Source organism: Candidatus Acididesulfobacter guangdongensis (assembly GCA_004195045.1).
GTDB classification, from domain to species: domain Bacteria; phylum SZUA-79; class SZUA-79; order Acidulodesulfobacterales; family Acidulodesulfobacteraceae; genus Acididesulfobacter; species Acididesulfobacter guangdongensis.
Map to the genome: position 1 here is coordinate 1 of SGBC01000002.1, position 461373 is coordinate 461373.

The following is a 461373-nucleotide window of genomic DNA, read 5'->3' on the forward strand; positions in this document are numbered from 1 at the left end:
TAGCCTCATATCCTCTGTCTAAATGATATATTCTCGATATAGAAGTATAATCCTTGGACGAAGCCAGCCCTGCAACGGTTCATAAAGGTTTAAATACAGTTTCTTTTTAAAAGCCATGTGCCATATAACAGGCAATACCGTCATTTTTTCTAAATTGTTTAATGCAGTCATATTTAAAAGTCCGTTTACGGTTAAACCGTTTTCGCTGCCGCATAAAGCGGAATAAATCCTGTTTTCGTATTCACCGTATCTGCCGTTTAATTTCGGTTTTTCCGAATATCTGTAAAGAAATTTAATATTGTCTATATAGGTTTCGTTAAGTTTTTTATCAGTAAATATCTTAAAGAAATAGCCGTTTTCTTTAGAATATTTTGAAACCGCCTTAACTTTATTTGCTATTTTTTCTTTCTTTTCTTTTATTTCTTTAAGATATTTTATTTCGACCAGGAAAGGTTTTTTATTTAATTCAGGCTTAAAGTAAATCAAACAGTCTGGAATATACGTTATTTTTCTGCCGTTAAGCAAAGTTTCGACTTTAACCGGCTGTTCCTGATAGCTTTCTATTTCGTCGTCGAATTCAAACATAAGATAAAATTTCTTTTCGAGCTGTGATTCGAAATCGATATTTCTTTTATTCTTGACGCTGTAAAAGTATCCGGCGACTGACCTTGTTTGGATGGGAATTTTTCTGACTAAAGCCATTTTAATTATCCTGTTTAAAATTAATTAAATTTTAGCTTTGTCAATATAGTATCATTTACTTTTGTATTTGTCAAGTTATTTTCATTATATTGTGGTATAGTTTCATTAAATTTTGTAATTTATATTTTTAAAAAATATGATAAAATCAAAAAAAATAATTTTAAATAGTATCAATAAATTTTGGAATCTACATCATCTGTACAAAGGTAAAGTAGACGGCATTATCGGAAAAAATACAATCAGTGCCGTTAAAGTTTTTCAGAAGAAAAAAGGGCTTCATGTTGATGGAATAGTTGGACCGTTAACATTAAAAGCTTTAAATGTAAAATAATACGTATTTTTAATTATTTTCTCCCGTTCTTAACAAACGGGAGTTTACGTCTCTCCGTCAGATTGGAATACTATAAATATTCTTATTCTTCGTATCTACCCTAAAAAGATATAATAACAGCATAACAACGGCTAAACAAAAAAAATCTTGATTTTTTTATATAAAATTATGATAATAGGATAAAATAATTTTATAAATAATGATGGATAATTTGAAATTTTCTAATATCTCTAATATCATAAAAGATAATCATATCAAAATCAATTTTGGAACTGACGGTTTTAGAGGTATTATAGCCGAGAATTTTGATTTTGATAAAATAAGTATTATTTCTACAGCGTTAGGATTATATTTACTGAAAAAAAATGATATAAACGGTACAAAAGACATTTTGTCATTCAGTACCGATGGCAATGCCCCCGCCGCCGCGTCTGTGAATATCAAAAATACTCAGTCTATTGCAATAGGCTATGATACCCGTTTTTTATCTGAAGAATTTGCTTTATCATGTGCTAAAAATCTTATGAAAATGGGCTTTAACGTTCTGCTGTCCGATTCTTTTTGTCCTTCTCCCGTATTATCTTATTCAGTAAAAAATAATTTATGTGAGTGCGGTATTATGATTACCGCCAGTCACAATGCATTTATGTATAACGGTATTAAATTTAAAAATAATTACGGCGGTTCAATGTTAGAATCGGACGTTAAAAACATTGAAGAGATAGCCAATGATATTTTATTGAATAAAGAATCATCGCTTTATACTTATTTTGGTGACAATATTAAATCAGGAGAATTGATAAAAGTTGATTTTAAAAAAAAATATTTAGACCATATTATAAAAATAATCGACTTAGGAAGTGCAACAGGCAGTTCTATTTCAAAAGCTATAGATATTGTCATAGACCCCATGTATGGAGCAGGTATCGGTTATATATCCGCCGTATTGAAAAAATTTTTTATACGACATAAAACTATAAATAATTCAGTTAACCCAAATTTTCCCCAAATTAATCCTGAGCCTATAGAATTAAATTTAAAAAAACTTTCGGCGGCAGTAAAAAAAGCAGGGATAAACAATAAATTTGCAGTGGGTTTTGCAACGGATGGAGATGCAGACAGGGTAGGTACCGTTGATTATAAAGGAAATTTCATAGATTCTCATAAAATATTTTCCATATTATTAAACTATTTATTAGAAGAAGGATTTAAGGGGGAAGTTGTAAAAACAGTGTCCGTATCAAAAACGATTGATTATTTATGCAGCAAATATAAAATAAAATTACATGAAGTGCCTATCGGATTTAAAAACATAGCTAATCTTATGATAAACCCTGAAAACAATATTCTTATTGGCGGTGAGGAATCGGGAGGCATCGGAATTAAGTTTCATATACCGGAAAGGGACGGAGTTTTTAATTCTTTAATGCTCTTAAAAATTATGCTGGTACGCGAAAAAAATTTAAATGAATTATTAAATGATATTTACGGTAAAGAATATCCTCTAGAATACAGAAGATTGGATATCCGCATAGACAATAATATTAAAGAAAAATTAATAGGAATTCTAAAAAATAATAGCTTTAATATACCATTTAAAGAAAAAATTTCCGTAATTAATTTTATTGACGGTTATAAATTTGAATATAGCGATAATTCATGGCTTTTAATAAGACCTTCCGGGACAGAGCCTGTTTTGAGAATTTACGCAGAATCAGCCGAAAAAAAGAAAACTGAATTATTAATAAAAAAGGCCATAAATGAAATAAATAAAATAAAATAAAAATAAAAAAAAGACAAATACTAAAAAATATAAAAATAAAAATAATTACGACAAATATTAGATAAGATAATGATAAAATAAGACAAATATTAAAAAAGAGGTGATAACTATGAGCGAAATTGCAGAAATTAAAGCAAGACAAATCTTAGATTCCAGAGGTAACCCTACAATCAGTGTAAAAGTTTCTTTAGAGAGCGGAATATCCGGCATATCTTGTGTACCGTCAGGGGCATCTACGGGAGAATATGAAGCTTACGAAAAAAGAGACAACGATAATTCTTCATACTTTGGTAAATCTGTTCATTCTGCCGTAGAAAATGTTAATGATATAATAGCTAAATCGTTATCAGGCATAGACAGTTATAATCAAAGACTTGTCGATGATATCATGATAAATCTTGACGGCACCCCAAATAAATCGAATCTTGGAGCCAATGCAATACTCGGTGTTTCTCTTGCGGTTGCCATTGCTTCCGCTCAAGAATTAGAGATACCTTTGTACAAGTATATAGGCGGTGTAAATGCTCATATCTTGCCGGTTCCCATGATGAATGTAATAAACGGCGGAAAACATGCTAATAATTTGCTTGATTTTCAGGAATTCATGATAGTTCCGGCAGGAGCAAAATATTTTGACGAAGCTCTTCGTATGGGCGCCGAAGTTTATCAAAAACTAAAGAAGGTTTTAGATGAAAGGAAAATGCCCACCAGTGTCGGAGATGAAGGCGGGTTTGCGCCGGAATTGCAAAATAATGCAGAAGCTATACTTCTTATAATGGAAGCTATAGAAAAAGCTCATTATACCCCCGGAAAAGACATATTTATAGCGTTAGACCCTGCGGCTAGCGAATTTTATTCAAACGGTAAATATACTCTCAAAGAGGCAGGAAGGGAAACCGTCCTGGATTCTTCCGAAATGGTGGATATGTATGCCGGTTTCGTTGAAAAATTTCCGATAATATCAATTGAGGACGGTTTAGCCCAGGATGATTTTAACGGTTTTAGTATGCTGATGAAGGAACTCGGAGATAAAATACAAGTAGTCGGCGACGATTTGACCGTTACAAATATATCGCGTATAACTAAAGCAATTGATGCTCATGCCATAAACTCTGTTTTAATAAAACTCAACCAGATAGGAACGCTGTCGGAAACAATGGACGCCATCCAATTAACTCAGAAAAACAATATGACGGCGCTTATTTCTCACAGATCAGGAGAGACCGAAGATACTACTATAGCAGATTTAGCTGTTGCAGTTAATTCAGGATTAATTAAAACAGGAGCCCCTGCCAGAACTGAAAGGGTATGTAAATATAACAGACTTTTACAGATAGAAGAAGAATTAGGTCCAAATTCCAAGTTTTTGGGAATTAAGGCGTTTAAGGGTATAGGAAGCAAAATAAGTTAAAAAAATTAAAACTACATTCAGAATGCATTATTGTATCTACTTGCATATTAGTATTATTATACTTAATGTATTTTTTATATACTTATTTTTTTATTTAATTCGATGAAATTATTTGCTATAATTAAATATCGAATATTTGGCTTAGATCTTGTATTGTATCGTTTTTAAAAAATAAAACTTAAACTTAAACTTAAATTCAAAATTATTATGGAGGTTTTAAATGGCTATAATTATTACTGATGAATGTATCGCATGCGGTGTTTGTGTCCCGGAATGTCCAAATGACGCAATAACAGAAGGGGATATTTATGTTATAGCTCCCGATCTTTGCACTGAATGTCACGGTTTTTATGATTCTCCCCAGTGTGCTTCAGTATGCCCTGTTGATTGCTGTATTCCTGATGACAATCATAAAGAAACCAAAGAGCAGCTCGAAGCGAAAGCAAAAAAAATTCATCCAGACAAAACTGATTTTAAATTTTAACTAATTTTGTGTAATTTCCATTATTTATTTGCAATATATTTTTGATTAGTTAATAATATCGCGCTGATATTGTTAATATTTGCATATAGTAAAAATAAATAAATTAATCAGATTATCAGATTATTATAACGGTTTTTTCAAAATGGCAGCGTAAGACCTGTTCCGCAGGCAGCTGCCGGTTGTATTTATTAGTATTTGAGCATTACCGTTTTTGGTCATATTAAATTATTCATTGTCTTTGCGCACTCTGTGTGCTTTTATGTCTTAAATCGGTCTAATTATAGAGAGAGGCATAGATAATATGATTTAATCATAATCCATAATAAAAGGAGTATCTATGGCTATAACAAAAGAAAATTCTAAAAATTATGATTATGAACTTAATTCTCTGAATAAAGGTGAACCATGGCGATTATTCAGAATAATGGGCGAATTTGTAGACGGATTCGATGTTCTTCCTTCCGTTTGTCCAGCCGTTACTATTTATGGAAGCGCCAGAGTTGATGAAAATAGCGATGTCTACAAAAATACAAAAGAAATAGCCAAGGGCTTAGCTTTAAAAGGTTATTCCATAATATCCGGCGGCGGTCCGGGGGTAATGGAAGCCGCAAATAGGGGGTGCAGAGAGGCTAAAGATGAGTTTGACCTTCAGGTTAATTCAGTAGGACTTAATATTAAACTTCCTAAAGAACAGAATATCAATAAATATGCAGATTTTACACTTGAGTTCCGTTATTTTTTTGTGAGAAAGGTCATGCTCGTCAGGTACGCTTCAGCTTATATAATGATGCCGGGCGGATTCGGCACATTAGATGAACTTTTTGAAACGGTGGAATTAATTCAAACCAATAAAACTAAACCTTTCCCCGTCATATTGTACGGTTCCGATTACTGGAATGGACTTATAGATTGGATTAAAAGTAATACCCTTAAAAAAGGCTATATCTCGCCTTTGGATATTGATATTTTACAGATAAAGGATGATCCTGATGAAATTATCGATACTATCTTGAAATTTAATTTAAGTTAAGTTATGCAATGTTTGAATTTAAGATTTTTAAAAATTTAAATCGACGGTTATTTTTATAATGATTAAGAACGATATCTGGATTGAAAAAATGGCTAAAGAGCATGATATGATAACGCCATTTGAAAATGCGCAGGTTAGAAACGGTGTTATATCTTATGGCGTTTCGTCATTTGGATATGATTTGCGGATATCTAACGAATTCAAAATTTTTACCAATATTAATACTACTATAGTTGATCCTAAAAATTTCGATACAAAATCATTTGTTGATATAACTACCGAAGAATGCATTGTGCCCCCTAATTCTTTTGCTCTTGGAAGGTCTGTTGAATATTTTAAAATACCAAGAAATGTAGTTACTATTTGCCTCGGCAAATCTACTTACGCGAGGTGCGGTATAATAGTGAACGTTACTCCTTTTGAACCAGAATGGGAAGGATACGTTACTCTTGAAATTTCAAATACAACCCCGTTGCCCGCGAAAATATATGCCAATGAGGGTCTCGCTCAAGTTCTATTTTTCGAAGGAGAGGCGCCCAGGGTTTCATATAAAGATAAAAAAGGAAAATATCAATCACAAACGGGTATAACTCTTCCGCGTCTTTAAGCATTTGGCGCTTTCTGCCATCATAATTTATGAATGATTACGCTATTTCAGTTGAAAATTTAACCAAGTTTTACAATGATTTTTCAGCCCTCAATAATATCTCATTTAGGATTAAAAGAGGAGATTTTTTTGGCATAATAGGTCCAAACGGAGCCGGAAAAACTACAATTTTGAAAATTTTATATTCCGTAGTGATTCCGTCAGCCGGCAGCATTGACATTCTCGGTTTAAGTCCTACGAATGATTCAAAAAAAATTAAATCCAGATTGGGCGTTGTTCCTCAGGATGATAATCTTGACGAAGATTTAAGTGTTTTTGAAAATTTAATAATATATTCCATGTATTTTGGAATTAACAAAAAAGAATCTTTCAGGAGAGTTTCCGAATTGCTGGATTTTTTTAATATTGCCGAAAAGAAAGATTCTAAAGTTATTAACTTATCGGGAGGCTATAGAAGAAGATTGCTTTTAGCAAGAGCTTTGATTAATAGTCCTGACATTATAATACTCGATGAACCTACAATCGGACTGGATCCAGAATATAGACTGAATATATGGAATAAATTAAAATTGTTAAACAAGAGCGGTATTACTATATTAATGTCAACACATTATATGGATGAAGCAGAGAAATTATTCAGAAATGTTATATTGCTAAACCATGGAAAAATAGTTTTGAACGGATCTATGGACTATATTTTGAATAAAAATAATAATGAAAATATAAATGGCGCATCGAATAATATGGCGTATAAAAAAGAGGATGTGTATAATAACAATAAAGGATTGAAGTCATTAGAGGAAATTTTTATGGATATAGTTAAAAATGAAAATTTTAAAAGTAATTGATGAAATAAATAGTAATATCAGTCTTAGATTTTATGCAGTTTTTTACAGAAATTTCAGAGTCTGGCTCAAGTTTTACAAACCAAGTATAATAGGGGATATTCTTGAGCCGCTGCTTTTTCTTGCTGCTTTAGGACTGGGCATAGGAAAATTTATACATAACATAAACGGCACGCCTTATCTTTTATACATTATCCCCGGAATAATATCCTCTTCTTCAATGTATGCAGCTTCTTTTGAAGGTACATTCGGCTCATATACCAGAATGACTACAAAAGGTATATTTGATGCAATATTAGTTACTCCGGTAAGCATTGAGGAAATTGTGGCAGGAGAAGTTTTATGGTCGGCGGTAAAAGCGGTTATGAGCGGTTTGGCGGTGCTATTAATAGCGTTAATTTTTTTCAGACCGTATATTTCTGTTTTCATCCTACTAATTCCTGTTGTTATTATTTTAAACGGATTGTTATTTGCGTCCTTATCTTTATTTATAACGTCGTTTGCTCCATCTTACGATTTTTTTTCATATTATTTTACCGTAGCAATTTCTACTATGTTTCTATTTTCCGGTGTTTTTTACCCGGTTTCGGCACTGCCTGCTATAATCAGATATATTGTTTATATAATGCCTTTGTATTATACGGTACAAATTACCAGAGCGTTATTTTTGGGACATCTTCATTTGCTGCCGCTGCTGTTAGATTTATTAATTGTTATAATTTTTTCCCTTATCTTTTTTTATCTTCCGGTTTATTTTATAAAAAAAAGAATGATTTCATAGAGTTCAAAAACAATTTTAAAATAATAAATTTAATAATAAATTGAAAGATTAAGAAAAACTTAAAAAAATAGCAATATATTATTATATTCAGATAAATTAGCGTATTTTATAGCTGCATAATGCAAATTTACGTGATTGTATTTTCAAAAAAGTGAGTGTATATTGAGAAAAGTTAGCACTCAATATATTTAAGTGCTAAAACGTAAAACTTATGATATTATAAACAAATTAAGCATGGCAACATTTTTGCTGGGATACATTATATAAATATATATGCAGCAAAATGTTATAGTTGAAGTTATACCGCACAATATAATTTTTAAAGCAATGCCTTAGTAATAAAAAAATTAACAGTGCAGTTTATGATAATTTTAGTAAGATAACTAATTTAAATAATTAAGGAGAGAACATTTATGAAAGTTAAACCTTTACAGGACAGAATACTCGTTGAAAGGCTTCAAGAAGAAGAAAAAACTAAAAGCGGCTTGTTTATACCTGATGCTGCAAAAGAAAAACCTATGCAGGGCAAAGTTATTGCTACCGGCAGCGGTAGAACATCAGAAGACGGGAAGAAAATACCAATGGAAATTAAAGAGGGCGATTTGGTTTTATTTGCAAAATATTCAGGTAATGAAATTAAAGTAGATGATAAAGAATATCTTATCATGAAAGAAGATGATGTGTTAGCCATTATCGAAAAGTAAGCCATGCTGTTTTTATTGGTAGTACTTGCTTAACAATAAAAGCAAATAGTAACTGAGTGAAAAAGCTGTGCATTTTGCGCATTATAATGTAAAAAAAGTTTACAAGAATGTTAATATTTTTAAATGAAATTTAAATTTGGAGGGTTAGAAGAATTATGGCAAAAGATATAAAATTTTCTCAAGAAGCAAGGTCTTTAATATTAGAAGGCGTTAATACGCTTGCAGATGCGGTCAAGGTGACCCTTGGACCAAAAGGAAGAAACGTAGTTATCGAAAAATCATTCGGTTCGCCAAATATAACAAAAGACGGCGTTACCGTTGCAAAAGAAATTGATTTGGCTGATAGATTTGCAAATATGGGTGCTCAAATGGTTAAAGAAGTTGCATCTAAAACTTCCGATACTGCAGGAGACGGAACTACAACAGCAACAGTGCTTGCGCAGGCAATATTTCGCGAAGGCATAAAACTTGTTGCTGCAGGAGCTAGCCCTATAGCAATTAAAAGAGGAATTGATAAGGCAGTGGACGTTATGGTAAAAGAATTAAAGACTATGTCTAAACCGATTGCAAATCAGAAAGAAATTGCACAGGTCGGAACAATTTCTGCAAATAACGACGAGACAATCGGTAATATTATTGCTGAAGCCATGGACAAAGTAGGTAAAGAAGGCGTTATAACAGTTGAAGAAGCGAAAAGCATGGAAACTACTTTAGAGGTAGTTGAAGGAATGCAGTTTGACAGAGGTTATTTATCCCCTTATTTTGTGACAGATTCCGAAAGAATGGAATGTGTACTTGATGATCCGTATATACTTATCCATGAAAAGAAAATTTCTGCAATGAAGGACCTTCTTCCGATTTTGGAACAGATCGCCAAGTCTGGCAAACCTTTTGTAATATTGGCAGAAGAAGTTGAAGGTGAAGCGCTTGCTACATTAGTGGTAAATAAATTAAGAGGCACATTAAACTGCTGTGCCGTTAAAGCTCCCGGCTTTGGCGACAGAAGGAAAGCAATGCTCGAAGATATAGCTATTCTGACCGGCGGACAGGTTATTTCCGAAGATTTAGGCATTAAATTAGAGTCAATTACCCTTCAGGATCTTGGAAAAGCAAAAAGAATTACCGTTGACAAAGATAATTCCACTATAATAGACGGCGCAGGCAGCAAAGAAGGCATTGAAAAAAGAGTTAAACAAATCAGAGCTCAGATAGAAGAATCAAGTTCAGACTACGATAAAGAAAAGCTGCAGGAAAGGCTTGCCAAATTAATAGGCGGCGTTGCAGTAATTAATGTCGGAGCTGCTACCGAAACTGAAATGAAAGAAAAGAAAGCAAGAGTTGAAGACGCACTTCATGCAACAAGAGCGGCTGTTGAAGAAGGTATTGTTCCCGGCGGCGGTGTTGCGCTGTTAAGAGCATCAAAAGCTTTAGATAAACTTGCAGGTGCTAACACTGATGAAGATGCAGGTATTAAAATAATCAGAAGAGCGGTTCAGGAACCGTTAAGAATGATTTCTGAAAATGCAGGAGTAGAGGCTTCAATAGTAGTCGATAAAGTGTTGAATAACACAGGGTCTTTCGGGTATAATGCAGCAGCAGACAAGTATGAAGATTTAATTGCTGCAGGTATTATTGATCCGACCAAAGTTGAAAGGACGGCTCTGCAAAACGCTGCAAGCGTGTCTTCCTTAATGCTCACTACAGAAGCAATGATAGCCGACAAACCTGAAGATAAAGATAAAGGCGGAATGCCCGGCGGAATGCCGCAAGGAATGGGCGGCATGGGCGGAATGTATTAATTTAATAAAGAAAAATATATTAAGTTAAAAATTAATAAATTAAAAAATGCCGAAAAGCAGAGTGAACAATCGTTACTCTGTAATCGGCATTTTTTTTGATAAATCTAATTCTGACGTTGTAAACAAAAATGGATTTAAAGATACAATCATCTAATAAAATAAGGTAGATATAGCTTTTTAATAGATTATATTATATAATATGATTTATCGGTCAATTGTTTTATTTGACAATAAAAAAAAAATAGTTTAAAATTTCATATATTATGGGACATTTAGAACATAAATCAGACAGTAGCGCAAAAAAATCTTTGAATATATTTATTATAACATTAAGTGATACGAGAAATAAAGAAACAGATGAAAGCGGAATTTATCTGAAAAATTATTTAACGAAAAATAATCACTGTATAATAGGCTATACAATATTAAAGGACGACAAAGATTTACTTCAGAAAGAATTAGTTAATATATGCGCTGAAAATTTTCATGCGGATTTAAATGCCGTTATAATCAACGGCGGTACGGGTATATCACAAAGAGATTACACATATGAGTCAGTGAGTGAACTTTATGATAAGGAGATATACGGATTCGGAGAATTATTCAGATATCTAAGCTTTGAAGAAATCGGTTCCGCATCAATTATGTCAAGGGCATCTTGCGGCATTTATAATAAGAAAATTATTTTCTCTATTCCCGGGTCTATCAATGCTGTTAAATTGGCAATGGAAAAGATAATAATTAAAGAAATAGGACACATATATTATGAAATTACTAAATAGTTGTGTTTAATTTTGATAACATAATAATATAAAAATAATATAAAAATGCAAATTAAATTAAGGCTATTTGCGGCATTTAAAGATTTAATAGGAAAAAGCGAGTTAGATTTAAATTTTAAGGAAGGCGATACGTTAGAAGACTTAAAAAACTATCTCACAACCCATTACCCTCAAATAAATCATTTACTCTGTATTTCTAAATTTGCTGTAAATATGGAGTATCAAGATTGCAATCCTGTTTTAAATAATAACGATGAAGTTACAATCATAATGCCGGTCAGCGGCGGATTAAAATAAAAAGGAATTAAAATAATGGCTACCTGTAATAGTTTTTATTATATAGATATAGTTAAAATACCCATTGATGTAAATATAGCTCTGAATTTTGTGAATGATGCAGCATCCGGTTCAACACTTTTGTTTAATGGAACGGTTAGAGATAATGAGGACGGGACGCCCGTTAAATTTCTTTACTATGAAGCATATGAAGAAATGGCGTTCAAAGAAATAGATAAACTTATAAGCGCCGCTTTCGAAAAATATGATTTAAATAAGATTGCTGTTATTCATAGAACAGGAAAGATAGAAATAGGCGGAATTTCAATTTCAATTGCAGTTTCCAGCCCGCACAGAGATTCTTCTTATATAGCTTCAAAATTTTTAATAGACAATATAAAAGAAACAGTGCCTATATGGAAAAAAGAATCCTTCGGCGAATATGAAAAATGGAAAAGGATTTAACTATGAATAAATTGGATAAATTTTTTTTAGGTATAGATATAGGTTCAACGACCGTTAAAACTGCGATATTAGATGAAAAATTAAATGTAGTTGCCAAAACATATACAAGGTCAAACGGAGAATCTCTTAAAACAGCCTACAATGTATTAGAAAATACTTTTAGTAAATTTCCGGCTGAAAATTTTTATTCAATGGGGGTTACAGGCTCCGGTTCTAAAACTCTCGGCGATATATTAAACATACCTAATATAAACGAACTCGTTGCCCAGACAGAAGCTGTTAAATATTTTTATCCGGAGGTAAAAACAGTAATTGAAATGGGCGGGCAGGATTCAAAATTTATATTATTAAATAAAAATGAAAAAACCGGCGATATCTACTTAGATGATTTCGGATTAAATGATTTATGCGCCGCCGGTACAGGCTCATTCTTAGATCAGCAGGCGGATAGGCTTAATATTGACATAGAAAAAGATTTTGGCAGATTAGCCGCTTCATCCGAAAATCCTGCAAAAATAGCCGGCAGATGCACAGTATTTGCTAAATCCGACATGATTCATCTGCAGCAAATTTCCACTCCTATACAGGATATAGTCGCGGGTTTGTGCTATGCCGTGGCACGGAATTTTATAGGTGTTGTCGCTAAAGGCAAAAAAATAAAAAAACCGGTAATTTTTCAAGGGGGAGTTGCATATAATAAAGGTATGATACGTGCGTTTGAAGACGTATTGGGTTTAAAGAGCGGAGAATTGATTATACCGGAGCATCATACCGTAATGGCAGCAATCGGAATTGCCCTAATATCAAAAAACGAAGTCGAAAAAAACGGTAATAGTTGTTTTAAATTTGACGGATTGGATAAGTTAGAAAAATTTTTAGACGAGAGCAGATTGACCGGAAAATCTCACCCTAATCTTAATAAACCGCCGGCGGAAGAAGAATCTGATTTTAATTTTGACCAGAACAAAAATCTGAGCAAATATGCCGGACTGACAGTTCCTGTCTATATTGGCGTAGATACTGGCTCCGTCTCTACTAATATAGTATTATTGGATGACAGCAAAGAGCTTGTGATTAAAAAATATAAAAAAACGAACGGCGAGCCTATTAAAGTTGTAATGGAAACATTATTTGAAATTTATTGCGAGCTTACTGATTGCCATATAATTCCTGAAGTCAAAGGAGTATGCACAACCGGCTCAGGAAGATATCTGATTGCCGATTTTATAGGTGCCGATGTCGTTAAAAATGAGATAACTGCCCAGGCGGAAGCATCGGTGTTTATAGATGATAAAGTGGATACAGTTTTTGAAATAGGCGGACAGGATTCAAAATACATAAGAATTAATAACGGCGTAGTAATAGATTTTGAAATGAATAAGGCATGCGCCGCAGGAACAGGTTCTTTTCTTGAGGAACAGGCTGATAAATTGCATATTGATATAATAAAAGAATTTTCTGAATCGGCGTTTAGAGCCGAAAATCCATGCAGTCTTGGAGAAAGATGCACGGTTTTTATGGAGTCGGATCTTGTATCGCATCAGCAGAAAGGAGCTTCAAAGGACCAGCTTCTGGCAGGACTAAGCTACTCTATAGTTGAAAACTACTTAAATAAGGTAGTGCTGGGGAAGCAGGTAGGAGAACATATTCTCTTTCAAGGCGGGGTTGCATTGAACAAGGCGGTAGTCAGCGCTTTTGAAACTTTGTTAAATAAAAAGATTATAGTGCCTGAGCACAATGAAGTGACAGGAGCTATAGGGAGTGCATTGCTATCTTACAGAACGGAGGGAAAATCAAAATTTGTAGGATTTGATTTAAGAAACAGAAAATATGAACAGGAATCTTTTGAATGCAAAAAATGTTCAAATCTATGCGAGGTTAATAAAGTTTCCGTGGAGAAAGAACCGCCGCATTATTACGGGGCAAGATGCGATATATTTGAGATAGAAAAAAATAAGATTAAAAAAGGCAAAAATTTTTTTATTGATAGAAAAAATTTATTATTTGAAAAATATGATAAGGAGAAAAACGAAAATGATTTCTCTAAACCGCGCATAGGCATACCTTTATGCTTGGAAACATATGACCTGTTTCCGCTTTATAACAGCTTATTTACAGAACTCGGTTTTACGGTAATACTATCCGATGAAACAACTAAATCTATAATAAGCAGTTCAAATATGCTGTCTATAACAGATACATGTCTTCCGGTTAAAGTACTTCTGGGCCATTCAAAAAATCTTATAGATAAGAAGGTGGACGCGATATTTCTGCCTGCACTGATAAATAGAGAAAAAAATCATAAACTCCAAACGAACACCTCGCAGTGCCCGTATATACAGGGTGTTCCTTTTTCCACTAAATCGCTTGTCGATTTCGGCGGCATGTATCTTATCACGCCGGAATTTAGATTAAATAATGATAAACAGGATATAGACATAACTATTCGCAGCCTAACACATTATTTAAAAAAGTTTAAAGTTTCAAGGAAAAGAATTGTTAAGGCATTAGATAACGCATTATCTAAACAGATTGATTTTTTTAATGCACTTAAAAATAAAGGCAGGGAGATTCTTGAGAAATACGATGATATAACCGTTCTTATAGGCAGACCTTATAATGCCGGAGATGACGGAATTAATCTTGCAATTCCCGATAAAATTGCATCGTTAGGCATGACCGTCATGCCAATGGATTTTCTTGATTATAATGAAGTGTCTATATTTTCAGAACACGACAATATGTTCTGGCATGCCGGGCATAAAATATTGTCGTCAGCGAAAATAATAAAAGACAATCCTAAACTGAATGCGGTATATTTAACCAGCTACAGCTGCGGGCCAGACTCGTTTATCAAAACTTTTTTTGCTGATTATATGAAACATAAACCTTATTTAGAAATTGAAATAGATGAACACAATGCAGACGCGGGGTATGTTACCAGACTTGAAGCTTTTTACGACAGCTTAAACAAAAACAATAAATGTTTTGTGTAAGATTAATTTTTTTGCAAATATTTTCTTTGTTAATTGAACTACTCCATATGCAAAAAAATAAAATCTGACACCTTTTTCTTATATTTTGCGTAGCCGAGCAAAGAAATGTATTAATATTTTCTATTGCAGGATTAAAATTAATGATTTCATTTGACATCTAATTTTATAAATTATATAATAATAATTACTATAATATAAATTTATTGTGATGTTATGCATTTTATGTATAGGCAAACGTTTATATTTAAATAAAATTTTAATGTAAAAATCTTGATAATATATTACTTAATAATTATTATTAATTATTAAGTATAAGTTATAATTTAATCTAATTCATTATAGAGAGACAAATAAATAAAATGATTAACAATAGCAGATTAGACCAAATATTAAATAAAGTAAAAAAACACGGTTATAGCCTTACGCCTCAAAGATATGAAATTATCAGGATACTTGCGGAATCAAAAAATCATCCTTCAGCAGTTGATGTTTATTCAAAGGTAAAATCCGTTTATCCTATGATTTCTCTGAACACCGTATATAAAAATATTGCAATGCTTTTGGAAATAAATGAAGTCCGCGAAATTAAATCTTTTCAAAGCGCTGTCAGATATGACGGCGATGTGTCCCCTCATGCGCATATAATTTGCAGAAATTGCAAAGAAATAATTGATTTGCAGGTTTACGACGATTCGAACGATGAAATGACTGAAATTTATATTAACCCTAAATTGAAAAAAGAATATAATATAACGGGATATAATGTAGAGTTTTTCGGTCTATGTAATAATTGCAGAAATAAAACTTCAAATTAATACCTTTTTTGTTAAGAATTAGCAAAATCGTAACCTGCGATTAAAGTGTTTATGTAATTCTTTTTTTCAGCATCGTTTTTAGCCATAGAAGCTAAAACAGACGTAATATTATTTAAATCAATTATCCCTGATTTAGCAGATAATGCTCCCAGCAAAGAAATGTTGGGGCTTACTTTATTTTTACCCATTAGATCAGTATTTGCTATTTTTTCTACCGGAATTTTAAGCAGATTAGCTGTTTTTTGTTTTATATTCTTGTCAACATTATCATTGTCTGAAAGAAAATAATTGCATATATTAAATTTAGAATAATTGACTAACACTATTGTGCTGCTGTCAAAAAATTCTAAATAGTTCATTGCAGACTGATAATCTAGACTGACTAATGCGTTTATATTTTTTGCGCATACGGCAGAACGTACACTGCCAATTTTTATCAGGCTGGAAGAAAAATTGTAATTAGAAATATTTGACAACGATTTAATTGCGATTGATGTATTATAATTTTCATTTAATAATGATAAATATAATATCTGACTTAAAAATTTTATCTCTTCGATGTCAGCTCCGTTAATAACAAAATTAAAATTTATATTTTCCATCTATTTTACATATCCTTTTTAAAATAAATTTAAGTTTAAAATAAATTTAAGTTTAAAATAAATTTAAGTTTAAAACAAATTTTATTTATAATTTAATTTCATAATGTTTTGCGATTATAAGTAAGACTAAGTAATTTTATTTTTTTTAAATTTTTTTAGATTAATTTTATTTTCTATGCTATCCTCAATTTTTACTTTTTTTCTTTTATACATTTTTATAGCGTTATGAGGACAAATTGCAATACATAATTTACAATGCGTGCATATAACAGGATCAATAACAAAATTATTTGTTTCCTCTATTTTAATAGCAGGACAGCCGCTAGTTTGAAAGCATAGTTTGCATTCAAATTTTAAACAAATATCGTTATTGATTTTTAAATATTTATAAAAATTATAATTCTTCGTTCCGTTAGATTTTTTTAGGCAACTGTCTTCAATAAAAATAAGGTTAGCTTTATATTTTATTTTAAAATCATGAAGAGTTAAGTTATTTCTTAATATTTCCGATTTTATGTTTTTTAGCTGCGGTAAATCATAATTAATTTTTATAGAATTATTGCTATAATCGAAAATTGAATCATAAACAACAAAATAAATTGTTTCTTTAGGGGCGAGGTTGTTTATCTTATCAATAATTAAGTTAATATTATTTAAGAAATTAGAATAAGATATAATTAGGTAAATTTTTTTGTTTAAATTTTTAGTATCCAGGTTTGAAATAAAATAAACAGGCTCTTTTATCAAAAATAAATCAGGAAATGAAAATTTTAAAGGACTTGACGATATAAGCGAAAAGCAATTTGTATCTCCTACTAAGATGGTATCTTTATTTTCAATTTTATTTATTTTCAGTAAAAAGGCAAAAAGGTTGCATCCTATACAGAAAGAGGGACTGGCATGAACATCTGCCGGAGTAAAATTTTCCAGATAAAAACAGCCAGAATTTTCATTGGCAGAATTATTTATTAAAGTTAATTTATTAAATTTAATTTTATTATTACTCTTAAAAAAAGAATATAGCGGTTTTGATAATAGGTTGTAACTGTCATAAATGATAATCTGTTTAAATAATTTTTCCGGAATATTATCAAATATGTTTTTAAGTTTTTCTATGTCTAACGGATTTAATAATTTAAAATAAATTATATTATCTTCGCTAAACTTTTCTATTATCTCCGGAAAAGCCTTAGAGTCGCATAAAATTAAATTATCAGAGTTTTCATTCAGCATAAATTCAATAGAATTATTGTAATTTCTAAAACCTTCATAATTAGCCGGCAAAATAAATTGATTTTTATCGGATTCTGAATTGTCGGCTGCCTTAAGAACAGTTTTTGCTTCAGTCCTTTCCGCAAATTTATTGTTGTCGCATATTTTATATTCAGACAATATAGAATTATTAAGATAAATTATCACGGGAAGTTTTAACTTTTCAGACAGCTGAAATTTAGAAGGGATTAAATCAATAAATTCATCTAATTTAGAATAATTAAAAATAGGAAATTTTTTTTCAATTTCGGTGGAAAAATTATTATAGCTGTTTCTATTAAGAAGACATATTACTATGCCGCCATAAAATTGATTTGGTTTTAAAAAAATGTCTTCAAGCTGAGAAAAACTAAAAAAAGAACCGGCATTGCAGACAATAAAACTTCTCTGTCTGGCAATGCTTAAGGCGAATACGCTGAACCATAGCAAATTAATATTCGAGTATTTTTTAACCCCAGAAAAATCTAAAGATAGATCTAATAATATCTCAGGCAATAAATAATTAATATCCTCATCATAAAAAAGATTATTTACGCCATTACCCTTAGCTCTTTGAAAAATTATTTCAATGCCGGGAATTATTTTTTTTTCAAATTTGTTCAAAAGAGCATTTTTATTATTTTTATTAAATAATTGCATAATTTATCTTTAATTAATTTAGTAAAAGAAATTAAGTAATAATTATCTTACGTCCAAAGTTTTGTGCAGATAGGTAGTTATTTATCTACACAAACAGCGCAGCGTATCCTGCTGGTGCCCTGCTTGTCATATCTTTGTAGTTTATGTTATTTAAATATTATTTTATATTTATTTATGTTCAAGATGCAAGAGTATCAGTTAAATTTAATAATATTTACATAAGGTCTATAGGTTCGGCGCCTTCAATTTTACCGCCTTTAACATCTTTTTTTGCCGCAGATAAAATTGTTGCAACTAAATTAATTGCAACTAAAGTGAACATAACAAATGCTATGCCGTGAACAAATGCGTTGTTTTTTATCAGTTCAGAAACTTTTGAAATGTGTATATGATGAGAAACCATATAATTTGTTAAATAGTTATGTCGTAAGGAAGTAAATAAAAGACCTGAAATGGCAACGCCGAATATTAATCCCAAAGCCCGCATCATATTCAGTATCCCGCCTGCGACGCCGAGTCTTTCCGGAGGAGCAGAATGCATTATGCTGCTGTTGTTAGGCGGCGTAAAAAGACCCATACCGATTCCCAATACTATAAACTCTATCAGCAGTAAAATAATGTTTGCGCTTGTTCCGATGAAAACAAAACTGAGAGTTGCTATTGTACATACAAACATTCCTAGCGACGTCATTATTCTTGAGCCTATTTTATCGGAGATAGACCCGGCAAAAGGCGCTATAATAGCCATTGAAAGAGGGATAGGCGTTAACATGATACCTGTCGCTGCAGCATTATATTTTAAAACCTCCTCAAAATAAAACGGCATTAGAAACAGGACGGCAAATAGGACGTAATACGACATCATTCCAGTTATATTTCCTGCAGAAAAAGCCCATTTTTTAAATAGTGTTAAATCAATCATCGGATGTTCCACTTTTAATTCTATATATACAAAAAGCGGCAGCAAGATAGCAGCAGCAATAAAAAATCCGATTATTAAAGGTGATGACCAGCCGAATGTGCTCCCCTGGTTAACTGCCAGAACCAGCAATGCAAGACCCGCCGCAAAAACGGAAATTCCGAAGAAATCTATTTTTTCCTTTTTCTCGTTTTTCTTGCTTGCCGGTAAAATATACATGGCTGCGATTGTTCCTATTATTCCTATGGGAACATTAACGTAGAATATAAATCTCCAGCCGATTGCGCTTATAATCATACCGCCTATAAAAGGTCCGATTGACATTGCAATAGCCTGGACAGCACCTTGAAGACCGATCGCCTTTCCTAATTCATTTGAAGGAAACGCTTGAGTTATTATAGCAACGGAGTTTGCCTGAAGCATTCCAGCACCGACAGCCTGAATAACACGAGACGCTATAATAAAATTTGCATTAGGAGCAAAACCGCATAGCGCAGAACCGGTTGTGAAAACAATGAAACCTATATTATACATCTTTGTTCTGCCGAACATATCGGCGAGTCTGCCGAAAAGCGGCAGGAATATTGTAAGAGTAAGCATATAAGCCATGGCAACCCACTCTATGACCGCCATAGAAACTTTAAAGCCATGTTCCATGGTCGGCATGGCAACATTTACTATGCTGACATCAAGCGCCGACATGGTCGCGCCTATTAAAACCGTGGTAAGGATAAACCATTTCCAGTTTGGATGAGAAACAAAATAAGGGTGCGGTAAAGAACTTGTTTTATCCAATTTTATATCCTCCTATAAAATTAAATAGTTAATAAATAATTTTTATTAAGAATATTATCACAGCATAATACATAATGCGTAATAATATATTTAAAAAGTTATTTATTAATTTTTTGTTATATATATTGGTTTCAGAAATTCTTTCTTTATTTATGATTTATGTGCTATTGGTCCCATTTTTGCCTGTCCGCTTCCCGACATAGCTATAAAAAAACTAATTAATATATAATTTGATTTATATATTAATTATGAAGGAAAATAAAAAAAATAATATAATCATATACGCTTATCTTTTTCTATTACTTTAATTCCTAATTCGCGCAATTGTTCATATTTTACTTCGGATGGAGCGTCAGATAACGGACACTGAGCTTTCTGAGTTTTTGGAAATGCTATGACGTCCCTTATAGAATCTTCGTTTCTTAGAAGCATAAGAACTCTGTCTATCCCAAAAGCTATTCCGCCGTGAGGAGGAGCGCCGAAGCCGAGAGCGTCTAAGAGAAAACCAAATTTTAATCTTGCATCTTCCGGTTTAATTGAAAGAATTTCAAATATTTTCGCCTGCAGTTCCGGTTTGTGTATTCTTATGCTTCCGCCGCCTATTTCCTCTCCGTTTAAAACAAGATCATAACTTTGAGATTTTGCAATAAGCGGATTTGCATCGAGAAGCTCTATATCTTCAGCGTTTGGAGCCGTAAAAGGATGATGAATCGCAACTATTTTCTTTTCCTCTTCAGAATATTCAAAAAGCGGAAAATTGATAACCCATAAAAAATTAAATTTGTTATCTGAAATAAGATTATATTTTTTTGCTAAATATAGTCTAAGTCTGCCGAGAACCATATCGGCAATTTTTTTTGCATCCGCCTGATAAAATATAATATCTCCGTTTTCCGCTTTAAGTCTGTCAATCAGAATATTTCCTTCTTCTTCCGTGATAAATTTAGCTATTCCGCCTTCTAATCTGCATTTCTGAATATAAATACTTTCAGCGTTATGAGCGGAACATTTGTCTGATTTTGATTTTTCTTCAGCCGCCGCGACTTTTGTCCAGGCAAGACCTTTACCGCCAAAATCTTTAACTACCGTTAAAAGTTCGTCTATATCTTTCCTGGAAAGCAAATCTGCCCCGTTTTTAAAACATATAGCCTTTATAACACCTTTTTTTGACAGACAGTCTTTAAAAACATTCAGAGAAGAATTTTTAAAAATGTCAGAAATCGTGTTGAGCTGCATTGCAAATCTTGTATCCGGTTTATCGCTGCCGTAAATTTCCATTGCATCGTCATAGTCCATAATTTTTATAGGCAGATTTATTTTAATATTTAAAAGTTTGTCGAAAATAAATGCAAACATTTCTTCGGCAAGAGACATAATATCCCTTTGTTCAATGAAGGACATCTCCATATCTAACTGAGTAAATTCCGGCTGCCTGTCTGCCCTTAAATCTTCATCCCTGAAGCATCTTACTATTTGATAATATTTTTCGAAACCGCTTACCATTAAAATTTGTTTAAATAGTTGAGGAGACTGAGGAAGAGCATAGAAATTTCCGTTGTTAAGCCGTGAAGGTACAAGAAAATCTCTTGATCCTTCCGGTGTACTTTTAGTCAGAAAAGGCGTTTCTATATCAAAAAAACCGTTTTTATTTAAAAATTCTCTTATTAAAAAATTAAATTTAGATCTGAATACCAAATTGTCCTTCATTTTTTTTCTTCTAAGGTCAAGGTATCTGTATTTCAGACGGAGCAGTTCATTTGTATCGGATTCTTCTTCTATCTGAAACGGGAGAACTTCGCATTCGTTTAAGATTTCAATATCTTTAGCCTCAATTTCTATTTTGCCTGTTTCTAAATTTTCATTTTCTGTTCCTTCGGGGCGGATTCTAACCTTGCCGGTAACTGAAATGACATATTCATTTTTAATCTTTTTTGCAGTATTAAAAGACTCATTAGATACCGTCTCGTCAAAAACTATCTGAATAATGCCCGCATAATCACGCAAGTCGATGAATATAAGTCCTCCGTGGTCTCTGTAATGCATAACCCAGCCTTTCAGATTAAATTCCGCACCTGTGCAGCTTTCGTTTATTTCTCCGGATAACGTTCTTTTTAATTTGCCGGTTTCCACAAATGACCCCTTAAATAAAATAATGTTTTAGTTTTATTTGACTGTATATCTTATCAATAAATTAGCAAATATTAAAGTTAAAATTTAAATGTTATAAAAAAAGTGTTAAATAAATTAAATAAATAAAATAAAACATAATTATTAAATTAGCATTATCAATATCAAAGAAGGGATTTTAAATTCAATTTTTAAGTTTATAACTAATACTATTGTGATGTCAATAAAAATTTATTGTTCTAAAAATTCATCTATAAAATTGTTTAGTTTACGACTGCCAAAAATAATTTCTATATGACTTTTTCTTTCTATTAAGTTTAATTTTGCGAATGATAATTTATTTTTTAAGGCCAGTATGCAATCTTGATTTATAATTTTGTCCCGTTCAGAGTATAAAATATTGAAATAAATATTTTTTTTATTTAATTCTGCAAAATCGATATCTTTATCTGATTTATTAAAAGATTTAACCGCGGCAAAATCATTTATGACAATTTTATAATGTGTTCTGTTTATGTCGTCTATAGCGTTTTTAAATTTAACCATATCATGATATGTTTCATTGGAATAAGCGTCTTTCAGAAACAGCTTAATTGTCCTATCGTAATTATTATGCAAACTTAAAATAAAGCTGTCTTTTACAGGAACCTTATCGCATCCTGCTATGAGCATAATTTTGTTAATATTTTCTGCAAAAAGAGAGGCATACCGCAAAGATATTTGAACCCCCATAGAATGACCGACCATTATAATATTATTGTTAGAGATCAGGTGCAATTTTTCAAGCAGTTCATGCAAAACCGACGAATAAAAATTAATAGTAACTTTTTTATTAATTGTACATATTGCATTTGTATTTTTTGCATAAGTTGATTTATAATGAAATGGAAGGTCAAAAGTTATAATATTAAAAAAATTGCCCCATTTCTTTTTGATATAATTAAAAATATAGAGCATAGATAAATGATTGCCGCCGGCGCCATGGACTAAAACTATAGTTTTTGCGTGTTCATTTTTTTTATGCAATATATAGAATATTTCTAATTCTTCCTGTATTGTGATAAAAGACATATTAAATTTGATTATTTCTTTTTGATTATTTCTTGTTATGATATATTATATATAAATTACATTCGTGCAGCTTAAGATTATAGTCTATCATTAATATTTTAATTTCTTTATACATAATACATCAAATATGGACTGTTTGCTAATATGTTTTTTTTGAAAAAATTAATTTATTACTATTATGAAAAAAAATTACAGAAGGAAGTATTAAACAAAAAAGTACCTTCTCATGTCGGTATTATACTTGACGGCAACAGAAGATATGCGGAAAGGAAAGGTTTTACGAATGTGTCGCAGGGACACCGTCAAGGCGCCGACAAGATTGACGAGGTAATATTATGGTGTTTGGAACTTAATATTAAAATTGTTACTATATGGGGATTTTCAACGGACAATTTTAAGAGGACGGAAGGGGAAGTAGATTCATTATTTAATATAATAAAATCTAAATTAGAATTATATATAGATTCCGATTTTATAAATAAAAATAAAATAAAAGTTAATATTATAGGCAAAAAAAATTTACTTCCCGATGACTTGAAAGACGTTATTAGACGGCTGGAAGAAAAAACAGTTTCGTATTCTAATTTGTATCTATATATAGCATTAGGTTACGGCGGCAGGCAGGAAATTTGCGATGCATTCGGCAAATTTATAGCGGATAATTTTTGCGATATATCATTTGCGGTGAAAGAAGATGAAAACAATAAAAATACATCCTCTGCTCAAACATTGTCTTGCAGCAGTTTGTCAAACCTGATAACAATCGAAAATATTTCTAAGTATATTTACGCTACAGGCGTTCCGGACCCTGAACTTATTATAAGAACAAGCGGAGAAGTCAGACTTTCAGGTTTTTTATTATGGCAGAGCGCCTACAGCGAATATTATTTTTGCGATGCTTACTGGCCTGAATTCAGAAAGATTGATTTTCTGAGAGCTATAAGAAGTTATCAGTTTCGCCAGATAAGACAGGGCAGGTAACTTACTTCAGGATGTATGTGCAGATAGCGCATTTTCAAGGTTGACACGCGGCTAATAGTTTGATAAATTAAAAAAAGGTAAATAAATATATTTGATATAAAATATCGTTTGCTATTGCTATTGCTATTGCTTACATTTTTTTATCACATTGTTATTGAAATTATACAATATGTCGTTTACTTCCGCGCAAAAAAAAACTATAGGCGCAATGAGTTCTGTCGTTGGGCTAAGAATGCTGGCAGTTTTCTTAATATTGCCGGTTTTTACCTTGTATGCCCGCCAATTTACAAACAGCTATCTGCTTATAGGTCTTGCCTTTGGAATATACGGTTTATCAAGGGCAATATTTCAAATACCTTTTGGATTTTTATCCGATAAATACGGCAGAAAGAATATTCTTTTTATAGGTATGCTGCTGTTTGGTATTTTTACTATTTTTATAGGATTTTCCTCTAATATTTTAGAACTGATACTGCTAAGATTTTTGCAGGGGGTTGCAGCCGAAAGTTCAGTAGCTTTCGCCCTCGTTTCCGATACTGTTTCAGAAAATCAAAGGGCTACCGCTCTTGCATATCTTGGAATTCCAATAGGTTTAAGTTTTGTGATAGGAATAGTTCTCGGACCGCTTCTTTCGCTATATTTCGGATATTCTTTTTTATTTTATTTTTCAGGAGCGCTCGGAATACTGTCGGCAATTTTCATCTATCTATTTGTTGAAGAGCCTAAAAATAAAAAAGTTCTTAAAGAAATAGAAATGTCTTTCGGCAGGTTTATAAGTATATTTAAAAATAAAATAGTTGCCAATCTTTCTATGCAGGGTTTTATACTATCTTTTTTTATGACCGTTTTCTTTTTTGCGCTTCCTATGATTGTCAAATCGCGGCTTGGAATGGCAGATTATTATAAAGTGTTAATTCCTATGGTCGTTTTTTCTTTATTTGCAATGATGAAAGCTTCAAAAAAAGCCGATATGGGATACGAAAGCCATTTGTTGAAATTAAGCTATCTGCTTATGGGAATTTCGGCATTGTTTGTATTCTCAAACAGCGGAACGTATTCGCTGCCTGTAATAATAATAGGAGGAATTTTATTTTTTACCGGATTTTCAATTACCGAACCTATAATGCCGTCCTTGGTTTCTTCGTCTTCCGACCCTTCTTTTGTAGGAACGTCAATGGGTATATACAATACCTTTCAATTTTCCGGAAGTTTTGCAGGAGGAGTTCTCGCAGGATTTTTATTTAAAAATTATTTTGGAATTATCCCTGTTATTTTAGTTTTGTCATCTATTATTTTATATTTTACGGTAAGCAGGATGTCCCCTGAAAAATCAAAAAATAATTAGAATAATTATGTTATTCATCGAACTCTTCGCTTATAAACTGCTCCTCCAAAATCATCTTGATTTCATCTGTTTTAATGAATGTTCTTATCGATATGCCGTAGTAAATCAGAGCTGCTACTGCAACAGTTATAATATCATACGGAAATATCAGCAAATTTATTCCGCCAAAATCACTGCTGCCTAAATACGATAAGATTATTACCGTAATTATGTAAAACAAAAACCAGAGTCCCGGTAAAAAATTTTTTTTGAAATTTTTCTTCTTGCGGTCTTTTATTATAAATATTATACATCCTGCCGCTATGCCGATAGAAAGTTTCCATAAAACCCCGAAACCGGACCAGTAAATTATTAATGTGCCGACAATAAAAGCGATTGGGGATATGATTGATGCAAAAGGAAGATAAAAAGGTCTTTTAAGCTTTGGCGTTAATTTCCGAAAAGACATCAGACTTACAGGACCGAGTATATATGTAAACACAATACTTGAAGTTATAAGTCCAACCAAGGCTTGCCAGCTTGGGAAAGGCATTATATATATTATGGAAAGACAAAATACAAAAATAAGCGAGATATATGCAATACCGTATTTATTAAATTGTGAAAGTTTACGCGGCAAAAAATCCATTTTTGACATAGCATAGCTAACCCGCGAAGTTGTTCCCATATATGTTAACCCGGTTCCGAACGGAGAAATAATAGCGCCGATAATAATAAGCACTGTCAAAAAAAATAGGTTATAGTTATTAGATAGATTTATAAAAGGCGATGAATAATTTAAGGCGTGCCAGTTATTCGATTTTACGAGAGGAACTGCAAAAATAAAACTTACTGATAACGCTCCGTAAATAATGATTCCGATAATCACCGATATTATAGTAGCCAGCGGAACATCTCTGCCCGGATTTTTAGATTCGCCCGCAAGCTCTATTGATTGCCTGAATCCTAAAAAAGAAAACATAATGCCGCCTAAAGAAATGCTTTTCATCATTCCGCTAAATCCATAAGGCATAAAACTGTAACGATTTATATAAGAAATATTATTATTTTTAAAAGCGGCATAAATTAAAGCCGATGCTGCAATTACGGGAATAGCTAATTTAAACCATGTTAGAAATGTATTAGTTTTTGCAAGAATTTTTACCCCGAATATATTAATAACAAAAAATAGCATAAGCAGAAAAAATGTTACAAATAAGCCTGAAGGCGTGAGGGAAGAATTCATATAAAGCCCATGAATATAATAATTTAAATATTGGACAGAAGCCTCCGCTTCTATTGAACTGACGGCGGCTCCAGAGATTACCAATATCCAGCTTGAAATAAAACCGAGAAGCGCTCCGTGGGTATATTTTGGATATCTGGCGATGCCGCCGGACAGCGGAAGCATGCTGCCCAATTCGCTGTAAACAAGTGCTATAAGCATTACTGCAAAGCCGCCCGCTATCCAGGAAATAATCGAGGACGGACCGGCATATTTAGCACTGAAATATATGCCGAGGAGCCAGCCCGAACCGATTATAGCGCCGGTAGAAGCAAATGTCAGCTGTAAAAGATTTAATGATTTTTTTAATGTTTTTTTCAATTATTTGCTTTCAATTATTTGCTTTCAATTATTTGATTTAAAACTTTTATTATGATTAAATATTATCAAAGGCAATATTGTAAAATTATATTTTAATTAGATTATGACTATATATTTCCCATAATTATTTCTAACTAATGCAGTAAATTATATTTGATAACACTATAAAATAGTACACAAATATTTTTTTAATTTCAATAAAATTCAATATTAAAGACAAAAAATCCGGCATTATTTTATTTAACCTGTTGTATTCTATTAATAAAATATTTAAGAAAATAATAAATAATGAATTTTAAGGAGGTATAAATTATGTATGATTTAATAATTATCGGAGGCGGACCTGCCGGCTTGTCGGCAGCTATTTATGCCTTAAGAGCCCGTATGAATATAATATTAATAGAAAAAATGGCAGTCGGCGGTCAAATAGCATTATCTGATAATATAGAAAATTATCCAGGTTTTCCGTCGCTTTCAGGCTATGAACTTATGACTAAGTTCGAAGAACATGCAAAAGGATTGGGCTTGACAATAGTATATGACGAAATAAAAGAAATAACGGATAATGTTGATTACAAAACATTAAAAGGCGCCGAAAACAATTACGAGACAAGAAGCATTATAGTCGCAGTCGGAGCTTCACCAAAAAGATTGGGGATTCCGGGCGAACTTGAATATACAGGCAAGGGAGTTTCTTACTGCGCAACATGCGATGGTCCGTTTTTCAGAGACCAGGACATTGCCGTTATAGGCGGCGGAGATACGGCAGTAAAAGAAGCGCATTATCTTTCTAAACTTGTAAAATCCGTTGTCTTAATACACAGACGAAAAGAACTCAGAGCGGAAAAAATAATTCAGGAAAGATTGAATCATGCCAATAACGTTTCGCTTAAGTTAGAGCATATACCAATTTCTATTAACGGGGATAAAGGGGTGGAGTCTATAACTATAGAAAATGTTAAGACGAAAGAAAGAAATACTATTCCGGTAAAAGGCGTTTTTATATTTGTCGGAATAAAACCGCAGACTTCTTTTTTACATAATGTTGACAAGGATGAACTTGGTTTTATTAAAGCAGACCCTTATACTTTAATGACTTCTATGCCCGGAGTTTTTTGCGCAGGAGATTCTCATTCCAAAAAACTTCTCCAAGTGGCGACTGCTGTCGGAGAAGGCGCTTTAGCGGCAACCTCTGCGGAAGAATTTGTTTGCGATATTTGTTGATTAGAATAGCTCTTATTTTAATATTTTATAGTCTTGATGTTTATTTTTCTTGACGTTTATCTTCTCATCGGTATAGAACAGGTATACATAGATTTATATAGATTTATTTATCCGAACAAAAAAATATAAAAATATTTTCTATTGCAGAATTAAGGTTATAGCCGCTTAATTTTTTCTAAATTTAAGCGTTATTTTTTAGTATTTTTATATATTATATTTTTATACATTTTATATATTTTGTGATAAATGTCATATTTAACATAAAAATTAAATTGTAGAATATTACTCATATACAACATATATAAACATTAAATATATATTATATATGCCAACTTTATAATGCGGATTAAAATATAAAGAAAGAGAACAAGAGGCAGTTAAAATGGAAGATAAAGATAAAGATAAAGATAAAAAAGAAACAGAAAATATCAATTATGATCCTTCGCAGGATATGGTTTTGACAAGGCATGGTTTTGTCAAGGGCAAAGAAAAATCATTTCTGCAAAATCCGAAAGACAAACCGTTTATCGGAATTATCGGAATTCCTCCAAAAGCTGTTATGGAAGACCTTGTTAAAAGGAATGCAATCATCTTGTCTTTAGATATGTATAAAGTCGACCAATTAATTACAGAACCTACCGAAAATATTCTTCCTAAAGCGTATTGCGCCCAAATTAAACGTATTATAGCCAATATTTTAGCTGCGACGGATTACTGGACTGAAGATGTCGTCGATTCCGTTCTTGTAGGAAGAAATCCTATATCAGAGATAATAATTGAAGATTCAGAAATATCTAGATGTAATGAAATGGGATTTGTTGCGGATTTTATTGAAAATGAATTGAAAATAAAATTGACCCGCGTTAAAAATAACGACTTAGAAAGAAAAGGCGATTTTATTTGCAAAAGCGGTATTCCTCTAGATGATAAATTCGGACAAATTGCAGGTTATTTTTATAGAGATATTGAAAAGAAAAAACCGTTCAGACCCGAATATGTCAAGCCTAAATGCGCATTTTGGGGAACGCCTCCGTGGGGAGATTTTTCATTAGCAAGCTATTTTCCGGACGAAACACATATTTACGGCTGGACGAGGTGTGTTGAAAATTTAACGCCGGGCGATTTGAAACTTGAGTTGGAATTTGACCCTGACGTGCCTACTGTTTTTTTCGCTCAAAGTTTTTGTCCAAAAGCAGGACTGGCTTCCTATCTTGCAAGCAAACATCCCAGGGGTATTTTCATAGATATGGATTTGGGGCTTACGCGAAGCACAGTGGCGAAACTTACCGCATTTTTGCAGCTTAACGGGGTTGTCGTTTAAATAAAAAAAAATAACTGAATCGCGTATTTTTGAAATATCAGGATTGTTAACAGAGATTAAATTAAAAAATCGGGCGGAAATATTAACATGATACTTTTAGATGCAGGAACTACATACGCAAAAATATTAAATACCGAAACTAATGAAAAGACCGTCAAAAAAGTTGCAGATCTTGAAAAAACATTTAAGGCGGACATAGGGACTGGGCACAATATAAGCAGATTTGCAAAACAGTCCGTAAACGAAATTATCGCGCTCTCTTACGCCGGCAAAAGATTAATAAAAGAAAAATCATTTACATTGTTAGATGTCGGCTCAAGGGACGCAAAATATGTTATTTTTGAAAACGGTAATTTTATTCATAGCGATTGGAATACCGAATGCGGGGCGTTTACAGGACAGGCTATCGAGATTCTCGGAAGTTATTTAAATTTAAACTATAATGATATAGAACCTCAGAAAGAGTTTATTACTGCCACGTGCGGACTTTTAGGGATGGGGCACGTTTTTGATATGGTCGCTTCCAGCGTTGAGCCCGGAATTGCGGCGGCAAGATTAATAAAAGGCGTATGTATGTCAATGTACAGATTTGCTAGAAAACCAGATAAAATTTATTTGACCGGCGGTTTGGTAAATAATGCGCTTTTTGTAAGGTCTATGCCTGCGGAAACAATTTGTTTAGATAGATTTACATTGCTTGAAGGTGTTCTTGAATACGCTGCAAGCAAGAAAGATGGTATAAATTTATAGAATGGCAGCATAATCATCCGGCGGTGACTACCGGTGTTTATTGATTTAAACCGGTTATTTAGTTTAATTCGGCTTACTAATTGATAAAAAGTATTAGAGATAGTAAATAGAATGGTAAACGGAAACGGCATATTTAATTTTTCAAAATATAAATAATATAGCGGATATAACTGTAGAGGACAGATTTAGGTCTGTCCTCTTAACGGTATATTAATTTTAGTAAGCCAATACTTTTACGTCGTCATCCATAGCCATTTCGACGACATAAGCTCCGCCGACGACCCCGCTGCATTCAGGTATGAGGTCATCTTTCGTAAAATCGTTTAATTCTAAAGCAGGTGTGCATACTTTAAAAACAACCCCGGCTTCGTAGGCATCTTTAATGAAATCATATACAGATTTAGGACTGCCTTCTTTTACCCTTAAATTTTCTGCTACGCCTTTTTTCATAAGAAGTCCTGCATCCGCAGTAAGTATCATTTCAACTTCATAATCCATAGTAGCAGCAGCTGCAGCTTGAAAAAACGGTGCGCCTAACTGGTGCGGATTTTCAGGTGTTGTGTTTTGAAGCATAATAAATAATTTGTTTGCCATGTTTTTCTCCTCATTAAAGTTAAGTTAAGTTAATTTAATTTGTCCCCGCTTAATTTTATTTTTAAATTAATAAATTAATAATTAATTTTCATATTTTCTTTTACTTCCTTGAGAGTTTCAGATGCAATTTTTTTTGCCTTATTTGTGCCGGCGAATAAAATGTCCCAGACTTCGGAGGCTCTTTCTTTATAATATTGCCGTTTTTCATTCATAGGTATTAAAATATTTTTAATTGATTCGTGGAGATTATTTTTGCACTGTACGCAGCCTATTGAACCGGCAATACAGTCGTGTTCAATATTTTTTGTTAAACCGCTCTCAGAAAAAGTTTTATGATAAGAAAAGATAGTGCATATATCGGGATGTCCAGGATCTGACGGATGTATACGCGACTTATCGGTGAGGGCTGTTCTTATTTTAGACTTTATCGTGTCAAAATCATCAGATAGAAAGATTGCGTTTCCGTAAGACTTGCTCATTTTCAAATTTCCGTCGAGACCTATTAGTTTTGGGAACTCGCTTAAAAGAGCTTCCGGTTCAATCAAAGCTCCGCCGTAAAGTTCGTTGAATCTTCTCACTATTTTTCTTGAAAATTCTATGTGAGGAAGCTGGTCTATCCCTACGGGGACTAAATCTGCTTTAAATATAGCTATGTCTGCGGTTTGGCTGACAGGATATCCTAAAAAACCGTAATTAAGCTCTTTATACCCTCTTTCTTTTGCCTCGGTTTTAATAGTCGGGTTGTGCTTTAATGCATTTATCGAAACAAACATCGAGAAGAAAATTGTCAGTTCTGCTATCTCATTAATCATAGACTGAATTATAATTGTAGATTTTTCAGGCGCAATTCCGACGGCAAGATAATCCAATGCAACATTAAATATGTTTTGCCTGAGAAGTTCAGGATGGTCAAAATTTGTAGTCAAAGCCTGAACATCGGCAATTAATATAAACGTATCGTATATATTTTGCAGAGCGACTCTATTTTTTAAAGAACCGCAAAAGTGTCCTAAATGAAGAGGTCCTGTAGGTCTGTCCCCCGTTAATATTCTAGCGTATGATTTTCCGGAAGTATTTTGTGTATTTTCGAATTTAAATTCCGATGCTACGGCAGAATTCCGTTTTGTATTATTCATTATTCGGATATTATAATATTCTTTTATATCTAAAATCAAGTTTTTGTTTAATTGATTAAATAGGAACAGCTGCCATTTTCTTATGATTTTGTTTTTTTAGTGAATTTTTTATTAATAATAAATCTCATTATTTTACCGTGATTATATTACCTGCAACCAAGTTATATTATATGCTATCCAACATTTATATATATAATTTTTATACAATTACGGCTGAAAAATCTTATTGCGGAAAAGGTGTCAGATTAATTTTTTTGCAAATATTTTCTTTGTTAATTGAATTACTCCATATGCAAAAAAATAAAATCTGACACCTTTTCCTTATATTTTGCTTAACCGAGCAAAGAAATGCATAAATATTTTCTATTGCAGAATTAAAGTTATAAAATGCTATTGTTATTATAATAATAAATATGATAAAATATGAGTTTAATTAATTAAAAAAATAAAAAAAATGCAACACATAAAAGTCAAGCGATAAAAAAATATGGAAACAGAAATGACAGGCAGCGTAATCAAAAGAAAGCAAAACTTGTTAAAAGAATTGCTTAAAAAGAAAAATGCTATTTTGCTGGCACATAATTATCAGAGAGATGAAATTCAAGAAATTGCCGATTTTCAGGGTGATTCTCTTGAATTATCTATCAAAGCAAATCAAACTGATGCCGATATTATAGTTTTTTGCGGCGTGAGATTTATGGCGGAAAGCGCTGCAATAATGAATCCGGACAAAAAAGTCATATTGCCTGCCGAAAATGCAGGATGCCCTATGGTAGATATGATTACTGTTAAAGATATATTGAATATGAGAGCCGAATATCCTGACGCCGCAGTGGTAGCCTATGTCAATACTTCAGCCGAGTGTAAAGCCGTAAGCGATATCTGCTGCACATCGGCAAACGCTGTTAAGGTCGTAAATTCATTGCCCAATAAAAAAGTTATAATGATCCCCGATAAAAATCTGGGAGACTATGTTCAGAGATTTACGCAAAAAGAAATAATAAACTGGCCGGGGTTTTGTCCGCCTCACAACAGAACAACTCCCTCAGATATAAAAAAATTAAAAGAAAAATACCCCGGCGCATTATTTGTTGCGCACCCGGAATCTCCGCATGATACCATAGACGTCGCAGACAATGTTTCTTCGACTTCAGGTATGTATAGATATGTAAGGCAGACTGACGCAAAATATTTTATTATAGGAACGGAAAGAGGTATAATGTATAAAATGAAAACCGAAAATCCAGACAAGGTTTTTATTTCAGCGCATAAAGGTCTCGTTTGTCCTAATATGAAAAAAACACATTTAGATAATATAATAGACTCCCTTTCTAATATGAAAAATATAATCGAAATTCCTGAGGATGTCAGGCTAAAAGCCAGAAAATCAATTGAAAATATGCTTGCGCTATAATGAATATAAAAATAAAAAGGTAAGGAAAAATTAATAATAATAAAAAAAATCATATAAATTTCCAAGATTTAATTTTTAAACTCCAAAGATACTGGTCTGATTTTGGCTGCGTTATTATGCAGCCGTATGATATGGAAGTCGGAGCGGGCACATTTTCTCCCTATACATTTCTGAAATGTCTAGAAGAAAAACGTTGGAAGGCGGCTTACGTTCAGCCTTCAAGGAGACCCACGGACGGCAGATACGGAGAAAATCCTAACAGATTGGCAAGGTATTATCAATTTCAGGTTATTTTGCAGCCGTATATTAAAGACATTCAGGAAATATATTTAAAAAGTCTTAAAACATTAAATATCAACTCTAACGAGCACGATATAAGATTCATAGAGGACGATTGGGAATCACCTACGCTTGGCGCATGGGGACTGGGTTGGGAAGTCTGGATTGACGGCATGGAAATATCTCAATTTACCTTTTTCCAGCAAATCGGCGGCATAGAACTTGAAAATATAGCTATTGAAATTACGTACGGATTAGAAAGGATAGCAATGTATCTGCAGGAAAAAGAAAGCGTATTCGATTTATCATGGAATGATTATTTAACATATGGAGATATTCATAAAGACGATGAATATGAAACATCAAAATATAATTTTGAATTAGCGTCCGCCGATGCATTATTTGCACTTTTTAATATTTACGAAAATGAAGCAAAAGTAATTTTATTCGATAAAAAATTGGTTAAACCGGCGTATGAATATTGTCTCAAATGTTCGCATGTTTTTAATCTGCTTGACGCAAGAGGGTTTATTAGCGTTTCAGAAAGAATGAATTATATATTAAAAGTAAGGACGCTTGCAGAGCAATGTGCCTTAAAATATAAAAATCAGCTATCGCATAATATATAATATACATAGACAGTCATCATCGGTTTAGACAGCGGGAGATCCACGTGTCAGGCACAATATTTTTATACAGATTTAATTTTGTACAAATTTGTATTAGTAAATTTGTATGAATAAACGTATAACTAAAGATAAATGTGTAGAAATATAAAATAATTGTATAACGTATAAAATATATAAGATAAAATATTATTTATGAGCGAATTTTTATTAGAAATAGGTTCAGGCGAGCTTCCATATCAGGAGGTTTCAGCATTTCCTCCCAGACTTTCAGAGTCGTTTAAAACTTTTTTTGCAAAGGAATTAGATTTTAAAGATGATGAAAATAAAAATGTTGAATGTTATTCAACATCCAGAAGGGTAGCCCTGTTAATTAAAAATATACCTTTGAAAACGGAAGATAAAGAAGCAGAAATAATCGGACCTCCTCTAAAAGTCTGTTATATGCCGGATGGCAGTCCGGCAGCCCCGCTGATGCAATTTATAAAAAAAAATAATATAAAAAATGATAAAAAAATTTATGCCGTGAGCCAGAAAAAAGGTGAATATGCAGCTTATAAAACAATTATTAAAGGAAGAAATACAGAGAAAATATTATCGGACAATATCCCTTCTATTATTAATAAGTTACCGTTCAAAAAATCTATGCGCTGGTCGAATGCCGACGTAAGATATCCGAGACCGATTTTATGGATTCTCGCTTTATTTGACGGCAAAGTTGTACGATTTAATTATGGAGACTGCAAAGCAGGCAATTATTCATATATTTCAAGAAAAGATTCGTTTTTAAAATCATTTGTAAAAATTGAAAATATAAACGATTATATTGAGAAACTTAAAAAAGCAGGCATAATACTAAATAATCTCGAAAGAAAAAATTTTATAGAAAAAGAGTTAATAGATAATGCAAAAAAAATTGAATGCGTATTTGAAGACGACAGCAATCTTATTGATGAGATTACCGGAATTACTGAAAATCCGCATGCAGTGCGGGGGCAATTCGACAAAAAATTTTTACATATACCTCATGAGCTTTTATCTTTGGCTATGAAAAAACATCAAAGATTTTTTCCGTTATTTGCAAAAGAAAATTCTAAACTTATGCCTTATTTTATAGGCGTTGCAAATATAACTTCAAATTTGCAGCATGACGAGCCGAGGGATAATAACATCTCGCGGGGTTATTCAAGAGTTTTGGCGGCAAGATTAAACGATGCGGATTTTTTTTATAAAGAAGACGTAAAAAAAAATATAGAGTATTTTATAGATAAAACAAAGGATGTTGTTTTCTATAAAGGTCTCGGCACATACTATGAAAAAACGGAAAGACTGAAACAACTTGCTCCGTACATTTTTGAGAATATATTCGGAAACAAGAAGGCAGTTTCTTCGGCAGTTTCTTCAATAGACACGACAGAAACATTAACCGCAAATATTAAAAATAAAAAAATAATTGAAAGATGCGCATCTTTATTAAAATTTGATTTGACTACGCATGTTGTATATGAATTTCCGGAACTGCAGGGGGTTATAGGCAGAATTTATGCAAATAAATTTGGAGAAAGCGAAATTGTCGCAAGAGCCATAGAAGAACATTATTATCCAACGATGAAACATGGGAAAAAATTAATGCCGGCAGATAAATTCGGTGATATTTCGGCAATTTCCGACAAATTTGACACCGTTTTGTCATTTGCAATGCTTAATAAACTTCCTACCGGCGAATCTGACCCTTTTGCTATAAGAAGAGCAATGATAGGCATGATTGAAATTTTGCTTGAAAAGCAATATAGCATATCATTAAATAAAATATTTGATTTTTATTTTAATAATTTTTATAAAGGTAAAAGTTTAGATTTAATAAATTTAAAAGATATTTTTATTTTATTTGCCAAAACAAGATTTAAAAATATAATGCTATCTTTAAATTATAATTTTGATGAAATATCGTCTGTAGCAGACGATATTTTTTTTGATGATATTTACACATCTTATTTAAAAATAGATTTTGTGTCTAAAAATAAATTACATGAATATATGTATGATTTAACATTTGTTTTCAAGAGATTGAATAATATTACTTTTAATTCAGGCAGCACAGTTTTTTTTGATAGCGAAAAATTAATTTTAAAAGAGGAAGTATCTCTTATTAAATCATATGAATTTATTAAAAATGAATCTCATAGATATATTAAATTAAATAATTATTATAAATTAATGAATTTATATCATGAAATAGTACGTCCTGTTAATAAATTTTTTGATAATGTGATGGTTAATGTTGATGAGTTAGATTTAAGAAATTCAAGAATAGGTCTTTTGAATAGCATACTGCTCGAATTAAAAAATTTATGCGATTTTTCTAAATTGTCATATTAGCTTAGCTGCATTATACCGTTAGTATAAATTAAAACGGTATATCAATATTAATTGGTGATATGTCTGCTAAAGCACGGAATTTAGATTAATATAATTTTAGCTATATAATTCATTATAATTAATATTTAAATAAATAAACCTGGGAGGAAAATTTCAATGGCGCAATATGTATATTTCTTCGGCAATAAATATGCTGATGGCGATGGTTCTATGAAAAATTTATTGGGAGGTAAAGGCGCTGGATTAGCTGAAATGACAAAACTTGGCATAAGAGTTCCAGCCGGTTTTACCATTACTACGGAGGTATGTACTTATTTTTATGAACACGGCAGAAAATACCCTGAAGACCTAGAGAATAAATTGCAGGTCAATTTAGAGACTGTTGAAAAGACTATGGGGACAAAATTCGGCGACGCTGAGAACCCTTTGCTGGTATCCGTTAGAAGCGGAGCCAGAATTTCTATGCCCGGAATGATGGATACCGTCCTTAATCTTGGTTTAAACGATGAAACAATAAAAGGCTTAATTAAAAAATCAGGCAATGAAAGATTTGCCTACGATACATACAGAAGATTTATTCAGATGTTTTCAAACGTTGTTCTCGGTTTAGATTCTAAAATTATGGAATCAATATTAGAGAAGAAAAAGAAAGAAAAAAATGTTCACAACGATAACGAACTTAGTGCACCGGATTTAAAAGAGCTTGTATATAAATTTAAAGATGTCGTAAAAGAACAGAAGGGGATAGACTTTCCGGATGACCCGTACAAACAACTATGGATGGGCATCTCTGCGGTATTTGAATCATGGAATGTTCCAAGAGCTATTACATATAGAAAATTAAATCATATACCGGAAGATTGGGGAACTGCCGTAAATGTTGTTTCTATGGTGTACGGAAATATGGGTAATAATTCAGGCACAGGCGTCGCTTTTACGAGAAACCCTTCAACAGGCGAAAACGGGTTTTACGGCGAGTATCTAATTAACGCGCAAGGTGAAGATGTTGTAGCAGGCATAAGAACGCCGCAGCCTATAAATAATATGTCAAAGAAGAATAAAAACGACGTATCATTGGAAGAGGCATTGCCTTCGGTATACAAAGAGCTTATAGAGTACGCAAAAATTCTTGAAAATCATTATAAAGATATGCTTGATCTGGAGTTTACTATTCAGGAAGGAATTCTGTATATGCTTCAGGTGCGTTCAGGTAAAAGAACCGCAAAAGCATCGGTGAGAATCGCTCTTGATATGTATAACGAAGGTTTAATCGATAAAAAAACGGCTGTTTTAAGAGTAGACCCTAATTCAATTGTTCAGCTGCTCTATCCTTCAGTAGATCCAAAATCAAAAAAAGATGTTATCGCAAAAGGTTTGCCCGCTTCTCCGGGAGCTGCAAGCGGAGAAGTTGTATTTTCTGCAGAAGAAGCGGAGGCAGAATCAAAAAAAGGTAAAAAAGTTATTCTTGTAAGAATGGAAACATCACCTGAAGATATACACGGAATGAGCGTTTCAGAAGGAATACTAACCGCAAGGGGCGGTATGACTTCACACGCTGCCGTTGTTGCAAGAGGCATGGGTAAATGCGCCATAACCGGGTGTTCCGCTCTTGAAATTAATGAAAAGAAAGGCGAAATAATTATAGGCGAAAGAGTTGTAAAAAAAGGAGATACTATCACGTTAAACGGTTCTACCGGAGAAGTTTATTACGGAAACGTAGATATGATAAGAAGCGAATTAAATGACGATTTTCTTACGATAATGGGTTTTGCGAACGGGCTTAAAAAATTAAAAATACGGGCTAACGCCGATACTCCAGAAGATGCGAAAGTTGCCAGAAATTACAGTGCCGAAGGCATAGGGCTCTGCAGAACAGAGCATATGTTTTTTAAAGGCGATAGAATTAAAGCAGTCAGAGAAATGATTTTAGCCGATTCAAAAGAAGAAAGAGAAAAAGCCCTTAGAAAACTGCTGCCTATGCAAAAAGGCGATTTTTTAGATATATACAACGAAATGAAAGGATATTCCGTTACAATAAGACTTTTAGATCCTCCTCTGCATGAGTTTCTGCCTAAAACAGAAGAAGAAATAAAAGAACTTGCCGGAATAATGAATGTTTCATTTGATAAATTAAATACAAAAGCAAATTCTCTGCATGAAATCAATCCTATGTTGGGACACAGGGGATGCAGGCTCGGAATAAGCTATCCGGAAATATATGAAATGCAGGTAGAAGCAATTATGGAGGCTGCATGCGATTTTTATTCGCAGGGTAATGAAATAATTCCTGAAATTATGATACCTGTTGTAGGTATTTATGAAGAAATAAGAATATTGAAAGCTATGGTGGATAAAAAAGCAAATGAGGTTATGGCATCCAGAGGGGTTAAACTGAATTATCTTGTAGGTACAATGATAGAACTTCCAAGGGCATGCGTTATAGCCGGCGATATTGCCAAAGAAGCTGAATTCTTTTCATTTGGAACAAACGACCTTACACAGACTACATTTGGTTTTTCCAGGGATGACATAGGTTCTTTTTTGCCTGATTATTTAGAAAGAAATGTTTTAAAAACAGACCCGTTTATCGAACTTGACAGGGAAGGGGTAGGCAGTTTAATGAAAATTGCGGTTGAAGGCGGAAAAAAGACAAGGAAAGACATTAAACTCGGAATATGCGGCGAACATGGCGGAGATCCAAGTTCTATTGAGTTTTGTCATATTTTAGGTTTAAATTACGCAAGCTGTTCTCCGTTTAGAGTGCCGGTTGCAATAATTGCCGCTGCCCATGCTGCAATAAAAAATGATAAATAATTTAAATACAGACAAAAACATCTTAAATATTTTATCGGCATTCGCATTAGAAGCGTCTGAGCTTATAGACGGCAATGCCGATGCCGGCGGTGTTTCTATTTTTATATGCAAAAGTGCATATACTGCAAGAAACTTGTATAAAGATATGAATTTATTATCCTGCCGCCGGTCTGCTTTTTTTGAAAAAAATGGTGAAGTTAAGCAGACAATTTCAATTGAAACTAAGCATAAAAAAGCGGTTCTGTGCGAAGAAATAATTCCGGCAAGCATTTTATATACACTGCTGAATAGCGAATCAAACAAAGATGCTAATATTGCCGTCAGTTTAATACTCACCTATCAATCATTTTTAAGCAATGTTCCTTCCCTGCTTGATATTGACGAGACGATTATAAAAGTAAAAAAAGGACATATTTTAGACAGAAATAATTTAATTGATGCATTATTAGCTTTCGGATATGAGAAAACAGAGTATATTCAGGACCCGTTTCAATTTTCTGTCAGGGGAGAATTAATAGATATATACGGAGGCGAAACCGATAGCCCTGTAAGAATTGATTTTTTTGACGACGAAGTTCAGGATATAAGATATTTTGACATAAACAGTCAAAGAAGTATTCATAAAATAGATAACTATATAATATTCCCGTTAAAAGACAATGTACTGAAAAAAAAATTAAATATACTTGAGCTTATTGAAAAACCGCTAATTTTTGCTGAAGAATCTGATTTAAATAATAATAAAGGAAACATAAATGAAGTAATAAATATTATTGACAGGAATAATAGCCGGCGTATCAATAACAATGATCCAGCAAATCAGGATGAACTAAATTTTACGGTAAATGCCGCCACAGGTTGTAATAGCGAAATTGACGTTCTTGAAAATCAGCTTAATAATTTATTAAAAAAATATAATAATGATATTTTTTATTTTAATTTAAATACAGATGGAAGTTATATACGCTCTGCAAAAAATTACTATAAATTAGATTATTATTCTGATGATTTTTTTTCTAAAAAACGTAAATTTCTCATTTCACCGGAACAGCATCCGTCTGAAAAACGCAAGGATATTATTGACGAGAATGAATTTAAAAAAGAAATAAATAACGCAGATTTCTTTGAAAATATCAGAGAGCTAAATCCCGGCGATTTTGTAGTTCATGTTAATCATGGCATAGGGAAATTTACAGGAATAAAAACAATCACATCGGGAAATTTGACCGCCGATTATTTTGAAATTATTTATGCCGGAGGCGACAAAGTATATGTTCCTTCCGAAAAAATATATCTCATACATAAATATATAAATTCAGGAGAATCGGAACCTGAATTAAATAAATTAGGAACCAGAACATGGGAAAAATCGAAGAAAAAAGCTAAAGAAAAAATCGAAGAGATAGCTAAAGACCTTATTGAATTATATGCTAAAAGAAAATCGGAACAGGGATTTGCTTTTTCAAAAGAAGATGAATCTTACAGGGAGTTTGAAGAAAATTTTGAATATGAGGAAACAGAAGACCAGATTAAAGCAATAAAAGATGTTCTTGCAGATATGGAATCTAATAAACCTATGGACAGATTAGTTTGCGGAGATGTCGGTTACGGCAAAACGGAAGTTGCGATACGAGCCGCTTTTAAAGCTGCGATGGACGGGAAGCAGGTAGTATTTTTAGCTCCTACGACTTTATTAGTCGAACAGCATTTCACTAATTTTACAAAACGTTTTGAAAAATATCCGATTAAAATTGCTTATTTATCCAGATTTATGTCTGCAAAGAAAGAAAAAGAAACGGTAAAATTAATAGAAAGCGGCAAAATTGATATAATAATAGGAACGCACAAACTATTATCGGATAAAATAAAACTCAAAGACCCGGGACTTTTAGTAATCGACGAAGAACAAAAATTTGGAGCTTTCCAAAAAGAAAAATTAAAAAAATTAAAATCTTCCATTGACGTACTTGCTTTGAGCGCGACCCCCATACCGAGAACTCTTTATCTGTCGGTGTCCGGCATAAGAGACATAAGTATTCTTAATACGGCGCCTATAGGCAGAAAAAATATACACACTGTCATTTCGTTGTACAACGAAACTCTAATAAAAGAATATATTTATAGAGAAATAATGAGGGGAGGGCAGGTTTATTTCATAGATAACAGAATAGCGCATCTTGAATCCTTGCTGAATAAATTTAGCAAGTTCATGCCTGATATAAGAATTGGCGTTGCTCACGGCAGGCTTGATGCCGGCAGCCTTGAAGAAATAATGCATAAATTTTATCATAAGGAATACGATATGCTGCTCAGTACATCTATAATTGAATCCGGTCTCGACAACCCAAATGTAAATACTATTATTATAAATAATGCTGAAGGTTTAGGTTTAAGCCAGTTGTATCAATTAAGAGGCAGAGTCGGCAGGTCATATTTGCAGGCTTATTGCGTGCTGCTAACCAATTCCGAAGAGTTAACCAAAGAGCAGAATAAAAGGATTGCCGCTATAATGGAATATAATGATTTAGGCTCCGGTTTCAGATTGGCTATGGCAGATTTAGAAATAAGGGGCGCAGGCAATATTTTAGGCGGAGCCCAATCCGGCAATATAAATTCTATAGGCTTAGAAATGTGTATGCAAATGCTTAAAGACGAGATTAAAAAAATAGAAGGCAAGGTTCTTCCTTTAGAAATATTCCCGGAAGTTAAGGCTAATCTTAATATGTATATTCCAGACGGTTATATAAAAGACAGCAAGATAAAATTAAGTTTTTACCGCAGGCTGTCAACCTGCGGCAGCATTGAGGAAGTTTGCAGTATAGAAGAAGAATTAATAGATAGATTTGGAAGATACCCTGAAGAAGTTGACAATTTAATAAATGTTTCTAAGCTAAAAGTCTATATGAGAAAAATAAAAGTAAAATTTATCGATATACATAAAGAAGGATTTGATATAGAATTTTATAACCATTCAGATGAAAATAATAAAAACGGCGAAGATTTTAGACTCGAACGCGGAGAATGCCGCGGTAGATTTTACGACAGCCGTGACGAATTACGCCCTGAAACTTATATTCCTGAATTTTCCGATATACAAACATCAAATGATTTAAACGATGGAAATGTAGAATTTGCGAAAGCATTGATAAGTTTTGTTAACGACAAAGAAATATTGTCCAAATATATGATTAATTTTATTTCTGAATATAAACTAAAGATAAAGATGAAAAAAAACAAAAATGATTTAAAAGATAATAGTTATAACGCAATTGCTAACCATACCCCTGATATCGGCGCTATTATATTTATCTTGCAAGAAATAGACCGCTATGTTAATATTTAAAGTAAAATATATGTCTATTATTTACAGTGCTTATAACTGTGTAATTATTAAAAAATTTAAATTATTTCAGGAGAAACTAAATGTATTTCGGGAAGAAAAACGGCAAAGTCAATTTGTCAAAAAAATCAGAATTAACTAAAAGATTTTCAAAAATTATTGTATTTAGTTTATTTTTATTTGCAATATCTTTCGGACTTTACGGGTGCGCAAAAAAACCTGCTCCTTCGTCGAAGGTTTTAGCAACAGTAAACGGTAAACCGATAACGCTCAATGAATTTAAAGCAGAGATTGCAAAATTGCCTCCTTCTGTTACGTCATTTGTATCAACGCCGCAAGGACAAAAGCGATTTCTTAAAAGTATGGTTGAAAGGCAAATTTTGGCAGATAGAGCAATTAAAGACGGACTTAATAAATCAAAGGCATATAAAATGCAGCTGTCTGATTTTAAAAAAGGTTTGCTTGTGCAGCTTTTGTTAAATGAAAAAGTGCAAAAAAAATTGGTAATTACCGATCAGGCTGCTAAGAATTTTTATAAAAAACATCTTAATACATTTAATTTGCCGTCTAAAATTAATGTAAGCTATATTCAACTTAGTTCATTAGCTGCCGCAAAAAAAGTATATGCAAATTTGCAAAAAGGGGTCTCTTTCCCAAAATTAGCAAAACAATATTCTGCGGCTCCAAATGCAAAAAGCGGAGGAGCTCTCGGCTGGATAAAATTCGGGGAGACGACGCCTTCGTTTAATCAGGCTGCATTCAGCATACCTAAAATAGGCGGTTATTCCAATATAGTACCTGTAGGCAAAAATTTTGATATCGTCAGGCTCAATAATATTTTATCAGGTAAGCCAAAACCGTTTTCTAAAATAAAAGATCAAATCATTATGATTATGAAAGAAAAAGAAGGACAAAAATTGTTTAAAAATTACCTTAACAAGGTTAAAAAAGCTTCCAAAGTTACATATTATTATAAAAATTTAGCAGCCTTAAATCAATTTAAACCATTGGCTTCAACGCCTTCTAAAAAATAATATTTGATAGTTATTAATAATTATTGTTTTTTATGTATATGTATTAACGTGTTCCAAATTTAATACGGGAAATAATAAAATATGAGTAAAAAAGTTAAGTCAAGTTATAACAGCAATAAGAGACGCATTTTTACCGCGTCTCTTATTGTATTTTTGTCGGTTTATATCTTTTTGCCCATACTGAACGCTCACGCAATTATAGCAGATCAAGTGCTGGCGGTTGTTAACAAAACTCCTATCACGTTATATGATTTTGCTAAATTTAACAAACCGGCGTTTGAGAATTACGAACAGATGCAAAAAGACGCGTCAAACGGTATATTTAACAGCAATGATGAACGAATAATGACGCAGACAAAAAAAATTATTAATTTTTTGGTCGATAAAATGCTTATAAAGCAGGAAGAACAAAAAGCCGCTCTTTACATACCGCCTAAAAAAATTGATGCTTATATTCAAGCTGTTGCGAAATCAAATAATATGACGGTGCCTGAATTTAAAAAAATGCTGAAAACTAAAGGAATTAGTTTTCATGAGTACAAAAAACAGCTTGAGAAACATTTTATGCAGTTCAGTCTCTTGAGAAAAATATACGGCAGTAAAATGAATATTACTAATGCAATGCTTCTCAACTACTACAAGAAAAATATTGAAGAATTCAGAGGCAGGGAAGAGGAAGACTTGAAACTTATATTCATTTCAGTTCCTACAGATGCAAGTAAAATATTGAGAGAAAAAATATATCATAAAATGCTTCATATCAGAAATATCGCCATTAAAGGGGCTATAAGCTTTTCATCGCTTGCATCAAAATATTCGGACGATCCTTCCGAAAAAAATGGCGGAAGAATAGGTTATGTTTATAAAGACAAATTGTCGCCGGCTTTTTCCTCGGCAGCGTTCAAATTAAAAGTAGGGCAGATAAGCAAAATAATTCCGTCAAAATTCGGTTATACACTGCTTAAGTCTGTAGGTAAAAAATATGGCTCATATAAGTCTTTCAGGCAGGTTAAATCAAGAATATTTATGCTGCTGGAAAAAATTAAAACAGATAAATATTTATCTAAACTTGTAAAAAAAGCCAGAAAAAATTCTTTTATTAAGCTTCTTTTGGTTTCTTGATTTTATCCAAAACTAATTAAATTAAAAGTGATAAATATAAAACTTAAGAAAAATGCCGTTGAAAAAAAATAATATTATCGGCATAACTATGGGAGACCCCGGCGGGATAGGACCGGAAATCTCTATTTTGTCGTGCAAATATTTTATAGAAAAAAATAACAGGATTATTATGCCCGTAATTTTTGGTTCGGCAGCATATATAGATTTTGTTAACAGTTATGTTGTTAAATCAAAATTTAAAATTAATTCTATCAGTCCGGATGTCATAAATAGCGAAGAAGACGCTTTAAAATATTATAGAAATGATTGTATCAACGTTATTAATTGTTCAGATGAGTCATATAAATCAGTCAGTTTCGGGGTTGAAAATTATAATTATGCTAAAGATACTGAAAAATTTATATTAAAGGCGGTTGAATTTGCTAAGTCGGACAAGATAAAGGGCATCGCTACGGCGCCTATCAACAAAAATATGATGTTCAAAGGCGGAGCAATGTTTCATGCTCATACGGAGCTTTTGGCTCACCTTACTTCCGAAGAAAATTATGCAATGCTTTTTTATTCAAAAGAATTGATAACCATACTTGCTACTATTCATATACCCTTAAAATTTGTTTCGCAGAAAATAACTGAAAATTTGTTAGAAAAAATTATTAATATATCTTACAGATCGCTTAGAATTGATTTTGGTATAAATAATCCGCATATTGCAGTTCTTGGGCTAAATCCTCATGCAGGAGAAAATGGAGAAATCGGAAAAGAAGAAATTAATATAATCAGTCCCGTCATTGCTGAATTTAAACGAAATAATTTTAATATAGCAGGTCCTTTTCCTTCCGACAGTTTTTATGCAAAAAGATATAAAGATTTTGATATTGTGGTATCTATGTATCATGACCAGGCATTGATCCCTTTTAAACTTTTATCATTCAATTACGGAGCCAATGTAACGGTTGGGCTGCCTATCGTCAGAACTTCACCAGTGCACGGAACTGCTTACGATATCGCAGGAAAAAATATTGCGGACGCAAGAAGTATAATCTATTCAATATTGCTTGCTTCTAAAATTGCGGATAACAGATTAAAATGGAAAGAAAAATAATAATAAAAGGCGCAAGGCAGCATAATTTAAAAAATATAAATTTAGAAATTCCCAAAGATAAACTTGTTGTTATAACCGGCTTATCAGGGTCAGGAAAATCAAGCCTTGCCTTTGACACAATATTTGCCGAAGGACAGCGAAGATATTTAGAATCTTTATCTTCTTATGCGCGGCAATTTATGGAACAGATGGATAAACCCGATGTTGATTCAATTGAAGGTTTATCTCCTACTATCTCCATTGAACAGAAATCAGTCAGTAAGAATCCCCGCTCTACAGTCGGCACAATAACAGATTTATATGATTATTTAAGGGTGCTTTTCGCAAGAATAGGGACGCCTTATTGCTATAAATGCGGCAAAAAAATTGAACCGCAAACTATAGACCAGATGATAGATGTTATTTTTGACTATGGGAAGCTCGGCGGCAGATTGATAGTTTTATCTCCGGTAGTTATAGGACGCAAAGGCGAATTTAAAACAAAATTTGAAGAATATTTAAAGCACGGATTTTCAAGAATTTACGCCGATAACGTGCAGCATAGCTTAGAAGACGATATTATTTTAGATAAAAATAAAAAACACGATATTGACGTTGTCATAGACAGGCTTGTTATAAAAAAAGAAATCAAACAAAGATTATATAATTCTATAGAAATTGCATTAAAATTATCTCTCGGTACATTAAAACTAAAATTTATAGCAGAAGATGAAAAAGAAACGGATATATTTTTGAGCGAACATTCCGTATGTTTAGATTGCGGGATCAATTACGGGAAACCGGAACCTGCGATGTTTTCTTTTAACAGTCCTGCAGGAGCATGCCCTTCTTGCGGAGGATTGGGCTATAAAACATTTTTTGATGAAGACCTGATAATTCCGGATAAAAAGCTGTCGTTAAAAGACGGCGCTATAGCCATACTAAAAAATTCAAGTCCTGTTTACAGAAATCATATTGTAAATAGTTTAGCTCTGCATTATAAGTTCAATCCGAATACGCCTTATGAAAATCTTGAAGAAAATATACAACAAATTATTTTGTATGGCTCAAACGGCGAAAAAATCGAGTTTTACGATGAACATTCAGACAAGCAAAGTTTTAATTTAAAAGAATGGGAAGGGGTTATTCCTATGCTTAAAAAGAGTCTAAATAATAATTCCGTCAATTATATTATAGACCCATATAAATTCATGAGCGAAAAGCCCTGTCCCGAATGCAGCGGGTTCAGGCTGAAAAGAGAATCCTTAAGTTATAAAATAAATAATTTATCGATAGTTGATATTACAAATTTAAGCATAAAAGATGCGCTGCATTTTTTTAAGAATATTAATCTCAATGAATATGAACTGGATATAGCCGACAGAATCATTAAAGAAATTACTGAAAGATTATCTTTTCTCGTAAATGTAGGATTGGACTATCTTACTCTTTCAAGGTCAGCCTCCACTCTTTCAGGCGGCGAATCTCAAAGAATAAGGTTGGCAACGCAGATAGGTTCCGGACTTACAGGTGTTCTATATATTTTAGACGAACCAAGTATAGGTCTTCATATGCGGGACAACGAAAGGCTTTTAAAGACTATATTTGATTTGAGAGATAAAGGCAATAGTCTGATAGTTGTAGAACATGACGAACTGACCATGCTGAAATCCGATTATATTATAGATATGGGTCCGGGAGCCGGTAAAAACGGAGGATTTGTTGTTGCTGCAGGGACTCCTGAAGAAATAATGCATAATCCGGATTCTTTGACCGGAAGATATCTAACTAAAAAATTAAAAATAGATATTCCGGCAAGAAGAAGACCTCAAGATAAAGGTTTTATAAAAATTATAGGGGCTAAAAAAAATAATTTAAAAAACATAGATGTTGCAATTCCTTTAGGCAATTTAGTCTGCGTCACTGGCGTTTCCGGTTCAGGCAAAAGTACTCTTGTTATTGACACGTTATACGAAGCAGTATCCGGCTATAAAAACGGAATAAAAGATTTTTCAAAATTTGATGTCGATTTGATTGAAAATATAAATTTGATTGAAAGAGTAATAGATATTGACCAATCCCCTATCGGAAGAACTCCTAGGTCTAATCCCGCAACCTATACAGGTATTTTTACGGTCATAAGAACCCTGTTTTCAGAGACGAAAGAATCTAAAATAAGGGGTTACCAGCCAGGGAGATTCAGTTTTAATGTCAAGGGAGGCAGATGCGAAGCTTGCGCCGGTGACGGAGTTAAAAAAATTGAGATGCTTTTTATGCCGGATGTGTATGTTACCTGCGATGTTTGCAAAGGAAAACGATATAATAGTCAAACGCTGGAAGTCAAATATAAAGATAAAAATATTTACGATGTTTTAAATATGACTTTTAAAGAAGCATACGATTTTTTCGGAAGCATACCGTCATTAGCGCATAAGATAAAATTTTTAATAGACGTAGGACTTGATTATATAACTTTAGGGCAGCTTGCGACTACCCTTTCCGGAGGAGAAGCTCAAAGAATAAAATTATCAAAAGAATTGTCCAGACCTAATGAGTTCAAAACACTTTATATATTAGACGAGCCCACGACGGGGCTGCACTTTGAAGATATAAAAAAGTTATTAAAAATTATTAATCTATTAGTAGACTCCGGAAACACCGTTGTAGTCATCGAACACAATATGGATGTGATAAAATGTGCCGATTATGTAATCGACGTGGGACCTGAGGGCGGAGACGGCGGAGGTTTTGTCGTAGCAGAAGGCAGTCCTTGCGAAATAGTATTAAATGAAGATTCATTAACAGGAAAATATTTAAAAAATGAAATAGGCATCAACAACGCATAAATACTATATATAGAACGATATTATCTGAAATATAATTATAAAAAAGTATTGACTTTAGACTGAGATAGTGATAAAAAATAAATCTTGTAATGAAATTTATTACACGATTAATATAAATACCTACAAGATTAATTTTTCAGATTAATTATTTTTAAATTCATAATATTTAAACTAAAGGGGGGTAAAAAATGGCAAAAAGCTCGGAAGAATCGCCTTCGAGGCGAACTTTTATGATGGTTGTCATTGGATTGATTTCAACAGTTATCGGTATCGCATTAGCGGTTCCTATTCTTGGTGCAGTCTTAAATCCATTGTTCAGAAAAAGAGACATTGTCTGGACAAAACTTGGCAAAATTAGTGATTTAAATTTAAAACCGTTAAACCCGAAGTTTGTTCCAGTTTATTTTAGAGTTAAAGAAGGCTGGTCCGTTAATACTTTGCCGAGACAGGTAGTTATCGTAAAGCAGGTTAACGGCGATTTGCTGTTCTTTTCTAATCAATGCACGCATTTAGGATGTCCCTTACACTGGATAGCCGCAAGACAAAAATTTTTATGCCCTTGCCATGGAGGCATGTTTAACGCAACAGGGCAGGTAGTCGGCGGACCTCCGCCAAGACCTCTTTATCAATGGGTTCATAAATTTGGCAAAGATAAGGATACTGTTTACATTCAAAATAAGTTCAAAGACAATCCAAAAGACAGGGGGATCTGATGTTTAAACAAATTCAGAACTGGTTCGATGAACGAATCGGTCTTACTAAAGTTATAGAAGAATTTAACGGTGAAAGAATACCGAGACGCGGAGGCTGGGCATATACCTTAGGAAGCCTGCTTGCTTTTCTTTTTACCGTTCAGGTAGTGACGGGCATATTTTTGCTGTTTTATTATGTTCCTTATTTTCCGATAGCAAGAAATGCCACATATTTTCTGAAGCATCACGTTGTTTTTGGAAATATATTGTTAGGTATTCATCTCTGGGGCGCCTTTACCATGATATTTGTTATACTCATACACATGGCAAGGGTATACTTTTCCGGAGCCTATAAAAAACCAAGAGAAATGCAATGGATTGCAGGTATGGTACTATTTTCCGTGGTTGTTGTCTTGGGTTTGACAGGTTATATGCTTGTCGGTAACGAGAACTCATGGTGGACGATAAACGTTCTTACAAATGTTGCTTCTCATACTCCGTTTATCGGAGGTTTTATAAGAGAAATTGCTAGAGGCGGCACCGAGACAAGCGTTTTGACTATGCAGCATATCTTTGCCGTTCACGTGTGGCTATTGCCTATTGTGGTAATAATGTTTATTCCGATACACTTATTCTTAATAAGAAAAACCGGTCATCAGGGTATGGCATTAGAATACAAAAATAGCAAAATAAGCGAAGATGATGAAAAAAGATGGCTGAAACCGGATGGAACGGTCCCTTTTTTTCCGGATCAGTTTTATAAAGACATGATTGTATCATTAGTTGTATTTGCGGTTATTTATATATTGGCGGTATATGTCGGCGCGCCTATCGGTCCTATGTACAGACCTTTGGCACTCAACTTTGCTCCTGAAGCAGACTGGTATTTCTTGGCAAACGAAGAAATACTGAAATACTTTCCGGGGCACGGACTTATTATATTTTCAACGTTCCTAATTCCTTCAATCGGTTTTGGAATATTATTTCTTCTTCCGTTTATTGACAGAACAAAGGAAAGAAGTCCGTTTAAAAGACCGGCGGCAACTGTCTTGGGAATACTCTTTCTACTTTTGTTAGTTTATTTAACATTAATAGGCGGGGAACCGAAAGCGCCGGCAACCGTTTAATTTATATTTAATAATGGACACTCAGGCGTAGATAATTAATTTTGCCGTGAACAGCAATAGCCTGAGTGGCAATTTATTATTAAATATTAATTGCTGAGTTGCTAATAACAATTATATACTTAAGAGGAGCAAATCAAGATGAATTTAGGAACAGTAGATATATTAAACCTATTTATAAATCGATTGGCATTAGGATTTATGGCAATCGCATTTATATCTCACTACATAGGGATATTTAAAAAAAACGACAGGTATTTCAGGCTTGCAAAGCCGTTAATACTTGTATCGTTGATAATTGGTACAATACAGACGATTGTTTATTTCTATTTCTTAAGCATGCTTAGAAACGGTATACCAAATTTTTGGATACTTATGAGCAAATTGCAGCCTGGAGTTATAGGATACTCAATGGATTTTCTGCTGCTGTTTTTAGTTTTGGGAGCAATATACTATGCGGGTTTTAATTCTAACCCGCAGCAAGGCAAACAGGGCTGGAATATTTTTATAGGAATATTGGCATTCGTTGCAGGATACGCTTCGGACGTTTTTTATACAATCACTGAAAGTTACACAATGGGTCCTACGCCTAAAACTGCCATAAGAACACCAATGTCAATACTGCTGTCTATCGAAAAAAATATTCAGCTTTTTGCGCTATCCGCTGCAGTTCTTGCAATTTATGCAGCAATTAGATATATCCTTTCTTCTAAGAAAGAAGACAAAGAATTTTACGATTGGATGGGTTCTTTCGCAAGCATAATAACCGTAATGTTTTTGGTAGCATATCCTATTGTCTATTTTGGATGGTTTAAACATTATAGAGCTACTTCCAGTCATGGATTTAACAGAATTATGCTTGGGAAATATCAGTGGATAATGTACGATTTCTTAGAATCGTTCGGAGGAGCATTGATTCTGAACTTTATTTATATGCTGTGGAAATTAATAAACGGAAGAGACAAGAGCAAGCCCACCGTATCAGTAGGTTTGATTGGTTTTTTTATTATAGTCGCTATTGTTGCATTGGGATTTGGAGCTCTGCCTCTTTCTATAGGTGTTTTAGGTAATATGCAGCCGGTTAAATATTTAGCCCTTGCAGGATTATTCATAACAGGATTTATGACTTTAGGTTATTATCTTAAAGATTTAACGCCAAATTTTAAGTTCGGAACTATTTCAAAAATACCGCAATTGTTCCTTATTGCAGGCGGATTATTAGTCGCCTTTAACGTTCCGCTTATGGGCTATATGAAGATAATGGCTAGAGGCAAAGACAGAATAATTTATCAGACGATGAATCTTAACGGAACGAAATACGTTGCTCCAGTTGTATATCCATGGCCGGTAAAAAAAGGATATGGAATATTGCACGATAAGTGCGTAATATGTCATACCTTGAACAGGGTTGAACGATATAACGGCAAGGCATACGGTCCGTTTAAGCATCTTGTTGAACACCAGATGAGAATAGTAAACGGCTGTCCTATTACGTTGGCAGAAGCTAAGGAAGTCGTGCATTATTTAGATTCTTTAAACATTATTGCTTATAATCAGCATCTTGAGAAAGAACATAAAAAATGGACTCCGCCAGCATCTTTGCCATGGGGCAAACCTGCTTCATCGACAACGGCAAAGGCTAAGAAATCAACAAAAAAAGTAAAAGCAGCGTCTAAAGCAAAGGCTGCCGTGAAAGTTGCGTCAGTGTCAAACGGAGCTGTTTTAAAAACCGCTGCAATGAAAATCATTGATGCTCAAGGATGCTTAGGATGTCATACAATAGACGGTAAAGGCGGTGCGGTTGGACCTAATTTATCGCAGGAAGGCAGCAGGGGCCATAGTGTGCACTGGATTGAGGTGCAAATCCAGACGCCAAGAGTTCATGACCCGTCATCGATAATGCCAGACCATCATTTGAATCCGGCACAATTGAAAACTGTAGCAACATATATAGATTCGCTAAAATAAAAATCTAAATATAGGAATGCATAGTTTAAATATTGCGTGCATGGTAAAATGTATGCGGCATGATTATTTAACAGTTATGTTTCGCTGTTTAAATCGTTGTTTATTCCTTTGATTCAAAATCAAAATAGGCATTTACTTAAAATAAAGTAAATGCCTATTTTTTAATAATTTGTCTGGATAAAGAGATAGGCAAAATATCTGTTAATAGAAAATAATAGGAATATAATAAATGGATAAACAGTTTATAAAACAAATAACCAGAATGAGTTCATTAGGTTTAAACGTTATAATTTCTTCCGTTATAGGATTTGCCATAGGATACTATTTAGATAAATATACAGGGTATGTTTATCTATTTGTAATTATTTTCACTTTAATCGGATTCATTGCTGGAATTTATGAAATTTATAAACAAATTAAAAAAGAACTTAACACAAAAATATGAAAATTATAAAAAAATAGCATCGCTAATAAATACTCCTTTCCTGGTCGGTATAATAATTTTTTTTATAATTAGTTTATTTATAGCAGTTTCAATTAAAAATTTAAATTTTATACTAAATATATTTATCGGATTGCTAATAGCTTTTGTTTTTTATGCAGATATGGGTTTATATGTTTCTAAACATATTGAAAAGAAAAATTTAAATCCTGCTATGCTCATTATTAATTTAATAAAAAACTTGCTCTTAATAACTTTTTTTTTTATAATAACATATAAATTGATTAATTATAATTATATTGGAGTTTCTATAGGCTTCACTATAATGCCTTTGTCGGTTTTTTTAGCATTGGTTTTGCATCTGATTAATAACGACTAAAGAATGGCTAAACTAAAGAATGACAAAAAATGGATAGATAGCTTAAATAAAAATATTTATCATTTATTTATTATATGTATTATATAGCTATATATAATATTGCTGCATAATATAACAAATTGTGTGAATTAAATATATAAATAATTATATAGTTAGCAAATTATGAGGTTCAATATATGTTAAAAGCGCCAATTCTGATTAATATTCCGGGAATACCTATTTACTGGACTATGACTGTTATTGTAATGATTATAATTCTTTCAGTTGCTTTCATTGTTGGAAAAAGCATGAAAGTCGTTCCCGGCGCCGTTCAAAGTTTTTTTGAACTTATCATTATCATGACGGAATATTTTCTTAGAGAAATAATCGGCGATGAAGGCGCAATGTATTTGCCGCTGATTGCTTCATTTGCTATTTTTATTTTATTTTCTAATCTGCTCGGCAGTATTCCCGGGTTTACTTCTCCTACGGCAACAATTGATACTACTGCTACATTAGCGTTGATAGTATTTGTGTTATCTCATTTTATGGGCGCAAAAAAGCACGGTTTTAAATATCTGAAAAAATTTTTAGGTCCGTTAATAGTTTTAGCGCCTATTATGATAATAATAGAAGTTATGTCGGCGCTTTCAAGACCCTTTTCGCACGCGCTGCGACTATTTGCTAATATATTTGCCGAAGAATTTATGGTGACGGTTTTATTATTTTTGCTTCCATGGGTAGTTCCGGCTATAATGATGTATATGCAAATTTTTACAGATTTCATGCAGGCTTTTGTTTTTTATCTTTTAGCAATAATTTATATAGCGCTTTCTTTAGAATCGGATGAGATGGAAGAGGTTTAGCGTTTTATAGCTTAATATATATAACTTAATAAATTAATTTAAAAATAATATTGTATTGGAGGAGAAATGTTTAAAGCTTTTTCTGTTTTAGTCGCTTTCGCACTTGTAATGTTTGAAAGCGCAAAGGTTTTTGCGGCAAATATAGCAGGTAGCACTACGGTATCCGCAGTTCATGCGGTTGTTTCTTCACATGGGGATATCATGTCTAAAAGTTTATTTTTTGGGCTGTCTGCTCTTGGTGGAGGTTTGGCTATAGGTTTAGGTGTTATTGGAGCAGGCGTAGGTATGGGAAGCGCAGTCAGAGGAGCATTGGAATCTATGGGAAGAAATCCTGCAATGGAAAAGAAACTTATCGTATGGATGATTACCGGTATGGCAATCATGGAATCGTTAGCTTTGTACGCGCTATTAATTACATTTATTTTATTTTATGCAAATCCGTTCAAAGCAATAATTTTAAAATAAGTTGATACATAAATATATCTAAAAAGCTAAGTACAAACTATTATTGAGTTTCAACATTTTGTTTTAAGCTGCCGTTCATAACTTTATGAACGGCAGCTTTTTTATTTTTAATATATGCAATTAATTATGTAATATGTAATTATTTATCACCACTTTTATTATTCTAAAATTAATTATAACCCTTTGATATTATAATATCTTATTTTTTATTTTGTAGTCCCCGTAGGCATTTTTATGCCCATAAATATAATAATATCAATATGGTGCAAGTAATTATTGTAAAGTTAGGTTAAATAATCAGAGTCATCAGCTTATTAATTTTTTCATCAGCGGAAATTTTATAAAATCTAATATAACCATATAAATGAATGTGCCAAACAACAGGCTTGCGATGTATATTAGAGAAATAGGCGCCATTAAGATACCGAAATATGCCATAAGTGTAACCGCGATTAAATCACCCAATGTAGCGAGCATCAAATAAGTGCCGGGACGGGATTTATAAAAATGCCTTCTTTCTCTAACCAGATAAACCGTTGCCTGACCGCTGAATACAAGTGCAAGAAAGACCAGGGTTTGAATCTTTGGTAGAGATAAATTCAAAACATCTGCACCTATAATATATACTAAGAATGAATAAATAAGCCACGCACCTGCGATAATCAGCGAAGCGGTTACAATCAGTTTGATATGCCATTTATCAGGTTTATTTGAATATATAACGTTATCTTCTGCCAACGACATTGTTACAAAATCATTTGCAAATATTAGAATCAGTATGAGAGTCGGGGTTGTTACAAATACTCCAAAAATTAATAAACCAAGACTTAGAAAAAAAGCAACCTGAAACGTTTTAGATATTTTATTTAAAGTATAAGTCAGCATTCTCTGATAAACCATTCTGCCGTCTTTTACGGCATCTACTATATTTTCCAGTCCGGGCTTTGTTAAAATTAAGCTTGCAGACGCTTTTGCAACGTCTGTTGCATTTGACACGGCAATGCCGACTTCTGCCTGTTTTAGGGCAGGCGCATCGTTCACTCCGTCGCCCGTCATACCGGTTATTTTTTTAAGTTTTTGTAATCCCTGAACCAAATGAAACTTGTCTTCAGGGAAGACACCGGCAAAAACATCGCAGCCGGAAGGATTTTTGAAACTTTCCCGTTTGCATATATTTTGTCCGAGTCCTATTTTAGCGGCAATTGTTTTTGCCGTCAGTTCGGTATCGCCGGTTACCATTCTTACTCTAACACCAAGATCTTTAAGTTCCTGCAATAGTTGTTTCGAATCTTCTCTCGGCGGATCAGACAAACCCAAAAGACCTACGAGAGTTAATTTTTCATCATTTTCATTGCCCATAGCCACGGCAAGCACACGAAAACCGTTTGCTTCAAAATTTTTAGATTCTTTAGAAATTAATTCTGAATTATGAGCTATTTGCGATATTACAATGGGCGAACCTTTTACTACCCTGATTTTTTGTGTATCATTAAGTTTTTCGATAATTGATTCAGACCTCTTAGTCTGAGGGTCGAAAGGTATAAATTTTAATTTTTTGCCTAATTCTATAATTTTAATTTTATTATTTTTAATATAAGAAATTATAGACATATCTATCGGGTCCTGGTCTGATTCATCAGATGCCGCCATCGCATAAGAAAAAAGTTCATTATCGCTGAATGGTTGAAAAGATTTAAAAGCTGAAAGCGTAAGAGTATTTGCCGTCAAAGTGCCGGTTTTATCGCTGCATAATTCTTCCATTGAAGCAATATCTTCGATAGCGGAAAGATGAGTCACAAGGATACCTTTTTTAGATAATTCCAACGATGCAAGCGCTGTTGCCAAAGTAAATGTGACTGGAAGGGCAACAGGGATAGAAGCAACGAGTAAAATTAAAGCAAAAGGTAAAATTTCGCCAAAATTTAATTTATATATAAAAGCATAAATTAAAATTGCTCCCACTAAGATACCGTCAATCATAATAAAGTACCTTACGATTTTCATAATGAGTTCTTCTAAATGGCCTTTGGTTTTAGCAGATTTAATGAGTTCCGCTGTTTTACCAAAATAGCTGTTTGCGCCGGTTGCTATAACTTTGCAGGTTGCTTCCCCTCTTTTAATTACCGAGCCGGAATAAATAGTCCCGCCCGGGTCACGATCGACAGGCTGAGATTCTCCTGTCAGAGAAGATTGGTCAACCATAACATTGCCTGATATTATTTCCGTATCTGCAGGTACTAAATCACCCATTCTTATATGAATAACATCTCCCGGTACTAACTGCTCCGCAGGTAATTTTATCCATTTATCGTCCCTTAAAACTCTTGTAATAATTTTAAGCTGCTGTTTCAACAGCTCTAATGCCTCATTTGCTTTGTTTTCTTGAGTAAAGGCAATAATGGCATTAAATAAAATTAAACCTATAATAATATATGCTTCCGCATATTTGCCTAAAATTAATTCTATTATAAATGTAAATTCAAGCATCCACGAAACAGGACCCCAAAATTTAGAAATAAAAATAAGTAAAGCACCTTTTTTTTGTTCCTTTATCGCATTTAATCCGTATTGTTTTAATAATTTTTCTGCTTCTTCGGATGTTAAACCTTTTATGTTTTGAACAGCATCAGATTTTAAACTTTCTGAACCGGGATTTTTTGTGATTTCATTATTAATCATATATATGCCCTCATTTCAAAAAAATATGAAAAGGTTATTAATTGAAAAAACTAAATTTGCTATTTAAAGCTGCTTACCGCAATGATGTTTTCGTTATGCGTAAAAAAATTTAAATAAATATAAATTAAATATTAATTTCCTGAAATTTATCCGATAAAATGGTAAAATATACAAATATATAGGAATAAAAATATGAATAAACTTTAACAAAATAAAATATTCACATACTTTTAATATAATTATAGCACAAATTTCACTTTTTTTGACTATTTAGGTAAATAAATGTAATTTAATCAATTATTATTGTTATCATTATGGAGGTAATGCTATGTCTTTCTCTTTTAGATTTTTTAATCCGGTGAGAATTAATTTCGGAGTTAATTCATTGCAGGATGCGGGTAAAATGTCCAGAAAATATGGTAAGAATGCGCTAATTGTAACCGGAAAATCGTCAATGCATAAATCCGGCGTACTTGACAAACTTATTGATATTTTGCAAAAATCGGATGTACGTTCAATTGTATTTTCAGATATTACACCAAACCCGACAGTCAGTGAAATAGATGCTGCAGCGGCAATAGCCAGAACAAATCATATAGATTTAATTATAGGTTTAGGCGGCGGAAGCGCGCTTGATTCAGCTAAAGCTATTGCAGTAGCTGCAAAGGGAGACAGAAGCGTCTGGGAATATCTAAAAATTGAGCCGGAAAGCGCTCTGCCTGTTATAACGATAGTTTCTACCTCTGGAACAGGGTCGGAGGTAAACAGATTTTCAGTTATGACCAATGCAAAAACAGGGGAAAAGCCAGGATTTGGATATGAATGTATGTACCCGAAAGAAGCTATTATTGACCCGGTTATTATGCAATCAATGCCTGCATATGTTACGGCGACGACCGGTTTTGATGTTTTTGTTCATTCGTTAGAAGCGTATACAGGGAGAATAAGCAATCCAATCGCTGACAGTTATTGCGAAAAGGCATTTGCTCTTTTAAAAGAGAGTTTAGTTACGGCTTATAATGAACCTGAAAATATTAAAGCAAGGACTGATATGGCAGCGGCTTCAGCTTTAGCAGGTTTAGCGATAGATTCTGCAGGAGTAGGCATAATACATGCGCTTGAGCATCCTGTATCCGGTAATTTTCCAAATATTGCTCATGGAGCAGGTTTAGCTGCTTTAACCGTCGAATCTATGAAACTGAACATCAATGATAAAACTGCAAAAGAAAAATATGCCAGAGCAGCGCATATATTTGGCAAAATTAAAGGCAATAAAACTGAGGGTGATATGGCTTATGAATTGATTGAAACCGTTAAGAAAATGCTAAAGGATGTAAATTTAAACGTAAGCCTTGAAGGCTTAAAAGTGAGCGAAGATAAATTAGAAAAAATCGCAAAAGAAGCTTTTACGACTATGGATTTTGCAGTTTTAAACAACCCTGTGCAAGTTGATGAAAATGGCGCACTGAAACTGCTTAAAGATTCCTTTAAATAATGACGCAGAGATTTATCTATAGTCCGAAGCATTATCTCATAGCTATTATTTTATTCTTAAAAATTAGATATAAAAATAGCAAAAATTATATTTAGAAATAGCAAAATCAGAGAACATTTTTATTAATTTTATAAACAAGTATTAATTTCAAAAAATTAAAAATAAATAAATATAATAAGATATCAAAGATAGATATTGGCAGATATTTGCCGACATTTGTATAGATAAATATTGACAAATGCTTGTATATATAATAAAATACAAACCAGTCGGTATTGTCTATTATTAATATTGAGAGCATTTATATTTTTAAGGGATTGTAAATAATATTTTAGTAATTTTCTTGCAACTCTGATAAATAAATATACAGGTTTTGCATTTCATATTGAGTGGTTTCATAGCCGGCAGATATAAGTTTATAGTATAAGTTTAGAAATAGAAAAGAAGTATAACTTAATTAAAAGGAGGCATTAAAATGGCAAAAGCAAAAGCATTAATTATTATTTTGTCCGGCAGCGATAATCCTGTCAAAGTAAAGCTTGGTTTAAATGTTGCATGGAGAACTAAAAACAGCGGTGCATTTGAGGACGTGAAGTTGATTTTTTTCGGACCGGGAGAAGAATTTATTGCCAAAACAGAAGATAAGGAAATCATAGAAGCTTATGAGCAGGTTTTGAGCAATAATATAATCCCGCAGGCATGCGTAGCCGTTGCGGACGGCTACGGGGTCAGCAAAATTCTGATTGATAAAAAAGTTGAATTAGTGCACGCCGGACAGGCAATTGCGCAAATTATGTCAGAAGGATATCAGCCGTTGACTTTTTAATCGGACTGTAATATATTACTTTTGTTCTAAAATAATAAAGTAAATTTTGCTGAACTGACAGCACAAGAATAACTAAACATGCTAAACACGTTAGACGTTAAGTTAAAAGACAGAAAAAGAATAGAAATAATAGATGCAGCCTATGCGCTAATGCTTGAAAAAGGCTATGAAGATATGGGTTTGCAGGATATTATAAATAATATCAGTGCAACTAAGGGCTGTATCTATTATTATTTTAAATCAAAAAAAGATATTGCCGCAGCAGTGATAGAAGAAATAATTAAGCCTTTTTTTGAGAGCGCGTGGTCAAGCGTTTATGAGTTTGATGATCCGATAGACGGAATATGCCGCATTATCGATGATGTATATTTAAATAGCGCGGACAATCTTGCTAAAACGGGATGCCCTTTAGGCAATTTAATCCTTGAATTATCCGCAAAAGATCCTACCCTGTCAATTTTAACAAATGAAATAATGATAACATGGCATGACTATATAAACAAAGCTATTCGTATAGCGAAAACGAAAAAGATTGTTAAACAGGAATTAAATGAAAGTTCCATCGCTAATTTCATAATTGCGTCATTTGAAGGATGCATTATGATTGCCAAATCTAATCATAGCAAAGAAGTATTAAAGGATTGTTTTTCCGTTTTAAAAGAGTACCTGCAATTATTAAAATGCAGCAGGTACTCCTAAAAACAGGTATCGATAAAATAGAAGAAACCATTGAACTTTTGTTGAGAACACCTTCATATCATTTCCAAATAATATCAAGAAATATGGTTTATCCGTTATACGGTATATTGTAATGAAAAGCGTTGCCGAAATACAAAGATATTATAGATAAATAATTGAAAAATATTAATATTCCCACGGCTACTAAAATAACCCCGCTTATAACCGATATAGTCTTTATAAAAGGTCTTATCTTTTTAAACGCCGATAAGAATAAATTTAACGATACAGAGCTTATAAAAAAAGGAACGGCGAGCCCCATAGCGTAAACAAACAACAGTTCTGCTCCAGCCGTCGTATTGTGCATGGTTGAAGCGATAAAAAGAATAGATGCGAGTATCGGTCCGATGCACGGTGTCCAAGCTGCTGCGAATACGACGCCCACAAGAACGGAGCCGATAAGTCCCAGCGGTTTATTTTTAATATTTATATTGACGTCGGCGTTCATAAAAGACAGAAATTTTATCTTGTTAAAAGCCCCCAGAACAAACAATCCCATAATTATTATAAAAATACCCGCTATTCTCATAAGCCATATTGAATGAAGCAGGCTCCCTACGGCGCTTGAAAATACGCCTAACAGAACAAATACTATCGTAAATCCCAAGATAAACATCAATGAATGTTTAACCGCCGTAAATTTAATTTTAGGCTTGTCCTTTGACGCTTCAGCACCCGTCAATTCTTTAACCGACAAACCTGATATATAAGACAGATAGGATGGTATTAACGGAAAAACGCAAGGACTTATAAAAGAAAATAGTCCCGCTAAAAATGCTACTAAAAATGACACATTAGGCGCAAAAAAAGAATTCATATATAAATTACCTCCAAATTGTATTGTAATTATTATTTATTATATTTCTTAAAGTAGTAGCTTAAAAATCCTGGCGGAAGTTCGCCGGTAAAATGCGCCACAATGTCGCCCTGCTTGTCTATTATAAAAGATTGCGGTATCTCGCTTATTTTACCGTAAGCTTTTTCTATTCCGTAATTTGCCATACCTATAGGATATGTTATATGTCCGCCGTCAAAATGTTTAAAAAAATTGCGAACCGCTTCAGGTCCGCTGTTGTTCACAGACAGCCCTATAACACGCAGACCCTCATTTTTATGAGCCTTATAAAATTTTTCAATCCCGGGCATTTCAGCACGGCATGGCGGACACCACGTAGCAAAAAAATTAATTAAGATTACGTGTCCGCGAAATTTTTTAAGAGATAAAATTTTATCTGGATAATTAATACTTTTAACCGTGAATTGAGGCGCAAAAGTTTCATTGCCTGATTTATTTATTTTAATAGCTTTAGCTGTGTGCTCAAACCAGCTCCGATTTTTTATTATCGCTAAAGAACCTGCAAAAGCAATCAGTACGGCTGCCGAAATTATTATCCATAATTTGTATTTATATTTATTAGAATATTTCAGTTTATTTGGTTTATTTTTCATAACAGATACACCTCTATTATTTAAGCATATTATTAATTGTATAATTTTAATTTTATGCTTCGTTAACTTATCTTAGCATAAAGCAAAATGATATTAGAAAAAAATTATATAAAATTATATATTTTTACTAACGAAATAGCAGTCTTAAGTTTTAACAGATTTAAATTAAATTAGATTAATTTATGAAAATGGAATGAAGGTAAGAAAATTTTGGAGGATGAACGATAGGAAATATAAATAATGTTTGAAGAAAAATATAGAGCATAGCCGCTAATAGCAAAACTATCCGAAAATATCCGATAATACGAAACAGGGATGCCGGTATATTTTGACATTCCAAACAATTAGCAAATTTGATGCGCTTTAAAGAAAGGTTATGAGAACTTATAAGAATAGAAGGCAATTTTTTAATTGTTAAAATATTGCTAAAATTTTGTACAAATAATGTTTTGCTGTTATATATTTTGCTGCGGTAATTACCGACCGAAGATATATTGCAAAGGTAGTTCAAATCATGCATACCTATGGACAATGCAACACTGAGAAAAGAGAGGGAAATAAAAATAACCTGCAGATACTTTTTCATTATTTAAATTTTTGTCATTTATTTAAAATTATAAATATTCATTTAAAATAACATATTTTACAGGTTTTGTAAAATAAAGTTTTATGCTATAATATAAAGATAAATTTCTGTTAATTTCTGTTAATGAAATTTGCAGAACCGGCTATTTAAAATTATTATAAATTATTATTAAGCAAAATTAAAAAGGAGACGCTATATGAAAGGAAACGACAAAGTTATTGAAAAGCTAAATGCAAGGTTGGCAGATGAATTAACCGCGATCAATCAATACATAGTTCATGCGGAGATGTGCGACAATTGGGGTTACGATATACTTCATAAATCTATTGAAAAAAGAGCGATAGACGAAATGAAACATGCAGAAAAACTTATCGGGCGCATTTTGTTTTTAGAAGGCAGACCCGTTGTTTCTGATTTAAAAAAATTATATATAGGCGCCGATGTAGAATCACAGTTTAAAAATGACCGTATTGCGGAAGAACAGGCAATAAAAGATTATAATGACGATATTAAACTTGCAACAGAATTAGGCGACAACGGTACTAAAGAACTGCTTCAGTCTATTTTAGAAGATGAAGAAGACCATATTGATTCAATAGAGATCCAGCTTGACCAGATTAAACAGATGGGCATTCAGGTATATCTTTCAAAACAGATATAGGACTGATATGATGTTGAGAATATAATATAATCAGAGGAAAATTTTGAGCTTAATCGCAACATTGACATTAAATCCGGCTCTTGACGTATCTTATAAAATTCAGAGAATAGTCAACGACGAAAAGGTTCATTCGTTTGAGACCCGTTTTGATGCAGGAGGAAACGGTATTAATGTTGCGAGAGCCCTCAAAAAACTAGGATTTAGAGCATCTGCCTGCTGTGTCTTGGCAGGAGAAATAGGCAAATTAATTTCTAATACCCTGACCGGCGAATTAGACGACCCGCATTTTATATGGGGAGAAGGCGAAACAAGAATAAATTGCGTCATACATCAGATTGACCCTGTAACGCAGTATCAAATTGACGGTATCGGTCCAGATATTGATTCTTCGGTAATTGATAGGTTAGAAAAAGACCTCTATGAAAATTCAAAAGACGGATTTGCGGTTATTACAGGCTCATGTCCGTTAAATATATCTCCGAATATCTACTATATTTTAGCCGCAAGGCTTCAAAAATCAGGCGTAAAATGTCTCATTGACGCTGACGGCGACCTTTTAAAAAACGCCGTAAAAGCAAAACCTTATATTATCAAACCAAACATTCATGAACTAAAAAGATTAATGAACAGAAATATAAGTTCTGTTATAGAGGCGGCTTATGCAGCTCAAGAACTGCAAAAATACGGCATAGAATACGTATTTGTCTCTCTTGGACATGAAGGAGCCATACTTGCGTCAAGCGAGGGCGTATTTCATGCAGAGTCGCCGGAAGTGCCGGTTATTTCGAGTGTAGGCGCAGGAGATTCTATGGTTGCCGGACTATTAAGCGTAATCAGCAGCGAAGACGGCAATGCCGTAAAAGCATTGAAATTAGGTATTGCATGCGGTTCTGCTACTGTTCAAAAACCCGGCACAGAACTATTTACCATGGATTTGGTTGATAAATTAGTAGATAAAATTCAAATAGAACAACTAAAGTTATAGTCTATTTATTATGAAATCTTAGTTTTAAAAAACCGCTTAATAAAACTTAAAAATTTATGCGAAAAAAATTCAGATAATAATGAATGCCCCCGTTATCGATATACTGGATGAGAATTAATGATTTTCTTCACACTCACATAAAGACTGAATATAAAACTTATATGTAAAAATTATTATTTATATATAACAGGCAAAACCTAACTGATGCAAGAAGCCTATATAAATTTTTATATTTAGCAGTTGTTTTATTATAGGCAATTTCATTTTATAGGCTTGTTGCATTAATTTTTTTTTATGATAGTATATTATATATAGTTTCTCAACCGCGTAAGAAATTAATTTTATGGGGGTTTTTTATGAAATATGTTATTCAGGTTACAAACGGCACTATAATGCCTGCTCTTTCATTTAACGTAATTAAAAATTTGTCTGCAATAGAAGATACGGAAGAAATAACCGTCGTATTTTTCGGACCTTCGGTAGTTTCGCTTCTTCATCACGCTCAGCTCAGAAATCAGCTTAGGGACAGTCTTAATGAAAAAACAAAAATATACGTTTGCAGAAATGCAATGAATATGTTTGACCTTAAAGACAGCGATGTACCGGATTATGCCACGATAGTGCCTGCCGGCGTTTATGAAATTGCAAAATTGGTTAAATCCGGAGCGGTATATATTGCGCTTTGATGCGTAAAGAAACAAAGAAATAAAATTATAGCAAATACTGATTTTCAGGAATTATTTTAGTAAAATTTAATAATCATTTATTACTTTTTACCTTTTATTTACAATTAATAATAACTGTAATCATATAATAATATTGTAACGGCATATTGGCATATATAAATCAACCGGCAATTGCTTATTGCTTGTACATGTGCAGGTCAATATCAATAATACAAGCGCATATTGTTACAATATTATTATATATTTATTATATTGGTTGTTAATTATCTTAGAATAAACGGCAAATCTTTTTTTACGATAGAAGTTAAAGTGTAGTCTCCTGGACCCATAATAAAAATTGAAAGAGCTATCGTAAATTCGGTAAGGGCATATTCATAGCCGTTGTTCATAATGTTAAATCCATGAGGCAAATGCAAGATAAATATCGCGCCAAGCATGACTAGCATGATATTTAAAGCGCCTATTCTTGTAAGTACTCCTGAAACCATCGCTAAACTCCCCGTAAATTCTGCTATTCCTACTAAAACAGCAATTATAACCGGAAAATTCATATATCCGGCAAAGCCTGCAATGCCGGGACCGTCAAACCAGTCAAACAAAATACCGCTGCCATGATAAAAAAAACTTAAAAACAATACAAATCTTAAAAAAAATAATGCTGCAGAATTTGCTTTCATTTTTATTTCTCCATAAAAAATTATTAAATATAATATATTAGTTAAAAAATAAATTTTATATTTTTAAAATTTATTTTTTTATCAAAAGCAGATTTTAACAAATTTAGATAAATCATAAGTTTTTATGGCTTCCGTCGCAATATGGAAAGTTTTTTGATTTACCGCATTGGCAAATATAAACTGTCTCGCTTGTCGGTTCTAAAACAAATGGGGTAATATTTCCTGAAAGCGTTTTATGGCTTCCGTCGCAATAAGGCATATTTTTTGATTTTCCGCATTTGCAAATATAGGTTGTTTCCTTAATTCCATTTAAAACTAACGGTTCTTTTTTCATGATTTTTCTCCTTTTAATTAATTAATAATTTATTTTTTGTTAAAACCTGCGTTGATTTTATAATACGATTAATATATAATTATGTAAAGTATGCACTTTTTTGTCATATAGATACCAAAAATATACCTATTAATATTAGTACTACTATAATAATCAAATATTATTTGTATCAGTATAATTATTACTAAAATATACCTAACATTAATATTTTTATTATAATAATATGACAATAAAATAATTAAGATAATAATAGACTAAACAGATTATTATTTTATTGATTATTTAATTAAATAAATTTTTTGTTTTGACTAAATTAAAAAAAATAATATAAAATAATATAATGGATAGAAATTAATTTAAAAAAAATAAATATGAAAACAGATAAAATAATATGTCCTGTTGAGAAAACTCTCGAAATTATCGGAGGAAGCTGGAAAGTAAGAATATTAAGCGAACTTTTCACAGGCACTAAGCGCTTTAATGAGCTTAAAAAATGTGTAAACGGCATAACTCAGAAAATGCTTACTCAGCAGTTAAGAGATCTTGAAAATCAAGGAATTATTAATAGAAAAGTGTATGCCGTTGTTCCGCCTAAAGTAGAATATTCGCTTACAGATTTAGGAATAAGTTTAAAACCAATTTTGGATGCTATTCATGAATGGGGTAAAAGTCATCTATAATTTTTATTATTTAAAATTATAACTTGTTGATATTATTATATTTTATTTTTTTATTGTGCAGTCCCCAAAAAAATTTATATGACCTTTAAACATAGCAATATCAAGAGTTTTCTGTTAATAGCGATAAAGTTGGGTTAAGCTTTTTATTTATGGTCATTTAACATAGTTTATATTTTGTTTATATTTTTTAGTTTTTCATTTTTTATATGATTTTATTATGATATCTATATTATTTTGACATAAGAATACTATATATAATATTATAATTAATAAGGAATTATAAAATGAAAGAAAAAAATAACAAATTACCGTTATTTAATCAAATATTGGATGCTAATAATTTAAACATTGTAAGCAATTATTATATTGATATTGACATAAATAAAATAAATAATTTAAATATTGTAAATTCAATAGAAAAGATATATGGTCTTGAGGCATTAAAAGAAGTAATTACATATTATGAAGAAGAGAAAATAAACATAAAGTCTATAACGCGTTATAATATTAACGGAAAACTGCATGGTAAAACTGAAGGTTTCTACAAAAACGGCAAAAAGCATTACGAATTAAATTATCTCAACGGAAAATTGCACGGTAGGCAATTTATAAACTGGGTAAATCAAAAAACTTTAATAGAATTTAATTATAATAATGGAAAACCTGAAGGTCTGCAGGCTGAATACTCTATATGCGGGACGCTGCAATGGCAATTATACTGCGGCGGGGGCGATTTGGATAATCCTGACGGCAGAAAAAAAATAGCTGCTATAGAAACTGGTATAATTAATATGCAGCGCATCTGAAATATACTAAAGCAGGTGAAGTCCGATACAATTTCCAAGAGCGGCAATGACAATAACATAATAATATTGCAATGATTTAATGTTTATGCTATTATTTGTCATAATAAATAATATTTAGCATATGCTTAGTTGAGGGTTTATAAATATGCAGTGAGTAATTTATAAAATCAGTCAGTTAGACTGGATTAAAAAAACAAGTGTTCGGATATCGAGATATATAAATATCAGCAAAAATAATTTCTCAAGTTTTATTAAAGTTTTTCTTGCTTCACTTGACAAGCGGGAGGGAAAGTGATTTTCTTTTCCCATCTTATCTTTTACTTTATAGCATTTGCGTGGGCTTTGTTTACAGGGCTAATCTTTTCCACAATAGGCGCAGCCGGCGGAATATTTGCCAGTTTCGGTTTCATTACTATACTGCATGTAAAAGATGCAAATTCCGTTAAGGTCATGAGTCAGATCTTAACAATAGTAACCCCGTTAATTGCCGTTCCTTTGTTTATCAGACAAAAAAGAATTTCGTTAATTCTAGGCGCAATAATAGCTTCCGGAGGAATAGTCGGAGCTATTTTAGGTTCATGGTTTTCAAAACATTATTTATATGAGCTTAAATCGTTTAAATATTTTTTTGGCTATCTCACTCTTTTCATCAGTATTCTGCTTATATATAAAATTATTTCAAAAAAAAGAAAACAAAAACTTAATCCTTTATCAGACAAAAATTTAAAATTAGAAGATAATGCTATAAAAACTCTTGAAGTAAATTTCAGAAACGTAAAAATAAGATATTTTAATAAGGAATATAATTTTAATCCGATTTTTGCATTTATAGCAGGTATGGTTGTTGCTATAATTTCGTCTGTATTTGGAGTAGGAGGAGGTTTTTTGCTGGTTCCTTTTATGTCTGGGATATTGAATCTTCCGATGATGATAGTTGCGGGAACGAGCGTTTTTTCTATACTTATTTCATCTTTAACAAGCGTTACAAATTATCTTTCGATGGGCGTTCATGTTTTGCCTTTTTTATTATTAATTTCAATAGCAGGTATAATTGCGGGTTCTTTTTTAGGCCCTATAGTATCAAAATCAAAGTATGTTAAAGAAGAATATCTTAGCTATACGCTGATTGCCGTACTAATATTTATTGGTATTTTTTATATATTTAAATAATGCCGATATATTTTTAGATCGTATTTCAACTCAACACATTTCTCCGCCTGTTTTTTGCAATACTTATGTTTTTCTTTTCTATATATACTTCAACCGCTCTTTAATCGTTAGTCAAGTTTTATAACGGCAATAATTATTCATATCATTTAATAAATGATATTAATAATTATATTGAATATAATAATAAAATATGATATATATATATTTAAACAGATTAATAATAAAATGGTGTTTTATTTTTATTATTATTTATCTTTTTTTTAATAAGTAAGTAGAGTTTAAAAATTAACTACCGAATTTAAATTAACTGCTAAATTAACATTAAGGAGGATTAAAATGTCAGAAACAGTTTCTTTAAAAGGCAATGCTACATCGCTGGTGGGACCTGCATTAAATGTTGGAGATAAAGCTCCTAAAGTTATTGTTGTAGCTAAAGATTTAAAAGAAAAGGAATTGGGCGGCGAAAATGCAAAAGTTCAATTAATAATTACCGTACCTTCGCTTGATACTCCCGTATGCGAAATGGAAACAAAGAAATTCAACGAAATGCTGTCTAAGTTTGAAAATATTGATGTAAATATAGTTTCTATGGATTTGCCTTTTGCTCAAAATAAATTCTGTGAAAGTTTTAGTATAAAAAACATTACCGTAGCTTCTGATTTTAGATATAAAGATATGGAAAAATACGGTGTTATTATAGGTGAAGGCGCTTTGAAAGGATTAACCGCAAGAGCGGTTTTTATAGTGAATAAGGAAGGCAAAATTATTTATAAACAATTAGTTCCGGAAATAACGCAAGAACCCAATTACGAAGATGTACTCAAGGCGTTAAAATGATTTTATTAGTATATGTGTATGTATGGATATCTTAATATTTTATTAATATTAAATTTCAACTTATAAACGCTATAATACCCGTCATACGCAGACCGTAAAGCAGCTGCGCATGACGGGTAGATGATAAAGATAGATGCGTGTTAGATATAAACTGAACGAACTGCTAATTTCGTTATGTTAATAATGTAAATAAAGAAAAATACCGTTATATATAGGCAGATAGTTTTCTGTTTGACAACCATTGCCTGTCAAACAGAACATTATTGGATAAAAGAAAATAAACCAGACTGTGATTTTAGCGAATTAATAAAAATAATAATAAAAATATGAATAAAATAATAGAAAATAATCAAGAATATTGAATTAAATGGATAAAAAAACAATTATAGAAAATATATTCAAAAAAAATTTTAATATTAAGTCTGGTGAAACTTGCCTTATATATGCCGATAAAATTTTACCGGACGAAAATTTGACGGAAAACGATAGACAAAGAAGAATTAAGCTTATTGACATAGCGAATGACTTCAAAGAGATAGGAGCCGGTTTTGCTAAGATAAAATATCTGGAATACGATTCACTTAAAGAACACGGTACCGAGCCGCCTTTTTTAATTTGGGAGACAGCTTTCGGCGACAAAATTACCGATTTTATTGTTGAAAATAAATTATGGGATAATATAAGAAATAAAACGCTAAAACAAAATGAGAAAAATTTATTATCCGAATTTATAAAAACCAACAATAATAAATGTGTTAATTGCGTAATAGCTCTGCCTAATTTTTCAACGAGTCATACTTTATTTAGGGATTTATTGACCAAATACGGCAATGCAAGGTTTGCAAGTTTGCCTTTATTTGAAGATTCAATTTTTAAGACTGCTTTAAATATAAACCCTGTTGAATTGGCACGATTTACTTTAGAAGTAAATGAAAAGCTGAAAGATGCCTCAATTGTTAATATAACGTCAAATAACGGAACAGATGTAATTTTTTATATAAGAGACAATGGATTCATGGCTGACACCGGACTGCTTGACGAACCCGGAGCATTTAGCAATTTACCTGCGGGGGAGGTTTATACCGCTCCTGTCGAGGGGAAAACCGAAGGCAAATTTGTCATGGAATATTCACCTACTAAAAAACTAGACGAACCGCTTACCATTTTCATTGAAAACGGAAAGGTAAAGTACGTTGAAGGTATTGATAAATTTAAAGACCATATTATATCTGCTATAAAAAATAACGAGCTGGTTTCAAATATTGCAGAACTTGGTATAGGAACAAATAAATCGGCGAAAAATTTTTTAAACATATTGGAAGCTGAAAAAATATACGGTACTATACATATGGCTTTGGGAGACAATTCGTCTTTCGGAGGAAATGTAAGGGTTAATTTTCACGAAGATTTTATTCTGTTTAATCCGAATATCACGGTTACAACTAAATCAGGCACTGTATTCAAACTGTAAACTACTGTGCGTTGTATAAACATTTTATATAATCATTCATATTATAAAAAAGATTCAGAATTTTTTTCTATATTAATGGTATAAAGAGATTTAAATAAGTTTATAATTAAATGCTGCTGACGGATAATTTATTTTATTTTGCATCGTTTTTTGTATTTATTTTTGGTCTGATAATCGGGAGCTTCCTTAACGTTGTCATATATAGGCTGCCGGAAGGTAAATCTTTGTTATTTCCTGCATCATCGTGTCCTGAATGCGGAACAAAAATAAAATTTTACGACAATATTCCTATTGTCAGCTATATTATATTAGGAGGAAAATGCCGCGCCTGCGGTAATAGAATACCTGTTATTTATCCCGCTATTGAATTACTGAGCGCTGTTTTATTTTATTTATTATTCATAAAATTGTTTTATAACGCTTTTTTTCATTTTAACATAACTTCTTATGACCTGTCGCTTTTTAAAGATTATTTAACAGGCAGGCTTTTGTTGTTTATGGCATATGGTTTTTTTATATTTATTTTAATACCTATTTCTTTTATAGATTTTTTTCACCGTATAATTCCGGATTCTTTAAATATGACGTTGATTATAGCAGGGTTTTTATTTAATATTTTTTTGTTGCATAAAGGATTTCTGTTTCCTTTTGCCGGTTTTATTGCTGGAGGTTTATCTTTTTATCTGATAGCGGTTTTTTATGAATTGGTCAGAAAAAAAGAGGGGCTGGGCGGCGGCGACATAAAGCTGATAGCCGGAATAGGCGCATTTTTGGGGGTAAAAGGCGTTATTTTTACTATATTTGCAGGTTCTGTTTTTGGACTTTTAGGATTTATACTAAGCTTATTATATTTAAATATTCAAGACCGCACAAAAACAACAAGCAGTCGGAGCAATAAAGGAAATTTAATCCAAAACGACGATAATTATGACAGCGGCAATTACCATAGCGAAACAATCGGTAGCGCAAATTCTTTAGCGCATAATATCAATACCGTAAGCGCTAATGACAATGCCGCTCACATTGGCAGCAATAATACAAATCCGGAAATACATTTAGAGAAATCTGAATTAAACTTAAATAATAAAGCAGACGATAATTTCATATCCTCGAAAATACCATTTGGACCATTTCTTTCAATGGCTGCCGTTCTATATACTTTTTACGGAAGCTATCTTATGAATATTTATATAGATTTTATAAGAAGATAAATATATTGTAAATTGTTAAAAAAAACTTAAAAAAACCCTTGACATAATCTTTTCCTTATACTATACTTATAAAACACTTCGAAACATGGCAGTTCAAAAAACGGATAAAACCGCAATTGAAAATGATTAAAAAGAACCAAAACAGCCATTCGTAAGATCGGTCTTTGAAAACTAAACAGCATACAAAAATGCAATAAAATTAAAAAATGTCAAATGTAAGATGCGCTTAATGTCTTTGAATAATATTCAAATCATTAAGTACTCTTGTCAATAAACGTTTTGTTTTTGAGAGTTTGATTCTGGCTCAGAACAAACGCTGGCGGCGTGCCTAACACATGCAAGTCGTACGTGAAAGTCCCGCAAGGGACGAGTAAAGTGGCGACCGGGTGAGTAATACATAGGTAACCTACTTATAAGTTGGGAATAACAGTTCGAAAGGACTGCTAATACCGAATAATATATCACGGCATAAGCCGTGATATCAAAGATGGCCTCTTTACAATGCTATCGCTTATAAATGGGCTTATGAACCATTAGCTAGTTGGTAGGGTAATGGCCTACCAAGGCAATGATGGTTAGCTGGTCTGAGAGGATGATCAGCCACACTGGAACTGAAACACGGTCCAGACTCCTACGGGAGGCAGCAGTGGGGAATATTGCGCAATGGGGGAAACCCTGACGCAGCAACGCCGCGTGAGCGATGAAGGCCTTCGGGTTGTAAAGCTCTGTCAGATGGGAAGAAACCCCGTTACTCTAATACAGTAGCGGACTGACGGTACCATCAAAGGAAGCACCGGCTAACTCCGTGCCAGCAGCCGCGGTAATACGGAGGGTGCAAGCGTTGTTCGGAATTACTGGGCGTAAAGGGCGCGTAGGCGGTATAATAAGTTAGGTGTGAAATCTTCGGGCTTAACCCGGAAAGTGCACTTAAAACTGTTATACTAGAGTTCGGGAGGGGAAAGCGGAATTCCTAGTGTAGAGGTGAAATTTGTAGATATTAGGAAGAACACCGGTGGCGAAGGCGGCTTTCTGGAACGATACTGACGCTGAGGCGCGAAAGCGTGGGGAGCAAACAGGATTAGATACCCTGGTAGTCCACGCTGTAAACGATGAACACTAAGTATAGGAAGATTATTCTTTCTGTGCTCAAGCTAACGCGTTAAGTGTTCCGCCTGGGGAGTACGGTCGCAAGATTAAAACTCAAAGAAATTGACGGGGGCCCGCACAAGCGGTGGAGCATGTGGTTTAATTCGACGCAACGCGAAGAACCTTACCTGGGTTTGACATCCTCTGACAATTATAGAAATATAACTTTTTCAGCAATGAAACAGAGAGACAGGTGCTGCATGGCTGTCGTCAGCTCGTGTCGTGAGATGTTGGGTTAAGTCCCGCAACGAGCGCAACCCTTATCTTTAGTTGCCATCATTCAGTTGGGCACTCTAGAGAAACTGCCGGTGATAAATCGGATGAAGGTGGGGATGACGTCAAGTCCTCATGGCCTTTATATCCAGGGCTACACACGTGCTACAATGGTTTGGACAAAGAGACGCAAGTTTGCGAAAACAAGCAAATCTCATAAACCAAATCTCAGTTCGGATTGAAGTCTGCAACTCGACTTCATGAAGTCGGAATCGCTAGTAATCGCAGATCAGCATGCTGCGGTGAATACGTTCCCGGGCCTTGTACACACCGCCCGTCACACCACGAAAGTCTGCAATGCTAGAAATCGTGAAGCTAACTCGCAAGAGAGGCTAACGCTTAAGGTGTTGCCGGTAATTGGGGTGAAGTCGTAACAAGGTAGCTGTAGGGGAACCTGCGGCTGGATCACCTCCTTTTAAGGGAGTATAAAAAAATCTACGTGTCTGCTGTTTAGTTTTGAAATACTGGTCGGTAGGCTTATGGGCCTATAGCTCAGGTGGTTAGAGCACACGCCTGATAAGCGTGAGGTCTCTGGTTCGAGTCCAGATAGGCCCACCAATAGCTTAAGGCGTGTAAAGAATCGGGGGTGTAGCTCAGATGGCAGAGCGCCTGCTTTGCATGCAGGAAGTCATCGGTTCGATTCCGTTCACCTCCACCAGTTTAAAAGTGTTATTGTTCTTTGAAAATTGAACGTCTAATTAAGCAATTAAGAATTAGGATCAAGGCGAATTTTAAAGTTGTGTAACATAAGATTAAGTTACTAAGGGCTTATGGTGGATGCCTTGGTATCCGGAAGCGATGAAAGACGCGGTTAGCTGCGATAAGCGTTGGGGAGCTGCCAAACAAGTTATGAGCCAACGATTTCTGAATGGGGAAACCCGTCATGATGAACTTATGACATCTATTACTGAATACATAGGTAATAGAAGCGAACGAGGGGAACTGAAACATCTAAGTACCCTCAGGAATAGAAAACAATAGTGATTTCCTGAGTAGTGGCGAGCGAAAGGGAAACAGCCTAAACCAGATATAATTATAGTCTGCATGCGTTTTATATCTGGGGTAGTGGGATGCTTGTAGGAATCGTGCAGAGATTCCGAAAGAGTTACAAAATTAATTTATAGCTGAATATTCTGGAAAGTATAATCACAGAGGGTGACAATCCCGTAAGCGAAATGAATTAATCTCTTTTAAGTATTCCCGAGTACCGCGGAACACGTGAAATTTTGCGGGAATTATGGAGGATCATCTCCGAAGGCTAAATATTACCGGATGACCGATAGTGAACTAGTACCGTGAGGGAAAGGTGAAAAGCACCCCGAGAGGGGAGTGAAATAGTATCTGAAACCATTTGCCTACAATCAGTAGAAGCTCTATGTACATCAGCAATGATGGACAGAGTGACTGCGTGCCTTTTGCATAATGAGTCAGCGAGTTATTTTGTATAGCAAGGTTAAGCCGTTAATGGTGGAGCCGTAGCGAAAGCGAGTCTTAATAGGGCGATTTAGTTATACGAAATAGACCCGAAGCCAGGTGATCTACCCATGGCCAGGGTGAAGCAAGAGTAAAATCTTGTGGAGGCCCGAACACACTAACGTTGAAAAGTTAGGTGATGAGCTGTGGATAGGGGTGAAAGGCCAATCAAACCTGGAGATAGCTGGTTCTCCTCGAAATATATTTAGGTATAGCCTCGTAAATTAGTAACCGGGGGTAGAGCACTGGATGAGCTAGGGGTCTTACCGGACTACCAAACTCAATCAAACTCCGAATACCGGTTATGCAATTACGGGAGTCAGACTGTAGGAGATAACTTCTATGGTCAAAAGGGTAACAACCCAGATCGCCAGCTAAGGTCCCAAAATATGTGCTAAGTGGAAAAGGATGTGGAAACGCATTGACAACCAGGAGGTTGGCTTAGAAGCAGCCATCCTTAAAAGAAAGCGTAATAGCTCACTGGTCAAGTGAGTCCGCGCCTAAAATGTATCGGGGCTAAGCACATTACCGAAGCTGCGACTGTGTATTAATTTACACGGGGTAGAGGAGCGTTCCGACAACCGCTGAAGGTAGACCGAAAGGACTGCTGGAGGAATCGGAAGTGCGTATGCTGACATAAGTAGCGAGAAAATATGTGAAAAACATATTCGCCGTAAGTCTAAGGTTTCCTGAGCAAGGTTAATCCTCTCAGGGCTAGTCGATCCCTAAGTCGAGGCCGAAGGGCTTAGATAATGGAAAACGGGTTAATATTCCCGTACTGCAACTTTAACGCTATCAGCGAAGGGGGGACGCAGTAGGATAGATCGTCCGGCTGACGGAATAGCCGGTTTAAGCAGGTAGGATTGTACTTTGGAAAATCCGGGTACTTTAAGTCCGAGATGCGAATACGAAAGGCGAAAGTCTTACAAAGCGATTGATTCCACACTGCCAAGAAAATCCTCGTAGCGAGTTAAAGATGTAATCGTACCGCAAACCGACACAGGTAGACTGGGAGAGTATCCTAAGGCGCTTGAGATAACTCTGGTTAAGGAACTCGGCAAATTGACACCGTAACTTCGGGATAAGGTGTACCTGTTAATGTGAATGATTTACTCAGTAAGCATATACAGGTTTCAATAAAATGGCGGTAGCGACTGTTTACTAAAAACACAGGTCTCTGCAAAGTCGCAAGACGAAGTATAGGGACTGATGCCTGCCCGGTGCTGGAAGGTTAAAGGGAGGGGTTAGCACGCGAGTGCGAAGCTTCGAACTGAAGCCCCAGTAAACGGCGGCCGTAACTATAACGGTCCTAAGGTAGCGAAATTCCTTGTCGGGTAAGTTCCGACCTGCACGAATGGCATAACGACTTCCGCACTGTCTCGACCAGAGGCTCAGCGAAATTGAATTACCGGTGAAGATGCCGGTTACCCGCAACTAGACGGAAAGACCCCATGCACCTTTACTATAGCTTGACATTGGAGTATGGAATGATATGTGTAGGATAGGTGGGAGACTATGAAATCGGAGCGCTAGCTTCGGTGGAGTCACCCTTGAAATACCACCCTTATCATTCTGTGTTTCTAACTGCAATCCGTAATCCGGATTCAGGACAATGTCTGGTGGGTAGTTTGACTGGGGCGGTCGCCTCCCAAAGAGTAACGGAGGCGCGCGAAGGTTCCCTCAAGCTGATTGGAAACCAGCTTTAGAGTGCAAAGGCATAAGGGAGCTTAACTGCGAGACTGACGGGTCGAGCAGATACGAAAGTAGGTCTTAGTGATCCGGTGGTTCCTCATGAGAGGGCCATCGCTCAACGGATAAAAGGTACGCTGGGGATAACAGGCTGATCTCCTCCAAGAGCTCATATCGACGAGGAGGTTTGGCACCTCGATGTCGGCTCATCACATCCTGGGGCTGTAGCAGGTCCCAAGGGTTTGGCTGTTCGCCAATTAAAGTGGTACGCGAGCTGGGTTTAGAACGTCGTGAGACAGTTCGGTCCCTATCTGTTGTGGGCGTAGGATATTTGAAGGGAGCTGTCCTTAGTACGAGAGGACCGGGATGGACGAACCTCTAGTGTTCCAGTTATCACGCCAGTGGTAATGGCTGGGTAGCTATGTTCGGAAGGGATAACCGCTGAAAGCATCTAAGTGGGAAGCCCCCCCTGAGATAAGATATCCCCTGTAGCAATACAGCTAAAGATCCCTCATAGACCATGAGGTTGATAGGTCGGATGTGTAAGCATAGTGATATGTTTAGCTTACCGATACTAATAGATCGTGCGGCTTAATCTTTTTTTTAATATTTAAAATGCATTTTTCCTTTTTCTTAAATTGCTTAATTAACGTTTAATGGTTAATATTTTACGGAACAATATAAAGTTTTCGGTAACTATAGCATAGAGGGTCCACCCGTTCCCATCCCGAACACGGAAGTTAAGCTCTATTGCGCCGATGGTATTATGCGGGTAGCTGCATGAGAGAGTAGGTCGTTACCGAATTTTTTTTTATTATATATTTAATTGATATTTAAATATTAATTTTAAAAAGTTGTTAAAGCCTCTTTTAAATGCATGCTGAGTAAATGCATTTAAAAGAGGCTTTTTTTATTGGATTATTTGATTGTTAATATTTTGGCCTAATAAATACATTTTATTTATTAATATACGGTATTATAATAGATACTATATATTGAAATGAAATTATACTGTATAATAATATACACTCACTATGTAACGAAATGAAGTTATGGTATACTATATATATAGCATATATAGTATGTACTACAGCACTGCAGTGCTATGATATATCTTTAGTTTGTTCAACTTGTTATTAATATTAATAAATTAAATCTTTAGGAGATTGTTTATGAAGAAAATTAAAATTAAATTATTTTTTGCAGTGCTTGCATTTGCAGCTGTATCACTTCTCGGGTCAAAAGTTTATGCTGCGGCTGTCTGGTCTACACCTTGCGGATTCGGTAATTTTAGGGGAGAATCGTATTTATCCAGTCCGTGCAGTTCGTCTTACAATTGTTGTTTAGAAGCAGCACCGGTAAAAAAAACTGTAAAGATTAAAAAATTGGCTGCGCCTAAACCTGTAAGAATTACAAAAGCAGTTAAACCGATGATTGTCGAAAAAAAACACATTTCCTCTTATAACATTAGTGCAAGGATTAACAATATTCATTTTGGTTTTAATAAATATACTTTTACAAATAGAGATATTGCTATCCTTAAGAAAGATGCATCATTTTTAAAACACAATCCGAATATAGTAGTTCAAATTCAGGGCAATTGCGACAGAAGAGGCTCTGAGGGCTATAATTTAGCGTTGGGTTGGAGAAGAGCAAATGCCGCTAAAGTATATTTGGAGAAATTAGGCATAAATCCAAAGAGACTCAAAACAATAAGCTATGGCAAAGAAAAACCGATATGTACCGCTCACACGAGCAGCTGCTATGCGATAAACAGAAGAGACCATTTTGCCGTTGTTTCCAAATAGTATTGCTGCCGAGGCTGTGAGATGCAGATTGTATTTAACAAATTAAAAAATTAGGTATAAAATATTTATAATTACCGAATGTTGTTTACAGGGTTCCGTACTTGCTGTATGACGTTAGAAACTGTCATTTAACCGGTGCGGAGCTCTTGTTTTTTTTATTTCTGGAATACTTGTTTATTACTTATTATTTTTATTATTAATATCATATCGTTTTTAATTTTTTAAAATGCAAAATAAAGCATGAAATTATAATAATATAAACAATATAATAATAAGATAAGAACTGTGAAATATCAGTTTTATGTTAAATTTTAATTCAAATTCGGCATTATGAAAACAGAAAAAATTAATGTTTACGGAATGACTTGCGAACATTGTGTCAAAACTGTTGCTAAAGCCGTATCTTCCGTAAGCGGAGTTGAATCGGCGGATGTAAATTTACAGGGAAATTATGCGGTCATTAAATATGATGAAAATATAGCAAATCTAACCGATATTAAAAATGCAGTTTCTGAAGCAGGCTATGATACCGAAAACGGCAGCGCTGCCGATACGGGAGACAAGCCTGCCGACAATGATGACGATGGAACTGATGCAGGATTATCGAAAAATTTAAAACATTACCGGTTTAAAATAAGCGGAATGGACTGCGCGTCGTGCGCCGGAACTATTGTTGATACGGTTAAAAGAATTGACGGAGTAATTGACGCTAAGTTAAATTTTGTCAACGAAACTCTTTATGTTGATGCATCTATTGACAGACCTGAACCGGATGAAATTATAAAGATGATTAAATTTGCAGGATTCGGCGCAAAACTTTTAAATAATAGCCAGCCTGTTAATATGCAATTAAAATTAGACAGTAACGACAATATTCCGTCGGACGCTCTTAATATCAATGAAAGCTTTGAAAACACCGGCAATAAAGCAAGTATAAATTTCGCTAAACCCGACCGTGACGACCGTAAAGAAATTTTAAAATTTAAAATACAGGGAATGCACTGTACTAATTGCGCAGGAACTGTAGAAAAAAGTATAAAGAAGCTTCAAGGCATCGATAAAGTGACGGTTAACTTTGTCGGTGAGAGCGGCTCCGTTATTTACGATCCGTCCATAATTTCAAAAGATGATATTTTTAAAGCAGTTAAGAACGGCGGATATAAAGCCATAGATTTGAGCAGCAGCAATAATAGCGGTTCTGCAAGTTTACAAGACAGCACGGGTAACGTAAATACTGGTGCCGGTGAAAATCAATCAAACGGAATAAAAGCCGCAAATCATGAGTCTATAGCTTTAGGCGAGCAGCAGGTAGCGCTAACTAATGTTCAGGCGGTGTTAAAAAATTTACACGGCTATAATAAATTAAAATTTATATCCGCTCTGTTATATAGCGCACTATTTGGAAACATTCTAGATTGGAAAAAAGATTATTACTGGGTTGTTTTTACGTTTATTTTAGCTGTCCCCACGGTTTTCCTTACTTATATGAAGTTTATTGATGTTTTCGATATTTCAAATTTTTATAAGGCGCATACGGTTGCGGTTATTATTATATTATTTTTGATTGCGACGATTGTCCAATTCAGCGCAGGTTTTGCATTTTATAAAGGAGCGTACTATTCGCTTAAAAACGGTTCCTCCAATATGGATGTGTTAGTCTCTCTGGGAATTACAGCCGCATATTTCTACTCTGTAGCTTCTGTTTTTTTGATTAAAGGCTCTCTATATTTTGATACCGCAGTCCTGTTAATTCTTTTTATAAGATTCGGAAAACTTCTTGAAAAAATATCAAAAGAAAAAGCTGCTTCTTCGCTTAAATCACTTTTTAAACTTCAGGCTAATAAAGCAAATTTAATAGATAATAAGGGAAACATTGAAGAAATAGATACTAAAGATGTAAAGACAGGCGATACGCTTCTTGTTAAAAAAGGAGAAAAAATACCTGTTGACGGAGAGATTATTGAAGGCGAAACGTTAATTGACGAATCTATGCTTAGCGGAGAGCCTGTTCCGGTGGAAAAAAAGACTGGGGATAAAGTTACAGGTTCAACAATTAACAGCGGAAACATTATAAAAATTAAAGCGGTGCAGGTTGGCGCAAATACTGTATTATCTCAAATTGTCAGGCTGGTCGAAGATGCGCAGGCAGATAAAGCTCCGATTCAAAGGATAGCCGATAATGTAACAAATTATTTTGTCCCGGTCGTAATTATAATATCTCTTATAACTTTTATTTTATGGAAATTTGCTTTTCATGAAAGTCTTTTGTTTGCTATATCCGCCTCAATTGCCGTTCTCGTGATTGCGTGTCCATGCGCTATGGGTCTTGCAACGCCTATGGCTCTTATGATAGGAAGCGCAGTCGGACTTGAAAAAGGCATATTAATTAAAAAATCTTCCGCACTTGAAGAATTGGCAAGAATTAACTCTGTAGTATTTGATAAAACAGGAACCGTAACCTATGGCAAGCCTGAAATAACAGACGTAATTCCAATAGTCTCCGGCAATGTCAATTCTACATCTTCTTCTCCAGATTTTTCGGGCGCAGTGTACTCTGAAGACGAAATTTTGTCTATTGCCGCATTCGGCGAAAAATTTTCATCTCATCCAATCGCAAAAGCTATAACAGAAAAATGGGAGAAGACTATTAAAAACGGCGGTAAAAATGTTAATGAATTTAATAAATTAAATAAGTTTAACCGGCTGAATGATTTGACCGGCGCGTTAATAAATAACGAAGTTCATGCTGACGGCATAAATAATTTTATAAAAAATTATAATTATAAAGAAATAGGCGGATACGGTTTAAGTTTTACATATAACGGGAATAATATATTAATCGGCAAAAAAGAACTCTTTGACAATGCGGTTAAATATATAGACGAAAAATATACCGACGATAACGGCGGAAATAAAAGCGGAAATAAAAAAGATACTGCGGAAATTGAAATAATAAACAGGGCAGAGTTTGAAACATTAGAAAAAAAATTAAGTTCAGACGGAAAAACCGTAATAGGCATCGCCGTTGATTCTAAGATAATCGGTATAATTGCAATGTCGGATAAAATAAAAGAAGATGCTAAAGAAACCGTCGAAAAACTGAAAGCGATAGGGATAGATTCATACCTTCTAACTGGAGATAATTTAAAATCTGCTGAATTAACCGCTTCAAAAATTGGAATAAAATTTCAAAATATTATCGCAAATGTTTTACCTGAAGATAAATTAAAAGAAATAGAAAAACTTAAAAATAAAAATTTAACAGTCGCAATGATTGGAGACGGTATTAACGATGCTCCGGCTCTTGCGGCAGCCAATGTCGGAATAGCTATCGGAAGCGGAACTGATGTGGCGCGCGAAACAGGCGACGTCGTTCTCGTAAAAAGCGATATTAAAGACGTATATAAAAGTATATCTTTGGGTAGAAAAACATTAAGCAAAATTAAACAGAATTTATTTTGGGCATTTTTTTTTAATGGATTGGGTATTCCTTTTGCAGCCGGTCTGTTTTATCATTTTACGGGATGGCTTCTTCCGCCGGCTATTGCCGGAGCCGCAATGGCTGTTTCAAGTATAACCGTATCTCTTAATTCTTTGATACTGAAGGGATATGCAAAAAAAATGAATTTATTGTAATATTATAATTGTTTTTTTTTGCCTATTTTATTTTCTGTGCCGTTTAAAAGTCTTGTAATATTTGGAACATGTTTAAATATTATCAATAAAGAAATAAAACATGATGCAGTGAAGAAATCGATATTTCTTAAACTGTAAAAAACAAGAAAAGGCATAAAAAAAGCCGCCGTAATAGACGATAGAGAAACATATCTGCTTAAGAATATCATTACTATAAAAATAGCCAGAGCCATCAATACAGCCTCCGGCGATACTGCGGCAAAGACGCCTAGAGCTGTTGCGACGCCTTTGCCGCCTTTAAATTTTATATAAATTGAATAACAGTGTCCGATTATAGGCGCAATCATTATAATAGAAAGTATAAGAAACGAAAAATGAAAAAATTTATAATATTTAAAGGCGATATAAACGGGTATAAAGCCTTTTAGCGCATCCGCCGCCAAGGTTATTATGCCGTATTTTTTTCCGATTACTCTTGATACGTTGGTTGCTCCGAGATTTCCGCTGCCGGTTTTAGAAAGGTCCAATCCTCCGACTAATCGAGCTATTATCGCGGAGGTAGGAAAACTCCCCAGCAGGTAGGTTATTAGAATGTAAATAACGCAAGTAAGTGAATGATTCATTTTGCCTGATGTTTTTATCTGTAAATGTGATGTTGTTTATAGTAAAATATTACCATGAAACGATATTGCCGCACAGAATTAATGAATTAAGCTATTATATAATATTATTTTAAAATTATAAATAAATTATATGAGAATAAATAAACGGGTATCAAACTGAAAAAAAATAAAAAATAATAAAAAGGAGGCTGCAATACATTGAATATTCTCATAGGAACCGGTAATAAGCATAAATTTCAAGAAATTTCTTTTATTATGAAAGACTGTTGTAATGTCAGACTTATTTATGCCGACGATTTATTTGGTCAGAAAAATATAGTCGAAGACGGGTTAACATATAAAGATAATGCCTTAATTAAGGCGGAAGCATATTATGCTCTGCTAAAAAATAATGACAAAAGTAATAATAATATAGACTATATTGTATCTGAAGATACGGGATTGGAAGTTAAATGTTTAAATAACGAGCCAGGATTATATACGGCGAGATATTCTGAACTGCATGACGGCGCTGCCACAACAGTTCCGGCAAATGTAAACGGCAAAGACAATATTGCGGATATCAGAATTAATAACATTAATAAACTTCTAAATAAGATGAAGGCTAACAAGAAGGAGAAGGACTGTATTAACGGCAGGGAAGCAAAATTTGTCTGCTGGGCATGTTTATATGGAGTAAAAGATGGGAAGCACAATTTTTTCTATGGCGAATTGAACGGGTCAATTACCGAAAATCTTTCCGGTACAGCAGGATTTGGATACGACCCCGTATTTTATGTTCCTGAGTTTAATAAAACCCTTGCAGAGCTGAGCGAAGAAATAAAAAATAAAATATCCCACAGAGCAAATGCTATTAGCAAAGTAATAGATTTTATCAATATTAATAACAAATAACGGCTCAGTAACAAATCATAGCAAATTCAACCACCATAACATAACGTATTGCTGGCCGCTGTTTATTAAAGAATATTTTTTAGCTAAACAAATGAATAATTAGTTAACGGACCTTGTATATCATAGAACTTAAGGCGCTTAATCCGTTGTTAATTTTTAATGTTGCTTGATATACGTACACGCCGGGTTTAGTAGTAGGCGGTATTTTGACGTTCAGTTCCGTTTTGTACTTTCCTTCCCTGCTTATACTTGTTGTAGAAACATGGTTGTAATAAATCTTCCCGTTTATACCCTCAAGCAGTCTGTCTTCGGTAATAGCAGAATTCTGTATGCTTGTTCTGGTTCCCAGAACATTGTATGACATAATTAATTTTATTGTTTTACCGGGTGTTATTGTTTCGGGATGTATTGCAATTTTTAAGTTAGAAACCAAAACACCTTTTATCTGTTTAAAATTAAATTTAAAATTACTTGACGGATCGTATATGGCTTCGTTGCTGGCAAGTTGATAAGGGAGATTAAGCATTGAAAGCCCCCTTATATTTCCTTCTCTTGTAACTACATATTTTCCGGTTGCATACCCCACGCCGTACCCTATTGACAGTCCGGCTGCAGTACCTATTATTGCGCCTATAGGTCCGCCTGTCAATGCCCCTATAACGAAGCCCGTTCCCGCTCCGAATATTGCGCCAGTAGTGCCGCTTGCCGCAGTGGCTCTGGAGGTTGCGCATCCGCTAAGGGAAGATGACACAATAAAGATAGATAAAATTAAAATTATTATTACAGAAAATTTCTTTTTATAGTTTATGTCTTTAAAATTCATTTCAGCGCCTCTTGAATATGCTAAATTTATTAATATTTAATAATTGAATAACTGCTTAATAATAACAAATTATTATTATGATAATGCATAATAGCATAAAATGCAAGAGCTGAATCGTATTTTTATACTAAATATATTTATATCTTCGTTATTTTATTTAGATTTTTTCACTAAGTTTAAGAAGACAAAACCGAGAGATACAGCTCGCTTTATCTGATATATAAATGAATTTTGTTTTTTTATATCTTTTTTGGTAAATCTGAACATTGGTTTTATTTTATTTTTATTATTATCTGCCATTTTTCCGCCTTTTTAAATTTTGTCTTTTCTTTTTTTATATATGCATATATGTAGTTATATATACTAGTATATACTATTGGTTATATTACATAGACACAATTAAACTTTAATCCTGCAATAGAAAGTTATCTTTTGCTTAACCGAGCAAAGAAATGCATAAATATTTTCTATTGCAGGATTAAGGTTAAACTGTAAATATAGATAAATATAAACTCAAAATTTTAACCTGCACTGCCGAAAAATCTTCTGCGGTAAAGAAGCGGGAGATGTAAGACGCTCTGCTTTACGGAATTATTTTCCAGCCCGGTTTTGCCTGAAGTTTATATAAAAATGAATAATGAAGACCTATTTTATACCAGCCGCCGGCTTTTCCCACTTCTGCCACGGAATAGTCAAGATTTCTTCCGTACTCAGGGTACTCTTTCCTGTTTCTTGCCACAGGATATACAGCTATCGTGCCGGCAAGTCCATTAAAAAAACCTTCTTTCATTGAAGCGACGCAAAGTCCTGGAGTACTTGCCATAGACGCATTATGCGAAGGTTCTCTGCCTTCGACCATGTCAGCTATATTTAAAGCCGCAGCTTTACCTGACAATTCAGCCGTATATCCTGTTCTTGGAGGCGCAGGGCTTATTATCGTACCGTTAGGACTTTTGTTTGGTTTAGATAAAGGTCCGGGAGGAGCAAAGTTAATTCCTGCCGCAAAAATATTCTTATATAATTGGGTCTGGTATGTTTTCGGCCAGTCAGGACCGTCTAATTCTTCGTAAGGTTTTCCGTAGGCAGCGTCTACTTTTATGAATCCTGCAGGATTGCAAATCTTTTCCTTTATATCTTCTCCGTTTTTTCCTATCCATTTTATAGAATTCCCGGTAAAAGGAGGAAGTAGCATCGCGAAATTGCACTCAAGTTCTTTGAATTCGCCGTTTATATTTTCAGTATATATCTTTTTATCATCTATTTTATGCACATGACTTCTTATCTGATGTTTAATATCGCAATAGTTAAATACCCCTTCAGCCATCATCTCCGAAGTATATATTAACGATTCTTTCCTTACTTCAACGCCGTCCATACCGAAATCGCCAAGTTTGGGCTCGTTTGAAAGCCATGTTATTTCCGCCATGTCTCTCAGTTTTCTTTCAACAAGGTCATAATGGATATTTGCAATATATTCGAAAGCGGCTCCCTGACATGTGGCAGTTCCGTGTCCGGTCCCGACAAAAATTTTAACCTTATCGCCCTTTTTCATTCTTTCAATTAATGCAAGATAGTTTTTTGCTGTATCCATCGCGTGATGCGGAGTACAAATTGAATTATTATAACCGAATTCAGGATTTAGATTTTCGGTAGCTTCGAAATTTAATTTAGGACCCGTAGCCATAAGCAAAAAATCATATTCTATTTTATTTTGATTTGCTTCGTCGATATTTGCAGAATTAATATTATTTAACTTGTTTATATTTGTGTTTCCATTATGAGCTTTACCGTGAGTTGAATCTTGTTTTATATCTGCGTTTTCAGAGAGCATTTTGCTGCTATGCGTACTATTTAGGCTTTTGACATCGGAATCGATATCTGAATGTTCGATGATGACGAAATTATTGTCTGGATGAACTTCTTTTACAAACGCATGTTTAAAGTTAATATTTACTTTATCGTATATTTTTTTTAAATTAAATTGAGTTTTCTCTGCTTTCATTTTATTAACCCCTACCCATACTAAAGAAGGCAGGTAATTAAATGTGGTGTTGGGCGTGATTACCGTTATTTCATGTGTTCCTTTATTTTTTAAAATATCATTAAGAATTAAAGCACCGTAATGTCCGGCAAAGCCGCTTCCGGCTATTAGAATTTTAGCCATTTTTATTATTTCCTCCTAAAAATTTAAATTTACACCTATTTTCATAATTAATCAACATTATAATTATACCTTAATCCTGCAATAGAAAGTTATCTACTCGGAAAAGGTGTTAGATTAATTTTTTTGCAAATATTTTCTTTGTTAATTGAACTACTCCATATGCAAAAAAATAAAATCTGACACCTTTTCCTTTAATTGAACTATTCCATATGCAAAAAAATAAGATATGGCACCTTTTCCTTATGTTTTGTTTAACCGAGCAAAGAAATGCATAAATATTTTCTATTGCAGGATTAAGATTATAATATACTGTATATTATAACATTTTTATATATAAATATATATATTAAAATATATATATTTATATTATTTGTATAATCGGTATGGAAATTATATAAAATTATAATTTTGCCGCTTGGTTTTTTTAATAATTAAACTTATAATAAAGCTATAAAAGCTAACGAAAATAATAAAGCTAATGAAAAAAGATAATAAAAAAAATGATGCGGCAGCAATACTTGAAATAGTCGGATTGGCATATAACGGCTATGGAGTGGGCAAATATCAGGATAAATGCAGCGACAAGATAACGTTTGTCGACCATGCCTGCCCGGGCGATATAGCAGAAGTCATTATTTACGAAGAGCATAAACGGTACGGTTTCGGAAAGATTAATAAAATGGTTTACCCTTCCTCTTCGCGGGTAGAACCTGTATGCCGCTACTTTACAATATGCGGCGGATGCAATTATCTTAATATATCTTATGAAACAGAAGTTTACTGGAAGAAAAAAATATTCGCAGATAATTTTGCGAAGGCTGGATTATATATTAATAATAATAAGCCATATGAAACAATAGACGTAATAAAATCTGAAGATGTTTTGCATTACAGACAAAAAATAAGTTTAAAAGTTTATTCGGACGAAGCTGTAGGATTATTCAAAAGGAATTCTCATTATGTTGTGGATGTCGATTACTGCTACCTTGCAAGCGGCAGGATAAATACAATGATAGAAACAATAAGGAACTTTTTTCTTAAAAACAATAAAAGTCTGCTGAAAAAGATTAAATTAATAATTTTAACCGACGTAGAAGCGCAGAGCGCAATATTGCAATTAAAAGACGAATTTTCGGGAAAAGAAAAAAAAATATTATCAAATCTGGATATAAATAAAATTTATATAGAATTCAACGAAAAAAAAGAAAAGATAGAAAAAAAAAGAAACATACAGGAAATAAGACAAATTAGGGAAATAAGGGAAGATATTAAAGATTATTTTACGTTGTCCGGTATTAAATTTGCCTATGAATCTTTTTCGTTTATTCAGGTGAATAAAAAACAGAACGAAAATTTAATAAATCTTATAATAAATTATTTGGCCGATTATCAAACTAAGCGCTGCGGCATACTAAATAAGGATGATTTTTTATTTGATAAAGCGCTTGACCTGTTTTGCGGCTATGGAAATTTAACATTCTTTGCCTTGCCGTTTGTTTCGCAAATGACTGGGGTAGAATCTAATATTTATTCGGTAGAGCTTGCAAATAAAAACATAATATTAAATAATGATTTGATTGAACGGATTGAACGCTGCATACCCGACAGATATAAAAAGCACAGTTATAAAAAGCAGCCGTTTATCTCATTTATCAACGAAGATGTTGAAAAATTTCTAATAAATGCGGCGAAGAATAATTCAAGTTATGATTTAATAATGATAGACCCGCCAAGGGCTGGTATCAAAGGTTTAGTGGGCTATATAGCAGATTTGAGCCCCGAATTAGTTATTTATCTTTCATGCGACCATATGACATTATTACGGGATTTAAAGGAATTTATTCAAGAAGGCTATTTTATAGATGACATAAAACTGATAGATATGTTTCCGCGTACTTATCATACTGAATCTCTAGTTTTTTTAAAAAATGAAAAAATAATTAACAGTACTTAATCAAAAAAAAGTTTGTTTGAGTGGTTTATGTAAAATTAATTAAGATAATAATACAATACAATTAATCTGTTTCATCTAACTGATTTAATCCAATTAATCTAATCTACTAATTATTCATAATGCTTATGCTATTAAGTATTATGTCGGGAGGGTTTGCATGAAAATATTAATAACGGGCGGGGCAGGGTTTATCGGGAGCAATGTAGCAGATATGCTTATTGCAAAAAAACATGACGCAGTCATAATAGATAATCTTTCGAGCGGTTTTGAATATAATGTAAATAAAGAAGCTAAATTAATAAAAGCCGATATTACCGATTTTGATAAAATTGAAAAAATATTCAATGAAGAAAAACCTGAAATAATATATCATTTTGCAGCGCAGATTGACGTCAGAAAATCAGTTTCCGACCCGATATTTGATGCTAAGACAAATATTATGGCGACGCTTAATTTGATTAAACTTTCTAATGATTTTAAAATCAAAAAATTTATATTTTCTTCAACCGGCGGTGCTATCTACGGCGATACCGACGACAGACCGACTAAAGAAGAGCATTCTGAATGGCCGCTATCTCCTTACGGTATCGCAAAGCTTGCGACCGATAAATTTCTAAATTTTTATCATGAAATATTCGGTTTAAAATATGTTTCGCTGCGCTACGGCAATGTGTACGGTCCAAGACAGAATCCTTACGGCGAAGCCGGTGTTGTAGCCATATTTTTAAATAAGATGCTTAAAAATGAACAGCCGATTATTAACGGCGACGGTAAGCAGACGAGGGATTATACATATATAGACGATGTAGCAAAAGCAAATATCCTCGCTCTTGAAAATATTGATAAAATCGGCATATATAACGTAGGTACATCGGTAGAAATCAGCGTTAACGATTTGTTTACCGAAATTAATAAAAATTTTGGCGGTAAATTTAAAGAAATCCATGGTCCTGCTAAACTCGGAGAACAAAAAACAAGCTGCTTAAATTATGAAAAAATAAAAAAAGATATGGGTTTTGAGCCTGAAATTAATTTCAGCGAAGGCATAAAAAAAACTTATGAATGGTTTAAAAACTTATAATTTTATGGCATAAAAAAATAATATATATAAAATAATTAATATAAAAAAATATAAATTATGACCAAAAATGAACGCGAAACAACATTTCTTTTAAGTTTATCGCATTTTTTCTGCCATGTCGCAATACTGACGTTTCCGGCAATCTTAATTCTTTTGAAAGAGAAATTTCATGTAAATTTTGCAACGCTAGGTATAGTTGCAGGCGTGTATCTGTTCTTGTTCGGAGCAGGTTCTCTGCCTATCGGCTTTATAGCAGACAGAATGAATAAAAATTTACTGCTCAGGATTTATTTGATTGGTATGTCGTTAAGCGCATTTGCAGCAGCTTTATCCGGAAATTTTTATATTTTCGCTATTTTTATTATATTAATGGGATTAGTCGGAAGTATTTACCATCCTGTCGGATTAAGCATTATGTCTTTTGTAAAAACGGATAAACTGAGAGGTTTTGCCATTCACGGGATAGCGGGAACTTTAGGCGTGGCTTTAAGCGCAGCATTTGCGGGATTTTTAGGCTACTATTTTGGATACAATGCGCCTTATTTAATATTAGGTTTGATTTTTTTATTTATTTTTGTTTATTCTTTTTTTGTAAAAATTGAAAATATCAAAATAGACAATACAAAAGACAATACAAAAATAGATAATACAAAAACAAATAAGATAAAAACTAAAAACATTAAATCTTTTTTTAATGACTTTTTTCACAGAAATATAGCATTTATTTTTGTGGTTGAATTTTTAAACGGTTTCGTTTTTCAGGGAGTATTTTCTTTTCTGCCTGCTTATACGGGGATGAAACTGAAAAATTTTTTATTTTTTCATAATCAGACCGTTGCGGCAGGCGGTTTTTATGTGACTGTAGCGCTGTTAGTCGGAGTTTTATTTCAATATTCAAGCACCTATATTACAAAAAGATATAAACCGAACAGTGTATTTTCAGTTCTAATTTTAATATCCGGTTTGTTTATTTTAATATCCGGTTTTTCAGCGGGGTTCATTTTATTTTTTTCTATACTGCTGTATTCCGCATTCAGTTTTTCAATGAATCCTATATCAAATCTTTTAATCAGCAGGAATGCAAAAGAATATTACAGGTCGGCGGCTTACGGGATATTCTTTTTTGCCGGATTCGGCATAGGTTCGATTGCGGCTCCGATAGGGGGTTTTATAGCCAGCAGTTATAAATTAAACGATACGTTTGTATTTTATGGAATCATAGCGCTGATTTCATTTGTTATATCTATAGCTATTACTGATTATAACGTTGATGATGCGGAATAAAACATTATGCATGGAAGCCATTATATAGTTATTACGGCGATTGTTCTGCTTTCTATCGCCTCGGTAGGAGGAATTTTAACCAATTACTTTAAAATTCCGTACACCTCTATGCTTGTTATTATAGGTCTTATTGTAGGCATTTTTCATATTTTTCCCAATTTAAAAATAACCCCGACCTTGATTTATTACGTGTTTCTTCCAATTATTATTTTTGAAGGGGCGGTTAATATAAAGATTGCTCCATTAATGTCAAACGCTATTCCTATAGGCATATTGTCTATTTTCGGCACTATTATTTCAGCAGTTTTTATAGGTATAGTTTTTCATTTCATTCTGGATTTTCCTTTAAAACAGGCTTTGATATTCGGAGCTATAATTACCCCTACCGACCCTATCTCAATACTTGCATTATTAAAAAATAACGCAAAAAAAAATTCTATCGACGACAATTATAGCGGCGATAACAACGACGGCATTAAGACAGTGCTTGAAGGAGAAAGTCTTTTTAACGACGGAATAAGCCTTGTGCTGTTTGAAGTTTTTTTAGGTTTAAATTTTCACAATGCGGGATTGATTTTTTTAAAAGGCGATATTTTAAATATATTTAAATATGTTTTCGGAATAATCGGCATATCCGCGCTTAAGTTTTTATATGAATCTATCGGAGGTTCAATACTTGGTATTATACTTGGCTATGCCGTGTCTTTTCTAATGTCTCTTACGATAGATTATTTAACGGAAATAATGATATCGCTTCTGCTTGCTTATGTATCTTTGATATTTGCATACTATTTGCATGTTTCTTTCATAATGGCTATAATATTTAGCGGCATAGTCTTGGCAAACTTCGGATTTAAGAAAAAAGTATCAAGTAAGGCGGTGGAGGTATTTCCTGTTATTATTGAATATTTAGCTTTTATTATTAATTCCGTCCTCTTCCTTATTATAGGAATAGAGATTAATTTGTTTAAAATTTTAAACTTATGGATTATTTCAATTTTCTTAATATTTCTCGTTATACTGTCAAGGTTTATAGCAGTGTATCTGTTTTCTCCGATTAGTGATAAAATTGTTAATAAGCTTAGATATAAAATTAAGACATTTTCACAGAGTATAAATTTAAATAAGCGGTATAAAAGATTTCTTGTATTTGGAGGACTGAGGGGTGCATTGCCAATTGCTATGGCATTGTCGCTGCCTTTAGATTTACATATGAGGTCTAAAATAATAACATATGTTTTTATTTCAGTTCTCTTTTCATTAACCGTGCAGGCAATAATTTTCGATATTTTTTCGAAAAAAAAATTAAAAAAAGATTAAAGTGCAGCTGACCAGATTACAGGCTGAATTACACAATTACAGGAATTAAATTTAAATGGAAAAAATAAAAAAATATAAAACGGCAGGTCTCCTTTTAGATAGGCTGCATATGGTACAAAATGCGCACGGCTTTATAGACGAACAATCCATAGAGTTTATTGCAGACGAATTAAATATGTCAAAAGCGGAAATTTACGGCGCAGCAACATATTACAAAGATTTTATTGTACAGCGTAACGGCATCAAAAATAACAATATAAATAACAATATTAAAAACAATGTTGATTTATCAGAAAATAACCATAAAGCGAGCGATAATAAACTTAGTGTTGCAAACGAAGATGTTTTTTCTAAAACAAAATTTGTTTTCAAGAGGGTAGGAAAAGTAAATCCGCTCTCATTAGACGATTATAAAAATCAGCATGGATTTAAAGGGCTTGAAAATGCGTTATCTTTATTAATTAATCCAATCATATTTTCCGGCGGCAAGTTCTCCGTCGGCCCGGCTGTGAATACGGGAAGCGATAAAAATACGAAAATTATCATCGATATTTTAAAAAAATCAGGCTTAAAAGGTAGGGGCGGTGCAGGTTTTCCAGTGGGCATAAAATGGGAAACCGTTCTTAATGCAAATATAGGTAGAATGAAAGAAGCAGAGTATAATATAAAATGTAATATAAATCTTAACAATATAGATAAAATAGATAATAAAGTAAATAATAATAGAAAAGTTCATAATGATATAAATTACAACAGTGTAAATATTAACGATAATCTCTTAAATGAAAAAGAAAAACAAGAGATGAGGAACAGAGAAGCGGAATATAGCGAAAAATATATAGTGTGCAACGGAGACGAGGGCGACAAAGGTGCGTTTGCCGACAGATTAATTCTTGAGTATGACCCGTTCATGCTTATAGAAGGTATGCTTATAGCTGCGGTCACAATTTGCGCAGAATACGGTTTTATTTACATTAGGTCAGATTATAAAAACGGTATTGAAAAATTGCAGAATGCTATAGATTTATGCTATAAGTCAAATTATCTCGGCAAGAATATTTTAAATACCGGACGCAGTTTTGATTTAAAAATAATAGCAGGAGGCGGAAATTATGTATGCGGCGAAGAGACGGCGCTTTTGGAAAGCATTGAAAATAGAAGGGGTGCGGTAAGAGTCCGCCCTCCTGTTCCAGCTGTTTCAGGTCTTTACGGTAAACCTACTATTTTAAATAATGTAACGACTTTTGCGTCGGTTGCGTATATTTTCGGCGAGCTTAATATTAATCTCGATTTAAGCGGAGATTTAATTTGTATCGAAGATGGAGAAGATGAAGATGAAGATGAAAATAAATATAAAGACAAAGATAAAGATGATAAAGACATAAAGTTTAATGGTAAGCCGGATTTAATCGAAGATAAAGATAAATATATAAAATTTTATGATAAGCCGGATCTAAAATATTTGGATAAATTAAATGTTCCGAAAATACCTTTTCCGTTTCAGCTGTCGGGAGACGTAAAATTTCCCGGTCTTTACGAATTAGACAACGATATATCTTTGGAAGAATTGTTATATGACTTCGGCGGAGGGCCTCTGCAGGATAATATGCAATTTAAAGCAGTGCAGATAGGCGGACCGCTTGGCGCCTTTTTCCCGTTGTATGGCGGTTATACCGGCGAATTTTTAAATATTAAACTTACATATGAAGATGTAGCGAGAAAGGCAGGAATGCTTGGGCATGGCGGCGTAGCAGTCTATGCGGAAGATGCGGACATAAAAGATATTTTAAATAAGACGTTAGATTTTTGCATTGAGGAATCGTGCGGAAAATGTGCGCCGTGCAGAATAGGTTCTGTTAGATTAAAAGAATTGTTTGAAAGAATCTTCAAGTCGAATCGGGATGATAATTTTAAGAACGATAATCTCAATGTAATTTATGAAATCCTTGAAACTATGAAATATTTATCTCTATGCGGATTAGGAAGTGGAATAACTTTGCCGATAGAAAGTCTTTTGAAATATTTCGGTGATGAAATATTTATTTAAGTTATTTATCTATTAAATAAAAATTTGTAAATATTTTTAAATATTTGGCACGGTTGTGCATGTTTTATTTTATTTAACGGATTTAATTTTATTTCTTCTTAATTCAGGAAGTATATAAATTGAACAATATAGGCATGATATGATAACTATAGAAATAGACGGCAATAAAATTGATGTGGAAGAAGGCGTAATTCTTCTTGACGCTGCAAATAAAGCGGGCATTGCAATACCGTCTCTGTGCGCCTCAAAAAATCTTTTACCTTACGGGGCATGCAGAATGTGCGCCGTTGAAGCGGAAGGTAAAAAAGGTTACATATACGCATGCTCAACGCGTATTGTCGAAGGTATGAAAATAAAGACTTATTCGGAAAAACTTTTTTCTTTAAAACGCACATTAATTGAGCTTTATCTTTCCGACCATCCTAATGACTGCCTTACGTGTCCCCAAAATTTAGATTGCGAGTTACAGAAATGGGCTGCTTATTTTGGGATTAGAAAAATAAGATATAGGGGCAAAAGTCATTTGCTGAGCGAGATTGACGAATCAAATCCTTATTTCAGATTTGACCCTTCAAGATGTATTGTCTGCGCAAGGTGTGTAAGGGCTTGCAGCGAAATTCAGGGCAATTTTGCATTGACTATTGCAGGAAGAGGGTTCGATTCTATTATAAAATCTGTTAAAAGGAGTCCAAATAATCTAAATTTATCGGTAATTAATAAAATCAACAAAGGTTTTGTTGTTAGCAATAATAAAAATAATAAAATAAACAGTGCGATAAAAAGCAATGTTGATGTAAATTTCGGCGGCGATAATGAGAATTCAGATGAAGCAGATAATTTTATAAATTCCGAGTGTGTTTCTTGCGGAGCTTGCGTAAAAGAATGTCCCACAGCGGCATTGACGGAAAACAATTTATTTAAATCAGGAAAAGCTTTTTCAAAAATAAAGACAACCTGCGCATATTGCGGAGTGGGATGTTCGTTTGAGGTTCAATATAAAGGTGATAATATAATAAGGATGATTCCCGTTGACGATAGTCTGTCAAATTACGGTCATTCCTGTGTCAAGGGGCGTTTTGCATGGAGTTATGTTAAAAGCAAAGATAGACTGACGAAGCCGCTTTTGAGAAATAATTTAAATGAAGAATTTAGAGAAGTTTCATGGGAAGAAGCTTATAGCCATATTGCCGAAAAATTTATAGAACTGCAGTATAAATATGGCATTAAATCAATTGGAGCTATAAGTTCTTCAAGATGCACAAACGAAGAAAATTATTTAATGCAAAGAATGGTCAGAACTATTTTTAAAAATAATAATATCGATACTTGCGCGAGGGTCTGCCATCAGCCTACCGGATACGCGCTTGGCGTCGCTTTCGGCGCAGGCGCCGGGACTCAGGATTTAAGTTCTATGCTTAGTTCAGATTTGATTATAATAATAGGAGCAAACCCCACGGAAGCTCATCCTGTAGTTGGCGCATTTATAAGAAAAATGGCGAGAAAAGGAGCCGATTTAATTGTTATAGACCCGCGCATAACGGAAGTTGCCAGGTCTGCGAATGTGCAGGCAAAATTTCATTTAAGACCGAAACCGGGAACAAATGTAGCTCTTTTAAATGCCTTTGCTTACACGATAATTAAAGAAGGACTTTTAAAACATGATTTTATTAAAGATAGATGTAATATTGAAAGTTTTAATTTATGGGAGAAATTTATTTTAAATGATGATAATTCTCCTGAAGCGGCGGAAGTTATAACGGGAGTTCCCGCTAATGAAATTAAAGAGGCGGCAATGCTGTACGCAAGAGCTAAAAATGCCTCAATATTTTACGGACTCGGCATAACGGAACATTTGCAGGGTTCAAGCGGCGTACTTGCGATAGCCAATCTTGCAATGCTGACGGGCAATATCGGCAGAAAGGGCGTAGGAGTTAGTCCTTTAAGAGGGCAGAATAATGTACAGGGAGCTGCCGATATGGGAGCCGAACCGGCTACCCTGCCAGGATATCGTCATATATCAGATGACAGAGCCAGAGAGCTATTTGAAAAAGAATGGAAAGTAAAATTGGATAGCGAACCAGGCATGAGGCTTCCCGATATGCTCAGGAATGCTCTATCAGGGAGATTTAAGGGGCTTTATATCTTTGGCGAAGATATTGTTCAGACCGACCCTGATTCTAATCGTATAATAGAATCTTTAAAGTCTATGGATTTAGTTGTAGTGCACGATTTATTTAAGACCGTCACTTCCGAATATGCTCATGTGATACTTCCCGGTTCATCATTTCTTGAAAAAGACGGAACGTTCACAAATTGGGAAAGAAGAATCCAGAGGGTTAGAAAGGTGCTTGAACCGGTTGCAGGAAAACAGGACTGGCAGATTATTGAAGATTTAAGCCGGTATTTAACTGAGTATGGCGGCAAATATGAATCTGATAATTTAGCAGCTGCTTTTACAAAATCTACTACAAAATATGCTAATGCTGCGGCAGAAGAAGATAATAGGCAGACGCCGCCGCCTGCAGCTAACAATAATAGCTTTGGTAATCATAATGATCATAATGCAGATTTAAATTATGCGCATCCTTCTGAAGTTATGGATGAAATAGCAAGACTTACGCCGTCTTTTGCATTGGTAAGTTATGAAAAATTAGATAATAAGCCTTATTCTATTCAATGGCCTTGCAATAAAAATACCCCGAACGGAACCGATATTTTACATAAAGACGCTTTTATCGGAGGAAAAGGAAGATTTGTCATTACATCTTTTGCGGGGTCTAAAGACCGCACCGACAGGGAGTACCCTTTTATTCTTACAACAGTCAGAAATCTGTTTCAGTATAATTCTGCAAACAATACGAGGCGTACAGAAAACAGTTTATGGTATTGCGAAGATTATTTAGAGGTAAGCAAAGAAGATGCGGAAACATTAAATATAAAAAACGGCGAAACTGTTTTAATTGAAAGCAGAAAAGGAAAAATTAATTTGACGGCAATAATAAGCAGCAGGGTTATGAAAGGCGTTGTTGCAACGACATTTCATTTTCCTGAATTTAAGACAAATATTTTAACCAGCGATTACTCGGACTGGTCAACCGAAACTCCTGAATATAAAGTAACGGCAGTTAATATTAAAAAAATTGAAATCGCCAAAAGTACTAAAAAAGAATCAAGTGTATCCGCAGACGCAGATTATAGGCAAACTGAAACATATGATGAAGAAGCTGCAAGAATGTTTAAGGATCTAAGCAAAAATTTTGAAGCTTACGACCGTGAAACGGCGGATAGAGAAATAGCTGCACACATAAAAAAATACTGGGAAAAAGAGCTAATAGAAAGACTTATTAAATTAAAATTATTAAATTAAAAATAATTTAAATAATTTTTTTATACTATAAATTAGCGCCAGTCTCTAATTTCTACCTAATTTCTAATTTAGTAAAATACAGGCTTAATCGTTTTCGCAATTAATTTGCCTGCTGTATTTTTAGATGCCGTTATGTTTACGGTCTGACCTTTTTTGTAATCGGAACAGGAGGCTGTCTTTAAATTAACTCCGCCGCCGCCATAGCATACCGTTGAACTGTTTATCTCAAAAAGCAGAGGTGTTGTTCTGCCTGATAATTTTAATGCCGTATTATTGAGCGCAATGATTGTTCCGGTATAATAAAGAGTATTTTTATGGAATAATGAAAGCGGACCGCCTGTATGAGGCGCAGCGGCTTCAGATTTAGACAAAAACCACGATGACACCGCAGCAAAAAGAAATAGCAGAAAGAACAAAAAGACGGATGCAGATTTAATTTTATTTAATATAAAACATTTAATGCCGGATATATTATTATCAAAATTTTTTGTGTTTCCCATATTATTACATCTGTCATTTTTATTGTTTTGAATATTTTTTATTTTTATTATACGCATTGAAACCTCTCATTCTTATTTAATTTAACAATAAATTAATAATATGTATTTATTGTAGTCATATTTATATTATAAAATGATTCGCTTTAATTGAACATATATAATTTTGCATAACTTTATATAATTTATATATAAGTCATATAATTCTTAAGGTTCTTCAAACCATGAAGTAGGAGTCACCTTAGACGGCAGCGCCGGTATTTTTTGTCTGAAAACTTTGCCGGTCGAAGTAGTTACGCCAATATAATTATTAGCTATGGTAGGCGCAGACGCAACGCCTGAACCAACAGCTATTGATTGCTTAGCTCCGCTGGATGCGGTTGCATTATTTATTATCGAAATAGTTCCGGAAGTCGAAACCAATATCGTGCCGCCGCCGTTAAGATAGCTCAAGGCGTACAGCCTTGAGGTTCCGTAACCGCAGGCGTCCTGAACGGATGATGGAGTAAATGTCGTGAAATAAACTATGCCGTCGTAAACCGACGGCGCCGATGTCACTTTTTCTCCCTGAGATAACGTTATATACCATCCGTCCGCCGATTGAACATTTGATAAATTTGTAGTAGAACCGCTCACGCCGGTCTGATTGACTAAATCAGATTCATTAATCGGACCGCTTGAGGGGCATGTTAGCGGACCGCCGAGCTGCGTGGAGTTGATTGCTATAAATTCATTATTTCTTGATGTGTTTACTTCATTTAAATCTTCCCTATTGCCAGTACCGAAAAAAATCCAGAAGTTGCCTAACGTATCCGTTGCTGTTGCCGGCGAAAAGAAAATATTCAACGGGTCTGCGGTTGAAGCGTCAGAATCAAAAACTCTGCAGGCGTCCCAGTTCGAAGTTCCGTTTACGGCATAAGGAGCAGAGCCGTCAGGAATATTGACAGACCAGAGCTGTCCGCCCAAATCTCCTGCGTAAAAACCTTCGGTTCTGAAGTTCTGGCTTAAAACGGGTGTGATTGAAGAAGGGATAGCATATTTCATGTTTGAATCATTAGAGGAATTAAATTCCCATAAAATCTGTTCGTCAACATAGTCAGGATTGGCAGACGTTCCGGTATTTACGGGATTCGGTTCTGTATATAGCGCATAAAGAGCGTTTCCGGCGCTGTTGTTTGACGAATATCCTCCGCCTATAAAAGCAGCGTAAGTTTTTATATATTGCGGCGGTAATAACGGACTTGCCGGGTCTGGATTATTTCCGCAAACCCCTGCCTCTCCGTTTGTTTTTGAATAATCCGGATTTGGCAGACATACATAAGATATGTATGGCTTAGACCATGTATTGCCCATTGAGCCGTCGGTAATATTCCATAGCGGGTCTGGATAAGAAGAACCTGAAGGGTCGGTAACGCCTAGCGCATAATAATATGTCCCGCCGTTTCTTTCGCCGCCTATTAAAACAGAGTGCCAGCTGTTCTGCAGGCTGTTTTGATTTATAGAGTATTCTGAGTTGTCAACCGGATTAGTTTCTGGAGATTCAACGGTTTCTGCCCCTCCGCTTACATAATCTGGAAATATGTTGTTAAAGAAAACGTCCGACGCGTCCGGAGTAGAATCGACAAATTCAGGAAAATTAAGTGTTGTTCCTACCCCTATAGAACTATCGTACCATGATGTTATTTTTGGAAGCAGATTAGGCGGAATATAGCCGAAAATCTCAGCTCCTGTTCCGTATGTGTAAGAATCCGTTGAACTATCCCAGCTTCCGGCATTAAAAGCATGAAGCATGCCGTCGTTTGCGCCGACATAAAGCACCTCATTCCTCGGATTTGTGACGGAATATTCCTGTTTAAACGCCTGGTAAGAATTGCTGGAATAGGGAAATGGAGGCGGACCGACAAGAACCGGGTTTGAATGAAATATTGCCCCGAGCTTCCAATTATCCGTCGAAGAATCAGGGTCTAACACAAAATTTAAAATATCGGATGCGCATGCCGATACGGAAGATGAACCTGGACAGACTTTTCCATAGTAATCAGGGCTTGTACTGTCGGAGTTTATATTAAGCATACCGTCTAAATTACTGTTGCCGCTGCTTGCGCTTACAGGATTTACGGCGACAGTCTGCTGAGTACCGGTTTGTGAATTTAAATAAGACGTTAATACATCTCTTGAAGAAGCAGGCTCTGACTGAAGAAGCCCTCCCGCTCCGTTTCCGTTATCCCAGTAAGAGTCGCTGGTAATTATCTGCCCGTTTGCTCCTACCGCCGGACCGTAAGGACCTACAAGCTGGTCTTGAGAATTTAAACCGAAAAGATAAATATTTCCTTCGCCCCAGAGCGGCTGATTTAACGATTTGAAATTTGTATAATACACATATTGCTGATTGGATGTTTCATTTACGACAGGCGACGTAAATGAAGCCGTCTGTTTTTCTATCTGATTAAATATTGTAGTCAAAGAAGACTGCAGCTCGTTTAAGTTGTATGCAAGGTAAACGGTGCCCGATAAAGTAAGAGGATTTGACGGAGAAGCAAGAGAATTTGACAGAAGAATCTCGTTAGAATCAGGATAAACGGCTGTAATCGTTGCGCACTGAAATCCGTCTGTATAAGATCCGCTGTCGTTATTGTTTGTTTCGCAGTCTGAAGACTGCCATCCGTTATCGGAAATAGTATCTCCTATCTGTACTCCATTGGTTGTTCCAAACAGCGAGGGCGGAATCTGGAGCAGCGTTCCGGCAGTATTTTCTGTCGTAGCGGAAATATTAGGTATCCCGTTAAGATATACCGGATTGTTGATTGTACCCGGATTAATTCCGACGCCGGCGTTTGCGACCTCCTGGATATATGTTCCGCTGCCAACGTTGTTTGCATAACCGAATCCGATAATGAAAAGTTCTATAGGATACGAAGGGTCTAAATTATATAAGTCGTAAACCTCTTGCGGGGTTTCCGACGAAGGTATGCCGTTTTGGGCGTTACCGCCGTACTGGCATAAATTTCCGTCCTGATTATCGGTGATAATATTCAGCGGTGAAGACGGAACGTCGAGCGGTGACCACTGACAGCCGCTGTTGGCTTCGCCATCCGTTATAATTATAGAAAAATTTCTTCTGCATGCTTTTGCGGAATCCGCCTGAAGCGAATTTTGAAAATATCCGTACATATCTGCGACGGAATCTGCCGTAGGCGTTCCGCCGCCTGCTTTTAAACCGGAAATAATATTGCCGTCGGGGTCAAGAGCGTTGCTGCCGTAAATAGGGGCTTTCCATAAAAGCCAGTTTATTGCATTGGATGCAATTTTTGACGGTTCAAAATAAGGGTCTGAACTGTTTGTCGTGTTTGCTCCAGCCGGAACCGCATCGGTATTATTTAAAGCATTTAAAGTGCCGTCAACGCTTAAAGGCACGTAAACCACCCAGGGACTTGCCCATGTAATATAAGGCTCTCCTTCCGGCGCCTCGCCGCTGTAATCGTAGGAAATAAAATAATATGTTGTGCCGTTGTCGTTAATTGTATTCGGACATCCCGAAAAACCGTTTATCGATACTTGCTGCCATCCGTTATAATTATAATTTAAATAATTATTTAAAGTTAGTATATAATTATCGTGGAGACCTCCATAGTAAAAAAGTGCAAAAGGATAATTGAGGTTGTCAAAAGCCTCCAATCTGCCGGTTTCATCCGGAGTACCGTCAGCCGTAGTGCCGGACACGGCGTAATAAAGAGCGTTTGGAGTATTCTGAAACGACTCATCATCAGAATAAACGCACATATTTTCCCGACCGCTCCCTCCGTCATTGCCATAATTAACATAAGTCTGCTGAAACGAAGCAAAAGCAAAATTTAAATTTGAAAATTCAGGGCTGTTCACAATGTTGCTTATAGCCAATTTTGCGTTATAAATTTTTGAAAACATAGAATTAGAACCTGGCGCCCATACAAAAGAACCAACTCTATGCGTAGGTTGTCCATTACCGCTAACCCATGTTCTTGCCCAGCTTTCCGGTTTGTCGTATCCGCTTGATGATGAATTTTTCCAATAAACGTCTTTATTCCACATCATTGAACCGGATGTATCTAAGAATATCATTACATTCGGGTTATTAACATTTGTAAGGAACGACGTATCGGATGCGTGAGCCGGACTTAAGCCGTATATCCCTGTAATAGCAGCGCCTATATTTAGGGTAATTATAAAAAGAAAAAATATTAAAACGTTTTTTACAATAAGCATGAACTGCATAAACGTTTTAATGTTGTTTTTTGTTTTCGGTCTCATAATTACGCACCTTTTTTAATATTAATTTATATTTATCTTACTTAATTTATTGATATTTATATTTTTTAACACTTTATTTTGTTTTTGAATCAAAAATTAAGATATATTATCACTGATAACCCATTTTTAGAGGTCCGTATTCAAAGTTCATACCTGTAGTTATCGTTTTTATGGAATTAATATTTTTATTTGCGATAGAATATACGATTCCTTTATAAAACATATAAGCTGAACTGTAACCGGGGACATTGCCGTATTGACCGGTATATTCAAAACCTGCATTTCCTTCGTTATTTTGAAATCCTAAATTTTGAGAAGCTGCAGTGCTGATATTTGCTGCAGTTAACTGTTGAAATGAGCCTGACGTACAGATATATGGTCCCGGTGAACATCCTGCCGGCGGATTTGCCGATGTATAATAATAGATATTGCTTGTAGGAGCACCTATGCCGGCATCTGTTCCGATATTAGTCGCAATTTCGCTTATTACCAAGTTCATCATTGCATTTGACGTATTTAAAACGTAGACTGATTTATAATTTTGTCCCGCGTTAATCATATCCGTTCCGGTAGTTTCTATGGCAACGGCGGCTAATAGACTTAAAATCAGCGTAATAAGCAGAACTGTAATGAGAGCAACGCCGTTTTCATCTGCCGTGATTTTTCTTTTTATGTTTAATGCATTGTTTTTAAATGCGGTAGAAAAATTTTTCATGATTATTTTTTTAGCTCCCGTAATAAGCATTTCTTAAAAAAACATTAGAATTAAGAGTTTCGTCTATGTTATACCCGCGAGAGCTGTTTGAGTTTGGATTATATTTTGAATCCACGCTGTAATTCGGCGAATTATTTGAAATTACGGTATTTGTTTCTCCCTGAAGCAGTATATTGTACAGCCACGGATTAGCAGTAGGGATAGCGGAAAAATTTGTAATGTAATTATCAAGTCTAATGGCAGTCCCTTGATAACAGGAGGGTAATGCCGCTAAAACAGGCGGCTGCGCCGGAAGATCCACCGGAGGCATAATCTGACATTCATAAAGTCCGCCCGGTTCGTTAAAAGGAGCATTAAAATTATACGAAGTATTGCCCCAGTAAAACATAGTCTGTGTCAGAATGGAAACATTGCCTCTGGCTATTCCGTCCGGCGGTATGGGATTTGGATTATTTGGGCATACACCGCCGCCGTTTCCCGGTCTTAGCTGGATTGTATCAGATACACCAGGCTGAACATTTGTTATACAGAATATCATATTGCCGGATGGAAGCGATTTTCCCGGCACCGGAGTAGGATTTTGAAAACTTAAAAGCTGACCGGCTTGAAAATTAGATATATTGCAGTTTGGACCAAGGATAAACTCTGCGCTTGTTGCAGTTGCATTTGTGTTTGACTGCTCTGTCAGAATACACGGAGCGGCATTATTGACGACAGAAAAATTTGTAGTAAGCACTGCAAAAGGATATGCCGGATAATTCGCAGGCACTATCTGTACCGGAGGAATTGCGCCGGACACCGGCTGCCCCTGAGATGCATAAAAAAAGTTGGAGCCGTAGTCAAAACCGGCAAGCCTGAAAGAATATTTCAGTTTGTTATATGCGACGTTAAGATTCTGCTGTTCAGCCGATATTGAATTCTGAGACCTGAATACCCCAGATTGTGACAGGAGTATAAATGACGCCGCAGCAAGAACCAGAAGAGAAATTACAACCGAAATTATCAGTTCTATGAGGGTCACGCCATTGGTATTATTGAGCTTATTAAACGGTTTCAATTTATTAAGCGGCTTAAATTGAAATGGTATGCCGTCCATTTTAATTTTATAAGTTTTCTTATTGATTTTTGATATGTTTTTCATAATATAGTTTTTATATTTATTTATATTTAATAATTAAAACAATAATGATTTAAATTTTAATTATGCAGCAATAAAACAATATGCTAAAGATAAAACCGTCCTTCATTCTAATGTCTATAGTCGTGCCCGCCTATACTATAATAGAATTTAATAATATTACATTTGCATTTTTATTCCATGACACTTCAATTTTAGCATTAATAACGGTATTCATATTCTGATTTGGATAAAGATATATATTTACCGTATAGTCGTCGTTTATTCCGTTTATCGACGAAGGCATTGCGCAATTCGCAAAATCTGTATTAAATACATTTCCGTTTTGTGTCTGGCTGACTGCATACGTTATCGGAGTACCGTTAGTAATATTAGCCTGATAATCAGCTATTAGATTCTGTGCGTCTATACATTGCAGCTGAGACGCCTGCATCTGAGCAATATTAGTTGCCTGATTTGTTCTTGATGCCATAGCATTTCCGTTTATAAAACTTAAAGACAGCGCCATGATACCCATAAAGACAAACGTTAATATTATCATCGAAATAAGAACCTCTATCAGAGAAGCTCCGTTGCTGTCGGTTGTAAGATTAAATCCGTTCATTTTATTTTTTATTATTTTAATAAAATTATTTTTTCTTAAAAACCTTAAAGATTTATATCTATACCTAATATTAAGTATAATATTATTATATACCAAAAAAATAAATAAATGGCAACAAATTTTATCGAGTTATCCGATTTATTTTAATTAGAAAAGTTTTTACGCAAAAGATATATGGTTCGCTTCAAATTGTCATGTAATTTATCGAAGTATTTTGATTATAAATTTCCGGTTGCATTTTATGTATATATCTTATATTATAAATTAACGAGGATCGGAATTTACTGAAAATAGAAATAAACTCTCCGGTTGTTTTGTATTTTAAATTTAGATATGTTTAATTTAATTAATAAGAAAAAATGAATATAAAAAATATTTGCGGCAAATTGTATAAGACCAATAAATTTAACAAATTAGCCCTTTTTGCGTTTGTATGCGGCGGGATGCTTCTGCTTTCAGGCTGCGCCGGAACAAACAGACAGTTAGAGAAAGAGCATATAATGAACAACGGCTGCTTTATAACGTGCAGAAACAATATTAAAATAGAACATAAACATAGGACATCGTATATAGCGTCTTTTACGCGCAATAAAATTACGGCGACCAAAAAAATAAACTTATATTCAAATCCTGCAAATTATGCAAATCATGATAGATTATACGGTTAAAAACCTGATGTGATATCGTTGCGATATCGTTTGGAACCGATTTATTATCGCATTTTATTATAATTACATATTTTTTATTGGTATTAAAATATAATAAATAAAAAAAATAATTAAATAAATAAAAGGCCCCATAGTCTAGCGGTCAGGACGTTGCCCTCTCAAGGCAGTAACACGGGTTCAAATCCCGTTGGGGCTACCAATTTTGCCATATGTTCACCGTATTATTCAACTTATACCGCAAGTTTAATATTATTACGCTGAAGCACCGCTCCGAACTTCTGAGAATATTAATTATTTTACTGGCAATACTTCTTCTTTTTGCATTTCTGTTCAGCCACTATGAAAAAATTTCATATTTTAAAGCTTTTTACTGGGCGGTAACCACTGCATCCACCGTCGGCTACGGCGATGTAGTTCCGACTAATAATATCGGAAGGGTTATAGCAATGGGTTTGATGCTGATAGGCATCGGTATGCTGGGTGTTTTTTTAGCAACCCTTTCTTCAATTATGTTTGAGTTTAGACTCGGGAGGATTTTTGGAACTATGGAAAGCCATTTTGTAGAAAAGCATGTTGTTATACTTGGATACAGCAATTTAATAAGGCAGTCTTTAGAAGATATATTAGACGAAAAAGACAATATAACTTTAGTTGCCGATATTGAAAAGTCTCCGTCAAATGCACTTAATTTTGTTTTTATCAAAGGAGATATAACAGAAGGCAAAAATATCGAAAAAGCTAAAATAGATAAAGCTAAACTCTGTATAATTTCTGACGACGACGATTCCAAGACTTTAATATCCGCAATAACGGTAAGAACAAAATATAAAGACATTTATATTATTGCTCTCGTCGTTAAGAAAGAAACGGCGAAAGCCCTGAAAGAAATAGGGGTTAACGAGGTATTTGCAACAGGTTCTTTTTCAAGCAGATTGCTTGTTAAATCCGTAAAAATAAGGGGAGCGTCAAATTTTTTCAGCCAGCTGATGAACGAAGATTTTGAAGAAGGTCTAATCGAAAAAAATATTCCATCCGGCATAATCGGCAAGTCGTTTCATGATGCGCTGCTTTTTGTAAAAGAAACGACGGACGAACTTTTCGTAGGAGTTAAAAGAGACGGTAAAATGATAGTAAATCCGGACGGGAAAACTTTTATTCTTGATAAAAACGATAAGATGCTTCTTATAGGAAAAAAATAGCCGGCGGCAATTATTGATGCGCAGCCATGATTTTATACTTTTTTTTTAGGTACTGAAATGCTAATATAAATAACATAAAAACTTCATGACTTTATGACAAGGGACGGTATAGGTATGAGATTTAAATTAATTTCGACAATCTTTTTAATATTATTTATATTAATCCTGAATTTTTTTTATTTAAGTTTAAATATCAGCAATTCTTTTGCTTCAGCCGCCGATTATAAAATCTCTGCCGTCCCAAACGCCTCGACGTATTCTAATCTTCCGGTTCGTTCAAGTATCCGTATTCTTCCGCATGCAAAAAGTAAAAAAGGATATGTGAAAATTTTTAAAGGCGTTAGCAGTCCTATGGCAATAGCCGTCGGCGGAAACGGTGATATTTTTATTGCAGGCGATAAAGGCAGAGGCGAAATAGCCGAATTTGATCCCGAAGGAAACAGGATAAAAACCTTCCGCAGAGGAATTTATAAACCATGGGATATTGCAATAGATAAAGCCGGAAATATTTTGATAGCAAACGACGGAATTTATAAAAACAAAAATGGGATAAAATCAAAAGGCTTTATTACCGAACTGAATCCTTTCGGAAAAATTATCTTTAAAACATCCGCCGGCGTTAATTATCCGTATGCCGTCGCAATAAGCAAAAACGGTAAAATTGCGGTTGCAAATTACGGGAACGGTTTTGACGGGTACATAAGCATTTATTCCGGCAAAGGAAGACTGCTGCATAAATTCGGGCATGGAATACAGAATCCTTACTCCATTGTTTTTTCAAAATCCGGTTTAATCTACGCTGCTAACTTTAACGAAGGCAGCATAGTATGTCTGTCGTCTTCAGGTAAAGTCCTGTGGTCTGCGCAGAAAAAAGTAAGCTATCCGTATGCTATCGCTTTAGGAGTTAAGGGCAATTTGTGGATATTAAACGACGGAAACGGCGGCAGTCTTTCCAAATATTCGCCCGAAGGGAAACTGCTTAAGCATATTAACGGTCCTGTCAGCTATCCGTACGGAGAAGCTATTGACGAAAAAGGGAATATTTTTATCGCAAATTTTAACAGCAACAGCGTTTCTGAATTTTCTTCTCGTGGTAAATTTTTAGGGTATGCCTCAAAAATAAACAGACCGATAGGCATAATTATAGGTAAAAAAGGCAATATATGGGCAGCGGACGGAAACGGCAATCTGACCAAAATTGAAAACGTAGCTGCAGGCGGAGAATATTTTCAATTCGATAAAAAAGGATTCCCGTATGGCAGATAAAAAGAGAAAGGGTGCTACAGGCATCCTGAGAAGACCGCTGCTTAATATTAAGAGATACATGATAAAGTTTCAGGACAACAGGTTCATGTATTTTTCCCGCTGGCTTTTTTTCGGACTGATGATCGGTATTGTTGCCGGCGTCGGAGCAATTATTTTCAACGCTCTCATAAGATTGTTCAGATTTATATTTCAAAATACTCTCGAGGGATATTACTCTCCCCGTCCGGAGTTAATGGGGCATACTGGAGCGCCACCCCATGTTGTTCTGGTTCACTGGCTGTTTCTGATAATTCCTGCGGTAGGCGGGCTTTTTTCAGGTCTTTTAGTTTATACTTTTGCTCCTGAAGCCGAGGGTCACGGCACAGACGCCGCTATTGACGCGTTTCATAATAAAGAAGGCTTTATAAGAGGCAGGGTGCCTATAATTAAAACCTTAGCTTCGTCAATCACCTTAGGTTCCGGAGGTTCTGGAGGCAGAGAAGGACCGGTAGCGCAGATAGGCGCCGGATTTGGTTCTGTCCTTGCAACATTTCTGGGTCTTCCTGTTCCTGAAAGAAGAAAAATGCTTGTTGCCGGCATAGGAGCGGGCATAGGAGCAATCTTTAAATCTCCGCTTGCAGGAGCTATGTTCGGCGTCGAAGTTCTGTATTCCGACATGGACTTTGAAAGCGGCTCGCTTATGCTTGCTATAGTTTCTTCAATAATTGCCTACTCTATTTATGCGTACTTTTATGCTGGTTTTAAACCGATTGTACTTGTTCCGATGTTCACATATACGCGGCCGGTGACGCTGTTTTTTTACGCTATTATGGGTTTTGCTCTTGCATTCATAGGTCAGTTTTATGTCAGATTTTTTTACGGCGTACATAGTTTTTTTGAAAAAATAAAAATCAAACCGCATTTTAAACCTATGATAGGCGGTCTGCTTGTCGGTATAATAGCTTATTTTCTTCCTGAAATTATGGGTGTCGGTTACGGATGGCTTCAGCTTGCCGTTTTAGGAAAAATAAGCCTTGTAATGCTTATTATGATAGGTTTGTTTAAAATTATAGCAACGTCTTTTACTATCAGTTCAGGAGGTTCAGCCGGTGTTTACGCCCCTTCTCTTATAATAGGAGGAATGTTCGGCGGAGCATTCGGAATCATATTTCATATGCTTTTACCTCATGTTATTCTGCAGTCGGATATTGCGCCGTTTGTTCTTATAGGGATGGGAGGTTTTTTTGCCGGCGTTGCCAAAACGCCTATTTCTTCCCTTCTAATGGTATCTGAAATGACCGGAAGCTATGGTCTTTTACCTCCGCTGATGCTTGTTAATGCCATTACTTTCATTGTTAGCGGAAAGAGGAGTATATATTCTAAACAGAAAAAAAATAGAATGGATTCGCCTGCGCATTCAAAGGATTATCTCATCGAACCGCTTAAAAAATATTCCGTAAAAGATATAATGAAGGATGAGAATTTTGCCAAGCCTATAAAACCTGAAGCCACTCTGTATGAGATGATTACAGTTTTTTTTAATTCTAATTTTACAATACATCCGGTCGTTGATGCGGACGGAAGAATTATAGGATTTATAAAATATGCTACAATAAAAAACATGATGATGAATACGCCTGATGATGAAAGGGTTGCTAAAGATATAATGGAAACGAAAAAAATTCCTAAAATAAAAATAACCGAAACCCTTGATATTGTCGTGCATAATTTTTTTAGAAAAAAGACCGATGAACTTTTTGTAGTAGAAGGAAAAACCGAGAAATACAGGGCTATAATCAGAAAAAGGGATGTTCTTGTAGTAATTAATAATGCTGAAAATATTTTTAAGAACAGCTAAAATTATGATTGCAAAAAATATTAATCAGACGACGACTTTTAACCGCCTGCGGATAAATCCGCAGGCTTGTAAAAGGCGGTTAATAAGGGGGAGCATTAATTATGGCGGCGACTATGAAAGAAGCGCTTTACTATAGCAATAACGATATAAGAATTATTGAAAAACCGGTACCTGAAATAAATGACGATGAAATATTGCTAAAGGTTGAAGCTGCCGGCATTTGCGGAAGCGATGTTATAGAATGGTACAGACGCGACAAAGTTCCGCTGGTTCTCGGTCACGAGGTTTCAGGCACTATTGCGGAAGCAGGCGCTAATGTGAAGAAATTTAGAATAGGCGACAGGGTCGTCGCGGCGCATCATGTTCCGTGTAATACCTGTAAGTATTGTTTAAGCGGACATCAAACCGTCTGCGATACGCTTAGAAGCACAAATTTTTATCCGGGCGGATTTGCCCAATATTTAAGGCTGCCCGAAATTAACGTTAAAAATGGACTTTATTTATTGCCTGATTCAGTCAGTTTCGAGGAAGGAACTTTCGTCGAACCTTTGGCATGCTGTGTCAGAGCACAGAGGCTGGCAGGCGTCAAACCCGCTCAGACGGTTGCTGTTATAGGAAGCGGATTGGCAGGGCTTCTGCATATAAATCTTTTGAAGGCATCAGGAGCGACGACTATTATAGCAACGGATATTAACGATTTCAGGCTTTCTGCGGCAAAGAAATTCGGCGCCGACTACACTTTAAACGCAAAAGAAAACATTCCTGAAGCAATTAAAGACATAAACGGCGGATTTCTTGCAGACACGGTAATCATTTCGGCAGGAGCAAACAGCGCAATAGAACAGGGGCTTAAATCCGTTAGAAGAGGCGGTACGGTGCTATTTTTTTCTGCCGCCGAAGACGGCGCAAAACTTCCTCTGTCAATAAATGAAATATTCTGGAGAACGGAAGTAAGTTTGATAGGCTCTTATGCAGGTTCTATTGCCGACCATATTAATGCTCTTGAACTTATAAGAACAAAAAGGGTAAATATAAAAGATATGATTACGGAAATACTGCCCCTTGCACAAATATTACAGGGGTTCAAACTTACCGCAGAAGCCGGAAGCTCTCTTAAAATTATTATAAAACCGAATACGGCTTTATAAAATATTTATTATGGCATTTTAATTAAGTTATATTATAAAGACTCCGTCCGTGAGGACGGAGATGGATTGTTAGTTATTAATTAGAAATTGGCTTACTGTTTTCTAAATAAAAGCACAGGCAATGAGGAATGTCTCACTAAAGATTCTGCTACCGAGCCTAAAAGGACTCTGGAAAGACCTGTTCTGCCGTGGGTTCCCATTACTATTAATTCGTAGTTTTCATTTTTTGCTTTTTCAAGCACAACGTCCTGAGGCACGCCGTGAGTCAAAACGGTATTGACTACAACGCCTTTAGATACGGCGATTTCATCTAATTTCTTTAATAGCCCCTTTTCTTCTTCTGCTAATGTTTCGTAAATATCAACCGAACCGAAAGATAAATCCCCTGCATTTTGCATAAGATTTACATCTAAAACATGAATAAAAGTAATTGTGGATTTCAACTGCTCTGCAAGTTCAATTGCGTTGTTAGATGCATTAAGCGAGGTTTCGCTAAAATCAACCGGGCATAAAATTTTTTTAAACATTTTCCCTCCAGATTAATTAATAAATTTTATAAAGAAATAAATTTTGATACTGCTATGCGGTTTTATTTTTTAAATAATTATTATGGTATATGTATTTAGTTTGTTTTGCTTAGTTTAAATTTTTGAATCTTAGCTTAAATTCAGATTGCAATTTTTTTTTATATATTTTTATATATTATATATCATATTATTATAATAAATTGTATATTTTTATTTTTTTTATTATAATTGTTACTTTATTATTTCAACCGGTATAAATTTTAAAATATAAGCAAAATATAAGCAAGATATAAAATTTAATTTTAATTATGGAGGCGTTTCAGTTTAAGCCGGTATGTTTAAACGGACGGATGCGAATTATATATGATTAGTCTTTCTATCTTTCAGGGTGTTATTCTTGCCGTAATTCAAGGCATCAGCGAACTTTTTCCTATTTCAAGTCTAGCTCAGGGGGTAATAATACCCACGCTGTTTGGATGGCATATAAATAGGCAGGCTGAAGGCTTTTTGCCTTTTTTAGTTGTTCTGCATCTCGGCACAGCGCTGGCTCTTATAGTATATTTTTACAAAGATTGGATTAGTTTGTTTAAGGGTTTTTTTAAAGGTGTGGCTGAAAGAAATATTAACATAAATGAAGATTCCAAGACCTTGTATTTATTAGCATTAGCCACAATTCCGGCAGGTATTTTAGGTTTAATTTTTGTCCATAAACTTAAGAAATTATTCGGTTTTACGGATATAGCAGCTTTTTTTCTAATAATAAACGGTATTATTTTGTACCTCGGCGAAAAAAGAAGAAGAAAACAGGGTATAGCGAAAATAGCCGATATGACGGTATATATGGCGCTTATAATAGGTTTTTTTCAATCCTTCGCCCTGATTCCCGGAATATCCCGTTCTGCTATAACTATGGTGGCTGCTTTATATCTGGGTTTTAAACATGAATCTGCCGCAAAGTTCTCGTTCCTTCTGGCTACGCCTATTATATTTGCCGCAGGACTTTTAGAAGTTCCAAAAATGCTGAAACTTCATCTTGCCAATTTTGATATAATAGCTGTTATAAGCGGTATTGTTGCAGGCGTTGTAGCGTATTTTAGCATATGGTTTTTAATGAAATATTTTCACAAATATGAGGTTAATGCGCTTTATCCGTTTGCATTTTACTGCATTTTATTCGGCTCTTTTGTTTTGGCGTATAGGATTATTTTTTAGAAAATTATTGAAAATTTTTGAATTTAAACCTGTTTTTTAAATCTGGTTTTATAATAAATATTTATAAAATTGCAGATATTTAATTATTATTTGTGATATAATTTTAGTTTAAGTTTTTTAACAGCCATGTTTGTTGTTATGTTTGTTTAATTATTTTATTTATTCTAAGAATTCCCTTATTCGCTTTTTATTTGATAATTTCTTTAATTATGGAAAAGCAACAGGATTACATAGCAGAGTTTGAAAATTATTTGCGGCTTGATAAAAATTATTCCATAAATACGGTAACGGCATATTCTTCAGATATGAAGGAATTATTTATGTATTTGAAAAACGTTTCCGAAAGCCGGAAGAAAGACTGCCGGCACAATAACGGCTATTGCGACGATAATAATAAAAATACGAATAATGCAACGGAAAATGATAATAATGATAATAATAATGGCAATGATGACATAGACGTTAAAGAAATTGCAGAGATAGACATAAGAGGATATTTGAGCAAAGAATACGATAAGGTTAAAAAAGTAAGCCTTGCCAGAAAAATAGAATCTATAAAGGCTTTTTTTAATTTTCTTGAAAAAAGACATGTTATAGATAAAAATCCGGTTTTTTTGTTAGAGCTTCCGAAAATAGAAAAAAAATTACCCTTTTTTTTAACTGTAAATGAAGCAAAATTTCTGCTAGACAATTACAGGTCTTTATCTTTCGAAAAAAAAGGCGTAAAATATGAGTTTGAAATCTTGAGAAACGATTTAATATTAGAATTTCTTTACGGGAGCGGTTTAAGAGTCAGTGAAATAATTTTTGTAAAGTATAAAGATTTAGAGCTCGACGAAGGCTACGTCAAAGTTTTAGGAAAAGGTTCAAAAGAGAGAATAATACCTTTAACCATTCAAACCGTTAATAAAATTCAAAAATGGAAAAACTATATAGGCGCTCATATCGCGAATTTAAATTTTAAAAGCGAATTTTTGATTATTAATAAAAAAGGAAATCATCTGACACGCAGAACTGTTCATAGAATAGTTCGTGAATCTATGCTTATAACAGGTCAATTCAAAAATATATCGCCGCACAGTTTAAGGCATTCTTTTGCTACACATCTGCTCGATAACGGTGCAGATTTGCGTTCTATTCAGGATATGCTCGGACATTCTAATCTTTCTACGACTGAAAAATATACTCATTTGAGTTTGAAGAAATTATTAGATGTCTACAAGCAATCCCATCCGCATGCGGTTAAATAGTTTATTGTCTATTGTCTTACTTAATGATCGATTAGCATATAAGATTAATTAATCATCGCATTAATTTTATTCATTTATTGTCTGATTTAATGACGGTTTAGCCGGTTATTTTATTAACTTATTTAATTTATTAACTTATTTATTATTATTTAGCTAATAATAATAAAAACACATAGCTAACAATGAAAATTATTTACGAGAAGGAGAATTGATATACAATGGCAAATAATAACAATGAAAGCGCAAAACTTTTAGGTACAACTATAATAGGCGTTAGAAGAAACGGTCATATAGCCGTCGCTGGAGACGGGCAGGTTACATTAGGCAATACCGTTATGAAAAATACTGCAAAAAAGGTCAGAAGGCTTTATGATGACAAAGTAGTAACAGGTTTTGCCGGTGCGACGGCAGATGCCTTTACTCTTTTTGAAAAGATGGAAGAAAAACTTGCAAAATTTAACGGTAATGTAAGAAGAGCAAGTGTTGAACTCGCTAAGGACTGGAGAACCGATAAGATTTTACGCAGGCTTGAAGCTATGCTTATCATTGCCGATGCCAAGGATTTATTTATAATCTCCGGAGCGGGTGATGTTATAGAACCTGATGAAAACGAAAATGTTCTTTCTATCGGTTCGGGCGGACCTTACGCTATGGCGTGCGCCCTTGCTTTAATGGAAAATACGGAAATGGAGGCAAAAGAAATAGCGGAATATTCAATAAAAATAGCTTCAAGGATATGTATCTATACCAACAATAATATTATAGTGGAAGCAATATAAACGCAAATCAAACAATATTATTACAATTTAAAACTTAAAGGCGAGGGAAAATAATCTAATATGGCTGGGAAAATAGATTTTTTAACACCTAAAGAAATAGTGAAAGAACTGAATAAATACGTTATAGGTCAGGATAAAGCCAAAAGGGCTGTTGCTATAGCCCTGAGGACTCGTTTTAGAAGAAACACCGTGCCGGCAGATATAATGGATGATATAGTGCCTAAAAATATTTTATTAATCGGACCGACCGGGGTAGGCAAAACTGAAATAGCGCGAAGAATAGCTAAACTTTCGGACTCTCCTTTCATTAAAGTGGAAGCCTCTAAATTTACTGAAGTAGGGTATATGGGCAGAGATGTAGAAGCTATGATAAGAGATTTGACGGAAATTTCTATTATGAGCGAAAAAACAAAAGAAATGGACAATGTTATTGAAAAAGCTCAGGAAAACGCCGAGGAGATGCTGCTGGATTTATTAGTTCCTGCGCCGCCTAAGGTGTCCAAAAAAAATGCGGCTGAAATTCCTGCCGACACGCATGCGCATACAAGAGAAAAATTCAGAAAAATGTTTAGAGAAGGGAAACTTGACGACAGAACTGTCGAAATGGAAGTTAAATCATCTAACAGGCAATCATTTCCGGTTATAGAGGTTTTTTCGGGTCAGGCAGGTTTTGACGATATAGGGCAGGATTTAAAAGAAATGTTTTCGGGCATGTTTCCTAAGCAAAAAAAACTTGAAAAAGTCAGGGTTTCCGAAGCGTATGAAATACTGATACGTGAAGAAAGCGAAAGGCTTGTAGATATAGACAAAGTAATTAAAAATGCAATAGAAAAGTTAGAAAATTCAGGATTGGTTTTTATAGATGAAATTGATAAAATTGCTTCGCGTGAAAAATCATATGGACCTGACATTTCGAGAGAAGGAGTCCAAAGGGATTTACTCCCTATCATAGAAGGTTCAAATGTAATGACCAAATACGGAGTCGTCAAAACAGACCATATATTATTCATAGCGGCGGGGGCTTTTCATGTGTCTAAACCGTCTGACCTTATACCTGAATTGCAGGGCAGATTTCCTATACGCGTTGAAATGGAATCATTGAGCAAAAATGACTTTGTACGAATCTTGAAAGAGCCTAAAAATGCATTAATAAAACAATACCATGAGCTTTTAAAAACCGAAAAGGTAAATTTAGATTTTACGGAAGACGGCATAGAACGTATTGCAGAGATAGCCGAAGAAGTCAATCTTAAAACTGAAAATATCGGCGCAAGGAGGCTTCAGACGATATTAGAAAAAGCGATGGAAGATATATCATTCGACGCGCCGTATAAAACTGCCAAAAAATTTATTATTGACGCAAAATATATCGATTCCAAATTAAAAGATATAGTCAAAGACGAAGATCTTGCAAGATATATTTTATAATTGTTTGTCGCAAATATAAAAAAAATTATGGAAGAATATATAAAAAAAGCAAAAACACTTCTTGAGGCATTGCCGTATATTCAGGAATTTTATTCAAAAACATTTGTAATAAAATTCGGCGGTTCTATCGCTGCTTCCAATGAGCTCAAAGAAAATTTCGTAATGGATATAATATTGCTGAAATTAATAGGAATTAATATTGTTGTGGTGCATGGCGGGGGCAAAGATATTGACAATCTTTTAACCCGTCTCGGCATAAAGAGCAATTATCACAACGGGTTTCGTTTAACGGATGCCGGAACTATGGAAGTCGTAGAAATGGTTTTATCGGGCAAAATTAATAAAGACCTTGTTGCCCTAATAGGCAAATTTGGCGGAAAAGCCTGTGGAATATCAGGAAAAGACGGAAATTTGATTATTGCAGAAAGAATTAAAAATGAATATGTAGATTTAGGAAGCGTAGGTATCGTAAAAAAAATCAACAAAGAAATATTAGAAACATTGGATAAATCATTTATTCCGGTCATAGCTCCCGTCAGTATGGATGAATCCGGTATTACGTTAAATATTAATGCCGATGTAGCGGCTTCCGCCATTGCTTCCGAACTGAAAGCGGAAAAACTCATCATGCTTTCCGACCAGGACGGGCTTTTAAACGGCGAAGGAAAACTTATAGAATCCGCAAAAGAAAAAGATATTGAAAAAATGCTAAAAAATGGGATAATATACGGAGGCATGATACCTAAGGTAAATTCATGCATAAACGCCGTAAAAAACGGAGTTAAAAAAGTTCATATAATTAACGGTTCTGTTCCTCATGCCGTTTTATTGGAGATATTTACCAAAAAAGGCATAGGCACGCAGATAACGCTTTAAAATGTGAGAAAGATAGAAAAATAGAGTTGTGTTTGTTTATCTGATTTATTATATTTAAAGAAAATGGCGTACGTCCTAATTAAAAATTAATTTAAGGAGCTGTAAAATAAGATGAATACAAAAGAACTTACTGCTAAATATATAATGAATACTTATTCAAGATTTGACCTTGAATTGACGAAAGGCAGCGGGACGGAACTTTTTGACGAAAAAGGAAAAAGATATATTGATTTTGCAGCCGGTATTGCCGTAAATAACCTCGGGTATAATAATGAAGCGATTAATAATGCCGTTATAGACCAGTTAAAAAAATTAATTCATGTCTCAAATTATTTTTATACCGAGCCGCAAGCTTTATTGGCGCAAAAATTAGTAGAAAATTCGTTTGCGTCTAAAGTATTTTTTTGCAATAGCGGAGCCGAAAGTATTGAAGGCGCTATTAAACTGGCAAGAAGCTACTCCAGTAAAATTTCAAAAAGAGGTTATAAAATAATCAGCATGAATAATTCTTTTCACGGCAGAACTTTCGGAGCGCTTGCGGCAACAGGACAGGAAAAATACCGCAAAGGTTTTGAACCGCTTTTGCCAGGCTTTGATTACGTTGATTATAATGATATAAAACAGATAGAAAATCTTATAGACGGCAATGACGATTACTGCGCAATATTGATTGAACCGGTGCAGGGAGAAGGCGGAGTAAATATAGCATCGCGCGATTACATTAAAAAAATCAGAGAAATTACCGAAAAAAATAATATGCTGCTGATATTTGACGAAGTGCAGGCGGGACTCGGAAGAACCGGAAAGCTTTTTGCATACATGAATTTTGATGTAGAACCGGATATTATGACATTGGCAAAGCCGCTTGCTGGAGGCTTGCCTATCGGTGCGGTGCTTGCCACGCAGAAAGCGGCTGACGCATTTGAACCCGGAAACCATGCTTCTACTTTTGGCGGAGGACCGTTAGTCTGTTCTGCGGCTAATGCTTTTATGGATGAAATTTTAGAAAAAGATTTTCTTAAAAATGTTACGGAAAAAGGTTTATATTTGAAGGAAAAGCTGATTAAACTGAAAGAAAAATTTTCAGGCAAAATTAAAGAGATACGTTCAATAGGTCTTATAAGTGCAATCGAGTTTTATGACTTAAAATCAAAGGATGTAGCCATAAAATTGATAAATATGGGATTCCTTACGACCACCGTGCAGGAAAAAGCTATCAGATTAACGCCTCCTTTAATTATAGGCGTAAAAGAAATTGATTTAATCTGCAGCGCAATGGATGAAATTTTGAGTTCTTAAATATTTAATTAATATAATAAGCAAACAGAATAAAGCTAATAAATTGAACAGGAATATAAAATAAAATGAATAAAATAAAAAATTTTCTTTCCGTATTAGATTTAACCGAAGAAGAAATTTATTCTATTTTTGAACGAGCGTCATATTTTAAAAAAAATAGACTTAATAATAGTAATAAACCGCTCGCGGATAAAAAAATAGGTATGATATTCGAAAAATCTTCTACGAGAACCAGAGTGTCTTTTGAGGTAGGCATTATAGAACTGGGCGGTTCGCCGCTGTTTATGTCTTCCAGAGATATGCAGCTCGGAAGAGGGGAACCGGTAAAAGATACAGCAAGGGTGCTTGCCAAATATTTAGACGGGGTTATCATCAGAACTTTTGGACAGGATAGAATAGAAGAATTCGCCGATTTTTTTGAAAAACCGGTAATAAACGGTTTGACGGATATGTATCATCCTGCACAAATTTTAGCGGATTTATTTACGGTTTACGAGATTAAAAATGATATAAAAAAAATTAAAGTAGTTTATTTAGGCGATCCGAATAATATGTCTAATTCATGGATTAATCTTCAGGCGATTATGGGTTTTAAGCTTGTTCTCGCTATTCCTGAGGGTTTCAAAGTTAATAAGAAAGTTGCCGATAATTCTAAAAAATACGGCGGTTCTTTTGAAATAATCCACAACAAATTAATAGCTTCAGAAGATGCAGATGTTGTCACTACCGATGTTTTTATAAGTATGGGACAGGATAACGACGATATAAAAATACAGAAACTCAAGCCTTATATTATCGATAAATCGGTTATAGACAGCGCAAAGAACGACGTTATTCTCCTTCATTGTCTGCCTGCTCACAGAGGCGAGGAGATATCGGAAGAAGTATTTGAAAATTTTTCAAAAAATATTTTTGACGAGGCTGAAAACAGGCTGCATGTTCAAAAAGCTATAATGGAAAAAATATTTATATAATTTTTTTAATATAACTTTAAACAGTTATTTATTTATTTATATTTATTTTTTTATTTATTTTCTAAGCTTAAATCTTAACGCTTTTAAATTAATAAATTTAGTTAATTTTATTAATTAATCAACAATCAACGTTTAAATAATAATTTATTTATTTATTTGACAAGTTATAACTTTAATTAATTAATTAGGGAATAAAAAATGGCGGAAAACACCGGAAAAACAAAGATTGTTCTTGCGTATTCAGGCGGTCTGGATACTTCGGTTATATTAAAATGGCTCATTAATACTTATAATGCCGATGTGATAGCCTACTGTTCCGATGTAGGACAGAAGGAAGATTTAAATGCCGTTAGAGAAAAAGCATTTAAGACAGGCGCGGCAGAAGTAGTCATAGAAGACTTAAGGGAAGAATTTGCTTTAAATTATATTTTTCCGGCTTTAAGAGGCAATGCTTTATATGAAGGCATATATCTGCTCGGTACGTCAATTGCAAGACCTTTAATCGCAAAAAGACAGATTGAATTGGCTGCTCAAACCGGAGCCGAATACGTTGCCCACGGGGCTACCGGCAAAGGCAACGATCAGGTACGTTTCGAACTTGCCTATGCCGCAGTCAATTCTAAAATTAAAGTTATCGCTCCATGGAGAATATGGGATATAGCGTCAAGAACGGAACTTATAGACTATGCCTCTAAAAACGGTATTGCCGTTCCGGTTACAAAAGAGAAACCTTACTCAAGCGACAGAAATCTTTTTCATATAAGCTATGAGGGCGGCATATTAGAGAATTTAAATAATGCGCCGGATGAAAGCATGTTTGAAATTACAGTTTCGCCGGCAAATGCTCCGGACAAATCCGAAAAAGTTGAAATTTCTTATGAAAACGGAAACCCTGTATATTTAAACGGCAATAAAGAGACTCCGTTCAATATAATAGAAAAACTGAATATAATTGCGGGAAGAAACGGCATAGGAAGGGCGGATGTTGTAGAAACAAGGATTACAGGAATGAAATCAAGAGGAATATACGAAACCCCTGCCGGAACCCTGCTGCAATTTACCCATAGAGCGCTTGAGGCTATAACGTTAACAGGGGAGGAAATAGAATTAAAAGACAGTCTTCTTCCAAAATATTCAAAATTAATTTATGAAGGCAGCTGGTTCAGTCCTGAGTTTAGCGCATTGCAGAGTATGATTGATTCAACGCAGAAAAATGTCAGCGGCAGCATCGGCGTAGAATTATACAAAGGCAATATAAAAATATTATACAGAAAGTCTGATAAAACTCTATATTCGGAGTCTATTGTTACGTTTGAAGACGACAAGGGTTCTTATTCTCAAAAAGACGCAACGGGTTTTATTAATTTAAAAGCGTTAAGATTTAAGTTGAGAAAATAAATAAATATTAATTATTTTTAATTGTTTAATTAAACTAAAATACAATATTACGGTATAAAAATTATATAAAATGTCGGCAAAAAGAGCAAATAAAGCAAACGAAGAGAGCAATGATAATTTTGTCCGCGGAAGATTTAAAGAAGATATTTCCGACTTAACTGCCGATTTTACCGCTTCTTTAGACATAGATAAAAAATTTGCGGAATTTGACATCGAAGGCAGTTTTGCTCATCTTGAAGCGCTGTTTAAGGCGGGGCTTGTTACGGAAGATGAAAAAAATAAAATTAAAGATGGACTTTCCGTTATAAGCGAAGAACTGAAATTAAATAAATTTAAATTTGACAAAAGATATGAAGATATTCATATTAATATTGAAAAAAGACTCATTGAACTTACAGGCGGCGCAGGCGAAAAATTACATACCGGCAGGTCCAGAAACGACCAGGTTTCATTAGATTTCAGACTCTATATTAAAAATGAAATAAAAAAGACAGCAGATGCGCTAATCGGTTTAAGAAGCGAACTTATAAAAAAAGCAAAAGATAACATTGAAACTTTTTTGCCGGGTTATACGCATATGCAGCATGCCCAGCCTGTTTCATTAGCCCATCACCTGCTGGCTTATTATGAAATGTTTACCAGAGATTTTATTAAACTAAAAAATGCATATATTTCGGCAGACTCTATGACTCTCGGCAGCGGAGCTCTTGCAGGCGCTGATTTCAATATAGATAGAGAATTAGAAGCAAAAATACTCGGTTTTAAAAAAGTATCCAGAAACAGCATAGATTCGGTTTCAGATAGAGATTTTGCCATTGAATTTAATTTTGTTTTATCAATGATATCGCTGCATCTTTCAAGATTTTGCGAAGAGTTGATATTATGGAATTCTCAGGAATTTAATTTTGTAGATATTAAAGATGAATTTACGACAGGTTCAAGCATTATGCCGCAAAAGAAAAATCCCGATGTTTTAGAACTTATAAGGGGAAAAACAGGTTCCGTAATATCAGGGTTAGTCTCTCTTTTTATAATGATGAAATCTTTGCCTCTTGCTTACAATAGAGACATGCAGGAGGATAAAAAGCCTGTCATGGAAAGTTCTGAAACTATTTATAAATCTCTGAAAATATTTAAGGAAATCATTGGAACGCTTGAATTTAAAAAAAGCAATATGCGGCAGCAGCTTAACGATGATGAAATATATGCGACCGATATGGCCAGCTATCTTGTCAATAAAGGTCTGCCTTTTAGAAAATCTCATGAAATAATAGGCAATGCCGTGAGTTATTCTAAAGATAAAAATGTAAAATTATCGGAAATTACGATTAATGATTACAAAAGATTTTCAGAACTTTTCGAAAATGATATTTACGTTTTATTTGATGCCGGACATTCGGTAAACAGTAAAAAAACTTACGGCAGCACGTCATTAGATCGAATAATAAAGATGATACCTGATTACGACGATGAAATTGAAAGAGATAAAGATGATGAAATGTTTTTATAAAGTTATAAAGCAGTCTAAAACAATTTAATAATTCACTAATAATTTTATATAATTAATACTAACTTTATGGCTTATTCAATAATTTCTGCCAACTTCTGCCAACTTCTGCAAATAGGTTAAATAAGTTATGTTATATATGTTATATTGCGTATGCTATTAATTAATCTTCCTAAAAAAAATCATTTTATTCTGTCCGGTTTATTAATTATATTTATCATTTTGTTTGTTTTGATTTTATCCGGATGCGCAAAGACTGGGTATCCGCAGGCGCCTACCGTTCAGCCCCCTTATGCTCCGCATATAATTTCAATCAAAAAAAAAGCAGATAGCCTTACCGTTATTTATAAATATAAATTTAATACCGGAAACATCAAAGAATTTTTAATATATGAAAAAAGTTTTAAAAAGAAAACAAAAAAAAATTTATCATGTTCTCAGGTAAAACTTGCCGCAATACAAAATTTAAAGTTTGCCAAAAAATTTAAATTAAATGAAACAGGGAACCGCAGCATGAATATATTTTTTTATAAAATAAATAAATCTGCGCTAAAAAGAGGCTATTATTATATCTTTTGCGTAAAAAGCAAAAATTATTTTGACATTAGTTCTTCCTTTTCAAATTTTCTTGCTTTACATATTAATTGATTAATGATAAGAATATAAATTAAATATTTATCTTATATATTGCAATATATCTTATAATCAGAATGTAATTTAATGCGGAGGCAAGTTTATGGCCTTTAAAGAGAAAATAAGCAAAATAGTTTTTATTTTAAGTCTGGCGGTAATTATTATTCTATCAGTTCTTGTTTTTCAAAAGAAATTTATAAAAAACTTTCAAAAAGCGCCGTTTTCAATAAAATTAGTTAGAATAATCGGAAATAAATACGGTTTAAAAGGTCCTGCCGATGTATTTTTTCAGGGCAGCAGGATTATTTATATTGTAGATTCCGGCAATTCCAGAATTTTGAAGTTCAATATTCAGGGAAAATATATAAGGCAATGGGGGCTGCAGGGAGGCGCAACCGGCGAATTTATGGTGCCTCTTTACGGCACGGTTTATTCATCTGCTAATGGGAAACCCGATATTTATGTTGTAGATTCCGGCAATTCCAGAATTCAGGTTTTTACGCCGGAAGGAAACTTCATAAAAGAATTCGGCAAGTCTAAAAACGCTAAAAAGAGGCTTGTTGAACCTACATACGCCGGTTTTGCCAACGGCAAAATTTATGTTGCAAATTCCGGCGGAAACGATATTTTAATTTATTTTAAAGATGGTCAGTTTTACGAAAAGAAAGACCCGAAAAATAAAGCTAAGCATAATATTTTAAAAAAACCGGTCAGCATGGCATTTTCTAAACAATATATATATATATCGGATTATAAACTTTCAAAGATATTAGTTTTTGATAAAGAATTTAATTTACTTGGCACTATCGGAACAAAAGGCGAAAACGGGCATAAACTTTTTCATCCGGTCGGCATAGTTTATAAAAACGGCTATTTATTCGTCGCAAATTACGGAAGAAGCATAATAACCGTTTTTAAACTTTCTAAAGGATTTAATGTTATCAAATCATATAATTTTGGAACACCGGGGATAGGCGGCAGAAATTTTAATCATGAGTCGAATATTTCAATATCTAAAAACGGAAAATATCTTGCTGTAGCAGATACTAACAATAATAGAATCATTTTGTATAGAATTTTTGGACTAAATAGCTAACTAAGTTTAAATAATTTAATAAAAATATTTTAAATAAAATAATTAATAGAATAATTAAGGTAACTAAAGATACATTTTCATTTAAATGTATAACATGGTGGAATTAAATAAAAATAATTAATAGAATAATTAAGGTTAAATAATTAAGTTAAGCAGATTAATTAAAAAGCGGCAAAAATAAACTTTATGAAAACAGATGTACTGATTGTAGGGGCAGGACCCGCCGGAAGTGCTTGCGCCTATGAATTATCTAAGTGCGGCGTCGGCAATATACTTATAGAGAGAAAGGCAAAACCCGGAACGCCGGTTCAATGCGCCGAGTTTATTCCTATTAATATAAATCAATATATAGATTTAACGGATAAGCCGGAAGCAGTCTGCCAAAATGTCGAATATATGGAAGTAGATACTGAAAAAGAGAATTATAAATTTGACGGCAGGGGCTATATATTAAATAGAGAAATTTTTGATTATTACATCGCTATGCTTGCGGCTGAAAAAGGAACGGAATTAATAACCAATACTTTTGCGCAGACGGTGATAGAAAATGAAAATAAATTAATTGCAAGGGATAAAATAAGCAATAATATAATAGAAATAAATTATAAATATCTCGTAATCGCAGCCGGAGCAAAAAATTTCATAGATTTTAGCGGCCAGCAGCGCAATGCTCAATATATTCGCAATGAAGTTTATATACACGGTATTCAGATTAAAACCAAACTCTTGAAGCGTTTAAATTCCGCTATGATTTATTTCAGGAATTACATTCCTTATGGTTACGGATGGGTTTTCCCCAAACTTGATTTTGCAAATGTCGGAATAGGCATAGAGCAAAATGGTCATAATGATATTAATTTAAGGCAATCCTTTGCTCTTTTTTTAAGTGAAATGAAGCAGAAAGGTATTATAAGCGGTGAAGCAATATCAAAAACTTCCGGATTAATACCAATTTCAGCCCTCAATGAAACGATATGCGGAAATATTGCATATTGCGGGGATGCCGCAGGACTTACACATCCTATAACCGGCGCGGGTAATTTAAGCGCCGTTATTTCAGGAACATTGACCGGAGAATTTATCTATGAAAGTTTGAAAACAGGGAGTAATCTGCTTGCAGATTATAAAGAAGAACTTTTTTCTATTTTTTATAAACCATTGTTAAAAGCCAAAACAAAAAGGAATAATTTTTATATAAAAAAATATGAACAATTAAGTCCTGAAGAACTTGACAGCATAGTAAGACAATCGTGGCCGTCCTTTGCAGATTATCATTCGATATAAAATGCTTCGATGCAGTTTAGTGCAGAGATTTACATACCTCCTTTGCTGAAACAAGGGTTTTACGGCAATTTTCGGTAACTGACAATAATATAATAATGTAAGATTATTATATTATAATATGCCGTTTCTATTATTTTTTTGGAGTAGATAACTTTCTTGCAGAAGAAAAAGGTGTTACTCGGAAAAGGTGTCAGACACCTTTTGCCTTAAACAAAGAAAATATTTGCAAAAAAAATCAATCCGACACCTTTTTCGAAAAAATTACTGCAAAGAGTCAGAATTGGAGATTAATTTTTTCTAATGCAGGATCAAAGTGATATTATAATATATCTTTAGCATCTTTTTTGAGATATAATAATAGTGTAAGGTCAAGTAGTAATAAATCAATATGTTTTTATTGTTAATAAATTTCAAGATGGGCAAAGCGATAGCAACCAATATATGTGCGATATATAAGGTGCAAGGCACATAAGATAAGTTAAGATAATATATTATCATACAATAAGAGTAAACACCGATTAAGTTATGGTGTTTTGTTATTAATAAAAATAAGGAGGTTTAAATTAAAATGGCTTCCCAGATGCATTTGCAGGATTTTGTCAATGTTGACGACAGGGATACAAAGAAAGCGCTTAAAGTCGGCATATTTTCGGACAAAGATAGTTTTTTCTTTAAAGAAAAAATAGGTATATTTCTTGATACCCAATGGACAAGTCTTTATGATTTAGGTCCTTCGCGGGTGGACCAGCACAAAGATATTTTTAAAATGGCTGATAAAATGGCTGAAGCCATATCGGCTGGGAGATTAGAATACGGCATAGTGCTGTTGAGTGAAAATTATGAAGTAATGAATGTCATATTTAACAAATATAAAAATATAAGAGCTATTTTTGCAGTCAGCGAAGATTATATAATAAATTCAAGGAAGCAATTTAACGCTAATGTTCTGATTGTTAAAAACAACGGCATTACAATAGATACAAGGGGTTCGGAAAAAGAAGTCAAATTGTTTTTAACGACGGAATTTGACGAAGAAAACGATACGTTCTTAAAATTGGTTAGTAATGCTGAAAATAAAATAAAATAAATAAAATAAATAAAATAAATAAATAAAATATTTTAAATAATTAATGTATCAATGCTCTGTTTGCGGCGCTCAATCAATAAAATGGGTTGGTAAATGTTCAGAATGCCATAATTTTAACACTATGGCAGAGGTTTCCGAACAGACTTCTTCCGAAAAGAAAGCTAAATGCGGATATGAAAAAGCGCCTGCGGTCATTGCTGTATCTGCTGCATCTGCCCCGCTTCAGGAATCGCATGAAAGAATAGCCACCGGGATTAAAGAATTTGACCTTGCGGTAGGCTCGGGCGTAGTAGATGCCCAAAGCATATTGATAGGCGGTGAGCCCGGCATCGGCAAATCTACGCTAATGCTTCAGATATCAAGCCGGTTATCCCAAGCGGGTTTAAAAATTCTGTATATTTCAACCGAAGAATCTATAAGTCAGCTTCTTTCACGCGCCAAAAGATTAAAAACGGTTTCTCCAAATATGTTTTTGCTTGCTATTAACGAAATCGGCGAGATTTTATATATTATTAACAACAATGACTATGATTTTATCGTTATTGATTCAATACAGAGGGTTACTTCCCCTGAATCTGACAAAGCGTACGGAAGCCCAAATTCTTTAAGGCAAATTTCGCATGAAATTATAACAGCCTGTCTTGAAAAAGGATGCGGTGTTTTTTTAGTCGGACATGTCACCAAAGAAGGATTATTCGCAGGACCTAAAACATTAGAACATATAGTGGATACTGTTTTGTATTTCGATTCAAACAAGAGTGATTCATATCGTGTTTTGAGATGCTATAAAAACAGATTTGGTTCCACTAATGAAATAGGTATTTTCGAAATGACGGAAAACGGACTTTCCGGCGTTAAAAACCCCTCGGGGTATTTTATTAATCAAAGACAGGAAGGCTCAACGGGCTCAGTAATTTCAGCATGCCTTGAGGGCAGCAGGTCATTGCTTGTAGAGGTGCAGGCTCTTATAGTTCATTCTTATATGCCTGTGCCTAAAAGAGTTTGTCTTGGAATAGACAGCGGAAGAGTGTCTATTATTGCCGCTGTTTTAGAAAAGAAAGAGGGTATTAAACTTTCCTCTAAAGAAATATATATTAAAATAGCCGGCGGCTTGAGCATACAGGAACCGTCAATAGATTTGCCGCTTGCTCTTGCTATTATTTCAAGCTATAATGAAAAGCCTCTCCCTTCCAACTTTATTGCTTTTGGGGAAATAGGGCTTACCGGAGAAATAAGAGGGGTAAATAATCCTTCTTCGAGGGTCAGAGAAGCTAAAAATTTAGGATTTACCGATGTTATTTTACCTGATGTAAATATGAAAGAAGTGCAGATAATAAAAAACGTTAATTTTCATCCTGTTTCAAAATTAAAAAAAATCATTGAATATTTGACTTAAGTAAAATAAAATAGTAAGCATTTGAATGTCAAATTTCACGTTATATACAACTTAAATATTAAAAATAAAGGTGGCCGATTTGTTTGACATTAATTTTATTGAAAACGACCTGATTAAAGTAGAAAAGCAATTTGATATTTATTTAATGTCGGAGACCCCGTTAATAAATAAAGTTGCAAAATATGTTATATCAAGCGGCGGCAAAAGGATAAGACCCGCTTTAGTTATATTATCGGCAAAGTTATGCGGCTATACGGGAGAAGAACATATACTGCTTGCGACTATCATAGAATTTATTCACACTGCGACGCTTCTTCACGATGATGTTGTTGACAGCGCTCTTTTAAGGAGAGGGCAAAGTTCGGCTAATATAGTTTTTGGAAATGAAGCATCCGTATTGGTAGGCGATTATTTATTTGCCAAATCTTTTGAGATACTTTCAAAAATAAATAATCTTAAAATAATATCTGCGTACGCGAATGCAACTACATTAATGGCTGAAGGAGAAGTGAAAGAATTAGTTAAAACGGCGGATATTAATACTACCGAAGATGAATATTTAGATATAATTATAAAAAAAACGGCAGTTCTTTTCGCATGCGCTTCGCAGGCAGGAGCTATTATATCAGGCAGGGACGCAGAACCTGAATATGAACAGAATCTTTACGATTATGGTTTAAATATAGGCATAGCGTTTCAGTTAATGGACGACACCTTAGACTATACTTCAAAAAATGAAGCGTTTGGAAAATATATAGGCAACGACCTGAAAGAAGGCAAAATTACGCTGCCCGTCATTCATACGCTTGAACGATGCGATGTTCAAGAGAAAGAGGATTTTAAAGAGATAATATTCAAAAAAAAGATTACAAAAAACGACTTAAATAATGTTTTAGAACTTATAAATAAATACAATTCTATTGAATATACTATAGAAAAAGCTAATGAATCTATAGAAAAAGCAAAATATAATTTGAGAAAATTCGACAATTCAATAGTCAAAGAAAGCTTAATGGGTCTTGCAGATTATGTTGTAGAAAGAAAATTATAATTTGTCGGAGTACCGCAAAAAATTTAATTAATGATTAACATATAGAAAAAGGAAATTATTTAATAAGATGAACGATTTTATTTTTAAGGACAATGAGCTTTATTGCGAATCCGTTTCCGTAAAAAGAATAGCAGAGGAAGTAGGAACGCCTTTTTATTTATATTCTTTAGCTACCGTAAAAAGACATTTTAAAGCTTTTAACGAAAGTTCTAAAGTTATGGATTCAATTGTATGTTTTAGCGTTAAAGCTAATTCTAATATAGCTATTTTAAATGTTTTATTTAAATTAGGCTGGGGAGCAGATATAGTATCCGGCGGAGAATTATACAGATCTATAAAAGCCGGCGTTGATACGTCGAAGGTTGTTTATTCCGGTGTAGGAAAAACTGAGGCTGAAATAGAATTTGCATTAAATTCCAATATTTTAATGTTTAACGTTGAATCTTTGTCCGAGCTGTATCTCATAAATAAAATAGCGGGAAATATGGGTAAAAAGGCGAGAATTGCTTTTAGGGTTAATCCTGACGTAGATCCCAAAACGCATCCTTATATATCTACCGGCATGAAAAAAAATAAATTTGGAATTAATATTAAACATGCGCTGGATAGTTATGATGAAGCCGGAAAATTAAATAATATTGAAGTTATCGGTCTTGATTGTCATATAGGTTCTCAATTGACCGAGATTTCACCATTTAACGATGCGGTAAAAATCATTAAAGATTTGCTGTTAAAATTAAATAAAAGAGGTTTCGATATACGATATTTAGATCTCGGCGGCGGACTCGGCATAACTTACGAAAACGAAATGCCGCCTCACCCATCCACATATATGAATTCAATTAAAGAGATTCTTAAAGGCTACAGCGGTAAAGTCGTTTTTGAGCCTGGCAGGGTTATTATAGGCAATAGCGGAGCATTTATAACAAAAGTTATATACAATAAAAGCACCGGACATAAAAATTTTATAATAGTAGACGGCGGAATGAATGACTTGATACGTCCGGCTCTATACGAAGCTTATCATGAAATAGTTCCGGTAATTAAAAAGACGGGTTCTAAGATAAAAGCCGATATCGTCGGTCCTATATGCGAATCGGCAGATTTTCTGGGAAAAGAAAGAACTTTTCATTCCATTGACGAAGGTGATTACTTAGCCGTCCTCAGTGCAGGAGCATACGGATTTTCTATGTCGTCTAATTATAATTCACGTCCGCGGGCTGCAGAAATTTTGGTTGACGGTGATAAATTTTATACCATAAGAGAGCGCGAAAAATATGAAGATCTAATAGAAAAAGAAAATATTCCCGATTTAAAATTATAAATTTTATATATAGTATTGCGTATTGCCGTGTATTGCGTTTTAATTCTGCTATAGTTAATTATATTATATATATTATGTTTTATACGCTTTGCTTTGTTTTTTTGTACGTTTTGTAAGTTTTATATGTTTTGTTGAATAAATTAATTAAAATGGGAGATGAAAATATGTTTAAAGGAGTTTATACCGCCATCGTAACACCTTTTAAAGCAGACAAAATAGACGAAGATTCCCTTCAAAAATTAATTGAATTTCAAATAGAAAACGGCGTGGACGGTATAGTTGCATGCGGAAGCACCGGAGAATCGGCAACGCTTTCATTTGAAGAGCATATCAGAGTTATCGAACTTGCCGCGCAATTTGCTTCAGGACGTATTAAAGTTCTTGCGGGAACCGGTTCCAATAACACCCAAGAAGCGATAGAACTCGTTAAAGAAGCGGAGAAATTACGTATAGACGGACATTTACAAATCACTCCGTATTATAATAAACCAACGCAGGAAGGTCTTTATCTCCATTTCAGAAAGATATCGGAAAATGCAAAATTGCCCATAATTCTATATAACGTTCCGACGAGAACATCCGTCAACATGCTGCCGGAAACTGTTTTAAGACTTTCAAAAATCGATAGCATAAAAGGAATTAAAGAGGCAAGCGGATCGATAGAGCAGGCTGCAACAATTTTAAGGGACGCGCCCGAAGATTTTTATTTATTATCCGGAGATGATGCTATGACGCTTCCTATAATTGCAATTGGCGGTCACGGCGTAATATCTACAGTTTCAAATATTGCTCCAAAAGATATGTCGCTTATGACGGATTATTGTTTTAAAGGCGACTATAAAAGCGCAAGAAAATTAAATTTTAAGTTATTGCCTTTAATACATGCTATGTTTATAGAAACCAATCCTATTCCGGTCAAAAAAGCTTTGAATATTATGGGATTTATCGAAAATGAAATAAGATTGCCTTTATCGGAGCCTTCAGGCTCAACAATTGAGAAGATAAATAAGGCGTTAAAGGATTACGGTATATTAAGAATAGAAAAATAATGAAAGATATTTCGCTATAAACTATAAATTAGATAAATAGTGTCTGTCCCTAATGAAATTAATTAAAAAATAAATATAATATTAAAAAAGGTTGAAACTAATGGATAAGACAGCGGTAATAGTATGCGGCAGCAGCGGAAAGATGGGGCAGTCTATAATTTCCCTGCTTAAAGATGCCCAGTATCAAGACCTTATACTCATTGGCGGGGTTGATATTAATAACTCAGAAAATATAACTAAAGAATCGGTAAGCCTTAATGACATAGAAGATAAAAAAATCCCTTTCGGAAAGTTTGTCACACTAAAAGAAGCGCTGCATTTTACATCTTCCGTAAAAAATAAGGTTATCATTGATTTTACCACAAGACAGTCTTCGCTGATTCATGCAGAAGAGGCTATGCTTTACAGCGTTCCTATAGTTATAGGCTCCACAGGATTCAACGATGAAGATATCGCTAAAATAACCGGCTTTGCAAAGCATATGCCTGTGGTATTATCTGGAAACATGAGTTTAGGAATCAATGTTTTGCTCAATATCGTTTATGATACCTCTAAATATCTCGGCAAAGATTATGATTGCGAAATAATAGAAATGCATCACAGACATAAAAAAGACGCCCCCAGCGGAACTGCGTTAATGCTTGCTAATGCAGTTGCAGAAGAAAGGAAGCTCGACCTTAAAGAATCTGCAGTTTACGGAAGATGCGGAGAAATTGGCGAAAGACTTGAAAATGAAATCGGTATATCTTCGGTAAGGGCAGGCGATATTATAGGCGAGCATAAAGTAATCTTTGCAGGCAACGATGAAGTTATAGAGATAACTCATAAAGCAATATCAAGAAATAATTTTGCAAAAGGCGCTATTAAAGCGGCTTTATGGCTAAAAGATAAAAAAATGGGATTTTATGATATGAGAGACGTATTAGGTTTAGAAAAACACTTATGAACAGCAAAACAAAATATATATTTGTGACGGGAGGCGTTGTTTCGAGTCTAGGAAAAGGAATAGCTTCGTCTTCCATAGGCGCTCTTTTAGAAGCAAGGGGACTCAGTATTACTATACAGAAGCTTGACCCGTACATAAACGTTGACCCAGGCACAATGAATCCGTTCCAGCACGGGGAAGTTTTTGTAACGGATGACGGAGCCGAAACTGACCTTGATTTAGGTCATTACGAAAGATTTACGTCGCTGTCCTTAACCAAAATTAATAATTTTACCAGCGGTCAGGTATATGACGCAGTGATAAATAATGAGAGAAAAGGTATTTATCTCGGAAAAACAGTACAGGTTATCCCGCATATTACGGACCAGATTAAAAAAAATATTATTAAAGTTTCTGAAAAAAAAGATGTTGCAATAATAGAAATAGGCGGAACGGTAGGCGATATCGAAAGTCTTCCTTTTCTTGAAGCTATAAGGCAGTTTAAATTAGATAAAGGCAGAGAAAATGTTCTTTATATACATCTTACCCTTGTTCCGTATATCAGTACCGCCGACGAGTTAAAAACTAAACCTACCCAGCATTCCGTGAAAGAACTCAGAGCGATAGGAATAGAGCCTAATATAATAATATGCAGGGCGGACAGACTGCTTCCTGATGACATTAGAGCTAAAATTGCCTTATTTTGCAATGTAGAACAAGATGCGGTTATTACGGCAAAAGATGAAAAAAGTATTTACGATGTTCCATTAAGTTTACACAAAGAAAGACTTGACGCAAAAATTATCGAATATTTAAATATATGGGCAAAATCGCCGGATTTAAGCGCATGGTCAAAAATTTCCAACGGATTTAAAAATGTTAAAGGCTCTGTGCAGATAGGTATCATCGGTAAATATGTCGACCTTAAAGAATCATATAAAAGTTTGAATGAAAGCTTGATACATGGCGGTCTTGCCAACAATGTCTCGGTAGATATTATATATTTTAATTCAGAAGATTTTGAAGGCGATGCGGATAAAGTCAAGGAATCTCTCAATAAATTATCCTGCTGCGGAGGCATTCTTGTACCGGGAGGGTTCGGCTCAAGAGGTATTGCCGGAATGGTCAATGCTATAACATACGCAAGGGAGAACGATATTCCGTATTTTGGCATCTGTCTCGGGATGCAGCTTATGACTGTTGAATATGCCAGAAATGTTTTAGGTCTTAACGATGCGGATTCTTTAGAGTTTAATGAAAATACGCCTAATCCTGTTATCAGTTTAATGGAAAATCAGAAAAATATAGGCAAAATGGGCGGTACTATGCGTCTTGGCGCCTATCCATGCGTCCTTAAGAAAAATACGCTTGCATATAATATTTACTATAAAAACTCCAAAAAAACAAATAGCGAAAACAACAAGAATCTTGTAAAGACAAACCTTGACGGTTCAGTTTATATTTCTGAAAGACATAGGCACAGGTTTGAATTTAACAATAAATACAAAGATGTATTTAATGACGGAAAATTTGTATTTTCAGGACTTTCTCCGGACGGCAGATTAGTTGAAATATGTGAATTAGCAGACCGCAAGTGGTTTTTAGGCTGCCAGTTTCATCCTGAGTTTAAATCATCGCCATTGTCGCCGCATCCGTTGTTTAAAGAATTTGTGGCTGTAGCCGTTAAATATAAAAAGAAATAAAATATACAGTATAACTCAGTCAAAGCAATAAAATATAATAAAATATAATAAAATGTAATGTAATGTAAACGAACAGCTTTATTTTGTATCGCTGAATAATTATTATGAATTTATCAGAAAAAGAAAACGCATTCACAAAAAATGATTTAATAGAACAGCTCGGACTTAAAAATTATAATAGCGCTTATCCGCTTATTATTGCAGGACCTTGCGTAATAGAAAGTTTTGAGCTGGTTGACCTGTGCGCTTCTTTTTTAAAAAATCTTTCAGAAGATATGTGTTTTAATTTGATATTTAAAGCGTCTTACGATAAAGCGAACAGAACTTCCATAGATTCTTTCAGAGGTCCCGGCGTCGATAAGGGGATTGAAATTCTTGCAGAAATTAAAAATAAATATAATCTTCCTATACTTACAGATGTGCATAGAATTTCAGAAATAGAAAAATTAAAAAATACGGTTGATATTATTCAAATACCGGCGTTTTTATCCCGTCAGACGGATTTAATAGTCGAATCCGCCAAAACAGATAGAATAATTAATATAAAAAAAGGCCAATTTTTAGCGCCATGGGATATGGCAAATGTTATTGATAAAATTAGAAGTACCGGAAATAATAAAATATTAATTACAGAACGGGGTGTCAGCTTCGGATATAATAATCTCGTTGTAGATTTCAGGTCTATCATCATAATGAAAGAGTTTGGAGTGCCTGTTGTCTATGATGCTACGCACAGCGTTCAGCTGCCCGGAGGATCCGGTTCATGTTCCGGCGGCGACAGAAAATATGTAATACCGCTTGCAAAAGCAGCAGCTGCTTTAGGTTCAGATGTTTTGTTTTTTGAAGTTCATCCTAACCCTCCGGAAGCAAAAAGCGATTCTGCCAATTCTTTATATTTGTCCTCTTTAAAGGATGCTTTAAAGTCTATTTTTGCAATTGCAGCAGTTGAGGATAATATTTAGGAAAACTGTCTGTTTTTATATATTAAACATCTTATATTATGGAAAAATTAAATCTGAATAAATTAAATAATAAATTAGATAAACAGGATAGCAGATTTACGGATGCGGAAATTATAGCTACTGCTTCAGAGGTTCTTAAAATAGAGGCAGATTCTATTGTTAATCTTATCGGCAGGCTTGACGCCGATTTTCAAAAAGCTGTTGATTATCTTTACAATATTAAAGGAAAAGTTGTGCTTACCGGCATGGGAAAGTCAGGCATAATTGCCCGAAAAATTTCTTCTACGCTTGCCAGTACCGGTACTCCGTCTTTTTTTATGCATCCTGCCGAAGCCTCTCACGGAGATCTTGGTATGATAGCTTCCGATGATGCAGTTATTGCATTATCTTATAGCGGATATACAAAAGAACTTATTTCTATATTGCCTGTAATTAAGCTTGTAGGGGCAGGCATAATATCTTTTTGCGGAAATAAAACTTCTCCGCTTTTTGAACTTTCAGATTATTTTTTCGATGTTTCAGTTGATAAAGAGGCATGTCCGTACAATATCGCTCCTACGGCAAGTACGGCGGCACAGCTTGCAATAGGCGACGCTCTTGCAATGTGTCTGCTAAAGAAAAGAAATTTTCTTGAAGAAGATTTTGCGAGACTGCATCCGGGCGGGTCAATCGGGAAAAAGTTTTTAAAGGTTAAAGACATAATGCACAAAGGAGACGATATTCCGTTAGTAAAAGAAACAAGCCGGCTTAATGAAACAATTATGGAAATGACGTCGAAAAGGCTTGGTTTGACCGGTGTGGTTGATTCTTTAGGCAACTTAAAAGGTATCATTGTGGATGGTGATTTGAGAAGAGCTATGATAGCCAAAGAAGATGTGCTAAATAAATCAGCGGCGGAAATAATGACGCCCGAGCCGAAAGTTATACTTGAAGATGCACTGCTATCAAGCGCTTTAAAAAAAATGGAAGATTTAAAAATTACGGCTCTTTTTGCAATAAAAACCGAAAAAAAAATGAAACCTGCGGGCGTAATACACATACATGATATTATTAAAGCAGGTATAGCGTCGTATTAAAAACAACTTACTATTTACTATTAATTAATACTTTAATATTGCAATAGAAAATATTCATATATTTTTTTGTTTGTAAAAAAATATCAGATTTATTTTTTTGCATACGAAACATTCAATTTACAAAGAAAATATTTGCAAAAAAAATTAATCTGATACCTCCGAAAAATTATAAAATAAATTGCTAATTATTTAATTATAATTCAGCGTAACATAATGCAGGTCAAATGAAAAATTTAAATAATGTTGATTATTCCGATATTAAAATTTTAATTTTTGATATTGACGGCATATTAACGGATGGCAAAATATATATGTCGGAATCCGGAGAAGAAACAAAATGTTTTTTTGCTCATGACGGAGCAGGTATAAGGTTGGCAAAAAAATTCGGTATTTTAGTAGGATTTATTTCGGCAAGAAAAAGCCGTGCGGCAAAAAAAAGAAGTGAAGAATTAGGCATTGATTTCTATGTGGAAGGATGTGTCGATAAACTCAAGAGTCTGCAAAACATTTTAAATGATTATAATTTAAATTTTCAGAATGTTTTTTATATGGGCGATGATATAGTAGATATAGAACCTTTAAAATGCGCAGCTCTTTCCGCAAGCGTTCCTGAAGCTCCTGCTTATGTGAAAAACTTTGCTTCCATAACGGCAAAAAATCATGGAGGACAGGGTGCCGTCAGGGAAATGATAGATTTTATTCTCGAAAAAAAAGGTTTGCTAGATCAATTATTAAAAGAATTCAAGCAATAGTAAGTTAAATATCGATAAGTTAGCTTATATCACTGAAAAATATGGCAATAAGATGACGGATGTTTTTAATATTAAATAGCAATTGAAGCAGTAACGATTTTAACGATTCAATGAATGTTTCTATCAGCAGCAATGGCTTAACCAATATTCCTCTTAGCAATGACAATTTGATTAACAACAATGATTAAAAATATTAATGTAATAAAAAAAATTTCTTTATTTATAGGTATTTTCTTTATAGTAGTCCTTACATTTTTTTTAATTCTCCATTATATAAATATAAAAGACAAATCATTTTTACAAATAAAAATTTCTAAAAATTACATAAAATTAAAAAAAATAAATTATAAATTTTTTAAACACGGCAAATTAGTTTATGAGATATTTGCAAAAAGTTTGAAATATTTAACCCCAAAAAAAAATATAATTAAACTAAAAGATGTAACTGCCGTCATATATAATTCGGTAAATAAACCGGAATATACTATCACCGGTAATTTAGGCAGACTTAATATTAAAACTAAAAATGTAGTATTTTCTGGCAATGTTTTAGTTAAAAGCGTAAAAGGTTCGTATCTTGCGACTGATTTGCTTTATTATTTTAATTTGAAGCAAAAAATTGTAGCGCCGAACGGCATCAAATTGTCAGGCAAAAAATATTTTATTACCGGTAAAGAATTAACGATGTATCTTAAAAAAAATATTTTTATTATAGGTAAAGATGTAAATTTTAATACAGAAATGGTAAAATAGACTTATATTTGTGAGATTTATTAAAGTTTAAAAAAAATTATGGAGAATATATTAATATATGAAAATTTTTGAAAGCGGAAATGGCTTAGCGTATCGATTTATTGATAATAATAACAACAATAATAATAACAATAGCAATATTGATCATTATGATAACACTAATATTAATAGCAATACCGATAAGAACAGGAACGGGCGATACGCGCTAAAATTTGTATATCGTAAGCCGTCATGGTTACGAATACTAAGCATATTAAAAGTTTGTACAGCTGCAGCTATGCTGTATTTGCTGCCTTTAAATATTTTTTTGTGCGCAAATTATGCATATGCTGCCGGTATTGCCGTTCCGGTTAAAAATGACATGAAAATGTCAAAAACTAAAATCCATATTACATCAAATTCTCTTGTGGTAAACAATAAAAAAAAAATTGCTATTTTTTCAGGCAAAGTGATAGCCATTAAAAAAAACCTTAAAATATTTTCGCACATTCTTAAGGTTTTCTATAATAAAAAAAATAAAATTAAGCAGCTGGTAGCCATTGGCAATGTCCACATTATTAAAGGCAACGATAATATTACCGGCAGTAAAGCGGTATTTAATAATATTTCCAAAACGGTGATTATAACCGGACATCCGTACGCCTGGTCAGGAAAAAACAAGATTACCGGAAAAATAATAGAAATGAATCTTACTACCGGAATTTCAAAAATATTGTCAGGGCAAGGACAGCGGGTTAATGCAATTATTTATTCAAAAAAATCTTTAACTATTAAAAAAAAATAAATCGAAGTCTATTAAAAAAAATCAATAAAAAAATTTAATTTAACATTTAATAATTTAAATAAATAAATACAAATTGTTAAAAGCAGCCAACTTAATAAAAACATTTAAAAAAAGAACCGTTGTAAATGATATAACGCTTGAAATAAATATAGGTGAAATAACCGGTTTACTGGGTCCCAACGGCGCCGGAAAAACAACTACGTTTAATATGATTTCCGGAACTATAAAACCTAATAAGGGAAATATATTTATTAACGGCATTAATATCACTAAAGAGCCTATGTATAAAAGGGCAAGACTCGGTATCAGCTATCTGCCCCAGGAGTCTTCGGTATTCAGAAAACTCACTGCCGAAGAAAATTTGCTTGCTATTTTTGAACTGTTAAAAATTTCGAAAACTGAAAGAAATAAACGCTTAGACGAATTAATTGAAAGATTTGGGTTAAGTCATGTCAGAAAATCAAATGTCATGAGTTTGTCAGGCGGTGAAAGAAGGAGGGTAGAAGTTGCAAGGTCGTTAATTCTTTCGCCTAAATTTATTTTACTGGATGAACCGTTTTCAGGTATAGACCCGATAGCCGTTGAAGATATGCAGGATATTTTGTTAGAATTAAAAAAAGAATCTATAGGGATATTAATCACAGACCACAATGTGAGAGAAGCATTAAGAATATGCGACAGCGCATATATTTTAAATGACGGTCAAATAATAGAAAAAGGCAAACCTTCGCAGATAATCACCAGTAATGTCGTGAGAAGATTTTTTCTTGGCGAAAAATTCAGTCTTGGCAATTAGAATATGTCGCAAATAGAATTAAAACAAAATCTTAAATTAAGCCAGCAGCTTATAATGACGCCCCGCCTGCAATTGGCTATAAAAATGCTGGCGATGAATAATATCGAACTGTCTGAATTAATAAATCAGCAAATTGTAGAAAATCCTATTATTGATGTTGATGTTGTAATGAACGGCGGTGAAAAAAATTATAACGAAAGCAATAATAGCGCTAATTCTGATGCTAATACTGCAGACTATAAAAAAGAATTCATTAATGATAGAGATACGGATAGTTCCGATCTGACCAGCCTAAATTCCGAAAACATACCGGAAAATATTCAAAATTTGAATGACAAAGATGATACGTATGCAATAAATGATTACATTGCCAATTACGATGAACAGCTGTATGATTTATCCATTAACACAAATACCGATTGGAAGCAGGATAAAAATTATATAATTGAAAACACTGTTGCAGGGACGGAAACACTTTATGAATTTATTATGAAGCAGGTAAGAACGGGTGATTTTAACAATGATGAAGTTAAACTCGCCGAATATATTGCAGGCAATTTAGATTCCGACGGATTTTTAAGAATATCTTCGGATGAATTAGAGAAATATGCCGGTAATTTAGCCCCTCTTTTAGATAATGTTTTATTTAAAATACATAAATTGGAACCTGTCGGGATTGCGACTTACGATCCCCTGTCGTGTCTTTTATTTCAGGCGGATTATTTTTTTCCTGAGGACGATTTATTGAAAAATATTATAAAAAATTATATAAAAGATATTGCTAACGGAAATTATAGCAAAATTGTTAAAGAAACAGGAAATATTTTGGAAAATGTTATTAAATCGGTCAACCGCCTTAAATCGCTTGCGCCTAAACCGGCGATAAATTTTGACAATCAGAATAATAATTATATTATTCCTGATTTATATGTAGAAAAAATAAACGGCAAATATACTGTTTTTATGGAGGATAATTATTTGCCGCCTATAAGAATAAATTCGTACTACAAAAAAATATTAAACGGCGAACTTATATCAAATGCGGTTACAAAAGATTATGTAGAAGAAAAATTAAAATCGGCTGTTTGGCTCGTTAAAAGTATTAAAAACAGAAAGGAAACAATATTGAAAATTGCACAGTTAATTATTGATAAACAGCATGATTTTTTTGAAAAAGGCACCGGTTATTTAAAACCGATAATATTAAAAACAATAGCCGATGAATTAAATTTACACGAATCTACCGTTTCAAGAGCAACGTCGAATAAATATATAAGTTCCCATTTAGGTGTTTTTGAACTTAAAAGTTTTTTTTCTAATTTTTCATTCGGAGAGATTTCACCGGACAATATTATGTCTAAAATAAAACTTATCATTGAAAATGAAAAAAACTATGGTAAAATTTATTCAGATAATGATATAGTGAATTTATTAAAAATGGAAAATATTGTAATAGCAAGGAGAACTATTGCAAAATACAGAGAAATTTTAAATATACCGTCTTCAGCCAAAAGAAAAAAGAAATAATAAAATTGAAAATTAAAGGAGATATGCCAATGGATATCGTTGTCACGTTTAAACATCTTGAACCCACGGAAGCTATAAAAAAATACGCCGAAACTAAAATTTCAAAGCTGGAAAAGTATTTGAACGATATTATAGAAGCTCATGTAACATTAAGCATGGAAAGGGTTCAGCATAAGGAATCCGGCGCTGCGTCAATTAAGCTGGTTGCTAAAAATATTACAATAAATGCGCAGGAAGAATCCTCTGATATATATGCGGCAATAGATCTTCTGACGGATAAAGTTGAGACGCAAATAAGAAAACATAAAGAAAAATCACGGGAAAAGTTTAAAGATAGCGAACAGACAGAGATATTTATGCAAGAAATGTCTGCTCCGGATATTGAAATTATAGATAATTATGAAATAAAGCAGATGGATTTGCATGAGGCTGTGAATAGATTAAATAAAAAAAATGAAAATTTTATAATTTTTAAAAATAAAGAATCATTTAAAAATTCCGTGCTTTATGCAAAAGATAACGGGGAATATGCAGTAATAGAAATAAATTCTTGATAATTAATAATATGGGTACGGCGGAAGATTCAAAAAGTTATTTTAATATTGTCTTAATAAGCGGAATATCCGGCTCAGGTAAATCCTCCGCTTTAAAAATTTTAGAGGACAAGGGCTTTTTTTGCGTAGATAATATGCCTTTATTGCTTTTGCCTAAATTTTTGGAAGTGGTATTTGCTGCAAGAATAAAAAATATTCTTTTTGTTGTAGATATAAGAGAAAAAAACTTTCTTTCAAGATTAGAAGAGCATGTGAAATTTCTAAAAGATAGATCAAATTTCTTCAAATTTATTTTTTTGGATGCCGATGATGATACAGTTATAAAAAGATACTCGGAAAGCAGGAGGAAGCATCCGCTTTCCGAAGAAAAAAGCATTCATGAATCTATTAAAAAAGAAAGAATACTCCTGAGCGGTATTAAAAAACTTTCAGATGTTATTATAGACACCTCTAATACATCTATACACGAATTAAATTCGCTAATCTTGCCGCATGTTGAATGCGTGGGCAATAATCATATTTTTAGCGTAAGAATGGTATCTTTCGGATTTAAATTCGGCATACCGTTAGAATCCGATACGCTGTTTGATGCGAGATTCCTGCCTAATCCTTTTTTCATGCCTGAGCTTAAAGATTTGACCGGATTAGACGATAATGTAGCCGCGTATCTGAAGCATTTTGAAGAAACAGACAGATTTTTAAATTATATATACGATTATTTAACATTTTTTCTTCCCTTATATAAGAAAGAAAATAAGTCATATTTCACTGTTGCCGTTGGATGCACGGGCGGTGTACACAGGTCTGTTTTTGTAGTAAACGAATTAAAAAATATGTTTTTTGCGGAAAATGAAGCATATAATATAGCTTATTTTCATAGAGATATAGGCAAAATTTAAGATGACCCGGAAATTCTTGAAATCCATTGTCTTTTTTAAATTAGAGATATACAAACAATGTTGTTTGCGGCAGATTAAAGATGTATTAATATATAAACATTCTTTAATTTTGCCATAATTAGTATTGAAAATACATTAATTTTATATTATCATTAAATGAATGCAGTAAATAAAAAATAAATCATGAATAATTAATTATAACAATATGCAGGTTACGACCAGTAAAACATGCATATTCGGAGGCGCAACAATGGATCATAAAAGCGGAAATTATATTTTTACTTCAGAATCTGTAACAGAAGGACATCCCGATAAGATATGCGATAAAATATCGGATTCACTCCTTGATAATTTTATATCTCAGGATAAAAATTCCAAGGTGGCTATGGAAACCATGGTAACAACAGGTTTGGTGGCTGTTGCAGGCGAGGTTAAATCAAACGCTACGGTTAATTATCAGGAAATAATCAGAAAAACTATACAGGATATAGGATATGACGATTCCCGTATAGGTTTTGATTTTAAAAGCTGCGGAATTATTGTTGCGGTAGGTTCTCAGTCTGCGGATATAAGAATGGGCGTCGAAAGAGAAAAAGATGAAGACCAGGGAGCCGGAGACCAAGGTCTTATGTTCGGTTATGCTACTTCCGAAACTGATGAGTTTATGCCTATGCCTATATATTATGCCCATAAACTTACAAAAAGGCTTGCTGAAGTAAGAAAAAACAAGTCGTTAGATTTTATCAGACCTGACGGTAAGTCTCAGGTTTCTGTCAGATATGAAAAATCTCAGCCTGTAGAAATAAGTTCAATAGTAGTATCTACGCAGCATTCAGATGATGTTTCTCAAGAACATCTTACGGATGCCGTCATAGATGAAGTTATAAAAAAAGTCATTCCGGCGGAACTCATAAATAATAACACAAAATTTTTTATTAATCCGACTGGAAGGTTTGTTATAGGCGGACCAAACGGCGATACAGGGCTTACCGGAAGAAAAATAATTGTTGATACCTATGGCGGAATGGGAAGGCACGGAGGAGGAGCTTTTTCCGGCAAGGACCCCTCAAAGGTTGACAGAAGCGGTTCATATATGGCTAGATTTATTGCCAAGAATATTGTCGCATCCGGTCTTGCTAAAAAATGCGAGGTTCAGATAGCTTACGCAATTGGAGTTGCAGACCCTGTTTCCGTAATGGCGAATACGTTCGGAACAGGCATCTATAATGATGAAACAATTTCCAAAACCGTAAGCAGCGTTTTTAATTTAAGACCGTACTCTATTGTTAAAACCCTTGATTTGCTTAAACCTATATATGCCAGAACATCTAATTACGGGCATTTTGGAAGGACTGAAGACGGTTTTACATGGGAACAGACGGTAAAAATTGCCGAGCTTAAAGAAACAGCTAAGGAATTAAATAAATCAATGGTAACGGTTTAAATATCGTTTTGAATGCATATAAATAAACTAAAGTTATAAAATTACAAGGGGGTTGTGTTTTGGCTGATATAAAGGATATAAAACTTGCAAAACAAGGTAAAGAAAGAATATTATGGGCAGAGCATGATATGCCGGTTTTGTCTATTATAAAAGAGCAATTTGCTGAAAAAAAACCTTTCAAGGGTAAAAAAGCAGGGTTGTGTCTTCATGTAACAGCTGAGACAGCCAATCTTGCCAGAACTCTTAAAGAAGGCGGAGCAGAAGTAGTGTTGTGCGCATCAAACCCGCTTTCGACTCAAGATGATATTGCCGCTTCGTTAGTCAAAGATTTTGGAATAGACGTTTATGCCATAAAAGGAGAAGATTCCGAAACTTATTACAATCACATAGAAAGCGTATTAAAATATGAGCCAAATTTTACATTAGATGATGGTGCCGATTTAATATCTACGATACATAAAAAACATAAAAATTTAATAAAAAATATCAAAGCTTCGATGGAAGAGACCACTACCGGTGTCATAAGACTGCGCTCTATGGAAACAGCAGGCGAATTAAAAATTCCGGTGATTGCCGTTAATGATGCCGATACAAAACATTTGTTTGACAACAGGTACGGAACAGGGCAATCCACTATTGACGGTATTATAAGAGCTACCGATATGCTTCTTGCCGGCAGAAATTTTGTAGTCTGCGGATACGGATGGTGCGGTAAAGGACTTGCAATGAGAGCAAGAGGGATAGGCTCTAACGTTATAGTCACGGAAGTCGACCCTATTAAAGCGTTAGAAGCCGTCATGGAAGGTTTTAGAGTAATGCCGATGGTCGAAGCCGCAAAAATAGGAGATTTTTTCTGCACGGTTACCGGTGATATAAATGTTATAGACGAGCATCATTTTGAAGTGATGAAAGATGGAGCAGTTATTTCAAATTCAGGGCATTTTGATGTTGAAATTAATATTAAAAAATTAAGAAAAATGTCAAAATCCATGAAAAATATTAAGGATTATGTTGAAGAATTCACCATGAAAGACGGCAGAAAATTGTATGTTCTTGCTGAAGGCAGACTTATTAACCTTGCCAGCGCGCATGGTCACCCTGCAAGCGTCATGGATATGAGTTTTTCCGTTCAGGCGCTTTCTGCGGAATTTGCTTTGTACAGCAATGATATGCTGCCTAAGGTTTATGGCGTACCGAGAGAAATAGACGAAAGAATAGCTTTTCTAAAACTTAAATCCTTAGGAATAGATATAGATATTCTCACGGAAGAGCAGGTTAAATATTTACGCTCCTGGCAGGAAGGAACATAAAAATATATTATTAATCTAAATCAGAAATAAGATATATTGCAATAAACAAAAAAGATAAATCAGCCATAAATGCCGCTAAAATAGGATTCAGCTGCGAACTCATCCCTAAGGATATCGCAATTGAATTTATTATCCAGTAGCCGAATGCTAAAATAATGCTGATGCCGATAGCGGCGGAAGTGCCGGATTTTTTGCCTATAATTATACCTATAGATATTCCTATAAGGACCAGCATTAAATTTATTAAAGGAAACGCAAATTTTGAATACATAAACGTTTTTATCAGATTTAAATTTGAATCAGTTTTTTTAGCAACCTTTAACATCTTAAAAAGATTAAATATTGATAAAAATTCTGATTTTAAATCATATGATTTAAAAAAATTAATGCTGAGTTTTATAGGAAGGCTTGTTGTTTTAACAATTTTGGCAAATGAGGGATAATGCTGATTTTTATTAAAATTATTTATTATTACATCGTCCATTATTAATTTGTTGCTGTCAAAGTACCCGTTTCTGGCGCTATATCTTTTAACAAGTTTAAATTTATTGTTAAATTCATAGATGCTTAATCCGGTTAATTTTTTTTCCGGTATATTTAAAACTTTTGCGGTTATAATATATTTTTGATAATGTATAGCTATATCTTTTGTTTTAAATTTATAAATCGATTTTACGCTGTAGTTTTTATTTTTATTTATATATTTTTGCATAACTATTCTTCTTTCGATATTTGTTTTCACCGCTATAAAATTTGAGAGCGCAAAAGAAAAAATTGACAGCCCCAGCGCAGTTATTATTAACGGAAGTGTGAATTTCAGCATACTTATGCCTGAAGATTTTATAGCCGTAATTTCATTATTTTTATTAAATGAGATTATTATCAGCATTGTTGATAATAAAATTGATAAAGGCAAAATCCGATATATTATCTCAGGCAGTTTGAGAAGAAAATAAAGAATAATATAGCTGAAATTAGGGGAATGTTTTGTAAATGCCTCCATATTAGATATAAAATCAACAATTACATAAAAAGAAGACAAAGAAATTATTGAGATAGATAATACTTTAAAAAATTCTTTAAGCAGATAATTTCTTAATATTTTCATTTTGCCGATGCCTTTATATATAATATAGCGCCTGTGGCAAATAGAATTATATCTGCCCCAAAAACTCCTATAACGGGATTAAAGCCGGTTTTAATCGATAAGTACAATCCTGAAGTAAATAAAATATAATACAGCACGACAATTGCTATGGTATAAAATATAGCCATAAAGAGGCTTCTTTTTTCCGACAGCATAGCCAGCGGCAAGCCGATAAGCACAAAAAATATTACCGCAATAGGTATGGCAATTTTTTTAAGTATATATATTAAATAAATATTTTTGATATTATTTTTATTACCTGCAGAATTATATTTCGAAATAAGCTGCGAAATAGTCATAAAATGCACTGAATTATTTCTTGAAGGAAACGAAAGTCCTTTCAGTTTGATGTTTATTTTATAAGTTTTAAAATTTAATATCCAGAAATTTTTTTTTGATCTGTATTTTTTTTGAATCTGTCCATTTTTTAAATAAAAAGAAATTAAATTTCGTTTTTTATTGTAAACAATATATCCCTTGTTAGCTATTAAAACCATAGAATTATTTTTAATTTTATATAATATAAAAATACCTTTAATGGAAGATTTTGAAGGATTTACCTGCTTTATAAATATTTTATATTTACCCAATTTATTAGAAAATGAATTTTTTTTTAATGCAGAAAGCACCGCTTTTTTTATCTCTTTAACAGCTAATACTCTAAAAAAATAATTAAATCTCGGAGCCATATAAAAGGAAAAAAACAGTGAGGCAACGAGAGGTATTAAAGAAAATAGCAGAGCAGGCTTTGTTAATTGCCATATATTGACGCCGGAAGCCTTAAGCGCCATTATTTCATTTGACTGAGTCATCTTTCCGAATACTACTAAAACTGCGAGCAAAAATGAAATTGGCAGTGTTATTATCATAAAATCAGGCAGCGTTAAACTTGCGAGTTTAATGACGGAAGTAATGCTGACGCCTTTATTGATGACCATTTCCGTCAGCATTAAAATTCTGTTGGTAATTATGCTGAAAGTAAATATAACAAGTCCGAAAATAAAAGGCGGAAAAAATTGTCTAAATATATATCTGTTTATCAAGGACATAATTTATAATATAAAATATACCGGCATGTTAGAAAGATAATTAATTAAATTAACCGTTTGATTTAAGATTATTACAATAAAAATTAAATTAATTAATTTTAGTATATAATAATAAATTATTGACTACTTATAATAATAATATTAAAATTATGATTATAAATTAATAAAAATTATTACCTTATACTGCAGTCAATTTTACGATTATATCAAAATTATGCTTTAATTTAAAGCTTTGATTTTTTTAAGGAGGAGCTGCTATGCCGATGCCCTACGAAGTATTGTATGTTGATGATAGCGATGCAATGCAAAAAACCGTCTCTATGATTTTTTTAAATAATTCCGAATTTAAAATAATTCCTCTTTACGACGGTTCTTCAACAACGACAATCCTTAACAATAGTCTTCCGTCCATTATTATTATTAATTATAATATAAGCAATGCAAGCAGCTATAATATAATAAAGGAGATTAAAAATAACGGTTTATATTCTAATATTCCTGTGCTGCTGGCTGCGCCTTCCGACCTGCCGAATAAAGAACGGGAATTGTTTGTTGAGGCGGGTTTAACCGGTTTTATATATAGACCTTTTGACAAAGAAACCTTTATTAATAAAATAAAGAGGTCTTTAGGTTTAAATATTAACGAAGATAAAATTTATGATATTGCAGAATTTGAAAAAAAGCATGAAAAAATTGAAAATAATGAACGTCAAAATATTCCAAATATTCCAGCAGAACAATCAGATGATGATATGACTGAGAATACCGCAAAAAACGATAATATTCAGTCAAATTCCGGACAAGAGCAGGATTCTGCAGAATTAAGCGAAGCGTTTGAGAATCTTTTTAAAGATGATAATATTTTTAAAGAATTTCAAAAATTAGATAAAGAAAATGAAAAAATAAATGTTCAGAAAAATGTGACCGTTAATGATAGTGATGATTACGATAAAATCCCGGATGCTGTTCCTGATGCAGGCAGCCGTGTTGATGCCGGTACCAATATTGATGTTAATACGGCAAGAACAGATATTGCAGATAACGTTATTGATATTACGCAATCTGCATCTGCAAACACAAACAGTGATATATCAATAGAATCAGGAAATATTCGCGCAGACGGCAGCGATAGTGCCGGCAATAGCCGCGTTCCGGACGAGGTAAGCATATCCGAGGTTGTTCCTTACGAATTAGAAAGTGTCAGAAATATTAAAATAGAACAGGTTGATAATAATAGCGAAGGACCGGAAATATTAGACAACAACATGCGGCAAACTGATAGCGCCTTATATGCCGGTGATGCAGCGGCTAAATCAGAAAATTTTAATAATAATAGCGATGATGTTCATGATAATAGCGATGAAAACAAAATTAACGAATATATGTCTAAAATTATTATTAATGAAGACATCGATAATAGCGATAATATCCGCAGTTTAAACTTCATAAATAATAATAATGGTGAAGAAGATATAACCGCGGACAGCGCCGGCGGGTTAGATATTATTCAACCGGAGCCCGAAAAACCGGCTGAAACCGAATTTAACATAAATATGCCTGAAATTTACGATATTCAGGAATCTAATCGTGATGAAAGCGGAGTTATTGCCAATTTTGGTGAGAATAATAATGATAATAGCGATATCGCTGATGACGCCAATAAAAATTATATTTTTGCCGAACAGGATCAGAATGATATCTCTACTGCCGCCGCAGTCAGTGTTGAAACTGAAGTGGACGGCAATAATTATTATGACGGTACTGCACATAGCAGCAGCGCAAATAAAGCAGATTATAATGCTCATACTGCACAAAATGATTATGAAGTTCCTGCTGAGCAGAATTATTTAAATTTAGCTGAAATACCTGAATCGGAAAATACGAACGATGCGCAAATTTCTTTATATAATATTAACAATGATAATAATAATGCAGTCAGTAAAGGAGGTAATGTAAAATTGGAGTTTATAAATGATGAAGTTATCGGCAAAATAGACGAGTATATAAAAAAATCAATAAATGATATAATAAATAATATACAGCCTGAAATAATTGAAAATATTAAAAATATATTACCTGAAATTGCAGAAAAATTAATAAAAGAAGAAATTGACAAAATTAAAAATGAAAATATTTGACGAGCAGGTAATTTCTTTAGTTTCTAATGCGTTAGCCGAAGATATAAAAGGTTCGGACATTACTACGGACGCTATTGCAAGCAAATGTAATCCGCAGATTGAATGTGAGGTAATAACAAAAGAGGACGGCGTTGTTTGCGGTTTAACTATTTTTTCATTAGTCTTTGATATGTTAAGCAAAAATAATTTTGAAATTGGTTATTTTGCTGAAGAAGGTGAAAAGATAACGAAATTTCAAAAAATTATTTCTATTAAAGCCAAATCTGATGTTATTTTATACGGCGAAAGGACCGCGCTTAATTTTCTGCAATTCCTTTCAGGAATTGCGACGGCATCTAATCTTGCAGCTAATGAGCTTTCAGGTTTAAAAACAAAAGTTCTTGATACAAGAAAAACGCTTCCGGGATTGCGCGCTATTCAAAAATATGCCGTAAATGTAGGCGGAGCTGATAATCACAGGTTTAACCTGTCATCCGGCATTTTAATCAAGGATAATCACATAAAGCTTGCAGGCGGGATTAAGCAAGCCTTAGAAATGGTAAGAAGCTATAATGCCGGATTTAATCAGAAAATAGAAATTGAAGTAAGTTCGATAGAACAGGTAGCCGAAGCATTAGAAGGGCGGGCAGATATTATAATGCTTGATAATATGAGTATTGCAGAAATGCAAAGGGCTGTAAAAATTATCGGCAAAAATGCCGTTACGGAAGCCTCCGGAAATATTACTATAAAAAATTTAAGAAAAATAGCCGAGGAAACTGAAGTTGATTATATTTCTATGGGTTCCCTGACTAATGCCGTAAAACCGATTGATTATTCTTTAAATTTTGTATGATTTTGTATGACTTCTGTAAATTTTAACTTAATCATGGAGGATAATTTAACATATGAATGCCATTAATGAGTTAGATTATATTGATATTTTTGAGATAAAAAAACATCTTAAAACAAATTTTATAGGAAAAAATATATTTTACGAAGAAAAAGTAGGTTCTACGAACTTAATGGCGAGGGAGCTTGCTGTTAAAGGTGCTAAGAACGGTACTGTGGTTATTGCCGATACACAGGACAAAGGCAAAGGCAGAAACGGAAAAATATGGACGTCCCCTAAGGCATGCAATATATATCTGTCTATTATATTGAAACCCAAGTTCACTCCTGAAGCTGCCAACGGCATGACTATTCTGGCGGCAACGGCAGCTGCGGAATCTATCAAAGAAATTTCCTCTATTACTCCGCAAATTAAATGGCCTAACGATATTTTAGTAAATTCAAAAAAGGTCTCCGGAATTTTGACGGAAATGAGCACTCAAAATAATATTATAGAATATATTATCATAGGAATAGGTATTAATGTTAATCTTAAAGAAGAAGATATTTACGAAGATATAAAAAATGTAGCTACGTCTTTATATATCGAAAGAACAAAGGAACTCAAGCAATTAAACGAAGATAACCTATTTATAAACAGAAATAATTTGATAATAAGTTTTCTTAATAAATTTGAGAAATATTATGAAACGTTCCTATCCACCGGTTTGTCGTCGATACTGCAAATTTATCAAAAATATTTTGGAATGATAGGAAAAGATGTGGAAATAAATAGTGAAAATCACAAGATTAAAGGTCAGGTTGTCGGTATAGATTCCAAAGGAGCATTATTGTTAAAAACCGGCGAAAATGAATTAGAAAAAGTGGTTTCCGGCGAGTTGACCGTTTTGTTATAACTTATTAATTTATTAATAGGTTATAACAAACATATTATTGCAGGTTTATTGCCGGCTTAATATTGAAAATTAATAGTCTAATAGTTTTTTAATACCTTATGTTTTTATCCTGCGATATCGGCAATACAGACACCGTATTCGGTGTTTATAATAATTCAGACGGCAATTACAATGATGAAGAGAAAGATATATTCAGGGTGTATAGGATTTTGACTTCTGAAATATGTTCAGAACGGGATATTTTCAGCACATTAAACAGATTATTTTTTAATGATGGCATCAGCATAAGCGATATAGAATATATTTGTGTATCTTCGGTAGTTCCATCCCAAAATAAATTTTATAAATTGTTTTGCAGTCTGTTAAACTGCCGTGCAATTTTTATTTCTTCGGTTTCAAAAACAGGTATTAATCTAATAGTTGAAAACCCTGAGAAATTAGGTGCAGACCGCATTGTCAACGCAAGCTACGCATATCATCTAAGCAAAGAATTTCAAATAATAGTTGATATAGGAACAGCATTAAAAATTGATATCGTTGATGCAGCGGGAAATTTTAAAGGAGGCATTATATTTCCCGGGTTAAAAACTCTTGCAGTGTGTCTTAATGAGAAAACAGCATTGCTTCCGCCGATAAATATAAATGAACTGAGCCGCAACAAAAACAGCGGCAATGTCCTGAACAGTGACAATAAAGACGTTAATAACGGTTTCAGCGAAAATTATAATGACAGCGGCAATGAAGGTAACGAAACTGATATTAATAGCAATGATACTATACAGTTAATAGGCGACAATACAATTAAAGCAATACAGTCGGGATTATTATACGGCACTATATTTCTGATAGAAGGTTTTATAAAAGAAATTCAGAAGCAATATAACAAAACGGAATGCAAAGTTATTTTTACCGGCGGATTATCTAATATTATCGCTGATAAATGCAGGATGAAAGGCTTAAAAATAATTGACGGTTTGTGGACGATAAAAGGTTTAAAATTTTTATATAAACTTAATACGGCAGTCTAAATTTCAAACGTAAGACCGTCAAAAGACGGAAAAATATTTGGCGGCAGGCTGGCGGACAGTTTTTCGTATTCGATTTTATGTCCCATATGCATCAGATAAGTAAACTTCGGCTTCAGTATATTTGATATTTCAATAGCCTTGGCTACGGTCAAATGCGTGGGATGTTCGTCATATCTGAGAGCGTCAATCATAAGTACTTTGATGCCTTGCAGCAATTTAAAAGATTCTTCCGGTATTTTTGAAACATCGGTCAGATATGCTAAGTCTTTTATTCTATAACCGTTTATCAGCTGATTGCCGTGAAAAACAGGGACAGATTGAATATCTATATTTTTAAAATTAATTTTATTGTCAATTATAACATTTGGTATCAAATCAGGCTTGCTGGATTGCGCCTTTTTTTTAAAAATGTAATCAAATCTTGTCGTTATAGTTTCTATATCTTTTTCTGATGCATATATGGGAATTGCCCCTTTTTTAATATAATTGAACATTCTTAAATCATCAATCCCGAATAAATGGTCGGCATGCGTATGGGTGTATAACACTAAGTCTATCTTGAGAATATTAAATTTTAAAGCCTGAGCTCTTAAGTCCGGCGTTGTATCTATGAGACAGTTGACATCATTTTCTGTTATAAGTATGGACGGTCTTAATCTTTTATTTTTTGGATTTTCAGAAGTACATACTTCGCAATTGCAACCTATTAAAGGCACTCCTGTTGATGTTCCGCTGCCGAGCACGAGTATTTTCATTTATTTAAACTACGAAACTATGTATTATATTATATATTATTAACGCATATAATTACGGTTAATTTATTATATCAGCTAAATGTTGTATAATTATCGTATGACCGGCAGCAATACAACAATGCAGCCGGACATTTACATTTTATTATAAAATAAATCGCTTGGCAAGTTTTATGAAGCAAAATCTACAAAACATTTTTAAAAAATTAATAGAAAATAACCTGTATTCTTATTATAAATAATGAAAAATAAAAATAAACTTCCTGCAGAAAAAACGCGTATCAAAAGAGAAATAATTTTTATTTTTATCGGAATATTTTTAGTTATTGTTTCTACTTTTGTAGAAACAAGAATGCTTTCGTTCGCGGATGTTTCTATAACTTCAAAAATTATTGTTTACGCATATATCAATGTAACTATAATTTTATTTTTTTTAATGCTGTTTTTGATTATAAGAAACATTATAAAACTTTTTTTAGACAAACGAAAGAACGCACTTGGTTCAAAATTGCGCTCTAAACTTGTCGCTTTATTTGTATTAGTAAGTCTTATACCTTCTTTTTTTATGTTTGCGGTTATAATTGCCGCTGGATTTTTTGCTAATGGGATTAACAAATGGTACGTCCCGGGCATTGAAAAAACTATGGGATATTCGCTGAAAATAGCAAAGTTTTTAGATAGCCATAAGCCGACTAATAATATATATAAATATGCTCGGCGCAATTCCGTTCATTCAGCTAACTCAATATCTACAGATAAAATAGATAGAATAAACAGAATGGCTGACTATATAAAGCATTTTTATGCAGAATATTGGCAGGTCGGATTCTTAAAAAATCCTATAGAAACAACATATTTTATCTTATTCTCAACTTTTACCCTTCTTATTCTGTTTATTTCTATATGGGTTGGATTTTATCTTTCCAAAAAAATAACAGAACCGATAATAAACCTTGTCAAAGGAACGGAAAAAATAGCTTCAGGCGAGTTAGACGTAAATATTAATTCGGGTTCCGACGATGAGATAGGTATGCTTATAAATTCATTTAATAATATGGCTAAGGATCTTAAGAAAAATAAAGAAATCATTGAAAATGCCAATCTGAATCTTAAAAACATCAATACTGAAATTGAAAGAAGAAGAAAATATATAGAAATTATTTTAAAAAATATAGGCACCGGCGTTATTACTATTGACTCTTCCGGAAAGATTAAAACAATAAACAATGCGGCAGAATATATGTTTCAGGTTAATTTTCAGGAAGCAGCAAATAAAAACTATAAAGACGTTTTCAGCAAGATTACTTTTTCTGAAATAAGGGAAATTATAAAAAATCTCGCTAAAAATAATAAAGAAGAAAGTATTACAAAAGAAATGAAATTAAATATAAACGGTAAATTGCATGTTTATATTATTAATGTTACGGTAATGAAAGATGAAAAAGATTCTTATATAGGATTTATCATAGTTATCAATGATACCACCGATATGATGAAAGCGCAGAGAATAGCCGCATGGGAAGAAGTTGCAAAGAGAATTGCGCATGAAATAAAAAACCCCTTAACGCCGATAAAATTGTCTGCCCAGAGATTAAAAAGAAAATTCGGAGACAAATTAGAATATGATAATAAAATTTTCAACGATTCTATTGATATTATAATTAAAGAAGTTGATGATTTAAAAGGTCTTGTAGATGAATTTTCTTTATATGCCAGACTGCCTAAGGCAAATTTTAATTATGCCGATGTAAATTTATTAATAGAAGAATCTTTTTCTTTTTATAGCAACGCGCATAAAAATATACAATTTATTCATAATAATAATATAAACAGAGATATACCGTCAGTTTATATAGATAAATTGCAGTTTAAAAGGGCTATAATAAATATTCTTGATAATGCGGTGTATAGCATAAATACCAATCGCAGGCATATACGGGAAAAAGGAACGAATTTCATTAAAGCGGAAACGTTTTTTAATCAGGAAAGCCAAATCGTGATGATGAAGATATCCGATACTGGCTCAGGCATTGAAGAAGAAAATCTGCCGAATATATTTGAACCTTATTTCTCAACGAAAAGGGGCGGTACAGGTTTAGGGCTTGCTATAACCAGAAACATTATTACCGAAAATCACGGGATAATATATGCGCATAATATTTCTGACGGCGGCGCGGAGTTTGTTATAGAAATAAAACTTGTAAACGATATTTAATATAACACAAAGGTATTAAACGGTATAAAAATAACTATGAAATCTATACTTATAATAGACGATGAAGAAAGTATAAGAAAATCACTTGAGGGGATTTTTATCGATGAAGGCTATGGCGTAATTTCAGAAGAATTCGGAGAAGAGGGGCTTAAAACTTTTTCAGAAAAATTGCCTAATGCGGTATTGCTTGATATCTGGCTTCCTGATAGCGACGGCACTGCTATTTTAAATTCTATGGTTAAAATTAACAAAAATATTCCCGTAATTATGATATCCGGACATTCAGATATAGATACGGCAATTAAAACAATAAAAATAGGCGCCTATGATTTTATAGAAAAACCGCTTTCTTTAGAAAGGGTTCTTATAACTGTTGAAAATGCGCTAAAATTTAATGAATTAAACGAAAAAAAAATTGTTCTGGCGGAAAGCATACCGGGGCATGAAGATGAATTAATAGGCAATTCCGATAAGATTAAGGAATTAAAAAATAAAATATTAAAAGCGGCAGTTTCAGATGCCCCTATTTTAATCACCGGAGAGAACGGGACAGGAAAAGAATTAGTTGCAAAATCTCTGCATTTTAACAGTTCAAGATTAGAAGAACCGTTTATTGCTATTAATTGTGCCGCCGTCCCTGAAGATTTAATAGAAAGTGAGCTGTTTGGTTATGAAAAAGGGGCATTTACAGGCGCATTGTCGCGCAAAAAAGGCAAATTTGAGATTGCAGACGGCGGGACGCTTTTTCTTGATGAAATAGGCGATATGAGTTTAAGAATGCAGTCAAAAATTTTAAGGGTTCTGCAGGATAATAAGTTTCAGCGTGTGGGAGGGGAATCCACAGTAGAAGTTAATACGAGAATTATTGCTGCAACAAATAAAAACCTTGAAGATGAGATAAAAAAAGGTAATTTTAGAAGTGATTTATTTTTCAGGCTTAATGTTATACCGTTTTTTGTTACGCCGCTCAGGGAAAGAAAAGAAGATATACCCATGCTTGTCAATTATTTTATTGATAAATTTAACCGCAGCAATAAACAAAAATTATATATAACTATTGAAGACGATGCGGTGGAACTTTTTAAAAATTATTCATGGAAAGGTAATGTAAGGGAATTAAAAAATATTATAGAAAGATTTGCGATAATGTATTGCGGCAGCCAGATAACAAAATATGATGTTGCAAAGGAATTAAAAATAGATATAGAATATTTCGGAGATAAATTAAACAATGCTGCCGACCCTGAGATTTCAGATTCGGATAATTGTATATACAATATTCATGATAACAATGCAATAAGTAAATATATCGGTATAAACTCTTTAAGAAAAGCAAAAGAAACATTTGAAAGAGATTATATAATTTCAAAATTAAAGGAAAATAATTTTAATATTTCAAATACCGCTAAAAAAATAGGAATGTCCCGCAGAAATCTCCACAATCGAATAATTTTACTGAATATAGATAATAATATTCATAATATCTGCAGTGAAATTAAAGAATAATTAGTAATCCAACTTCACTATAATTATCAGTAATACATTGATATTACTATATATATGGGGCAATAAAAAAGTCTATGCGAGTACAAAATAAAATATAAAATATAATAATATCAATATGTTATAATTTTAGAATAATAAAAGTGGTTAAGTTGGGATAAGGTTAATTAAGTTAATTATAATTAAAAACTATCGTCCGTAAATTTCAGCAATCCATTTCTGCCTATAATTTGTTCAATTATTGGTCAATATATAAAATGATTAAAATTTATGCACTTATGTTGACTAAAAATTAGGCATAACTGCACTATCTCTCCATTCGTAATTTCTTCCCAAACAGTTTGTTATTACGCCGGTTGTTAATCAGAACGTACGATTTTTCATTTTTATAGATGATAACTTGTTAATATTATTTTGTTTTTTAAATTATGCCTCTATGCTGATATTCATGCTGCCGCATTAATGCGGATCAGTACTCTAATAGATAATGCAATCAGCAATACCGGCATATTGCCGTTAATTATGCTTGAGCCCGGTTAAAATAAAAATTATGGCACTATTATTGCATTGATATAAAAAGCAATTATGCAGAAATTAATTTTTATATGTTTTATCTGATGACGTTATAACGGCAATCTAATTTTAATTTTAATTTTAATTTAATTTAATTTAATTTAATTTCCATTTTATTTTATTTTATTTCATTCCATTTTAATTAAATATTCTTTAACTATTTTAACAACTGTTATTTTACAAAATTTTAAGGGGAGGAAGTTATGAAAGCTGGTATCAGAAATAGCAAGGACGGGAAAAACCGTGTGAGGCAGAGTAATAATACTATGAATCCGGTATTAAACTCAATAAAGTTAATGTTTTTAGTTTTATTAGCGGTATTTTTTGTTTCAGCCGTTGTTGCAAAAAAGTCTTTTGCAGCTGAAGCATTGTCTTCGGGAGCCGGAAGCGCCTTTAAAAACGCGAATAGTCCGAAAGCTGAATACGGCAATACCGACAGCGCGGCGCTGAACTCTCTTACGCTAAAAATGAATAAAATTTCTAAAGAATTAAATAAACTGAAAGCAGAACAGCAAAGTTCAAATTCCTATTTTTCGAATATTCAGCTTCTCGGGACGCTGATAGCTTCTTACACATATAATCTTGCTAAACCGAACGGCTATAACGGCAATTACGGCGATAACTGGCAGCCCGACGGTTTTGCGGTTAATAATGCCGACATTACATTGAGGCGTTCCCCCGGAACAGACTCTAATCCGTATGGCGTAGGCTTTCATATTTCATTGGATTTCGGTCAGAATATCCAGTTTTATAAAGCATATTACGGAAATCCATCCTACTTTACGCAGCCTATGCAGGACAGAACCCCTTACGACGTAAGGCAGGCTTATATCAACATAAATTTGCCGGTCGGAAGCGGTCTTGATGTACATATAGGTAAAGAAAAAGAACAGCTGGGATTTGAAAATTTCAATCCTATCAGAAACTGGAACGATACATATTCATTGCTGGACGATGCCGAGCCTGCAACCTTAACAGGCATATTTCTAACGTATAATTTTGTTCCGCAGCTTACTTCAACATTGGGTATTGCTAATACGGATAATGCGGCAGTGCCGATTGATAACCTGCCGGTAATAGAATTAAACGAGTCTTATACGCCTGTGAGCGTCCTGACTTTTAACGGCGGATTTATCTATGGAGCAAACAGCTATTTTATAGCGTCTAACTCTGCAAATAATAACACGCCTACATTAGAACAGGACAATCTGAATAAATCGTTTTACAGCTATATAGACGCTCAGTACAGCCCGGACAACGACTGGTCTTTCGTGGCTGATTACGAAGTGGGTCTCGGAGGAGGAATTAACAGCGGTGTTCTAAATACCGAATGCAGCGGATTAAGCATAAGCAATTGTGGGATTCAATATCCTTCTTCTTTAATTCAGACTTCAGATTCTACGTACGATAAGTCTCATTTTAGCGGGGCGGCGGTCTATATTCATCATCAGAAAAATTATTCAATAGGAATGTTCGGAGAAACATTAAGGGAAACGCTGGCATTAGACCCCAACGGTATGTGGGAAGCTACGAGCACCCCCGGAGTATCAAATACTTATTTAGATACTACTCTTACGTTTGCTTATCAGCCTTCTGACGCATTATTTAAAAGCACGCAGTTCAGACTTGAATTTGAGCATCAATCGGATAATCATCATGTTTATGCAGGCTTAACCGAAAACCACAGCGTGCAGAACACGGTAAATTTTATGGTTCTGTATAGTTTTTAGGCAGTTATAGTTATAATTTAAATTTTTGCAGTGATATTAGCGCAATATGATTTCTATTATAAAATTTTTACAATGGAGGAGGTGAAAAAAATGAAAAAAATTGAGGCTATAATTAAGCCGTTCAAACTTGATGATGTCAAAGAGGCATTAAATAAAATCGGGATTCACGGTATAACAGTGACTGAGGTTAAGGGTTTCGGAAGGCAGAAAGGACATACGGAGTTGTACAGAGGAGCAGAATACAGGGTTGATTTTGTCCCTAAAACAAAACTTGAGATAATATCTTCTGACGAGATAGTTTCCGAAATAGTTGAAGCTATTGAGAAATCTGCAAAAACCGGAAATATCGGAGACGGGAAGATATTTATTTCTCCTGTTGAAGAAGCTATAAGAATCAGAACGGGCGAAAAAGGAGAGTCTGCAATTTAGTTTTGTGTATTTTATAATAATGATGATTATCATTATGATTATAATTTAAAGAGATACAATTATATAATCTGGAGAATAATTATGAAAAAAATTAACGGAATTCTAACAGTTTTCGGAGGGCTGTTTTTAGTTCTCTTTGGCTGGGCTACACCCGTATTTGCGGCGACTACCAAGGTGCCAAAGTTTGTTCCGGGAAATATAGCGTGGGTGCTGGCTTCTTCAGCGCTTGTGCTTATAATGACACCGGCATTAGGGTTTTATTACGGCGGTATGGTCAGAAAAAAGAACGTGCTGAATACTATATCGCTAAGTTTTATTACAATATGCACGGTAAGTATTATTTGGATACTATGGGGTTATTCTATAGCGTTCGGACCGGATGCTTTTTTTGGGATTATAGGTAATCTTAAGTATTTAGGATTGGCTGCTATGGGTGTAAATCAGCATTCTAGGTATGACGGCACTATTCCTTCTTTTATTTACGTTATGTTTCAATTAATGTTCGCTATAATAACGGTTGCGCTTATCAGCGGTTCTTTAGTGGAGAGAATAAAATTTTCTTCATGGGTAGTTTTTACTGTAATATGGCTTACCGTAGTCTATGCTCCCGTAGCACAGTCGGTATGGGGTGTAGGAGGGTTATTTAATAATATGGGTGCGCTTGATTTTGCCGGAGGAACGGTCGTTCATATAAATTCCGGTGTTGCAGGTCTTGCAGGCGCATTAGTCCTCGGCAAAAGAAAAGGATATATGAAAGAAAATATTATTCAGCCTAACCAGCTGGCTTATACAATCTTGGGCGGCGCATTATTATGGTTCGGATGGTTTGGTTTTAATGCCGGCAGCGCGTTAGAAGCTAACGGTCTGGCGGCGTCTGCTTTTCTTGTAACAAATACTGCTACCGCCGCCGCTGCAATAAGCTGGATGGTTGCGGAATGGATTCATAGCGGCAAGCCTACAACGCTGGGAATGATTTCCGGTGCGGTCGCAGGTCTTGTTGCTATAACGCCTGCTTCAGGTTTTGTTAACCCGCTCGCGTCTATTGTTATAGGACTTGTAGTCGGTGTTCTATGCTATTCTATGGTAGTTTTTGTAAAACCTAAACTTGGCTACGATGATGCGCTGGACGCCTTTAATGTTCACGCTATCGGCGGAGCATGGGGAGCGCTTGCGACAGGATTATTTGCCGACCCGCTTATAAATCCTGGACACAGCGGCTTATTTTACGGCAATCCTTATCAGGTTGTAATTCAGCTGATAACCATTGTATCGGTCGCCGGTTATTCTTTTATAATGAGTTATATAATATTTAAACTTATAGATAAATTTATGGGCTTAAGAGTGAGTAAAGAGGAAGAAGCTATGGGTCTTGATATCACTCAGCATGATGAATCCGGTTATAATCTGTAAGTAAAATAACTTACTTAGAACTCTTAATAAAAACAAAGATGCTTATAATTAAGCAGCAACATTAATTTATTTGATCCTTCATGGCTTGTAAAAAAACATTGTTAAATTTGTTTTTAGCCATGAAGGATTTTTATATATAATGTATCATGTATAAAAAATAATGATAAAATATAAACAGTTAATAAATTAAAGAATAATACCAAAGAATAAAACAGCAAATTCAACAGAATATTTTAAAATTTTTGATGATATAATATTTTTTAATCTTGTTAATTTTTTCATGAAAACACAACCTTTCTGATAGAACAAATAATTTTATAGAATTATGGATATTAAATTTAAACTTATTTTAAATAATATAAATTATTCAATAATTCTTTTTAATGAAGAATTAACGATTGAATTTTTAAATATTGCCGCTCAGGAACTTACAGGATATTCGGATTATTTCTCTTATTCCAATCACTTAAACGCAAACCAATTTTTTCATAATAATAAATATATTATAGCTAAGATAAATGAAGTTATGAAGACTGGGGAAGGTTTTATTGATTTTGATTTTGAATTTTATAAAAATAATAGACAAAATAATAAGAGGTCAATAATAGTCGAGATAGCTAAAATTAATGATGACGAGAAATATTATATACTTATATCCATGAAAGATATAACGAGATTTAAAGAAATGGATAATATTATTAAAAATGAAGAAAAGCTGCAAAATTTTTCAAGATTTATAGCCGAAATTTCCCATGAGATTAGAAATCCGCTTGGCGGAGTAAAGGCTTCCGCATCATATTTAAAAAAGAAAATTATTGAAGAACACGATTCTCTCCCTGAAAGCTTAAAAGAGTTATCGCAGTTTACAGAAATAATTGTCAAGGAGATAGACAGAATTAATATTTTGATAGAAGACTTGCTGTCATTATCTAAAAATCATAAAATAAATGCGGAAATGCTCAATGTAAATAAAGTTATAAACGAAATCATCGAAATAGAGACTGCGGTTAATTCAGAAAAGAATATAAAATTTATTAAAGAATTTGACCCAAGTCTGCCGGAAATATTTGCTTCAGAGGATGCTTTAAAACAGGTTTTTTTGAATATAATAAAAAATGCTATTGTGGCTGTTCAGAATAAAAATAAAGGATTTATCAGAATCACTACAAGAATTGATGCCGAAAGAAATATTCCAAAATTTATAAAAATAATTTTTTCGGATAACGGCGTAGGAATCAGCAAAAAAGATTTTAATAAATTATTTGAACCGTTTTTTACTACTAAAGAAAAAGGCACAGGATTGGGACTCGCAATATCGCAGAAAATTATTTTTGAACACAACGGTTTTATAAATGTGAAATCAGTGAAAAATAAAGGCACGGATGTAATTGTTTATTTGCCTGAAGGGAAAAATAAAAAAATCGCGCATCCTATAAATCATACATAACGTTTATTGTCAGACCCGATATTATTTTTGGATAAAAAAAGGTAGATTTTTGAGGCATTCTTAAATTAAGCGATGCTATTTTTGTAACATCTTCAATTTTTGTCGGATTCATTAAGAAAACGGCTTCTATTTTTTCTTGTTTGTTATTATTATTGCAGGTATTATTTTTACCGGATATGCTGTTTATCGCATTCAAAGCATCTTTTTCATATATAATAAACCGCTGATTATCTATATCCGACTGTTCCATATGCAGAATATTTTTAAAAATATAGTTTTGCAATATTGAGACGTCTAAGCGTTCCAACGGATTATCTATAGTATTCTTAACAGTATCTTTTAAAGAGATTACAAAATATTTTCCTGATTCGTGAATAAATCCGAATGATGAATTATCCTTATTTTTATTGAGGTCGTTGACAATGTTTTGGGCGTCTGACTGTATAACGGTAAAATTTTTCTCAATTTCATTTATAAAGTTTTCAAGTTTTATTTTTTTATTAATTATGCATCTGTGAGTAGGCAAAATAATCATTCCTTCCTGATTAATCGGAGCGAAATACATCATGCAGTAGTCTGCGTTGATTTTTTCATTATTGCTGCCGGCAGATTTTATATAGTTTCTAAAATTTAAACATGTTTCAAATCTGTGATGACCGTCCGCAATATATATACTTTTATCCTCCATTTTCATTTTTACAAAATCAATTAAATTTTTGTCAACAATTCTGTATAACTTATGTGTTTCGTTTTTATCGTCTGCAAATTCAGAAATTTTACAGGCGTTACGGTTTTCAATAGAATCGGTTATAAAATTGACTATAGATTTGTCGTTGTCTTCAAATATAGAGAAGATAGAACTGAGATTGGCTTTTGTAGCCTCCATTAGTTTAAGCCTGTCTTCTTTAGGCTTAGCGAGGGTTTTTTCATGACCGAAAATCTGTGAATTTTCTTTCTGCTCCGGTAGTTTAAATAATGAAATAAAACCTATCCGCTCATATTTTTTACCTTCAGACGTAAAACCTTGCAAATATAAATATATTGCCTCTTCAGGTTCGCGGATCAGAATATTTTCCCTGCTCCATTTATTTAATAGTTCATCGGCACGGATATATTTATTGTCGGCAGGAGAATCATCATTATTTTCTTTGCCAAGGATAAGTCTTATAATATTGTATTCAGATCTTTTGTGCAGTGCGTCCTGAAGTTCTTTGCTTATAACGTCATAAGGCGGAGCGGTAACCTCATCAAACTTAATTTTGTCGGTATTATAAATATATGGCTTAAAAGGAGCTATTACAGTTTTTTGCATAATATATTATATCTATTATTTTTTAAATTAATGTAATAAAGCGGTTTATAATACCGGAGCTGCGCCGGGAGCAATATATGAGTGTAATCCCGGAATAAGCAAATCTACCCCGAGATATGTGCATATTACAACGATAAAGCCGATAACGGCGATCCATGCCATTTTCTTTTCATTCCAGCCTTTGGTGAGTCTTGCATGGATAAATACGGCATATGTAATCCATGTAATTAACGACCATGTTTCTTTAGGGTCCCAGCTCCAGTATCCGCCCCAGGCATTATCTGCCCATGCAGCTCCTATTACAATTCCTATTGAAAGAAACAAAAATCCAAAAACTACGACCTTGTAAATAGCTTCGTCTAAAATATCGATAGACGGACTGAGCAATATAAACTGCTTATATAGCAATATGAAAGGATAAAATATGATAGAAGCTATTTTTTTTATCGGATTAATTTTTTTCGAAGATTGTGGTGTATTTTTATCTTTATTATATTTATTGGTTTGATTATATTTTATCAGAAATAAAATGCCTATACCGAACGCTGCCGCAAATGCTCCGTAAGCTAAAAATAGCGAAATTATATGATAAAGGAGCCAGTAGCTTTTCAGCGCAGGTATTATGTACGGTTCTATCGCACTTGTAGATAAGGGATAAAATGTTGCGAATGCGAGAGCGCATATAGATATAAATGTCATAATAAAGCCGAGGGAATTGAAATTGTAAAATAATTTTAATAAAATAAAACCGAATAAAATTACATAGGCGAAAAAAACTAAAGAATCGTACAGGTCTATAAGCGGCGGAATGTATATTCCTATTTGGTACGAGTACCGCCATCTTATAACAAAAGCAAAAGTCTGCAGGGCGAACGCAGCTAACACTATTACGAAAGAAGCCGTAGAAGCCAGTTTGTTTGCCGTAAACATATATATAAAATATCCTACAAAACTTATAATTATCATAAGTAGGGATATAGTAAAATAAAAAGACCCGTCTAAAATTGAAGCGTTCATGTGAATCATATTTATGTATCCTCAGAGTATTCCGTTATTTTAAATGCGTATTCTTTAAGTTATTAAGTATTGTATTGCATGAAAATTTATTTGAAAAAAGTATCAAATTCGCCGGTACTTTTAGGGTATTTAAACATCCTTTATATCTGTTTTTTAAATATTTCCGTAAGTCTATCCATCATAGAGTAGAACGATGCAAATTTCTTGTGGGGGATAGATAGTATCTCAACTTTGTTTGTTTTTTCGTTTTCGGATGACGTAACCCTTATCCATAAAGACTGCTGATTAAAGAAAAATGAAAAGAATAAAGCAAAAATTAAGATAGCAGAACCAATCCACACGATATCGGTATCCACATTTTTTGTGATTTCCACGCCGCTGTAAAAGTATGTTTTTATTCCGGCAAAAATAAAAGCTATATTATTGTTATATTTTGCAAAAAATAAAGGCATATTCCCTTTTTTTGTTCTATAGGGCAATTCCTGAAAAACGAGAGGACTGCTAACCGTTTTATTATTTTTAATTACCGATATATAGAAAGGAATCTGGTCTTTTGCAGGGTGTTTAAAAAAATTAAATGAAAATTTTATATTATTTATTTTTGAATTATATATTTTTTCGGGTACAGCATATATCAGTCTTTTATTATTTTTATTGCTGTTTTTCAAATTAAGCACTAATATCTGTGCGGCGTTAGGTTTATAATGACCGTAGCTTGCCTGATAAATAGTTATCCCGTCATATGTGAGCGGATGATTAACCCTTATTGATTTAGTAAGAATAGTTATATGCTTTTTTATAATCGTCAGCGTGCTTATATAAGCCTTCGGCATTCCGTTTTTATAATATTTTGTTACATAATTGTCTAATTTTATTTTGAAAGGCAGCAGAACGGGATTATTATTTTTTAATAAATAAGAATGTTGAACGGTCTGCCCTACTTTGATATTTGTGTACGATCTGTATCCAAATGTCACGCCGAGAAAGACACCTGCCAGGATTACTATTGCGCCGAGATGAGCAATATTCGGCGATATTCTGAATATAGAATTTTTTGAAAAAAATAAAAAATTCCCTGGATCGTTTTTTTTATTATTGGTATTGCTGCTTGCATCTCCGTTTTTGCTGCTATTTTTTTGAATTTTTTCATTCTCGCCGCTCTTAAAATGATTATTATTTCCGTCTATATTTTGCAGCACAGGTTTTCCAAATTTTTTACCGAATGTTTTTTCGGCAAAATTTAATATTTCAGATGGGCTTTTTGATGATTGCATTGTTATATATTTAGCTTTATAGCTATTTTTCTTCAGAGCGTTGTCAAAAGAAGTATCCGGGTCTATGATATTTTTAATAACCTTAGGAAGTTTATTAGCCGAAGAAATTATCATTGTTAAAATAAGCAGTGCGGCAAGACCGACGAAATACCATGAGTCGTAAATATTTAAAAATCCCAGCCAGTAAAGAATATGAAAAACATTATTGCCGTAAATTATTTTATATTGCGCTATAGTATCGCCCTGGTCTATTACTGTTCCGATTATTGAAATTGCGGCTATAAGTATAAATAAAATTATCGCTAATTTTATTGAAGAAAAGAATTTATTTAATTTTGATAGCATAGAGTTTTATGTTTTTTATTATATTGAAAAATTAATTAAAAGTTAAGTTTATTGGTTTATGTGGTATCTTGACAGTTGCAAGTATATCATAGGTACTATTGATATTATTCTACTTCTTGTTTCTTGTTTCATTATTCATTGCTTCAAATTGCACTTAAAATTGTAAATGCTATAAATTGTATTTTATTTTCCGCATTCATAAATTATATTGCTTTTAATTTAGATTGTAAAGCAAAATTGTCAATTTTGTCTTTAAAAAAAACATATAAAACTTGACAAAAAACAAATTTATTGGTTTAATTATTATTAGCACTCTATATTACAGAGTGCTAATAATTGTATATGTAAAATATTGTATATATAATATGTAAGAAATTGTATATATAATATGTAAAAAATAGAGATGAATTTATGGAAGAGTTTCTTAATGAGCGTTTTCAGGAAGTATTGCACTGCATAATAGAAGAATATATTGTTACCGCTAATCCTGTAGGCTCGAAATTTATTGCCGGAAAATGTTCTTTAAACTTAAGTTCTGCTTCAATAAGAAATATTATGGCTTCTCTTGAGGAAAAAGGGTATATACATCAGCCTTATTTTTCGGCGGGCAGAGTACCGACTTCTTCAGGCTATAAATTTTATATTAACAGCATCTTAAAGACAAAAAAAATATCAAAACAGCAGAAAGAGGAGATTAGAAGCAGTTTTAATATTTCAGGCAGGGATATAAAAAAAATATTATGGCAGGCGGTACATTTACTGTCGGAAATTTCGCATTATATGCCGATTGTACTGGCACCTGAGAGAAATTACGCCAGTTTGTTGCATATTGAATTTATAAAATTAGATAAATCAAATATTCTTGTAGTTACGGTATTTGACGGCGGCATTGTTGAAAATAAAATAATTAGCGCCGACAGAGATTATAATCAGGCGGAGCTCACCAAATACTCGGCAGAACTAAATGAAATAATCAACGGGCATAATATTGACGAATTAAAAGATGTCATCCTGAAGGGTATTGATAGAGACAGAGAAAGTTTTTTTTCGTTGTTAAACGGTATTATTTTTAATTTTGATTTAGTAAAGAATAAAATAGAGAATGAGGACGATTATTTATATATCGGTTCAAGAATGAATTTATTCGATGAACCTGAGTTTTCAAATTATGAAAAGATTAAATCTCTTATTAAAGCTTTTGAAGATAAAAAAACTATAATAAAATTGTTGGAACTCGCTAAACAAAAAGAAGGTATTCATATATTTATAGGTTCGGATACCGAATGGTCCGATATTAACGGTTTATCGGTGATTACGGCGTCTTATCATAGCAAGAAAGGATTTGCGGAAGGTTCGATAGGTCTTATAGGACCGTCAAGAATGAACTATGCTATGGCTATTCCGGCGGTAAATTATATGGCAAAGCTTTTATGTGATATAATTTAAATATTTTAATGAATCAACTAAATAAAATTAAAATTAAATAAATAATAATCAATCGGGAGAATTGAAAATATGATGGATGATAATAAAAGAGACGAAAATGATTTTAGAAGTGAAGATAATGATGAGGCAAAAGATGTTGATGAATTAAAAGAAAATAAAAAATCGTCGTCAAATAATATAGACATAGCGGATTTAGAGCAGATGGCTGAACCGGCATCTCTGACCGAAGCGTTAGAAAGTCTTAATTATATAAAAAACGCATTTATAAATTTAAGGAAAGAATTTGATGAATTAAACGAAAAATATCTTAAAATTCTGGCTGATTCAGAAAATTTCAGAAAAAGAATTATCAGAGAAAAAGAAGAATCGTTAAAGTATTCTAATGAGCGTCTTGTTAAAGATCTGCTGCCGATTCTTGATTACTTAGACCTGGCTATAAACCATTCAGCTTCATATATCGACAACGATGTGTCCGGCAATCTTAAAGTTTTTGTTGACGGCGTTAAAATGGCTAATAATGAATTTATAAAAGTTTTGCAGAATCATGGTGTTAAAATTATAGAAACGGAAAATAAAGAATTTGACCCTAATTTTCATGAGGTAGTCGAGATGGTAAAAGATTCAGCTGAACCAGAAGGGAAAATTGTAGAAGAAAAAAGGAAGGGGTATGTTTATAAAGACAGACTGTTGAGACCATCTTTAATATGTATTTCTAAGTCTGACGGCAGCTGTTAAGTCAATAATAAAATAATAAGCCGACAATCGGTTTTAATAATATAATTTAATATAATATTGATTAATTACCGTAATAGATATAAAATTATAAAAACAAATAAAATGATTAAAAATAATTAAAATATATATATAAAAAAGGAGAGATAAAATTATGGGAAAAGTTATCGGAATTGATCTGGGAACTACCAATTCTTGCGTTGCTATTATGGAAGGGAAAGAACCTGTAGTTATTGCAAATTCTGAAGGAGCAAGAACGACCCCGTCTATCGTTTCTATTACGGATAGCGGAGAAAGATTAGTCGGACAGGCAGCTAAAAGGCAGGCAGTTACTAATCCTGAAAATACCATTTATGCCGTCAAAAGACTTATCGGAAGAAAATATAACGCACCCGAGGTACAGGCTTTTAAAAAAATATGCCCTTACAAAATTGTCGAAAATGATAACGGCGATGCATGGGTAGAGGTCAGGGGCAGGAAATACAGTCCCGCAGAAATATCTTCAATGATTTTAATGAAAATGAAAAAAACCGCAGAAGATTATCTCGGAGAAACCGTTACCGAGGCTGTTATTACCGTCCCCGCTTATTTTAATGATTCGCAGAGGCAGGCAACAAAAGATGCCGGCAAAATAGCTGGACTTAATGTTTTAAGGATTATCAACGAACCTACAGCATCTTCTTTAGCTTACGGTTTAGATAAGAAAAAGGAAGAAAAAATCGCGGTTTATGATTTAGGCGGCGGAACTTTTGATATTTCAATTCTTGAACTCGGCGAAGGCGTGTTTGAGGTTAAATCGACCAACGGAGATACTTTTCTTGGCGGAGAAGATTTTGACCAGCGCGTTATAGATTATTTAGCCGATGAATTTAAAAAAGATTACGGAATTGATTTGAGGAACGATAAAATGGCGCTTCAACGGTTAAAAGAAGCTGCGGAGAAAGCAAAAATAGAACTTTCTTCTGCTCTCGAGACCGATGTAAATTTGCCGTTTATCACCGCTGACGCAAGCGGTCCTAAACATATGAATTTAAAAATAACAAGAGCAAAACTGGAGCAGCTAACAGGTGATTTAATAGAACGGTCTATGAAACCGGTTGGAATTGCTCTGAAAGATGCGGGTTTAACTACCTCGCAAATAGATGAAGTTGTTCTTGTAGGCGGACAGACTAGAATGCCTAAAGTTCAGGAAAAAGTTAAGGACTTTTTTGGCAAAGAACCAAATAAAGGAGTGAATCCTGATGAAGTTGTTGCCGTAGGAGCTGCAATTCAGGGAGCTGTTCTTAAGGGCGATGTCAAAGACGTACTGCTTCTTGATGTAACTCCACTATCTTTAGGCATTGAAACATTAGGCGGCGTTACGACGAAGCTTATTGAAAAGAACACTACTATACCTTCAAGAAAAAGTCAGATATTTTCGACGGCGGCAGATAATCAGCCGGCTGTTACAATTAATGTGCTTCAGGGCGAAAGGGAAATGTCTTCCGACAATAAAAGTTTGGGCAGATTTGAACTTACAGGGATACCTCCTGCTCCTAGAGGAGTTCCGCAGATTGAAGTTACGTTTGATATTGATGCAAACGGTATTGTGCATGTTTCTGCCAAGGATTTAGGAACAGGCAAGGAGCAGTCCATTAAAATAACTTCTTCAAGCGGTTTGTCTAAAGAAGAAATAGATAAAATGATTAAAGAAGCCGAACTTCACAAAGATGAAGATAATAAAAAGAAGGAACTTATAGAAGCCAAAAATCATTTAGATACATTAATATATTCCGTCGAAAAACTATTAAAAGACAATGCCGATAAGATAGAATCTACGGAAAAGATGACTGCCGAAGAGAAGGTTTCGGATGCTAAAAAAGCTTTAGAAGAGGGTGATGTTGACAAAATTAAATCGGCTACCGAGGAATTAGAGAAAGTATCTCACTCAATAACGGAAGCAATGTATAAAAAAACAGCAGAACAGCAATCTGCAGGGTCTTCTCAAAATCAAGAGGAAGCGCAGACTGAAAAACCGGCTGATGAAAATGTGGTTGATGCCGAATTTGAAGAAGTAAAGGATAAAAAATAAGTTATATTAATGTATTTTTTAACTAAAATGTTAAAAATATTAAAATAAAATAAAAAAATAATTATTCTAATCAAATATGGCAACAAAAAGAGATTATTACGAAATATTAGAAATTGACAGGAACGCAACATCGGCAGAGCTGAAAAAGGCGTACAGAAAATTAGCCATTAAGTATCATCCAGATAAGAATCAAGGCGATAAAGAATCTGAAGAAAAATTTAAAGAAATAAATGAAGCTTATGAAATTCTTTCAGATGAAGAAAAAAGAGCCGCCTATGACAGATTCGGACATGAAGGCGTTTCTCAAGGAGCAGGCGCCGGGTTTAGCAGCGGTTTCGGAGATATTTTCAGTGATTTTTTCGGCGATATGTTTGGTTCAAAACAAAATAAACGGACTAGACAAAGAAGAGGGGATGACCTTCGCTATGAACTTAAAATAAAATTTGAAGAGGCGATATTTGGCGCCGCCAAAGAAATAAAGTTCAGAAGATATGAAAAATGCGAATCATGTGATGGAACAGGCGCAAAAAAAGGAACCAAACCCGTTGTTTGTCCGGTTTGCAAAGGCACAGGCGAGATAAGGCAGCAGCAAGGTTTTTTTACTATTACGAGAACTTGCTATAAGTGCAGCGGTGAAGGAGAAATAATTGAAAACCCGTGTCCGTCATGCTCAGGACGCGGCAGGGTTATTAAAGAAAAAAAACTTGAAATAAAAATTCCAGCAGGAATAGACAGCGGCAACAGGCTCAGGGTGTCAGGAGAGGGCGCATCCGGTATTTTCGGCGGTCCTCCTGGTGATCTTTATGTCGATATTACGGTTGAACCGCATCATTTGTTTAAAAGAAAAGATGAGGATATTTATGTAACAGTTCCTATAAATTTTCCTCAGGCAGCAATGGGATGCGATATCGAAGTGCCTACTTTAGAAGGTAAAGCAAATTTGAAAGTCCCTCAAGGTACTCAGAGCGGGACCCAGTTTACTTTTAAAGGTAAAGGAGTTTATAGGTTAAACAGTCAATCGAGAGGGAATGAATATATTAATGTTATTGTTGAAACGCCGACCAATCTGACTGCGAAACAAAAAAAAATTTTAGAAGAATTTACACAAGAAAGCGGGGAAGATTCACATCCTATTAAAAAATCATTCTTTGAAAAAATATTTTCAATAGGAAAATAGATAAATAGATAAAAATATTCAGCCTCTCTGTGCTGCATTTAAATATATTTGAGCAGTTTATATATTCTTTTGCCGCGGCAGAGAGGGTTTTTATTTAACCCAACTTCACCACTTTTATTATTCTAAAATTATAACCCGCTGGTATTATTATATTTTATTTTTTTATTTTGTAGTCCCCATAGACATTTTTATTGCCCCATAAATATAGTAATATCAATGTGTTAATGTGTTGCTGATAATTATGGTGAAGTTGGGTTAATAATCTACATTTTTAAATTTAATATCTGTTATATTATCTGCTTCTCTGTGATTTTCATTTAATTTTGTCAAATAGTCGTTTATTTTTTGAATAAATTCATCTTTAAGAAAATTAAGTTCAAAAGATAAAACAGGACTGTCTGTGAATACGGTTAATGTTTTCCCTCTGATATATTTCGGTTTTGTTTTACCGCCTAAATCTTTTCCGCAGATATCAATCCAGTTAGTAGTTAAAAGCAATGTATCGTAGTCTGATATTTTTAATTTATTTTTTAAAATATCTGATAAAATGTCCTTTAAATTTGTAGGTAAATTTTTTGATAAATTTTCTTGCAAATTTTTAGGGTAAGCAGTTTTCATTTTTTTTATTTAAATTTTATTGCTTTATTTTTATAATTTAAGTATTATTTAAATTATAAAATGATAGCAATTTATTTTATTGATTTAATTTTATAATTTAATTAATCTATTATATAATATAAAAGAAAAAAAGGTAATATATACTTTAATCCTGCAATAGAAAATATTTATGCATTTCTTTGCTCGGTTAAGCAAAATATAAGAAAAGGTGTCAGACACCTTTTTCTAAATAAAAAAAGATAATATATATAAAAAACAAGCTAAAGTCTGTGTTATTTTAAACGATTACAATAATATGCGTATTTTATGTCCATTTTGTGCGACCTCTTATGACATTGACGAGTTATTGCTGCCGGACGGCAATATTAAAGTAAGATGCAGGAACTGCGCAAATATTTTTATTATAAATAAAAAAATCGGCGTAATTACGGATAATAGCAGTGGATTTAATATTACTGGAGAAAAAGAAAAAAATAATTCGGACCAAAAAAATATAGAAGGCAATATAAAAGGGAAGGAAGAATCGGAAAAAAATGAAAAAGCCTATGACGTTAAGACAATTAGTGACGAACATAGCGCGGAATTTGGACATAAAACAGATTTAACTAATAAAATAGAAGCAGATAAAGCGCAAGAATATAAAACACAAGAAAAAGAAAATAAGAATATTTTTGAATCTGAAGAAATAAAAAAAATTCTTAAGGAAATAACCGACGATATAGAGAAACCGGACGCAGTAAAATCGCCGGATGCACTTGATGATAATAATAAAAAAAAAGAAAAAATAAATAAAGACGACGGTTCAAGAAAGCTAAAAAATAAAAATAATACAACAAAAAAATTATTTTTGATATTTCTAATACTTATTGTTATTATAATAATATTATATGCGCTCGATTTTTTTGGGATTATTTATATTCCTTATTTAGTTGGTGCAGGCAGCTATATTAACGGGAATTTTTTTAAATTAATGTCTGAATTGTAAAGAGTTTTATTTATACATATGAATGATGAATTATTAAACAGCAAAGCACATGATTGTGTTTTTTGTAAAATAGTAAGCGGAATAATAAAAAGCGACATTATAAAAGAAACGAATGGCTTTATTGCAATAAAAGATATAAATGCCGTATCCCCATTGCATCTTCTTATAATATCCAAAATACATTATGATTCCATAATAAATACCGACGAATTGTTTGATGGAAATGAATTACTGCAATTAATAAAAGAAATCTCTAAAGAGTACAGTCTGGATTCTGACGGTTTTAGGCTTGTTGTTAATACCGGTATTGACGGCGGGCAGACTGTTATGCATTTCCACGCACATTTAATGGCAGGCAGAAGCTTTTCATGGCCGCCGGGTTGATTCATATATATATTTTATCTCGCCTTGAACGCTTATTTCAATGTTCCGGATGTTGCATTGTAAATATTATATTATATTTATTGTTTTATATGTTAAAGATGTATCTTGCCAATATTGCTATTGTTGTTTAATATTGTCAATATTATTTAAAATTATTATAATCAAAAATTTTTAAATTGGGAGAAAATAAAATTAATGGAAGCGTGGTTTTTCGAAAACCAGACCGGAAATTTCGGAATTAAAATTAGAATCAAATCAGTTTTATATCATGAAAATTCTGATTTTCAGGAAATAACGGTTTATGATACCTATGAATTTGGAAAAATGCTTGTTCTTGATAATGCTGTTATGTTCACGGATAGCAATGAATTTATTTATCATGAAATGCTGTCTTTTATTCCTATTTTTGCGCACGCAAAACCGGAAAATATTTTGATTATCGGCGGAGGAGATGGCGGTATTATCAGAGAATGTCTTAAAAATAATTTTGTAAAACATATAGACTTAGTTGAAATTGACAATGAGGTTATTAAAGTATCTAAAAAATTCTTTCCTCAAATTGCATATCAGATAGACAACGAAAAAGTGTCGGTTAAACTTGAAGACGGTATTAAATATTTAAAAACTGTCAATAATATGTATGATGTTATTATTATAGACTCTACCGATCCGGTGGGTCCCGCAGAAGGTTTGTTTACGGAGGATTTTTATTACTCTGCGTACAATGCATTAAAAGATGACGGAATATTTGCCGCTCAAACCGAGTCCCCTTTTTTCAATAAAAAACTCATTAAAGATATCAATCAAATTATTGATAATCTTTATAAAATTTCAATGATGTATTATGCTATGATACCTGTTTATCCAAGCGGTTTATGGAGCTTCACTGTGGGTTCCAAAAAATATCAACCTAATAAAATAAATGAAGTATATAAAGATATTGATTTATCTTCATTAAATCTCAAATATTATTCTCCTGAAGTCCACGGAGCTTCATTTATTTTGCCTAAATTTATAAAGGAGTTATTAAATTAAGTTATGAATAATGAAAATGAATTTGCAGGGATTCAAGAATTAGATTATTGCATAGGCAAGTCAATTATAAAGACGGCTTCTTTTTTTAACGACAATACGTCTTACGATAATTCGGATATTGTTATTCTCGGTGTTCCAATGGATTATACCGCAAGTAATATTCCGGGCTCAAGATTTGCACCAAAAAAACTTAGAGATCTTTCGCTCACGCTTGAAAGTTATAGCCCTATATTAAACGGCACTATTGACTCAAAATTTCATGATGCGGGGGATTTAATTTTACCGTGGGGCAATTTAAATAAAAGCCTTGAATTAATAGAAAATGTTTCAAAAAAAATGATAATAGACGGCAAGAAAATAGTAAGCATTGGAGGCGACCATCTTATTACGTTGCCGCTTGTTCGGCAATATGTTAAAAAATATGATGACCTCACGGTCATTCATATTGATGCGCATACTGATTTAAGAGATGAATGGAGCAATGAAACATATTCTCATGCAACGGTACTTAAAAGAGTTTATGAATTAATAGAAGAAGGGAATTTATACCAGTTTGGTATAAGGTCAGGTTCTTTTGAAGAGTTCGAATTTGCAAAGGAACATACACATTTATTTAAAAATGATGTTTTTGAACCGCTGAGTAAAGCAATAGATTCATTAAAAGATAGACCCATATATCTAACTATAGACATAGACATTTTAGACCCTGCGTTTGCTCCTGGAACAGGTTATCTTGAAGCAGGCGGAATATCATCAAGAGAGCTGCTGGATTCAGTATATCTTATAGTGTCGCAGCTTGATTTAGTCGGAGTTGATTTAGTTGAAGTATGTCCGCCTACTGATATTTCGGATAGAACATCTGCTATTGCAGCAAAACTGCTCAGAGAAATTATTATAGGTATGGGTAAATACGGTAAATAAAAAATATAATAAGTATAATACATAGATAAAGATGCGCATATTTGTAAAAAAAAGACATCTATAAAGAAAGACGATGAAAAGTTGCGCTAATAGACACCAATTAAGGATAAAGATTAAAGACAATAAGAAATTGATGCATAGCAAATTATGAATTGATATGAGTATGACAGAAATAGAAGTATGAATTGAAAAAAGTATATTGTGACATTTATATTTTATAAAAAGGAGCAGATAGATTATGTTATTTAACACGCCGGATATATATACATTGGTCAGCGGAATTTCCGAAGGGACTTCGAGATTAAATGCTTTCGACATAGCTATTTTAAATGCCGGAGTCGGCAATACCAACCTTATAAAACTAAGTTCGATATTGCCTCCAAATACTAAGTTTGTCAATAAAATTGATTATCGCAGGGGCTCTTTAGTACCTATTGCGTACGGATCTATCGTCAGCGACAGGAAGAATGAAACTATTGCAGCGTCCGTTGCTATCGGTATAACGGAAGAAGACGGATTCGGAGTAATTATGGAATACTCGGGAGTATGTACTGCGGAAGAAGCCAGAATTACAGTTAGCAAAATGGCAGAGGATGCTATAAAACATAGAAAAATGGTCTTGAAGGAAATAAAATCTATTGCCGTGGAACATAAGGTAGAAAATATGGGATGCGCTTTTTGCGGAGTTCCCATGTGGTATTCAGAAAAACTTTAAAAAATTTAAATAGATTATTAGATTGCTGCTGAATTACTACAAATGCTGTTTGATATGTGCTGCAGTTTTCTATATAATTTATATAAAGCAAAGTGTTTTCGTGAATATTTATAGACAAAGAATGGAGAGTGCATCATTGTTGAGCATTATAAACAACTGAACTTTTAAGGAGATTACACTATTTTAAGTATTATAAACTGAACTCTTAAGGAGATTATTTGTTAAATAAGACTTTTATAATATCTGCAGCAATAAGTTTGATTTTAATAGCTATTCTTATTCTTATAATAGGTCCTGCAGGTATTTTAAAAACGATTGACCACATAAGCATTGCGGATTGCCTTATTCTGATTATTTTTTCTTTGGCTGCTCTGTTTTTTTCGGCATTATCTATAAATAATGCTCTCAATGTGTATAATGCAAAAATAGATTTAATAAATTTGTTCTGTATTAAAATTATAGGATTTAGCGCAAACTACATTGCTCCTTCAGGTTTACTTGCAGGATTTATTGGCGGAGACGCTATAATGGCGCTAATTCTTAAGAAAAAAAAAGGGCTTGAGTTTAAGCAGGGATTTTCCGCAGGACTTGCATCGAAGGTTGTAGAGTTCTCGGTTTTTTTAGTTTTTATTTATCTTGGACTTATTTTAGGGTTTAAGTATTTTTATCTGCCTCCCGAGATATGGTTTTTTTTATTTATTGCAGGTATTTTTATCGGAGTTATTACATTATTTTTTTTATTAAATCCTATAATAGACAACAGATTTTTTACTAAAGTTTTAATTAATTTATCTAAAATTAAGTTTTTAAATAAAATAATAACCAAGATTACATCTCAGATTAACGAATTAGAAAAAGAGATGCATTTTTTTTTTACAAAAGGCGTCAAGTATCTTTTGCTCAGCGTGTTTTTAAGTTTATTAGTTACAATAATCCTTATTTTGCAGATATGGCTGCTTGTTCATTATCTCGGAATAAATATGGGGTTTTCTAAAACTCTGCTCGTGTTTGCAGTGTCAATGCTTGTTTTTGCTTTACCATTAGCACCCGGCTCTGCAGGAACGTATGAATTATCGCAAGTGGGATTGTTTGATTTGCTTGGTATGGGTTCTGATATAGGACTTACGTTCAGTCTTATCATGAGAATTATAAATCTAACGATTGTAGGGTTTTCATTTATTATTTTGCCCCATTACGGAATAAATTTCTTTAAAAAAGATATTGAAAAAATATGAAAATATTTTATTCTATGTGCAGCTGGGGTTTAGGACATGCTACCAGGTCGCTGCCTGTAATAAGGCGTTTGATCAATGAGTCAAATGAAGTTATCATATATACCAGCGGAAGAAGTCTTGCATTATTAAAGTCTGAACTTCGTGATAAATGCGAGTTTATAGCTTCGACAGAATATCCGTCGCCTTATTCGGACAAGATAGGTTTTGCCTTAAGATTTTTAAAAACTGCGCCTGCTATTTTAAATGTAATAAAACAAGAGAATATAGAAGTAATAGATTTAGTTAAAAAAAGAAAAATTGATATAATAATTTCAGATTCAAGGTTCGGTTCTTACTGCAAGGATATTCCGTCATATCTGATATTTCATCAACCGAGATTTATAGCTCCTTTCAGAATATTGCCGGCTGAAATTATAACTGAATATTTGAATCATTTTCTTATAAATAAATTTGATAAAATAATAATTCCCGACTACGAAAATAATTCTTTATCCGGTGACTTATCGCATAATCTGCATTATTTTAATAGCGACCGAGTTAAGTATATAGGAATTTTATCAGATTTTGAACAGATTGATATCAAAGAAGATATAGATTATCTTTTTTCTATATCAGGACCGGAACCGACAAGGACATTGTTAGAAAAACAAATTATGTCTCAATTGCAAAATTTAAAAGGCAATATCGCCGTTTCCCTTGGAAAACCCGGAGAATATAAGAAGGAGACGTTAGGAAATACCGTTATTTATTCTTTTCTGGAAAAAAAAAGAAGGGACGAGTTGATGAACAGGGCAAAAATGGTTGTGTCAAGGTCTGGATATACGACCATAATGGATGTTGCCGAAATAGGCAAGAAAGCCTTTTTTATACCGACGCCTGGTCAGACCGAACAGCTGTATCTCGCTCATCACTTAAAAAAAACGGGTAAATTTTACTCGCAGAAACAAAAAAATATTAATATCAATCAAGGTCTTGAAACGGCAAAAAATTATTCAGGATTTACACCGCCTTGGAAAACCGATAAAAGTGTTGAAAATTTATTTAAGGAAATAGGGCTGAGCCGTAATTGATTTATAATATATTTAGACTAATATATTTAGACTAAGTTATAATATAGTTAGTTTATATTATATTTAATACTTTTTAAACAGACTCTTATTATTTTTCATTATCAATGCGACAGACGAGTTATATATGGATTGTTAATTGATAATATATCAGGCAAACGAATAACTTATTGTAATTAAATCGGCTTAATATATCTAACGGACTAATTAATTTTATTATAATTAAATCAATAAGCAAAACTGCAAATATTTTAAAAAATTAAAATTATGGTTTCTATTATTATACCGGCTCATGAAGAGGCGAAATATATAGGCGTTTCTTTAGAAAAAATTTTAAATCAGAAGGATGTAGTTTACATTAATAAAAATACCGACTTAAAAGCAATAGCTGCCGAAACTTCCGACAGAATTTTATGCGAAATAACCGTGGTTGTAAGTAAAGGTAAAGATAACACAGAGGATATAGTTGGTCAGCACCCGAAAGTGAATATGATTGCAGGCAATTTTAAGGGGGTATCGGATGCCAGAAATATAGGCGCAAAAGCATCGCGGGGTGATGTTTTATTATTTTTAGACGCTGATACTTTATTAAATGAAGGTTTTATTAAGAAATTAGATTCTTTAAAAAATAGCACAAATATTATCGGAACCTCCAAGCTTTATCCTGATATTCAATCAATAAAAGCAAGAATTTTTATGTTTTGCAATAATATTGCGCATATAATTTCAAAAACTTCCATGGCGCTTATATTTTGCCATAGAGAAATATACGATAAAGTAAAAGGTTTTGATGAAAATATGCCTGCCGGAGAAGATCTTAAGTTTATCAAATTGGCATTAAATGAGCACGCTAAATTTAAATATTTTGGAGATATAAGTGCCGTTACTTCTATGAGAAGATTTGAAACAGTCGGCTATTTGAAAATTACATTCGAATGGATTAAAGGGTATTTTTTTAAACCGCCGTCGTATTACGATGTAGTGAGATAAAGTATTCAAAACCGGTAAATATAAAGTTAATAGATACGTTATCTGCCGTCATATTACGATGTAGTGAGATAACTTATTCATTAGAGACGGATCCTAATTTTTAAATAATGGCGGTTAATTACTTTTTCTAAAAAATATACGTCTGTCCTCAATTAATCCAATTAATCAATTAAATATGCAGAGATTGCAGATGGCAATGATCAAAAGGAAACATACTAAAGTAATTAAAGTCGGCAATGTCTGTGTCGGCGGAGACAATCCAGTATCTGTGCAGACAATGACCAATACAAATACCGAAGATGCTGAATCGACTATTTCTCAAATAAAAGACATTGAAAAATATAGATGCGATATAGTCAGGGTAACGGTTAATACCGTTCAAGCAGCGGATTCGCTTAAGACAATAATAAAAAATGTTAATATTCCGATTATAGCCGATATTCATTTCAATCATGTTTTAGCTTTAAAATCTATTGAGGCGGGAGTGTCCGGACTAAGAATAAATCCGGGCAATATAGGCGATAAAATAAAGGTAAGAGAAGTCGTCCGCGCTTGCAAAGATAATGAAATTCCTATCAGAATAGGGGTTAATTCCGGTTCAATAGAAAAGGGTATGCTTGATAAATATAACGGGGATTTTTCATCGGCAATGGTAGAAAGCGCACTTGCGCATATTGCTATATTAGAAAATGAATCGTTTTATAATATTAAAATATCTTTGAAATCAACTGATGTATTGACGACCGTCAAAGCTTATGAATTATTAAGCTCTAAAGTGGAATATCCCTTGCATGTGGGTATTACAGAAGCAGGCACTGCATTTGCCGGAGCAATAAAATCAGGTATAGGTATAGGTATTTTGCTTTATGAAGGAATTGGCGATACAATAAGGGTTTCATTGAGCGATAATCCTGTTACGGAAGTAATTGCAGGATTTCATATTTTAAGGGATTTAGGTTTAAGAAAAGAAGGTGTTGAACTGCTGTCATGTCCTACTTGCGGCAGAGCCGAAATTGATATAGTCGGTCTGGCGAAAGAAGCCGAAAGGAAGACTGCATCTGTCAGGGCCAATATTAAAGTTGCAATTATGGGATGTGTAGTCAATGGTCCGGGAGAATCAATGCATGCAGATGTGGGTATTGCCGGCGGAAAAGGAAAATCGGTATTGTTTTCCGGCGGGAAAATTATCGGAAAGTATGATAATAGCGAGATAATGGATGCTTTAATAAATGAAATTGAAAATATAACGGGAGAAAAAATTATATGAGATACTCACAATTTTTTATACCTTCGTTAAAAGAAGACCCTAAGGAAGCGGTTCTTCAGAGTCACAAACTTATGCTCAGAGCCGGCTATATAAGGCAGCTTTCCGGCGGGATTTATGCATATTTGCCGCTTGGGTACAAATCAGTAAAAAAATTAGAAAATTTAATAAGAGAAGAAATGAATAATGCCGGCGCTATTGAGCTTTCGATGCCGTTTGTTCAGCCGCTTGATTTATGGAAACAATCCGGGAGAGATAAAGATTACGGCAAAGAATTGTTAAGATTTAAAGACAGGCAGGATAGAGATTTTTGTCTTGCTCCGACGTATGAAGAGGTCATTACCGATTTAGCCGGCAAAAATATCCAATCTTATAAGGAGCTTCCTCTCACACTATATCAGATACATTTGAAATTCAGAGATGAAATGCGCCCGAGATACGGTCTTATGCGGGCTAAAGAATTTATTATGAAAGATGCTTACAGTTTTGATGCGGATATAGAAGGGCTAGACGAAAGCTACAGAAAAATGAAAAAAGCATATACTAATATATTCAAACGCCTTGGTTTTGATTTTATTTTTATAAAAGCCGATTCCGGAGAAATAGGCGGGTCATACTCAGAAGAACTTATGGTGGTTAGTGAATACGGGGAAGATAAAATTGCAATATGCAATAATTGCGGATACAGCAGTTCTTTAGAATCCGCCGTATCCGTCGGTTATTTTCCTGAGCCTTTAAAGGCATGCAGGCAGCCGAGAATGACAAAACTTGCAACTCCGGATAAAAAGACCATTAATGAAGTAAGCGAATATTTGAAAATCGGCTCCGAAAGTTTTGCAAAAACTATAATCTATGAGACTGAAATAGGTTTTATAGCTGCAATGGTCAGGGGCGACAGAGAAATTAACGAACATAAGCTAAAAAGAATAGCCGAAGTCAAAGAGCTTAATCTTGCCAAAGAACAGGACGTCGAGGAAATAACAGGAGCGCCATGCGGTTTTGCAGGACCTTTCGGTCTTAAAAATATAAAACTTATAATTATTGATGAAGAAATACAGGCGCAGGAATACTGGCTGACAGGGGCGAATGAAAAAGATTTTCACATGGCAAATGTTAAACCGGGAAGGGATTTTACGGCGGATATTGTTGCTGATATAAGAACAGTCAAAGACGGCGATATATGCATAAGGTGCGCAGGTCGTCTAAATGTCAGGAATGTAATAGAATTGGGACACATTTTTAAATTAGAAGAAAAATATTCATCGGTTATGGATGCCGGTTTTCTTGATGAAAACGGCAAAAAAAAGAATTTTGTCATGGGCTGCTACGGCATCGGCGTGGGAAGAACTTTTCAGGCGCTTATAGAAATTTTTTCCGATGAAAACGGCATTAATCTGCCTGTTTCAATCAGTCCTTTTACTGTTTCCGTCGTTTCTTTAAATCCTAATGACGAAAATGTGAAAAATATTGCAGATAAAATATATGAAGACTTATTGGAATCAGGATTAGATGTTTTATACGATGACAGAAAATTATCGGCGGGTGTTAAATTAAAAGATAATGACCTTATTGGAATTCCGCTTAAAATAATAGTAGGAAATAAAACAGTTAAAGAAAATAAATATGAGCTTTCAATAAGAAAAAGCGGTAAAAAGGAATTTTTTGATGATTTGGAAAGTCTTTACAATAGGGTAAAAAAACTATCGCTTGTAGAAAATTTTATAAATATGTAATTTAATATAAAACTATTTAATTTAATTTAATATAGATATTTAATATTTAAAAGGTGTCTATCCTTAATAAAAAATAGTATCTGTACCTGATAAATGTAAAATTGTGTCTGTTCCTGATTAAAAGTGGTAAAATATATAATAAATTTATACGCGGGGGATAAATTAATTATGATAAGGTTAAATATTCCGGGTAATGCCGATGCTGCTATAAAAAATGTAGTTTTTGATATGAACGGAACACTGGCTGAAGACGGCGTTATTAAAGATTCCGTAAAGCGTCTCCTTATTGAATTATCAAAAAATGCGGATATATACATTATTACATCAGATACATTCGGCAGCGCAGCTGATTCGGTTAAAGATTTAAATGTAAAATTATATATTATTGACGGTGAAAATTCTGCAGAAAAGAAGAAAGATATAGTTTATAAATTAGGATACTCCGAAACCGTCGTGATAGGTAACGGGTACAATGATTACGCCATGTTTAAACAAGGGTTTATCGGTATCGGAATAATGGGGCTCGAAGGACTTTCTTTGAAAGCAGCGCTTCACTGCGACATTATTATAGGTAATATAGAAGATGCTATTAATCTTTTATTGAATCCTAAAAGATTAATAGCAACATTAAGAGATTGATTAAGCTGATGAGCTTGCTCAAAACTTATTTAAATTATTCAGCTTAATTATTTTTGTTTATTTCTATTTTGTTTATTTCTATTTAATCTGAGCTTAAAGAAAGAAAGGCAAACTGCCTTTAAATTACGCTCAGCCAAACCCGCTGCTATGCCCGCCCGAAGAACAGCCTCCGCCGGAATAACCATCCGAACCGCTTGTTCCGCAGCTGCTGAATGCGCTTATCTTCCTTTGCGGATCAGGTTCGCCGCACACAGGACATTTTACGTCTTTGCTTGTTTCGGTAATTCTCTGGTAAACCTCGAAAGTTTTACCGCATTTTTTACATTCATATTCGTAAATCGGCATCTTGTTTAAGTACCTCCGTTATAATTAAAAATAGCAAATCAATAAATCATACACTACATATTTATTATACTGTAATTATAATAAGTTTTCAACATTTAATAGATATATTTTAATCAACATATATGTATATATCTATTGATATTTTTATAGAAGTTTACCTATAAGTTTCATATTTTTACATAAGTTTACCTATAAGTTGTATTTTTTTATTTTTGTAATTAGTTTTTTTCTTGAAATTCCCAGTTCTTCAGCAGCTTTTGTTTGATTATAATCATTATTTTCCAAAGCGGAACGTATCATATCTATTTCAAAATTTATTAACTTTGTATAATTAGAAAATTTATCTGTATTATTTTTGAAATTTATGTCTTTTTGCGTTAAATGCCGCGGCAGATTAGATATTTCTACGGAATCGTATAAAGTAATAATTATTGCCCTTTCTATTATATTCTCTAATTCTCTTACATTGCCGGGATAACTGTAATCAAGAAGAACATTCAGCGCGTCCTGTGAAATTGATTTAATGTTTTTATTATTTAATTTTGAATACTTCTCAATAAAATAATCTGCTAATTTTGGAATATCTTCTTTTCTTTCTCTAAGAGGAGGTATTGTTATATGGCATACATTAATTCTATAAAATAAATCTTCCCTAAACTTTTTTTGAAATATGGCTTCTTCTAAATTAATATTTGTTGCGCTTATAATTCTTGCGTTAAAATTAATTTTTTCGTTTGAACCTATTTTATTAAATTCTCTTTCTTGCAGCACCCTCAGCAATTTAGACTGCATCAATAAAGGCATTTCGCCAATCTCGTCTAAAAAAATTGTTCCGTCTTTTGCAATTTCTAATTTGCCTTTTTGCGAATTTGCCGCTCCGGTGTATGAACCTTTTTCATGACCGAATAATTCATTTTCAAACAAATCTGATGGGAAAGCGCTGCAATTTAAACCTATAAATTCTCCTTCTCTGCCGGAGAGTTCGTGGATTATTTTTGCAATCAATTCTTTGCCGGTTCCGGTTTCCCCTGTTATCAAAACATTTGAGTTTGATGTTGCGATTAAACCGACCTCTTCAATTAAATTTTTTATTGCTTTACTGTTATAAATTAAATTTACATTAAATAATTTTGGGGGTTCAATTTTATTTTGCTGCGGATTTTTTTTATTTAAAAGTATTTTAATATTATCTATTAATCCTTCAATGTCAACAGGTTTTACTATAAAGTCGTTCGCCCCCATTTTCATAGCCCTCACTGCGTTTTCTATATTCCCGTAAGCAGTAATTAATATAAAAATAATATCCGGGTCTTTTTTTCTAACAATTTCTAAAAAATCTATGCCGCTGATGCTATTTTTTATTTTTAAATCACATAGTATTACGTCAAAATTATTATTATTAAAGATTTGTATTGCCGTTTTAATATTCACGGCGCAAGTTACCTTAAAGTTAAATTTTTCTAAATTTAAACTTATTGTTTTTAGCAAATTTTCTTCATCATCGATTAGCAAAATTTTTTTCATAGCTTAATATTGCTTAATATTTTAAAACATTATTATCGATATAATTAGACTTGATTTAATAATAAAATTTAGTGGTAAAAAATATAAAAATTTTTAATTATTACTGTGGGAAGGTTTAAATTGTATTGAAAAAATAGTTCTTCCTTTTTCTCTTTTTACCTCTATCACCCCCTTATGAATATTAATTATTTTATATGAAATTGCGAGTCCTAATCCTGTCCCTGAATTTTTAGTAGTAAAAAAAGGTTTAAATATTTTTTTCATATTATCTTCGGGTATGCCGGCACCATTATCTTCAAAGTTCAAATATATCGTATCGTTATTGTTATCAAAATAGCTTAATATCCAAATTTTTCCATTTGCAATATTTGCGGTTGCGTCAATTGCGTTGATAATAATATTTATAAAGACCTGTTTAAGCATATCCTCGTTTCCGTCTATCTGCGGAATATTATCCTGTAAATCAGTGTTTATTTCAATATTTAATTGCTTGATTTCATAATTAAGCAAATCTAATGTTTTCAAAATCAATTCATTAAGTCTGATTTTTGATAATTCTGAGCCGCCGATTTTTGCAAAATTCATAAAGCTTACCGAAAGATTATTTAGTCTGTCCGACTCTTTGTCTATTATATTTACTAGCTCTAACGCTTGATTACTCTCTATTTCATTTTTAATATATTTATTTGCGGAACTTATTATATAGACAGCATTTTTTACTTCATGGGAAACCATTGACGACATTTCTCCTATATAAGCCATGCAGTTTAATTCCTCTTTCTCTTTAGCTAGCTTTTCAATCGTTATTATATATTCTTTTATGCTTAAAGCCATTGAATTAAACGCATTAATGATATTGCCTATTTCATCGTGAAATTCGCTTTTGATATTTATATCATAATTTCCATTTTTGATTTTATCAATATTTTTATTAAGGTCAATGAGCGGATTTATTATAAATAGAACAATAAAATTTAGCAATATTAAGCCGATTAAGATAAATATAAAACCTATGATAAAAAATCTTGCAGCAGCCCATAAGATTCTTTTATTTATAATTTCAGATTCTCTTTTTGTGTTAAATGAGACAGCGGCAACGCCGATTAATTTTTTTTTATCGTAAATATTTTTTATAAAATATTTGTCTGATGTATATTTTTTATCGTTAAAAGGCAAAGATACGACTTTTGGAAATATATAATTGTTAGAAAATAACTGAAAACCTCTATTGTTGTATATAGTAATATTTTTTAATGTTTTTGCAGGATAATATTTTAGATTATATCGTAAATCTTTAATATTGCGGGATATGATTGCGTGTTTAATTTTAGATACTAAATTTTTAGCATCGGCGTAATTTTTTAATTCGGTTCTGTATAGTAATGTATTATATATAGTGAATAATGATATAAGATCGCTTAAAAAAATAGTTATAAAAAGAACAATGAACGAGCTTATTAATATTTTCCATTTGATACTTAAATTCTTAATAAAATTTTTCATATATCTTTATTTTATATTATTATTGCAATATTATAAATTGTTTTTATGAAATAAATTAATTATTAATTTGTCCAAATATGGGCAAAAAACGGTCTAAAATGGACAAAGCAGATTTTTAAAGAATATTTTTAACGGTTTCCCCTTGTTATTCTTTTATTTCTCTGCATAAAATTATTGGCATATAAATTGCTTATTAAATATTACGGAAGACAAAATAAATATATATGGAGCAAAAAATTTTTAGACGTATATTAATTTATTAAAAATAATATTGAATCTAAATCAAAAATCAGAATAGTCGATTATTCCGTATTTATATAGTATTTATATAATATAATGATAAATCGCAGTAACGTCTATATATTATTTTAATAACTTGTCTGCATAGTTTATATAGTATAATGGTAAATAGTAGCAAACATTAATAATGTAATTTTAATTAAATTTAAATAAATTGGAGGTATCATGAAAAAAAAGTTTACTTTTTTAATAATCGCTCTGATTGCAGCAGCTGCCGCAGCGGCGGTTTATTATGTAGGTTTTATAAAATCTGCAGCATCTGCCAGGGAGATTAACGTAACACGGAAAAAAGTTGTTTTGACGTCTCATTTAAGCGGCGTTGCAATGAAAGCTAAGATTGTTACATATAAAAGCGATAATAAAACATTGTATAAAACGACTTATTATACTTACGGCAAAAATCCTTTGCCCATGTGGACGGAGGTTAAGTATTTGCCGGAAAATAGACCTGTAAATCCTGCGGCGTCGGGCAATTGGACTGTATTTAACAAATTTAGAGACCATAATTCGATTCTGAATTTGAATTTTCCCGCAGTATCGTGGAAATATAAACAGTATGACGCTATTTCTCTAAAAGGATTATTTCCCTCCGTGGATGTTCTCGGCAAAACAAGAGGCGCCGTTATGTTTACGCAATTTGTGGGAGATTCCGTCGGCGTGAGTTATTATAACGGAATTGTTTATATTCCTTCAAATAACGATATGCTGTATGCCGTCAATGCCAAAACCGGAAAACTTATATGGAGAGCTACAACGGCAGGTTCTGTTATGTCAGTTCCTTTAACGGTTAACGGCGTAGTTTATATTACAATAGGCAATGCCGCTTTTAGCGGTGCGAACGGACCTTTTGCAATACTTACCCATAATTTAAAAAATATAAGAAGGGGAGACGGCTACGGCGGAGTTTATGCTTTCAGCGCTTATTCCGGAAAACTTTTATGGGTTCGTTTTACTGCCGGAGAAGTTATGCCGACGGCTCTATATATTGATAATATGTTGATATTTGCGAATGGTTCAGGTCATATTTATGCTTTAAATGCTAAATCTGGTAAAATTATCTGGAAAAAATATGCGGGAGTATCATCTTTTACTTCGATGAGTTCAACTAATTATTATACTATGCCAAATAAAAAAGTAATCGGGATTATCGGATTTACTTTAGTAAAACAGCCTTTCGGCAAAATTGTAGCATTTAATATTAAAAATGGCAAAACCGCATGGCAAGCAGTGCTCCCCAAGAAATATAAACCGTTTAACACAGGTATGGGGGATGTCAGTCCTGCCGTTGACCAGAAACACAATCTTGTAATTCAGGATACCATAGTGAATTTTAATAGAAAAACAAGAATGCTTAACAGCGCTATTGTAGCTATAAAAGCTTCTACCGGCAAGGTTAAATGGGTAGATCTTTTAGGAAAGGGGTATGTTCCTCCTGCATTCAAAGGCGGTGTTCCAGTTATTCACGACGGAAGAATATATGTAGGTTCGCCGGTGACAAGCAAGATCTATGCGATAAATGAATTTACAGGAAAAGTGCTATGGAGTTCAAAAATTCCTACTGTCTCAGTGCCGCCTAAAACAGCCGGAGGAGGAAGAGGAAATCCTGTTATATACGGAAATAAATTAATTCTTGCTGCAGGAGCATATATTTTCACATATAATGCAAATACCGGCAAACTGCTAAAAAGATATTACACAGGAGGGAGATTTGGTCTTGTAAATCCTGTTATAGTCGGTAAAACAGTTTTTGTGAGCAATAGTTACAATTACACTTTTGCAATACCTTTAAAAAAATTATTATAATTGCCTTAAATGAAATGTTCAAATGCGGGCGGGTTTGCGAAATAATGGCTGATTTATTTAATTTCTGAACGCCGCCTGCGCCTATTTTATCTAACTAAAACTATATCTTTTTATTTTGTAAAATCCTTTAATTCTGCAATAACAGGATAGTTTTATCTAAAAAATATTTAATTAACGAAATTGATAAAATATACTATAAAAGTAATAACTTAAAGTAAAATTTAAACCAACAACTTAAAATAATAGCTAAAAGGAACAAATTATATGATTAAAAAAATAATTATAAAAAATAAGATTAGTTTTGCGCTGTTAGCGGCGTTCGGACTATTTATTTTTATGTTCTCAGTATTTTCTGCATCAAATGTTTTTGCGGCGCATAATAAAGTTCCAATGGATCCGATTGGCAATACTCTTGATCCTGATAGTCCATTTGCACCGCTATATTTGCCGCAAAACGCCCCAAAAGGCAAAAATATTGTAGGACCTGCTGCTTGGACTCATGCATACGGCAGTCCTGATCACAATGCCGCTTTTAATGTAAGTTTATTTGCTCCGTCATGGATAATAGACGGCGTACGATGGAATTTTCCTGAAGCACGTGCATGGTCGTTAAGTGATAGCAAACCTTTTGGCGCAAATATAAATGGAATCAAAGAATCTCTTGCGGTGCAGACTCAGTTTTTAGGAAATTCTTTGGGCGTATCAATGGTTAAAGGTGTTGTTTATGCTGAAAGCGATGATATGTTTGTATATGCCGTAAATGCGCAGACAGGCAAATTAATCTGGCGCGTAAGTCCTGTAGGAAATAATTTAATGGGGAATCCGTTGGTAATAGGCAATCGTGTTTATGTATCAGCCGGCAGCGTCGGATTTAATTTTGACAACGTTATGCGCTTTATTAAAGACCCGGCGTCCGCAGGCAGAGGTGTAGATATTAGCTTTAATGGCATATATTGCCTAAACAGAAAAAATGGTCAATTGTTATGGTATTTTCCGACGAAAGGAGATGCTATGCCAACCCCTGCATATGCTTACGGTTCTTTGTTTATAAGTACCGGAAACGGTAATATTGACCGCATTAATGCCAAGACTGGAAAGAAAGAATGGACGACTTATGTAGGCGGCATTGCCAATATGTCAAGTCCGGCTATATGGCACCATATGGTCTATGTATCAATGTCTGTAATATCAGGGATTTACGCCCTTAATACTTTAAATGGCAAAGTGTTGTGGAAAGGAAATATTCCCGGCGCCAGCAATACCGGAATGGGCGATGTTTCTCCGGCAGTTGCAGGGGGAATTGTTATAATGGATGCAGTTGCAAATCCTAAAGAAATAAATGGAAAAGCGACGTTAGAAACCATTGTGCGCGCTTTTAAAGCCAAGACGGGCAAGGTATTATGGACGGACAATATGGGGCGCGGTCCTAAGATTCCTGCTTTTAAAGGCGGTGTACCGATGATTCATGATAATATTGTATATGTGGGTTCGCCTGTCACTTCAGACTATGAGGCTATTAATTTATATACAGGGCAAGTAAAATGGGCATGGCATATGCCTAATCCTGGTCCTGCAGGCTCAGGACGGGGAGCGCCGACATATTACCACGGTGTTTTATATATTTCTAGCGGTCCGGATATTTATGCGGTTAATCCTAACAACGGTCATCAAATTGGTTTCTATCACGTTGGAGGACGTTTTGGCATTGTTAATCCGACTATAGTAGGAGGTACTATTTATTTAGGCAATACATGGGATTGGATAAATGCGGTACCGGTTAAAGATGTAAATCCTAATTTTGATCTAAAAAAGATAAATAAAAAAAACAGGAAATATATAGGCAGACATTTTAAATTTAAAAATTCTTAAATATTATATTTAAAGTTAGAAAACAGCTGACAAATAATCTATATTTAAAATAATAATTGCGGGCATGAGTCTAAATTAACTGTTGCCCGCATTTTATATATTTATATATACCATATACAATAAATAAATATAGATATATAATATAATAGAAGTAAAAATTAATATTAAATCGTTCCTGTTACAAATTTTATATAATATTTATCAAGGTCAAGTTTGTATAAACTATTTATATAATTTAATCTTGCCTGTTTATAATCATCAAGCGTTCTGTCTAAATTAATTAATGTAGTGATGCCTGCATCATACCTGTTTTTTGTTATTTTAAGGGTTTTCTTCGCATTTAACGCTGCTAATTTTGCAACATTAGTATTGATTAAATCTGTTTTATATTTTAAATACGCATTGCGTACCTGCATTTCAATTTTATCTTTAAATAAACTTTTATATTCGGCAGCAGTATTAAATGCCGCTTTAGATTTTTCTAAGTTATTATAATCATACATCCCCGAAAATATATTAAAATGAAACATAACGGTAAACATGTAGCTGTAAGCATCACCCGGATGAAAAGTCGGAGCGTTGCTGTAATAATTATAGGCAGCGGATATTTTCGGCAAAAATTTTCCTTCAGCTTCTGTAATCCCGAGAGCCATATTTTTTTTATTTAAAGACATAGCTTTATAATCAGGGCGATATTTAAAGGCTTTACTCTGTAAGGTTTTTACAGATATTATTTTTTTAAACGGTTTAAATTTTAGATCAGTCGATAAAGTAAATTCTGTATTAATCGGGATACCTGCAGTGATGTTTAAATAATAAAGGGCTAGCCTGTAATTTTTATCTGCAGCCATTAATTTTTCCTTCATTGAAGCAAGAGCCACTTTAGCCCTTAAAACATCCGACGAGACAACCTGTCCCTGTTTGTACAAATTTATAGTTAAATCTTTATATACCCGCATAGTTTTAACCATATTTTTCATGAGATGTACATATTTTAATGCTAAATCTGCTGAATAATAAGCTTTTGCTACATCGTATAATACTTTTTGCTGAGATTCCGTTAAATTTTTCTTTAATGCGTCTTTATTGAGAGCAGCCCTCTTATACCCGAGATAAATTTTTCCGCCCATAAATATAGGTTCTTCAATCTGAAAATTTGATTCATAATTTTGAATCATTCCGGGATTGTCTAAAAATGACGGACTAAAATAATAGTCTGTATTCTGGTTTGTAAGATCTCTCTGGTTTAAAATGTTTCCAAAAGCGTAAAGAGGATTATTTGTATTCATATAGATTTCATTAAAATTAATTTTTGGCAAAAATCCGCTAAAAGCCTCATTCTCCTCATATACAGAGGATTGCAATTTATATTTGGCAATTTTGATAAGCTTGTTATGTTTCAACGCGTACAAAAAAGCCTGTTTTAAGGAAAGAGAATTCCTCGAAGGAACGTTAAAGAACGAAGCAGTTTTTAAATCTTTACTTGCTTCGGCATTATTCACGAAATTCAGTAATATTGTTAAAAATACGCCGGTAAATATTATAGCAAATAATAAAAAACTTATTTTATAATTAGGTATTCTTCCGGTATTTTCCATTTCAATTTTCATTTTTTTAGTATTTTATTAAATTATTTTGATTAAAATTTTACATAACCCATACACAATCTATATAAATTAATATATATCAATAATAAGATATATGCAAGCAATTTTTTAAATATTTAAATTAATTTTGATTTATGATAAAAAGAAAAATAAAATAAGAATTAACAGGCGAGGATTAACAAATGTAAGTAAAATAAAAAAAATAAATAAAATTACAATAATTGCTTGAATTATGCGCTTGAATTACGCATTACGAAAACAAAAAATAAATTAAACCGATATCAAAAGAAGAGGTAAATTATAAATAAGGATTATAACTATTTTTTTGTTTTATATTCTTTTAAAATATTAAATATTTTTTCAATAACGTCATCGTTTAGTTTATAGCACATCATAACTCCGTCTCTTTTTGCGCTGACTATGCCCTTATTTTTTAATGCGACGAGATGCTGCGAAACCGTGGCTTGGGGCAAACCGAGACTCCCCCATATATTTTTAACGCAAGACTGATTAGTAATCAGAACTTCTATGATTTTTAATCTGATCGGATGTCCTAATGTCTTTAAAAGTTCTGCTTGTTCTTCAAAAGATATTTCTGATTCCATTTTAGTATTTTGGAAAGATTAAAATTAATTTAAATTTAGTTAAAATTAAATCAATTATTATTATAGGTTTTATTTTATTTATTCCAGCTGATAATTAAGATAAAATTCTTAGGCGCATACATTGTATAATATAAATAATTCACTACCTAAATATATATATAATTGTATTTTAATATATTTGAATTGTCAATAACTATTTAGATTAGATTACCGTTTAGTTTTTTATTGTTATCATTAAAAATAGAAATCAACGCATATAAATTTTTAAATATAATATACGCTGATTTCTAAATTCTGAAATATTATAGCATTTTACGCACTATAAAATACTATATAAATACCGCGGCAATATTAAAAAGCGAGGGTAATATCGGATGTAGAAGCATCTTCCATGTACATAGCGGCTCCGCCGTATTCAATACCGTCAATCAAGTCTTCTTTTTTAAATCCAAAAAGGTCTACAGTCATTTGACATGCGATAAATTTTACTCCTGTTTCTTGGCATAAACTGATTAGTTCAGGAATGGTTGCCACCCCGTGTTTTTTAATCATGGATTTCATCATAGAAGTAGCCATATTGGTCATGCCCGGGATTGCGCCGATAATGTTTGGAACAGGCATAGGCATAGCAGGGTTGCCTAACGGAGCAACTTTTAAGGCTGTCCCGACATCTTTCCTTAAGATGTTTAACCCATAGAATGTAAAGAATATAGTCGTCGGAATATCAAGCGTTGCAGCAGTAGAAGCAAGGATAAGCGGCGGATAAGCCATATCTAAGGTTCCATGTATTGCAATAATTGACATTTTTTTTTGTTCTGGCATTTTTTTTCTCCTTAAATTTTTTTATTAAATTTAACTTTCATTAAGAAATTGAATCAAAATTTAAAATCTTTAAATGAAGAAAACTGATAATACACAATATAAAGAATTTGCTTAAATTTGCTTTTATACATATTTATACATGTACATACACATACATAGACAATATAACGAATTTATAGAATATTATAGAACATATAAAATATAAGAATATAGAATATATAGAAATTAACAACATCTTATAAATTATAAAAAAACTACAATGATAATTATTATAACGACGATAATAATATAATAACAGTATAAATGCCGTTATATATCACATTCTATTAAATAATATAATTTAATATATGTCAATTATAATAGTCAATTCTTAATCTTGCAATAGAAAAAATTTATAATTGTCATTGTCATTTTTTCTCTGAATCGATTAAATAATTAGCAGAGAATAAAGATAATTGATATTTTTCATTGGGAATTAAGATAAATATAATAAATTTGATTAAAACTAATTAAATTTATCTAAAATCAGCACCTAAAACATTAATAAGGAACTCATTTTACGGACAAATTGCGAACAAAATTTGACTTATTGTAAAAATTATGTTATTTTTGATATAGAAAAAGTACAAGTTCTATTATTAATAATGTTTTTGTGTAAAAAAAATATTATTTTTAGCTGTATAGCTGTTAAAAAAAGAATTTTATATAATTTATGCCAATTTTATATTATTTTTTTATTAACTTTATTTATGTTTAATTATACTATTTAAAAATAAAAAAAGCAAATTATGAAAAATTTCCAAAAAGTAAAATTCAGCAATATAAAAAAACTATTTCAAAAGGTATTGCAAGTCAGATTGATATTTTCATCTGTATTTTCCAAGATAAAAATTAAGCTGCTGATTCCTTATATTGTGATGAGTTTTGTATTGATTATGACTGCAATATTTATTAAGAATTATTTTATGCCTGTTTATTTTAATTATATTAAAGAACAAAAAGAAGTTGCCGTTCTCAAAGCTAAAATTAAAATTGATATGGAAAAAACAGCAGTATTTAATATCATTAACTCATATGATTCTGGACTGTCTAAAAAAACAGATATTAAATTGGCTGACGTCATATTTAATATCAGCAGTAAGTATAAAATAAATCCTGCTTTGATACTCGCTGTAATAAGAGTTGAAAGTTCTTTTTATAATAGTTCTTTTTCAAGCGTCGGGGCGGTTGGGCTTATGCAGGTAACTCCGGTTACTGCGCTTTATTTTATTAAAAAATATAGTATTAAGACAAAAATCGCGAAGAATCCGTATTATCTGAATTATCTCCCTGCAAGCAGTTTATTAAATCCTATGCTGAATGTTAAGCTGGGTTCGCTTTATCTTTTGAGCCTTATTTATAGATTTGGAAGCTTAAGGCTTGCTCTTTTAGCTTACAATGCAGGTCCTACGTTCATAGCGGCTCAAATAAAAAACAACATTAATTATAACGGCGCGAAACTTGAAACAGTGTCATATTCCAGTTCAGGTTTTACAGATGCGCCATACTTGAATCTTGAAAATATCAATAAACGTTTTAAATTGACTAGTTCTGGCGTAGGCGGGCATATCGGCAATTCTATGAATGACGTATCAAATTATTTTTATTACAGCGATGTCGTAAAATATTTTAAAATTTATAATAAAAAAATATTTAAAAATTCAAAACATTTATATATTTTTAACATCAGGCATATCAATAAACATTCCGCTAAACAAATAAACAAATAAACAAATAAACAAATAAACAAATAAACAAATAAATTTAGTGGAGATATTCCGCAATGCAGTGTTTGGCTTTTATCATTACCGATGATAGGTATAAAAAAAATATAAAATTATTGATAGATTCAGCAGTTAAATCAGGCTGCAGCATAAAATGTTTTTTAACCGACAGGGGCGTTCTTTTGACTGAAGATAAATGGTTTGTGCAGTGTCTGCTAAACAATAGCAATATATCGGTTGATATTTGTGAATATTCTTGCAATATAAACGGAATTAAAGAAAGAATAGCTCAGTTTAATTACTCCTCTCAATTTGAAAATGCAAAAACAGTCCATGATTTATCAGAAGGGGATAGACTTATAAACTTTTAACTCAACTTCATCACTTTTATTATTCTAAAATTATAACCAATTGACATTATTATATTTTATTGTTTATTTTGTAGTCTCCATAGACATTTTTATTGCCCCATAAATATAGTAATATCAATGTGTTGCTGATAATTATGGTAAAGTTGGGTTAAAACCTCCATTCAGAACTATTTATTATATTTAGTGTTTTTGATTAATATTGCGGATAATAATCCTATTATACATAAATACGCCAAAATAACGAAAATATCTCCAAACGAGCTTATCTCGGAATATAAATATATTACATTATCAAAAAATTTCATTGTATATGTGGGAAAATAGCCATATCTAAAATAAGAAGGAGCATTTTTGATTAAATCGCTATGCAAAAAATTCAGCATTGATTGCGCTGAAGCAGACTTTTGGCTGATGTCCCTTGCAAACTGGTTTAGATGATAAATCTGGCGCACTACCAGCTCGTATCCTATACCTGCAATACCGAACGAAGCGCCTACTTGAAACAGCACGTTATATAATGCGGATGCTTCAGGTATAAGATCCCATCCTACAGAATTTATTACTGTACTCATAACCGGTGCATTTATCAAACCTATGCCGATTCCTCTCAGAACCTGATTCCAAGCTATATAATCTATGCTCGTGTTTAAAGATAAATTTCCTAAACCAAGATTTGAATATCCTAAAATAATCATCCCTGCAGCCAGCAAATATTTAGGTCCTATTTTATCTGAGATAGTGCCTGCAATAGGAGATACAACTGCAACGGATAAAGCTAACGGTATCATCAGAATACCGGCGCGCATTGCATTGTAGTTTAATATATTTTCGATAAAAAGAGGCAGTATAAACATTGAACTAAATATCGCGGCAGAACGCACCATGCTGACGATATTTCCCATTACAAAATTATAATTTTTAAATATTCTAAAATCTATTATAGGCGACTTAGTAAATATTTCATTAATAAAAAATAACAATAGAGAAGCAAAACTTATAATTTCAAAGGTTATGATAATGCGTGAGTTCCACTCTAAAGTTTGCCCTTCATTCAGCACATAAAGTAATGTTCCCAGAAATATTCCTATAAATATAAATCCCACATAATCAAAGTTATGCATATATTTTTTTACCGGTATATCATTGTCTAAAATTGCAATAGTTAATAGCAATAAAATAAATCCTACCGGAATATTTATATAAAATATCATTCTCCAATCTACATAGTCAACGAAATAACCGCCTAATAAAGGTCCTATGGCGGGCGCCATCATAATTCCGATTGTCCATATGCCCATTGCCTTGCCTCTTTCGTTAGGTTCAAAATATTTTGCAAGAAGATTTAAAGAAATGGGTATGAGTCCTGCGCCGCCTATTGCCTGAATTACTCTAAAAAGAACCAAAAATTTGAAAGAAGGAGCCATGCCGCATAGCGCTGAACCTAAAAGGAAAAATAAAATAGAAACTATAAACGGTATTTTTAATCCGTATTTCTTGCTTGTATATGTGGTAAGAAGAATAACGATGGAATAGGTTATGGTGTAGGCAATCATTACCCATTCAATGTTAGTCGCATTTTCTCCGTAATGAGACATCATTTTTGGGAGTGCGACGGTAACTATATTAATATCTAAAATCGCCATAAAAGAAGCGACCACGGATATTATTAAAATATACCATTTATAATATTTGCTTTTGCTCATTATTTATTAACTTGCTGCTTAATTGTTTAATTCATATACATATTTACAGTCTTGAATTTTCAGTTTGCAATTTTCTATTTTTAGTTTGCAATTGTCTCGTAAATCAGTTTGCAATTTCCTATTGTCTGGTTTGCAATTGTCTCGTAAATCAGTTTGCAATTTCCTATTGTCTGGTTTGCAATTGTCTCGTAAATTTGATAGCTCTTAAATTATTGTCTCTTAAAATGACTTAAAAGTCAATATAATTTACCTCAATCCTGCAATAGAAAATATTTAAGCATTTTTTTTTGCTCGGTAAAACAAAATATGAGGAAAAGGCGGCAATAATAGAAAATTGAATTAGCATAATACCGACACGAGAGGTTAGTTGTAGCAAGCAGCGCGGATATTTTTGTTAACTCTTTAAATCAAATCTTTAAATTAGATCTTAAATTTTAAGTACTAAGTACTAACTATTAAATATTAAAGAAGCGTTGCAACAGGATAATACAAACGATGCGCTATAGGCGAGAGATATTGCGCAATAAAATACAGGTAAAGATTTAACTATCTATTATGCCCTTATATTATACTCTTATACTGTGCTCTTATAGCAGAGTGATGTAATGTAAGCTATTTAGTTATTGGTTATGATATGCCATTGCGCAATATCGTAATATCTAAGTGAATATTTAAATAAATATCTAAAAGCCGAATGTCAGGTATTAAATAACGTACATACTTATAAAATACTGTTGATTAAATCATCGCCTATACCGAAGCCGGCTCCCATTTCAATAGCGGAACCAAAACTGCTGCCCAATAGGGAACTAAAAAACCCCTTTTTTCTCTGAGGAGCCTGCTGCTGTTGCTGCTGCTGATAATCGTTTTGTTGTTGAGGCATCTGCTGATTTTGTTGCATATAGGCGTTTTGCTGATTATTTAAAACCTCTTGTGTCTGAGGTAAATTACCGTGCAAAGTTTGAAGAAAAGAGATCATTTGATTTTGTTCGCTTTGGACTGCGACGGCAATTTCTTTAAGATCTAATATCCATTCTTTTGCATTATCATTGCCTGCGTCCCTTGCCTGTTTTAATTTTGCTGCAAGCTCTTTAATAGTTTGTTCCACGCCGTCCGTTGCATTTTGTAATTTTTGATATTCCTGGTCGATAATAGCAGTATCCATCTTTTCAAGTCTCCTTTTTAATTATTATTATTAATTATTTAATTATTATCATTAATTATTTCGCTGAATTTTATTGAATTATTTTATTGCTATTTTTATTATCTGAGAATATGATAAACATATTGTTTTATATAGGCATTTATTTTATTTATATAGCAGCCGTATATACATTTATACACCTAAATTTAACAATAGTCAAAAAACTATAAATTCTCTAATTCTTATGATATTATATGAAGTATCAAACTAAGAAGCAGCTAGTCTCATAATATTCATATAAAATATACGCTGTTATTGTAATTATAATATTCAGCATAAGATAATGCAATATAAACGCTAAATTTCTTTTAAAATATAAAAGAGTTTGGTTTTGCAAAAGGTAGTTCACTTACTTCCTGAATAAATTCGGCAGGATTTACTATCTTATATAATGAACTAATAAATTAATACAATAATTTTAATTGACAAAATTATAAAGAAAGTTTTGCGCTGCCTATGGCGTTAAAATTGTTATTAATAATAATTCACTTCATACCGCTTTTGAATCGATACATTAAATTATTCGTAAGATATATCTTGTAAAAAATCAATGGCATAATTCATATTAGCTATTATGTCTTTGAGATAATCTCTTATATCTCTGTTTTCCCTCATATGTGCATAGTCTCGTTTAAGTCTTTTGTAAAGGCGTCTTCTTTAGGATTGGGAGTTTGAGTTTGTTCTAATTTAGGATTATAATTTATGAAAATATTTATAGTAATCTTTTTGCAATATTCTTCTATATTCTGCCAATCCTGCCATTTTTTATCAAGATTTTTGTATTTAGTCAAATCAGTTTCTTTTAAATCGTAAGGCATCGGTTTCGTTAATTGAACAATAAGTTGTCTTAAAGCGGAAGCCTTATTTTCTTGAGGGTATAATTCATCGAAACTCGTTAAAGCTTTATTAGTTTTTTTAATCCCAAGATGATCGGCTAATGCTACAAAATCGATATAATCGCGCGTAGCATTTCTGGCAAGTATTAAAAAACCTTTAATTCTTAAGATTTCTTCCGGAGTAGGCACGGTTAATTTTTGCCCTTTATATTCTATATCGGTTGTTTCTAAAGGTTTAGTCCTTATAAGTTGTCTTATGCCTGTTTCAATGCCGTTAAGGCTGCCGAGGATTAATACCGGCGGTCTAATTCTTGATGTCTTCCATCCGGATACGGCTTCAAGTGTTGATAATATATCGTTAAATCTTTCTTTTAGGTCTTTAATTACAAGATCCGTATCATGTGATGTTCTGTGTTCTGAATATAAAGCAGATGCAGTTCTCCCTACTATAATAGCGTCTGGCAAAATATCGTTAATTCTTGCTATATTTGAAATAACGTTTTCCCAATCTTCTTCTTTATCGTTTTTCATGGTTATATCTCCTTTGATTTAAGATATAAAGCTAAATTATACCAGAAATGATATTTCTGTTCATAAGGATCTATTATGTAATGGCTGCAAATTCTTATTATATCATCCAGTATTTCAGAATGACGCAAGGCATAGTTCCTTAGTTCCAGCCATTCCGGCATATCGCCTCTGGAGATAATATCGTCTATTGCCTCTAAAGAAAGGCTTTTTTTAATATCTGCATTTATATGACGGTGTTTCATACTGAAATCTTTTTTATTATTTTCCATTTTATTCACGTTTGCCATAATCATATTATACTATATCCGACCTTATCTATCAAAGCGAGAAACTTATTTTTACGATGTGGAGTTAAAAGACGAAATAGAAAATAATCTTTTGCTCAAGTCAGCAACGCTTCGCCGTTGCAATTTAACCTGCGGTGCTCTGGTTGGAAAAAGAATTCCTCATTTTCATTTTTTCTTTCCAACAAGAAATCTAATAGGCTTGGTAGTCGGTTTTTGGTTCTTGGGTTTCAGGCGCAACGTTATTACTTTGAGGAATGTCTATATTGTAGAGATTACTTTCAGTAATATGGTTATTTATCAATTAAAAAACAGTTAAAAGGTAAAAAAATGCCTCTGATAAAAATTAAAGACGTTGCCGAAATGCTGTCGATGAATGCAAACAGCATTTATAAACTTGTTTATCGCAAGGCTATCCCTTATATAAAAATAGGCGGAACTTTAAGATTCGATAAAGATAAAATTATTGCTTGGATTAATCAGAACAGCTATGATATTATTAATCCGAAAAGTAAGCGTTTGTAAATGTCGTTTGAGGAGGTGAAAAGTGGGCATTTATAAAAAAGCTAACAGCAATAATTTTATGATGAGTAAAACTATAAACGGTTTAAAAGGCGAAGTCAAATAGTTACAAATAGTTAAGGTATTTGACAGAAGAAGAATCGGAACGGCTTATATGGGCTTGTAGTAAAGAATTAAAACAAAACCTGGTGGGCTGCGCCGGGATCGAACCGGCGACCTACTGATTAAGAGTCAGTTGCTCTACCAATTGAGCTAGCAGCCCATATATGACAATTTTTATATATGATAATATAGAAAAAAATTGTTAATTATGTTATATTGTACCTATATCATAATTATATATGCAATATAATTACGTTCTATATGTTATGTTCTTTATGCTTTTTTATATATGTTTATCTGTACATATATATAGACAATTATATTATAATATGCTAATTTTATAACAGTAATAATTTTTAGTCAAGTATTTATGTTTTATTTATTTAAGTTAATACAAAATTTTAAAAACGATTTTCATGGATACATTACATAAAATAAAGTTGATATATGCATTTAACGATAAAGATGCGGAAAATCTGAAATTTCTAAAAAGTATCATGGAAGCAAATACAAAAGAATTTATTGCAGGGGTTTATTCTTATATTGCAAATTTTGAAGATTTCAGCAAATTCTTGCCGAATGATGAAATTAGAAACAGACATCAGGAAAAACTTAAATTCTGGTTTTTAAATATGTTTTCAGGCGAATATAATAATGATTATTTGCGAAGATTAAAAAGAATAGGCGAAGTGCATCAGGATATCAAACTGCCGTCGCATTATGTCAGCGCAACAATGAATTATATAAGGAATTATATTCACTCAATAATATTGAAAAATTTTAAAGACAGCGATAAAAAAGATTCTTTGATAGAATCAGTAAATAAAATTCTCGATATAAATCTTGATATTATTATAAGTTCGTATATAGATGAAGGAAAATTATATATTGCCGCTACAAAATTTGAATCTAAAATAATAAAATTAAGCTCTAAATTTTCTTATGTGCTTGATTTATTCTTAGTTTTAACACTAATGCTTTCAACGGCAATGGTTTTTATATTATTCTTTTTTGAAATATATAGATTTGCGACGAGCGGATTACCCTTTGAAACGACGGTAGTCGATATATTGGGAGCAATGTTAATCATATGGGCAATCAGAGAACTTTTAGAAGAAGAGGTAAAAAAGCTTCAGGGCAAAAAATTTGCGCTTAGCGCTTTCATTGGTCTTGCTATGGCGGCGCTGCTAAGAAAAATTTTAATATTTTCGCTTGCACCGCATAAATCACATGAGGTGGCTATTCTCGGATTATTAATTTTAATTTTAGGAATAGTTTATTGGCTTATGAATAAAAAAGGAGCTGATTCATAATTATTGCGATAATTTATTGCACGCAATATATTTTTTTGTGTGGCTCTATTTATTACATATAGCATATAGCCTATAATATATTCTTAATATAATAGTAATAGCGGGACTTGGAAATGCGCTACATTTATTATTTGTTGCAGATAGCTCATAATCCATACACATATTAATATATATTAGATTATAGCTATTTTATATATTGACTTGGGTTAATATATTATTATATACTTTATAATCATATAAAGCAGTATGAAGAGATATATCGGAAATAGTATGGTTAGAATTTATAGTACTTCTGTTGATGTCATTAGTGCAGTTGTCAGGAATAGCCCAGCAAATTTATCATATCGGGATGTGGCGCAGTTGGTAGCGCACCTGCTTTGGGAGCAGGGGGTCGCACGTTCAAATCGTGTCATCCCGACCATTTAAAACCGCAGCGAATAAGCACTTCAGGCAATACCTTTCTCTTGGCATTATCTCCAAAAATGGTAAAATAAGGCCAAATTTGGTAAAGTATTTTAAAAAGTTGCGATGAATTATGCCCTCAAAAAAAAGCTTCCGCTTTAAGACAACTTATTGTTCAATTAACGAAACCGCTGCCTTACGATTTAAAAGAAACTGATTTAACTAAATACAAAAATCTTGATAAAAAATGGCAGGATTGGCGGAATACAGAAGAATATTGCAAAAAGATTACTATAAATATTTTCACAAATTATAGTCCTAAGTTAGAACAAACTCAGATTCTAATAAAAAAATCGTAGTAGGAAAATTGCGCTTTTCCAAAATAGAAATACAGCATTTTAAAGGCTTTGTGCTGCATGATGTGTCAAAGTCGGGAAAGTCAGGAAAAAGCAGGAGAAACTAAAACTATTGCGGTCACCCGAAACACACCCTGTTTCGTCCGCTTCTTTTTGCATCGTATAATGCGTTGTCCACTCTGAAAACGATGCTCTGGTTTGTATCACCTTTTATTATCTCCGTTATTCCGAAACTGCACGTGACATATTGCCCTATATTAAAATCGTATTCCGCTATTTTTATTCTTAATCTTTCTGCAAGTTCTTTTGCGGTAACGAGAGATGTTTCAGTAGCTATAAGCATAAATTCTTCTCCGCCGTAGCGGGCAAAAAAATCGGTTGTTCTTAAATTTTGTTTAATTAGGTGTGATAATTCTTTTAAGATAGAATCGCCGATTTCATGACCGTATGTATCATTTATATCTTTAAATTTATCTATGTCAAACATTATAAGCGACAAAGGGCGGTTATACCTATTGGCTGTATTTAGCATCTCGGTTAGTTTAGAATCGAAAGAACGGCGATTTCCAGCTCCGGTCAGAGCATCTCTTTCAGCAAGTTCTTTATACGTTTCTCTTTCAACCAAGATATTCTGCTCTCTTAATATCTGATCGGTAACATCCGAAAATATGGCAAGACCGGTTTGTTTACCGTTGTAAGTTATTGCGGTCCTGAATAAATCTATATAGCGGATTTTATCACCTTTATCTTTATTCTCTTTCTCGTTATTGCCATTGCCAGAGCTAATATAGGCATATTTATAAATGAATCTTGATGACATTTCGCTGTTATGATACATTTTGAATATAGAAGAATTTTTATAATACAGTTGGTCTTCATTTATGCTAAAAAAGTCTGTTACGTTTAAGTTTAAAAATTCTTCTTTAGTATAATGAAATAAATGGAGAAGAGTAGGGTTCACGTATAAAAATTTATTTTCATCATAAATAGCAATGCCCGAATGAATGTTTTCTATCAATATATTTGATAAATCTCTTTCTTGAATAAGATTGTTGCGATTCTCTAAGTACTCAACCGCATACGATAATATTGATGAAATTTCTTTTAAAAATTTTACTTTTTTACCGTCGAAATAATCCTTTTGGCTGCTGCATACAACTAATGCTCCGAATGGTTTATCGTTAGTTTTTATCGGCATCGCGGCTAATGATAAGAAATTTAATTTTTTTAGTTTTTGCTGCCATGGCGCAGACGCTTTATCTGCTATAAAATCATTTGAGTATATAACCTCTGCGCTCCTCAGCGCTTTTCCGTAAATACCACGTCCTTCGGGCATATTTTCATCGGAAGATACTTTCAGGTTTTCAGTAAATTCTTTTATATTTTTTACTCCTGCGCTTGCAATTAATTTTGCGTACGGTTTATCGTCTTTAAAAACGCAGATGCCGTCTATCCCTATGTCTTTAGAAAATAGACCTGCCACATCTGTAAAAAATTCACCGTAATTTAAAGATTTAGGGATTAGATTATTAATCTGAGATATTGCAAGATAAAATAGCTTAGCAGTTTTCTCATTTTCATAAGATGATTCCAAATCAACAGCCGCCTGTCTTAAATTGTCCTCATATTTTGTTATTTTTTTTGAATTTATATATAATAAGACGTAAACAAAAAGCAAAATTAAAAGATATCCGAAAATAACACCCGGCAGCGCTATTTTAATATAGTCTGATTCTTTAAGTACCCAGCCGTGTGCTGTTTCAGCCCGTTTTTTATAGGATGATTTTAAAACGGATATGTATATTCTCAATTTATTCATATCTTTTATTCCCTTGTTTGTTTTCACAAGAGCCAGAGCAGAATTAACTTTATTTTGTTTTCTCAGCGCAATTGTTGCCTTAAGTTCGTTAAATTTTTTAGCGGTCAGCAATTTAATTGTTTTATAGTCTTTTGTATATTTTTTTGACAGCAGAGTTTTTAACTGCTTCATATCGTTTTTAACATTGACTTTGCCTGTTAAATACGGAGCAAGATACATAGACTTTCCGGTTAATAAAAATCCTCTCTGCCCTGTTTCGGCATTCAAAAGATTAATTAACGTATCGTTAAGAAGTCGCTGAACGCGCTCATATTTTTCAATTTTAGCTATTTTTTCTGCAACGCGCGCACCGTTAAAAAATACAAATGAGGTCATTAATATAACAATGGCTGTTGAAATTGCAATAGCGGCAATCGTCGTATAATGGGCGAGTTTATTCTGAGGCCTGTCGGGCAGTTTGCAATATATCATTTATTTTTCTTTATTATTTTTAGTTGTAAAATCATTATTAATTATTACGGCGTATAATATTCAAACTAATAATTTAACCAGTTCTTCTTCCGGAAGAGGTTTTGAAAACAAAAATCCCTGTATGCTTCCGCATCCCAAAAGTTTTAAAATATTAAGCTGCGCTTCGGTTTCAACGCCTTCCGCAACCGTTTGAATATCTAATTTGTTGGCAAGAAATATTATAGCATCTATTATAGCAAAATCTTTATCGCTGTTCTGCAGATTTCTTATAAACGAAATATCTATTTTGATAATATCTATAGGAAGATATCGCAGGTATGACAAAGAAGAATAGCCCGTTCCGAAATCGTCTATCGATATTTTAATGCCCATATCGCGAAGGGCGTTCAATGTATCATAATTTGATTCTTTTAAAAATACCCTTTCTATCAGTTCAACATTTATAAATGAAGGATGTATATCATATTTATTAAGATTTTTCTGTATTAATTTATCTAAATTTTTTTTCTCAAATGTTAAAGATGATATATTAATAGAAACAGGCGCTATATTTAAACCGGAATCTTTCCACGTTCTTAATTTTTTAGCTGTTTCTTCAACAAGCCAATCTTCAACGTCTAATATGAGCGCAGTTTTTTCAAGCTCCGGTATGAATTCCGAAGGTGGTATTATATTACCGTTTTTAATCCAACGCAGCAGGGCTTCCATACCGGCAAGTTTACCTGTTTTAGTATTATAATATGGCTGAAAATAAAGTACTAATTCTTTATTTTTTATAGCTTCCTGAAGTTCTCTTTTAAAAGTCAGGCTTTTTCTTATATTTTTCTCTAAATCCGAGTTATAGAAACTTACCGCATTGTCTCCCATTTCCTTGGCGTTAGAAAGACTTATCTGAGCTTTTGAAATAAGAGTTTTAGAATCGTGTCCGTCTTCGGGATATAAACTTACGCCTATATTATAAAATATATCGACCTCTGTACCATCCGATATTTTAAAGGTTTCATTAAATGTCGCTTTAATTTTGTTTAATACCGTCAATACGTCTTCTTTAAGCCTGATATTTCTCAAAGTTACAATAAAATTATCCCCTTTGAGTTTGCCGATTAAATCTGTTTCTTTCAGAACACCGCGCAGAGCAGACGAAATTTCCATTAACAATTTATCGCCTGCGGAATAACCGTAAATGCTGTTGATTTTTGAATATTCTCTTAATCCTATTATAACAACGCATATGATGCTATCCGGTTTTGCCGTTAAAAGCATTGCGTCCAGTTTTTCAAAAAACAGATTAATGTTCGGAAGTTTTGTTACGGCATCTAGAGAGGTTGCCTCAAAAAGCATGCTCTGGTATTCTTTTTCTTTTGTTATATTTCTGCCTATGGCAATATAGCCGGTAATTTTATCATTGAATTTAACCGGAATTATGGTATCGTCCAAATAAACTAATTCTCCGTTTTTAGCCCTGTCTATTATAACCGTGTTGTAGGGTTCGCCGTTTTTAACAGTATCCCATAAAAGTTTGTAAAATTGTTTGTCGTGCAGACCCGACTTAAAAATACTGGGATTTTTACCTATTACCTCTTCTTTTGTATAACCGGATATTATTTCCGCAGCCCTGTTTACGAAAGTGATATTTGCTTTATCATCTGTTATTATTACCCAGTCGGTCGAGTTTTCTAACCCGTTAGAAAAAATATAGCTGAATTTGTTTTCTTCAATTTTATCTATGGCGAAAGATATATCGCCCATTATTTCTTTTAGCAGTTTAACTACGCTTTCGCTAAAAAAATTTTGTTTTGTAATGCATAATGTTATTTCCCCATATAGTTCGCCTTTCTTTATAAGCGGTATATTAGCTATAGAAAATTGTTCGTCAGCCGTGATGCCTAAAAATTTTTTACACAGATTCAGTTTCGGACAGTCTGAAAGCATATCATTGCAGACATAAACATCTTTTCGCAGTAAAGGCAATGCGCATGAAACTTGAGTAGTGCCTGAAGCATCGCTTGAACTGTTTAAGTCCAATTCTAATTTACCGCCGCAATCTTTCTGATTGCTTTTGCAGTATTCCGGTTCAATAATATCGGATGCGTCTTTATATCCGAACCATACAGTGTCATAGCCTATTTCATTAACAAGAATATCGCATATGCCTTTGAGCAATTCGGTTTCGTTATTAGTTCTCACTATAAGCTGGTTAATCTGACTCAGCGTAAAATACATCATAGTCAGATTTTTTATCTGTTCTTCCTGAAGATATTCTTTTGTGATATCGACCATAATAGCGAGACAGACAAATTTATTTTTATAGAAAATAGTATTTGCAGAAGTGCGTATGTATTTTATCTCGTTGCTTTTAGCTATCACCGCTATATTAGACCAGCTGAACGGAAAGACTTCACCTTTTTCCCTTCGTTTAATAATCTGTTTTATATCTTCTTTAATTTTTACATCATGAACTATGTCCCATATTTTTATATGCTTTTCTTTAAGTTCGTTTAACGAATATCCCAATGTTTCTTCAAATGTTTTATTGACATAGATAAAGCCTTCGGTATCGCATATATGGACGCCTATTGCTGCGCTTTCCGAAATTGTCTTAAAAAAAGAAGCTTCTTCCTTTAAGGTTTCTATTAATTTTTCTTCCGGCGTATTGTTTTCCATTATAAATTATTAAATTGCTATCTGATAAATATTATGTAAAATAAAGGCAGGCACAACAATTCATTCACAACAAATAATTTTACGGACCATTTATGGAGGGCATTAAATTCTTTCCTTCTCGGGTCGTCCTTTGCCGTAACGGTAATTGAGATCATCTGTTTTTTCAGGCTGTTCATCTTTTTGGAAATAAAATTTTCAGAAAATATAGTCAAAATGAGAATAACAAATGGCTCAAGAAGAATAAAAATATTACTGTATCCGTTTATATACAAAAAATATCCAGATAATATCATTATCGGCAAAATAATAAATCCTAATACCGAGAATTTATGCAAGAGCGAACCTACTATATTTCCTGCTTCATCCCTTGATTTTATTGTCTTAAAGATGAACGGAGCAGTGAAATATCCGATAAAAATGCTCGAACCGAAAAAAGCAGATAAACATATAAGATAAATATACAGCAATATTGTTATTAGCATCGCAGTTGTTCTCCTTGTAATTTAGTTACGATATTTAACTATAGTGTTAAATATTGCAGCGCTATATATTATAATTAAATACAATAATTAAATACAATAATTAAAGTATTATAATTATAAATATTATAAATAGCGGCATTATATATCCTTAATTCTGCAATAGAAAGTTATCTACAAGGAAAAGGTGTCAGATTAATTTTTTTGCAAATATTTTCTTTGTTAATTGAACTATTCCATATGCAAAAAAATAAAATCTGACACCTTTTCCTTTAATCTTGCAATAGAAAGTTATCTTTTGCTTAACCGAGCAAAGAAATGCATAAATATTTTCTATTGCGGATTAAGGTATATATCTATTGTTGTAAAAAATTTATATATACCGCTATAAAAATTATGCATGTATGTATATATGTCTGTACATCTGTAATCTGTAAGTCTGCGCGTCTGCATGTCTGTATGCCTGTCGTTATAAAATTTTTATTAGTTATCTTTTAACAAACTTATTGCAAATTGCTTCGCCGTTCTTCCTGAGCGCGAACCTTTTATCGCTGCAAAATTTACGGCTTCTTTTCTTATTTGATTTAGGTTAAGTGTAGAAATACCCAGGTCATACTGCTTTAAATACATTTCTACTATACGCAGATAAGTTTCCTGGTCAAAACTGTAAAGTCCGAAGCTCAGACCGAATCTGTCGCTTAGAGACAGACCTTCTTCATACTCTTGTTCTGGATGTATAAAGTTTTCAACATTATTTGACGATGCAAATTTTTCCGTAGTCAAATGCCTTTTGTTGGAAGTTGCATAAATGATGACATTTTCCGGAAGTTCATCTAAACCGCCGTCAAGAATTGATTTTAATTTTTTATAGAATAAGGAATCAGCGTCAAAGGCAATATCGTCAAAAAATAAAATAAATCTGTACGGTTCGTCTTTTATCATGCTTATAAGCTCGTAAATTAATTCTGCGGTATCTTCAACAATTTCTATAAATTTTATTTTATCAACATACGGTTCGTCATTGAATGATTTTGTTATAGCTCTTATAAGCGAAGATTTGCCGGTACCTCTGTCGCCCCAAAGAAGAACGTTATTGGCGGGTTTTCCAGAGGCAAACTTAAAGGTATTTTTAAATACTTCTTTTATAATATCGTCAATGCCAATAAAATCGGATATTGCCAGTGAATTAATGTTTTTAATGGGTTTTAAAATATATTTTGAATCAGTTTTTAAGAATTTGAATGAGCCGCTGTTCTTCAGGTTATTTTTATCAAACAGAATGCAGTTTAAAACTTCTAAATTTTGACTATTTATATTATTATTATTATTTATATTACTTATGTTATTTATTTTGTTTATATTTTGTTCGTTATCGTTATCGTTGTTTATCGCAGAAGATGCTTGGTTAGATGCCTGCAATAACTCAATGAGCAAATTAAATTTTTCGTTAAATTGCAAAAAAGAATTATGAATATTGTATATTAGTTTGTTTGTTATTTTAAATTCTTCCTGAAAAGATCGCAAAATATTGTTTAACGTATTATTATTTTGCTCTTTATTATCCGTACCTGCTTTCTCAACAGGAAAATCAATAGAATTAATAGAACCGTTTTGCCGGCTGTTTAAATTATCGGATCGTTTCATTTTATATTTATAGGTTTTATATTTTATTTTTACAATATATTACAATATATTATTTATATTTATATTTATATTTATATTTATATCTATATCTATTTTTTTCTTTGTTGTTATTTATTTTATATATTTATAAATTTTATAATGTATTGTTTATATTATATTATATTATATCTAATATATTTATATTTATTTATTTATTATTCTTCATTTTATTATTATTCATTTTTTATATTTATAAATTTTATATTATTCATTTTTTATATTTATAAATTTTATAATGTATTATTTAAATGATGCGTTAAGTTTTATAGAGCAGTATGAAGAACACATAGAACATACTTTATCGTCTTTTAACGCGATAGCCGAACGCATTTCTCTGGCTTTTTCTGGATCCAAAGCACTGTTGTACTGTCCTTCCCAGTTCATAGTTTTTCGGAAATTGCTCATTGCAATATCTTTCTGAATCGCATTCTTGACGCCTTTCGCGATATCTCCAGCGTGAGCCGCTATTTTAGCAGCTATTACCCCATTTTTAACATCTTCGGCAGATGGAAGTCTCAAATGTTCCGCCGGCGTGACATAGCATAAAAAGTCGGCGCCTGCGCCTGCCGCAATAGCTCCTCCTATGGCGCTTGTAATATGGTCATATCCCGGAGCAATATCGGTAACGAGCGGACCTAAAACATAAAACGGGGCGCCGCTGCATAAACTTTTTTGAAGCTTTATATTTGTTTCAACCTGATTTAACGGAACATGACCCGGACCTTCAATCATAACTTGCACATCTTCTTCCAACGCCTTTTTTGCAAGTTCTCCAAGCGTTACAAGTTCAGTTATTTGAGCTCTGTCCGTAGCATCTGCTATGCTTCCGGGTCTTAACCCGTCCCCAAGGCTTAACACTACGTCATTTTTTTTTGCTATTTTAACTAGACGGTCATATTGCTCGTATAAAGGATTTTCCCTGTTATTTTTTATCATCCACGTGGCTATTAACGAACCGCCTCTTGAAACTATGCCGAGAATTCTTGACTGTTCATTCATTCTTTTTATTGCTTCCAATGTTAATCCGCAATGTACCGTGATAAAATCAACGCCTTCTTCGCATTGTCTTTCAATAACTTCAAATAATATTTCAGGGTCAAATTTTTCAATGGGTTCGTTTTTGTCCATAAGGTACTGAAACGCTTCGTAAAGCGGTACTGTTCCAAGCGGAATAGTAGAGTTTTTAAGTATCTTTTCTCTGAATTCCTTTATATTTCCTCCGGTTGATAAATCCATTACGGCGTCTGCTCCGTTATCTATAGAAACAAACAGTTTTTCTAATTCTTCATCAATGCTGCAAATGTCGCCGGAAGAACCGATGTTGGAATTTACCTTGGTAGACAAGTCTTTTCCGATAGCCAGAGGTTGTATATCATGGACTTTATTTTTTAAAATAACCGTATGTCCGTTTGCAATATCGCGCATGATTTTTTCAGGCAGAACATCTTCTTTATTTGCGACAAATATCATTTCGTCAGTAACTATATTATGTTTTGCAGATTCAATTTGATTCATAATTTTCTCCTCATTTTATATTATGCCGTGATACCGTGCTATGAAGCTATTTTATTAATTTTATTATGCTATAGTATACATGATGATATAGCTATTATTAAATTGCCGTTATTATTTTATAAATAAAATATTTATCATTATAACATAGTTTTATATTTTTTGTTATTAGTTTATTCAGTGAATTATCGGTTATATGTTTTGTCTTTAACAGTTTTTATACTTGTTGGTCTAAAAAGCGGGGGCAAATATAATAAATGTAAATCTATCTAATTTAATTCAAATTAAATTAAACTAAACTAAACTAAACTAAACTAAACTAAATCCATTAAATTTAAATCTACCTGAGCTGCATCGAAATATATATCTTTATTATCCAAATCCTGTATCTAAATCCTTTCATTTAAATCTAAATTCTTGCTTGACCGGAATTTAATGCGCAGCTTATTATTTTTATGGTTTCTCTGTTGTCTTTTTTCTTAAGTATTGCCGACTGAATTGCTGCATATGAAGTTCCGGCATTTCTAATTGCCTGAATATTGTGTTCGTTTATTCCGCCAAGCGCAAAAACCGGTATGGTCAAGTCTTTTACGACAGCTTTAAGGGCATCTAAGCCTTGTTCAAATTCCTGATTTTTGGTTTTAAAGATAGGACTGAATGTTACGGCATCCGCTCCGTCTTTTTGAGCATTCAGAGCTTCTTCATATGAATGCGATGAATAAAATATCAGCATTTTTCCATACTGCTCTCTTATAACTTTTACCGGAATACTGTTTTTGTTTAAATGAACCCCGTCGGCTCCAAGCGCAAGCGATATATCAACTCTGTCGTTTATAAAAAAATAAATATCGTCGTATTGTTCGATAATTTTTTTTATTTTTTCCCCGAGATAAATAATTTGACGAACAGTTAAATCTTTTTGCCTTAGCTGAAACGCTTTTATACCGTTATCAAAGCACATTTTAAGTTTGTCGAGATATTCCTGTTCCGAAGAAAAGAAGTTTTTTTCACCGATCAGATATATATTAAATTTGATAGCAGAATTCATTGTATTATATTTAATTTTGTTTATATCGTATTATACCTTAATTCTGCAATAGAAAGTTATCTGCTCGGAAAAGGTGTCAGATTAATTTTTTTGCAAATATTTTCTTTGTTAATTGAACTATTCCATATGCAAAAAAATAAGATCTGACACCTTTTCCTTATATTTTGCTTAACCGAGCAAAGAAATGCATAAATATTTTCTATTGCAGGATTAAAGTTATATTTAATTTTGTTTATATCAATTTATTTATGGTATTATATTAATTTTGCGTATATTATTATGCCTTATGTTTATATTTAGATTGATGATATTGCCGTTCTGCAATGTATGTACACTATATTTATTTTATTGCCATTTATTATATTTACAAAAATAAAACTTGTCAATTAAAACTGCTTATGATATTATTCATTAATGATAAATAATATTAATTAATAATTATTATTGTATTTATATTTGAATTTATTTATTTTTGTGATATGTTATTAATATAAGGCGGATGTTGCGATATAAATATTAAATATATATAATCTCTGCCGAAAAGTTTATTTATAGTTTCTTAACAGAATCAGCAAAAAATAAACAGAAACTAAATTAATTAAAATTAAATTACGGAGGTATTGTATTATGAAGTGGAAATGCACAGTATGCGGTTATATTCACGATGGTGATTCAGCTCCTGATATTTGTCCTAAATGCGGAGCACCGAAAGAAAAATTTGAAAAAATTGCTCCCGATGTTGAACAGGTTATCGAGCGTTCAAGAAAAACTAATCAATTACATATGGATTTGGCGCATATGCTGACAAAAATTATTGCCATTTCAGAAGACGGCATAGCGGATAACCTTGATCCAAATTGCGTAAGCATATTCCAAAAAGCTAAGAAGTCTGCATATGAATTGAGGCAGATGTCAAAAGCAGAGATAGTTGCCCACATTAATAAACAAAAATGGGGTTGATTATAAATATTCTAAATATTGATAGTATTAATATTTAATGTATTTTATGAGATTTAGATTGGTTTATTATTCTCAAATATTCTTAAATGCTAATATTTGATGCTAATAATAAATGTTAATTTTTATCTAAATTTTTTTTTATTGTTTCTAACCGTAAATTTCTTGGCTTAATGTCGGGAGATTTACGGTTTTTTAGTTTTTTATTATATTTTATCTTGACTTATTTGTTGATTGAAAATAAAATAATGGCATATCGAAAATAATTAAAATGCTCCGCATATGTATATTGTTATAATTTTATATTATTTTGTTTCTACATATAAATGAGGTTGAATATGCAATTAAATGATTCCGTCCGTTCAATGTTTGTTTCAAACATGGTGTCAAAATTTTCAAGATGCCCTAACGATTCTGATGCAATTTGCTCTGAAGTATGCCCTCTAAGTTCTTTCAAAGAAAAAGCAGCGGTCAATTTCAATGTAAATTTTGATTATAAGGGCAATTTAGACTATGCGCTGTCGATGGTTAGTCAGGGGTATAGCGGCGATTTTGATTCTATAGGCGATTCAGACGTAAAATCTTCTAAAATTATGCACGGATTATGTGAGACATTATTCAAATCAGGATATTTTAATGAATTGGAATATAAAGAATCAGAACATAAAGTAGCTGTTGTCGGGTCGGGTCCGGCAGGATTATCCGCAGCAATATTGCTTGGCAAATGGGGAATTGGCGTAGATGTTTATGAATCTAAAAAATTGCTTGGAGGTCTTTCCAGAAATTCGCTGCCTATATCTAATATGCATGAAAAAATTATAGATAAAGAAATCAGATTAAAATCACCTTCTAATATCAATTATCTGACTGAGCAGAGAGTTCTGGACGTACAGGCGCTTAAAGAAAAATATTCCGCCGTTATAGTTGCCGTAGGTGTATATACGGACAACGATTTAATGATATATTCTGAAAACGGAAATTTTAGTGAAATAAAAGACGATATTGCAAACCCGTATATAAACGATAAAAATTTGCAATCGATGAAAGATAAAACAGTTGCTATTATAGGATACGGCAATTTAGGGGTAAGTCTGGCAATAAAATTAAAAAAAATAGGCGCTAAGGATGTTTATCTGGTATTTCCTAAAGATTTCAAAAATGTTCCGACGTGGGACAAACAGATTATTAAAGATTTTAATATTGGAATTAAATTTTTTATGTTTGAATCTGATAACTATATTATGGATTCTTTGGATATTAAATCAAACAAAATTATCAAACTTCATCTGAACAGAATAGGCAGCACATCCTATTATGGTTTTAATCCTGATTATAATGATGTTTACGAACTCGATGCCGATGAAATACTATTTGTAAATCCGCCAAAAATTTATAGCGAATTTTGTAAAGAAAATACAATTATTTGCGGCGAAACAAAAGGTTTAATCGGCATAAACAGTGATAATTATATGACCCGCATTAACGGGGTATTTGCTGCAGGAGACGCAGTTTTAGGCGGTTCATCTGTTCCGCGTTCCGCTTTGAGCGGAAAGACTGCTGCAATTAATGTTTATAAATATCTTGAAAAATTATAAAATTTATTGCATAATTAAAAGTCGTTTGTTTTATACCTGGTATATATATTTTTTATATCTATTTAATTTAACTTATGTCAAAAGGGGGAATTTATTATGGATGAAAAACAAGCAGCAAAAATTACTTGGGCAGTCGTTATAGTTAGCGTTATTGCAATAGTTGCTTTAGGTATTTTCGCCGCATCGGGATTGAATTATAAAATATTTTAATTATTTTTTTTGTTAGCCGGATAAGTTATAGTTTAGGGCAAAAATACACAGCATTGAAAAAATAACATAAAATGTCTTGACTTACTGATTAATTTATATTATCATATTAAATCTTGCTATCGAGAGCCGCTAGCTCAGCTGGTAGAGCACCTGACTTTTAATCAGGTGGTCGTGGGTTCGACCCCCGCGCGGCTCACCATTAGAAACCGCAGCAAATAAGCCATTTTAGCAGCATTCCCCTTGGCAGGCGCATTCTTAACTTCACCGCTAAAGTCAAAAAACAGTTTATATTCCTATACTCCCTATACAAAGTTATCCCAAACCCAGAGTAAAGTCGGGATGAATTAAAAAATATATTGTAAAATAAGAATATTTTATTCAAACAGGTAATACAGTCGGGAATGGTATGCGGGAGCGAACAGGATTTAGGATAATCTGCGAAATCCCCTCTTTTTTTAAAGGAGAGATGTATAAGGTTTTCTATAAAAAATCCTTTATTATTTTAAAGAATGGTTGTATAATCTGATAAAGAATTAATTTAACGAATCGAATCGGTTGAAAACAAAATAATTGTAATTGTAATTGTAATTGTAATTGTAATTGTAATTGTAATTGTAATCATAAAACAGTTTTATAGCTTTTGCAGGAAAAAAATTTTATTTTTGGAGGATTTTTATGTCTGGTCATAGCAAGTGGAGCACCATTAAAAGAAAAAAAGGCGCGATAGACGCAAAAAGAGGAAAAATATTTACTAATATTATAAGGGAAATGATTACGGCAACACGAATAGGAGGAAAAGACCCTTCTTCTAATCCGCGCCTCAGACTTGCTATTGACGAAGCTAAGGCAAATAATATGCCTAAAGAAAATATAGAAAGAGCCATAAAAAAAGGAGCAGGCGAGCTTGAAGGAGATTCATACGAAGAGTTGATTTATGAAGGCTACGGTCCTGCGGGCGTCGCCATACTGATTGAAGTTCTGACAGATAATAAAAACAGGACGGTTTCCGAATTAAGATATGCGCTTTCAAGACACGGCGGAAGTCTGGGAGAATCCGGCTGCGTTGCATGGATGTTTAATAAAAAAGGAACGCTTGGATTTGATGCTTCAAAATATGCAGAAGATGATATAATGGAGACTGCGCTGGAACTTGGAGCCGAAGACGTTAAAACGGAAGAAGATGAAATAATAGTAACTACCGACCCTAAGGATTTTGAAGATATTAAAAAAGCGTTTGAAGATAAGAAAATGACTGTGAAGTTTGCAGAGGTCACATATATCCCGCAAACTTATATTGAACTTCAGGGAAAAGAATCGGAACAGATGATTAAACTTTTAGACGCTCTTGAAGAAATTGAAGGTATTCAGAATGTTAATGCAAATTTTGATATAATCGATGATAAAGAAGAATAGCAGATGTTCCTGCAGCGTTAATAATATTAGCGATATTAATAATATTAATGATTCAATAAGAATTATAGGAATTGACCCGGGTTCAATATATACCGGATGGGGCATTTTAGATTCTGTTCAATTCGGCAGAAAAATAAAGTTAGTTTCTGTCGGACTTATTGATGCAAAAAAATATTCCTATCCGAATAATCTGGCTCTGATTTTTAATGAACTAAAACAGATAATTGAGGAGTATCGCCCTGCAATTATGGTTATAGAATCAGTTTTTTTAGGTTTAAACCCTTCTTCGCTGATTAAACTTTCGCAAGCCCGAGGCGCTATATGCCTGCTATCCTCATTATACGGCATCAGTCTGAAAGAATATGCGCCGAGGTATATAAAAAAAAATGTCGCAGGTTACGGCGGAGCTGATAAAGAAGCTGTACGCAGAATGGTTTATAATTTTATAAAAGAATTGAATGATATTGATGTCGCAGGCAATATCGAAAACGGAAAAAATTGCGGTAAAGACGCCAAACCTCTTAATAATAATGTTTCAGACGCTCTGAGCGCCGCCATATGCTGCGCTACCGATATGTCAAATTATGTTTAGCTAAATAACCATATAGCTAAATAGCCATATAACTAAATGACTAAATAGCTAAATAACCATATAACTAAATAGCTAAATAGCCAAATAACTAACGGCTAAATAAATCAATAACATAATAACAAAATAAATTAATAACAAAATAACCGGATAATCCGATTAATTATCAATTAGAATTTAGAATTAAATTAGATGATAGCTTTTTTGCGCGGCAATATAATTTATTCCGATATAGAAAAATCACTTGTTATTTTAGATGTGCAAGGGGTCGGATATGAAATCCTTCTTCCTGTTAATCAGATGTATTTTTCACAGTTTTGCGTTCAGCAGAATCATAACGGAAGCCATAGCAGTGACAGCTATTACGCCAGCAATTCAGGTTTGAATCAATGTGCGTCTTTTTTTATATACACTTATGTTCGCGAAGACAGAATCGTTCTTTACGGATTTCCTAATTTTACTCAGAGAGAACTTTTCAGCATATTATTAGATACAAAAGACATAGGACCTAAACTTGCCGTAACCATTCTTTCAAACATAAAGGCAGATGATTTTATTAACCTTGTATTAACTAAAAACATTACGGGACTGTCTTCAATTAAAGGTATAGGAACTCTAACGGCGGAAAGAATAGTATCCGGACTGAAAAATAAAATAGTCAAAAGATTTAATTCGTTTAAAGATGTTGAAGCCGCAAGTATCGGAAATATTACAAGCATCATGAACAGCAATTATGATATAAACGGCGGCAGTAAAAATCGGAACAGTGACGTCAGCATAGATGTTGCAGGCGGCATTGCAGATGTTAGCGGCAGCGCCGATAAAAAAAACAGCGAAAGCGAAAATAGCTGCAGTATTAACGGCAGTCTCAATGACGGGCTCAATCATGGGCATAACGGCAGTTCCTCAGTCATTCTAAATAACAGTCTTGGCGGCAGTTTGAACAGTTCTGCTAAAAATCCTAACAATAATAATAATGATAGGGATAATAATAACGGCAATGATAAGGGCAATAATAACGGCAATAGCACGGGCAAAAATATTATTTATGAAACGGCTCTGGCGTTAAATGCTTTGGGATATTCTATGGCTGATTCTATTGAACTGGCGAGTTGCACAAGTAAAGCGATGCAAGAAATGCAAGAGCAAAGCCAAATTGCCGATGCGGGAGCCGAAGCGGTTTATATCTGTGAAATTAATACTGAAAATCTGCTCAAAGAATGTCTTAAACATATATATAAAAATAAAATATCATCATGAGTTCATATAAGAAAGATTTCATAAAAAAAAGCGCCGATGCCGATGCCGATTACGGCGGCAGCAATAATAATATTAACGATAATGGTACTGCAGATTACGCAGACGACGACGATTGCATAAACTCGGCGCTTAACGATAATCCCGTAAGACCTTTAAGTTTTAAAGAATATATAGGTCAGACTAAACTGAAAGAAAATCTTCTTATTTTCATAAACGGCGCAAAAAAAAGAAAAGCCAAAACGGGAAAATACGATTTAGACCACCTTCTGTTTTTTGGTCCGCCCGGATTGGGAAAAACCACTCTGGCAACAATAATAGCAAAAGAGCTTGGGGTTAATATAAAAACAACATCTGGACCTTCAATAGAAAAAACCGGAGACGTAGCCTCTATTCTGTCTTCAATAGGCGAGGGAGATATTGTTTTTATTGACGAAATTCACAGATTGCCAAAACCTGTTGCAGAAATGCTTTACCCTGCAATGGAAGATTTTCGATTAGATATTGTCATAGGCGAAGGACCGTCCGCAAAATCAATAAGACTTTCGTTGCCCCGTTTTACGCTCATAGGCGCAACGACGAGAGCAGGGCTTATTCCGTCGCCGCTGAGAGACCGCTTCGGTTTTGCCGCAAGACTTGAATATTACGACATTGAGGAATTAACCGAAATTATAATCAGGTCTGCTTCAATATATAAAATTCCGGTTGAAAAAAAAGCCGCCGAAGAAATTGCACGCCGCAGCAGAGGTACGCCTCGTATAGCAAACAAAATGATCAGAAGACTAAGGGATTATATGCTGCATCTTAAGCAAGATTCTATAACGCTGGCAGTAGCAAGGTACGGTATAGACAAGCTTGGTATCGACGAACTCGGTTTAGACGATAACGATAAATTTTTTCTGCGTACGCTTATAAACAAATTTGCGGGCGGTCCTGTCGGCGTTGATACGCTGGCTCAGGCGATGAACGATGAAAAAGGAACACTGGAAGAAGTAATAGAACCGTATTTAGTATCCTGCGGACTTATAGCCAGAACTAAAAAGGGCAGAATAGCAACAGAAAGCGCATATAAACATTTTAATATAATAAAGGAAGATTCATTATTGTAAGTTATATAGATATAAACATAAAATCAATAAATAAAAATAGACAGACTAAAATAAAAATAGTTAAACTAAAATAATCAGCATAAAAAATAAATAATATAAATAGATATCACAGATACAGTTATAATAAATAATATAATAAATAGATATCACAGATACAGTTACAGACATAGATATATATATAGATATGATAGATATATTAATAAATAAAATAGATAAATTATGAACGGAAAACTGCTACTGCACATCTGCTGCGCGCCTTGTCTGATGTATCCTTATAAATCGCTTAAAGACAAATTTGACGTTGTGATAGGATATTTCTATAATCCAAATATTCATCCATATACAGAATATTTAAAACGGCAAAGCACGCTGAAGAATTTTTCCGAAAGTTCCGGTTTGAAAGTTATTTACGAAAAAGAATACGGAATGGAAGAATTCCTGCGCTCCGTCGTATTCAGGGAAGAAAACCGCTGCTATTACTGTCTGAGCTCAAGACTTGAAAAAACTGCAGCGCTTGCACGGTCGTCAAAATTTGATTATTTCAGCACAACGCTTTTGTACAGTAAACATCAGAAGCATGATTTCATAAAAGAAACCGGGTTTAATTTAGAAAAGAAATACGGCGTAAAATTTTATTACAGAGATTTCAGAGAGGGCTACAAGGAAGGCATTGAATTATCGCATGCAAATAATCTTTACAGGCAGAATTACTGCGGATGCATTTACAGCGAAAAAGAAAGATTTTATAAAAAAGAGCGTAAACATGCGCTTGGATGAAATATGCGGGATTGGGATTAGGCTCAGAATTAGGATAGATAATAGATATGTGAGAAAAGTATTTCTCACATAAATATTCGGCTGCAATAAAAAATGTGCAGATAATTTCCCATAAATAAAATTATTTATATATTTTCTTCAATATTTATTTAATGCTTTTTCGATATTTCTTCAATACGGACATTGCCTCCTGCTTATTATTTTTTAATATTATAATATAATCAAACGGTTAAGTTAGAATATAAAATTTTGTCAATTTCTACTAAAGTTTAAGCAATTGTGGCACGATAATTGCATTATACATTATCGTGAAGTATTGAAGATAACATATAAGAATATATAATCATACTAAGAATATATAATTAAGGATATATAATATAAGGAATTAAAAAATGGAAGACAAAAAAATAACAAAAACTGCTATAGTCGAAACAAACGAATATCAGAATACAATCAAAAATATTGTTTGTCTTAAATCAGTGGGGCTTCATTCTGGAAAGGAAGTGTCTATCATCATAAAACCTGCGCCTGCAGGAAGCGGGATTACTTTCATAAGAAAAGACCTCCCGTCGCCTGTTTTGATAAAGGCCGATTCTCAGAATATCTGCTCTACAAACTTGAGGACAAGCGTCGGCAAGAACGGAGTCTGCATATCTACGGTCGAACACCTTATGTCTGCGCTATGGGGGACAGGCATCGACAATGCGGTCATAGAGGTTTACGGCGAAGAAATACCGGCTCTTGACGGAAGCGCAAAGGTATATTACGAAGCAATTAACGAAAGCGGGATAAAGAGATTAAGAGCAAAAAGAAAATATCTTGAAATACTGGAGCCTATTATAATTGCTCCGGCAGGGATGACGGAAGAAAATAATTATTCTATTGCCGTTTATCCTGCAGATGATTTCGAAATATCGTATTCAATGGATTTTAATCACCCTTTTGTCGGTTCCGGATTATTTGAATCGCAGATAAATACGGCTAATTTTTATACAGAAATATCTAAAGCAAGGACATTCGGTTTTTTAAAAGAGGTTGAACTATTAAAGAAAAATGGTCTTGCGCTGGGCGGAAGTCTCGATAATGCGCTTGTCCTGAACGAAACAGGGGTGTTAAATAAAGAAGGACTGCGATACAAGGACGAATTTATAAGGCATAAGGTATTAGATTTAATCGGAGACCTTTATTTGTCAGGTTATAGAATTAAAGGAAAGGTAGTAGCAAAAAAAACAGGTCACGATATGAACGCAAAGCTCGTAAAAGCTATAGACGATAATAAACCGGAACTGCGCCTGAATAAAAATAACAAGAAAGCCGACAGCGGCAGCGGTAAAGTTCGGGCATACGGAAAAGCATATCAGCTGGACGGCTTATTAGTAAACTGTTAGCGTTATAGGTATAGTCCGCCGTTTTTTAAATTGTATAAAATTGTTTAAATTATATAAATTATATTTAACTTGCAGCATTATTGTATTGTAAATTTTTATTTTATGTTGTAAATTATTAAATTATAATTTAATATATTATATATATTTTTAGTTACGTAAAAATTCCGGCGGAGTGATGTTTTATATAAATTTTTAAATTTTTTACGTAAATATATTTTACGTAAATATATTAATTTATTGGATATTTGCTTAAGTTTGGCAATTTTGCTGCAGATTTTTTAAAAATACTTGACATTTAATTAATGTCGTGATAAAAATTATACTTAAACAAAAGAAATTTTACTGTTCATTTAATTAACATTTAATTAAATTAAGTTAGATTAATTAAAAAAAAGTTTATTAAAATTTTTAAAAATTTAAAATCAAAAACGGAGGTAAAGATGAGAAGCAAATCGATTTTGTCGGCGGCGTTTATTGTTGCGTTAGCCGGCTTTCTAGCTGTTACTATGATGGCTACGCCTTCTTTTGCCGCTTCACAGGCAAATAAGGCGGGGGTATCGTTTTCGTTAAACGGGCAGTATCTCGCGATAGGCGAATGGGCACAGAATCAGGCTCAGGCGTTTGTAGCTAACCAGAGCCCTAACAAAAACACCTATGAGGCTTTTTTACAGAGATTAAGATTAAACTCAACTGTAAGCTACGACAAATTAGCTCATGGTATGCCGCTTGCAATGCTGGCGGTCCAGATGGATTTAACAAATTCTTATAACGGTATAACAGACGGCTACGGCACCAACGGCTATTATATGTTGGGCGGAACCCCTGCTCCTACCGGTTTTAACAACGATTTTAACACATTCGGCTTGAGACAGGCATACATCAGATTAATCACTCCGGTAGGCGCGATTATGTTCGGCAGAATGCCTGTAAAGTTCGGTCTAGGTGTCGCAGTTAACACCAATGCGGACGGTTTGGGCGATTTCATTCCGTTAGGCAATATCGGAATTTTTGCAGGAACATTATTTGGTAGCGAAGTGAGCGCGTATGATACGACAGCATGCACGTCGACTACACCTGCTGGGCCTTTTCCTAGTACAGATTGTTCGATTTCCGGAACTACTGAAGGATATTATCCTCCGGCAACGGAAGGATATACGCATATTCAGATGGGAACGATACCAACTATTGAAGTTATGACGATGAAACCGGTTGACCATGCTTCGTACAGCGCATGGCTTACAGAAGCGCATTTGAACCAGTTTGAAGCAGGATTGACATCTGCGAACACTGCTTATACTGGCGGTACGACCACTTCTTTTACTACAGCATCTAGCATAGGTTCAATTCAACCTACCGCTAATATTACTTTCGGCGGCGTAAGCGTAAAATACTCAAATGCAGGAACGAAGTTCGGACTAGAAGCAGATTATTTCAGAGGCAGAATTATTGACTCAAATCAATCAATACATGATGGATTTAATTATTTGCCCGTTCAACCTAACGGACAAAATCAGTATGACGGAATTAATTCGTATGACTTGTATCTAACCGGTTCTACGATGCTGCATACCGCAACGCCAATGTCTGTAGGCTTAAAATTTGGCGTGGGTGCTCCTATAGCAAGTGGTGACTATAATTTTACATACTATTCTACAGTTCAGAATACAAAAACTTTATTCGGCGATGTTATAGGTTCTTCATGGCAGCCGATTCAGTTTACTGCCCCTGGCCAAAATTACATTTACGGTGGCCTTGCAGGCGAATCGGTCGGACCGAATCTTGCCGATAAATATGTAATTATGGTTGACGCAAGGGAATATTTACCGTCAAGCAATACCTTAAAAGAATCTTTAATTCATGCAGCATGGCTTCATGATACGATTAACGGACAGCAGGAATTCGGCGGTTCAGATATCGGAACTGAATTTGACCTTAACTTTACGCATCATTTTACAAAAACATTAGCTTTCCAGGCATGGGGCTCTTATGTCTGGACCGGCGCAGGTGTTGAGTCTGTTAATTCAAGTGGAACATTTGCCGGTGCTGAAACAAAAGATATAACTGCTCTTGGAAGCGATATTTCTTGGAACTTCTAATTATATAGCTGTTGAATATCTTTTAGATATAAACAATAATTAATAAAAAAACCCGAAGCTAATAACTTCGGGTTTTTTTATTTCCTTTGCATTAGGTATCTGATTTATTTATTTCGATTTATTTCGATTCATTTATTAATATTACTTCGTTCCAGACTCTATTTCCCGCTAAACTTCACAAAATTGCAACAAATAATTAACTTATTTTTAACATTTACGTCATAGTTCTTCAACATCTTTTTGATATAATAATTACTAAAAGCGCATTAGTTGAGAATTTAAATTTTGAAATTAATGCTCTTAATGTTATAATTTATAAAGATAATGATTGGAGGCATACTATGACAGAGACTGCGCATAATGAAAAAGACAGCAAAAATAATGATAAAAACTATTTTTCATACCCTAATGAAGTTTTAACCTTTATATCCGGCATAGTTCCGAATACAAAATATTTCGATGCGCGATTTGACCATCTTCAAACTCAGATAGATGAAGTTAGAAGAAATCAAGAAGCAGACAGATATCAAATAAGAGATTTTAAGGAAGATGTTAATAGGCGGTTTACCGAGGTAGATAAAAGATTTGATCGTGTCGACCAACGTTTCGAGCAGGTAGATAAACGTTTTGAGCAGGTAGATAAACGTTTTGAACAGGTAGATAAACGGTTTGAACAGGTAGATAAACGGTTTGAACAGGTAGATAAACGGTTTGAACAGGTAGATAAACGTTTCGAGCAGATTGACCAGCGCTTTGAGCAGGTAGATAAGCGTTTTGAACAAATAGACAGAAGGTTCGAGCAGATTATTGGTTCTATCGACAAACTTGGGGATAAATTGGAATATAGAGATAGAGACCAGCGGAATTTTACAATTAAAATGTTTTCGATAGCCATAGCAATATCCGTGCTTGGCGTGTTGGGCGCATTCTTTAAACTTTTAGGTTTATTTTAACAAGCCGGTACAGACGCCGATTAATTTGAATCTTTTTTTACGCCCGCCCCCCTGTTGATAATTTTACGGTCAATCCTTCAGACCGCTTTCAGAAGGCTTTAGCGTACAATCCTGTATAATCAAATTACAATGGTTCTGTTAAATAATCTGTTAATTTGTTATTCATTAATCTGCCATTAATTATGCTGCCATAAATTAATCTTTATTATAAATATTAATTAAATACAAATTTATTCATCTCCTTAATTAAAAACTGTAACAAAAATTTAACATAAATGTAACAAAACTGTAACAATAAATTTGATATGATAGCTTTATAGGTTATTAAGCACAACATTAATTAATCAAAATTAAGAATTTCGTTTAACTATTTTATTAAGAGGAGAGTAAATTAATGAGATTTCAATTAACAAAAAGAAAAGCTTACGTACTTTATGCGGCAATGTTTATTGTTATGATAACCGCTGCTTTGACAGGATGCGCCAAAAGTAAAACGCCGCATTCCGCAAAATCTGTTTCAAGTGTCCCTTCCGGAACAATTACTATCTCCGGCTCGACGATGCTTTATCCGTTAAACAGCGTATGGGCTGTACAGTATCATAAAATTCATTCTAACGTCACAGTTTCTGTTGCAGGCACAGGCTCCGGTTTCGGAATATCAAATGCCGCAGATGGCAACATTACAATAGGCGCTTCCGATGCGTATCTTACCAAAGCCTTTAAAAAAAGATATCCTGATTTAGTAAATGTTCCTGTCGCTCTTGATGATGCGCAGGTGATTTATAATATCCCCGGCATACCTAAAAAAGTAAATCTTAAAATGACGCCTAAGTTGGTAGCCGATATTTATCTTGGTAAAATTAACAACTGGGATAATCCGATATTTAAAAAACTAAATCCGAAGTATAAATTTCCCAATCTTCATATCTTCGTCGTTCATAGAGCCGATGCAAGCGGAACGACTTTTGACTTTACGAGCCTTTTAACTGACACATCAAAAACATGGGCAAAAAAAGTAGGCAGAAGTTTATCGCCGAGCTGGCCGACAGGAAGCGGCTATCTGGGCAGCGATGCCGTTGTGTCTGCAGTTAGAAGCACAAAAGGCGCTATAGGTTATGTAGGACTAGGATGGATATTGGAATACCATCTTTCAAGCGCTGCTATGCAGAATAAAGCTGGCAAATATATTGTCGGTTCTGTTAAAACAATTGCGGCAGCCGGTAATTCTGCCCTTAAAAGCGGCAGTTTTCCAGCCGATTTTGACAGATCTATAGTCTGGAACGTAAGCGCAAAGAATGCATATCCGGATTCTAATTTTGAGTTCTGGATGATAAGAAAAAAACAGACTAACCCAAATACTACAAAAATAATTAAAAATCTTGTAAATTGGGCATTAGGACCTGGACAGGATTCTAAATACACTGTAAAGACAGGATTTGCCCCTTTGCCAAAATCTGTAATGGGCAACGTTAAAAAATTGCTTTCAGAAGTAAAATAGTAAAATTAAACAATAAATTAAACCATAAATTAGATTACAGAGATTACAGATAAGATTGCAGGCATAAGCAATAAGCAGTTAACCCATTTAATTTATGGCATAATTTTAATTAAACTTTTAAAAGTAAGTTGGCACATAGATAGAAAGCAGTAAATTAAATACCCCTTTTTTATAAACATATATAAATTAGGGGTATTTTATTTATATTTATTTTTTTATATATGTATTTATTAATTTTTTTGTTTTTTTTATGTATATCTATCTCTGTATATTAATTTTTTTTGTTTTTTTATATATTTGTATATTAATCTTTTTATATTCATTATATATTTGTTTTTTTATTTTTATTTAGTTACGTATATTATATATAGACATTTATCATGAATTTGCTTATGTATATGCATGTGCAAATATGTATATTTAAAAATTTCTTGAAATATGTTCTAATAAAATCTATAATTTAAAAATGGCAAAACTAAATCTGAAACTAAAACTAAAATATAAAGACGATTTATTCAAATTTATTCTTTCTATTTTTATTTTTGGAATAATATTAATTTTTATCACAGTTGTAGCTATCATATTATATTACAGCTATCCTGCAGTCAGCCGCTTTGGAATAGCATTTTTATGGACAAAAGAATGGAATCCTCCTAAAGAGATTTTCGGAGCCGCTACTTTCGTTGCGGGAACGTTCATGGTAACGATTATTGCTTTAATGTTTGCAATACCGTTAAGCCTTGGAATAGGCATTTTTCTTGAAGAATACTGCCCAAAATTTTTAAAAGGTTTTTTTACCATTATCATTGAGATTTTAGCCGGTATTCCAAGCGTTATTTTTGGTGTCTGGGGCGTTCTTACCATTGTACCCTGGCTTAGAAGAAATATAGAACCTTTTTTTGAAGCGCATTTTTCCAACGTACCGTTTTTAAAAGTTACCGAGAATATCGGATACGGCATACTGGCAGCCTCTATAGTTGTGGCTTTTATGGTTGTGCCTATTATAGCGTCCATTACAAAAGACGCACTCGCCGCCGTTCCTAAGATAACAAAAGACGGTGCGCTGGCTATGGGCGCTACGAGACTTGATGTAATTAAAGACGTATCTTTGCCTTTTTCATACAGAGGCATATACGGAGGCATAATATTAGGATTTGGCAGGGCAGTCGGTGAAACGATAGCAGTCGTGCTGCTTATAGGAAATCAGGCTATAATTCCGAAATCTATATTTGGCGTCGGATATACTATCTCCGCCTTGCTTGCCAATACTTTTACATTTGCCGTGATAAGTCCAATTTACGCGTCAAGCGAGGTAGCTCTTGCGTTGATACTGCTTTTAATTAGTCTTATCGTAAATATAATCGGCAGAAATGTTTTGCAGAAAGTTATCGGCGGAAAACTATCCAGAACCCAGTTTGGCGGCGGTTGATCTCAGTTAATATATGTTCTATATTATACTGATTATACTCACTGCTCTATATGACAAAATATTATAAAATATGACAGAAAAAGAAAATAATAAAAAGACGGAAGACTCAGGAAATTATTTTCCGGTAAATAAGTCTTATATAAAAAGAAAAAAAATATATAACAGAATAGCTTACGCATCTGCGGCGCTTGCCTTTATAATAGGGGCTTTTCCTGTTTTTCACATAATTTACAGCGCTCTTATCATAGGATATAAATATCTTAACTGGAATTTTATTTCTACCATGCCGTCAGGATTTCCGATAGGGGCGAAAGGCGGAATTTTAAATGCTATAATAGGAGATTTTTATCTTGTCATAATAGCTTCCTGCCTTGCGGTGCCGCTTGGAATAGGTTCGGGATTATATTTGTCGCTTTTCGGCAAAAAAAGAACTAACAGCATAATAAGACTTCTAAACGAACTTATGATAGGAATACCGTCGGTAGTCTGGGGAATAATGGGTTTTTACATTTTTTCCACAAATGCCGGATTGGGATTTCATTTTGGATTTTCTGCACTTGCCGCCGGACTTACTTTGGGTTTTATAATGACCCCTATAGTAACGCTTTTAACGGAACAGGCAGTTAACCGCATTCCGGCGTCATATATAGAAGGGGCGCTGGCTATGGGCGCTACGAAATGGCAGGCTACCAAATCTGTAATAGTTAAAGCGGCTATGGGAGGGATATTTACAGCCGTGCTTCTCGGCGTTCTTAATATCATCGGACAGACCGCTCCGCTGCTTTTTACAAATTATTATAATACAGGTATGCCTACAGGAATTACAGGTCCGGGGGGAGCAGTCGGAGACTTGGCAATGCTTATTTTTATTTATATTCATGAACCGTCCCGTATTCTGCACTATAAAGCAGAAGCGGCTTCGGTTGTTCTGCTGTTTTTTGTTTTTGCGCTTGATATCGGAATGAGGCTTATAAGCTGGGTTACGGTGAAGATTTTTGAAATGCTGTAGGAAAATATCAACAAACAATATCAAATTAATATAAATACAAAAAAGGTTGTATAATATAATGGCTGAAATTTATAACAACAACAATAATATTAATAATATTAACAATATTAATAATATTAATAATATTGATAAAAACAATATAGATAATGCGGTAGATAACATTAAAGAAGAAATTAAAATTGAAGTGAAAAATCTTAATTTTTATTATGGAGATTATCATCTTTTAAAAGATATTAATTTATTTTTCAAAAAAAATTCTGTATGTACAATATTAGGTCCTTCGGGCTGCGGAAAATCTTCTTTTTTAAGAACGCTCAACAGAATGAACGATTATACAGAAGGCTCAAAGCTTAAAGGAGAAGTTCTGCTAGACGGAAAAAATATATACGGCAAGTCGATTGACGTTGTAGAACTCAGAAGAAATGTAGGAATGGTTTTTCAAAATCCAAATCCGTTTCCGAAAACTATATTTGAAAATGTAGCTTTCGGATTAAAGATACACGGCATAAAAAATAAACAATTTATTGCTGAAAGGGTTGAAAAATGTTTAAAATATGCGGGATTGTTCGATGAAGTAAAAGATAAACTTCATAAAAACGCTTTTTCACTGTCAGGAGGACAGCAGCAGAGATTGTGTATTGCAAGAGCGATCGCAACTAATCCGTCTGTACTGCTTATGGATGAGCCCACGGCATATTTAGACCCTGCGTCTACCGCCACTATACTGGATTTGATTGCAAATTTTAAAAAATTTTATACTATAATAATAGTGAGCCATAATATTCAGCAGGCAGGCAGAATATCCGATTACAGCGGATTTTTTCTAAATGGTGAACTTATAGAATTTAGCAAATCCGGAGATTTTTTTACCAGACCGAAAGATAAGAGAACAGAAAATTTTATTACAAACAGATTTTAATTTATTTTAATCTATTTATAATACTTGTTTAATATTATATAATAGTTTCTAAATTTTTAATGTTTAAATTATTAATCTAATTTGATTAATCTAGTAATCTAATTTAATCTTATCCGGTTAATCTTGTCTTATTTGTATATTAATTTTATCAGAGGTTATATTTTATGAATATTCTTGATAGAGAGCTCATAAACTTAAAAAAAAGCATAGTAGATATGAGCGAGTTAGTTAACAGTCAGTTGAATAGAGCGACAAAATTTTTGTTCGAAAAAGACAAGGAAATTGCAGAGCTTGCTATAAAAAATGATTTGCAGATTAATTCAATGGAAGTAAATATAAATGAAAATTGTATAAGGCTTTTGGCGTTGTATCAGCCTGAAGCGGCAGACCTTATGTTTATTACTACCTCGATGAAAATTATTACCGACCTTGAAAGAATGGGAGATTTATGCGCTTCTATCTGTCAGATAGGATTAAAATTAACCGACGGAGAATCTTCTTCGGAAGAATTTAAATGCATATATTCTTATTTCAAAGATGTTGCCGACAGAGGCGATGAAATGCTCAAACTCGCCATTAAAATGTATGCGGACGGCGTCAGAGAAAATGTGGAACTTAAAGATATTATAATAAAAGACGAAAACGTAATAGACGTTCTTTCCCATAAAATTATTGTAGATATTATTAATAATTCAATTAAAAACTTTAATTCATTAGAAAACAATATTACTTATATATTCATCGCAAGAAAATATGAAAGATTTGCCGACCATGCGCAGAAAATTATGGAACTTTTATTATATATGGAATTAGGTAAAACCTTAAGGAATCTTCCGGAATTTTAATTATACATAGATATAATTGAATTGTTTAGCTTAGATAGAAAAAATATCTGATAGATGATAGATAAGAATAGAGAAATTATGCAACTAACAAATTTGTTTGTCTGCATCAGAAAGATTGTTATAAATTAGAATCATTAGATAAAAGAGATAGATGAAAGAGCTTTTAGGTGCATTTAAAAGAAATAAATTGGCTTTAGTTTCGCTTCTGTTTATTTTATTAGTTATATTTGCTGCTATTTTTGCTCCTTATATATCACCTTACAACCCTGATAAAATAAATGTAAATGCTATACTTCAGCCTCCCAGCTTCACCCACTGGCTTGGAACCGACCAGCTTGGACGGGATGTTTTTTCCAGACTTATATATGGCAGCAGAATTTCAATAGAAGTAGGTTTTATAGCAGTTTCTATTTCATTATTTATCGGAGTTATCACAGGCGCATTCTCCGGATATTATAGCGGATTGATAGACAGCCTGCTGATGAGGTTTGTTGATATAATGCTGACGTTTCCCTCGTTTTTTCTTATTCTTGCTATAAGCGCTATATTAAAACCTTCAATCATAAATATTATGATAATTATCGGATTAACTTCATGGATGGGCGTCGCAAGAATAGTAAGGGCGGAATTTATACAAAACAGACAGAAAGATTATGTTCTCGCCGCAAAAGCTTCAGGCGCTTCCGATCTGTACATTATTTTTTCTGAGATTTTACCAAACTGCATAGCTCCGATATTAGTTTCGGCAACATTAGGCATTGCAGGGGCTATTTTAATTCAGGCATCTTTAGCGTTTTTAGGTATAGGAATCATGCCTCCTACTGCGAGCTGGGGCGGTATGCTCTCAAGGGGAAAAACATATATAATGATTGCCTGGTGGCTGACGCTGTTTCCGGGACTTGCAATATTAATGACAGTATTGAGCTTTAATCTTATAGGCGAGGCGGTGAGAGACGCTCTTGACCCGAAAGTGAACAGGAGTTTAAGGTAAATCTAATACAATATAATTTTATTTTGTTTAATCTAAGCTAATCTAATTTTATTTAACTTGATGAAGAAGGAAAAGGTGTCAGACACCTTTTCCGAGTAATAGTTTTCTATTGCGGGATTAAGGATATAATTTAGTCTGCCATATATAATCATTGTTATGATATGTTCTATTACATTTTATTAAATTCAATTAAATTTATTTAACTATATTCTCTTTTATGGCTGTTTATATATTTAAAAGGTTAGTTTTTATGCTGCCTATTTTAATAGGCATAACCCTGATATCTTTTTTTGTTATTCATCTTGCTCCGGGTAATCCCCTTACCGAGCAGCTTGGCTTAAATCCGAAGGTATCAATGGGCGCAAGGCTTCAGCTAGCAAAATTGTACGGGTTAAACAAGCCTCTGATATCTCAATATATCAGCTGGATTAAACGGATAGCTACGCTTAATTTCGGCAGGTCTTTTACCGCCGACCATGAACCGGTTATTAAAGAAATATCAAGAACGATAGGTATAACCATATTGATAAATTCGCTTGCGCTTATTTTTATTTTTATATTCTCTATTCCAATCGGCGCTATTTCTGCGGTAAAACAAAATTCGCTATTTGATAAAATATCTACTGTTATAGTATTCATCGGTTTCGCAGCTCCTTCGTTCTGGGTGGCTCTTCTACTTATAATTTTTTTTGGAATTAATTTGCACTGGCTGCCTATCGGAGGGATTACTTCATTAAATTACAGATTTTTATCTCCTGCGGGAAAAATTATAAACATATCTAAACATTTAATTATGCCTGTTTTTGTAGCCGGTTTTGGCGGTATAGCCGGACTTTCCCGATATTTAAGGGGTAACATGCTGGAAGTTTATAAAAGCGAATATATAACGACGGCAAGAGCTAAAGGACTTAAAGAATATATTGTGGTATATAAACATGCTTTAAAAAATGCTTTAATACCTTTTATAACTATTTTAGGTTTAAGCGTACCCGGACTTATAGGAGGAAGCGTTATTATTGAAACTATTTTTGATATAAACGGCATGGGCAGGCTTTTTTACCAGAGCGTGTTAGCGCGTGATTATCCTACTATAATGGGCATACTCGTCATAGGAGCGGTGCTTACACTGCTCGGAAATTTAATAGCGGATGTTGCCTACGCCATAGTTGACCCCAGACTAAGGAAATAACCGGCAAGTCCTTTATGCAATGCGAAATAAATTAACAATTGAATAGGATAATAAAATGAGATATAATTTGAAGATGTATAAAAACGGTTAAGGCTGAGCTCTTGTTAACTGTTTAACATATAAAAACGGTTAAGGCTAAGCTCTTGTTAACTGTTTAACATATAAAAACGGTTAAGGCTAAGCTCTTGTTAACTGTTTAACATATAAAAACGGTTAAGGCTAAGCTCTTGTTAACTGTTTAACATATAAAAACGGTTAAGGCTGAGCTCTCGCTGATTGTTTAACATATATCGTCCGTTTCGATTAGAAGAAATAGCACCACGGCTGTGATGTTGTTTAAAAAATGGTAAAAAATGGCGTCGGTCACTAATTAACAATTAAAAAGAAGGAATTGAAAATGTATAAAAAAATACTGATTCTATTTACTATCATGGCGGTTTCTGCTCTTGCGCTTTCAGGGTGCGCTACCACGCGCAATATACAGGGCAGACCTATAATATCTTCTTCCGTTAATAAAATAATTAACGGAGTTACCACAAAAAGGCAGATTCTTGCGATATACGGTCCGCCGCTGGCTATTTCAAAAAATATTCTCAAACCCGGTATTGAAACCTATAAGTACAGATTCAGATATAAAAAATATGTGCATATGGGAGACGAAATACTAACGTCCGCCACAAGAAAATTAACTGAAAAGCTGAATATAACCTTTAAACACGGTATTGTTATCGCTCATAGTTTTACTACCCAAGGCAATATTTCATTAAGAAGAATATTGAAAAAGAAAAATACGTCGGGCGCTCAATCCCAGAATAGCGCTGATAACTATTAACCTGTCAATCTGTTAGTCTATTAACTGTATTCGATATTAACGATAGGTGAGGTTAACCACCTGCGGATAAATCCGTAGGCTTGTAAAAGCAGGTTGATAAAGGAAAAAGGAAAAGGTGTCTGACACCTTTTTCATTAACTGTATGCAATATTAACGATGGTGAGATGAAAGAAAGAAATTGAAGAAGGAAAAGGTGTCTGACACCTTTTCCGAGTAGATAACTTTATATTGCAGGATTAAGGTAACTGAGCGCAATACTGTATTGTATTATAAATAATATGTGCTGCAAATAAATTAACTAAAAAATGAGTCGAAATATTTATGAAAATTAAATTTACAAAATTAGAAGGGGCAGGCAACGATTATATCTACATTGATGCCATTAATGATTTGCCTGAAAATTTGGCTGATAGTTCAAATTTTTACAGGGAGTTGGCTGTTAAAATCAGCGACAGGCATTTCGGAGTCGGTTCAGACGGCGTAATAGCGATACTTCCTCCTGATATTGACAGAAAAAATGCTGATTTTAGAATGAGGATGTTTAATGCCGACGGTTCTGAAGGTGAAATGTGCGGAAACGGCATAAGATGTTTTGCAAAATATGTTTACGACCATAAACTCATTTCAAAAAATCAGATAAAAATAAATACGCTTGCCGGAATTAAAACTGTCAAGGTTTTTACCGGCAGCGGCGCAGACGGTTCTTCAAACGGTGCAGATTTAGTCGAATATGCCGCGGTTGAAATGGGAAAACCTGAATTTGAAAGCGCTAAAATCTCGGTAGATATTGACAAACCGGAAGTAATCGGCGAGATTATTAAAGCCGGAGACTCAGAATTTAAAATTAATTGCGTGTCAATGGGTAATCCGCATTGCGTAATATTTGTAAACGATGTTGATAATTTTAATGTAGGTTATTACGGTCCTCTGATAGAAAATAACACTTTGTTTCCAAAAAGGATAAACGTTGAATTTACCGAGATTATTTCTAATGAATCCGTAAAGGTAAGAACGTGGGAAAGAGGTTCAGGGGAAACACTCGCATGCGGAACAGGCGCATGCGCAGTTTACAGCGTCATTAAAAAGACTATAGGCATAAACGGCGCCGGCGGCATTAACAACAATAGCAGTATCAGCATTAATAGCAGTAATAATAGTGATAGTTGTGCCAATAATGCAGATTCGCTGAATGTGATTTTGCGCGGCGGTGTTTTGCAGATTGCAGGCGATATAAATAAATCTGTATTAATGACAGGACCGGCTAAAGAAGTTTTTTCAGGCTATTATGATTTTGAATTTTAAGACATATCTGCATAATATTATATGTAATATATTGCGCAAAAAGGATAATTACAATAATAAATGTAATAAATCTATCATGAGTAATTTGCATAAGCTGCACATTTTGCGTGATTTTAAAAATAAGATAGCTTTTCTTATAATAGTAAGTGTCGTGCATTTTTTGCTTTCCGCCGTTTTACTGAAACAGGCGTCATCTTATCCTGTTATTTCAACGTTTCGAAATTCCGGCTCTCCGTCAATCTTAGAAAAACTTTCGGCGTATAAATACAGGCTTGGTAAAATTATTAAAAAAAAAGAAAATTATAGAAAAGAAAATTATAGAAAAGAAAATTATAGAAAAGAAAACAAAAAAATCGACGTACTTAAAAAACATCATAGGCACTTAGAGATATTTAAAGAAGGATACAAGTTTTATAGAAACGGAAACTATAAGAAAGCAGCCGGTTTTTTCTGGCTTTATACCGATAAAAAAGGCAAGTTTCTTTACGATTATTCGTTATATTATCAGGGAGTTTGTTTTATGAAAACGCATAATTATCATAAAGCAGATTTTGTTCTTTCTAAATTAGTTCAGGATTATCCGCATTTTATTTTCTATAAAAATGCAATTTTTTATCTTGCCGTTGCTATGTATAAAACAGGCTATTACAATGATGCTGCTTATAATTTCAAGCGGTTACTGAAAATTACGGAGGATAACCGTATAAGACCGTATAGTTATGGAAAAATTGCGGAGATTTATCTGATTAAACATAATTATAAAGAAGCAGAAGCCGCTCTTGCTAAAATTTATGTCAATTATCCATACTATTATAAGACCAACCATGTTTTTAATTTATTAGCGAAAATAAAAAATTTTAAAAAATTCGGCGGAAACGGGTATAGCGTATTTGCTCTGACACATAATCAGAAAGTTAAACGCGCTTTAAATTTATACTATGATTCTTATTTTAAAGAATCTGAGCAGACCATTGCGAATATAAAAGGGAACAGAGCCGAAATAATAAGGCTCAGGGATATGCTTAAGCTTAAAAGCCCCCGATTTTTAAATCAATTGGCAATCTTTAAATCGAATATAAAAACAGAGATAAAGAGATTTAAATCAAAAACAGAGGCTAAACGCGTTAAATATAAATATAAATATAGCGATAATTCTCAAAAAGTTAATCCTCACGGCGAAAATCTTTATAGATATCTTCATGAAATATGCTATCTAAAAGCCGACTATTTTTATTTGAATGCAAATGATAATAATACCGTTAAGTATTTAAATAAAATATTTTATAAGTATGGATATTTAAATAAAAAAGAGACCGATATCTATCAGGATGTGGTATGGCAGAGAATATTAAACAATCTTAAGCGGAATGAGCTTGTCGAAGCTAGAAAAAAATTGCTTCAGTTGATTAAAATATCTCCGAAATCTTCTAATTATCCAAAATATCTTTTCTGGTACGGAATTGATTTAAAAAAATTGGGTTTAACCGCGCATGCAAATTTTTATTTTGAAATGGCAAATGCGGTGGCGCCCCTGTCTTATTACGGAATTATGTCGGGAGTCGAACTTGGTCATGTTTTAAATTTTGAAAAGGCGCATTTAAAATTAAGCCGAAGCCGTTTAGAATTAAGCAAAAGACATCTTAATATAAGCAAAAAGCATTTAAAATCTATGCGCCTGAAGCTGAAGCTGAAGTATTCGGCAGGCAATGCGGATGCCGCAGCCGGTTATAGATTTTATAAATATTTTAGCAATATGCGGTCATATTATGTATTAAAAACTTTTTTAAAATTAAAACTATTTGCTCTTGCACAATATAAATTAAACAGGATTATAAAGTCTCATCAAACAAAAGACAATAAATTCTTTATAATTAAACTTATAAATCTTTTTAGCAGATATAACGATTATAAAGATGCCGCTTCATTGAGCGATTTGTTGATTAAAAGCAAATTTTTAAGCAGGAAATATTTATACTTTTTATATCCGAGACCTTTTTACGGTTATGCCGAAAAATATTCGGAAAGGTATAATGTTCCGGTAAATCTTATATATTCCATTATGAGGCAGGAAAGCCTGTTTGACCCTGTATGTTCTTCCGGCGCCGGAGCCATAGGTCTTATGCAGATAATATCGCCGACCGGCTATTATATAGCAAATAAGGTCGGATGTACCTATTTTAATCCGGATTATTTGTATCAAAGCGGTTTAAATATTAAGTTTGGTTCGTATTATCTCAGCTCTTTACTAAATGAATTCGCAAGGAAAAAGTATCTTGCCATAGCTTCTTATAATGCAGGTCCGGGCGCTGTCAGCTATTGGGAGAATAATAATCTGAGCGACGAGAACAGGCTGCTTTTTATAGAGAATATTCCGTATAATCAGACCAGAAATTATGTTAAAATGGTTCTGAGAAATTACTATGTTTACAATGCGTTATATAAGAAATAAGAAATGAATAATAATTTTTTATATATATAATATGGATATCAGAAAAAGAATTAACGAGTTAACCGATGAAGTTAATTATCATAATTATTTATATTATGTTTTAGAAGACCCTGTTATATCAGATTTTGAATTTGATAAACTTTTAAAGGAATTGTCTATTCTGGAGGAAAAATATCCTGAATATGCAAGAGCAGATTCTCCGACTAAAAGGGTAGGCGGAGAGCCCATTGAGAAATTTTCTCAGATAACCCACCGTATCCCGATGCTTTCATTGGACAATACCTATTCAAAAGAAGACGTAATAGAATTTGACCTGAAGGTTAAAAGGTTTCTGAATCTTCCGGCGGATAAAGACATTGAATACGAATGTGAATTAAAATTTGATGGGCTTGCAATCGAACTCATATACGAAAACGGTTTATTCACCGTCGGCTCTACAAGGGGAGACGGCATAACCGGAGAAGATGTTACCGAAAATCTTAAAACTATAAAAACTATACCGCTAAGATTAATAGATAAAATACAGAAACCGTTGAAATACATTGAAGTCCGAGGCGAAGTTTTAATGGATAAAAAAGCTTTTAAAAAACTTAACGAACAGAGACTGAAAGATAATATGCCGCTGTTTGCGAACCCGCGCAATGCGGCGGCAGGCAGCATCAGGCAGTTAGATTCAAAAATAACCTCTGAAAGAAATTTAGTAATGTTTGCCTACGGTATAGGCGAATATTCTGAAGAACTGAGGTTCTCTACCCAGTTCGAGCTTATGCAGAAACTAAAACTGTTAGGTTTCAACATAAACAAAGAAACTAAAATTGCTAAAAACATAAACGAAGCTCTGGATTATTACGAAGATATAGCCGCCAAAAGAGAATCTTTTTCTTTTGATATAGACGGTGTGGTCATAAAGGTAAACGATATTAAATTTCAGGAAAAATTAGGCGAACTGTCCAAAACTCCAAGATGGGCTACCGCATATAAATTTATTGCAAAACAAGCTACAACGGTTATTAGAGATATTATAGTATCGGTTGGCAGAACAGGCGTTTTAACACCGGTCGCAGTTTTAAATTCTGTAATTATAGGCGGTGTTGAGGTGCAGCGGGCAACCCTTCACAATCAGGACGAAATTGCCAGAAAAAATATTAATATCGGCGATACCGTGTTAGTTGAACGTTCCGGCGATGTTATTCCAGAAGTTGTAAAAGTAGTGAAAAAAGCCGGCGGCGTCGTTAATTTTCAAGATTCTGATTACAAGAACAGCGAAAGCATCGGCGGCAGAGGCAACTATTTTAAAATCCCGAATATCTGTCCGTGCTGCGGTTCTGTGGCGGTAATTGACGGAGCGGCTGTGAGGTGTATAAACGAACTTGCCTGCCCGTGCCAGATAAAAGCGTCCATTGTTCATTTTGCTTCAAAAAGAGCTATGGATATTGAAGGATTAGGGGAAATGCTTGTAGATAAATTTGTGGAAAATAAATTAATAAAGACTGTAGCCGATATTTATTACCTGCATTTTGAAAAGGAAAATATTGAAAAATTGGAGGGCTTCGGTAAAAAATCAATTGAAAATCTGCTGAATTCTATTGAAAAATCTAAAAATATAGCTTATGATAGATTTATATTCGCTCTCGGCATAAGACATGTAGGAGAACATATTGCTTTTCTGCTTATCAAATATTTTAAGGATATAGAAGGCATTAAAAACGCTTCGATTGAAGATTTAAATTCTAAATTTGGAATAGGCGAAGAAATAGCGAAGTCTATTTATAATTTTTTCAGATTAGAATCAAATTTAGATGTAATTAGCAAATTGTTTGCTGCGGGAGTAAATCCGCATACGGTAGTTTCTGAAAAAACAGGACAGTCGGCTGTTTCACCGTTATACGGAAAGCATTTTCTATTTACAGGCACATTGAAAAATTTTAGCAGAGATACTGCCGAAAATGCAATTAAAGAAAAAGGAGCTATTGCCGAAAAGACCGTCAAAAAGAGTTTAGATTATGTTGTAGCAGGCGATGAGCCGGGGTCTAAATATACTAAAGCAGTCAAATTAGGTCTTAAAATCATCGGCGAAGATGACTTTATGAAACTTTTAAATTGAAGAAAGAAGCCTGTCAAACGAAGTACGGCGAAGCTCGTTCGTTCATTGATAGGCAGTTTGCATGGATAATTTATTCAGTATATAATATATATAATATAATAGAGGTATGCCGTTTATGAATAATTTTGCAAGAAATTTGAATTATATTAATCATCAATCTGGTCGTCATCAATCCGACAATCAATCTGAATCAAGTAAAAACCTGCTTGTTGCACCTATTACAGGTTCTATAAATAATTCAAATTTAAGCGCTTTGGAGAGCGCAGATAATTTTAATATTTTTTCTAATAAATCCGATATGGCTGCAAAAATATATTCTGGAATATTAGTCGCTTTCGTATCCGCGCTGTTTTTGATCGTTTTTGCCGTAAAATCTTACGGTTTTTTGACCCCGCGTCTTACAAGCAATATTCCTGTAGGCGCTTTTCCTTACGGCGTCGCTTTTGCCGCAAATTCTAATTATGCTCTTGTTGCCGATTCGGACAGCAATGACGTTTCCGTAGTCAGTATGGCTACAAAAGGCGTGGTTGCCTCAATAAAAGTCGGTTCTCATCCGGCAGGCGTCGCTATCAGTCCGTCTCTGGCGTTTGCATATGTCTGTAATGTCGCTTCGGGAAATATCAGCGTACTGAATATGTCAACATTGACTAAATCTCTAAACATATCCGTCGGCGGCGGTCCTGTCAATGTTGCGTTTACACCGAATTCAAAACTTGCTTTTGCTGCAAATATAGGCAATAATCAGGTAGATGTTATCAATACGGTACAGAATGCCGTAACGAAGAGAATAAACGTAGGTAAATCTCCCTCGGGTATTGCTGTTTCTCCAAACGGGAAAATAGCCGTTGTAACAAATGCCGGAGGTTCTACATTTACTGTTATAGATATATCTTCATTAAATATTATAAGGACAATCCAGACTGGAAAAAATCCTACTTCGGTGGCATTCAGTCCTGCAGATTCGCCTAAACATTATATATATATAGCATCCGGAAAAGGTAACGCTATTTATGTATATAGGCAGAAAAATTTTGCATTTGTAAGAAAATTTAAAACGTTGACAGACCCCTCTTCAGTGGCGGTTACGCCCAACGGTATGATGCTTTTTGCGGTTAATTTTCAAAATAATGCCGTGACTATTTACAATGCCGTTCATTTTAATCATATAAAAACTATAAATCTTCCTAACGGACCCATTGCGGTAGCGGTCTCTCCAGACGGAACAGCCGCTCTGGTAACCATTACTTCTGCTTCAAGCGCCGCTTTCATAAGAATAAAAAAACCTGTAAGGATATATCCGGAAGTGACTGCCGCTTCTCCGGTAGTGCCTTCCGCAACGACATATCCTGCAACTACTTCAACTCAGCAGCCGGCTGCTGCAGTTTCTGCGAAAATTAATTATAGCAGTCAGCCTGCAGTTTCTTCGGAAGCGCCGGCTATTACGGCTCCGCCGTCGAATTATGTTCCTCAGCCTTTCGGCAAAGTTGCTACCGTTTATACCGGTAAAGGTCCGACTGCAGAAGCCATAACGCCTGACGGCAAATATCTTTATGTTATAAACACGCAGAGTTCTACCCTAAGTGTCATAGACGTTGCCAAAGATAAAGTCGTTAAGACGATAAAAGTCGGCGGTTATCCGGATGCCGTAAAAATTTCGCCGAACGGACATTATTGTTTTGTTGTTAATTCAAGTTCAAATACCGTAACCGTAATCTCAACCGGCAGATACTATTAATTTTAATTTTTTAATCCGGTTTAATTATATTAATTAAATTATATTTATATTAATTAAGGGCAGACGCCATTTTTCCATTTGTATTGGTATCTGCCCACTTTTTCATTAGACTATTTAATTAGACTAAGATATTAACCCAACTTCACCGCTTTTATTATTCTAAAATTATAACTCATGGATATTATTTATATTTTATTTTTTATTTTGTAGTCCCCATAGATATTTTTATTACCCCATGAATATAGTAATATCAATGTGCTGCTGATAATTATGGTGAAGTTTGGTTAATTCTGTAATAGAAAATATTTATGCATTTCTTTGCTCGGTTAAGCAAAATATAAGGAAAAGGTGTCAGATTAATTTTTTAGGTTAAGCAAAAGGAAAAGGTGTCAGATTTTATTTTTTTGCATATGGAGTAGCTCAATTAACAAAGAAAATATTTGCAAAAAAATTAATCTGACACCTTTTCCGAGATTTTCATCATAAATTCAAACATAGCGCTCTATGCCCATTTAAATAATATATTCCTTCCAATTTCCGCATGCTTTTCTTTAGCTTTCGGTTTAGCCTTTAGCCTTTGCTTTTTTTAATCTTTAGCCTTTATCTTCTATGTTTTCCGTTTTTATTTAACTAATATTTAAATTATCAGGCAATAATAATTCGTAATCTGATTAAAATCATAAATAATTCATAATGTGATTAAAATCATATTTATCTAAGATAAAATCGTCTAAAATGTATATTAGATGTTATAGCATAGCTGTAATATGCTTAGTTATTCAAAATATGATATGCAATAATTATCATAAAGATTTGCGGCGCAACAGCAGAGATTATAAGTCTAAAATTTCGATTTTATAAGCTAAATTTAGATTGTTCAAATTATATTGAATTATATTAAATTGCTTAGGTTATGCTATATTAAACAGCATTAAATTTTATTAAAAAGGAGAAAATTATCATGTTTTGTTTTCAATGTGAAGAAACTTTAGATTCAACCGGATGCATAAAAAGCGGAGTGTGCGGAAAAACCGGAGAGGTATCAAATCTGCAGGATTTACTGATTTATGACCTGAAAGGCATCGCTTTCTGGATGTCAAGGGCAAAAGCAGCCGGAAAAACGATTGACAGCGAAGATTATCTGTTTCTTTTACAGGGATTGTTTACAACGGTAACTAATGTAAATTTCGACCCTGAAAGAATAGTTGCGCTTATAAATAAATCACTAGAAATAAGAGACAAGTATAGAGTTAAAACGCTCAGCAATATGAATAGGCAAAATAACGATGAAAAAGACAGAACAGGTATTTCAAACAATTTTTCCGATGACGTTTCTTTTTCAGCTGCAATTTCAGCTGCAACGCCTGATTGCGCAGTATGGGAACCGTTAAGCAGGACTATTGAATCGTATAATAGCAAAGCCGAATCGGTCGGCATTAAAAATCCTTCCGATGATTTAGTCTCATTGAGCGAACTCTTAATGTACGGTTTAAAAGGAATGGCGGCTTATGCTTATCACGCTTATGTTTTAAACTATGCAGACAGTTCGATTAATGATTTTATCGTAAAAGCTTTAAACTATCTTGCAGAACAGCAAAAATGGAATGCCGACGGGCTGCTCGGTCTTGTTATGGAATGCGGCGAAAACGGCGTAAAGGTTATGGAATTATTAGATAGAGCAAATACGACGCACTACGGCGAACCTGTTCCGACGAAAGTCCTTAACGGAACTAAAAAAGGGAAATCGATATTAATCAGCGGTCATGATTTATTTGAACTTGAGGAATTGCTGAAACAGACGCAGGGGAAAAACGTTAACGTATATACTCACGGGGAGATGCTTCCGTCGCATGCGTATCCTTATTTTAAACAGTTTAGTAATTTTATCGGCAATTACGGCGGCGCATGGTGGGAGCAGCAGAGGGAGTTCAGCAATTTTAACGGTCCAATCGTTATGACTACAAACTGTATTCAAAAACCTTTAGATAAGTATAAAAATCGTATCTTTACAACAGATATGGTTGCTATGCCCGGTGTCAAGCACATAGATAATCATGATTTTTCTGAAGTTATTAAAGCTGCAGTTGAATCTGAAGATACTCCTGAAGATATAACAGGAGAAATAGACACGGGTTTTGCGCACAATACATTAGTCAGTTCTGCGGAAACTATACTTAATTTAGTTAAGGCGGGGAAGATTAAAAATTTTGTAGTTATGGCAGGATGCGATTCAAGCGACAAGGAAAGAAGCTATTACAGCGACCTGGCAAAAGGTTTGCCCGACGATTCGATAATACTGACCGCCGGCTGCGCAAAATACAGATATAACAGACTGGGTCTCGGCGATATAGAAGGTCTGCCGAGGGTTATAGATGCCGGACAGTGCAATGATTCCTATTCGTTAGTCGTTGCGGCTCTTAAACTCAAAGAGGCTCTGAAATTAAACGATATTAACGAGTTACCTATATTTTACGAAATTGCGTGGTATGAACAGAAAGCTGTTTTAGTACTTCTTGCGCTGCTGTACCTCGGAGTGAAAAACATAAGGCTGGGGTATAAACTGCCGGCTTTTTTGACCCCTAACGTTGTAAATATATTAGTTGAAAAATTTAATATAATGGGCGTGTCAAGCTTGGAGGAAAGCCTCGGTTATATAGGAGCAAACGCTGCAGTCTAATGCAATTTAAGTAATTTGCGTAATGTAATTTAATTATATTTTAATCCCTTTCTTTATTGAAAAATAAGGAAAGGGATTTTTTTTTCGGTAAATAAAATTTGAATATTTGCTGATTTAATATTATAATGTTAAATATTGTTTATTAAAAGCTCATGAAAAGTCTATTGTTCGCTAAATTTGTCAATAATGTCAAATTATAAGGTCAAATAATATTGTTTAAAAGAAATTTATACATTTTTTTTAAAGTATTTCCTTTTATTTTCTATATCCTCATTACCCAAAAAAGATTTATAATATTTGGAAAAAGAAGGGATTTATCCAACGCATATCATGTCAAAGTCGCCAGATGGATGACATCGCTGATAGCTTCGCTTGGACCTACTTTTATAAAATTGGCTCAGGTTATTTCGACAAGAGCGGATTTTTTGCCCCAGCAGTATCTTGCCCAGCTTGCAACGCTGCAGGATGAGGTTCCGCCTGTACCGTTTAAACTGATAAAGCCGATAATCGAAAAAGATTTCGGCAATAAACCGATAAAAGAAATTTTTGAAGAATTTAACGAAGAACCTTTTGCGGCGGCGTCTGTTGCGCAGGTTTACAAAGCCGTTTACAAAGGCAAACAGGTAATAGTAAAAGTTATAAGACCGGATATTGAAAAAAATGTCAGCAGCGATATATATACTCTTAAAAATGTTTTAAATTCTCTGAGGATTTTTTTTCCAGACAATAAATCTTTGCTTTCCATCTCTGTTGTTTTGAAAGAATTTGAAATTACAATTTATGAAGAAATGGATTTACTGCATGAAGTTAAAAATATTAAAGAATTTCAAGAATTTTCAAAAAAATTAAAATGGATAGTAATTCCAAATGTTTATACGGAATTAAATTCCAAAAATGTTTTGGTAATGGATTTTTATAAAGGCGTTAAGATTACGGACTTAGAAAGTCTTAAAAAAAATAATTTAGACCCGAAAGTCGTTTTAGACAGACTTATTGAATTTTACATATATCAATCGCTAATTCAAGGCGTTATCCACGCCGACCCGCATCCGGGCAATATATTGGTTGACGATAAAGGCAGGATAGTGCTGCTTGATTACGGTCTTGTAGTTCATATATCGGATGAAACAAAAGAAAACCTGATTAAAGCCGTACTTGCCGGTATTAAACAGAATATCCCGGGAATTATAGATGCGTATTATGCTCTTGGAATTATAAATAAAGAAGTTTCAAGGCAGCTGCTCGAAAAAGCTGCGGGCAGATTATATCAGGTGTTATCCCAGAAAGATATATCGAGCAGAAAGATACAGGATATTATAAACGATATTATGAAAAGCTTTTACGCTTTTCCGTTTGAACTTCCTCAAAATTTGGTATATATTTTTAAAACTGCGGCTGTTCTCGAAGGAATAGGAACGGCGATAGACCCTTCGTATAATCTGGTAAAAGATATAGTGCCGGTTGCAAAAAAATATATAAGCCATACGCCTTTAGGAAAAAAAACGACTGCATCAGGCATAATTAAGACAGTTTTTAATGAAGTAAAACAGTTTGTTATGGATACAAAAAGGGTAATGCATGCAGCCTATGAAGAAGATTTCAGGGTTAAAATCCATCCTGAAAATATTTCAGGTTTGGAAAACTTTTTAATACATGTAATAAAAAGGCTGACTATGGCGCTAATAGGCGGATTTATCGGGCTTATTGCAGCGTTAATTTTTATTGAAGATAAAAATCCGTATTTACTTGCGGGGGGTTTATTTGCAGCCTTTGCGGTGATATTTGTCGCTGTAAGCATGCCTATAAAAACTACTTACGGTTATTCTACGCTGTTAGATGTTTTCAGGCATAGAAGATAAAAATTTAATTCATTAATCTAATAGATTAATGGGTGTATAAAAAAATATAAAGAAATTCAACTGTAATATCTGCTATAAAAGTTAAGATGTAAAGATTTACCGAAAAAAATAAAATATAAAGAATAAATAAAATATAATATAAAGAATAAAAGTTTAAAAATAGGATATAAAAATTAAAAGTATAAATATAAGGTCTAAAAAAATATAAAAAATAGAAAATATGGACGCAGATAAAATCAATTTTAATTATACGGCTGTGATTCTTGCGGGCGGACTCGGTACAAGGATGCGTTCCGAAATTCCTAAGGGACTGACGCCTATTTTAGAAAAACCGATGATATATTATATCATTGCCGAACTCTTGAGATTAAATGATATGTCAATTTCGGAAGCGTCGTCGGAAGACACTTTATGTCGCCCGTCTATTTTACCTGCTTCGTCCGCTCGGACTGCCGTTATTAAGGCTGAAACAGGAGCGGCAGCGGCAGCGGCATCAGCATCAAAGTCATTCGGCTGCAGGAATATTTTAAATAGAATAATAATTGTTATAGGGCATAAAGGAGAACATATAAAAGATTATATTGAAAGCGAGAGCGCTTTTAAAAATTGCGGAATAACAATAGATTTTGCAATTCAGGATAAATATCTCGGAACAGGCGATGCCGCAAAACAGGCTGCCATATTGATTAAAACTACCGGACATATAAGCGATGCCGGTGTTCAGAATGTTCAGAACGTATTAATTCTTCCGTGCGACACCCCTTTAATCACCAAAAATACTTTATCTAAGCTGATAAAATTTCATGATGATTTTAATGACGATTTAACTGTTCTGTCTTTTAAAACTGAAGATCCATTTTCTTACGGAAGAGTACTGAAAGACGGTGAAAATTTTGTTAAAAAAATCGTTGAACAGCAGGAAATAGACGCCCAGATGAAAAATGAGCACCGCAATGATACAAATATAAAGAAAACAATGGATAACAACAAAGAAAATGCTCAAGCAGAATACTTAAATGATATAAATAATATAAAAAAGATAAATGATACTAAATATACAGATGATATAAATGATGCAAATAATACAAATAATACTGATTATGCAGATGATACAAACAATATAAATAAGCTAAATAATATTAACGATACAAATGATGCAAATTATTTGGATAATATAAGAGAAGTCAACTCCGGTATTTATGCCGTTAGACTAAATCACTTCATAAATTTTATAGATTTAATAGATAATGATAATTCTAAAAAGGAGTATTACTTAACCGATATTGTTTCGATATTTTACAATAACTCATTGAAAGTGCGAAGTTTTATCGGAGCGAATGGCTGCAATCAAGATGAGAATGAACTTATGGGAGTAAATTCTAAAATAGAGATGGTGAAATGCAGCGGTTTAATGCAAAAGCGAATTATAAACAATTTAATAGAAAAAAAGGATGTCAATTTTATTTCGACCGATAATGTATATATCGGGAGCGAAGTTCAAATAGGTAAAGCGGCGACGCTTTATCCGGGATGTTTTTTATCCGGAAATTCTAGAATCGGAGAAAATACGGTTATCGAATGCGGAGCAATAATCAAAGATTCCGTTATAGGCAAAAATTCCGTTATTAAAAGCTATTCTATTATTGAAAATGCCAATGTTGAAGATGAAGCAAGTATTGGACCTTTTGCTCGGTTAAGACCGGGAACCCACATTAAAAATAATGCTAAAATCGGAAATTTTGTAGAAGTTAAAAATTCGGTTATCGGAAAAAATTCTAAAGCATCGCACCTGTCTTATATAGGAGACAGTGAAATAGGCGACGGCGTCAATATAGGGGCAGGGGTCATCACCTGTAATTACGACGGTTTCAAAAAACATAAGACAATAATAAAAAATAACTGTTTCATAGGTTCAGATTCGCAGCTGATAGCTCCTGTTACCGTGGAAAAAGATTCTTACGTCGCTTCGGGCACAACCGTCGTCAAAAATGTCCCTGAAGGCAGTCTTGCTATTTCGAGGGCTGAGCAGATAAATAAGGAAGGCTGGACGCTAAACAGATTAAAGAGATTGAAAAATTCAACAAAAGCGGAAGATTGATGTTTATTAATTTAAATTAAACTTATAACTCTAAATTAATAAATTTAAAAATATAACTATCTTACTTATTAATTTTATTATTAATTTTAAATAAAAATATGTGCGGAATAATGGGTTTTGCCGGAACGATACCGGATGAAAGCGGCGTGTCGGTGGTGCTTAGCGGTTTAAAAAAATTAGAATACAGAGGCTATGATTCTTCGGGTATAGCTTATTTTGATTCAGAAGACGGAAAAATAAAATATATTAAAAAATCCGGTAAATTGATAAATCTTTTTACGGAAATAGCCGAAATACAATGTAAAAATAAGCGGCTAACCGATAATGATGCCGATGTCAGGAGCGGTGCTGATGAAGATAAAAATATTCAATCAAGTGAAGGTAAGTCTCCAACCATCCAGTCCTCCCTTGCGATAGGTCACATCAGATGGGCTACTCACGGAAAACCGACAGACGAAAATGCCCATCCCCATTTAGATTGTTCGGGAGAGATTGCTATTGTTCATAACGGCATAATAGAAAATTATATTCAGTTAAAAGAGAAACTTCTAAAAAATAATCATAAATTTAAAACAGAAACTGATTCGGAGATTATTGCTCATTTGATAGAAGACTATATTATCAAAGGGAATTCGTTTTCAGAATCAGTCAGAAAAACCTCTCTAGAATTAAAGGGTTCATTTGCAATAGCTATATTATACGCTAAAGAGAAAACTATTGCAGCGGTGAAATTCGGTCCTCCCCTTGTTCTTGCAAAAAGAGAAAAAAATTTATTTATTGCGAGTGATGTATCTGCACTGCTCGGATATTCGAATGAAGTTATATATTTAAAAAACGGTGAAATAGCTTATTATCGTTATGAGGATAATGACAATAACAATATAAACAATATAAATAATAGAAACAATATAAACAAGATAAATAATATAAATAAGATAAGCAAGATAAGCAATGCAGACAATACAAGAAAGATTAATAATTCAAATAGGCTATACAATAGCAATGAATTAGAAATAATAAACTTTAGGGGCAAGAAGCAAAAAATAGATATCAATCTTATAAAATGGGATGCATCCAAGACTGTAAAATCCGGCTTTTCTCATTTTATGCAGAAAGAAATTTTTGAACAGCCGACCACTATTCTAGAAGGTTTTAATTCAAGGGTTTTGTTTAAGAAAGATTTGCGCAGTTCAATAGATTTAAGCAATTCAAAAGATTCGCGCAGGTTAAGCGATTCTGACGATTCAAGCTGTATAAACGGTTCAAGCGGGTCATCATTCAATAAATTGTCAAGTTCTGCCTCTGCTGCCTCTGTGCAAGATCGGGATATTCTGATAAATTCAGATTCTATAGCGTCGTCCAAAGCGTCCGATTCACAAAAGCAGGATGTCCTGAAAGATTTATATAATTCTGAAGATGTAAAAATAGCGCTGGAAGGATTAAAACTTACAAAAAAAGATATAATATCCGCGGGCAGAATTATTTTTATTGCCTGTGGCTCTTCTTATTATGCTTCGCTGGTAATAAAAAATGTTATCGAAAATTTGTGCGGATTGCCGGTTATAGTCGATTACGGTTCGGAATTCAGATACGGAAAATTTCCTGTTCTGGAAACAGATATAGTAGTCGGGGTTTCGCAGTCAGGTGAAACTGCGGATACAAACAGCGCTATAGAAATCGTTAAAGAAAAAAAAGCAAAAATTATATCTATCTGCAATGTTCCGGGTTCACAACTGACGGCTCTTTCTAATAAAGGAGTGATATATACCCATGCCGGACCGGAAATAGGCGTTGCATCGACAAAGGCATTTACTTCCCAAGTATTGTGCGGGATACTTTTGGCGCTATACCTAAGACAGGAAATTACGAACGCCCGCGTCTATATAAACGGGAAGGCAAATTCAAATGCAAATGCCGGCAAAAGCTGTAAAAATGACAGCCGCGCCGGAGCAGGAATGCCTTATAGCGTAGGAGGCAATACATCAGGCATTTCCGGTAAATTTTTTAGCGATTTGATTGCGCTGCCGCAGAAGATTGAGGAGATTCTGGCTTTAAATGAAAGCATAAAAAATATTGCGAATAAATATTATAAAAGTACGAATTTTTTATATCTCGGCAGAGGCATTTTATCTCCGATAGCTCTTGAAGGGGCATTAAAATTAAAAGAAATATCATACATTCACGCGGAAGGATATCCTTCCGGAGAAATGAAGCACGGACCGATAGCGCTTATTGACGAGAATATGCCGGTTATGTTTCTTTTGTCAAATAGCCTGCTTGCTCCAAAAACTATTTCCAATATAGAAGAAATTAAAGCAAGAGGCGGACGCGTTATAGCACTCGCAGATTATGACCCGAATATTGAGGGTTTATCAGATTTAATAAAAATTCCTGATACTTCTGAAATTTTAAGTCCTATATTATTTACGGTTCCGCTTCAACTTTTTGCATATCATATAGCCGCCTTTAAAGGTACGGATATAGACCAGCCAAGAAATTTGGCAAAAAGCGTGACGGTAGAATAACGGTAGAATAATGCAATAAAAGTACGGATATATAGATAGACCAGCCAAGAAATTTGGCAAAAAGCGTAATTATATAATAATTATAATCATTGAAATAATCGGCTAATTCGATAGAATAAACGGAATAAAGCAGCCGGCATATAATAAATTTTTGTAAAATTAATAAAATTAACGCGATAAAAAAAGCGGCTAAATAAATAGGGAATAATGAAAAAAAATATGAAACATTCTGATTCTCATTCAAGTTACGCCTACTTAGACGGTTTAAATCCTGAACAGCTTGAAGCTGTTAAATGCACAGAAGGACCTCTTCTCATACTTGCCGGTGCAGGTTCAGGAAAAACGCGGGTAATTACGCTCAGAGCGCTGCATCTTATAGAAACCGGCAAGGCAAAAGCATATAATATTCTCGGTGTTACGTTTACCAATAAAGCTGCTAAAGAAATGAAAGAAAGAATAAAGCAGTTAATTATTCAACATATAAATGCAAAACCACAATCACCATCGCAAACACCGTCACCATCGCAATCGCATATAAAAACCGCTGCCGATAAAATTAATATTGCCGATATTGCAGATATAAATACTATTGAGGATACTTTTTATGTCGATACGGAAGATACTAATGCGGGTATAAACGCAGCTATGGAAGATGCCGGTGTAAATGCAGATGCGGATGCCGGTGCTATAGCCGATTATTACTACGACAGACAGAATAACCGTCAAAATTCAGGCGAACTCCGGCTGCAGCTGCCGGAGTTTTCGACGTTCCATTCTTTCTGCCTTAAGGTTTTAAGAAAGCATGCCTCTGCGTTAGGCTATAATTCGTCTTTCGTTATTATGGACGACGACGATGCTACAAAACTGCTTAATGCTTCAATAAAAGCCCTTAATATAAACGAAAAAATATTTACGCCGGTAAAGGTAAAATATTTTATAGAAAAAAATAAAAATTCATTAATTACATGCGAAGAAGCTTTTTCGAAGGTCAAGCCGTGGGATGAAAATCTTGCGAAAATTTATGAAGAATACCAGAAAAGACTGAAAGCAAATAATGCTATGGATTTTGCGGATATGATTTTTAACACTGCCAAGCTGTTTGCCGGTTTTCCCGATATAACAGATTATTATTCAAATCGTTATAAATATATTATGGTTGATGAATTTCAGGATACTAATCTTGCACAGGATAAACTCATAAGGCTCTTATGTAAAAATCATAACAATATCTGCGTGGTAGGCGACGACGATCAGTCTATTTACAGTTTTAGAGGAGCTAACGTAGAAAATATATTAAGATTTGAAGACCATTTTGAAGGGTGCAGAGTAATAAAATTGGAAAAAAATTACAGGTCTTCAAAAAACATTCTGGCTGCCGCGTCAAGTTTAGTCAGCGAGAATAAAAGGAGAAAACAGAAAACCCTTAAAACCGATAAGGACACAGGCAGCATTATAACGGTTTACAAAGCCGGCAGCGATATAAGCGAAGCAGTCTATATAGCCAGAGAAATAAAAAGATTAGTAAGATTTGACGGCTATGCTAAATCAGATATAGCCATTTTATACAGGGCAAACAGGCAATCAAGAATTATAGAAGATATGCTTTTAAAAGAAAACGTCGCTTATAATATTTACGGCGGATTCAAATTTTATCAGAGAATGGAAATAAAAGATATTTTATCTTATCTCAGGTTTGCCGTTAATCCAAAAGATACAATCAATTTTGAAAGAAGCGTTCAGGCAGTGCCTATAGGTATAGGCGAGAAGACTATTAAAAATATGGAAGAAACCGCACGGCAGAATAATATGGATATATTGGAATCATATAAAGCAGGTCTGTTCCACGTTATTTTAAAGTCTAAAATTAAGAATATAAAAAATTATTTTGATTTAATTGAAAAAGCAAGGATACTGATTTTTTCAAAGAAAAATTCTGATAATAATGTTAACGGCGATGAAGAAAATATATATAATAGCGCCGCCGCCGCTATTAATATCAATAAAGAAATTTATATATACAACGGCAGCGGGGACGGAATATTAAATGCGGCATCGGTTATTAATCTTATCTATAAAGAATCGGGATACGAAGCCATGCTTAAAGGATTATCGGATAAAACAAACGACGACAATAATGCAATGAACCAGAACAGGATAGAAAATATAGAAGAGCTGATAACCGCATCAATGGAATTTGAAGATATTACCGATTTTTTAGACCAGAGCGCCATAAATGACGAAATAAACAACGCGGGAAAATTATCAGACGGAAGCCGCAGCATCGGCTCAGACAGCTCATTTGTTTCTCTGATGACGCTGCACAGCGCTAAAGGATTAGAATTTCCGGTAGTGTTTCTTACGGGAATGGAAGAAAATACCTTTCCGCATTCAAGATCGCTTATGGACCAGTCGGCAATAGAAGAAGAAAGAAGACTGTGCTATGTGGGTATAACAAGGGCAAAAGAGAAATTGTATCTGACGCTGTCAAAAAGAAGAAAACTTGGCAGGGATTTCAGCTATAACATACCTTCAAGATTTTTGTCCGAGATTCCGGAAAGCTGCATGGAAGAAATATTAGACGATTACGATTATTAGAATAAAAGGATATTGTTCGGTTGTCAATTATTGTCAGTTCTTATTAGTTATTCTTATTATTAGTTTTTATTATTTATTATTTATTATTTATTATTTATTATTTATTATTTATTATTAGTTATTTTCTAATTTTTTATTATCATTAAGACGGAGGAAATTGTATAATGAGCGCAAATATTGATATAAAACACATAATGAAGCTTGCAAAGCTCAGCTTTAGCGAGAATGATGCCGCTGCATATGAAACTGAATTAAGTAAAATACTGGATTATATAAACGTTCTTTCAAGCGCCGATACTTCAAAAGTGCAGCGTGCCGATATTCTTGAAGAAATGGATTACGAAAATCTTATTGCCACCGGAGTTGAAACAAAATTTGAACTTGGCGAATATAGGAATGATAATATTTTAGAAAAAGATGCAAGTTTTGACTATGGGATTGTTAAAGAAAATTCGCCTGAATTTGAGTCTGACGTCCCAGGTTCAAAATTCGGCTATTTTGTGGTTCCTCCTGTTATAGAATAATAAATAGATTTTTTATTTAGCCCAACTTCACCATAATTATCAAAAACACATTGATATTACTATATTTATGAGGCAATAAAAATGTCTATGCGGACTACAAAATAAAAAATAAAGTATAATACTATCAATGGGTTATAATTTTAAAATAATAAAAGCGATGAAGTTGGACTAAGAACAGATGCCGAATTTTAGTTAAAAATTTATCTCAGTTTATTTAATTTTAATAATTATTGCTGTTAATTAGAAGCTGATGCCGAATTTTCGTTAAAAGTTCGTATTAGGCTGATATTTCTTTCTAAAATCAACTATATCTTCTATGATTTTAGCGGTTTCCAGCATCTTGTCTTCAGAGCACCATGGAGCAATAATTTGCAATCCTATAGGCAATTCTGCGCCGTTCGGATTATTTTTGCCTGTAATACCCGACGGTATGGACATAGCTGGCAAATAAGCAAGATTTACCGATATGGTGTATATATCGGAAAGATACATACTTAGAGGGTCATTAGCCTTTTCTCCGATTAAAAAAGCGGCGGTAGGTGAAGTAGGACCGATTATCAAGTCAACCTTGCCAAAAGCATCTTTGTAATTCTTAATAATAAGCTTTCTTATTAAGGCTGCTTTTTTGTAATATGCGTCGTAATATCCAGCGGAAAGCGCAAAAGTTCCAAGCATAATTCTTCTTTTAACTTCATTGCCGAATCCTGCCGTTCTAGAATTTATGTAAATTTCTTCAAGGTTTGTATGATTGCGTTTGTCGAGGCTGCCATTGTTAAGACCGACAGGGCTGTCGATATCGTTGTCGGGACCATTTTTGACAGAACGCAAGCCGTACCTTATTCCGTCATATCTCTCAAGGTTTGAGCTTGCTTCGCTTGTCGCTATAACATAGTATGCCGCTATAGAGTATGCCGTATCCGGCAGTGAAATTTCTACTATTTCCGCTCCGAGTTCTTTTAAATTATTTTTTATTTCCTGAATATTAGACAATATTTCGCTGTCTAAGCCTTCCGATAAAAATTCCTTTGGAATGCCGATTTTTAAACCTTTTACTTTTGATTTATCGGCTTTTTTTACAATATCTGAATATTTTTTGATTTTAAATTTTCTTGATGTCTGGTCAAACCCGTCAAAGCCGGCTACGGCGTCAAGTAAAATTGCAGAATCTAGGACGTCTTTAGCAATGGGACCAGCCTGATCTAAAGAAGAACTGAATGCTATAATACCGTATCTCGAAACCATTCCGTAAGTGGGTTTTAAACCGACTACACCGCAGAGACTAGCCGGCTGTCTGATTGATCCCCCCGTGTCCGTTCCAAACGAACCGGCGCATAAATCGGCGCTGACGCTTGCTGCGGAACCTCCGCTTGAACCGCCGGGGACTCTTTTAATATCCCATGGATTTTTAGTAGTTTTAAAAGCAGAATTTTCAGTGGAAGAACCCATAGCAAATTCATCCATATTAGCCTTACCGAGAAAAACAAAATTATTTTCTTTTAATTTTTTTACAACTGTCGAATCATAAGGGCTTATAAAATTTTCCAATATTTTTGAGGCGCATGTCGTTTTTTTGCCTTTCATTAAAAATATATCTTTAATTGATAGAGGAATGCCTGTTAAATAAGGAAAATCCGTATTAAGGGCATTTTCAATTTTTTTAATGTATTCGTCAGTCTGTTCGGCTTGTTCAAGTGCGCCGGCAAAATCGACATAAAGGTAAGAATTAAGCAAGGCGTCTTTTTGTTTTATTTTTTCAAGATAATTATTAGTAATTTCGACGCTTGTTGTCTCTTTGTTTTTTAAAAGTTCATGCAGTTCGTGAATTGTAAGATTATTTAAAGATATCATATAGCTATTCCTTATTTTTTATGTATGTCGAATGTTTGATGTCTGTCCCTAATTATACACAATTATAAAACAGTTATATTATCATACAACTCCTTAATCCTGCAATAGAAAATATTTATGCATTTCTTTGCTCGGTTAAGCGAAATATAAAAGTAAAAGGTGTCTGACACCTTTTCCGAGTAGATAACTTTCTATTGCAGGATTAAGACAACTGTTTGACATTGCAGTCAATTTGAATTATCATAATCTAATTATAAAACAAAACAAGAGGAAACAAAATAAATGGAATACATAGACAATTCTTTTGAAGCGGTAATCGGTCTTGAAGTTCACACTCAGCTTTTAACCAAGACGAAGATGTTCTGTTCCTGCCCAAACGTGTTCGGAAGAGAACCTAATTCTTTAGTATGTCCGGTATGTCTGGCGCTTCCGGGAAGTCTGCCGGTTATAAATTTTAATGCGGTTAAGCTGGCAGTCAAGGCGGCTCTTGCTATTAATTTACATATAAATCAAAGAAGTCTGTTTGCGAGAAAAAATTATTTTTATCCCGACCTTCCTAAAGGTTATCAGATTTCTCAATTTCAAGACCCTATTTCATCAAACGGATATTTAATGATTGATATCGGCGGAGGCATGGAAAAGAAAATTAGAATAAACCGCCTTCATATTGAAGAAGATGCCGGAAAACTAATACACACCGGTTTTAATTCTTTTGTAGATTTAAACAGAGCAGGAACACCGCTTGCCGAAATAGTTTCCGAGCCTGATTTAAGCTCTCCGGCAGAAGCGGTTGCCTATTTAAAAGACCTCAGGGATATCATAGTCTATCTTGACATATCAGACGGAAATATGGAAGAAGGGAGTTTTAGATGCGACGCTAACGTATCGGTCAGAAAAAAAGGCGATACAAAGCTGGGTACCAGAACGGAAGTTAAAAACGTTAATTCATTTAAATTTGTCGAAAAAGCGCTAGAATACGAAATCAACAGGCAGATAGAACTCATTCGCGGCGGCGGTAAAGTTATTCAGGAAACACTGCTATTTAATTCAAAAACAGGAAAAACCGAATCAATGAGAGGAAAAGAAGAAGCTCACGACTATAGATATTTTGAAGAGCCTGATTTGCCGCCGCTTATTCTGACGGACGGATTTATTCAGGAGATTAAAGATTCTATCGGCGAACTTCCTAAAGCGAAGCGGCAAAGATATATCAATGACTACGCCCTGTCGGAATATGACGCGGAAGTCTTGACGCAATATAAGGACGTTGCAAATGATTTTGATGAATTGGTTGAGATAAATAACGGTAAAATTGACATAAAAAAAATTGCAAACTGGATTATAAATGAATGGATGCTAGAGTTAAAAAAAAGATGGTCGACGGACAATAATGAACGTGTTCAAGAAAGAGCAGCGCAGCATGATGAAAATTCTATTCCTATTGAAAAGATTATAAATGAAGATTTGATTAATTTTAAAATGGAAGAAATAATAAAAGACAGAAAATATTTTTTTGATATGATAATGCAGGTCGAAGACGGGAAAATTAATAGAAACGGCGGGAGATTAGTTTTGTACAAACTTGTAGAAAACGGAAAAAACGGAAAAGTTCAGACCGTTGAGGAAATAGTTGCCGGTTTAGGGTTAGCCCAGATTTCAGACGACAAAGGAATAGAAGATATAATTAAGCAGGTATTAGAAGAAAACCCAAAAGAACTTTCCGATTATCTCGGCGGCAAAGAGAAACTTTTTGGATTTTTTGTAGGAGCTGTAATGAAAAAAGCAAAAGGAAAGGCAAACCCGCAAAAAGTGAATGAGATACTAAAGAAACAGCTTGAAAAGTTATAGAACTGTTAGGATTAATAGAATTAATGTATTTTACTGAGTTTATTAGAAATGATTAATCAAAAATTTGAAAAACAGGCGGAAGAACTAACGCGCATCTATTAAATAAACGAAACAGGAAGAAGCGGCGGTCATTTGCCCAACAAACATAAAATTATGCATTACAATACGTTATATATTGAGTTGAGAATATATAGTATCAAATAATATATTTATAACATGTTTATTATTATTTTGTGAAAATGGAGGAGGGTATTGCGATGTCTTTCTATACTTTAAAACTCACGGACGATGATATTGTGGAAATGATAGACCAGAGGAAACTTCCCGACAAGGTTATCTATCTAAAGCTAAAAACATATAGAGATGTAATCGGCGCAATTAAAAAAATGGTCGTCAGAGGCGCTCCTGCAATAGGTGTTTCAGCAGCATTCGGGCTATATATCGGCGCTAAAGATATTGCCGCAAAAATGGGGATTTTAAGCAGCGGCAAAAATATCGACAGACGCGGCGCTAATGCTGAGCTCGACGTTGAATGCAGCACCGGCAATAAAAAAAAAGGCTGCAGGACATCAAATAACATTCAAACTGTAATCAATTACAGCAATAATAACAGTAATAATGAGGATGCCCGTGATTACGAAGAGTTTAAAATAAAATTTTTAAAGATATGCGATGAGATGTTTAAGGCAAGACCCACCGCCGTTAATTTAGAATGGGCAATAAAAAAAATGAAAAAAATTGTTATCGGAAGTGATAGCAGCAGCATAAGTAATATATTAAAAACATTAAGAGAAGAATCTGTAAATATTTATAATGAAGATATTGAAATAAACAAAAAAATGGGCAAATTCGGCGCATCGTTAATTAATGACGGTTCTACAATTTTAACCCACTGCAATGCAGGTGCGTTAGCCACCGCCGGTTATGGCACCGCGCTTGGCGTTATAAGAGCTGCTATCGAAGACAAAAAGAAAATTAAAGTCATCGCCGATGAAACGAGACCGTTTCTGCAGGGCGCAAGATTAACGGCATGGGAACTTATGAGCGACAATATACCCGTTACTCTTATTGCGGACAACTCTGCGGGACTGCTGATGCGTAAAGGAATGATTGACGGAGTGATAGTAGGCGCTGACAGGATAGCATCAAACGGAGATGTTGCTAATAAAATAGGCACATATCAGGTTGCCGTTCTTGCAAAAGAAAATAATATACCGTTTTATGTTGCCGCTCCGCTTTCTACAATTGATTTAAATATTAAATCCGGAGAAGAAATTCCGATTGAGGAAAGAGACGGAAAAGAAGTATCTGCCGTATTCGGAAAACAAATAGCTCCTGAAAACGTCGATGTATTGAATTACGCATTCGATATTACTCCTAACAAGTATATTAGTGCAATTATCACGGAAGAAGGTATAGCTAAGTCTCCGTATAATAAATCAATTGCGGAATTATTCAAGAAGTTAAAAAATTAGAAAAATTAGAAAAATATAGAAATTGGTGACAGACACCAATTTAAGATACCAATTTTATAATTCGCTATTTACAAAAAATTATAAAACTGTTATATTTATATTCATAAATTGAATTGCCGATAAGCAATAAATGCTGATGAATAGATAATTATAATTTATAATACATTTATAATACATTAAGAAACATAAATCATGATAAGAATATTAGCCAAACTTTACGATAATTATCGGCAATATATTAATATTACTACATTTATGTGGCAATAAAAATGCCTATGCGGATTACAAAATAAAAAATAAGATATAATAATATCAATTGGTTATAATTTTAGAATAATAAAAGCGGTTAAGTTGGTTTAATAAAAATATTTCTGTAATAAAATAACATCTTCTGTTGATTTAATTTACCCGATATTTTATGATAGCTTAGAAATGTAGAAATGTAGAAATGTAGAAATGTAAAAATATTTCTATAATAAAATAAAATTTATTTAAGGAAAATAGGAAAATAATCATGGCAAAAACGGCAGCTAAGGCTAAAAAAAACAGCGATGTTGAAACTGTTAAGACGGAAGGAATCTCTCCATTTAACGGTTCTAAAGTTTGGATGGACGGAAAATTTGTTGATTACAGCGACGCAAATATTTCAGTAAATTCTCATAGTTTGCATTACGGGCTTGGCGCATTTGAGGGTATTCGCTGCTACGAAACATCGCATGGCGGTTCTGCCGTATTCAGATTAAAAGAACATATAGATAGACTATTTAATTCAAGCCATATTCTTCAAATTACAGTCCCTTTTTCTAAAGAAGAGATTTTTAATGCTGTTGTTGAGTTGGTAAAAGTCAATAAGTTTAAAGAATGCTACATTAGACCCATAGTCTATATCGGAGACGGCGGCGGATTAGGGATTTTTATTAAAGAATACGACGTAAAGGTCTCAATTTCTGCGTGGGTCTGGGGAGCTTATCTCGGAGAAGAAGCATTGAGAGGCGGCATAAGGGCAAAAGTTTCTTCTTATGCAAGATTTCATGTAAATACTTTCATGGGAATGTCAAAATCTACCGGTCAGTATATAAACTCGATACTTGCCAAAAAAGAAGTGGTAGCTGCAGGATATGATGAAGCAATAATGCTTGATACTTCAGGTTTTGTGTGTGAAGCCAGCGGAGAAAATATTTTTATTTATTCAGGCGGATATATTAAAACCCCGCCGTTGTCGTCGGTTCTGCCCGGAATTACAAGAGACGGCGCAATAGAAGTTATTCAGAATGAGATGAAAATACCGGTAAAGGAAGAAAGAATAACCAGGGATGAGTTGTATATTGCAGACGAGGTTTTTTTAACGGGAACTGCTGCAGAAATTACCCCTGTAAGGGAAATTGACGACAGAAAGATAGGTAAAGGAAAGGCAGGCAATGTTGCATTAGAACTGCAGGACATGTTTTTTAAAATAGTCAAAGGAGAAAATAAGAAGTATAGTAAATGGCTGACTAAGGTTTAATATTTATACATATATATACATATATAAATATTTGCAGACTAATGACAAATGAAGTATAGGATAACAGTTTGAATTTGCGGCTATTTAGTTATTGCTGGCTATTGACAGCTGAGATGATTTAAGAAAATTTAACGTGAAGCACCTCTGTCTTACGAAAGAGGACTTAAGTTAAGAAGAAATGTTAAAAAATAACACTGAGATAATCAGGTTTATTATTATTGATTCAGGTAATAATTTTTTTTAAGACGATCAGATTCGTCAATCAGATTCATTGTTGATTGAGATAATAATTTTTTTTAAGATATATTTTAAACAAATCAAGAATCATAGGTATCGAATCAATCATAATATTTACATGACCCCCTGTCCTATGACACCATTCTACTCCTATTTCTTTAACTTTTATTTTATTTAATTCCGCAATATAAAGTACTTCAACGTCAAAAGAAAAGCCTTTAACGGTTACTTTTGAAAATATTTTTTGCGCCGCTTCTTTTCTGAACGCTTTAAATCCGCATTGCGAATCGTAATAATTCAGACCTAGCAATTGCGATTTTAACAGGCTGAATGTTTTTCCGACCATATTTCTAAACGGAGGCTGAATTATCGTAGAATTTTCCGGCAAATACCTTGAGCCTATTATAACATCAACATCAGGTTCATTTTTAAATATATTTATAAACCTTGATATTTCCTGTTCATCGGTTGATAAATCCGCATCCATAAAAAAAATATATTCATAGTTTGCCGCGAGCACTCCTGATTTAACAGCTGCGCCTTTACCGCTTTTTGTAATTGTGATAATTCTTAAATCTGCATTTGAAATATCTTTCAACGCATTGATAGTATTGTCGGTACTTCCGTCGTCAACGGCAATAATTTCATAGTTGAATTTTTTTAGCTTTAAAAAAGTTCGTAATTTTGATATTGTATATTTTATCCGTTTTTCTTCATTAAAAGCCGGTATTACTATCGACAATGAAGGTTTGTCCGCTTTATTCGCAATGTTTGCAGCTGCCGTTGCCGTTGTTTTAGCTGCAGCTGCTGCTGCGCCGGTCATACCGGTCTCAGCGTATTTATTTGTATTTGCGGATGCGGCTGTGATTATATTTTCGTAGGTATTTGTTTTTTTCGTCATAATATTTATTTTTTTATATATCGGATGATATTGTTTTATGTGCCGGTACTGTTTGTTTGTAGCACTTTTTAGTTTTTGCAAGCAGTAAGTTTAATTTGCTGTTTTATTTTTTTATAACTTCTTACTTAATTATACACTAACGCAATTTTTATTTAAACGCTAATTTTCGGTATAATGAATTATTTTAAAAGAAAGTTTATTATTTTGCTTTATCATAAAATAGGTGATTATCCAGAAAAAGCCAAATTCCCGGGGCTATATGTAAGCGAAAAAAATTTTGACAAACAGATTAAATATTTAAAAAATAAAGGATATGTTTTTTTGACGCTCAGTGAAATGAAACAGCTTTACGACAATGAATATTATTCTGATTTGAATAATTTAAACTCAGATTCAGGCAATTATAATTTTGCCGCAGATGCATCAAAAAATGAAAAAAATAAATTTGTATCAATTACTTTCGACGACGGCTCAAGGTCTATTTATACAAAAGGACTAAAAATTATAAAAAACAATAATGTAAATGCAACCGTTTTTATGGTTTCAGATTTAATAGGAGATGTAAATGTCTGGGATATTAAAAACGGAGAAATTAAAGATGAAATGCTCAAACCGGACGAACTTCGGGAGATGATAAAAGCCGGTATAGAAATTGGAGCGCACACAAGAACGCATCCGCATTTAACTATGATTCCGGAAGAAAATGCTTACGAAGAAATTTTGGATTCAAAAAAAATTCTTGAAGAAAAATTAAATATTAATATTAATTTTTTTGCCTATCCTTACGGCGATTACAACGAAAGTGTAAAAAAATTAGTCGCAAAAGCCGGATTTGAAGGCGCGGTTATAACTAAAACAGGTATAGTAAAAAATAATGCCGATTTTTTTGCGTTAAGAAGGGTGGCTATAAGGCACAACACGGATTTTTTTAAATTTAAAAAGAAAATATTTAAAGTAAAATATTTTTATTAATTTATTAATTTATTTTTTTTATTATTAATTTATTAATTTATTCATAATATATGACGGAAAAACAAAATATTAAAAATATACTGATTATTAAGCTAAGTTCAATCGGAGATTGTCTGCTTGCAACCCCTGCTATTGAGTCAATAAGAAGGGCTTATCCTGAAAGTTTTATAACATGGCTGATAGAGGATAAGTCAAAGGACATAGCTTTATTAAATCCGAATATAAATAAAGTAATTGTTATTGATAAGAAAAATTATAGATTAAAGGATTATTTAAAATTAGTAGCGACGCTTAAATCTGATAAATACGATATGTCTGTGGATTTGCAGGGTGTTGACAGGACATCTTTGTTTGCCTTTCTAAGCGGCGCAAAAGAAAGATATGTTGAAGAATATGCAAATCTCGGTTTCTTATCCAATAAAAAAATTAACAGAAAAGGAAGGAAACCGGAGCATGCGGCAAAATTTTATCTATATCTTGCGGCGTCATCGGGAGGAGCCGTTCTTGACAGTATAAAGCCGATATTTAAAACAAATAAAGCAGATGAAGAGTTTGCAAATAAATTTATATCAGAAAAATTCGGATCCGATAACAATGCCTTTAGAAATACCGTCTTTGTCGGAATTAATCCCGGCGGAGCGTGGGCTACAAAAAAATGGCCTGCCGAGTATTTCGCTAAACTTTCTGAATTAATTTTAAGAAAATATGATGCCAGAATTGTAGTATTCGGCGGCAAAGAAGATGAAATTTCAGCAAAAAATATAATAAGTATTTTATGCAGCAATTTTGCAGGCACAAGTACAGCTGCAAGCGCGGCAGATGCGGTATATAAACTAATTGCGGATGCAACAGGCCAAACTACCTTGATGCAGGCAAAAGAGCTAATCGCAAAAATGGATTATTTTATAACAGGGGATTCAGGGCTTATGCATATAGCGGCAAGCGTAGAAAACGGTCCTGAAATAATTTCGCTGTTCGGACCGACAAGCGCTGAATTGACCGGACCTATCGGAAAAGACAATATTAAAATTTTAAAAAGCGGTCTTATTTGCTCACCCTGTTTTAGTAAATCATGTATTCTGGCAGACAAAAAAGAAGATAGAAAGGAAATTAATTCTGTTCGGACTGCTGCTAAACCAGCTGCAGATATTAATAATATTAATGCTGATGTAAATGCCGGCGTAAGTTCCTATGCTAACGGAAAGAGGGGCATAAATGTCAATGGCAAGAATAATAGCGATAATAATGGCAGCATTAACGCTAACGCTAATGCTAATGCTAATGTTAATTATGCTGACAATATAAATAAGACAAATAAAGTTCTTGATTCCGATATCAATAAGATAAATTTAAATATAGAATTAAATGTAAATTCAGAAACATACGCACTATGTATGAAAAAAATCTGCGTAAGCGATGTTTTTAAATTAATTTCAGATAATCAAGACAAACAAAAAGGAAACGTAAGATAAACAAAATATTTATTAATTTATTATATTAATATTAATAAATTTAATTAATGATAAAAATTATAAAAAATATAGAAGAACTGGAAGATTTAAAAGATGAATGGGATGCGCTTTTGCAGGAAAGCAGGAACAACAGTGTATTTCTAACATATGATTGGATATATTTATGGGTTAAATATTTTTTAGACGGCAAAAAAAGAAATAGCCTTTTTATTGTATGTATTTATGACAAAAACAATAAAATTGAAGCCATAGCGCCATTTTTTATCAAAAATTTTTTCTTGTTTTTTAAAGCAGTAATGTTTATAAGCCATGATTTTTCTGATTATTTAGATATTATTATCCATAAACAGTCAAATCCTGAAGATATTGTCATAGAAATATTAACCGCAATTAGAGAAAATCATATCGCAAATATAATATTTTTAAAACAGGTGTCGGAATTATTGCTTATGAATATGAATATGAATATGAATATGAATATAAATACAAATATAAATAACGATAACATAAATATGGATAATACAAATAACGATAATAAACATAAATATCAATATAACTATAGAGATAAGCAGGCAATCTATTCTTTAACATATAAAGAAAGCGGTGATTGTTATTATATAAAATTACCGGACGGGATAGACGCATATATGAAGCAGTTTAATTCTAAACAGAGATATAATATACTAAGCAGGGTTGAAAAAGCTAAAAAAAAATCAGTTGAATATATCAGTCCTGAAAATATAGATAGTAATTCATTAGATTTGTTTTTAGATAATTTTTTTGAATTACATCAAAAACGTTGGAACGAGAAAGGACACGGCGGAGTTTTCAGCAGCAGTAAAATAAAATCATTTTTTAAAGAAATATTCGGCAGTCTTTTTAAAAGTAATATTTTAGCTTTATCATTTTTAAAGTATAATAATGAATTTATATCCGCCGCCGCTTGTTTTGATTATGCAGGAAACAGACAAGTCTACCTGCCGGGTTTTGACACAAAATATTCCGATTTGCATCCCGGTATAGTTTTAACCTACTATAACATTAATGAAGCAATAGATAAAAAATATTCGGAATTTGACTTTTTAAAAGGCGGAGAGGAATATAAAAAAAGATTTTTAGGAATAAAGAGAAAAAATTATAAACTCTATTTATATAAAAGCAAATTTATTTTTTATATATTCAAACTAAACTTGTTTTTTAATAACGAAGTAAAAAATAAGACTAAGGAATATTTTTTAAATTTTTTCAGAAAAAAATAATTTATTTAATGTTAAGATGTAATATATAGCAATATAATATGCAGACAAAAAATTTCCTTATTATAGGATTAAATTATATTGGCGACGTGCTTATGCTGACTCCGGCTATAAGAGCCTTAAAATTAAAGTTTCCGGATGCCAATATTTATGTGCTGGTTTCTGAAACGGCTGCGCCGTTATTATATAGGAATCCTGATGTTTATAAAGTTATTGAAAGAAAAAAACATAAAGGCATAGCAAATATTTTTTATCTTTATAACCTATATAAAGAATTGAAAAAATATAATTTTTACGCGTGCATAAATTTTTTAACATCTTTCGAATTTGCGCTGCTGTCTTTTTTTATTTCAAAAAAAAGAATCGGGATAAGCAATTTTAAAACATTTTTATTTTATAACTATAAAATAAAGAATGATAAAAAAATTCACAATATAGACAGAGCGTTGAAATTCATTAATGTTTTTTCAATTACGGAGAAATATAATTCAAGACAGCTTATATATATTCCTGCTGAAGAGGACATAAAGACGGCAATAAATCTGTTGAAAGATTCAAATATTGATACCGCCGATGCCGGCGGCGATAGAATTGTTATGTTTTCACCGGGTTCAACAAGAAGTTCAAAAGAAGCCAATCCTGAACTTTTTTCTTTATTTGCCGAATATCTTAATAAATTAGGCTATTATGTGATAATTACAGGTTCAAAAAAAGATATTCCGCTTGCGGATAAAATTTATCGTCTGGTAAGCGATAAGAAATTAACCGTCAATTTAACCGGTATTACTAATATTTATGTGCTTGGAGGATTAATTAAAATCTCTAAGCTGGTAGTTGCGGTGGATAATGGAGTAATGCATCTTGCATCGGCTATCAATACGCCTTTAATAGCGCTTTTCGGTTCAACAGACCCTGCAATATGCGGTCCTGAGAATGACGGGAGCTATGTTATAGATAAAAAAACAGATTGTTATCACTGTTTTTTAAATACATGCAATAAAGAAAGTTTTTTAAAAAACGATTATCCTGATTGTATGGGCGATATTGAATTGTACGACCTGACGGATGCTATGAAAGAGCTGAAAATATGAAATTATCAGGTTTTACGTTTATCAGAAACGGTATATTAATGGGCTATCCGTTTATAGAATCTATACGGTCGGCGCTCCCAATCTGCGATGAGTTTATAGTTGTTGTCTGCGACAGCAATGACGGAACGAGGGAAAAATTAATTGAACTGCAGGCAGAAGAACCTAAAATAAAACTGTTCGACTCCGACTGGAAACAAACCGAAAAAAAAGGTTCTATAATGTCAGAAAAAACAAATGCTGCAATAAGTCATATAACTGGAGATTACGGTTTATATATTCAGGGCGATGAAGGAATTCATGAAAAAGACTATTCTGCTATAGTAAAAGCGCTGGATGATAATTTAAACAATAGAGAGATTAAAGGTTTTGAATTTAATTATATTCATTTTTTCGGAGGCTATTTCTCTTATGCTAAAAAATCGGAGAAAAAGTTTTTTTACGATAAAGAAGTGCGAATCATCAGGAATGATAAAACGGTTGTATCATGGGGCGATGCAATGGGTTTTAAAGATATAAACGGAAATAAAATTCATGTAGAAAACGGGAATGCGATTTTATTGGATTCGGCTACGATGTATCATTACGGCAGGGCTAAAAATCCGGCAAGCATGTATAAAAAAGAAAAAGCTATGGAAGAATTGTACAACGGAAAAATATTGAATTTTTTCAAGAACTGGGTTTCAAATTTCGACCCGAGGGTAGATAAATATATCTATTCAGATTTTAGCTGGTTAGAAAGAATAGACAAGCGGAATCTTGATTTTCATCCGGAGCCTTTTAGAAAACTTGCGGCTGCTCAAAATTGGAACATAGACGATTTTAAAAATTTTATGCCGCAGAAAAAAGGAATCAGGCAATTCTTTAAAATGTTTATATACCGCATAGTAAAAGATTCAATAAATGAATCGAAAAATGCTGCAAATAAAATAAGAAAATTTTTTAATTTTAACTAATTAATTAATTAACTTTAAAAATAATGAATAAATAGCATAATTGACTTTTGCCTAACTAATATGAAAATACTAGAGATTATTACGCCGACAAATATCGGAGGAGCAGAAAATTATGTCATAAATTTATCAAAAAAATTAATTGAAAAAGGTCATGAAGTCCATGTAATTACCGGAAATAATGAAGAATTTAAGGATATGCTCACTAATAATAAGTTATCTTATGATGTGATAAATGCAAGATTTAAATTTGATTTTTTTTCTATTTTAAAAATAACTAAATTAATAAAAAAATATAATATTGAAATCATTCATACAAATCTTTCAAAAGCAAATTTTATGGGAGCCGCCGCCGGAAGTATAACCGGCGTAAAAAGTGTAGCAACTGCGCACGGAATCAATAAAAAAAGACAGTATAACGCATCAAAAGACGTAATATGCGTTTCAAAAGCAGTCTATTTAAATTTGAAATCTCAGAACTTCCCAGAAAAAAAACTTCATATTATTTATAACGGTATTGATATAGATAAATTTAATCCTAACAATTATAAAAAAAAATACATTGAAAATACGGAAGGAGATTTCAGAAAAAAAGATATTTCAGGTGAAGATATCATTAATATAGGAATGGTTTCGAGGCTTTCCGGCGAAAAAGGCGTAAGTATTTTTTTGGATTCAGCCGATTTAATATTACAAGAAACAAAAAATGTAAGATTCTTTATTGCCGGCGCCGGCAAGTTAAAAGACGTTTTAATGGAGCAGACGCTTAAACTTAATATTGATAATTATGTATATTTTATCGGTTTTATTGATAAAAATTTAGCCGTATTTTTAAATGAACTTGATATTCTGGTTTTTCCTTCGCTAAAAGAAGGTCTGCCGTTATCGCTGATTGAAGCTATGTCGATGGAGAAAGCGGTTATAGTCTCTAAAGCCGGAGGCATGCCTGAAGTTGTAGAAGATGGAATAAGCGGATTTGTTGTAGATATCGGTGATACGATAGCTATAAAAGACAGGGTGTTTGAACTCATAAAAGATAAAAGGTTAATATTTAAATACGGCGCTGAAGCAAGAAAAACGGTTCTAGAAAAATTTAATCTTGATTTAATGACAGACAATACAATAAAATTATTTAAAGAAATATTAGAAAAAAAATAAATATTAAAAATTCAAAATTAAATTATGTTAAACAACGACAAATTGCTTGGAATAATAAAAAAGTTTAATAAAGCCAGAATACTTGTTGTGGGCGATATAATGATTGACCATTATGTTTATGGAACTGTAAGCAGAATTTCACCTGAAGCGCCTGTGCCTGTCGTCAATGTTAAATATGAAAAACTTTTGCCCGGAGGCGCAGCTAATGTAATGAATAACGTTTCCAGATTAGGAGCTAAAGTTTTTATCGCAGGTGTTATAGGAAAGGATTATAACGGCGATATATTTAAGCAAATGGCTGACAAACAGTCCGTTGATTCATCTGCCGTTATAGAATCTGATGATTTTGAAACTATTATAAAAACAAGGGTTATAGCGCATAACCAGCAAATAGTCAGGTTTGACAAGGAAAATACCGGTTATTTTAAAAAAAGAATTTATTCCAGATTGTTAGATAATATTAAATCTCTAATTGATGAATTCGATGCGGTTATAATTTCTGATTACGGAAAGGGGGTAATTGAACAAAGATTTTTTAATGAATTAACTGATTTTCTAAAATCTAAAAATAAATTTATTGCATTAGACCCTAAAGTTGAAAATTTTAAATTTTATAAAAATGTGTCAATATTAACGCCGAATACAAACGAAGCTTCAGGCGGTTCCGGTATTGTTATAAAAGATGAAAAAACTCTGCTCAAAGCATCCCAAAAAATCTTAAAAAAAGTTAATTCCGACAATTTGCTGATAACCCGCGGAGAATTGGGAATGAGTTTATTTTATAAAGACAATAATAATAAAGATAAAGAGAAAAATAGAGATAATAAATATAATAATAAAAAAAATAATGATGAAGCTAAACATATTCAAACCAAAGATAATAGCAATGAAGAGAAAAAAAATGAAGAGAAAAACGGATATGGAAATGATAATAAAAAGCAGATGCATTTAAAAGCACGGGCAAAAAATGTTTTTGATGTAACAGGCGCCGGAGATACTGTTATATCGACGTTAACTGCCGCAGTATGCGCCGGAGCGGGTATTTATGAAGCATGTTATATTGCAAATATAGCCGCCGGTATTGCCGTGTCTCAGCTTGGAACGTATGCTGTCGGCGCAGACGAGATATTTAAAGAATTATCGCTTGCTTCATGCGAATCAAACCCGTTAAACAAATAAATTAAAAAAATAAAAAAAACTAAATAAAAAAACTTATTAAATTTAACTGATATTGCATAGTATATTTTAAAGCAGCTTTTAACCCAACTTCACCATAATTATCAGCAATATATTGATATTACTATATTTACGGGGCAGTAAAAATTTCTATGGGGACTACAAAATAATAAATAAAATGTAACAATATTAATGGATTATAATTTTAGAATAATAAAAAATATATTTAATATCTTGCTGATATTGTGCTATAATGGAGGAATAAAAACTTGTAATAATAAAACTTAAAATATGTATAATTTGTTAAATATAGGTTTTGGAAACATAATAGTTTCTGCTCGAGTAGTATCTGTAGTTTCTGCGGGTTCTTCGCCTATGAAAAGATTGAGAGAGACGGCAAAAGACGGCAATCATCTAATTGATGCCACTGAGGGCAGAAAAACTAAGACTATAATAATCACAGACTCGGGACATATAATTCTTTCAGCCTTAAATGCGGCAACAATTATAGCCAGATTAGAAGAGAGTCTTCCTAAAGAAAAAAATGCTGTATTATGAATCATTTGTTTAAAAACGACTTGTCTGAAGGTGATTCACTAAAAAGCGATTTATCTGAAAATGTTTTGCCTAAAGATGATTTACCTAAAGGCATTATTTTTGTAATATCTGCTCCTTCAGGAACCGGAAAGACGACACTTTGTAAAATGCTGGCAGCCGAATTTACGGATTTAAAACTAAGTGTTTCATATACCACGAGGGCTATAAGACCTGGAGAGACTGATGGCAAAAGCTATAATTTCGTCAGCGATGAAGTATTTGAACGTATGATAGCTAATAACGAATTTATAGAATGGGCAAATGTTTTTGGCAATAAATACGGAACTCCGGTTAAATCAGTTCTTCATAAGCCGAGTTTTGATACGCTTTTAGAAATAGACGTTCAGGGTGCGGAGAAGATAAGAAAATATTATGATGAAATCCATAAATTATTTAATTTAGTCAGAATATTTATAAAGCCGCCGTCTGAAGAAGCTTTAATAGAAAGATTAAAAAAAAGAGGGGAAATCAAAGAAGAAGAATTAAAGAGAAGACTTGAAGCCGCTAATTATGAAATAGAGAAAAGCCGTTTTTATAATTATACCGTTACTAATAATATTCTTGAAAAAGCATATTCAAAACTCAGGTCTATAATAATAGCAGAAAGATGCAAAAACGTTTTTTTATAATTTAAATTTTTATCTTTATTCGCCGAGAATATGCACCAGTCATATAAACGCATGCCGATTATGGGATGTGAGGCGTTGAATTTCAATTAATTCAATTTATTTTAATTCAATTAATTAAAGTTAATATTGTTAATATAAATACTGTATGTAATAATACTATGAGGAGACTATAATGGCAAGGGTTACCGTAGAAGATTGTCTTATTAATGTTGAAAATAGATTTGCTTTAGTTATAATCACCGCAAAGAGAGTGCGGCAGCTTTTTAACGGGGCTAAACCTAAGATTAATTCAAAAAATAAGTTTGTCGTTGTTGCTTTAAGAGAGATAGCAGCGGGATACGTTGTCCCTGTTAATAAAGATATTTTATAATAGTTTTGACAAATAGTTGATAAATAGGTCCGGATAAAAATATGGATATTGCCGGTGCAGACAGCTCTAAAACGGAAACAAAAAAGATAAATACTGATAAAACAGATGCTGATAAAACAGATATTAATAAAACGGATTCTGATATAATCATTAATAAAACAGATATTAATAAAATAGACACTTATAAAATAGATAACGATAAAACTGAAGCTATTAAAATATCCAACGAATTTAATGCAACAAATATTTTGAGGGATAATTTTAAAAGCAGCATTAATAACATAACAGATATTGATTTAAATGATATACAAAGCGATAAATTTAAACTTTTAAAAAAAGCTTACGATTTTTCTCAAACAGTTCATAAAGGACAGTTGAGAGAATCTGGAGAGCCTTATTTTACCCATCTTATAGAAGTGGCTTCAATAGTTGCAAGTCTCAGAATGGACTGCGCTTCTATAGTTGCGGCACTTCTTCATGACACAGTAGAAGATACCCTTGTTACATTAGACCAGATAAAAGAAGAATTTGGCGATGAAATTGCCTTTATAGTCGACGGACTTACAAAAATAAGCAAACTTTCTTTTAAATCTTCCGAAGAGGTTCAGGCTGAAAATATCCGTAAGATGATTGTTGCAATGGCTAAAGATATAAGGGTTATCATCATTAAACTGGCGGACAGACTGCACAATTTAAGAACGCTTAATTTTTTATCGGAAGAAAGAAGAATTAAAATAGCCCAGGAAACGCTTGATATCTTTGCTCCTTTAGCAAATAGATTAGGTATATTCTCAATTAAAAGCGAACTGGAAGATCTTTCGCTGAAATATCTTAATCCGGCTGTATATAAAGACCTTTCTTTAAAAATCAGCAGTAAAAAATTATCTAGAGAGCAATATATTGCAATGGTTGCAGATATCTTAAAAGCAAATCTTTCTAAACATAATTTTTTAGAAGCTGAAATTTACGGAAGACCTAAACATTTTTTTAGTATTTATAAAAAAATGACCGAGCAGCACATAAGCTTTGAGGAAATTTATGACTTAATAGCATTGAGGGTTATAGTCAGTACAATAAATGAATGTTATGAAGTGCTAGGTGCTGTCCATTCTTTGTGGAAACCGGTTGCAGGCAGAATTAAAGACTATATTGCTATGCCAAAGGCAAATATGTACAGGTCGCTTCATACGACCGTTATAGGTCCTGAAGGAATGCGTATAGAAATACAGATTAGAACTAAAGAAATGCATTTTATTGACGAATTTGGAATAGCGGCTCACTGGAAATATAAAGAAAATATTACTCCTGCAGGCTCAGGCGGCGCAGATTTACAGGAATTTAACTGGCTCAGGCAGCTTGTTGAATTTCAAAAAGACCTTAAGGACCCGCATGAATTTTTAAACAGCGTAAAAATAGACCTTTTTCAGGAAGATGTTTATGTTTTTACACCCAAAGGGGATGTCATTGCTCTGCCTAAGGATTCGACGCCTATTGATTTCGCTTATTATATTCATACGGAAATAGGAGATAAAACTACCGGAGCTATTGTAAACGGCAATATAATTCCTTTAAGATATAAATTGCAGAATGGCGATATTGTTAAGATTTTAACTAAAGAAGGACATCACCCGTCGAAGGATTGGCTGAATTATGTGCAATCTTCCAAGGCTATCTCTAAAATAAGAAACTGGATAAGACAGCAGGAAAGACAGGAAAGTATCGATGCCGGAAAAGAAAGTCTGGAAAAAGAATTCAGAAAATTAGGGAATAAAAAGATTGAATATAATGAATTAACCGCCCTGGCGCTAAATTATTATTCGCTTAAGGATGAAGCAGAGTTGTATGCAGGAATAGGTTTTGGCAAATATTCTCCTAAAAATATTTTTTCATCGGTTATCCCTGGTTTTAAAAATTCAGATGGATTATCGCTGATAACTCAAAAAACCGGAAATGTTATCCAGAGAATTCTTCAAAAAATTAAGATTCAGTCTTCTGCAAGCAGCAAAAACGTTATTACATCGCCTTTTGGCGGAGATTTGCTTTACAAAATAGCCGGCTGCTGCCATCCAGTTCCCGGAGATTCTATCGTAGGATATATTTCAAGGGGCAGAGGAGTAATAGTTCATAAATCTGATTGTAAAAATATAATAGGCGAGGATGAAACCAGACTTATAACCGTCAGCTGGAAAACGGCAGGAGCAACATCAGTCCTCGGCTATTTTGAAACTAAGATAAATATAGTTACCGAAGATAAGAAAGGCATACTGGCTGAAATTGCGGCTGTTATATCGGATAGAGGCGCCAATATTTCAAAAGCGCAGGTAAGGACGCTTAAAGACGGCAGAGCGATACATATTTTTGATATTGAGGTTAAAGATATTACACAGATTGATAATATATTAAATTCTATAAGGACAATAAAGGGCGTTATTAAAGTCAACAGAGTTACTTACTGATTGTTTAGTTGCTTACAGCTTTTATAATCTTAATAGAGTTGCTTGCCAGATGTTTATTTGCTAACAGCTTTTATAATCTTAACAGAGCTGGTTGCAGACTGCTTATTTGCTAACTACTTTTGTAATCTTGCCGGCTTTCAAACATTTAGAGCAAACTTTCACCTTTTTATGTGTTCCGTTAAAATCGGCTTTTACTATATGCAGATTAGGCAGGGATACTTTTTTTGTTTTATTGTTAGCGTGAGAAACTTTGTTGCCGTATTGAATGCTTTTTCCGCAAACGCTGCAGGTCCTTGACATTATTTATGCTCCTTAAATAGTATTTGTTATTATTTATTGTGAGATTATAAATTATCGCTTTACTTTAATATATGCAATATATATTGCATATCAGTATTATTATATATTCGAATAATTGATATGCATATCAGGAAACTTATTCTCTTTTTTCATTTATTGTAGTCATATATTATACTTATAATAAAATTTAAGTCAAGATATTTTATGTGATATATTTTTATATGATATTTTACTGTTATATAGGGTATACTAACCTTAGTGTTTAGTTGTAATATTTTATAATTTATATAAATATTTTGTTTTACATTATAAAATTTTATGATAAAATAATAAACACTAACTATGGATAATAATTTGCTTTACGGATAGTTGTGAATACTTGCATATATTCATCTATATATGTTTATAGATGAATATATATGTTTGTATATTTATATATATTTACTGATGCTTTTTAGAGTTTAGAGATAGTTACAAATACTTTAATCTTTAAATAATGCGCAAATTATTATGATATCACAATAAGATATATCACGCACAAAAAAGAAAATTAAAACAAAAAATTAAAATTATTACGGAGGCATCATGAAAAATCTTCAAACTAAATTTTATATAATTTTGAGTCTATTTTTTTTGAATAGAGACAAATTTGTAAAAGACACAATATCAAATATACCGCCTGAAAACAAAGAAATAGCTTATCTCAGCGATATTGAATTTACTATATTTGCATATTTTGCCTATAAATTTACCCATTCTACGGAAAAAGAAAAAAAAGATTTTGAAAAGAACGGTATAGTCGTATCTTATAAAGACCTTAATAAACTGTACATTTCAACACCTCATCTCGCAACTGTTTTAAAAACATTACAGGATAATAAATTAATTAAAAAATCAACCTTGACTGAAGATAAAAGAAAAACAAATTATATTCTGTCTTATCCGCTGCTTCAAAAATTTAATTTTATTAATTTAAAAGCGTTGGAATTCTGCAATTTTGATGCAACCGATACGATAATTATAAACAGATTATTAAGCGGCGTAATTGATTTGTTAAAAAGCAACAATATAGTAAACGAAGAGCAGGAAAAAAATCTTGCAAAATTTTTAGACGAAAGCGATAATTTAAAGAAGTTTTATTATATTACTATTGCATTATGGACAAGCAGGTACTTAATCAACGATTTCCAAATCAGACTTATGGGTCCTTCTGAATTCATGGTTTATGCAATGATTATAAAACATTTTCTTAAAAATGATAAAAAACCGATTACGACTAAAAGGGTAAAAGACGAGACAGGACTTGCACCGTCAATCATCAGTCAGAGTTTTAAAAAATTTATAGATGAAGATTTGGTTACAAGAAAAGAAATTAATAAATTTAAAGTTTATTTTTATATCAACAGAAAAGAACTTGAGGAAAGAATCGAAAAAGATACAGTAATTATTGAGCTGATAACTAAAAATTTCAAAAAGGAAGATTCTAAGCATTTTGAAAAATTTATTGAAAAATTAGAGGATAAATTATATAAACAGTTAAATAGCTTAGATTCCGATAAAATATGCAAAAAATGCGGCATGACTATACCGCCGCTGCCTGGAATAAAATATTGCCCTTATTGCGGTGATAAGATATAATAAAAAAGCATAGCTAATACGTTGTAATATTCTGTTTTGCTCGCGCTATAATGTTTTACAAGAAGATGTATCTTCTCCTGGGGCATGCAGTACAATATAGTACAGTATAAGATTCATATTATTACATATGTAATATATATGTTTGCTATGTATGAATTTATATATAAATATATATAATATATTTATATTATCTGTATGTTATTTATGCGTGCTGTTTGTCTGTATTGCCCGTACAATTTTTTTGTCAACGGATACATTGCATAACATAGTATAAAATATGGTTAGAATCTGCATTAAAGCAAAGCGCCCGTAGCTCAGCTGGATAGAGCGTCAGACTACGAATCTGCAGGCCGGGGGTTCGAATCCCTCCGGGCGCACCACTTAAAACAAGCGATTTTAAGTCTTTCAAGCCTAGTTCACCGTTAAAAATTTTCTTGACGATTTTTATCATTATGAAAATTATCGCCGGCAAATGCAGGATGAAGAACCGGTATTAACCGGAGATGAACATTTTGACGCTTTTTTGGCGGCTCTTTGCTAACATTTTGCTTATCATTATAACTTAAAAAATTCTGATTGGGTTTTCAAAGAGGAAAGATTTTTAAAAAAATTATTAAGTCCTCTTGTTATATTCATAATCTGCAAATTTATATAATATTCTTTTCAAAGGGTTTAAAAATTTGTAAAATTTGCGTAGGGCTTTTCCCGCTATTAACGGAAGCTTGCTTATGCCGATAGCCTTATTGGCTAACGTCTCTACGCTAACAGAATAGTCACGATAACAGTCATACTTACTCGTTTGCTGTGTTTTTGGCGAGGCGTAGTATTCGTTGTTAATAGGTAATTTCAAACCATAATTAGCATTCAAGCGGATATTCGAGCCGGTAAACTTTTCAAAAAAAAATTCCGTTTTTATTCTGCAGATGTATGGTTCGATATGATTATCGATGGAATACAACGAGGGAAGCGGCCAGCTTATAATATGATTTCTGCCGATTTGTTTCACTTTGTCACGGATTTCGTTTTTTGATGTCTTGTTGTTATAATATTCTAAAGCAAGCGCCTTTATAAAAGGCAAGGGTTTATTAGTTAAATCAGCGCGCGTAACTGGTTTTAAATTTTCATATAAGTTAGACAAACCGGTTGCTTTAAAGAATATCGGTTCTATAGGAAATGCATATTGCATACAGTTTATGTTTTTTTCACCGAATACATCTGCGAAACTTTTTATTGTATCTTCATATATAAAGGAAAATGTTTCTGAAAATTTTTTTGTCGGGTTAAGAATAAATTTGCCGGAATCTAAAATTTCTTTTGTATATTCTTCAAAAGAGATATCAAGTCCGTATTTAAGAAGTTCTCTATATAGCTCTATCATATAAGGAATCTGCTCTCTTAAGAATATTATTACTTCGGTGCTATAGCCGCATCGCTCAAAACAATTCTTTAAAATTTGAAGTTTATCCGGTTTAGAATATAAACATTGAAAATTTTCAGAACTTATTATTACAACAGGGAAATTAGTTCTTTTTATTTCCGAGCAGAGGTCTTCAAGCGTGCCGTATTTCTTTTTAAAATTTTGCATATCATTGTTTAGCTGAGCAATAATATTGTGGTGTCCGCCAAACTTGCCGAATTTTCCGGCAGAAGGATAGAGTATGCCTTTCTTCTTAAGATATTTATAGTTAACAGAGAGTGTGCTTTGTAAAGCGGTTGTGCCGGTTTTATGAGTTCCTATGTGCAGAAATATTTTCTTTCTCATTTTTTATAATTATAATTTATAATATTAGATTAAAATATATGATATTAAATTAATTTTTATATTGTAAAACCGTAAGTTAAACTGAGTATTAATAAATTGTAAATAAAAAAATATATTAGTATTTGCAAAAGCCGTAAAAATTATTTATTGAAGACAGAATTATAGAATACGGCAATAAAACTATAGTTTTCGACTGAATGAGTATAAAAGAAAATTAGAGTGACATAAAATTTTGAACGGTCTATTAAGGACATTAAATTAATAAATATTATCAGATGAAGGGAATATATTATTTTTAACATCATCTTTGAATTCCGATAACGCTTTTATCATTATATTTCTTGTTTCGGCATATTTTTTTACAAATTTTGGAGGTTTAGAAGACAGCATGCCGACGGCATCATGGAACACCAGTACCTGTCCGTCTGTGTATCTGCCGGCACCTATTCCTATTGTGGGAATTTTAACCGCACTTTGAACGGCATCCGCAGCATTTTCAGGCATTGCCTCCAGAACCATCATAAAAGAGCCTGCTTTTTCAAGTTCCACTGCCGCAAGTACTAATTTTTCTATTTCAGATTCTAATCTGCCCTGAACTTTATATCCCCCCATAGTATTGATGAATTGGGGCATGAGACCGATATGCGATACGACAGGAATGCCTGCGTCGGTTATTTTCACAATAGTGTGTTTCATGTTTATGCCGCCTTCAATTTTTACGGCGTTAGCCCCTGATTCCTTAACGAACCTGCCTGCATTTTTGAGGGCTTCTTTTTCGTCAATCTGATATGACATAAAAGGCATATCGGAAACAATAAACGAATTTTTTGCACCTCTCCTTACAAGCTCCGTATGGTATATCATTTCTTCAACCGTAACCGGTAAGGTGTTTTCTTTGCCTTGAATCGTGGTAGCCAGAGAATCTCCGATAAGAATAATGTCTATATCTGCTTCTTCTGCAATTTGCGCTTGTACAAAGTCGTAAGCCGTTATCATAGTTATTTTTTCGTTGTCGGATTTCATTTTATTAAAAGTATTTATGCTTTTCATTTGATATTAGTCCTTAATTAAGTTAAAATAATTAGAATCTAAAGAATATAAACATATCTATATCTAATTAAATAATTATAGCATATTATGTAACCGCACATCATACATATATATATCAAATTATCAAATTGCAGACAATATATCAAAATTTATGAATAATATCTCAAAATCTGAATTTAAAATATTAGAGGCGTACATTAGCGATTTCGGAAGCGAAATAAATTCTGAAGCAATTGTAAAGGAAGATATTTTAAGGCAGGGCATCCATTTCGAAGCGACGCCTAATGCCGCTTTTTCAAGCAAATCTTATTTTATTTTTTCATTCAATATTGATAACGATAAAGAAGTGCTTAATAAAAAATATCCGGAAGAAATTGCAATTTCAGGAGGTCCTTTCGATTTAAAACGGACAATAATTTCTGTAAGAATTCATAATTCATCTCCATATAAAATAAAACTTGTCGAAGATGGAGATAACGGTAAAATTAAGCCTGTGCTTTATTTAAACGAAGATTTTATTGCTGATGTCATATTCTCGGAAGAAAAATCTTATATGATACAGACTACGGCATCAGGAAAATCGGTAAGAGACCTGGCGCCGACGATAGAATGGGGATATTTAATATATCTTGCCGTTTTTAGAATGTGCCAGTATTTTGGAGAAGATCTTGAGTGTATGTTTTGCGATATGAATTCCAATTATGTCAATCAGCGAAAAATAAACCAAACTTATTCTGCCGTTAAATCAATTGACGATATAATAGATGCACTTGATATCATTGCTATGTCCAAAGATTCAAAAGCTGAAGCGTATACGCTGACCGGCGGAAGCATTATAGACGAAGTGAAATTTAACGGGGACGGTGAGGTAGATTTTTATGTTAGATTTCTCGAAAAAATTGAAGATAAATTTAAAGGAAAATGGATAAGCAAAATAGTTGTTCAGGCTCACGATAAAGACAACTTAAAAAGATTAAAAAATGCCGGAGCTTACATTTATCACACTAATTTTGAAATTTGGAACAAGGAATTGTTTGATAAATTGTGCCCCGGTAAAAGCAAATATATCGGCAGAGATAAATGGGTCGGCAGAATTTTAGATGCGGTAGACATTTTTGGCGATTACAGGGTTATTCCCAATTTTGTCGCCGGCATTGAACTTTCAAAACCTTACGGTTTCAAAACTGTTGACGAAGCCGTTGAATCAACTGCGGAAGGATTAGAGGTATTTATGTCGCATAATATTATTCCGAGATATACTACGTGGTGCCCTGAAAAGACCAGCAAATTAGGTAAATTCGGCAATGTTCCGGCTCCGCTTGAATATTATATCAAACTGCTTCTGAAATGGCATGAAATTCATTATAAGTATAATCTGCCGATACCGGAAGGATATGGAGAAGCGGGCCCTGGTAAAGCTGAATTTTCGGTTAGCGCTTTTATGGATGCTTTTAAATTATCGGCTTGATTTAATTGATTATTGAATAACCGAGTAAGAAAATTTGCAAATAATTTCTTTATTCACTGATGACGCCCTTGAACTGTCAGTATGTTGTCAGTATGATTGTATTAAGCCGCAATAGAAAACGTGTAAGATAATATATAAGCTATACAATATTCAAGAGATATAACATAAAGATATGATAATATAAAGTATGTTACCTTAATCCTGCAATAGAAAATATTTATGCATTTCTTTGCTCGTTAAGTAAAAGATAACTTTCATTGCAGAAGGAAAAGGTGTAAGGAAAAGGTGTCAGATTTTATTTTTTTTGCATATGAAGTAGTTCAATTAACAAAGAAAATATTTGCAAAAAAATTAATCTGACACCTTTTCCGAGCAAATAACTTTCTATTGCAGGATTAAGGTGTTAATATATTCTTGAATATTTTAATTATTTATGATAGTATTTATATATATAGATATTTAATAAACATTTAATTCGGTTTGTAAGTTATAGTTATTAGGTTGATATAATATTAAAATTAAATAAAGTAGTGCAAGTGGAGAGGATAATATAATATAATATAATATAATATAATATAATATAGTAATGTAATGTAAATAAATAGAAAACAATTAAATTAAATTAAATTTCAGGAGATATTATGGGTAACTTAGATAAGAACAAAACAAAAGACGGTAAAGATATTGATTGTGAATGCGGAACAGACGGAAATCATGACGGCAGTTCGTGCGGATGCGGACACGAAGAGGAGCATCATGGCTATCACCGCGATGAAGACGGCGGTTCTTGCGGCTGCGGAGAAGATGGACATAGTCATGACGGCGGTTCTTGCGGCTGCGGCGGCGATGACGATGAAGAAGACGGCGGTTCTTGCGGCTGCGGAAGCAGTCATGGCGAAGGGCACGGGAAAAATCCTTTTGATGAACAATCTCCAATAAAAGGCGTTAAAAATATAATTGCCGTAGCAAGCGGAAAAGGCGGAGTAGGCAAGTCTACGTTTAGCGTAAATCTTGCTATTAGTTTAGCTCAGCAGGGCAAAAAAGTAGGTCTTATGGATGCCGATATGTATGGTCCCAGCGTTCCTATGATGATGGGAATAAACCAGAGACCTGAATTAACCGAAGATAAACGGATTGTTCCTATAGAAAAATATGGCATAAAATTAATGTCGCTCGGTTTTTTGATACCGGAGGATACGCCTGCAATATGGAGAGGTCCGATAGTAATGCAGGTCACGACCCAGTTTCTAAAAGATGTTGAATGGGGCGATATAGATTTTCTTGTCGTCGATTTGCCTCCTGGCACCGGTGATATTCAGTTAACGCTTGTGCAAACCGTTCCGATAAATTTTGCTATTGTTGTTTCAACACCTCAGGATATATCGCTTATTGACGCAAAGAAAGCATTGGGAATGTTTGATAAAGTTAATGTTCCTGTCTTTGGAATAGTTGAAAATATGAGTTATTTTGTCTGCCCGCATTGCGGAAAACGTTCCGACATATTTAAACATGGCGGTGCGAAAACTGCTGCGGAAAAATTAGGTGTAAATTTTCTTGGAGAAATACCGATAATTGAAGATATCTGCGAATTATCCGATTCCGGAGAGCCTTTTATGACTAAAGACAGAAATCCAGAGGTTAAAGCAGTATTCAGCAAAATTTCCGATGAGCTTATTTTAAGAACCGAACAAAGAGCTTGATTTGCATTAAATAAAAAAGAATAGATAGATATAGAAATAGCAATAAAATAAAATTAAATTTAATGAGGAGGATTTATTTATGGCTTCAGATAAAGTCATGACTTTTACAGACAGCAATTTTGATGCCGAGGTTTTGAAATCTGCAAAACCTGTATTGGTTGATTTTTGGGCAGTATGGTGCGCGCCATGCAGAGCGGTAGCTCCTGTTATTGATGAAATTGCTGCTGATTACGGTGATGTTTTAAAAGTCGGTAAGGTCAATGTTGATGAAAATCAAGCTACCCCTGGTTCATATGGCGTAAGGGGTATTCCTACCGTAATATTGTTTAACAAAGGAAAGGTTGTTGACCAGATTGTCGGCGCTGCTCCTAAAGCTGCTTTTAAACAAATGATAGATAAAGCTATATCAAATTAAGATTAAGAATAAAACGATTAAGAATAAAGCTTAGTAAGATTAAAAATGTTGATTTCTCAACAATAGGGTATTTGATTTATTCCAAGGAAATAAATCAAATACCCTATTGTTTTTTTATAAACCCACACAACAGCAGACGCAGGCATGACAGGGAATAAAATAAATCAGACATCTTTCTTAATCAGACATCTTTCTTTGCCTTTCCTTAAAGATAAGTAAGGGTGACCTCTTTGACGGATTTGCTTGTTGCTTTTGTCACCGTAAACTGCATATTATCTATAAGAAATTTTTCGCCAGGCGCAGGTATTCGTCCTAATCTGTCCATAATTAATCCTGAAATTGTTTCATAATCGGTTTCTTCATGATTATTTATTTTTGTATTCAATAATTCGTTTAATTCATTTAAGCTTAATCTCGTATTGATAATGTAGGTATTTTTTCCGATTTTCTTATACATAAATTCTTCTTCATCTGTTTCATCTCTTATTTCACCGACTATTTCTTCAAGTATGTCTTCAAAAGTTATTAAACCGGCTGCGCCTCCGTATTCATCAACTACTATAGAAGCCTGCTGATGGCTTTTCTGCATTCTAAGCATTAAAACTGAAATGCTAAGCGTTTCAGGAATAAATAAAACCGGTTTCGCAATATCTTTAATAATTTTATCGTTATTTTCTTTATTGTATATATCAAAAGCAAAGGCGATTCCTGTAATATTGTCTATGCGGTCCCTGAACACAGGTATCCTTGAATAGTTTGATTCTATTATTGTTTTATGAGCCTCAATTACAGATGTTGATTCCTCTATGGCTACAATACTAATTAAAGGTATCATTATATCTTTAGCTGTTTTTTTTCCGAATTCAAAAATGCGTTTGATTATTTTTTTTTCATAATCCTTTAATTCGCCTATGTTTCCGCTTATTGTAAGAACTTTAACCAATTCATCTTTTGTCAGAAATACATTTTTAGATTTACCTTTAAAAATAATATTTAATATTTTTGATAATCCTATAAATATTAGATTTATCGGATAAAAAAGTATTGAGAAAAAAGCTATAAACGGGATTGATTTAAGCATAAGCGTGTTAGCATATTTTCTGTAAATCATCTTAGGAATAATTTCGCCGAATATTATCATAAACGGAGTAAGCAGAAGAGCGACTACAAAAGGCGTCCATTTATGGACATATTCAAATAAAACAGTTGTTGCAATGATTGTAGCTGTAGTATTGGAAATATTGTTTCCTATTAAAGTGGTCGCGAAGGTATTTTCAGGATTTTTTGTTTTTTTAATTAAAAAACCGGCAAGTTTATTCCCCTGCATTTCTTTATGCTTTATTTTTATTTTATCATAGCTTATAATGCCGATTTCCGAACCGGCAAAGAATCCTTCGAAAAAAATAGCGATAATAATTATAATAAAATAATATATCAAATTTACGATAATATAGCCGTTATTCATGTTTATATGCTCATATGATGAGCCGTTATTTGTTATTTGGTTTTACTTTATAACGCTTAATCCTCTTATACACTAGGCTTTATACAATATGCTTTGCACTATATATTCATATTCTATACATACGTTATACATACAGCATACTTTATACTTGCAGTTCTCAGTTTTATAAGTTGTTAGTTATACGTTGAGAAATTGTTATAAATTGTTTTATACTTTATAAACTTTTTTTATGTATTTTTTTATAATAATTGTTTTTAAAATTCATTTATTGAATTATTTTTGTCTTATCATTGAACATCATATTCGTCCTCAATTTCACCGAAAATCTCTTCAAGCAAATCTTCCATGGTGACTAAACCTGTCATTTTACCGTATTCATTTACGACTATTGCAATATGGATTTTTTTCTTCTGAAGCTCTCTGAAAAGGTCAAGAACATTTTTCGATGCCGGAATAAAATAAGGCTTAATTAAAAAAGAATTAAGCGTTCTTTTTTCCTCGATGTCTGTATATACTTTAGCTAATATATTTTTAGCGAGTAAGATGCCTATGACGTTATCTTTTTCTCTGAAATATATCGGAATCCTTGAGAAATGATTTTCTTCAATCAGAGCGACGGCATTTACGACAGGCGTACTAACGTCTAATGAAAATATTTTGTCATTTTTAGTCATTATATTGCCCGCTTTCAACAGTGATAATTTTAAAAAATTTTTTATTAATTCATATTCTTTTTCTTTTATTTCACCTTCATTTTTGCCTATTTCAATAATAGTTCTGAGCTCTTCGTTAGACAAAGACTCATTTTTTCTTAATTGAAATATTTTGCCGCTAAAACCTATTTTATTTGTTGCAGAATCAATTAATACTGTAATTGGATAAAATATATTTGCGATAATAATAGAAAATTCAACCGGTTTTTTTAAAGCAACTATTTTCGGTATAATTTCTGCTAAAATTATTAAAAGTAAAGAGATTATAATTATAGAGTAAATAATAGAGATATTATGAAAATAGTAATTTAAAACTAAGGCGGCTATGCTGGCAGCAAGTACATTTGCCGTTAAATTTCCTATAAGTATTATTATTAAAAAGATGGCAGATTTTCTGATAAGAAAAATTACTTTATATTTTTTTTTAAAATTCAGTTCATCTATTTCAGTTTGCGTCAGAGAAAAAACTGAAGATTCGGAAAGTGAAAACAAAGAGGAAAAAATTAAAAAAATAATAAAAAGAAAAATAAATAAAGGTATGTTCATTCTTATATGATTGTATACGATTGTATGTAATATTATTATAAATTGTTAGATATGTGTTCAAATGTCATAGGCGTTATTGCTAATGATTTGTTTTTGTATATAAAATTGACTCTGACCTTTTTATCTGCTCTAAAATCGGCTTCGGTATAGCCTGCTGCATCGTCATTATAGCCGATATCTTCAGTGCCTTGAGTACTTTGCCTATCGTCGGTATTGCATTTAACTATTGAACCTATTTTAGAAATTTTTATTCTTTCTTTTTTTGCAATTTCAAGTAATTTGTTTTCGTCGGCGCGGCTCGTAGACCACAGTAATTCGTAATCTTCGCCGAAAGAAATAATATTATTCAAGATATCTGTATCTTTTAAATTTAAAATTTTTGCTATATTTTTAAATTCATCGCTTAAAGGAATATCATCTGCTATGATTAGAGCACATGAATTTTTATCTTTGCTGCTTAATAAATTGTTTATATCTTTATAAAGTCCGTCGCTTATATCAGTCATGGAATTTGCAATCTTATTTGCAGCTAAGATTTTGCCCAATTTGACTCGTGAAGGATGAATTAAATTTTTTTTTGCATAATTTTTTATAAACTGCATTAATATATTTTTAGATGTTTTAGATTTGTTATCTGCCTTATATATTTTATATGAGTTTTCAGAATCAGTCATCGCGTTTATAAATATGTTATTATTATCCGTATCTATATCATCCGTATTCATTATAAATTTTTCAATATGTTCTTTAATGCGCTCACTGTTTTCCATAATGTAATAGGAAAGCCACGCGTTACCGATATATCCAGAAACAAATATAAGGTCATCATATTCAGCGCTATATCTCGAAATAGCCGTTTGTTTAGCGGTATAGTCCCCAAGAAGGGTAATAGATATTGAAAATTCTCTTGCTTTTGATATATTTCCGCCTATAAGAGAAATTCTGTCATTTTTTGCCATTTCTATTATGCCGTCGATAGTCTCTTTTATATGAGCTTCAGTCAAATAATCTGGCACAAGCAATGACAGAATAAAAAATCTTGGCGTTCCTCCCATAGATGCTATGTCGCTTATATTAGCAAGGAGCGCTTTAGCGCCTATCTGACTGAAAGAGTAATAGTCTGTTCTAAAATGAGTATTTTCGGTGAGGGTATCTGATGTAATCAGTATGTTGTTTTTATCTCGAAAAATAGCCGTGTCGTCCCCGATAGATTTAATTATCATGGAACCGTTAAATTTTAGCTTTTCACGGCTATTTTCTTCGATATAAGAAATCAGGCTTAATTCGTCCAATTTTTTATTTTTTCTTTATTTTTAATGTTTGTTTTTTTTATTGCCGCCTTTCTCTTTCTCTTTCTCTTTATTGGTATGATTATTTCTGACGTTCTTTTTTACACTATTTTTTTCAGATTCAGCATTGCTGTCTTTATTATCTGTTTTGTTATCCCTGTCTTTGCCGCTTTTATCGGCGTTATTATTTTCGGATGATTTATCTATTTTGTCAAGTTTGTCAAGTTTATCAAGACCGATTATGGCTAACTTTACAACTTCATCCATATTTTTTACCGGAACAAATTTTAAATGTTTTTTAACCAATGGTGAAATTTCATCAAGGTCTTTCTTGTTTCTGTCCGGTATAATAATTGTTTTGATATTTGCTCTTAAAGCAGCCAGCGATTTTTCCTTTAAACCGCCGATAGGCAAAACATTTCCGTGAAGAGTTATTTCACCCGTCATGGCGATGTCTTTTCTGACCGGTTTATTTGTAAGCGCCGATATCATTGAAGTAGCCATTGAAATTCCGGCGGACGGTCCGTCTTTAGGTATTGCTCCTTCAGGAATATGAAGATGTATATCATTGGTTTCAAAAATATCTGATTTTATGCCAAGTTCGTCAGCTTTGGATTTTGCATAGGTCAAACCTGCCTGCGCCGATTCTTTCATTACGTCCCCGAGCTGTCCGGTAAGTGATAAAGAACCTTTGCCTTTAGAAAGGACGGTTTCTATATATAATACTTCGCCGCCGACGGGCGTCCATGCAAGCCCGGTCACAATTCCTATTTCATCTTTCGTACGTTCCTCTTCAGGCAGTATTTTAATAGCTCCGAGGTATTTAGCAATATTTTTATTAGAAATTGTATATTTTTTTATTTTATTTTCTGCAATCTGTCTTGCAACTTTTCGGCAGACGGTGCCTATTTCTCTTTCCAGATTTCTTAATCCGGCTTCCCTTGTATATCCTGCAATAATAGTTCTTGTCGCGCTGGGCATAAATTCTATATAGTCTGATTTCAAGCCGTTTTCTTTAATCTGTCTCGGTATAAGATATTTTTCTGCAATCTTCTCTTTTTCTTCAAGGGTATATCCTGACAGATTAATAATCTCCATTCTGTCTCTTAACGGACCCGGTATTGTATCTGCAACATTTGCCGTTGCAACAAACATAACGTTTGACAGGTCAAATGGTAAATTTAAGTAATGGTCCGAAAAAGAAAAATTTTGTTCCGGGTCTAAGACTTCTAATAGCGCTGAAGAAGGGTCGCCCCTGAAGTCTGTTCCTACCTTGTCTATCTCGTCTATCATAAATACAGGATTATTTGTACCGGCCTGTTTAATGCCCTGAATAATCCTTCCCGGAAGCGCGCCGACGTATGTTCTTCTATGTCCTCTAATCTCGGCTTCGTCGTGAACCCCGCCTAACGATACTCTTATAAATTTTCTGTTCATAGCTTTTGCAATAGATTTTCCCAGTGAAGTTTTGCCTACGCCTGGAGGACCTATAAAGCATAGTATGGGACCTTTCATTTTTTTATTTAATTTGCGTACGCTTAAATATTCGAGTATTCTTTCCTTTATTTTTTCTAAGTCATAATGGTCTTCGTCAAGGATTTTTTTTGCAGCTTCGATATTTAAATTGTCCTTAGTTTTTTTAGTCCACGGCACATCTATAATCCATTCGATATAAGTCCTTATAGTAGAAGCTTCGGCAGCATCTTGATGCATCATTTCGAGTTTCGAGAGCTGCTTTTCGGTCTCTTTTAATATTTCAGGAGGCAGTTTTGCAGCTCTGATTTTTTCTCTAAGTTCGTTCATATCCTGGGTCTTATCGTCTGTTTCTCCGAGTTCGTTTTTAATTGCTCTGAGCTGCTCCCTTAAAAAATAGTCCCTCTGAGTTTTCGTCATCTCTTCTTTAGCCTGCGACTGTATTTTTGCCTGCATGGAAAGAATTTCAATCTCTCTTGCAAGCACGTCGTTTATTTTTTTAAGCCTTTTAACCGCATCAAATTCTTGCAGTATTTTCTGAGATTCTTCGACTTTCAGACCAAGATTGGATGCCACAATATCGGCAAGTCTCCCCGGGTTATTAATATTTTCAAGTATTATAAGTATATCTTGAGACGGCATTCTTCCGAGTGAAACATATTTTTCAAGCTGTTCTTTTACATTGCGCATTAATGCGTCTATTGCCGGCGTTATTTCTGTTACAATCTCTTCTTGAATTTTTGATATTTTAACAAGATAAAACGGTTTTACCTGTACATAGTTTTCTATCTTAGCTTTAGAAATCCCTTGTACTAGTATTTTTACTCTCCCGTCAGGCAATTTAAGCATTTTCATTATCATTGCAACTGTGCCTATGTCAAATATGTCGTTCTGCGCAGGTTCTTCAACTACTATATCTTTTTGTGCCGTTAAAAGTATCAGCCTGTCCTTTGACAGCGCCTCGTCAACGGCTTTTATAGAAGCTTCCCTTCCTACAAAAAGAGGTATTATCATAAAAGGAAAAACTACAAGGTCTCTTATAGGCAGCATCGGTATCACATCAGGGATTTTAATCTCTTCCTGTGAACCCAGCTGGTCGATATTTTCGCCTTTGCCGACGGTAATATCATCATCTGTGCCTTTAAAATCTGTTTCATAATTAAAATTAGCTATAAGCGTCATATAAATATATCTCCCGTAAATTAGTGTAAAAACAATTAGTATAAAAACAAATATGTTTTATTTTATAGTATCTATTAATTGTATCTTTAAAATTAATATAACTATAATATAACTATAATATAACTATAATTGATTATATAATTATATCTTTAAATTCATAAGATAATCAATTAAAATCAATCAATAAAATTAATTAAAATCCAATTAGAATTTTGAACAGTTGCGCGAAATTAATTATAAATTAATTATAATCTATTTCAATATTTATTTTTGAATGAATACTTTGAAATTCTATGTTAAATACAATTTTCAGCACACCGTCTGACAGCACCGCGCTGACATTTTTATCAGATGGACTGAACGGCAAAAGCAAAAATTTTTCAAATTTTCCAAATCTCCTTTCCATGCATAAAAATCTAATATTATCACAGTGTTCTGCATTTTCTGCATGTCTGTGATTTAAGTTTGAATTCAAAACCCACTTTATAATCAGTATGTTGTCCTGTACTATTACAGTAATGTCTTCTTTTTTAACGCCGGGAACTTCCAGCTCAACTACGAGTTTGTCTTTTGTACTGTAAATATCTATAGGCGAAACGTTGGCGCTGAAAGAGGCTGATAAATCTTCAAGATAAATTGATTCAAACAGTTCCCTGAATAATCTTTGTACCTCTTTTTTAAAATTTATTATTTTATTGCTATAATTGTCATCTGTATTGTAATGCTTCATAATATTTTCAAGCCCAAATTAAATAACATTTTTTATAAATTTTAACAATCCGTCTTTAAGGTCTTTATTTTTAAGTCCGAAAGCAACCTGAGCTTCGAGAAGTTCAAGCTTATTACCTCCGTCGTATCTTATTCCTTCAAATTCTAAAGCGTAAACAGGCTGAACGCTGAGAAGAGATTTTATTGCATCCGTCAACTGAATTTCTCCTCCTTTTCCCGGTTTGGTTTCCTTTAAAAAATCAAAAATTCTTGGAGTAAGAATATATCTTCCTATTATTGCAAGGTTTGAAGGAGCTTCCTCTTTTTCCGGTTTTTCAACCAAATCTTCTATTTTGTAGACCCCTTTTTCTATCTCTGCACCTTTTATTATACCATATTTTGAGATATCTTCGTCTTTTACTTTTTGAACTGCCAGTACGCTGTACCGGTATTGTTTGTATATATCAATCATTTGTTTCATAACCGGTACTTTAGCGTCAATTATATCATCGCTGAGCACAACCGAAAAAGGTTCGTCGCCTATTAAATTTTGTGCACATAAGATCGCATGTCCTAGACCTAATGCCTCTTTCTGTCTAGTGTAGGAAAAATTAATCATGTTTGCGATATCTTTAACCGATTGCAGCAAGTCATGTTTACCTTTCTCTTTTAGAAGTATTTCATGCTCGATAGATCTGTCAAAATAGTCTTCGATTGCTGTTTTCCCCCTTCCAGTTATTATAATTATATCCTGAATTTCCGATTCTATGCACTCTTCCACTCCGTATTGTATCAGCGGTTTATCTACCAGAATCAGCATTTCTTTAGGTATAGATTTTGTAATAGGCAGCAGCCTTGTCCCTAAGCCTGCCGCAGGAAATACGGCTTTGTTGACTTTCATATATAAAATACCCCTTAAATAATAAAATATATAATAAAATTAATAAAAATACAGGTAAAAATATCAATATCAAAAATATCAATATAAATACTTAAATATTCAAATAAAAAAATATCAGTATCAATTGCAAATATTCAAGATAAATACATTAAATACATATATTAAATATTTAAATATAAATAAAAATATTAATATTTAATATCAAGATATATCAAACAAGACATATCAAAAAGATATGTCAAGATATATATTTAAATGTCAAGATATATATTTAAAGATTATTGCAAAGATGTCGCAGCATATAATAACATATTATAACTGCCGCTGTAAACACACTGCGTATAAAAATATAAAATTGCTCATAAAAAATATATTATAAATTATAAACATAATTGTAAAATATATCACAAATATATCATAAAATTTGTATTTATTAAATTATTTATTAAATTAATTATTTCATTATTACCATATATCGCCATTTGCAGCGGACAAAATCAAATAAAATTAATTAACAGCGGTTTTTAAAATAATTTTAGGTTGCTATACGGATATGAAAATATTATAATAATTATAATAATCGTGTAATATTCTGCTGATGAATTATTTAATTTTAGAATAATTAATCAATTAAAGTGCTATTAACAACGATTGCATAAATTATAAAATTATAATAAGGAAAATTAAAATTGCAATATAAAGCGAAACAATCCATAAAGCTCGTAATATTTTTTGCTGCTATTTTAATAGCATCCATTTATGTAATTAAACTGCCTAATATATTATGGGGAAACGGCAGTAATTACAGCAATAAAACGATACCGCTGTCAAAGACTAAGAAACTGCCGTTAGCCCCTGCTTTTAAAGTAAAAAGCATTAATTACCCAGGTTTGACGTTAACGTTAAATAAATACAGAGGCAAAATAGTTCTTGTAAATTTCTGGGCAACATGGTGTCCGCCGTGCAGGGCTGAAATACCGAGACTTGAAAAATTTTATAAATCTCATAAAAAATACGGATTCCAAATTATAGGTTTATCTGTAAATAATCAGGGCTCTAAATATGTCGGTCATTTTATCAAAACATTCAAAGGTGGCATAATAACATATCCGGTAGGTATGGCAGATGAACATATTGAAAAAGAATACGGTAACGTTTATGAGATTCCGCAGTCTTTTATTATTAACAAAAAAGGGTATGTCGTTAAACATTTTACCGGAGAATTACCTCAAGGATATTTGAGTTATGAATTTAAAAAATTAACAGAAAACAAACGCTAATATTTGATTAATTAAAATAATAACAAATTTATCTATCTATCAATTAAATAAACTATCAATTAAATAAATATTAAACGCTTCTTTTAATCATTAAATTATTTATTATATTATATGTAGAGTTATTAAGGAGAGATGGCCGAGTCCGGTTGAAGGCGATTGACTCGAAATCAATTGTAGGCGTAAGCTTACCGGGGGTTCGAATCCCTCTCTCTCCGCCAGTTGTGCCTTGTTTATATTTTGTGTTTGTATTCGCTAATTATGTTTAGCGGCATTTTTATTTTTATTAATTATTTTTTTCTTTATATTTTATCATTGTTTCCGTAACAATCTTTGTAGCTTTTTCTTTATTTACGAAATTTTCTAATTTAACCCATTTTTCCGGTTCAAGCGTCTTATAATTTTCAAAAAAGTGTCTTATCTGATCTAAAAATACTTTTGGAACATCATTTATGTCTCTTATATCGCTGAAGCCGGCATCTATTTTATTGATAGGAACAGATATTATTTTTTCGTCGTTTCCGTTCTCGTCTTCCATTTCAAGCATTCCGATGACCCGCACTTTTAAAAGACAGCCGGGCACGACCGACATTGATGAAATAACGATAATATCCAGCGGATCATTATCTGCCGCCAATGTTTTAGGAATAAATCCATAATTAAAAGGATAAAACATAGCCGTATATAAAAATCTGTCCACGGCCATAATGCCGGAATTTTTATCAAGTTCGTATTTTACGCTGCCGTCTTTGGGAATTTCTATTATTGCGTTAATATATTCCGGCGGATTGTCGCCTGCTTCAATTTTTTCAAAATCCATGAAATGATGCTCCTTATGATTAGTTTTTATTTTTTATTTTATCAGTATATTATTATTATTTATAAATGTATATGCAAATATAACGCCTTAATCATGCAACGGAAAAGGTGTCAGATTAATTTTTTTGCAAATATTTTCTTTGTTTTTGTTAATTGAACTACTCCATATGCAAAAAAATAAAATCTGACACCTTTTCCTTATATTTTGCTTAACCGTGCAAAGAAATGCATAAATATTTTCTATTGCAGGATTAAGATAACGTAAATAAATATAAATATAGTATATATAAATATATTGATATGTTAATTAACTTGACAAATTTAATTATTTCATAAGAATTAAATTTTGTCAAAGACAATTTTTACTTAACATTGCAGAGTATGTTTTAAAGCAGTTTTTAGGCTGTGCATCCTATTCTGTGAGGTATAAAAGCGTGCCGTTTACCGATAGTTGCCGTAAAGCCCTTTGCTTTAGTAATGGGGATATAAGGCAATAAGTTTTAACGGGATGATAGGCAATACCATATTTTTGTATTATTTTTTTGTTGAAGATAACTAAAGATAACTATTGACTTTTTAGGTTTAGAAAATATATATTATATAATTATTTTAAAATCAGTTTCTATAAAAATATAAACCGCAATCTAAACTATAAACTATAAACTATAAACTATAAACTATAAACTATAAACTATAAACTATAAACTATAGAAACTAAAGTCTAACGGAACTTATTTTTACTCGGAGGAATAGATATAATGGCATTAGTTCATCCTCATGGAAAAGAAAAGATTTTAAAACCGCTTCTTTTATCGGGCAGCGAGCTTAAAGAATCAAAGGAAAGAGCCGGAAAGCTGAATAAAATTGAAATAACCTCGCGTGAAACGTCAGATCTTATAATGATGGGTATCGGCGCTTTTACTCCGCTTGAAGGTTTTATGGGCAAAAAAGACTGGAAAAGCGTCTGTGATGATTTTACTATGCAGGATGGAACATTTTGGCCGATTCCTATTACTCTTTCAACATCTAAAGAAAAATCAGACGTTATAAAAATAGGTGACGAAGTTGCTTTAGTAGATACTGAAACCTCTGAACTGATGGGCACTATAACCGTGTCAGAAAAATATTCCATAGACAAAGCATATGAATGTCAAAAAATATTTAAAACTACCGATTTAGAACATCCTGGCGTACAAAAAGTTATGGCTCAGGGAGAAATAAATCTTGCAGGAAAAGTAAAAGTTTTTAGCGAAGGCATTTATCCAGTGCAATTTAAAGACGTGTATAAAAGACCTGCCGAAACAAGAAGGATATTTGAAGAAAAAGGGTGGAACACGGTGGCGGCGCTTCAACTGCGCAATCCAATGCATCGCTCGCATGAATATCTGGCAAAAATTGCCATAGAAGTCTCGGATGGTGTCTTGATACATCAATTGATAGGAAAATTAAAGCCGGGAGATATTCCCGCAGAAGTAAGAGTTAAGGCTATTAATACTTTGATAGATAAATATTTTGTTGCTAATACCTGCATTCAGGCAGGCTATCCCATGGAAATGAGGTATGCAGGACCAAGGGAAGCCTTGCTGCATGCTGTTTTCAGGCAAAATTTCGGATGTTCGCAGTTGATAGTCGGCAGAGACCACGCGGGAGTGGGCGATTATTATGGACCTTTTGACGCACATAAAATATTTGACGAAATACCTAAAAATGCTTTAGAACTCAAACCTTTAAAAATAGATTGGACTTTTTACTGCCGCAAGTGCGACGGAATGGCGTCGAATAAAACCTGCCCGCATCAGAAAGAAGACAGGCTCATACTGAGCGGAACTATGCTCAGAAAGCTTTTATCGGAAGGGAAAGATATACCCGACCATTTTTCAAGACCTGAAGTCCTAGCAATTTTAAAAGATTATTATTCTAATCTCTCAAAAGATGAAAATGTTGAAGTGAAATTGCATAGAGCCGCAAAGGGCGAGTTGAATTAATTAATTTATATTTAGTTTATATTTATTTTGTAAGATGTATAATATGTATTTATGATGTTTAAATAACATTTAAGGAGGTTTTGCGAAATGCCAAGTTTTGTTATTGCCGAAAAATGTGACGGCTGCAAAGGACGGGATAAAACTGCCTGTCAGTATATCTGTCCTAATGATCTTATGGTACTCAATAAAGATATTATGAAAGCGTACAATCAGGAAGCTGAACAGTGCTGGGAATGCTACAATTGTGTAAAAATATGTCCGCAGTCGGCAATTGAAATCAGAGCTTATCAGGATTTTGCCCCAATGGGCTCATCTGTTATTCCGTTAAGAGGTTCAGATTCTATTATGTGGACTATAAAATATCGCAACGGCAATTTAAAACGCTTTAAATTTCCTATAAGAACTACACCTGAAGGCGGGATTGACCCCTATCAGGGAATATCGGATACCAATGCTGGCGATATAAATTCCGATCTTTTATGCGATGAAACAGGTAAAACATTGTCTGTTCCTGGAAAATAATTGCTTGATTGACTGTATTCTTTTAATTAATAAAAATCTATTAATAAAAATCTTCAAATTAAAAATCTTAAAATTAGAAAATTTGAATAATTTAGAGACGAAATTATTATAATAATATCTATTGAATGAATAATAATATTTATTATATTAAATAATGGCTATATATTTTTTGAACTCTAACTTAAATTAACTTGAACGAAGTTAAACTTATACTAAATACCTAAAATATAAATTAAGGGGATTTGCTATGGCAGAACAGAAAGGTTCTTTGACAAGCTCTGAGGTATTAAGCAATTTTACCATTGAAGAAGTAAATACCGACCTGCTTATTGTCGGCGGAGGTATGGCAGGATGCGGCGCCGCTTTCGAAATTAAAAAGTGGGCTCCTAAAGATATGAAAATAACTATGGTTGAAAAAGCGGCTATCGATAGAAGCGGAGCAGTAGCTCAAGGTCTATCGGCAATAAACACTTATCTCGGCGATAATCAGCCGGAAGATTACGTTAAAATGGTCTCAAACGACCTTATGGGTATAACAAGGGAAGACCTTATATATGATGTAGGCAGACATGTTGACAGTTCCGTGCATCTTTTTGAAAAATTAGGACTTCCTATTATGAAAGAAGATGAAGAAGATAAAAGGACGCTGGCTGAAGGCGCTAAACCGTTGAGAGCCGGAAAATGGCAGATAATGATTCACGGCGAATCATTTAAAGTTTTAGTCGCAGAGGCTGCAAGAAAAGCTCTGGGCGATGAAAATATTTATGAAAGAGTATTTATTATAAGACTTCTGATGGATGAGAATAATCCGAACAGAGTTGCAGGAGCCATAGGTTTTAGCTTAAGAGAAGCAAAGATATATATCTATAAGGCAAAAGCCGTAATGATGGCATGCGGCGGGGCAGTCAACGTGTTCAGACCGCGCTCGCAGGCGGAAGGCATGGGAAGAACGTGGTATGCATTATGGAATGCAGGTTCTACTTATGCTATGGGTTTTGAAGCAGGCGCTGAAATGACTACTATGGAAAACAGATTTGTGCCAAACAGATTTAAAGACGGTTACGGTCCTGTCGGCGCATGGTTTACACTATTTAAATCCAGAGTTAAAAACGCATACGGCGATGACTATATGCAGAAATGGGGAGAAATGCTGAAAGACTATGCTCCATACGGATTATCTCAGGTTCCTGCCACATGTTTATGGAATCACGTTATGTTAAAAGACTGGCATGAGGGCAACGGTCCGTTTTTTATGGATACAAGCGGCGCTATAAAAAAATTATATGAAACATTACCTGAAAAAAGACAAAAGTCATTGGAAAGCGACGCATGGGAAGATTTTCTTGATATGACGATTGCTCAGGCAGGTCTATGGGCGGCTATGGATATAGACCCGAAGGATACAAACTCGGAGGTCATGCCCACAGAGCCTTATCTTTTAGGGTCTCATGCAGGCGCCTGCGGTATGTGGGTAAGCGGTCCAAAAGATATATCGCCTCAAGAATGGCATTGGGGTTATAATAGAATGACAACCGTAAGCGGTCTGTTTACGGCAGGTGACGGTGTTGGAGCTTCAGGACATAAATTTTCTTCAGGTTCATTTACGGAAGGGCGGTTAGCCGGAAAATCTGCGGTAAAATTCATATTGGACGACCCGGGATTTAAACCCACGGTTTATGCTGACGGACAGGCTCTTGCGGAAGAAATATACAGACCTATGATTCAGTTCGAAACATTTAAAAATTATTCTACAGATCCGAGCGTAAATCCGAATTATATCAGTCCTAGATTATATCTTTACAGGCTCAATAAGATTATGGACGAATATGTTGCAGGAACGTCAAATTTTTACAGAACAAACGGAAAGTCGTTAGAAAGGGGACTGGAACTTTTAAATAAACTTAAAGAAGATTCTAAAAAGTTGGCGGCAGGCAATCTTCACGAGCTTATGCGCGCATGGGAAAACTATCACAGGTCGGTTGTAGGAGAACTTCATCTAAGGCATATTTTATTCAGGGAAGAAACAAGGTACCCGGGTTTCTATTACAGAATGGACCATCAGAAATTAGATGAAGTGAACTGGAAGGTTTTTGTAAATTCAAAGATAAATAAATCAACCGGTGAGGTTGAAGTATTTAAAAAACCGTGGTTAGAAATAGTTCCTAAAAATTAATTTATTTAACTTAAATATTTAATTTAAATCCGCATGATACCTTACGACATGATATTTAATATGTTAATCTGTATCATGCTTGACAATCGGTGAGTAAATTGAACGAAAAACCTGTTCTTATTATCGGCGGAGGATTCAGCGGCATATCTGCGGCTCTTGAAATAACCGAGTCATCGTCAAAGTCTGTTATTGTAGTGGAAAAAAATCCGTACATCGGAGGCAGAGTTTTGCAGATGTATAAATATTTCCCAAAATTATGTCCGTCGTTTTGCGGCTTTGAGATTAATTTAAGAAGAGTTAAGTCAGCCGATGAAAGCAGGATAAAATTTTATGTTTCATCAGAAATAGAAGAAATTACAGAAATTCAGAAAAACTCAGGCGAAACGGAAATCGTAAACGGTGATGCGTCGGTGCAGGGGAAGATTTCATCTTTGCCGGCAGACGCATCGGCTGGAAGCAGGATGACCGCCGTCGTTGATGTTAATGTTAATAGTAATAATTATGGTAATGGCAGCGGTTGTGTTAACGGCTATAAAGTTAAAATAAGGCAGAAACCGCAGTATATTAACGACAACTGCACTATATGCGGCGAATGCGCAAAAGTGTGTCCTGAAAACAGATTGAATGATTTTAATTATAACATGGACACTCAGAAAGCTATTTATATAACAAATATATCCGCTTATCCGTCAAAATACAATATTGATGCTGAAGCGTGTAAATTTGATTCATGCAAAAAATGCGAAACCGTCTGCAGATACGATGCTATAAATTTTAATACAAAAGAAGAAATATTCGACATAGAAGCAGAATCTATTGTCATGGCTTCAGGCTGGAAACCTTATGATGCAGAAAAAATTACAAATCTCGGTTTCGGCAAATATAAAAATGTAATCACGAATGTTATGATGGAAAGGCTTGCGGCGGATAGCGGTCCTACAGGCGGAAAAATTCTGAGACCGTCTGACGGCAAAGAAGCTAAGAATGTTGCATTCGTGCAATGCGCAGGTTCGAGAAATGAAAATCATCTGCCGTACTGCTCGGCAATATGCTGCTTAGCCTCCTTGAAGCAGTCAATCTATCTCAGGGAAAAAAATCCGGAATCCAATTCTACGATTTTTTATATTGATATAAGAACGCCCGGAAGATATGAAAAGTTTTATAATAGGGCGTCATCTGACGAAAGAACTAAGTTTATTAAAGGGATTGTAGCAAATATATTTGAAGATGAACTTTCTGGAGACCTTTTTCTTGAAGCGGAAGATATACTTTCAGGCAAAAAAATAAAATTCAGAGCCGATATGGTAGTTCTTGCGGCAGGAATGGTCCCTAATCGACCTGCTATAAAAACAGGCAATGTTAAATTCGCCTATGACGCTAACGGTTTTCTATTTAACCAGAATGAAAATTTAGGAATTTTTTCGGCAGGCGTTGCAAAGAACCCTACCGATGTTTACAGTTCAGTTCAGGCTTCAACAGGAGCCGCTCTTTCCGTTTTACAGTTTTCCGCTAATAAAAGAGGTTAAATAAAATATGGACAATAAGCTTGGAGTTTATATATGCTCGGGATGCGATATAGGTAAATGCCTGAATATAGAAGAACTCGAAAATATTGCAAAAAGCGAATATAAACCGGAAATTTGCAGAGTGAATAATTTTCTCTGCTCTAAAGAAGGTTTAAATATTATCAATGAAGATATCAAATCTTCCGGACTTAATAAAATAGTTATAGCGGCGTGTTCAATGAGGTCAAAACAGGATGTATTCAGTTTTGACCCGTCAAAAATATTTACGGAAAGGGTTAATTTAAGAGAACACGTGATATGGGTGAGCGAACCAAACAGCAAAGGTGCTCAGATGCTTGCCGAAGATTATTTAAGAATGGGGATAGCAAGAGCAAAAAAAGCTGAAATTACTGTTCCTCTGACAGCAGAATTAAATAAGACTATTCTAGTTGTTGGCGGAGGCGTTACTGGTTTAACCGCCGCTCTGAATTCCGCAAAAGCAGGATATGATGTAATATTAATAGAGAAAAAAGAGCATCTGGGCGGATTCCCATATCTAAAGTATAAAAAATGGGAGACAAGCCCGCCTTTCGAAGATAATCTGCTTATTAAAAATGACCTTGGCAGACTTATCGATAATGTTGAAGGTTCTAAAAAAATTAAAATATATAAAAATTCTGAAATTGGTGAGATATCCGGTGCCCCGGGAAAATTTGAAGTAAAAATAAAAGTAAAAACAATTACAAATTCCGGTTCAGATTCAGATTTTAGTTCCGATAAAAGTATAAAAGATAAATCTGATATATATATAAATGATAAAAATAGTAAAAATATAAATGAAGAAACCGTTATTGAAAAAGCCGGCGCAATCATTGTAGCAACCGGATGGAAACCGTATGATGCGCATAATCTTTCCTATTTAGGATACGGTTTGTCTCCTGATATTCTGACGAATGTCGAACTTGAAGAACTTTATTCCGAACTGTATTTAAAAAGCGGCGATGAAAATTTTGCCGTTAAAAGAAAATCCGATGGCAAGGATGTCAAATCTGTTGCGTTTATTTTATGTGCCGGTTCAAGAGACGAAAACTATCTGCCTTACTGTTCTACCGTCTGCTGCATGACTTCCTTGAAAGAAGCTAATGCGTTCAGAAAAAATAATCCGGATGCCAAAGTATATATAATATACCGCGATATAAGAACGCCGGGCGAATATGAAAATTATTATAAAAGTATGCAGAATGACGACGGAATATTTATGGTTAAAGGAATTATGTCCGATGTCGCATATGACGGAAAAAATAATACTATAAAGTTAAAAGTCAATAATACGCTTTTTGGAGGCAGTCTTGATTTAAATGTGGATATGGTTATACTTGCTTCCGGTATGGTTCCTAATTCCGGTAATTTTACGGCAAATGACGAAGTAGTTTCTGCAGGTGGCGATTCTGTTGTCATGCAGACGCAAGAACAGGAACAATGCAAACAATGTCAGAATCAAAATGAAGCCGGCGTTCAGAATCAAAATAGCGGCAATAACCAAAACCAGATTCAGCTCGGTAATAAGATACATATCAATGGTAAAAGCGGCACGGCTGCTGTTTTGTCCGCTAACGGCGATAACAGTGTTGATATTGATAATAATAACAACAATGACGATAATAAAATATCTGCCGGCGGAGCAAATCAGAAAACTTCGTCAATATCCGTAAAAACATCAAAAATTACCATTCCCGGTATGGGCAATGCTAATGCTGAAAATAAATCTATAAATACAAATTTAGATGCAAATGCAAACAAAAATATAAATACGCCTGAATCTGTATCAGCGGCATCTGATGTTGTAACAACCAAAAGCAGTATCAATATTCAACGAAGCAGTATAAACATAAATCCTGTTGCAGGAAATAATAGTAATAATAGCAGCAGTGCCGGTAATGATGCTAATGATCGCAGTGCTTCCTTAACAACCAAAAGCAGTATCAATATTCAACGAAGCAGTATAAACATAAATCCTGTTGCAGGAAATAATAGTAATAATAGCAGCAGTGCCGGTAATGATGCTAATGATCGCAGTGCTTCCTTAACAACCAAAAGCAGTATTAATATTCAACGAAGCAGTATAAACATAAATCCTGTTGCAGGAAATAATAGTAATAATAGCAGCGGCAGCGCGGCTAATAACAATAATATAAGCAAGGATGATAAAGCAGCGGACAGGGTTAATGAAGCTGATAATGATAAAATCGGCGGTTCTAATCCTGCTGTTATTAGAAGCAGTTTCAGTATTAATATTAATAATAATAAAGACGGAAACAAAGATTTAAATAACAGAGATAATACTGCAGATACATCAAAACCTTCAAATCTCGGCAATAGCAGCGTAAATAGCAATATAAATGTAAATGCCGTTTCCGGCACCGCTGCATCTATAAATGTAAACGCAATAGGGGCTGTGTCAACCGCATCAGAAAGCGTCGCATCTTCTCTGCAGCCGCCTCCTGCATCATCGCGTGCTTCCGATGCAGCGGCTTCATGCTGTACGTCCTTGCCGTCCGGTTCGGCGTCTGCCTTAAAAACTAACAGTAAAGGCGGTCTTCTTAATTTGACATATAGACAGGGCAAGGAAATGCCTGACCTTATATACGGTTTTCCGGATTCTAATTTTATTTGTTTTCCTTATGAATCGAGAAGAACCGGTATATATCCGGCCGGTTCCGTCAGAGCGCCGATGGATACTGTATTTTCCGTTGACGATGCAAAGGGAGCGGTTCTTAAATCAATACAGTGCATTGAGCAGACTTCTAAGGGGAGAGCCGTACATCCAAGGTCAAATGATACTACTTATCCGTTTTTTGACCTGCAAAGATGTACGCAATGCAAAAGATGCACGGAGGAATGTCCTTTTGGAGCTATCGACGAAGATGAAAAAGGCACGCCTAAACCAAATCCGGAAAGATGCAGAAGGTGTGGGGTTTGCATGGGAGCGTGTCCGGTTAAGATTATTTCGTTTAAGAATTATTCGGTAGATATAATAGGTTCAATGCTGAAAAGCATAAATGTTCCGGGCGAGGCTGAAAAAATCGATGATTTCAGAATATTGGTCTTCGCCTGTGAAAATGATGCATATCCTGCTCTTGATATTGCAGGAATGAATAAGATACAGCTTCCTTCAAATATAAGGGTTATTCCGGTAAGATGTCTTGGTTCTATAAACAATGTGTGGTATGCCGACGCTCTTTCAAGAGGAATAGACGGGATACTTCTTTTAGGCTGTAAATTTGGAGATGATTATCAATGCCATTTCATCAAAGGTTCAGAATTGGCATCTTATAGAATGGAAAATCTTAAAGAAACTTTAACAAGATTGGTGCTGGAATCCGAAAGAATAAAACAGGTTCAGTTAGAATTTTCAGATTACCGGAAATTGCCTGATATATTAAATGAGTTTGCGGACAAAATAAAATCTTTAGGTCCGAATCCATATAAGGAATTTTGATTTATTTATTTGTTTCAGCAGATACTGTGAATAAACAGCTTTGCAGTTATATTTTATAGAATATGAATTATTTAATTATTAATTATTGTTTATATTAATTATTTATAGTGCAATCAAGTTTCAGTTTTGGGAGATAAAAATATATGTCCAGCAATTCACTAAACGGCAAAGGCATTAATATCAACGGCAACAATAACGATATTAATAATTTCAATCTTGTTAAAAATATCAGGGATATCGGAGACAGTCCTTTTAAAAAATGTTTTCAGTGCGGCACGTGTTCTGCAATATGCCCTTTGTCGTCTGACAATAAACCTTTTCCTCGAAAAGAGATGATATGGTCGCAGTGGGGTTTAAAAAATGAATTGGAAAGCGACCTTGATCCGTGGCTGTGTTATTATTGCGGAAAATGCTCCGAGTTCTGTCCTAGAAAAACAGACCCCGGTCAACTTATGATGTCGCTTCGACGCTGGCTGACTACCGTTTACGACTGGACAGGAATTTCCAGACTGCTTTATAAATCCAAAATTGCAGAGTATATTGCGTTGTTAATCGTGGCAGTGATTGTATTTATAGAATGGGCGGTTCTTTTTGGATTAACCCCTCCTTCCAATGCAAATATCAGCGGCAATGCAGGTGTGATGAGCAGCGTAGGCGGCGGCAATAAAATACTGACTATTAATCAAATGGTTCCGGCATACAAGATAGATTATTTTTTTGATTATCCCATGATAGTTATACTTTCAGCGCTGCTGCTCTCATTTATTTTTAATATGTTTAAAAAAACTGTTTTAAGCGATAAAAATGTCAAGATTCCGTTTAAACTTTATTTTACTGAATTATGGGCGCTGATATTTAATTTTTTTACGCAGATAAGATTCTCAAAATGCGAAGATGAAGAAGCGCAGAAGGAGACTTTTTTTAAAAAACTTTCTGAAGGAAAATATAATTTCTGGCTTACGCACGTGTTTCTTATGACCAGCTATGTAGCTTTATTTATAGGAATAGTAGTTTTCTTAAAATGGTTTCAGACTGATGATAAATATGTATTGTTCCATACTATATTATTTGATTATTATGCAAGTATAGGACTCATATTCGGAACTATTTATTTTGCATATAAAAGACTCACAAAGAAAATTGAAAGAAGCAAATTTTCTCATCATACCGACTGGGCGTTTATCGTACTGCTTTTTATGACCGCTTTTACAGGAATACTATTGAGGGCTTTCGTTGTTTATAAAGATCCCTCGTCGTGGATTTTTTACTTATATCTAATTCACTTGATGATAGTAATTCCTATGCTTGTCATTGAAGTGCCGTTTTCTAAATGGTCTCATCTTGCATATAGACCTATTGCAATTTATTTTTCAGCATTAAAAGAAAAAGCTGTAAAACTTAATGAAGCCGGGTCCGACGTTTCAGATGGCGCTGCAGCAGCTGCCGAAGATAATTTGTAATTTTTTTTGTCTTTATCATGGTATAATTAAATTAAGATTGGTTAATCTGTTTGCTAATTGTTTATATAACTTAATTATTTATATAACTTAATTATTTATATAACTGATTTTTTCAAATTAAAATAAAAATAATTTAATTTGTTTATAGATTTTATTTTATTCTATTTTAATTAATTCTATTTTAATTCGTTTGTTAATTTAATTAGTTGCCAATATAACCTAAATAAAAAAGGCACTCATCATGATTATATTTGATTATTCCATCCTGTTCGGACTGATAGCCGGTATTATCGCAGTAATTTACAGCGTTATAATAACATTCTGGGCCTTAAAACATTCCGACGGAACCCCTAAAATGCAGGAAATTGCAGCCGCTATCCAGGAAGGCGCAAAAGCCTTTCTTAATCGGCAGTATAGAACGGTGGCGATAGTCGGTTTTATTATTTTTTTGTTAATTTTAATCGGCGGTATCTGGATTCCGCAGTTTGGAATACTAACTGCCGCAGGTTTTGTGTTTGGCGCAGTTCTTTCCGCCTCAGCAGGGTATTTTGGCATGTATAACGCTGTTAGAGCTAACGTCAGGACTGCCGAGATTGCAAAATACGGAACAAAATCGGCGCTGCAGTTCGCCTTTAAAACAGGTTCGGTAACGGGGCTTATGGTTCTTGGTCTTGGTGTTCTCGGTATTTCTATTTTTCTTGATTTATCGTTCTATATAACCGGCACGGTCGGCGGTGCATTAGATTCAATGATAGGGTTTGCATTCGGCTGCAGTCTTATAAGCGTATTTGCAAGGCTTGGCGGCGGGATATATACCAAAGCGGCGGATGTAGGAGCCGACCTCGTAGGCAAGATTGAAGAAGGTATTCCTGAAGACGATCCGAGAAATCCGGCAGTTATAGCCGATCAGGTAGGTGATAACGTAGGAGATTGTGCGGGAATGGCTGCGGATGTTTTTGAAACTTTTGCAGTGACTATAATTGCTTCAATGCTTTTAGCATATTCTATTTTCAGATATTATGATTTTAATATTCTCATAAGAACCATGATGTATCCTTTGATGTTAGGCGCTATAGCGGTCATTACATCAATAGCGGGAATTTTTTTCGTAGGGGCGTCGTCTAAAGAAAAAATAATGAAAGGTCTATATAAAGGAATGTTTGCAACAGGTATAATTTCAGCGGTTTTATATTATTTTTTTACAATGTATTTTATGAAAGGTGTAGGCGGTTTTCCGACTATAAATTATTATTACGCCGCTCTGGTAGGTTTATTCCTTACAGGGTTTATCATTGTCATAACGGATTATTTTACATCGACGCATTTTGCTCCGGTTAAGTCTATTTCAAAAGCTTCGACTACCGGTCATGCCACGAATATAATAGCGGGACTGGCAGTAGGACAGATGTCGACGGCTTTGCCTGTTTTATTTATTGCAGCTTCTATCATTTTGTCTTATCGATTTGCAGGATTTTACGGTATTGCGATTGCAGCTTCCAGTATGCTTTCTATGGCAGGTATTATTATTTCCGTAGATTCGTTCGGACCCATAACAGATAATGCCGGAGGAATTGCCGAGATGAGCAATCTTTCAGGTGAAGTAAGAGAAACTACCGATGCGCTGGATGCTGTCGGTAATACTACGAAAGCCGTCACAAAAGGCTATGCTATAGGTTCTGCCGCACTTGCTGCAATTGTGCTGTTTGCGGAATACGCAAGACTTATTGAAAAAGGTTCTATTCATTATATTTTTCTGATTTCTCAGCCTTCCGTTCTGGCAGGATTGTTTATAGGCGCTATGTTTCCTTTTTTATTTGCTTCGCTGGCAATGAAAGCAGTCGGAAAATCAGCAGGGGAAATAGTAGTTGAGGTAAGGAGACAATTTAAAGAAATACCCGGCATAATGGAAGGGACGGCTAAACCTGATTACGGCAAATCCGTTGATATAGTGACAAAATCTGCTCTAAAAGAAATGATATTGCCGGCACTGATACCTATAGCCGGTCCTGTTATTTTCGGTTTAACCCTTGGACCTCTTGTTCTTGGAGGGATTTTACTCGGTACTATAATTTCTGGTCTTTTCCTTGCTATTTCAATGACCAGCGGAGGCGCTGCATGGGATAACGCAAAAAAACTTATAGAAAGCGGAGCATACGGCGGCAAGGGCAGTTTTGCGCATCAGGCTGCTATTACCGGAGATACGGTAGGCGATCCTTATAAAGATACAGCCGGTCCGGCAATTAATCCGATGATAAAGGTCGTCAATATTTTTACAATATTAATAGTTCCCATAGTATTAATTTTATGGAAATAATTCTTTTTAAAGGTGTCTGTCCCCTTTAATTCTAATTTTCTAAAATGTTCTGACGAGCATAAGATTGACAGTGTTCTGCGTACTGTTTCCGTCACCGTAAATTTTGTGATTTGCCAGCTGATTTTCAAATTCAAGTCTGAACTGCGTATTTTTAAAAAAACTGCAAGAAGGTCTAAAACCGAAAGTCAGTGTTGAATCAAAATAATTGAATGCCTCGCCGGGAATGCTGGTTTCTTCCCACATTCCCTGCGGGTCCCACACCCTGACTTCCCTTATGGTTTGTGAAAATCTGCCTATATTATTTAATAAGTTATAATGGTGAATATAAAATGCTAATCCTGAAAAACGCGATTTGTCGTACGTTGCATCCGATGTTGAGATTAAATAATCGGGATATACCGAAGACGATGTTTCCCCCAAATAATTAAATTTGTCAATATTAATGCCGCTATTTTTGACAATTGATTTATTAATTCCTCCGTTCAATCCAGTTTCGTAATCAATCACAAAAGTCCAGAAATGAAACGGTTTATATTTGGCGTCCATAAAATTATAGAAAAATTTATTTAAATTATCCCGTATTAAGTTATTATCATATATTACAAAATTCTCCGCTCCGTAAACTATTCCTTCGTGAAATTTTAAATTTTTAAACGGTTTATAGGAAGCGATAAACTCAAATGTCGGATATCTGTCTATCGGCACCATAGCATTGTCGGTCATAGCTGTTCCGAAGACCATTTTTAGTTTTCTGGGGATAAAAGGATAGCTTAGAAAAATTCCGGTCAGCTCCCCGGGTTCTATGGCAGTGATGGGTGAATACGTATTTTCCCATAATCTCGATAAATTATAAGATTCAAAACCTATGAGATAATTTTTTTCGCCTATATCTATCTTTAAACCGTTTCCAATCGGTAAACCCAGAGATATAAATAAATTCCTGAAACCGTAAAGCGGTCTATTATAAATAGGTTCTGTATAATAGGAATAATTGCCGGTATAAGGTCCTACGTCCTGTATATTTTCTCCTGTATCAAGTGTTGCCTTAAAACCAAGACCGAAAGCATGCCTGCCGTCTGAAAACGCATTTTTGGAAATGGTCAGGTCTAATTCGTTAATAGTAAAACCGTTAACTTTATAATCGTCAATATAATTTCCGTTGTAATTACCTTGAGGATACTCTGCATTTGCAACAGGGTCTGCGAAATTATAGGTATATGAAGCGGCAAATGTGCCGAGAAGTCTAATCTGTGATAAAAAAGAGCTGTTTTTAAATTCAATATTATCTGTCTTCATGTTAATGTTAGAATTTCTGATATTAAAGGATTGCGTGTGATGATTGTGCGTTCCGCAGCTGATACAAGTCTTTCTGCCGATGTTATAGTTTATATCTGATGTGTCTAAAAGCTGCTCATTTAAGCCGATAATGGTGGTGTCAGTCTTCCTGTTAATGTTAATATCAGAGCTTCCGATGATATTATTGCTGCCTGCGACTGCCGATATTTTGCTTAAGGCATTTGAATTTTCAACAAAGATGCACGCCGTTATAAGTTGAATACAGACAGCAAAATTTAAAACCTTTAGTATAAAAATTAATTTTTTCATAATTAACATTAACAAACCCATTTAATACAATAATAATTAAATGGTGTCTGTCCCCTTTAATCCTTTAATTCCCTTTAATTCATTAGTATAAAAATTAATTTTTTCATAATTAACATTAGCAAACCCATTTAATACAATAATAATAAATTAAATAGTATCCGTACTCAATTTTCTAATGAATTCTGGAAAATCCGATAATAACAAGAACAATCATAATTACTATATAAATTCGTAAAAACCAGAAGGCAAATTTGACCCAGCCTTTTATTTCAGCTCTTTTAAGAGGGATTTTGTTATAATCAATCAGTCCTTCTTCCTGTACGAAATTATCCCAGTCGTCTTCTAAATTGGTTCCGTTTTGTGATTCAGTGTTGTTCAGTTTTTTTATCATTTTGTCTTCACGGCTTTTTTTTATTTTTTTATTGTCTGACGTCATTTTAAGTTTCTCCGTATATTATTTATATTTATTTTAACGTATACTTTATTTAGTTATTAGTTATTAGTTATTAGTTATTAGTTATTTTAATATTTAATCTTTATATTTAATATTTACTTAATATTTATTTGATTAAACATCATTTGTTTGCTGTTCTTTTTGTTATTTCTGCTATTAATATTAATTATTTGTTATCCGAAAATATGCGGAAATACCACAGTTATTCCGTATAATCCGTTCATTATTATTAAAAATCCGACTATTATAAAAGCCGAAATGTTTTGCCATTTTTTATTTGTATGTTCTCCCATAATTTCTTTATCGTTCAGCAGCAGGAGTAAGAACAGCATAGCAGCCGGCATAAATATAGAAGCCACAACCTGAACGGTTAAGTTTAAAAAACCTAACGGAATATTCGGTATTAAAACAACGCCGCCGGCAATCAAAACGCTTATTAACCCTGGCAAATAAAAATACCATCCCTGAAGCGGAGGAAGATTTATACTTTTAGGCCAGCCCAGCGCTTCTCCGGCAGCCCACGAAGTGCTTGCAGATATTGCAATTGTCGCAATTAAACCTGCTTCTATTAATCCTAGCGCAAATAATTTCATCGGAATAATTCCCATTTTTATGGAAATTATACGTAATATCTGGTCAATACTCATATTAGAACTGCCCTGAACTCCATGTACTACGGAACCGGTTATGATAACTATTGCAATGGCTACTACAACCATAAAAAAGGAACCTATAAATGTATCAATCTGCCCGTCTCTTATATCTTTTACGGTTAGTCCTTTGTCTACAACTGAAGACTGCTGAAAAAACAGCATCCATGGTGCTATAGTAGTACCCAAATTTGCAAGGACTACGTAAATAAACAATGAGCTGACACCGCCGCTTATATGCCATGTTTTAAAACTATCGGCAACCGCATTCCAGTGAAGATGAGGCACAAAAAATACTAACGGAACAAAAATCAAATTTAATGCGGCAATACTAAGACTAATCCATTCCCATGTATAATATCTCAAAAACAGCTGAATTGAAAAAACTACAATTAAAGCAATAATAGAAGAAACAACCGGAGAAACCCCAAAAAATTGCATTCCTAAAGTTATTCCGATAAACTCAGTGATTAAAGTTAAAACATTTGCAATAACCAAGTCGGCTAACGAAAACGCGCCCCAAAATTTTCCGTATCTTTTCCATATCATTTCGGCATGGCCCCTGTGAGTAACTGACCCCAGCCTGACGGTCATTTCCTGAACTATATATGCAACCGGAAGCATTAAGACCATAAAAGGAATAAAAAATCCGAGACCGAAAATCGACCCTGTCTGAGCGTAGGTAATTACACCGCCGGCGTCATTGTCCGCTATCATTACAAGAATGCCGGGACCGATAAGAGAAAGAAGCAGACAAAGTCTTGAGAAATATCCGTATTTTTGTCTCATGATATGAATCTTTAATCTATCAACCGCCCTTAATTTAATATCTATTGGAAGTTCGTCTAATTTATCTTTAATATCTTTCTGATCTTTCACAGTGAAATCCTCCATAATTTGTAATTATAAATTAGCATATAGATGATAATGCAGATGTTAATGCGCATAGACGAATAAATAGATGTATCAAAGTATAAAAGTATGAGCTGCTATTTAATGTTTACTGTCTGAACGCTTATATTTCTGCAGTTTATTAGTTTATTAACTTTTACTAAATTTTAATTATTAAAATTATTAAAACAGGTCATTAAAGCAGGTTATTAAAATAAATTATAAAGGCAAAATAGGAAAGCAGTAAATGACGAGTAAATTAATACCGAAGATTTACTTTTTTTAAACACATAAAAATATAAGAAATAAAATAATAAGGAAATAAAGATATAGATAAGTTAGACATATTATAATATAAATAAGTCGGATATATCAGACAGATATAAAATAGATATTATAAAAAAACCGGATGCATATCTATCAGACCGGTTCAATTTATTTAATTAATTCGTCAAGTTATTTCGTTGAATTAACTGAAGATATTTCTACCTTTATCTACGTCTATTATCTACGTCTATGTCTTTTTTTTACTTCTATCTTTTCTTTATATAGTTATAGATGTGTATCTATAACTGCCATGTGTCATAATGCTTTATTGATAAAAAAAGCAAACAAGCGGTAAAATTTATCTGTTAATTTCTAACATCGGCATCTGTATCTGCAATATAGAGCATATAGCAAATACAATAAACGCCGTTAAAAATCAATTAAGATAAATTAAGTTATGGAAAATCTGAGGAAAATAACTGAATTGATTATTAATTTGTATTTAGTTTATTATTTGTATTTGCTTATATGCGCTGCCTTAGTTTTAATTTTAATAATTATTTTAAAACAATGACCGCCGCTACTGCCACCAGGTTCACTTTGCATAAAGCCTCCGTAATAAAAAATAATTAAATTAGTTTTTATATTATATGCGATTATCCTAAGTTAAATTAAGTTAATTATACTTAATAACTATTAATAATAATTTATAATATAAAAAAATATGCGCTATATGCGCTGCATAAAAAAACGCTAATAAAAAAATGCTATTAATATAACTACATTAATATATGTACATGCTATATCTCTATTTTTTTAAATTATCCTATTATTAAAAATTTATGTCAAGCAAAAATTTTATAAATTTTTATAGCAATAAAATAGCAATAGAATAGTACTAAAATAATAAAATAAAATAAAAAGTTGCTATTGATATTTATTCAAACATATACTATTATTATTCATAAAATAAAATAAAATAAAATAAAATAAAATAAAATAAAATAAAATAAAATAATAATGTCAATTTCACTATGAGTCCGTCAATAGCTATAGGAATTATCGGAATAGTTATCCTTCTCGGTTTTGCAGGGGAAATGTTTTTCTCTTTTACTAAAGTTCCGTCCATTTTATTTTTAATGCTGGCAGGTCTTATTTTAGGTCCTATTTACCATATTTTTAATCAGCAGCTTTTTATAGATTTTGCGCCGTATTTAAGCACTTTGGTTCTTATTCTCATAATGTTTTCCGGCGGACTTGAGCTTAATTTTATTACTGTTTTTAAAAGTTCTATATATTCAATGATTCTAATTCTAATCGGTCTGTTCCTTTCAATAGTGCTTGTAGGCAGTTTTTTTTACATTATGGGAGGCGGAGACGTGATGCAGTCGTTGATGTTAGGCACTATTGTCTCATGCTCCAGCTCTACCGTTATAATGCCTCTTCTGTCTAATATAAACGCAAGCGCTAAAAATAAAACGGTGATAGCAATTGAATCTACGTTTAATGACGCATTTGCAATAATAATCTTAATAGTTTTGATAAATTTCGCAAAAAATTCATCGGCAGCCGTTAACTATTTGTCCACGGCGGGAAATCTTCTTTATTCTTTCGGAATTTCATCAGTCATAGCAATTGCATTTGGAATTATATGGTTTATTTTATTAAAATATATTTCAAAAACAAAATATGCTTATTCCATCACATTCGGAGGCATGCTTATACTCTATCTGATAATCCATTTTGTTAAAGGCAACGGAGCAATAGCTATATTAGTTTTCGGAATAGTAATGGGAAATGAAGAACTGCTGACTAAATTGAAAATTAATTTTTACAAAATGAGTTTAAAAGATTCTTCCATAAAACAGTTTAATTATGAGTTCTCGTTTTTAATAAGGACGCTTTTTTTCGTATTTTTGGGCGTTGTAGTAGAATTATCGCACATAGGCTGGGAATTTGCCGATAGACTTTTTATTATTATAATCATGATAGTGCTGGGCAGGTACATAAGCGCTTCTTTAACATTTTACTTAGAAAATTTAAAAAAGAAGAAAGAAGATGTGCTTCCGAAAAGAGAAAAATACTTTTTATGGTCAATGATCGGGCGTGCCCTTGCTACGGCAATAATGGCTTATATGCCTCTAAATGCCGGAATCGCAGGAACTCAAGATTTTCCAGAGTATGCTTTTTTGGTCATTATAATTACGAATATACTCCTGACGGGCGGAGTTTATACTTATAGCAGATACGTAAAAAATGAAAATAAAATGGCAGGAATAGACGCATAACGGAAAATTAAGAAAATTCGGGAAATTAGGGGGTGCTATTTGAAAATTAAGGATAGCCGCCATTTTAATATGTATATCGTCAATATCTAAAATGATTAATAATAAATTGAATAAATCGGTAAAATAGTGTCTGCTCCCAATCAATCTTTATAAATAATTAAAACTGTTCCTGATTGTGCGAGCTGTTAATTGCGGTTTTCCTTATTTCTTTTTGCTTGAAAAAATTTTTTCAATAAAGCAGATGATTCTTCCTTCAAAATACCGCTAATAATTTCAGGATTATGATTTAATCTTTTGTCGGACAAAGTGTTGTATAAAGAATTGACTGCTCCGGTTTTAGGGTCGTCGGCAGCATAAATTACTTTATCCATTCTGGACAATATTATTGCCCCGCAGCACATTAAACAAGGTTCTAATGTTACATACAGAGTACAACCGCTTAGCCTCCATGAATTTAATATTTTTTGCGCTGACATAATTGCTTTGATTTCGGCATGCATAACAGACGATAAATCCTTTTCCACGCTGTTTGAAGAAGCTGAAATTATTTTATTGTTTTTTACTATAACGGCTCCGACCGGAACTTCTCCCGTTCTGTATGAGTCAGATGCTTCTTCTATTGCGGCTTTCATAAAATATTTATCAAGTTCGCGTATCTCGTTTTCATTCATTTTTATTTTTTATTTTAGTTTACAAAAAAATAAGTATATCTGTCCTCACTTAATACCAATCAGCCTCATTAATAAAAAGTATTGAAATTAATCAATATATTATGATATATATCATAATATGAATCAAGTTTATATAAAAATACACTATACTATATACAAGTATGCTTGAGATAAAATTTTAGGGCAACAAAAATTTGATTTTATTTTTTTGTTATAATGTTATACAATTGAAATTTAAGTTTATATTTTTATATATTAAACAATTAAATTATAATTATGCAAATTTAAATTTTTTTTATTAGTTGTTTTTTTATTGATATATTATTCTTATTAATTCAATTTTTTATTAATTATATTTTACTTATTAATTTTTTTTATTAAGCATGTTATTTTATTATACTGCACGTCATTATATATAATTATATTACTATATTATATTGATATTGCGCGGAAGTCGTATTAATCGCAATTATATTTCATTGATATTTATATTACATTATATTACATTAAAATTTATAATCTTTTCATGAATCAGAGAATCCCTTCTCATATTAGAAATGAGATATTAAAAATAAAATCAAGAAAAGATATTTATTCTACCTCTAAAATAATCAAAGAAAAAGGTTTAAATACAGTATGCTCGTCTTCAAGGTGTCCTAATTTAAATCTTTGTTTTTCTAATAAAACTGCCACATTTCTTATGCTCGGCGATAAATGTACAAGGCAGTGTCCTTTCTGCAACATTGAATATGATGAAAAATCTTATGTTGATATATCTGAACCGGAAAATATAGCATATGCAGTTAAGGCTTTAAAATTGAATCACGCAGTTATAACAATGGTTACACGGGATGACATATATGACGGCGGGGCATCGATAATTGCTGCGGCAGTTAAAGCTATAAAATCCGGAACTTCTTGTAAAATTGTCGAAGTTCTAACTTCTGATTTTATGGGAAATAAAAATTCAATTAACGTTGTTTTTGACTCTGGTGTAGATATCTTTGGACATAACATTGAAACCGTCGAAAAACTTTACGATACCGTAAGACCGCAAAGCTCTTATGTGCGTTCTTTAGATATACTTGATTTTGTTAAAAAAGAACGTCCGCATATACAGACAAAATCCGGCATAATGGTGGGTCTCGGGGAAAGCAAAGATGACGTTTTTAAAACAATTGACGATATAGCGTCGGTAAATGTTGACTTTATGACTATAGGACAGTATATGAGGCCTTCAGTGAAAAATATAGAGGTTAAGGAATATGTTTCTCTTAAAATGTTTATTGAATATAGGGAATATGCGAAAAATAAAGGGATAAAAAATGTCTTTTCCGCCCCATTAGTAAGAAGTTCCTTCGGAGCTGAAAAATTTTATAACAACAGCATTAAGCTTCAATAATTGCTAAAATTAAAAATAACGACAGTATTACGCTTCAATACGCATTAATATTATAATAATATATTATAATAAGCTTTAAAACGACGACGGTTTTAAGATTTAATCGACATTAAATTAACATTAAACTTTAAAACCGCAACGGCACTGAATTTCAATAATTAATGAATATTAAACTTACTAAAATTAAAAACGTATTAAATTTAAAAAAAATAATAAATTAAACCGGGTGATATAAATCATGACCGAAGATTTTGAGACGATTAAAAGATTGCCGCCTTATGTTTTTGCGGAAGTTAATAAGATTAAGGCTGAAGCGAGAAAGAAAGGGGAAGACATAATAGACCTCGGTATGGGAAACCCAGATTCTCCGACTCCGGACTATATTATAGAAAAATTAGTTGAAGCATCCAGAAATTCTAAAAACCACAGATATTCTGTGTCTAAAGGTATATACAAACTGCGTGTTGCCATATGCAATATGTATAAAAGAAATTATGATGTAGATTTAGACCCTGACAGCGAAGCGATAGTTACAATGGGTATCAAAGAAGGGCTGAGCCATTTAATGCTGGCTACCATTAACAAAGGAGATGTTGCGTTTGTTCCGAATCCGTCTTATCCGATTCATGCCTATTCCGTTATTATTGCAGGCGGCGATGTTAGGAGTATTCCGTTAGTGCCAGGGGAAGATTTTTTTGAAAATCTTATGACCGCTCTGAAACAAACATGGCCTAAACCTAAGATGATTATATTAAGTTTTCCGCATAATCCGACGACCATAACGGTAGATATAGATTTTTTTGAAAAACTAGTGGATTTTGCAAAAGAAAACGGTATATATATTATTCATGACCATGCATACGCAGACCTTACTTTTGACGGATATAAATCTCCCAGTTTTTTGCAGGCAAAGGGAGCTAAAGACGTAGGAGTTGAATTTTTTACAATGTCTAAAAGCTATAGCATGGCAGGATTCAGAGTCGGCTACGCGCTCGGCAATCAAACATTGATAAATGCGCTGTCAAGAATAAAGAGCTATCTTGACTATGGTATGTTTCAGCCTATACAAATAGCTTCCATTATTGCTTTGAATGAAGAATATAAGCACGATGCAATAAGCAAGATGGTTGAACATTACAAGAAAAGGAGAGATGTTTTGATTGAAAGTTTCAATAATGCAGGATGGCATATTGAAAAACCTAAGGCTACAATGTTTGTATGGGCTAAAATACCGGAGCATTATTTGAGTGCAGGCATAGGTTCGCTGGAATTTTCCAAAATGCTTTTAGAAAAAGGAAAGGTGGCAGTATCTCCGGGGATAGGGTTTGGCGAATACGGCGACCAGTACGTCAGGTTTGCTCTTGTGGAAAATGAAATGCGCATAAGACAGGCGGCTAAAGGGGTTAAACATTTTTTGAACAGCCAGTCGGATTTGCATCATGCGTGATTTTTAGCGGCTATTATATATAGTTAAAATTCGCTGCAAGAGTACATAATATCAAGAATGCATAATCGGTAATAATAAATAAGATTAAAATAAAAAAATAAACAAATAAAAATAAACAAATAAAAATAAACAAATAAAATAAACAAATAAAAATAAACTAAATGTAATTATTTTATTAAAGTAATTGCCAAAGTAATTATGGAAATTAAAAATATGGAAAATAAAGACATTGACAAAGTTGTCGGCAATAAAATTAATATAGGGCTTTTTGGCTTCGGAACCGTGGGCGGAAGTTTTTACAGGATATTGGATATTCGTAAAAAAGAAATAGAAGCGATGCTTTCCGCCGATGTGACGATAAAAAAGATATTTACACGGGGCAATAGAAATCCGTCAATTGATAACATCGGCAATTTAATGGTCAATAATGCAGATGATATTTTAAACGATAAAAGTATAAATGTAATAGTTGAACTCATGGGCGGAATTAACCCTGCTAAAGAGTATATCGAAAAAGCCATAAAAAACGGCAAAAGCGTTATAACTGCCAATAAAGCTCTTTTAGCTGAGCATGGAGAAGAGATATTTAAATTATGCAAAAAACATAATGTCCATATCGGATTTGAGGCTGCAGTCGGAGGCGGCATTCCTATTTTAAGGTCAATAAAAAACGGTCTTGCAGGAGATTCAATAACGTCAGTGTTTTCTATAATAAACGGCACATCAAACTATATTTTATCAAAGATGACGAATGAGGGCGGAAAGTTTGACGATATACTGAAAAAAGCTCAGGAGAAAGGCTATGCCGAAGCAGACCCTTCTTTTGACATAAACGGAATCGACAGCGCACATAAATTAGTTATATTAGGCAGGCTTGCATTTGCGGCGAGCATATCGTTAAAAGACGTTATGATAGAAGGAATTAAAGGAGTCAGCGATATAGATATTTGTTTTGCTCGTGACCTTGGATATAAAATTAAACTTTTAGGTATTCTTAAAAATGATGATTCAAAAATAGAGATAAGAGTGCATCCTACCCTTATTCCTTCAGGCAGTCTATTATCAAACGTAGATGGGGTGTTTAACGCATTTTTTCTGAACGCAAAATTTGCAGGTCCCATAAGCCTGACCGGTTACGGTGCAGGCGGTATGGCAACTGCAAGCGCAGTTATGGGAGATTTTATCGAAATAGCCGGAAAAATTATAAACAGTGAAAAACATCATGATATTTTTCTCAATGAAAGTTCAAATAAAGTTCAGATAAAAAGAAAAAAAGATATAATATCGCGATATTATTTAAGATTTTCAGCAATGGACAGACCGGGCGTACTCGCCAAAATTTCTAAGATTCTCGGAGACAATTCAATCAGTATAAGTTCGATGATTCAGCAGGGCAGGAAGATAGACGGTTCTGTTCCTATAGTTATAACTACTCACGAAGCAAATGAAGAAGAATTATTAAAAAGCATAGAATTATGCGACAAATTAGACATTATTCTTGCGAAAACTATGATTTTGAGAATTGAAGATAACGTAAACTGAAATAAAGCTTTGTACTATATAATATTAATAAATATTAATATGCTGCAGAATTAGTATTTCGCAGCATAACTATATTAGAATTAGAGTATTAATATCTTAATATTATTTATGTCTGCTATTTAATTAATTGATTAATCGCATGTAGTTTTATCGATTAGCTTAGTATTTAAGTTATCAGTTAGTTTGATTTGATTTTTTAATTCAATTTAATTCAAGTTAATTCAATTTTAGTGTTGTTTAATCTTGTGATATCTTGAATCAGCTGTCTAATTAATAATATGAATCGTATATGGGGGTTAATTTTGCATCCGCAGAAATATGAAGGCGTTATCAAAAAATATCGTGAATTTTTACCGGAGATAGACGATGAGTTTATTGTAAGCATTAATGAGGGCAATACGCCGCTTATTAAATCAAGAAATGTTTATAAAACTATAAACCCTGACATTGAAATCTATTTTAAATATGAAGGGTTAAATCCGACCGGTTCCTTTAAGGATAGAGGAATGACTATGGCTGTGTCAAAAGCCGTAGCAGACGGTTCAAAAGCGATAATATGCGCCTCTACCGGCAATACTTCCGCTGCTGCCGCCGCTTATGCCGCCAGAGCCGGTATAAAATCATTCGTGCTTATTCCTGAAGGTAAAATTGCGATGGGTAAACTTTCTCAGGCTCTGATGCACGGTTCGGTTGTAATGCAGATACAGGGAAATTTTGACGACGCGCTTATTATTGCCAAAGAAATATCGGAAGAATTTGAAGTGACCCTGGTAAATTCGGTTAATCCATACCGCATAGAAGGACAGAAAACAGCTAGTTTTGAAATAGCGGACGAACTTGGGAAAGCCCCCGACTATCATATACTTCCGGTAGGCAATGCAGGCAATATTACCGCATACTGGAACGGTTATAAAGAATATAAACAAGCCGGAAAAATTCAAAACTTGCCTAAAATGCTCGGCTTTCAAGCTGCTGGAGCTGCGCCCATAGTACTCAACCATATAGTTAAAGAACCGCATACTATTGCCACCGCTATAAGAATAGGAAATCCCGCAAGTTGGCAAAAGGCGGTTAAGGCAAAAGAAGAATCTGGAGGATTAATCGAAGCAGTGACGGATGAGGATCTGCTTTCCGCTTATGCTATGCTGGCGAGAACAGAAGGAATATTTTGCGAACCAGCTTCGGCTATAACATTAGCAGGCTTAATCCAACTAAATAAACGCGGATTTTTCAAAAAAGGCGATGTCTGCGTTTTGACTTTAACAGGGCACGGACTTAAAGACCCGCAAAATGCAATAAAAGTTTCAAGCGAGCCGATAGTTGTTCCATGTGATAAAAAATCAGTTTTAAAGGCAATGGAGCTAATTTAGCAATAGTTCAAAAAATAATAAATAGAATAAATAAATAGCAATAAACACAGTAAATATAATAAAGATAATACATAAAATAAATAAATAATAATAAATACAATAAGTAAAATAAAGATAATTATAATTAATGAATAATTAATGGATAATAAATAAAATAAATAAACATGGAGAGATTGAAAATATGGAAAAAGAAAAAAAATATATTATTCTGTGTCCTGACGGTATGGCTGATTTTCCTTTAACAGAACTGAATAATAAATCTCCGCTTGATTTCGCGTCAACACCCAACATGGATTATATTGCTTCTAACGGCATTACAGGACTTGTCAAGACAATTCCCGACGACTGCCTTCCGGGAAGCGATATCGGTTCTATGAGTATTTTAGGGTATGACCCGGTTAAATATTATACAGGAAGGTCTCCTTTAGAAGCTATGAGCATGGGCATTGAGCTTATGGACAGCGATGTAGCTTTCAGACTTAATCTTGTCAATATACTTGATGAAAACGGAAAAAGAATTATGCATGATTATTCCGGCGGGCATATTACCACAGAAGAAGCAAAGAGCATATTGGAGACATTGCAGAAAGAATTAGGCGGCGCTGATTTTCAATTTTATCCGGGCGTCAGCTATAGACATCTTATGGTTGCTAAAAATGCTCTTGACATAAAAGGGCTGCAGACCGTAGCTCCTCATGATATACCGGATTTACAAATAGACGAATATCTGCCTCACGGAAATTCATCAAGCGGTATTTTACTGGAAATAATGAAAAAAGCAGAGGATATACTTAAAAATCACGATGTTAATAAAGCAAGGATAGCTTCCGGCAAGCTTCCGGCAAATTCTATATGGCTATGGGGGCAGGGACACAGGCCCAGTATGCCCACTATGAAGGAAGAGTACGGAATAGAAGGTTCCGTCATATCTGCGGTTGACCTTGTGAAAGGAATAGGGAAATACGCAGGACTAAATTCTATTGACGTTCCGGGTGCTACGGGATATCTTGACACAAATTATCAGGGCAAAGTCGAATACGGCTTAAATTCACTAAATTCCGGCGATTTTGTATATATCCATGTAGAAGCTCCGGACGAGGCGTCCCACGAAGGCAGCATTGAAAAAAAAATACAGGCTATACAGGATTTTGATAAATACATAGTCGGCGGCGTCCTCAAAGGAGTTAAAAAATATCAGGATTTTATTATTATGATTTTACCAGACCATTACAATCCGGTAAAATTGAAAAAACATACCGCAGGACCTGTCCCTTTTTGCGCTTTTTCGCCGTCAATGAAAGATACGCATTTTAAATATCATGCGTCTAATTTTTCTGAAAAAAATTCTCAAAACACTGGTTTATTTTTTGATTCCGGTGCTAAACTATTTAAAAATTTTTTAAATTCTTTTAATGAATTCTTATAAATAAATACATTGCTTAATCATATTATTTTAGCATTTCTATAAGCTAATGAATTTTTACAAATAAATATATAGCCAAATCGGGCTATTTTAAAATTTTTAAGGCAAATTGTATTTTTTAGTTGCTTTTAAAAAAATGTTTTATTAAAATATAATCTCTGTAACAATGTAACTCCGTTTTATCTATATCAGTCTTATCTATATTATATTATATTATTTTATTTATTTATTTATTTATTTATTTATTATTATATATTTTATATTTTTGTTTATGTTATTAAATTAGGAGAACACGGAATGAACGAAAATGTGTTTAAATGGGATAGTAAAGTGTGTATTCCAACAGGGGGAAGTTTTATTAAGCTAAAAGATGATAAAACATTAGAAATACCAGATAACCCTATAATTCCTTATATTGAAGGAGACGGAATAGGTCCTGAAATTGTTCCGGTAATGCATAAAGTTTTAAACAGCGCCGTAAAAAAAGCATATAATGGCTCAAAAGTTATTTATTGGGTAGAAGCGCTTGCCGGAGACAAAGCTGAAAAGAACGGATTAGAAAGAATGCCCGAAGCAACTTTGGAGATTTTAAAACAGAGCGTTGTTTCTATAAAAGGACCTCTCGGTACCCCTGTCGGCAAACCGGGAAAGTCTCTTAATTCTATTCTAAGGCAGTCTATGGATTTTTACTCGGCAATAAGACCGGTCTACTATCTTGGACAGCCGTCGCCGATACCCGACGCGGGACGGGTAAATGTAACGGTTTTCAGGGAAAATTCAGACGATGTTTATATGTCTATAGAATATATGCCGAAATCAGACGGAGCAAAAAAAGTGCGGGAGTTTTTTATTAATGAAATGGGCGTGAAACCGGACGCTATTCCCGAAGATGCAGGTATTACCGTTAAACCTATGAGTGAATTTAAAACAAAAAGGCATGTAAGAAAAGCTTTCAGATATGCCATAGAGAATAATAAAAAATCGATTGCGGTAGCCGGAAAAGGCAATATCATGAAAGCTACCGAAGGCGCTTTTATGAATTGGGCTTTTGAAGTAGCGAAAGAGGATGAATTTAAGGATAAAATATCGGCAGGACCTGTTGCCGGCAATCAGATAAAACTTTCCAAAGTCATAACCGACCAGATGCTTATGCAGTTAGTTTTAAAGCCTGATGCTTATGATGTTATCATTACCCAGAATTTGAACGGTGATTATATATCAGACCTTGCTTCTGCTCTCGTAGGAGGACCTGGTTTTGTTCCAAGCGGAAATATCGGAGACGGTTATGCTCTTTTTGAAAGTACCCACGGAGTCGGCATGGACATTGCCGGAAAAGGTATGGCAAATCCTTTATCTATTACTTTATCAGGCGCTATGATGCTCGAATACATCGGCTTCAAAGAAGCTGCAGACCTTATTTATAAAGCCGTAAAAAGCGTTATAGAACAGCGTAAAGGTACAAGCGATATGTTTTACGGATTCAAAAAAATGGGTAAAGATGCAACGGAGCTTAAGACTGCCGAGTTTGGCGAGGCTATTCTAACAGCAATATAACCAATGCAACAAAATTTTGGGGGTGAATTATGAAATTATCGGTTAGACAGAAAGAAGATTTTCATTTTATCGGCTCAGGCGACTCAGGCGAAATAAACATTGACGCGGCAGGATACGTCGGCGGAAAAAACAGAGGGGTAAGACCGCCTGAACTTTTTCTTTATTCTATTGCAGGATGTATGGGTATTCATGTTTACGAAGCCCTTCATAAAAGCGGTAAGCACATAGAAGATATTATAGTGGATACCGACAGCGAACGAAAAGAAACTTCCCCTAAAGTTTTCACAAAGATTTCTTTATCTTTTACCATAAAAGCTAAAGAACTTACCGACGAAGATGTTACGAAAGCTATCGAGGAAGCTCTTAACAAAACATGCAGCATTGCTTATCTGATAAATCAAGTAGCTCCTATTTCATATTCCTTTAAGATAGTGCAGTAAGCAATACTCTGGATAATAAACAATTATGGAGGGCAATATATAATTATGTTCAAGAAAATTCTTATAGCAAATCGGGGAGAAATAGCCTGCAGAATTATCAGGGCGGCTAAAGAACTGGATATTCCGACGGCTGCAATTTTTTCCGAAGTCGAGCCGACGGCAAGACACGTAAAAATGGCAGATGAAGCATATATGCTGGGAGTTAATCCCTTAGATGCTTATTTAAACATCGAGCTTATTATTGACCTAGCAAAGTCTATAGGAGCGGATGCGGTTCATCCAGGGTACGGTTTTCTGGCGGAAAATGCAGAATTCGCGAAGGCCGCCGAGGATAACAATGTTAATTTTATAGGTCCGTCTTCGAAAGTTATTGCTTTAATGGGTGATAAGGCGCGCTCAAAAGAGGTTATGAAAAGATTCGGGGTTGCCACTGTTCCGGGAAGCGACGGTATATTAAAATCTTTAGAGGAAGCTATTGAAATTGCTAAAGAAATTACTTATCCTATTCTCCTTAAGGCTACGGCAGGCGGCGGCGGACGCGGTATCAGGCTGTGCAAAAACGAAGAAGAATTGAAAAAGAATTATGAAAGCGCTTATTCGGAAGCCAAGAAGGCATTTGGAAACGGCGACCTGCTTTTAGAAAAATTTATTGAGAACCCGAAGCATACCGAGTTTCAAATTCTTGGAGATAAATACGGTAATGTGATTCATCTTGGAGAAAGAGACTGTTCAATTCAGAGAAAAAATCAAAAGATGATTGAAATAGCGCCTTCTACAATACTTACCGAAGAAAAACGTAAGTTTTACGGCGATGCTATGGTGAATGCATGTAAGCAGATAGGCTATTACAGCGCAGGTACTATTGAGAATGTTTCTGATTTGCAGGGTAATACATATTTTATTGAAATGAACACAAGGGTGCAGGTAGAGCATCCTGTTACCGAAATGATTACCGGAGTTGATATAGTAAAAGAGCAAATCAAGATAGCCGCCGGTCAAAAACTTGAGATAAAACAGGAAGACGTAAAATTAAACGGTTTTGCGATAGAGTGCAGAATAAATGCAGAGGATTCTAAACATGATTTTCGTCCGAGTATCGGCACGGTAGAGAGATATTATGTACCGGGAGGCAATAACATCAGGGTTGAAAGCGCGGTTTCAGTCGGCTTTGAAGTTACGCCGTATTATGATTCTCTGATTGCTAAGTTAATATGCTGGGGAAAAACATTTGAAGAAGCGATACAAAAAACAAAAATAGCTCTGGATTCTTATGAAATAAGCGGCATAAAAACTACTATACCGATTCTTAAACAGATAATTCAGCAGGAAGATTTTAAAACAGGTTTATTTACTACAAAATATTTAGAAGAACATCCGGAAGTTTTTAAATATGACGAAGTTAAAGACAAAGAAGACTATGTTGCATTTATAAGCGCTGCGCTTGCAGCCTATCACGGTTTATAGGAGGATATCAATGAGTACTATCGAAACTATTGAAGAAATGTTGAAAAAAGGTAAGATTGAGGCGGCAAAGCCAAAGAAAATATTAATAACCGATTTAACGGCAAGAGACGGGATTCAATGTAAGTTAGCGACAAGGGTTAAGACTGATGATTTAATTCCGTTATGCGAAAAAATGGACAAAGCTGGTTTGTATGCTTTTGAGATGTGGGGAGGAGCTACATACGATGTTTGCCTCAGATACTTAAAAGAAGACCCGTGGGAAAGACTGAGACGTATAAAAGAAGTAATGCCCAAAACAAAACTTCAGATGCTGTTCCGCGGTCAGAGCATCGTCGGCTATAGACCCAGAGCGGATAAAGTAGTGTATAAGTTTGTGGAAAAAGCGCTCAAAAACGGAATAACAGTTTTTAGAGTTTTCGATTCACTGAACGATAACAGAAATATTGAAGTTGCCTGTAAGGCGGTAAAAGAACTGGGCGGCGAGTGCCATGCCGAAATAAGCTACACGAAAAGCCCTGTTCACACTTACGAAAAATGGATGCAATACGCCGATGAGCTTATCGAGATTGCTCCAGACTGGATATCATTCAAAGATGCAACAGGTATTATGATGCCTTTAGATACGTATAATATTATAAAAAGCATAAAAGATAAAGTCGGCGATAACATAAAGGTTTTACTTCATAATCACGATATGAGCGGAACGGCAATAATGAACCATATGATGGCGATATATGCAGGCGTGGATATGCTGGATACGGTTTTATCGCCTTTGGCTTTCGGGTCTTCTCATCCCGCAACCGAAAGCGTTGTTGCAGCTCTGCAGGGTACGCCTTATGATACAGGCATAGATATTAAAATTTTAGAAGAAGCGGCTGCTATAATGTCGGGGATAAGGAAGGATTATAAAAAATACGAAACAGAATACGGCGGGGTAAACGCTAAGGTTTTAATTCATAAAATCCCCGGCGGCATGATTTCAAATATGGTGGCGCAGTTAAAAGAAGCTAATGCTTCAGATAGAATAGAAGAAGTTTTAAAGGAAACCCCTATAGTAGAGAAGGACCTTGGCTATCCGCCTCTTCTTACCCCTTCTTCTCAGATAGTCGGCGTTCAGGCTGTTTTGAACGTTATTTCAGGAGAAAGATATAAGATTATTACAAAAGAAGTCAGAGACTATGTAGCTGGAAAATATGGAATGCCTCCTGGAACTGTGTCTAAGGAACTTGTTACTAAAATTTTGGGACCTGACAAAAAACCTGATTACAGCAAAAAGCCCAGCGAAAGCGCGGATGCAAACGAATGGGATAATGCCGTTAAGGAAGTCGGAATATTAGCAAAATCAGATGAAGATATACTTTTATATGTACTTTTCCCAATGCAGGGGATGGAATTTTTAAAGGCCAGAGAGAGCGGAGGTCTTGTGTCCGATGTTATTGCCGGAGCCGAGGAAATGATAGAAACGCAGCCGGGTGTTATGGAAAACGCAGCCCCTGTAGAGTTTGACATTACATATCACGGCGATAAATTCAGCGTTAAGGTAGAAGGCGTTTCCCCAAGCCAGGAACAGGGAAAACCAAGGAAATATTACGTGAGAGTACAAGGTAAACTTGAAGAAGTTCAACTTTATTCAAAAGTTGAAGCTGCAGTAGGCGGCGGCAATTATTCCCAGTGCAGAACAACAGAAACCAAATCAACGGCGCAGAGTAATGTTCTTCAGGAAGGGGATGCAACTGCTCCGATATCAGGAAGAGTTGCAAAAATTCTTGTAAAAGAAGCCGATAAAGTTGAAAAAGGTCAAACAATAGCAATTGTGGAAGCAATGAAAATGGAAAATGAAATTCATGCTCCGATAGCAGGGAAGGTAAAAGCTATTTATGTTAAAGCCGGTGACAATATAACCCCTGCAGACGCGCTTCTTAGAATAGAACCCTGATATTAATGGAGATATTTACTTATGAAACTTTATGAATATGAAACATACGACGCGATATTTAAAAAATACGGTGTTCCCACTCCTAAATATTTAGTAGTTCAGCATCCCGGGCAAAATGTCGAGGATTTTGTTGACCAGTATGGCGATGTTGTTTTGAAATCTCAGGTTCTGGTCGGGAAAAGAGGTAAAGCGGGAGCCGTTAAATTTGCGTCGACCGGAGATGAAGCAAACGAACAAGTAAAGGCTTTAATGTCCAGCGACGTTTATGGAGAAATGCCTGTAAGCGTTATTTTGCAGGAAAAGGCGTCAATATTGAAAGAACTTTATGTAAGTTTTACATATTCTTCAAAGCATAGAAAGCCTGTGCTTGTAATTTCCCTGCAAGGCGGTATGGAGATTGAAGAACAGGAATCTGATAAAATTTTTACGTTTGATATTGACCCGCTGGAGGGTCTTTTTGCCTATAAAGTTAGAGAGATTCTTCTTGAAATCGGATTGAAGGATAAAGAAATTCTAAGGCAGCTTTCTGAAGTTGTCGCAAATATGTATCACGGTTTCTGGAGTTCGGAAGCAAGATTAGTGGAAGTTAATCCTATAGCTATCGTTGAGGATAAAAAAGTACCCGGAAAGCAGAAAATACTTGCTCTTGATGCCGTAACAATAATTGACGACGACGCACGAATCGCCCCGTCAAAGATATATTCGGCAAGAGGTTCGATGGGAAGACCGTTGACGGAAAGGGAATCGGCAGCGCATCTTATAGATAGGGACGACCATCGGGGAAAAGCTGGTTCTTATGTCGAACTTGACGGAAATATTGCTCTTATGACTTTCGGCGGAGGCGGCTCCACAATTACGGCAGAAACGGTTATCGCGCTTGGATTAAAACCGGCAAATCTGACAGATATCGGCGGGAATCCGCCGGCGGAAAAAATGAATAAAATAACCAAAATAATTTTATCCAAACCGGGATTAAAAGCCGTCCTCGTCTGCGGAGGCACTGCAAGCAATACCAGAATTGACGTGACGCTTGGAGAAGGTCTTGTTTCCGCCATTGAAGAAATGATAGAGGCAGGAACTTTTCCTCAAGGAATAATATGGGTTGTAAGAAGGAGCGGTCCTGAATACAAAAAAGGATTGCAGATGTTAAACGACTGTTTTATAAAAAATAATATAGAAGCGGTAATTTATGATTCAGAGCTTCCCTTAACGGCCGCTCCTCAAAAACTTTATGATATATTAAAAGAAAGAAAAATTATTTAAATATCAGATTATAAACAGACATGGAGATAATTAAATTATGAAAGGCACAAAATATTTAAATGACGAGACGGGCGTTATAGTTATCGGGATTACAGGAAGAGAAGCTTCGCAGGTTGTAATAGAATCTGAAAAACTTTATCCGGGTATAGTAAAATGCGGAGTTACTCCGGGTAAAGGCGGAATTCCCAACGATGCCCTGAAAGTTCCTGTTTTTGATACAGTCAAAGAAGCGCTCGCAGTTCCGGAATTTAAAAAAACGGTAAATACCGGACTTATATATGTGCCGCCTACTTCTGTTCTGGACGCGGTAATGGAATTGATTAATCACGGTATAAAACTTATGTATATAATAACGGAGCATGTTCCTATCAGAGATTCTATTATTATTTATGAAATAGCTAAATCTAAAGGAGTGACTGTTATAGGAGGCACTTCGTTAGGGTGTTTCGTGCCGTCGGTGGGCAGAATCGGCGCAATCGGCGGAAAAGACCCGAGTATTGCTTTTAAAGAAGGCTCCGTAGTTGTTTTATCAAAAAGCGGGGGACTAACGGTAACTACTTCCGAAATGATTAAAAGACGCGGATATGGCATATATATGGCTCTGGCTCTGGGAGGAGATATTATATCATGCACTACCTTTGCGGATGTGCTGCCGGAACTGGAAAAGGATACTAATGTTAATGCCTGCGTAATTCTTGGTGAACCGGGAGGAACATATGAAGAACAGGTTGCGGAATTAATATTAAAAGGCGGATATACTAAGCCTCTTGCAATATTTGTTTCAGGCGTATTTCAGGAAGATATGCCGGACGGTGTTGCATTCGGTCATGCCGGCGCTATTGTTGAAAGAGGTATGGGCAAGGCTACCGATAAGATAAATTTCCTTGAAGAAGTTGGAAAAAAAACAGGTACCGTCAAAGTAGCGAGATTCTATCATGATTTAGTCAATTGTCTTATATCTCTCGGAGTAAAAAAAGACTTTGAAGACACTTCTTCCGATAATGTAAAACCTCTTTACAGCACTCTTAAGGCTTCTTAACTTAATTAAATATTAAATATTTTTAGAAAAATATTGGTGGTAGTTGTCGGCGTACGTTGAAACAGGTCGTTTTTAAGCAGTATTTAAGCGTTATATAGTCTTTACTTTCAATAGTTCATGCATATTATATAATAGCAGAAATTGTTTTTTAAGTAGTATTTAAGCTTTACGCCGATGATTTTTATTGTTGTTTTTAATCTTTTTTAAGCAGCATTTAATTCTATTTCGTTCTATTAATTTATTGGTAGGCGCAGTTCTGCAGGAATAAATAATAATCGGTTATAATTAACTTTAATTAACATCTTGATGTTTTCACGACATCAAGGTGTTAATTTTTTATTATTTTATGTTTGCAAAATATAAGAAATAGTATTATATTAGTAGAATTGAAAGAATTATATATCATTATTAATTATTAAAATTAAAATTAAAAAATTATACAAAATCCCGGAGCAAATCTAATATGTCTGATGAAAAACCAAAAGAATGGCGTACTGCTATAACGTCAAATCAAGACGGTAAAATTCTAATTCGCGGGTATAATCTCGATAATTTAATTGGAAATAAGTCATATGCTGATGTCTGTTTTCTTCTTTTAAAAGGAGAAATGCCGAACCAGGCTGAAGCAAAAATGCTTGATGCCATATTGGTTTCAAGCATTGATGCAGGCATTGCTCCGCCTTCTGCCGTTGCGGCGAGAACCATATTTTCAGGCGGAAATTCTCTCAATGCAGCTGTTGCCGGCGGCATACTTACACTTGGAGATGCGCACGGAGGCGCTATAGAGAAAGCCGCTAAATTGTTTCAAGATGAATTAAAAGACAAAGATGCTAAAAATATTAATATCGGCGAAACGGCTAAAAAAATAGTAGATGACGCACTTAAAAATAAAAAAAGATTGGCAGGTTATGGTCATAAACTGCACTCAATTGACCCCAGAACTACTAGACTGCTTACAGTCGCAAAATCATTAAATTTTGGCGGTGTATATGTTGAGCTTGCCGTTGCAATTGCAGAGGAATTTAAAAATAAAAAGCCTGAACAAAAATTGCCTCTCAACGTTGACGGAGCAATAGGCGCAATAATGTCAGACATGGGTTTAGATTATAGACTTGGAAAAGGATTGTTTATTATAGCAAGGTCTGCGGGATTAGTCGGACAGGTGTTTGAAGAATGGCTCAGAGAAAAACCATTTAGAAGGTTAAGGTCTGACCTGCATGAATACGATGGAGTTCCCGAGCGCCCTCTGCCGCAGGATTGAAAGTATTAAAAGGATTAAAATTTGATAATTTTTTAAAAATTATACATTATCATATTTATTATATTAACTAATGTAATATGTCGATTTATATATCAATTAATACACTGATTAATAATATATTAATTATATAAGGATGGGTAAAAATGGATGATAAGACCTTAACAATTGAGTTTGTACGTGTTACGGAACATGCCGCTATCGCATCTGCAAAGCATGTAGGAAGAGGCGATGAAAAAGCTGCCGATAAGGCTGCTGTGGATTCTATGAGAAGCTCGCTTGACTGGATAGATATTGACGGCACAATTGTTATTGGCGAAGGAGAAAGAGACGAGGCGCCTATGCTTTATATAGGCGAAAAAGTCGGAACAGGTAAAGGGCAGGCGGTAGATATAGCGGTTGACCCGTTGGAAGGAACGACTATTTGCGCTCAGGGCGGGCAGAACAGCATCTCGGTTATGGCTATAGCTGACCATGGACATTTTTTACATGCGCCTGACACTTATATGGATAAAATAGCAGTCGGACCAAAAGCAAAGGGAGCTATAGATTTAACCCTCAGTCCTTCTAAAAATCTTCAGAGAATTGCCGAAGCTCTCAACAGATATGTTGAAGACCTTACCGTCGTGATTCTCAATAGAGAACGTCATCAAAATTTAATTAGCGAAGTAAGAAAGGCAGGTGCAAGGATAAAATTGATTCAAGACGGCGATATCTCAGGTGCCATAGCGGCAGCTAAAGAAGATACGGGCGTTGATGTGCTTATGGGGATAGGCGGTGCTCCAGAAGGGGTTATCAGCGCTGCCGCACTGCGATGCGTCGGCGGCGATATGCAGGGAAGACTTACATTCAGAAATGAAGAAGAAAAAGAACGCGCTAAGAAAATGGGCATTGAGGATTTTGACAAAATATACAGCATAGATGAGCTTGCTTCCGGCGATGTTATTTTTGCCGCAACAGGGGTTACAACCGGCGAATATCTGCCAGGCGTAGTTTTTTTCCCCGGCGGAGCAAAAACCAGTTCTGTCGTTATGAGGTCAAAAACAAGAACTGCAAGATATATTGGAGCAATACATTATTTTGATTATAAGGATATATCTTAGATAAAAGATTTTAAATAAAGATTTAAGATATAAGGTTTAAGATTTGATAAAAACTCGATGATATAACATTATCTATATTTATAATTAATATTTTTTACGCTTAAAACAAAAAGGATACTTCTTCTATTCAGCATGAATATGCTGATATCGGAACTATAAAATTTTATGAAAGTTTTTATTACAGGCGGAACAGGTTTTGTTGGTTCAATAATTAGCGGTGAAATAAAAAAGAGCGGAGCATCGGTTGTTTTACTTGAAAGAAACAGTAAAAAGGCTTCAGCGTTGAGACGGACCGGTTTCGAGGTTTTTGAAGGAAATTTGGAAGATATCAATCCTCTAGATGATTTTTTTGCCGAAAATAAATTTGACGCTATAATAAATCTTGTAGGTATTATAAAACAGCAGTCCGATTTTTCTTTTCAGAAAGTACATATTGAATATGTTGAAATTTTGTTACAGCTGGCAAGGAATCATAATATAAAAAGGTTTGTCCACATGAGCGCTAACGGGGCGTCTGAGAAATCGGAATCCGTTTATTATACATCCAAGTACGAAGGACAGAAGTTAGTTGAAAACTCCGGATTAGCCTGGACAATTTTTAAACCTTCGCTGATATTTGGAGACGATGCGGCTTTTTTTGACGATTTGATTAAATTAGTTAAAGAACGATTTTTTGTTCCTATCATTGGAACCGGCGAAGACAAGTTTGCCCCGATAGATGTCTTGTCCGTTGCCAAATCGTATGCGGGTGCTTTATCGAACGAAGCGGCGTATCATAAAATATATACTTTGTGCGGACCTGATATTTATTCTTTTGAAGGCATTATAGATTTAATAATGGAAATAATGCCTCCTAAAAAAATAAAAATTCATGCGCCGTCGTTTATAGTTGAAAATGGGATTGAATTTATAGAAAAATTTTTTAGAGCAAAAGGTCTGCCTGTAACGTCAGATCAGATTAAGATGCTTAAATACGATAATATCTGTGAAAACGATATGAAAGAAATTGACGATTTATTCGGACTTAACAGACTGCATTTAAAAGACTGGCTCACCGATTATTTAAAGGTAGAAAATTAAGGACGAACATTTTTTAATTTTGTTTTTCCCAATTTATAATTTCTTTCTATTTTTAATATTTGAAAAATGAAAATTTGCGAAACAATAGTGTTCATTTCTAATTTATAATTCTATTGATTCATGCAAATATTTGAAAAATGGTATCCGTATTCTAACTTAAATCAACTTAAATGTAATTATTAAATTTTATGGAAGAAGAAAATTCTAATATTCTTATTGTTCAGCTCTCTGATCCTGAAAAAGAACCTGAAAAATGTATTGCCAGTTTAATATTTGCCAGAACGCTGGCGGTTATGGAGCAGAATATTTTTATTTTCAGTATGGCAAGGTCACCTCTTCTTTATACCAAAGACTTGAATAAAAGCGATAAAATAGAAACAAGATATGTGCAGCTTATAGATGAGAATATTTCTTATCTGACAAAAGACGACGAATATGTTAATATTTATGTCTGCTCAAAAAGCAAAGAACTTCTTCATCTTGAAGAAGATATGCTTGTGAATTCTGCAAAACCTATCCAGATAGCCGGAATGCTGACACTGCATTCGCTTAAAACATCGAGCGCCCATACATATTTTTTTTAATTTTTAAGAAGCTTATCAATTTATTGATAGGTAGTTCACATATAGTCAACTTCTATTTTACAGTTGCGCTGCAAATTTATTACTCCTGCGATCATTTTAACCTATTAACCTATCTTTTATTTTCACATATCTCTGCGTTTTAAATCTGTTCTTATTCAGAAAACGGCGTTCATCTCTGTTCAATCCAACTTCACCATAATTGCCAGCAACATATTGATATTGCTATATTTATGGTGGCAATAAAAATGTCTATAAGGACTATAAAATTAAAAATAAGATGTAATAATATCAACTGGTTATAATTTTAGAATAACAAAATCTGTGAAGTTGAGTTAATAAGTACTTTTACAATAAAACAATAAAAGGCGTCAGCCGCTTTTTTTTTACCGGTCTCCATTTTCACCGCATTTTAAAAAATTTATTTTTTAAGTACTTGACTTTTATTCAAATTACTAATATTATTTAATTGTGGTAAAAAGTGGTAGAAAGTGGTAGAGAACTATTATGTAACTTGTTAAAACGAAAGATAATTAATTCATTAAATCGCAATAATTTTTTTTATAATTTTAATTTTATATATAAATATATTTAATATTTTTAAAATGTTAAGCGGAAGATACGTTCATTCGATAGATGATAAGGGCAGAATAAAGCTCCCGTTGAAAATAAAGGAAGCGCTCTTGTCTAATTACAATGATACCAATCTTGTAATTACTAATTTAGACAAATGTCTAGTAGTGTATCCCGTTGAAGAGTGGAGAAAGCTTGAGGAAAAGGCGCTTAAACTACCGTCAATGCAAAAGGATGTATTAGAATTTTTAAGATATTTTTTTTCAGGAGGGTTAGAATTAGAACTTGATTCTCAAGACAGGTTCTTAATACCGTCTTCGCTGAGGAGCAGCGGAGGATTGAATAAAGAGGCGATGATTGTAGGAATTATTAATAAATTTGAAATTTGGGATAAAGGGTTATGGGATAATAATTTTGAAAACGCAAAAGCAAACTTTGAAACTATATCCGCAACTATGTCGCAAATTGGTTTTTAATTTAATTTGATATAATTAAATCAAATTATTATGGTTGTGTTCTAAAATTATTTTAATAATACAAATATATGTTAGATAAAGTCATATTTTTTGAAAATAGATGTTTATGGACAACATAGAACATATTCCTGTTATGCTGAATGAGTCGATTGAGCTGCTGAATATAAAACAGAGTAGTATCTATGTTGACGGCACTGCGGGGGCGGGCGGATTTTCTGAAGAAATTTTAAAGTTATCTGCGCCTGACGGGGTTTTAGTAGCTTTAGACAGCGACGAAAATGCCGTTAATTATGTAAAGTTAAAATTAGAAAAAAAGTTTGATAAAAAAAGATTTAATGTTTTCCATTCTAATTTTAGCGATATTGATTTAGTTATCCGCGATGCAGGTTTTGAAAAAGTCGACGGTATCGTGCTGGATTTAGGTATAAGTTCTATTCAGCTTGAAAGCGGCAGGGGTTTCAGCTTTAAAGATGAAGGGTATTTAGATATGAGAATAAATACCGACGGCAAAACTACCGCTTTTGATATTGTAAATTATTATCGTGAGGAAGAAATTTCAGATATCCTATGGAATTACGGAGATGAAAGGTTTTCAAGAAAAATTGCAAAGAAAATTATCGAATATAGAAAAAAAAAATTAATAGAAACTCCGCTGGAGTTATCAAAATTGATTAAAAATAGCATAGGTTACAGGCAAAACGGAAGAAATAAAATAGATCCGGCTACAAGGTCGTTTTTGGCTTTAAGAATTGCCGTGAATAACGAATATGAATATTTAATGCAATTTTTAAATAAATTAAAGAATATTTTAAATCATGGAGCGGTTGTCTGTATTATAGCCTTCCATTCAGGTGAAGACAGATTAGTAAAAAATTTCTTCAAAAATAATAAAGATTTTTACATAATGACAAAAAAGCCTTTAGTCCCGTCATTTGAAGAAATTAAGGCAAATCCGAGATCTAGAAGCGCAAAATTAAGAGCGGCGAGTTTCATATGTCAAAAATAAAACCTTATTTAATTATTATGATTTTTATTATTTCATTGACAGGAATATTTTATGTCTGGACAAATATGGAAAGTATGAAATTAGGCTATGAAATTAACAAACTTGAGACAATTAAGGCGGGATTGGTACATAAAAATAAAAGATTATTAATAGTCAAAGCTTCGCTGGCTTCTCCAGCGCGTATTTACAAGATAGCTAAAAAATTAGGCTTTGTTTATCCGAAAGAAGGCCAAGTTATAATGATTCATGAATAAGATATGGAAAACCACAATGAAAGTCCGAATATTAATAGTATTTTCTCTAATTTTTGTTTTTGGAGGATTATTATTAATTAAAGCTTTCTATTTACAGGTGATAGATGCAGCTCCGCTTCGGAAAATGGCTGATGCGCAGTTTCATACAAAAATTTATTTTACGCCAAAAAGAGGCAATATTTATTCTGCTAACGGCGGATTGCTGGCTACGAGCATTGACGTGGACGGTATAGCATTAGACCCTCTAATGATAAAGCATAAATATAAAGTAGGCAAGGAACTGTCGCAATTATTAGATATCAAACTTAAAAAAGTTATAAGAGAATTAAATTTAAATTTACAATTTACCTGGTTAAAAAAAAAAGTGTCTAACAGAACTGCAGATAAAATTGAAAGTTTAGGCGTCGGCGGCATAAGTATAATTAAGCAGCCTGTCAGATATTATCCAGACGGCGATCTTCTTGCTCATGTCTTAGGATTTGTAGGAATAAACGATAACGGATTATCCGGCATAGAATATAAATATAATAAAATCCTTAAAGGAAATAAAAAAGCTCTGAAAATTATGCACGACGGTCTTGGACAGGATATTTTTATAAGAGGTTTCGGGCTTGAAAAAGAAACGCACGGCGATAATATATATTTGACAATAAATAAAAAATTGCAGTATATAACGGAGCATTATTTAGATAAAGAAGCTAAAGCTGCTGATTCGCGCGGCGCTTTTGCCATTATTATGGATCCAAATACGGGAGCTATTCTTGCCATGGCGGATTATCCGGCTTTTAATCCGAATTATTACTGGAGATATAAACCGCGCTACTGGAGAAACAGAGCTGTTACGGATGATTTTGAACCAGGTTCTACGATGAAGCCTTTTATAATATCAGGGGCAATGCAGGACGGAATAATAAAACCGGATACCATAATAAACGGACATCACGGAGCTTATTATATAGACGGGATAACCGTTCACGATGTCGAAGACTGGTTTGGCAAGCTTACTATAAATCAACTGATAGAATATTCCTGTAACGTATGCGCCTGTCAGGTAGGTATGAAAATGGGCAAGCAAAGACTATGGTACTGGCTCAAAAGATGGGGGTTTTTAGCTCAGCCTCATGCCGGACTGCTCGGAGAATCGTCTGGTATAGACAGACCGGTAAGCAAATGGTCGCAGGTAGGACCATGCGAAGAGGCATTCGGACAGGGAGCGGCTATAACGGGACTTCAAGAAATAACTGCGCTATCCGCAATTGCAAACGGCGGATTTTTAATGAAACCGTATATAATTAAAAAAATTGTCAATCCGTACGGAAAAGTACTTTTCATGGCAAAACCAAAAGTAATAAGGCGTGTAATTAATTCAAAAACAGACAGAGAAATAAAATATATGATGCGCCTTGTTGTAAAAGGCGGAACAGGGCAGTACTGCAAGCTGATAGACTATAAAGTTTCGGGTAAGACCGGAACAGGTCAAATTGCAAATCCTAAAACAGGGACATATTATAAGAATTTATATACTGCTTCATTTATGGCTTTTGTTCCTTATAAACACCCTAAGCTTGCTATGCTGGTAGTTCAGGAAAAGCCGTTAAAAATAAGCTACTACGGAGGGGCTGTCAGCGCGCCTGTCGTAAGGGAGGTTTTTAAACGGGCTTTAAATATTTTAAATATTTCTCCTGGCAATAAGGCATATGAAAAGCAGGTTCATGCAATGGCGCTGAATAATGTACAGGTTGTTTCAAGTACTGCTAAAAACAGCATCAACAAAAAAAATCTTATTGGTAAAAACAATCATAACATCGGTATAATGCCAAATTTGCAGGGTGATACAATACTCTCTGCTATAAAAAATATCAATGGATACGATGAAAACATAACAGTAAAAGGAAGCGGCTTTTTATACTATCAGAATATAAAACCTGGAACTAAAATCAAAAAAAATCAGATTATTGTATTAAAATTTAAACCTTAAAGTCCAAATCGATAAAAAATAAGATAATTAATAAAACAATAAATTAATAAAACACTAAAAAATAACTAAGTAATAAATAAAATAAATAAGTAAAGAATTTTAATGAATAAATTTAATAAAGAATTAAATTGCTATCATGAAGCTTAATAAATTGATGCAGAATACAGATGATTTCAAAATTATATCTTTTATTGGAAACAATTCTGATAAAAATATATGTCTGGACGCAGGGAATGCAAATGTAAATATAGATGCGTATAAAGATTTAGATATAGATATAAAAGGAATATCTAACGATTCGCGAAATATTTCGGAGGGGTACCTTTTTGCCGCAAGAAAAGGAAACAATATAGACTCGAATAAATACATAAGGGATGCGGCAGAAAAGGGAGCGTATTGTATTCTTACCGATGAGCAGATAGGCGGCGCTTTAGAATCTTACATAAACGAATATAATAAAAATGCTATGAATCGCGGAAAAAGCGGCATATCTGTAATTATAGTCGATGATGCGTTAAAGGCGTATGCGGTTATATCAAGGAATTTTTTTAACAGACCTGCAATGAAATTGAAAATGGCGGGTATCACCGGAACAAACGGAAAAACTACGACTTCCTACCTGCTTAATTCAATTTTAAACACTGCAGGTTTTTTTTCAGGTTTAATAGGTACTATAGATTATAAAATAGCATTTAACGATAAAGATAACGGAATTGATATTCCTTCAGTAAACACGACGCCGGATTCTTATATGCTTAATGATATGTTAAACAGTATGATTTTAAATAACCTTAAATCATGCGTTATGGAGGTATCTTCTCATAGTATTATTCAGAGGCGGACATACGAAATTGATTTTGATATAGCGATATTTACAAATTTGACCCGCGACCATTTGGACTATCATAAAGATATGGAATCATACTATCAGGCAAAAAAACTTTTATTCACCGAAGTACTGTCTGAGAGTTTAAAAAATAAAAAATATGCAGTAATAAATAACGATGACGAATATGGAGTGCGGTTAATTAGTGAGCTAAGTGAACAGAAGAGTGTAAATAATTTTAACGTCATAACTTACGGCTTAACCGAAAAAGCCGATGTTTTTGCAAAAGATATAAAATCCACTACAAAGGGGCTTGAATTTAAATTATATTATAATAATTTAATTAATAAAATAAATTATAATTTTAAAACGCCGGCCGGTGTTCAATTTTTTATTGTAAAATCAAGTTTAATGGGGAGTTTTAATGTATATAATATGTTAGCTGCCGCTACCTCCGCTTTTGCGCTATCGGTTGATAACGAAAATATTTCTAAGGGCATTTCAGCTTTAACGAGCGTACCCGGCAGAGTAGAAAAAATTAGAATAAATATTAATAGCAATAACGGCAATAGTAATAGCGATAGTAATAACGGCGACGGCAATAAGAGCAATGGCAGTTCCGTTAACAGCCATAAAAACGGCAATTGCAATATAGATAATAACGAGGCGATTCCCTTAGTTTGCGTTGACTACGCCCATACCGACGATGCATTAAACAGAGTGCTGTCCGCTCTGAGAGATATTACCTCCAATAACTTAATATGTGTTTTCGGATGCGGCGGCGACAGAGATAAAGGTAAACGTCCGATGATGGGCAGGCATGCCGGAAGATTAGCCGATATTACCGTTATTACGTCAGACAATCCAAGAAGCGAAAACCCGATGTCAATTATTAAAGAAATAGAAAACGGAATAAAAGAGGAAAATGTTTTTTTTATATCTTGCGATGGCAGCATAGGAGACATAAACAGATTGAAAAATGAAATAAGAAAATTCAATACAGGTAAAGATAATAACAATAGCAAATATAATAGCAAAGATACTATCAATAGCAAATATGATAATAAACATAATACCGATAAAGATAAAGATAATAGAAGCATTCAAGGCACAGAATACGCCGGAGACGATATTAATATTATAGGCAACGATAGGCACGCGCATATATATACAATAGTACCTGATAGAGAAAAAGCTATAAAAACTGCCCTATCTGTAGCATGTTCAGAAAAAGACACCGTGCTTATATCCGGCAAAGGACATGAAGACTATATGATAATAGGCGCAGATAAAATCCATTTCAGCGACAAAGAAGAAGTCTTAAAGTTTTATAATTTATAAAATTTCAAAGTAATTTATAGATAATAATAAAAGTAATCAAATAATATAAAATATTATGAAATTAGAATTTAACTTAAATTTAGATGATATCTTAAATGCAACAGGCGGCAAAGCTGTTAAGCTCGGTACGCATCTGGTTTTTAACGAAGTATTTATTGATTCGAGATCTCTTTTTTCAGAGAATTCTATTTTTTTTGCTTTAAAAGGTAAAAATTTTAGCGGTGAAGATTTTGTTGATAAGATATTTAAAACCGGATGTCCATGTGCTGTAGTTTCATGGAATTTTCTGGAAAAAAATAATATTTCAGAATATGCGGAAAAAACAATAATAGCTGTTGAAGATACGCTTTATGCTTATGGTTTATTAGCTAAAAAATATTTGAGTCTATTTAATTTGCAGCACAAAATTGCTATAACAGGTTCATCCGGAAAGACTACCGTAAAAGAAATGCTTTATACAATATTAAGCAAATATTTTGGAGAGAATTATATACTGAAAAATAAATATAATTATAATAATCAGGTAGGCATTCCAAATACTATTTTTGAATTAAACAGCGGTCATAAATTATTAATTCTTGAAATAGGCACGAATAAAAAAGGGGAAATAGAAAAACTTTCTAATATAATTAATCCTGACATAGGGGCAATCATTAATATAGGCAAATCGCATTTAGAAGAGTTTGTAAATCTTGAAGGAGTCTTGAAAGAAAAATATTCAATGGTTTCAGCTATGCCTGCAGGTTCGTATTTTATAATCAACGCCGATGATGCACTTCTTGCAGGCAGATATAAAACAGACGCCGGAATAAATTTTATTTCGTTCGGGGCAAAAAATGCCGATTTGACATATACAAATATTGAATTCAATGCAGACTCTGAAGGGTTTATGTATTTTGAGCTTGTTTATAGCGGAGAAACTTATAAAGCAAAATTGAAACCAAACGGACTGCATTTTGTATATGATTTTATGTGCGCTATTTTAGCCGCCCATATATGCGGTGTCGATTTTCGCTCAGGAATAGAAGCTATAGAATCTTTTGAATTGCCGAAAGGCAGAATGGAAATAATATCTAAAAATTTGGATAATTCTATAATAATAAATGATTCTTATAATTCAAACCCTACTTCTTTAAAGGCGGCATTCAATGCAATAAGAGATACATATCCGGGCAAGAAAAAGATTTTTGTCCTCGGCGATATGCTGGAGCTTGGAGAATCGGCAGAAACAGAACATTTTAAAGCCGGAGAAGAAGCCGCAAAAATTGCAGATTATGTTTTTTATACCGGCAATTATAGTAAATTTTTAATTGACGGTTTAATCAGCAGCGGTTTTAATCCAGATAGAATAATTTTATTTGATGATAAAAAAGATTTTCAGGAAAAATTAGCTGCAGCAGATAAAGCCGGCAGCGTAATTTTATTTAAAGGTTCAAGAGGAATGCAGCTTGAAAATTTTATTGATTTATAGAATATAATTTTTGAAAAATATTTATGAAAATAGGTGTTTGTCCCAAATTAAAATTAAATAATAATAAAATCAATATAAGGCGTGATATATGATTTTTATATTTAACCAGATTTTTTTCAGGTTTATAACATTCAGAGCTTCCTATGCTTTAATCATTGCCTTACTTTTAAGTATAATTTTTGGAAAAACATTTATAAAATTGCTTAAAAAATTTCATGTTTCTCAGACAATTAGAGAAGATGGTCCAAAATCTCATATATCTGACAAAAAAAATGTTCCAACGATGGGAGGGCTTTTAATATTATTTTCTATATTAATTCCGGTAATTTTATTCACTAATTTATTTAATTTTTATATATACATGGCGATTATTACAATCGTATCTTTTGCGTTTATCGGATTTTTAGACGATTATCTAAAGGTAAAAAGGCAAAATTCTAAAGGATTAAGGGGAAAATACAAGATTTTAATGCAGGGCATATTTGCCCTGATAATTTCAGTAATTTTATATATCAAGGTTCCGTCGTTAAGTTTTATAGTTATTCCGTTTGTTAAAAATTATTATTTTAATCTTGGACCTTTTTTTATAATTTTATCAATGTTTGTGATAGTAGGCTCGTCTAACGCGGTAAATCTTACCGACGGACTTGACGGGCTTGCAATAGGAATATTTGCTACTGCTATTGCCGGCTATCTTATATTTTCGTATGCAAGTTCAAATTTTAAATTTGCAGATTATTTATCTATACCGTTCATTTACAATATAGGAGAAATAGTTGTATTCTGCGCCGCTTTATTAGGAGCTTCTATCGGCTTTTTGTGGTTTAATGCCTATCCTGCTTCTGTTTTTATGGGCGATACCGGTTCAATATCGCTTGGGGCTATCCTAGGCTATATATCAATTGTAACAAGGGAAGAGATATTGCTTGCAGTTATAGGATTTGTTTTTGTGATTGAGGCTTTAAGCGTTATTTTTCAAGTAGGTTCTTATAAACTGAGAAAAAAAAGAATATTTAAAATGGCGCCTATACATCATCATTTTGAGATGGGGGGTGTGCCGGAACCAAAAATAATAATAAGATTATGGATAGTAAGTCTGATTTTAACTATATTTGCTCTATCAACATTAAAACTTAGGTTTTTTTAATGTTTTTTAATAAAATTTACAATATTGACAATGCGGCGCAATAAAATATATAGCGATTAGAAAATAGATATAATTAACAGAGTTGATATATAGTAATAAGAAAATTATTTATATAATGAGATAGATTATATATAATATTAATTAAAAAATATTTTTATAATAAAATTTATTAAAAATATATAAAAATATATAAAAATATATAAAAAAATATAAAAAATTTGTATTTATGTATTATATAATATAGTAGGAAAAATTATAGCAAAATTAATAAAAATTATGGAAAATTTAAATACTCTAATTATAGGTTACGGCAGAACAGGCAGAGCGGTATTGGATTTCTTGAAGAAAAATAACGCTAAAAATAGTACTGCTATTTATGATGAATTTTTAAATGACGGTGATATAAATAAATTAAATCAAAACGATGACGGCGTATTGTTTTTTAACAATAATAGTGCGCATGATTTTTTAAAAAATAAAATTGACGACATTGGCACTACTGTGATAAGTCCGGGGATTCATAGAAATAATCATATCGTTTTGCAGCTTAGACGGCACAGGAAATATATATGCAGCGAGATAGAATTCGCTTATAAAAATTTAATGCAGGATTATAATCATTGTTATAATTATAAATATGATTATAGCATCAACAATTACAACAATAATAACAACAACAACAATTACAACAACAACAATAATAATAACAATAATAATAACAATAATAATTGCAACAATAATAACGACAGCGGCAATGAAACTGCCGGCGACTGCGGCATGAAGCTTTTTAAACCGCAGAAGCCAAGAATATTGGCTATCACCGGCACGAATGGGAAAACTACCGCGACATCTATGTGCTCTGCAGCGGCAAGCGTTTCCGGCATCAAAGCTTTTACGGGAGGTAATTTTGGAATTCCTTTTATTGACGGCGTCAGAGAAAAAGATTGCAGTAATTTTATTTTAGAAATATCCAGTTTTCAGTTAGAGTGGGTTTATGAATTTAATTCCGATGCTGCCGTATTATTAAATGTTCAAGATGACCATCTCGACAGATATGAAAATTTTGACGAATACAGGCTGACTAAATATAAAATATTTAAAAATCATACTATTAATGATACGGCAATATTAAATTATGAGGATTATAACGCTGCTATAGTGAAGGATATAATAGGTTCTTTGCCTATTTTGTTCGGTTTTGATGAAAATAAATGTAATATTTACTATAAAGATGAAACTATTTATTTTAAATTAAAAGAATTTTACGGTATCGACGATAAAATATCCTTAAAAGATTTTAAAGATAAAAGAAAATTCGTGATAGAAGATATGATGGCTGCTTCAGGCGCTCTGCTTGCTTTTGGGATACCGTTAGATGCTATAGAAAAATCATTCAAAGATTATAAATTACTAAAACATAGAGTGGAATTTATCGGAAATATTGATAATATTAATTTTTATGACGATTCAAAAGCGACAAATCCGGCAGCTGTAATAAGCGCCCTTGAATCAGTCAAAAGTCCGGTAGTTCTGATTTTGGGCGGTAAAGATAAAGGTTTTAATTATGATATTTTAATTGAACCGGTAAAAAAGCATGTAAGAGCATGTATTTTAATTGGCGAGACGGCAGATATGATATATAAAACTTTAAACGGTACCGTTGATATGATTCGGGCTTCCGATATGAACGATGCTGTTAAAAAAGCTTATAATGCAGCATTGTCAGAGTTTGAATCGCATGCATATTCGAGAGCGGCGGGCAGCCCCGTGGACTTTCAATGTTCGGTTCTGCTTTCTCCTGCGTCGTCAAGTTTTGATATGTTTAAAGATTATAATGAAAGAGGGGAAGTGTTTAAAAAATGTTTTAATAAATTAAGAGAGACAGAGAGACTAATAAAAGCATAACTCTATAAATGATTGATAAGCATAACTTTGTATATCATATATATATAGAGGAAAAAGCGGCAGATTAATTTTTTTGCAAATATTTTCTTTGTTAATTGAACTATTTCATATGCAAAAAAAATAAAATCTGACACTTTTTTTCGAGTAGATAACTTTCTATTGCAGGATTAAAGATAATTAAATAAGTGAAAAATATGAATGTAAAAAATAATCAAATGATAAATTACGGCAGAGCGTTTATACGCAAATATGATACTGCCATGTTTTTATCTGTGTGTGTGCTGACGGCGCTTGGGCTTGTAATGGTCTATTCCACCAGCGCTATGACATCTATTATAGATTATGGGAATAGCTATCATTTCCTTTTAAGGCAGGGAATTTATGTAATAATTTCAGCTGTAGCCCTGGGTTTTTTTATGAAAAATGATTATCATATCCTAAAATCGTTTTATGTAATACTTTTAGTCGCGATAACTGTATTAATGTTATTAGTTTTTGTGCCGCATATAGGTTTAACCGCCGGAGGTTCAAGAAGATGGATTGATTTAAGATTATTAAATATTGAGCCTTCAGAATTTTTAAAAGTTATATTTATAATTTTTCTCGCGGTATTTCTGGAAAAGAAAAAAGAATTGCTTAACCAAAACAGGTATTCTATTATATTTCTTGCCCCTATGCTTATTATGGGATTTTTTGATATTTTTCTTTTGAAAGAACCTGATTTCGGAACAGTCGCAGTTTTATTTGCTATAACGATAATAATGCTGTTTGCCGGCGGAGTGTCTTTAGTATATATTGTATCTATCCTTTTATTCGGTTCTGTTGCTGCATATTTTTTGATTTTTAGCGTTACATACAGAAGAGATAGGATACTTGCTTTTCTTCATCCGTTTAAGGATAAAACAGGTATAGGTTTTCAGATTATACAGTCAATGTTTGCATTCGCCAGAGGCGGAGTTTTTGGGGTAGGTCTCGGCAACGGAAAAGAAAAGCTTTTTTTTCTTCCGACGCCTTATTCTGATTTTATATTTTCAACGGTAGGCGAAGAACTTGGTCTGATTGGAGTGACCGTGTTTATTGCTCTTTATTTAATTTTAGCATATAGAGGTCTAAAAATAGCTCTGTATGCGCCTGACCTGTTCGGTACATATTTAGCCTTAGGTCTTACAAGTCTTTTAGTTGTGAGTGCTTTTATAAATATAGGTGTGGTGACCGATTTTCTGCCTACAAAAGGACTTGCTTTGCCTTTTATAAGCTACGGAGGGAGTTCGCTCCTTGCTTCAGCGATAGCTGTGGGAATAATATTAAATATTTCATCCCAATCTTTAAGAAAAAAGGATGATTGAATTAAAATCAGCGATAATTAAAAAAATTTATTAAAACTAAATAAAATTAACAAAATTGAAATAAAAATAAATAGATTAATATGAATTTTGTGATTGCGGGAGGCGGTACCGGAGGACATTTATTTCCTGGTCTTGCGGTAGCGGAAAAAATAAAAGAAATTGACCCTTCTGCCAATATTTATTTTATAGGGACGTCAAAAGGTATTGAAAATAAACTTAAAGACGAATGTGGGTTGCAATTATATATAATCAGCGCTACCGGGTTTTCAGGTAAAAAAATTATGAATAAAATTAAATCTTTTGCAGATACTGTTGCCGTGTTTAAGGAAGTGAAAGATATATTTAAAAAGATAAAGCCCGACTTTGTTTTAGGCTTAGGAGGATATTCATCTTTTGTTCCTGTATTTTATGCTAAAATAACTGGTGTATCTTCTGGCATTATGGAGCAAAATTTAGAACCCGGTCTTTCAAATAAAATACTTGGATATTTTAAGATAACAGTTTTTGCATCGTTTAAAGAAACAAAAAAATATTTTCCGTTTTCTAAATTTATTTTTTCAGGGAATCCGGTAAGAAAAAATATCTTAAATATCGTTCCTAAACCGCCGGATGTCAATAAAAAGGAATTGACGATATTTATTTTTGGCGGTTCGCAGGGAGCATCGTCTATAAATAGAGCAGTTATGAATTTAATTTCATCGTTAGATGCAGATATTAAGCAGGAAATAACGATATTCCATCAGACGGGTGAAAAAGATTATAATGATATAAATTATTTTTATTCTAATTGCGGCATTAAACGTTATGAGGTTTTTAAATTTACCAATAATATAGAAAAATATTATGAATTATCTGATATAATAGTTGCGCGCTCCGGCGCAGGGACGGTATCTGAAATTATAGCCGTTAAAAAACCGGCAATTTTAATACCTTATCCCTATGCGGCTAAAAATCATCAATTTAAAAATGCCGATTATCTTTTAAATATCAATGGAGCTTATCTTATAAAAGACAACGAGAATCTTTCAAAAGAATTACTCCAAACCGTAGAAAAAATATTTTATAATAGATACTTATTAAATAATATCTATAGCAGTTTGAATAAAATAAATATTCAGGATTCCGCTTTGAATATTGCCGATATAATTTTAGGAAACAGTAAATAATAAAAAATTAAAATTAATTCTATATAATATTTTTGGAGCAATAAATGGAAAATATCAATAAAAAAATTCATCTTATAGGGATAGGCGGCTCAGGAATGAGCGGTATAGCGGAAGTTTTGATTAATTCAGGATACACCGTTACAGGTTCTGATATAGAATATAGCAATACAATCAAAAAAATTGAATCCTTAGGCGGCAAAGTTTATATAGGACATAATTCGTCCAATATTAACGAAGCCGAAATAGTTGTATATTCTTCGGCTATCAAAGATGACAATATAGAATTAGTTGAAGCTAAAAACAGGAAACTTACCGTTTTAAGAAGAGCAGAAATGCTTGCAGAATTATTATCGCTGAAAAAAGGCATAGCTATAGCCGGTTCGCATGGAAAGACGACCACAACATCGATGATTTCAAATATTTTAGGTTATGCGGGACTTGACCCTACATTTGTCGTAGGAGGAAAGGTTTTCGGAATAGATATGCATTCAAAAGTAGGAAAAGGTGATTTTATGGTGGTTGAAGCTGATGAAAGCGACGGGTCTTTCTTGAAGCTTAAACCTGATTATTGCGTTGTTACAAATATTGATTATGAACATTTAAATTTTTACGGAGGCATAGAAAATATAAAATCTGCATTCAAAGATTTTATAAATAATATTTCTTTTTTAGGTTTTGCTTCTTTATGCGCAGACAATAATATATTGAGGTCTTTATTTCCGGATTTATCAAGGAAATATTTCACTTACGGAATAGAACAGGAAGCAGATTATTACGCTTTAAATATTGAACTTGAAAAAGAATTTTCAAGATTTGACGTATATTGCAAAAATAAATTTATAAAGAAATTTAAACTTTCAGTTCCGGGTATGCATAATATCTATAATGCCTTGGGCGCTATAACTTTAACAATGGAACTCGGCATAGAAACCGATTCTATTTTTGAAGCCTTAAAAGATTTTCATGGGGTAGAAAGAAGATTTCAGATAAAAAAAGAAGATGAAAGGATTATAATAGTTGATGATTATGCGCATCATCCTGTTGAAATAACGGCAACGCTTAAAGCGGCTAAAAATTGGGACAGGAAGATAATAGTAGTTTTTCAGCCGCATAGATATTCAAGAATGCAGGGATTATTAGATGATTTTTGCAAATCATTAAAAATTGCCGACAGCGTGATAATAACAGATGTTTATTCCGCCGGAGAGATTGCTATAGAGTCGGCTTCGTCTTTAATATTGAGCGATAAAATGAGGCATACTGGTTATAAAAATGTTTATTATGTTCCGGATAAAAAAGACATATCATTAAATTTAAATAATCTGCTCAAAGGCGGAGAAATGGTAATTTTTCTGGGAGCAGGCGACATAACAAAATATTGCGATGATTTTGTAGATTCTAAAAATGTTAAAACAACTAATGCGGGCAGCGCAAGGATAAATCAATAAGAATAATAAAAGAGAATTGAGAATTAATAAAAATAGCATAATAAAATTAAACAAATAAGTAAAAGTAAACAAAAATAGAAGAAACAAATTAATCAAAACAGATCGATAAAATTAAATAAATTAATATAAGTAAACAAATAAAAATAGATTAAAATGATTGAAAATATAGCAGCCATAAGAGAAATACTTAATAAAAACGGTGTATTTTATATTGAAAATGCAGATATGTCTTTGTATAGTACTATGAGAACCGGAGGTTCCGCTGTTTTAATGATTTTTCCGGAAAATGAAGCAGGACTTTATGCCGTCTGCAAAATTATTAAAAATTACTGTAGGGATTTTTATATAACAGGAAGCGCTTCAAATACGCTGTTTAAAGATGGCATAATAGAGATACCGATTATTTCGTTTAAAAATGGATTTAAGTATATAGATTTCGATGTTAACAATAATTATTATACCGTAAAAGCAGGGGCAGGAGTTTTGCTTTCAAAAATGCTTAATTTTTCATTAAAAAAAAGTCTTGAAGGATTCGAATTTGCCTACGGAATTCCCGGAACAGTCGGCGGGGCAGTTAAAATGAACGCCGGCTCTAAAGAATCAAATATTGAAAATATAATCAGTAGTTTAGATGTTATTACTAAATACGGTGAAAAATTTAATTTTAAGAAAGAACAGTTAAAATTTTCATACAGAAATCTTAAAATAACTGATTTTAATGAGGATAATTATTTTATTACAGGTGTTGAATTTTTATTAAAAAGTTCTACTAAAAACAGTATAGCTGAAAAAATGAATTTATTTAAATCAAGAAAAATGACTCAACCATTAGGCAAAAGATCATTGGGGTGTATATTTAAAAATCCGGAAGGGCATTTTGCAGGAAAAATTATAGACGATATAGGTTTAAAAGGTTCAGCTAAGGGAGATGCCGCTGTTTCAGAAAAGCACGCCAATTTTATAATAAATAAAGGCAACGCAAAATCTTCCGATATTTTAGATTTAATTAAAGAAATTAGCGAAACTGCATTGAGGGAAAAAAATATACGATTGGATACTGAAATTAAAATAATTTAATGTTTTTAAAATTTTAATATGAGAGAAAAAATAAAAAATTTGAAAATAGGCGTGTTGGCGGGAGGCAGCTCCGCAGAGAGGGAGATATCCCTTAAAACCGGGAAAGCCGTTGAGGATTCTCTTGCGGGCATGGGTTATAATGTCATAAAGTTTGATTTAGATGAAAATTTTTTTGACGAACTAAAAAAAATTGATATTTGTTTTAACGCTCTTCATGGGACATTTGGAGAGGACGGTAAAGTTCAGGGAGTTTTAGAGCTTTTAAAGATTCCGTATACGGGTTCAGATGTTGAAGCCAGCGCAATTGCCATGGATAAAATAAAATCAAAAATAATTTTTAAATATTATGGATTAGATGTTCCCGATTTTTTTTCGGTTAAAAAAGGAGAGACTAAAGAACAGATAAAAAATAAAATGCAGAATCTGCCCTTTCCGTATTTCATAAAGCCTAACGCTCAAGGTTCAAGTGTCGGCGCGTCAATTGCTTACTCTGTAAGCGAATTATATTCAGCGCTGGAAGATGCTTTCCAATATGATGATGAAGTTATTGTAGAAGAATATATTGCTGGCAGAGAAATACAATTTGCGGTTTTTTCGGGAAAACCGGTGGGCTGCGTTGAAATAAAACCTAATGACAGTTTTTATTCATACTCTGCAAAATATACAAAAGGGAAAACGCAGTATATTTTAGAGCCTGATTTAACTGAAGAAGAATATCAAGCATGCGAATATGCATCCGTGTCAGCACATGCCTCTTTAGGCTGCAGAGGCGTAACAAGGACCGATATAATACTCAGTGATTCAGGAAAGGCAAATGTTCTAGAAATTAATACATTGCCGGGATTAACTGAATTTAGCTTAGTTCCCATGATTGCGCAGAAAAAAGGCATCAAGTTCGGTGCACTCATAGAAGATATTATTGAAGATGCCTTGACTTGAAAATAACTAAATAACTAAATAACTAAACAACTAAATAACTTAATAACTGAATAAAATAAAATAAATAAATCGTTAAATATCTATCTATTTAACTAACTAACTAAATAAATAAATAAAAAATTATCAACCGTTCATATGACTGTTATATAACTGTATGAATTTATATTTGTTATCTTATGTTTAATAAAAATAATAATAAAAAAAAGGGAGATATAAAAAATTACGGCGCAGGTAACTTTCATATACAAAATGAAAATATAAAAAAAAAGAAAGAGAATAAAAAAAATAAAAAAATTAATGAGGTTGAAAAACTTGTAAACAATAACAGCAATAATAATAAGAGCAGAAATAAAAATAATAATATTAATAATAATTTTGCAAATAGAAACAGCGATAGCAATCTTAATAATAATAGAAAGAAGAATAAAAATAATGATTTTAATTTTATTAAAACGATATATGTGATTGGATTTATCGTAGCAAGCGCGGTTATTATTTATTTTGCATACAATAAAATAAATTATTATTTTTTTAATAAGAAAATATTTAAATTAAAAAAAATTATTATTAAGGGCATTAAGATTAATAAAAAAGAAAAGCTGAAAATATTAAAATTATCCAGTCTTTATTATGGTGAAAATTTAATTAATATAAATTTAAAACGTATTACCCGGCTTGTTGCATCGGACAGATGGTATAAAGATATCACAGTGTATCGTAAATATCCCGATGAGATTTTTATATTACTAAAAAGAAGAAAGATAGGAGCAATTTTGAACGACGGCAGATTATATTATTTAAGCAGAGCAGGGTTTGTCATCGGGAAGATTAACGGGGAAGCGGGATATGATTATCCGGTTATCACCGGAATTACAGGTAGCATTACATCAAAGAATGTCGGTTATTATTTGTCCGGTATACATAAAGCGTTAAGTTTTTTAAGGACTATAAAGCATTCTTATTTAAAAGATGAACTGAGCGAAATACATATTCAGAAAGATAAAGGGGTCGTAGTTTATACAAATAGCGGCGAAGAAATAAAATTTGGAAACGGAAATATTAAAAATAAATTAAAAACGTTAAAAATGCTGCAGTATGAAATAAAAAAAATTAATCTTAAATATGATGGGTATATAAATCTTGAATATAAAAATGAAGCGGTAGTAAAAGTTAATAGCGGTTCTAGGGTTTTGCCGGCTAATTATAAAAAGATTATAATACCGCCGGATATATGGAAGTAAACAATAGCAATATGTTTACAGTTTAATATGAGCTTTAGTTAAGAAAGGGCTGCCAAATAATAAAGGAATTGAAGAATAAAAAATAATGTATTAAAGAATTGATAAGCTAAAGAATTTATAAATTATAGAATCATTATAGAATCAAAGAGTTAATTGAATCAATAAAATAATAAATTAAATAAATATAAATTATATTAATATATTATAAGAAGCGGTTTAAATTTAAAAGAGGTTAAATTGGAAACCAGTAATAATATTATAGTAGGATTAGATATCGGGACAACGAAAGTCTGTGCTATTGTCGGTGAATTCAAAAACGGCAATCTGGATATCATAGGTTTAGGCTCCAGCGTTTCCACAGGTTTGAGAAACGGGGTCGTAAATAACATTGAAAATACCGTGGATGCTATTGCAAAAGCGGTAGAGAATGCCGAACTGATGGCAGGTTACCAAATTAATGAAGTTATTGTCGGAATTGCCGGTTCTCATGTCAGAGGGTTTAATTCGCGCGGTATAGTTGCCGTCAAAAGCAGAGAAGTAACGCAGCAGGATGTGGACAGGGTTCTTGAGGGGGCTAAATCTATAGCTATACCTTTAGATAATGAAGTTATTCATACAATTCCGCAGGAGTATATAGTAGATGAACAGGATGATATAAAACAGCCGATAGGTATGAGCGGATTAAGGCTTGAAGCAAGAGTACACATAGTTACCGTTTCAAGCATTGCCGCTCAGAATATAGTCAAATGCGCAAATAAAGCCAATCTGGATGTGTCAGATATTGTGCTTGAGCAGATAGCCTCAAGCGAGGCTGTTCTTACCGATGATGAAAAAGAATTAGGCGTAGTACTGATAGATATGGGAGGCGGAACTACCGATATAGCGGTGTTTTCAGGCGGAACGATTATACATACTTTCGTTATTCCCAAAGGCGGGCAGAGCGTGACAAGCGATGTATCTCTGGGTACTAAAACAATTCCGCAGGAGGCTGAGAAAATCAAAGTTCAGTTTGGAATAGCCAAAGAATCTCTTGCCAGAAAAGATGAAATAATTGAAATTCCCGGTATAGGCGGCAGACCGCCGAGGACCATTGCAAGGCAGGTTCTCGGTAATATTATTGAACAAAGAATGGGGGAAATTTTTACGTGGGTGAGAAAAAATATTGAAAAAAACGGTTTAGAGAATAAAATACTGTCAGGCTATGTTATAACCGGAGGCGGAGCATTAATAGACGGATGTGCAGACCTTGCGGAAGACATTTTCGGAGCGCCGGTCAGGATAGGCACACCGCGCGGAATAGGAGGTTTAACCGACGTAATTAATTCTCCGATATATTCTACCGGAGTCGGTTTAGTTAAATATGCTTTTAAAAATAATTTAGACAAAGAGCCGATATTTAAAAAAAGCAGCAAGAATATATTTGAAAGTATAAAAGCAAGACTTTTAAAATTACTCGAAGATTTTTTTTAAAATATTTTTAAATTAGAAAGATTATTTAAATTTATTATTTGAATGTAAAATATATTATACTATATCTATTATATCGGGAGGAGAATATTATGTTGGAATTTATTGAAGATGCGGAATTATCTGCAAATATAAAGGTGGTTGGCGTTGGAGGCGGCGGCAGCAATGCCGTAAATACGATGATTCAGTCAGGTTTAACGGGAACTGATTTTATAGTAGCCAACACAGATGCGCAGGCTTTGAAAACTAACAGCGCAAGCATTAAAATTCAGCTTGGCGAAAAAATAACAAAAGGTTTAGGCGCAGGTGCTAATCCTGATGTAGGTAAACGTTCGGCGTTAGAAGATAGAGATAAAATCTTTGAGACCTTAAATGGCGCGGATATGATATTTATTACCGCCGGACTCGGCGGAGGTACAGGAACGGGCGCTGCCCCTATTATTGCGCAGGTTGCCAAAGAAATCGGCGCTCTTACGGTTGCGGTAGTTACTAAACCATTCTCTTTTGAAGGAAAAAAAAGAATGATGCAGGCGGAAGAAGGTCTAAGAGAGTTAAAAGCTATAGTTGATACTGTTATCACTATACCTAATCAGAGATTGCTTGCAGTTGCCGGAAAATCTACAACTATGGTAGATGCATTCAGGAAAGTAGATGAAGTATTGCTTCAGGCAGTTAAAGGCATATCCGACCTTATAAATATTCATGGAATGGTAAATGTTGATTTTGCCGATGTTAAAGCTATTATGTCGGAGATGGGTATGGCTCTTATGGGCACCGGCATTGCCGAGGGGGACAATAAAGCTTTGGAAGCGGCGCAAAAAGCCATCGCGAGCCCTCTTCTTGAAGATATAAGTATTGAAGGGGCGAGAGGATTATTGATAAATGTTACAGGGGGTACGGATTTATCTTTATTTGAAGTTAATGAGGCTATTGAGATGATAAGCTCAGAAGCTCATCCGGATGCGACTATAATTTACGGACAGGTTATAGATGAAAGCATGAACGGAAAAATAATGATAACTGTAATAGCAACCGGATTTGGCAAAGAAAGTAATGCAGCCGCGGGAAACGCTTCAAATATTACCAATATTGTCAATTTAAAAAGACAGAACAGCGATTCTAATGTTTCCGATATGAATAATTTTAATGAAATTAAAACTAAAATCAAAGAACAGCCCATTGCCTCAGATTCTTCAGATTCAGATTTTGAGATTCCTGAAGCATTAGACATACGCCAGAATCAAAATGGCAGAAGAAATGATGTTGTCAAAAATATTGCCGCTAATAAAAATGAAAGAAATGAGTATATTTCAAAATTTAGCGAAAAAGATGAAGAAGATGATGATTATGAAGACCAAAAATATGATATACCGACTTTTCTGAGAAAACAGGCTGATTGATTGCTATTATTTGCTGCATTTTTAGATTAGCGCTGTTTCATTGCATATTGTCTTCTTTAATTAAGAAAACAGGCTGATTGCTATTAAGTTAAGGCTGATTATTATATTATTATTGTTGTTATTTTATTTGTTTTGTTTTTATATTAATATCATCTATGTCTTTTATCATTATGATAAGATAGGCTGACTTATATTAATATCGATAGCATGCAGATTGCTGTTATAGCCTCGGTTATTTTATAGCGCATGTTAATTTATAAATTAGTTATATAATGTTATATGATGAAGCCCATTAATAGACTTTATGATATTTATCTTAATTCCGAAAAGTCGGCTATAAGTAAAAATAGGCATTCTGATGTAAACGCATTATTAATTTTTCCGAATTATTATAATGTGGCGATGTCCAATCTGGGATTTTTAAGGGTTTATGAATTACTTAACGCCCCTGATTTTATGTCATGCGACAGGGCTTTTTTACAAGATTTTGATAAGGATGAACGCATTGTTAATAATAGAGGAATAATTTCTATTGAGAGAAGGAAAAATATATTAGATTATGATTTAATTTTCTTTTCTTTAAGTTATGAAAATGACTTTATCAATATTTTAAAAATATTTCATGCGGAAAATATTCCGTTTTTATCTAAAGACAGACGCAAGCCTGATATAAACGGCAGCAATTATTATCCGCTAATTATGGCGGGCGGAGTAATTGCATTCCTTAATCCAGAACCTGTAGCCCCTCTTTTTGATATTATGTTTGTCGGAGAAGCCGAAGCTATTTTTCCTGATTTTCTGCAAATTGTTCAAAAACATTTTCAATCCTTAAAAAAAAATAAACAGACCGTAAAACAGGACATAATTGAAGAATCATCAAAGTTAGAAGGCATTTATGTTCCGTCGGCATACGATTTTATTTTTAGTAAAAGAGGTGCATTAGAAATACCTGTAATAGAGAATGTAATTGTTAAAGCATCTTATCCTGAGAAAATAAAAAGGAAATGGCTGGATTACGGATTTACTCCTTCTATCAGTTCTATAACAAGCGAATATGCAGAATTCAGCTCGATGAAACTTATTGAAATAGCTAGAGGCTGCAAAAGAGGATGCAGATTTTGTTCGGCTGCTTTTATATATCTGCCTGCAAGAAAATCATCGATAAAAGATGTTATATCAGGAATTGCGAAGACGGAGGAATTTGAGAAAATAGGTTTTGTAGGGCTTGATACAATGGATAATGAATATATAAAAACATATATGCAATTTTCTTTAGAAGAAAAAAAAACCTTTTCGCTGTCATCCGTGAGATTTGACTGTTTAGACGAATCTAATATAGACATAATGAACAGAGCTGGGCTGAAGACTGTTACTTTAGCAGTTGAAACCGGTTCTGAACGTCTTAAAAAAATTATAAATAAAGATATAAAAAATGAAACAATTTTAGCCACAATAAAGAAAATAATAGAAAGCGGGATATTGAATATTAAGGCTTATTTTATGATTGGATTGCCTACAGAAGATATATCCGACATAAAAGAGACCGTCGCTTTAATAAAATTAATGAGAATTCAGTTTGTTGAATCATCGAGAAAAAATAAACGGATAGGAAAATTAACTATAGGTTTAAGTCCGTTTGTTCCAAAAGCATGGACGCCGCTCCAATGGGAAAATTTTGAAAATGAAAAAATACTGTCCAAGAAGATAAATTTCATTTATAAAGAATTGAATAATTTGCCGAATATCAGTTTGAATATTAATTCCGTTAAGAGCGCTTTTACCGAAGCTTTTTTTGCTAGAGGCTCAAGACTATCACTGAATATTTTAATTAATTCTTTTAATAATAATTTGACTATAAAAAAAGCTATTATTGACTCAGGATATAAAATAGAAGATTTTATGAGAAAATATTCAACTGAAGAGATACTGCCGTGGGATATTTTAGACCAGGGTATAACAAAAAAATATTTAAAAGAAGAATACGGCAGAGCGCTGGAATACAAAACAACGCCCGGATGTTTTGAAGGCTGCCGAAGGTGCGGAATATGCTAGCGCCATTTTATATTGTCGGTATAGCATTAAAATTATGTTCCAATATAACAAAATATTATCTTAACGCATAAGGCTGATACAAAAGATAAAAGATTATACACTCTTTAATTATCAAATTAATTTTCCGCCTAATTGCCTGATGAATGCATTTTCTTCATTCAGTACCATTTTATAATCTGCCATTAGTCTTTTGGCATCTTCCGTCAAAACAGAACCGCCGCCGTTTTTGCCGCCTATTTTTTTATTGACTAGCTGATAACCGAATCTTTCCTCCATAAGGTTAATATAGCTCCATGCTTTTTTATATGAGAAGCCAAGGTCTTTAGCGGCTTTATTGATAGATCCGGTAGATTCAATTTTTTGTAATAAAAGCAGCCTGCCAGCGCCAAAAACAGGCTCGCCGTTTTTTTCAAACCATATTTTTGTCTTAATATCAAATGGCGGTTTGACATCATTATTCATCATGACTCCATTAAAATAAATTTCCTTTTACAAGGGGAAATCTGCCTTTTTTTATAAAATAACTATAAAGAAAATATAAAGAAAATATTCTTTTTTATTTACGCCGATTTCAGAGTTTCAATTTTTTCCGTTACAAGTTCTGCCAATCTTTCGTCAATTCCAAGATATTCTCCGTATTTAATATTTATATCCGGATATTTAATAGAAAATTCTTTTATAATATCAGGAATATCTCGGGATACATGATTTCCTGAGTATAAAAAATAAGGCATTACATAAATCTTTTTTGAATTATTTTCATTAATGCATTTTTCTATAACATCTTTAATATTAGGTTCAGCCAATTCCAGGAATGCAAATTCTATTTTTTCTTCAGGAAATTTAGGCTGAATTATTTTTGTCATAGTTTTCAGTATCTCGTTAGCTTCATTTCTTCTAGAACCGTGACCTAATAATATTATACTTTCCTTATTCATATTTTTTAATTTATTTAAGTGAGTTAAATGTGATAAAATCGTAAACAGTATAATTTTATCATAAATTAACAATAAAAAAATATAAAAATTTAATTTTATCCTTAAGAAATTATGCTGCTAATATTAAAGGAGATACTGTTATAAAAGACGATATTATAATTACCAAAGACAACACTGCTATTAAAGTAGAAAAGATTATTAAAAATTATAAAGATATCATTGCTGTGAACGATATATCTTTTGAAGTCAAAAGGGGCGAATTTTTTGCCTTTTTAGGTCCTAACGGAGCCGGTAAAACAACAACTATAAAAATTCTCTGTACATTAATCAGGCAAAGTTCAGGAAATGCTTTTATAAACGGATACGACAATATTAAAGAAAAGCAGAATGTAAGAAAATCCATTGGGCTTGTATTTCAAGACCCCACATTAGATAATGATTTGACCGTTTACGAAAATTTAATGTTTCATGCGGAACTGTATGGTATGGAAAAAAATTTGGCAAAAGAAAGAATCGACTATCTTCTTAATTTTATAGAATTGTACAATTTTAAAAATAAGCTTGTAAAATTTTTGTCCGGCGGTATGAAGCGGAGATTGGAAGTCGGCAGAGGACTTCTTCATTCGCCTGCCGTATTATTTTTAGACGAACCGACCGTAGGGCTTGATATTCAAACAAGAATAAATATGTGGAATTTTATTGATAAATTAAGGGATAAAGAAAAAATTACAGTATTTTTGACTACGCATTATATAGAAGAAGCTGAGAATTGCGACCGCATTGCAATAATAAATGAAGGTAAAATAGTAGCAATAGATTCGCCGTCAAATCTAAAAAATTTAATCAAGCATGAAGACGGAGGAATTCCCACGCTTTCAGATGTATTTATATATATGGTAGGTAAGGAAATAAGAAACGAAGCAGGTACATCTACGGACCGCATGAGAGAATTCAGCAAGATAATAAAAAAATAATTATTTTTTATTATCTTATTATATTTGTGATTTATGGAGCCGGCGCAAAAATGATTTAATAACATAATTTATATAACGCAGTACGATTAACGGAAAAGTATGGAGAAGGTGTCAGATTAATTTTTTTGCAGATATTTTCTTTGTTAATTGAACTATTTCGTATACAAAAAAATAAAATCTGACACCTTTTCCTCTTATTTGCTTTAACCGAGCAAAGAAATGCATAAATATTTTCTATTGCAGGACTAAGGAAATAATATAATATTATTTATATATATGACAATAAATATATGAAATTGAAATAACATTTTGTCTGATTTATAAAGTATTAAGCATATATAATATCTTTGACGATGATTCAAGCATCATCGTCCATCTAAGAGCGTCCAAAGCAGTTTTTCCCCACGCAAAGCAGCCGTGATACTTTATTATGAATATTCCGTTATCTGTAAATATATCGCTTATTTTGAAATTAATATTATTTTTATTGTTTAATTTTATATCATCAATAAAATTTAACGGAAAAATATAAATCAGAGGAAAAAAATATGACGCTTCAAAATCGGCAGGTTTTAAAATTTTTAATTCCGGGTATTTTTCAAATAGATTATGTATGGTATCAATATTTAAATTTTTTGTATCTGAATTTTTTTTGTCTAACGCCAGCAGGGCGTCTTTATTTTTATTAAAATCCTCAAAATTATACATATATTTATTTTCACTGTATCTGTAATTGTCGTTAATGCCCAGCGCTATTGCAGTTTCTGGATGGGTATGAAGAATGCATGAATCAGGATAGCTCTGTGCAATAAATCTGTGTACCGCTATCTCGGAAGACGGAGAACTTTCTTTCAAAGTATCGGATGGATAATAGCCGTTATTTGCAATATCGGCTATTTCCAAAGGCGCAATAGTAAAATCATTAACTTCAAGGTTTATCAGGCTTGCTCCTGTTTTTGTAATAATAATCTCATTATTAAGAGAGTTGCCGCAGCTTATATTGCCGCTATGCGTATCTATAAGATTTTTGCTAAATGCGATGCTGCAGGCTTTCTGCATTTCTTTAATTTTTTTTAAATATACATCCGATATAGATTTCATTTTATTTGCTTTATTGTATAGTAGAAGATTATTAAATTTTATTTATTAAATTTTATCGTGTAATAGATTATTAAATTTTATTGTGTTTCCGATAAAATATTTGATATATTTATATGATATAATATAATATAATATATTTTAGTACAACTTAATGTAATGCAATGTAATTGATAAAATGATTAATGTATTTTATAATATCTTATAATATAAAATAATCGGCTGTATGTAAACATTTTTACATAATTATATATTATTTTGGTATTGTAATTTATAATTATAAAAAATAAATATAAAGATTTAAATTAATACAATAACATATTGGGGGCGCAAAGGTTTCGACGGAGAGACCAAGACTTTTGGCTGCATGTCGAGGATGTCTTGTAGGCTCGTTAAATATTCAAGGCATAAATATAATCGCAGAAAACTACGATTACGCATTAGCCGCTTAATCCCGGTTAACGTTCTTAAAGCTGAAACCTGTAGGTTTTAAGAACGACATTTACAGGTCAGGACGTTTAAATATCCTTTGTTTAAATGTCTTAAACTTTAGAGGACTGCTGAAAAAAGGTCTTGTTTATTCTTTGCTTTTTTAAGCGGGTGCTCAAAAGAATAAAATAAACATGTAGATGTCTGAGTTAAAGATCTTCGGACGCGGGTTCGATTCCCGCCGCCTCCACCAAGATAATTCTTGATTTTAAATTTTTATTTATAACATATGAGTCAGTCTGCGAAAGCGATAAAAATAGTTTCAGATAATAGAAAAGCTTCATTTCTTTACGAGATTTTAGAGAAATATGAGGCTGGTATTGCATTGTACGGTCCTGAAATAAAGTCTGTAAAAACCGGTAAGGTAAATATTTCCGATGGGTATGTTATTATCAAAAATGAAGAGGCATTACTCCTTAATGTCCATATCAGCCCTTACACCCAGGCAAACAGAGAAAATAAAGACCCAGTGAGAACACGCTCTCTTTTATTGCATAAACATGAAATACTACGACTTTTAGGAAAAGTAAAAGAAAAAAATTTAACTATAATTCCGTTAAAAATGTATTTAACGCATGGAAAGGCGAAAATTGAAATAGGGCTCGCTAAAGGAAAAAAACTTTATGACAAAAGAGAGGATTTAAAAAAGAAAGACCAGACTAGAGAAATTGAAAGGGCGCTCAAAAGTCATCATAAAAAGCCGATGGTTGTTTAATGAGCTTTATCCTCCTATGATGATTAGTCAGCCGTCCGGATTGCAGGATAACTTTTTAATTAATAGCTTAATTTAAATAAGTTGAGGAAAATAAATCTAACAAACGCCAAGAATTACTTTCAGGAGATATTATTGCATATGAAATTTTCATTAAAATCAAAAAAATCAAAATATTTGTATAAATTTATTTTCTTATCATTTTTAATTTTTATTGTATTTATAAATCTTAATTTGCCTGAAGCGAACGCATCATCTATTGTAAATGCGCCCGATTTTAGTTTAAAGGTGTTAAATAGAAATGCATCCGGTTACAACGTTTTTTCTCTCAAAAATTATAGAGGACATATTGTAATACTAAATTTCTGGGCAACATGGTGTCCTCCTTGCAGAGCAGAAATGCCTATGCTTGTAAAGTTTTATAATTTGTATAGGAAAAAAGGCGTTGTAGTCGTAGGAATAAATGTTAATAAGAATGTAGGCGGAGTGTCTGCGTTTGCAAAATTGTACGGGATATCTTACCCTGTAGTTTATGCAAATTCAGATATATTAAGCGAATATGGAGGCATTGATGAAATTCCTCAAACATTTTTTATTTCAAAAGACGGAAAAATAATGTTTCATTGGGTCGGACAGATATCCCATAGCGCTTTATATGGTATAACTGATAAATTATTAAAAATGAATTAAAAAGAATTAAATGAATTAAAAAGGAATTAAAATAACAAAAAGAGGAGAATTTTGATGGGCATTGAAGATATGATATCAGAATTAAAAGATTTAGCTAAAAACGTGGATGAAGCGACTCAAAAAATATCCGATTTTAAAAAACCCGTCAAAGAAAGTTCGGATACTATTCCTCTTGCTCAGGAAGGTATCAGCGACATTATAAAAGAAACGGAAAAAGCTGCCAATAATATAATGAATTTACTAGATGAAATTAACGACAATTCAGCTGTAATGGATAAGAGCCTTGCCGATTTAATTGAATTCAATCCGATTAAAAAAATTAAGGACAGCCTTGTAAATCTTAAAGAACTTAATAAAAAAAATATTTCTATGATAATGGATGTCTTGTCATTGCTTTCTTTCCAAGATTTAACAGGACAGAAATTATATAAAATCCAGAATACATTAAACGATACAAAAATTAAGCTGTTGAAGGTGCTTGTTAATTCCGAGGTTAGCTCTAAAGGATTGCCGGATGAGAAAAAAAGAGAAATATACGGAAAACTTAATGATATTGTTCTAAACGACGACACAGTTGCGCAGAATGATGTAAATTCAATATTAAGCGAGTTAGGTTTATAGTAAAATAAGTTAAGTATCTTTAAGTATGCGAATTTACGATATCAAGTTGATTAAGATAGTTAGGATTGTGATTACAAGCAAGTAAATTCTGTTAAAATATTTTTAAGTATTATAAATATTGTTAAATATTTTCTTGCAATTTAAATAAAAGTTTTATATAATTTATTCTCTTGTATGTTGTTTTATGTCCCTATCGTCTAGACGGCCCAGGACATCGCCCTTTCACGGCGGCAACGCGGGTTCGAATCCCGCTGGGGACGCCATAAAACATTTTATAGTTATTTTTCAAACAAAAACAAATAATAAGGTAAAAAGATAACGCAGAAATATATCATGAAATATTTGCGTTTTTTCGCGAATTAATGACGATATTTAATATTTAATGATATTTAATCCTTTAAAATACAACAATGTTGTCGCGCTGGTTTATTATTGCTATAGTTTAAACAATCCCGCTTAACGGACTTTAGGAACTTTGCTTTTTTTATGCTTTGAGAATATGGTTCGGTCTTATAGAAACAACCTTTAAAAAACAACTTTCGCACTTTTATCTTGCAAAATATAATTTAATAGTAATATAATAAAAATTGCTTTAAAACAAAGCTCATTTAATTTATAATTATAAGTTAAATAAATAAATAATTTTACATTTATAGGCTTATTATATAATGATACTTGAAGATATTAGATATCAGCTGGACCAGTTTTCCAGCTTTGACGATGTCAGGCTTTCAATTAAAATAAATAATAAAACGGGTATTATTTATTATAACGCAGGCATGATTGTCGGTGCTATTTTTGATGATAAAAAAAATATTGATGTTTTTAAAGAACTGAAAGATTTGGAAGGTCAGGCTGAAATTGGCGTAAGCATTGGAGAGCCAATGCCTAATAGTTTTGACGAAGAAGATAAAATAAATAAATCTTTAGATGAAATTATAGAAATAATTAATCAACCTGAAAGAGCTGAATCTATCAGCGACGATGACGATAATAATTCGCATGCAACTTTAACTGACGACGCAATTTTTAACAGTGAAATTTCTAACGAGGCTGTTGCGGCTATAGGAGAGAATCTATCACAAATAGCAGGCGTTGAAGGCGTTCTTGTCTTAAAAGCTTCGGGAGAAGTTCTCTATTCTAAAAGCGTAGACGATCCTGATTTTGAATCTGCAGATACATTGTTTTTGTTCAATCAAAGTAAAGAATTGGGAGATATGTTTAATTTTAAGAATCTAAAAAGCATTATATGTGAAGCCAATAATAATTATAGAAAAATAATTATAAATAACAAAAATATAACTTATAGTCTTATCGTTTCTTCTTCCGTGCAAGCTCTTAAAACGCAAACTGAAGCGGTAAAACTTTTAGAAGGTTGAAAGAAAGCGCGTATAGGCTGATATTAACCCGATATTCCGTCTTTACAAATATTTATCATATATTATTTACATTTTTTTATATATAATGTAAAAAAAACGACAAGTTATTAAATTATTATTGTATTGCAATACAATAATGTGCTAATATTTCATACGTCAGCAGTTTTATAAAAAAGTAGTTTTATAAAATTATAAAAATATCTGTCTGCCTATCCAATTATGGACAATAAAGATAAGAGTATCATTGAAAAACTATTATCTATTGCAGGGGTTGAGGCTTGCGCAATATCATCGTTAGACGGCGATGTTCTGCAGTTTAGCTCCAATAATGAAGATTTAAATGAACTCAGTATTAAAAAAGTTTCGGCAGAAATAAGCAAACTTTTTTCGTCATATTCAATATCCTCAATTGAAGTTTCTTCCTTATTCTTAAGTTTTGAATCTCATAATATTATTGTTAATGGTTTTGGCAGCGGATTTATTTTTATAGCAAGTAAAAAGAATTCCAACGTAAATTTAGTAAAAATGGAAAGTTCTTATCTTGAGAGCGAGTTTATAAAAATAGTTTCTAATTCTTTGGAAAATTTATCATCCAAACCTTCATTGTTTAATAATAACAATATACAGACCGCACAGAATCCGCAGAATGCAGGCGTTAATAATATAAATGATATTTATCCGCCTTTAGGCGACAATCAATTTGAATCTAATACTGCACAGCATGCGGCAATTTCACATTCTTCAGGTAGTGCAACAGACGGCTCGCATCAAAACAATAGCAGCAGTACGAACGGTGAAATAGCCAATGTAGTTCCTATAAATGTTATAATAGCCATTAAAGATTTATTTGCAAATAGCCTTGGACCTATATCGTCCATGATATTTGATTCAAAAATAAAAGAATTAAATCAGACAATGGATAATTTTAACCGTAAGAAAATAGAAGAATTTGTCAAGTTATTATCTAAAGAAATTGAAGACGAAAATGATAGAGTATTATTTTTCAAAAATGTAAATAATATTCTAAAAACTATCAAATAGATAATAACAATACCGAATATATAGGGGCATGGCAGTAAAGCGGTATTTTTATATATTAATATTAAATGCATGGCAATAATGGAATAGATAATTTTATTTATTTTATTTTATTTTTGTTCAGTTTTATTGTATTATATTTATATATTAAATTATTGTGTTGTATGTATTAATGCTTTTAAGAAAAGTTTAAAAGGATAGTTTAATAAGTTTGAAAAATATAATAGTTTCTTCTTTGCAATAAATAACGCCGGCGTGGCTCAGGGGTAGAGCAGCTGATTCGTAATCAGTTGATCGTAGGTTCGATTCCTATCGCCGGCTCCACTCAAAACCGCAGTAAATAAACACTTTTTAGACAATTTCATATCACATTACCCATAAATTAATACCGTTTTTAAAATTAAACTTAATTATATTAATTAGCTTTAGTCCTGTAATAGAAAATTTTTATGAATTTTTTTGCTCGGTTAAGCAAAATATGAGGAAGAGATGTATCATTTCTCATTATCACTTAAAGCGCATTACTTTGTTCAAGTTCTATCAAGTATTTCTTTACAGTTAATCCGCCTCCATAACCTCCTAATGCGCCAGTACTCTCAATAATTCTGTGGCAAGGTATTGCAAGAGCAATGGCGTTTGCTCCATTTGCACCGGCTACTGCACGGACAGCTTTTGCATTGTTTATATTTTTTGCTAATTGCAAATAGGTTGAAGTTGTGCCATATGGTATTTTTATCAGCGCATTCCAAACACTCTTTTGAAAATCAGTTCCAATCATTAATAATGGAATGTCAAATTCCTTTCTGTTTCCTGTCAAATATTCATCAAGTTGTTCTTTTGCTTTTGTTAGTGTTGCATTATTTTGTTCTAAAAAGTCAGCTATAAGCCCAATTTTGATCCTATTATCAACAGTTGTTCTCATTTTTCTGTATCTGAAATCAAGCAAGCATAGACGATTATCAAAAGAACCCAATATTAGTTCTCCGATTTTTGTTTTGTGATATTGGATATTGATTATGTTCACTTACAATACCCATCCTCTTTCTATTGAGCAATATTTTATTTTCTTACTTCCTTTTTTTTAATTCTTTTTTATTATCATTTTAATTATAGTTAAATTTATTATTTTTAATTTGCTAATTTTAATCTTTTTTTATTATTTTTTTTATTAGCTAATAATAATAAATTTTAACATATTTTTATAATTATTGTAATGCGGAAGTTCAATTTTAAAAAAGCTGTCTTAATTTATGGGTTCATTATACTTTTATCGTTAAATGAAATATTGTAATACCAGACGTTGCCGTCTTTCTTTTTATACACGCTTGCCATAATACCCCCCCGAATTTATATAATGACTCAAGGTGACAAATAGATGACGAAACTACGTTAAAAATTATATAGAATTGACTAAAATTTATGCAAGTTATTGTTTTACGGTTTGCTGTGAAGTGCTTATTTACTGAGGTTTTGAATGGTCGGGATGACACGATTTGAACGTGCGACCCCCTGCACCCCATGCAGGTGCGCTACCAGCTGCGCCACATCCCGATTTTGAACCGATTATACTTATAACTTATCACTTTATTATTTTATTGTCAATAATCGATAAATAATATATCATATTTCTATACTCTTTACATAAGGAATTAACATATATGCTTTCCAGTATGCGAATTTATCTTGTTTTTATTTTTATCAGTATATAATTTGTATTTATTGAAAGCAGATGATAATCATCATAATGTAACAATATTATTGTTATTATAATAATTATAATAACAATGTAATAAGCAGTTATAAAATAATATGGGCCATGAGCCATAGAACAGTAATTTGTTAAATATCAGCATTGCAGCGTGCAACTTGCTTGTATGAATACAATTATGTAGAACAGTAATTTGTTAAATACTTTCAGCAGAAGGCATGTTAAAATATAAAAAAATTAACCGATAAACTATGAATAAGTTATTTCACTTTTTACATGATAAAATTATTACATTAGGCGGTTCTAAATTATCTATTTTATCCATTGCCGTTGCAATTTTAGTTCTTGTATTTTCCTATCTCTTATCCCGTTATTCAATAAAATTTTTAAAAAAAGAATATTTAGATAAAACTTCAATAAGCAAAGGCACTAAACTGATAATCGTCAGACTTATTAAAATATTTATTTTAATAATAGGCGCTTTTGTAAGTTTTCAAATTCTAGGCATAAATCTTAGTTCGCTTGCAATATTTGCGGGTATTATAAGTTTGGGCATAGGTTTTGGTATCCAAAATATTTTAAGTAATTTTATTTCAGGAATAATAATATTATTTGAACAGCCCATAACAGTCGGCGATTATGTTTCTATAGGTGAATTAGACGGCGTAGTCACTGAAATAAGAACAAGAAGCACCACCGTAACAACAAGGGATAATATAAGTGTTATTGTACCTAATTCTAATTTTATATCTCAGGAGGTAATAAATTGGTCTCACGAAGACCCTAAAATTAGAATTCACATTCCGGTCGGCATTGAAGAAACTGCTTCTAAACTTGATTTGGCAAGAGATATTTTATTGCAGATAGCTTCGGAGCATCCTAAGGTTTTAAAAGACCCAAAACCAAGCGTCTGGTTTGAAACGTTCGGAAATTCTACTTTTAATCTTACGCTTCTAATATGGATTGAATCTGCTGTTTTCAGACATTATGTTGTAAGCGATATTAATTTTGAAATAGCTAAAAGGTATGCTGCAAATAACATTGATATAACTTATCCTTATACTAATTTACTATTTAAGAATGATTTAAGTATCAATAGCAACAATACAAATAACATAAATAAAATACTAAATCCAGGCGGCAGCAGCAATATGCAGGGGCGCGGACATTATGAAGATGACGGAAATCATACGGATAGCATTGGGCAAAATACAGATCCTGCTGTCAACAATAAAGGTAAACAAGGTAAGCAATGAGTGGTATCAGGATAGTTTAGAATGGTTTATCATATAGTTAATATTAGATTATATACATATGTGTTATACGTAATTATGTATAATATATATAATAAATCCACTATAAAACTTAAACAGTATTTAAACGATATCGAATATAAATATAATACCGGATTGATATAAACATAATTAATTAATTGGAACAACATCATAGCATCAAGGATATATAAATGATAAATATGATTAAATTAATATATTGTCGCGGTATCAAATATAAATATAATACAAGATTAATATAAACATAATTAAACTAATATATTATCATAGAAAGACGCGCTATGCTTTACATCATGCCTAATGCCGGCGTTAAGCCGATTGTTAGATTTATAAATCATGCTAAAAGAGATTTAGACGTTAATGTTTATTATTTAAATGATGAACCCATATTTAACGCCATCAGATATGCGGTAAAAAGAGGTGTTGACGTTAAAATAATGATAGACGGAAAGCCTTACAAAATGTCAATTAGAAAAGAAGAGCAAAAAATAAAACAAACGAAAGCCCATTTTGAAATAGATGAGAAGTTTGATAGAAAATATGTTTTTGACCATGCTAAATATATGTTAGATAATCATGAGGCTTTAATAGGAACGGCTAATTTTGATTGGTCGGCATTCCATAAAAACAGAGAATATGAATATACTACATATAATAAGAATACAATAAGCTCGCTTAGAAATATTTTTAATTCTGATTACAGAGATATAGTATTTGAAGGTTATATGAATCGCAATCTTGTTGTATCGCCAAAAGCAACGCAAAAACTGCTGTCGGTTATAAATCAGCCCGGAAAAATAGATATAGAAACGGAAGAATTGGGATATGACAGGTCTGTCTTGTCGGCGTTGGCAAGAAAAGGTTCTGCCGTTAGAATAATAGTTCCGTCGGCCATTTCTTATTATGATAAAAAAAATCTAAGATTTTTGGAAAGATACGGAGTGAAAGTAAGATTAATGCCTGTAAAAAATATTTATATTCACGCTAAAATGATTGTGGGAGCGCAAGAGGCTTTTATCGGCAGTGAAAATTTTACCTATACTTCACTGAATAAGAATAGGGAGGTCGGCATTATTATTTATAACGACAATAGAAAAAACAATAATAATTATAATAGTGTCGAAAGCGGCAATGACAGCAGCGCTGATACATTAAAGAGACTTAGAAGCAGATTTAACAAAGACTGGAGTATGGCTGATTAAGCCGCAACTGATACAATAATCAAAAATAGCAAGATTGTCAATATTGCAAAGACTGCTAAATACAGCATTATAATATAGATAATGAAAAATATATAGCAAATTACGTGGTTCTATTCAATAAAAATTGGATTGTATTTAATTAAAATGACCGAATTTAAAAATATTAAAAATAGAAATCTAAATAAAGATTATAACGAAGGCGAAATAAAAAACAGAATAAAAATTGAAAGCAGAGACATTGAAAGCAGAGACGAAGATAAAAGCAGAACCGAAAATAACGCCAATAGCAATAACAACAAATTAATGACCGAAACCCACGCAGCCAAACCAGTTAAAATATTTTTTACAGGAGGCATTTCTTCCGGTAAATCAAAATACGCTGAGAAAACGGCGCTATCCATTTTAAACAATAATTTGTATTTAGAGAAAAATGCTGATAAAAGTTTAGATGAATTGTTAGATGAAAGTTTCTATAGCAATTCAAATGAAAAATATATAGAAAATTCAAAAAGATTACACTTTATTGCCACCGCAAATTCTTTATCGTCTGACAATGAAATGAAAATAAAAATTGCTGAGCATAAAGCAAAACGCCCAGATTGTTTTACAATCCATGAAAATTTTGATGATTTAAAAACAGAAATTAATAATACATACAATTCAATTTCAGTTTCATCCCATAATGATTATATAATAATACTAATTGATTCTATGACCTTATGGCTTTCCGGAATTTTTACCGATTTGGCAACATACAATGAAGCATTATTAGCAATAGACGACCTTTTTGATTTTATCAGCAAGCTGGATTGTTTTTTTATATTTGTGAGCGATAATTTAAGTTTCAATATTGTACCTCAAGATGCATATGTTAGAAAATTTATAAGCTTAAATGGATTAATGGAGCAAAAAATTTCTGCGTTATGCGATTTTGTCTATTTGACTGTTGCAGGAAATATTTTAAGATTAAAATAATAGAATATAAAAATAAATAAAAATATAATACAATATGTTAATGTGATGCAGCGAAACTACGACTGTATAACAAATTAAAAAAATAAATACGATGAGTTCAATACGGTAAGTTATATACAATAAATATAAATTAAATTAAATAAATTAAATACTATAAATATAATCCTTAATCCTAAAATAGAAAATATTTATGCATTTCTTTGCTCGATTAAGCAAAAGATAACTTTCTATTGCAGGATTAAAAATAATAAAATAAATAAAATAATAGAAGAGTTTAGCAGAGTATGACAGAACACGGCAAAAATATTTACTGTGATTTCAATAAGTTAAATAAAGAAAAATTGTTGTTATTAATCAAATCTATCCCTGCGATAGATAAAAAAAAATATTATAAGATTGCCGAAAGTCGTTTGAATAGGCTTATTAAGCCGAAAGGAAGTCTCGGCAGACTTGAAAAATTTGTCTGCGATATTGTTGCTATTACGGAAAATGAACGACCGGTTGTAAACAGCAAATATGTTTGTGTTTTTGCAGGAGACCATGGAGTTGCCTTTGAAAATGTCAGCGCCTTTAAACAGGAAGTTACAGCTCAAATGGTTGCCAATTTTCTGACAGGCGGCGCTGCTATCAATACTATCGCAAATTCTGTCGGAGCCAGAGTCGTAGTTGCCGATGTAGGAGTGAATACCGATTTTGGCGATGATTTTTTAACTAACGAAAATTTTATCAATGCAAAAATAAATAAAGGAACCGGCAACATTTTTAAAGAACCTGCAATGTCCTACGATGATGCGCTTAAATCAGTGCATACCGGTATAATTATAGCCGAAAAATTAATTGACGGGGGAGCAAATATTTGTTCCACGGGGGATATGGGCATCGCAAATACCACGCCGTCTTCAGCCATTGTCAGCTTTTACTCTGGAATTGAGCCAAAGACAGTTTGCGGATACGGAACTGGCGTTGACAAAAAAGTTATTTTTAAAAAAGCAGTGATTATTGAAAAAGCGATTGTTAATAATATAACGGATAGAGATGACCCGATTAGCGTCCTTGCGGGCATAGGCGGTTTTGAAATAGGAGCTATAGCAGGTTTTATTATAGGCTGCGCATTAAAAAAAACGCCTGTTGTTGTAGATGGTTTTATATCGACGGCAGGAGCTATCATAGCCCTTAACTTAAATAATAATTGCGCAGATTATATATTTTTAGGTCATCTTTCAAAAGAGAAAGGTCATAGCGCTGCAGTTTCATTAATCAAAAAAGAATCCAACTCCGACAAAAAACCAGTCTTAAATTTAGGTATGCATCTTGGAGAAGGAACAGGAGCGGTTTTGGCAATGAAAATAATAGAAGCGTCTGTCGATATGTATAATAATATGCTGACATTTGACGAAGCTAATGTTATTGCTTCGAAGAAAAATCAATAAAATAATTAGAAATAAAAGATAAATATAGAAATAAATAATATAGAAATAAATAAAGATAAATATAGATAACTTAATAAAATTATTTGATTTATTAGCCATAAATTTTTATGAAAAAAATTTTAACTGCAATCAGTTTTCTGACTATTTTTAACTTTGATTCAATCTTTAAAAACGGTGCAGATAAAACATTAAAGTCTAACCGAAACACAGTTTATACGGTTTCCGAAGATAATAAAAATAAAACAGGAGCGGCATATATATCAGACGCCGATGTTCATACAAATGGAGCGTTGGACTCGAAGAACAATAATATGTACGGCACGGCGCAGAGAACTGATACCGGTGTGTATTCAGGACTGCATCTGGTAAAATCTATAAAATTTTTTCCTTTAGCAGGTCTGTTTATAGGTTTGAACATTGCGATTTTATATATTGTTTTTAATAAAATTACATTTTCACCCGGTATTGCTTCAATAATTTCAATCGCCGGTCTTTTTATTATTACGGGCGGGCTGCATTTTGACGGTCTGTCTGACACTTCCGACGGTCTTATGGCATTTTTAAAAACAGGGGATAAAAACAAATTTTATAATGCGATGAAAGATGTAAATACTGGACTGGCAGGCACAATAAGCGTCATATTCTATATTGTTTTATTATATAAAATTATATTGGACTTTAATTCTTTTCAAACATATAACAGACTTTACGGAATTTATGCATTAATTTGTTTTCCCGTTGTCGGCAGATATACTATTGTTTTAATGTCTTATTTTACAGTTACTCCAGAGAACTTCAGGGGCATAGGTTCAATTTTTACCGAAGGAACAGATATATTAACGTTTATTTCAGCTTCGGCGATTACATTAATTATCGTAGTGCTTTTTTTTGGATATAGCGGACTTTTTGCTTTGCTTGCTACTTCGCTTATAATGTTGATTGTTTGTTATTTTTTTATTAAAAAGTTTGGCGGAGTAAATGGAGATATGCTTGGTTTCGGCGTAAAAATATCTGAGATAATTTTCTTAATTTCCTTATTAGATTTTATAAAAACAGGATTTTAAAATTAATCCGTATCTGTATTGTCTGATTGTTTGCTATATTCTTTACTGATTGATATTTTATTTGCGAATTTATTTTTTTATTTGTTTATATATATTAGATTTTATAAAAACAGGATTTTAAAATTAATCCGTATCTGTATTGTCTGATTGTTTGCTATATTCTTTACTGATTGATATTTTATTTGCGAACTAATATTTATTTATCTATTTATCTATTTATCTGTAATATATAACATATATAATTATATAATATCTAATATGACTTTATCGCTGTCATTTACATCATCGTCGTTTGCCGTTTTGTTTTCCTCTGACAGGTCATCTTCCGGAAAATCAACTTTTACGCTTGCTTTCTCCAGTTTTGTAAAAGAGCGCGGCATACCGGTCTCATTATTTAAAATAGGTCCCGATTTTATAGACCCGATTGTTCTCGGTACCGCATGCAATTGCAATGTTGCAAATTTAGACCCTTTTTTAATACCTAAAAATAGATTAAATGATTTGTTTCAGCATTCAAGCAGCTGCGACAACGGTGTTTACGGCGATAAAATCATTAACGTTGATAACAGCGGCAATAACGGCGACAGTAGAGAAGATGGCGATAACAATAAAGCTTTTATTATCGAAGGCGCAATGGGACTGTATGACGGCAATTCCTATATTATAGCTGAAAGATTTAAACTGCCGGTAGTGCTTGTAATGGATGCTTCAAGGATATCTTCAACGATGGCGTCTTTAGTATACGGATTGAAAAATTATAAAAAAGGCGTTATTATTTCAGGAGTAATTTTAAATAATATTTCGTCGGAAAGACATTATCAACTTATAGCTTCCGAAATTAAAAAAAATATTAAGGATGTAAAGGTTTTTGGATATATTGCTGCAGACGGAAAGAATATTGCAATAAAAGAACGGCATTTAGGGCTTGCTACGCCCGGCTACTTTTCTTCTGAAAAAGAATTTAAAGAAAAGATTAAGAAAATAAAGAATCTTGTAATGAAAAATATCGATGCAGATTTGTTAATAAAAACTTTAATGAAAGATTCAACGTCATTTTTGTCGATATTAAAAACAAATAAAAACGATAATAAAAAAACAGCTGCCGAAGCCGGCAAATCTAAAATTAACAGGTCTAAAAAAGTCAAAATTGCCGTTGCGTACGACAATGCTTTTTTGTTTTATTATAAGTTTAATTTCGAAATTTTTAAAAAATTTAATGCGGAAATTATTTTTTTTAGTCCTATAAAAGATAAATCAATACCTTCCGGAGTTAAAGCTCTGTATATCGGCGGCGGCTATCCTGAGCTGTACGCCAAAGAACTTTCATGTAATGTAAACATGAAACATGAAATTTATAAATTTTATAAAAATAACGGATTGATTTTTGCCGAATGCGGCGGATTAATGTATCTATCCAAAAAATTAATTTATAAATCGATGCAGTATGATTTCTTAGATATTTTGCCGTTTGTTTCGACTATGGACGGAACTAAGTTGAAATTGGGATATCGTACGGTATATTTGTCTAAGGATTCATTTCTCGGGGAAGCAAATCTTAAAATAAACGGACATGAATTTCATTATTCGGAAATTTTAAATGACAATCAAAACATAATCAATTATAATATTAATTCTGATAATTATAATAACAAAATCGGCAATACGGCTAACTGCGGAAAAAATAATTTTAGCTTTGAATATCTTCATAGCGGCATTCATGTAGAATCTGTATTTGCAGTAAAAAATGTTTCTTCAAATAGCTTAACGAGATGTAAAATCGATGAAGGATATAGAATTTTAAACGCTATTGGAACTTATGTTCATGTTTCTTTTTTCTCAAATCAAAAAATTGCAAGGAATTTTATTGAAAGTGCAAAAAAATTATCTTTATGATTTTAACCCTAAATTAATAAGAAAAAGAAAAACAGAATAATGATTTTGCGAAAATAGAGCTGATAAAAACTAAATAACAAACTTAAATGGCAAACATAAACAATAAACATAAACAATAAACAACAAATATAAACAATAAATATAAATGACAGATATAAATAACCGGCATTATACATTAAAAGACTATATGCAAATAGCAAAAATATAAATAACAAAATTATAAACTAAAAGGAGCCATTACTAAATGCCAGATATAAATAATACAAATAATACAACAAATACAAATGATTTAAAAAATACCGCATGTATCTCTGCATTGTTGACGCAAAAAGAATCGGCGGAGAAGAATCAATTCACCAAAGCTATGGAATATGTGTGCAATAAAGAAAATATCGATAAGTCTTATCTTTTAAACAATGTGGCTTCAGGTAAAATAGTAATCCTGCATAATAAAAATCAAGATAATTTTGTGGGAATAGGAAAAGGGCTGACTACTAAAGTAAACGCAAGCATAGGTACATCTACTAATCATATAAACATTGACGAAGAAGTTAGAAAAACAAAATTAGCCGAAAAAAACGGAGCTGATACCCTTATGGAACTTAGTGTCGGCGGTGATTTAGATTTAATACGCAGAACGGTTCTGAACAGCACTTCGCTTCCAGTAGGCACTGTTCCTTTATATCAGGCGTTCAGAGAAGCAATAAATAAATATAAAAATCCTGCAAAAATGCCTGAGGACTTAATTTTTGAAGTAATTGAAAAACAGTGTGCGGACGGTATTTCTTTTATGGCTATTCATTCTGGTCTAAATCTTATCTCTCTTGAAAGACTGAGAAAACAGTCATACAGATATGCAGGGCTTGTTTCAAAAGGAGGTTCTTATCTTATTGCATGGATGATTGAGAATAATAAGGAAAATCCGCTGTATGAAAGATTTGAAGATGTTTTGAAGATTTTAAAAAAATATGATACCGTTCTGAGTCTTGGAAATGGACTAAGGGCAGGTTCTACTGCAGATTCTTTTGATAGAGCATATATGCAGGAATTGATTATAAATTGCGAATTAAGCGAGATTGCAAGAGATTACGGAGTTCAAGCGATAGTTGAAGGACCCGGACATATTCCGTTAGATGAAATTGAAGCTAATGTTAAGATTCAGAAAAGAATGTCCGATGAGGCTCCTTTTTATGTGTTAGGACCATTAGTAACCGATGTTGCAGCCGGATTTGACCATATTTCAAGCGCAATAGGAGCGGCAATGTCTTCAGCGTACGGGGCAGATTTTTTATGCTATGTAACGCCGTCGGAGCATCTGGGTATTCCTTCCGAGGCAGATGTTGTTATGGGGCTTCAGGCGGCGAAAATTGCAGCTCATGCTGGAGATATGATAAAACTTAAAAAAAATGCATCAGATATTAATATATCTAAAGCAAGGCGTGATGTTGATTGGGAAAAACAATTCTATTATTCTATAGACCCGGAATATGCACGAAGCGTATATGAAGAAAAAAACGATGATAACACGGCAGGATGCAGTATGTGCGGAGACTTCTGCGCCCCTCTTAAAGTTAGGAAATATTTTAAACATGAAATCTCAAAAGGGAAAAAAGCTTAAATTTTTTATACCGGCAGTGTTTGTTATTTTAATTTCATTGATTGTTATTTTTAGCATTGAAGGTATAGTCAAAGTTTATAAATTAAAGGCGGCAAAAATTAAACTTGCCGATAACTTAATATCTTTAAAAAAAGACAATACTAAAATTAGACGGCAAATATATGATTTAAAGCATAATAAGCAGTATATTTCCGAATTAGCCAGACAAGAACTCGGCATGATTAAAAAAGGAGAAATAGTTTTTAAATTTTTTGGCGCTGATAAAAACAAAAACGTAAACAAAAAAAATAAAAGCTAACGCAAGCCGGTGAAACACTTCCGCCTCAATCAAGAGGTAAGGGAATTCTTGCTTAGTTCTGATAAAAGTTAAAAAATATTAATATGACTACCGTAAATGCAGGATATTAACCCAACTTCACCATAATTATCAGCAACATATTGATATTGATATTACTATATTTATAGGGCAATAAGAATGCCTATAGGGACTATAAAATAAAAAATAAAATGCAATAATATTAATGGGTTATAATTTTAGAATAATAAAAGTGGTGAAGTTGGATTAATCCTATTCTATCTCATATGATTCAGGATGAAAACTATCCTGCATTTTAAATATTATTTTTTTGTTTATTTTTTTTTCTAATTTTTCAATATTAGCTTCTTCTTCATATATTTTGTTCATAACTTGCGGATGGACAATTACCGTTATTTTTTTAGATCTTGTTTTTTTAGATGTTTTTAAAATTTTTCTGAATATTTCGAAACAAATTGTTTGAGATGATTTAATCAAACCGTTTCCTTCGCATAGCGGGCAATTTTCCATGAGCATACTTGAAAGGCTATTTCTCAGTCTCTTCCTTGTCATTTCTAAGAGTCCCAGTTCCGATATTTTATTGATAGTAGTTCTGACCCTGTCGTTCTTCAGAGCTTCCTCTAATGTGTGATAAACTTTTTCCCTATTTTCAATTTTTTGCATATCTATAAAGTCAATAATGATAATGCCGCCTATATTTCTAAGTCTGAGCTGGTAGGCAATTTCTTTAGCCGCTTCAAGATTGGTTTTTAATATTGTATCCTCAAAATTTCTTTTCCCCACATATTTGCCTGTATTAACATCAATAGACGTTAAGGCTTCGGTGCTTTCAATGACGATGTAGCCGCCGGATTTTAACCATATTTTTTTATCGAGAGCTTTATAAATTTCATCTTCTACATCGTAATATTCCAATATCATCTGGGGTTTATCGTATAATTCCACCCTATTTTTAAATTCAGGAGATTGAATATCTAAAAAGTTTATAATTTTGTCGTATTCTTCTTTATTGTCAACTATAACATTATCTACGCTATTATTGAGCAGATCTCTTATTGCTCTCAGCGAAATGCTTAAATCTTCATGGATCAGCGCCGGCGCTTTCGAATCTATTTTATCCTTATATATATTATTCCATAAATTTACAAGAAATTTTATATCGCGTTCTATATCAAGTTCGCTCGTATTTTCGGCAGCTGTTCTTATAATCAGACCGGCTTCTTCAGGTTTATATTGCATAGCAATAGATTTTAGTCTTTTTCTTTCAGATTCATTTTTGATTTTCCTGGAAATGCCTACATGAGGCGAAGTAGGGAGATATACAAGGTATCTTCCCGGGAGAGAAATATGGCTCGTAACCCTTGGTCCTTTGGTTTTAACAGGCTCTTTCGCAACCTGCACAAGTATTTCCTGATTCTTTCTCAGAAGTTCATCAATACTGGGCATATTTTTTTCTTTTTTTCTTTTTTTCTTTTTCTTTGGCGTAAAACTCACATCAATATCATCGTTATTATCTTCATCTCCGTCAAAAAAATCATAATCTGTTATATCGATATCAAAAAAATCTCCGGCATATAAGAAAGCCGATTTATCATACCCGATATCTATAAAAGCTGCTTGAATTCCGGGCAATATTTGCATAACCTTGCCTTTGTAAATATTTCCATGTCTGGCAGAATTAGATTTCCTTTCTAAATAAAAATCTACAAGCTGTCCGTTTTCTAAAAGAGCAACCCTTGTTTCGTAATCATCTTTGTTTATTATAAGCTCGGTAGACAAAAAAACCTCTTAATTTATATTATATTTATATTATAAATATTAAAATTCTATATACATTCTAACATAAATGTTTATTTAAATAAATAAGTTAAATAAATTAATCAATCACTTAACCCAACTTCACCGCTTTTATTATTCTAAAATCATAACCCTTCAATATTATTACATTCTATTTTTTATTTTATAGTTCCTGTAAGCATTTCTATTGCCTTATAAATATAGTAATATCAGTATTAATATATTGCCGATAATTATGGTGAAACTTGGTTAAATAAATCAAATTTTATTTTTTTATCATTTATTATATTTTTTATGATACAATAAAAGTGTGTGAATTAAAAAAAAGTTAAAAAATTAAAGACTTATCAACTAGTACAAACACACGATATATAGCATATCATATGTACTATGGTGCACAATATTATCATACTGTTTGCGGTGTATTAATTAAAAGTACTTAAAAAAGTATTTAAAAAATATACCATTGATATAATTAGGTTACATAATAATACTTTAAGATACTTAAGATACTATTGAGGAGCTGAATAATATGGATGAGAACGTAGTTCTTTGTGCAGTTTGCGCATGGCGGGGGATGTGTTCAAAAAAATATAGCGTTTCAGGCATTGAAATATTTAACTGTCCTGATTTTGTCAGGGATGTAAGCCTTAGCGTTTCTGGATTAGATGAATTGTTGTCTTTAGTTTTTGAAAAGAACGGTTTTAGGGTAAATTAAAAATGAAGAAAGGAAAAATTTCAGTCTTATTTGTAATTTTAGTTTTAATGTTTATAGTATTTGCTATTGGTGTTTATGCCGGTAAAAAGCTGACTATCTCTTCTCCAAAAGAAGGAGTTATAAATGAATCGTCAATTAAAAATTCATTAAATTCCAAAAATAAATCTAACTTATTATTATCTAACGGTAAAAAACAGCCGGTTTCGTCTAATTCATTAAATTTTCAACCGCTGGCAAAAACAAACAGAAAAAGTAAAACAAATATTATAAAAAAGAAAAACCAGAGTACAGCATCTCTTAAAAAATCCAAATCTGCTAAACCTGTTGTTAAGACAAAGATAATTTATGTTAAAAAACCTGTTTATGTTTATAAGTATATTAAAATTAAGCCAAAAACTTCCGTTGCGCCTGAATCTGTTTCGCCTTTTACGTCCAATGTTTATTATACTATTCAGGTTGCGGCTCTATCCAATTATAAAACTGCAAAGAATTTAGCTGACAAACTGAATGCAATGGGGTTTTTTGCTTATATACTTCCTATAAATATATCGGGTAAAAACGGAAAAGCAGTATATCAGCAAGTCAGGGTGGGTAAATTTTCTAATGAAAACGATGCGTTAAGCGTTGAAAAGTTGATATCAAGCAAATTCAAAATAAAACCTTACATAATAAAAATAGATTAAATCTATATTTAAAATGAATAATGAAATAATAAACGGTTCTTCTCACGAAAAACACAACTTAAATGATGAAGAAACTAAAATATCTGAAAGATTATTTAAAAAATTCGATGAATATTTTATTAGTCGAAAAAATAAAAATGAAAATACAGGATTATATTTTTCAGCCAATCAGAACTTTGACAATTTTACATTATTATTAAATAATTCTAATTCGGATATTAAAAATTTAATAAAACCGCTTGGTGCTTATTTTAGTTTTGATAAAGCAGCCGCATGCAGTATCGGCGATATTTATGAATCTTTTTTAAAACAGGAACAGGTAGTTATAGAATGCATCCCTGATATCATTATAGAATTATCGTATATGTCCGACAAAAATTTATTTTCAGCCAGGAAGAAAATATATGAAGAATTAGGTATTTTTGAGTATTGGGAAATTAATACCGAGAAAAAAGATATTATAGTGTATAGGCTGAATGATGATAAATTGAAATTTAATTCTACGTACTATCCCGGGGATAAAGTAAAAACACCGATTCTTAAAGGATTTGGCTTATCTATACACGATGTTTTTAACTCGAGAATACCGCTGTGATAAATAATATTAATAAATATTTATTAATAAATAGATGCTGATATTGCCGATGTAGCGCAATAAATAAGAATGATCAGTTTCATATATTTAATCTATCTGCATACTGCTGCTGTCAATTTATTAAAAATCGGCAGGTATATTCGTTCGTTAGCCATTCTTGCGAGCTAATTCCGCGGGTTATAGGTTAATTTATTAAAAATCGGCAAGAATATTAAAACATCTATTAGGCGGAAACGGTTCGCTTATCAGTATCAGTATAAATAAAAATTGTTCAATCTGTAAATGAATGTTCCGATTATATTAAGTCTTTTAATAGTCCAGTAATGCGGAAAAGAATTATACCGCGCCGCATTCAAAATTGCGTTGACCGCTGCTTTGTCTAACATTTTCTGACCGGAAGACCTTAAGACTTTTACATTATAAATTGTTCCGTTTTGATTGATACTGAATTCTATTATTAAAACTCCCTGAATGCCTTGCCTTTCCGCTTTAGTTGGATATTCCCATACATTTTCTATTTTTTCTTTGACATGCAGTAAATAAGAAGCATATTTTATAGTGGTTGTATTTAAATTAACGGTCGCTGATTTTATGCCGCTTGAAGGATTATTATATGAACTGTTTTGATTATTATTAGTGCTTTGAGGAGTTGTTGAATTAAAGAAATCTTTATTCATAGGAAAAATTTTATTCATGCTCAGCCTATTATTTGGTTTTGCTGCAGGTTTGTTATTGGAAAAAATAGGTGCGTTTGAAAAGTGTCTATGGCTTATATATCTGTGCTGTTTATAAGATTTATTAAGATGATGGGATAAATTGGCTGTTGATATATGTTTCGGCTGATAGGCATAATGTTCCGCCGGCACAGGCATTCCCGAGGATGCGGGAGCGTTTAATCTTGTGTTTTTTAAGGCGTTGTGCGCTATGGTAGTTGCCAACTTAGGTTTTGGAGCATTTTTTAAATAATTTTTTATAAAATTATACGGCTGAACTATTATAGGCTTAGTATAAAGATGTTTTTTCTTTTTCTTTGCCTGAGATAAATTAAGAATATATAAAATAGCCAGCGTATGTATTAAAATAGAAATAATTAAAGCATATGTTAAAACCTTGTTATTTTTCATTGTTATTGCATATTATTATATTTATTTTTTTTAATTTTTATATATTTTTTTATATTTAAATTGATTGTTTTATAACTAAGTATTATAACATTTTTATTTGACATTATAAATTTCAAAATTTAAATGATGCCGGACTTACACATTATTATATATCATCCGGTACTATTTTATACTATTGCATTGATATTATTAATTTTAGTTGATAAATAGACGACATAGAAAAGAAAAATTATTTTTATTCAAATAATGCAGGTGTTTTTAAAGTTATTGGCATTATTAACGAACTTTCGAGATTTTGATTGATTAAATTTTATAGCTATAATATAATAGCTGATATTTTAACCACTTTAAGGAGGCGTCAAAATTAAAATTGACGGACAAATTTATGGCTGAAAGCATCAATCGCGGCAATTTAAAAAAAATTTATGAAGGAAAAGCTAAAATATTATATGAATTCAGCGGAGAAGAAGATAAAAAAGATTTGCTGCTGACATATTTTAAAGATGATGCAACGGCATTTAACGGGCAGAAAAAAGGAACTATTATAAAAAAAGGTGAATACAATAATGCTATATCCGCATCGCTTTTTAAATTTTTGAAAAATAAGGGAATAAATAATCATTTTATCGAAAAGATATCGGAAAGAGAGATGCTTACATATCATCTAAAGATGCTGCCGATAGAATTTATTGTGAGGAATATCGCTGCGGGAAGTCTTGCAAAAAAGATGGGGGTTGAAGAAGGTGTAAAATTTTTATCTCCTGTTATTGAAATGTGTTTTAAAAGCGATGAACTCGGAGACCCCATGATAAATAAATCTTATTTAAAAGCTTTTGATTTATGCGATCCGGCAGACGCGTCGAAAGCTGAAAAGATAGCTTTAGAAATAAATGAAATTTTAAGTAAATTTTTTGATGATAACAATATTATAGTAGTTGATTTTAAGTTAGAATTCGGATTATACAAAAATGAGGTCATGCTTGCAGATGAAATTACACCTGATACTATGAGACTTTGGGATAAACAGACAATGGAAAAAGTTGACAAAGACCGTTTCAGGAGAGATTTGGGAAAGGTTGAAGAAGCATATCAGAGAATTGTCGGTATAACTTCTCAGTGTTAGTTTGCAGAAATAACATAATAGTTCAAATCCGCGCGTAGCATAATCTTAAAATAGTTGCAAATTGATGTTGGCTTTGGTTTTGATAAGCGCTTGAGTTATTGCGGTAGATTTGTTTATTTCTCTGATTTTTAATGATAAAATTAAAGGCATTGGAAAAAAGGTGTCGGATTAATTTTTTTTGCAAATATTTTCTTTGTTAATTGAACTATTTAATATGCAAAAAAATAAAATCTGACACCTTTTTCTTTGACACTTTTTTCTTAATATGCAAAAAAATAAAATCTGACACCTTTTTCCAATATTTTGCTTAATGCAGAAATATTTTCTATTGCAGGACTAAGGTATTCATTCAGCATTTATTTATTAGTATTTAACTAAATGCTATTAGCAGTTATTAATTGCTATTTATTACTTGCCGGTTATTTAGTTATTAATTGAGAGCTTCATAAACCTTGCCGACAAGACCTTCTCCAGGTTTCAATGTTTTATCCCCCTGATTCCATTTTGCAGGGCAGACTTCATTCGGATGTTCAGCAACATAAATATTAGCTTTAACCTTTCTTAATAATTCATCGGAATTTCTGCCGACATTGAAAAAGTTAACTTCCGATGCGACTAACTTTCCTTCCGGGTTTATAATAAATGTTCCTCTGAAAGCCAGACCTGAATTTTCATCATAAACGCCGAAAATTTTAGAAACCTTGCCTGTCGGATCTGCGCCCATTAAGAATTTAACGTTTTCTAACAATTTTTCGTCTCTCTGCCATGCCATATGCACAAAGTGCGTATCCGTGCTTATGGATATAATTTGGGCGCCTAACTTTTCAAGTTCATCTTGTTTTGTAGCGAAATCTGCAAGTTCGGTAGGACAAACAAAAGTATAGTCCGCAGGATAAAATACTAAAATAGTCCATTTTTTATCTTTTTTTGCGTCTTCAAGGCTGAATGTTCCAAAGCCGCCTGTTTTAGGATTAAAAGTATTAATTGTTCCAAACGACGGCACTTCATTTCCGATAAAAGCTTTTTCTGATTCCATAAATAGTCTCCTTAAATAAATTAAAATTAACTGCTGCTATAAAATTAAAATTGTTATTATTCTAAGAATAAAAATCGTCGTTATAAAAATTAGATTGCCATTATTAAATCAAAATTATAAATACAATATAAAACCTGATTTTATTATTATTTGTTATTATTAATTACGTTTAATTACATCTTAATCCTATTCAATGATTTAAAGAAGATAAAAAAATAATTTATATTAATCAATAATCAATATTAATTAATATAAATTATTTTCATAAGTTTGTCAAGAAAAATATTTCTTAATTAAAAATAATAATTGAAATTATGTTTCACATATATTAATATAGCACATAAATATATAAATATAAGCTAACATAAAAAAAGTTTTTTAACTTTAGTATTTTTGGTGAATTTTTAAACGGCTAAAACTATTAATTTAATAATTTATAATTTGACTCTTTATTTTATTCTAAATCCTAAGTGAATTTTTAAATGATTGAGGCGATATGCGCATTTCAATAATAGGCACAGGCTATGTAGGTCTTGTCACCGGCGTCTGCCTTTCGGATTCCGGCAATACCGTTTATTGCATAGATAACGACGAAGATAAAATAAATTCTTTAAATAAAGGTATTATCCCTATATATGAGCCAGGACTCAAAGAACTCTGCGATAAAAACGCTAAACTTAAAAGGCTGCAGTTTGGTTCCGATTTATCGAAAGCCGTTAAAAACTCGGAAGTCATATTTATAGCCGTCGGCACACCTCCGAGAGAAAACGGCGAAGCAGACCTTTCAAACGTCTTTAAGGTAGCGGAAAGCGTAGCTCTGTCCATGGATTCATACAAAGTAATTATAGTTAAAAGCACAGTTCCGGTAGGCACATGCGATTCAGTAGAAAAAAGAATAAAAGAATTAACGGGAATTCCTTTCGATGTCGTGTCTAATCCGGAGTTTTTAAAAGAAGGGGCGGCAATAGATGACTTTCAGAGACCGGACAGGATTATAGCCGGTTTAAATAATCATAAAGAAAACACCAAAGCAAAAGAGCTCATTTCCGAAATATACGAACCCTTCGTGAGAACGGGCGCTCCAATATATTTTATGGACAGACTGTCTTCTGAATTAACAAAATACGCCTCAAACGCCATGCTTGCTTTAAGAATATCCTATATGAACGAACTTGCCAATCTCTGCAATATAACGGGAGCGGACATAGACAGCATAAGAATCGGAATAGGCTCAGACAAAAGAATAGGCAAATCTTTTCTTTTCCCAGGAATAGGCTACGGCGGCAGCTGTTTTCCGAAAGACGTAAAGGCTCTTTATCACAGCGCTAAACAGCACAGATACGATTTTAAAATATTAAAAGCCGTGGACGAGGTTAACAATATCCAGAAAGAAATAATCGTCAATATGCTTTTAAAACATTTTAAATCTGATATTAAAAACAAAACATTTACACTGTGGGGTCTTGCTTTTAAACCGAAAACAGACGATATAAGAGAAGCGCCCGCCCTTACCATAATATCTAAACTTCTGTCGTACGGAGCATCCGTCAAAGCTTTTGACCCTATTGCCATGGAAAATACAAAAAACGTATTTCCGCAGATAGACTATTTTGACGATATGTATAATGCCTTAAAAGATTCCGACGGACTTATATTAGCCACCGAATGGAACGATTTCAGAATGCCTGATTTTGACAAAATAAAGTCGCTTCTAAAAACCCCCGCCGTGTTCGACGGAAGAAATATTTACGATAAAGATAAGATGAAAGAATACGGTTTTGATTATTATTCTGTCGGAAGATAGCTTAGTAAATCATTTAAGGATTGCGGCAGAATGAGCCGAAAAGAATTATTTGCGCAGCTATAATTATTCGGTATAGCTATTATATAATTTTTATTATTACAGTTGTTATATTACAGTTGTTATAGATATAGTTGCTATAAAAGTTTACAAGATTAATTATAATTATCGTTTGTTTTATAGGAGGCAGATAATTAAGATGACTAACGTTATTTTATGCGGCGGAAGCGGAACCAGATTATGGCCTATTTCAAGGGAATTATTTCCGAAGCAGTTTTATAAATTTAAAGACAAGCTATCTTTATTTCAGCAGACAATCCTTAGAAATAAAGAGTTATGCGATGATTTTACGATAGTTACGAACCATGAACAGTATTTTTTAGCCCTTGACCAGCTGGAAGAAATAGGAATCAAAAATTTTAGATTTATTATTGAACCTGCCCCGAGAAATACCGCTGCGGCAATCGCTCTTGCGTGCTTTGATGCAAAAAGTCGTAAAAACCCGGAAGAATTTGTGTTTATAACGCCCTCCGACCATGTGATTGTTAACGATATTCATTATAGAAATGTAGTAAAAGCGGCAAAAGATTTAGCTAAAGATGATAGTTTGATATTATTCGGCATAAAACCTCTTCATGCCGAAACAGGTTACGGATACATAGAAGCTGATTTTGCCTATTTCAATAAAAAAAGTTTATGTGAAACAGAAATGCACTCTTACAGCGTAAAGTCTTTTAAAGAAAAACCAGATAAAGATACAGCCGCTGTTTATTTATCAAAACCGAACTATTTTTGGAATAGCGGTATGTTCTTATTCAATCCTGAAGTCTTGCTCAGTGAACTTAAAGCATATTGTCCTTCTTTGTACGAATCAGCCGAAAATGCTTATAATAATGCAAAAAACAATGCGTTTTCCGTCAGAATTAAACTTGAAGATATGCTCAATATTGAGGAGACCTCTATTGATTACGCTTTATTAGAAAAAACCTTAGCCACTAAGGTAATACCGTCAGATATTAAATGGTCAGATATGGGAAGCTTTGATTCTTTATATAACGAATCGGAAAAAGATTCCGACGAAAATGCTTTACTGAATTTCGCGGATTTGCCAGATTCTTTTATTAATGTAAATTCCAAAAAAAATCTGATTTTGTTTTCAGGACGAACAATAGCTGCCGTAGATATTGAAGACTTAATAATAGTGGATACCGACGATGCGCTGCTTATTTCTAAAAGAGGCTCATCGCAGAATGTAAAAAAAGTGGTTGAAAAATTAAAAGAAATGAATTCAGAACTGCATTTTCAGCATTTAACCGTTCATAGACCATGGGGTTCATACACCGTTCTGCTTGATTCTGCCGCGTATAAAATTAAAAAAATACTCGTTAAACCTAAAGCAAAATTATCCCTGCAGAAACATTACCACAGGTCGGAACACTGGATAGTAACCAGCGGCACGGCGCTTGTTACGGTTGATGATAAAAAAATATTGCTTAAATCTAATGAATCAACCTATATTCCGATAGGTTCGCTGCACAGGTTGGAAAATCCCGGGCTTATTCCTTTAATCCTTATTGAGGCGCAGGTTGGAGAATATTTAAAGGAGGACGATATAGTCAGGATAGAAGATTCTTATAATAGAATAGATTAAATCAAATCATTCATTGCATTATTAAATCATCATATTGTTATCTTATTGATTTATATATTAGATTGGTCAATTATTATAAAATATTATTAAATATTGTCTATTAAATAATTATACTAATAGATTATAATATTTATCTATTATATTATTAAATATATTATTCTATTTATATTATTCTATTTATATTATTCTATTTATATTATTCTATTTATATTATTAGATCATTAATGTATAGCAAACTTTTCAATTAAGACGCTCAGAAGGAGTTTTGCTTCATTATCATTGTTTTTTGCTTTTTGTAAGATTTCGTTAAGGTCGTTTTTAAGCGAAATATTGCTGATGCCGGCTATAAGTTCTTCGGCTTTCGGAATATCTACCGAAAAACTGTCTTCATTCATTTTTTCGTCATTAAGCTGCTGAAATATTTTTATAAGCGGATTTTTATCCATAACTTCATTGTTTTTTTCTATTAATTTTATTAAAGATGAAGACATATGCGACGCAATATCTTCAATATCCCGCTCTTTTAATCTTCCCAAGGCTTTTCTGACTTCTACCGTAGCATGTTCGGCGATGTTAATTTTACTGATGTCTCTTCCTTCTCCTTCCATGCTTATGAAAAAATTTATATAAGTCAGATCCAGCGCGAAGACCCTGAAAAAATAATTGGTTTCTTCCTGATGTTTATAAAAATAGTAGGTTAAACCAAAATAAGTAGGGGAAATAAGAAATTCATTCAATGTATTCTGAAGCGGCGTCAGATTTAAATTTTTAATAATTTTTATTTCATTTATATAGTTGGCTCTGATAATTGTAAAAATAGATATAAGATTATTAAGCAAACCGTTAATTGCAATCAGGTCTGTTTTTACAGTTTCTGAAGCTTTGTGCTCGCTGGATTGGACTCTTAAACCGATAAAAATTGCAATGACCGCAGCTAATACCGCAAGTGAAGACGTTAAAGACGCGCTTACTTCTCCGCGCGCTTCCCACAGACTGGTATGTGTATAATGCGCAAATAAAAGAAACAGAGAAAGAATTACTGCAAACAAACTTATACCTACTACAACTATGCCTAACTGCCAAGCATCTATCTTTTTCAAGAAATTGATTTTGTTCATTTTATATTTTTATAGTTATATATGTACTATATGTATTATATGCATTATACGTTAAATAATATAATTTTTTATTATTCTAAAAATATTATTTATACTATTCTATAGATATAGAAGCCGAACCGTCTTTATCTTTAGAGTCTTTAGAGCCTTTCAGCAAAAATATAACAGGTATCGATACGGCAAAACATACCGCCATAAAAATAAATGCAAGATTAAAAGCTATCATGGTAGATTGTTTTGTTACCAATCCGTTAATAAGGGCTAAGACTTTTTGAGTAGGCGGATAAAATATATGCGAGTGTGTTATTGCGGCAGCCCTCCTCAACGACATCATAGTCTGGGTGTTATCTCCGACATTTTGCGCTAAAACGGAATGAGCCATTTGGGTATTATTATCAATCATGGTTGCTAAAATTGCTATACCTATGGAGCCTGCTACTTGTCTTATGAGATTAAACAGACCTGCTCCGTCTATTTTGTATTTGTTTTCTAATGTTATCAGAGAAGAAGCTATGAGAGGCACTATAATCAAACCGAAGCCGATGCCCTGCGTGAACTGCGGCCAAAAAATATTCCAGAATCCCATATTTAAACTCATCGAACCAATTTGAATGGATGATATAATAGATAAAATAAACCCTGCAAGCACCATAATTTTAGGACCTAATTTATTAAACAATCTGCCGGCGAGCGGCATGCTTATGACCATAGCAAGACCCCTTGACATTATTGCTATTCCGGCGTCATATGCAGAATATCCCATTACTTTTTGCAGGAACATCGGTAAAAGAAATAAGCTTCCGAATATGCCGAGGCTGAATACCATGGATAGAAAAGAATTCGCCGATAAATTTATATTCTTTAAAACTTTTATGTTTACGGCAGGTTTATCTATGATAAGTTCCGTAATTACAAAAAGTATAGAAGCTGCTACCGAAACTATCGTCATATTGACTATATAGCCTGATGCAAACCAGTCTTTGTATTGTCCGTCAGTCAATACAATCTGAAGCGCTCCAAGTCCGACGGTCAAAAAAATTATTCCGAGCCAGTCAACTTTGTCTTTTACTCTTTTTATAAACGGGGGGTCTTCTATTATAAGATATATAAGTATGATATTTAATAAACCTATAGGAATATTTACGAAAAAAACCCATGCCCATGAATAATTGGTGACTATCCAGCCTCCGAGATAAGGTCCTATTGCAGGACCCAGCACAATAGCTAAACTGAATATAGCCATTGCTTTACCCTGTTCTTTTTTTGAAAAATTTTCAGCAAGATAAGTTTGAGATAAAGGAATCAGAGCGCCTCCTCCGACGCCCTGCAGCAGACGGAATATTATTATGGAACTTAAATCCCAAGATAATCCGCATAATGCAGAACTGATAGTAAATAACATGACGGATGCAATATAATAATTTTTTCTGCCGAAACGTGAACTCAGAAAACTGACAAGCGGCATTAATATTACGCCTGAAAGCATATATCCGGTTACTACCCACGTTACCTGTTCGATAGATGCGTCCATTGCCCCCTGAATGTAAGGAAGAGCCACGTTTACAACGCTCATATCCATACTGTAGAGCGTTGTGCTTGGAATGACGGCTAATACTATGAGCCACTTATTTTTTATATTCATTTTTTATATTTATCTTAACGTATTGTCCTTCTATGATGTATTATTTTTTAACTATTAAAACATACGGCTCGACCGATAACCCCGGATATAAAGGAGTAGAAGTATAAAACACTTTAGTCAGGTCTATTTTTACGGGAACTCTCTGAACGACCTTGATATAATTGCCGGTTGCATTTTCCGGGGGTAAAAGACTGAAAACAGAGCCTGTTCCGGATTGAAAGCTTGAAACAACCCCGTGAAAAGTTTGATTCGGATAGGCATCTACTTTTATAATAACCGGCGCTCCTATTTTTATATTATTGATATCGGATTCTTTAAAATTTGCAACAACCCATATTTTATGAAGATTTACAACATTTAAATAGGGAATACCCGGCATTACGTAACTTCCTACATTGACGTTTTTTTTAGCTATATAACCGCTGCATGGGGCATAAACTACAGTTCTTTTTAAGTTAATTTCTGCAATTTTATACGAAGCCATGGCGGTTTTAGACATAAACGTTTTTGATTTTTCAGCAGATTCAGATTCCGATATACTTGATGCAATCTGATTTATATTAGCTTTATCAGCATTTACTTTTGCTTTTATCATTTTATACTTAGTCAGCATTTCATCGTATAAAAGTTTTGAAGTCGCATTTCCTTTAAGCAGATTATAATATCTTATATAATTTTCACGGTCTAACTTTTCTAAAGCTTCATCGGCAATAAGCTGGTACTTTGCTTTATCTAACAGATTATTCTGCACTAAAATAGATATAGATATCTGATTTATCTGATTTTTATTTGCTTTGAAAGCTGCTCCGGCTTTATTTACAGCCTGAATATAGTCAGACTGGTCAATTTTAAAAAGTGGCTGCCCTTTTGTTACGTATTGATTTTGTCTAACGTAAACCTGAACCACTTTTCCTTTCACCTGCGGGGCAATCGGGACAATTGCGCTGCTGCCGTCAATAAAAGCATCGCTTGTGGTAACATGGCTAAACATAAATTTTATATTAGGCAGTTCTATGATTGTTAATATTGCTAAAACAATCAGAGAAACTATTAATATATACTTTTTCTTAACTTTACTTTTCTTATTTTTATTTTTGCTTTCATTAATCTTGTTTTCTTCAGTCTTGTTCTCCTCTGCGGAACCGTTATTATTAAGTGCAGATTCTTTGGCAGCGTCATTATTTTTAATATCCATAAGTATTTCTCCCGATAGATCTTTCAAGTTTTGCTAAAAATATATCATATCCGTATAATGAATTATAATAATTTAATTTTGCGCGTTTAAGATAGGTTTCCGCATCTAAAACCTCCGTTGATGTAACAACCTGCTGTTTATATTGCAGGTTAGTTATTTTAAGATTTTCTTTGGCCTGTTTTACGGCTAAGTTTGCCGCTTTAATATTATTATAAGCGGCGTTAAGTTCTAAAAGATTGCTTTTAATCTGAAGCCTGACGTTATTTATGTAAGATTTAAGATTATACTTCAAAGCTAATTTGTCATGCCGTTGTTTTTGATAATTATCTGATGTTTTAAACCAGTTAAACAGGGTCCATGTTGCGCTTAATCCAATGATTTTGTTTGCCTGATTAGAAAATTCATTGCTTGAGGCAAGCCAGTTCTGACCGGATTGGGAATAAGCCGCAAAAGCAGAGATTTGAGGATAATACCTGCTATCGGCAATTTTTTCTTTAAGATTTAATTGTTTAATTCTGAATTTAAATACTTTTAAACCCGGTCTGTTTCGTAAAGCGTAATCAGTTAAATTGTTTAATTTTTTATATGAAAATCGGTATGTCTCTGCCCCGTTAGACTTCACATATTTAACGTTTTTGAATTTTTTAATGCCGTTGAGATTTTCGTTCAAAATAGTATTAAAATTTGATATCGCAATATTTAAGGAAGCTTTTGAATTAACTCTGTATTGTAGCGCATTTGCAAGCGCGACTTGTGATTTTAGCAGGTCATTGTAAGGAATAATTCCCTGTTTATAAAATTCCCGAGCCTGCATTTCATGCGATTTTAATGACCTCACCTGTTCCTGCGCTACCTTAAGCTGTTTCTGAAATCTCAAAACATTGAAATACGCAATCTTTACGGATTCTATAATATTTAATACCGCTTCTTTTTTGTAGACTCTGGCAATATTAATGCCCAGAGCTGCCAGCTGTCTTTTGTCCAATAGCGCAAAGCCGGTAAAAACAGGCTGTGTTATTTCCGCATTCCAGTTAAAGTTTGCAACAGAATTCATATAGATTCTCGGAGGAAAAAACATGTATCCGTTTTTTACTCCTGATGAATCGAAAACCGGTATCGGCATATGCGGGGTTGCGAGATAAGGCTGATATTCCATGCGCGAAGCATTATAATGGAATGTTAATTTTGGCAGCATATCCGCAGTCATACTGTTTAAATTTGCTTCGGCAGCTTTGATCCGTTCGACGGCGCTCTTTATCAGATCGCTGTTTTTAAGAGCGGCTTTGATAGCCATTCTTAGCGTAAAAAGCTTGTTCGTTTTTAAATTTTTTATATTGCGGAGTTTTATACGTTTTATATGTTTAATATATATATGTTCTATATTTTTTTCATGTTTTAGCCTATGTCTTTGTGTGCCTTGTACGCTTTGATTTTTTATACTGTCCGCACAAACTGGAATTACACGGATTATATTAATAAATAAAATTGACGGAAGCAAAAATGTAAAAAATATTTTTAACGCAGGCATTTTCATTTTTTTATTGCCGACCTCATTTTAAACACTACGCCATTTAAAAAAATTAAAATTAAAATTAAAATAGATTAAAAAATATAGATATAAATAAAATAAATTAAATACAGACAAATTAAATATAAAAAATAAATATGGAACAAATTATAAAGACATAAATTAAATACAGACAAATTAAATATAAAAATAAATATAAAAAAATATTTATTAAACATCCAATAATTTATATTTTATATTATAATTTTTAAATGTCAATATTAAATTTTTTTTATATATAAAAAATTATATATTTATATATTTATATATTATTTTATTGCTGTTCTTTTATTTTTTTAAATCAATATGATTTTTGATCCTTAATCCTGCAATAGAAAATATTTATGCATTTCTTTGCTCAGTTAAGCGAAATATAAGTAAAAAGTAAGAGTAAAAGGTGTCTGACACCTTTTCCGAGTAGATAACTTTCTATTGCAGGATTAAGGCTGATATTTCAGTTTGCGGTAAATATAATTTTATTATATAATCGCTTATAACGTATGATATTGATAATAAAAATTTAATAGTAATAATTTAATTTAATGTAATTTAATTTAGGCTGACTTTATTTTCCTTTACGCTAAATAAAATACAAATACAAAACAAAGAAAAAATGGATAGCATGGATAGCAATGAAATTAGAACCGGCAATGGCGATAAAAATGAAATTGGAATAAAAGAGCAAAATACCGCTGAAAGCAATATTGCCGAAAACAATATTGTCAATAATAATACCGCTGAAAATACCGTTAAAATTAAAATAGATACCGATGCGGCAGCTGATGCCGCATATAATAATTATAACTATTATACAACAGCCGATGAAAGCAATATTTCAAAAGTTTCATTAATAAAAGATTTTAATATTATTATAAAAGCCGTTAATGCCGCAAAACAGGGCATAACTATTGCAGACATAAGTCTGCCTGACCAGCCTTTGATTTTTGTCAACCCCGCTTTTCTTTGTCTTACAGGCTATCCGTTAAATGAAATAATAGGGAGAAACTGCAGATTTCTTCAGGGCAAAGATACCGACCATGATGCCGTAGATAAAATTCGGAAAGCTATTAAAGCAGGAAATGAAATAACTGTAACGCTGCTCAATTATAAAAAAGACGGAACGCCGTTCTGGAATGAACTGCGCTTATCTCCGGTTAAGGATGAAAATGGAGAAGTAACGCATTATATAGGCTTGCAATTAGATGTGAGCAAAGAATTAGAAATGCGAAGGCAGCTTGAAGTAGCCGCCGTTAGCGACGCTTTAACAGAACTGCCTAACCGCAAAGCACTTGAGGAGCATTTGACTCAAGCCGTCGAGAGAGCGAATCGGAGCGGATTAGCGCTTGGCGTCGGTTTCATAGATATTGACGATTTTAAGCTTATTAACGATACTTACGGACATCAAGCTGGGGATAACTTTCTTAAAACCATCGCCAAAAGAATAACTCTCAGCATACGCAAGGTAGATTATGCAGCCCGTATCGGCGGCGATGAATTTATAGTGATTTTTGAAAATATTAATAAAGATAATATTGATGAACTCAAACCTCTGCTCGACAGGCTTCACGACGCTATTTCCGAGCCCATTGTTTTGTCTGACGGTATTATTGTAAAAGAAGAAGCCAGCATGGGTTTGGTTGTATGTTTCGACGGAAACTGCAATGATACCGCCGAAATAATGCGTAAAGCCGATTATGCGCTATATGCCGCAAAATCAGCCAAAGCTAACAGAAAGACATGGTGGGTGCTTGCCGATGAAGCAATTCCTGCGGTAGATATTGCTAAAGAATATATTGATACACCATATGGTGAAGAAGTTGCGCGTCTGTTAATTCCGGCTAAAAATAAATTGTTGGATATAAAAGATGAATTTATAGAACTATTTTACGATTCTCTGGCAATTTCAGACGGACCTAAAGAAGTGCTTTCCGAACTGACTAATGAAGAATTTGACCGCCTTAAATTAGAGCAGGGCAATCATTTTGAGAAAATGATAGACCCTTATCTGAACATGGAAGAGCACAAAAAAATAGCGGATGCAGCCGGTATTATACATGTGGGCAGCGGTATAGAAATAGACTGGTTGATAAAGTCATACGACCTTTATTTAAATATTCTGCAGCATAATCTAATGGGTTCTATAAGAATGAGGCCTGCCCTTTCTATAATTTCAAGAAGGCTCACTTTAGATGCGCGCTGGCAGATAGAAGTATATAAAGAGCTCGAAAAAGAAAGAAATGCGGCATTTAAAAAAATAGACGACTTAGTCTGGAAAGCGATAAATTACGGCGAACTTATAGAAGGTGCCGTCAATATACTTAGCGGCTTAAAAGAGATTTGCGGAGTAGTTATAGGAAGGACAGACGTTCAAGGAATATTCAGGGCTGAAGCTATAAACGGCATACCTATTGAAACTTATTTTACCGAATTGGATAACGGTATCGGCAGACCTGTTATGCGCGACTCAGGGCGTCCCGAAGGTCAGGGAAAAATTGGAGAAGCTTACCGTACAGGCGAAATTCAAATTGTTGTAAATTATATAAAGGATAAAAGCGTATTATTATGGAAGGATTTATACAAATCTCTCAATGCAAAGTCCGCCGCTATGGTACCGTTAAAATTAGACGAAGAAGTATTTGCCGTACTTGTAATATTTGTTCCTTTTGTTGGAGGATTCGGCAGTCCGGCGCATAAAGAATTCTTAAATTATCTGCACCACATAATTTCCCTCGGGCTTGAAAAATTAAAAACATCTGTTGATTTACCGGAGATGCAGAGTGTATCTCAACGCGGTATTCACCGCAAGCTTTTACACGGCGGCGGATTAGCAATGTACTATCAGCCTGTTATTAACCTGAAAACAGGAGAGTTTGTCAAGGTAGAGGCTCTTGCGCGCTTAAAGAACGGAGATACCGTTTTATCTCCGGGTCAGTTTCTGCCGTCTTTCAAGGCAGAATGTCTTTATGAGCTTTATAAAAAAGGATTGGAGCTGATGTTTGAAGATTACAGGCTTATGCTTAAAGAAAACATAAATGTAGACGTAAGTATTAACCTTCCGTCTTATGGTCTTATAGACAAAAGATATGCAGAAATTACAAAAAAAATTATTGACGGCGCTAAAATTTTCGATACCGGCAGCTATACGGAAGACAGCTTTATACAAGACATTGATATAAAAAGCAACAAAAAAATCAACAATAAATCAACAGTCGCTTCAGGCAATATAAGAGATAAAAAACGCTCCGGCAAGTTATGGATTGAGCTTCTTGAAAGCGACGTTCTCGAGCTTAACGATATTGAAAAAAAATTTAAACCTTGGATAGATATGGGGGTTCATTTTGCCGAAGACGACCTCGGCTCCGGATACAGTTCGCTTCTGCGTCTGAGACAGCTGCCGTTTGAACTTGTAAAAATAGACCAGGGTTTAGTGAGAGGCGCTCATCATGACCCGTTAACCGTTATAGAGCTTATAGCTCATCTTACCGATTTAGCTCAGGCATTAGATAGAGTGGTCGTTGTTGAAGGATTGGAATGCAGAGGATTAATAGAAGCGGCGACTATTCTAGGGGCGGATTTCGGACAGGGCTACGCTATTGCTAAGCCCATGCCCGTTGAAGATCTGGTTGCATGGGCGCATAATGCGGCTAAAGACGGCGCCGATTATTATATTTATTCAAATTTATCTGTTTTACCTTTATCTAGCTCAAGTTCAAATGCAGATTTAGGCGTAAATTCAGATATAAAAATTACTTTTCTGGGAGCGCTTGCAAATCTGCTCCGTTTTGAAAGGCGTTTAAAAGTCGTAGGTATTTCGTCTTTAGATAACCGCGCTATAATTTCATCAGAGCAATGCGGTCTTGAAGATTGTATCGATAAATCAAATCTGAAAGGCACCGACCTTGACGAAGCTCATAAGATACTGCACAATACGGCAGTTAAATATGATATTCACTCTGCCGAATATCGTTCGGCGCGTGAAAATTTTATAAAATTATTGAGAAAATATCTGCCGATAGATTTAAACGTATAAGCTGATTAATTATATATGTATTAATTTTGCCTGTTAATTATATACTCTGATTTATATACTATAGAGATAACTTTTGACAGCTTTGCGGATTAATGTCCTGTTATTAATTCTATATACTGGGTTATGTAATAACTTTATATATTATTCTTGCAAAGTTTTTTAATTTGACAATTAAAGTTGATTTTTGTAAAATTAATTATATAAAAATATTTTTATAGAGCAATGTAAATAATGGATAATTTTAAGACGCGCTTATAACTGAAAAAAACTTTGATGCTAAAAATATTTATATCCAAATATAATATTAATATAATAAAATAATGTAAATTTACAGTACATTATGATATATCTGGTAAACCATGATTGTCCTTACACCGCAAGAATATAAAATTATATTTTCCGTTGCCGTCTTTCTTTTGACGCTTTTTTTGATTATAAAGAAACCTTACAATATAGGAATAGGCTACAGCGCAATGATAGGCGCCGTATTAGCTTTTGCATTCGGGATTATTAAATATGCCGATATTTTTAAAGTAGTTGATATTGTATGGGACGCGACCTTTACCTTTGTATCTGTAATTATAATTTCATTGATATTAGATGAAGTCGGTTTTTTTGAATGGGCAGCTTTGCATGTTGCCATATTTGCAGGCGGAAGCGGCAGGAAAATGTTTATATACGTCATACTTCTCGGAGCTCTCGTCGCTGCTTTTTTTGCAAATGACGGAGCTGCTCTGATTATTACGCCTATTGTTTATGAAAAAATGAAAGCTCTGAAATTCCAGAGGAAAAATATGCTGCCGTTTATCATGGCAGGCGGGTTTATCGCCGATACTGCTTCGCTTCCGTTTAAGATTTCAAATCTTGTAAATATTGTTTCTACCGATTATTTTAATATAGGTTTTTTTACTTATTTTATAAATATGTTTGCTCCGGACATTTTTTCTATTATAATTTCAACCGGAGCTCTTTATCTATTTTTTAGAAAAGATATACCGGTCAGTTATGATGTAAAATCTTTAAAGATGCCGAAGGAAGCCATTAAAGATGTAAAACTTTTTAAATATTCCTTTTTTATTCTGCTTTTTCTTTTAGGCGGATATTTTGCAAGCGAATTTCTTAATCTTCCGGTTTCATTTTTTGCTATGGCTTTTGCGCTGCTCTTTGTATTTTTAGGACTGAAAAGTCCTGCCGTTAATTTAAAAAGGGTATTTAAAAATGCTCCATGGAGCATAGTAGTGTTTTCAATCGGCATGTACCTTGTAGTTTTTGGTCTGAAAAATGCTGGACTTACCTACATGCTTGGAAGGTTTATTAATTATTTTTCACATTACGGCGGTTTTGTTCTCACAATGTTTACGGGATATCTGGCGGCTTTTACTTCTTCTATAATGAATAATATGCCGACGGTTATGATAAATTCTCTTGCTATTCATTCGGCAAATTTAAAAAGCGCAATGCTCAGACCTGCGGTATACGCAAATGTAATTGGATGCGATTTAGGTCCTAAAATAACGCCCATAGGCTCTTTAGCGACGTTATTATGGCTTAATGTTTTAGAAAGAAAAGGCATTAAAATAAGCTGGGGCTATTATTTTAAAGTAGGAATAATTTTAACTGTTCCGGTCCTGTTTTTTACCTTGCTTGGATTGTATCTGAGATTATTTCTGCTGTGATGTAGCTTTCACGCTTGTTTGTTCGGTTTTTGTACGATTTTTGTTGACAATGTTTTTTATTAATTATATGATTTAATCAAATATATTATATTAAATAAATTAAAGTTTAATGTTTTCAGCGAAATAAATATAGTATAAATAACCGTTCTTTGAAAATTAAAGCTTAATTTCATTACATTTAATATTAACATTGATTTAATTTTAAATGAATATAATGAAAGCGGAGAAACCAAGTTATTTGGGGCTAGTATTTTTTGTGAATGTTTAAATATTTAAATAGTTAATTAATTAACTATTTAATCGATTAATCAACCAATTAATGTAATAATGCGGCATAGTGCGTTTTATTCTTTTTATATGTATGTACATATTGTGCTTGTTTCAATTATTATATTACTTACGTTTAGTTTAGATATTTCTAAAGAATAAGGGATTACTCTTTTTATTCCTCGCCCGTCAGCTAACTTCGTAAGCTATTAAAGAGTGCAATTCGATAATTATTTAATATGAGCGGCGTGTCATGTGGTTGTTTTATTAAAAAACGTTTGCTGCAATTAAATAATGCAATTTAGTTATATTGTTTAAGATTTATTGTTTATGCTGATGTTGTTTATGTTAATATAGCTATGTTATACAATACATTACGCCGGTAATCAATAGTATAATTGTATGATATTGTATTATATTAGCGTAAAGAATATATAAATAGCAAACATTCTTAATCCTGCAATAGAAATATTTATGTATTTCTTTGTTTGGATAGGCAGAATATAAACAATAAATAGTTTTATATCATTTTTTAATAAATACAAACAATAATAATAATTTTTTAGTCTTATCTTTAATAGCCGAAGGTTTTAACGCCTTCGGCTATTTTTTTGTTTAAAACAATTAAATATGAAAAAATTAAATAATATTTTAATATAATTAATAAATTAACCTTATAACTTAACTATACCGTTATGACTTACAACAATATAATAATAATACCGGAGGGAATAAATGATAGAAAATACTATTCTTTTAATAGTTTCAGTCGCAGTGCTGATATATCTGTTTTATGTGCTGATATATCCAGATAAATTTTAGTAAATGCATTTGCTGTTTACATATATTATATTTGCGCAGCGTTATCTATTGCAGATAAACAGGTAATTTGCGGTTTATTTGCTGCTCACATATTATATCTGCACATCCGGCGGGGCGCGCCGATATTTATTGTGTAATTGTTTGTAAAATTTATTAAGCAATAGATAAAATAATTATTTTTATATTATGACAATAAAAAAGGAGGATTTAAAATGTTTGCATTTTTACTGGCATTAGCGGGTATTGCCCTCATGTACGCCGTTTTATGGTTTTTGATAGATTTTCTTGACAGGATTCAATAGATAATTTTAATTTTAAAAATTTTTATTGCATAACATCGTATAATTTCCATATAAAAAATGAGAAATAGGAATATAAACGGTTATTAGACTTTACTGGTGAAGTTGGATTTAGATATCGGTTAAACTTGGTTGTTTGCCGTTAATTAATTAAAATAAAAATTACAGAAAATTTAAAATAATAATTTAAATAAATTTAACGAGGTTTAAGTAAAATGACTTCTACAGGGATATTGCAGATAAGTTTGGTGCTTTTAATAATGGTTTTGGCAGCCATTCCATTAAGCAGATATCTTGCTCACGTTTTTAAATACGAGCATACTTTCTTAGATAAATTAGTTAATCCGTTTGAAAATTTAACGTTCAAGTTTTTAAAAGTTAATAAAGAAGATGAGATGACATGGACGACGTACTTAAAGATAGGACTTGTCTTCAATTTTCTTATGGCTGCGATAGTATTTCTGATACTGCATTATCAGAACTATCTTCCGTTTAATCAGATGCATTATGCGGGGATTCCGTGGGCGCTTGATTTTAATACGGCAATAAGTTTTATAACAAATACCAACTGGCAGAATTACGGCGGTGAAGAAGTAATGTCTAACTTTTCACAGATGGCGCTTGTCTTTCTGCAATTTACATCAGCAGCGACCGGTCTTGTTTTCGCCGTCGCTTTTATAAGAGGTATTGTCAGGCATGAAGCAAAATATGTAGGAAATATTTATGTAGATTTCATTAAGGCTATATACAGAATTTTTATTCCGCTGTCAATAATATTTGCTATTGTCATGCTTTCGCAGGGCGCTCCTCAAACCTTTACGATGCAGAAAAAGGTGACAAATATGACTGGAACAAAACAGACGCTGTCGGTTGGACCTGTCGCATCAATGGTGTCAATCGAAAATTTAGGTACAAACGGAGGCGGCTTTTATGACGTTAATGCGGCTCAGCCGTATGAAAATCCAAATCCGTTTACCAACGCGCTTACAATATTTATGATGGGCACCATTCCAATTGCTCTTTTTTTCATGTACGGAATAATGATAGACGATAAAAAACACGCATGGACGTTATTCTGGGTAGCAGCAACACTGTTAATAGTCTGTGTTGCCGTGATTTATTCTCAGGAAGCGGCAGGTAATCCTTTTCTTGCGCATCTGGGCGCTAATGTTACCGCCACAAAATATAATCCGGGCGGCAATATGGAAGGCAAGCAGGAACATCTCGGCATTGCTCAGACTTCGCTTTTTGCCGGAGCAACGACCGCCTTTACCACAGGTAATGTCGACAGCGCGCATGATAGCTTTATGCCTCTTTCAGGCATGATACTCATGGCTGAAATGATGCTCAACCTGATATTCGGCGGGAAGGGCGTAGGATTATTAAATATGCTGACTATGGTTATAATAGCGGTGTTTATTGCCGGACTTATGGTTGGGCGAACGCCGGAGTTTCTCGGCAAAAAGATAGGAAAAAAAGAAGTTACGCTTGCGACTCTTGCGATGTTTGCGCACGCTTTTATAATACTCGTGCCTTTTGGTATAGCGATGTCGGTTCCGGCAGGGCTTGCAGGAATATTTAATCCGGGTCCCCATGGACTTTCCGAAGTGCTGTACGCATTTACGTCAACCGTGGCTAATAATGGGTCTGCATTCGCAGGTTTAAACGGAGATACAACATTCTATAACGTAATATTTGGATTTACGCTAATGTTCGGAAGATACATTCCCATTATATGTCAGGTAGCTATTGCAGGAGCGTTAATAAAAAAGAAAAGAATTCCCGAGTCTGCCGGAACTTTTCCTGAACACGGTTTTTTGTTTTATTCCGTCGTAATGGGGACGATAATATTAATTGGAGCGTTGACATTTTTTCCGGCGCTCGCACTGGGACCTATTGCCGAACATTTTGCAATGGTTAAAGGGCATCTGTTTTACTAACGCTAACGGCGGCAGGTAGTTCTTTTAGTTTTAAATTAAATAAAAGCGTTTAATATTAGGCAAATTTTAATTTAATAATAAAAAATGGAATAGAGGTGTTTTATGGCAAAAGAATTGATAAAAATCATTAAAATGACTGTATTGCTGTATCTATTATGCAGTATCGCATATACATTTTTAATATGGGGCGTAGGAAAAATATTTTTTCCTTTTCAGGCGGGAGGCAGTATTGTGTATAAAAACTCTAAGCCGATAGGCTCAATGCTTATAGGAGAAAAATTTACTTCTCCGTATATATTTAACGGAAGACCGTCTTATGCGGGAAACGGCTATAACGGCACTGAATCAAGCGGTTCCAATTATGCGCCTACAAACGGTAAATATATCGCTGTAGAAAAGAAATTTATAAATAATTTTTTAAAAGAAAATCCTACCGTCAAGAAAGGCAATGTTCCTGTTGATATAGTAACAGGTTCAGGTTCAGGGCTTGGACCTTATATTTCTATAGCCGCCGCTCTTGATCAGGTGCCGAGAATTTCAAAATTAACCGGAATCAAAGAAGAGACGCTGCGCAAGCTTGTGATGAAACATATTTCGGGAAGACAATTCGGGATTTTCGGAACGCCCGGACTAAATACGGATAAACTTAATCTTATGCTTGCTGAAATTTTAAAGGTTAAAAATAAAAAATTATTTAAAAAAATTTTTCCGGTTCTTGCAGACTAAATTTTAAAAGTTGATAAATTGATAACTTGATAATTAATGACTTGTAATTTTAAATTTAAATAAAATTAATAACGGAGTGAAATTAAAATGTCAAACAAAGCGTATTACGTGTCGGCATTTAACAAAAATATACTAAAAACAGCGGTTGCGGAATCATTCAGGAAATTAAATCCTAAAGTAATGATTAAGAATCCTGTTATGTTCGTGGTAGAAATAGGCTCGGTAATTACGACGGCAATTCTTTTTAAAAATTTATTTTTGCATGATTTTAAGTATATGCTTTTTATTGTTCAAATAACTTTATGGCTGTGGTTTACGGTAATTTTTGCAAATTTTGCAGAAAGTATTTCCGAAGGAAGAGGCAAAGCGCAGGCTGAAAGCCTCAGAAAAGGCAAGACGGAGGTTATAGCACGTTTATTAAAAGCCGATGGAAAAGAAGAAAAAATTAAGGCGTCCATGCTCAGAAAAGGCGATGTCGTCGTGTGCGAAACTAACGACATTATACCGGGAGACGGCGATGTTATTGAAGGTATAGCATCAGTGGACGAATCAGCTATTACAGGGGAATCTGCGCCTGTAATCAGGGAAAGCGGAGGGGACAGAAGCGCTGTTACGGGCGGAACAAAGGTTCTTTCAGATAAGATAGTTATAAAAATAACTTCAAATCCAGGTGAAGGATTCATCGATAAAATGATAAGTTTGGTAGAAGGAGCTTCACGGCAGAAAACGCCTAACGAAGTAGCTCTGAATATTCTTCTTGTTATGTTTACAGCTCTGTTTCTCGTAGTGGTTGTAACTATTGAACCTATGGTTGCGTATTTTCACGGTTATATTTCACCGGTTATATATGTCGCTCTTTTAGTATGTTTAATTCCTACTACTATTGGAGCGCTGCTTTCAGCGATAGGTATTTCGGGAATGGACAGGTTAGTTAAACATAATGTTATTGCAATGTCGGGCAAAGCGGTAGAGGCTGCAGGCGACGTCAACACGCTTTTACTTGATAAAACAGGAACGATAACGTTTGGAAACAGAATGGCCGTTAATTTTATTCCTGCGGTGGACGTTAATATTAACGAACTGGCAGATTATGCCCAGCTTTCTTCAATCAGCGACGAAACGCCAGAAGGACGTTCAGTCGTGACGCTCGCAAAAAATTACGGTTTAAGAGGAAGACATTTAGACGAAAATAATATAAAATTTATACCTTTTTCAGCTATGACAAGAATGAGCGGCGTTGATATTTTAGATAAAAAAGAAAATATCAGAAAAGGAGCCGTTGAAGCAATTTCAAATTATGTTATTCAAAATGGCGGGACTGTTGATAAAAGACTTATAGAAGCCGCTGCCGGTATCTCAAAACAGGGCGGAACTCCTTTGGCTGTTGCGGTTAATAATCGTATGCTCGGACTTATTCAGCTTAAAGATGTTGTAAAAGGCGGGATTAAAGAAAGAATAAACAGTCTAAGAAAAATAGGCATTAAAACAATTATGATTACTGGAGATAATCCGTTAACGGCAAGGGCTATAGCTGACGAAGCCGGTGTCGACGAGTTTGTTTCAGAGGCGACGCCTGAAACAAAAATGGCAATCATTAAAAAAGAACAGTCTTTAGGCAAATTAGTCGCTATGACCGGAGACGGCACAAACGACGCTCCTGCTTTAGCCCAAGCCGATGTTGGAGTTGCCATGAATACAGGTACAATGGCGGCTAAAGAGGCAGGTAATATGATTGATTTAGATTCAAACCCGACAAAATTGATTGAAATAGTTGAAACCGGAAAACAGCTTCTTATAACAAGAGGTTCCCTTACCACATTTTCCATTGCAAACGACCTTGCAAAGTATTTTGCAATAATACCGGCTATGTTTGCGCCTATTATGCCGTGGCTTGCGCCTCTTAACATAATGGGTCTGTCTTCGCCGGAGTCTGCAATACTGTCGGCTGTTATATTTAATGCAATTATTATAATAATACTTATACCTCTTGCTTTGAGGGGCGTCAAATACAGACCCGCTAAGGCGTCGAATATTTTAACGAGAAATCTGTTAATTTACGGACTCGGCGGGGTAATAGCTCCGTTTATAGGAATAAAACTTATTGATATGCTGATAACCTATTTTCACATTATATGATCTAAGTAATATAACGCTTTAAGTTTATTTTATGCCTATAAAATATACAAATAAAATAAATAAATTTTTATTAATTAATTTATAGGCATATTTAGAATAGTTTTGATATAAAATTCAATATAAAATATAATAAACTTAATAAGTTATAGACATGGAATTTTAGTTTTATTATAGCTTATTAAAATTAGTTTGAAGAAAATTAACTTAATACAGGGGGGAGTTATTAAAAATGGATGCAATTTCGATGTCAACCCTGAATATTTTTGGAGCAGCGGTAACATTTTTAATGATGATATTTTATTTTCTTGAAGATAAAAATTCATTATATACATTATTATTCGGGTTTTCCTGCCTGCTTGCTTCGCTTTACGGTTTTTTGGCGGGAACTTGGCCGTTTGGCGTGATAGAATGTCTATGGGGAATGCTTTCGCTTATAAGATGGATTAAAGTTAGAAATAATTAGTTTCTAAAATATATAAAATAGAAAAATAGCAAAGTTTTCCGTGCTGGAGAATCCAATTTATAATTATTTTAATCAATTACGTTAATTTTTTACTAAGCAGTTGAACTATATTATTACTTTTAGTTAAAATCATTAAGTTTAATTTTATCAATTAATAATATTTTTTAACGAAATTAAATAACTTAATAAATCAGTTAATGAAACTTGCAGTATAGCATATTGCCGTTAATTATGCTTGAGCCCGGTTAAAATAAAAATTATGGCACTATTATTGCATTGATATAAAAAGCAATTATGCAGAAATTAATTTTTATATGTTTTATCTGATGACGTTATAACGGCAATCTAATTTTAATTTAATTTAATTTAATTTAATTTCCATTTTATTTTATTTTATTTCATTTCATTTTAATTAAATATTCTTTAACTATTTTAACAGCTGTTATTTTACAAAATTTTAAGGGGAGGAAGTTATGAAAGCTGGTATCAGAAATAGCAGGGACGGGAAAAACCGTGTGAGGCAGAGTAATAATACTATGAATCCGGTATTAAACTCAATAAAGTTAATGTTTTTAGTTTTATTAGCGGTATTTTTTGTTTCAGCCGTTGTTGCAAAAAAGTCTTTTGCAGCTGAAGCATTGTCTTTGGGAGCCGGAAGCGCCTTTAAAAACGCGAATAGTCCGAAAGCTGAATACGGCAATACCGACAGCGCGGCAGTGAACTCTCTTACGCTAAAAATGAATAAAATTTCTAAAGAATTAAATAAACTGAAAGCAGAACAGCAAAGTTCAAATTCCTATTTTTCGAATATTCAGCTTCTCGGGACGCTGATAGCTTCTTACACATATAATCTTGCTAAACCGAACGGCTATAACGGCAATTACGGCGATAACTGGCAGCCCGACGGTTTTGCGGTTAATAATGCCGACATTACATTGAGGCGTTCCCCCGGAACAGACTCTAATCCGTATGGCGTAGGCTTTCATATTTCATTGGATTTCGGTCAGAATATCCAGTTTTATAAAGCATATTACGGAAATCCATCCTACTTTACGCAGCCTATGCAGGACAGAACCCCTTACGACGTAAGGCAGGCTTATATCAACATAAATTTGCCGGTCGGAAGCGGTCTTGATGTACATATAGGTAAAGAAAAAGAACAGCTGGGATTTGAAAATTTCAATCCTATCAGAAACTGGAACGATACATATTCATTGCTGGACGATGCCGAGCCTGCAACCTTAACAGGCATATTTCTAACGTATAATTTTGTTCCGCAGCTTACTTCAACATTGGGTATTGCTAATACGGATAATGCGGCAGTGCCGATTGATAACCTGCCGGTAATAGAATTAAACGAGTCTTATACGCCTGTGAGCGTTCTGACTTTTAACGGCGGATTTATCTATGGAGCAAACAGCTATTTTATAGCGTCTAACTCTGCAAATAATAACACGCCTACATTAGAACAGGACAATCTGAATAAATCGTTTTACAGCTATATAGACGCTCAGTACAGCCCGGACAACGACTGGTCTTTCGTGGCTGATTACGAAGTGGGTCTCGGAGGAGGAATTAACAGCGGTGTTCTAAATACCGAATGCAGCGGATTAAGCATAAGCAATTGTGGGATTCAATATCCTTCTTCTTTAATTCAGACTTCCGATTCTACGTACGATAAGTCTCATTTTAGCGGGGCGGCGGTCTATATCCATCATCAGAAAAATTATTCAATAGGAATGTTCGGAGAAACATTAAGGGAAACGCTGGCATTAGACCCCAACGGTATGTGGGAAGCTACGAGCACCCCAGGAGTATCAAATACTTATTTAGATACTACTCTTACGTTTGCTTATCAGCCTTCTGACGCATTATTTAAAAGCACGCAGTTCAGACTTGAATTTGAGCATCAATCGGATAATCATCATGTTTATGCAGGCTTAACCGAAAACCACAGCGTGCAGAACACGGTAAATTTTATGGTTCTGTATAGTTTTTAGGCGATTATAATTTAAATTTTTGCAGTAATATGAGTGCAATATGATTTCTATTATAAAATTTTTACAATGGAGGAGGTGAAAAAAATGAAAAAAATTGAGGCTATAATTAAGCCGTTCAAACTTGATGATGTCAAAGAGGCATTAAATAAAATCGGGATTCACGGTATTATAATGAACTCATAAATTAAGACAGCTTTTTTAAAATTGGACTTCCGCATTACAATAATTATAAAAATCTGCTAAAATTTATTATTATCTAATAAGAAAAATAATAAAAAAGAATTAAAAAAAGAAAGTAAGAAAATAAAAAATCGGTCTTGACAAATGGGTGCAGTATAAATTAAGTTAATTTTTATTTAAGCAGTTAAACTATATTGCCAATTTTAGTTAAACTCATTAAATTTAATTTTATCGATTAATAATATTTTAACAAAATTTAATAACTTAATAAATCTGTTAATGGAACTTGCAGTGAACATTATATAGGAGGCGTTTAAGTTTGAATTTGATATTTTTTTTAAATTTAGACTTGCGAAATTTAAAATTTGAAAATTGAATATAGCAGACCTTCCGCAGATTCTATATTAAATAAAATTAAATATTCTTCAAGCGATACTAACGTTTTCAGAATATATTTAGGAGCGGTTCCCGGAACAGGAAAGACTTATGCGATGCTTGAAGACGGAAATTATCTGCTTGAAAACGGTATAGATGTTTCAATAGGCATAATCGAAACTCATGGAAGAAAGGAAACAGAAAAAGCAATCGGCAAACTTCCGATAATAGCCAGAAAAAAAATAGAATATAAAAATTCAGTATTCGACGAATTAGACGCGGAGGCAATTATTGCAAGGAAACCAAATATTGTTTTAATAGACGAGCTTGCGCATAATAATATTCCGGGCTCAAAAAATATTAAAAGATATCAGGATGCTATTGATATATTTCAATCAGGAGTAAGCGTTTTTACGACATTAAATATTTTCCATATAAACTCTATAGCCGAAAAAGTTGAAGCGGAACTGGGAATCAAGGTTGCCGAAAGGGTTCCTGATTATATTTTAAATTATGTTACAGAAATTATTAACATAGATATACCTGCTAATGAATTAATAAAAAGATTAAAAGAAGGGAAAATATATTCCAAAGAAAAAATCAACATTGCTCTTGAAAATTTTTTTAAACTTGAAAATCTGATTATCTTAAGAGAACTGTCTTTAAGAAAAGTTGCCGATGAGCTTAGCGAACAGTCAGCGGATATAGATGATTTAAAAACAAAAAATAAATTAGAATTAAAATCAAATGAAAAAATTCTGGTTCTGATAAGCTCAAACCCTGACTCTGCAAGACTGCTAAGAATAGGCTCGAAATTAGCGGGCAGGCTTAGCTCTAATTTTTATGCGCTTCATATAAATTTAAGGAACAGGCATAAAATAGGAACGGTCAATAAAAATTATGACAAATCGCTTGCAAAGAATATATCGATAGCGGAAAATATGGGCGCGTCAATATTCAGTTTTCAGGCGGACGACATTGTGCAGGGCGTGATTGATTTTGTTAAAAACAATAATATTTCTCACGTAGTCATAGGAGCTACCAATGTAAAAAAAAATAGAATCACTAAATTTTTTTATAAAAGCGTTGTCAATAAACTGATAGACGCTCTTCCTGATGTTTCTTTTCACGTAGTTCCGACAACTTCTAAAAAATTCACTTCTAACAAATTAAAATAAAATCTTAAATTTACCGGATTTTACTAATTGAATGCTGTTATAATTTTTAGGATCCTTAAAGTCTAATTGCCAGATTGAATAAATATCTTCGCCATGATTCTTATTGAAGAATAACGTGACAACTTTTTTCTCTGTGTGCTTTTGCCATTGTCTATACGGATAATAAAGCTGACGAATAATAACATTCGTAGCGTTATTGTTTTTTGCTTCAATAAGCACAATTTGATTTTTACCCTCATAGCCTGCGTCAACTTCTGTCTGTACGCTATCAACCTTAATTAATTGTTTATCTACATAAAATTCAAATTCAGGAGTATATTTTCTTCCTCTTATTGTTAAAACAAGGGAAGGATCGTCCATAAAAGTCCTAATCAGACTAACAGCATATGCAAAATCAAGATGCTGCATTTCCGAATCGCCAATTTTAGTTGTATCTAATTGAAAATCAAGTTTTGAAGGGTAAACCGTAATTTCTTTTTTAATTTCAGGAATATCAATGTAACCCTCACCTTTTATTATATTGTAATATCCGTTTTTTACAGGCAGCAGGAAAAGATTGTTTTCAATAAAAACATCGGGTCTGTTTTCCCTACTGTCTTGTTTGCATAAAATACGCACTTCTTTTTCGCTTGTTTCTTTAAAATTCTGGCATGCTATTTTTATTTGCTTTGCAGAAAGCGAAAATGGCGATTGATTAAAGTCGTGTTCTAAAATTTTATAGTCGTCAAAGATTTTTTTCCATGATCTACTATTAGCCATATAAATAAATTTTATTTTTAAATATTTAACAGTTTTAGCATTTAATATTTAAGCCAGTTTATAAATCATTATATATTTATGATTAATATTAAAATTTCTATTTTCTTTGGTTGGATTATTTAAATCTTTAATTTGAATAACTACAATTTCTTTAATTTTTAATTTTTCATTTTTATTAAAATATTTTTCAATATGAATAGGGATTGAATATATTGTATTGTTATCTAATCTATTATCTCCGCATATTATTGCGATTATTCCTTCCTTTTCTAAATAATTATCAAAATTATTATTAAAATCATTAAAATTCTTATCATAAAAATAAATTAAAAGATCGCTTCTTTTTTTGCGATTATAATTATTATTATAAATAGAATAATTATTCTTACTATACCTTTTAATTAAATTATTTAATGTATTATTTAACCAATTTTCTTTATCAGAAATCCATACGGTTGTAGATTCTTGTTGTATGTTGTCATTTTTAATAAATTCTATTTTATTTATTTCATTATATAATAAAAGATTTGTCTTTTCGCTGCTAATATTTTTTAGTGTATTGTTTTTAGGTTTTTCGAAAACAGCCAAATACTCGTGGGCTAATAAAAGAAAATTATATTTAATACTGTTTGTATACCAAAAACCTGTTGTTTTGCAATTATGCTGTCTTTTAATTATCAATTCTTTTAAAATAAAACCTGCTTTTAAATATTTTTCTATTGTCCAAAAACCAAGAGGGATCACATTTTTATTTTTTCTCATATCGCCTATCAATATAGAGCAATATTTACCGTCCCTTAAGATTCTATAGCTTTCTGCGGCAACCTTTTCTATTTCATTTATAAAATCGTTAACCTCGTAATTAGAAAGATCATCATTATTATTATGAGTATATTGAACAATGTTGGCATACGGAGGATGTGAACAAATTAAATCAATGGAATTATCATTTATAAAATGTAAATCTCTTGCGTCGCCAATTTTAAGGTCAACCGAAATTTCAGAAAATTCCAAAGATTTAGTAGTACCAATTGCCGTTTTAAACAAAAAATTAAAATTAATATTTTCTTGAGCTAATTTAATTGCATTTTCATTTATATCAATGCCTATAAAATTTCTATTTAATAATTTTGCTTCTACCGCTGTTGTTCCCGAACCGCAAAAATAATCTAAAACCAAATCTTGTTCTTTAGAATATCTCAATATTATATTTCTTGGAATATAAGGAGACCAATTACCTCTATAATTACCATTGTGGGTAGCCCAGGTTCCTCTTGATTTAAAACTCCAGACGGTATTTTGCTCTAAATTAAAATCTTTTGGTGATAATTTTTTAATGATCTTTGTTGAACCAGTGTTTGGTGCAATATTTATAGGATTGGAAACATTTATACCTAAATTTCTAACGATGGATTTTTCGATGAATTTTAAATTAACGTTATATTTTATGCCAATTTCTTGATTCGACAGGCCTTTAATTTTATCTTCCAGTATATTTTTTTCTAAATTTCCATCCAACATTGATTAACCCTCATGTAATGTATTGTTTGAATAGAATAACATAAAAAATAATTGAAATTCAATAAGATTTTTTAATATATAGTTTTATATTAATTTTACTATCATTTACCATAATTATTAGACAAATGTGTCATTTTAATATATATTTTTATATCAATTCTTCACAAATAATAAAAATTTGATATAAAAAGGGACATTGTGTATGTAAAATACCGTAGACAATATAATAACGGATAATAATCATTTAAAATAAGCTAGTAATATAATATAATAAAACTTAAAATACTGCAGGAGTTTATTTATAAAAATTATTTGGTTTATAATAATTTCTAAATAGAAAAAATGAACGATAAATCATTGCAATCGAAATCAAATGCAGAAGTAAAGCCGCAGGAATCTGAAGTAAATTCTGCAAAAGACGGCGGCCCTCAAACATACGACAATTCTCAGTCTCAAATTATACATGGTACAATTAAGAGTATTATTTTTTATAATCAGACGAACGGTTTTATTATTTTAAGACTTTTTTCTAAAGACAGAATGTTAATAGCTTCCGGCAATTTTTTTGATATGCCTGTTGTAGATTCAAAAATTAAACTTAAAGGCAGGTATATTTATCATAAAAAATACGGCTATCAGTTTAATTTTGATGAATATGAATTATTTCTTGCCACTACAAAAACAGCCATAATAAACTATCTCTCTTCCAGTATATTTAAAGGTATAGGCAAATTTTTAGCCGAAGAGATATATAACAAATTTAAAGAAGAAACTTTAAATATAATTGATAACGAACCTGAAAGAATCAGAGAAGTCAGGGGTATAGGCGATGTTAAAATAAATTTTGTAATTGAGGGAATAAAATCGAGCGCAGGACTTAGGCGAGCCATAATGTTTTTTAAACCTTACCAGTTCAGCGATTATCAGATTAAAGCTATTTATAATAAATTCAAAGAAAAATCAATTCAATTAGCGAAAGAAAATCCGTATATTTTTACGGAAATAAAGGGTATAGGTTTCAAAAAAGCGGATATCATGGCTAACAAATTAGGCATTTCTAAACATGACACCAATAGGATTAAAGAAGCCGTAAAATATCTGATAAACGAATTATGCATTAATAACGGCAATACTTTTGTTTATTTTTCCGATATTAAAAATAATATTTCAGAAATGATAGATGATTTCGGAAATAACGATGAAACCGGCATAAACGGAGATATTAATATAAATGCCGATGTCGATTCAAATGCTGATGCAGACGCGGAACAGGTTAATTTTAATTTTAAAGACCTTAAAAAATTTATTATTGAGCTCAGTACAGCAAAGCAAATAATAATAGACCCGCCGTTTTTATTCTCCGATTTTAATAACGAAAATTTCGATGTTTGTCAGACAGATTTTAATATGCGCAAAATATATCTCCCTGTTTACTATTATTCTGAATTAAGAATCGCAAAGGAACTGAAGAGACTTCTGCCGTATGATAAATATAATAATGAAAACAATAATAGCAGCGGCGGTGAAGGCTGCAATACCGCTCATAAAGATTCAGGCGCTTCAGCACATAATGCTGTTCATACAGATGCAGACACAGGCGAAGCAGCCCATAATTTTTCCGAATTTCTTACTGAAGAGCAGAAAAATGCGGTTATGAACGCCCTAAAATATAAAATATCTATTATATCCGGCGGACCAGGGACAGGCAAATCTACGATTATTAAAGAAATTTGTAAAATTCATAATAAAAAAAATATTGCATTGACATCTCTTTCCGGAAAAGCTGCTCAAAGACTGGAAGCTATAATTTTTGCAGCGGATGAAAAAAATAACGATAAACACAATGATTTTGATGCGGCGGAAGGCTCAACTTATAGTATTTCTACAATTCACAGATTGTTAAAAGCGACTATCAACAGAGAAACAAATGAGTCTTATTTCACTTATAATGAAAATAACAAACTTCCTTTTGATTTAGTAGTTATTGACGAAATGAGTATGGTAGACGCAGTTATATTTTCGCAGCTGCTGAAAGCTTTGAAGGACGAGGCGAAATTAGTGCTGGTCGGAGATGTTAATCAGCTGCCGTCTGTTAACCCCGGGGATTTGCTCAGAGATTTAATAAATTTTAATGAAAGAATCATACCTTCCGTTTTTCTCACAAAAGTTTTCAGACAAAATGAGGGCGGTCTTATAAATCTTAATGCGCATAATCTTCTTAATAATAAAAAATTTATTACATATAAAGCAAATAATTTAAATGAATTCAAACACGATGATATCAAAGATATCAAAGTTAAAATTAATGAAGACGTTAAAGTTCCTGACGGCAAAAAAGCAAAAAAACATAACGAATTTATGATTAAATATAAAAAAATATATGATGAAAAAGAAACCGGAAAAATGTATGTGCTCGAAGATTTTATTGATTTTATAAAAAAAGTCAAAAATAAAAGAATTGAAAAGCAGATGACAAATAAAGACGTTTACATTAATAATCACAATAATAATCATAATCATCGTGTAGATTTTAATGATATTCAGGTGTTAACACCAATGCGCAAGGGCGATTTGGGTTATTTTAAATTAAATACAATACTCCAGGAAATCTTTAATCCTATAGAGAATATTAACGGCAGCGAAGATACTTTTATATGCAATGGCGTTCAATTCAGGGTGAACGACAGGGTAATACAGATTAAAAATAATTACGACCTTGATGTTTTTAACGGGGATACAGGTGTTATAATAAGTATCGATCATATAGGCAAAACAATGACCGTTAATTTTTCTAAGCCGGTCACATATGATTTTTTGGATGTTTATAGCAATTTATCGCTTGCCTATGCTCTGTCTATACATAAATCGCAGGGCAGTGAATTTGATAATGTAATTATAATATTTCATCAAACGCATTATATGATGCTTAAAAAAAATCTTTTATATACCGCAATAACCAGAGGAAAAAAGAATGTAGTGATATTTGGCACGTTTAAAGCCTTTTCGATAGCAATGCACTCAAAGATTGAAGAAAGAAATTCCGGTCTTAAAGATAGATTAAAAGAAATATTTCAGTAAATCCGGCATTTCATATTGGATAGTCATATATATATATGATATGTATTTTTAAAAAAAAATATCGCTGAGTTTCGTCTCAGATGCGCACTTAAAATAGAAGAAAGGAGTTATTTATGTATTTCAGGAAAACAAAGATTGTATGTACATTGGGTCCTGCAAGTTCGGATAAAAAAACAATTAAAAGACTTATAGAATCGGGAATGAATGTTGCAAGACTGAATTTTTCGCACGGCGATGACGATACGTTTAAAAAACTTATAGGAATTATAAGACAATTATCCGATGATGTTGCAATTCTTGTAGATTTGCCGGGACCTAAAATTAGAACAAAAAAACAATTGCAAGATAAAATCATTTTAAAAAAAAATGAAGACATTATATTGTCTAATATAAAAGAATTTTCCGATGAAAAAAATATTGCTATAGATTACAAATATTTAACAAAAGATATTCAAAAAGGCAATCTTGTTTTTATCGATGATGGAAAAATAAAACTTAAGGTTACAGATGTATTATCCGAAAACGAACTGCTATGTAAAATAATTAAAGAAGGTGTTTTAAAAACTGAAAAGGGAGTGAATTTTCCAAATGTAAAGTTAAGCGTTCCTTCTGTTACCGGTAATGATTTTAAATCGCTGAAGTTTGGAGCGGAAAACGATGTCGATATGTTTGCGGTTTCATTTGTCAGAAAACCGGATGATATAGCCGAGGTTAAAGATTTCTTAGAAAAAAATTATAGCGGGAAAAAATTTTTTATAATTTCAAAAATTGAAAAAGCAGAAGCGGTTGAAAATATTTATAAGATAGCAGAAATATCGGACGGAATTATGGTAGCGAGGGGCGACCTCGGTGTAGAAACTCCGATAGAAACTATCGCCCTAAAACAAAAGATGATAATAGCGGCAGCAAACAATTTGAAAAAACCTGTAATAACGGCAACGCAGATGCTTGAATCTATGGTTGCTAACGAGTCCCCGACAAGGGCAGAGGTTACAGATATTACAAATGCAATATTGGACGGCACCGATGCCGTAATGCTTTCTGAAGAAACGGCGATTGGACAATATCCTGACTTAGCCGCCGCTTATATGGAAAAAATAATAGAAACTACGGAAGAAAGTTATTTTTTTAAAAATTTACGTCATAACGCATACAAAACTGTATCTGAAACAGGCATAAACACGGCAGACAATATTATATCCATTGCATCGGCAAAAATGGCTGTTTCATCCTCATTTATAATTGAAGATTCTTTTATTGCGGCAATTACAAGAACCGGCTATACTGCAAGTCTAATTTCATCATTGAGGCCCCTTGTTCCAATAGTCGCCGTGGTTCCTGATTTGGCTGTAAAAAGACGGCTGGCGCTTAATTCCGGAGTTTTTTCAATTGTAATGGAAGAGATAGCGGAAAAAAATGTTAAGATTGAAAATATCATTAAATTTATCAAAGATAATTATAAAAAAATAAGAAATAAAAAATTTAAGTCTGATAATAACTCCGGATACGCAATTATTACCGGCGGGCTGCCCTTAGGAGAGCCGGGTTCCACTGATTTTGTAAGGATAATTGATTTACGGAAAGATTAAACAAATCACAAAAAATAAATTTAAAATTTTTAAACTGCATTAATTTTAACTTATCTTTTGTGATTTATGTGTGATTTAGTTGTAATTTAAGCGTAATTTATGACTAAGTCAAGTTATACCAAGGCTTTTCTACGTTATTGTGCAATTGTAAATGCCATTGCCGTAAAGCCAAAAATATCAGAGCGATGAGCGGCATATCAAAAAAGATGCGCCATAGTTAAAATTTGTCATCGTCATCGTCGCTTTCATCTTCATCTTCTTCTTCATCATCTTCTTCATCTTCTTCTTCGTCCTCTTCGTCTTCGCTTTCATCCTCTTCGGAATCTTCGGAAATTTCTTCTAAAAGCGAACATAAAAAATCATCATCGTCTTCTACGCAGTTAAGTTCTATCGTGTGATTATTTAATAATTCAATAATCTCTTCATACGAAAATTCGTCGTTTGATTCAATAAAATCGTTAATAACGTCTAATAAATTGCCAAGCGGCATGCTGTATTCCATTAGTATTCACCTCCAGTTAAGTTTAATTTGCGGGACTGACTATTATTTTAAAATCAATTTAAGAATTTTTATATTATATTGTAAGGTATGTGTTATAACGGCAATGAATATTATTAATTAAATGTAAAGAACGAAATATATAAAGATATCTATGATGCAGTTTTTAAACTAAAATAGCGTTCAATGGCGGAGAGAGAGGGATTCGAACCCTCGGTACATTCTTTGTAAACATACATTCGCTTAGCAGGCGAACGCCTTCGACCAGCTCGGCCATCTCTCCGTATATAATAAAAAACAATTTATCTATAGTATCAAATATAAATTAAATTTGCAAATTAAGTTTTTTGATTTTGTTTGTTAAATTTTTAAATTAAACTTATTTATATTAATTCAATAAAGTTATATACAATTGCAATCTTTTCCAAAAAAAAATTATTATAAATAGGCATTATGCTAAATAAGTATTATAAATAGATAATATTTTCATTATTATATTGTGTTTTTATAAATAATAATAAATAATCTCTTAAATGTCTTGTAATAAGAAAATTGTTTTTAACGTGTTCATGCCCGTTTAAGCCTAATTTATCGGCATACTCAGGGTTTTGAAGAAGCTGTTTTGCGTAAAGAGCAGTTCCTTCTATGGTCCTCGAAAGCAATCCTGAATATTTATGTGTTATTTGAAGAGGTATTCCGCCTACCGCCGAAGCAATTGTGGGCTTTTTCTTCCATAAGCTTTCTGAAACGGTAAGCCCGAAACCCTCTTTTATTGATTTTTGCAGAATTACGGTTGACATTCTCTGAATTGCGTTAATTTCAATGTTGCTTGTAGGCGGCAGGTTTAAAATAAAAATATCCTTGTCGCCGTCAGCTTTTTCAAGAACCTCTTTGTACACTTCCATTCCTTCAGGATCGTCGTCGGCTGCGCCGCCTGCCAAGATAAGCTGGCAATCGGTGTACTTTTTGACCAATCTGTACACGTCAATCACACCAAGCGGGTCTTTTAATCTGTCAAACCTTGATACCTGAGTTATTATTTTTCTATCCAGATCTATATTAAATCTGTTTGCCACTTCGGTGATCTGTTTTTCGTCAAGCTCCTTGTTCTTGTCGGATAAAGGGTCAATTGAAGGAGAAATGAGCATCTGAGGAATTTTTAATTTTTTTGAAAATAAAGGAGAAGAAAATACAGAGGCATCATAGAGTTCTATATATTTTTTTAAAAAGTTGAAAGTATTTACATTAGCTGAACTGATATCTATATGACATCGCCATATAAATTTTTTTTCTTTAAAACCTGCCCGTTTTTTTGCCGCTATAAGTCCGATAGGCTGAGGATCGTGTATGAATATTATATCCCCGTTTAAATTCATATCGGCTAAATTGTCATTTGTAACTTTGTCAAAATATTCAAATTCTTCTTTTGTTATAACAGCGTCTGAAACTCCATGGAGAGAATTATGAATTTTTTTTGTAATTTCGAAAAATTTTTCCCCTCCTTTAATAAAATCCCATTCAGCCTTCACATTTACTTCTCTTAAGAGAGGTATCATTCTGCTTAATATTTCTGCAACGCCTCCGCCGACTGCAGTTGAATTAATATTTTGTATTACTTTTCCTTCTAAATGAGATGCAATTTCTTGAAGTTCGTCTATCGTTTCTTTGCCTACAATCTCGGCGTAGTCGTTTATTGAATTCATAATAAATCACTAAATTATAGGATGATAAAATTAAAAATCTTGCTGTTGGTATTATTGATATTGTTTTACTAATTTTATTATTGCATTTTTAAGTTCGTTCATTGTATGGGTGTAAGGGTCAAGGTTATTAATTTTATCGGCAAGTTCCGTTAATTTAAATTCACTGGCAATCCACATTGAAAAATCATTTTTTCTTTCTTTCAATCTGAAAGAAGATTCAAAGAAATGATAATATAGACAATAGATAGATAAGCCCTGCAGAATATTTACGAAATCATCGAGAGAATAAGCGTATTTTTTTGTATCCATTACGTATGTTACCGATTTGATAAAATTAAATCTGGAAGACATTTCAACCTGTCGTGTTCTCTTATTTTTAGCAATGAAGTTTTCGATAATTTCAATAAGTTTTTGTTTAAACTCTCCCATTGAATTAAAACCAAACATATCAATGCCTGCCAGCTGTTCACCCAGTAAATTTTCACCAAGCACATTGGCAACCCAGTAGGCAAAATCATTAGGTGCTGCCGGCGCGGTATTGTGAAATTGAAGCAAGAAATGGTGTGTGTGATAATATAATATCGCATCGTCGGACATTCTAATGCCTTTAAGGAAGTCGTTCAGATTTAGAGCGAATAAACCTGTCAATTGGGGAAGACTGAGTTTAATGAAAAATCTGAACGGGTATTTTGCCTGAACATTGCTCATAGCTTTACGTTTTAAAAAAATGATATATGTTAACGGTAATATCAGTTATATTAAAATTTAAAAAAATTATCTGGCCGGCTCCGCAATATATTTTTTTAGAAATTTTCTTGCCCATACGAGTTTTGGATTATATGACAGCGCTTTTTTGAGCGAAACAATGCCAAGGGATGGAAAACCTAACCGGTGAAGGGCAATCCCCATTTCTCCCCATGCTTTAGCAAAATGCGGTTTTAAAAGTATAGCCTTTTGAAAGTGCTGTATTGCCGTATAATTATATCCGCCTTTCAATGCGCCCATACCCTTTTTAAATTGGAAAACAGGGCTTTTTACATTCATTTTAAGAGCGTAGGCATTTGACTGCATAAATATATTAAAAACGCCGATTGAAAATATTATTAAACAAGAAATAATAATAATATTTTTTAATCTTTCAGATATTAAATTCATGATTAAATTCTCCATTTTAATATTTAATGTTTATTTTATTCAATTTTATTTAGATATTTTAATGTTTATTTTAATATTATTTATGGTTAATGTAGTTACATAGAAGAAACAGACTGTAGTACCGCTTTATTATTTATACTATCTAAAATTATCGCAGATGTCAAGCAGGCAAAAAATAAAAAAAATTGTGATAATAATCAATTTATTTTTATTTTTATTGTTATAATATATGTATAAATATGAGAGTGTATGGTATAGAAAACACTGATGTTTAGCAGTTTCAGTTATAAACATGGCTGTAAACAATTATCAAATATTCTTTAAATATCTTTGCAAATATCATTAAAAAAAAATTAAAAAAATTAAAAAATAACAGCGGTGTGATTATGCTTACAAAAGAAAGTGTTTTAAAAAACTTGAAAAGCATTGTAGATCCTGAGCTAGAAATAAATATTGTTGACCTCGGGTTGATATATGATATAAAAATTGACGAACAAAATAAGAAAATAGTTCTTGATATGACTTTAACGTCAAGAGGATGTCCGTTGGGTAATGTTTTGAAATTTGAAACAGAGGAATCTTTAAAAAAAATTGAAGGCGTAAAAGATGCAGAAGTCAATATTGTATGGGAACCGGAATGGAATTATTCTTTGCTAAAACCTGATGTCCTTAAAAAGCTTCAAAATAGATAATAGTGATAAATTATACTATATATATTTGGGGGAACAAATTGTGAATGGAGATAGTTCTGTCAACATTGCTTTAAAGCATATTAAAACGGCATCTATATTTTTAATACTGTTTTTTTGCTATATGATGATTGATTCAAACAGTTTTTTGACCTATTTTTTTATGAATACAAAAATTATTGCCCTGACCCATATTTTCACGCTGGGCTTCCTTCTTATGGTAATAATGGGTGCTTCGTATATGCTGATTCCTGTGGCGCTCGGCGTAAAGATAGCTTTTGATAAAATAGTTTATTACGTTTATTACGGCTATACATCATCTCTTATAATTTTTATTGCGGGAATGCATTATTTTGATGCCGAGTTTATAGCGTCCGGAGGCGTGCTTTTATTTATAGCCGTCTTTATTTACGATTTAAATATTATGATAAGTTTGAAGAAAATAAAAAAATGGGATTACACCGGTTTCGGCATTCTGTTTGCTTATATATATCTTTTTATCGGACTTTCCGCAGGCGCGTACATGGCTGTTTCTTTTTATTATAATAACATAATAGGCAAATATATTTTTAATTTGTTAACGAACCATATTTATATTATGTCCGGCGGTTTTATCGTTATGCTGTTTATTGCAATATCTTACCGCCTGCTGCCTATGTTTTATATGACAAAAAAGCCCGGACATTTTATCTGGATAACAGATTTTGTATTATTAAATTCAGGAATAATTCTGATAATAATATCGTCAATAGTAAACGGTTTTTATTATTCAATCGGACAGAATCTTTTTTATATAGGTGATTTTTTATTATCGGCGGGAATAATCTTATTTTCTTTTGAATTTTACAGACTAATGAACGGCAGGATTAAGAAAAAATTAGATATTACAATTTTTTATCTGTATGCCGGTATTGTTTTTTTACTTTCTGCGGTTTTTATCGGAAATATGATATTATTTTTACCGGCAAGAGCAATAGCCGAAAATCAGGGCATTTATTATGCGTTTGGATTTATCGGGCTATTTGGTTATGCAGGTATGGTAATAATAGGTTTTTTGCATAAAATATTTCCATTCCTCATAAGTCTGAAAAAATTTGAAAAGATTAAACATGGAGCTTATAAAGGTTTAATAGGCAATATGCAGAAAAAATATCTTCAATATTTTGATGCGGTATTATTTATAGCGGCTGTTCCGGTTATGTCTTTTGCTTTACTTATTGCAGATATAAGTTTAATAAGGATTTTATCCGGAACGCTGGCAGCAGCTTCGTTAATATTTTTCATGAATTTAGTAATCATGGAAAAAAATGCCTGAAAAATGTCTTGAAAAGTTTGGTTAAAACTTACAATAATAATATTTAGTCTTATAATCTTTATAATCTCTTTTGACCGTTATAAATGGTTTTCGTAAATCGCAAGTTATTTCAAAAGTTATTTTAGTTTTAAAGAATTATATTGTTAAAAAGCCGATCAATTTGCTCTTAACTTTAAAAATTTCTAATTTCTCCAAACTTTTATGGAATATAAATCGCTTCCGGTATCTTCTGTTAAAAATTTAAATCCTGCATCTTTTAGTCTCGGATATAAATGTATCGGTTTTCTGTCGTGAATTATCGATAATGCCGCGTCTTTATCCATATTTTCAATAATTTCGAAAATCTTCAAAAGAGGCTGCGGAGGCTCCAATTCTCTAACATCAAGCTCTGCTTCTCTGCAGTGGGCGAGTTTTTTTAAATCATCGTCATTGAAATTATTTTCATTTTTCCAATCTTCATCGGCAGCAGGTTCGTTTTTGTGATTATCTGTTTTATAGAAAGTAATTTCAAATCCGCCGTCAACATGGTTTGCTGTATGTTCAAATCCTTTGTTTCTAAGTACGGAATACAGCGGAAAAGGTTCAAAACTGTTAATAACCTCTAACGCTTCACCGTCTTTGAGAGAGTTTACCGCTTCCATTATTTTTTGAAACGGATCATCACCTTTTGCTATGTCTTCTCTCACGTCTAATTTTACTTTTTTTAATTTTTCCGTTTGCATTTTATTGTCCTCATTTTTTATCGGATTATTTAACTGTCCTCATTTTGTCCATAATTTCATTTTTCTCTTCATTGCTTAATTGCATTTCTGCCATATTAAACAATATATTATCTTCTTTTTCTATATGTTCCGATAGCAACTGTATCAGGCTGTCCCCTTCCGATACGATATTTCCATACTTGCCGTCTATTGAATATTCGGCTATAGCATCTTTAAATTCTTTAGAAAGCTGTCTTGATTGTTCATGTTCCAAAAGCATTACGTGAATTGGTCCTGTTTCCGTACCTATATAATTTCCAAGGACCGGAAATAAAGCGTTCTCTTCCTTTTTAAAATGTATTTCAAGGTCTTTATCAATAAAAGAAGTAATTTCGTGAAGCTGATTTATTAGATTTTTTCTCAGAGAATCGGATGTCTGACCTCCTATTTTTTTTAAATAACCGTCAAGATTTCCTAAAACAGCTCTTACTGCTTCATGATCACTTTTTAATGCGTCTATCGGATCCAGCATTGTATCCATAATATTCTCCCTGTCATTATCTATTGTGAATTTATTTCTCAATTGCTCAATTTTGTAAATTTGATTAATTTTGATACAATATTTTTAAGTTATATCATTATATGTTATATTATATATATTATATAAGTTAGGATGTATATATTATTTATATTAATTTTATATCGATCCATTTTTAAATTTTATCATATATAATATAAATATCAGTGATAAAAATCACATAAATATTTAAAATGAAGAATTATTATTTACAGTGTTATCATAAATATAATAGAATATAAATTTGGAGATATTATGGCTGAAGTTCAAGGATGCGAATTACCTGAGGACATTTATTACGATACAGAAAAAGATACATGGGCTAAACCTGTGGATAACAACATAGTGATTTTAGGCATGACTGATGTTGCTCAGACTCAGGCTGGGAAAATTCTTCATGTTACGTTTAAAAAAATAGGAACAATGGTTAATAGACGCGGCAATACGGCTACGATAGAAAGCGGAAAATGGGTTGGACCTATCCCGTCGCCTGTTTCAGGTGAAATTATAGAAGTCAATGAAAAACTTTTGAACGACCCCCTTTTATTAAATATACTTCCTTATACCGACGGATGGGTGACAAAAGTTAAAGCTTCTAATTTAGATGAACTCAAATTTCTCGTAACAGGGAAAGAAGCCATTGAGCTCTACAGAGAAAAAATTATAAAAGAGCAGATTCAATGCATGAGGTGTTCCAGTCAGTGAGATGAGACTTTTACTGCGGTGTTATTTTTGCAATTATGCAAACAAATGCGCCGGCAAATAAATAAAATATAATAACTGTTTTATTATTATCAAATGTTGACCCACAGAATATTCCGCATTTCGGCAGAATTGATACGATGGATATGCAGATAAAAAAATTAGCCATTGCATAAATTAATTAAATTTTACAGTTTATATTATATAAAAAAAATGAATAGCAATAGTGAAGATAGCGGCGCACATAGGGACGGCAATGATAATATCGGTGATGCTGCCGACATTACTAAGGAAAACAAAAAAGCAATTAAGCATGAAGTAATATTGCTTGTCTCGAAATGGTGCGAAGAATGTGTTCCTGCTGACAGAGTCTGGAAAACATTGTTTGATGAAAGGAAGGATTTCACTTATAGACTGATTGATGTTTCAGAACCTGAAGGCAGACGGATATCTATCAGCTTGTATATAAGGAGTGTTCCTTCAACTATTATCGACGGCAAACTTTCATATGTGGGTATTCCTACCAAGGAAGATGCCAATGAATTACTTTCATAAGATAATCAAATTTGCAAGAGATATTATAATTAAACTGTTTAAATTCAAACGGTTGGATAAGTTTATTTTATCTATAGCAATATCTGTTTCTATTCTGATTGCTGCGGCATCTGCCTTGTTATTATCAAATTTCAGCAATAAAATAATTAATACCGGAACAAGGATTACAAGTTCTTATATTGCAGATGAAACATTTAATACTATGTTTCAGGTAATGAAAAGAGGATGGAATGAAAAGCAGGTTGCCGAATTTATAAGAGCGTTAAAAAAATCCTCTGATTCTGAAAAAATGGTAAATGTAAGTATCTTCAGAGGTAAAATTGTTTCTAAGCAGTTCGGTAAAATTTCTCAGCCTGCCGAGAATTCTGTCGTAGCGCAGTCATTTTTAACAGGTTTGCCTGAATATAAAAAAATCAAAGGTTTGTCCGTTTATGCCTATCCGCTAAAAGATAAAGAGCTATGTCTTAAATGTCATACTATGGCTAAGACAGGAGATGTTAACGGCGTCATTGAAGTTTCATTCAATCCTGTTTATTTAACTAAAAAAATCCAATATTATTATTACGCGCTTTTAATACTTATATTTTTGCTGCCTATTATAGGCGGAGCATTTGTGGCTTTTATTTTAAGAAAATCCGTTAAAAAAGGCATAAACAGTATTAATAAAGAAGTTGAAAATATTAATACAGTCAGAGATTTAAAAATGTTAGAGTCTAATCTCTCCGACCTTAAATTTGAAGAGTTTAACAGCGTTTATCAGGGTATTGTAAAACTTTCGTCAAAACTCAGAGATGTTGCTATAGATAAAGACATATTGGAATTTGAAATCAAACTTCTGGAACGTTTTATAATAACTTCTGAAGTGGTAAAAGATTGGAAAGAGCATGTTTTTAATCTGCTGATTGAAATGAACAATATTATTAAAGTTTATAATGTATTTTCAATATTCGTGCAGGATGAAGAGCTCATAGAATTAGAAGTTTTCTGGAAAGGGGAACCTACAGAAAAAACAAAAATAATATTCAACGAAATGGTAAATAAAAATATATACCATGACAGTTTTAGTCCTTTATTGAAAGATATGGAAAATATAATAATAACCCATAATATAGCCGATAAAAAGATTAAACTGCCTGAATTAACCGCTGACGATATTTCAGTTAAAACCAAAAAAATAATACTGAATACGCCTCATATTGGCGGCATTGTAGGGATAGGAGTCCAGTCAGAAGAATCTCTTGACAGTACCAGAGAGTTAGTAATAAATAGTGTTCTGACGACGCTTTTAAATGTCATAGGTTCAATAAAAGCAATTTACAAATATACCAAAGACCTTGAATATTATGCTACGAGAGACGGACTTACGGAACTTTATAATCAGAGAGTCTTCAATGAATTCCTTCATTACGAAGCGGAAAGAGCCAACAGAAATAATTCTATCTTCAGTTTATTGTTTATAGACTTGGATAATTTTAAATTTATCAACGATATGTATGGGCATAATTTTGGAGATACAATGCTTCAGAATGTTGCAGATATTTTAAATAAATTAAAAAGAAGCGGGGATATCCTAGCAAGGTATGGAGGAGACGAGTTTGCGATAATTCTGCCGGGGGCGGGTATAGAGCAGGCTTATATGATAGCCGAAAGAATCAGAGAGAAAATCGGAACTTTGCTTCTAAAATATCCCGATAGCAAAAAAAATATTGGAATAACGTCTTCAATAGGCGTTGCATCATATCCCCAGTCCGCAGCTACAGAAAAAGATATTTTTATGCTTACGGACAATATGATGTATAAAGCGAAGGCTAAAGGCAAAAATCAGGTTTATGTCGCACAGGAAGAAGACATGATTACTGTATATCAGGAAGCTCGTGAAAAGAGCAATATGGTAATAGACGCACTAAATAGAACAGAAGTCATGGTCCCTTATTTTCAACCGATTGTCGGATTAAAAGACAATAAAATTCTTGCCAATGAACTTCTTATGAGAATAAATTATAAAGGGGCAACGCTTTCGGCGGGTGAATTTATAGAAGTGGCTGAGGCAATAGGTGTAGCGCATAAATTAGACCTTTTGTTAATGGAAAAAGCGTTTAAAATGATGAAAGAAAGTGATTTTGACGGGTTTTTATTTGTCAATCTGTCTCCAAAATCATTGATTCTTTCCGAGTTTATTAAAAATGTTAAAGATATCATTTTAAAATATAATATAAATCCCGATAGAATAGTTTTTGAACTTACGGAAAGAGAAACTATTAAGAATATAACGCTGCTTGAAAAGTTTGTTACCAATTTGAAATATGAAGGTTTCAGGTTTGCAGTAGACGATTTCGGTTCCGGTTTCAGTTCATTTCTATATATTAAACATTTTCCGGTTGATTTTATCAAAATTGACGGTGAATTTATAAGAAGCATTATGACAGATAAAATAGACAGGGCTTTTGTAATAAGTTCTGTTTCCATAGCAAAAGAAGTCGGTATAAAAACTATTGCAGAATTTATAGAAAATTATGAAATATTGCAGGAAGTTACAAAATTAGGCGTAGATTACGGACAGGGATTTTTTCTTGCCAAGCCGGCCCCGGAATTAAAATCGTAACACGCAAAAAATAAAACCATAAATAAGAGCTTAAAAATACATCTGCCCTTATAATTATAACCGATAATTATTATCTTATCTAAATATCTAACCTATATTTATCTCTATAACTCCGCATTAGGTATTCAATTATTAACTTATATAAATATCTAAGTATGCAGATATTATATTAATTTAATGTAAATTATTAATTGACTTACATTTTATAATATGATAAAAACTAAATATTATTTTTAAATATTGATTTTAGTTAAAAATAATAATTAGTCATATTAACAATCACATTAACTTAACAAACATTAAAGGAGGAAAGCGCATTATGGGTTTAAAATTATTTAGAAAGTTAATTTTTATTTTTATGCTGAGCGTATTTATTATTTCGTTTAGCAGTATAAAATCTCATGCCGCTACTTACGGGGTTTTTACAAATATTGCGCTAAATGTCGGAGGCAGCTATTCGTCTGTCGTGGGTAAGGTTAAAAATGCCTTAAATAATATCGGCTGGAATGTGGTTTCCGTAAAAAGAATTTCGCTTCCTAAGGGAGATTCTCATATATCTACTGTCGTTGTAGCTAATAATAAATCTTATGACGCATATATGACTGATAACGGTAAAAACCCCGCTGCAGCATTTGGTTTGCCGCTCAGAGTAAGCGTCTATACAACCCCCACGCATGGAACGGTTGTAAGTATGGTCAATCTTCCGGCTCTTGCAAGAACGTTTTCAGGAAATTCATATATTGCTTATGCCGCCAAGATGAACAATAAGATTAAAAGTGCAATTAGGGCAGCGGTGGGAGGTACGGCATCGAACACACAATATGGTCCGATGAGAGCGGGCAGATTTCCGGGCGGCATAGGAGGCGGTTCTTTTCCAGGCAGCGTTGTTGTTGTTCAGAATTATTCGGGAAGCACAAATGCAAATCTTGAAGGTGTTGCCGCTTTAGTTAAGAAGGGAATTCAAATAAACAAAAGCAGGTGGCATTACGCTTATGAAATAAATGATCCATCGTCAGGCTTTATAGAGTTGGGAGTAACAAGAAATTCTACCGAAAGACACAGTATCACAATAGACAGCGGAGCAAGAGCTACAAAAACGTATAAAAATCCTGGTATAGACCACAGTTCTGCTTTTCCTGTTGAAATCTTAGTATATCGTGACGGAAACTATACTAATATCGGCATATTAGGCGAAATGTGGAGGATGAAATATTATTTTGCCGATGCAGGAATGTGGGCATTTATGCAGCATATGGGGATGCCTGGCTCTATTCAGGGTTCGCTGAAAAAATTAATCCTTTACGGAACTGCGTATTAATTAATTTGAAAACAATCATGATTTTATAATTTCCATCCCCCTGGAAGAAAAACCCCTGTTTAATACTCTTAACAGCATATCATGTTATTTGATAGCAAGAGATTAAACAGGGGATTTTATTTATTAACTTTTCTTAAGTCTGCCTCACTGATAGCAGAAAAGGCATGCTTTACTATTCTTTTGCTTAAAGACAGACACAGTTGACAGGAAATAGTGAAGTATATCCGTAGTTGTGTTTACTATCCATAATCAACCAATTACTCATAAGTCTTACGACTCAAGTTCTACATGACGAGGGCTGGTTGATTGGCTTCAGTTCTAAACCGTACCGCTGCTCGCCGCACAGTTGTATCACCCGCAGTCGGAATAGCCGCAGTCTAAGCATACGGTGCAGCCTTCAGCATGTTTAAGATTTGAACCGCCGCAGGACGGACATGCGCCTCTGAATTGAGCATTTAACCCCGATGTTGCGTTAATATTACCTTTTTCGTTATTATAATTGCGATTATTGCCGTTATTTTTATTTATAGTATTAATGTTTAAAGCATTGTCTCGGCAATTTTGTTTTTTCAGGTACGTCATTTCTTTTAAACTTTTTTCAAGAGCCTTGCCTATAGCATCTGCGCAGGAATAAATAATACTTTCTCCAAATCCGTATGGCTGATTGCATCTTATTCCTTTTAGCTGGCTTATAATTTCTTCGGCATCAATTCCTGAGCGCAATGCCATGCTGACCATCCTGCCAATAGATTCCGTCTGACTTTGAGCGCAACCGCCAGATTTGCCTATAGAATTAAAAATTTCAAAAGGCGCTCCGTTTTCGTCTTTATTTACGGTAACGTACAAAGGTCCGCAGCCTGTTACAGTCTTTATCGTCACTCCGTGAATAATATCAGGTCGTTTTCTCGGCTCTATTGGCATACATCTTGATGAATTATCCAATCCGGCGGAATTATTGACCGCGTTGTCGTTGTTGATTGCAATGCTATTTTCGTTTTGTGTTTTTCGTTCTTGCGATTTCGGCGTTGTTAAAACCTGTTCGCGAGAGCCGTCTCTATAAACGGTAATTCCCTTAAGATTGAGTCTATAAGCCTGCATATAAACTTCTTCAATATCTTCTTTGGTAGCATCATGAGGAAAATTAACCGTTTTGCTTACAGCATTATCTGTATATTTCTGAAAAGCCGATTGAGTTAATACATGCCATTTAGGCAAAATATCATGGCTTGTGATAAAAACCGAGTTTAAATATTCAAAAATTTGATATTCTTCTAATTTTTCTCCGTTTTTCTCATATAAGTTTTTTATTTCAGGGTTTATTTTCAAAGGCAATGGATTGTAATGTTTCCAGTTTTGGTATGTATTTTTGTCAAATTTACCCTCTTTTGCTATAAAATTTATTAATTCATCGGAGAAAATGCCCAGTTCTTCAAATTTATCTTTTAAATTTTTATCAATTTCTATTAATGACTGGTTGTCTAAAACATGCCTTTCATAACTTAGCGCAAATAAAGGTTCTATACCGCTTGAAGCCCCGCCTATAATGCTTATGGTGCCTGTCGGCGCGATTGTGGTAGTAGTTGCGTTTCGCATTGCCTTATAGCCGTTTGTTTTCCATACTGAATTTTCGAAATTAGGAAAACTTCCGCGAATTTCTCCAAGCTCTTGAGATTTTTCTTTTGATTCGCTGTTTATAAATTTCATTATTTTTTCAGCTGTTTGCAATGCAATATTGCTGTTATACGGAATATCCAATTTTATAAGGGTGTCCGCATATCCCATTAAGCCTAACCCTATTTTTCTGTTTGACAGTGTAGTTTCTTTTATTTTGTCAAGAGGATAATTATTTTTGTCTATAACATTGTCTAAAAAATGGGTAGCTGTATGAATGGTTTTTCTTAAGGCTTCCCAATCTATTAAACTATCTATAAAATTTGCATAATAATCGGCTGATAAATTAGTTTCGCCGAACCTCGTTCCGGTAGCGTCCATTATTTCTAATCCGCTCATCTTTACGTTTATCGGATGTTTTTTTATGAATTTGCCAATATTTATAGAACCAAGATTACATGATTCGTAAGGAATAAGTGGTTGTTCACCGCAAGGATTTGTAGATTCGATTGGACCGGCGGACGGGACCGGGTTAAATTTATTAATTCTGTCTATAAAAATTATGCCCGGCTCACCGCTTTTCCATGCCAGTTCTATTATTGTATTCAACACTTCTTTTGCGTTGAGGTATTTTACTACTTCTTTGCTTCTCGGATTTATTAGCGGATATTCTTCGTTATTTAGTGCTTTATTTATAAAATCTTCGGTAATTGCAACAGATATATTGAAATTATTAAGTTTTGAAGTATCTTTTTTAGATGTTATAAAATCAATGATATCAGGATGGTCTATGTTAAGAATTCCCATATTGGCGCCTCTTCTGGTACCTCCCTGCTTAACTGCTTCCGTAGCTGCATTAAAAACCTGCATAAACGAAACAGGACCGCTAGATACGCCTTTTGTTGAATGAACGACGTCATTTTTCGGTCGCAATCTTGAAAACGAAAACCCTGTGCCGCCACCGCTCTGATGAATAAGCGCCGTATTTTTTAATGTCTCAAATATTGAACTCATAGAATCTTCTATGGGAAGCACAAAACACGCGGATAACTGCTGAAGGGGTCTGCCGGCGTTCATTAAAGTGGGAGAATTCGGAAGAAATCTCAAATTGGACATTTCATCGTAAAAATCATATTTTAACCTTGCGATATTTTCTTTAGAAGATTTATAGTTGTAATCTGCTTCGGAGATGTTTTCCGCAACCCGCTCGAACATTCCTGAAATATTTTCAATTATAGAACCGTCCGCATTTTTTGCTAAGTAGCGTTTTTTTAGAACCGTCACGGCATTTTCGCTAAAATTTTTTAATAGAGTGTCTTTTTCAATATCCGCCTCAAAATCCATTTTTGAATCTGCAGGTTTTTCAACATTTAAATTCTTCTTACTAATGTCCATTTTCACACCTATGTTTTATGGTTGTAAAATAAATTAAAAATTAAATATAAATTAAACATTCAACAATATATAGAATGATATTCAAACATTCAACAATATATAGTTATTATTTTAAATTGTCAATATATTTTTTACCTACAATAATTATTGTAAATTCGGTAATAATAATTTATAATTAAATTGTGCGGCTTTAAAAGATAAAGAGGCGGTTTCATTTTCTATATTTCGTGAAAAAATATAATAATATATAGTATAGGAAAATTAAAATAAAATAATAAAGTTTAAGAGGGGTGATTTAATTATGCATACGTGGAGATGTGTGGTTTGCGGATATATTTATTATGGCGAAACACCGCCTGACGAATGTCCTGAATGCGGTGTTGACTGTACTCAGTTTGAAATGCTTCCTGACGAAGATGTTCGTGTTTAATTTATTTATAGTTTTTATTTAATGGCTTAATAATTTATTTAATAACAAGTTTAGTAATTAAATATTTACAGTAATTAAATAAAATAATGAATTTAATTAAATGAAATGTTCTGGAACGTTTCTATTCTCAAATAAATAGCGGCAATATTATAAATTCAACGGCAATTCAACAAAATAAAAATTTAATCTACTTTTATGATTCATAGCTTCGGCATTTTAACCCATATTTTAGACGCAAATATAATAGTAAAACTTGTTCTTTTAATTCTTGCTTTTTTCTCTCTGACTTCATGGGCAATTATTTTTTACAAGCTCCGTTATTTAAATAGAGCTAAAAGAGAGAATAAAGAATTTATAGACATTTTTTGGGAATCTAAAAGATTGGACTATGTTATGTCCGCCGCTAAAAATTTGGATTATAGCCCCGTCGCTTCCATGTTTGAATCGGCATATAAAGAATTAGTGAGTCTGAAAAAAATGGCTACGGAAGACAAAGAAAAATCCCTGAGCGAGTACGATACCAAATTAAACGGTTCGCACTTGGTTGAAAGGGCTTTAAAAAAATCGCAGCTTTCTTCAATATCAAAATTAGAATTGACTTTACCTTTTCTTGCTACAACAGGTTCTACTTCGCCGTTTATCGGCTTATTCGGCACTGTCTGGGGTATCATGACATCGTTTGAAAGTATTCAAAAAGCCGGAACGGCTGGACTTGCTGTAGTAGCTCCGGGAATAGCCGATTCGCTTGTTGCTACGGCGGCGGGTCTTTTTGCCGCTATACCGGCCGTCATAGCCTATAATTATTATACTAATAAGGTTAGAGTGCTAGTCAACGAGATGGATGATTTTGCGTATGAATTTATGACAATAGTAGAAAAACAAATTTTAAAAGATTAATTAATCGTGTTTGTTCAAAATAACAATAGAGAAGAAAAAAATAATTTGTCTTCAAACTATAAATTTATGGCTGAAATAAACATCACTCCATTTGTTGACGTGATGCTTGTGCTGCTGGTAATATTTATGGTGACGGCGCCCATGCTTGAGCACGGCATAAAAGTTCATCTTCCTACCGCATCGGCGCGTGCAATAAAGTCTCCTGAAAAAACTATAGTAGTGTCTATAAACAGTTCGCGTGAAGTCTATATTAATGCGCTAAAGGTTAGTCTGCCGACATTATCTTCTAAATTGCGGGCTATTTATAAAAACAGAACCGATAAAGAAATATTTTTAAAAGCCGATTCTTCCATACCTTACGGCGTTGTCATAAGAGTAATGGCTGCCGTAAAAATGGCAGGTATAAGCAAGATTGGCATGGTAACTAAAAATCCTGTGCTAAAACGTTGAAAAAATACGTTAAAATATTAAAATAAATGTCAAATTTTTTTTACAGTTTTAATAATACGGTTATTGGTAATTATTATTATAGCAATGTATAATGCATAATGAAGATAAAGCTAAAGGAATAGGAAAATATTATATTGTATCATTCCTGTTTCATGTACTCCTAATAGGATTGCTGATTTTTATTTCAATAAAATTTAAATCTAAGATTCAATCGTTGGGCTCAAAAGTTGTTGTAAGCGTTGTAAGTGCTGTTCCTGGACCGTTAGCTTCCACAAGAGCTTTAACTCATTCTATAAAGAAAAATACCGTACGCGCAGTTAAAAAGCCTGCAGTCATTCATAATAGGCAGCATAAGGCTATAACAGAGAAAAAAATTGTATCTGTTCCTGTAATCAGTAAAGCAGTTATACCTGTTGCTAAATCAAAATCGTCAATGATTTACCCGAAGAAAGTTGTGCGCCGGCATATAAAACCGCAGCCGTATAAAATTGTTCCTCATAAACCGGTTTATACACCGCCGCAGCAGGTATCATCCAGCGTATATTCGCATTTAAACACAACCATAAAATTAAACAGCGCTTACAGCAAACTGCAAAGTTCTATGATAGCAGGCAATGTTCATAGATTCGGCAGCTATATAAGCAAGATAACAAGCATAATTATTTCAAATTTTAATATTAATTTATCCAAGTATCTGCATTTTAAATCTATAATTGCTTTTAAAATAACTAAAGGCGGTCTGGTTTATGATGTAAGATTAATAAAGTCATCGGGAAGCGGTTTTTTTGACGCTCAGTCCATAGCAGCCGTAAAATCATCTGCCCCTCTGCCGCCTCCGCCGCACGGTTTTATGTCTTACATGAACTCTGAAAATGAAAACAACGGTGTTTTAGCTATTTTTTATCCAAAAGAAATATTAAAGGGTGAATAGTTTACTTAAACTAAATAATATAAACAGCTTGTACAGCATAGCGTAACATAGTATAACTTACTGATGTAAATATAAATTAAGTATCAGCAAATATTATATAAATATAACATTGCGTAATATTACATAACATTATATAAAATTAAATAAATTAATAAAAAATGAGAGGATATACAAAAGATGTTTCAGTCGACAAAAATAAATAATGGCTTAGATGCAGCAAAGATAAAATGTACAATCGGTTTTAATTATCCTAAATTTAAATCCTCTAATCTATTATTTTTTTATCTATTTATTTTTTTAATTGCGATGTTCTGCGGCGTTTTATTTAAACCGTACAATGCCAGTGCAAAGGTTTATATTAACATATATCAGGCAAGTATAAAAAAAATTAGAATTGCGGTGCCTGATTTCAAGAATTTAACAAAATACAAACAGCATTCTTCCTTAGCATCCAAATTAGCTCACGTAGTACGCCACGACCTTTCCGTTATCGGTTATTTTCATATAGTAAATCCGCTGTCTTATCTTGAAAATCCGCAAGATGCCCATCTCAACGCCTCTAAAATAAAATATTCCGACTGGACGGTATTAAATACTGAATATTTAATCAACGGTTCCTATAAAGTTAAGGGCGGCAATATTACTCTTAAAGCTAACCTTATAAGCATATATTCGCAAAAACTTTTGTTTAGCGAGGTTCTAGAAGGCGGTCTTAGCAAAGACAGGTATCTTGCCAATAAATTTGCCGATGCTGTTTTAAAATTTTTAACGGGCAAAAAAGGACCGTTTACTACAAAAGTTTTTTTTGTGGGTGAAAAAAACAACGTGAAGAATATATTTGAGATGGATTTTGGAGGACACAGAGTTAAAAGGATAACAGATAATAACTCTATCAATATATTTCCGTATCCTTCTCCAGACGGAAAAAAAGTAGCCTACATTTCGTTTAAAGACGGAGATCCCGCCGTATTTATAAAAAATTTGATTACAGATAGGGCAATAAAATTAGATTTGCCTGGACCGGCTGATTTTGTAAGCTGGTCGCCTAACGGACAAAAGCTGGCTTTAGCGTTGACCCCAGGTCACTACAATACCCAGATATACACGATTAATGCTGACGGTACCGATTTGAAAAGACTTACAAATACATTTGGAATAAACACGTCGCCGTCATTTTCTCCAAACGGCAACAGAATTGTTTTTGTTTCAAACCGCGGCGGCGGACCTCAGATATATGTAATGAATTCAAACGGTTCCGATGTTCACATGATTTCTTTCAATGGCAGCTATTATAATACCAGCCCTGCATGGTCGCCAAACGGAAAAAAAATAGTTTTTACATCGTTTATCAACGGAGCTCTTCAGGTATGTATTATTGATCCTGACGGGAGTAATGAAAGGCAATTGACGGATACCCCTTACGGATGTCATCATCCTTCGTGGACAAGGGATTCGAGGATTATATCTTTCGATACCGAATTTGGAGGCAGAGAAGAAATATATTTAATGGACACCACGGCAAGCGGAATTATGCTTCTGATGCCGCATATTTTTCCGGAGATGCAAAATTATTATAATCCGGCTTGGACGCTTAAATCAACTTATTAAAATTTTAAAGTTTAGAGCTATTAATAAATTAAAATATATTTGCAGTAAAAACATACATACAGAGAGATTAGCAAAAAGATTATTAGAGAGATTAACTGGAGGGATTTTATAGATAAAAGTAGATATGTGAAGTATATGCCAAATTTTTCTCATTTATAGTTGATAAATTTTCATAATACATATAAAATAAAGATAAAAATTTTATTTCTATAAAATTTATTTACAAAGACAAATTAAAAATAAAATCAGAGGATTGATATTATGCCGATAATAATAAAAGAAAAAGATGCCGTTAATAAAAAACATATTCTTCATTATTTTAAAATTGCTTCTTTATTATCTTTATGTATTTTTACGTTTTCTTTTTTATTATCGGGATGCGCTCAAATGGAGCCGGATACGATACATCATCTTAAAATTCAAGTGCGTAATTTAAACAGAAAGGTTGCCAATTTATCGCAAAATTCAACAGATTCAGAGCAGGCTCTTCATCAAACCCAGGTAAATGTCGCTAATCAGGGCGCAAAAATTGCAAGTGTAAAATCTAATCTCAGTTCATTATACGGGAAATATGAAATTATTTCGCATGATATGAAATTGCTTCAAACGGAATTTAGAAATTATAGAATATTGGTAAATAAAGAATTAATAAAGTTGCTAAAGAAAGAAAAGTTTAAATCTTCCGCTATATCAAAACAAAAAATAACATCTAAAGTTACCCCTAAAATTGTAATTAGTAAAGTCAAACCGGTGATAGTACCCAAAATTTCTATAAAACAGCTTGCGCTCAGAAAAGAACTGAAAGAATACGGTAGGGCTAAATCGTATTATAATAAAGGTTTGTATAAAAAGGCATTAGTTTTATTTAAAAAATATCTTAATAAATATCCTCAATCTCCAAAGGCGGGCGATGCAAATTATTACAAATCCGTTTCTAATTTTAAATTAAAAAATTATCCGGTTTCTATTCTTGAATTTCACAAATTTACAAGACTTTATCCAAAAAACAAACATGTAGCTATGGCAATATATCTGCAGGGAGTAGGCTTTTCCAAATTATCCGATCCTTCAGATGCCATTATTTTGTTCAAGCAGGTTATAGCCGATTACAGTTCCAGCAAGGCGGCAGCGTTAGCTAAATCGGCGTTAGAAAAATTAGCGAAACAATGATATTGAAGCTCTGGCTGCCGTGCCGTACCGTAAGGTTTCTTAGTTAAAATAATATAAAATATATAAAATAATATAAAATAATTACAGTACGGATATAAACTTATACGTACAGGTAGAAAAAAGAAAATAATGCCGCAACATGAACATATGAATAGTCAACCTATTTTTAATCTTGCTATAGAATCAAGCTGCGATGATTTTTCTTGTTCAATTCTTAAAAAAGATAATTTAAAAATCAGCATAATTTCAAATGTGGTGTATTCTCAAGATTTCATACACGGAATTTACGGGGGAGTAGTTCCGGAATTAGCCTCCAGAAATCATATAAAAAGTGCTATTCCGGCTGTCAATGCTGCATTGTTGAAAGCAGATATGAAATTAAAAGATATAAATATGCTATCTGTTACTTCAGGTCCGGGTCTTGCCGGTTCTTTGCTTGTCGGTATTATGACAGCCAAAACATTAAGCTATGCGCTTAAAGTTCCCATAACCGCTGTAAATCATATTGAGGGTCATATTTTCAGCCCTTTTTTACAAAGGGAAGAATTTTTTCCTTTTATCGCTCTTGTTATATCAGGAGGACATTCGCATATTTATATCGTGAAATCTCACGAAGATATAAAATTAGTCGGTAAAACGAGAGATGACGCATGCGGAGAAGCATTTGACAAAATATCCAATTTTTTAAATTACGGATACCCCGGCGGTAAAATTATTGACACATTAGCTGAAAAAGGAAGTATTGATGCTTTTAATTTTTCTATGCCCATGGAACATTCCGGCAGTTTTGATTTAAGTTTTAGCGGATTAAAAACACAGGTGATATCAGAAATCAATAAATTGGGCGGACCAAAGCAATTGCAGGAAGTGACGGTTTTTAATATCTTTGCATGCCTCAGGGAGACTATAGCAAAAATTTTATATAAAAAGGTTTTGGCAGTGTGCGATTATACAGGAATAAAAGATGTTTCTATTTCCGGCGGCGTATCGGCAAATTCCAGAATAAGAAGTATCTTTCTTGAAAGTTCTAAATTAAACGCTTTCTTCCCGGAGCCTGCATACAGTACGGATAACGCTGCTATGATAGGATATATGGGGTTTTTTAAAAAAAATATTGACCCAAGCAGGAATAAAAAAATATTTTATAGTTTAAACGCGGAACCTGCATGGGAATTATAGAAATTTTATTGCTTAATCTGCATTATATATTTTAATATGCTGGCATGTCAGTATGTTAGTATATCGGTTTCTATTTTATAACAATATTTACTAATTGTAAGTTAATATTTGTCTTTCTATATATTATAATCTATACATAATATGCCTATCAAAACTAAAGTAAAATTTGGTCAAAATTTTTTGATAAATAAAGCAATTGCTGAAAAGATAGTAGAGTCCTGCAATTTTACGGAAGACGACAATGTTGTTGAGATAGGACCGGGAGAAGGCGTTTTAACCGATTTGATAGTAGACAAAGTTAAAACCTTGACTATTATTGAAATAGACCCTTTTTACCTGTCTTATGTCGAGGGAAAACTATATTCGAATAACCAAAATTCTAATAGACAAACCGAGGATAAACAAAAAAACAAATGCGATTTAAAATTTTTTAATATAGATGCATTAAAATTTGATTTTATTGAATATTCTAAAAGTATAAATTCAAAATTAAGGTTAATTTCAAATCTTCCTTATGAAATATCAAGCCCTATAATGGAAAAATTTAACAAAGAAAAAGATGCTTTCAAAGATTTTACATTAATGTTTCAAAAAGAATTTGCAGGAAGACTTCTTGCTAAAAACGATGAATCAGCCAGAAGCGCTTTTAGCGTAATAGTGGAAGCAAATTTTGAAACTGAATTATTATTTGATGTTTTTAAAGAAAATTTCCGTCCAATGCCAAAAATTGATTCATCCGTGATGAAAATGACTCCGCTTGATTTAAATAAATTTGAAGATTTAAAATATTCGGAAGATATAAAATGGGCTGCGTCTTCCCCATATTTCAGCTATTTAGTCCATCAGCTTTTTAAATTAAGAAGAAAAAAATTGAGAAATTCAATATATGCTTCTTTTCAGGGCATACCGCCGGATGTGAAGGCAAAAATGTATGAAGATTCAAATATAGACTTAGATAAAAGACCGCAATCGTTAACGTTGGAAGAATTTATTAAAATAGCTATAAAATACAGAGACTACCTCGGATTGGAATAATATACGGTACATAATATACTTACCGAATGCATATTTTTCATAATAATTTCCGATAACGCTGCTGTAATAATTTACATACAGAAAAGCAGCGGCTGTATTGTTCATACTAATTTTGGACAAAGAGGAGTTGATATGATAATATTATTATATTAACACAATGATATGTAACTAAGATAAATATAGTTATGAACATGGGTGTAACCTTAATTCTGCAATAGAAAATATTTATGTATTTCTTTGCTCTGCTAAGTAAAACCGGTGAATGATGACAAAAATAAATTCAAAATTTATTTTAATTAATTCTGAAACGTTGCCGTTGTTTAAAAATGCAGAACTGTTTATAGACGAAAGTACCGGAAAAATTAACTCGGTGCAGGAATCGCCATACAGGGAAAAAAATGCGGTTAATTTTGAAAAAGATAAAAATTATTCGACGCTGATTATTCCCGGATTATTAAACGCCCACATTCATACGGAACTTACTATGGAAGCGGACGGCAGCACTCCGCATATATTTTCGGAATGGGTTATTTCGCTGATTAAAATGCGTATGAATCTTTCGGCCCAAGAAACGGCAGCCATACGCAAAAGAGCGTATGAAATTTCGATAAAGTCAGGGATAACTGCAATAGGTGATATTGTACCGCTTGAGCAGTTTGAAGAATATATTGTAAAAAAATTTAATATTGAACATCCAAGAATAAAGTCTTATATTGAAATAATCGGATTAGACCCTTCGCTGGCGGATATAAAAATAAAAGAATTGGAAAAAACGCTGAATTATTGCTATAAATATTGCAGCAATAATGAAAAAAGTAAGCCCCGCGAGTTTTGTGCATCTGACGTTTATGACAAGAATAATGATGATTTTCAGCGCAGGGAACATATCTCGGAAGAAACTTTTATGCCCGGTCTTTCACCGCATTCCGTATATTCTGTTTCCAAAGAACTTTTTCAAAAATTATCGGAAAAAAATAAAAAATGGAAATTAGATATTGCAATTCATACATCTGAACATAAATCAGAGATTTCGTTTTTGAAAGAAGGCAGGGGGGATATAGCCGAAAATTTATTAAATGCCCTGCAGTTAGGAGCATTCAGCAATCCTTCTAAAACTTACGGAACGGTGAAATATTCAACGCCGGTGGATTACTTAAATTCTATGGAGATGCTGTCTTCAAAAACAGCATTGATCCATGCCAACGAAATAAACGAGCATGATATTCGACTGATAAAAGATTCAAGATCATCGATAGTTCATTGTCCGAGGAGCAACGATTTTTTTAATTCGTCAAGACTGCCGCTGAGAAAATTATTAGATAACAGTATAAATGTCGGATTAGGAACAGACAGTTTATATTCCAACAGTTCTATAAGTATTTTAGATGAGCTGAAATATGCAAGAAAAATACATAATGAAGAAAATAATCATTCTGTTTCATCGAAAGAGCTATTTAAAATGGCAACGGTTAATAATGCAGCTATACTGAATATTCCGCATCTGACCGGAACGTTAGAAACAGATTCTTATGCAGATTTTATAATATTTAAAATTCCGAAAGATTTGAAATTAACCGAGGACAATGTTTTTGATAAAATTATAGATTTCGAAGAAAAAGATATATTAAAAGTTTTTATAGGCGGCAAAGAGGTGTACAGAAATGTATGAGTGTATGAGTGTATAGTGTTTGAGTATATAGTATATAAGCATATAAATATGCAAATAAAAAATAAAAATGAAAAATCAAAAATTAAAATTAAAATGAAGATAAATTAGTCAAAAGATTAAATATATATAATATATATAAAGATTAATTATATTTGATAAAAAAATTTCACATAAATTACATAAAAATTAATATACACGGAACATAATCGACATAAAAATTAATATACATAAAAATGAGAGTTGTTAAAAGATAAACATAATGGAAATAATAACCTGTATAAAAGATGCTAAAGAACTGAGTAAAAAATTTAAAACAGCCGGTCAAACAATATCCTTAGTCCCGACTATGGGAAAACTGCACGAAGGACATCTCAGTATCGTTAAAAATGCATTAAAATATGGAAAAGTTTTTGTTTCGATTTACGTAAATCCTTTGCAATTCGGACCGTCGGAAGATTTTAACAATTATCCGCGCGACATAGAAGGGGATATAGAAAAATTACGCCGGCTGAATGTAGATTGCGTGTATCTGCCTGATGACACGATAACGAAAAATAATAAAACTTTTATAATAGATGATTTTTTTTCTAACAAATTGTGCGGTTTATATAGACCTGGTCATTTTCAAGGCGTTTTAACGATTGTTATGAAACTTTTGTTAATAGTTCAGCCTGACTTTGCTTTTTTTGGTTTAAAAGATTATCAGCAGTATATACTCATTAAAAAAATGGCTGAAGATTTCTTTATGGACGTGAAAATTATGCCTGTTCCTATTATGAGAGAGAAGTGCGGTCTGGCTATGAGCTCAAGAAATTCCTATTTTAACAGCGCGGATAAAGAAAGCGCTTGTAATCTCTATAAGGTATTAAATAATATGAGGCTGCTTTTTAAAAAAGGCGAAACATCGGTCGAAAATTTAAAACATCTTGCTATAAAAGAATTAATAGATAAAAATTTTACCGTAGAATATGTTGAAATTATGGATAAAGGATTAATAGGCAGAAAAACAACGGCTGAGACGGGCGACATCATTTTATCTGCAGTGAAATTTTCAGGTGTGAGGCTGATAGATAATATTTTTCTTGAATAAGAAAAATAAAAAAAGGGAGGGGGGGATGGAAAGGGATTAGTTCAATCCGCAAGATTTAACGCCGCGGAAATTGCCTGTTTCCATTTACCGTATAACATATTTCTTGTATTTTCGTCCATCTGCGGTTTGAATATCTTTTTTATTCTATAAATTTTTGAATATTCTTCTGCTGACCATAATCCTGAATGTATGCCGGAAAAACCTGCTATGCCGAATGCGGTCATTTCAGAAACGGCGGTGCGTTCGACCGGTATTCCCAGAATATCGGATTGAAACTGCATCAGAAAATCATTCTCGCTTGCTTTCCCGTCCACTCTCAATTTGTAGGGCATGTTAAATAATTCGTTGATAACATCTTTTGTAGAATACGCCAGAGATTCCAGCGCTGCCCTGACGATATTTTCCTTGGTGGTTTTTCCGGTTATACCCGTTATTATGCCTCTCGCTTTGCTGTTCCAGTATGGAGCACCGAGCCCTGAAAGAGCCGGTATAAAATAAACTCCGTCGTTATCCGATAATTTTTTAGCAATATTTGCCGTTTCGGAATATGATTTTATGATTTTCAGACTATTTTTAACCCAGCCGATTAATGCTCCTCCGGTAAATATGCTTCCTTCAAGAGCGTAATAAGCTTCGCTTTCAATAGTCCATGCGACCGTAGAGAGCAATTTATCTGATTTGAAAGGGTGTTTTCCCGATTGAGCCATGACGAACAGACCTGTCCCGTAAGTGTTTTTTATAATTCCGCCGTCAAAAGACGTATGCGCAAAGAGCGATGCTTGCTGGTCGCCAAGAACGCCGATTATCGGTATTTTTTTATTATAATTATTTTTTAAATATATCTGATTAAGAAATCCGAAATGTGAATTGCTGCTTTTAACTTCAGGCAGTATATTCGCCGGTATTTTAAAGATATCCGCCAGTTCGAGATCGTATTGCAGCGTGTTTATATTATACAGCAGTGTTCTTGAGGCATTTGACGTGTCCGTGAAATGATTTTTTTCTTCTGTTAAATTCCATAAAAGCCATGAGTCAACCGTTCCGAATAAAATATCGCCTTTTAAAATAGATTCCTTAACGCCTGATATATTATCTATAATCCATTTTATTTTTGTAGCGGAAAAATAAGGGTCTAAAAATAAACCGGTTTTTTCCTTAATAATCTCCGCATAATTTTTGAAATCTGCACAAATCTTTTCAGTTCTGCGGCATTGCCAGACAATAGCGTTGTAAACCGGTTTTCCGGTTTTTTTATTCCATAGGATTGAAGTTTCTCTCTGATTTGTTATTCCGAGCGATAAAATATCATAATTATTGTTTTTACAGAAATATACCGCCTCCTGCAGCGATTTCAAGGCAGAATTTAAAATGTCGAAAGGATTCTGTTCAACCCATGCCGGAGCAGGGAAAATCTGAGGGAATTCATGGTAAAAATTTGCAAGAATTCTACCTCTGCCATCAAAAATTATACTTCTGTTTCCGGTAGTTCCGGAATCAAGAGCAATCACGCATTGCTGTGTCATCGTAAAGCGCCGTATTAAAAGTAATTATAGTTATATATGATTATAAACTATATATCTAAATTATATGTTTTATATATAATTATATTTATATTACGGCAATATTGTATCAAAATTTTTTTAAAAGAAGAATATAAATTTTACTCATAATTATGACGTAATAATTTCTTTTTTGGAGAAAAGGAAATATATTATATAAACCTCAAACGCATATAATGCACTTTAGCAAATAGAAATTAATACTGGACAGTTATTTGTATTTGAGTATTTTATTATTGTATGCTATAATATAGTACACGTCATAGTCATTACCCGTACCAGATAAATAACCGACTAAAAAATGCCGCCTGAAATTATTATTAATGCAGAATCGAGATTGAAAATATTTTTCGATAAGCTTCCTGTTCCTCTGCTCATCATTGACGTTGAGACAGGTCTTATAATGGACGCCAATGAAAAAGCTGAAATATTTTACGGTTACGCTAAAGACGAATTTCAGCGTATGACTATTGCTGCAATAAATCCTTTTATTCCGGCAGACGATTTAGCGGCTTTCAGAGCTAAGGCATTAAGCGAAGGCTATAATCAGGCTATTTTTAAACATAAACGTAAAGACGGAAGCATAAAAAATGTAGAAGCAAACATCTCTTTAATTTTATACAATAACAAGCATTATATACTGTCGGTCATAACGGATATAACCGAAAGAGTGCAAGCGCAGGAACGCGCAAGACGATTGTATGATTTTAATGCGGCTTTAGCTAAAATAAATGAATTTGTGGCGGACAGCAAAGATGAGAACGAGATGTTTAAGTCTATCTGTGAAAGCGCCGTTAAATTAGGAAATCTTAAACTTGCATATATTGCAAAACCTGATGAAAGCGGAAGACTGCAATTTCCGGCTTCTGCCGGCGAAACAGGGTATCTCGATGATGTCTTTATTTCCGTTAATCCGGATATTCCGGAAGGTCAAGGAACGTCCGGCAAAACATGGCGAAAACAAAAATCATACTACATTCAGTCTTTTGCGTCGGCTTCGTTCCTGTCACTTTGGAAAGAACGGGCAGAGCGTTTCGGTATAAAATCAACTGCTAATCTGCCCATTTTCAGAAATGGCGAGATATGGGCGCTGTTCGGGATATATCATAATGAGGAGAACATTTTTGACGACGACCTGAAGATATTGCTTGAAGAAACCGCTAAAAATATATCCAGAGGTCTTGGCAGAATAGATGCTTATAAGAATGAATTAAAACTAAGAAATGCATTAGAACAGGAACGCGATCTCTTCAAAATTTTAATAGAAAATATTCATTCAGGTATTGCACTGTATAATCAGGAAAAATTTATCTATGTAAATTCGGCTATCCTTGATTTATTTCATTATAGTAAAGAAAAATTTTTAAATTTAAACGTTAATGATTTTTTCAGGATTAAAGAAGACAATCTCTATTATTCAAACACCCCGATATTTAAGCCGTATTTTAATAAAGAATTTTCCTCAAGATTTATATATCAATATCTTGACGGAGGTAAAATACACTACATAGACCTGTTTAGAACAGCGATAACTTATAATAACGAACAGACAGGTCTTGCGATATTTGCCGACGTTACCGACCAGATATTAAAAGAACAGCATATTTTAATTGAAAGAGAAGAGTACAAAGAGCTTTCAGAAATCGATGCTTTAACCGGTATTAATAACCGCCGCTCTTTCGATAATAAACTTGCGGAGCTGCTTAACGCGGCTCTAAGGTATAATAGGCCTTTATCGCTTATTATGTTCGATATTGACCATTTTAAAAATATAAACGACACATACGGTCATGAAACCGGAGATTTTATATTAAAGGAACTTTCAGCTTTAGTAAAAGAAAACTTGAGGTCGGCAGATTTTTTCGCCCGTTACGGCGGGGAAGAATTTATGATAATATCACCTGAAACATTTATATCTACTGCAAAAGAACTTACTGAAAGATTAAGACTTAAAATAGAAAAGCATAATTTTAATATAGGCGATTCCATTACCTGCAGTTTCGGAATAACCGATATTGAACAGAACGATACATCAAAAAGCATTGTTTATAGAGTTGATGCGGCTTTATACAATGCAAAAGAAACAGGGAGAAATAAGGTTTGCATAGATGATGTATCATGCTAAAATATAATAAATATATTTAGGTAAATAAGTTTTATTTAAAAATTATAACCCTGCAACTATAAATTACCGTACGTAATTAATATATATATATTTTTTTTATTAACTTGTTAAACTAAAAAGCTATGATAACCATTAATGATTTATCTAAAAATTTAGAACTGTTAAAGAAACAAAATCCGTTAGTTCATAATATAACCAACGTGGTCGTCACTAACGTAACAGCCAACGCTTTGCTTGCGATAGGAGCAAGTCCTATTATGGCTTATGCTAAGGAAGAGATAGAAGACATAGTTTCAATATCTAATTCTTTAGTCCTGAATATAGGGACTCTCACCAAAGATTTAATAGATGTGATGCTTTTTGCCGGAAACTGCGCCAACAAAAAAGGGATTCCTGTAATATTCGATCCTGTGGGAGCCGGAGCAAGCTGTTTAAGAAACGATGCCTCTAAAGAAATAATGGCAAATGTAAAACTTTCTATTATTAGAGGAAATGAATCGGAGATAGCCAACTTATCGGGTATAAAACTTAAAACTAAAGGAGTAGATTCTTCAGGTCATGTAGAAGATAAAAAAACTTTAGCTAAAGAACTTTCTTTAAAAACTTCTTCTGTAATATGTGTAAGCGGAAAAGAAGATGTAATATCTGACGGTTTTATTGTATATTCGGTTAAAAACGGGGATGTATTACTAACTAAGATGACGGGAGCTGGCTGCATATCGTCTTCAGTTATGGGAGCATTTGCTTCAATAGATAATAATTATCTCAAAGCGAGTCTGACCGGAGCTGTGCTCGTAGGAATATGCGGAGAACGCGCCGCATTAAAATCAATATTGTCGGGCTCTTTTCAATTAGAGTTTTTTAATAACCTTTCCGCATTTGATTCTAATATGCTATTAAAGTATGCAAGAATTGAAGAAATTTAAGTTGGATATAAAAATATAGTTAAAAAATAATAAAAATTAAGTTCCGAATCTTTTTCCGTGCTTGTTTTGAATTTTTTTAAGCGTATCTATTATCTGACATCCGGCTTTGATTTAATTTTTTTTCATAGATGTATTTTTTATTCCTATTATTTTTGAAACTGAGGAGATTTTATCATGGCTGACCTATTTGATGAGTTAAAAAATATAGATGATATTTCAATATACGGACAAAATATAGATAAATATTTTAAACCTGATAAAAATTTATCTTTTTTTATAGCTAAAAAAGAAAAGGTCGAATATGTTTACAATGTAGTTTATCTTGAAGGAAATCCGATGACCTACCCTGAAATTGAAACTCTGCTTGAAGGAATAACAGTAGGCGGACATAGAATAAGCGATGAAATGCAGGTTTTAAACCAGAATAAATCGGTTGAATACCTATTTCACATAGTAAAAAATAACGAGTTTGAACTTGACAAAGAAACATTTTGTAAATTTAACGGCATGGTATCTTTTGAAGAATAGCTTGCATGGGGACAGTTTAGAACAGGGAATATAAGAATAGGCGGGACTGAATATATCCCGTCGCAAGCCGAAGAATTAAACGAAATTTTTACTAACGGCATTGAAAAAATAAAGCAGATAAAGAATCCCGTAATAAGATCATTCATTTTTTTCGGATTCGGATGCAGGAACCAATTTTTCTGGGACGGGAATAAAAGGACATCGAGGCTTATGACAAACGGCATTTTGCTTTCCAACGGTTATTTTATGCTTAATATTAAAAGCAAAGATAAAAAAAAATTCAATGATACCATGCTCTATTTTTATAATACCGGTGATTATAAAAAACTCGTCGGTTTTTTCACCGATTATTACATAGAACAAAACTTAATCTACACTAACAAATATCAAAATTCATAACGAACAAGACGTCTTTACCTTACATTAAAATAATATAATAAATATAAATGTATTTTATATATAAAACATAAATTAAAAGGAGTTTTTATTATTTTTCTTATTAGCTAATAAGAAAAAATTTTAACAGATTTTTATAATTATTGTAATGCGGAAGTTCAATTTTAAAAAAGCTGTCTGAATTTATGGGTTTATTATATTTTTAATTTTTTATTATAAAAAGTTAAAAAATCTTTGGTATTTCCCGTGATAAAAAAATCTATATTGTGATAAATAGCAGATGATAAAATTATCCTATCATTCTTCGGAAGGGATTCTAAATGCTGATAATAAATATCTATGTCTTCAAGTATATTAACTTTGTTTAAAAGTTCGTTTAAAAAATCTAATTTTTCCGGCTTTTTTATCTTTATATTATGAATAGATTCATTAAGGTTTACTCTGAAGTGCTTATTTACTGAGGTTTTTAATGGTTGCGGGAGCAGGATTTGAACCTGCGACCTTTGGGTTATGAGCCCAAAATAGCAGTTTACAAAGCTTTCATTGATAAAGATTTACAGGCTATTAACTTTTTACTGTAGGGGTTTTTGCAGTATTACCGTCTAAATTATTCTGATATATTTTTTTAGTTATAGCGTCCATTAAATTATAATGGATTATTTCTTTATCATTTAACGAATTCATTTTGCCACCTTAAAAGCACATCTTTCTCGTCCGTTTGAGCATGTGTGAGCATAATCTTAAAATATTTCATAAATTCTGCTACGTCTTCGTCTTCCAATAAATAATCATTAAAAATAACATGGTCGGGATAACGTTTAAGGACAAATATATTATGATATAGCATATCGGCTATAGCCCGTGCAGGAGACGCACACTTAATATTCTTAATATTACTGCCTAAAGATTTAGAAAAATCGCCGGAAGAAACTAATCTGGCATTGCCGAATAGTCCTGTAGTATCCGCATAATCGACGCCGCTTATCGGCCAATTACCCGTTCTAATATTATCTAAAATATGCCAGTCTGCGCCGGTAATATTTAAAGCGCCAAATCCGGTTATGTATTTTATATTTTCTTTTTCCATAATCCTATTATATCATATTTTCAATTAACAAAATATTCGCTTAAGTCCTCGACTTCTTTTAACGGAGTTCTTTTCTTGTAGTGTTCTACGTAGTCTTTAAACCAGTCTTCTCCGCCTTTAAGTTTTACCGCTTTCGCAAGACGCCTTGCGTATTCGTCGGACTGAATAAGGGAAGTGATGTTTTCGTCTAAGCTAAGCTGCGCCATGCGGGTTATGTTTTCCTGCTTGATAAGATAATCCCTTTGGGGCGTTCCTTTCACGACCATTTCGAATTCGTTTTCCGTAAGACCGAATGTATTGATATAGAGGTTTTTCATATCGGTCGTATCCGCTTTGTAATTCGGCAAAAATATTTTAGTAGATACGTTAGTAAGAACGCTTGAGAGCATTTTTTGATTTTCTGCCACGTGCATAGGGTCTTGAGTTGCAAATACTACTATTGTGTTTAATTTGCGTAAAGTCTGAAGCCATTCCTGCATTTTGCCCGCAAAAATCGGATGCTGAAGTTCGAACCAGGATTCGTCTAAAATAATTATTGTAGGAATTAAAGAAGTCAAAGAAGAATCTATTCTTTCGAAAAGATACATTAATAAAGGCGGTATTACTTTAGAATTGTTATCCCCGCTTAAGTTTTTCATCTCGAAAACGGTATATTTCGATAAGTTAAGCATATCAACCGGATTATTAAAATAGTTTTTATATTCCCCGGTAACCCACGGACGCAATTTATCGGATAAATTAGTCGGCAGGACACTTAAAAAAGACTCGATGACGTGCTTATTTTTCGGAAGATTTGCTACAAGTTCTATAGCTTTCCACAATTGTTTTAAATCTTCGTCATCCATAGCATATCCGAACGACTCGATTAATACCTGCAGAAAATCTCTTAAGAAGCTCTTCCCGCCTTTTTTGCTTATTAGAGAGACAGGATTTAAGTAGGTTCTTTTCTCCGGCTTAAAATCGACATGGAGTCCGTTTTGGGCTAAAGACAGAATTTCTGCGGTGTAGCCGAAGTCGAAGAAATATACCTGAGGGTCGTATTTCATATATTGAGCCGCCAAGAAGTTTAATATGACGGATTTACCCGCGCCGGTGGGTCCGAAGATAACGGTATGTCCTACGTCTTTTACGTGAAAATTAAAGTAAAATAAGGTCTTATGTTTCGTTTCTAAAGCGCATAATGCCGGCGCTTTAAGGTAGAAGTTAAATTTATCCCCTATTAAAATAGTCCTGAAAGGGATGTAATCGACAAAATTGCCAAGACTTACCATGAAAGAGCGGGGATTTAATTTATCTCCGCCAGGCACGGCCGAGAAATAGGCGGAAATTTTATTTAAGCTTTCCGTGAGTACTTGATATCCCCTATCTTTTAATACACCGGTTATTTTAGCTGACGTTTCTTCCGCTTCTTTTTCCGCCTTTCCCCAAGCTATAAAATTTACGGAAGCTATTCCGAAAGGCCGCACCAAGTCGAGTTCCTGCATAGCTTCTTCGGTGTCGTAAACGTAGCTCATTTTAGTGGGATCTATTAATTTAGTTTCTTCGCCTGTGGCGGTTTCGGATGCTTGATGAAGAAGACTTTTTCTCGTTACGAAATAATGTCTTCTTCTTTTTTTCATCAAGCTTTTAGCTTTTTCTTTAGAAAGAAAAGAAAACGAACAGGAAAATTTTAGTTCTTTATCTAAAGAAAGGAGCCCGTCTAATACGCCGGGATAAGTTTCCTGAGGATAGTCTTTTACGCTTAAAACTTTATATACCGAAGAATCTAATTTGATAGCTTCTTCGTAGTCTGCGTCAACGGTGAAATCCGTTAAATATTCGTCTAAGAAAGCGTAGTCCGGAAGCCTTATCCCCCCCTGCCTTAAGTCTTGCGCCGGATTAACTACAAAATAGTAAGCAGCAAGAAGTTCTTCGTCTTTAAGCCTTTCAAGTCCTAATTTCGGTAAAGATTCGGCAATACCTTCTAATTCTTTATTTATAAGTCTCAATCTTTCTTTAAGCTCTTTAATAACGTCTTCTTTAGTCTTTTTTTCGCTTAAAGATTTAACTTTCTCCGTTATCTTTTTCCCGTCTCTTTCGAAAACTTTCTTGAATATTTTTAATTTCGATCTATTTTCCCTGTAGATAAAAGATATATAAATATTATTTACGTAGTTTTTATTCCTTAAAACCCTTTCTTTATATTTTTCATCTATATATTTAGAAACCGAAGACTTAAATTCTATATCAGGATAGTAGTAATTTCTTTTTCTTATCAAAAAAAACGAGACTGTCCAGTTCTCGCCAAGTCCTTTTAGCGCGTCTTCAAGCCTGTCGGCATAGTAACTGATAAAATCGCTTCCGAATGTTTCGGAATCAATTCCTCTTACTTTATAAAGCGCGCATAAGCCTTCGTCTTTCAGTCTTATTACGTCAGGGTTCGCCAAAGAAAATATCGGAAGAAGTTCAGATACTGACGGCTTTAAGTTCGCTTTCGTATATTTTTTTAAGTCTATCATTGTATTTTAAGCCCCAAAGATTTAGATATATGGTTTGTAAATGTGTCAAATCCTTTTTTTGAAAGTTCCGGAGTAAGTTCGCCGTAATGCACCAAAGGAATAGCGTCAGCAAATTTATGCAAAGTGCTTGCAATGTTTTTCAGAGTTTCTTCGCCTTCAGCCTGCCAGCGTCCCGCTTGAGGATTTGCGGCAAAAAGAAATTTTTTTCTGTTTTCTTCCGTATTTTTTAGTTTCACTTCCCCGTTTTTTAAGTCCCCAAGCGCAAGGACTTTCGGGTCGTTAGTCTTAACGGAAATTACGTCTTTATCTATTTTTATTACCCCGAAAGTATCCGCTTTAACTAATTTACCCTCATACGGCGTCAATTTATCGTCAGGTTCCATTGCAAGTATAGGCGATTTTTATTACAACATCAATTTAAAAGGTAATCGTTATGAAAAAAAATGACATTCAAAATGAACTTAGCATTGAAGAAAAGAAAAAAATTCTATTATCGGCGATAGAAGGCGCTCATCCGGCTAAAAAAAAAGAAGCTCTCTTAATTCCGTTTATTCCGGAAATTAAATTAATGCTCGAAAAGAAAATGTCTTTGAGCGCACAATTAAAAGCTCTAAATTCTATCGGAATCAAAATTGCGTATAAGACGTATAAAAGTTTTTTGGATATGCTTCTTATACTGCACCCATTTGTCAAGACCAATTTTTTATTTTATTACTTCCTTCTTTTAATTCTTTTTTATTATCATTTTAATTATTAATTATTATTTATTTTTATTAGTATAATTTAAAGGGGGTACCCCCTTTAAAAAATTTTATGCCGCTTTTTCAAAATATTCACTATAAAATTTTAGCGGCGGTTTATATCCCAAAGATGAATGAAGCCTGTGATTGTTGTATTGATGCATGAAAGCGTCAATACCGTCATGCGCTTCTTTTATCGTTAAATATCCCGAAGGATAGATATTATCGTATTTTATAGTTTTCCAAAATCTTTCGATAAATATATTATCTAACGCTCTGCCTTTAGAATCCATTGAAATAGATATCTTATGATTTACTAAAATATTAATGAAGTTTTGAGCCGTATATTGCGAACCCTGGTCTGAATTAAATATTTCAGGATTTCCGTATTTATGTATAGCATCATTTAATACATTAATAGTAAGTCTTTCGTCCATAATAGGAGATAGTCTCCACGACAGAATACTTCTTGTATAAAGGTCAATTATAGCGCATAGATAAACAAAGCCGTGATTTAATCGTATATACGTTATATCGGACGCCCATACCTGATTGGGTTTAGTTACTTTAAGTCCTTTCAGGAGATACGGATACTTTTCATGAGTTGCGTCAGGCATTGAAGTGTTTTTCTTTTTTACCGGATACAGCGCTTTAATGCCCAGTATTTTCATATAACTTAATATTTGCTTAGGATTAGTGTCTTTGCCTTCCTGAATTAAAGTATGATACATGCGGCGGTATCCGTAATACGGAAATTCCGTATATATTTCATCTAACCTGTTTAATATAATTTGATCTAATAATTTTTCAGCATGTTCGTAATAGATTGTAGTTCTATTTAATTTTAACAGCTGGCACTGCCTTGTAATAGACAACGGGAGCTCAGGTTCTACAAGGCTTAATTTGTCAATCAAGCCCAAGCTCCCTACTTTTTTTTGCAGCCAGTCTCGTTCCATTACAGTTCTGCCTAAAGTTTTTTCTAAGTTTTCTATTTTTTCTTCTTTTTCTTTTAGTTCGTCTTTGTATTTCTTAGAAGATACTGAGTCTTCGTAAATAGCGGAAGCATTCTCAAAGAATTGCTTCCTCCATACCTGAACGCTTTTAGGCAGTATTTTATATTGAATGGCTATTTCATTAGTCGTCTTGCCTGATTCTAATAGTTCTAAGACAACTTTAGCCTTAAAATCAGGAGAAAACTTTCTGTGGTTTGTGCTCATTATAACGCTCCTATGTTTAATTATAATTATTATTTTAATTATATTTAAATTTATTATTTTAAATTTGCTAATTTTTTAATCTTTTTATTATTTTTCTTATTAGCTGATAGTAATAAATTTTAACAGATTTTTATAATTATTGTAATTGCGGAAGTTCAATTTTAAAAAAGCTGTCTTAATTTATAGGTTCATTATATCTTAAGGAATCTAAGCCCACCCCCGAAGCTAAAAAAGGCGTTAAAGAACCGGCCTCAATTGAAATTGAAAATCAGCGGAGCTCAAATATAACTATCGTCTTAAACGACAAAGGCGACGTAAAGACTTACGCCGTCAAAGATGCTGTTAAAAAAATGGGTTTTGCCTGGGATAAGGACCGCAAAGGCTGGAAAAAAGAGATAAGTCAGGAAGAACTGGAAAAGGTTAAGGAACTCAAAGTAGGGTATGATATAATATAAGATTATGGAAAAAGAAAATATAAAATATATTACCGGATTCGGCGCTTTAAATATTACCGGCGCAGACTGGCATATTTTAGGTAATATTAGAACTGGTAATTGGCCGATAAGCGGCATTGATTATGCTGACACCACAGAACTATTCGGTAATGCCGGATTAGTTTCTTCCGGCGGTTTTTCTAAATACACAGGTGATATTAAGTGCGCGTCTCCCGCAAGAGCTATAGCCGACATGGTATATCATAACATATTTGTTCTTAAACGTTATCCAGACCATGTTATTTTTAATGATTATTTATTGGAAGACGAAGACGTTGTAGAATTTATGAAATATTTTAAGATAATGCTCGAACAAGCTCAAAATAAAGAAAATGATATGCTCTTAAGGTGGAAAAATGAATTTGTTAAATGATAAAGAAATAATCCATTATAACTTAATGGACGCTATAACTAAAAAAATATATCAGAATAATCTTCCGCTTACTCTTAAAGGCGGTACTGCTTTATTATTCGGATATAAACTCGACAGGATGTCGTTGGATCTCGATTTTGACGCAAATAAGCATATAAACCTTGAGTCAGTTATTAAAGAATCTTTTTTATCATTTTACGGAAGTAATAAACTTATTTTAAGCAATATTAATTTAAGAAAAGATACCGATGATGTTAAAAGATATATGATAGATTATAAAAATTCATATAACAACGAAATTTTTAAACTCAAAATAGAAATGTCTTTTAGAAGAAAATTCGATAACGACGAGACAAATATAATAAATAGCAAAAGAATTTTTAAGCTACCATTTTTATTTGATTTTAAAAAAGCGGCTTTTGAAAATAGAACAGCTTCGAGAGATTTACACGATATTATTTTTATTGGCAATAAGTATGCCGCTATCCTTAATCAGGCGCAAATTGATTTTATTAAAAATATGTATAAAAACATTAACAATATAATAGACAGATATTCTGAAGCATATAAAGAAGATACAATCTTAAAAGACAGATTTGAGGAAGATATTATAATGCTTGAGCAGATTGCTACAAATAAATTTAATAGAAAGGAAAAAGGATTACCAAATCAAGAATCTCAGTCTCCTAAGCCCGACGACTTCTCTAATGATTTTCAAAATAGAATAAATAAAGGCAAAGGCTGGGATAGGTAAGGTATAAAATTATGGAAACTTTAAAAAGCACGTCTATTTGCATTAAAAAAATACTTGAAACTTCGCAGGAAGAGTTTTATAAAAAAAACGGGCTTGATTTAAACGCCGCTAAATACTATAGCAAAGAATATAATGCATTTACTTGCATAAGAAACTTCCTTGACGATTTTTATCACTATAAAGATAATAGACAGTCTATAATTAACGAAGAACCGAATCCAACAGGAAATAATCATTTCGACGCATTTTTAGCCGCTCTCTGCGAATATTTAGCTTATCACTATAATCTTAAGCTTCCGGACTGGGCTTTAATGCAAAACCGGTTTTTAAAAAAATGGTGGTTCCCTAATAATTATAATTTTATGATTCCTACATGCTTAATGCAGTCTCCGGCTTCTTTTAAGCGCAGAGGTATTTTTATAGACGATTCTTTTTTTCAGAGGGTATAATGACTAAGGAAACGATAATTAAAGCTTTTAAAAGACTGTCAGATTTATTAGCTAAACAAGAAAAGCAAGCGGAAATCTATATTGTAGGCGGCGCAGCGATGATATTAGCATATAACGCAAGAACTACTACGAAGGATATAGACGCTATCTTTACGAATAAAGATATTATCTATAAAATTTCAAAGCAGGTTGCGGATGAAATGGGACTTGAAGAATACTGGATTAACGATGCGGCTAAAAGTTTTATACCTGCAAAAAAAGATGATAATTCTATCCCGATAATCGATGAAAAAAATTTAAAGGTTATGGCAGCGTCGGAAGAATATATGCTTGCAATGAAACTACTTGCTTCAAGAATGGAAGATAAGCCCGATATCGAATTCTTATTAAATAAACTCAATATCAAGTCTGCCGAAGACGCTCTTTATGTCGTTAGAGATTTATATCCGGATAAATTAATTCAACCCAAAACACAATATGTATTGGAAGAAATATTCTCACAAAAAGTAGAAAAAAATATCTCACAGCCCGACGCCTTTTCCAAGGATCTCCAAAACAGAATAAGTAAAGGCAAAGGCTGGGACAGGTAGTCGGCCTTTAAGCTTTTGGTTCTTCCCTTTTCCAATATAATAAAAAAGCCCGCACAAGCGGGCTTTTCTGGTCTTTGGTCTTTAGCTTTTGGATTTAATTCCCTGTCGTAAATCTCCAAATGTAATTCTTTTTAAGGTGCTGCTTTAAATTTCCCATAATTCCGGTAGTGAGCTCCGCCGTGTATTCGGTATTCGGCCTAAGAGGAACGAGCGGCGTAAAGGTTGCAATATAGTTGGTTAAGGAATTCGGATTGTAATAAACTTTACCCGGCACTTTACGGCCGTCCGGACCGATTAATAAAAACGTGCTGCGGTTAAAAGATAAAGAATTAAGCGCTTCGTTAAAAGAAGCTTTCACAACGACGTTTGTGGGAACGTTCACGGCGCCGTTTGCGGGACTTACTAAACTGATTTTAACGGGATAAAAAACGCCGGCGGGGATAATTCCAAGAACTCTGTCCGGAGCGCAGCCGGACATTGCCGGCATAGCAACAAGGATTAAAGCGAATAAAAGCAGTAAATAGATTTTCTTTTTTTTTCATAATGACCTCCTGGGTTAATTTAAAATAATTTTAACATAATTTAAAATTATTTTCTCCACTCGCCAATCCCGTCCCACTCAATAGTCAAATAATCGCTTATAACATTACGCCTAAAATAATCATCAGTCGAATTTACTATGCTATAAAATACATTTTGCATAGTTTTTAAATCGTTAGGCTGTATCTGCCGTGCAAATTGCCTTATTACTTCATATGCAATATTTACATCAGGATACTTCTTTTCCCATTCGCTGAAAAAAGGAGGTCTATCACCGCTAAGTTCTGCTTGTCTTACTGCCTCCCTATATCCAGTTTCAATTTCAACAAAAAAATCAATTGCTTCGTCTAACTTTTTTCTCGTTACTACACCACCACTATAAATAAACATAATAAGTGCCTCCTTTCTTAAATTTATAAATTATTGATTAAATCCCTTTTAATTTTCTCTCAACAATATGTTTCTCCGGTTCTTCAGGTTCTTGTTTCTCTGTATTCGCCGATTTTATTTCTTCGACTTTATCTGCGACTTCAGTATTATCAAGTATTTTTTGACTTTCATTATTTTTGTTCTCTGATTTTGGTATAACAAGCCTGTTAGAACTAATTAAGCCTTCATTAATTTTGTTATATGTTTGGTGAATAATATAAATATGCATAAAATAAGGTATATTAACCAATTTAACAATTGCTTCTAAATCAGGCCAATTCAAGATTTGAGACGGCAAAAATAACTTTTTTTCGACCACTTGGGTTGATTTTGAATGTGTATATTTTTCATCTGTCACAGAATCACTTGCGCTTGTACGTTCTACCTCTTGCGATCCAATTTGTCTGCTAACATATTCAGCCTCATCATTATTATTGACTCTTAAATATATCGCGCTATTACAACTATTCATCATATTCATAGTTAAATCATGCCCATACACAAATTCAGTTTTAGCTTTATCTTGAATTCCAACAATAACAGAAGCGTTTTTCGAGCGCCCCTTATCAAGCAAATCCATTATACCAGGTGTTTTATCAAAATTCGAAAGTTCGTCGAATAAAAACAAAGTCGGCGTATTCTCACCGTCTGGAGCAGATAGGAATTTCTTAATTAACAGCTCCATAAAAATTTTCATTATAGGTTTAACGAATATCTCTGAATTTTTATCTAAATTGAAAAATATCCTAGTTTTTCTTTTCTTTAAAAAATCCTTCGTTATATTAAAAGTTTTCATTCCTTCTTTGTCAGGCTTCGAGGGCATAATAGTAAAAGCTTTTAAATAGCGTGAGATTTCGGTCATCATCGACTTCACTTCGTCCGACTGCAGCGGAGTTATAGCCATAATGCACTGTTTTTCTACTTCAGGATCAGACTTGAATAGCTTTAATAAATCTTCAGGCGTTTTACTTGCAAGCCTGATCAAGTTTTCATTAGTACCTAAATTTTTCATTTTTAGATACATAATCATTGCTTCAAGAATATGCCTCGCATTTGTTATAAAAAAACCGTTCGGGTTACTCGTATCTGATTCCGGAATGAGTACTTCGGCAAGCGTTGCGGCGTCCGCTTTATTTTCAATTTCGTCTAATATATTCCATGCGGGACATCTGTCGTCCGCTGGATTAAAAATTATATCGTATTTAGGATTATAAAAGACCGGTACGAAGTCTTTTTTGCTGTCATAGATAATAGCGTTGTAATCCAATCTATTGTAACTATCGAAAAGTATTTTTGAAATAATCTGCGTCTTACCTGAACCAGTAGCTCCTAACACAAGAATATTTCTATAAATAATTTTCATAGTCAGCGGCACATCTCCAATAGTACAAAACACATCGTTATAATCAACCGTTTTTTTGTACTTTTTAACACTCTCCATGGTAGAGCCTCGTATGATTTTTTCGTTTTTATTTTCATTAACCGGATCGCCGGAACTGTTCTTTAGAACTAAATAAACAGCAGGTATTAGCAATAAATCGACAAGCAGAGAATATAACAACGGGGTTTTAAAATTTAAATCTTTTAACACTAATCCCCAATTGATTTCTTTTAAAGGATAATGTTCTTTAACTAATGTTTTTAGAACCGTATAGATTTTATAATTAACTTTATACAGCATAAAAAAATAAAAGATAAACTGCACGAATAAAATACCTTCTATTACCCATTTCAATACAGATTTAGTCTGCTGTATTTTTATCCTGATGTCCTGAAACTTCATCTTTTTTCTCCGTATTAACGTTATATTGATACTTATTTGCCACGCTAAGAAGTTCGTTTTTAAATTGCTCATAATTTTCAAATCTGTTATCGAAAAACCGCCGCGTAATTTTTCCGAAATCGCTATTTAAATCTTCTTTTAGAATTTTGTTTTCCAATGCTTTAAAATGTTTAATTTTTTCGCGGATAACTTTTAAATCTTTACTTTCTTTCATAGTTTTTCCTCCTTAAATTCTTTAAATTTTTGATATTGTTCTTTTAATTTTTCTACTTCCGTTGTAATAATTTTTTTATTATTTTCTTCCAAAATAATATCTGCAGAATATGCACCCCAGAGCGCCATATTGAAAACAAAATCAGTCTTTATATGTAATTTTTGAATTTCGATTTGCTGTTTATTTATTGCAGAAGTTAAGTTGTTAATCGTATCTGAAAAATCTTTTATAATTTGCAAATCGTTCTTATAATATTCCCGTTCTTCTGTGTAATATTTTTTTAAAGCATCATTTACTATTTTCGATTTATTCTCCATTCCTATCTTACGAATAAATCTTTCATCAATATAAACATGACAATCTTTTTTTGACATTTTTCGATCTCCTTTTTTAGTGCTTTTTTATGCTCCCACTATGGCGCAATTTTATGTAATTTTCACTCCATACAACAAATTCAATTATCATATAGCGTTGACGATATAACATTCCATAACCCGCCATAAAAAAACCGCCTAAAACCTGCGTTTCCAGCTTGCCTGGTGCGCAGGTGTACCAGTATAGTTGCCTTTTATAATAATGTGCGAAGCACTCCTTATTAGCTTTGCTTTTTTTAATAAAGTGCGAAGCACTCCGTAATAAAAAATGTTTATAAATTTTATATATAATATTAACAAAAATGTATCATAAACTAATTTAATATAATACGAAGCCACCATAATAAAGTTTTTGTTTTTAAAATTAATGTGCGAAGCACTCATTAATAAAAAGTTTTTTTCTGTTTTCAATTAAATTGTTTTTTACCATATTTGCCTTTGTTTTTTCTAATTAAAATTTGCAAAGCAACATTATATTTGTTTTCGGGAAATTTTTTTGCTTTCCGCCGGTTTTTCCCTTGAAAAAGTTTTTTCCTTTTTCTCAGTTTTCGGCTTTTGAAATTCTTTTCTTAAATTCTCCCTTTCGAATGTTTCTTTAAGCTCTTTTATAGACGGAATAGATGTATCTATTTTTTTCATTTGATTCAAGATATTTTCGACGATTGAATAATTTTTATAGTTTCTATTTTCGAATGTTATACTATCAACTTGTCTATCATCTTTTAACGCGGTCTTAAATAATAATGTTTTATCCATAGTGAAGATTTCTATATTTTGTTTCGCCCGCGAAACGTTTACATAAAATTCGTTTTTAGTCGTTCTGTCGGAATATATATAAACCTTTTCGGCCGTCTGTCCCTGCGACTTATAACTCGTGATTGCATAGCCGTGAGTGAAATAATTATAATCTTTCGTTTCAAAATTAACAGTCTTACCTTTCCCGATATCGACTTCGATTTTATAATTATCGTTTCCTAAACTTTCGATATTTTTAATCAAGCCGCTAAGACCGTTTTGCACCCCGTATTCTTTTTTATCTAATCCATTATTTACAACTTCTATATGGTAATCGTTTTTCAGAAAAATAATTTTATCCCCTTTTGAAAATTTCCTTTCGGCTTCGATATAAACTTGATTGGCTTTTAATTTATTTCCGGACATTAAAATCTCTTGTCCGGAAAACTTATCCACGGCAATTACTGATTTATTTTCGAAATCGACGTTTTTGATTTCATAAGTATGTTTACCTCTAAGAACTATATCCCCCTTTTCATAATTCCAAAAATTTTTCTTATCTTCATCCCCTATATTTTTCCCTTCCCTGATTTTCATTTGAAAATCTTCTTTAGCTATCGCGCCGGCATTTTTTAATTTTTCCCTGGTAATCTTATTGAGCTCATATCTGTCTTTATTCTGCGACGAGAGAATAAAATTTTCCAAATTACCTTCTTTAACGAAAGCGTCGGTTATGCTTTCGTATAGAACCTCTTTGTTTTCAAATACGTGAATCATATTTTTTTCGTCAAGCATTTTCATTCCGTCTTTTATTTTCCCTTTAGCGATAGTTTTAACAGCTTCTTTTAAAAAAAGGTCGGTCTGCCTTATCGACTCGTGCATTTCGACGAACGTTACGTTTTTAGATTTTTGCAATCTTTCAAACATACCGCCTGCCTGAATTGAAGCTAACTGTTTTATATCGCCGATTAAAATAACCCTGGCGTTTTCTTTTTCCGCCAGTTCTATTACTTCCTTAATTTTCAAAGTCGCATTCATAGACGATTCATCGACTATATATATTTTTTTACCGTTAGCGTCTGTAAACTCTTTAATATTTTTTCCTTGCAAAATATGACTATCAATCGTTTTTGAATCTATCATACTTTGCTCTACAATCTCTTTGACGGCCTTACCTGTCGTCGATAAACCTGCCAACTGCACCCCCCTTTCTTTCGTTATTTCATGAAAGGCTTTCAAAAGCGTAGTTTTTCCGGTTCCTGCGTCTCCTTGTATCACTGTAACTCCGTTTTTTGTAGTTAATAGAGCTTCAAGTACTTTTTTCTGGTCTGCGGTCAAAGCAAAATCTTTACCTTTTTCTTTTTTGAATATTTCCGCCGCTTTCTTTTCCCATTCTCCTATTTCAGTTTTAGCCGAATTTTTTTCGACTATGCCGTCGTATTTTTCAAAAGTATTTTTAGAGAAAGACTGAATTTTTATTTCAGCCATTCTTATTTCTTTTGTAGTTAAAAAAAAACCGTCTGGATCTAATTTAACAAGTTCGCGGCGCTTAAACATTTCTTTAATTTTTAAATTTATATCTTCCTCGTTAAATTTCAAATCGTTATAAATCAGATGCTTCATCGCTGTAACTCTCAAATCCAGATCCGACATTTGCGCTCTATTTTCCGTCAATTTCGCCGTAGCTGATTTTAAAGCGGCGTCAATGTCGTCCGCACCGGCCAGCTTAACGCTTTTTATAACCGGCACGACATCTTTCTGCGGACTTTCTGCCTCCCATTTAGTTCTTAAATCGCTAAGAGGTACGCTTGAATCTTTTCTTTTTCTAGTTTCTAATGCTATTCTCGCTTTCACTTCCGCCTCGTTGCCGTCGGCAACGTCTTTAATTTTATCGAATTCATTTTTGATTTGCTCCGAACGTTTTGAAAACGTTTCTAGAGTCTTTTGTTCGACCCCTTCAACTTCAAAAAAGAAATTCTTATAATCAGTGACCTTAACTGAAATATCGTTCTGCCTTAATTGATTAATTTCAAGCGCCCTATAATACTCGCCAAGCCTTTTTTTATTATCAAGAATATTCCTGCCCCTAGTTTGCGGAATAGAGCGCCCTACTTCAAGCGCATATTCCTGTCCTCTTACGTATAACCTTTTTGGAACTATAAAATGAGAATGTATATCAGGGTCTTTTTCTCTTGTATCGTGGTGCAGAAACGCCGCATATTCCATTTTTCCGGGATACACTGGGTCATAAACTTTTTTACCGCCTTCTCTGTGCGACAAGCGAGTATATGCAAGATTTTCTTCGACGTATCGCATAGCTCCGCATGCGGCGTTTTCGTGAATCTCTATCATTTTTTTTCGCAGTTGTTCGTCTTTTGTAAGTTCAATCATAACCGAAACAGATTTGGGAGCTGTAAAAGTCATATCGATAGAATCCTTTCCGTTCAAAAATTCCCTGAACGTCCTTCCGGATTTAAGCGATACATGCTTTTCGCCGGTTAGTGATGTCTTAGAAGGTTCTAATATCTGCTCTCCTACAAATTTGTTTGCAAGACCGCCGTAGAACGTTTCAGAGTTTTGGTTCGAGTAGTATTCTTCTAATTCAAACTGTTCTTTTTCTTTTTGAAAATAATCTTCGGCAATTTTTGGAGTTAACTTTTCATCAATACCGCCTAAAGTCAGCATTCTTTCTCCTATTATTTCCTAAGGCTTTTAATTTAAATTAAATTTCTTTTTAAGTCCGTGCATTATATCGATTAGCGTTTTTGTCTCAGCTTGTATCGTGATTTCATCTTTGCCGAAACCGTTTGTCTGGAATGAAATCTTTACGGATAAAACATTATCGAACTTTTTTACTAACTCGATTATTTCAAGACTGTCTTCTTTGGTTTCGTTAAACTCTAATTTTTGCCCTATTTCTTGGTCTTCGGTCTTCGGGGTTTGACCGTAGAAGTCGTCTACAAGAGCTTTTGTAGTTTCCCCGGGTATCAGGTTTCTTATCTGCTCGTATTCGGGAGTTCTCTGATTTTGTTTTTCGGTCAAGTCTTGAATAGCTTTCTTCTGGTTTTCTTTTTTCTCGCGGGCGATTTTTAAAGCATCGCCTTTAGATATTTTTTTATCTTTTATCTGCTTTTTAACTCCTTCATCAAGATTTTTAGCAAGTTGCAAATCCTGTTGAACACTTCTCTCTGATAAACCGGTTTTTTTGGCCGTGTTGGATACAAAATTTCCGTCATTTTTTTCACCATTCAAATCAGCGTCATTACTGCCTTTGTCCGAAAACGAAACAGTTTCGTTTTCGGTGGAGCGAAATTGTTTTAAATTCTTTTTAACCTTCTCGGATTTAGCAAAATCTGGATGTAATTTCTCATAGATTTCTTGTCGCCTTTTAAGCATTTCAGCCCTGTCAAGATAATGAAGTTCAGCTCTTACGAGATTTTCGTCTATTTCTGCAAGTTCAGAATGGATATTGTCCATATTCACTATAACAGCTTGAATTCTGTTATATCCAAGACGTTTATATGCCGTCAATCTATGCAGGCCGGCTACTAAAACATAGCCCTCATCGGTCTTATTTACCGAAATAGGATTTAAAAGTCCTATTTCTTTAACGCTTTCCATAATTTCACTTACTTTTTCATTGTCTGCCTGTCTTTTTCTGTCTTTTATGACTATCTCGTTAATATTAAGTTCAACGCCATTGAATTTAATTTCATTAGCGACGCCCTGCTCATTTAATTCCCTAGCTAGCGTCTCCATATCCTTGCCGAGTATATCTGATACTGTTTGACCGGATGGTCTCTTTAATTCCATATTTCCTCCTTAAATTTTTTATATTTAATTATTTCAATATTTCATCAACTATAAATTCTATTTCAGCTTGTGCATGGCTATCGTCCGTATCAAAAACCGTTTCGCCTAAGAGCGACGACCTTGGATAGCTCTGCCTAAACAAAACATCGTGAACTGAATTTTTTTTGTTTATTTCTATTTTAAGAAGAGCTTCTTTAATTTCGCTTCCTATCAATGCATTTCTGATAATTTTGTTGTGAACGAAAATTATGCTGAAATCTTTTGAAATCATATTTATAGTATCTATTAAACTTGATAAACCCCAAATGTCGAAGGCGGAGCTAGCTACAGGTACTACAAGATAATTTGCAAGCTTGATACTTGTTATAAAAAATTGGCTCATTGCTGGCGGATTATCTATCACGACATAATTGTAATCGTTTTTTTTTATTGAAGATTCAAGCAGTTTAGGATTATCTATTGGTATAACATCAAATGATTTATCTTGTTTTATACAACTCCAATCATACGCAGTACGTTGCGGATCTGCGTCGTAAAGAACTGTTTTATTATTACAACCCATAGATAAATATTTTGCGATATTAATCGCTAATGTGGTCTTGCCGACGCCGCCTTTTGAATTTTGAACTGAAATAATCTTCATCATTATTTATGCCTCCAATTTAATGAGTTAATTTAAGAAATTCTTGCACCGCTTTATCGACGCTGTCATATATCTGACTTACAGGAGACGTGCGGAATTTTACCGTATATAAATTAAACTCCCCGACGCTCACAGGAAATATCGCGTAATTTCCGCGTTCACAAATTCCGTTTAATTCAAGTTGCATTATTACTTGTTCTTTTTCCCCGACTTCATAATTAAATTTTCTTTTAGCGTATCCGCCGTTCATTACACAGTTCATAATAATTTACCTCCTATTTCTCTTTTGAATTTTCTAAAAAATAAGTTAAAGGTTGAGACATACCATATCTTGTCTTACCGTATATCGCCTTATGATTTGCCGTATTCTCGCCTACACAACTTTTAATAAAGCAATGTTTAACAAGCTCATTTATACGATTTGACGACTTAAAAAGCTTTTTGTATTCCTGATAATCTCCGTGCATATCTAAAACATATTTTTCGTTTCTGAGTGTCAATTTTATTTCTGGATTAACATTTTCCATTAGTACATTTTTTACGTGCTCTTTATTTATTTTTTCAAGACTGCTGGCATTACATTCTATTTGTGATAGCTTATTATTATCTATTTCTTCAATATTAATTTTATAGCGTTTTCCTCCAGCGTTAAATTCTTTGCCGTTATAAGCCTTTACAAAAAGATTGCCTATCTCTTTTTGCTCTAATATCACACCGCGACCTTTCTTATCAACTTTAGTTTTTGCAAGACATAATTCCTCGTTAAAAACCGTTATTACTAAATCGATATTATCTAATTTCATCCTTAAACCCTCCTTAAATTTATCAATCTTATCAATATATATTTCTCTTGATTTTTTATTCGTTTTAAATTGAGAATCCCCTTATAAACAATCTTAGATTAAATTTCTACATCAAAAAAATCTTCAATATCTATTTCGTTTGCCACCATTTCTAACCGCAATTTAAAAT

At 33.2% G+C, this 461373-nt stretch carries 360 protein-coding genes, 13 tRNA genes, 3 rRNA genes, 1 other RNA gene and 8 pseudogenes (1 of these 385 only partly in view); 282 read left to right on the plus strand and 103 right to left on the minus strand.

All coding sequences use genetic code 11. The features are described from left to right. Positions 1 to 18: 18 nt before the first annotated feature. A complete protein-coding gene (locus EVJ46_04210) occupies positions 19 to 702 on the minus strand; it encodes a hypothetical protein (protein RZD16245.1) in 684 nt (227 codons plus the stop codon). A 136-nt stretch (positions 703 to 838) separates the two neighbouring features. Here EVJ46_04210 and EVJ46_04215 point away from each other — a divergent pair, with 136 nt between their 5' ends. The 15 genes from EVJ46_04215 to EVJ46_04285 all read left to right on the plus strand — a co-directional run bounded on the left by EVJ46_04215 (position 839) and on the right by EVJ46_04285 (position 15811). After that, a complete protein-coding gene (locus EVJ46_04215) occupies positions 839 to 1033 on the plus strand; it encodes a peptidoglycan-binding protein (protein RZD16246.1) in 195 nt (64 codons plus the stop codon). 199 nt (positions 1034 to 1232) lie between these two features. Next, positions 1233 to 2816 carry a phosphoglucomutase/phosphomannomutase family protein gene (locus tag EVJ46_04220; protein RZD16247.1) on the plus strand — a complete coding sequence of 528 codons (1584 nt, stop codon included), beginning with the start codon at positions 1233 to 1235 and terminating at the stop codon, positions 2814 to 2816. 109 nt (positions 2817 to 2925) lie between these two features. Next, complete coding sequence (locus EVJ46_04225; GenBank protein ID RZD16248.1) at positions 2926 to 4227, plus strand: phosphopyruvate hydratase; 1302 nt, start codon at positions 2926 to 2928, stop codon at positions 4225 to 4227. Between the two features lie 220 nt (positions 4228 to 4447). Further along, entirely contained in the window at positions 4448 to 4711 is a 264-nt protein-coding gene (locus tag EVJ46_04230; protein RZD16249.1) for a YfhL family 4Fe-4S dicluster ferredoxin, read from the plus strand. A gap of 337 nt (positions 4712 to 5048) precedes the next feature. Then, positions 5049 to 5741, plus strand: a complete 693-nt coding sequence (locus EVJ46_04235) for a TIGR00730 family Rossman fold protein (protein RZD16250.1) — start codon at positions 5049 to 5051, stop codon at positions 5739 to 5741. A 55-nt stretch (positions 5742 to 5796) separates the two neighbouring features. Beyond that, positions 5797 to 6348, plus strand: a complete 552-nt coding sequence (locus tag EVJ46_04240) for a dCTP deaminase (protein ID RZD16251.1) — start codon at positions 5797 to 5799, stop codon at positions 6346 to 6348. Positions 6349 to 6377: 29 nt separating this feature from the next. After that, positions 6378 to 7196 (plus strand): ABC transporter ATP-binding protein, encoded by an 819-nt coding sequence (locus tag EVJ46_04245; GenBank protein ID RZD16252.1) that lies wholly within the window; start codon positions 6378 to 6380, stop codon positions 7194 to 7196. Continuing rightward, entirely contained in the window at positions 7174 to 7974 is an 801-nt protein-coding gene (locus EVJ46_04250; GenBank protein RZD16253.1) for a hypothetical protein, read from the plus strand. The genes EVJ46_04245 and EVJ46_04250 overlap by 23 nt, the downstream gene beginning before the upstream one ends. A gap of 413 nt (positions 7975 to 8387) precedes the next feature. Beyond that, on the plus strand, positions 8388 to 8678 hold the full coding sequence (locus EVJ46_04255) for a co-chaperone GroES (protein RZD16254.1): 291 nt from the start codon (positions 8388 to 8390) through the stop codon (positions 8676 to 8678). 155 nt (positions 8679 to 8833) lie between these two features. Continuing rightward, entirely contained in the window at positions 8834 to 10477 is a 1644-nt protein-coding gene (groL, locus tag EVJ46_04260; GenBank protein ID RZD16255.1) for a chaperonin GroEL, read from the plus strand. A gap of 263 nt (positions 10478 to 10740) precedes the next feature. Further along, positions 10741 to 11259 (plus strand): molybdenum cofactor biosynthesis protein MoaB, encoded by a 519-nt coding sequence (locus tag EVJ46_04265; GenBank protein ID RZD16256.1) that lies wholly within the window; start codon positions 10741 to 10743, stop codon positions 11257 to 11259. A 45-nt stretch (positions 11260 to 11304) separates the two neighbouring features. Continuing rightward, positions 11305 to 11556, plus strand: a complete 252-nt coding sequence (locus tag EVJ46_04270) for a MoaD/ThiS family protein (GenBank protein RZD16257.1) — start codon at positions 11305 to 11307, stop codon at positions 11554 to 11556. A 15-nt stretch (positions 11557 to 11571) separates the two neighbouring features. Next, the gene (locus EVJ46_04275; protein ID RZD16258.1) at positions 11572 to 12000 is read left to right on the plus strand and encodes a molybdenum cofactor biosynthesis protein MoaE; all 429 of its coding nucleotides are present in this window, start codon (positions 11572 to 11574) and stop codon (positions 11998 to 12000) included. Beyond that, positions 11985 to 14996 carry a hypothetical protein gene (locus EVJ46_04280; GenBank protein ID RZD16259.1) on the plus strand — a complete coding sequence of 1004 codons (3012 nt, stop codon included), beginning with the start codon at positions 11985 to 11987 and terminating at the stop codon, positions 14994 to 14996. Before EVJ46_04275 ends, EVJ46_04280 begins: the two co-directional genes overlap by 16 nt. Before the next feature lie 359 nt (positions 14997 to 15355). Next, positions 15356 to 15811, plus strand: a complete 456-nt coding sequence (locus tag EVJ46_04285; protein RZD16260.1) for a transcriptional repressor — start codon at positions 15356 to 15358, stop codon at positions 15809 to 15811. A gap of 11 nt (positions 15812 to 15822) precedes the next feature. Here the strand turns inward: EVJ46_04285 and EVJ46_04290 are convergent, their stop codons facing one another. The 6 genes and pseudogenes from EVJ46_04290 to EVJ46_04315 form a co-directional block, all read right to left on the minus strand. Further along, complete coding sequence (locus EVJ46_04290) at positions 15823 to 16413, minus strand: hypothetical protein (GenBank protein ID RZD16261.1); 591 nt, start codon at positions 16411 to 16413, stop codon at positions 15823 to 15825. 126 nt (positions 16414 to 16539) lie between these two features. After that, the gene (locus tag EVJ46_04295; GenBank protein ID RZD16262.1) at positions 16540 to 18324 is read right to left on the minus strand and encodes a hypothetical protein; all 1785 of its coding nucleotides are present in this window, start codon (positions 18322 to 18324) and stop codon (positions 16540 to 16542) included. A gap of 77 nt (positions 18325 to 18401) precedes the next feature. Next, a pseudogene (locus EVJ46_04300) lies at positions 18402 to 18446 on the minus strand (hypothetical protein). A 92-nt stretch (positions 18447 to 18538) separates the two neighbouring features. Further along, a complete protein-coding gene (locus EVJ46_04305; protein RZD16263.1) occupies positions 18539 to 20038 on the minus strand; it encodes a DHA2 family efflux MFS transporter permease subunit in 1500 nt (499 codons plus the stop codon). A 276-nt stretch (positions 20039 to 20314) separates the two neighbouring features. Then, positions 20315 to 22168, minus strand: coding sequence for an aspartate--tRNA ligase (gene aspS, locus EVJ46_04310; GenBank protein RZD16264.1), 1854 nt, complete (start codon positions 22166 to 22168; stop codon positions 20315 to 20317). A 228-nt stretch (positions 22169 to 22396) separates the two neighbouring features. Next, the gene (locus EVJ46_04315; GenBank protein RZD16265.1) at positions 22397 to 23236 is read right to left on the minus strand and encodes an alpha/beta hydrolase; all 840 of its coding nucleotides are present in this window, start codon (positions 23234 to 23236) and stop codon (positions 22397 to 22399) included. Between the two features lie 144 nt (positions 23237 to 23380). On the opposite strand from EVJ46_04315, the gene uppS reads away from it, so the two are divergent. Beyond that, the gene (gene uppS / locus EVJ46_04320; GenBank protein RZD16266.1) at positions 23381 to 24217 is read left to right on the plus strand and encodes a di-trans,poly-cis-decaprenylcistransferase; all 837 of its coding nucleotides are present in this window, start codon (positions 23381 to 23383) and stop codon (positions 24215 to 24217) included. Between the two features lie 169 nt (positions 24218 to 24386). After that, on the plus strand, positions 24387 to 25562 hold the full coding sequence (locus tag EVJ46_04325; GenBank protein ID RZD16267.1) for an MFS transporter: 1176 nt from the start codon (positions 24387 to 24389) through the stop codon (positions 25560 to 25562). A gap of 10 nt (positions 25563 to 25572) precedes the next feature. Here the strand turns inward: EVJ46_04325 and EVJ46_04330 are convergent, their stop codons facing one another. Continuing rightward, on the minus strand, positions 25573 to 27147 hold the full coding sequence (locus EVJ46_04330) for an APC family permease (GenBank protein ID RZD16268.1): 1575 nt from the start codon (positions 27145 to 27147) through the stop codon (positions 25573 to 25575). 312 nt (positions 27148 to 27459) lie between these two features. On the opposite strand from EVJ46_04330, the gene trxB reads away from it, so the two are divergent. The 3 genes from trxB to EVJ46_04345 all read left to right on the plus strand — a co-directional run bounded on the left by trxB (position 27460) and on the right by EVJ46_04345 (position 30442). Further along, positions 27460 to 28371, plus strand: a complete 912-nt coding sequence (trxB, locus tag EVJ46_04335) for a thioredoxin-disulfide reductase (GenBank protein RZD16269.1) — start codon at positions 27460 to 27462, stop codon at positions 28369 to 28371. A gap of 451 nt (positions 28372 to 28822) precedes the next feature. Further along, positions 28823 to 29692 carry a hypothetical protein gene (locus EVJ46_04340; protein ID RZD16270.1) on the plus strand — a complete coding sequence of 290 codons (870 nt, stop codon included), beginning with the start codon at positions 28823 to 28825 and terminating at the stop codon, positions 29690 to 29692. 87 nt (positions 29693 to 29779) lie between these two features. After that, a complete protein-coding gene (locus EVJ46_04345; protein RZD16271.1) occupies positions 29780 to 30442 on the plus strand; it encodes an ATPase in 663 nt (220 codons plus the stop codon). Between the two features lie 216 nt (positions 30443 to 30658). Here EVJ46_04345 and EVJ46_04350 read toward each other — a convergent pair whose 3' ends face one another. Together EVJ46_04350 and trpS are read right to left on the minus strand one after the other, a co-directional pair. Next, positions 30659 to 31036, minus strand: a complete 378-nt coding sequence (locus EVJ46_04350; GenBank protein RZD16272.1) for a peroxiredoxin — start codon at positions 31034 to 31036, stop codon at positions 30659 to 30661. 74 nt (positions 31037 to 31110) lie between these two features. Then, entirely contained in the window at positions 31111 to 32172 is a 1062-nt protein-coding gene (trpS, locus tag EVJ46_04355) for a tryptophan--tRNA ligase (GenBank protein ID RZD16273.1), read from the minus strand. A gap of 499 nt (positions 32173 to 32671) precedes the next feature. Here trpS and nadA point away from each other — a divergent pair, with 499 nt between their 5' ends. The 15 genes from nadA to EVJ46_04430 all read left to right on the plus strand — a co-directional run bounded on the left by nadA (position 32672) and on the right by EVJ46_04430 (position 55022). Next, entirely contained in the window at positions 32672 to 33586 is a 915-nt protein-coding gene (gene nadA / locus EVJ46_04360) for a quinolinate synthase NadA (protein RZD16637.1), read from the plus strand. Between the two features lie 53 nt (positions 33587 to 33639). Beyond that, on the plus strand, positions 33640 to 34494 hold the full coding sequence (locus EVJ46_04365; protein ID RZD16274.1) for a glycine--tRNA ligase subunit alpha: 855 nt from the start codon (positions 33640 to 33642) through the stop codon (positions 34492 to 34494). A gap of 192 nt (positions 34495 to 34686) precedes the next feature. After that, positions 34687 to 36870: a glycine--tRNA ligase subunit beta gene (locus EVJ46_04370; GenBank protein ID RZD16275.1), complete on the plus strand. Its 2184-nt coding sequence runs from the start codon at positions 34687 to 34689 to the stop codon at positions 36868 to 36870. 156 nt (positions 36871 to 37026) lie between these two features. Further along, positions 37027 to 39684 (plus strand): pyruvate, phosphate dikinase, encoded by a 2658-nt coding sequence (locus tag EVJ46_04375; protein RZD16276.1) that lies wholly within the window; start codon positions 37027 to 37029, stop codon positions 39682 to 39684. Beyond that, positions 39674 to 43027 (plus strand): transcription-repair coupling factor, encoded by a 3354-nt coding sequence (gene mfd, locus EVJ46_04380; protein RZD16277.1) that lies wholly within the window; start codon positions 39674 to 39676, stop codon positions 43025 to 43027. Before EVJ46_04375 ends, mfd begins: the two co-directional genes overlap by 11 nt. Positions 43028 to 43107: 80 nt before the next feature. Continuing rightward, positions 43108 to 44058 (plus strand): hypothetical protein, encoded by a 951-nt coding sequence (locus tag EVJ46_04385; protein RZD16278.1) that lies wholly within the window; start codon positions 43108 to 43110, stop codon positions 44056 to 44058. 81 nt (positions 44059 to 44139) lie between these two features. After that, positions 44140 to 45180 carry a hypothetical protein gene (locus EVJ46_04390; protein RZD16279.1) on the plus strand — a complete coding sequence of 347 codons (1041 nt, stop codon included), beginning with the start codon at positions 44140 to 44142 and terminating at the stop codon, positions 45178 to 45180. A gap of 52 nt (positions 45181 to 45232) precedes the next feature. Then, positions 45233 to 46282: a 4-hydroxythreonine-4-phosphate dehydrogenase PdxA gene (gene pdxA, locus EVJ46_04395; GenBank protein RZD16280.1), complete on the plus strand. Its 1050-nt coding sequence runs from the start codon at positions 45233 to 45235 to the stop codon at positions 46280 to 46282. Then, the gene (gene uvrA, locus EVJ46_04400; protein ID RZD16281.1) at positions 46267 to 49107 is read left to right on the plus strand and encodes an excinuclease ABC subunit UvrA; all 2841 of its coding nucleotides are present in this window, start codon (positions 46267 to 46269) and stop codon (positions 49105 to 49107) included. Before pdxA ends, uvrA begins: the two co-directional genes overlap by 16 nt. Positions 49108 to 49295: 188 nt before the next feature. Beyond that, a complete protein-coding gene (locus tag EVJ46_04405) occupies positions 49296 to 49820 on the plus strand; it encodes a ubiquinol-cytochrome c reductase iron-sulfur subunit (protein ID RZD16282.1) in 525 nt (174 codons plus the stop codon). Beyond that, positions 49820 to 50926 (plus strand): cytochrome bc complex cytochrome b subunit, encoded by a 1107-nt coding sequence (locus EVJ46_04410; protein RZD16283.1) that lies wholly within the window; start codon positions 49820 to 49822, stop codon positions 50924 to 50926. Before EVJ46_04405 ends, EVJ46_04410 begins: the two co-directional genes overlap by 1 nt. Before the next feature lie 738 nt (positions 50927 to 51664). Further along, complete coding sequence (locus tag EVJ46_04415; GenBank protein RZD16638.1) at positions 51665 to 52891, plus strand: cytochrome c; 1227 nt, start codon at positions 51665 to 51667, stop codon at positions 52889 to 52891. 229 nt (positions 52892 to 53120) lie between these two features. Further along, positions 53121 to 53336: an AtpZ/AtpI family protein gene (locus EVJ46_04420; protein RZD16284.1), complete on the plus strand. Its 216-nt coding sequence runs from the start codon at positions 53121 to 53123 to the stop codon at positions 53334 to 53336. 552 nt (positions 53337 to 53888) lie between these two features. After that, complete coding sequence (gene atpB, locus EVJ46_04425) at positions 53889 to 54557, plus strand: ATP synthase F0 subunit A (protein ID RZD16285.1); 669 nt, start codon at positions 53889 to 53891, stop codon at positions 54555 to 54557. 201 nt (positions 54558 to 54758) lie between these two features. Next, the gene (locus EVJ46_04430; protein ID RZD16639.1) at positions 54759 to 55022 is read left to right on the plus strand and encodes a F0F1 ATP synthase subunit C; all 264 of its coding nucleotides are present in this window, start codon (positions 54759 to 54761) and stop codon (positions 55020 to 55022) included. 306 nt (positions 55023 to 55328) lie between these two features. Here EVJ46_04430 and EVJ46_04435 read toward each other — a convergent pair whose 3' ends face one another. Further along, a complete protein-coding gene (locus EVJ46_04435) occupies positions 55329 to 57701 on the minus strand; it encodes a plasma-membrane proton-efflux P-type ATPase (GenBank protein ID RZD16286.1) in 2373 nt (790 codons plus the stop codon). A gap of 328 nt (positions 57702 to 58029) precedes the next feature. Between EVJ46_04435 and EVJ46_04440 the strand changes: the two genes are divergently transcribed. From EVJ46_04440 to EVJ46_04450, 3 genes are all read left to right on the plus strand, one after another. After that, positions 58030 to 59196 carry an iron-containing alcohol dehydrogenase gene (locus EVJ46_04440; GenBank protein ID RZD16287.1) on the plus strand — a complete coding sequence of 389 codons (1167 nt, stop codon included), beginning with the start codon at positions 58030 to 58032 and terminating at the stop codon, positions 59194 to 59196. 475 nt (positions 59197 to 59671) lie between these two features. After that, positions 59672 to 60022: a hypothetical protein gene (locus EVJ46_04445; protein RZD16288.1), complete on the plus strand. Its 351-nt coding sequence runs from the start codon at positions 59672 to 59674 to the stop codon at positions 60020 to 60022. A 78-nt stretch (positions 60023 to 60100) separates the two neighbouring features. Continuing rightward, positions 60101 to 60721 (plus strand): TetR/AcrR family transcriptional regulator, encoded by a 621-nt coding sequence (locus EVJ46_04450; protein RZD16289.1) that lies wholly within the window; start codon positions 60101 to 60103, stop codon positions 60719 to 60721. A gap of 88 nt (positions 60722 to 60809) precedes the next feature. On the opposite strand, the gene EVJ46_04455 is transcribed toward EVJ46_04450, so the two are convergent. Then, positions 60810 to 61577, minus strand: a complete 768-nt coding sequence (locus EVJ46_04455; GenBank protein ID RZD16290.1) for a cytochrome c biogenesis protein CcdA — start codon at positions 61575 to 61577, stop codon at positions 60810 to 60812. A 32-nt stretch (positions 61578 to 61609) separates the two neighbouring features. Continuing rightward, positions 61610 to 62209, minus strand: coding sequence for a TlpA family protein disulfide reductase (locus EVJ46_04460; protein ID RZD16291.1), 600 nt, complete (start codon positions 62207 to 62209; stop codon positions 61610 to 61612). 782 nt (positions 62210 to 62991) lie between these two features. Between EVJ46_04460 and bfr the strand changes: the two genes are divergently transcribed. The 3 genes from bfr to EVJ46_04475 all read left to right on the plus strand — a co-directional run bounded on the left by bfr (position 62992) and on the right by EVJ46_04475 (position 65127). Next, positions 62992 to 63456 (plus strand): bacterioferritin, encoded by a 465-nt coding sequence (gene bfr / locus EVJ46_04465; GenBank protein RZD16292.1) that lies wholly within the window; start codon positions 62992 to 62994, stop codon positions 63454 to 63456. Positions 63457 to 63496: 40 nt separating this feature from the next. Beyond that, positions 63497 to 64441 (plus strand): 1-phosphofructokinase family hexose kinase, encoded by a 945-nt coding sequence (locus EVJ46_04470; protein RZD16293.1) that lies wholly within the window; start codon positions 63497 to 63499, stop codon positions 64439 to 64441. A 356-nt stretch (positions 64442 to 64797) separates the two neighbouring features. Beyond that, a complete protein-coding gene (locus EVJ46_04475) occupies positions 64798 to 65127 on the plus strand; it encodes a hypothetical protein (GenBank protein ID RZD16294.1) in 330 nt (109 codons plus the stop codon). A 263-nt stretch (positions 65128 to 65390) separates the two neighbouring features. Here EVJ46_04475 and EVJ46_04480 read toward each other — a convergent pair whose 3' ends face one another. Both EVJ46_04480 and EVJ46_04485 read right to left on the minus strand, forming a co-directional pair. Next, on the minus strand, positions 65391 to 65804 hold the full coding sequence (locus tag EVJ46_04480; protein RZD16295.1) for a DoxX family protein: 414 nt from the start codon (positions 65802 to 65804) through the stop codon (positions 65391 to 65393). A gap of 112 nt (positions 65805 to 65916) precedes the next feature. Continuing rightward, on the minus strand, positions 65917 to 66138 hold the full coding sequence (locus tag EVJ46_04485) for a CDGSH iron-sulfur domain-containing protein (protein ID RZD16296.1): 222 nt from the start codon (positions 66136 to 66138) through the stop codon (positions 65917 to 65919). 371 nt (positions 66139 to 66509) lie between these two features. Between EVJ46_04485 and EVJ46_04490 the strand changes: the two genes are divergently transcribed. The 13 genes from EVJ46_04490 (at position 66510) to EVJ46_04550 (ending at position 82338) form a co-directional block, all read left to right on the plus strand. After that, a complete protein-coding gene (locus EVJ46_04490; GenBank protein ID RZD16297.1) occupies positions 66510 to 66818 on the plus strand; it encodes a transcriptional regulator in 309 nt (102 codons plus the stop codon). A gap of 284 nt (positions 66819 to 67102) precedes the next feature. Continuing rightward, positions 67103 to 67624, plus strand: coding sequence for a hypothetical protein (locus tag EVJ46_04495; protein ID RZD16298.1), 522 nt, complete (start codon positions 67103 to 67105; stop codon positions 67622 to 67624). Positions 67625 to 67915: 291 nt separating this feature from the next. Beyond that, positions 67916 to 68794: a sulfite exporter TauE/SafE family protein gene (locus EVJ46_04500; protein ID RZD16299.1), complete on the plus strand. Its 879-nt coding sequence runs from the start codon at positions 67916 to 67918 to the stop codon at positions 68792 to 68794. Positions 68795 to 69130: 336 nt separating this feature from the next. Next, the gene (locus EVJ46_04505) at positions 69131 to 69631 is read left to right on the plus strand and encodes a thiol peroxidase (protein RZD16300.1); all 501 of its coding nucleotides are present in this window, start codon (positions 69131 to 69133) and stop codon (positions 69629 to 69631) included. A gap of 367 nt (positions 69632 to 69998) precedes the next feature. After that, complete coding sequence (locus tag EVJ46_04510) at positions 69999 to 71102, plus strand: peptidase (protein ID RZD16301.1); 1104 nt, start codon at positions 69999 to 70001, stop codon at positions 71100 to 71102. A gap of 110 nt (positions 71103 to 71212) precedes the next feature. Beyond that, the gene (locus EVJ46_04515) at positions 71213 to 72313 is read left to right on the plus strand and encodes a prepilin peptidase (GenBank protein ID RZD16302.1); all 1101 of its coding nucleotides are present in this window, start codon (positions 71213 to 71215) and stop codon (positions 72311 to 72313) included. 282 nt (positions 72314 to 72595) lie between these two features. Then, a 16S ribosomal RNA gene (locus tag EVJ46_04520) occupies positions 72596 to 74148 on the plus strand. A 65-nt stretch (positions 74149 to 74213) separates the two neighbouring features. After that, positions 74214 to 74290, plus strand: a tRNA-Ile gene (locus tag EVJ46_04525). A 24-nt stretch (positions 74291 to 74314) separates the two neighbouring features. Continuing rightward, positions 74315 to 74390: transfer RNA gene (locus EVJ46_04530), tRNA-Ala, on the plus strand. A gap of 88 nt (positions 74391 to 74478) precedes the next feature. Continuing rightward, positions 74479 to 77497 (plus strand): 23S ribosomal RNA (locus tag EVJ46_04535). Positions 77498 to 77582: 85 nt separating this feature from the next. Further along, positions 77583 to 77699, plus strand: a 5S ribosomal RNA gene (gene rrf / locus EVJ46_04540). Together the 16S, 23S and 5S rRNA genes with 2 tRNA genes alongside form the textbook arrangement of a ribosomal RNA operon. 367 nt (positions 77700 to 78066) lie before the next feature. Beyond that, a complete protein-coding gene (locus EVJ46_04545) occupies positions 78067 to 78702 on the plus strand; it encodes a hypothetical protein (protein ID RZD16303.1) in 636 nt (211 codons plus the stop codon). Positions 78703 to 79032: 330 nt separating this feature from the next. Beyond that, positions 79033 to 82338, plus strand: a complete 3306-nt coding sequence (locus EVJ46_04550; GenBank protein ID RZD16304.1) for a heavy metal translocating P-type ATPase — start codon at positions 79033 to 79035, stop codon at positions 82336 to 82338. Between the two features lie 2 nt (positions 82339 to 82340). On the opposite strand, the gene plsY is transcribed toward EVJ46_04550, so the two are convergent. Further along, complete coding sequence (gene plsY, locus EVJ46_04555) at positions 82341 to 82961, minus strand: glycerol-3-phosphate 1-O-acyltransferase (GenBank protein RZD16305.1); 621 nt, start codon at positions 82959 to 82961, stop codon at positions 82341 to 82343. Between the two features lie 198 nt (positions 82962 to 83159). On the opposite strand from plsY, the gene EVJ46_04560 reads away from it, so the two are divergent. Beyond that, the gene (locus EVJ46_04560) at positions 83160 to 83855 is read left to right on the plus strand and encodes a non-canonical purine NTP pyrophosphatase (protein ID RZD16306.1); all 696 of its coding nucleotides are present in this window, start codon (positions 83160 to 83162) and stop codon (positions 83853 to 83855) included. A 103-nt stretch (positions 83856 to 83958) separates the two neighbouring features. Here the strand turns inward: EVJ46_04560 and EVJ46_04565 are convergent, their stop codons facing one another. Together EVJ46_04565 and EVJ46_04570 are read right to left on the minus strand one after the other, a co-directional pair. Beyond that, complete coding sequence (locus EVJ46_04565; protein RZD16307.1) at positions 83959 to 84678, minus strand: hypothetical protein; 720 nt, start codon at positions 84676 to 84678, stop codon at positions 83959 to 83961. Between the two features lie 583 nt (positions 84679 to 85261). Next, a pseudogene (locus EVJ46_04570) lies at positions 85262 to 86392 on the minus strand (NAD(P)/FAD-dependent oxidoreductase). A gap of 928 nt (positions 86393 to 87320) precedes the next feature. Between EVJ46_04570 and rlmD the strand changes: the two are divergent. From rlmD to EVJ46_04600, 6 genes are all read left to right on the plus strand, one after another. Then, on the plus strand, positions 87321 to 88796 hold the full coding sequence (gene rlmD / locus EVJ46_04575; protein ID RZD16308.1) for a 23S rRNA (uracil(1939)-C(5))-methyltransferase RlmD: 1476 nt from the start codon (positions 87321 to 87323) through the stop codon (positions 88794 to 88796). Between the two features lie 157 nt (positions 88797 to 88953). Further along, complete coding sequence (locus tag EVJ46_04580) at positions 88954 to 89877, plus strand: NAD-dependent epimerase/dehydratase family protein (protein ID RZD16309.1); 924 nt, start codon at positions 88954 to 88956, stop codon at positions 89875 to 89877. A 57-nt stretch (positions 89878 to 89934) separates the two neighbouring features. After that, entirely contained in the window at positions 89935 to 91161 is a 1227-nt protein-coding gene (locus EVJ46_04585; GenBank protein RZD16310.1) for an MFS transporter, read from the plus strand. Between the two features lie 6 nt (positions 91162 to 91167). After that, positions 91168 to 92481, plus strand: a complete 1314-nt coding sequence (locus EVJ46_04590; GenBank protein RZD16311.1) for a hypothetical protein — start codon at positions 91168 to 91170, stop codon at positions 92479 to 92481. A gap of 55 nt (positions 92482 to 92536) precedes the next feature. Next, the gene (locus EVJ46_04595; protein ID RZD16312.1) at positions 92537 to 94528 is read left to right on the plus strand and encodes a hypothetical protein; all 1992 of its coding nucleotides are present in this window, start codon (positions 92537 to 92539) and stop codon (positions 94526 to 94528) included. Between the two features lie 139 nt (positions 94529 to 94667). Beyond that, on the plus strand, positions 94668 to 97895 hold the full coding sequence (locus tag EVJ46_04600; GenBank protein RZD16313.1) for a 2Fe-2S iron-sulfur cluster binding domain-containing protein: 3228 nt from the start codon (positions 94668 to 94670) through the stop codon (positions 97893 to 97895). A gap of 68 nt (positions 97896 to 97963) precedes the next feature. On the opposite strand, the gene EVJ46_04605 is transcribed toward EVJ46_04600, so the two are convergent. The 5 genes from EVJ46_04605 to EVJ46_04625 all read right to left on the minus strand — a co-directional run bounded on the left by EVJ46_04605 (position 97964) and on the right by EVJ46_04625 (position 105136). Further along, on the minus strand, positions 97964 to 98452 hold the full coding sequence (locus EVJ46_04605; GenBank protein RZD16314.1) for a hypothetical protein: 489 nt from the start codon (positions 98450 to 98452) through the stop codon (positions 97964 to 97966). A 147-nt stretch (positions 98453 to 98599) separates the two neighbouring features. Continuing rightward, positions 98600 to 102679: a hypothetical protein gene (locus EVJ46_04610; GenBank protein ID RZD16315.1), complete on the minus strand. Its 4080-nt coding sequence runs from the start codon at positions 102677 to 102679 to the stop codon at positions 98600 to 98602. A gap of 109 nt (positions 102680 to 102788) precedes the next feature. Continuing rightward, positions 102789 to 103394 (minus strand): hypothetical protein, encoded by a 606-nt coding sequence (locus EVJ46_04615; protein ID RZD16316.1) that lies wholly within the window; start codon positions 103392 to 103394, stop codon positions 102789 to 102791. Positions 103395 to 103404: 10 nt separating this feature from the next. After that, positions 103405 to 104535: a hypothetical protein gene (locus tag EVJ46_04620; GenBank protein ID RZD16317.1), complete on the minus strand. Its 1131-nt coding sequence runs from the start codon at positions 104533 to 104535 to the stop codon at positions 103405 to 103407. Between the two features lie 130 nt (positions 104536 to 104665). Further along, a complete protein-coding gene (locus EVJ46_04625; GenBank protein RZD16318.1) occupies positions 104666 to 105136 on the minus strand; it encodes a hypothetical protein in 471 nt (156 codons plus the stop codon). Between the two features lie 359 nt (positions 105137 to 105495). Here EVJ46_04625 and EVJ46_04630 point away from each other — a divergent pair, with 359 nt between their 5' ends. The 6 genes from EVJ46_04630 to EVJ46_04655 all read left to right on the plus strand — a co-directional run bounded on the left by EVJ46_04630 (position 105496) and on the right by EVJ46_04655 (position 111254). Next, a complete protein-coding gene (locus EVJ46_04630) occupies positions 105496 to 105804 on the plus strand; it encodes a hypothetical protein (protein ID RZD16319.1) in 309 nt (102 codons plus the stop codon). Between the two features lie 124 nt (positions 105805 to 105928). Beyond that, positions 105929 to 106003, plus strand: a tRNA-Glu gene (locus EVJ46_04635). Between the two features lie 10 nt (positions 106004 to 106013). Next, the gene (locus tag EVJ46_04640) at positions 106014 to 107003 is read left to right on the plus strand and encodes a potassium channel protein (GenBank protein RZD16320.1); all 990 of its coding nucleotides are present in this window, start codon (positions 106014 to 106016) and stop codon (positions 107001 to 107003) included. Positions 107004 to 107117: 114 nt separating this feature from the next. Further along, positions 107118 to 108269 (plus strand): hypothetical protein, encoded by a 1152-nt coding sequence (locus EVJ46_04645; protein ID RZD16321.1) that lies wholly within the window; start codon positions 107118 to 107120, stop codon positions 108267 to 108269. Beyond that, the gene (locus tag EVJ46_04650) at positions 108259 to 110106 is read left to right on the plus strand and encodes a chloride channel protein (protein RZD16322.1); all 1848 of its coding nucleotides are present in this window, start codon (positions 108259 to 108261) and stop codon (positions 110104 to 110106) included. Before EVJ46_04645 ends, EVJ46_04650 begins: the two co-directional genes overlap by 11 nt. 113 nt (positions 110107 to 110219) lie before the next feature. Then, entirely contained in the window at positions 110220 to 111254 is a 1035-nt protein-coding gene (locus tag EVJ46_04655) for an alcohol dehydrogenase (protein ID RZD16640.1), read from the plus strand. Positions 111255 to 111346: 92 nt separating this feature from the next. Here EVJ46_04655 and EVJ46_04660 read toward each other — a convergent pair whose 3' ends face one another. Next, positions 111347 to 111781 (minus strand): universal stress protein, encoded by a 435-nt coding sequence (locus tag EVJ46_04660; GenBank protein ID RZD16323.1) that lies wholly within the window; start codon positions 111779 to 111781, stop codon positions 111347 to 111349. A gap of 363 nt (positions 111782 to 112144) precedes the next feature. Between EVJ46_04660 and EVJ46_04665 the strand changes: the two genes are divergently transcribed. The 30 genes from EVJ46_04665 (at position 112145) to EVJ46_04810 (ending at position 144909) form a co-directional block, all read left to right on the plus strand. After that, complete coding sequence (locus EVJ46_04665; protein ID RZD16324.1) at positions 112145 to 112993, plus strand: undecaprenyl-diphosphate phosphatase; 849 nt, start codon at positions 112145 to 112147, stop codon at positions 112991 to 112993. Between the two features lie 209 nt (positions 112994 to 113202). Beyond that, a complete protein-coding gene (locus EVJ46_04670) occupies positions 113203 to 114243 on the plus strand; it encodes a tyrosine recombinase XerC (protein RZD16325.1) in 1041 nt (346 codons plus the stop codon). A 218-nt stretch (positions 114244 to 114461) separates the two neighbouring features. After that, positions 114462 to 115022 carry an ATP-dependent protease subunit HslV gene (gene hslV / locus EVJ46_04675; GenBank protein ID RZD16326.1) on the plus strand — a complete coding sequence of 187 codons (561 nt, stop codon included), beginning with the start codon at positions 114462 to 114464 and terminating at the stop codon, positions 115020 to 115022. Between the two features lie 60 nt (positions 115023 to 115082). Next, positions 115083 to 116450: an ATP-dependent protease ATPase subunit HslU gene (gene hslU / locus EVJ46_04680; GenBank protein RZD16327.1), complete on the plus strand. Its 1368-nt coding sequence runs from the start codon at positions 115083 to 115085 to the stop codon at positions 116448 to 116450. Between the two features lie 27 nt (positions 116451 to 116477). Next, positions 116478 to 117326: an acetylglutamate kinase gene (argB, locus tag EVJ46_04685; protein ID RZD16328.1), complete on the plus strand. Its 849-nt coding sequence runs from the start codon at positions 116478 to 116480 to the stop codon at positions 117324 to 117326. A 111-nt stretch (positions 117327 to 117437) separates the two neighbouring features. Next, a complete protein-coding gene (locus EVJ46_04690; GenBank protein RZD16329.1) occupies positions 117438 to 118625 on the plus strand; it encodes an aspartate aminotransferase family protein in 1188 nt (395 codons plus the stop codon). A 65-nt stretch (positions 118626 to 118690) separates the two neighbouring features. Beyond that, positions 118691 to 119599, plus strand: coding sequence for an ornithine carbamoyltransferase (gene argF, locus EVJ46_04695; protein ID RZD16330.1), 909 nt, complete (start codon positions 118691 to 118693; stop codon positions 119597 to 119599). A 198-nt stretch (positions 119600 to 119797) separates the two neighbouring features. Beyond that, positions 119798 to 120997: an argininosuccinate synthase gene (locus tag EVJ46_04700; GenBank protein RZD16331.1), complete on the plus strand. Its 1200-nt coding sequence runs from the start codon at positions 119798 to 119800 to the stop codon at positions 120995 to 120997. Between the two features lie 70 nt (positions 120998 to 121067). Beyond that, positions 121068 to 122507, plus strand: coding sequence for an argininosuccinate lyase (argH, locus tag EVJ46_04705; protein ID RZD16332.1), 1440 nt, complete (start codon positions 121068 to 121070; stop codon positions 122505 to 122507). 150 nt (positions 122508 to 122657) lie between these two features. Beyond that, complete coding sequence (locus tag EVJ46_04710) at positions 122658 to 123152, plus strand: hypothetical protein (protein RZD16333.1); 495 nt, start codon at positions 122658 to 122660, stop codon at positions 123150 to 123152. An 88-nt stretch (positions 123153 to 123240) separates the two neighbouring features. Next, the gene (locus EVJ46_04715) at positions 123241 to 124233 is read left to right on the plus strand and encodes a hypothetical protein (protein RZD16334.1); all 993 of its coding nucleotides are present in this window, start codon (positions 123241 to 123243) and stop codon (positions 124231 to 124233) included. Between the two features lie 186 nt (positions 124234 to 124419). Further along, a complete protein-coding gene (locus tag EVJ46_04720; protein RZD16335.1) occupies positions 124420 to 125517 on the plus strand; it encodes an NAD(P)/FAD-dependent oxidoreductase in 1098 nt (365 codons plus the stop codon). A gap of 568 nt (positions 125518 to 126085) precedes the next feature. Next, entirely contained in the window at positions 126086 to 126604 is a 519-nt protein-coding gene (locus EVJ46_04725; GenBank protein RZD16336.1) for a hypothetical protein, read from the plus strand. A gap of 43 nt (positions 126605 to 126647) precedes the next feature. Further along, positions 126648 to 128000, plus strand: a complete 1353-nt coding sequence (radA, locus tag EVJ46_04730; GenBank protein RZD16337.1) for a DNA repair protein RadA — start codon at positions 126648 to 126650, stop codon at positions 127998 to 128000. 145 nt (positions 128001 to 128145) lie between these two features. Further along, positions 128146 to 129051, plus strand: a complete 906-nt coding sequence (locus EVJ46_04735) for a polyprenyl synthetase family protein (protein ID RZD16641.1) — start codon at positions 128146 to 128148, stop codon at positions 129049 to 129051. 67 nt (positions 129052 to 129118) lie between these two features. Next, positions 129119 to 130375, plus strand: a complete 1257-nt coding sequence (gene lysA / locus EVJ46_04740) for a diaminopimelate decarboxylase (GenBank protein RZD16338.1) — start codon at positions 129119 to 129121, stop codon at positions 130373 to 130375. 164 nt (positions 130376 to 130539) lie between these two features. Then, positions 130540 to 131424, plus strand: coding sequence for a 4-hydroxy-tetrahydrodipicolinate synthase (locus EVJ46_04745; GenBank protein RZD16339.1), 885 nt, complete (start codon positions 130540 to 130542; stop codon positions 131422 to 131424). A gap of 100 nt (positions 131425 to 131524) precedes the next feature. Next, on the plus strand, positions 131525 to 132370 hold the full coding sequence (locus tag EVJ46_04750) for a 4-hydroxy-tetrahydrodipicolinate reductase (GenBank protein ID RZD16340.1): 846 nt from the start codon (positions 131525 to 131527) through the stop codon (positions 132368 to 132370). Further along, the gene (locus EVJ46_04755; protein RZD16341.1) at positions 132367 to 134052 is read left to right on the plus strand and encodes a CTP synthase; all 1686 of its coding nucleotides are present in this window, start codon (positions 132367 to 132369) and stop codon (positions 134050 to 134052) included. Before EVJ46_04750 ends, EVJ46_04755 begins: the two co-directional genes overlap by 4 nt. A 104-nt stretch (positions 134053 to 134156) precedes the next feature. Then, positions 134157 to 135014: a 3-deoxy-8-phosphooctulonate synthase gene (locus EVJ46_04760; protein RZD16342.1), complete on the plus strand. Its 858-nt coding sequence runs from the start codon at positions 134157 to 134159 to the stop codon at positions 135012 to 135014. Between the two features lie 38 nt (positions 135015 to 135052). Next, positions 135053 to 136090 carry a KpsF/GutQ family sugar-phosphate isomerase gene (locus EVJ46_04765; protein ID RZD16343.1) on the plus strand — a complete coding sequence of 346 codons (1038 nt, stop codon included), beginning with the start codon at positions 135053 to 135055 and terminating at the stop codon, positions 136088 to 136090. Positions 136091 to 136314: 224 nt separating this feature from the next. After that, positions 136315 to 136842 (plus strand): HAD-IIIA family hydrolase, encoded by a 528-nt coding sequence (locus EVJ46_04770; GenBank protein RZD16344.1) that lies wholly within the window; start codon positions 136315 to 136317, stop codon positions 136840 to 136842. 180 nt (positions 136843 to 137022) lie between these two features. Beyond that, a complete protein-coding gene (gene lptC, locus EVJ46_04775) occupies positions 137023 to 137595 on the plus strand; it encodes an LPS export ABC transporter periplasmic protein LptC (GenBank protein RZD16345.1) in 573 nt (190 codons plus the stop codon). A 58-nt stretch (positions 137596 to 137653) separates the two neighbouring features. Next, positions 137654 to 138379, plus strand: coding sequence for a hypothetical protein (locus EVJ46_04780; GenBank protein ID RZD16346.1), 726 nt, complete (start codon positions 137654 to 137656; stop codon positions 138377 to 138379). Between the two features lie 73 nt (positions 138380 to 138452). Then, on the plus strand, positions 138453 to 139175 hold the full coding sequence (gene lptB / locus EVJ46_04785) for an LPS export ABC transporter ATP-binding protein (GenBank protein RZD16347.1): 723 nt from the start codon (positions 138453 to 138455) through the stop codon (positions 139173 to 139175). A 3-nt stretch (positions 139176 to 139178) separates the two neighbouring features. After that, positions 139179 to 140702 (plus strand): RNA polymerase sigma-54 factor, encoded by a 1524-nt coding sequence (gene rpoN, locus EVJ46_04790; GenBank protein RZD16348.1) that lies wholly within the window; start codon positions 139179 to 139181, stop codon positions 140700 to 140702. Between the two features lie 5 nt (positions 140703 to 140707). Continuing rightward, positions 140708 to 141256 (plus strand): ribosome-associated translation inhibitor RaiA, encoded by a 549-nt coding sequence (gene raiA, locus EVJ46_04795; GenBank protein RZD16349.1) that lies wholly within the window; start codon positions 140708 to 140710, stop codon positions 141254 to 141256. Next, entirely contained in the window at positions 141253 to 142155 is a 903-nt protein-coding gene (gene rapZ / locus EVJ46_04800; protein ID RZD16350.1) for an RNase adapter RapZ, read from the plus strand. Before raiA ends, rapZ begins: the two co-directional genes overlap by 4 nt. Before the next feature lie 250 nt (positions 142156 to 142405). After that, on the plus strand, positions 142406 to 143599 hold the full coding sequence (locus EVJ46_04805) for a methionine adenosyltransferase (GenBank protein ID RZD16351.1): 1194 nt from the start codon (positions 142406 to 142408) through the stop codon (positions 143597 to 143599). Positions 143600 to 143634: 35 nt separating this feature from the next. Then, positions 143635 to 144909, plus strand: coding sequence for an adenosylhomocysteinase (locus EVJ46_04810; GenBank protein RZD16352.1), 1275 nt, complete (start codon positions 143635 to 143637; stop codon positions 144907 to 144909). 10 nt (positions 144910 to 144919) lie between these two features. Here the strand turns inward: EVJ46_04810 and EVJ46_04815 are convergent, their stop codons facing one another. Together EVJ46_04815 and EVJ46_04820 are read right to left on the minus strand one after the other, a co-directional pair. Beyond that, positions 144920 to 146017: an LptF/LptG family permease gene (locus EVJ46_04815; GenBank protein ID RZD16353.1), complete on the minus strand. Its 1098-nt coding sequence runs from the start codon at positions 146015 to 146017 to the stop codon at positions 144920 to 144922. Beyond that, positions 146014 to 147105 carry a YjgP/YjgQ family permease gene (locus EVJ46_04820; protein RZD16354.1) on the minus strand — a complete coding sequence of 364 codons (1092 nt, stop codon included), beginning with the start codon at positions 147103 to 147105 and terminating at the stop codon, positions 146014 to 146016. The genes EVJ46_04815 and EVJ46_04820 overlap by 4 nt, the downstream gene beginning before the upstream one ends. Positions 147106 to 147362: 257 nt before the next feature. Between EVJ46_04820 and EVJ46_04825 the strand changes: the two genes are divergently transcribed. The 4 genes from EVJ46_04825 (at position 147363) to EVJ46_04840 (ending at position 151998) form a co-directional block, all read left to right on the plus strand. Next, positions 147363 to 149243 (plus strand): response regulator, encoded by a 1881-nt coding sequence (locus EVJ46_04825; protein RZD16355.1) that lies wholly within the window; start codon positions 147363 to 147365, stop codon positions 149241 to 149243. Beyond that, a complete protein-coding gene (gene nadC, locus EVJ46_04830; GenBank protein RZD16356.1) occupies positions 149230 to 150078 on the plus strand; it encodes a carboxylating nicotinate-nucleotide diphosphorylase in 849 nt (282 codons plus the stop codon). The genes EVJ46_04825 and nadC overlap by 14 nt, the downstream gene beginning before the upstream one ends. A gap of 52 nt (positions 150079 to 150130) precedes the next feature. Then, a complete protein-coding gene (locus EVJ46_04835; GenBank protein RZD16357.1) occupies positions 150131 to 150970 on the plus strand; it encodes a biotin--[acetyl-CoA-carboxylase] ligase in 840 nt (279 codons plus the stop codon). Positions 150971 to 151068: 98 nt separating this feature from the next. Then, entirely contained in the window at positions 151069 to 151998 is a 930-nt protein-coding gene (locus tag EVJ46_04840) for a type III pantothenate kinase (GenBank protein ID RZD16358.1), read from the plus strand. Here EVJ46_04840 and EVJ46_04845 read toward each other — a convergent pair. Continuing rightward, positions 151995 to 152753: an MBL fold metallo-hydrolase gene (locus tag EVJ46_04845; GenBank protein RZD16359.1), complete on the minus strand. Its 759-nt coding sequence runs from the start codon at positions 152751 to 152753 to the stop codon at positions 151995 to 151997. The genes EVJ46_04840 and EVJ46_04845 overlap by 4 nt on opposite strands. A gap of 238 nt (positions 152754 to 152991) precedes the next feature. Between EVJ46_04845 and EVJ46_04850 the strand changes: the two genes are divergently transcribed. The 6 genes from EVJ46_04850 (at position 152992) to EVJ46_04875 (ending at position 162057) form a co-directional block, all read left to right on the plus strand. Further along, the gene (locus tag EVJ46_04850) at positions 152992 to 154965 is read left to right on the plus strand and encodes a HAMP domain-containing protein (GenBank protein RZD16360.1); all 1974 of its coding nucleotides are present in this window, start codon (positions 152992 to 152994) and stop codon (positions 154963 to 154965) included. A 36-nt stretch (positions 154966 to 155001) separates the two neighbouring features. Continuing rightward, entirely contained in the window at positions 155002 to 156471 is a 1470-nt protein-coding gene (locus tag EVJ46_04855) for a sigma-54-dependent Fis family transcriptional regulator (protein RZD16361.1), read from the plus strand. A 773-nt stretch (positions 156472 to 157244) separates the two neighbouring features. Beyond that, the gene (locus tag EVJ46_04860; protein ID RZD16362.1) at positions 157245 to 158771 is read left to right on the plus strand and encodes a hypothetical protein; all 1527 of its coding nucleotides are present in this window, start codon (positions 157245 to 157247) and stop codon (positions 158769 to 158771) included. Positions 158772 to 158861: 90 nt separating this feature from the next. Beyond that, positions 158862 to 159200, plus strand: coding sequence for a P-II family nitrogen regulator (locus tag EVJ46_04865; GenBank protein RZD16363.1), 339 nt, complete (start codon positions 158862 to 158864; stop codon positions 159198 to 159200). Positions 159201 to 159281: 81 nt separating this feature from the next. Beyond that, positions 159282 to 160610, plus strand: a complete 1329-nt coding sequence (locus EVJ46_04870; protein ID RZD16364.1) for an ammonium transporter — start codon at positions 159282 to 159284, stop codon at positions 160608 to 160610. Between the two features lie 325 nt (positions 160611 to 160935). Beyond that, positions 160936 to 162057 (plus strand): PAS domain-containing protein, encoded by a 1122-nt coding sequence (locus EVJ46_04875; protein ID RZD16365.1) that lies wholly within the window; start codon positions 160936 to 160938, stop codon positions 162055 to 162057. Here the strand turns inward: EVJ46_04875 and EVJ46_04880 are convergent. From EVJ46_04880 to EVJ46_04890, 3 genes are all read right to left on the minus strand, one after another. After that, entirely contained in the window at positions 162041 to 163369 is a 1329-nt protein-coding gene (locus EVJ46_04880) for a DUF1015 domain-containing protein (GenBank protein ID RZD16366.1), read from the minus strand. The two genes, EVJ46_04875 and EVJ46_04880, sit on opposite strands and share 17 nt — an antisense overlap. Positions 163370 to 163414: 45 nt before the next feature. Beyond that, positions 163415 to 164395, minus strand: a complete 981-nt coding sequence (ccsB, locus tag EVJ46_04885) for a c-type cytochrome biogenesis protein CcsB (GenBank protein RZD16367.1) — start codon at positions 164393 to 164395, stop codon at positions 163415 to 163417. A 131-nt stretch (positions 164396 to 164526) separates the two neighbouring features. Further along, a complete protein-coding gene (locus tag EVJ46_04890; protein RZD16368.1) occupies positions 164527 to 166005 on the minus strand; it encodes a hypothetical protein in 1479 nt (492 codons plus the stop codon). A 411-nt stretch (positions 166006 to 166416) separates the two neighbouring features. On the opposite strand from EVJ46_04890, the gene hrcA reads away from it, so the two are divergent. From hrcA to dnaJ, 4 genes are all read left to right on the plus strand, one after another. Beyond that, complete coding sequence (gene hrcA / locus EVJ46_04895; protein RZD16369.1) at positions 166417 to 167451, plus strand: heat-inducible transcription repressor HrcA; 1035 nt, start codon at positions 166417 to 166419, stop codon at positions 167449 to 167451. Positions 167452 to 167520: 69 nt separating this feature from the next. After that, positions 167521 to 168186, plus strand: coding sequence for a nucleotide exchange factor GrpE (locus EVJ46_04900; GenBank protein RZD16370.1), 666 nt, complete (start codon positions 167521 to 167523; stop codon positions 168184 to 168186). 151 nt (positions 168187 to 168337) lie between these two features. After that, positions 168338 to 170254: a molecular chaperone DnaK gene (gene dnaK / locus EVJ46_04905; protein RZD16371.1), complete on the plus strand. Its 1917-nt coding sequence runs from the start codon at positions 168338 to 168340 to the stop codon at positions 170252 to 170254. Between the two features lie 76 nt (positions 170255 to 170330). Continuing rightward, positions 170331 to 171431 carry a molecular chaperone DnaJ gene (gene dnaJ / locus EVJ46_04910; protein RZD16372.1) on the plus strand — a complete coding sequence of 367 codons (1101 nt, stop codon included), beginning with the start codon at positions 170331 to 170333 and terminating at the stop codon, positions 171429 to 171431. A 255-nt stretch (positions 171432 to 171686) separates the two neighbouring features. Here the strand turns inward: dnaJ and EVJ46_04915 are convergent, their stop codons facing one another. Then, complete coding sequence (locus EVJ46_04915; GenBank protein ID RZD16373.1) at positions 171687 to 172049, minus strand: DUF721 domain-containing protein; 363 nt, start codon at positions 172047 to 172049, stop codon at positions 171687 to 171689. Between the two features lie 295 nt (positions 172050 to 172344). On the opposite strand from EVJ46_04915, the gene EVJ46_04920 reads away from it, so the two are divergent. From EVJ46_04920 to EVJ46_04970, 11 genes are all read left to right on the plus strand, one after another. Further along, complete coding sequence (locus tag EVJ46_04920; GenBank protein RZD16374.1) at positions 172345 to 173034, plus strand: hypothetical protein; 690 nt, start codon at positions 172345 to 172347, stop codon at positions 173032 to 173034. An 18-nt stretch (positions 173035 to 173052) separates the two neighbouring features. Beyond that, a complete protein-coding gene (locus tag EVJ46_04925) occupies positions 173053 to 173418 on the plus strand; it encodes an HIT domain-containing protein (protein ID RZD16375.1) in 366 nt (121 codons plus the stop codon). 195 nt (positions 173419 to 173613) lie between these two features. Beyond that, a complete protein-coding gene (locus tag EVJ46_04930) occupies positions 173614 to 174453 on the plus strand; it encodes a polyamine aminopropyltransferase (protein ID RZD16376.1) in 840 nt (279 codons plus the stop codon). A gap of 3 nt (positions 174454 to 174456) precedes the next feature. Beyond that, the gene (gene speB, locus EVJ46_04935) at positions 174457 to 175374 is read left to right on the plus strand and encodes an agmatinase (protein RZD16377.1); all 918 of its coding nucleotides are present in this window, start codon (positions 174457 to 174459) and stop codon (positions 175372 to 175374) included. Positions 175375 to 175612: 238 nt separating this feature from the next. Then, positions 175613 to 176089 carry an arginine decarboxylase, pyruvoyl-dependent gene (locus EVJ46_04940; GenBank protein RZD16378.1) on the plus strand — a complete coding sequence of 159 codons (477 nt, stop codon included), beginning with the start codon at positions 175613 to 175615 and terminating at the stop codon, positions 176087 to 176089. A 218-nt stretch (positions 176090 to 176307) separates the two neighbouring features. After that, complete coding sequence (locus EVJ46_04945; protein ID RZD16379.1) at positions 176308 to 177324, plus strand: flippase-like domain-containing protein; 1017 nt, start codon at positions 176308 to 176310, stop codon at positions 177322 to 177324. After that, entirely contained in the window at positions 177321 to 178394 is a 1074-nt protein-coding gene (locus EVJ46_04950) for a glycosyltransferase (GenBank protein RZD16380.1), read from the plus strand. Before EVJ46_04945 ends, EVJ46_04950 begins: the two co-directional genes overlap by 4 nt. A gap of 264 nt (positions 178395 to 178658) precedes the next feature. Continuing rightward, complete coding sequence (locus EVJ46_04955; GenBank protein ID RZD16381.1) at positions 178659 to 179381, plus strand: glycosyltransferase; 723 nt, start codon at positions 178659 to 178661, stop codon at positions 179379 to 179381. Positions 179382 to 179571: 190 nt separating this feature from the next. Continuing rightward, positions 179572 to 180648: a flavodoxin-dependent (E)-4-hydroxy-3-methylbut-2-enyl-diphosphate synthase gene (locus EVJ46_04960; GenBank protein RZD16382.1), complete on the plus strand. Its 1077-nt coding sequence runs from the start codon at positions 179572 to 179574 to the stop codon at positions 180646 to 180648. Then, entirely contained in the window at positions 180645 to 182378 is a 1734-nt protein-coding gene (locus EVJ46_04965) for a proline--tRNA ligase (protein RZD16383.1), read from the plus strand. The genes EVJ46_04960 and EVJ46_04965 overlap by 4 nt, the downstream gene beginning before the upstream one ends. A gap of 168 nt (positions 182379 to 182546) precedes the next feature. After that, entirely contained in the window at positions 182547 to 183017 is a 471-nt protein-coding gene (locus EVJ46_04970) for an ATPase P (protein RZD16384.1), read from the plus strand. 129 nt (positions 183018 to 183146) lie between these two features. Here EVJ46_04970 and EVJ46_04975 read toward each other — a convergent pair whose 3' ends face one another. From EVJ46_04975 to EVJ46_04985, 3 genes are all read right to left on the minus strand, one after another. After that, complete coding sequence (locus EVJ46_04975) at positions 183147 to 183362, minus strand: zinc ribbon domain-containing protein (GenBank protein RZD16385.1); 216 nt, start codon at positions 183360 to 183362, stop codon at positions 183147 to 183149. A gap of 189 nt (positions 183363 to 183551) precedes the next feature. Beyond that, the gene (locus EVJ46_04980; GenBank protein RZD16386.1) at positions 183552 to 184886 is read right to left on the minus strand and encodes a sigma-54-dependent Fis family transcriptional regulator; all 1335 of its coding nucleotides are present in this window, start codon (positions 184884 to 184886) and stop codon (positions 183552 to 183554) included. 93 nt (positions 184887 to 184979) lie between these two features. After that, positions 184980 to 186389, minus strand: coding sequence for a HAMP domain-containing sensor histidine kinase (locus tag EVJ46_04985; protein ID RZD16387.1), 1410 nt, complete (start codon positions 186387 to 186389; stop codon positions 184980 to 184982). A gap of 465 nt (positions 186390 to 186854) precedes the next feature. Here EVJ46_04985 and EVJ46_04990 point away from each other — a divergent pair, with 465 nt between their 5' ends. Then, the gene (locus EVJ46_04990; protein ID RZD16388.1) at positions 186855 to 188492 is read left to right on the plus strand and encodes a hypothetical protein; all 1638 of its coding nucleotides are present in this window, start codon (positions 186855 to 186857) and stop codon (positions 188490 to 188492) included. A 336-nt stretch (positions 188493 to 188828) separates the two neighbouring features. Beyond that, positions 188829 to 190361, plus strand: coding sequence for a tetrathionate hydrolase (locus tag EVJ46_04995; GenBank protein RZD16642.1), 1533 nt, complete (start codon positions 188829 to 188831; stop codon positions 190359 to 190361). A 164-nt stretch (positions 190362 to 190525) separates the two neighbouring features. Here EVJ46_04995 and EVJ46_05000 read toward each other — a convergent pair whose 3' ends face one another. The 3 genes from EVJ46_05000 to EVJ46_05010 all read right to left on the minus strand — a co-directional run bounded on the left by EVJ46_05000 (position 190526) and on the right by EVJ46_05010 (position 193395). Continuing rightward, positions 190526 to 191971, minus strand: a complete 1446-nt coding sequence (locus EVJ46_05000; protein ID RZD16389.1) for a TolC family protein — start codon at positions 191969 to 191971, stop codon at positions 190526 to 190528. Between the two features lie 314 nt (positions 191972 to 192285). Continuing rightward, on the minus strand, positions 192286 to 192573 hold the full coding sequence (locus EVJ46_05005) for an ArsR family transcriptional regulator (protein ID RZD16390.1): 288 nt from the start codon (positions 192571 to 192573) through the stop codon (positions 192286 to 192288). 351 nt (positions 192574 to 192924) lie between these two features. Next, positions 192925 to 193395 carry a peroxiredoxin family protein gene (locus EVJ46_05010; GenBank protein RZD16391.1) on the minus strand — a complete coding sequence of 157 codons (471 nt, stop codon included), beginning with the start codon at positions 193393 to 193395 and terminating at the stop codon, positions 192925 to 192927. A 788-nt stretch (positions 193396 to 194183) separates the two neighbouring features. Here EVJ46_05010 and EVJ46_05015 point away from each other — a divergent pair. After that, positions 194184 to 195164, plus strand: a complete 981-nt coding sequence (locus EVJ46_05015; protein ID RZD16392.1) for a hypothetical protein — start codon at positions 194184 to 194186, stop codon at positions 195162 to 195164. A gap of 53 nt (positions 195165 to 195217) precedes the next feature. Continuing rightward, a complete protein-coding gene (locus EVJ46_05020) occupies positions 195218 to 195529 on the plus strand; it encodes a hypothetical protein (GenBank protein RZD16393.1) in 312 nt (103 codons plus the stop codon). A 167-nt stretch (positions 195530 to 195696) separates the two neighbouring features. On the opposite strand, the gene EVJ46_05025 is transcribed toward EVJ46_05020, so the two are convergent. The 4 genes and pseudogenes from EVJ46_05025 to EVJ46_05040 form a co-directional block, all read right to left on the minus strand. Further along, positions 195697 to 197232 (minus strand): DHA2 family efflux MFS transporter permease subunit, encoded by a 1536-nt coding sequence (locus EVJ46_05025; protein RZD16394.1) that lies wholly within the window; start codon positions 197230 to 197232, stop codon positions 195697 to 195699. A 721-nt stretch (positions 197233 to 197953) separates the two neighbouring features. Then, complete coding sequence (locus EVJ46_05030; GenBank protein ID RZD16395.1) at positions 197954 to 198397, minus strand: hypothetical protein; 444 nt, start codon at positions 198395 to 198397, stop codon at positions 197954 to 197956. A 755-nt stretch (positions 198398 to 199152) separates the two neighbouring features. Then, positions 199153 to 199803: pseudogene (locus EVJ46_05035) on the minus strand (hypothetical protein). 2 nt (positions 199804 to 199805) lie between these two features. Next, entirely contained in the window at positions 199806 to 200090 is a 285-nt protein-coding gene (locus EVJ46_05040; protein RZD16396.1) for a hypothetical protein, read from the minus strand. 58 nt (positions 200091 to 200148) lie between these two features. On the opposite strand from EVJ46_05040, the gene EVJ46_05045 reads away from it, so the two are divergent. Both EVJ46_05045 and EVJ46_05050 read left to right on the plus strand, forming a co-directional pair. After that, the gene (locus EVJ46_05045; GenBank protein RZD16397.1) at positions 200149 to 200406 is read left to right on the plus strand and encodes a hypothetical protein; all 258 of its coding nucleotides are present in this window, start codon (positions 200149 to 200151) and stop codon (positions 200404 to 200406) included. A gap of 11 nt (positions 200407 to 200417) precedes the next feature. Beyond that, the gene (locus tag EVJ46_05050; GenBank protein ID RZD16398.1) at positions 200418 to 200612 is read left to right on the plus strand and encodes a DNA-binding protein; all 195 of its coding nucleotides are present in this window, start codon (positions 200418 to 200420) and stop codon (positions 200610 to 200612) included. Positions 200613 to 200795: 183 nt separating this feature from the next. Here EVJ46_05050 and EVJ46_05055 read toward each other — a convergent pair. Beyond that, positions 200796 to 200871: transfer RNA gene (locus EVJ46_05055), tRNA-Lys, on the minus strand. A 256-nt stretch (positions 200872 to 201127) separates the two neighbouring features. Here EVJ46_05055 and EVJ46_05060 point away from each other — a divergent pair. After that, the gene (locus tag EVJ46_05060) at positions 201128 to 202024 is read left to right on the plus strand and encodes a hypothetical protein (GenBank protein ID RZD16399.1); all 897 of its coding nucleotides are present in this window, start codon (positions 201128 to 201130) and stop codon (positions 202022 to 202024) included. Positions 202025 to 202369: 345 nt separating this feature from the next. Then, positions 202370 to 202445, plus strand: a tRNA-Pro gene (locus EVJ46_05065). A gap of 455 nt (positions 202446 to 202900) precedes the next feature. Here the strand turns inward: EVJ46_05065 and EVJ46_05070 are convergent. The 6 genes from EVJ46_05070 to EVJ46_05095 all read right to left on the minus strand — a co-directional run bounded on the left by EVJ46_05070 (position 202901) and on the right by EVJ46_05095 (position 212458). Then, the gene (locus EVJ46_05070) at positions 202901 to 205072 is read right to left on the minus strand and encodes a diguanylate cyclase (protein RZD16400.1); all 2172 of its coding nucleotides are present in this window, start codon (positions 205070 to 205072) and stop codon (positions 202901 to 202903) included. A 60-nt stretch (positions 205073 to 205132) separates the two neighbouring features. Continuing rightward, positions 205133 to 207736: an EAL domain-containing protein gene (locus EVJ46_05075; protein ID RZD16401.1), complete on the minus strand. Its 2604-nt coding sequence runs from the start codon at positions 207734 to 207736 to the stop codon at positions 205133 to 205135. Between the two features lie 17 nt (positions 207737 to 207753). After that, positions 207754 to 208218, minus strand: coding sequence for a DUF4149 domain-containing protein (locus EVJ46_05080; protein ID RZD16402.1), 465 nt, complete (start codon positions 208216 to 208218; stop codon positions 207754 to 207756). 480 nt (positions 208219 to 208698) lie between these two features. After that, positions 208699 to 209859 (minus strand): DUF815 domain-containing protein, encoded by a 1161-nt coding sequence (locus EVJ46_05085; protein RZD16403.1) that lies wholly within the window; start codon positions 209857 to 209859, stop codon positions 208699 to 208701. A 279-nt stretch (positions 209860 to 210138) separates the two neighbouring features. Further along, entirely contained in the window at positions 210139 to 211413 is a 1275-nt protein-coding gene (thiC, locus tag EVJ46_05090) for a phosphomethylpyrimidine synthase ThiC (GenBank protein RZD16404.1), read from the minus strand. 406 nt (positions 211414 to 211819) lie between these two features. After that, positions 211820 to 212458, minus strand: a complete 639-nt coding sequence (locus tag EVJ46_05095) for a thiamine phosphate synthase (GenBank protein RZD16405.1) — start codon at positions 212456 to 212458, stop codon at positions 211820 to 211822. 624 nt (positions 212459 to 213082) lie between these two features. On the opposite strand from EVJ46_05095, the gene EVJ46_05100 reads away from it, so the two are divergent. The 27 genes and pseudogenes from EVJ46_05100 (at position 213083) to EVJ46_05230 (ending at position 248541) form a co-directional block, all read left to right on the plus strand. After that, positions 213083 to 213418 carry a rubredoxin gene (locus EVJ46_05100; GenBank protein RZD16406.1) on the plus strand — a complete coding sequence of 112 codons (336 nt, stop codon included), beginning with the start codon at positions 213083 to 213085 and terminating at the stop codon, positions 213416 to 213418. Between the two features lie 323 nt (positions 213419 to 213741). Beyond that, on the plus strand, positions 213742 to 215010 hold the full coding sequence (locus EVJ46_05105) for a hypothetical protein (protein ID RZD16407.1): 1269 nt from the start codon (positions 213742 to 213744) through the stop codon (positions 215008 to 215010). A 333-nt stretch (positions 215011 to 215343) separates the two neighbouring features. Next, a tRNA-Lys gene (locus EVJ46_05110) sits at positions 215344 to 215419 on the plus strand. 476 nt (positions 215420 to 215895) lie between these two features. Next, positions 215896 to 216633 (plus strand): YebC/PmpR family DNA-binding transcriptional regulator, encoded by a 738-nt coding sequence (locus EVJ46_05115; protein ID RZD16408.1) that lies wholly within the window; start codon positions 215896 to 215898, stop codon positions 216631 to 216633. Continuing rightward, complete coding sequence (ruvC, locus tag EVJ46_05120; protein ID RZD16409.1) at positions 216617 to 217225, plus strand: crossover junction endodeoxyribonuclease RuvC; 609 nt, start codon at positions 216617 to 216619, stop codon at positions 217223 to 217225. Before EVJ46_05115 ends, ruvC begins: the two co-directional genes overlap by 17 nt. 189 nt (positions 217226 to 217414) lie before the next feature. Next, positions 217415 to 218482: a Holliday junction branch migration protein RuvA gene (locus tag EVJ46_05125; protein ID RZD16410.1), complete on the plus strand. Its 1068-nt coding sequence runs from the start codon at positions 217415 to 217417 to the stop codon at positions 218480 to 218482. Next, the gene (gene ruvB / locus EVJ46_05130) at positions 218479 to 219588 is read left to right on the plus strand and encodes a Holliday junction branch migration DNA helicase RuvB (protein ID RZD16411.1); all 1110 of its coding nucleotides are present in this window, start codon (positions 218479 to 218481) and stop codon (positions 219586 to 219588) included. Before EVJ46_05125 ends, ruvB begins: the two co-directional genes overlap by 4 nt. A gap of 219 nt (positions 219589 to 219807) precedes the next feature. Beyond that, the gene (locus EVJ46_05135) at positions 219808 to 220365 is read left to right on the plus strand and encodes an epoxyqueuosine reductase QueH (GenBank protein ID RZD16412.1); all 558 of its coding nucleotides are present in this window, start codon (positions 219808 to 219810) and stop codon (positions 220363 to 220365) included. Positions 220366 to 220757: 392 nt separating this feature from the next. Next, on the plus strand, positions 220758 to 221753 hold the full coding sequence (locus tag EVJ46_05140; protein RZD16413.1) for a UDP-3-O-acyl-N-acetylglucosamine deacetylase: 996 nt from the start codon (positions 220758 to 220760) through the stop codon (positions 221751 to 221753). 440 nt (positions 221754 to 222193) lie between these two features. Beyond that, positions 222194 to 223849 (plus strand): hypothetical protein, encoded by a 1656-nt coding sequence (locus EVJ46_05145; protein ID RZD16414.1) that lies wholly within the window; start codon positions 222194 to 222196, stop codon positions 223847 to 223849. A 608-nt stretch (positions 223850 to 224457) separates the two neighbouring features. Continuing rightward, positions 224458 to 224676: pseudogene (locus tag EVJ46_05150) on the plus strand (hypothetical protein). Positions 224677 to 225256: 580 nt separating this feature from the next. Continuing rightward, a complete protein-coding gene (gene pstS / locus EVJ46_05155; GenBank protein RZD16643.1) occupies positions 225257 to 226300 on the plus strand; it encodes a phosphate ABC transporter substrate-binding protein PstS in 1044 nt (347 codons plus the stop codon). Positions 226301 to 226766: 466 nt separating this feature from the next. After that, the gene (pstC, locus tag EVJ46_05160; GenBank protein RZD16415.1) at positions 226767 to 227729 is read left to right on the plus strand and encodes a phosphate ABC transporter permease subunit PstC; all 963 of its coding nucleotides are present in this window, start codon (positions 226767 to 226769) and stop codon (positions 227727 to 227729) included. A gap of 70 nt (positions 227730 to 227799) precedes the next feature. Continuing rightward, complete coding sequence (locus EVJ46_05165) at positions 227800 to 228738, plus strand: ABC transporter permease subunit (GenBank protein RZD16416.1); 939 nt, start codon at positions 227800 to 227802, stop codon at positions 228736 to 228738. A 58-nt stretch (positions 228739 to 228796) separates the two neighbouring features. Further along, positions 228797 to 229657 (plus strand): phosphate ABC transporter ATP-binding protein, encoded by an 861-nt coding sequence (gene pstB, locus EVJ46_05170; protein ID RZD16417.1) that lies wholly within the window; start codon positions 228797 to 228799, stop codon positions 229655 to 229657. Positions 229658 to 229821: 164 nt separating this feature from the next. Then, complete coding sequence (gene phoU, locus EVJ46_05175; GenBank protein ID RZD16418.1) at positions 229822 to 230502, plus strand: phosphate signaling complex protein PhoU; 681 nt, start codon at positions 229822 to 229824, stop codon at positions 230500 to 230502. A 151-nt stretch (positions 230503 to 230653) separates the two neighbouring features. Further along, complete coding sequence (locus EVJ46_05180; GenBank protein ID RZD16419.1) at positions 230654 to 231493, plus strand: ABC transporter permease; 840 nt, start codon at positions 230654 to 230656, stop codon at positions 231491 to 231493. Between the two features lie 217 nt (positions 231494 to 231710). After that, a complete protein-coding gene (locus tag EVJ46_05185) occupies positions 231711 to 232682 on the plus strand; it encodes an ABC transporter permease (GenBank protein ID RZD16420.1) in 972 nt (323 codons plus the stop codon). 397 nt (positions 232683 to 233079) lie between these two features. After that, entirely contained in the window at positions 233080 to 233514 is a 435-nt protein-coding gene (locus tag EVJ46_05190) for a hypothetical protein (protein RZD16421.1), read from the plus strand. 327 nt (positions 233515 to 233841) lie between these two features. After that, entirely contained in the window at positions 233842 to 234816 is a 975-nt protein-coding gene (locus EVJ46_05195) for a diaminopimelate epimerase (GenBank protein RZD16644.1), read from the plus strand. After that, positions 234800 to 237265: a hypothetical protein gene (locus tag EVJ46_05200; GenBank protein RZD16422.1), complete on the plus strand. Its 2466-nt coding sequence runs from the start codon at positions 234800 to 234802 to the stop codon at positions 237263 to 237265. Before EVJ46_05195 ends, EVJ46_05200 begins: the two co-directional genes overlap by 17 nt. Positions 237266 to 237296: 31 nt before the next feature. Then, positions 237297 to 239369: an NAD-dependent DNA ligase LigA gene (gene ligA / locus EVJ46_05205; protein RZD16423.1), complete on the plus strand. Its 2073-nt coding sequence runs from the start codon at positions 237297 to 237299 to the stop codon at positions 239367 to 239369. 106 nt (positions 239370 to 239475) lie between these two features. Beyond that, the gene (locus EVJ46_05210) at positions 239476 to 241104 is read left to right on the plus strand and encodes a hypothetical protein (GenBank protein RZD16424.1); all 1629 of its coding nucleotides are present in this window, start codon (positions 239476 to 239478) and stop codon (positions 241102 to 241104) included. A 955-nt stretch (positions 241105 to 242059) separates the two neighbouring features. Then, complete coding sequence (locus EVJ46_05215) at positions 242060 to 243781, plus strand: hydroxylamine reductase (protein ID RZD16425.1); 1722 nt, start codon at positions 242060 to 242062, stop codon at positions 243779 to 243781. A gap of 212 nt (positions 243782 to 243993) precedes the next feature. After that, on the plus strand, positions 243994 to 245640 hold the full coding sequence (locus EVJ46_05220) for an AarF/ABC1/UbiB kinase family protein (protein RZD16426.1): 1647 nt from the start codon (positions 243994 to 243996) through the stop codon (positions 245638 to 245640). A gap of 220 nt (positions 245641 to 245860) precedes the next feature. Further along, on the plus strand, positions 245861 to 247738 hold the full coding sequence (locus EVJ46_05225) for a bifunctional N-acetylglucosamine-1-phosphate uridyltransferase/glucosamine-1-phosphate acetyltransferase (protein ID RZD16427.1): 1878 nt from the start codon (positions 245861 to 245863) through the stop codon (positions 247736 to 247738). 98 nt (positions 247739 to 247836) lie between these two features. Continuing rightward, positions 247837 to 248541 (plus strand): annotated as a pseudogene (locus tag EVJ46_05230) (hypothetical protein). Positions 248542 to 248594: 53 nt separating this feature from the next. On the opposite strand, the gene EVJ46_05235 reads toward EVJ46_05230, so the two are convergent. Then, the gene (locus EVJ46_05235; GenBank protein ID RZD16645.1) at positions 248595 to 248798 is read right to left on the minus strand and encodes a hypothetical protein; all 204 of its coding nucleotides are present in this window, start codon (positions 248796 to 248798) and stop codon (positions 248595 to 248597) included. Between the two features lie 46 nt (positions 248799 to 248844). On the opposite strand from EVJ46_05235, the pseudogene EVJ46_05240 reads away from it, so the two are divergent. From EVJ46_05240 to EVJ46_05255, 4 genes and pseudogenes are all read left to right on the plus strand, one after another. Continuing rightward, positions 248845 to 249579, plus strand: a pseudogene (locus EVJ46_05240) (SIS domain-containing protein). A 114-nt stretch (positions 249580 to 249693) separates the two neighbouring features. Further along, positions 249694 to 250263, plus strand: a complete 570-nt coding sequence (locus EVJ46_05245; GenBank protein RZD16646.1) for an SIS domain-containing protein — start codon at positions 249694 to 249696, stop codon at positions 250261 to 250263. 207 nt (positions 250264 to 250470) lie between these two features. Then, positions 250471 to 252858: an ATP-dependent DNA helicase PcrA gene (locus tag EVJ46_05250; GenBank protein RZD16428.1), complete on the plus strand. Its 2388-nt coding sequence runs from the start codon at positions 250471 to 250473 to the stop codon at positions 252856 to 252858. A gap of 164 nt (positions 252859 to 253022) precedes the next feature. Next, positions 253023 to 253382, plus strand: a complete 360-nt coding sequence (locus EVJ46_05255; protein ID RZD16429.1) for a hypothetical protein — start codon at positions 253023 to 253025, stop codon at positions 253380 to 253382. 264 nt (positions 253383 to 253646) lie between these two features. On the opposite strand, the gene gatA is transcribed toward EVJ46_05255, so the two are convergent. Continuing rightward, positions 253647 to 255230, minus strand: coding sequence for an Asp-tRNA(Asn)/Glu-tRNA(Gln) amidotransferase subunit GatA (gene gatA, locus EVJ46_05260; GenBank protein ID RZD16430.1), 1584 nt, complete (start codon positions 255228 to 255230; stop codon positions 253647 to 253649). Positions 255231 to 255512: 282 nt separating this feature from the next. On the opposite strand from gatA, the gene gatB reads away from it, so the two are divergent. The 3 genes from gatB to EVJ46_05275 all read left to right on the plus strand — a co-directional run bounded on the left by gatB (position 255513) and on the right by EVJ46_05275 (position 260057). Next, positions 255513 to 257078: an Asp-tRNA(Asn)/Glu-tRNA(Gln) amidotransferase subunit GatB gene (gene gatB, locus EVJ46_05265; protein ID RZD16431.1), complete on the plus strand. Its 1566-nt coding sequence runs from the start codon at positions 255513 to 255515 to the stop codon at positions 257076 to 257078. A 302-nt stretch (positions 257079 to 257380) separates the two neighbouring features. After that, the gene (gene mtnA, locus EVJ46_05270) at positions 257381 to 258553 is read left to right on the plus strand and encodes an S-methyl-5-thioribose-1-phosphate isomerase (protein RZD16647.1); all 1173 of its coding nucleotides are present in this window, start codon (positions 257381 to 257383) and stop codon (positions 258551 to 258553) included. 514 nt (positions 258554 to 259067) lie between these two features. Further along, positions 259068 to 260057 (plus strand): branched-chain amino acid transaminase, encoded by a 990-nt coding sequence (locus EVJ46_05275; GenBank protein RZD16432.1) that lies wholly within the window; start codon positions 259068 to 259070, stop codon positions 260055 to 260057. Positions 260058 to 260325: 268 nt separating this feature from the next. Here EVJ46_05275 and EVJ46_05280 read toward each other — a convergent pair whose 3' ends face one another. Continuing rightward, positions 260326 to 261195, minus strand: a complete 870-nt coding sequence (locus EVJ46_05280) for a glycosyltransferase family 2 protein (GenBank protein ID RZD16433.1) — start codon at positions 261193 to 261195, stop codon at positions 260326 to 260328. 174 nt (positions 261196 to 261369) lie between these two features. Between EVJ46_05280 and EVJ46_05285 the strand changes: the two genes are divergently transcribed. From EVJ46_05285 to EVJ46_05335, 11 genes are all read left to right on the plus strand, one after another. Next, positions 261370 to 262167 (plus strand): polysaccharide deacetylase family protein, encoded by a 798-nt coding sequence (locus EVJ46_05285; protein RZD16434.1) that lies wholly within the window; start codon positions 261370 to 261372, stop codon positions 262165 to 262167. 50 nt (positions 262168 to 262217) lie between these two features. Next, on the plus strand, positions 262218 to 263639 hold the full coding sequence (locus tag EVJ46_05290; GenBank protein RZD16435.1) for a glycosyltransferase family 9 protein: 1422 nt from the start codon (positions 262218 to 262220) through the stop codon (positions 263637 to 263639). Positions 263640 to 263686: 47 nt separating this feature from the next. Next, positions 263687 to 264898, plus strand: coding sequence for a GNAT family N-acetyltransferase (locus EVJ46_05295; GenBank protein RZD16436.1), 1212 nt, complete (start codon positions 263687 to 263689; stop codon positions 264896 to 264898). A 38-nt stretch (positions 264899 to 264936) separates the two neighbouring features. Then, complete coding sequence (gene waaF / locus EVJ46_05300; protein ID RZD16437.1) at positions 264937 to 265986, plus strand: lipopolysaccharide heptosyltransferase II; 1050 nt, start codon at positions 264937 to 264939, stop codon at positions 265984 to 265986. After that, positions 265983 to 266939 (plus strand): glycosyltransferase, encoded by a 957-nt coding sequence (locus EVJ46_05305; GenBank protein ID RZD16438.1) that lies wholly within the window; start codon positions 265983 to 265985, stop codon positions 266937 to 266939. The genes waaF and EVJ46_05305 overlap by 4 nt, the downstream gene beginning before the upstream one ends. 60 nt (positions 266940 to 266999) lie before the next feature. Continuing rightward, entirely contained in the window at positions 267000 to 268094 is a 1095-nt protein-coding gene (locus EVJ46_05310) for a glycosyltransferase family 1 protein (GenBank protein ID RZD16439.1), read from the plus strand. Positions 268095 to 268118: 24 nt separating this feature from the next. Next, positions 268119 to 269273: a D-glycero-beta-D-manno-heptose-7-phosphate kinase gene (locus EVJ46_05315; protein RZD16440.1), complete on the plus strand. Its 1155-nt coding sequence runs from the start codon at positions 268119 to 268121 to the stop codon at positions 269271 to 269273. 288 nt (positions 269274 to 269561) lie between these two features. After that, complete coding sequence (locus EVJ46_05320; protein ID RZD16441.1) at positions 269562 to 269828, plus strand: DUF370 domain-containing protein; 267 nt, start codon at positions 269562 to 269564, stop codon at positions 269826 to 269828. Further along, positions 269825 to 270496, plus strand: coding sequence for a guanylate kinase (locus EVJ46_05325; GenBank protein RZD16442.1), 672 nt, complete (start codon positions 269825 to 269827; stop codon positions 270494 to 270496). Before EVJ46_05320 ends, EVJ46_05325 begins: the two co-directional genes overlap by 4 nt. A gap of 172 nt (positions 270497 to 270668) precedes the next feature. Continuing rightward, positions 270669 to 270866 carry a DNA-directed RNA polymerase subunit omega gene (locus tag EVJ46_05330; GenBank protein ID RZD16443.1) on the plus strand — a complete coding sequence of 66 codons (198 nt, stop codon included), beginning with the start codon at positions 270669 to 270671 and terminating at the stop codon, positions 270864 to 270866. Between the two features lie 41 nt (positions 270867 to 270907). Beyond that, positions 270908 to 273322: a bifunctional (p)ppGpp synthetase/guanosine-3',5'-bis(diphosphate) 3'-pyrophosphohydrolase gene (locus EVJ46_05335; protein RZD16444.1), complete on the plus strand. Its 2415-nt coding sequence runs from the start codon at positions 270908 to 270910 to the stop codon at positions 273320 to 273322. A 102-nt stretch (positions 273323 to 273424) separates the two neighbouring features. Here the strand turns inward: EVJ46_05335 and rpmB are convergent, their stop codons facing one another. Beyond that, entirely contained in the window at positions 273425 to 273622 is a 198-nt protein-coding gene (rpmB, locus tag EVJ46_05340; GenBank protein ID RZD16445.1) for a 50S ribosomal protein L28, read from the minus strand. Positions 273623 to 274207: 585 nt separating this feature from the next. Here rpmB and EVJ46_05345 point away from each other — a divergent pair. Both EVJ46_05345 and EVJ46_05350 read left to right on the plus strand, forming a co-directional pair. Then, positions 274208 to 275260, plus strand: a complete 1053-nt coding sequence (locus tag EVJ46_05345) for a hypothetical protein (GenBank protein RZD16446.1) — start codon at positions 274208 to 274210, stop codon at positions 275258 to 275260. 303 nt (positions 275261 to 275563) lie between these two features. Further along, positions 275564 to 275640, plus strand: a tRNA-Arg gene (locus EVJ46_05350). A gap of 233 nt (positions 275641 to 275873) precedes the next feature. On the opposite strand, the gene EVJ46_05355 is transcribed toward EVJ46_05350, so the two are convergent. Next, on the minus strand, positions 275874 to 277022 hold the full coding sequence (locus EVJ46_05355) for a hypothetical protein (GenBank protein RZD16447.1): 1149 nt from the start codon (positions 277020 to 277022) through the stop codon (positions 275874 to 275876). A 258-nt stretch (positions 277023 to 277280) separates the two neighbouring features. Further along, complete coding sequence (gene panB, locus EVJ46_05360; protein RZD16448.1) at positions 277281 to 278072, minus strand: 3-methyl-2-oxobutanoate hydroxymethyltransferase; 792 nt, start codon at positions 278070 to 278072, stop codon at positions 277281 to 277283. 196 nt (positions 278073 to 278268) lie between these two features. Between panB and EVJ46_05365 the strand changes: the two genes are divergently transcribed. From EVJ46_05365 to trxA, 3 genes are all read left to right on the plus strand, one after another. After that, positions 278269 to 279540, plus strand: a complete 1272-nt coding sequence (locus EVJ46_05365; protein ID RZD16648.1) for a radical SAM protein — start codon at positions 278269 to 278271, stop codon at positions 279538 to 279540. 641 nt (positions 279541 to 280181) lie between these two features. Then, on the plus strand, positions 280182 to 281240 hold the full coding sequence (locus EVJ46_05370) for an ATP-binding protein (GenBank protein RZD16449.1): 1059 nt from the start codon (positions 280182 to 280184) through the stop codon (positions 281238 to 281240). Between the two features lie 79 nt (positions 281241 to 281319). Beyond that, a complete protein-coding gene (gene trxA / locus EVJ46_05375; protein ID RZD16450.1) occupies positions 281320 to 281655 on the plus strand; it encodes a thioredoxin in 336 nt (111 codons plus the stop codon). Between the two features lie 205 nt (positions 281656 to 281860). Here trxA and EVJ46_05380 read toward each other — a convergent pair whose 3' ends face one another. The 6 genes from EVJ46_05380 to galU all read right to left on the minus strand — a co-directional run bounded on the left by EVJ46_05380 (position 281861) and on the right by galU (position 289932). After that, a complete protein-coding gene (locus EVJ46_05380) occupies positions 281861 to 283120 on the minus strand; it encodes an HlyC/CorC family transporter (protein RZD16451.1) in 1260 nt (419 codons plus the stop codon). A gap of 287 nt (positions 283121 to 283407) precedes the next feature. After that, positions 283408 to 284379, minus strand: coding sequence for a DUF21 domain-containing protein (locus EVJ46_05385; GenBank protein ID RZD16452.1), 972 nt, complete (start codon positions 284377 to 284379; stop codon positions 283408 to 283410). Between the two features lie 35 nt (positions 284380 to 284414). Further along, the gene (locus EVJ46_05390; protein ID RZD16453.1) at positions 284415 to 285671 is read right to left on the minus strand and encodes a thiamine-monophosphate kinase; all 1257 of its coding nucleotides are present in this window, start codon (positions 285669 to 285671) and stop codon (positions 284415 to 284417) included. 21 nt (positions 285672 to 285692) lie between these two features. Beyond that, positions 285693 to 288323 carry an endopeptidase La gene (gene lon / locus EVJ46_05395; protein RZD16454.1) on the minus strand — a complete coding sequence of 877 codons (2631 nt, stop codon included), beginning with the start codon at positions 288321 to 288323 and terminating at the stop codon, positions 285693 to 285695. A 241-nt stretch (positions 288324 to 288564) separates the two neighbouring features. Then, the gene (locus EVJ46_05400; GenBank protein RZD16455.1) at positions 288565 to 289053 is read right to left on the minus strand and encodes an Hsp20/alpha crystallin family protein; all 489 of its coding nucleotides are present in this window, start codon (positions 289051 to 289053) and stop codon (positions 288565 to 288567) included. Positions 289054 to 289071: 18 nt separating this feature from the next. Then, positions 289072 to 289932, minus strand: a complete 861-nt coding sequence (galU, locus tag EVJ46_05405; protein ID RZD16456.1) for a UTP--glucose-1-phosphate uridylyltransferase GalU — start codon at positions 289930 to 289932, stop codon at positions 289072 to 289074. 689 nt (positions 289933 to 290621) lie between these two features. Here galU and EVJ46_05410 point away from each other — a divergent pair. Both EVJ46_05410 and EVJ46_05415 read left to right on the plus strand, forming a co-directional pair. Further along, positions 290622 to 291212, plus strand: coding sequence for a TlpA family protein disulfide reductase (locus EVJ46_05410; protein RZD16457.1), 591 nt, complete (start codon positions 290622 to 290624; stop codon positions 291210 to 291212). A gap of 126 nt (positions 291213 to 291338) precedes the next feature. Continuing rightward, positions 291339 to 291430 (plus strand) — tRNA-Ser (locus EVJ46_05415). A 65-nt stretch (positions 291431 to 291495) separates the two neighbouring features. Here EVJ46_05415 and EVJ46_05420 read toward each other — a convergent pair. After that, positions 291496 to 292029, minus strand: coding sequence for an inorganic diphosphatase (locus EVJ46_05420; GenBank protein RZD16458.1), 534 nt, complete (start codon positions 292027 to 292029; stop codon positions 291496 to 291498). 757 nt (positions 292030 to 292786) lie between these two features. Between EVJ46_05420 and sat the strand changes: the two genes are divergently transcribed. The 7 genes from sat to EVJ46_05455 all read left to right on the plus strand — a co-directional run bounded on the left by sat (position 292787) and on the right by EVJ46_05455 (position 305486). Further along, positions 292787 to 294013: a sulfate adenylyltransferase gene (sat, locus tag EVJ46_05425; GenBank protein RZD16459.1), complete on the plus strand. Its 1227-nt coding sequence runs from the start codon at positions 292787 to 292789 to the stop codon at positions 294011 to 294013. An 87-nt stretch (positions 294014 to 294100) separates the two neighbouring features. Continuing rightward, complete coding sequence (gene aprB / locus EVJ46_05430; protein ID RZD16460.1) at positions 294101 to 294535, plus strand: adenylyl-sulfate reductase subunit beta; 435 nt, start codon at positions 294101 to 294103, stop codon at positions 294533 to 294535. 247 nt (positions 294536 to 294782) lie between these two features. Further along, the gene (aprA, locus tag EVJ46_05435) at positions 294783 to 296708 is read left to right on the plus strand and encodes an adenylyl-sulfate reductase subunit alpha (GenBank protein ID RZD16461.1); all 1926 of its coding nucleotides are present in this window, start codon (positions 294783 to 294785) and stop codon (positions 296706 to 296708) included. A gap of 98 nt (positions 296709 to 296806) precedes the next feature. After that, positions 296807 to 298234: a CoB--CoM heterodisulfide reductase iron-sulfur subunit A family protein gene (locus EVJ46_05440; protein RZD16462.1), complete on the plus strand. Its 1428-nt coding sequence runs from the start codon at positions 296807 to 296809 to the stop codon at positions 298232 to 298234. A gap of 7 nt (positions 298235 to 298241) precedes the next feature. After that, positions 298242 to 301712 carry a hydrogenase iron-sulfur subunit gene (locus EVJ46_05445; protein ID RZD16463.1) on the plus strand — a complete coding sequence of 1157 codons (3471 nt, stop codon included), beginning with the start codon at positions 298242 to 298244 and terminating at the stop codon, positions 301710 to 301712. Positions 301713 to 301855: 143 nt separating this feature from the next. After that, positions 301856 to 303172 carry a hypothetical protein gene (locus tag EVJ46_05450; protein ID RZD16464.1) on the plus strand — a complete coding sequence of 439 codons (1317 nt, stop codon included), beginning with the start codon at positions 301856 to 301858 and terminating at the stop codon, positions 303170 to 303172. A gap of 247 nt (positions 303173 to 303419) precedes the next feature. Beyond that, positions 303420 to 305486, plus strand: coding sequence for a sodium-translocating pyrophosphatase (locus EVJ46_05455; protein RZD16649.1), 2067 nt, complete (start codon positions 303420 to 303422; stop codon positions 305484 to 305486). Between the two features lie 39 nt (positions 305487 to 305525). Here the strand turns inward: EVJ46_05455 and EVJ46_05460 are convergent, their stop codons facing one another. The 3 genes from EVJ46_05460 to EVJ46_05470 all read right to left on the minus strand — a co-directional run bounded on the left by EVJ46_05460 (position 305526) and on the right by EVJ46_05470 (position 309089). Continuing rightward, positions 305526 to 307112 (minus strand): hypothetical protein, encoded by a 1587-nt coding sequence (locus EVJ46_05460; GenBank protein RZD16465.1) that lies wholly within the window; start codon positions 307110 to 307112, stop codon positions 305526 to 305528. Between the two features lie 151 nt (positions 307113 to 307263). Further along, entirely contained in the window at positions 307264 to 307527 is a 264-nt protein-coding gene (locus tag EVJ46_05465) for a hypothetical protein (protein ID RZD16466.1), read from the minus strand. Between the two features lie 191 nt (positions 307528 to 307718). Then, a complete protein-coding gene (locus EVJ46_05470; protein RZD16467.1) occupies positions 307719 to 309089 on the minus strand; it encodes a divalent metal cation transporter in 1371 nt (456 codons plus the stop codon). 1298 nt (positions 309090 to 310387) lie between these two features. Here EVJ46_05470 and EVJ46_05475 point away from each other — a divergent pair. Further along, complete coding sequence (locus EVJ46_05475) at positions 310388 to 311641, plus strand: hypothetical protein (GenBank protein RZD16468.1); 1254 nt, start codon at positions 310388 to 310390, stop codon at positions 311639 to 311641. A 185-nt stretch (positions 311642 to 311826) separates the two neighbouring features. Here the strand turns inward: EVJ46_05475 and EVJ46_05480 are convergent, their stop codons facing one another. Further along, on the minus strand, positions 311827 to 312312 hold the full coding sequence (locus EVJ46_05480; protein RZD16469.1) for a nucleoside deaminase: 486 nt from the start codon (positions 312310 to 312312) through the stop codon (positions 311827 to 311829). Between the two features lie 526 nt (positions 312313 to 312838). Between EVJ46_05480 and EVJ46_05485 the strand changes: the two genes are divergently transcribed. The 32 genes from EVJ46_05485 to EVJ46_05640 all read left to right on the plus strand — a co-directional run bounded on the left by EVJ46_05485 (position 312839) and on the right by EVJ46_05640 (position 354327). After that, positions 312839 to 313714, plus strand: a complete 876-nt coding sequence (locus EVJ46_05485; GenBank protein RZD16470.1) for a lipoyl synthase — start codon at positions 312839 to 312841, stop codon at positions 313712 to 313714. 238 nt (positions 313715 to 313952) lie between these two features. Then, positions 313953 to 315161, plus strand: a complete 1209-nt coding sequence (locus tag EVJ46_05490; protein ID RZD16471.1) for an aminotransferase class I/II-fold pyridoxal phosphate-dependent enzyme — start codon at positions 313953 to 313955, stop codon at positions 315159 to 315161. A gap of 198 nt (positions 315162 to 315359) precedes the next feature. Then, complete coding sequence (locus tag EVJ46_05495; protein ID RZD16472.1) at positions 315360 to 316703, plus strand: homoserine dehydrogenase; 1344 nt, start codon at positions 315360 to 315362, stop codon at positions 316701 to 316703. Between the two features lie 278 nt (positions 316704 to 316981). Continuing rightward, a complete protein-coding gene (locus EVJ46_05500) occupies positions 316982 to 318073 on the plus strand; it encodes a threonine synthase (GenBank protein RZD16473.1) in 1092 nt (363 codons plus the stop codon). A 181-nt stretch (positions 318074 to 318254) separates the two neighbouring features. Next, positions 318255 to 319499 (plus strand): cofactor-independent phosphoglycerate mutase, encoded by a 1245-nt coding sequence (locus tag EVJ46_05505; protein RZD16474.1) that lies wholly within the window; start codon positions 318255 to 318257, stop codon positions 319497 to 319499. A 294-nt stretch (positions 319500 to 319793) separates the two neighbouring features. Then, positions 319794 to 321050, plus strand: coding sequence for an NADP-dependent isocitrate dehydrogenase (locus EVJ46_05510; GenBank protein RZD16475.1), 1257 nt, complete (start codon positions 319794 to 319796; stop codon positions 321048 to 321050). A gap of 29 nt (positions 321051 to 321079) precedes the next feature. Further along, positions 321080 to 321490, plus strand: a complete 411-nt coding sequence (locus EVJ46_05515; GenBank protein ID RZD16476.1) for an OsmC family peroxiredoxin — start codon at positions 321080 to 321082, stop codon at positions 321488 to 321490. A gap of 45 nt (positions 321491 to 321535) precedes the next feature. Further along, a complete protein-coding gene (gene accC / locus EVJ46_05520; GenBank protein RZD16477.1) occupies positions 321536 to 322954 on the plus strand; it encodes an acetyl-CoA carboxylase biotin carboxylase subunit in 1419 nt (472 codons plus the stop codon). 19 nt (positions 322955 to 322973) lie between these two features. After that, positions 322974 to 324890, plus strand: a complete 1917-nt coding sequence (locus EVJ46_05525; GenBank protein RZD16650.1) for a pyruvate carboxylase subunit B — start codon at positions 322974 to 322976, stop codon at positions 324888 to 324890. A 21-nt stretch (positions 324891 to 324911) separates the two neighbouring features. Next, positions 324912 to 326153, plus strand: coding sequence for a succinate--CoA ligase subunit beta (locus EVJ46_05530; protein RZD16478.1), 1242 nt, complete (start codon positions 324912 to 324914; stop codon positions 326151 to 326153). 37 nt (positions 326154 to 326190) lie between these two features. After that, positions 326191 to 327192, plus strand: coding sequence for a succinyl-CoA synthetase subunit alpha (locus EVJ46_05535; protein ID RZD16479.1), 1002 nt, complete (start codon positions 326191 to 326193; stop codon positions 327190 to 327192). Positions 327193 to 327655: 463 nt separating this feature from the next. Further along, on the plus strand, positions 327656 to 328453 hold the full coding sequence (locus EVJ46_05540; GenBank protein ID RZD16480.1) for a citryl-CoA lyase: 798 nt from the start codon (positions 327656 to 327658) through the stop codon (positions 328451 to 328453). Between the two features lie 143 nt (positions 328454 to 328596). Then, positions 328597 to 329553, plus strand: a complete 957-nt coding sequence (gene glpX, locus EVJ46_05545) for a class II fructose-bisphosphatase (protein ID RZD16481.1) — start codon at positions 328597 to 328599, stop codon at positions 329551 to 329553. 165 nt (positions 329554 to 329718) lie between these two features. Next, positions 329719 to 330633, plus strand: a complete 915-nt coding sequence (locus EVJ46_05550; protein ID RZD16482.1) for an NAD-dependent epimerase/dehydratase family protein — start codon at positions 329719 to 329721, stop codon at positions 330631 to 330633. Positions 330634 to 330821: 188 nt separating this feature from the next. Then, on the plus strand, positions 330822 to 331217 hold the full coding sequence (locus EVJ46_05555; protein ID RZD16483.1) for a hypothetical protein: 396 nt from the start codon (positions 330822 to 330824) through the stop codon (positions 331215 to 331217). Between the two features lie 602 nt (positions 331218 to 331819). Continuing rightward, the gene (gene mraZ, locus EVJ46_05560; GenBank protein ID RZD16484.1) at positions 331820 to 332263 is read left to right on the plus strand and encodes a division/cell wall cluster transcriptional repressor MraZ; all 444 of its coding nucleotides are present in this window, start codon (positions 331820 to 331822) and stop codon (positions 332261 to 332263) included. Between the two features lie 100 nt (positions 332264 to 332363). After that, complete coding sequence (rsmH, locus tag EVJ46_05565) at positions 332364 to 333269, plus strand: 16S rRNA (cytosine(1402)-N(4))-methyltransferase RsmH (GenBank protein ID RZD16485.1); 906 nt, start codon at positions 332364 to 332366, stop codon at positions 333267 to 333269. Beyond that, positions 333257 to 333523, plus strand: coding sequence for a hypothetical protein (locus tag EVJ46_05570; GenBank protein ID RZD16486.1), 267 nt, complete (start codon positions 333257 to 333259; stop codon positions 333521 to 333523). Before rsmH ends, EVJ46_05570 begins: the two co-directional genes overlap by 13 nt. Beyond that, the gene (locus tag EVJ46_05575) at positions 333516 to 335501 is read left to right on the plus strand and encodes a hypothetical protein (protein ID RZD16487.1); all 1986 of its coding nucleotides are present in this window, start codon (positions 333516 to 333518) and stop codon (positions 335499 to 335501) included. Before EVJ46_05570 ends, EVJ46_05575 begins: the two co-directional genes overlap by 8 nt. Positions 335502 to 335637: 136 nt before the next feature. Then, positions 335638 to 337668, plus strand: a complete 2031-nt coding sequence (locus EVJ46_05580; GenBank protein RZD16488.1) for a UDP-N-acetylmuramoyl-L-alanyl-D-glutamate--2,6-diaminopimelate ligase — start codon at positions 335638 to 335640, stop codon at positions 337666 to 337668. A gap of 55 nt (positions 337669 to 337723) precedes the next feature. After that, positions 337724 to 339139 carry a UDP-N-acetylmuramoyl-tripeptide--D-alanyl-D-alanine ligase gene (locus EVJ46_05585; GenBank protein ID RZD16489.1) on the plus strand — a complete coding sequence of 472 codons (1416 nt, stop codon included), beginning with the start codon at positions 337724 to 337726 and terminating at the stop codon, positions 339137 to 339139. An 88-nt stretch (positions 339140 to 339227) separates the two neighbouring features. Beyond that, a complete protein-coding gene (locus tag EVJ46_05590) occupies positions 339228 to 340286 on the plus strand; it encodes a phospho-N-acetylmuramoyl-pentapeptide-transferase (protein RZD16490.1) in 1059 nt (352 codons plus the stop codon). 777 nt (positions 340287 to 341063) lie between these two features. Next, the gene (gene murD / locus EVJ46_05595) at positions 341064 to 342191 is read left to right on the plus strand and encodes a UDP-N-acetylmuramoyl-L-alanine--D-glutamate ligase (protein ID RZD16491.1); all 1128 of its coding nucleotides are present in this window, start codon (positions 341064 to 341066) and stop codon (positions 342189 to 342191) included. 194 nt (positions 342192 to 342385) lie between these two features. Next, positions 342386 to 343537 carry a putative lipid II flippase FtsW gene (ftsW, locus tag EVJ46_05600; protein ID RZD16492.1) on the plus strand — a complete coding sequence of 384 codons (1152 nt, stop codon included), beginning with the start codon at positions 342386 to 342388 and terminating at the stop codon, positions 343535 to 343537. A gap of 80 nt (positions 343538 to 343617) precedes the next feature. Then, the gene (gene murG, locus EVJ46_05605; protein ID RZD16493.1) at positions 343618 to 344703 is read left to right on the plus strand and encodes an undecaprenyldiphospho-muramoylpentapeptide beta-N-acetylglucosaminyltransferase; all 1086 of its coding nucleotides are present in this window, start codon (positions 343618 to 343620) and stop codon (positions 344701 to 344703) included. A 44-nt stretch (positions 344704 to 344747) separates the two neighbouring features. Further along, complete coding sequence (locus EVJ46_05610) at positions 344748 to 346151, plus strand: UDP-N-acetylmuramate--L-alanine ligase (GenBank protein RZD16494.1); 1404 nt, start codon at positions 344748 to 344750, stop codon at positions 346149 to 346151. A gap of 153 nt (positions 346152 to 346304) precedes the next feature. After that, positions 346305 to 347228, plus strand: a complete 924-nt coding sequence (gene murB / locus EVJ46_05615) for a UDP-N-acetylmuramate dehydrogenase (GenBank protein ID RZD16495.1) — start codon at positions 346305 to 346307, stop codon at positions 347226 to 347228. Between the two features lie 18 nt (positions 347229 to 347246). Further along, positions 347247 to 348167 (plus strand): D-alanine--D-alanine ligase, encoded by a 921-nt coding sequence (locus EVJ46_05620; GenBank protein RZD16496.1) that lies wholly within the window; start codon positions 347247 to 347249, stop codon positions 348165 to 348167. Between the two features lie 176 nt (positions 348168 to 348343). Next, the gene (locus EVJ46_05625) at positions 348344 to 349408 is read left to right on the plus strand and encodes an FtsQ-type POTRA domain-containing protein (protein ID RZD16497.1); all 1065 of its coding nucleotides are present in this window, start codon (positions 348344 to 348346) and stop codon (positions 349406 to 349408) included. Positions 349409 to 349645: 237 nt separating this feature from the next. Then, complete coding sequence (gene ftsA / locus EVJ46_05630; protein RZD16498.1) at positions 349646 to 350878, plus strand: cell division protein FtsA; 1233 nt, start codon at positions 349646 to 349648, stop codon at positions 350876 to 350878. Positions 350879 to 350967: 89 nt separating this feature from the next. Beyond that, positions 350968 to 352275 carry a cell division protein FtsZ gene (ftsZ, locus tag EVJ46_05635; protein RZD16499.1) on the plus strand — a complete coding sequence of 436 codons (1308 nt, stop codon included), beginning with the start codon at positions 350968 to 350970 and terminating at the stop codon, positions 352273 to 352275. Between the two features lie 279 nt (positions 352276 to 352554). Continuing rightward, positions 352555 to 354327 carry a radical SAM protein gene (locus EVJ46_05640; protein ID RZD16500.1) on the plus strand — a complete coding sequence of 591 codons (1773 nt, stop codon included), beginning with the start codon at positions 352555 to 352557 and terminating at the stop codon, positions 354325 to 354327. Between the two features lie 111 nt (positions 354328 to 354438). Here the strand turns inward: EVJ46_05640 and EVJ46_05645 are convergent, their stop codons facing one another. Together EVJ46_05645 and EVJ46_05650 are read right to left on the minus strand one after the other, a co-directional pair. Continuing rightward, positions 354439 to 354789 (minus strand): LysR family transcriptional regulator, encoded by a 351-nt coding sequence (locus tag EVJ46_05645; protein ID RZD16651.1) that lies wholly within the window; start codon positions 354787 to 354789, stop codon positions 354439 to 354441. Between the two features lie 98 nt (positions 354790 to 354887). Beyond that, positions 354888 to 355265 (minus strand): hypothetical protein, encoded by a 378-nt coding sequence (locus tag EVJ46_05650; GenBank protein RZD16501.1) that lies wholly within the window; start codon positions 355263 to 355265, stop codon positions 354888 to 354890. A gap of 158 nt (positions 355266 to 355423) precedes the next feature. Between EVJ46_05650 and EVJ46_05655 the strand changes: the two genes are divergently transcribed. After that, positions 355424 to 356239, plus strand: coding sequence for an ATP-binding cassette domain-containing protein (locus EVJ46_05655; GenBank protein RZD16502.1), 816 nt, complete (start codon positions 355424 to 355426; stop codon positions 356237 to 356239). 318 nt (positions 356240 to 356557) lie between these two features. Here the strand turns inward: EVJ46_05655 and EVJ46_05660 are convergent, their stop codons facing one another. Continuing rightward, the gene (locus EVJ46_05660) at positions 356558 to 357340 is read right to left on the minus strand and encodes a hypothetical protein (protein RZD16503.1); all 783 of its coding nucleotides are present in this window, start codon (positions 357338 to 357340) and stop codon (positions 356558 to 356560) included. A gap of 320 nt (positions 357341 to 357660) precedes the next feature. On the opposite strand from EVJ46_05660, the gene ssrA reads away from it, so the two are divergent. From ssrA to EVJ46_05700, 8 genes are all read left to right on the plus strand, one after another. Continuing rightward, positions 357661 to 358019, plus strand: a transfer-messenger RNA (tmRNA) gene (gene ssrA, locus EVJ46_05665). 36 nt (positions 358020 to 358055) lie between these two features. Then, positions 358056 to 358541, plus strand: coding sequence for an SsrA-binding protein SmpB (smpB, locus tag EVJ46_05670; protein ID RZD16504.1), 486 nt, complete (start codon positions 358056 to 358058; stop codon positions 358539 to 358541). 138 nt (positions 358542 to 358679) lie between these two features. Beyond that, the gene (locus tag EVJ46_05675; GenBank protein RZD16505.1) at positions 358680 to 359228 is read left to right on the plus strand and encodes a TlpA family protein disulfide reductase; all 549 of its coding nucleotides are present in this window, start codon (positions 358680 to 358682) and stop codon (positions 359226 to 359228) included. Positions 359229 to 359279: 51 nt separating this feature from the next. Then, entirely contained in the window at positions 359280 to 359849 is a 570-nt protein-coding gene (locus EVJ46_05680; GenBank protein ID RZD16506.1) for a hypothetical protein, read from the plus strand. A 186-nt stretch (positions 359850 to 360035) separates the two neighbouring features. Beyond that, positions 360036 to 360112 (plus strand) — tRNA-Glu (locus EVJ46_05685). A 405-nt stretch (positions 360113 to 360517) separates the two neighbouring features. After that, positions 360518 to 361228, plus strand: a complete 711-nt coding sequence (locus EVJ46_05690) for a roadblock/LC7 domain-containing protein (protein RZD16507.1) — start codon at positions 360518 to 360520, stop codon at positions 361226 to 361228. A gap of 219 nt (positions 361229 to 361447) precedes the next feature. Beyond that, positions 361448 to 362269, plus strand: coding sequence for a roadblock/LC7 domain-containing protein (locus EVJ46_05695; protein ID RZD16508.1), 822 nt, complete (start codon positions 361448 to 361450; stop codon positions 362267 to 362269). A 246-nt stretch (positions 362270 to 362515) separates the two neighbouring features. Next, positions 362516 to 362590: transfer RNA gene (locus tag EVJ46_05700), tRNA-Thr, on the plus strand. A 187-nt stretch (positions 362591 to 362777) separates the two neighbouring features. On the opposite strand, the gene EVJ46_05705 is transcribed toward EVJ46_05700, so the two are convergent. Together EVJ46_05705 and EVJ46_05710 are read right to left on the minus strand one after the other, a co-directional pair. After that, positions 362778 to 363290: a methylated-DNA--[protein]-cysteine S-methyltransferase gene (locus tag EVJ46_05705; GenBank protein ID RZD16509.1), complete on the minus strand. Its 513-nt coding sequence runs from the start codon at positions 363288 to 363290 to the stop codon at positions 362778 to 362780. 451 nt (positions 363291 to 363741) lie between these two features. Continuing rightward, positions 363742 to 363817 (minus strand) — tRNA-Pro (locus tag EVJ46_05710). Positions 363818 to 364225: 408 nt separating this feature from the next. Here EVJ46_05710 and EVJ46_05715 point away from each other — a divergent pair. From EVJ46_05715 to EVJ46_05750, 8 genes are all read left to right on the plus strand, one after another. After that, entirely contained in the window at positions 364226 to 365230 is a 1005-nt protein-coding gene (locus tag EVJ46_05715) for a mechanosensitive ion channel (GenBank protein ID RZD16510.1), read from the plus strand. A gap of 317 nt (positions 365231 to 365547) precedes the next feature. Then, positions 365548 to 366468 (plus strand): GTP-binding protein, encoded by a 921-nt coding sequence (locus EVJ46_05720; GenBank protein ID RZD16511.1) that lies wholly within the window; start codon positions 365548 to 365550, stop codon positions 366466 to 366468. Between the two features lie 144 nt (positions 366469 to 366612). Further along, positions 366613 to 367443 (plus strand): hypothetical protein, encoded by an 831-nt coding sequence (locus tag EVJ46_05725; protein ID RZD16512.1) that lies wholly within the window; start codon positions 366613 to 366615, stop codon positions 367441 to 367443. A gap of 284 nt (positions 367444 to 367727) precedes the next feature. Continuing rightward, positions 367728 to 368873, plus strand: a complete 1146-nt coding sequence (gene cobT / locus EVJ46_05730) for a nicotinate-nucleotide--dimethylbenzimidazole phosphoribosyltransferase (GenBank protein ID RZD16513.1) — start codon at positions 367728 to 367730, stop codon at positions 368871 to 368873. Between the two features lie 107 nt (positions 368874 to 368980). Continuing rightward, positions 368981 to 369937, plus strand: coding sequence for an adenosylcobinamide-GDP ribazoletransferase (locus tag EVJ46_05735; GenBank protein RZD16514.1), 957 nt, complete (start codon positions 368981 to 368983; stop codon positions 369935 to 369937). Positions 369938 to 370195: 258 nt separating this feature from the next. Beyond that, on the plus strand, positions 370196 to 371830 hold the full coding sequence (locus tag EVJ46_05740) for a cobyrinate a,c-diamide synthase (protein RZD16515.1): 1635 nt from the start codon (positions 370196 to 370198) through the stop codon (positions 371828 to 371830). Positions 371831 to 372074: 244 nt separating this feature from the next. Beyond that, positions 372075 to 373448, plus strand: coding sequence for a phosphomethylpyrimidine synthase ThiC (gene thiC / locus EVJ46_05745; protein RZD16516.1), 1374 nt, complete (start codon positions 372075 to 372077; stop codon positions 373446 to 373448). Further along, positions 373318 to 373746, plus strand: a complete 429-nt coding sequence (locus tag EVJ46_05750) for a hypothetical protein (GenBank protein ID RZD16517.1) — start codon at positions 373318 to 373320, stop codon at positions 373744 to 373746. Before thiC (EVJ46_05745) ends, EVJ46_05750 begins: the two co-directional genes overlap by 131 nt. 270 nt (positions 373747 to 374016) lie before the next feature. Here EVJ46_05750 and EVJ46_05755 read toward each other — a convergent pair whose 3' ends face one another. Next, positions 374017 to 375543, minus strand: coding sequence for an Rne/Rng family ribonuclease (locus EVJ46_05755; protein ID RZD16518.1), 1527 nt, complete (start codon positions 375541 to 375543; stop codon positions 374017 to 374019). 550 nt (positions 375544 to 376093) lie between these two features. On the opposite strand from EVJ46_05755, the gene EVJ46_05760 reads away from it, so the two are divergent. From EVJ46_05760 to EVJ46_05770, 3 genes are read left to right on the plus strand one after another with little or no spacing between them, the layout of a single operon-like run. Further along, entirely contained in the window at positions 376094 to 376279 is a 186-nt protein-coding gene (locus EVJ46_05760) for a hypothetical protein (protein RZD16519.1), read from the plus strand. 2 nt (positions 376280 to 376281) lie between these two features. Then, positions 376282 to 376962 carry an SPOR domain-containing protein gene (locus EVJ46_05765; GenBank protein ID RZD16520.1) on the plus strand — a complete coding sequence of 227 codons (681 nt, stop codon included), beginning with the start codon at positions 376282 to 376284 and terminating at the stop codon, positions 376960 to 376962. A 13-nt stretch (positions 376963 to 376975) separates the two neighbouring features. Further along, positions 376976 to 377557, plus strand: a complete 582-nt coding sequence (locus tag EVJ46_05770; protein RZD16521.1) for a hypothetical protein — start codon at positions 376976 to 376978, stop codon at positions 377555 to 377557. Between the two features lie 251 nt (positions 377558 to 377808). Here the strand turns inward: EVJ46_05770 and EVJ46_05775 are convergent, their stop codons facing one another. Next, on the minus strand, positions 377809 to 378681 hold the full coding sequence (locus EVJ46_05775) for an energy transducer TonB (GenBank protein RZD16522.1): 873 nt from the start codon (positions 378679 to 378681) through the stop codon (positions 377809 to 377811). Positions 378682 to 379066: 385 nt separating this feature from the next. Here EVJ46_05775 and EVJ46_05780 point away from each other — a divergent pair, with 385 nt between their 5' ends. Next, complete coding sequence (locus EVJ46_05780) at positions 379067 to 379804, plus strand: phosphoribosylaminoimidazolesuccinocarboxamide synthase (GenBank protein ID RZD16523.1); 738 nt, start codon at positions 379067 to 379069, stop codon at positions 379802 to 379804. A 430-nt stretch (positions 379805 to 380234) separates the two neighbouring features. On the opposite strand, the gene EVJ46_05785 is transcribed toward EVJ46_05780, so the two are convergent. Next, positions 380235 to 380840, minus strand: a complete 606-nt coding sequence (locus EVJ46_05785) for a redoxin domain-containing protein (protein ID RZD16524.1) — start codon at positions 380838 to 380840, stop codon at positions 380235 to 380237. A 496-nt stretch (positions 380841 to 381336) separates the two neighbouring features. Between EVJ46_05785 and EVJ46_05790 the strand changes: the two genes are divergently transcribed. Further along, positions 381337 to 382644, plus strand: coding sequence for a UDP-glucose/GDP-mannose dehydrogenase family protein (locus EVJ46_05790; GenBank protein RZD16525.1), 1308 nt, complete (start codon positions 381337 to 381339; stop codon positions 382642 to 382644). A gap of 196 nt (positions 382645 to 382840) precedes the next feature. Next, positions 382841 to 384292, plus strand: a complete 1452-nt coding sequence (locus EVJ46_05795; GenBank protein RZD16526.1) for a mannose-1-phosphate guanylyltransferase/mannose-6-phosphate isomerase — start codon at positions 382841 to 382843, stop codon at positions 384290 to 384292. A gap of 221 nt (positions 384293 to 384513) precedes the next feature. Here the strand turns inward: EVJ46_05795 and EVJ46_05800 are convergent, their stop codons facing one another. The 4 genes from EVJ46_05800 to EVJ46_05815 all read right to left on the minus strand — a co-directional run bounded on the left by EVJ46_05800 (position 384514) and on the right by EVJ46_05815 (position 389781). Further along, entirely contained in the window at positions 384514 to 385410 is an 897-nt protein-coding gene (locus EVJ46_05800; GenBank protein ID RZD16527.1) for a hypothetical protein, read from the minus strand. Between the two features lie 94 nt (positions 385411 to 385504). Next, complete coding sequence (locus EVJ46_05805) at positions 385505 to 387052, minus strand: DHA2 family efflux MFS transporter permease subunit (GenBank protein RZD16528.1); 1548 nt, start codon at positions 387050 to 387052, stop codon at positions 385505 to 385507. 40 nt (positions 387053 to 387092) lie between these two features. Beyond that, positions 387093 to 388247, minus strand: coding sequence for an HlyD family secretion protein (locus EVJ46_05810; GenBank protein ID RZD16529.1), 1155 nt, complete (start codon positions 388245 to 388247; stop codon positions 387093 to 387095). Beyond that, the gene (locus EVJ46_05815) at positions 388237 to 389781 is read right to left on the minus strand and encodes a TolC family protein (protein ID RZD16530.1); all 1545 of its coding nucleotides are present in this window, start codon (positions 389779 to 389781) and stop codon (positions 388237 to 388239) included. The genes EVJ46_05810 and EVJ46_05815 overlap by 11 nt, the downstream gene beginning before the upstream one ends. Positions 389782 to 390427: 646 nt before the next feature. Here EVJ46_05815 and EVJ46_05820 point away from each other — a divergent pair. From EVJ46_05820 to EVJ46_05865, 10 genes and pseudogenes are all read left to right on the plus strand, one after another. After that, the gene (locus tag EVJ46_05820; GenBank protein RZD16531.1) at positions 390428 to 393844 is read left to right on the plus strand and encodes a diguanylate cyclase; all 3417 of its coding nucleotides are present in this window, start codon (positions 390428 to 390430) and stop codon (positions 393842 to 393844) included. Positions 393845 to 394233: 389 nt separating this feature from the next. Continuing rightward, positions 394234 to 395520, plus strand: coding sequence for an arsenic transporter (locus EVJ46_05825; protein ID RZD16652.1), 1287 nt, complete (start codon positions 394234 to 394236; stop codon positions 395518 to 395520). A 1002-nt stretch (positions 395521 to 396522) separates the two neighbouring features. Further along, on the plus strand, positions 396523 to 396609 hold the full coding sequence (gene kdpF / locus EVJ46_05830) for a K(+)-transporting ATPase subunit F (protein ID RZD16653.1): 87 nt from the start codon (positions 396523 to 396525) through the stop codon (positions 396607 to 396609). Between the two features lie 514 nt (positions 396610 to 397123). Then, the gene (gene kdpA, locus EVJ46_05835) at positions 397124 to 398848 is read left to right on the plus strand and encodes a potassium-transporting ATPase subunit KdpA (protein ID RZD16532.1); all 1725 of its coding nucleotides are present in this window, start codon (positions 397124 to 397126) and stop codon (positions 398846 to 398848) included. A 102-nt stretch (positions 398849 to 398950) separates the two neighbouring features. Further along, a complete protein-coding gene (locus EVJ46_05840) occupies positions 398951 to 399574 on the plus strand; it encodes a potassium-transporting ATPase subunit C (GenBank protein RZD16533.1) in 624 nt (207 codons plus the stop codon). Between the two features lie 87 nt (positions 399575 to 399661). Further along, positions 399662 to 401710: a K(+)-transporting ATPase subunit B gene (gene kdpB, locus EVJ46_05845; protein RZD16534.1), complete on the plus strand. Its 2049-nt coding sequence runs from the start codon at positions 399662 to 399664 to the stop codon at positions 401708 to 401710. 244 nt (positions 401711 to 401954) lie between these two features. Beyond that, on the plus strand, positions 401955 to 402173 hold the full coding sequence (locus EVJ46_05850) for a hypothetical protein (GenBank protein RZD16654.1): 219 nt from the start codon (positions 401955 to 401957) through the stop codon (positions 402171 to 402173). A 473-nt stretch (positions 402174 to 402646) separates the two neighbouring features. Then, a complete protein-coding gene (locus EVJ46_05855) occupies positions 402647 to 404173 on the plus strand; it encodes a hypothetical protein (GenBank protein RZD16535.1) in 1527 nt (508 codons plus the stop codon). 84 nt (positions 404174 to 404257) lie between these two features. Then, positions 404258 to 404347 (plus strand): annotated as a pseudogene (locus tag EVJ46_05860) (P-II family nitrogen regulator). 371 nt (positions 404348 to 404718) lie between these two features. Next, the gene (locus EVJ46_05865; GenBank protein ID RZD16536.1) at positions 404719 to 405906 is read left to right on the plus strand and encodes a sensor histidine kinase KdpD; all 1188 of its coding nucleotides are present in this window, start codon (positions 404719 to 404721) and stop codon (positions 405904 to 405906) included. Here EVJ46_05865 and EVJ46_05870 read toward each other — a convergent pair. Both EVJ46_05870 and EVJ46_05875 read right to left on the minus strand, forming a co-directional pair. Further along, positions 405898 to 406665, minus strand: a complete 768-nt coding sequence (locus EVJ46_05870) for a hypothetical protein (protein RZD16537.1) — start codon at positions 406663 to 406665, stop codon at positions 405898 to 405900. The two genes, EVJ46_05865 and EVJ46_05870, sit on opposite strands and share 9 nt — an antisense overlap. Before the next feature lie 48 nt (positions 406666 to 406713). Further along, positions 406714 to 408186 (minus strand): methyltransferase domain-containing protein, encoded by a 1473-nt coding sequence (locus EVJ46_05875; protein RZD16538.1) that lies wholly within the window; start codon positions 408184 to 408186, stop codon positions 406714 to 406716. A gap of 342 nt (positions 408187 to 408528) precedes the next feature. Between EVJ46_05875 and EVJ46_05880 the strand changes: the two genes are divergently transcribed. From EVJ46_05880 to EVJ46_05890, 3 genes and pseudogenes are all read left to right on the plus strand, one after another. After that, positions 408529 to 411264, plus strand: coding sequence for a hypothetical protein (locus tag EVJ46_05880; GenBank protein ID RZD16539.1), 2736 nt, complete (start codon positions 408529 to 408531; stop codon positions 411262 to 411264). A 113-nt stretch (positions 411265 to 411377) separates the two neighbouring features. After that, complete coding sequence (gene pyk / locus EVJ46_05885) at positions 411378 to 412853, plus strand: pyruvate kinase (GenBank protein ID RZD16540.1); 1476 nt, start codon at positions 411378 to 411380, stop codon at positions 412851 to 412853. A 221-nt stretch (positions 412854 to 413074) separates the two neighbouring features. Next, a pseudogene (locus EVJ46_05890) lies at positions 413075 to 413242 on the plus strand (wall-associated protein). 297 nt (positions 413243 to 413539) lie between these two features. Here EVJ46_05890 and EVJ46_05895 read toward each other — a convergent pair. From EVJ46_05895 to EVJ46_05910, 4 genes are all read right to left on the minus strand, one after another. Beyond that, positions 413540 to 413635 (minus strand) — tRNA-Ser (locus EVJ46_05895). A 184-nt stretch (positions 413636 to 413819) separates the two neighbouring features. Further along, positions 413820 to 415055 (minus strand): glycosyltransferase, encoded by a 1236-nt coding sequence (locus EVJ46_05900; GenBank protein ID RZD16541.1) that lies wholly within the window; start codon positions 415053 to 415055, stop codon positions 413820 to 413822. 51 nt (positions 415056 to 415106) lie between these two features. Continuing rightward, complete coding sequence (locus EVJ46_05905; protein RZD16542.1) at positions 415107 to 415763, minus strand: hypothetical protein; 657 nt, start codon at positions 415761 to 415763, stop codon at positions 415107 to 415109. A gap of 66 nt (positions 415764 to 415829) precedes the next feature. After that, the gene (locus EVJ46_05910; GenBank protein ID RZD16543.1) at positions 415830 to 416210 is read right to left on the minus strand and encodes a hypothetical protein; all 381 of its coding nucleotides are present in this window, start codon (positions 416208 to 416210) and stop codon (positions 415830 to 415832) included. Positions 416211 to 416596: 386 nt separating this feature from the next. Between EVJ46_05910 and EVJ46_05915 the strand changes: the two genes are divergently transcribed. Both EVJ46_05915 and EVJ46_05920 read left to right on the plus strand, forming a co-directional pair. Continuing rightward, entirely contained in the window at positions 416597 to 416902 is a 306-nt protein-coding gene (locus EVJ46_05915; protein RZD16544.1) for a metal-sulfur cluster assembly factor, read from the plus strand. Between the two features lie 40 nt (positions 416903 to 416942). Further along, positions 416943 to 418214: a hypothetical protein gene (locus EVJ46_05920; protein ID RZD16545.1), complete on the plus strand. Its 1272-nt coding sequence runs from the start codon at positions 416943 to 416945 to the stop codon at positions 418212 to 418214. Positions 418215 to 418396: 182 nt separating this feature from the next. On the opposite strand, the gene EVJ46_05925 is transcribed toward EVJ46_05920, so the two are convergent. Continuing rightward, the gene (locus tag EVJ46_05925) at positions 418397 to 418936 is read right to left on the minus strand and encodes a DUF2249 domain-containing protein (protein RZD16546.1); all 540 of its coding nucleotides are present in this window, start codon (positions 418934 to 418936) and stop codon (positions 418397 to 418399) included. Between the two features lie 25 nt (positions 418937 to 418961). Next, positions 418962 to 419456: a hemerythrin domain-containing protein gene (locus tag EVJ46_05930; GenBank protein RZD16547.1), complete on the minus strand. Its 495-nt coding sequence runs from the start codon at positions 419454 to 419456 to the stop codon at positions 418962 to 418964. Positions 419457 to 419747: 291 nt separating this feature from the next. On the opposite strand from EVJ46_05930, the gene EVJ46_05935 reads away from it, so the two are divergent. The 4 genes from EVJ46_05935 to EVJ46_05950 all read left to right on the plus strand — a co-directional run bounded on the left by EVJ46_05935 (position 419748) and on the right by EVJ46_05950 (position 424669). After that, entirely contained in the window at positions 419748 to 420197 is a 450-nt protein-coding gene (locus EVJ46_05935) for a glycine cleavage system protein H (GenBank protein RZD16548.1), read from the plus strand. 210 nt (positions 420198 to 420407) lie between these two features. Then, positions 420408 to 420749 (plus strand): hypothetical protein, encoded by a 342-nt coding sequence (locus EVJ46_05940; protein ID RZD16549.1) that lies wholly within the window; start codon positions 420408 to 420410, stop codon positions 420747 to 420749. Next, positions 420703 to 423351 carry a bifunctional diguanylate cyclase/phosphodiesterase gene (locus tag EVJ46_05945; protein ID RZD16550.1) on the plus strand — a complete coding sequence of 883 codons (2649 nt, stop codon included), beginning with the start codon at positions 420703 to 420705 and terminating at the stop codon, positions 423349 to 423351. The genes EVJ46_05940 and EVJ46_05945 overlap by 47 nt, the downstream gene beginning before the upstream one ends. Positions 423352 to 423670: 319 nt before the next feature. Further along, the gene (locus EVJ46_05950) at positions 423671 to 424669 is read left to right on the plus strand and encodes a hypothetical protein (GenBank protein ID RZD16551.1); all 999 of its coding nucleotides are present in this window, start codon (positions 423671 to 423673) and stop codon (positions 424667 to 424669) included. 351 nt (positions 424670 to 425020) lie between these two features. On the opposite strand, the gene EVJ46_05955 is transcribed toward EVJ46_05950, so the two are convergent. Further along, a complete protein-coding gene (locus tag EVJ46_05955) occupies positions 425021 to 427624 on the minus strand; it encodes an adenosylcobalamin-dependent ribonucleoside-diphosphate reductase (protein RZD16655.1) in 2604 nt (867 codons plus the stop codon). A 676-nt stretch (positions 427625 to 428300) separates the two neighbouring features. Between EVJ46_05955 and tolQ the strand changes: the two genes are divergently transcribed. The 9 genes from tolQ to panC all read left to right on the plus strand — a co-directional run bounded on the left by tolQ (position 428301) and on the right by panC (position 438134). After that, positions 428301 to 429002 (plus strand): protein TolQ, encoded by a 702-nt coding sequence (gene tolQ, locus EVJ46_05960; GenBank protein RZD16552.1) that lies wholly within the window; start codon positions 428301 to 428303, stop codon positions 429000 to 429002. Between the two features lie 66 nt (positions 429003 to 429068). Continuing rightward, the gene (gene tolR, locus EVJ46_05965; protein ID RZD16656.1) at positions 429069 to 429452 is read left to right on the plus strand and encodes a protein TolR; all 384 of its coding nucleotides are present in this window, start codon (positions 429069 to 429071) and stop codon (positions 429450 to 429452) included. 91 nt (positions 429453 to 429543) lie between these two features. After that, on the plus strand, positions 429544 to 430383 hold the full coding sequence (locus EVJ46_05970) for a TonB family protein (protein ID RZD16553.1): 840 nt from the start codon (positions 429544 to 429546) through the stop codon (positions 430381 to 430383). Between the two features lie 177 nt (positions 430384 to 430560). Continuing rightward, entirely contained in the window at positions 430561 to 431991 is a 1431-nt protein-coding gene (locus EVJ46_05975) for a hypothetical protein (GenBank protein RZD16554.1), read from the plus strand. A 261-nt stretch (positions 431992 to 432252) separates the two neighbouring features. Then, positions 432253 to 433161, plus strand: a complete 909-nt coding sequence (gene bamD, locus EVJ46_05980) for an outer membrane protein assembly factor BamD (protein ID RZD16555.1) — start codon at positions 432253 to 432255, stop codon at positions 433159 to 433161. 129 nt (positions 433162 to 433290) lie between these two features. After that, positions 433291 to 434340: a tRNA (adenosine(37)-N6)-threonylcarbamoyltransferase complex transferase subunit TsaD gene (tsaD, locus tag EVJ46_05985; GenBank protein RZD16556.1), complete on the plus strand. Its 1050-nt coding sequence runs from the start codon at positions 433291 to 433293 to the stop codon at positions 434338 to 434340. A gap of 141 nt (positions 434341 to 434481) precedes the next feature. Further along, the gene (gene rsmA, locus EVJ46_05990) at positions 434482 to 435375 is read left to right on the plus strand and encodes a ribosomal RNA small subunit methyltransferase A (GenBank protein ID RZD16557.1); all 894 of its coding nucleotides are present in this window, start codon (positions 434482 to 434484) and stop codon (positions 435373 to 435375) included. Between the two features lie 262 nt (positions 435376 to 435637). After that, positions 435638 to 437044: a hypothetical protein gene (locus EVJ46_05995; protein ID RZD16558.1), complete on the plus strand. Its 1407-nt coding sequence runs from the start codon at positions 435638 to 435640 to the stop codon at positions 437042 to 437044. A 259-nt stretch (positions 437045 to 437303) separates the two neighbouring features. After that, the gene (panC, locus tag EVJ46_06000; protein RZD16559.1) at positions 437304 to 438134 is read left to right on the plus strand and encodes a pantoate--beta-alanine ligase; all 831 of its coding nucleotides are present in this window, start codon (positions 437304 to 437306) and stop codon (positions 438132 to 438134) included. A gap of 41 nt (positions 438135 to 438175) precedes the next feature. On the opposite strand, the gene glpK is transcribed toward panC, so the two are convergent. Further along, a complete protein-coding gene (gene glpK / locus EVJ46_06005; protein ID RZD16560.1) occupies positions 438176 to 439657 on the minus strand; it encodes a glycerol kinase in 1482 nt (493 codons plus the stop codon). Between the two features lie 337 nt (positions 439658 to 439994). On the opposite strand from glpK, the gene EVJ46_06010 reads away from it, so the two are divergent. The 4 genes from EVJ46_06010 (at position 439995) to EVJ46_06025 (ending at position 443671) form a co-directional block, all read left to right on the plus strand. Further along, positions 439995 to 441818 carry a diguanylate cyclase gene (locus EVJ46_06010; GenBank protein RZD16561.1) on the plus strand — a complete coding sequence of 608 codons (1824 nt, stop codon included), beginning with the start codon at positions 439995 to 439997 and terminating at the stop codon, positions 441816 to 441818. Between the two features lie 122 nt (positions 441819 to 441940). Beyond that, entirely contained in the window at positions 441941 to 442744 is an 804-nt protein-coding gene (locus EVJ46_06015; protein RZD16562.1) for a hydroxyethylthiazole kinase, read from the plus strand. 174 nt (positions 442745 to 442918) lie between these two features. Beyond that, on the plus strand, positions 442919 to 443272 hold the full coding sequence (locus EVJ46_06020; protein RZD16563.1) for a hypothetical protein: 354 nt from the start codon (positions 442919 to 442921) through the stop codon (positions 443270 to 443272). Positions 443273 to 443302: 30 nt separating this feature from the next. After that, positions 443303 to 443671: a Fic family protein gene (locus EVJ46_06025; protein ID RZD16657.1), complete on the plus strand. Its 369-nt coding sequence runs from the start codon at positions 443303 to 443305 to the stop codon at positions 443669 to 443671. A 467-nt stretch (positions 443672 to 444138) separates the two neighbouring features. On the opposite strand, the gene EVJ46_06030 is transcribed toward EVJ46_06025, so the two are convergent. From EVJ46_06030 to EVJ46_06045, 4 genes are all read right to left on the minus strand, one after another. Further along, positions 444139 to 444207 (minus strand) — tRNA-Leu (locus EVJ46_06030). 128 nt (positions 444208 to 444335) lie between these two features. Beyond that, positions 444336 to 444755 (minus strand): hypothetical protein, encoded by a 420-nt coding sequence (locus EVJ46_06035; protein RZD16564.1) that lies wholly within the window; start codon positions 444753 to 444755, stop codon positions 444336 to 444338. A 20-nt stretch (positions 444756 to 444775) separates the two neighbouring features. Then, positions 444776 to 447253 carry a hypothetical protein gene (locus EVJ46_06040; protein ID RZD16565.1) on the minus strand — a complete coding sequence of 826 codons (2478 nt, stop codon included), beginning with the start codon at positions 447251 to 447253 and terminating at the stop codon, positions 444776 to 444778. After that, a complete protein-coding gene (locus tag EVJ46_06045; GenBank protein ID RZD16566.1) occupies positions 447250 to 447636 on the minus strand; it encodes a hypothetical protein in 387 nt (128 codons plus the stop codon). Before EVJ46_06045 ends, EVJ46_06040 begins: the two co-directional genes overlap by 4 nt. Positions 447637 to 447686: 50 nt before the next feature. Between EVJ46_06045 and EVJ46_06050 the strand changes: the two genes are divergently transcribed. Then, entirely contained in the window at positions 447687 to 448010 is a 324-nt protein-coding gene (locus EVJ46_06050) for a hypothetical protein (protein ID RZD16567.1), read from the plus strand. Positions 448011 to 448064: 54 nt separating this feature from the next. On the opposite strand, the gene EVJ46_06055 is transcribed toward EVJ46_06050, so the two are convergent. Then, positions 448065 to 449210 (minus strand): IS3 family transposase, encoded by a 1146-nt coding sequence (locus tag EVJ46_06055; GenBank protein RZD16568.1) that lies wholly within the window; start codon positions 449208 to 449210, stop codon positions 448065 to 448067. A gap of 459 nt (positions 449211 to 449669) precedes the next feature. On the opposite strand from EVJ46_06055, the gene EVJ46_06060 reads away from it, so the two are divergent. The 4 genes from EVJ46_06060 to EVJ46_06075 are packed head-to-tail and all read left to right on the plus strand — an operon-like array spanning position 449670 to position 451870. Further along, positions 449670 to 450077 carry a hypothetical protein gene (locus tag EVJ46_06060; protein ID RZD16569.1) on the plus strand — a complete coding sequence of 136 codons (408 nt, stop codon included), beginning with the start codon at positions 449670 to 449672 and terminating at the stop codon, positions 450075 to 450077. After that, positions 450061 to 450831 carry a hypothetical protein gene (locus EVJ46_06065; GenBank protein RZD16570.1) on the plus strand — a complete coding sequence of 257 codons (771 nt, stop codon included), beginning with the start codon at positions 450061 to 450063 and terminating at the stop codon, positions 450829 to 450831. Before EVJ46_06060 ends, EVJ46_06065 begins: the two co-directional genes overlap by 17 nt. 11 nt (positions 450832 to 450842) lie before the next feature. Next, on the plus strand, positions 450843 to 451280 hold the full coding sequence (locus EVJ46_06070; GenBank protein ID RZD16571.1) for a hypothetical protein: 438 nt from the start codon (positions 450843 to 450845) through the stop codon (positions 451278 to 451280). After that, complete coding sequence (locus tag EVJ46_06075) at positions 451280 to 451870, plus strand: hypothetical protein (protein RZD16572.1); 591 nt, start codon at positions 451280 to 451282, stop codon at positions 451868 to 451870. Before EVJ46_06070 ends, EVJ46_06075 begins: the two co-directional genes overlap by 1 nt. A 94-nt stretch (positions 451871 to 451964) precedes the next feature. On the opposite strand, the gene EVJ46_06080 is transcribed toward EVJ46_06075, so the two are convergent. The 11 genes from EVJ46_06080 to EVJ46_06130 form a co-directional block, all read right to left on the minus strand. Continuing rightward, positions 451965 to 452357: a hypothetical protein gene (locus tag EVJ46_06080; protein RZD16573.1), complete on the minus strand. Its 393-nt coding sequence runs from the start codon at positions 452355 to 452357 to the stop codon at positions 451965 to 451967. Positions 452358 to 452458: 101 nt separating this feature from the next. Further along, positions 452459 to 452800, minus strand: a complete 342-nt coding sequence (locus EVJ46_06085) for a hypothetical protein (protein RZD16574.1) — start codon at positions 452798 to 452800, stop codon at positions 452459 to 452461. A gap of 37 nt (positions 452801 to 452837) precedes the next feature. Then, positions 452838 to 454694, minus strand: a complete 1857-nt coding sequence (locus tag EVJ46_06090) for a DUF87 domain-containing protein (protein ID RZD16575.1) — start codon at positions 454692 to 454694, stop codon at positions 452838 to 452840. Then, positions 454582 to 454836 (minus strand): hypothetical protein, encoded by a 255-nt coding sequence (locus tag EVJ46_06095; protein ID RZD16576.1) that lies wholly within the window; start codon positions 454834 to 454836, stop codon positions 454582 to 454584. Before EVJ46_06095 ends, EVJ46_06090 begins: the two co-directional genes overlap by 113 nt. After that, positions 454833 to 455210 (minus strand): hypothetical protein, encoded by a 378-nt coding sequence (locus tag EVJ46_06100; protein ID RZD16577.1) that lies wholly within the window; start codon positions 455208 to 455210, stop codon positions 454833 to 454835. The genes EVJ46_06095 and EVJ46_06100 overlap by 4 nt, the downstream gene beginning before the upstream one ends. Before the next feature lie 471 nt (positions 455211 to 455681). Continuing rightward, positions 455682 to 458630, minus strand: coding sequence for a hypothetical protein (locus EVJ46_06105; protein RZD16578.1), 2949 nt, complete (start codon positions 458628 to 458630; stop codon positions 455682 to 455684). A 27-nt stretch (positions 458631 to 458657) separates the two neighbouring features. Next, positions 458658 to 459758, minus strand: coding sequence for a ParB/RepB/Spo0J family partition protein (locus tag EVJ46_06110; protein ID RZD16579.1), 1101 nt, complete (start codon positions 459756 to 459758; stop codon positions 458658 to 458660). Positions 459759 to 459786: 28 nt separating this feature from the next. Continuing rightward, the gene (locus tag EVJ46_06115; protein ID RZD16580.1) at positions 459787 to 460404 is read right to left on the minus strand and encodes a ParA family protein; all 618 of its coding nucleotides are present in this window, start codon (positions 460402 to 460404) and stop codon (positions 459787 to 459789) included. A gap of 16 nt (positions 460405 to 460420) precedes the next feature. Then, positions 460421 to 460663, minus strand: coding sequence for a hypothetical protein (locus EVJ46_06120; GenBank protein RZD16581.1), 243 nt, complete (start codon positions 460661 to 460663; stop codon positions 460421 to 460423). Between the two features lie 13 nt (positions 460664 to 460676). Then, the gene (locus EVJ46_06125; GenBank protein ID RZD16582.1) at positions 460677 to 461204 is read right to left on the minus strand and encodes a hypothetical protein; all 528 of its coding nucleotides are present in this window, start codon (positions 461202 to 461204) and stop codon (positions 460677 to 460679) included. Positions 461205 to 461302: 98 nt separating this feature from the next. Continuing rightward, positions 461303 to 461373: the final stretch of a hypothetical protein gene (locus EVJ46_06130; GenBank protein RZD16583.1), read on the minus strand. The gene runs 634 nt beyond the window's last position; the window shows 71 of its 705 coding nt (coding positions 635–705); the start codon falls outside the window, past its right edge; its stop codon occupies positions 461303 to 461305.

Excerpts from the sequence above, each read along its gene's own strand:
- EVJ46_04210 (RZD16245.1), bottom strand. The coding sequence starts at position 702 with ATGGCTTTAGTCAGAAAAATTCCCATCCAAACAAGGTCAGTCGCCGGA.
- EVJ46_04215 (RZD16246.1), top strand. The coding sequence starts at position 839 with ATGATAAAATCAAAAAAAATAATTTTAAATAGTATCAATAAATTTTGG.
- EVJ46_04220 (RZD16247.1), top strand. The coding sequence starts at position 1,233 with ATGATGGATAATTTGAAATTTTCTAATATCTCTAATATCATAAAAGAT.
- EVJ46_04225 (RZD16248.1), top strand. The coding sequence starts at position 2,926 with ATGAGCGAAATTGCAGAAATTAAAGCAAGACAAATCTTAGATTCCAGA.
- EVJ46_04230 (RZD16249.1), top strand. The coding sequence starts at position 4,448 with ATGGCTATAATTATTACTGATGAATGTATCGCATGCGGTGTTTGTGTC.
- EVJ46_04235 (RZD16250.1), top strand. The coding sequence starts at position 5,049 with ATGGCTATAACAAAAGAAAATTCTAAAAATTATGATTATGAACTTAAT.
- EVJ46_04245 (RZD16252.1), top strand. The coding sequence starts at position 6,378 with ATGAATGATTACGCTATTTCAGTTGAAAATTTAACCAAGTTTTACAAT.
- EVJ46_04250 (RZD16253.1), top strand. The coding sequence starts at position 7,174 with ATGAAAATTTTAAAAGTAATTGATGAAATAAATAGTAATATCAGTCTT.
- EVJ46_04255 (RZD16254.1), top strand. The coding sequence starts at position 8,388 with ATGAAAGTTAAACCTTTACAGGACAGAATACTCGTTGAAAGGCTTCAA.
- groL (RZD16255.1), top strand. The coding sequence starts at position 8,834 with ATGGCAAAAGATATAAAATTTTCTCAAGAAGCAAGGTCTTTAATATTA.
- EVJ46_04265 (RZD16256.1), top strand. The coding sequence starts at position 10,741 with ATGGGACATTTAGAACATAAATCAGACAGTAGCGCAAAAAAATCTTTG.
- EVJ46_04270 (RZD16257.1), top strand. The coding sequence starts at position 11,305 with ATGCAAATTAAATTAAGGCTATTTGCGGCATTTAAAGATTTAATAGGA.
- EVJ46_04275 (RZD16258.1), top strand. The coding sequence starts at position 11,572 with ATGGCTACCTGTAATAGTTTTTATTATATAGATATAGTTAAAATACCC.
- EVJ46_04280 (RZD16259.1), top strand. The coding sequence starts at position 11,985 with ATGGAAAAGGATTTAACTATGAATAAATTGGATAAATTTTTTTTAGGT.
- EVJ46_04285 (RZD16260.1), top strand. The coding sequence starts at position 15,356 with ATGATTAACAATAGCAGATTAGACCAAATATTAAATAAAGTAAAAAAA.
- EVJ46_04290 (RZD16261.1), bottom strand. The coding sequence starts at position 16,413 with ATGGAAAATATAAATTTTAATTTTGTTATTAACGGAGCTGACATCGAA.
- EVJ46_04295 (RZD16262.1), bottom strand. The coding sequence starts at position 18,324 with ATGCAATTATTTAATAAAAATAATAAAAATGCTCTTTTGAACAAATTT.
- EVJ46_04315 (RZD16265.1), bottom strand. The coding sequence starts at position 23,236 with ATGTCTTTTATCACAATACAGGAAGAATTAGAAATATTCTATATATTG.
- uppS (RZD16266.1), top strand. The coding sequence starts at position 23,381 with ATGTTTTTTTTGAAAAAATTAATTTATTACTATTATGAAAAAAAATTA.
- EVJ46_04325 (RZD16267.1), top strand. The coding sequence starts at position 24,387 with ATGTCGTTTACTTCCGCGCAAAAAAAAACTATAGGCGCAATGAGTTCT.
- trxB (RZD16269.1), top strand. The coding sequence starts at position 27,460 with ATGTATGATTTAATAATTATCGGAGGCGGACCTGCCGGCTTGTCGGCA.
- EVJ46_04340 (RZD16270.1), top strand. The coding sequence starts at position 28,823 with ATGGTTTTGACAAGGCATGGTTTTGTCAAGGGCAAAGAAAAATCATTT.
- EVJ46_04345 (RZD16271.1), top strand. The coding sequence starts at position 29,780 with ATGATACTTTTAGATGCAGGAACTACATACGCAAAAATATTAAATACC.
- EVJ46_04350 (RZD16272.1), bottom strand. The coding sequence starts at position 31,036 with ATGGCAAACAAATTATTTATTATGCTTCAAAACACAACACCTGAAAAT.
- trpS (RZD16273.1), bottom strand. The coding sequence starts at position 32,172 with ATGAATAATACAAAACGGAATTCTGCCGTAGCATCGGAATTTAAATTC.
- nadA (RZD16637.1), top strand. The coding sequence starts at position 32,672 with ATGACAGGCAGCGTAATCAAAAGAAAGCAAAACTTGTTAAAAGAATTG.
- EVJ46_04370 (RZD16275.1), top strand. The coding sequence starts at position 34,687 with ATGAGCGAATTTTTATTAGAAATAGGTTCAGGCGAGCTTCCATATCAG.
- EVJ46_04375 (RZD16276.1), top strand. The coding sequence starts at position 37,027 with ATGGCGCAATATGTATATTTCTTCGGCAATAAATATGCTGATGGCGAT.
- mfd (RZD16277.1), top strand. The coding sequence starts at position 39,674 with ATGATAAATAATTTAAATACAGACAAAAACATCTTAAATATTTTATCG.
- EVJ46_04385 (RZD16278.1), top strand. The coding sequence starts at position 43,108 with ATGTATTTCGGGAAGAAAAACGGCAAAGTCAATTTGTCAAAAAAATCA.
- EVJ46_04390 (RZD16279.1), top strand. The coding sequence starts at position 44,140 with ATGAGTAAAAAAGTTAAGTCAAGTTATAACAGCAATAAGAGACGCATT.
- pdxA (RZD16280.1), top strand. The coding sequence starts at position 45,233 with ATGCCGTTGAAAAAAAATAATATTATCGGCATAACTATGGGAGACCCC.
- uvrA (RZD16281.1), top strand. The coding sequence starts at position 46,267 with ATGGAAAGAAAAATAATAATAAAAGGCGCAAGGCAGCATAATTTAAAA.
- EVJ46_04405 (RZD16282.1), top strand. The coding sequence starts at position 49,296 with ATGGCAAAAAGCTCGGAAGAATCGCCTTCGAGGCGAACTTTTATGATG.
- EVJ46_04410 (RZD16283.1), top strand. The coding sequence starts at position 49,820 with ATGTTTAAACAAATTCAGAACTGGTTCGATGAACGAATCGGTCTTACT.
- EVJ46_04415 (RZD16638.1), top strand. The coding sequence starts at position 51,665 with ATGGGTTCTTTCGCAAGCATAATAACCGTAATGTTTTTGGTAGCATAT.
- EVJ46_04420 (RZD16284.1), top strand. The coding sequence starts at position 53,121 with ATGGATAAACAGTTTATAAAACAAATAACCAGAATGAGTTCATTAGGT.
- atpB (RZD16285.1), top strand. The coding sequence starts at position 53,889 with ATGTTAAAAGCGCCAATTCTGATTAATATTCCGGGAATACCTATTTAC.
- EVJ46_04430 (RZD16639.1), top strand. The coding sequence starts at position 54,759 with ATGTCTAAAAGTTTATTTTTTGGGCTGTCTGCTCTTGGTGGAGGTTTG.
- EVJ46_04435 (RZD16286.1), bottom strand. The coding sequence starts at position 57,701 with ATGATTAATAATGAAATCACAAAAAATCCCGGTTCAGAAAGTTTAAAA.
- EVJ46_04440 (RZD16287.1), top strand. The coding sequence starts at position 58,030 with ATGTCTTTCTCTTTTAGATTTTTTAATCCGGTGAGAATTAATTTCGGA.
- EVJ46_04445 (RZD16288.1), top strand. The coding sequence starts at position 59,672 with ATGGCAAAAGCAAAAGCATTAATTATTATTTTGTCCGGCAGCGATAAT.
- EVJ46_04450 (RZD16289.1), top strand. The coding sequence starts at position 60,101 with ATGCTAAACACGTTAGACGTTAAGTTAAAAGACAGAAAAAGAATAGAA.
- EVJ46_04455 (RZD16290.1), bottom strand. The coding sequence starts at position 61,577 with ATGAATTCTTTTTTTGCGCCTAATGTGTCATTTTTAGTAGCATTTTTA.
- EVJ46_04460 (RZD16291.1), bottom strand. The coding sequence starts at position 62,209 with ATGAAAAATAAACCAAATAAACTGAAATATTCTAATAAATATAAATAC.
- bfr (RZD16292.1), top strand. The coding sequence starts at position 62,992 with ATGAAAGGAAACGACAAAGTTATTGAAAAGCTAAATGCAAGGTTGGCA.
- EVJ46_04475 (RZD16294.1), top strand. The coding sequence starts at position 64,798 with ATGAAATATGTTATTCAGGTTACAAACGGCACTATAATGCCTGCTCTT.
- EVJ46_04480 (RZD16295.1), bottom strand. The coding sequence starts at position 65,804 with ATGAAAGCAAATTCTGCAGCATTATTTTTTTTAAGATTTGTATTGTTT.
- EVJ46_04485 (RZD16296.1), bottom strand. The coding sequence starts at position 66,138 with ATGAAAAAAGAACCGTTAGTTTTAAATGGAATTAAGGAAACAACCTAT.
- EVJ46_04490 (RZD16297.1), top strand. The coding sequence starts at position 66,510 with ATGAAAACAGATAAAATAATATGTCCTGTTGAGAAAACTCTCGAAATT.
- EVJ46_04495 (RZD16298.1), top strand. The coding sequence starts at position 67,103 with ATGAAAGAAAAAAATAACAAATTACCGTTATTTAATCAAATATTGGAT.
- EVJ46_04505 (RZD16300.1), top strand. The coding sequence starts at position 69,131 with ATGTCAGAAACAGTTTCTTTAAAAGGCAATGCTACATCGCTGGTGGGA.
- EVJ46_04510 (RZD16301.1), top strand. The coding sequence starts at position 69,999 with ATGGATAAAAAAACAATTATAGAAAATATATTCAAAAAAAATTTTAAT.
- EVJ46_04515 (RZD16302.1), top strand. The coding sequence starts at position 71,213 with ATGCTGCTGACGGATAATTTATTTTATTTTGCATCGTTTTTTGTATTT.
- EVJ46_04545 (RZD16303.1), top strand. The coding sequence starts at position 78,067 with ATGAAGAAAATTAAAATTAAATTATTTTTTGCAGTGCTTGCATTTGCA.
- EVJ46_04550 (RZD16304.1), top strand. The coding sequence starts at position 79,033 with ATGAAAACAGAAAAAATTAATGTTTACGGAATGACTTGCGAACATTGT.
- plsY (RZD16305.1), bottom strand. The coding sequence starts at position 82,961 with ATGAATCATTCACTTACTTGCGTTATTTACATTCTAATAACCTACCTG.
- EVJ46_04565 (RZD16307.1), bottom strand. The coding sequence starts at position 84,678 with ATGAATTTTAAAGACATAAACTATAAAAAGAAATTTTCTGTAATAATA.
- rlmD (RZD16308.1), top strand. The coding sequence starts at position 87,321 with ATGAAAAAAGATAATAAAAAAAATGATGCGGCAGCAATACTTGAAATA.
- EVJ46_04580 (RZD16309.1), top strand. The coding sequence starts at position 88,954 with ATGAAAATATTAATAACGGGCGGGGCAGGGTTTATCGGGAGCAATGTA.
- EVJ46_04585 (RZD16310.1), top strand. The coding sequence starts at position 89,935 with ATGACCAAAAATGAACGCGAAACAACATTTCTTTTAAGTTTATCGCAT.
- EVJ46_04590 (RZD16311.1), top strand. The coding sequence starts at position 91,168 with ATGCATGGAAGCCATTATATAGTTATTACGGCGATTGTTCTGCTTTCT.
- EVJ46_04595 (RZD16312.1), top strand. The coding sequence starts at position 92,537 with ATGGAAAAAATAAAAAAATATAAAACGGCAGGTCTCCTTTTAGATAGG.
- EVJ46_04600 (RZD16313.1), top strand. The coding sequence starts at position 94,668 with ATGATAACTATAGAAATAGACGGCAATAAAATTGATGTGGAAGAAGGC.
- EVJ46_04605 (RZD16314.1), bottom strand. The coding sequence starts at position 98,452 with ATGCGTATAATAAAAATAAAAAATATTCAAAACAATAAAAATGACAGA.
- EVJ46_04610 (RZD16315.1), bottom strand. The coding sequence starts at position 102,679 with ATGAGACCGAAAACAAAAAACAACATTAAAACGTTTATGCAGTTCATG.
- EVJ46_04615 (RZD16316.1), bottom strand. The coding sequence starts at position 103,394 with ATGAAAAATTTTTCTACCGCATTTAAAAACAATGCATTAAACATAAAA.
- EVJ46_04620 (RZD16317.1), bottom strand. The coding sequence starts at position 104,535 with ATGAAAAACATATCAAAAATCAATAAGAAAACTTATAAAATTAAAATG.
- EVJ46_04625 (RZD16318.1), bottom strand. The coding sequence starts at position 105,136 with ATGAACGGATTTAATCTTACAACCGACAGCAACGGAGCTTCTCTGATA.
- EVJ46_04630 (RZD16319.1), top strand. The coding sequence starts at position 105,496 with ATGAATATAAAAAATATTTGCGGCAAATTGTATAAGACCAATAAATTT.
- EVJ46_04640 (RZD16320.1), top strand. The coding sequence starts at position 106,014 with ATGTTCACCGTATTATTCAACTTATACCGCAAGTTTAATATTATTACG.
- EVJ46_04645 (RZD16321.1), top strand. The coding sequence starts at position 107,118 with ATGAGATTTAAATTAATTTCGACAATCTTTTTAATATTATTTATATTA.
- EVJ46_04650 (RZD16322.1), top strand. The coding sequence starts at position 108,259 with ATGGCAGATAAAAAGAGAAAGGGTGCTACAGGCATCCTGAGAAGACCG.
- EVJ46_04655 (RZD16640.1), top strand. The coding sequence starts at position 110,220 with ATGAAAGAAGCGCTTTACTATAGCAATAACGATATAAGAATTATTGAA.
- EVJ46_04660 (RZD16323.1), bottom strand. The coding sequence starts at position 111,781 with ATGTTTAAAAAAATTTTATGCCCGGTTGATTTTAGCGAAACCTCGCTT.
- EVJ46_04665 (RZD16324.1), top strand. The coding sequence starts at position 112,145 with ATGATTAGTCTTTCTATCTTTCAGGGTGTTATTCTTGCCGTAATTCAA.
- EVJ46_04670 (RZD16325.1), top strand. The coding sequence starts at position 113,203 with ATGGAAAAGCAACAGGATTACATAGCAGAGTTTGAAAATTATTTGCGG.
- hslV (RZD16326.1), top strand. The coding sequence starts at position 114,462 with ATGGCAAATAATAACAATGAAAGCGCAAAACTTTTAGGTACAACTATA.
- hslU (RZD16327.1), top strand. The coding sequence starts at position 115,083 with ATGGCTGGGAAAATAGATTTTTTAACACCTAAAGAAATAGTGAAAGAA.
- argB (RZD16328.1), top strand. The coding sequence starts at position 116,478 with ATGGAAGAATATATAAAAAAAGCAAAAACACTTCTTGAGGCATTGCCG.
- EVJ46_04690 (RZD16329.1), top strand. The coding sequence starts at position 117,438 with ATGAATACAAAAGAACTTACTGCTAAATATATAATGAATACTTATTCA.
- argF (RZD16330.1), top strand. The coding sequence starts at position 118,691 with ATGAATAAAATAAAAAATTTTCTTTCCGTATTAGATTTAACCGAAGAA.
- EVJ46_04700 (RZD16331.1), top strand. The coding sequence starts at position 119,798 with ATGGCGGAAAACACCGGAAAAACAAAGATTGTTCTTGCGTATTCAGGC.
- argH (RZD16332.1), top strand. The coding sequence starts at position 121,068 with ATGTCGGCAAAAAGAGCAAATAAAGCAAACGAAGAGAGCAATGATAAT.
- EVJ46_04710 (RZD16333.1), top strand. The coding sequence starts at position 122,658 with ATGCTATTAATTAATCTTCCTAAAAAAAATCATTTTATTCTGTCCGGT.
- EVJ46_04715 (RZD16334.1), top strand. The coding sequence starts at position 123,241 with ATGGCCTTTAAAGAGAAAATAAGCAAAATAGTTTTTATTTTAAGTCTG.
- EVJ46_04720 (RZD16335.1), top strand. The coding sequence starts at position 124,420 with ATGAAAACAGATGTACTGATTGTAGGGGCAGGACCCGCCGGAAGTGCT.
- EVJ46_04725 (RZD16336.1), top strand. The coding sequence starts at position 126,086 with ATGGCTTCCCAGATGCATTTGCAGGATTTTGTCAATGTTGACGACAGG.
- radA (RZD16337.1), top strand. The coding sequence starts at position 126,648 with ATGTATCAATGCTCTGTTTGCGGCGCTCAATCAATAAAATGGGTTGGT.
- EVJ46_04735 (RZD16641.1), top strand. The coding sequence starts at position 128,146 with ATGTCGGAGACCCCGTTAATAAATAAAGTTGCAAAATATGTTATATCA.
- lysA (RZD16338.1), top strand. The coding sequence starts at position 129,119 with ATGAACGATTTTATTTTTAAGGACAATGAGCTTTATTGCGAATCCGTT.
- EVJ46_04745 (RZD16339.1), top strand. The coding sequence starts at position 130,540 with ATGTTTAAAGGAGTTTATACCGCCATCGTAACACCTTTTAAAGCAGAC.
- EVJ46_04750 (RZD16340.1), top strand. The coding sequence starts at position 131,525 with ATGGATAAGACAGCGGTAATAGTATGCGGCAGCAGCGGAAAGATGGGG.
- EVJ46_04755 (RZD16341.1), top strand. The coding sequence starts at position 132,367 with ATGAACAGCAAAACAAAATATATATTTGTGACGGGAGGCGTTGTTTCG.
- EVJ46_04760 (RZD16342.1), top strand. The coding sequence starts at position 134,157 with ATGAATTTATCAGAAAAAGAAAACGCATTCACAAAAAATGATTTAATA.
- EVJ46_04765 (RZD16343.1), top strand. The coding sequence starts at position 135,053 with ATGGAAAAATTAAATCTGAATAAATTAAATAATAAATTAGATAAACAG.
- EVJ46_04770 (RZD16344.1), top strand. The coding sequence starts at position 136,315 with ATGAAAAATTTAAATAATGTTGATTATTCCGATATTAAAATTTTAATT.
- lptC (RZD16345.1), top strand. The coding sequence starts at position 137,023 with ATGATTAAAAATATTAATGTAATAAAAAAAATTTCTTTATTTATAGGT.
- EVJ46_04780 (RZD16346.1), top strand. The coding sequence starts at position 137,654 with ATGAAAATTTTTGAAAGCGGAAATGGCTTAGCGTATCGATTTATTGAT.
- rpoN (RZD16348.1), top strand. The coding sequence starts at position 139,179 with ATGTCGCAAATAGAATTAAAACAAAATCTTAAATTAAGCCAGCAGCTT.
- EVJ46_04805 (RZD16351.1), top strand. The coding sequence starts at position 142,406 with ATGGATCATAAAAGCGGAAATTATATTTTTACTTCAGAATCTGTAACA.
- EVJ46_04815 (RZD16353.1), bottom strand. The coding sequence starts at position 146,017 with ATGAAAATATTAAGAAATTATCTGCTTAAAGAATTTTTTAAAGTATTA.
- EVJ46_04820 (RZD16354.1), bottom strand. The coding sequence starts at position 147,105 with ATGTCCTTGATAAACAGATATATATTTAGACAATTTTTTCCGCCTTTT.
- EVJ46_04825 (RZD16355.1), top strand. The coding sequence starts at position 147,363 with ATGCCGATGCCCTACGAAGTATTGTATGTTGATGATAGCGATGCAATG.
- nadC (RZD16356.1), top strand. The coding sequence starts at position 149,230 with ATGAAAATATTTGACGAGCAGGTAATTTCTTTAGTTTCTAATGCGTTA.
- EVJ46_04835 (RZD16357.1), top strand. The coding sequence starts at position 150,131 with ATGAATGCCATTAATGAGTTAGATTATATTGATATTTTTGAGATAAAA.
- EVJ46_04840 (RZD16358.1), top strand. The coding sequence starts at position 151,069 with ATGTTTTTATCCTGCGATATCGGCAATACAGACACCGTATTCGGTGTT.
- EVJ46_04845 (RZD16359.1), bottom strand. The coding sequence starts at position 152,753 with ATGAAAATACTCGTGCTCGGCAGCGGAACATCAACAGGAGTGCCTTTA.
- EVJ46_04850 (RZD16360.1), top strand. The coding sequence starts at position 152,992 with ATGAAAAATAAAAATAAACTTCCTGCAGAAAAAACGCGTATCAAAAGA.
- EVJ46_04855 (RZD16361.1), top strand. The coding sequence starts at position 155,002 with ATGAAATCTATACTTATAATAGACGATGAAGAAAGTATAAGAAAATCA.
- EVJ46_04860 (RZD16362.1), top strand. The coding sequence starts at position 157,245 with ATGAAAGCTGGTATCAGAAATAGCAAGGACGGGAAAAACCGTGTGAGG.
- EVJ46_04865 (RZD16363.1), top strand. The coding sequence starts at position 158,862 with ATGAAAAAAATTGAGGCTATAATTAAGCCGTTCAAACTTGATGATGTC.
- EVJ46_04870 (RZD16364.1), top strand. The coding sequence starts at position 159,282 with ATGAAAAAAATTAACGGAATTCTAACAGTTTTCGGAGGGCTGTTTTTA.
- EVJ46_04875 (RZD16365.1), top strand. The coding sequence starts at position 160,936 with ATGGATATTAAATTTAAACTTATTTTAAATAATATAAATTATTCAATA.
- EVJ46_04880 (RZD16366.1), bottom strand. The coding sequence starts at position 163,369 with ATGCAAAAAACTGTAATAGCTCCTTTTAAGCCATATATTTATAATACC.
- ccsB (RZD16367.1), bottom strand. The coding sequence starts at position 164,395 with ATGATTCACATGAACGCTTCAATTTTAGACGGGTCTTTTTATTTTACT.
- EVJ46_04890 (RZD16368.1), bottom strand. The coding sequence starts at position 166,005 with ATGCTATCAAAATTAAATAAATTCTTTTCTTCAATAAAATTAGCGATA.
- hrcA (RZD16369.1), top strand. The coding sequence starts at position 166,417 with ATGGAAGAGTTTCTTAATGAGCGTTTTCAGGAAGTATTGCACTGCATA.
- EVJ46_04900 (RZD16370.1), top strand. The coding sequence starts at position 167,521 with ATGATGGATGATAATAAAAGAGACGAAAATGATTTTAGAAGTGAAGAT.
- dnaK (RZD16371.1), top strand. The coding sequence starts at position 168,338 with ATGGGAAAAGTTATCGGAATTGATCTGGGAACTACCAATTCTTGCGTT.
- dnaJ (RZD16372.1), top strand. The coding sequence starts at position 170,331 with ATGGCAACAAAAAGAGATTATTACGAAATATTAGAAATTGACAGGAAC.
- EVJ46_04915 (RZD16373.1), bottom strand. The coding sequence starts at position 172,049 with ATGAAAACTGCTTACCCTAAAAATTTGCAAGAAAATTTATCAAAAAAT.
- EVJ46_04920 (RZD16374.1), top strand. The coding sequence starts at position 172,345 with ATGCGTATTTTATGTCCATTTTGTGCGACCTCTTATGACATTGACGAG.
- EVJ46_04925 (RZD16375.1), top strand. The coding sequence starts at position 173,053 with ATGAATGATGAATTATTAAACAGCAAAGCACATGATTGTGTTTTTTGT.
- EVJ46_04930 (RZD16376.1), top strand. The coding sequence starts at position 173,614 with ATGGAAGCGTGGTTTTTCGAAAACCAGACCGGAAATTTCGGAATTAAA.
- speB (RZD16377.1), top strand. The coding sequence starts at position 174,457 with ATGAATAATGAAAATGAATTTGCAGGGATTCAAGAATTAGATTATTGC.
- EVJ46_04940 (RZD16378.1), top strand. The coding sequence starts at position 175,613 with ATGTTATTTAACACGCCGGATATATATACATTGGTCAGCGGAATTTCC.
- EVJ46_04950 (RZD16380.1), top strand. The coding sequence starts at position 177,321 with ATGAAAATATTTTATTCTATGTGCAGCTGGGGTTTAGGACATGCTACC.
- EVJ46_04955 (RZD16381.1), top strand. The coding sequence starts at position 178,659 with ATGGTTTCTATTATTATACCGGCTCATGAAGAGGCGAAATATATAGGC.
- EVJ46_04960 (RZD16382.1), top strand. The coding sequence starts at position 179,572 with ATGGCAATGATCAAAAGGAAACATACTAAAGTAATTAAAGTCGGCAAT.
- EVJ46_04965 (RZD16383.1), top strand. The coding sequence starts at position 180,645 with ATGAGATACTCACAATTTTTTATACCTTCGTTAAAAGAAGACCCTAAG.
- EVJ46_04970 (RZD16384.1), top strand. The coding sequence starts at position 182,547 with ATGATAAGGTTAAATATTCCGGGTAATGCCGATGCTGCTATAAAAAAT.
- EVJ46_04975 (RZD16385.1), bottom strand. The coding sequence starts at position 183,362 with ATGCCGATTTACGAATATGAATGTAAAAAATGCGGTAAAACTTTCGAG.
- EVJ46_04980 (RZD16386.1), bottom strand. The coding sequence starts at position 184,886 with ATGAAAAAAATTTTGCTAATCGATGATGAAGAAAATTTGCTAAAAACA.
- EVJ46_04985 (RZD16387.1), bottom strand. The coding sequence starts at position 186,389 with ATGAAAAATTTTATTAAGAATTTAAGTATCAAATGGAAAATATTAATA.
- EVJ46_04990 (RZD16388.1), top strand. The coding sequence starts at position 186,855 with ATGAAAAAAAAGTTTACTTTTTTAATAATCGCTCTGATTGCAGCAGCT.
- EVJ46_04995 (RZD16642.1), top strand. The coding sequence starts at position 188,829 with ATGTTCTCAGTATTTTCTGCATCAAATGTTTTTGCGGCGCATAATAAA.
- EVJ46_05000 (RZD16389.1), bottom strand. The coding sequence starts at position 191,971 with ATGAAAATTGAAATGGAAAATACCGGAAGAATACCTAATTATAAAATA.
- EVJ46_05005 (RZD16390.1), bottom strand. The coding sequence starts at position 192,573 with ATGGAATCAGAAATATCTTTTGAAGAACAAGCAGAACTTTTAAAGACA.
- EVJ46_05010 (RZD16391.1), bottom strand. The coding sequence starts at position 193,395 with ATGCCAGAACAAAAAAAAATGTCAATTATTGCAATACATGGAACCTTA.
- EVJ46_05015 (RZD16392.1), top strand. The coding sequence starts at position 194,184 with ATGAAAAATTTCCAAAAAGTAAAATTCAGCAATATAAAAAAACTATTT.
- EVJ46_05020 (RZD16393.1), top strand. The coding sequence starts at position 195,218 with ATGCAGTGTTTGGCTTTTATCATTACCGATGATAGGTATAAAAAAAAT.
- EVJ46_05025 (RZD16394.1), bottom strand. The coding sequence starts at position 197,232 with ATGAGCAAAAGCAAATATTATAAATGGTATATTTTAATAATATCCGTG.
- EVJ46_05030 (RZD16395.1), bottom strand. The coding sequence starts at position 198,397 with ATGGATACTGCTATTATCGACCAGGAATATCAAAAATTACAAAATGCA.
- EVJ46_05040 (RZD16396.1), bottom strand. The coding sequence starts at position 200,090 with ATGGCAAACGTGAATAAAATGGAAAATAATAAAAAAGATTTCAGTATG.
- EVJ46_05050 (RZD16398.1), top strand. The coding sequence starts at position 200,418 with ATGCCTCTGATAAAAATTAAAGACGTTGCCGAAATGCTGTCGATGAAT.
- EVJ46_05060 (RZD16399.1), top strand. The coding sequence starts at position 201,128 with ATGGATACATTACATAAAATAAAGTTGATATATGCATTTAACGATAAA.
- EVJ46_05070 (RZD16400.1), bottom strand. The coding sequence starts at position 205,072 with ATGATATATTGCAAACTGCCCGACAGGCCTCAGAATAAACTCGCCCAT.
- EVJ46_05075 (RZD16401.1), bottom strand. The coding sequence starts at position 207,736 with ATGGAAAACAATACGCCGGAAGAAAAATTAATAGAAACCTTAAAGGAA.
- EVJ46_05080 (RZD16402.1), bottom strand. The coding sequence starts at position 208,218 with ATGCTAATAACAATATTGCTGTATATTTATCTTATATGTTTATCTGCT.
- EVJ46_05085 (RZD16403.1), bottom strand. The coding sequence starts at position 209,859 with ATGAAACGATCCGATAATTTAAACAGCCGGCAAAACGGTTCTATTAAT.
- thiC (RZD16404.1), bottom strand. The coding sequence starts at position 211,413 with ATGAATCAAATTGAATCTGCAAAACATAATATAGTTACTGACGAAATG.
- EVJ46_05095 (RZD16405.1), bottom strand. The coding sequence starts at position 212,458 with ATGAATTCTGCTATCAAATTTAATATATATCTGATCGGTGAAAAAAAC.
- EVJ46_05105 (RZD16407.1), top strand. The coding sequence starts at position 213,742 with ATGAGGTTGAATATGCAATTAAATGATTCCGTCCGTTCAATGTTTGTT.
- EVJ46_05115 (RZD16408.1), top strand. The coding sequence starts at position 215,896 with ATGTCTGGTCATAGCAAGTGGAGCACCATTAAAAGAAAAAAAGGCGCG.
- ruvC (RZD16409.1), top strand. The coding sequence starts at position 216,617 with ATGATAAAGAAGAATAGCAGATGTTCCTGCAGCGTTAATAATATTAGC.
- EVJ46_05125 (RZD16410.1), top strand. The coding sequence starts at position 217,415 with ATGATAGCTTTTTTGCGCGGCAATATAATTTATTCCGATATAGAAAAA.
- ruvB (RZD16411.1), top strand. The coding sequence starts at position 218,479 with ATGAGTTCATATAAGAAAGATTTCATAAAAAAAAGCGCCGATGCCGAT.
- EVJ46_05135 (RZD16412.1), top strand. The coding sequence starts at position 219,808 with ATGAACGGAAAACTGCTACTGCACATCTGCTGCGCGCCTTGTCTGATG.
- EVJ46_05140 (RZD16413.1), top strand. The coding sequence starts at position 220,758 with ATGGAAGACAAAAAAATAACAAAAACTGCTATAGTCGAAACAAACGAA.
- EVJ46_05145 (RZD16414.1), top strand. The coding sequence starts at position 222,194 with ATGAGAAGCAAATCGATTTTGTCGGCGGCGTTTATTGTTGCGTTAGCC.
- pstS (RZD16643.1), top strand. The coding sequence starts at position 225,257 with ATGATAACCGCTGCTTTGACAGGATGCGCCAAAAGTAAAACGCCGCAT.
- pstC (RZD16415.1), top strand. The coding sequence starts at position 226,767 with ATGGCAAAACTAAATCTGAAACTAAAACTAAAATATAAAGACGATTTA.
- EVJ46_05165 (RZD16416.1), top strand. The coding sequence starts at position 227,800 with ATGACAGAAAAAGAAAATAATAAAAAGACGGAAGACTCAGGAAATTAT.
- pstB (RZD16417.1), top strand. The coding sequence starts at position 228,797 with ATGGCTGAAATTTATAACAACAACAATAATATTAATAATATTAACAAT.
- phoU (RZD16418.1), top strand. The coding sequence starts at position 229,822 with ATGAATATTCTTGATAGAGAGCTCATAAACTTAAAAAAAAGCATAGTA.
- EVJ46_05180 (RZD16419.1), top strand. The coding sequence starts at position 230,654 with ATGAAAGAGCTTTTAGGTGCATTTAAAAGAAATAAATTGGCTTTAGTT.
- EVJ46_05185 (RZD16420.1), top strand. The coding sequence starts at position 231,711 with ATGGCTGTTTATATATTTAAAAGGTTAGTTTTTATGCTGCCTATTTTA.
- EVJ46_05190 (RZD16421.1), top strand. The coding sequence starts at position 233,080 with ATGTATAAAAAAATACTGATTCTATTTACTATCATGGCGGTTTCTGCT.
- EVJ46_05200 (RZD16422.1), top strand. The coding sequence starts at position 234,800 with ATGATTTTGAATTTTAAGACATATCTGCATAATATTATATGTAATATA.
- ligA (RZD16423.1), top strand. The coding sequence starts at position 237,297 with ATGGATATCAGAAAAAGAATTAACGAGTTAACCGATGAAGTTAATTAT.
- EVJ46_05210 (RZD16424.1), top strand. The coding sequence starts at position 239,476 with ATGCCGTTTATGAATAATTTTGCAAGAAATTTGAATTATATTAATCAT.
- EVJ46_05225 (RZD16427.1), top strand. The coding sequence starts at position 245,861 with ATGGACGCAGATAAAATCAATTTTAATTATACGGCTGTGATTCTTGCG.
- EVJ46_05245 (RZD16646.1), top strand. The coding sequence starts at position 249,694 with ATGCCTTATAGCGTAGGAGGCAATACATCAGGCATTTCCGGTAAATTT.
- EVJ46_05250 (RZD16428.1), top strand. The coding sequence starts at position 250,471 with ATGAAAAAAAATATGAAACATTCTGATTCTCATTCAAGTTACGCCTAC.
- EVJ46_05255 (RZD16429.1), top strand. The coding sequence starts at position 253,023 with ATGAGCGCAAATATTGATATAAAACACATAATGAAGCTTGCAAAGCTC.
- gatA (RZD16430.1), bottom strand. The coding sequence starts at position 255,230 with ATGATATCTTTAAATAATCTTACAATTCACGAACTGCATGAACTTTTA.
- gatB (RZD16431.1), top strand. The coding sequence starts at position 255,513 with ATGGAATACATAGACAATTCTTTTGAAGCGGTAATCGGTCTTGAAGTT.
- mtnA (RZD16647.1), top strand. The coding sequence starts at position 257,381 with ATGATAGACCAGAGGAAACTTCCCGACAAGGTTATCTATCTAAAGCTA.
- EVJ46_05275 (RZD16432.1), top strand. The coding sequence starts at position 259,068 with ATGGCAAAAACGGCAGCTAAGGCTAAAAAAAACAGCGATGTTGAAACT.
- EVJ46_05280 (RZD16433.1), bottom strand. The coding sequence starts at position 261,195 with ATGACGAAAAAAACAAATACCTACGAAAATATAATCACAGCCGCATCC.
- EVJ46_05285 (RZD16434.1), top strand. The coding sequence starts at position 261,370 with ATGAATTATTTTAAAAGAAAGTTTATTATTTTGCTTTATCATAAAATA.
- EVJ46_05290 (RZD16435.1), top strand. The coding sequence starts at position 262,218 with ATGACGGAAAAACAAAATATTAAAAATATACTGATTATTAAGCTAAGT.
- EVJ46_05295 (RZD16436.1), top strand. The coding sequence starts at position 263,687 with ATGATAAAAATTATAAAAAATATAGAAGAACTGGAAGATTTAAAAGAT.
- waaF (RZD16437.1), top strand. The coding sequence starts at position 264,937 with ATGCAGACAAAAAATTTCCTTATTATAGGATTAAATTATATTGGCGAC.
- EVJ46_05305 (RZD16438.1), top strand. The coding sequence starts at position 265,983 with ATGAAATTATCAGGTTTTACGTTTATCAGAAACGGTATATTAATGGGC.
- EVJ46_05310 (RZD16439.1), top strand. The coding sequence starts at position 267,000 with ATGAAAATACTAGAGATTATTACGCCGACAAATATCGGAGGAGCAGAA.
- EVJ46_05315 (RZD16440.1), top strand. The coding sequence starts at position 268,119 with ATGTTAAACAACGACAAATTGCTTGGAATAATAAAAAAGTTTAATAAA.
- EVJ46_05320 (RZD16441.1), top strand. The coding sequence starts at position 269,562 with ATGTATAATTTGTTAAATATAGGTTTTGGAAACATAATAGTTTCTGCT.
- EVJ46_05325 (RZD16442.1), top strand. The coding sequence starts at position 269,825 with ATGAATCATTTGTTTAAAAACGACTTGTCTGAAGGTGATTCACTAAAA.
- EVJ46_05330 (RZD16443.1), top strand. The coding sequence starts at position 270,669 with ATGGCAAGGGTTACCGTAGAAGATTGTCTTATTAATGTTGAAAATAGA.
- EVJ46_05335 (RZD16444.1), top strand. The coding sequence starts at position 270,908 with ATGGATATTGCCGGTGCAGACAGCTCTAAAACGGAAACAAAAAAGATA.
- rpmB (RZD16445.1), bottom strand. The coding sequence starts at position 273,622 with ATGTCAAGGACCTGCAGCGTTTGCGGAAAAAGCATTCAATACGGCAAC.
- EVJ46_05345 (RZD16446.1), top strand. The coding sequence starts at position 274,208 with ATGAAAAATCTTCAAACTAAATTTTATATAATTTTGAGTCTATTTTTT.
- EVJ46_05355 (RZD16447.1), bottom strand. The coding sequence starts at position 277,022 with ATGAGAAAGAAAATATTTCTGCACATAGGAACTCATAAAACCGGCACA.
- panB (RZD16448.1), bottom strand. The coding sequence starts at position 278,072 with ATGAAAAGCATAAATACTTTTAATAAAATGAAATCCGACAACGAAAAA.
- EVJ46_05370 (RZD16449.1), top strand. The coding sequence starts at position 280,182 with ATGGGTAACTTAGATAAGAACAAAACAAAAGACGGTAAAGATATTGAT.
- trxA (RZD16450.1), top strand. The coding sequence starts at position 281,320 with ATGGCTTCAGATAAAGTCATGACTTTTACAGACAGCAATTTTGATGCC.
- EVJ46_05380 (RZD16451.1), bottom strand. The coding sequence starts at position 283,120 with ATGAATAACGGCTATATTATCGTAAATTTGATATATTATTTTATTATA.
- EVJ46_05385 (RZD16452.1), bottom strand. The coding sequence starts at position 284,379 with ATGAACATACCTTTATTTATTTTTCTTTTTATTATTTTTTTAATTTTT.
- lon (RZD16454.1), bottom strand. The coding sequence starts at position 288,323 with ATGACGCTTATAGCTAATTTTAATTATGAAACAGATTTTAAAGGCACA.
- EVJ46_05400 (RZD16455.1), bottom strand. The coding sequence starts at position 289,053 with ATGAAGCATTACAATACAGATGACAATTATAGCAATAAAATAATAAAT.
- galU (RZD16456.1), bottom strand. The coding sequence starts at position 289,932 with ATGAAAGTCAACAAAGCCGTATTTCCTGCGGCAGGCTTAGGGACAAGG.
- EVJ46_05420 (RZD16458.1), bottom strand. The coding sequence starts at position 292,029 with ATGGATTTTGAAAAAATTGAAGCAGGCGACAATCCGCCGGAATATATT.
- sat (RZD16459.1), top strand. The coding sequence starts at position 292,787 with ATGGCATTAGTTCATCCTCATGGAAAAGAAAAGATTTTAAAACCGCTT.
- aprB (RZD16460.1), top strand. The coding sequence starts at position 294,101 with ATGCCAAGTTTTGTTATTGCCGAAAAATGTGACGGCTGCAAAGGACGG.
- aprA (RZD16461.1), top strand. The coding sequence starts at position 294,783 with ATGGCAGAACAGAAAGGTTCTTTGACAAGCTCTGAGGTATTAAGCAAT.
- EVJ46_05445 (RZD16463.1), top strand. The coding sequence starts at position 298,242 with ATGGACAATAAGCTTGGAGTTTATATATGCTCGGGATGCGATATAGGT.
- EVJ46_05450 (RZD16464.1), top strand. The coding sequence starts at position 301,856 with ATGTCCAGCAATTCACTAAACGGCAAAGGCATTAATATCAACGGCAAC.
- EVJ46_05460 (RZD16465.1), bottom strand. The coding sequence starts at position 307,112 with ATGGGTTTGTTAATGTTAATTATGAAAAAATTAATTTTTATACTAAAG.
- EVJ46_05465 (RZD16466.1), bottom strand. The coding sequence starts at position 307,527 with ATGACGTCAGACAATAAAAAAATAAAAAAAAGCCGTGAAGACAAAATG.
- EVJ46_05470 (RZD16467.1), bottom strand. The coding sequence starts at position 309,089 with ATGGAGGATTTCACTGTGAAAGATCAGAAAGATATTAAAGATAAATTA.
- EVJ46_05475 (RZD16468.1), top strand. The coding sequence starts at position 310,388 with ATGAGTCCGTCAATAGCTATAGGAATTATCGGAATAGTTATCCTTCTC.
- EVJ46_05480 (RZD16469.1), bottom strand. The coding sequence starts at position 312,312 with ATGAATGAAAACGAGATACGCGAACTTGATAAATATTTTATGAAAGCC.
- EVJ46_05485 (RZD16470.1), top strand. The coding sequence starts at position 312,839 with ATGAATCAGAGAATCCCTTCTCATATTAGAAATGAGATATTAAAAATA.
- EVJ46_05490 (RZD16471.1), top strand. The coding sequence starts at position 313,953 with ATGACCGAAGATTTTGAGACGATTAAAAGATTGCCGCCTTATGTTTTT.
- EVJ46_05495 (RZD16472.1), top strand. The coding sequence starts at position 315,360 with ATGGAAATTAAAAATATGGAAAATAAAGACATTGACAAAGTTGTCGGC.
- EVJ46_05500 (RZD16473.1), top strand. The coding sequence starts at position 316,982 with ATGAATCGTATATGGGGGTTAATTTTGCATCCGCAGAAATATGAAGGC.
- EVJ46_05505 (RZD16474.1), top strand. The coding sequence starts at position 318,255 with ATGGAAAAAGAAAAAAAATATATTATTCTGTGTCCTGACGGTATGGCT.
- EVJ46_05510 (RZD16475.1), top strand. The coding sequence starts at position 319,794 with ATGAACGAAAATGTGTTTAAATGGGATAGTAAAGTGTGTATTCCAACA.
- EVJ46_05515 (RZD16476.1), top strand. The coding sequence starts at position 321,080 with ATGAAATTATCGGTTAGACAGAAAGAAGATTTTCATTTTATCGGCTCA.
- accC (RZD16477.1), top strand. The coding sequence starts at position 321,536 with ATGTTCAAGAAAATTCTTATAGCAAATCGGGGAGAAATAGCCTGCAGA.
- EVJ46_05530 (RZD16478.1), top strand. The coding sequence starts at position 324,912 with ATGAAACTTTATGAATATGAAACATACGACGCGATATTTAAAAAATAC.
- EVJ46_05535 (RZD16479.1), top strand. The coding sequence starts at position 326,191 with ATGAAAGGCACAAAATATTTAAATGACGAGACGGGCGTTATAGTTATC.
- EVJ46_05540 (RZD16480.1), top strand. The coding sequence starts at position 327,656 with ATGTCTGATGAAAAACCAAAAGAATGGCGTACTGCTATAACGTCAAAT.
- glpX (RZD16481.1), top strand. The coding sequence starts at position 328,597 with ATGGATGATAAGACCTTAACAATTGAGTTTGTACGTGTTACGGAACAT.
- EVJ46_05550 (RZD16482.1), top strand. The coding sequence starts at position 329,719 with ATGAAAGTTTTTATTACAGGCGGAACAGGTTTTGTTGGTTCAATAATT.
- EVJ46_05555 (RZD16483.1), top strand. The coding sequence starts at position 330,822 with ATGGAAGAAGAAAATTCTAATATTCTTATTGTTCAGCTCTCTGATCCT.
- mraZ (RZD16484.1), top strand. The coding sequence starts at position 331,820 with ATGTTAAGCGGAAGATACGTTCATTCGATAGATGATAAGGGCAGAATA.
- rsmH (RZD16485.1), top strand. The coding sequence starts at position 332,364 with ATGTTTATGGACAACATAGAACATATTCCTGTTATGCTGAATGAGTCG.
- EVJ46_05570 (RZD16486.1), top strand. The coding sequence starts at position 333,257 with ATGTCAAAAATAAAACCTTATTTAATTATTATGATTTTTATTATTTCA.
- EVJ46_05575 (RZD16487.1), top strand. The coding sequence starts at position 333,516 with ATGAATAAGATATGGAAAACCACAATGAAAGTCCGAATATTAATAGTA.
- EVJ46_05580 (RZD16488.1), top strand. The coding sequence starts at position 335,638 with ATGAAGCTTAATAAATTGATGCAGAATACAGATGATTTCAAAATTATA.
- EVJ46_05585 (RZD16489.1), top strand. The coding sequence starts at position 337,724 with ATGAAATTAGAATTTAACTTAAATTTAGATGATATCTTAAATGCAACA.
- EVJ46_05590 (RZD16490.1), top strand. The coding sequence starts at position 339,228 with ATGATTTTTATATTTAACCAGATTTTTTTCAGGTTTATAACATTCAGA.
- murD (RZD16491.1), top strand. The coding sequence starts at position 341,064 with ATGAAGCTTTTTAAACCGCAGAAGCCAAGAATATTGGCTATCACCGGC.
- ftsW (RZD16492.1), top strand. The coding sequence starts at position 342,386 with ATGAATGTAAAAAATAATCAAATGATAAATTACGGCAGAGCGTTTATA.
- murG (RZD16493.1), top strand. The coding sequence starts at position 343,618 with ATGAATTTTGTGATTGCGGGAGGCGGTACCGGAGGACATTTATTTCCT.
- EVJ46_05610 (RZD16494.1), top strand. The coding sequence starts at position 344,748 with ATGGAAAATATCAATAAAAAAATTCATCTTATAGGGATAGGCGGCTCA.
- murB (RZD16495.1), top strand. The coding sequence starts at position 346,305 with ATGATTGAAAATATAGCAGCCATAAGAGAAATACTTAATAAAAACGGT.
- EVJ46_05620 (RZD16496.1), top strand. The coding sequence starts at position 347,247 with ATGAGAGAAAAAATAAAAAATTTGAAAATAGGCGTGTTGGCGGGAGGC.
- EVJ46_05625 (RZD16497.1), top strand. The coding sequence starts at position 348,344 with ATGTTTAATAAAAATAATAATAAAAAAAAGGGAGATATAAAAAATTAC.
- ftsZ (RZD16499.1), top strand. The coding sequence starts at position 350,968 with ATGTTGGAATTTATTGAAGATGCGGAATTATCTGCAAATATAAAGGTG.
- EVJ46_05640 (RZD16500.1), top strand. The coding sequence starts at position 352,555 with ATGATGAAGCCCATTAATAGACTTTATGATATTTATCTTAATTCCGAA.
- EVJ46_05645 (RZD16651.1), bottom strand. The coding sequence starts at position 354,789 with ATGAATAATGATGTCAAACCGCCATTTGATATTAAGACAAAAATATGG.
- EVJ46_05650 (RZD16501.1), bottom strand. The coding sequence starts at position 355,265 with ATGAATAAGGAAAGTATAATATTATTAGGTCACGGTTCTAGAAGAAAT.
- EVJ46_05660 (RZD16503.1), bottom strand. The coding sequence starts at position 357,340 with ATGAAATCTATATCGGATGTATATTTAAAAAAAATTAAAGAAATGCAG.
- smpB (RZD16504.1), top strand. The coding sequence starts at position 358,056 with ATGAGTCAGTCTGCGAAAGCGATAAAAATAGTTTCAGATAATAGAAAA.
- EVJ46_05675 (RZD16505.1), top strand. The coding sequence starts at position 358,680 with ATGAAATTTTCATTAAAATCAAAAAAATCAAAATATTTGTATAAATTT.
- EVJ46_05690 (RZD16507.1), top strand. The coding sequence starts at position 360,518 with ATGATACTTGAAGATATTAGATATCAGCTGGACCAGTTTTCCAGCTTT.
- EVJ46_05695 (RZD16508.1), top strand. The coding sequence starts at position 361,448 with ATGGACAATAAAGATAAGAGTATCATTGAAAAACTATTATCTATTGCA.
- EVJ46_05715 (RZD16510.1), top strand. The coding sequence starts at position 364,226 with ATGAATAAGTTATTTCACTTTTTACATGATAAAATTATTACATTAGGC.
- EVJ46_05720 (RZD16511.1), top strand. The coding sequence starts at position 365,548 with ATGCTTTACATCATGCCTAATGCCGGCGTTAAGCCGATTGTTAGATTT.
- EVJ46_05725 (RZD16512.1), top strand. The coding sequence starts at position 366,613 with ATGACCGAATTTAAAAATATTAAAAATAGAAATCTAAATAAAGATTAT.
- cobT (RZD16513.1), top strand. The coding sequence starts at position 367,728 with ATGACAGAACACGGCAAAAATATTTACTGTGATTTCAATAAGTTAAAT.
- EVJ46_05735 (RZD16514.1), top strand. The coding sequence starts at position 368,981 with ATGAAAAAAATTTTAACTGCAATCAGTTTTCTGACTATTTTTAACTTT.
- EVJ46_05740 (RZD16515.1), top strand. The coding sequence starts at position 370,196 with ATGACTTTATCGCTGTCATTTACATCATCGTCGTTTGCCGTTTTGTTT.
- thiC (RZD16516.1), top strand. The coding sequence starts at position 372,075 with ATGCCAGATATAAATAATACAAATAATACAACAAATACAAATGATTTA.
- EVJ46_05750 (RZD16517.1), top strand. The coding sequence starts at position 373,318 with ATGCACGAAGCGTATATGAAGAAAAAAACGATGATAACACGGCAGGAT.
- EVJ46_05760 (RZD16519.1), top strand. The coding sequence starts at position 376,094 with ATGGATGAGAACGTAGTTCTTTGTGCAGTTTGCGCATGGCGGGGGATG.
- EVJ46_05765 (RZD16520.1), top strand. The coding sequence starts at position 376,282 with ATGAAGAAAGGAAAAATTTCAGTCTTATTTGTAATTTTAGTTTTAATG.
- EVJ46_05770 (RZD16521.1), top strand. The coding sequence starts at position 376,976 with ATGAATAATGAAATAATAAACGGTTCTTCTCACGAAAAACACAACTTA.
- EVJ46_05775 (RZD16522.1), bottom strand. The coding sequence starts at position 378,681 with ATGAAAAATAACAAGGTTTTAACATATGCTTTAATTATTTCTATTTTA.
- EVJ46_05780 (RZD16523.1), top strand. The coding sequence starts at position 379,067 with ATGGCTGAAAGCATCAATCGCGGCAATTTAAAAAAAATTTATGAAGGA.
- EVJ46_05785 (RZD16524.1), bottom strand. The coding sequence starts at position 380,840 with ATGGAATCAGAAAAAGCTTTTATCGGAAATGAAGTGCCGTCGTTTGGA.
- EVJ46_05790 (RZD16525.1), top strand. The coding sequence starts at position 381,337 with ATGCGCATTTCAATAATAGGCACAGGCTATGTAGGTCTTGTCACCGGC.
- EVJ46_05795 (RZD16526.1), top strand. The coding sequence starts at position 382,841 with ATGACTAACGTTATTTTATGCGGCGGAAGCGGAACCAGATTATGGCCT.
- EVJ46_05800 (RZD16527.1), bottom strand. The coding sequence starts at position 385,410 with ATGAACAAAATCAATTTCTTGAAAAAGATAGATGCTTGGCAGTTAGGC.
- EVJ46_05805 (RZD16528.1), bottom strand. The coding sequence starts at position 387,052 with ATGAATATAAAAAATAAGTGGCTCATAGTATTAGCCGTCATTCCAAGC.
- EVJ46_05810 (RZD16529.1), bottom strand. The coding sequence starts at position 388,247 with ATGGATATTAAAAATAATGACGCTGCCAAAGAATCTGCACTTAATAAT.
- EVJ46_05815 (RZD16530.1), bottom strand. The coding sequence starts at position 389,781 with ATGAAAATGCCTGCGTTAAAAATATTTTTTACATTTTTGCTTCCGTCA.
- EVJ46_05820 (RZD16531.1), top strand. The coding sequence starts at position 390,428 with ATGGATAGCATGGATAGCAATGAAATTAGAACCGGCAATGGCGATAAA.
- kdpF (RZD16653.1), top strand. The coding sequence starts at position 396,523 with ATGATAGAAAATACTATTCTTTTAATAGTTTCAGTCGCAGTGCTGATA.
- kdpA (RZD16532.1), top strand. The coding sequence starts at position 397,124 with ATGACTTCTACAGGGATATTGCAGATAAGTTTGGTGCTTTTAATAATG.
- EVJ46_05840 (RZD16533.1), top strand. The coding sequence starts at position 398,951 with ATGGCAAAAGAATTGATAAAAATCATTAAAATGACTGTATTGCTGTAT.
- kdpB (RZD16534.1), top strand. The coding sequence starts at position 399,662 with ATGTCAAACAAAGCGTATTACGTGTCGGCATTTAACAAAAATATACTA.
- EVJ46_05850 (RZD16654.1), top strand. The coding sequence starts at position 401,955 with ATGTCAACCCTGAATATTTTTGGAGCAGCGGTAACATTTTTAATGATG.
- EVJ46_05855 (RZD16535.1), top strand. The coding sequence starts at position 402,647 with ATGAAAGCTGGTATCAGAAATAGCAGGGACGGGAAAAACCGTGTGAGG.
- EVJ46_05870 (RZD16537.1), bottom strand. The coding sequence starts at position 406,665 with ATGGCTAATAGTAGATCATGGAAAAAAATCTTTGACGACTATAAAATT.
- EVJ46_05875 (RZD16538.1), bottom strand. The coding sequence starts at position 408,186 with ATGTTGGATGGAAATTTAGAAAAAAATATACTGGAAGATAAAATTAAA.
- EVJ46_05880 (RZD16539.1), top strand. The coding sequence starts at position 408,529 with ATGAACGATAAATCATTGCAATCGAAATCAAATGCAGAAGTAAAGCCG.
- pyk (RZD16540.1), top strand. The coding sequence starts at position 411,378 with ATGTATTTCAGGAAAACAAAGATTGTATGTACATTGGGTCCTGCAAGT.
- EVJ46_05900 (RZD16541.1), bottom strand. The coding sequence starts at position 415,055 with ATGAATTCAATAAACGACTACGCCGAGATTGTAGGCAAAGAAACGATA.
- EVJ46_05905 (RZD16542.1), bottom strand. The coding sequence starts at position 415,763 with ATGAGCAATGTTCAGGCAAAATACCCGTTCAGATTTTTCATTAAACTC.
- EVJ46_05910 (RZD16543.1), bottom strand. The coding sequence starts at position 416,210 with ATGAATTTAATATCTGAAAGATTAAAAAATATTATTATTATTTCTTGT.
- EVJ46_05915 (RZD16544.1), top strand. The coding sequence starts at position 416,597 with ATGCTTACAAAAGAAAGTGTTTTAAAAAACTTGAAAAGCATTGTAGAT.
- EVJ46_05925 (RZD16546.1), bottom strand. The coding sequence starts at position 418,936 with ATGCAAACGGAAAAATTAAAAAAAGTAAAATTAGACGTGAGAGAAGAC.
- EVJ46_05930 (RZD16547.1), bottom strand. The coding sequence starts at position 419,456 with ATGGATACAATGCTGGATCCGATAGACGCATTAAAAAGTGATCATGAA.
- EVJ46_05935 (RZD16548.1), top strand. The coding sequence starts at position 419,748 with ATGGCTGAAGTTCAAGGATGCGAATTACCTGAGGACATTTATTACGAT.
- EVJ46_05940 (RZD16549.1), top strand. The coding sequence starts at position 420,408 with ATGAATAGCAATAGTGAAGATAGCGGCGCACATAGGGACGGCAATGAT.
- EVJ46_05945 (RZD16550.1), top strand. The coding sequence starts at position 420,703 with ATGTGGGTATTCCTACCAAGGAAGATGCCAATGAATTACTTTCATAAG.
- EVJ46_05950 (RZD16551.1), top strand. The coding sequence starts at position 423,671 with ATGGGTTTAAAATTATTTAGAAAGTTAATTTTTATTTTTATGCTGAGC.
- EVJ46_05955 (RZD16655.1), bottom strand. The coding sequence starts at position 427,624 with ATGGATTTTGAGGCGGATATTGAAAAAGACACTCTATTAAAAAATTTT.
- tolQ (RZD16552.1), top strand. The coding sequence starts at position 428,301 with ATGATTCATAGCTTCGGCATTTTAACCCATATTTTAGACGCAAATATA.
- tolR (RZD16656.1), top strand. The coding sequence starts at position 429,069 with ATGGCTGAAATAAACATCACTCCATTTGTTGACGTGATGCTTGTGCTG.
- EVJ46_05970 (RZD16553.1), top strand. The coding sequence starts at position 429,544 with ATGCATAATGAAGATAAAGCTAAAGGAATAGGAAAATATTATATTGTA.
- EVJ46_05975 (RZD16554.1), top strand. The coding sequence starts at position 430,561 with ATGTTTCAGTCGACAAAAATAAATAATGGCTTAGATGCAGCAAAGATA.
- bamD (RZD16555.1), top strand. The coding sequence starts at position 432,253 with ATGCCGATAATAATAAAAGAAAAAGATGCCGTTAATAAAAAACATATT.
- tsaD (RZD16556.1), top strand. The coding sequence starts at position 433,291 with ATGCCGCAACATGAACATATGAATAGTCAACCTATTTTTAATCTTGCT.
- rsmA (RZD16557.1), top strand. The coding sequence starts at position 434,482 with ATGCCTATCAAAACTAAAGTAAAATTTGGTCAAAATTTTTTGATAAAT.
- EVJ46_05995 (RZD16558.1), top strand. The coding sequence starts at position 435,638 with ATGATGACAAAAATAAATTCAAAATTTATTTTAATTAATTCTGAAACG.
- panC (RZD16559.1), top strand. The coding sequence starts at position 437,304 with ATGGAAATAATAACCTGTATAAAAGATGCTAAAGAACTGAGTAAAAAA.
- glpK (RZD16560.1), bottom strand. The coding sequence starts at position 439,657 with ATGACACAGCAATGCGTGATTGCTCTTGATTCCGGAACTACCGGAAAC.
- EVJ46_06010 (RZD16561.1), top strand. The coding sequence starts at position 439,995 with ATGCCGCCTGAAATTATTATTAATGCAGAATCGAGATTGAAAATATTT.
- EVJ46_06015 (RZD16562.1), top strand. The coding sequence starts at position 441,941 with ATGATAACCATTAATGATTTATCTAAAAATTTAGAACTGTTAAAGAAA.
- EVJ46_06020 (RZD16563.1), top strand. The coding sequence starts at position 442,919 with ATGGCTGACCTATTTGATGAGTTAAAAAATATAGATGATATTTCAATA.
- EVJ46_06035 (RZD16564.1), bottom strand. The coding sequence starts at position 444,755 with ATGGAAAAAGAAAATATAAAATACATAACCGGATTTGGCGCTTTAAAT.
- EVJ46_06040 (RZD16565.1), bottom strand. The coding sequence starts at position 447,253 with ATGATAGACTTAAAAAAATATACGAAAGCGAACTTAAAGCCGTCAGTA.
- EVJ46_06045 (RZD16566.1), bottom strand. The coding sequence starts at position 447,636 with ATGGAACCTGACGATAAATTGACGCCGTATGAGGGTAAATTAGTTAAA.
- EVJ46_06050 (RZD16567.1), top strand. The coding sequence starts at position 447,687 with ATGAAAAAAAATGACATTCAAAATGAACTTAGCATTGAAGAAAAGAAA.
- EVJ46_06055 (RZD16568.1), bottom strand. The coding sequence starts at position 449,210 with ATGAGCACAAACCACAGAAAGTTTTCTCCTGATTTTAAGGCTAAAGTT.
- EVJ46_06060 (RZD16569.1), top strand. The coding sequence starts at position 449,670 with ATGGAAAAAGAAAATATAAAATATATTACCGGATTCGGCGCTTTAAAT.
- EVJ46_06065 (RZD16570.1), top strand. The coding sequence starts at position 450,061 with ATGAATTTGTTAAATGATAAAGAAATAATCCATTATAACTTAATGGAC.
- EVJ46_06070 (RZD16571.1), top strand. The coding sequence starts at position 450,843 with ATGGAAACTTTAAAAAGCACGTCTATTTGCATTAAAAAAATACTTGAA.
- EVJ46_06075 (RZD16572.1), top strand. The coding sequence starts at position 451,280 with ATGACTAAGGAAACGATAATTAAAGCTTTTAAAAGACTGTCAGATTTA.
- EVJ46_06080 (RZD16573.1), bottom strand. The coding sequence starts at position 452,357 with ATGCCGGCAATGTCCGGCTGCGCTCCGGACAGAGTTCTTGGAATTATC.
- EVJ46_06085 (RZD16574.1), bottom strand. The coding sequence starts at position 452,800 with ATGTTTATTTATAGTGGTGGTGTAGTAACGAGAAAAAAGTTAGACGAA.
- EVJ46_06090 (RZD16575.1), bottom strand. The coding sequence starts at position 454,694 with ATGAGCAATTTAAAAACGAACTTCTTAGCGTGGCAAATAAGTATCAAT.
- EVJ46_06095 (RZD16576.1), bottom strand. The coding sequence starts at position 454,836 with ATGAAAGAAAGTAAAGATTTAAAAGTTATCCGCGAAAAAATTAAACAT.
- EVJ46_06100 (RZD16577.1), bottom strand. The coding sequence starts at position 455,210 with ATGTCAAAAAAAGATTGTCATGTTTATATTGATGAAAGATTTATTCGT.
- EVJ46_06105 (RZD16578.1), bottom strand. The coding sequence starts at position 458,630 with ATGCTGACTTTAGGCGGTATTGATGAAAAGTTAACTCCAAAAATTGCC.
- EVJ46_06110 (RZD16579.1), bottom strand. The coding sequence starts at position 459,758 with ATGGAATTAAAGAGACCATCCGGTCAAACAGTATCAGATATACTCGGC.
- EVJ46_06115 (RZD16580.1), bottom strand. The coding sequence starts at position 460,404 with ATGATGAAGATTATTTCAGTTCAAAATTCAAAAGGCGGCGTCGGCAAG.
- EVJ46_06120 (RZD16581.1), bottom strand. The coding sequence starts at position 460,663 with ATGAACTGTGTAATGAACGGCGGATACGCTAAAAGAAAATTTAATTAT.
- EVJ46_06125 (RZD16582.1), bottom strand. The coding sequence starts at position 461,204 with ATGAAATTAGATAATATCGATTTAGTAATAACGGTTTTTAACGAGGAA.